434 protein-coding genes, 13 tRNA genes, 1 other RNA gene, 4 pseudogenes, 1 CRISPR repeat array, 3 riboswitches and 1 other annotated feature (2 of these 457 cut by a window edge) are annotated in these 457,043 nt (G+C 57.8%); of the genes and pseudogenes, 265 read left to right on the top strand and 187 right to left on the bottom strand.

The features are described 5' to 3' along the window. The 7 genes from H9Q75_RS03860 to H9Q75_RS03830 all read right to left on the bottom strand — a co-directional run. Positions 1-703, bottom strand: partial view of a hypothetical protein gene (locus H9Q75_RS03860; RefSeq protein ID WP_186564807.1) — the 5' portion only. 191 nt of this gene lie to the left of the window's left edge; 703 of the gene's 894 nt are visible here — the first part of the coding sequence; the start codon lies at positions 701-703; the stop codon falls past the left edge of the window. Continuing rightward, a complete protein-coding gene (locus tag H9Q75_RS03855) occupies positions 687-2,558 on the bottom strand; it encodes a hypothetical protein (RefSeq protein WP_186564806.1) in 1,872 nt (623 codons plus the stop codon). The genes H9Q75_RS03860 and H9Q75_RS03855 overlap by 17 nt, the downstream gene beginning before the upstream one ends. A gap of 12 nt (positions 2,559-2,570) precedes the next feature. Next, positions 2,571-2,807 carry a hypothetical protein gene (locus H9Q75_RS03850; protein ID WP_186564805.1) on the bottom strand — a complete coding sequence of 79 codons (237 nt, stop codon included), beginning with the start codon at positions 2,805-2,807 and terminating at the stop codon, positions 2,571-2,573. A gap of 161 nt (positions 2,808-2,968) precedes the next feature. Beyond that, entirely contained in the window at positions 2,969-4,585 is a 1,617-nt protein-coding gene (locus H9Q75_RS03845) for a DNA cytosine methyltransferase (protein ID WP_186564804.1), read from the bottom strand. Continuing rightward, complete coding sequence (locus tag H9Q75_RS03840; RefSeq protein WP_186564803.1) at positions 4,569-4,790, bottom strand: helix-turn-helix domain-containing protein; 222 nt, start codon at positions 4,788-4,790, stop codon at positions 4,569-4,571. Before H9Q75_RS03840 ends, H9Q75_RS03845 begins: the two co-directional genes overlap by 17 nt. Positions 4,791-4,965: 175 nt before the next feature. After that, complete coding sequence (locus H9Q75_RS03835) at positions 4,966-5,925, bottom strand: tyrosine-type recombinase/integrase (protein WP_186564802.1); 960 nt, start codon at positions 5,923-5,925, stop codon at positions 4,966-4,968. Beyond that, positions 5,922-6,638, bottom strand: a complete 717-nt coding sequence (locus H9Q75_RS03830; protein WP_186564801.1) for a tyrosine-type recombinase/integrase — start codon at positions 6,636-6,638, stop codon at positions 5,922-5,924. Before H9Q75_RS03830 ends, H9Q75_RS03835 begins: the two co-directional genes overlap by 4 nt. Before the next feature lie 168 nt (positions 6,639-6,806). Here H9Q75_RS03830 and H9Q75_RS03825 point away from each other — a divergent pair, with 168 nt between their 5' ends. From H9Q75_RS03825 to H9Q75_RS03815, 3 genes are all read left to right on the top strand, one after another. Next, complete coding sequence (locus H9Q75_RS03825; protein WP_186564800.1) at positions 6,807-7,499, top strand: DUF3990 domain-containing protein; 693 nt, start codon at positions 6,807-6,809, stop codon at positions 7,497-7,499. Beyond that, positions 7,465-8,103, top strand: a complete 639-nt coding sequence (locus tag H9Q75_RS03820; RefSeq protein ID WP_186564799.1) for a helix-turn-helix transcriptional regulator — start codon at positions 7,465-7,467, stop codon at positions 8,101-8,103. The genes H9Q75_RS03825 and H9Q75_RS03820 overlap by 35 nt, the downstream gene beginning before the upstream one ends. 545 nt (positions 8,104-8,648) lie before the next feature. Beyond that, on the top strand, positions 8,649-9,623 hold the full coding sequence (locus H9Q75_RS03815; RefSeq protein WP_186564798.1) for a hypothetical protein: 975 nt from the start codon (positions 8,649-8,651) through the stop codon (positions 9,621-9,623). A 1,410-nt stretch (positions 9,624-11,033) separates the two neighbouring features. On the opposite strand, the gene H9Q75_RS03810 is transcribed toward H9Q75_RS03815, so the two are convergent. Continuing rightward, positions 11,034-11,543 (bottom strand): YcxB family protein, encoded by a 510-nt coding sequence (locus H9Q75_RS03810; protein ID WP_186564797.1) that lies wholly within the window; start codon positions 11,541-11,543, stop codon positions 11,034-11,036. Between the two features lie 151 nt (positions 11,544-11,694). Here H9Q75_RS03810 and H9Q75_RS03805 point away from each other — a divergent pair, with 151 nt between their 5' ends. From H9Q75_RS03805 to H9Q75_RS03775, 7 genes are all read left to right on the top strand, one after another. Then, a complete protein-coding gene (locus tag H9Q75_RS03805) occupies positions 11,695-12,198 on the top strand; it encodes a zinc ribbon domain-containing protein (protein WP_186564796.1) in 504 nt (167 codons plus the stop codon). 484 nt (positions 12,199-12,682) lie between these two features. Next, positions 12,683-12,988 carry a hypothetical protein gene (locus tag H9Q75_RS03800; RefSeq protein ID WP_186564795.1) on the top strand — a complete coding sequence of 102 codons (306 nt, stop codon included), beginning with the start codon at positions 12,683-12,685 and terminating at the stop codon, positions 12,986-12,988. A 72-nt stretch (positions 12,989-13,060) separates the two neighbouring features. After that, positions 13,061-13,594 carry a GDSL-type esterase/lipase family protein gene (locus tag H9Q75_RS03795; protein ID WP_186564794.1) on the top strand — a complete coding sequence of 178 codons (534 nt, stop codon included), beginning with the start codon at positions 13,061-13,063 and terminating at the stop codon, positions 13,592-13,594. Further along, positions 13,591-13,971, top strand: a complete 381-nt coding sequence (locus H9Q75_RS03790; RefSeq protein WP_186564793.1) for a rhodanese-like domain-containing protein — start codon at positions 13,591-13,593, stop codon at positions 13,969-13,971. Before H9Q75_RS03795 ends, H9Q75_RS03790 begins: the two co-directional genes overlap by 4 nt. A gap of 24 nt (positions 13,972-13,995) precedes the next feature. Then, the gene (locus H9Q75_RS03785; protein ID WP_186564792.1) at positions 13,996-14,739 is read left to right on the top strand and encodes an EFR1 family ferrodoxin; all 744 of its coding nucleotides are present in this window, start codon (positions 13,996-13,998) and stop codon (positions 14,737-14,739) included. A 13-nt stretch (positions 14,740-14,752) separates the two neighbouring features. Beyond that, positions 14,753-14,980 carry a hypothetical protein gene (locus H9Q75_RS03780; protein ID WP_186564791.1) on the top strand — a complete coding sequence of 76 codons (228 nt, stop codon included), beginning with the start codon at positions 14,753-14,755 and terminating at the stop codon, positions 14,978-14,980. Then, positions 14,977-15,702: an alpha/beta fold hydrolase gene (locus H9Q75_RS03775; RefSeq protein ID WP_186564790.1), complete on the top strand. Its 726-nt coding sequence runs from the start codon at positions 14,977-14,979 to the stop codon at positions 15,700-15,702. Before H9Q75_RS03780 ends, H9Q75_RS03775 begins: the two co-directional genes overlap by 4 nt. A gap of 45 nt (positions 15,703-15,747) precedes the next feature. Here the strand turns inward: H9Q75_RS03775 and H9Q75_RS03770 are convergent, their stop codons facing one another. Both H9Q75_RS03770 and H9Q75_RS03765 read right to left on the bottom strand, forming a co-directional pair. After that, positions 15,748-16,191: a GNAT family N-acetyltransferase gene (locus tag H9Q75_RS03770; RefSeq protein ID WP_186564789.1), complete on the bottom strand. Its 444-nt coding sequence runs from the start codon at positions 16,189-16,191 to the stop codon at positions 15,748-15,750. A gap of 9 nt (positions 16,192-16,200) precedes the next feature. Then, positions 16,201-16,950 carry a GNAT family N-acetyltransferase gene (locus H9Q75_RS03765; RefSeq protein WP_186564788.1) on the bottom strand — a complete coding sequence of 250 codons (750 nt, stop codon included), beginning with the start codon at positions 16,948-16,950 and terminating at the stop codon, positions 16,201-16,203. Between the two features lie 163 nt (positions 16,951-17,113). Between H9Q75_RS03765 and H9Q75_RS03760 the strand changes: the two genes are divergently transcribed. From H9Q75_RS03760 to H9Q75_RS03715, 9 genes are all read left to right on the top strand, one after another. Continuing rightward, on the top strand, positions 17,114-18,025 hold the full coding sequence (locus H9Q75_RS03760; protein ID WP_186564787.1) for a helix-turn-helix transcriptional regulator: 912 nt from the start codon (positions 17,114-17,116) through the stop codon (positions 18,023-18,025). 1 nt (position 18,026) lies between these two features. Further along, positions 18,027-18,350 (top strand): TfoX/Sxy family protein, encoded by a 324-nt coding sequence (locus H9Q75_RS03755; RefSeq protein ID WP_186564786.1) that lies wholly within the window; start codon positions 18,027-18,029, stop codon positions 18,348-18,350. A 2-nt stretch (positions 18,351-18,352) separates the two neighbouring features. Beyond that, a complete protein-coding gene (locus H9Q75_RS03750) occupies positions 18,353-18,988 on the top strand; it encodes a GyrI-like domain-containing protein (RefSeq protein ID WP_186564785.1) in 636 nt (211 codons plus the stop codon). Next, positions 18,988-19,932 (top strand): GNAT family N-acetyltransferase, encoded by a 945-nt coding sequence (locus H9Q75_RS13015; RefSeq protein WP_480175504.1) that lies wholly within the window; start codon positions 18,988-18,990, stop codon positions 19,930-19,932. Before H9Q75_RS03750 ends, H9Q75_RS13015 begins: the two co-directional genes overlap by 1 nt. A 13-nt stretch (positions 19,933-19,945) precedes the next feature. Next, positions 19,946-20,503, top strand: coding sequence for a DUF3795 domain-containing protein (locus tag H9Q75_RS03735; RefSeq protein ID WP_186564784.1), 558 nt, complete (start codon positions 19,946-19,948; stop codon positions 20,501-20,503). Positions 20,504-20,507: 4 nt separating this feature from the next. Next, complete coding sequence (locus H9Q75_RS03730) at positions 20,508-20,903, top strand: SRPBCC family protein (protein WP_186564783.1); 396 nt, start codon at positions 20,508-20,510, stop codon at positions 20,901-20,903. Positions 20,904-20,975: 72 nt separating this feature from the next. Further along, positions 20,976-21,485: a helix-turn-helix domain-containing protein gene (locus tag H9Q75_RS03725; protein WP_186564782.1), complete on the top strand. Its 510-nt coding sequence runs from the start codon at positions 20,976-20,978 to the stop codon at positions 21,483-21,485. 126 nt (positions 21,486-21,611) lie between these two features. Continuing rightward, on the top strand, positions 21,612-22,469 hold the full coding sequence (locus H9Q75_RS03720; protein ID WP_186564781.1) for an AraC family transcriptional regulator: 858 nt from the start codon (positions 21,612-21,614) through the stop codon (positions 22,467-22,469). A gap of 154 nt (positions 22,470-22,623) precedes the next feature. After that, on the top strand, positions 22,624-23,037 hold the full coding sequence (locus tag H9Q75_RS03715; RefSeq protein WP_186564780.1) for a DUF3788 domain-containing protein: 414 nt from the start codon (positions 22,624-22,626) through the stop codon (positions 23,035-23,037). Positions 23,038-23,162: 125 nt separating this feature from the next. On the opposite strand, the gene H9Q75_RS03710 is transcribed toward H9Q75_RS03715, so the two are convergent. From H9Q75_RS03710 to H9Q75_RS12950, 3 genes are all read right to left on the bottom strand, one after another. Then, positions 23,163-23,921, bottom strand: coding sequence for a MerR family transcriptional regulator (locus tag H9Q75_RS03710; protein WP_186564779.1), 759 nt, complete (start codon positions 23,919-23,921; stop codon positions 23,163-23,165). A 276-nt stretch (positions 23,922-24,197) separates the two neighbouring features. Further along, positions 24,198-24,599 (bottom strand): hypothetical protein, encoded by a 402-nt coding sequence (locus H9Q75_RS03705; protein WP_279287627.1) that lies wholly within the window; start codon positions 24,597-24,599, stop codon positions 24,198-24,200. 274 nt (positions 24,600-24,873) lie between these two features. Further along, positions 24,874-25,002, bottom strand: a complete 129-nt coding sequence (locus H9Q75_RS12950) for a hypothetical protein (RefSeq protein WP_423788625.1) — start codon at positions 25,000-25,002, stop codon at positions 24,874-24,876. A 139-nt stretch (positions 25,003-25,141) separates the two neighbouring features. Here H9Q75_RS12950 and H9Q75_RS03700 point away from each other — a divergent pair, with 139 nt between their 5' ends. Continuing rightward, complete coding sequence (locus H9Q75_RS03700) at positions 25,142-25,702, top strand: flavin reductase family protein (protein WP_186564778.1); 561 nt, start codon at positions 25,142-25,144, stop codon at positions 25,700-25,702. A gap of 240 nt (positions 25,703-25,942) precedes the next feature. Here the strand turns inward: H9Q75_RS03700 and H9Q75_RS03695 are convergent, their stop codons facing one another. Then, complete coding sequence (locus H9Q75_RS03695; RefSeq protein WP_341480902.1) at positions 25,943-26,296, bottom strand: GNAT family N-acetyltransferase; 354 nt, start codon at positions 26,294-26,296, stop codon at positions 25,943-25,945. 254 nt (positions 26,297-26,550) lie between these two features. Here H9Q75_RS03695 and H9Q75_RS03690 point away from each other — a divergent pair, with 254 nt between their 5' ends. The 4 genes and pseudogenes from H9Q75_RS03690 (at position 26,551) to H9Q75_RS03675 (ending at position 28,650) form a co-directional block, all read left to right on the top strand. Further along, positions 26,551-27,063, top strand: a complete 513-nt coding sequence (locus H9Q75_RS03690; RefSeq protein WP_186565022.1) for a VOC family protein — start codon at positions 26,551-26,553, stop codon at positions 27,061-27,063. Continuing rightward, the gene (locus H9Q75_RS03685) at positions 27,029-27,268 is read left to right on the top strand and encodes a hypothetical protein (RefSeq protein ID WP_186564777.1); all 240 of its coding nucleotides are present in this window, start codon (positions 27,029-27,031) and stop codon (positions 27,266-27,268) included. Before H9Q75_RS03690 ends, H9Q75_RS03685 begins: the two co-directional genes overlap by 35 nt. Then, complete coding sequence (locus tag H9Q75_RS03680) at positions 27,265-27,819, top strand: CDP-alcohol phosphatidyltransferase family protein (protein ID WP_186564776.1); 555 nt, start codon at positions 27,265-27,267, stop codon at positions 27,817-27,819. Before H9Q75_RS03685 ends, H9Q75_RS03680 begins: the two co-directional genes overlap by 4 nt. Before the next feature lie 82 nt (positions 27,820-27,901). Further along, a pseudogene (locus H9Q75_RS03675) lies at positions 27,902-28,650 on the top strand (GNAT family N-acetyltransferase). A gap of 15 nt (positions 28,651-28,665) precedes the next feature. Here H9Q75_RS03675 and H9Q75_RS03670 read toward each other — a convergent pair. Together H9Q75_RS03670 and H9Q75_RS03665 are read right to left on the bottom strand one after the other, a co-directional pair. Next, positions 28,666-29,559, bottom strand: coding sequence for a TrmH family RNA methyltransferase (locus tag H9Q75_RS03670; protein ID WP_186564775.1), 894 nt, complete (start codon positions 29,557-29,559; stop codon positions 28,666-28,668). A 692-nt stretch (positions 29,560-30,251) separates the two neighbouring features. Next, positions 30,252-30,338 (bottom strand) — tRNA-Leu (locus tag H9Q75_RS03665). Positions 30,339-30,486: 148 nt separating this feature from the next. Between H9Q75_RS03665 and H9Q75_RS03660 the strand changes: the two genes are divergently transcribed. From H9Q75_RS03660 to pgsA, 10 genes are all read left to right on the top strand, one after another. Continuing rightward, positions 30,487-31,848: a hypothetical protein gene (locus tag H9Q75_RS03660; RefSeq protein ID WP_186564774.1), complete on the top strand. Its 1,362-nt coding sequence runs from the start codon at positions 30,487-30,489 to the stop codon at positions 31,846-31,848. Positions 31,849-31,888: 40 nt separating this feature from the next. Further along, the gene (locus tag H9Q75_RS03655; RefSeq protein WP_186564773.1) at positions 31,889-32,575 is read left to right on the top strand and encodes a response regulator transcription factor; all 687 of its coding nucleotides are present in this window, start codon (positions 31,889-31,891) and stop codon (positions 32,573-32,575) included. A 55-nt stretch (positions 32,576-32,630) separates the two neighbouring features. After that, positions 32,631-34,049, top strand: a complete 1,419-nt coding sequence (locus tag H9Q75_RS03650) for a sensor histidine kinase (RefSeq protein WP_243200658.1) — start codon at positions 32,631-32,633, stop codon at positions 34,047-34,049. 91 nt (positions 34,050-34,140) lie between these two features. Further along, positions 34,141-35,121 carry a DUF1385 domain-containing protein gene (locus H9Q75_RS03645; protein WP_186564772.1) on the top strand — a complete coding sequence of 327 codons (981 nt, stop codon included), beginning with the start codon at positions 34,141-34,143 and terminating at the stop codon, positions 35,119-35,121. A gap of 374 nt (positions 35,122-35,495) precedes the next feature. Next, positions 35,496-36,359, top strand: a complete 864-nt coding sequence (gene prmC / locus H9Q75_RS03640; protein ID WP_186564771.1) for a peptide chain release factor N(5)-glutamine methyltransferase — start codon at positions 35,496-35,498, stop codon at positions 36,357-36,359. Between the two features lie 41 nt (positions 36,360-36,400). Further along, entirely contained in the window at positions 36,401-37,522 is a 1,122-nt protein-coding gene (recA, locus tag H9Q75_RS03635) for a recombinase RecA (protein ID WP_186564770.1), read from the top strand. After that, a complete protein-coding gene (locus H9Q75_RS03630) occupies positions 37,509-38,153 on the top strand; it encodes a regulatory protein RecX (protein WP_186564769.1) in 645 nt (214 codons plus the stop codon). The genes recA and H9Q75_RS03630 overlap by 14 nt, the downstream gene beginning before the upstream one ends. A 2-nt stretch (positions 38,154-38,155) precedes the next feature. Continuing rightward, positions 38,156-38,731, top strand: coding sequence for a nitroreductase family protein (locus H9Q75_RS03625; protein ID WP_186564768.1), 576 nt, complete (start codon positions 38,156-38,158; stop codon positions 38,729-38,731). 18 nt (positions 38,732-38,749) lie between these two features. Next, positions 38,750-40,069 carry a 30S ribosomal protein S12 methylthiotransferase RimO gene (rimO, locus tag H9Q75_RS03620; protein WP_186564767.1) on the top strand — a complete coding sequence of 440 codons (1,320 nt, stop codon included), beginning with the start codon at positions 38,750-38,752 and terminating at the stop codon, positions 40,067-40,069. Between the two features lie 7 nt (positions 40,070-40,076). Further along, positions 40,077-40,604: a CDP-diacylglycerol--glycerol-3-phosphate 3-phosphatidyltransferase gene (gene pgsA / locus H9Q75_RS03615; protein ID WP_186564766.1), complete on the top strand. Its 528-nt coding sequence runs from the start codon at positions 40,077-40,079 to the stop codon at positions 40,602-40,604. A 58-nt stretch (positions 40,605-40,662) separates the two neighbouring features. On the opposite strand, the gene H9Q75_RS03610 is transcribed toward pgsA, so the two are convergent. Together H9Q75_RS03610 and H9Q75_RS03605 are read right to left on the bottom strand one after the other, a co-directional pair. Beyond that, the gene (locus tag H9Q75_RS03610) at positions 40,663-41,124 is read right to left on the bottom strand and encodes a hypothetical protein (protein ID WP_186564765.1); all 462 of its coding nucleotides are present in this window, start codon (positions 41,122-41,124) and stop codon (positions 40,663-40,665) included. Further along, positions 41,118-41,324, bottom strand: coding sequence for a helix-turn-helix transcriptional regulator (locus H9Q75_RS03605; RefSeq protein ID WP_186565020.1), 207 nt, complete (start codon positions 41,322-41,324; stop codon positions 41,118-41,120). Before H9Q75_RS03605 ends, H9Q75_RS03610 begins: the two co-directional genes overlap by 7 nt. A 397-nt stretch (positions 41,325-41,721) precedes the next feature. On the opposite strand from H9Q75_RS03605, the gene epsC reads away from it, so the two are divergent. Both epsC and cysS read left to right on the top strand, forming a co-directional pair. After that, positions 41,722-42,387 carry a serine O-acetyltransferase EpsC gene (gene epsC / locus H9Q75_RS03600; protein ID WP_243200657.1) on the top strand — a complete coding sequence of 222 codons (666 nt, stop codon included), beginning with the start codon at positions 41,722-41,724 and terminating at the stop codon, positions 42,385-42,387. Continuing rightward, the gene (cysS, locus tag H9Q75_RS03595) at positions 42,384-43,829 is read left to right on the top strand and encodes a cysteine--tRNA ligase (protein ID WP_186564764.1); all 1,446 of its coding nucleotides are present in this window, start codon (positions 42,384-42,386) and stop codon (positions 43,827-43,829) included. Before epsC ends, cysS begins: the two co-directional genes overlap by 4 nt. A 58-nt stretch (positions 43,830-43,887) precedes the next feature. Here the strand turns inward: cysS and H9Q75_RS03590 are convergent, their stop codons facing one another. Next, the gene (locus H9Q75_RS03590; RefSeq protein ID WP_186564763.1) at positions 43,888-45,063 is read right to left on the bottom strand and encodes a M20 metallopeptidase family protein; all 1,176 of its coding nucleotides are present in this window, start codon (positions 45,061-45,063) and stop codon (positions 43,888-43,890) included. 135 nt (positions 45,064-45,198) lie between these two features. On the opposite strand from H9Q75_RS03590, the gene H9Q75_RS03585 reads away from it, so the two are divergent. From H9Q75_RS03585 to H9Q75_RS03480, 22 genes are all read left to right on the top strand, one after another. Then, positions 45,199-46,527: an MATE family efflux transporter gene (locus H9Q75_RS03585; RefSeq protein ID WP_186565018.1), complete on the top strand. Its 1,329-nt coding sequence runs from the start codon at positions 45,199-45,201 to the stop codon at positions 46,525-46,527. A gap of 129 nt (positions 46,528-46,656) precedes the next feature. Further along, positions 46,657-47,163 (top strand): RNA polymerase sigma factor, encoded by a 507-nt coding sequence (locus tag H9Q75_RS03580; RefSeq protein ID WP_186564762.1) that lies wholly within the window; start codon positions 46,657-46,659, stop codon positions 47,161-47,163. A gap of 65 nt (positions 47,164-47,228) precedes the next feature. Then, positions 47,229-47,708: a hypothetical protein gene (locus H9Q75_RS03575; protein ID WP_186564761.1), complete on the top strand. Its 480-nt coding sequence runs from the start codon at positions 47,229-47,231 to the stop codon at positions 47,706-47,708. A 115-nt stretch (positions 47,709-47,823) separates the two neighbouring features. Further along, positions 47,824-50,478, top strand: a complete 2,655-nt coding sequence (gene polA / locus H9Q75_RS03570; RefSeq protein ID WP_186564760.1) for a DNA polymerase I — start codon at positions 47,824-47,826, stop codon at positions 50,476-50,478. Position 50,479: 1 nt separating this feature from the next. Beyond that, on the top strand, positions 50,480-50,944 hold the full coding sequence (gene rimI / locus H9Q75_RS03565) for a ribosomal protein S18-alanine N-acetyltransferase (protein ID WP_186564759.1): 465 nt from the start codon (positions 50,480-50,482) through the stop codon (positions 50,942-50,944). Next, positions 50,922-51,515: a GNAT family N-acetyltransferase gene (locus tag H9Q75_RS03560; RefSeq protein ID WP_186564758.1), complete on the top strand. Its 594-nt coding sequence runs from the start codon at positions 50,922-50,924 to the stop codon at positions 51,513-51,515. The genes rimI and H9Q75_RS03560 overlap by 23 nt, the downstream gene beginning before the upstream one ends. Before the next feature lie 19 nt (positions 51,516-51,534). Further along, positions 51,535-52,545: a tRNA (adenosine(37)-N6)-threonylcarbamoyltransferase complex transferase subunit TsaD gene (tsaD, locus tag H9Q75_RS03555; protein ID WP_186564757.1), complete on the top strand. Its 1,011-nt coding sequence runs from the start codon at positions 51,535-51,537 to the stop codon at positions 52,543-52,545. Between the two features lie 530 nt (positions 52,546-53,075). Then, positions 53,076-53,154, top strand: a tRNA-Thr gene (locus H9Q75_RS03550). A 48-nt stretch (positions 53,155-53,202) separates the two neighbouring features. After that, positions 53,203-53,278: transfer RNA gene (locus H9Q75_RS03545), tRNA-Thr, on the top strand. A gap of 51 nt (positions 53,279-53,329) precedes the next feature. Next, complete coding sequence (locus H9Q75_RS03540; RefSeq protein ID WP_186564756.1) at positions 53,330-53,500, top strand: antitoxin VbhA family protein; 171 nt, start codon at positions 53,330-53,332, stop codon at positions 53,498-53,500. A 1-nt stretch (position 53,501) separates the two neighbouring features. Continuing rightward, positions 53,502-54,089, top strand: a complete 588-nt coding sequence (locus tag H9Q75_RS03535) for a Fic/DOC family protein (protein ID WP_186564755.1) — start codon at positions 53,502-53,504, stop codon at positions 54,087-54,089. 40 nt (positions 54,090-54,129) lie between these two features. After that, positions 54,130-54,963, top strand: coding sequence for a hypothetical protein (locus H9Q75_RS03530; protein WP_186564754.1), 834 nt, complete (start codon positions 54,130-54,132; stop codon positions 54,961-54,963). Between the two features lie 197 nt (positions 54,964-55,160). Then, a complete protein-coding gene (locus H9Q75_RS03525; RefSeq protein WP_186564753.1) occupies positions 55,161-55,439 on the top strand; it encodes a DUF6809 family protein in 279 nt (92 codons plus the stop codon). 113 nt (positions 55,440-55,552) lie between these two features. Beyond that, a complete protein-coding gene (locus H9Q75_RS03520) occupies positions 55,553-56,158 on the top strand; it encodes a recombinase family protein (protein WP_186564752.1) in 606 nt (201 codons plus the stop codon). Between the two features lie 226 nt (positions 56,159-56,384). Then, on the top strand, positions 56,385-57,515 hold the full coding sequence (locus H9Q75_RS03515) for a zinc-ribbon domain-containing protein (RefSeq protein ID WP_186564751.1): 1,131 nt from the start codon (positions 56,385-56,387) through the stop codon (positions 57,513-57,515). Between the two features lie 51 nt (positions 57,516-57,566). After that, a complete protein-coding gene (locus tag H9Q75_RS03510) occupies positions 57,567-60,554 on the top strand; it encodes an S-layer homology domain-containing protein (RefSeq protein WP_186564750.1) in 2,988 nt (995 codons plus the stop codon). A gap of 164 nt (positions 60,555-60,718) precedes the next feature. Then, a complete protein-coding gene (locus tag H9Q75_RS03505; protein ID WP_186564749.1) occupies positions 60,719-61,615 on the top strand; it encodes a hypothetical protein in 897 nt (298 codons plus the stop codon). A gap of 588 nt (positions 61,616-62,203) precedes the next feature. Next, entirely contained in the window at positions 62,204-63,184 is a 981-nt protein-coding gene (locus H9Q75_RS03500; RefSeq protein WP_186564748.1) for an AAA family ATPase, read from the top strand. 403 nt (positions 63,185-63,587) lie between these two features. Beyond that, a complete protein-coding gene (locus H9Q75_RS03495; RefSeq protein ID WP_186564747.1) occupies positions 63,588-63,899 on the top strand; it encodes a plasmid mobilization protein in 312 nt (103 codons plus the stop codon). Continuing rightward, entirely contained in the window at positions 63,860-64,843 is a 984-nt protein-coding gene (locus H9Q75_RS03490; protein WP_186564746.1) for a relaxase/mobilization nuclease domain-containing protein, read from the top strand. Before H9Q75_RS03495 ends, H9Q75_RS03490 begins: the two co-directional genes overlap by 40 nt. Before the next feature lie 135 nt (positions 64,844-64,978). Continuing rightward, positions 64,979-65,170 (top strand): hypothetical protein, encoded by a 192-nt coding sequence (locus H9Q75_RS03485; RefSeq protein WP_186564745.1) that lies wholly within the window; start codon positions 64,979-64,981, stop codon positions 65,168-65,170. A 31-nt stretch (positions 65,171-65,201) separates the two neighbouring features. After that, positions 65,202-66,884, top strand: a complete 1,683-nt coding sequence (locus H9Q75_RS03480) for a recombinase family protein (RefSeq protein WP_186564744.1) — start codon at positions 65,202-65,204, stop codon at positions 66,882-66,884. A 76-nt stretch (positions 66,885-66,960) separates the two neighbouring features. On the opposite strand, the gene H9Q75_RS03475 is transcribed toward H9Q75_RS03480, so the two are convergent. The 5 genes from H9Q75_RS03475 to H9Q75_RS03455 form a co-directional block, all read right to left on the bottom strand. Next, positions 66,961-67,788, bottom strand: coding sequence for a hypothetical protein (locus H9Q75_RS03475; RefSeq protein WP_186564743.1), 828 nt, complete (start codon positions 67,786-67,788; stop codon positions 66,961-66,963). Continuing rightward, positions 67,755-68,015, bottom strand: coding sequence for a hypothetical protein (locus H9Q75_RS03470; protein ID WP_186564742.1), 261 nt, complete (start codon positions 68,013-68,015; stop codon positions 67,755-67,757). Before H9Q75_RS03470 ends, H9Q75_RS03475 begins: the two co-directional genes overlap by 34 nt. Before the next feature lie 512 nt (positions 68,016-68,527). After that, complete coding sequence (gene trxB, locus H9Q75_RS03465) at positions 68,528-69,451, bottom strand: thioredoxin-disulfide reductase (protein WP_186564741.1); 924 nt, start codon at positions 69,449-69,451, stop codon at positions 68,528-68,530. 136 nt (positions 69,452-69,587) lie between these two features. Further along, positions 69,588-69,959: a DsrE family protein gene (locus H9Q75_RS03460; RefSeq protein ID WP_186564740.1), complete on the bottom strand. Its 372-nt coding sequence runs from the start codon at positions 69,957-69,959 to the stop codon at positions 69,588-69,590. Positions 69,960-69,982: 23 nt separating this feature from the next. Then, positions 69,983-70,309 carry a thioredoxin family protein gene (locus H9Q75_RS03455; protein ID WP_186564739.1) on the bottom strand — a complete coding sequence of 109 codons (327 nt, stop codon included), beginning with the start codon at positions 70,307-70,309 and terminating at the stop codon, positions 69,983-69,985. A 181-nt stretch (positions 70,310-70,490) separates the two neighbouring features. Between H9Q75_RS03455 and H9Q75_RS03450 the strand changes: the two genes are divergently transcribed. The 3 genes from H9Q75_RS03450 (at position 70,491) to H9Q75_RS12945 (ending at position 78,167) form a co-directional block, all read left to right on the top strand. Further along, on the top strand, positions 70,491-71,147 hold the full coding sequence (locus tag H9Q75_RS03450; RefSeq protein WP_186564738.1) for a Crp/Fnr family transcriptional regulator: 657 nt from the start codon (positions 70,491-70,493) through the stop codon (positions 71,145-71,147). 643 nt (positions 71,148-71,790) lie between these two features. Next, positions 71,791-77,772, top strand: a complete 5,982-nt coding sequence (locus H9Q75_RS03445) for a metallophosphoesterase (RefSeq protein ID WP_186564737.1) — start codon at positions 71,791-71,793, stop codon at positions 77,770-77,772. Positions 77,773-77,927: 155 nt separating this feature from the next. Next, the gene (locus H9Q75_RS12945; RefSeq protein WP_186564736.1) at positions 77,928-78,167 is read left to right on the top strand and encodes a WYL domain-containing protein; all 240 of its coding nucleotides are present in this window, start codon (positions 77,928-77,930) and stop codon (positions 78,165-78,167) included. Positions 78,168-78,590: 423 nt separating this feature from the next. Here the strand turns inward: H9Q75_RS12945 and H9Q75_RS03435 are convergent, their stop codons facing one another. After that, complete coding sequence (locus H9Q75_RS03435; protein WP_186564735.1) at positions 78,591-79,187, bottom strand: 4Fe-4S binding protein; 597 nt, start codon at positions 79,185-79,187, stop codon at positions 78,591-78,593. Continuing rightward, the gene (locus H9Q75_RS03430) at positions 79,184-79,396 is read right to left on the bottom strand and encodes a 4Fe-4S binding protein (RefSeq protein ID WP_186564734.1); all 213 of its coding nucleotides are present in this window, start codon (positions 79,394-79,396) and stop codon (positions 79,184-79,186) included. The genes H9Q75_RS03435 and H9Q75_RS03430 overlap by 4 nt, the downstream gene beginning before the upstream one ends. A gap of 394 nt (positions 79,397-79,790) precedes the next feature. Between H9Q75_RS03430 and H9Q75_RS03425 the strand changes: the two genes are divergently transcribed. Further along, positions 79,791-81,845: an N-6 DNA methylase gene (locus H9Q75_RS03425; RefSeq protein WP_186564733.1), complete on the top strand. Its 2,055-nt coding sequence runs from the start codon at positions 79,791-79,793 to the stop codon at positions 81,843-81,845. Next, the gene (locus tag H9Q75_RS03420; protein WP_186564732.1) at positions 81,842-82,717 is read left to right on the top strand and encodes an HNH endonuclease; all 876 of its coding nucleotides are present in this window, start codon (positions 81,842-81,844) and stop codon (positions 82,715-82,717) included. Before H9Q75_RS03425 ends, H9Q75_RS03420 begins: the two co-directional genes overlap by 4 nt. Positions 82,718-82,843: 126 nt before the next feature. Here H9Q75_RS03420 and H9Q75_RS03415 read toward each other — a convergent pair whose 3' ends face one another. Continuing rightward, entirely contained in the window at positions 82,844-83,014 is a 171-nt protein-coding gene (locus H9Q75_RS03415) for a DUF362 domain-containing protein (protein ID WP_186564731.1), read from the bottom strand. A gap of 307 nt (positions 83,015-83,321) precedes the next feature. On the opposite strand from H9Q75_RS03415, the gene H9Q75_RS03410 reads away from it, so the two are divergent. The 3 genes from H9Q75_RS03410 (at position 83,322) to malQ (ending at position 87,908) form a co-directional block, all read left to right on the top strand. Next, entirely contained in the window at positions 83,322-85,811 is a 2,490-nt protein-coding gene (locus H9Q75_RS03410; RefSeq protein ID WP_186564730.1) for an ATP-dependent Clp protease ATP-binding subunit, read from the top strand. Between the two features lie 3 nt (positions 85,812-85,814). Further along, positions 85,815-86,321: a DUF4358 domain-containing protein gene (locus H9Q75_RS03405; protein ID WP_186564729.1), complete on the top strand. Its 507-nt coding sequence runs from the start codon at positions 85,815-85,817 to the stop codon at positions 86,319-86,321. 99 nt (positions 86,322-86,420) lie between these two features. After that, positions 86,421-87,908, top strand: coding sequence for a 4-alpha-glucanotransferase (gene malQ / locus H9Q75_RS03400; protein ID WP_186564728.1), 1,488 nt, complete (start codon positions 86,421-86,423; stop codon positions 87,906-87,908). 98 nt (positions 87,909-88,006) lie between these two features. On the opposite strand, the gene galE is transcribed toward malQ, so the two are convergent. Both galE and H9Q75_RS03390 read right to left on the bottom strand, forming a co-directional pair. Continuing rightward, entirely contained in the window at positions 88,007-88,996 is a 990-nt protein-coding gene (galE, locus tag H9Q75_RS03395) for a UDP-glucose 4-epimerase GalE (protein WP_186564727.1), read from the bottom strand. A gap of 16 nt (positions 88,997-89,012) precedes the next feature. Continuing rightward, positions 89,013-89,969, bottom strand: a complete 957-nt coding sequence (locus H9Q75_RS03390) for an alpha/beta hydrolase (protein ID WP_186564726.1) — start codon at positions 89,967-89,969, stop codon at positions 89,013-89,015. A gap of 172 nt (positions 89,970-90,141) precedes the next feature. Here H9Q75_RS03390 and H9Q75_RS03385 point away from each other — a divergent pair, with 172 nt between their 5' ends. The 12 genes from H9Q75_RS03385 (at position 90,142) to argF (ending at position 102,589) form a co-directional block, all read left to right on the top strand. Beyond that, entirely contained in the window at positions 90,142-91,434 is a 1,293-nt protein-coding gene (locus H9Q75_RS03385) for a condensation domain-containing protein (protein ID WP_186564725.1), read from the top strand. 14 nt (positions 91,435-91,448) lie between these two features. Then, complete coding sequence (locus tag H9Q75_RS03380) at positions 91,449-92,153, top strand: DUF6320 domain-containing protein (protein ID WP_186564724.1); 705 nt, start codon at positions 91,449-91,451, stop codon at positions 92,151-92,153. 107 nt (positions 92,154-92,260) lie between these two features. Then, positions 92,261-92,791, top strand: coding sequence for a hypothetical protein (locus H9Q75_RS03375; protein ID WP_186564723.1), 531 nt, complete (start codon positions 92,261-92,263; stop codon positions 92,789-92,791). 112 nt (positions 92,792-92,903) lie between these two features. Further along, positions 92,904-93,401, top strand: a complete 498-nt coding sequence (locus H9Q75_RS03370; protein WP_186564722.1) for a sigma-70 family RNA polymerase sigma factor — start codon at positions 92,904-92,906, stop codon at positions 93,399-93,401. A gap of 12 nt (positions 93,402-93,413) precedes the next feature. Beyond that, a complete protein-coding gene (locus H9Q75_RS03365; protein ID WP_186564721.1) occupies positions 93,414-94,520 on the top strand; it encodes a hypothetical protein in 1,107 nt (368 codons plus the stop codon). A 156-nt stretch (positions 94,521-94,676) separates the two neighbouring features. Beyond that, on the top strand, positions 94,677-95,891 hold the full coding sequence (locus H9Q75_RS03360; protein WP_186564720.1) for an argininosuccinate synthase: 1,215 nt from the start codon (positions 94,677-94,679) through the stop codon (positions 95,889-95,891). Between the two features lie 149 nt (positions 95,892-96,040). Next, positions 96,041-97,420, top strand: a complete 1,380-nt coding sequence (gene argH, locus H9Q75_RS03355; protein WP_186564719.1) for an argininosuccinate lyase — start codon at positions 96,041-96,043, stop codon at positions 97,418-97,420. Then, complete coding sequence (gene argC / locus H9Q75_RS03350) at positions 97,420-98,361, top strand: N-acetyl-gamma-glutamyl-phosphate reductase (protein WP_186564718.1); 942 nt, start codon at positions 97,420-97,422, stop codon at positions 98,359-98,361. Before argH ends, argC begins: the two co-directional genes overlap by 1 nt. A gap of 16 nt (positions 98,362-98,377) precedes the next feature. Continuing rightward, positions 98,378-99,595: a bifunctional glutamate N-acetyltransferase/amino-acid acetyltransferase ArgJ gene (gene argJ / locus H9Q75_RS03345; RefSeq protein ID WP_186564717.1), complete on the top strand. Its 1,218-nt coding sequence runs from the start codon at positions 98,378-98,380 to the stop codon at positions 99,593-99,595. 12 nt (positions 99,596-99,607) lie between these two features. Continuing rightward, complete coding sequence (gene argB, locus H9Q75_RS03340; RefSeq protein ID WP_186564716.1) at positions 99,608-100,462, top strand: acetylglutamate kinase; 855 nt, start codon at positions 99,608-99,610, stop codon at positions 100,460-100,462. Between the two features lie 12 nt (positions 100,463-100,474). Further along, complete coding sequence (locus tag H9Q75_RS03335) at positions 100,475-101,653, top strand: acetylornithine/succinylornithine family transaminase (RefSeq protein WP_186564715.1); 1,179 nt, start codon at positions 100,475-100,477, stop codon at positions 101,651-101,653. A gap of 12 nt (positions 101,654-101,665) precedes the next feature. Continuing rightward, positions 101,666-102,589, top strand: coding sequence for an ornithine carbamoyltransferase (gene argF, locus H9Q75_RS03330; RefSeq protein ID WP_186564714.1), 924 nt, complete (start codon positions 101,666-101,668; stop codon positions 102,587-102,589). A 40-nt stretch (positions 102,590-102,629) separates the two neighbouring features. On the opposite strand, the gene dinB is transcribed toward argF, so the two are convergent. The 4 genes from dinB to H9Q75_RS03310 form a co-directional block, all read right to left on the bottom strand. After that, positions 102,630-103,859 (bottom strand): DNA polymerase IV, encoded by a 1,230-nt coding sequence (gene dinB / locus H9Q75_RS03325; RefSeq protein ID WP_186564713.1) that lies wholly within the window; start codon positions 103,857-103,859, stop codon positions 102,630-102,632. Positions 103,860-103,892: 33 nt separating this feature from the next. Then, positions 103,893-105,086: a DUF2812 domain-containing protein gene (locus H9Q75_RS03320; RefSeq protein ID WP_186564712.1), complete on the bottom strand. Its 1,194-nt coding sequence runs from the start codon at positions 105,084-105,086 to the stop codon at positions 103,893-103,895. Continuing rightward, a complete protein-coding gene (locus H9Q75_RS03315) occupies positions 105,059-105,397 on the bottom strand; it encodes a PadR family transcriptional regulator (RefSeq protein WP_186564711.1) in 339 nt (112 codons plus the stop codon). The genes H9Q75_RS03320 and H9Q75_RS03315 overlap by 28 nt, the downstream gene beginning before the upstream one ends. 116 nt (positions 105,398-105,513) lie before the next feature. Next, positions 105,514-106,134 (bottom strand): ECF transporter S component, encoded by a 621-nt coding sequence (locus H9Q75_RS03310; RefSeq protein WP_186564710.1) that lies wholly within the window; start codon positions 106,132-106,134, stop codon positions 105,514-105,516. Between the two features lie 91 nt (positions 106,135-106,225). Continuing rightward, positions 106,226-106,369, bottom strand: a riboswitch (FMN riboswitch). 146 nt (positions 106,370-106,515) lie between these two features. Here H9Q75_RS03310 and H9Q75_RS03305 point away from each other — a divergent pair. The 8 genes from H9Q75_RS03305 (at position 106,516) to H9Q75_RS03270 (ending at position 117,168) form a co-directional block, all read left to right on the top strand. Next, positions 106,516-107,022, top strand: a complete 507-nt coding sequence (locus H9Q75_RS03305; protein WP_186564709.1) for an SLOG family protein — start codon at positions 106,516-106,518, stop codon at positions 107,020-107,022. Between the two features lie 142 nt (positions 107,023-107,164). After that, positions 107,165-107,539: a BlaI/MecI/CopY family transcriptional regulator gene (locus H9Q75_RS03300; protein WP_243200656.1), complete on the top strand. Its 375-nt coding sequence runs from the start codon at positions 107,165-107,167 to the stop codon at positions 107,537-107,539. A gap of 2 nt (positions 107,540-107,541) precedes the next feature. Next, a complete protein-coding gene (locus H9Q75_RS03295) occupies positions 107,542-110,613 on the top strand; it encodes a M56 family metallopeptidase (RefSeq protein ID WP_186564708.1) in 3,072 nt (1,023 codons plus the stop codon). A gap of 209 nt (positions 110,614-110,822) precedes the next feature. After that, entirely contained in the window at positions 110,823-112,205 is a 1,383-nt protein-coding gene (locus H9Q75_RS03290; RefSeq protein WP_186564707.1) for a radical SAM protein, read from the top strand. Positions 112,206-112,306: 101 nt separating this feature from the next. Further along, on the top strand, positions 112,307-112,981 hold the full coding sequence (locus H9Q75_RS03285; RefSeq protein WP_186564706.1) for a response regulator transcription factor: 675 nt from the start codon (positions 112,307-112,309) through the stop codon (positions 112,979-112,981). Continuing rightward, positions 112,969-114,081: a HAMP domain-containing sensor histidine kinase gene (locus tag H9Q75_RS03280; RefSeq protein ID WP_186564705.1), complete on the top strand. Its 1,113-nt coding sequence runs from the start codon at positions 112,969-112,971 to the stop codon at positions 114,079-114,081. The genes H9Q75_RS03285 and H9Q75_RS03280 overlap by 13 nt, the downstream gene beginning before the upstream one ends. 46 nt (positions 114,082-114,127) lie before the next feature. Then, the gene (locus H9Q75_RS03275; protein WP_186564704.1) at positions 114,128-114,802 is read left to right on the top strand and encodes an ABC transporter ATP-binding protein; all 675 of its coding nucleotides are present in this window, start codon (positions 114,128-114,130) and stop codon (positions 114,800-114,802) included. Beyond that, positions 114,799-117,168 (top strand): FtsX-like permease family protein, encoded by a 2,370-nt coding sequence (locus tag H9Q75_RS03270; protein WP_243200655.1) that lies wholly within the window; start codon positions 114,799-114,801, stop codon positions 117,166-117,168. The genes H9Q75_RS03275 and H9Q75_RS03270 overlap by 4 nt, the downstream gene beginning before the upstream one ends. A 162-nt stretch (positions 117,169-117,330) precedes the next feature. Here the strand turns inward: H9Q75_RS03270 and H9Q75_RS03265 are convergent, their stop codons facing one another. From H9Q75_RS03265 to H9Q75_RS03230, 8 genes are all read right to left on the bottom strand, one after another. Next, positions 117,331-119,883 carry an ATP-dependent Clp protease ATP-binding subunit gene (locus tag H9Q75_RS03265; protein ID WP_186564703.1) on the bottom strand — a complete coding sequence of 851 codons (2,553 nt, stop codon included), beginning with the start codon at positions 119,881-119,883 and terminating at the stop codon, positions 117,331-117,333. An 88-nt stretch (positions 119,884-119,971) separates the two neighbouring features. Further along, positions 119,972-120,700 (bottom strand): CvpA family protein, encoded by a 729-nt coding sequence (locus H9Q75_RS03260; RefSeq protein WP_186564702.1) that lies wholly within the window; start codon positions 120,698-120,700, stop codon positions 119,972-119,974. Positions 120,701-120,715: 15 nt separating this feature from the next. Next, positions 120,716-121,906, bottom strand: a complete 1,191-nt coding sequence (locus H9Q75_RS03255; protein WP_186564701.1) for a DUF5711 family protein — start codon at positions 121,904-121,906, stop codon at positions 120,716-120,718. A gap of 1 nt (position 121,907) precedes the next feature. Further along, positions 121,908-122,657, bottom strand: a complete 750-nt coding sequence (gene truA, locus H9Q75_RS03250; RefSeq protein WP_186564700.1) for a tRNA pseudouridine(38-40) synthase TruA — start codon at positions 122,655-122,657, stop codon at positions 121,908-121,910. A gap of 39 nt (positions 122,658-122,696) precedes the next feature. Then, positions 122,697-123,509 (bottom strand): energy-coupling factor transporter transmembrane component T family protein, encoded by an 813-nt coding sequence (locus H9Q75_RS03245; RefSeq protein ID WP_186564699.1) that lies wholly within the window; start codon positions 123,507-123,509, stop codon positions 122,697-122,699. Then, entirely contained in the window at positions 123,510-124,493 is a 984-nt protein-coding gene (locus H9Q75_RS03240) for an energy-coupling factor transporter ATPase (RefSeq protein ID WP_186564698.1), read from the bottom strand. It abuts the gene before it with no gap. Beyond that, a complete protein-coding gene (locus tag H9Q75_RS03235; RefSeq protein ID WP_186564697.1) occupies positions 124,477-125,355 on the bottom strand; it encodes an energy-coupling factor transporter ATPase in 879 nt (292 codons plus the stop codon). Before H9Q75_RS03235 ends, H9Q75_RS03240 begins: the two co-directional genes overlap by 17 nt. Before the next feature lie 73 nt (positions 125,356-125,428). Then, on the bottom strand, positions 125,429-126,295 hold the full coding sequence (locus H9Q75_RS03230) for a class I SAM-dependent methyltransferase (protein ID WP_186564696.1): 867 nt from the start codon (positions 126,293-126,295) through the stop codon (positions 125,429-125,431). A gap of 193 nt (positions 126,296-126,488) precedes the next feature. Here H9Q75_RS03230 and H9Q75_RS03225 point away from each other — a divergent pair, with 193 nt between their 5' ends. Then, on the top strand, positions 126,489-127,007 hold the full coding sequence (locus H9Q75_RS03225; protein ID WP_341480891.1) for a GNAT family N-acetyltransferase: 519 nt from the start codon (positions 126,489-126,491) through the stop codon (positions 127,005-127,007). 144 nt (positions 127,008-127,151) lie between these two features. Next, on the top strand, positions 127,152-127,874 hold the full coding sequence (locus H9Q75_RS03220; RefSeq protein ID WP_186564695.1) for a hypothetical protein: 723 nt from the start codon (positions 127,152-127,154) through the stop codon (positions 127,872-127,874). A gap of 81 nt (positions 127,875-127,955) precedes the next feature. On the opposite strand, the gene H9Q75_RS03215 is transcribed toward H9Q75_RS03220, so the two are convergent. From H9Q75_RS03215 to H9Q75_RS03165, 11 genes are all read right to left on the bottom strand, one after another. Next, positions 127,956-128,765: a helix-turn-helix domain-containing protein gene (locus H9Q75_RS03215; protein WP_186564694.1), complete on the bottom strand. Its 810-nt coding sequence runs from the start codon at positions 128,763-128,765 to the stop codon at positions 127,956-127,958. Positions 128,766-128,951: 186 nt separating this feature from the next. Further along, a complete protein-coding gene (purD, locus tag H9Q75_RS03210) occupies positions 128,952-130,208 on the bottom strand; it encodes a phosphoribosylamine--glycine ligase (protein WP_186564693.1) in 1,257 nt (418 codons plus the stop codon). Between the two features lie 13 nt (positions 130,209-130,221). Further along, positions 130,222-130,983 carry a TraX family protein gene (locus H9Q75_RS03205; protein ID WP_243200654.1) on the bottom strand — a complete coding sequence of 254 codons (762 nt, stop codon included), beginning with the start codon at positions 130,981-130,983 and terminating at the stop codon, positions 130,222-130,224. A 17-nt stretch (positions 130,984-131,000) separates the two neighbouring features. Then, positions 131,001-132,173 (bottom strand): phosphoribosylaminoimidazolecarboxamide formyltransferase, encoded by a 1,173-nt coding sequence (locus tag H9Q75_RS03200; RefSeq protein WP_186564692.1) that lies wholly within the window; start codon positions 132,171-132,173, stop codon positions 131,001-131,003. A 2-nt stretch (positions 132,174-132,175) separates the two neighbouring features. Continuing rightward, positions 132,176-132,889 carry an IMP cyclohydrolase gene (locus H9Q75_RS03195; protein ID WP_243200653.1) on the bottom strand — a complete coding sequence of 238 codons (714 nt, stop codon included), beginning with the start codon at positions 132,887-132,889 and terminating at the stop codon, positions 132,176-132,178. Continuing rightward, the gene (gene purN, locus H9Q75_RS03190; protein WP_186564690.1) at positions 132,886-133,524 is read right to left on the bottom strand and encodes a phosphoribosylglycinamide formyltransferase; all 639 of its coding nucleotides are present in this window, start codon (positions 133,522-133,524) and stop codon (positions 132,886-132,888) included. The genes H9Q75_RS03195 and purN overlap by 4 nt, the downstream gene beginning before the upstream one ends. Before the next feature lie 36 nt (positions 133,525-133,560). Next, positions 133,561-134,604 (bottom strand): phosphoribosylformylglycinamidine cyclo-ligase, encoded by a 1,044-nt coding sequence (gene purM, locus H9Q75_RS03185; RefSeq protein WP_186564689.1) that lies wholly within the window; start codon positions 134,602-134,604, stop codon positions 133,561-133,563. Beyond that, entirely contained in the window at positions 134,601-136,025 is a 1,425-nt protein-coding gene (gene purF, locus H9Q75_RS03180) for an amidophosphoribosyltransferase (protein WP_186565015.1), read from the bottom strand. Before purF ends, purM begins: the two co-directional genes overlap by 4 nt. Before the next feature lie 33 nt (positions 136,026-136,058). After that, on the bottom strand, positions 136,059-136,778 hold the full coding sequence (gene purC, locus H9Q75_RS03175; protein WP_186564688.1) for a phosphoribosylaminoimidazolesuccinocarboxamide synthase: 720 nt from the start codon (positions 136,776-136,778) through the stop codon (positions 136,059-136,061). A gap of 1 nt (position 136,779) precedes the next feature. Continuing rightward, positions 136,780-137,274: a 5-(carboxyamino)imidazole ribonucleotide mutase gene (gene purE, locus H9Q75_RS03170; protein WP_186564687.1), complete on the bottom strand. Its 495-nt coding sequence runs from the start codon at positions 137,272-137,274 to the stop codon at positions 136,780-136,782. Between the two features lie 382 nt (positions 137,275-137,656). Continuing rightward, complete coding sequence (locus H9Q75_RS03165; protein WP_186564686.1) at positions 137,657-137,905, bottom strand: IreB family regulatory phosphoprotein; 249 nt, start codon at positions 137,903-137,905, stop codon at positions 137,657-137,659. A 230-nt stretch (positions 137,906-138,135) separates the two neighbouring features. Between H9Q75_RS03165 and H9Q75_RS03160 the strand changes: the two genes are divergently transcribed. Both H9Q75_RS03160 and H9Q75_RS03155 read left to right on the top strand, forming a co-directional pair. Beyond that, the gene (locus H9Q75_RS03160) at positions 138,136-138,603 is read left to right on the top strand and encodes an RNA polymerase sigma factor (RefSeq protein ID WP_186564685.1); all 468 of its coding nucleotides are present in this window, start codon (positions 138,136-138,138) and stop codon (positions 138,601-138,603) included. A gap of 3 nt (positions 138,604-138,606) precedes the next feature. Then, positions 138,607-140,088 (top strand): serpin family protein, encoded by a 1,482-nt coding sequence (locus H9Q75_RS03155; protein WP_186564684.1) that lies wholly within the window; start codon positions 138,607-138,609, stop codon positions 140,086-140,088. 78 nt (positions 140,089-140,166) lie between these two features. Here the strand turns inward: H9Q75_RS03155 and pheT are convergent, their stop codons facing one another. Together pheT and pheS are read right to left on the bottom strand one after the other, a co-directional pair. Then, a complete protein-coding gene (gene pheT / locus H9Q75_RS03150; RefSeq protein WP_186564683.1) occupies positions 140,167-142,854 on the bottom strand; it encodes a phenylalanine--tRNA ligase subunit beta in 2,688 nt (895 codons plus the stop codon). An 18-nt stretch (positions 142,855-142,872) separates the two neighbouring features. Beyond that, on the bottom strand, positions 142,873-143,898 hold the full coding sequence (gene pheS / locus H9Q75_RS03145; protein ID WP_186564682.1) for a phenylalanine--tRNA ligase subunit alpha: 1,026 nt from the start codon (positions 143,896-143,898) through the stop codon (positions 142,873-142,875). A gap of 420 nt (positions 143,899-144,318) precedes the next feature. Between pheS and H9Q75_RS03140 the strand changes: the two genes are divergently transcribed. From H9Q75_RS03140 to H9Q75_RS03115, 6 genes are all read left to right on the top strand, one after another. Next, positions 144,319-145,704, top strand: a complete 1,386-nt coding sequence (locus H9Q75_RS03140; protein ID WP_341480890.1) for an MATE family efflux transporter — start codon at positions 144,319-144,321, stop codon at positions 145,702-145,704. Further along, positions 145,701-147,341 (top strand): NAD(P)H-hydrate dehydratase, encoded by a 1,641-nt coding sequence (locus H9Q75_RS03135; protein ID WP_243200652.1) that lies wholly within the window; start codon positions 145,701-145,703, stop codon positions 147,339-147,341. Before H9Q75_RS03140 ends, H9Q75_RS03135 begins: the two co-directional genes overlap by 4 nt. 21 nt (positions 147,342-147,362) lie before the next feature. Next, positions 147,363-147,959, top strand: a complete 597-nt coding sequence (locus H9Q75_RS03130) for a hypothetical protein (RefSeq protein ID WP_341480889.1) — start codon at positions 147,363-147,365, stop codon at positions 147,957-147,959. Between the two features lie 42 nt (positions 147,960-148,001). Next, positions 148,002-149,129: an alanine racemase gene (gene alr, locus H9Q75_RS03125; RefSeq protein ID WP_186564681.1), complete on the top strand. Its 1,128-nt coding sequence runs from the start codon at positions 148,002-148,004 to the stop codon at positions 149,127-149,129. A 196-nt stretch (positions 149,130-149,325) separates the two neighbouring features. Next, a complete protein-coding gene (locus tag H9Q75_RS03120; protein WP_480175506.1) occupies positions 149,326-149,691 on the top strand; it encodes a type II toxin-antitoxin system PemK/MazF family toxin in 366 nt (121 codons plus the stop codon). A 62-nt stretch (positions 149,692-149,753) separates the two neighbouring features. Beyond that, positions 149,754-150,296, top strand: a complete 543-nt coding sequence (locus H9Q75_RS03115) for a hypothetical protein (protein ID WP_186564679.1) — start codon at positions 149,754-149,756, stop codon at positions 150,294-150,296. A gap of 61 nt (positions 150,297-150,357) precedes the next feature. On the opposite strand, the gene H9Q75_RS03110 is transcribed toward H9Q75_RS03115, so the two are convergent. Next, entirely contained in the window at positions 150,358-150,912 is a 555-nt protein-coding gene (locus H9Q75_RS03110) for a phosphoribosyltransferase family protein (protein ID WP_186564678.1), read from the bottom strand. 154 nt (positions 150,913-151,066) lie between these two features. Here H9Q75_RS03110 and H9Q75_RS03105 point away from each other — a divergent pair, with 154 nt between their 5' ends. From H9Q75_RS03105 to H9Q75_RS03095, 3 genes are read left to right on the top strand one after another with little or no spacing between them, the layout of a single operon-like run. Further along, positions 151,067-151,918 (top strand): undecaprenyl-diphosphate phosphatase, encoded by an 852-nt coding sequence (locus H9Q75_RS03105; protein ID WP_243200651.1) that lies wholly within the window; start codon positions 151,067-151,069, stop codon positions 151,916-151,918. Positions 151,919-151,959: 41 nt separating this feature from the next. Continuing rightward, complete coding sequence (locus H9Q75_RS03100) at positions 151,960-154,653, top strand: FtsK/SpoIIIE family DNA translocase (RefSeq protein WP_186564677.1); 2,694 nt, start codon at positions 151,960-151,962, stop codon at positions 154,651-154,653. A 41-nt stretch (positions 154,654-154,694) separates the two neighbouring features. After that, positions 154,695-155,549: a YwqG family protein gene (locus H9Q75_RS03095; RefSeq protein WP_186564676.1), complete on the top strand. Its 855-nt coding sequence runs from the start codon at positions 154,695-154,697 to the stop codon at positions 155,547-155,549. Between the two features lie 46 nt (positions 155,550-155,595). Here the strand turns inward: H9Q75_RS03095 and ypeB are convergent, their stop codons facing one another. Continuing rightward, on the bottom strand, positions 155,596-156,945 hold the full coding sequence (gene ypeB, locus H9Q75_RS03090) for a germination protein YpeB (RefSeq protein ID WP_186564675.1): 1,350 nt from the start codon (positions 156,943-156,945) through the stop codon (positions 155,596-155,598). 186 nt (positions 156,946-157,131) lie between these two features. Between ypeB and H9Q75_RS03085 the strand changes: the two genes are divergently transcribed. The 8 genes from H9Q75_RS03085 to H9Q75_RS03050 all read left to right on the top strand — a co-directional run bounded on the left by H9Q75_RS03085 (position 157,132) and on the right by H9Q75_RS03050 (position 165,385). Beyond that, positions 157,132-159,378: a hydratase gene (locus H9Q75_RS03085; RefSeq protein WP_186564674.1), complete on the top strand. Its 2,247-nt coding sequence runs from the start codon at positions 157,132-157,134 to the stop codon at positions 159,376-159,378. Positions 159,379-159,392: 14 nt separating this feature from the next. Next, positions 159,393-160,019 (top strand): DUF1847 domain-containing protein, encoded by a 627-nt coding sequence (locus H9Q75_RS03080; RefSeq protein ID WP_341480888.1) that lies wholly within the window; start codon positions 159,393-159,395, stop codon positions 160,017-160,019. Positions 160,020-160,086: 67 nt separating this feature from the next. Continuing rightward, complete coding sequence (locus H9Q75_RS03075; RefSeq protein WP_186564673.1) at positions 160,087-160,935, top strand: hypothetical protein; 849 nt, start codon at positions 160,087-160,089, stop codon at positions 160,933-160,935. A 99-nt stretch (positions 160,936-161,034) separates the two neighbouring features. Next, positions 161,035-161,928 carry a metal ABC transporter substrate-binding protein gene (locus H9Q75_RS03070; RefSeq protein WP_186564672.1) on the top strand — a complete coding sequence of 298 codons (894 nt, stop codon included), beginning with the start codon at positions 161,035-161,037 and terminating at the stop codon, positions 161,926-161,928. Next, on the top strand, positions 161,925-162,695 hold the full coding sequence (locus H9Q75_RS03065; RefSeq protein WP_186564671.1) for a metal ABC transporter ATP-binding protein: 771 nt from the start codon (positions 161,925-161,927) through the stop codon (positions 162,693-162,695). Before H9Q75_RS03070 ends, H9Q75_RS03065 begins: the two co-directional genes overlap by 4 nt. Further along, on the top strand, positions 162,692-163,540 hold the full coding sequence (locus H9Q75_RS03060) for a metal ABC transporter permease (protein WP_186564670.1): 849 nt from the start codon (positions 162,692-162,694) through the stop codon (positions 163,538-163,540). The genes H9Q75_RS03065 and H9Q75_RS03060 overlap by 4 nt, the downstream gene beginning before the upstream one ends. Positions 163,541-163,714: 174 nt before the next feature. Then, positions 163,715-164,275 carry a hypothetical protein gene (locus H9Q75_RS03055; RefSeq protein WP_186564669.1) on the top strand — a complete coding sequence of 187 codons (561 nt, stop codon included), beginning with the start codon at positions 163,715-163,717 and terminating at the stop codon, positions 164,273-164,275. Between the two features lie 216 nt (positions 164,276-164,491). Then, a complete protein-coding gene (locus H9Q75_RS03050; protein WP_186564668.1) occupies positions 164,492-165,385 on the top strand; it encodes a hypothetical protein in 894 nt (297 codons plus the stop codon). Positions 165,386-165,498: 113 nt separating this feature from the next. Here the strand turns inward: H9Q75_RS03050 and H9Q75_RS03045 are convergent, their stop codons facing one another. From H9Q75_RS03045 to H9Q75_RS03030, 4 genes are all read right to left on the bottom strand, one after another. Then, complete coding sequence (locus tag H9Q75_RS03045) at positions 165,499-167,670, bottom strand: sodium-translocating pyrophosphatase (protein WP_186564667.1); 2,172 nt, start codon at positions 167,668-167,670, stop codon at positions 165,499-165,501. Between the two features lie 106 nt (positions 167,671-167,776). Further along, the gene (locus H9Q75_RS03040; RefSeq protein WP_186564666.1) at positions 167,777-169,234 is read right to left on the bottom strand and encodes a TrkH family potassium uptake protein; all 1,458 of its coding nucleotides are present in this window, start codon (positions 169,232-169,234) and stop codon (positions 167,777-167,779) included. Beyond that, positions 169,234-170,610, bottom strand: a complete 1,377-nt coding sequence (gene trkA, locus H9Q75_RS03035; RefSeq protein ID WP_186564665.1) for a Trk system potassium transporter TrkA — start codon at positions 170,608-170,610, stop codon at positions 169,234-169,236. The genes H9Q75_RS03040 and trkA overlap by 1 nt, the downstream gene beginning before the upstream one ends. A gap of 200 nt (positions 170,611-170,810) precedes the next feature. After that, positions 170,811-171,515 carry a hypothetical protein gene (locus tag H9Q75_RS03030; RefSeq protein ID WP_186564664.1) on the bottom strand — a complete coding sequence of 235 codons (705 nt, stop codon included), beginning with the start codon at positions 171,513-171,515 and terminating at the stop codon, positions 170,811-170,813. A 171-nt stretch (positions 171,516-171,686) separates the two neighbouring features. Between H9Q75_RS03030 and udp the strand changes: the two genes are divergently transcribed. Next, positions 171,687-172,463 (top strand): uridine phosphorylase, encoded by a 777-nt coding sequence (gene udp, locus H9Q75_RS03025; protein WP_186564663.1) that lies wholly within the window; start codon positions 171,687-171,689, stop codon positions 172,461-172,463. Here the strand turns inward: udp and H9Q75_RS03020 are convergent. The 5 genes from H9Q75_RS03020 to H9Q75_RS03000 form a co-directional block, all read right to left on the bottom strand. After that, on the bottom strand, positions 172,458-173,393 hold the full coding sequence (locus H9Q75_RS03020) for an L-lactate dehydrogenase (RefSeq protein WP_186565009.1): 936 nt from the start codon (positions 173,391-173,393) through the stop codon (positions 172,458-172,460). The two genes, udp and H9Q75_RS03020, sit on opposite strands and share 6 nt — an antisense overlap. 75 nt (positions 173,394-173,468) lie before the next feature. Next, the gene (locus tag H9Q75_RS03015) at positions 173,469-175,313 is read right to left on the bottom strand and encodes a heavy metal translocating P-type ATPase (RefSeq protein WP_186564662.1); all 1,845 of its coding nucleotides are present in this window, start codon (positions 175,311-175,313) and stop codon (positions 173,469-173,471) included. A gap of 39 nt (positions 175,314-175,352) precedes the next feature. Further along, on the bottom strand, positions 175,353-175,571 hold the full coding sequence (locus tag H9Q75_RS03010; RefSeq protein WP_186565008.1) for a cation transporter: 219 nt from the start codon (positions 175,569-175,571) through the stop codon (positions 175,353-175,355). Positions 175,572-175,610: 39 nt separating this feature from the next. Further along, positions 175,611-175,973 carry an ArsR/SmtB family transcription factor gene (locus H9Q75_RS03005; protein WP_186564661.1) on the bottom strand — a complete coding sequence of 121 codons (363 nt, stop codon included), beginning with the start codon at positions 175,971-175,973 and terminating at the stop codon, positions 175,611-175,613. Positions 175,974-176,231: 258 nt separating this feature from the next. Continuing rightward, a complete protein-coding gene (locus tag H9Q75_RS03000) occupies positions 176,232-177,167 on the bottom strand; it encodes a S1 RNA-binding domain-containing protein (RefSeq protein ID WP_341480887.1) in 936 nt (311 codons plus the stop codon). Between the two features lie 146 nt (positions 177,168-177,313). Here H9Q75_RS03000 and H9Q75_RS02995 point away from each other — a divergent pair, with 146 nt between their 5' ends. The 5 genes from H9Q75_RS02995 (at position 177,314) to sigE (ending at position 181,189) form a co-directional block, all read left to right on the top strand. Continuing rightward, entirely contained in the window at positions 177,314-177,511 is a 198-nt protein-coding gene (locus tag H9Q75_RS02995) for a DUF951 domain-containing protein (RefSeq protein ID WP_186564660.1), read from the top strand. Further along, positions 177,508-178,566, top strand: coding sequence for a histidinol-phosphate transaminase (hisC, locus tag H9Q75_RS02990; protein WP_186564659.1), 1,059 nt, complete (start codon positions 177,508-177,510; stop codon positions 178,564-178,566). Before H9Q75_RS02995 ends, hisC begins: the two co-directional genes overlap by 4 nt. Next, positions 178,536-179,435 (top strand): radical SAM protein, encoded by a 900-nt coding sequence (locus H9Q75_RS02985; RefSeq protein WP_341480886.1) that lies wholly within the window; start codon positions 178,536-178,538, stop codon positions 179,433-179,435. Before hisC ends, H9Q75_RS02985 begins: the two co-directional genes overlap by 31 nt. A 103-nt stretch (positions 179,436-179,538) precedes the next feature. Continuing rightward, entirely contained in the window at positions 179,539-180,435 is an 897-nt protein-coding gene (locus H9Q75_RS02980; protein WP_243200649.1) for a sigma-E processing peptidase SpoIIGA, read from the top strand. A 31-nt stretch (positions 180,436-180,466) separates the two neighbouring features. Further along, complete coding sequence (gene sigE, locus H9Q75_RS02975; protein ID WP_186564658.1) at positions 180,467-181,189, top strand: RNA polymerase sporulation sigma factor SigE; 723 nt, start codon at positions 180,467-180,469, stop codon at positions 181,187-181,189. Between the two features lie 459 nt (positions 181,190-181,648). On the opposite strand, the gene sigG is transcribed toward sigE, so the two are convergent. Next, positions 181,649-182,419 (bottom strand): RNA polymerase sporulation sigma factor SigG, encoded by a 771-nt coding sequence (gene sigG / locus H9Q75_RS02970; RefSeq protein ID WP_186564657.1) that lies wholly within the window; start codon positions 182,417-182,419, stop codon positions 181,649-181,651. 285 nt (positions 182,420-182,704) lie between these two features. Between sigG and H9Q75_RS02965 the strand changes: the two genes are divergently transcribed. From H9Q75_RS02965 to H9Q75_RS02925, 9 genes are all read left to right on the top strand, one after another. After that, on the top strand, positions 182,705-182,878 hold the full coding sequence (locus tag H9Q75_RS02965; protein WP_186564656.1) for a hypothetical protein: 174 nt from the start codon (positions 182,705-182,707) through the stop codon (positions 182,876-182,878). Positions 182,879-182,939: 61 nt separating this feature from the next. Next, complete coding sequence (locus tag H9Q75_RS02960; RefSeq protein ID WP_186564655.1) at positions 182,940-183,218, top strand: YlmC/YmxH family sporulation protein; 279 nt, start codon at positions 182,940-182,942, stop codon at positions 183,216-183,218. Positions 183,219-183,315: 97 nt separating this feature from the next. Next, complete coding sequence (gene glmS / locus H9Q75_RS02955; protein WP_186564654.1) at positions 183,316-185,166, top strand: glutamine--fructose-6-phosphate transaminase (isomerizing); 1,851 nt, start codon at positions 183,316-183,318, stop codon at positions 185,164-185,166. A gap of 89 nt (positions 185,167-185,255) precedes the next feature. Continuing rightward, positions 185,256-185,355: riboswitch (THF riboswitch) on the top strand. Positions 185,356-185,433: 78 nt separating this feature from the next. After that, entirely contained in the window at positions 185,434-186,036 is a 603-nt protein-coding gene (locus tag H9Q75_RS02950; RefSeq protein WP_186564653.1) for a folate family ECF transporter S component, read from the top strand. 108 nt (positions 186,037-186,144) lie between these two features. Beyond that, on the top strand, positions 186,145-187,671 hold the full coding sequence (locus H9Q75_RS02945) for a DUF1538 domain-containing protein (RefSeq protein WP_186564652.1): 1,527 nt from the start codon (positions 186,145-186,147) through the stop codon (positions 187,669-187,671). Continuing rightward, positions 187,668-188,372 (top strand): hypothetical protein, encoded by a 705-nt coding sequence (locus H9Q75_RS02940; RefSeq protein WP_186564651.1) that lies wholly within the window; start codon positions 187,668-187,670, stop codon positions 188,370-188,372. The genes H9Q75_RS02945 and H9Q75_RS02940 overlap by 4 nt, the downstream gene beginning before the upstream one ends. A 110-nt stretch (positions 188,373-188,482) precedes the next feature. Beyond that, positions 188,483-188,556, top strand: a tRNA-Gln gene (locus tag H9Q75_RS02935). A 115-nt stretch (positions 188,557-188,671) separates the two neighbouring features. Continuing rightward, entirely contained in the window at positions 188,672-189,127 is a 456-nt protein-coding gene (nrdR, locus tag H9Q75_RS02930; RefSeq protein ID WP_186564650.1) for a transcriptional regulator NrdR, read from the top strand. Between the two features lie 89 nt (positions 189,128-189,216). After that, on the top strand, positions 189,217-190,059 hold the full coding sequence (locus tag H9Q75_RS02925; RefSeq protein ID WP_186564649.1) for an amidohydrolase family protein: 843 nt from the start codon (positions 189,217-189,219) through the stop codon (positions 190,057-190,059). Positions 190,060-190,110: 51 nt separating this feature from the next. On the opposite strand, the gene H9Q75_RS02920 is transcribed toward H9Q75_RS02925, so the two are convergent. The 4 genes from H9Q75_RS02920 to H9Q75_RS02910 all read right to left on the bottom strand — a co-directional run bounded on the left by H9Q75_RS02920 (position 190,111) and on the right by H9Q75_RS02910 (position 194,373). Further along, on the bottom strand, positions 190,111-190,425 hold the full coding sequence (locus H9Q75_RS02920; RefSeq protein WP_186564648.1) for a YerC/YecD family TrpR-related protein: 315 nt from the start codon (positions 190,423-190,425) through the stop codon (positions 190,111-190,113). 173 nt (positions 190,426-190,598) lie between these two features. Then, complete coding sequence (locus tag H9Q75_RS12760; RefSeq protein WP_279287626.1) at positions 190,599-190,727, bottom strand: hypothetical protein; 129 nt, start codon at positions 190,725-190,727, stop codon at positions 190,599-190,601. A 71-nt stretch (positions 190,728-190,798) separates the two neighbouring features. After that, positions 190,799-192,580 (bottom strand): family 10 glycosylhydrolase, encoded by a 1,782-nt coding sequence (locus tag H9Q75_RS02915; protein WP_186564647.1) that lies wholly within the window; start codon positions 192,578-192,580, stop codon positions 190,799-190,801. Next, positions 192,577-194,373 carry an ABC-F family ATP-binding cassette domain-containing protein gene (locus H9Q75_RS02910; RefSeq protein WP_186564646.1) on the bottom strand — a complete coding sequence of 599 codons (1,797 nt, stop codon included), beginning with the start codon at positions 194,371-194,373 and terminating at the stop codon, positions 192,577-192,579. The genes H9Q75_RS02915 and H9Q75_RS02910 overlap by 4 nt, the downstream gene beginning before the upstream one ends. A gap of 111 nt (positions 194,374-194,484) precedes the next feature. On the opposite strand from H9Q75_RS02910, the gene H9Q75_RS02905 reads away from it, so the two are divergent. Together H9Q75_RS02905 and leuA are read left to right on the top strand one after the other, a co-directional pair. Next, entirely contained in the window at positions 194,485-195,540 is a 1,056-nt protein-coding gene (locus H9Q75_RS02905) for an MBL fold metallo-hydrolase (RefSeq protein ID WP_186564645.1), read from the top strand. Positions 195,541-195,627: 87 nt separating this feature from the next. Then, positions 195,628-195,863: a binding site (T-box leader), on the top strand. A 58-nt stretch (positions 195,864-195,921) separates the two neighbouring features. After that, entirely contained in the window at positions 195,922-197,610 is a 1,689-nt protein-coding gene (gene leuA / locus H9Q75_RS02900) for a 2-isopropylmalate synthase (RefSeq protein ID WP_186564644.1), read from the top strand. A gap of 68 nt (positions 197,611-197,678) precedes the next feature. Here the strand turns inward: leuA and H9Q75_RS02895 are convergent, their stop codons facing one another. Both H9Q75_RS02895 and H9Q75_RS02890 read right to left on the bottom strand, forming a co-directional pair. Next, on the bottom strand, positions 197,679-198,059 hold the full coding sequence (locus tag H9Q75_RS02895) for a DUF4363 family protein (RefSeq protein WP_186564643.1): 381 nt from the start codon (positions 198,057-198,059) through the stop codon (positions 197,679-197,681). After that, positions 198,056-198,736, bottom strand: a complete 681-nt coding sequence (locus H9Q75_RS02890; RefSeq protein WP_186564642.1) for a DUF421 domain-containing protein — start codon at positions 198,734-198,736, stop codon at positions 198,056-198,058. The genes H9Q75_RS02895 and H9Q75_RS02890 overlap by 4 nt, the downstream gene beginning before the upstream one ends. 130 nt (positions 198,737-198,866) lie before the next feature. Here H9Q75_RS02890 and H9Q75_RS02885 point away from each other — a divergent pair, with 130 nt between their 5' ends. The 7 genes from H9Q75_RS02885 (at position 198,867) to H9Q75_RS02855 (ending at position 206,978) form a co-directional block, all read left to right on the top strand. Then, positions 198,867-199,217, top strand: a complete 351-nt coding sequence (locus tag H9Q75_RS02885; protein WP_186564641.1) for a hypothetical protein — start codon at positions 198,867-198,869, stop codon at positions 199,215-199,217. Positions 199,218-199,408: 191 nt separating this feature from the next. Next, positions 199,409-200,500, top strand: coding sequence for a carbamoyl phosphate synthase small subunit (locus tag H9Q75_RS02880; protein ID WP_186564640.1), 1,092 nt, complete (start codon positions 199,409-199,411; stop codon positions 200,498-200,500). After that, positions 200,493-203,795 carry a carbamoyl-phosphate synthase large subunit gene (carB, locus tag H9Q75_RS02875; protein ID WP_186564639.1) on the top strand — a complete coding sequence of 1,101 codons (3,303 nt, stop codon included), beginning with the start codon at positions 200,493-200,495 and terminating at the stop codon, positions 203,793-203,795. Before H9Q75_RS02880 ends, carB begins: the two co-directional genes overlap by 8 nt. A 64-nt stretch (positions 203,796-203,859) precedes the next feature. Further along, positions 203,860-204,483, top strand: coding sequence for a hypothetical protein (locus H9Q75_RS02870; protein WP_186564638.1), 624 nt, complete (start codon positions 203,860-203,862; stop codon positions 204,481-204,483). A 25-nt stretch (positions 204,484-204,508) separates the two neighbouring features. Beyond that, positions 204,509-206,050: a glutamine-hydrolyzing GMP synthase gene (gene guaA, locus H9Q75_RS02865; protein WP_186564637.1), complete on the top strand. Its 1,542-nt coding sequence runs from the start codon at positions 204,509-204,511 to the stop codon at positions 206,048-206,050. Positions 206,051-206,280: 230 nt separating this feature from the next. Further along, positions 206,281-206,634, top strand: coding sequence for a dihydropteridine reductase (locus H9Q75_RS02860; RefSeq protein WP_186564636.1), 354 nt, complete (start codon positions 206,281-206,283; stop codon positions 206,632-206,634). A 206-nt stretch (positions 206,635-206,840) separates the two neighbouring features. Further along, positions 206,841-206,978: a hypothetical protein gene (locus tag H9Q75_RS02855; protein WP_186564635.1), complete on the top strand. Its 138-nt coding sequence runs from the start codon at positions 206,841-206,843 to the stop codon at positions 206,976-206,978. Positions 206,979-207,260: 282 nt separating this feature from the next. Here the strand turns inward: H9Q75_RS02855 and H9Q75_RS02850 are convergent, their stop codons facing one another. Next, on the bottom strand, positions 207,261-207,614 hold the full coding sequence (locus H9Q75_RS02850; protein WP_186564634.1) for a TetR/AcrR family transcriptional regulator: 354 nt from the start codon (positions 207,612-207,614) through the stop codon (positions 207,261-207,263). On the opposite strand from H9Q75_RS02850, the gene H9Q75_RS02845 reads away from it, so the two are divergent. The 9 genes from H9Q75_RS02845 (at position 207,613) to H9Q75_RS02805 (ending at position 215,252) form a co-directional block, all read left to right on the top strand. After that, a complete protein-coding gene (locus H9Q75_RS02845; protein ID WP_186564633.1) occupies positions 207,613-208,209 on the top strand; it encodes an MATE family efflux transporter in 597 nt (198 codons plus the stop codon). The genes H9Q75_RS02850 and H9Q75_RS02845 overlap by 2 nt on opposite strands. Before the next feature lie 3 nt (positions 208,210-208,212). After that, positions 208,213-208,614 (top strand): MATE family efflux transporter, encoded by a 402-nt coding sequence (locus H9Q75_RS02840; RefSeq protein WP_186564632.1) that lies wholly within the window; start codon positions 208,213-208,215, stop codon positions 208,612-208,614. Between the two features lie 302 nt (positions 208,615-208,916). Beyond that, complete coding sequence (gene brnQ, locus H9Q75_RS02835) at positions 208,917-210,275, top strand: branched-chain amino acid transport system II carrier protein (RefSeq protein ID WP_186564631.1); 1,359 nt, start codon at positions 208,917-208,919, stop codon at positions 210,273-210,275. A gap of 95 nt (positions 210,276-210,370) precedes the next feature. Then, positions 210,371-210,742: a RidA family protein gene (locus H9Q75_RS02830; RefSeq protein WP_341480901.1), complete on the top strand. Its 372-nt coding sequence runs from the start codon at positions 210,371-210,373 to the stop codon at positions 210,740-210,742. After that, the gene (locus H9Q75_RS02825) at positions 210,742-211,836 is read left to right on the top strand and encodes a threonine synthase (RefSeq protein ID WP_186565004.1); all 1,095 of its coding nucleotides are present in this window, start codon (positions 210,742-210,744) and stop codon (positions 211,834-211,836) included. Before H9Q75_RS02830 ends, H9Q75_RS02825 begins: the two co-directional genes overlap by 1 nt. An 87-nt stretch (positions 211,837-211,923) precedes the next feature. Next, on the top strand, positions 211,924-213,213 hold the full coding sequence (gene guaA, locus H9Q75_RS02820; RefSeq protein ID WP_186564629.1) for a glutamine-hydrolyzing GMP synthase: 1,290 nt from the start codon (positions 211,924-211,926) through the stop codon (positions 213,211-213,213). 135 nt (positions 213,214-213,348) lie between these two features. After that, a complete protein-coding gene (locus H9Q75_RS12940; RefSeq protein WP_186565003.1) occupies positions 213,349-214,137 on the top strand; it encodes a DUF134 domain-containing protein in 789 nt (262 codons plus the stop codon). Positions 214,138-214,205: 68 nt separating this feature from the next. After that, positions 214,206-214,859, top strand: a complete 654-nt coding sequence (gene rbr, locus H9Q75_RS02810; protein WP_186564628.1) for a rubrerythrin — start codon at positions 214,206-214,208, stop codon at positions 214,857-214,859. A 15-nt stretch (positions 214,860-214,874) separates the two neighbouring features. Beyond that, positions 214,875-215,252 carry a desulfoferrodoxin family protein gene (locus H9Q75_RS02805; RefSeq protein WP_186564627.1) on the top strand — a complete coding sequence of 126 codons (378 nt, stop codon included), beginning with the start codon at positions 214,875-214,877 and terminating at the stop codon, positions 215,250-215,252. A 132-nt stretch (positions 215,253-215,384) separates the two neighbouring features. Here H9Q75_RS02805 and H9Q75_RS02800 read toward each other — a convergent pair whose 3' ends face one another. After that, positions 215,385-216,800, bottom strand: a complete 1,416-nt coding sequence (locus H9Q75_RS02800; protein WP_186564626.1) for a sigma-54 interaction domain-containing protein — start codon at positions 216,798-216,800, stop codon at positions 215,385-215,387. Between the two features lie 299 nt (positions 216,801-217,099). On the opposite strand from H9Q75_RS02800, the gene H9Q75_RS02795 reads away from it, so the two are divergent. From H9Q75_RS02795 to H9Q75_RS02785, 3 genes are all read left to right on the top strand, one after another. Further along, positions 217,100-217,924: an N-acyl homoserine lactonase family protein gene (locus H9Q75_RS02795; RefSeq protein WP_186564625.1), complete on the top strand. Its 825-nt coding sequence runs from the start codon at positions 217,100-217,102 to the stop codon at positions 217,922-217,924. Between the two features lie 66 nt (positions 217,925-217,990). Continuing rightward, entirely contained in the window at positions 217,991-218,899 is a 909-nt protein-coding gene (locus H9Q75_RS02790) for a beta-keto acid cleavage family enzyme (protein WP_186564624.1), read from the top strand. Between the two features lie 29 nt (positions 218,900-218,928). Next, entirely contained in the window at positions 218,929-219,777 is an 849-nt protein-coding gene (locus H9Q75_RS02785; protein ID WP_186564623.1) for a beta-keto acid cleavage family enzyme, read from the top strand. A 45-nt stretch (positions 219,778-219,822) separates the two neighbouring features. Here the strand turns inward: H9Q75_RS02785 and H9Q75_RS02780 are convergent, their stop codons facing one another. Next, on the bottom strand, positions 219,823-221,100 hold the full coding sequence (locus H9Q75_RS02780; RefSeq protein ID WP_186564622.1) for an adenylosuccinate synthase: 1,278 nt from the start codon (positions 221,098-221,100) through the stop codon (positions 219,823-219,825). A gap of 156 nt (positions 221,101-221,256) precedes the next feature. After that, the gene (locus tag H9Q75_RS02775) at positions 221,257-221,940 is read right to left on the bottom strand and encodes a DUF3298 and DUF4163 domain-containing protein (RefSeq protein ID WP_186564621.1); all 684 of its coding nucleotides are present in this window, start codon (positions 221,938-221,940) and stop codon (positions 221,257-221,259) included. A gap of 140 nt (positions 221,941-222,080) precedes the next feature. On the opposite strand from H9Q75_RS02775, the gene H9Q75_RS02770 reads away from it, so the two are divergent. The 13 genes and pseudogenes from H9Q75_RS02770 to H9Q75_RS12935 all read left to right on the top strand — a co-directional run. After that, positions 222,081-222,389, top strand: coding sequence for a YerC/YecD family TrpR-related protein (locus H9Q75_RS02770; protein ID WP_186564620.1), 309 nt, complete (start codon positions 222,081-222,083; stop codon positions 222,387-222,389). Beyond that, positions 222,379-223,125 carry a class I SAM-dependent DNA methyltransferase gene (locus H9Q75_RS02765; RefSeq protein ID WP_186564619.1) on the top strand — a complete coding sequence of 249 codons (747 nt, stop codon included), beginning with the start codon at positions 222,379-222,381 and terminating at the stop codon, positions 223,123-223,125. Before H9Q75_RS02770 ends, H9Q75_RS02765 begins: the two co-directional genes overlap by 11 nt. Before the next feature lie 3 nt (positions 223,126-223,128). Then, positions 223,129-224,007: an Hsp33 family molecular chaperone HslO gene (gene hslO / locus H9Q75_RS02760; protein WP_186564618.1), complete on the top strand. Its 879-nt coding sequence runs from the start codon at positions 223,129-223,131 to the stop codon at positions 224,005-224,007. 93 nt (positions 224,008-224,100) lie between these two features. After that, positions 224,101-224,176 (top strand) — tRNA-Val (locus tag H9Q75_RS02755). Between the two features lie 39 nt (positions 224,177-224,215). Continuing rightward, positions 224,216-224,292 (top strand) — tRNA-Asp (locus H9Q75_RS02750). A 3-nt stretch (positions 224,293-224,295) separates the two neighbouring features. Then, positions 224,296-224,371 (top strand) — tRNA-Phe (locus H9Q75_RS02745). Positions 224,372-224,469: 98 nt separating this feature from the next. After that, positions 224,470-224,545, top strand: a tRNA-Gly gene (locus H9Q75_RS02740). 43 nt (positions 224,546-224,588) lie between these two features. Beyond that, positions 224,589-224,662 (top strand) — tRNA-Cys (locus H9Q75_RS02735). Positions 224,663-225,068: 406 nt separating this feature from the next. Beyond that, positions 225,069-225,614, top strand: coding sequence for an RNA polymerase sigma factor (locus tag H9Q75_RS02730; RefSeq protein ID WP_186564617.1), 546 nt, complete (start codon positions 225,069-225,071; stop codon positions 225,612-225,614). Further along, the gene (locus H9Q75_RS02725; RefSeq protein ID WP_186564616.1) at positions 225,611-226,846 is read left to right on the top strand and encodes a hypothetical protein; all 1,236 of its coding nucleotides are present in this window, start codon (positions 225,611-225,613) and stop codon (positions 226,844-226,846) included. Before H9Q75_RS02730 ends, H9Q75_RS02725 begins: the two co-directional genes overlap by 4 nt. 256 nt (positions 226,847-227,102) lie before the next feature. Then, positions 227,103-228,323, top strand: a complete 1,221-nt coding sequence (locus H9Q75_RS02720; protein WP_186564615.1) for a CCA tRNA nucleotidyltransferase — start codon at positions 227,103-227,105, stop codon at positions 228,321-228,323. 74 nt (positions 228,324-228,397) lie between these two features. After that, the gene (locus tag H9Q75_RS02715) at positions 228,398-229,255 is read left to right on the top strand and encodes a patatin-like phospholipase family protein (RefSeq protein WP_186564614.1); all 858 of its coding nucleotides are present in this window, start codon (positions 228,398-228,400) and stop codon (positions 229,253-229,255) included. A 179-nt stretch (positions 229,256-229,434) separates the two neighbouring features. Beyond that, positions 229,435-229,596 (top strand): annotated as a pseudogene (locus H9Q75_RS12935) (Mu transposase domain-containing protein); the annotation flags it as partial. Between the two features lie 88 nt (positions 229,597-229,684). Beyond that, a CRISPR array of direct repeats spans positions 229,685-230,522; the repeat unit is 33 nt; unit sequence ATTTCAATCCACGCTCCCCGTGAGGGGAGCGAC. Positions 230,523-230,684: 162 nt separating this feature from the next. On the opposite strand, the gene cas2 reads toward H9Q75_RS12935, so the two are convergent. The 8 genes from cas2 to H9Q75_RS02675 form a co-directional block, all read right to left on the bottom strand. Further along, a complete protein-coding gene (gene cas2, locus H9Q75_RS02710; protein WP_186564613.1) occupies positions 230,685-230,975 on the bottom strand; it encodes a CRISPR-associated endonuclease Cas2 in 291 nt (96 codons plus the stop codon). A gap of 7 nt (positions 230,976-230,982) precedes the next feature. Beyond that, positions 230,983-232,014, bottom strand: a complete 1,032-nt coding sequence (gene cas1c, locus H9Q75_RS02705; RefSeq protein ID WP_186564612.1) for a type I-C CRISPR-associated endonuclease Cas1c — start codon at positions 232,012-232,014, stop codon at positions 230,983-230,985. Next, a complete protein-coding gene (gene cas4, locus H9Q75_RS02700) occupies positions 232,011-232,688 on the bottom strand; it encodes a CRISPR-associated protein Cas4 (protein ID WP_207720734.1) in 678 nt (225 codons plus the stop codon). Before cas4 ends, cas1c begins: the two co-directional genes overlap by 4 nt. Beyond that, the gene (gene cas7c / locus H9Q75_RS02695) at positions 232,670-233,566 is read right to left on the bottom strand and encodes a type I-C CRISPR-associated protein Cas7/Csd2 (protein ID WP_186564611.1); all 897 of its coding nucleotides are present in this window, start codon (positions 233,564-233,566) and stop codon (positions 232,670-232,672) included. Before cas7c ends, cas4 begins: the two co-directional genes overlap by 19 nt. Before the next feature lies 1 nt (position 233,567). Next, a complete protein-coding gene (cas8c, locus tag H9Q75_RS02690) occupies positions 233,568-235,301 on the bottom strand; it encodes a type I-C CRISPR-associated protein Cas8c/Csd1 (protein ID WP_186564610.1) in 1,734 nt (577 codons plus the stop codon). Next, positions 235,298-235,960 (bottom strand): type I-C CRISPR-associated protein Cas5c, encoded by a 663-nt coding sequence (gene cas5c, locus H9Q75_RS02685; RefSeq protein ID WP_186564609.1) that lies wholly within the window; start codon positions 235,958-235,960, stop codon positions 235,298-235,300. The genes cas8c and cas5c overlap by 4 nt, the downstream gene beginning before the upstream one ends. Positions 235,961-236,184: 224 nt before the next feature. Then, on the bottom strand, positions 236,185-238,326 hold the full coding sequence (gene cas3 / locus H9Q75_RS02680) for a CRISPR-associated helicase Cas3' (protein WP_186564608.1): 2,142 nt from the start codon (positions 238,324-238,326) through the stop codon (positions 236,185-236,187). A gap of 1,659 nt (positions 238,327-239,985) precedes the next feature. Then, complete coding sequence (locus H9Q75_RS02675) at positions 239,986-241,068, bottom strand: glycosyltransferase (protein WP_186564607.1); 1,083 nt, start codon at positions 241,066-241,068, stop codon at positions 239,986-239,988. 93 nt (positions 241,069-241,161) lie between these two features. On the opposite strand from H9Q75_RS02675, the gene H9Q75_RS02670 reads away from it, so the two are divergent. Continuing rightward, positions 241,162-242,556 carry an alanine/glycine:cation symporter family protein gene (locus H9Q75_RS02670; RefSeq protein WP_186564606.1) on the top strand — a complete coding sequence of 465 codons (1,395 nt, stop codon included), beginning with the start codon at positions 241,162-241,164 and terminating at the stop codon, positions 242,554-242,556. Positions 242,557-242,605: 49 nt separating this feature from the next. On the opposite strand, the gene H9Q75_RS02665 is transcribed toward H9Q75_RS02670, so the two are convergent. Next, on the bottom strand, positions 242,606-244,378 hold the full coding sequence (locus H9Q75_RS02665; RefSeq protein WP_243200646.1) for a CvpA family protein: 1,773 nt from the start codon (positions 244,376-244,378) through the stop codon (positions 242,606-242,608). 252 nt (positions 244,379-244,630) lie between these two features. On the opposite strand from H9Q75_RS02665, the gene H9Q75_RS02660 reads away from it, so the two are divergent. Beyond that, positions 244,631-246,271, top strand: coding sequence for a Na/Pi cotransporter family protein (locus H9Q75_RS02660; protein WP_186564605.1), 1,641 nt, complete (start codon positions 244,631-244,633; stop codon positions 246,269-246,271). 30 nt (positions 246,272-246,301) lie between these two features. Here H9Q75_RS02660 and H9Q75_RS02655 read toward each other — a convergent pair whose 3' ends face one another. After that, on the bottom strand, positions 246,302-246,883 hold the full coding sequence (locus tag H9Q75_RS02655; protein WP_186564604.1) for a hydrolase: 582 nt from the start codon (positions 246,881-246,883) through the stop codon (positions 246,302-246,304). A gap of 152 nt (positions 246,884-247,035) precedes the next feature. Here H9Q75_RS02655 and H9Q75_RS02650 point away from each other — a divergent pair, with 152 nt between their 5' ends. After that, on the top strand, positions 247,036-247,713 hold the full coding sequence (locus H9Q75_RS02650; protein ID WP_186564603.1) for a TIGR00266 family protein: 678 nt from the start codon (positions 247,036-247,038) through the stop codon (positions 247,711-247,713). A gap of 103 nt (positions 247,714-247,816) precedes the next feature. On the opposite strand, the gene H9Q75_RS02645 is transcribed toward H9Q75_RS02650, so the two are convergent. Next, positions 247,817-247,907 (bottom strand) — tRNA-Ser (locus tag H9Q75_RS02645). A 224-nt stretch (positions 247,908-248,131) separates the two neighbouring features. Here H9Q75_RS02645 and H9Q75_RS02640 point away from each other — a divergent pair. The 4 genes from H9Q75_RS02640 to H9Q75_RS02625 all read left to right on the top strand — a co-directional run bounded on the left by H9Q75_RS02640 (position 248,132) and on the right by H9Q75_RS02625 (position 250,351). Continuing rightward, entirely contained in the window at positions 248,132-248,908 is a 777-nt protein-coding gene (locus H9Q75_RS02640) for a cell wall hydrolase (RefSeq protein ID WP_207720733.1), read from the top strand. 258 nt (positions 248,909-249,166) lie between these two features. Then, positions 249,167-249,982: a cell wall hydrolase gene (locus tag H9Q75_RS02635; RefSeq protein ID WP_186564602.1), complete on the top strand. Its 816-nt coding sequence runs from the start codon at positions 249,167-249,169 to the stop codon at positions 249,980-249,982. A gap of 121 nt (positions 249,983-250,103) precedes the next feature. Beyond that, positions 250,104-250,190 (top strand) — tRNA-Ser (locus H9Q75_RS02630). Positions 250,191-250,260: 70 nt separating this feature from the next. Next, a tRNA-Ser gene (locus H9Q75_RS02625) sits at positions 250,261-250,351 on the top strand. 159 nt (positions 250,352-250,510) lie between these two features. Here the strand turns inward: H9Q75_RS02625 and H9Q75_RS02620 are convergent. From H9Q75_RS02620 to H9Q75_RS02590, 7 genes are all read right to left on the bottom strand, one after another. Next, positions 250,511-253,156 (bottom strand): ATP-binding cassette domain-containing protein, encoded by a 2,646-nt coding sequence (locus H9Q75_RS02620; RefSeq protein WP_186564601.1) that lies wholly within the window; start codon positions 253,154-253,156, stop codon positions 250,511-250,513. Then, on the bottom strand, positions 253,129-254,025 hold the full coding sequence (locus H9Q75_RS02615) for an energy-coupling factor transporter transmembrane component T (protein ID WP_186564600.1): 897 nt from the start codon (positions 254,023-254,025) through the stop codon (positions 253,129-253,131). The genes H9Q75_RS02620 and H9Q75_RS02615 overlap by 28 nt, the downstream gene beginning before the upstream one ends. A gap of 16 nt (positions 254,026-254,041) precedes the next feature. Continuing rightward, positions 254,042-254,926, bottom strand: coding sequence for a DUF4430 domain-containing protein (locus H9Q75_RS02610; protein WP_341480885.1), 885 nt, complete (start codon positions 254,924-254,926; stop codon positions 254,042-254,044). 11 nt (positions 254,927-254,937) lie between these two features. Next, complete coding sequence (locus H9Q75_RS02605) at positions 254,938-256,599, bottom strand: S-layer homology domain-containing protein (RefSeq protein WP_186564599.1); 1,662 nt, start codon at positions 256,597-256,599, stop codon at positions 254,938-254,940. A 157-nt stretch (positions 256,600-256,756) separates the two neighbouring features. Next, positions 256,757-262,471 (bottom strand): S-layer homology domain-containing protein, encoded by a 5,715-nt coding sequence (locus tag H9Q75_RS02600; protein WP_186564598.1) that lies wholly within the window; start codon positions 262,469-262,471, stop codon positions 256,757-256,759. 499 nt (positions 262,472-262,970) lie between these two features. Then, entirely contained in the window at positions 262,971-264,236 is a 1,266-nt protein-coding gene (locus H9Q75_RS02595; RefSeq protein ID WP_186564597.1) for an ATP-binding protein, read from the bottom strand. Then, positions 264,233-264,910, bottom strand: a complete 678-nt coding sequence (locus H9Q75_RS02590) for a response regulator transcription factor (RefSeq protein ID WP_186564596.1) — start codon at positions 264,908-264,910, stop codon at positions 264,233-264,235. Before H9Q75_RS02590 ends, H9Q75_RS02595 begins: the two co-directional genes overlap by 4 nt. 196 nt (positions 264,911-265,106) lie before the next feature. Between H9Q75_RS02590 and H9Q75_RS02585 the strand changes: the two genes are divergently transcribed. The 5 genes from H9Q75_RS02585 to proC all read left to right on the top strand — a co-directional run bounded on the left by H9Q75_RS02585 (position 265,107) and on the right by proC (position 271,764). Beyond that, on the top strand, positions 265,107-266,834 hold the full coding sequence (locus tag H9Q75_RS02585; protein ID WP_341480884.1) for an efflux RND transporter periplasmic adaptor subunit: 1,728 nt from the start codon (positions 265,107-265,109) through the stop codon (positions 266,832-266,834). A gap of 17 nt (positions 266,835-266,851) precedes the next feature. Beyond that, a complete protein-coding gene (locus H9Q75_RS02580; RefSeq protein WP_186564594.1) occupies positions 266,852-267,583 on the top strand; it encodes an ATP-binding cassette domain-containing protein in 732 nt (243 codons plus the stop codon). Next, positions 267,580-268,761 carry an ABC transporter permease gene (locus H9Q75_RS02575; RefSeq protein ID WP_186564593.1) on the top strand — a complete coding sequence of 394 codons (1,182 nt, stop codon included), beginning with the start codon at positions 267,580-267,582 and terminating at the stop codon, positions 268,759-268,761. The genes H9Q75_RS02580 and H9Q75_RS02575 overlap by 4 nt, the downstream gene beginning before the upstream one ends. A gap of 23 nt (positions 268,762-268,784) precedes the next feature. After that, positions 268,785-270,830 carry an S-layer homology domain-containing protein gene (locus tag H9Q75_RS02570; protein ID WP_186564592.1) on the top strand — a complete coding sequence of 682 codons (2,046 nt, stop codon included), beginning with the start codon at positions 268,785-268,787 and terminating at the stop codon, positions 270,828-270,830. 97 nt (positions 270,831-270,927) lie between these two features. Beyond that, positions 270,928-271,764 (top strand): pyrroline-5-carboxylate reductase, encoded by an 837-nt coding sequence (proC, locus tag H9Q75_RS02565; protein ID WP_186564591.1) that lies wholly within the window; start codon positions 270,928-270,930, stop codon positions 271,762-271,764. Positions 271,765-271,811: 47 nt separating this feature from the next. On the opposite strand, the gene rpmB is transcribed toward proC, so the two are convergent. Next, positions 271,812-272,000 (bottom strand): 50S ribosomal protein L28, encoded by a 189-nt coding sequence (rpmB, locus tag H9Q75_RS02560; RefSeq protein ID WP_033116638.1) that lies wholly within the window; start codon positions 271,998-272,000, stop codon positions 271,812-271,814. Positions 272,001-272,457: 457 nt separating this feature from the next. Here rpmB and H9Q75_RS02555 point away from each other — a divergent pair, with 457 nt between their 5' ends. The 24 genes from H9Q75_RS02555 to hisE all read left to right on the top strand — a co-directional run bounded on the left by H9Q75_RS02555 (position 272,458) and on the right by hisE (position 297,117). Continuing rightward, positions 272,458-273,255, top strand: coding sequence for a hypothetical protein (locus tag H9Q75_RS02555; RefSeq protein ID WP_186564590.1), 798 nt, complete (start codon positions 272,458-272,460; stop codon positions 273,253-273,255). 26 nt (positions 273,256-273,281) lie between these two features. After that, the gene (locus H9Q75_RS02550; protein ID WP_186564589.1) at positions 273,282-273,500 is read left to right on the top strand and encodes a hypothetical protein; all 219 of its coding nucleotides are present in this window, start codon (positions 273,282-273,284) and stop codon (positions 273,498-273,500) included. 152 nt (positions 273,501-273,652) lie between these two features. Next, positions 273,653-274,609, top strand: a complete 957-nt coding sequence (hprK, locus tag H9Q75_RS02545) for an HPr(Ser) kinase/phosphatase (protein WP_186564588.1) — start codon at positions 273,653-273,655, stop codon at positions 274,607-274,609. Between the two features lie 32 nt (positions 274,610-274,641). Beyond that, complete coding sequence (locus tag H9Q75_RS02540; RefSeq protein ID WP_186564587.1) at positions 274,642-276,084, top strand: MBOAT family O-acyltransferase; 1,443 nt, start codon at positions 274,642-274,644, stop codon at positions 276,082-276,084. A gap of 18 nt (positions 276,085-276,102) precedes the next feature. Further along, entirely contained in the window at positions 276,103-277,122 is a 1,020-nt protein-coding gene (locus H9Q75_RS02535; protein ID WP_186564586.1) for an SGNH/GDSL hydrolase family protein, read from the top strand. 647 nt (positions 277,123-277,769) lie between these two features. After that, positions 277,770-278,492, top strand: coding sequence for a 30S ribosomal protein S2 (rpsB, locus tag H9Q75_RS02530; RefSeq protein ID WP_186564585.1), 723 nt, complete (start codon positions 277,770-277,772; stop codon positions 278,490-278,492). Between the two features lie 84 nt (positions 278,493-278,576). Next, the gene (gene tsf, locus H9Q75_RS02525) at positions 278,577-279,491 is read left to right on the top strand and encodes a translation elongation factor Ts (RefSeq protein WP_186564584.1); all 915 of its coding nucleotides are present in this window, start codon (positions 278,577-278,579) and stop codon (positions 279,489-279,491) included. Positions 279,492-279,677: 186 nt separating this feature from the next. After that, positions 279,678-280,400, top strand: a complete 723-nt coding sequence (pyrH, locus tag H9Q75_RS02520; RefSeq protein WP_186564583.1) for a UMP kinase — start codon at positions 279,678-279,680, stop codon at positions 280,398-280,400. Position 280,401: 1 nt separating this feature from the next. Continuing rightward, entirely contained in the window at positions 280,402-280,956 is a 555-nt protein-coding gene (gene frr, locus H9Q75_RS02515) for a ribosome recycling factor (RefSeq protein ID WP_186564582.1), read from the top strand. Between the two features lie 93 nt (positions 280,957-281,049). After that, a complete protein-coding gene (locus tag H9Q75_RS02510; RefSeq protein ID WP_186564581.1) occupies positions 281,050-281,796 on the top strand; it encodes an isoprenyl transferase in 747 nt (248 codons plus the stop codon). A gap of 18 nt (positions 281,797-281,814) precedes the next feature. Then, positions 281,815-282,618 carry a phosphatidate cytidylyltransferase gene (locus tag H9Q75_RS02505; protein WP_341480883.1) on the top strand — a complete coding sequence of 268 codons (804 nt, stop codon included), beginning with the start codon at positions 281,815-281,817 and terminating at the stop codon, positions 282,616-282,618. A 5-nt stretch (positions 282,619-282,623) separates the two neighbouring features. Next, positions 282,624-283,763, top strand: a complete 1,140-nt coding sequence (locus H9Q75_RS02500) for a 1-deoxy-D-xylulose-5-phosphate reductoisomerase (protein WP_186564579.1) — start codon at positions 282,624-282,626, stop codon at positions 283,761-283,763. Between the two features lie 23 nt (positions 283,764-283,786). After that, complete coding sequence (locus H9Q75_RS02495; protein ID WP_186564578.1) at positions 283,787-284,875, top strand: M50 family metallopeptidase; 1,089 nt, start codon at positions 283,787-283,789, stop codon at positions 284,873-284,875. A gap of 12 nt (positions 284,876-284,887) precedes the next feature. Next, on the top strand, positions 284,888-285,925 hold the full coding sequence (gene ispG / locus H9Q75_RS02490; RefSeq protein WP_186564577.1) for a flavodoxin-dependent (E)-4-hydroxy-3-methylbut-2-enyl-diphosphate synthase: 1,038 nt from the start codon (positions 284,888-284,890) through the stop codon (positions 285,923-285,925). A gap of 44 nt (positions 285,926-285,969) precedes the next feature. Next, entirely contained in the window at positions 285,970-290,070 is a 4,101-nt protein-coding gene (locus tag H9Q75_RS02485) for a PolC-type DNA polymerase III (protein ID WP_186564576.1), read from the top strand. Positions 290,071-290,144: 74 nt separating this feature from the next. Continuing rightward, entirely contained in the window at positions 290,145-290,657 is a 513-nt protein-coding gene (locus H9Q75_RS02480; protein ID WP_186564575.1) for a ferritin, read from the top strand. Positions 290,658-290,783: 126 nt separating this feature from the next. Further along, a complete protein-coding gene (gene hisZ, locus H9Q75_RS12755) occupies positions 290,784-292,394 on the top strand; it encodes an ATP phosphoribosyltransferase regulatory subunit (RefSeq protein ID WP_186564574.1) in 1,611 nt (536 codons plus the stop codon). Next, on the top strand, positions 292,391-293,677 hold the full coding sequence (hisD, locus tag H9Q75_RS02470; RefSeq protein WP_186564573.1) for a histidinol dehydrogenase: 1,287 nt from the start codon (positions 292,391-292,393) through the stop codon (positions 293,675-293,677). Before hisZ ends, hisD begins: the two co-directional genes overlap by 4 nt. Then, a complete protein-coding gene (hisB, locus tag H9Q75_RS02465) occupies positions 293,674-294,282 on the top strand; it encodes an imidazoleglycerol-phosphate dehydratase HisB (RefSeq protein WP_186564572.1) in 609 nt (202 codons plus the stop codon). Before hisD ends, hisB begins: the two co-directional genes overlap by 4 nt. Before the next feature lie 2 nt (positions 294,283-294,284). Next, positions 294,285-294,896, top strand: a complete 612-nt coding sequence (hisH, locus tag H9Q75_RS02460) for an imidazole glycerol phosphate synthase subunit HisH (RefSeq protein ID WP_186564571.1) — start codon at positions 294,285-294,287, stop codon at positions 294,894-294,896. After that, complete coding sequence (hisA, locus tag H9Q75_RS02455) at positions 294,893-295,618, top strand: 1-(5-phosphoribosyl)-5-[(5-phosphoribosylamino)methylideneamino]imidazole-4-carboxamide isomerase (protein WP_186564570.1); 726 nt, start codon at positions 294,893-294,895, stop codon at positions 295,616-295,618. Before hisH ends, hisA begins: the two co-directional genes overlap by 4 nt. 79 nt (positions 295,619-295,697) lie before the next feature. Continuing rightward, positions 295,698-296,453, top strand: coding sequence for an imidazole glycerol phosphate synthase subunit HisF (gene hisF / locus H9Q75_RS02450; RefSeq protein ID WP_186564569.1), 756 nt, complete (start codon positions 295,698-295,700; stop codon positions 296,451-296,453). A 5-nt stretch (positions 296,454-296,458) separates the two neighbouring features. Beyond that, positions 296,459-296,791 (top strand): phosphoribosyl-AMP cyclohydrolase, encoded by a 333-nt coding sequence (hisI, locus tag H9Q75_RS02445; protein ID WP_186564568.1) that lies wholly within the window; start codon positions 296,459-296,461, stop codon positions 296,789-296,791. Continuing rightward, positions 296,788-297,117, top strand: coding sequence for a phosphoribosyl-ATP diphosphatase (gene hisE, locus H9Q75_RS02440; RefSeq protein WP_186564567.1), 330 nt, complete (start codon positions 296,788-296,790; stop codon positions 297,115-297,117). Before hisI ends, hisE begins: the two co-directional genes overlap by 4 nt. 42 nt (positions 297,118-297,159) lie before the next feature. Here hisE and H9Q75_RS02435 read toward each other — a convergent pair whose 3' ends face one another. Genes H9Q75_RS02435 through H9Q75_RS02425 form a run of 3 tightly spaced genes read right to left on the bottom strand, consistent with a single transcriptional unit; the run spans position 297,160 to position 299,334 of the window. Continuing rightward, positions 297,160-297,723, bottom strand: coding sequence for a peptidoglycan-binding domain-containing protein (locus H9Q75_RS02435; protein WP_186564566.1), 564 nt, complete (start codon positions 297,721-297,723; stop codon positions 297,160-297,162). Next, positions 297,723-298,931: a peptidoglycan-binding protein gene (locus H9Q75_RS02430; RefSeq protein ID WP_186564565.1), complete on the bottom strand. Its 1,209-nt coding sequence runs from the start codon at positions 298,929-298,931 to the stop codon at positions 297,723-297,725. The genes H9Q75_RS02435 and H9Q75_RS02430 overlap by 1 nt, the downstream gene beginning before the upstream one ends. A gap of 13 nt (positions 298,932-298,944) precedes the next feature. Beyond that, positions 298,945-299,334 carry a spore cortex-lytic protein gene (locus H9Q75_RS02425; protein WP_186564564.1) on the bottom strand — a complete coding sequence of 130 codons (390 nt, stop codon included), beginning with the start codon at positions 299,332-299,334 and terminating at the stop codon, positions 298,945-298,947. Between the two features lie 175 nt (positions 299,335-299,509). Between H9Q75_RS02425 and H9Q75_RS02420 the strand changes: the two genes are divergently transcribed. The 3 genes from H9Q75_RS02420 to H9Q75_RS02410 all read left to right on the top strand — a co-directional run bounded on the left by H9Q75_RS02420 (position 299,510) and on the right by H9Q75_RS02410 (position 301,624). Next, positions 299,510-300,142, top strand: coding sequence for a redox-sensing transcriptional repressor Rex (locus H9Q75_RS02420; RefSeq protein WP_186564563.1), 633 nt, complete (start codon positions 299,510-299,512; stop codon positions 300,140-300,142). After that, positions 300,139-301,287 (top strand): hypothetical protein, encoded by a 1,149-nt coding sequence (locus tag H9Q75_RS02415; protein WP_186564562.1) that lies wholly within the window; start codon positions 300,139-300,141, stop codon positions 301,285-301,287. The genes H9Q75_RS02420 and H9Q75_RS02415 overlap by 4 nt, the downstream gene beginning before the upstream one ends. Before the next feature lie 169 nt (positions 301,288-301,456). Next, positions 301,457-301,624, top strand: coding sequence for a hypothetical protein (locus H9Q75_RS02410; protein ID WP_186564561.1), 168 nt, complete (start codon positions 301,457-301,459; stop codon positions 301,622-301,624). 80 nt (positions 301,625-301,704) lie between these two features. Here H9Q75_RS02410 and H9Q75_RS02405 read toward each other — a convergent pair whose 3' ends face one another. From H9Q75_RS02405 to H9Q75_RS02390, 4 genes are all read right to left on the bottom strand, one after another. After that, positions 301,705-303,747: a sensor histidine kinase gene (locus H9Q75_RS02405; protein WP_341480882.1), complete on the bottom strand. Its 2,043-nt coding sequence runs from the start codon at positions 303,745-303,747 to the stop codon at positions 301,705-301,707. Between the two features lie 34 nt (positions 303,748-303,781). Next, positions 303,782-304,492 carry a response regulator transcription factor gene (locus H9Q75_RS02400; protein ID WP_186564559.1) on the bottom strand — a complete coding sequence of 237 codons (711 nt, stop codon included), beginning with the start codon at positions 304,490-304,492 and terminating at the stop codon, positions 303,782-303,784. 142 nt (positions 304,493-304,634) lie between these two features. Continuing rightward, a complete protein-coding gene (locus H9Q75_RS02395) occupies positions 304,635-305,060 on the bottom strand; it encodes a hypothetical protein (RefSeq protein WP_243200645.1) in 426 nt (141 codons plus the stop codon). Between the two features lie 45 nt (positions 305,061-305,105). Further along, the gene (locus H9Q75_RS02390) at positions 305,106-305,666 is read right to left on the bottom strand and encodes a TetR/AcrR family transcriptional regulator (RefSeq protein WP_186564557.1); all 561 of its coding nucleotides are present in this window, start codon (positions 305,664-305,666) and stop codon (positions 305,106-305,108) included. Positions 305,667-305,941: 275 nt separating this feature from the next. On the opposite strand from H9Q75_RS02390, the gene H9Q75_RS02385 reads away from it, so the two are divergent. Genes H9Q75_RS02385 through H9Q75_RS02375 form a run of 3 tightly spaced genes read left to right on the top strand, consistent with a single transcriptional unit; the run spans position 305,942 to position 310,381 of the window. Further along, complete coding sequence (locus tag H9Q75_RS02385; RefSeq protein ID WP_243200644.1) at positions 305,942-306,601, top strand: ABC transporter ATP-binding protein; 660 nt, start codon at positions 305,942-305,944, stop codon at positions 306,599-306,601. A 1-nt stretch (position 306,602) separates the two neighbouring features. Next, the gene (locus H9Q75_RS02380) at positions 306,603-308,915 is read left to right on the top strand and encodes an ABC transporter permease (protein WP_186564555.1); all 2,313 of its coding nucleotides are present in this window, start codon (positions 306,603-306,605) and stop codon (positions 308,913-308,915) included. Between the two features lie 20 nt (positions 308,916-308,935). Then, positions 308,936-310,381 (top strand): HlyD family efflux transporter periplasmic adaptor subunit, encoded by a 1,446-nt coding sequence (locus H9Q75_RS02375; RefSeq protein ID WP_186564554.1) that lies wholly within the window; start codon positions 308,936-308,938, stop codon positions 310,379-310,381. 67 nt (positions 310,382-310,448) lie between these two features. On the opposite strand, the gene H9Q75_RS02370 is transcribed toward H9Q75_RS02375, so the two are convergent. The 3 genes from H9Q75_RS02370 to H9Q75_RS02360 form a co-directional block, all read right to left on the bottom strand. Then, a complete protein-coding gene (locus H9Q75_RS02370) occupies positions 310,449-311,591 on the bottom strand; it encodes a zinc-ribbon domain-containing protein (RefSeq protein WP_186564553.1) in 1,143 nt (380 codons plus the stop codon). Positions 311,592-311,672: 81 nt separating this feature from the next. Then, a complete protein-coding gene (locus H9Q75_RS02365; RefSeq protein ID WP_186564552.1) occupies positions 311,673-314,951 on the bottom strand; it encodes an S-layer homology domain-containing protein in 3,279 nt (1,092 codons plus the stop codon). Between the two features lie 819 nt (positions 314,952-315,770). Beyond that, positions 315,771-316,613: a tyrosine-type recombinase/integrase gene (locus H9Q75_RS02360; RefSeq protein ID WP_186564551.1), complete on the bottom strand. Its 843-nt coding sequence runs from the start codon at positions 316,611-316,613 to the stop codon at positions 315,771-315,773. Between the two features lie 443 nt (positions 316,614-317,056). Between H9Q75_RS02360 and H9Q75_RS12930 the strand changes: the two genes are divergently transcribed. After that, a complete protein-coding gene (locus H9Q75_RS12930) occupies positions 317,057-317,248 on the top strand; it encodes an integrase core domain-containing protein (protein WP_423788624.1) in 192 nt (63 codons plus the stop codon). Between the two features lie 174 nt (positions 317,249-317,422). Here H9Q75_RS12930 and H9Q75_RS02350 read toward each other — a convergent pair. After that, positions 317,423-317,499 (bottom strand) — tRNA-Pro (locus H9Q75_RS02350). Between the two features lie 209 nt (positions 317,500-317,708). On the opposite strand from H9Q75_RS02350, the gene H9Q75_RS02345 reads away from it, so the two are divergent. The 42 genes from H9Q75_RS02345 (at position 317,709) to spoIVA (ending at position 355,688) form a co-directional block, all read left to right on the top strand. Beyond that, positions 317,709-318,401, top strand: coding sequence for a tyrosine-protein phosphatase (locus H9Q75_RS02345; RefSeq protein WP_186564549.1), 693 nt, complete (start codon positions 317,709-317,711; stop codon positions 318,399-318,401). 14 nt (positions 318,402-318,415) lie between these two features. Then, positions 318,416-319,126 carry a site-2 protease family protein gene (locus tag H9Q75_RS02340; RefSeq protein ID WP_186564548.1) on the top strand — a complete coding sequence of 237 codons (711 nt, stop codon included), beginning with the start codon at positions 318,416-318,418 and terminating at the stop codon, positions 319,124-319,126. Between the two features lies 1 nt (position 319,127). Next, a complete protein-coding gene (locus tag H9Q75_RS02335; protein WP_341480881.1) occupies positions 319,128-319,937 on the top strand; it encodes a segregation and condensation protein A in 810 nt (269 codons plus the stop codon). Between the two features lie 21 nt (positions 319,938-319,958). Then, entirely contained in the window at positions 319,959-320,627 is a 669-nt protein-coding gene (gene scpB / locus H9Q75_RS02330) for an SMC-Scp complex subunit ScpB (protein WP_186564547.1), read from the top strand. Between the two features lie 6 nt (positions 320,628-320,633). Next, positions 320,634-321,278 carry a DUF2953 domain-containing protein gene (locus H9Q75_RS02325; protein ID WP_186564546.1) on the top strand — a complete coding sequence of 215 codons (645 nt, stop codon included), beginning with the start codon at positions 320,634-320,636 and terminating at the stop codon, positions 321,276-321,278. Positions 321,279-321,280: 2 nt separating this feature from the next. Further along, positions 321,281-321,691, top strand: a complete 411-nt coding sequence (gene ytfJ / locus H9Q75_RS02320) for a GerW family sporulation protein (RefSeq protein WP_186564545.1) — start codon at positions 321,281-321,283, stop codon at positions 321,689-321,691. A 42-nt stretch (positions 321,692-321,733) separates the two neighbouring features. Further along, positions 321,734-322,837: a D-alanyl-D-alanine carboxypeptidase family protein gene (locus H9Q75_RS02315; protein WP_186564544.1), complete on the top strand. Its 1,104-nt coding sequence runs from the start codon at positions 321,734-321,736 to the stop codon at positions 322,835-322,837. Positions 322,838-322,901: 64 nt separating this feature from the next. Further along, entirely contained in the window at positions 322,902-323,609 is a 708-nt protein-coding gene (locus tag H9Q75_RS02310; RefSeq protein WP_186564543.1) for a pseudouridine synthase, read from the top strand. A gap of 140 nt (positions 323,610-323,749) precedes the next feature. Then, positions 323,750-324,613, top strand: coding sequence for a MurR/RpiR family transcriptional regulator (locus H9Q75_RS02305; RefSeq protein ID WP_186564542.1), 864 nt, complete (start codon positions 323,750-323,752; stop codon positions 324,611-324,613). A 1-nt stretch (position 324,614) separates the two neighbouring features. Further along, positions 324,615-325,880, top strand: coding sequence for a BaiN/RdsA family NAD(P)/FAD-dependent oxidoreductase (locus H9Q75_RS02300; protein WP_186564541.1), 1,266 nt, complete (start codon positions 324,615-324,617; stop codon positions 325,878-325,880). After that, entirely contained in the window at positions 325,881-326,561 is a 681-nt protein-coding gene (gene cmk, locus H9Q75_RS02295) for a (d)CMP kinase (RefSeq protein WP_186564540.1), read from the top strand. It abuts the gene before it with no gap. Continuing rightward, on the top strand, positions 326,558-327,163 hold the full coding sequence (locus tag H9Q75_RS02290; RefSeq protein WP_186564539.1) for a lysophospholipid acyltransferase family protein: 606 nt from the start codon (positions 326,558-326,560) through the stop codon (positions 327,161-327,163). Before cmk ends, H9Q75_RS02290 begins: the two co-directional genes overlap by 4 nt. Beyond that, positions 327,160-329,172: a bifunctional 4-hydroxy-3-methylbut-2-enyl diphosphate reductase/30S ribosomal protein S1 gene (locus H9Q75_RS02285; protein WP_186564538.1), complete on the top strand. Its 2,013-nt coding sequence runs from the start codon at positions 327,160-327,162 to the stop codon at positions 329,170-329,172. The genes H9Q75_RS02290 and H9Q75_RS02285 overlap by 4 nt, the downstream gene beginning before the upstream one ends. 185 nt (positions 329,173-329,357) lie before the next feature. Beyond that, complete coding sequence (locus H9Q75_RS02280; RefSeq protein WP_186564537.1) at positions 329,358-329,834, top strand: CarD family transcriptional regulator; 477 nt, start codon at positions 329,358-329,360, stop codon at positions 329,832-329,834. 85 nt (positions 329,835-329,919) lie between these two features. Continuing rightward, positions 329,920-330,651: a 2-C-methyl-D-erythritol 4-phosphate cytidylyltransferase gene (gene ispD, locus H9Q75_RS02275; RefSeq protein ID WP_186564536.1), complete on the top strand. Its 732-nt coding sequence runs from the start codon at positions 329,920-329,922 to the stop codon at positions 330,649-330,651. After that, a complete protein-coding gene (gene ispF, locus H9Q75_RS02270; RefSeq protein WP_423788630.1) occupies positions 330,651-331,130 on the top strand; it encodes a 2-C-methyl-D-erythritol 2,4-cyclodiphosphate synthase in 480 nt (159 codons plus the stop codon). The genes ispD and ispF overlap by 1 nt, the downstream gene beginning before the upstream one ends. A 70-nt stretch (positions 331,131-331,200) precedes the next feature. After that, complete coding sequence (locus H9Q75_RS02265) at positions 331,201-331,455, top strand: putative Se/S carrier protein (protein WP_186564534.1); 255 nt, start codon at positions 331,201-331,203, stop codon at positions 331,453-331,455. Then, on the top strand, positions 331,452-332,582 hold the full coding sequence (locus H9Q75_RS02260) for an aminotransferase class V-fold PLP-dependent enzyme (protein WP_186564533.1): 1,131 nt from the start codon (positions 331,452-331,454) through the stop codon (positions 332,580-332,582). Before H9Q75_RS02265 ends, H9Q75_RS02260 begins: the two co-directional genes overlap by 4 nt. Before the next feature lie 185 nt (positions 332,583-332,767). After that, the gene (cdaA, locus tag H9Q75_RS02255) at positions 332,768-333,652 is read left to right on the top strand and encodes a diadenylate cyclase CdaA (protein ID WP_186564532.1); all 885 of its coding nucleotides are present in this window, start codon (positions 332,768-332,770) and stop codon (positions 333,650-333,652) included. Next, complete coding sequence (locus H9Q75_RS02250; protein ID WP_186564531.1) at positions 333,633-334,865, top strand: CdaR family protein; 1,233 nt, start codon at positions 333,633-333,635, stop codon at positions 334,863-334,865. Before cdaA ends, H9Q75_RS02250 begins: the two co-directional genes overlap by 20 nt. 45 nt (positions 334,866-334,910) lie before the next feature. Beyond that, complete coding sequence (locus H9Q75_RS02245; RefSeq protein WP_186564530.1) at positions 334,911-335,339, top strand: SoxR reducing system RseC family protein; 429 nt, start codon at positions 334,911-334,913, stop codon at positions 335,337-335,339. 1 nt (position 335,340) lies between these two features. Further along, positions 335,341-336,225 (top strand): DUF5685 family protein, encoded by an 885-nt coding sequence (locus tag H9Q75_RS02240; RefSeq protein WP_186564529.1) that lies wholly within the window; start codon positions 335,341-335,343, stop codon positions 336,223-336,225. After that, positions 336,218-336,829, top strand: coding sequence for a J domain-containing protein (locus H9Q75_RS02235; RefSeq protein WP_186564528.1), 612 nt, complete (start codon positions 336,218-336,220; stop codon positions 336,827-336,829). The genes H9Q75_RS02240 and H9Q75_RS02235 overlap by 8 nt, the downstream gene beginning before the upstream one ends. Positions 336,830-336,833: 4 nt before the next feature. Further along, positions 336,834-337,373, top strand: a complete 540-nt coding sequence (locus H9Q75_RS02230; RefSeq protein WP_186564527.1) for a hypothetical protein — start codon at positions 336,834-336,836, stop codon at positions 337,371-337,373. A 73-nt stretch (positions 337,374-337,446) separates the two neighbouring features. Continuing rightward, on the top strand, positions 337,447-338,313 hold the full coding sequence (locus H9Q75_RS02225; protein WP_186564997.1) for a YicC/YloC family endoribonuclease: 867 nt from the start codon (positions 337,447-337,449) through the stop codon (positions 338,311-338,313). Between the two features lie 14 nt (positions 338,314-338,327). Beyond that, on the top strand, positions 338,328-338,594 hold the full coding sequence (gene remA / locus H9Q75_RS02220; RefSeq protein WP_186564526.1) for an extracellular matrix/biofilm regulator RemA: 267 nt from the start codon (positions 338,328-338,330) through the stop codon (positions 338,592-338,594). After that, complete coding sequence (gene gmk / locus H9Q75_RS02215; protein WP_186564525.1) at positions 338,591-339,199, top strand: guanylate kinase; 609 nt, start codon at positions 338,591-338,593, stop codon at positions 339,197-339,199. Before remA ends, gmk begins: the two co-directional genes overlap by 4 nt. A 6-nt stretch (positions 339,200-339,205) precedes the next feature. Beyond that, a complete protein-coding gene (gene rpoZ, locus H9Q75_RS02210) occupies positions 339,206-339,400 on the top strand; it encodes a DNA-directed RNA polymerase subunit omega (protein ID WP_186564524.1) in 195 nt (64 codons plus the stop codon). Between the two features lie 70 nt (positions 339,401-339,470). Beyond that, the gene (priA, locus tag H9Q75_RS02205; protein WP_186564523.1) at positions 339,471-341,942 is read left to right on the top strand and encodes a replication restart helicase PriA; all 2,472 of its coding nucleotides are present in this window, start codon (positions 339,471-339,473) and stop codon (positions 341,940-341,942) included. Between the two features lie 11 nt (positions 341,943-341,953). After that, positions 341,954-342,457 carry a peptide deformylase gene (gene def / locus H9Q75_RS02200; RefSeq protein ID WP_186564522.1) on the top strand — a complete coding sequence of 168 codons (504 nt, stop codon included), beginning with the start codon at positions 341,954-341,956 and terminating at the stop codon, positions 342,455-342,457. 2 nt (positions 342,458-342,459) lie between these two features. Then, positions 342,460-343,380 carry a methionyl-tRNA formyltransferase gene (gene fmt, locus H9Q75_RS02195; RefSeq protein ID WP_186564521.1) on the top strand — a complete coding sequence of 307 codons (921 nt, stop codon included), beginning with the start codon at positions 342,460-342,462 and terminating at the stop codon, positions 343,378-343,380. Then, a complete protein-coding gene (locus H9Q75_RS02190) occupies positions 343,381-344,625 on the top strand; it encodes an ArnT family glycosyltransferase (RefSeq protein ID WP_186564520.1) in 1,245 nt (414 codons plus the stop codon). A gap of 22 nt (positions 344,626-344,647) precedes the next feature. Further along, complete coding sequence (locus H9Q75_RS02185; protein ID WP_186564519.1) at positions 344,648-345,346, top strand: zinc metallopeptidase; 699 nt, start codon at positions 344,648-344,650, stop codon at positions 345,344-345,346. A 1-nt stretch (position 345,347) separates the two neighbouring features. Then, the gene (rsmB, locus tag H9Q75_RS02180; protein ID WP_186564518.1) at positions 345,348-346,658 is read left to right on the top strand and encodes a 16S rRNA (cytosine(967)-C(5))-methyltransferase RsmB; all 1,311 of its coding nucleotides are present in this window, start codon (positions 345,348-345,350) and stop codon (positions 346,656-346,658) included. Beyond that, positions 346,655-347,677, top strand: coding sequence for a dual-specificity RNA methyltransferase RlmN (gene rlmN / locus H9Q75_RS02175; protein WP_186564517.1), 1,023 nt, complete (start codon positions 346,655-346,657; stop codon positions 347,675-347,677). Before rsmB ends, rlmN begins: the two co-directional genes overlap by 4 nt. A 65-nt stretch (positions 347,678-347,742) precedes the next feature. After that, positions 347,743-348,474 (top strand): Stp1/IreP family PP2C-type Ser/Thr phosphatase, encoded by a 732-nt coding sequence (locus H9Q75_RS02170; protein WP_186564516.1) that lies wholly within the window; start codon positions 347,743-347,745, stop codon positions 348,472-348,474. A gap of 14 nt (positions 348,475-348,488) precedes the next feature. Beyond that, positions 348,489-350,600, top strand: coding sequence for a Stk1 family PASTA domain-containing Ser/Thr kinase (gene pknB, locus H9Q75_RS02165; protein ID WP_186564515.1), 2,112 nt, complete (start codon positions 348,489-348,491; stop codon positions 350,598-350,600). Further along, on the top strand, positions 350,597-351,484 hold the full coding sequence (gene rsgA, locus H9Q75_RS02160) for a ribosome small subunit-dependent GTPase A (protein WP_186564514.1): 888 nt from the start codon (positions 350,597-350,599) through the stop codon (positions 351,482-351,484). The genes pknB and rsgA overlap by 4 nt, the downstream gene beginning before the upstream one ends. Further along, entirely contained in the window at positions 351,469-352,125 is a 657-nt protein-coding gene (locus tag H9Q75_RS02155; RefSeq protein ID WP_186564513.1) for a thiamine diphosphokinase, read from the top strand. The genes rsgA and H9Q75_RS02155 overlap by 16 nt, the downstream gene beginning before the upstream one ends. A 79-nt stretch (positions 352,126-352,204) precedes the next feature. Next, a complete protein-coding gene (locus H9Q75_RS02150) occupies positions 352,205-352,372 on the top strand; it encodes a hypothetical protein (protein ID WP_186564512.1) in 168 nt (55 codons plus the stop codon). 180 nt (positions 352,373-352,552) lie between these two features. Continuing rightward, entirely contained in the window at positions 352,553-354,079 is a 1,527-nt protein-coding gene (locus H9Q75_RS02145; protein WP_186564511.1) for a DUF3794 and LysM peptidoglycan-binding domain-containing protein, read from the top strand. A 130-nt stretch (positions 354,080-354,209) separates the two neighbouring features. Further along, positions 354,210-355,688, top strand: coding sequence for a stage IV sporulation protein A (gene spoIVA, locus H9Q75_RS02140; RefSeq protein ID WP_186564510.1), 1,479 nt, complete (start codon positions 354,210-354,212; stop codon positions 355,686-355,688). A 41-nt stretch (positions 355,689-355,729) separates the two neighbouring features. Here spoIVA and H9Q75_RS02135 read toward each other — a convergent pair whose 3' ends face one another. Then, positions 355,730-356,338 (bottom strand): Crp/Fnr family transcriptional regulator, encoded by a 609-nt coding sequence (locus tag H9Q75_RS02135; protein ID WP_186564509.1) that lies wholly within the window; start codon positions 356,336-356,338, stop codon positions 355,730-355,732. Between the two features lie 102 nt (positions 356,339-356,440). Between H9Q75_RS02135 and leuC the strand changes: the two genes are divergently transcribed. The 7 genes from leuC to H9Q75_RS02100 all read left to right on the top strand — a co-directional run bounded on the left by leuC (position 356,441) and on the right by H9Q75_RS02100 (position 364,031). Then, positions 356,441-357,700, top strand: coding sequence for a 3-isopropylmalate dehydratase large subunit (gene leuC / locus H9Q75_RS02130; RefSeq protein WP_186564508.1), 1,260 nt, complete (start codon positions 356,441-356,443; stop codon positions 357,698-357,700). Positions 357,701-357,712: 12 nt separating this feature from the next. Further along, a complete protein-coding gene (locus H9Q75_RS02125) occupies positions 357,713-358,198 on the top strand; it encodes a 3-isopropylmalate dehydratase small subunit (RefSeq protein WP_186564507.1) in 486 nt (161 codons plus the stop codon). After that, on the top strand, positions 358,195-359,271 hold the full coding sequence (leuB, locus tag H9Q75_RS02120) for a 3-isopropylmalate dehydrogenase (RefSeq protein WP_186564506.1): 1,077 nt from the start codon (positions 358,195-358,197) through the stop codon (positions 359,269-359,271). Before H9Q75_RS02125 ends, leuB begins: the two co-directional genes overlap by 4 nt. A gap of 63 nt (positions 359,272-359,334) precedes the next feature. Continuing rightward, positions 359,335-360,153 (top strand): type III pantothenate kinase, encoded by an 819-nt coding sequence (locus H9Q75_RS02115; RefSeq protein ID WP_186564505.1) that lies wholly within the window; start codon positions 359,335-359,337, stop codon positions 360,151-360,153. Positions 360,154-360,285: 132 nt separating this feature from the next. Continuing rightward, a complete protein-coding gene (locus H9Q75_RS02110) occupies positions 360,286-361,476 on the top strand; it encodes a pyridoxal phosphate-dependent aminotransferase (protein ID WP_186564504.1) in 1,191 nt (396 codons plus the stop codon). 95 nt (positions 361,477-361,571) lie between these two features. Continuing rightward, positions 361,572-363,005: an adenylosuccinate lyase gene (gene purB, locus H9Q75_RS02105; RefSeq protein WP_186564503.1), complete on the top strand. Its 1,434-nt coding sequence runs from the start codon at positions 361,572-361,574 to the stop codon at positions 363,003-363,005. Between the two features lie 39 nt (positions 363,006-363,044). Beyond that, complete coding sequence (locus tag H9Q75_RS02100; RefSeq protein ID WP_186564502.1) at positions 363,045-364,031, top strand: ATP-dependent 6-phosphofructokinase; 987 nt, start codon at positions 363,045-363,047, stop codon at positions 364,029-364,031. A 58-nt stretch (positions 364,032-364,089) separates the two neighbouring features. Here the strand turns inward: H9Q75_RS02100 and H9Q75_RS02095 are convergent, their stop codons facing one another. Next, positions 364,090-365,325, bottom strand: a complete 1,236-nt coding sequence (locus H9Q75_RS02095; protein ID WP_186564501.1) for a 6-phosphofructokinase — start codon at positions 365,323-365,325, stop codon at positions 364,090-364,092. Between the two features lie 152 nt (positions 365,326-365,477). Here H9Q75_RS02095 and fba point away from each other — a divergent pair, with 152 nt between their 5' ends. Further along, positions 365,478-366,443: a class II fructose-1,6-bisphosphate aldolase gene (fba, locus tag H9Q75_RS02090; RefSeq protein ID WP_186564500.1), complete on the top strand. Its 966-nt coding sequence runs from the start codon at positions 365,478-365,480 to the stop codon at positions 366,441-366,443. 115 nt (positions 366,444-366,558) lie between these two features. After that, positions 366,559-367,113, top strand: a complete 555-nt coding sequence (locus H9Q75_RS02085) for an amidase domain-containing protein (protein ID WP_341480899.1) — start codon at positions 366,559-366,561, stop codon at positions 367,111-367,113. Positions 367,114-367,127: 14 nt separating this feature from the next. Here H9Q75_RS02085 and H9Q75_RS02080 read toward each other — a convergent pair whose 3' ends face one another. After that, positions 367,128-368,111 carry a tyrosine recombinase XerC gene (locus tag H9Q75_RS02080; RefSeq protein WP_186564498.1) on the bottom strand — a complete coding sequence of 328 codons (984 nt, stop codon included), beginning with the start codon at positions 368,109-368,111 and terminating at the stop codon, positions 367,128-367,130. An 82-nt stretch (positions 368,112-368,193) separates the two neighbouring features. Between H9Q75_RS02080 and H9Q75_RS02075 the strand changes: the two genes are divergently transcribed. Continuing rightward, a complete protein-coding gene (locus tag H9Q75_RS02075) occupies positions 368,194-368,367 on the top strand; it encodes a hypothetical protein (RefSeq protein ID WP_186564497.1) in 174 nt (57 codons plus the stop codon). 4 nt (positions 368,368-368,371) lie between these two features. Here the strand turns inward: H9Q75_RS02075 and radA are convergent, their stop codons facing one another. Beyond that, positions 368,372-369,748, bottom strand: a complete 1,377-nt coding sequence (gene radA / locus H9Q75_RS02070; protein ID WP_186564496.1) for a DNA repair protein RadA — start codon at positions 369,746-369,748, stop codon at positions 368,372-368,374. A 6-nt stretch (positions 369,749-369,754) separates the two neighbouring features. Next, positions 369,755-370,477: an N-acetylmuramoyl-L-alanine amidase gene (locus tag H9Q75_RS02065; protein WP_186564495.1), complete on the bottom strand. Its 723-nt coding sequence runs from the start codon at positions 370,475-370,477 to the stop codon at positions 369,755-369,757. A 142-nt stretch (positions 370,478-370,619) separates the two neighbouring features. Between H9Q75_RS02065 and H9Q75_RS02060 the strand changes: the two genes are divergently transcribed. From H9Q75_RS02060 to H9Q75_RS02050, 3 genes are all read left to right on the top strand, one after another. Continuing rightward, a complete protein-coding gene (locus tag H9Q75_RS02060) occupies positions 370,620-371,066 on the top strand; it encodes a NanQ anomerase/TabA/YiaL family protein (protein ID WP_186564494.1) in 447 nt (148 codons plus the stop codon). Between the two features lie 256 nt (positions 371,067-371,322). Continuing rightward, positions 371,323-371,733 (top strand): spore coat protein CotJB, encoded by a 411-nt coding sequence (locus H9Q75_RS02055; RefSeq protein WP_186564493.1) that lies wholly within the window; start codon positions 371,323-371,325, stop codon positions 371,731-371,733. Continuing rightward, on the top strand, positions 371,733-372,329 hold the full coding sequence (locus H9Q75_RS02050; protein WP_186564492.1) for a manganese catalase family protein: 597 nt from the start codon (positions 371,733-371,735) through the stop codon (positions 372,327-372,329). The genes H9Q75_RS02055 and H9Q75_RS02050 overlap by 1 nt, the downstream gene beginning before the upstream one ends. A 97-nt stretch (positions 372,330-372,426) precedes the next feature. Here H9Q75_RS02050 and H9Q75_RS02045 read toward each other — a convergent pair whose 3' ends face one another. Both H9Q75_RS02045 and yaaA read right to left on the bottom strand, forming a co-directional pair. After that, the gene (locus H9Q75_RS02045) at positions 372,427-373,122 is read right to left on the bottom strand and encodes a DNA alkylation repair protein (protein WP_186564491.1); all 696 of its coding nucleotides are present in this window, start codon (positions 373,120-373,122) and stop codon (positions 372,427-372,429) included. Further along, a complete protein-coding gene (gene yaaA / locus H9Q75_RS02040; RefSeq protein WP_186564490.1) occupies positions 373,115-373,879 on the bottom strand; it encodes a peroxide stress protein YaaA in 765 nt (254 codons plus the stop codon). Before yaaA ends, H9Q75_RS02045 begins: the two co-directional genes overlap by 8 nt. Positions 373,880-373,996: 117 nt before the next feature. Here yaaA and H9Q75_RS02035 point away from each other — a divergent pair, with 117 nt between their 5' ends. Beyond that, entirely contained in the window at positions 373,997-375,400 is a 1,404-nt protein-coding gene (locus tag H9Q75_RS02035; protein ID WP_186564489.1) for an alanine/glycine:cation symporter family protein, read from the top strand. A 52-nt stretch (positions 375,401-375,452) separates the two neighbouring features. Here the strand turns inward: H9Q75_RS02035 and ligA are convergent, their stop codons facing one another. The 45 genes from ligA to H9Q75_RS01810 form a co-directional block, all read right to left on the bottom strand. After that, positions 375,453-377,432: an NAD-dependent DNA ligase LigA gene (ligA, locus tag H9Q75_RS02030; protein ID WP_186564488.1), complete on the bottom strand. Its 1,980-nt coding sequence runs from the start codon at positions 377,430-377,432 to the stop codon at positions 375,453-375,455. Then, positions 377,425-378,066: a VanZ family protein gene (locus tag H9Q75_RS02025; protein WP_243200683.1), complete on the bottom strand. Its 642-nt coding sequence runs from the start codon at positions 378,064-378,066 to the stop codon at positions 377,425-377,427. Before H9Q75_RS02025 ends, ligA begins: the two co-directional genes overlap by 8 nt. Positions 378,067-378,172: 106 nt before the next feature. Then, positions 378,173-378,856, bottom strand: a complete 684-nt coding sequence (gene yunB, locus H9Q75_RS02020; protein ID WP_186564486.1) for a sporulation protein YunB — start codon at positions 378,854-378,856, stop codon at positions 378,173-378,175. A 54-nt stretch (positions 378,857-378,910) separates the two neighbouring features. Beyond that, complete coding sequence (locus tag H9Q75_RS02015) at positions 378,911-380,173, bottom strand: methionine gamma-lyase family protein (RefSeq protein ID WP_186564485.1); 1,263 nt, start codon at positions 380,171-380,173, stop codon at positions 378,911-378,913. 33 nt (positions 380,174-380,206) lie between these two features. Then, on the bottom strand, positions 380,207-381,199 hold the full coding sequence (locus tag H9Q75_RS02010; protein WP_186564484.1) for a M42 family metallopeptidase: 993 nt from the start codon (positions 381,197-381,199) through the stop codon (positions 380,207-380,209). A gap of 10 nt (positions 381,200-381,209) precedes the next feature. Further along, positions 381,210-382,244 (bottom strand): M42 family metallopeptidase, encoded by a 1,035-nt coding sequence (locus H9Q75_RS02005; RefSeq protein ID WP_341480879.1) that lies wholly within the window; start codon positions 382,242-382,244, stop codon positions 381,210-381,212. Next, on the bottom strand, positions 382,241-383,278 hold the full coding sequence (locus H9Q75_RS02000) for a zinc-binding metallopeptidase family protein (RefSeq protein WP_186564483.1): 1,038 nt from the start codon (positions 383,276-383,278) through the stop codon (positions 382,241-382,243). The genes H9Q75_RS02005 and H9Q75_RS02000 overlap by 4 nt, the downstream gene beginning before the upstream one ends. Positions 383,279-383,290: 12 nt before the next feature. Further along, complete coding sequence (gene murD, locus H9Q75_RS01995) at positions 383,291-384,676, bottom strand: UDP-N-acetylmuramoyl-L-alanine--D-glutamate ligase (protein WP_186564482.1); 1,386 nt, start codon at positions 384,674-384,676, stop codon at positions 383,291-383,293. A 116-nt stretch (positions 384,677-384,792) separates the two neighbouring features. Continuing rightward, positions 384,793-385,560 (bottom strand): fumarylacetoacetate hydrolase family protein, encoded by a 768-nt coding sequence (locus H9Q75_RS01990; RefSeq protein ID WP_186564481.1) that lies wholly within the window; start codon positions 385,558-385,560, stop codon positions 384,793-384,795. Continuing rightward, a complete protein-coding gene (yihA, locus tag H9Q75_RS01985) occupies positions 385,557-386,156 on the bottom strand; it encodes a ribosome biogenesis GTP-binding protein YihA/YsxC (RefSeq protein WP_186564480.1) in 600 nt (199 codons plus the stop codon). Before yihA ends, H9Q75_RS01990 begins: the two co-directional genes overlap by 4 nt. 14 nt (positions 386,157-386,170) lie before the next feature. Next, the gene (gene lon, locus H9Q75_RS01980) at positions 386,171-388,582 is read right to left on the bottom strand and encodes an endopeptidase La (protein WP_186564479.1); all 2,412 of its coding nucleotides are present in this window, start codon (positions 388,580-388,582) and stop codon (positions 386,171-386,173) included. Positions 388,583-388,662: 80 nt separating this feature from the next. Beyond that, entirely contained in the window at positions 388,663-389,979 is a 1,317-nt protein-coding gene (clpX, locus tag H9Q75_RS01975) for an ATP-dependent Clp protease ATP-binding subunit ClpX (RefSeq protein WP_186564478.1), read from the bottom strand. A 132-nt stretch (positions 389,980-390,111) separates the two neighbouring features. Continuing rightward, entirely contained in the window at positions 390,112-390,693 is a 582-nt protein-coding gene (gene clpP / locus H9Q75_RS01970; protein WP_186564995.1) for an ATP-dependent Clp endopeptidase proteolytic subunit ClpP, read from the bottom strand. A 105-nt stretch (positions 390,694-390,798) separates the two neighbouring features. Continuing rightward, positions 390,799-392,235, bottom strand: coding sequence for a trigger factor (gene tig / locus H9Q75_RS01965; RefSeq protein ID WP_186564477.1), 1,437 nt, complete (start codon positions 392,233-392,235; stop codon positions 390,799-390,801). 118 nt (positions 392,236-392,353) lie between these two features. Beyond that, positions 392,354-393,031: a metallophosphoesterase gene (locus H9Q75_RS01960; protein WP_186564476.1), complete on the bottom strand. Its 678-nt coding sequence runs from the start codon at positions 393,029-393,031 to the stop codon at positions 392,354-392,356. Between the two features lies 1 nt (position 393,032). Next, a complete protein-coding gene (thrC, locus tag H9Q75_RS01955) occupies positions 393,033-394,520 on the bottom strand; it encodes a threonine synthase (protein ID WP_186564475.1) in 1,488 nt (495 codons plus the stop codon). Next, complete coding sequence (locus H9Q75_RS01950) at positions 394,508-395,470, bottom strand: membrane dipeptidase (RefSeq protein WP_186564474.1); 963 nt, start codon at positions 395,468-395,470, stop codon at positions 394,508-394,510. The genes thrC and H9Q75_RS01950 overlap by 13 nt, the downstream gene beginning before the upstream one ends. A 24-nt stretch (positions 395,471-395,494) precedes the next feature. Continuing rightward, positions 395,495-395,866 (bottom strand): YraN family protein, encoded by a 372-nt coding sequence (locus tag H9Q75_RS01945; RefSeq protein ID WP_186564473.1) that lies wholly within the window; start codon positions 395,864-395,866, stop codon positions 395,495-395,497. Beyond that, positions 395,863-396,471, bottom strand: coding sequence for a ribonuclease HII (locus H9Q75_RS01940; RefSeq protein WP_186564472.1), 609 nt, complete (start codon positions 396,469-396,471; stop codon positions 395,863-395,865). Before H9Q75_RS01940 ends, H9Q75_RS01945 begins: the two co-directional genes overlap by 4 nt. Then, positions 396,468-397,328, bottom strand: coding sequence for a ribosome biogenesis GTPase YlqF (gene ylqF, locus H9Q75_RS01935; RefSeq protein WP_186564471.1), 861 nt, complete (start codon positions 397,326-397,328; stop codon positions 396,468-396,470). The genes H9Q75_RS01940 and ylqF overlap by 4 nt, the downstream gene beginning before the upstream one ends. Before the next feature lie 146 nt (positions 397,329-397,474). Next, positions 397,475-397,816, bottom strand: a complete 342-nt coding sequence (rplS, locus tag H9Q75_RS01930) for a 50S ribosomal protein L19 (protein ID WP_186564470.1) — start codon at positions 397,814-397,816, stop codon at positions 397,475-397,477. A gap of 141 nt (positions 397,817-397,957) precedes the next feature. Continuing rightward, entirely contained in the window at positions 397,958-398,551 is a 594-nt protein-coding gene (locus H9Q75_RS01925; protein WP_341480878.1) for a site-2 protease family protein, read from the bottom strand. Positions 398,552-398,568: 17 nt separating this feature from the next. Then, positions 398,569-399,417, bottom strand: coding sequence for a M23 family metallopeptidase (locus tag H9Q75_RS01920; RefSeq protein ID WP_243200643.1), 849 nt, complete (start codon positions 399,415-399,417; stop codon positions 398,569-398,571). Between the two features lie 255 nt (positions 399,418-399,672). After that, positions 399,673-400,449, bottom strand: coding sequence for an enoyl-CoA hydratase/isomerase family protein (locus H9Q75_RS01915; protein ID WP_186564467.1), 777 nt, complete (start codon positions 400,447-400,449; stop codon positions 399,673-399,675). A gap of 57 nt (positions 400,450-400,506) precedes the next feature. Beyond that, positions 400,507-400,924, bottom strand: an RNA gene (gene rnpB, locus H9Q75_RS01910) — RNase P RNA component class A. Positions 400,925-401,061: 137 nt separating this feature from the next. Beyond that, the gene (locus H9Q75_RS01905; protein ID WP_186564466.1) at positions 401,062-401,790 is read right to left on the bottom strand and encodes a YebC/PmpR family DNA-binding transcriptional regulator; all 729 of its coding nucleotides are present in this window, start codon (positions 401,788-401,790) and stop codon (positions 401,062-401,064) included. A gap of 67 nt (positions 401,791-401,857) precedes the next feature. After that, complete coding sequence (locus tag H9Q75_RS01900; RefSeq protein WP_186564465.1) at positions 401,858-402,655, bottom strand: Nif3-like dinuclear metal center hexameric protein; 798 nt, start codon at positions 402,653-402,655, stop codon at positions 401,858-401,860. After that, entirely contained in the window at positions 402,643-403,356 is a 714-nt protein-coding gene (locus H9Q75_RS01895; RefSeq protein WP_186564464.1) for a tRNA (adenine(22)-N(1))-methyltransferase, read from the bottom strand. Before H9Q75_RS01895 ends, H9Q75_RS01900 begins: the two co-directional genes overlap by 13 nt. Positions 403,357-403,431: 75 nt before the next feature. Beyond that, the gene (locus H9Q75_RS01890) at positions 403,432-403,638 is read right to left on the bottom strand and encodes a DUF1858 domain-containing protein (RefSeq protein WP_186564463.1); all 207 of its coding nucleotides are present in this window, start codon (positions 403,636-403,638) and stop codon (positions 403,432-403,434) included. Positions 403,639-403,760: 122 nt separating this feature from the next. Beyond that, complete coding sequence (locus tag H9Q75_RS01885) at positions 403,761-404,039, bottom strand: zinc-ribbon domain containing protein (protein ID WP_186564462.1); 279 nt, start codon at positions 404,037-404,039, stop codon at positions 403,761-403,763. Positions 404,040-404,114: 75 nt separating this feature from the next. Then, positions 404,115-404,750, bottom strand: a complete 636-nt coding sequence (locus tag H9Q75_RS01880; RefSeq protein ID WP_186564461.1) for a sigma-70 family RNA polymerase sigma factor — start codon at positions 404,748-404,750, stop codon at positions 404,115-404,117. A 74-nt stretch (positions 404,751-404,824) separates the two neighbouring features. After that, positions 404,825-406,177: a phosphoglucosamine mutase gene (glmM, locus tag H9Q75_RS01875; protein WP_186564460.1), complete on the bottom strand. Its 1,353-nt coding sequence runs from the start codon at positions 406,175-406,177 to the stop codon at positions 404,825-404,827. Positions 406,178-406,309: 132 nt separating this feature from the next. Further along, complete coding sequence (gene ruvB / locus H9Q75_RS01870; protein ID WP_186564459.1) at positions 406,310-407,368, bottom strand: Holliday junction branch migration DNA helicase RuvB; 1,059 nt, start codon at positions 407,366-407,368, stop codon at positions 406,310-406,312. A 39-nt stretch (positions 407,369-407,407) separates the two neighbouring features. Beyond that, positions 407,408-408,010: a Holliday junction branch migration protein RuvA gene (gene ruvA / locus H9Q75_RS01865; protein ID WP_186564458.1), complete on the bottom strand. Its 603-nt coding sequence runs from the start codon at positions 408,008-408,010 to the stop codon at positions 407,408-407,410. Positions 408,011-408,024: 14 nt separating this feature from the next. Beyond that, positions 408,025-408,558 (bottom strand): crossover junction endodeoxyribonuclease RuvC, encoded by a 534-nt coding sequence (gene ruvC / locus H9Q75_RS01860; protein WP_186564457.1) that lies wholly within the window; start codon positions 408,556-408,558, stop codon positions 408,025-408,027. A gap of 129 nt (positions 408,559-408,687) precedes the next feature. Then, positions 408,688-409,566 (bottom strand): site-specific tyrosine recombinase XerD, encoded by an 879-nt coding sequence (xerD, locus tag H9Q75_RS01855; protein WP_186564456.1) that lies wholly within the window; start codon positions 409,564-409,566, stop codon positions 408,688-408,690. A gap of 29 nt (positions 409,567-409,595) precedes the next feature. Then, complete coding sequence (locus H9Q75_RS01850; protein ID WP_243200642.1) at positions 409,596-410,180, bottom strand: stage II sporulation protein M; 585 nt, start codon at positions 410,178-410,180, stop codon at positions 409,596-409,598. Positions 410,181-410,546: 366 nt separating this feature from the next. Then, complete coding sequence (gene scfB / locus H9Q75_RS01845) at positions 410,547-411,908, bottom strand: thioether cross-link-forming SCIFF peptide maturase (RefSeq protein WP_186564454.1); 1,362 nt, start codon at positions 411,906-411,908, stop codon at positions 410,547-410,549. A 76-nt stretch (positions 411,909-411,984) separates the two neighbouring features. Beyond that, positions 411,985-412,125 (bottom strand): six-cysteine ranthipeptide SCIFF, encoded by a 141-nt coding sequence (scfA, locus tag H9Q75_RS01840; RefSeq protein ID WP_186564453.1) that lies wholly within the window; start codon positions 412,123-412,125, stop codon positions 411,985-411,987. A 61-nt stretch (positions 412,126-412,186) separates the two neighbouring features. Next, positions 412,187-412,618: a TIGR04086 family membrane protein gene (locus H9Q75_RS01835; protein ID WP_186564452.1), complete on the bottom strand. Its 432-nt coding sequence runs from the start codon at positions 412,616-412,618 to the stop codon at positions 412,187-412,189. A 71-nt stretch (positions 412,619-412,689) separates the two neighbouring features. Continuing rightward, a complete protein-coding gene (gene yajC, locus H9Q75_RS01830) occupies positions 412,690-412,986 on the bottom strand; it encodes a preprotein translocase subunit YajC (protein ID WP_186564451.1) in 297 nt (98 codons plus the stop codon). A gap of 158 nt (positions 412,987-413,144) precedes the next feature. Then, on the bottom strand, positions 413,145-414,275 hold the full coding sequence (gene tgt, locus H9Q75_RS01825) for a tRNA guanosine(34) transglycosylase Tgt (RefSeq protein ID WP_186564450.1): 1,131 nt from the start codon (positions 414,273-414,275) through the stop codon (positions 413,145-413,147). A 71-nt stretch (positions 414,276-414,346) separates the two neighbouring features. Continuing rightward, entirely contained in the window at positions 414,347-415,651 is a 1,305-nt protein-coding gene (locus tag H9Q75_RS01820) for a redoxin domain-containing protein (RefSeq protein WP_186564449.1), read from the bottom strand. A gap of 86 nt (positions 415,652-415,737) precedes the next feature. After that, positions 415,738-416,760: a tRNA preQ1(34) S-adenosylmethionine ribosyltransferase-isomerase QueA gene (queA, locus tag H9Q75_RS01815; RefSeq protein ID WP_186564448.1), complete on the bottom strand. Its 1,023-nt coding sequence runs from the start codon at positions 416,758-416,760 to the stop codon at positions 415,738-415,740. Further along, positions 416,757-418,403 (bottom strand): SpoIID/LytB domain-containing protein, encoded by a 1,647-nt coding sequence (locus tag H9Q75_RS01810; protein ID WP_243200641.1) that lies wholly within the window; start codon positions 418,401-418,403, stop codon positions 416,757-416,759. The genes queA and H9Q75_RS01810 overlap by 4 nt, the downstream gene beginning before the upstream one ends. Before the next feature lie 111 nt (positions 418,404-418,514). Continuing rightward, positions 418,515-418,695: riboswitch (Lysine riboswitch) on the top strand. Positions 418,696-418,855: 160 nt separating this feature from the next. Between H9Q75_RS01810 and asd the strand changes: the two genes are divergently transcribed. Genes asd through dapB form a run of 3 tightly spaced genes read left to right on the top strand, consistent with a single transcriptional unit; the run spans position 418,856 to position 421,635 of the window. Continuing rightward, positions 418,856-419,941, top strand: a complete 1,086-nt coding sequence (gene asd / locus H9Q75_RS01805; RefSeq protein ID WP_186564446.1) for an aspartate-semialdehyde dehydrogenase — start codon at positions 418,856-418,858, stop codon at positions 419,939-419,941. 9 nt (positions 419,942-419,950) lie between these two features. After that, positions 419,951-420,841, top strand: a complete 891-nt coding sequence (gene dapA, locus H9Q75_RS01800) for a 4-hydroxy-tetrahydrodipicolinate synthase (RefSeq protein ID WP_186564445.1) — start codon at positions 419,951-419,953, stop codon at positions 420,839-420,841. Between the two features lie 29 nt (positions 420,842-420,870). After that, positions 420,871-421,635, top strand: coding sequence for a 4-hydroxy-tetrahydrodipicolinate reductase (gene dapB, locus H9Q75_RS01795; protein WP_186564444.1), 765 nt, complete (start codon positions 420,871-420,873; stop codon positions 421,633-421,635). Between the two features lie 45 nt (positions 421,636-421,680). On the opposite strand, the gene H9Q75_RS01790 is transcribed toward dapB, so the two are convergent. From H9Q75_RS01790 to H9Q75_RS01715, 16 genes are all read right to left on the bottom strand, one after another. Further along, positions 421,681-422,874, bottom strand: coding sequence for an AI-2E family transporter (locus H9Q75_RS01790; protein WP_186564443.1), 1,194 nt, complete (start codon positions 422,872-422,874; stop codon positions 421,681-421,683). A gap of 217 nt (positions 422,875-423,091) precedes the next feature. Then, positions 423,092-424,318: a tyrosine--tRNA ligase gene (gene tyrS, locus H9Q75_RS01785; RefSeq protein WP_186564442.1), complete on the bottom strand. Its 1,227-nt coding sequence runs from the start codon at positions 424,316-424,318 to the stop codon at positions 423,092-423,094. Positions 424,319-424,320: 2 nt separating this feature from the next. After that, positions 424,321-424,734 (bottom strand): C-GCAxxG-C-C family (seleno)protein, encoded by a 414-nt coding sequence (locus H9Q75_RS12750; RefSeq protein ID WP_186564441.1) that lies wholly within the window; start codon positions 424,732-424,734, stop codon positions 424,321-424,323. 349 nt (positions 424,735-425,083) lie between these two features. Then, complete coding sequence (locus tag H9Q75_RS01775) at positions 425,084-425,467, bottom strand: SdpI family protein (RefSeq protein WP_186564994.1); 384 nt, start codon at positions 425,465-425,467, stop codon at positions 425,084-425,086. 21 nt (positions 425,468-425,488) lie between these two features. After that, positions 425,489-427,189 (bottom strand): DNA repair protein RecN, encoded by a 1,701-nt coding sequence (gene recN / locus H9Q75_RS01770; RefSeq protein WP_186564440.1) that lies wholly within the window; start codon positions 427,187-427,189, stop codon positions 425,489-425,491. A gap of 41 nt (positions 427,190-427,230) precedes the next feature. Continuing rightward, complete coding sequence (locus tag H9Q75_RS01765) at positions 427,231-427,683, bottom strand: arginine repressor (protein ID WP_186564439.1); 453 nt, start codon at positions 427,681-427,683, stop codon at positions 427,231-427,233. Between the two features lie 3 nt (positions 427,684-427,686). Next, positions 427,687-428,550 carry an NAD(+)/NADH kinase gene (locus H9Q75_RS01760; RefSeq protein WP_186564438.1) on the bottom strand — a complete coding sequence of 288 codons (864 nt, stop codon included), beginning with the start codon at positions 428,548-428,550 and terminating at the stop codon, positions 427,687-427,689. Continuing rightward, positions 428,547-429,365 carry a TlyA family RNA methyltransferase gene (locus H9Q75_RS01755; RefSeq protein WP_186564437.1) on the bottom strand — a complete coding sequence of 273 codons (819 nt, stop codon included), beginning with the start codon at positions 429,363-429,365 and terminating at the stop codon, positions 428,547-428,549. The genes H9Q75_RS01760 and H9Q75_RS01755 overlap by 4 nt, the downstream gene beginning before the upstream one ends. Then, complete coding sequence (dxs, locus tag H9Q75_RS01750) at positions 429,340-431,205, bottom strand: 1-deoxy-D-xylulose-5-phosphate synthase (RefSeq protein ID WP_186564993.1); 1,866 nt, start codon at positions 431,203-431,205, stop codon at positions 429,340-429,342. Before dxs ends, H9Q75_RS01755 begins: the two co-directional genes overlap by 26 nt. Positions 431,206-431,239: 34 nt before the next feature. Beyond that, complete coding sequence (locus H9Q75_RS01745) at positions 431,240-431,701, bottom strand: divergent PAP2 family protein (RefSeq protein ID WP_186564436.1); 462 nt, start codon at positions 431,699-431,701, stop codon at positions 431,240-431,242. A gap of 22 nt (positions 431,702-431,723) precedes the next feature. After that, entirely contained in the window at positions 431,724-432,605 is an 882-nt protein-coding gene (locus H9Q75_RS01740; RefSeq protein ID WP_186564992.1) for a polyprenyl synthetase family protein, read from the bottom strand. A gap of 2 nt (positions 432,606-432,607) precedes the next feature. Next, entirely contained in the window at positions 432,608-432,841 is a 234-nt protein-coding gene (xseB, locus tag H9Q75_RS01735; RefSeq protein ID WP_186564435.1) for an exodeoxyribonuclease VII small subunit, read from the bottom strand. A 42-nt stretch (positions 432,842-432,883) separates the two neighbouring features. After that, the gene (xseA, locus tag H9Q75_RS01730; RefSeq protein ID WP_186564991.1) at positions 432,884-434,077 is read right to left on the bottom strand and encodes an exodeoxyribonuclease VII large subunit; all 1,194 of its coding nucleotides are present in this window, start codon (positions 434,075-434,077) and stop codon (positions 432,884-432,886) included. Next, positions 434,077-435,006 carry a Kae1-like domain-containing protein gene (locus H9Q75_RS01725; RefSeq protein ID WP_186564434.1) on the bottom strand — a complete coding sequence of 310 codons (930 nt, stop codon included), beginning with the start codon at positions 435,004-435,006 and terminating at the stop codon, positions 434,077-434,079. The genes xseA and H9Q75_RS01725 overlap by 1 nt, the downstream gene beginning before the upstream one ends. Before the next feature lies 1 nt (position 435,007). Then, positions 435,008-435,490, bottom strand: coding sequence for a transcription antitermination factor NusB (gene nusB / locus H9Q75_RS01720; protein ID WP_186564433.1), 483 nt, complete (start codon positions 435,488-435,490; stop codon positions 435,008-435,010). A gap of 155 nt (positions 435,491-435,645) precedes the next feature. Next, on the bottom strand, positions 435,646-436,032 hold the full coding sequence (locus H9Q75_RS01715; RefSeq protein ID WP_186564432.1) for an Asp23/Gls24 family envelope stress response protein: 387 nt from the start codon (positions 436,030-436,032) through the stop codon (positions 435,646-435,648). Between the two features lie 226 nt (positions 436,033-436,258). On the opposite strand from H9Q75_RS01715, the gene H9Q75_RS01710 reads away from it, so the two are divergent. Beyond that, positions 436,259-437,614, top strand: a complete 1,356-nt coding sequence (locus tag H9Q75_RS01710; RefSeq protein WP_186564431.1) for an MATE family efflux transporter — start codon at positions 436,259-436,261, stop codon at positions 437,612-437,614. A gap of 51 nt (positions 437,615-437,665) precedes the next feature. Here the strand turns inward: H9Q75_RS01710 and H9Q75_RS01705 are convergent, their stop codons facing one another. The 13 genes and pseudogenes from H9Q75_RS01705 to H9Q75_RS13005 all read right to left on the bottom strand — a co-directional run. After that, positions 437,666-438,250, bottom strand: coding sequence for a SpoIIIAH-like family protein (locus tag H9Q75_RS01705; RefSeq protein ID WP_186564430.1), 585 nt, complete (start codon positions 438,248-438,250; stop codon positions 437,666-437,668). A 10-nt stretch (positions 438,251-438,260) separates the two neighbouring features. Further along, the gene (locus tag H9Q75_RS01700; protein WP_186564429.1) at positions 438,261-438,785 is read right to left on the bottom strand and encodes a stage III sporulation protein AG; all 525 of its coding nucleotides are present in this window, start codon (positions 438,783-438,785) and stop codon (positions 438,261-438,263) included. Next, complete coding sequence (locus H9Q75_RS01695) at positions 438,782-439,279, bottom strand: stage III sporulation protein AF (RefSeq protein WP_186564428.1); 498 nt, start codon at positions 439,277-439,279, stop codon at positions 438,782-438,784. The genes H9Q75_RS01700 and H9Q75_RS01695 overlap by 4 nt, the downstream gene beginning before the upstream one ends. Before the next feature lie 4 nt (positions 439,280-439,283). Next, positions 439,284-440,384, bottom strand: coding sequence for a stage III sporulation protein AE (locus tag H9Q75_RS01690; protein ID WP_186564427.1), 1,101 nt, complete (start codon positions 440,382-440,384; stop codon positions 439,284-439,286). A 20-nt stretch (positions 440,385-440,404) separates the two neighbouring features. Beyond that, positions 440,405-440,791 (bottom strand): SpoIIIAC/SpoIIIAD family protein, encoded by a 387-nt coding sequence (locus H9Q75_RS01685; RefSeq protein WP_186564426.1) that lies wholly within the window; start codon positions 440,789-440,791, stop codon positions 440,405-440,407. Between the two features lie 2 nt (positions 440,792-440,793). Beyond that, positions 440,794-440,988 carry a stage III sporulation protein AC gene (gene spoIIIAC / locus H9Q75_RS01680; protein ID WP_186564425.1) on the bottom strand — a complete coding sequence of 65 codons (195 nt, stop codon included), beginning with the start codon at positions 440,986-440,988 and terminating at the stop codon, positions 440,794-440,796. A gap of 16 nt (positions 440,989-441,004) precedes the next feature. After that, a complete protein-coding gene (locus tag H9Q75_RS01675; RefSeq protein WP_186564424.1) occupies positions 441,005-441,517 on the bottom strand; it encodes a stage III sporulation protein AB in 513 nt (170 codons plus the stop codon). Next, a complete protein-coding gene (locus H9Q75_RS01670; protein WP_186564423.1) occupies positions 441,511-442,440 on the bottom strand; it encodes a stage III sporulation protein AB in 930 nt (309 codons plus the stop codon). The genes H9Q75_RS01675 and H9Q75_RS01670 overlap by 7 nt, the downstream gene beginning before the upstream one ends. A 195-nt stretch (positions 442,441-442,635) precedes the next feature. Further along, on the bottom strand, positions 442,636-443,715 hold the full coding sequence (gene lgt / locus H9Q75_RS01665; RefSeq protein ID WP_186564422.1) for a prolipoprotein diacylglyceryl transferase: 1,080 nt from the start codon (positions 443,713-443,715) through the stop codon (positions 442,636-442,638). Next, positions 443,712-444,992 carry an EF-P 5-aminopentanol modification-associated protein YfmH gene (gene yfmH / locus H9Q75_RS01660; protein WP_186564421.1) on the bottom strand — a complete coding sequence of 427 codons (1,281 nt, stop codon included), beginning with the start codon at positions 444,990-444,992 and terminating at the stop codon, positions 443,712-443,714. Before yfmH ends, lgt begins: the two co-directional genes overlap by 4 nt. 3 nt (positions 444,993-444,995) lie before the next feature. After that, entirely contained in the window at positions 444,996-446,279 is a 1,284-nt protein-coding gene (gene yfmF / locus H9Q75_RS01655) for an EF-P 5-aminopentanol modification-associated protein YfmF (protein WP_186564420.1), read from the bottom strand. A 309-nt stretch (positions 446,280-446,588) separates the two neighbouring features. Next, positions 446,589-447,807, bottom strand: a pseudogene (locus H9Q75_RS13010) (GH36-type glycosyl hydrolase domain-containing protein); the annotation flags it as partial. 231 nt (positions 447,808-448,038) lie between these two features. Then, positions 448,039-450,420, bottom strand: a pseudogene (locus H9Q75_RS13005) (glucoamylase family protein); the annotation flags it as partial. A 3,248-nt stretch (positions 450,421-453,668) separates the two neighbouring features. Here H9Q75_RS13005 and ylxM point away from each other — a divergent pair. From ylxM to trmD, 6 genes are all read left to right on the top strand, one after another. Further along, positions 453,669-454,037 (top strand): YlxM family DNA-binding protein, encoded by a 369-nt coding sequence (gene ylxM, locus H9Q75_RS01645; RefSeq protein WP_186564418.1) that lies wholly within the window; start codon positions 453,669-453,671, stop codon positions 454,035-454,037. Between the two features lie 3 nt (positions 454,038-454,040). Continuing rightward, positions 454,041-455,390, top strand: a complete 1,350-nt coding sequence (ffh, locus tag H9Q75_RS01640; protein WP_186564417.1) for a signal recognition particle protein — start codon at positions 454,041-454,043, stop codon at positions 455,388-455,390. Positions 455,391-455,459: 69 nt separating this feature from the next. Beyond that, positions 455,460-455,699: a 30S ribosomal protein S16 gene (rpsP, locus tag H9Q75_RS01635; protein ID WP_186564416.1), complete on the top strand. Its 240-nt coding sequence runs from the start codon at positions 455,460-455,462 to the stop codon at positions 455,697-455,699. 17 nt (positions 455,700-455,716) lie between these two features. Then, a complete protein-coding gene (locus H9Q75_RS01630; protein WP_186564415.1) occupies positions 455,717-455,947 on the top strand; it encodes a KH domain-containing protein in 231 nt (76 codons plus the stop codon). 100 nt (positions 455,948-456,047) lie between these two features. Next, the gene (gene rimM, locus H9Q75_RS01625; RefSeq protein ID WP_186564414.1) at positions 456,048-456,548 is read left to right on the top strand and encodes a ribosome maturation factor RimM; all 501 of its coding nucleotides are present in this window, start codon (positions 456,048-456,050) and stop codon (positions 456,546-456,548) included. Next, positions 456,541-457,043, top strand: partial view of a tRNA (guanosine(37)-N1)-methyltransferase TrmD gene (trmD, locus tag H9Q75_RS01620; protein WP_186564413.1) — the 5' portion only. Its footprint extends 250 nt past the window's final position; only the first 503 of its 753 coding nucleotides appear in the window; its start codon is at positions 456,541-456,543; its stop codon lies off the right edge, out of view. The genes rimM and trmD overlap by 8 nt, the downstream gene beginning before the upstream one ends.

Below are 457,043 nucleotides of genomic sequence, written 5' to 3'. Positions count from 1 at the left end.
TACTGTAGCTGGTATATCTCTCATCCGCAGTCTTACTGTTCACTTCGCTTAATGCATAAATCAACGCCGGGATGATTATCAGTGCATTCAAGTTTTGCTGAACCTCGGGAACTTTGCTCATGCTCTTAAAATGAGCATGGTCTTTTTCCGGCAGCTTAATTGTAATCTTATTCTGCCCAATATCAACTTCCATATCTGTCGCCGTTGTGTCAGCATTTTTCGTAACTACAAATATTGATTTTGCACTAACCAAGTCATTGCGTTCTTTATCGATATCACAATTGACCTGTTTTCCCACAGCCATCACGCATCCGGCTTCAATTTGGAACTTGTAGCCTCTATAATCCTCATTGAAACAGCTGTTGACATAGTCAGGGATATCCGCGCACGCTACTATAAATGGGCAAATCTGAAGTCTTCCACACACTTTATCTTCAGAAATTGAAACAAGTTTATCTGTGCTCGCAGTACGAATTGCCGTTCTATATCCAGTTTGCGCACATTCTAAGTGATATACAAATGCAGCTTTTCCTTCTTTTATCAAAGCTTCCAATTCAGGATTTGTAAGCTCAGAAACAAAGGATATCTTGATGTTGTATCCTTCACGCACAACCTCAACAGCGCTATCAAAGATGCTATCAATATAGTCATCTGAATTGCTCGACAAAACAGGATATGGGTAAAGCTTATACCTTATTTCCATATGCTTTTACCTCCATAGAACAATAGTCGTGATAGGCTATTGTTACCTTCAACCTGACAGGTTTCTTCTCTGTGAACACAACATTTTTAATTTTGTTGTTTTCGGTCTCAAGCCCAGACTGTCCTATTCCAACTGCCTGAACAATAGGCGCCGTATAATTCTGCGTTTCTGCAGACATAAACAGCTCTATATGCCCATTATCAGCGGATATCGACGGAACAAATGTTACGGAATACTCCCCACGATCTTTATTAAGGCACACTACACGGGCTTTCAGCGGCACTATGCCAACAAGAGTTTTCTTCTTGCTTTCCTTGTGAGGTCCCTTTCCGTCTCCTCGTCCATCTCCGTCACCGGAATGGTTTCCTCCTCCGCTGCCGCCATTGTGACCAGAACCGGTTCCCTCATCGGACTCGGTTTCTTCTCCTGCATCATCATCTGCTTCAGCATCCTTGCCCTCCGCAGCGCGTGTACCTGAAGGAGCTTTTGGCTTGGAAATAGTTACCTCGACACTTTTAATAGTATTAGAGATGGTTTCTTCCTCTTGCTTGCCTCCAGTTTCTTCTGCATCAGATTCATCAGGAAGATACTCACCTACAGAGGGGTCAACCTCATCACCGTCATCCTCTGGCTTTAGCTTTTCAAGCTCATCTTTGATGACACCAATGAGGTCACGGATTATGTTCTGGGCATATTGCCGGCCTTTGGCACATCTATCAGGTTCCCATTTCGTGTGCTGCGGATTTTCCAGACTTCTAAGAAAATCATTAATTTTTTCGCCTTCAATCAACATCACTCCCGCAAAAGGAATGTTTCCGGAAATACCGCCTTTATCCATGATTTTCATTCCAGTTTTACGAATCATGGCAACTTTTCTGTGCATATCAGGGCGGTCAGGCCGAATTGCAATCCAAAGCCGAACCAAACCCATGTTCTTGAAGTCAACATCAACGCTCTGCGTGGTGGTGAGTATCTCATAATAGTTGTTGGCATTTTCAGTGAGATACTCTTTATAATCATCACAGAGATCGGTCAAATGTTCTTTGCTGATCGTAATATCATCAACATGGACAACCAGTTTGCCCGTATAAATTGCATACAGGAAACCATCAAGAATAGATGCCACAATATCGCTCTTCCAATCAGCACTTTTGCGGAAACCAGCGATGTACACATCTGTACCAGTTTTTCCTTCCGGGCGGCTGTAAGCCGGATCCAGCACAAGCTGTTGATTAAATACAGGAGAATTATTATCTCCACCACAATAACCAACGCCAGAAGTTATTTCGTTATTATCATTTCTAAAGCTGGTGATTCGTGAAATGCCTTGGTAGGCGCTCTTGCCATCTTTATCCAAAGTGCTGTAAAAAACCGTTCTGAAGCTTGAGCATGCAAACGGAGCATATTTGCCGATACCAAAAGAACCTCCAGAGGTTCCTGCTTTATCCGATGCGCCAGATGATTTTGTAAGATTACACCAAGGAGTGTTGTATTCTCCATCAGAGCCGCACAGTCCGGTAGTGTTGTAGTCACTGATCCTCAGAAAGGGGATCTTTTCAGCATTCATAACTTCCAATGCCGCCTTAAAGAAATCCTGTGCCTTTTTCGGTTCCCAGAATTCTAAAGACCGATTGAATGCATCACAAAGATCCTCCGCGCCGGGAATCTCGTCTTTACTGAGCTCAAAAGAGATAAAATCAACCGTTACTGTATTCTCATCAAGGGCAGCATCCAAAGAGTTCTGACAAATCTCTCTGGCGAGAGACTTTAGAGGCGTTCCCTGAAATGTTTCTACGCCAGAATTGCTTATTCCATTAACATCGCCATTGTTATTAGATGGAAACGACCATCTCATAAAAGTCCCTCCTTATCTAAGTGTAAACTTCACAGATTTAGGTGCTTCGCTTTTTGCGAATTTTTTTCTGGCTTCTTTAACGCTGCTTTCAATAGCAGAGAAGATTTTTTCGACATCCGCATCACTGTACTCGTAGATAGATGTGTTGGCGCAATTTCCCAACAATTGCACCATGTTGATAATCTTGTTCGTCCGATTTTCCGCCAAGCGGACAAATCGGTCTCTCTTGCTTTCGTTTTCTTTTGGCATAAAGAGCACCACCTTTCGACACCATTATACAAATGAGGACGCCGTTTGTCAACTTCATTCGCCATATAATTCTAACATTTTTCATATGTTAGAATTATATGAGTTTTGTTCGAGCTGATTTTTCATAAAAATATAGGCAGCACTTTGTGTGCTGCCTATATTTACTTTCCTATTATTTTATATACATGCTCTGCAATTGCTTTTGCCAGCAGAGGGGGAACCGCATTCCCCACTTGCTGATATTGGGAGTCCTTTGAACCTTTGAATTCAAATTTATCCGGGAATGATTGAAGTCGAGCCGCCTCTCTAAGAGTAATTGCTCTATTCTTTTCAGGGTGTATCCACATGGATTTTCTTACATTAACAACCGTTCCGCTGGGTTTCTTGGGATCAAGCCGGAGATAAATTGTTTTTTGGGTCCGCTCAGGCTTGGAATATGTAGTTTTCAGCTCATCCGGTAAACTCTGAAAGTTTTTTCCCTTTCCGATTGCTTCAAAGCGTTTTTGGGCTCTTTCTGTTGTTGCTGTTGCGAAATGATTTTTCACAGAGGTGCTTTCTGCTCGCATCGCAACTGCATATTCTCCGATTTTCTGACTTTCTGCATACGGTATCTCCGCACACTCGGATTCGAGCGACACATCATACTCCACGAGGTCAGAAATTGCCTCTTCTACGGTTACTGTATCGTATTTCTTGGGCTCCTGCAGCATATCAAAGCTTTCGTTTTCAAGGCAATCTCTTCTCACTCCAATAACGATATGTCTTTTTCGTTCCTGGGGGACTCCGAAGCACACTGCATTTAATGTCGCACCGCGCTGGATATACTCGTTGCCCAATATAGCATTCACATAGTCAATCACAGCGTACGATTTAACCGTAAATATAAGTTCACCTTTTTCAACAGAATATTTCCCTATGAGTTGATTGTCGTATGCCTCGTTGATTGTCTGAAATGTTTTCTGCAGTTCAATTATATCTTGCAGTTCTGGAGTTTCCTTTATGTTGCCGTTCTCCAGCAATACATTCTTAACAACCTGAAGCCACCGGTGAATCGTTTCCTTCTCCGCAGTATCCGCATCGCTTGCACAGTAATCATCAATTTCTCGGCACATTTCTCTTGTGTGCTTTTGGAGGTACGTAGGGAGTCGTTTATCATTATTCTTATTCTTATTCAGCACATTCAAAAGTTGAAAGAGTGCATACGGAATAAGCAGGGCATCAAGCTGCTCACGATTTTCTGCTATTGCTTTCAAATCGAACCCATCGTGGTTCCGAGAAGACATAACGATTTTGTCCTCTCTCATCGGAATTAATGGTTTAGCAGGATCGGCAGAGGTTTCATTAAGCTTTTTAATCAAATCATGGTCAATGTAGGAGTCATAGAACCGATGTATGCTGGACTTCAGCATACTTACATTTTCCATAACAAATGCACGCGGTTTAATTTCCTTGATTGCCCGAAAATATTCTTTAACGAGCGCATTGTTCATGCTGATTAAATTGGTCTTTTGCCGATTGGCATTAGAAAATCCTTGGCAGGGAGGTCCTCCGATCACTACATCTATGCCATCAAAACGCCTGCTTAGCGATTTGAAATCATATCCAACCACATTCTCGATAAATACAAATTCTTCTCCAGGATCGGGTATGTTGTGTCTATATGTTTCCCTGGCATATTCTTTAATTTCCGCAGCAGCTACCAACCTAAAATGCCCAGTTTGCTTGAAGCCAAGACTAAGACCACCAGCCCCTGCAAATAAATCAATCGTTTTTAGCATGAACTTGACCCTCGGCTTTCTTGTTATTCTGTACTCCGTTGGATCGTATCCACGCATCCACTTCACTTATTTTGAATCGCCATTGCCGATCCACTTTATATCCGGGCATATTTTGTTGCTTTACCATCTTTTTCACAGTGTCCCTGCTAAGGTTGAGGTGATCACAAATATCGGACAGTGATACCCATTTCTCTAAACTATCCATGATATTCCCCCTTTATTTTTATAGATTATACACTAATTACTTAGAATTAGCAAGATAAATGTAGAACAATACAATTTACTATTGTTTTATAGCTAATAATAACTAAATATCACTTGTTTTTCTGCGTTGAAGCCCTGAATCTCTCACTCATATATCCGTGTAACTTTGCCTCGCTTTAAAACGCCAGCATGTTCCCAAGCACATCCGCAGTCTTCTTTTGCTCTGCCGTCACCGCCGCACACGGCGCCGCAGGGCGGCTGTTTTGGCTTGTCTGGGGTAAGTAGTCCTTGTATCTTTTCCTCGTTTCTCTGGCTCTTGTGTGGCCCAATTCTGCTGAGATTTCTCTCAGCTCCTTGCCCGAGTGCAGGGCTTGCACTACATAGGAATGCCGCAGGTCTACGAACCTAATATGCGGCAATCCGGCTCTCTCCAACACTCGCTCATGCAACAATCGAATCATCGCCGGCGAGTATGGTTTCAGCGTTCCGGGATGGATGAACATGACCTCGCTGCTGGGGTGCTTTTCATGTTCTTTTTGCAATTCCGTCACGGTGTATGCTGGCAGGGCAATCTCTCTGGTTTGCTCACCGTAGCTAACCAACTCCCTGCGCTCGACTACTCGGTCCATATGGATCGTCAGGATTCCACGCTTCTTGTCCAAATCACTCCATTTCAGAGCTATGAGCTCTCGCTGTCGCAAGCCATGCTCCAAGGCCAGAAGGAAGATGGGCAGATATCCAAGCTCCGCGGCGGCATCCAGGTACTCCTCTATTTCCGCTTCGGATAGCGTTTCCGCCTGCACTTTTTTACTTGTGTGATAACGTAAATTCTTGGCCGGATTCTTCTCTATGTAACCGTTGCTGACCGCTTGATTTAGAATGCCGGATAGCAGCACACAGATGTGCCGCATGGTTTCCTGCGACAGAGGTTCATTTCTGCGGAGGTTTCCAAGGTCATGGCAATCTATCAGAAATCTCCGAACTATGCTTTCTGTAATATCGGTAAGCTCCATTTCGCCAAGCCTGGGTACAATGTGGTTTTTCAGCAAGTAGCCGTGAGCTTGGTAGGTCGACGGTCGCACCGCCGGTTTGTCGTAAACCTCCTGCCAAAGGGCAATCCATTCCTTCAGTTTCATAGGCTCATCTCCTTTGCGCAGGCTTGGAGCTGCCGCAGGCTGATTTGTGGCAACCGAGCCTGCCGCAACGCTTTTCGGTGCAGATAATAGAGCCTGTGTTCTGTATAGGGTTGGCAGGTTTTTGCATCCAGAAACACCACTGCGCTCTGAGGATTCTTTTGGTGCTCCATATTCAGAATGCGGCTTTGCTTCAGCGTCAGCTGTATCCACCGTCTTCGCAGGCAGAGCCGCTGTGCGTCGACATCAAAAGCGGCCCACCGCAGAGAAATTGCTTCTCCCTGCCGTAGGCCGCTTGTCAGTATCATGTATAAAATTGGGTATGCTCCGAACTTTTCGATTTCCTCCAAATAGCGTTTGATCTGTCCTCGACGGACCACTTCTTGTTCCTGCGCTGCCTGATACGATAGTTTTAGTTTAGACGTTGGATTGATTTCCAATAGTCCTTCTCGGCCAGCTTCGTCCAAGAGCCGCCGCAGTATCAGATGTCCACACCATACGCTGTTCCGGGATAGCCCTTCATACGCCAAAGACTCATAGAAATCCTGTACATGCTCCTCTGTCAGCTCTGCAAGTGGTACGTCTGAGAATTCCGGCACAATTCGTTGGCAGATCCATTGACGATAGCTACCCTCGGTGTTTGGGGACATCCCTCGTTGCATTTGTTTCTCGAGCCATTCCAAAGCCCATTCACCGACCATTTTTTCTTCTGGCATTTGTACGCCCCCTTTCCTGGCAGTACAAACACATACCACAAAGGCCGCCAAATATCCAGAGAAATATCACTTTGGTGATAATTTTTCTTATTTCTTTTTGCAAAGCCTGTTGTAAAACTATCACTTTGGTGATATAATGCAACCAGAAACGAACGGGAGGCAGCAGAAATGGGTAAAATAATTACGATCTACCATGGTTCTGAGCAGATTGTGGAAGTTCCAACCTTCGGCAAGGGCAAAAAGAACAATGATTTTGGTCTTGGTTTTTATTGCACCGAAAGTGATGATCTTGCAAAAGAATGGGCAGTATCTTCCTTGAGAAACGGCTTTTCCAATCGTTATACTCTGGATACCGAGTATTTGAACATTTTGAACCTGAATAGTCCGGACTACACCATTCTCAATTGGATTGCCGTTTTAGTAGAGCATCGCTTGTTTTCCATCAAGACGCCTGTTGCCCGTCGTGCAAAGCGTTATCTCATTGAAAACTTCGGCGTAAATGTCAACGCCTTTGATTTAATTACCGGTTATCGTGCCGACGATTCCTATTTTGACTATGCAGAATCCTTTCTGAATAACGGTATTTCCGTTGAACAGCTTGCACGGGCTATGCGCCTGGGCAAATTGGGCGAACAGATTGTGATCAAGTCCAAGTTTGCATTCTCCCGCTTACATTACGAAGGTTTTGATATTGCAGAAAAAGAGCAATACTATGTTCTTCGTAAGTCAAGAGACGATGAAGCCAACCAGCTCTATTTGGAAATGTTAGAGGAAGAAAGCGATGGCTTGTATATTCAGGACATTATGAGAGGAGGCATTAAAAACGATGACTCACGCATACCACGAAATCTATCTGAGTAAGGCTCAGTCAGTACTTGGCGATGCCTTTGATTATGCTCTCAACATCTGCAACCTTTCCGGAACTGACTTCGTAAAGCTATTCGTAGCAAGTTCGGTCAGCAAGCGCATGGAAAATGGTGAGCCAGCCTATCTTGCAGGGAAAAGCGGCATTGAAATCGTTGTCGAGATTATTGCTGAAACCATGGGAAAAGAGCTCCCCATTGAACCACACGAGCACTTTGGACGTTCCAGGGAATACTGGGTCGGCTGGGCTGTGGCTTACTATCAGTGGTACTCCAGCAGAAAATATAGCGATATTTTCAAAGTTGTTTCCTTTGAAGATCTGCAAAAAATGTACTACACACTCCATGAAGCGGATATCTCCAAATTCGTTGACATTGTGGATGCTCGAATGAAAGATTATTTTCCGGAAACCAACCTGAAGCGTATCCGCACAGCATACGGATGCACGCAGGCGGAACTTGCTCAGCGATCCAATGTCAGCCTCAGATCCATTCAAATGTATGAACAGCGCAACAAAGACATCAACAAGGCCAGTGTCGATACTGTGTATCGCCTTGCAAAAGTACTGGGCTGTACCATGGAAGATTTGATTGAAAAATAGATTTTGAGCCTCCGGGAAGGGTTTTAATTTGTTGTCTTTCGTCTTGTTTATACTATTCCTCACCAGCTGCCGGTGGGGGGCTATAATTCTCTGCCTTGCCAATTTGCCGATATCCGCGCAACACGTTCAATAATACCCAGAATGCTGACCCACAGTCACACCCACAACCCGACAGGGGACAACGGAGAACGCACTTCCGGACAGTGCCGGACAGGAATTCGGCACACCTTGCAATCACTGCATTACAGCGCACGGCAGGTCTGAACATCGGCGGAGAGGAGCGGCTGAAATCGCTGTAGGACCCGTTTGGGAGCAAGATGCCGGGAGTTCGAGTCTCCCCACTCGGACCATCTTATGATAATCCGAGCTACATTCTCGAAATAGGGAATGTAGTTCGGATTTATCATTTCTATTGAGAATATCCTCTGATTCATGAGGGGCGGGAACACCATCTTTGGTATTCCCGCCCTTGTAATTTAGTTGTAACATGGTATTATTGCTATTGTAAGTTGCGCCCTTGATTTCCAGAAAGGCGGTATCAAACCATGCCAACATTAAAGATAAACAGTATGTTGCCGTCTAATGAGCAGTTTACAGTGCGGATTGATGGTGTTCCCTGCAAGGGAGATTGTATACCTGTGCAGAAGTCTTTTCATATACAAATAGAGCAGTTTCGGGGAAGTGCCTCCAATGTGTATATGAAGAAACATTTCATCTCTTTGATATCTGTTTTTATTACTGGAGGGCGATATTCTGCGGGGGCTGAATTGGCTTCTCCTTACCGTGCTGTCTGGAATGCGGATTGTGACTTGATTGGAGACGGTGAGATTACAATTTGGCTGCGCGACCAAGGTCAAGATGTACACTTTGAAATACAAGGGAAAAACATCACATTTACTAATCTTCTCAGCGAAACAACTGTAACGAGAGCAGAAAAACTGCGTTGGTTTTTGGGAATGCTTCCCTTCTTAATGCTCATTTCTGTACCGTTTTTGTTGCTCCCATATTTAATGTTGGCAGTGGAGTTCTCCAGTGGAGACGATTTCCCAAAAGCCGTAGAATATATTATAGAAGGGATTTTTATTTTCCTGCCACTTTCAGCACTTATCTATGTGTGGGGAAGCTTTATCCGAAAAATCACTTTGAATGCGAAGGGCATAGGAAAGGATATTTCTGTTAGCCGTCATAATAAAATCAAATTCCTGACGGCGCTGCAAATTATGACTCTTATTTTATTTTCCGCCACTGCTTTTTGTGAGGCAATCGCGCTGTTTGTTTTTCATTGCGGCGAATTTGTTTTTGCAACCTTTCTTGCCACCGTCGTCCTAATTATCCATTTAATCATTACAACCAATATGTTGGAAACGTTGGAGAGAACCGGAGCTGTACCAAAGGAAGTTTACCGCAAAATAGAAAAAATCAAAAAGTTAAAAACTGCCGTTTTGCTGGCCTATGCCGCTATATTTGCGGTCATGATAATTTTTTATCTATGTTGGGCCCATCGGCTTAAGCATTTATAGGATATTAAGGCGGGAGCACCATTGAGATGTTCCCGCCTTGTGTTATGCCTGTTTCTGTTGTTCAACCTCCCGCTGTTTCTTCCACTCGGCAAACTCCCGTTGCCCTTCCTCACTCTCGAAAAACGCCTGTATCTCCGGGAGCAGGACACGGGCCAGGGCCTCCACTTCATAGAAGGGGATTCCGGTGCCGTAGTCAGGAAGATAGTTTCTGATACATGCTACTTGATGTCCAAAAGGGTAATACTTACCCTTATGGACATCACCGGAATACTCGAATGTTCCCGAAGTTCGGATTTATCGATAGCCGGGGGACCAAAATCCGTCAAAGTATTATGACTTTGGCGGATTTTTTTTCTGTTTTCAGTACTTGTACAGCTACAGCATTGATCGGGATGGGCTGATCCTTGCGTCAGGGGATCAGTTTGACAGGCTCTGTGTTTCCCGGCTTGGGGGTTCGTCCACCTTCCCAGCGTCGGGAATACTCTTTTTATCGTCAGTCACTTAAAAAACCTCCTTCATCGTGAAACAGAAAAAGTCAGCCCGATGGCTAGCCTGTATTAATATTACTGGATTCTGATAGATCCTTTAATGATATTCAGACCAAGGACCACTGAGATCAGAGATTTCAGTGGTCCTTGGTCCACTATTGTCCACACTGCAACTTTATAAAATTGTAACAAAGTATCCTTTATATTAAGCAATTACTTTTTTGAGAAGCTTGACTACACCATCGATAAAGTTTATTCATATGGGTTTAGTTATGGTAAAGTAGATACGTTTATATAAAGAAAATCATTGAAAAAATTTCACCAAATGCCATATAGTACTTTACCTCATATGAAGCTCAAAATTCTGAGGCTCTGCGAATAAAGAAGATCAAATTGCGCAGATATGGATTCAAAGGTAAATTTGATATTTATAAGGTAGTATAAAAGCAATGTATTGTCCTCTGAAAATCTACGGATTTCAGAGGACAGTATTCTTTGTCTATTACGTATTAAAAACTGCTACGCCTGCTGGACAGAAATCGGTCTGTCACAGATCGTTTTCCTCGGAGATCCCAACCTCCAGCTGTTCTTTGGGCTGGCCGATGTACTGTCGGGACTCCTGGAGCCGCTGCTCCATTTCCACTATTTCCTTCTGAATCTGCTGGCGGCTTTTTGCTCGGTTCATCTGCAGAAAGAGATGGTACTGCTCTTACAGGGTTTCTACCTTAAGGGGGAATGTAATAACCTCTCCCCGATCTGGTTACCCTCCAACTCGTCCCGGCAGATATCATCGTCCATGACCGCCATATAGAGAGTATATCGGGTGAACTCCTTGAGTGGAACCCGGATCATCTATGCCAGCAGGCGGCCACACTGCCTCCGACTGCCAGACACCCCAGAATTGCAGCTTTATGACCTTCCCTCATCTATTATGAATCTTCCGGCCGGACTTCTCTTCTATGAAACGGCAGAATTCTGGGATGCAACCACTCTCCAGCGCCGCCTTTTCAATGGCCATGGCATGATTCGTTCCCATCACCAGAAGAAGATGCTTCCGAGTCTCCGCCAATGCCAGGATCTTGTCATACTGCCACTTGGACTCCGCCGCGGCGGTTTTTACGAGGGAATGGTCGGGATAGAATGAGGTATCGGCGAAGTCGGTGCCCGGCAGGGCCTTGTGCTTTACAAAATAGCTGTTGATATCATTCTCTTTCGAGTGAACCAGCAGCAATCCCGCGATGGCCACGCAGCTGAGTACCATCTGCCAGAGCGTTCCCCAGGATAGCCAGAGGGATACCGCCAGCAGCCCTATAATGGTCCAGCCATGATAGCGGACCATGCGACTTCTTTCGGCCCGGACCGTCTTTCGAACAGCCCGGGCCATGGCGGTCAGTGCCTTTTGATCATATGTGGTATGGCAAGTAAATTCCATAGGTACCTCCCGGGCCGTCACGGCAGTTATTTTCCGAAAGTTGAGCGTCACTATAGCAGATAAAGCGCATTTGGGATGAATATTTTCTTAATTATCTTTAAGATTGTGCGATTCTCCTGATATGTGAAAATGGGATTGGGGCAACAGAGAGTTGCTTTGCTTCCTGCTCCCGCTGTGGTACAATCCAAACAAGGTGGTGATCAACACGGATACCAAAGAAATTATTTTGGAACTGCGTACCCAGTACGGACTCTCCCAGGAACAGCTGGCGGAAAAGGTGCATGTGACCCGGCAGGCAGTTTCCCGCTGGGAGACTGGTGAAACAGTGCCCAATACGGAGACGCTGAAGCTGCTCTCCGGCCTATTTGATGTCTCCATCAATACCTTGCTGGGCTCACCCCGGCAGCTGATCTGCCAGTGCTGTGGTATGCCGTTGGAGGACTCCAGCATCAGCCGGGAGCCGGACGGTGCCTTCAACGAGGAGTATTGCAAGTGGTGCTATGCCGATGGGAAATTCGTTTACACGAGCCCCGAAGAGTTGCTGGATTTTCTGGAAGGCCATATGTCCAATGAAACCTGGCCCCCAGAGCAAGTCAGAGCCTATTTCGAGGCTCAGCTGCCAAAATTGAATCACTGGAAACAAGCCGAGACATGAATACCTCCCTCCGAAATCGTAGATTTCGGAGGGAGGTATTTTTTGCCTGTTGTTTTTAAGATCAGATACACTCAATGTGTTGAAGCGTGTGTTGCCTTGCTGTTTTTCCCAAAACATGTATAATGAAGTAACGACGGACATTTTCACACAATCGCCGCATGTGCCCGTACTCATGCAGCATTTATTAGAAATAACAAAACATATAAAAACTCAAAAAAGAAAGTATGGTTATGATTTGTCCCGGACATTGGATGAGATTCGCCAAGTTATCAGTTTAATAAAAACGGAATTTCATTTCACCGGAAGGTGACAGCGTCCCCTCACCTCTATCACCCAAAGTATCGCCGATGCGGCATATGATGTCCCCAGTTGAATCGAGGAAAAGGCGCTGCCCTATTTGGATGCCCCTTTTCTGGATGTGGTCAACCGGTGGAAGCAGCACATTGCGTCCACGCGATAAAAACTGCACGAGGAGATTACTACGATGACAGTTGAAAAACGCTTTGAGCAAGAGATGATAGACATCTATACCACGGCAAAAAAGGAATGCGGCTACAATGCTTCCCGCTTCCTTCAATTGGTCGGCGCCAAAGGCGGCCTTGCCGCAGCGAAGCAGTTGATTGGCAAACCCGGCGGAACAGATGGATTTACCACCCTGTGGGAGCACAATCGGCTGGATCTCTCTGTGGAAGCCCATGTGCTGAAGCCTGAGTATGCAACATTATTCTCCGACGAGGAGCGGAAGCTGTGCCGTGATCGCTTGAAGGAGTTTGGCTATCAATTTGACTAAGAGAACATCATGCGCTATCATTCATAGCGTAATTTCACATACCCGCAGTAAAACGCGAAGGGGTGAAATCAGATGAAAGTCATTTGCTTCGGCGATTCCAATACCTACGGCCACGATCCACGCTCCTGGCTGGGCGGACGCTATGACGCGGACAGCCGGTGGGTGGACATTCTGGCCGCGGAAACCGGCTGGGAGGTCTGCAACATGGGTCAGAACGGCCGGGAGATTCCCCGGTCAGCACCCTCTTTCCCCGCGGATACCGACCTGCTGATCCTTATGCTTGGCACCAATGACCTGTTCCAGAGCTGCAGCCCGGAGGAAGCTACCAGCAAACTGGGGCACTTTCTCTCCGGCCTGTCGCTGAAGCCTGATCAAATCCTGCTGATCGCGCCGCCGCCCATGGCTTTGGGCCAGTGGGTGCCCAGCCAGCAGCTGATTGACGATTCCCGTGCCTTTGCCAGGTATTGCCGAAGCCTCGCCCAAGGGCTTGGTATCCACTTTGCCGACGCTGGGGACTGGGATATTTCCCTCGCTTATGACGGGGTCCATTTCACAGAACAGGGCCACAGGGCCTTTGCCGCAAATCTTTTGGAGGTACTCAGATGAAACGAATTTTCCCCTTACTTTTGACTTTTTTACTTCTGCTCACCGGATGCGGCGGAAGCGGCTCCGACAGTTCCTACCAGCAGATCACCCAGGAGGAAGCCAAGGAGATGATGGACACCGAAGAGGTCATCATCCTGGATGTGCGGGAGCAGGACGAATATGACAGCGGCCACATCCCCGGCGCTGTTCTTCTGCCGGTAGGCACCATCGACGGGGACACCGCCGCGGCAGCGATTCCCGAGAAGGACTCCAAAGTCCTGGTCTACTGCCGCAGCGGAAACCGCAGCAAAACCGCCTCCTCCACTCTGGCGGAGTTGGGCTACACCAATATCTATGAATTCGGCGGCATCAACACCTGGCCCTACGAGACGGAATAAGCCGCAAGGAAGAGAGCGTATAAGATGATTTTCTATTTTTCCGGAACAGGCAACTCGGCGTGGGCGGCCCGGCAGCTGGCTCACCTCACCGGCGATGAGGCCTATGATATTACTAACCTGAAAGAACTGCCAGATATGGAGAATGCCAAACAAATCGGATTTGTCTTTCCGGTCTATGCTTGGGGTGCACCGGAGATCATGGCGGATTTTGTGAAAAAGCTGCCCAAGACGCAGGTGTTCACCTTCGGTGTCTGCACCTGCGGAGGGGATGCCGGACTTACCATGAAGCAGTTTTCCAAGCACTATCTCTTGAGCAGCAGCTATAGCTTACTGATGCCCAACAACTACATCATTGGCTCGGATACCGATGACGAGGGCGAGATCCTCCAAAAGATCACCGCCGCTCGGGAGGAACTGGAGCGGATGGCCCAGGAGATCCGGCGGCAGGAGCGGGTATATCGGGTCCACGAGGGGGCGCTGGCCGGGGTGAAGTCCCATATTGCCAACTTTGGGTTCAACAAATTTGCCCGAAGCGCAAAACCCTTCTTTGCCGGGGACAGCTGCAACGGATGCGGCCAGTGCGTCAGGAACTGCCCGGCGTCCACCATCTCTCTTCGGGACGGAAAGCCTGTATGGGCGGCACAGTGCCTCCAGTGCCTGCGATGCATCAACGGATGTCCCCAGCTGGCCATCCAATACGGAAAGGCCACAGCCAGGCGGCGCCGCTATACCATCCGGGCGTATCTTCTCCAGGACGAGCAAATCTGAGGAGCACATAGACATGGATCTTCTGTTGATCTCAATTTTCGTTTTTATCATCATGGAGTCGGTCAATGTAGCCATCCTCTACTTCTGGCGGCTGCACCCCACCATCAAAAAGCTGGATGCCATGGGCTGTATCACACTCAAGGGCTATTCCAAGGCGCTGGGCTGGATGATCACCGGGTTTCTCATCATGTTCATCCTGGCTTTGATTGGGCATATAATGACCGAGGTGATTGGAACATGAAGGCAACGCGACTGTCCCGGCGCAAAAAATGGCTCATCGCCGGAGGGATCGTTCTTCTGATCCTGGCCATTCTGGCGGGGGTGTTTTTCTGGTATGTGTCGGATTACTACCGGGCGGAGGATGTGGCTCTTGAGGTCATGGCCCAGGACAGCGGCATCTCTCAGCAGGACAATCTGACAATCTTATCCCCGACTTATCCCACCGATACTGCCATCATTTTCTATCCCGGTGCCAGGGTGGAGGCGGAGGCCTACCTGCCTCTGCTGGATCAGATCCGACAGACCGGGGTCACCTGTATTTTGGTACATATGCCATTCCACATGGCGATTTTTGATGCCGATGCGGCGGAAAAGATAATCTCTCAGGTCCCTGAGATCCAGCACTGGTATATCGCCGGACACTCCATGGGCGGCGCTATGGCATCCAAGTTTGCCTCAGACCATTCTGACCAGGTAGACGGACTCATCCTGATGGGAGCCTACATCTACGGCGACTATCCAGATGAAGATACCCTGACCATCTACGGCTCCCTCAACCAGAGTGTGGAGGACTACATTGACTACACGGAGAACATCGTGGAAATCGAGGGTGGCAACCACGCCCAGTTCGGCAACTATGGCCCGCAGAAGGGGGATCTTCCGGCCACCATTTCTGCGGAGGAGCAGCAGAGACAGACGGTACAGGCCATCGAAGCCTTTTTTGCACAGCGGACGTCAAGATAGACCCTATTAGACAGAAAGCGGAGTGCCCGGCGGGCACTCCGCTTTTCATAGTTGTCTTTGCAGATACACCATATCTACCAGCTTGACCCCGCACTCGTAGATGGGGTGGTCGTAGTGATCGGTGAAAAAGTTCTTGACCAAATGGTGCCTGCGAAAGCCGCAGGATTCATAAAACGGGATGGTGGAGGGACTGTCCCCGGTGCCCACCTGCAGCACCGCATAATGTCCCTTGTAGGTCTGGATGAGAAAATCAATCAGGGCTTTTCCATAGCCCTTGCTCTGGAATGCCGGTTCTACAGCAATGTTTTTCAGTTCCAGGATACCGTTCCCCTCGTCAGTCACCACACATTCGGTTTTGAGTCCATTGTCCTCCAGCACATACATGGTCCCACGCTCCAGATAGCGGTCGATCATGTCCTCCTGCTCGTCCGCTAGCAGAAGCAAGTCAAGGTACTGCTTTTTATCCTTCTCAACTTTTCTAATTTTCATGGGCACACCTTACTTTTTCAGCATCCGCTTCAAGGCGGCGGCATCCAGCAGATTCACCGTTACGAACTTCCCCTGATAAAATACCGCCCAGTTGTTGAACACACCGGGCAGAGCCTTGGCCTTTTCCAGAGTGTCCACCGGAATGAGGGTATAGGGTGCCCCCATCTCCTGACAAGTCTTGCGCACCAGCTCCACGCTCTGATGGATGTAGGGACACTGGGGGCTGTAATAGACAGTCAACTCCCGGCTTTCGATCTTCTGGCGCTTGGCGTTCTCCGCAAAGTGTGGCTTCGTCCCGTCAAAGGAGAGGGCCAGCAGCCGATAGCCATCCGGAGTGGTATCCACCGTTTCAAACCCATATTTCGACCCAAAGGCCTGGTCCGAGAGCCAGGCCTTCTGCTTTTCCGCACCCAGCATACACACGCCGGATTTGCCCTTTGCCTTGGCGTCGGCCAGGCAGTACTCCATCAGCTGCCTGCCATAGTCCTTGCCCTTGAAGTCCCCGGTGACCCACAGGCAGTAGATGTAAAGATAGTTCTCTCCCTCTACCGGCACCCAGGCGGTCTCCAGCGGGGCGTACTCGATGAACACCACGCCCTTGGCGTTCAGCTTGCGGAACACATGACCTTCTTTCAGCCGCTGGCTGAGCCAGGCTCGCTTGGCCTCCACACCGGGGTGGGGCTTCTTGCTGCGGATGATGCAACATAAATGCTCCTGTGCCAGATTTTCTTCTGTCAGATTGAGAAATGAATGCTCCATACCTGTACCTCCCGGCAGATTTATCTCCATGATACCATGCCCTCTCCAGTGAGACAATCCCCGCTTTACAGGGCAAAAGATTGCTTTTCAGAGGCAAACATGACAGATAGTTGTCGTGTTCCTGTGGTATAATACAGAAAAATCAGGAAAGGCGGTGCAGCTCATGAAGATGGAGCGGCTCATCGGCATCCTGTCCATCCTGCTCCAGCGGGAGAGGGTCACCACCCCGGAGCTGGCGGAGCACTTCGAGGTGTCCCGCCGAACCATCCAGCGGGACGTTGAGTCCCTCTGCCAGGCGGGCATCCCCATCTCCACCGCACAGGGCGCGGGCGGCGGCATCTCCATCATGGAGGGCTACCGGGTTGACCGCACGGTGCTCACCGATCCGGAAATGCAGGCCATCCTGGCGGGACTTCGAAGCCTGGACAGCGTCAGCGGCACCCGGCGCTATGCCCAGCTGATGGAAAAGCTGTCCGCCGGGACGGGCGGGCTGGTGCCGGGCGGCACCCACATGCTCATCGACCTCTCCTCTTGGTACAAGACCAGCCTGCCGCCGAAGATCGAGCTCATTCAAGGAGCCATTGAGCAGCACCGTACCATCCGCTTTACCTACTTCTCTCCTAAGGAGGAATCGGTGCGCACCGTCGAGCCCTACTACCTGGTGTTTCACTGGTCCACCTGGTATGTGTGGGGCTGGTGCCAGACCCGGGAGGATTTCCGCCTGTTCAAGTTGAACCGTATGACAGAGCCCGCTTCTGGTGAACCTTTTGAGCCCCGGCCTGCACCCCTGCCTGACCTGGAGCCGGAGCGCATCTTTCCAGTCAAATATCAGGTCACCATCCTCTTTGATCCGGCCTGCCGCTGGCGGCTGGTGGAGGAGTACGGCGCGGACCGCTTCACCGTGGAGCCGGATGGCCGGCTGCGCTTTACCGGAGGCTTTCCAGACGCGGACAGCATACTCAGCTGGGTTCTGACCTTTGGAGACAAGGCAGAGTTACTGGAACCGCAAGAGTTGCGGGAACAGCTTGGGGATTTGACCGAAACATTGGCCGACCGTTACCGAGGGAAGAATTGACATGGCGTCTCATCCGGATTTTGTGAACTATGTGGCCGAGCAGCTGCGGGAGGCCGGAGCTATCCGCAGTCGAAAGATGTTCGGCGAATACGGCCTTTATTGCGACGATGTGTTCTTTGCCGTCATCTGTGACGACCAGCTTTTTGTGAAGATCACTCCACAAGGGGAGGCGGCGCTCCCGAACCTGCCCAAGGCCCCGCCCTATGAGGGGGCTAAAGACTCCTTTCTGGTGGAAGATGTGGAGGACCGGGAGCGGATGACAGAGTTGGTGCGAATAACCTGTGAGGCGCTGAAAAGCAGGCATCAAAAGAAGGGGAGGAAATAACCATGGCCTTTGACTACAAGAAAGAGTACAAGGAATTCTATCTGCCGCCCAAGACGCCGGGCATCGTCACGGTGCCCGCCATGAACTTTCTGGCGGTACGGGGACAGGGCGATCCCAACGAGGAAGACGGCGCGTACAAGCAGGCCCTGGGGATGCTCTATGCCGTTGCTTTCACCATCAAAATGAGCAAACTGGGCAAGCACAAGCTGGAGGGGTATTTTGACTATGTGGTGCCGCCCCTGGAAGGCCTTTGGTGGCAGGAGGACATCCACGGGGTGGACTACGCCCATAAGAAGGATTTTCAGTGGATCTCCCTCATCCGCCTGCCGGAGTTTGTGACGAAAGAGGTCTTTGACTGGGCCATCCGGGAGGCCATAGAAAAGAAGCAGCAGGACTTCTCCCAGGTGGAGTTCTTTCCCTGGGAAGAGGGGATGTGCGTCCAATGTATGCACATCGGTCCCTACGACGACGAACCCGCCACCGTGGCCGCCATGGAGGAATACGCCAAGGCCCAGGGCTACGAGGAGGACTTCGGGGAGAGCCGGTTCCACCATGAGATCTATTTAAGCGATGTGCGGCGGTGCAAGCCGGAGCAGCTGAAAACGGTGATTCGACATCCGATCAGAAGGACAGAGTGATGAAACACATTCATACAACAATCCGAAAAATCCATCCGGATGAATACGGCCTCCTGCGGGAATTTCTATATCAGGCCATCTATTTCCTGGAGGGAGCCCAGCCGCCGCCCCGGTCTGTGGTCGATCTGCCGGAGCTGCAGGTCTATATTGCCGGCTTCGGCTCACAGCCCGGCGATTATTGCCTTGTTGCCGAGGTGGAGGGCACCGTCATAGGTGCAGCGTGGAGCCGCATCATGGAGGACTATGGCCACATCGCCAGCAATACGCCATCCCTGGCCATCTCACTGTTGCCGGAATACCGTGGGCTGGGCGTCGGGACACAGCTGCTGAACAGTCTTCTGCTTCTACTACAGGAGAATGGGTATCTGCAGGCATCCCTCTCTGTTCAGAAAGATAACCCGGCGCTGCACCTTTATGAGCGGGCGGGATTTCAGATCCTGGAGGAAAAGGGCACAGAATATTTGATGCTGCTGGACATCACCCAAGCGGCGCAACGGGAGAATGTAGATATGGAACATACAATGGAGAAACAGCGGGAAAACAAAATCCGGCAGTGGTTTTCCATGTGGCTGGACAGGCAGGACACAGGCATTGGGGCCCTTTTTGCGCCTGATGCCGTCTACATCGAGAGCTGGGGGCCGGAGTATCATGGCAGCGGGAAGATCAAGCTGTGGTTTGACGAGTGGAACACCCGGGGAACCGTACAGCGCTGGGACATCCGGCAGTATTTTCACAAAGAGGACCAGACCGTGGTGGAGTGGTCCTTCCGGTGCGCTATGACGGACGGCACCGTCCAGAGCTTTGACGGTCTCTCCCTCATCCGCTGGAATGAGGCGGGGCAGATCTGCTTTTTGCAGGAATTCGGCTGCAACGAAAACCGCTACGACCCCTACGCCCAAGGGGAACCCCCGGTGTTCCGGGAAGAGCAGGCGTTGTGGCTCTAAGGGAGGAAATGGCATGAAAGGCTTTACCCGTACGGAAACCCGTTTTTCCCTGTGTGGTCTTAACTGTGCCCTGTGCTCTATGCATCTGGGCGGCTGCTGCCCCGGCTGCGGCGGCGGGGCAGGTAACCAGAGCTGCACGATCGCTAAGTGTTCCCTGGAGCACGGCTGCGTCCAGTTTTGCTGGGAGTGTCCGGAGTACCCCTGTCCCCGCTACGAGGGATTTGACGACGGAGATTCTTTTGTCCCTCACCGGAACCGGCAGCAGGATATTGCCCAGGCCCGGGCGCTGGGACTGGAAGCCTATCTTGCCCAACTGGAGGAAAAGCACGCCATCCTGGACGCGTTTCTGGAGGGCTACAACGACGGCCGCCGCAAAACGCTTTTTAACACGGCGGTCTATCTCCTGCCCCTGGAGGATTTGCGCTCTGTGATGGCTGTTCTGGGCAGCCGGCCGGAGCTGGAAGAGCAGCCCATCAAGGAGCGGGCCCTGGCCGTCGTGGGGCTGCTTCAGGAGGCGGCGGACCGCCGGGGTATCAGCCTGAAGCTCAACAAGAAACCGAAAAAGGGGTAATCCTATGGCAACTTCCAAGGTGACAGTCCATTTTCCCTGCCCGGTGGAGCGGCTGTGGCATACGGTGACCGACCTTACCCATACCGCCTGGCGCAGTGATCTTGCGCGGGTGGAAGTTTTGGACGAGGCCCACTTTGTGGAGCACACCCCAAGCAGCTACGCCACCAACTTTACGGTCACGGCCTGTGAGCCACCCCGCTTCTGGGCCTTTACCATGGAGAACGGCAATATGTCCGGCTCCTGGGAGGGCATCTTCGAGGTGGTGGAGGGCGGCACCCGGCTGACTTGCACCGAGACTGTCACAGGCAAGCATTGGTGGATGCGCCCCTTTGTCCCCGGATATCTGAAGCGGCAGCAGAAGCTGTATCTGGACGATTTGCGGAAGGAATTGCTGAAATAAGCCGTGTTAATCTGCGTTGCTTGCGGCAACGGGCAATTTTCCCTACAATGTGAGCGAAAGGAGTGAGCCCACATGTTAAACGAAAATATCAAAGCACTCAGAAAATCAAAGGGGCTTTCCCAGCAGGAGCTTGCCATCAAGCTGAATGTGGTGCGGCAGACCATCTCCAAATGGGAACAGGGATTGTCCGTTCCGGATTCTGATCTGTTGATTGCCCTGTCGGAAGCGCTTGAGACACCCGTGAGCACATTACTTGGAGAGCCTGTGATTGAGTCGGAGGCGGATGCCGTCAAAGCGCTCTCCGAAAAACTGGAGATCATCAACTTACAGTTTGCACGGAGAAAGGCAACGCGAAAAGCGATCCTTCATTGGCTGCTCATCGCGTTATGCGCGGGCGTTGTGATCATTTCTGCGGTCTTGGTCACAGTAAACAGCCCTTACCTGGGATGGGATTACAGTGCTCCGGAAACCGCCGTCATGGGAGTGGCGTTTCACGCATTTGAATGGCTGTTTGTCAGGCTGGCCCCCATTGTCCTGATCGCGGCACTCATCGGCATTTTTATGACGCGGAAAAAAGTATAAACGTTTTCAGAAGGGCGGCCCCAAGGACCACGCTGCATAAACATCACCGGACAAACATGAGCACGGAAAATCGGGCAGGGACCGCCCGTTTCCGGTATGCTGGAGGACAGAAGGACGGTGTGACCAATGGATTGGGTAACAAGCATTCATCAGGCGATCCAGTATATCGAGGAACATCTCCGGGAGGAGCTGACCATCCGGGAGATCGCACAGCAGGCAGCCCTGTCCCCCTTTTACTTTCAGAAGGGTTTCGCCATGCTGTGCGGTATGACGGTGGGCGACTACATCCGCCAGCGCCGGCTCTCCGCCGCCGGGCTGGAGGTCCTCACGACGGACCGGAAGATCATCGACATCGCGCTGGAGTTCGGCTACGACTCGCCGGACAGCTTCACCAAGGCTTTTGCCCGATTCCATGGCCTCACACCTGCCGCACTGCGAAAAAGCGGAGGCGCGGTCCGTTCCTTTGCTCCGCTTCGGATCAAAGTGACATTGGAAGGTGGTCAAAACATGGATTGCAAGATTATGAAAAAAGAGGCGTTTACGGTGCTCTGCCGGGCAAAGACTTTCAAGTATGAGGAGGCCGTGGCCCAGGTTCCCCAGTTCTGGGCGGAGCACTTCGGCACGGGCGGCGGCAAGGTGGTGTGCGGCATGTACGGCATCAACCTGGACGAGAGCATGGGTGGCAATGAGTTTGAATATCTCATCGCCGACAACTACGATCCCGCCAAGGAGATCCCTGACGGCTTCACTACCCGCACCATCCCGGCCCACACCTGGGCGGTATTTTCCTGTACCGGCCGGATGCCCCAGGCTATCCAGGGTCTGAACCAGCAGATATTCTCCCAGTGGCTGCCCACGAACCCCGACTACAAGATCGCCGCAGGCATCAATGTGGAGATGTACAGCGACCCCAGCAAGTTTGAGGACGGCACCCAGGATCAGGACTACTACTGCGAGGCCTGGATCCCGGTGGAAAAGAAGTAAGGCGCATACCCCCTGGAAAAATGCTTCTGCGGGATAAAGAAGCGCGAAAAGCTTGATCGACAGCCGCCTCGCTATAAGAGGAATTTGATAGAGAAACTCATGCCTATACGGCAGAATAACAATATCATTCTGATGGATAGAGGAGGCGGCTGTCATGTTTGATATGGTACCCAACGCGGAGCAAATGACGATTTTAGTGGGTAAACCCTTATATGAGATCTGGACCCAGTTATGTGCCTTGATTGACGAAAGATATGATATGGAGCGTCTGTGGGGCAGCGGCGGGAAAGCATGGGCCTATGAGTATAAATACCGCCGCGGCGGCAAAACCTTATGCGCACTCTATGCGAGAGAAAACTGCGTCGGATTTATGGTCATCTTAGGTAAGGATGAGCGATTGAAATTTGAAAATGATAGGGAACATTACTCAGAGGAAGTTCAAAGAATTTATGACGAAACGCCAACTTACCATGATGGGAAATGGCTGATGTTTGAGCCAACGGACACCTCGTTGTTTGAGGATTTCATCAGGCTGTTGGCCATCAAAAGGAAGCCAAGCAGAACATAAAGAGGAGTATTTGAGAGGTCCAGGAGCCGGGAATGGGAGTTTCTCCGCTTAGGCTAAAATCCATCATTAGGAGATTGGCACACAAGGCAGGCCCCCGGCGGAAAACCGGGGGCCTGTCCTGTTTCTTATTTTACCCAGTAGATGACTGCGTCCCGCAGGAAACGGGCACAGCCGGGAATGTGCTTATCATAGTAGGCGGTAAACCGCTCATCCATCACATACAGCTCCGCGATCCCCCGGTGCTTGGGCGGATCATACCGGTTCCCGGTGATGGTGAGCCACCGGCGGTGGAGGGCGCAGATTTCCTTTCCCTCCTCGCTCTCCGGGGACAGGCCCGACCGGATGGCCGCCTCCAGCCGCTCCTGGATCTCCTGGCCCAGGCCGGTCCACTCCCGGTACTGCTCCTGGGTTAGATTCATCACCGCGGCGTTGGCCTCGTCTACCTCTTTGTCGCCGTACTTGGCGCGGATCTCCGCTCCGTAAACTTCCTCGTTATGGGCCACAGTACGCTGCTTGAACGCCTCAAATTTCTGCTCGTCGCTCATGAATTCCTTCCTTTCTTCCGCTCGGATGGTGTCTTTCACCGATCGGATTAGCGTCTCCAGCCGTTCCCGCTCCGCCTCCAAAGCGGCCAGGTGGCTTTTCAGGGCGGCCAGACGGTCAAAGGAGGGATCGTCCAGACATTCCTTGATTCGGGCCAGCTCCACCCCGAGGGCCCGGTAATAGAGAATGTCCTGCAGCCGGTCTACCTCTGCCCTGCCGTAATAGCGGTAGCCGCTCTCCGCCACCCGGCTGGGCTTCAGCAGTCCGATCTGGTCGTACCAGCGCAGGGTGCGGGTGGTCACTCCGGACAGGCGCGACAGCTCTTGAATGGAATATTCCATAAAAATCCCTCCCTGAGGATACTGTATCAGTTGACGGAGCGTCAGAGTCAAGGGGAAATTTTAAATTTGTTGGATCTCCTGCTGCAGCCGCTCTAAAAATTCCGCGGCCGGGATCCCGCCCAACGGGGTGTGGTGGAACTGGAAAGGACACCGGCAGGGTGGTGCGCAGCCACTTTTTCCGGTATTTGCCCCAGATGAGGAAGGGATTGTTGTAGCATCCGGCATTAATGTTCACCGCGCCGTCGATCTCATATCCCGCCAGGGCGGAGGTGCCGATTACCATATAGTCCTCGCCAGCTCAAGGCTCTCCCCGATCTCGTGGACCTGCCCGGTGAGCTTCATGTAGTCCCGATTGAACTGCTCCAGCTCAGAGGAAACGGGAATGTCACAGGTGGCGATGCCGCCGTCTCCGGTAGTCACCACCGTGTTGACCGCCAGCTTGTCGTACTGCATCAGCTTGTCCCCCACGGGAAGCAGGTAGAAGTCCTCCGTCCGGGCGGCCGCCTTTCCGATGCACCAGCACAGGAGCATATGGAATTTGTAACCCCGTTTCCGGCTCAGCCGCACCAGCGGCGAAACATCCAGCGTCTTCATCAGGGTCACCATGGGCATGGGGGCCTTCCTCCAGAGTTCAAAGGCCAGCGCCCGGGAGGTGCTCTTGGGATCTACTTCTCTCATGCTGTTTTCCATTCTGCTCGTCAAATCCGGTTCAGTTGGCCGCAATCAGTAACCGCTATCATAGCATGGCGCCCCGTGACCGGCAACCGATTGCCATGTTCCAAAGCCGGAACTTGTGATATAATGGAACACCATAAGCCAAATGGAAGCAACAAACGATGAGGACCGAACATGAAACACATTTTCTTGAAGGACGGCGAGGACCTAGGCCTGGGACTGTGCCCGGCCCAACGCCATCGTTACCATGGTAGACCTCTACAATGAGGCACAGACTCTACCCCTGCCGGATATGTACGGCAAAAATCTGACCTTCAAGACCGGCGGCGTAGACGGCTGCAGCTGCAGGGAAATCCTCCGGCTCATCGCCGGAGGCAAGCTGGACACCGTCCCCCTGATCACCCACACCTATCCCCTGAAGGATATCGCCGAAGTCTATGAGCTATTTGAAAAAAGAGGGATGGGGTCATCAAAGCAGCGATTGATTGCGGCTGATCTTCGCATCCGAGACCAGCCAAATCAAAACACAGCAGGAGGTATGTTTTATGCGCAAGAATTTTGGAGCAAAGCCCTGGACCTATCCGCAGCCGGTCTTTATCCTCGCCACCTATGGAGAGGATGGCACGCCTGACGCCATGAATGCGGCCTGGGGCGGGATCAGCGACGATAAGCAGCTGTCCATGTGCATCAGCGCCGGCCACAAGACCACCGCCAACATTCTTGCCCGCAAGGCATTTACCGTCAGCATGGCCACTGCGGAGCATGTGGTGTCCTGCGACTATGTGGGCATTGTGTCCGGTAATAGGGTGGCCGACAAGGTGGCAAGGGCGGGCTGGCACACCACCAGATCAGAATTTGTAGATGCGCCTCTCATCGACGAGTTGCCCATGGCGGTGGAGTGCCGCCTAGTCAGCTATGACCCGGAGAGCTGCCGTCTGGTGGGCGAGATCGTCAACGTCAGTGCTGACGAGTCCATACTGGACGCCGGTGGAGCCATAGACCCGGATAAACTGCAGCCCATCACCTTCGACCCCATCCACAGCGCCTACCACAAACTGGGAGAGAAAGTGGGAAACGCCTTCCAGGACGGCGCCAAGCTGAAATGATCGCGAGGCGAGGATGGCCCTATCTTTGAAATAGGGGGAAGCTCCATGGAAACGAAGCGCAGGCCACGCCATAAAAAGCTGTGGATCGCCGCCGGCATTCTGCTGGCAGCGCTGCTGCTGCGCAACAGTTTTTTCTGGTATGTGTCCGACTACTACCGGGCGGAGGATGTGGTTCTGGCGGTGCTGGCCCAGGAAGCCGGGCTCCAGCTCCTGGAGCAGAAAGTAGGGCACCTCGACCTCTCAGGACTCAGCAAAGTAGTGGATGCCCTTTGTGCTGGCCACCGTAAAGCCGGATTTTCCGTAAAAGCCGATGCTGCCGGTAATGGCGAGCGCGCCCGCTTCCAGCGTACGGGCCGCCTCCATGGAGCGGCGGAGCAGGGCGGTCCCATAGCCCTGCCGCATGCAGTCCGGCGCAATGCTGATGGGGCCGAAGGTCCTGATGGGGATTACCCGTCCGTCGTCGGCACGGATTTCCGAGCGCATATACATCACATGTCCGATGATCCGCCCGGTCTGAAATGCAACCTTTGTCTCAGATTCAACAGTAGCGGGACAGGGATTTGCGTGGTATACTGGCCGTAGAGGAGAAGGGATTTGGATGACACCGGATGAATACCTGTTTTTCGCCGCTCAGCCCCGCGCTTTGCCGCTGTATGAGGCGCTGCGGAGCCCTGCCCCAGGCGCTGGACGCACCATGTCATCGTGTCGCAGGCGGGGCAGTTGGATGGAGAACTGATGGGCTGGCTGCAGGAGGCCCATGATTTTGCACGGATGAAATAAAAAGAGAGTCGGCGCACGGCGGAAGGCCCGGGAAGGGTGGGCCGAGCGCGGAAGAAAGGAAGTGTATGATGCATTTTGAAAGTCCTCTGCTGGCGGTGAGGGATCTGGCTGCCTCCATTGATTTTTACAAACGGGTCCTGGGGCTGGATGTGGTCGTGGATTTCGGGGCCAATGTGACGCTGACCGGCGGCGTGTGCTTACAGACGCTGGAGACATGGCGGGAATTTATCGAAGGAAGGCCCGTTTCCATAGGCGGAAATGCGGGGGAGCTCTATTTTGAGGAGGAGAACTTTGATGCCTTTGCAAATACGCTGGCGGGGCTGGAGCTGGAGTATGTCCACCCGGTGAAGGAACACCGCTGGGGCCAGCGGGTAGTGCGCTTCTATGATCCGGACCACCACATCATTGAGGTGGGAGAGGCAATGGAGGCCGTGGTGCGCCGCTTCCTGGATGGCGGCATGACCCGGGAACAGGTGGCAAAGCGGATGGATGTGTCGCTGGATTGGGTGAAGAACTGTGTGGGTGAGCCGAAGGGGGCGGACGGGAATGGAGCTTTCGCAGAGGGCGGCCCGCTTAACTGACAAGCGCGCCGAGGAGGCCGATACATCACGGATTGCGGCAAAAAGCCGGGGGAGTGAGCGCTGGGTGCCCTACCTTGGGGGCCTTGCCGCGCTTCTCCAAGGCAAAGCCGCTCTGGTGGGAAACCAGGCCATCTGCATTCCAGCTGCGGACGTGCAGCGGCTGATTTTAAAGGACATCGCCGCGGCGCTGAGGCGGCTCTTATGAGAAAGCGGCTGCCAAACCTGCTCACGGCGGCGCGGTTTCCGTTGGCGTTTGGGATGTTGGAGGCAAAAGGATCTGTACCGTTTTTGATACTGTATCTGCTCTGCTGCCTGACCGATATGCTGGACGGCCTGACGGCCCGTCGGCTGAACACGTGTTCCGAGTTCGGCGCGCGCTTGGATTCGGCGGCGGATATGGCGGTGACGGCAGTGCTGGTGCGGCGGCTTTGGCCACTGGCTGCGCCGGGTCCCTGGATCACTGCGTGGATCTGCGCCATTGCGGCGGCGCGTTTCGCCGCCGCGCTGACCGCCTGGCTGCGCTTTGGGCGCTTTGGATTTCTGCATACCTGGGGCAACAAGATGACCGGCGCTCTGCTGGCCCTGTACCCCTTTGCTCTGCTGCTGTTTGAATCCCGTTGGGCACTGATCGCCGTCCTCGCCGTGGCTGGTTTTTCCGCGCTGGAGGAATTGCTTATCGAGTGCAGGGCGGAGGGCTGGGAGCCAGACCGGAAGTCGATTTGGACGGCGGGGAAGGGACGGGAGCCCACAGCATAGTGAAAACAGGTGAGGAGCCGGGCAGACAGCAGGTCATGAAATCAGCCCAATTGACGAATTTTAAACAAGGGGGGTGACGGCTCTGTGCTCTGATTTTATTACCGTAACACCGGAAAATCTGGTGGATGAACATTTGTGCTGCATCATCCGCAGCAAAAAGCCCCACCCCGGCGTGGAGGCCAAACGGCAATGGCTCTCCCAGCGGCTGAAGGAAGGGCCTGTCTTTCCAAAACTCAATGCCAGGGCCACGGCCTTTGTGGAATACGCCCCCCTGGAGACGGCGTGGGTGCCGGTTACCGGAGAGCGCGCTACCTCTATCTGTACTGTCTGTGGGTAAACGGGGAGCACCAGGGAAAGGGCTATGGAAAAGAGTTGATGGAGTATTGCCTGACAGACGCCCGGGAGAAGGGAAAATCCGGCGTGTGTATGCTGGGGGCGGCCAGGCAAAAGGCCTGGTTGTCCAACCAGGCCTTTGCAAAGAGTTACGGCTTTGAGGTGGTAGATACCACGCAGAACGGCTATGATCTTCTGGCTCTTTCCTTTGATGGGAGCGCTCCGGGTTTTGCCCAAAATGCGAAGCAGCAGGAAATCGAGACAAAGGAGCTGACCATTTACTATGACTTTCAGTGCCCCTTTGTCTATCAGGCCGTGGAACGGCTCAAAGAATATTGCCGGGAGAACGGAATCCCCGCGTCGTTGCACCTGGTGGATACGCTGCAGAAAGCAAAGACGCTGCCCTGCGTCTTCAACAACTGGGCGGTATTCTATCAAGGAAAATTGGAAACGGTCAATCTGCTGGATATCGCCGGTTTGAAGCGAATCCTCAAATGAGCGTGAAGCCTCCGATCACGGCCCTTCCCGCCGCAGGGCAGGAAGGGCCGTGTGATTACCCCCTTCTGAGCCGGGGGCGCTTTCTCCGGCGCTGAGCTGCCAGAAGGCCACCGCGCTGGCCGCGGCCACATTCAGGGAATCGACCCCGTGGGACATGGGGATGCAGACGGTATAATCACATGCGGCCACCGTTTGGGGAGCCAGTCCGTCCCCCTCTGTCCCCAGCACAATGGCCAGCTTTGCCTCCGAGGCCAGACGTGGGTCGTCAATGGGGACCGTGTGCCCGCTCAGCGCCATGGCGGCGGTCCGAAAGCCGAGGGCGTGCAGCCGCTCCAGCCCGTGGCCGGGCCAGTCCGCCACCTTGCTGCCGATATAGGTCCAGGGAATCTGGAATACCGTACCCATACTGACCCGCACGGAGCGGCGGTGCAGCGGGTCGCAGCAGGTGGGGGTGACCAGGATCGCGTCCATCCCCAGCGCCGCGGCCGAGCGGAAGATCGCGCCCACATTGGTGGGGTCGGCGATTCCCTCCAGGACGGCCACGCGCCGGGCTTTTGCGCACAGCTCCTCCGCCTGGAGCAGACGGGGGCGGTGCATGGCACACAGGATTCCGCGGGTCAGCCGGTAGCCGGTCAGCTCTTCCAGCAGGCCGCTGTCGGCCGTGTAGACCGGAGTCTCGCCGCAGCGGGCCAGGATGGCCCGCCCCTGTCCCTCAATGTGCCTGCGCTCCATCAAAAACGAGACCGGCACATAGCCGGCGTCCAGAGCGTGGTCGATTACTTTGGCGCTCTCCGCGATGAAGAGCCCCTTCTCCGGCGCCCTCCGGCTGCGCAGCTGCGCCTGGGTCAGGCGTGTGAATACAGCCAGCTCCGGCCACTCCAGATCCGTTACCCGGATGATATTTGCCATAACGCACACCTCCTGTCCTTTGAGCCTCCCGCGCATTCCGGCCCGAAGCCCGGCAGCAGTGCCGCCAACAGCCGCACAGCGGGGAACAGCAGAATGAGCGCGCTCTGACTTTTGTACCACGTCGGAGCAAGCGATACAAAGCTTGCTCCGACGTGGTACATCGCAACACTATAGATGCCGCTAGAACTGATTTGATAAACCATAATTTACGGTTTAATTTCTTCTCCGCAATAGCGGCAATGGTTATATTTTCCGAGCCAAATCCCGCCAATACACTTTCCGCAGTTAGGACAGCGCCAGAACGCAACATTTATGATTCCATAGACAATAATAGTGACAATTGCCGCATAACCGAAGGGTGCAGACTTTGTCAAAACCATAAGTAAGATTAACACACAAAAGATGGCAAATAACACCCACATTACAGCTTTTGCGGTCTTTAATTTCATATCAGCGTTCCTTCCGACTTCCGATTTACGTTTCTACTATTTTAGCATATCATAAAAGGGAGCGAATGTCTAAATGTAAGATGTGTTCTGCTCTAGTGAAATGCTGCTGATCGAAAATAGTGTTTTAAAGATCGCGTGGAGTAGAAACAATACTTTTCCATTTAGAGATTTTTGAAGCGCGCTGCTCAAAATGAGAAGTCCGTTTTTCGATAAAAATGTTCGAAAAACGGACTTCATTCATTATGGTGCCGGTGGTGGGACTCGAACCCACACGATGTCGCCACCAACGGATTTTGAGTCCGTCACGTCTACCAATTCCATCACACCGGCATATACTAAAAGATATTATACACGACAAGCAAAGGCTTGGCAAGAGTTTTCGCGGCGTGCAGGGTCGAAAAATCAAAATAGCCGTACCATTTCGGAGCAAAGTATGATATGATACAAAAGATAATGGGTTGCCTGGAGGCCAGGAAAAATGAAACGATATATTGGAAAATCCTGCCGGATCACAGCGCTGGCCCTGCTGTTGGCCGTGCTGCTTTCCGGCTGCATCTCCGGCTCGGTGAGCGAACTGTACGTGTTGCCCAAACTGCCGGAGGACTACCAGAAGCTTCAAAAGAAAATTGAAGAGGTGTTGGCCCAGAACTCCGCCGAGTCCGCCGCGCCGCTTACCGGAGAGCTGAGCCAGCCTGTGCAGCTGCAGGACCTGGACGGAGACGGGGTGAAGGAGGCCATCGCCTTTTTCCGGGTCACCTCGGACGAGCGGCCGCTGAAAATTTACATCTACCGCCAGCTGGGCGAGGAGTATGAGGTGGCCGCCGTCATTGAGGGGGCCGGCTCGGCCATCAACTGTGTGGCCTATGAGAACCTGGGCGATACGCCGGCCAAGGAAATTGTGGTCAGCTGGCAGATGAGCGAAAAGGTCTATTCGCTGGCGGCCTATTCCATCGCCCACGACCAGGTGCTGGAGCTGGTCCGTACGGACGACTACACGGATTTCCGGGTGTTTGACCTGGATATGGACAACCAGAAGGAGCTGATTGTCCTGATGGCCGGCGAAACTGGCGGGAGCAGCCGGGTGGACCTCTATAATTTCCACAGCGTACTGGAGCTGGAGTCCTCAGCCATGCTCTCCCAGAATACCACCTCTCCGGTGGAAAACGGGATGCAGACCGGCTACCTGAAGGACCATGTGCCGGCGGTCTTTGTGCCGTCCTATTACAGCGAGAACGGGCGCATCACCGACATTATGGCCTGGAGGGACGGGCGGATTCAGAACATTACCCTGGACCCGGAGACCGGTGAGAGCAGCAGCACGGTGCGCTGGTATAATCAGGTATCCGGAACAGACATCAACGGCGACGGCATCATGGAGCTACCGGAGCCCTACGCGCTGCCCGACCCGAAGCAGACCACCACGGCGGTCAATTTCTGGGCCCTGCGCTGGCGGCAGTTTGACATCAACGGAACGCCCACGACGGTTTTTACCACCTATCACAACGAGCGGGACGGATGGTACTTTATCCTGCCCGACCAGTGGGAGGGGAAGGTGTGCCTGTCCCGCAGCGATCAGGCGGGAGGCAGCGAGCGGGCAGTGATCTTCTCCTACTGGGAGGAGGGGAGCGGCATGGAGCCGGAGCCTTTCCTGGTGATTTATCGGCTGACGGGTGAAAATCGGGAGCGACGGGCGGATATGGCCGGGCGGTTCCGTCTATATCCCCCGCAGGGAGAAGACAATAACGTCATCTACGCGGGCAGACTGTTGGATTGCAGCTGGGACAGCGGGCTGACTGAGGAGTCCGTGCAGGCCGCATTTTCCCTGATTTCCGGCAGCTGACCAAGCGGTCAAACTGGATTTGATAGGAGGAAAAAACGCCATGAAAAAGGTGCTGGTGCTGGAGGATGAAGCCAATATTCGCAGCTTTGTGGTGATCAACCTGAAGCGGGCGGGCTATGAGGCCATTGAGGCCGCCAGCGGAGAAGAGGCCCTGCAGCAGCTCAAGCGCAACCCGGACATCAAGGTGGCGCTGCTGGACATTATGCTTCCGGATATGGATGGATTTGAGGTCTGCCGCCGCATCCGGGCGGGGGACAACAACATTGGTATTATTATGTTAACTGCTCGCACCCAGGAGATGGACAAGGTCACCGGTTTGATGACCGGCGCGGACGACTATGTGACAAAGCCCTTCTCGCCGGCGGAGCTCACCGCCCGCATCGACGCCCTATACCGCCGCACCGGCGGGGGCGAGGTCATTGACACCGGCGAGATCAGCCAGCCGCCTTTCCTGCTCAACACCCGCAACCGCACCCTGGAGAAAAATGGGCAGCGGGTGAAGCTGACCCAGGTGGAGTACAACATCATCAAGCTGTTTATGGACAACCCTGGAAAGGCCCTCTCCCGAGAGGAAATTCTCGACGCGGTCTGGGGCCGGGACTATTTTGGCGAACTGAAGATTGTGGACGTAAACATCCGCCGGCTGCGCATTAAAATTGAGGATGACCCCACCAATCCCAGCTTTATTACCACGGTATGGGGCTATGGCTATAAGTGGGGCTTTTAGGGGTTGTCCGGGCGGGTAGAAGGACCCCCAAAAACCCAGGTGGTGAACCAATGGAATGAAAATGAAGATGAAAAAAATCACGGGCATCCGACGCAGGTGGATCTTCAACTCCATCAGCGTGGTGCTGTTTATTGTTCTGCTGGCGGTAACGGCATTTACGGTGGCCATGGGCAGCTATTACTACACCAATATGCTCTACACGCTGGAGGCCACGGCCGACGGCGCAGCCAGCCAGTTCCGCTACTTTCAAAACTCCTATTACACCTTTGCCCAGTCCTTTGTCAACACCACCGCAGACCGGGAAAAGCTGGAGGTGGAGTTCATTGATGCCAGCGGCCTGATCCGCTATTCCAGCTCCGACCTGACCGCCTTCCGCTCCCCTGGCACGCCGGACATCAGCGAGGCGCTGGCCCAGGGCCGGACCAGAAGCTGGACCGGCTCCGACCCCGGCACGGGCGAGCACATTATGGCGGTCTCCAGCCCAGTGATTATCAAGGGCGAGGTGGTGGGCGCCATGCGGTATGTCACCTCCCTGCGCCTGGTGGACCGGCAGATCATCCTGATCGTAGGGGCGGCGCTGGGCATCGGCGTTGGGATCCTGGCCATGGTGTACTTTTCCAACCTCTATTTTGTCCGCTCCATTGTGGAGCCGGTGGCCGGCATTACCGAGACCGCCAAGCGAATCGCGGAGGGCTCCTACGGCGTGCAGATTGACAAGCAGTACGACGATGAAATCGGAGATCTGACCGACGCGATCAACGATATGTCCCTGAAGATCAAGCAGACGGAGAAGCTTCAGTCGGAGTTCATCTCATCGGTCTCCCATGAGCTGCGCACGCCACTCACCGCCATCAACGGCTGGGCGGAGACCATTATGAACGGCGAGGTGCGGGATGCCTCAGACGTGAAGAAGGGCATGGGCATCATTGTCTCCGAGGCGCGGCGGCTGACCAATATGGTGGAGGAGCTGCTGGAGTTTTCACGCATCTCGGATGGCCGATTTACCCTGTCCGTGGAGCCCATGGACATCAAAGCCGAGCTGGAGGATGCGGTGTATACCTACCGGGAGTTCTTCCGCCGGGAGGGCATTGAGCTCATTCATACCGACTGTGAGGAGGAGTTCCCCCTCATCAGCGGGGATCCGGAGCGGCTACGTCAGGTGTTCTGCAACCTCCTGGACAATGCGGCCAAGCACGGCGGCAGCGGTAAGCGGATCGACACAGCTATTTTCCAGGAAGGAAACCAGGTGGTGATTACCATCCGGGACTATGGCCCGGGCATTCCTGAGGAGGAGCTGCCCCATGTAAAGTATAAATTCTACAAGGGCTCCTCCAAGGCCCGTGGCTCGGGCATCGGCCTGGCCGTGTGCGACGAGATCATCACCCGCCATGAGGGCACGCTGGAGATCGGCAACGCGGAGGGGGGCGGCTGTGTGGTCACCATTCATCTGCCGTTGCCTGAAAATAGAACATAAGTTCTAAAACTTTGCCCGCACCCCTTGCAATCGGGGTGCGGGTTTGGTACAATACGTAAAGATATTTATAGTTAAGGAGAACCAAACCTCCATGCCAAATGAAAAAAATCAATCCTGCGCCACGCCCTACAAGACCATGATCGGCGGGCAGGCGCTCATCGAGGGCATCATGATGCTCGGACCGGAGAAAAAGGCGGTCGTGGTGCGCAAGCCGGACGGAACACTGGAGGAGCAGGTGGAGGAGCGGGTGCTGATCAAGGACAAGCACCCGGCTCTGGGGCTGCCCTTCCTTCGGGGCGTGTTCAATTTCTGCTCTTCGCTGGCCAATGGGGTCAAAGCCCTGATGTACTCCGCTTCCTTCTTCTCGGAGGAGGACGAGCCGGAGGAGCCCACCAAATTCGAGGTGTGGCTGGATAAGCATCTGGGTAGTGAGAAGGCTGCCTCCGCGCTGGTCACCTTTGCGGTAATTCTGGGCATTCTGTTTTCCGTGCTGCTCTTTTTCCTGCTGCCCACGGCCCTGGCGGGGGGCGTGGCCTGGTTTTTCCCGGGCATGCCCATGTGGGTGCGCAACCTGCTGGAGGGCGCGGTGCGCATCGTGATCTTCCTGGCCTATCTGATGCTTTGCTCCCGGATGAAGGACATCCGCCGGGTGTTTTCCTACCACGGGGCCGAGCATAAGACCATCTTCTGCTATGAGCATGGCCTGCCCCTGACGGTGGAGAACGTGCGTGTCCAGCCCAAGCACCACCCCCGCTGCGGCACCAGCTTTCTGTTTGTGGTGATTGTGGTGTCCATCCTGCTCTCCAGTGTGCTGTTCTCCTTTGTGGAGGTGACCAACACCTTTGCGCGCATGGGGCTGCATCTGCTTTTGCTGCCCGTGATCGTGAGCATCACCTATGAGCTCAACCGCCTGGTGGGGAAGTACGACAATCCCTTTACCCGCATTATGACCGCCCCGGGGCTGTGGCTTCAGAACTGGACTACCTTTGAGCCGGACGACTCCATGATCGAGGTGGGCATCCGGGCCTTCACCCTGGTCCTGCCGGAGGAGAAGGGGAAGGACGAGTGGTAAAATAGAAGCGCGGAGGCCGTGAGCAGGGGAGATAAGACCGGAGCGGATGGGCGCAAACCGAAGGGGGCGCAAAGCGCCACCTGTTTGTGCCCGGAGTCGGAGGGCTTATCGACCCGGCCGCGAGCGTGCCGCAGCGTGATAAGGACCTTCAGCCTGTTCAGGGGAGAGGTTGTCCCCATTGGACCCGATACCCCCCTCTCTCCGGCACGGCCGGAGAGGTTGTGGCCGCAGCGGCCAGAAGTTAAGAGGTGCTCCGCAGGCACATGTCCTGCTTCGCACATTCTTTGCATTTCTTTCCACCGCCATGCGGCGGAAACGCTGCGAGTCCTTTCGCTGTAACTGAGAGAGAAAGAAGAAGCATAGGAAGTGGTTTTATGGCGACCACCTATAACAACCTGTACCTGGATGCCCGCCGTCAGCTCAGAGCAGCCGGGGTGGAGGCGGCCCAGCTGGAGGCCAGGGAGCTGGTATGCTGTGCGGCTGGCAAGGACCGAGAGGGCTTTTATCGGGACATGGGGCTGTATGCCTCCGACCAGGTGGAGGAGCGGCTGGCTGAGCTGATCGCCCGCCGGCTGGCGGGGGAGCCCGTGGCCTATATCATCGGGGAGTGGGAGTTCTACGGCATGACCCTGGATATTTCCCGGGACGTGCTCATCCCCCGGATGGATACGGAGCTTTTGGCCGAGCGGGCCATCCTCCTGGCCCGGGCGGCCGGGGAGGGGGCGCGGGTGCTGGACCTGTGCGCCGGCAGCGGCTGCGTGGGCTTGGCGGTGGCGGCCAATGTGCCCGCCTGCCGGGTGGTGCTGGCCGACATGAGCGAGGAGGCCCTGAAGGTCTGCAAGCAGAACGTGCGACGTAATGAGCTCAACGCCCGGGTGACCTGCGTGCAGGCCAACGCCATGGAGAAGCCCAGCCCTTCCCTGTGGGACTTCGATGTGATTGTCTCCAACCCGCCCTATATCCCCACCGGCGAGATCCCGCAGCTGGATGTGTCCGTGCGGGATTACGAGCCCCATATGGCCCTGGACGGCGGGGCGGACGGCCTGGACTTTTACCGGGCCATCGCCGAACAGTGGCGGACAGCGCTGCGCCTGGGGGGCAGCATGCTCTTTGAGGTGGGGGAGACCCAGGCCCCAGAGGTGGAGCTGATCCTGGGCAAAAACGGCTTTGAGCAGATCGAGACCTATCAGGACACCGCCGGCATCTGGCGGGTGGTGGAGGGAACCGCCAATACGTAATCTGGGGGCTGGCCCCGCTGTTGAGAGGAGTACAAAAGCATATGGCTGAGAAAAAGAAGATGACGGTAGAGAGCGCGTCCCCCGCGTCGGACAAGAAGAAGGCGCTGGAGACTTGCCTGGCCCAGCTGGACAAGACCTATGGCAAGGGCACGGTCATGCGCATGGGGCAGAACACCGGGATTGTGGTGGAGTCCATCCCCACCGGATCCCTGTCCTTGGATCTGGCCCTGGGGATCGGCGGCGTCCCCCGAGGGCGCATCATTGAGATCTACGGCCCCGAGTCCTCCGGCAAGACCACCCTGGCCCTCCATGTGGTGGCAGAGGCGCAGAAGCGGGGAGGCGAGGTGGCCTACATTGACGCCGAGCACGCCCTGGATCCCTCCTATGCCCGCGCCCTGGGGGTGGACATTGACTCCATGCTGATCTCTCAGCCGGACACCGGCGAACAGGGCCTGGAGATCTGCGAGGCGCTGGTGCGCTCCGGCGCCATTGATGTGGTGGTGGTGGACTCCGTGGCCGCCCTCACCCCCCGAGCGGAGATCGAGGGGGACATGGGCGACTCCCACGTGGGTCTGCTGGCCCGGCTGATGAGCCAGGCCCTGCGAAAGCTGGCCGGCTCTATCGCCAAGACCAACTGTGTGGTCATCTTTATCAACCAGCTGCGGGAAAAGGTGGGCGTCATGTACGGAAACCCAGAGGTCACCACCGGCGGCCGTGCCCTGAAGTTTTACGCCTCGGTGCGCATCGACGTGCGCCGCATCGAGTCTCTGAAAAACGGCAGCGAGATCATCGGTAACCGCACCCGGGCCAAGATCGTGAAGAACAAGGTGGCGCCCCCCTTCAAGGAGGCCGAGTTCGACATCATGTACGGCGAGGGCATCTCCAAGGTGGGCGAGATCGTGGACCTGGCGGTCAAGCTGGACATCATGCAGAAATCCGGCTCCTGGTTTGCCATGGGGGATCTGCGCATCGGCCAGGGCCGGGACGCGGCCAAGCAGTATCTGAAGGACAACCCGGAGCTGTGCGAGCAGGTGGAGGCGGAGATCCGCAAGAACTCCTACAAGCTGCTCAGCGGGCAGGCCAAGGCTGCCGCCAGGGCGGCTGGCCGGGCGGTAGACGTGTCCGCCGACGATTTTGAGGACGGCGAGGATGCGGATCGTTAAGCTCCTGCCCTCGGAGCGGGTTCCGGGGCGCTGGTTGGCCTACCTGGAGGACGAGGCCATCCTGCGCCTGGGGGAGGGAGACGTGGTCTCCTTCGGCCTGTATGCAGGTATGGAGCTGGACAGGGCGGCCCTGGATAAGCTGGAGACGGCCGCCCGGCTCAGCCGGGGGAAGGAGAAGGCGGTAAGCCTGCTCGCCGCCCGGCCCCTCTCACGGAAGGAGCTCATTGATAAGCTCACTGCCCGCCCCCATGACCGGGAGCAGCAGCCTTTGGTGAACCGGGACGAGGCGGAGGAGATCGCCGCCTGGCTGGAGGGCCTGGGCTATCTGGACGACGCCTCCTACGCCCGCATGGTGGCGGAGCACTATGCCGCAAAGGGCTATGGCCCCCGGAAGATCCGGGACGAGCTCTACCGCCGGGGTATTTCCCGGGAGTGGTGGGAGGAGGCCTTGGAGGGCTGTGAGAGCCAGGAGGCGGGGATCGACGCTTTTCTGGAGAAAAAATTCCGGGGCCGGGCCCCGGAGGAAAAAGAACTGAAACGGGCCGCGGACGCCCTGGCCCGGCGTGGGTATCGCTGGGAGGAGATTCGCTCCGGTCTGCGCCGGTACGGCGCGTCCATGGAGGAGGAATAAAAATGGAGACAAGACAGGCGCTTCTGACCCGCCGCAGCATCCGGCGCTACCGCCCGGATCCTATTCCGGAACAGGATTTGCAGGAGATTCTGGAGACCGGGCTCTACGCCCCTTCCGGTGTTAATCTGCAGCCCTGGTATTTTGTGGCGGTTCAGAGCCAGGAGGCCCTGGATGAGGTGAAGGAGCTGATGGGAGGCGTGGTGGAAAGATTCCGCCCCGTTCTGAAGGAGCGCTTTCAGCGCCACCCGGAGCAGGTGGGGATTACCAGCCGCTTTCTGACAAGCCTGGGAGGAGCCCCCGTTTGCCTGCTGGCCTTTTTCTATAAGCCGGAATATCCCAGCCGGGACGGTACCATGCAGTCCGTGGCCGCGGCCATTGAGAATATGCTCCTGGCGGCCTGGGACAAGGGGATTGGCTCCTGCTGGATGACTGCGCCGCAGCAGATGGGCTTTGGCCCGGAGCTTCAGCGGCGTTTCGCGCCCGATAAGGGGGAGTTTATCGCCATGATCACCCTGGGCTACCCGGAGGGCGAGGCCAAGCTGCCGCCCCGGCGGGATGGGCGCTATACCATTGTGTAAGATAAGGAGAAGAGTTGCTTGAAGGTTGCATTTATCTCCCTTGGCTGCGCCAAGAATCTGGTGAACACCGAGCAGATGATGGCCCTGGTCAAGGCCGCGGGCCACACTGTCACCGCCCAGCCGGAGGGGGCGGATGTGGCAGTGCTGAATACCTGCGGTTTCATTGATTCCGCCAAGAGCGAGGCGATCCAGAATATTCTGGAGCTGGCCGCCCTGAAGGACCAGGGCAAGCTGGGCAAGCTGCTGGTGGCCGGCTGCCTGACTCAGCGCTACCAGCACCAGGTTATGGAAGAGATGCCCGAGGTGGACGGCATGCTGGGTACCGGCAGCTATACGGATGTCGTGCCCGCGCTGGAGGCCCTGATGGAGGGGGACGAGCCAACCTTCTTCGGGGACATCGACCATACGGTGGAGGACGGGCCCCGCTTGGTGTCCACCGCCGCCTATACCGCTTACTTGAAAATTGCGGAGGGGTGCGACAACCGCTGCTCCTACTGCATCATCCCCTATCTGCGGGGGCGCTACCGCAGCCGCACCATGGAGTCCCTGCTGGAGGAGGCCAAAACTCTGGCGGACGGCGGGGTGAAGGAGCTGATCGTCATTGCCCAGGACATCACCCGCTACGGCACCGACCTGTATGGCCGGCGGCGGCTGGGAGACCTGTTGACTGAATTATGTAAATTGCCCTTCCACTGGGTGCGCCTCCACTATCTCTACCCGGATGAGTTGGATGACGGGCTGATTGACGTAATCGCCCGGGAGCACAAGGTGCTCAATTACATCGATATCCCCCTCCAGCACATCAACGATGGCATCCTGAAAGCCATGAACCGCCGCTCCACCAAGGCGGAGATCATCGCCCTGCTGGCCAAGCTGCGTCAGCGGCTGCCCGGCCTGGTGCTGCGCACCTCCCTGATCTGCGGCCTGCCCGGAGAGGGAGAGGCGGAGTTTGAGGAGCTGTGCCAGTTCCTGAAGGAGGCCAAAATTGAGCGGGCGGGCATCTTCCAGTTCTCCCCAGAGGAGGGCACGCCCGCCGCGGTGATGGAGCATCAGGTGGATGCCGATGTGGCCCAGCGCCGGGTGGAGCTGCTGGTGGACCTGCAGTCCAGGGTGATGGACCAGTGGAACGAATCCCGGCTGGGCGAGGTGCTGGAGGTCCTGTGCGAGGGCTTTGACACGGAGATGGGTTGCTATGCGGGCCGGTCCTATGCCGATTCCCCGGACGTGGATGGCAAGGTGTTCTTTACCGCCGCCGGGCTGATCCCGGCCGGAACCTTTGTCAATGTCCGCATCACGGGCACAAGCGACGGCGATCTGACCGGGGAAATCGAGGAGTGACGAAGCCATGAATACTGCCAATAAGCTGACCCTGCTGCGGGTGATTCTGATCCCGGTGTTCCTTGTGGTGCTCTACTTGGACTTCCCCTTTCATATGTTCATCGCGCTGATGATTTTTATCCTGGCCAGCGTCACGGATTTTCTGGACGGCTACATCGCCCGGCACTATAACCAGGTGACGGACTTCGGCAAATTTATGGACCCTCTGGCGGACAAGGTTTTGGTCATGGCGGCCATGTGCTGGTTCGTGGCCACGGCCCGTATGCCCGCCTGGGCGCTGGTGATCGTGCTGTTTCGGGAATTTGCCGTGACCGCCCTGCGCCTGATTGCTGCGGAGCGGGGGAGGGTCATCGCTGCCGCCTGGTCCGGCAAGGTCAAGACCGCCTCCACCATGGTGTGCATTTGCCTGATGCTTCTATTCCGGTCCTGGCAGCTGGATGCGGTCTGTGTGGCGGTCATCGTTGTGACCACCATTTACTCCGGCATCGAGTATTTCCTGAAGAACCGTGACGTGATGGATTGGAAGAACATGTAAAGTAAAAGGTACGGCGGCTCCCCATTTGGGGAGCCGCCGTGTTTTGTTCAGGCAGAGCTCAGCGGTGCCGGGACAGCCACAGGCTGGCCAGCAGGAAAGTCAGCACGTAGACGGCAATAACCGCAAAAAGGACGTAAAAGGCCGCCCTGCTGATAGGCAACAGCACGAACAGGGCCGCAGCTGAGGCGAAAAAGGTAAGCAGCCCTGCAAAATAGAGGGCGCCGTGCCGGTTGGCCTGTTCCCGCTCATCGCGTTCCTGGATGTGGGCCTTTTTCCGGGCCTCCGGGTGGGTCAGCAGATACTGCACCCGGATCAACAGGACCAGAGCGCAGCCGGTGATGCCGCTGGCGGCTCCAAGATAGAAGCCGCGGGCGAAATCGGGCAGAGTGCTGCCGGAAACCAGCAGAAAATAGCAGGTGATACCCACCAACCCCACCAGCAGCAGGGCGGCGCAGAGGATGCGGCGGATGCGCAGGGTGAGCGCGTAGTCGCCGTTGAAAGTAAACTTTTTCATCAGCATGGGGGATCCTCCTCAAACAAAAAAACTTCTTCGATGGTCAGCCCAAAATAACGGGCGATCCTGTAGGCTAGCAGAAGGGAGGCGTTATAACGCCCGTTTTCCAGAGAGATGATAGTCTGCCGGGTGACCTCAACCGCGTCGGCCAGTTCCGCTTGGGAGAGACGCCACTCCTTCCGTAGCTGCGCAATTCGATTGGTCAGGATGCTCACACCTTTTTTAAAATATAAAATGCACTTTACGTTTAAAGTATAGCATGCTTTACATATGGTGTCAAGTATGCTTTACAAAAAGACGGGACAGGAAGACAGCCGGGGGATGCCACTGCGCTTGACACTTTTGGCGGGCTGTGGTAATATAATGCGACAAGTAAATATCGCGATGAACGGAAGAGTAGCGCAGGCAAGCGCCGAGCAGAGAGGGACCGTCACCGGCTGAAAGCGGTCCTGCGGAACCCCTGTGTGAATTGCACCCGGGAGCGAGGGGGATGTGGATGCCCTCCGGCTTGGCCCCGTCATTGGCCCTTTGAGTGAGAAATGAGAGTGGAACCGCGATTTGATCGCCTCTTATGCCTGCGGGCATAGGAGGCGTTGCTGTTTTTTGGAGGTGGTTGTCCTGACCAGACTAGGCGAGACCCTTCGGGCCTATCAGGCCCGCGACCCAGCGGCGCGGAGCCGTCTGGAGATTTTCCTGCTTTATCCAGGGGTGCACGCGGTGATCTATCACCGCATCGCCCATTTCCTGTACCGCCATCACCTGAAGTTTCTGGCCCGGATGGTGAGCCAGTGGAGCCGCTGCTGGACGGGCATTGAAATTCATCCCGGCGCCAAAATTGGCCGCCGTCTGGTCATTGACCACGGCATGGGCATCGTCATCGGGGAGACGGCCGAGGTGGGAGACGATTGCCTGCTTTACCACGGCGTCACGCTGGGCGGCACGGGTAAGGACCAGGGGAAGCGCCACCCCACCCTGGGAAACAATGTCATGGTGTCCACCGGGGCGAAGGTGCTGGGCCCGTTCAAGGTGGGAGACAATGTGCGCATTGCCGCCAACGCGGTGGTGCTGCAGGAGATCCCACCCGACGCTACCGCCGTGGGCGTGCCCGCCCGGGTGGTACGCATTGCGGGTGAAAAAATCGACTATGCCGCCGATGTGGATCAGATCCACGTCACTGACCCGGTGCAGAAGGAGCTGCAGGCAGTCAGCTCCCGCCTGGAATGGCTGGAAAAACTGCTGGATGAACAGATGAGGAGTAAAGAAGTATGAAACTGTACAATTCCGCGACCCATAAGCGGGAGGACTTTGTCCCCTATGAGCCGGGCAAGGTGTCCATGTACACCTGCGGCCCCACGGTGTATCACTTTGCCCACATTGGAAACCTGCGCAGTTACCTGATGGAGGATGTGCTGGAGAAGCTGCTGCGCTACGAGGGCTATGACGTCAAGCGGGTGATGAACATCACCGATGTGGGCCACCTGGCCTCCGACGCGGACACGGGCGAGGACAAGATGCTCAAGGGTGCCAGGCGGGAACACAAGAGCGTCATGGAGATCGCGCAGTTCTACACCGACGCCTTCTTTGCCGACTGCGAAAAGCTCAACATCAAATACCCCGACGTGGTGCAGCCCGCCACCGGCATGATCGGAGATTACATCAAGGTGATCTCCCGGCTGCTGGATACCGGCTACGCCTACCAGGCCGGGGGCAATGTGTATTTTGATACCTCCAAGCTGCAGAAATACTATGTGTTCAATGACCACGACGAGGAGGATCTGGCCGTGGGCGTGCGCGAGGGTGTGGAGGAGGATGTGAACAAGCGCAATAAAAACGACTTTGTGCTCTGGTTCACCAAGTCCAAATTTGAGGACCAGGCCCTCAAATGGGACTCCCCCTGGGGCGTGGGCTATCCCGGCTGGCACATCGAGTGCTCCTGTATCTCCATGAAGTATCTGGGAGAGCATCTGGATATCCACTGCGGCGGCGTGGACAACGCATTCCCCCACCACACCAATGAGATTGCCCAGTCCGAGGCCTATCTGGGCCACCCCTGGTGCAAATACTGGGTGCACATCGCCCACCTGGACACCAACGGCGGCAAGATGTCCAAGTCCAAGGGGGACTTCACCACCGTCTCCACCCTGGAGGAGAAGGGCTATGACCCGCTGGTATACCGCTTCTTCTGTCTGCAGTCCCACTACCGCAAGGCCCTGGTCTTTTCCTGGGAGAACCTGGACAACGCCAGGGCGGCCTACGACAAACTGGTGGGCCGCATTGCCGGCCTGAAAGAGGAGGGAGCGGTGGACCAGGCGGTGTTCCAGACCTACCGGGAGAAGTTTCTCTCGGCCGTGGGCAATGATCTGAACACCTCCCTGGGGGTTACCGCCCTGTACGATGTGCTGAAGGCGGAGACCGGCGACGCCACAAAGCTGGCCCTGCTGGACAGCTTTGACCAGGTGCTGGGCCTGGATTTGCTGAAAAAGGCCCGGGCCAGGCGGGCTGAGGCCGCTAAGGTCCAGACGGTGCAGGCCGCGGGCGGCTACACCGTCACCGGCGAGGGGGACCCGGCCATTGACGCGCTGGTGCTCCAGCGGGGGGAGGCCAAGCAAGCCAAAAACTGGGCCGAGGCTGACCACATCCGTGACACGCTCAGGGCCCAGGGAATTGAGATCCTGGACGCCAAGAACGGCGCGACCTGGAGAAGAATATAAGCAGGGCAGCGTAGAAGCCGGGAGACGTGGCAAGACGTCTCCCGGCTTTTAAAAAGTCTTAGGAACCCAGGACAGTCAGGGCGGACTGGGCCAGCAGGGCGGCCCCCAGGGGGAGGGCGGAATCGTCTGTACAGAATCGCTCATGATGCCAGCAGGGATTTTCCCGCCCCGGGAAACCGGAACCCAGCCAATAGAAGAAAGCTGGTACATCCTGCGCCAGCACGGCAAAATCTTCTGACCCCATATCAGGCCTGGGGGAGACAATGTGCTTTGCGTCGGTCACCGCCTCGGCGGCCTGCCGGGCCAAAGCGGCCATGGCCGGGCTGTTCACGACCGGCGGCACGTCGGGGAGGTGCGTTACCTGGGCGCTACAGCCGTAGGAGGCGGAAACTCCGTTTGCCAGCTCGGTAAGGCGCGCCTGGATGCGGGAGTGGGCGCTCTGGCTGTGAAAGCGGATGCTGCCAGTGAGCGTCATCCGGTCGGGCACAAAGTTGTCCGGCGTACCCGCGTGGACGGAGTGTACCGAGCATACAGCCGCGTCCATCGGGTCCACATCACGGCTGACGATGGTCTGAATGGCGCCTACCAGAGCACAGCCGGCCACAATAACGTCTGCGTATTTGTGCGGGGAGCCTCCGTGTCCTGTGCTCCCCCGGACCGTGACAGTAAAATGGGACTTGCCTGCCATCACCGGCCCCTCCATCAGGGCGATCTGTCCGGCAGGTAGCTCCGGCCGGTTGTGCAGCCCGAAAAGCGCGTCCGGGCGGGTGGGCAGCCTGTTCCAGAGACCATGGGCCACCATGGCTTTGGCGCCCTGAGTGATCTCCTCAGCGGGCTGGAACAGAAAAACCACGTCTCCGGACAGAACCTCCCGCCGCCGGGCCAGTAGGCGGGCGGCCCCCCACAGGCATGCGGAGTGGAAGTCGTGCCCACAGGCGTGCATCACCCCGGGGACCTGGGAGACCACGGGCAGACCCTCTGGTTCCTGTTGGGCGATGGCATCTATATCCGCACGAAGGGCCACTGTTTTGCCAGAGCGTCCGCCCCGCAGCAGGGCGACCGCTCCGGTCTCCATATCCAAGTCTATCAGCTCGAATCCAAGGGAGGACAGCCGGGCCTTCAGCAGAGCGGTGGTGCGCTTTTCCTGAAAGCTCAGCTCCGGGCGGCGGTGCAGATCCTGTTTCAATTCCAGCAGCTCCGGGGCCAGTGCCCGGGCTTCTTCCAGCAGTTTCATGGAGCAGTCTCCCTTCTGTGCCAGGCGCTGCCTTGCACTTGGCGGAATCTTTGGTATAATCATATATTACATGGGTTGGAAAAGCAAGGAGAGAGCGATTTGTCTGTCAGTCAGAATGATTTTTCCAAGGGCAGCATGCCCCGCAGCATCCTCAGCATGGCGCTGCCCATGACAGTGGCCCAGCTGATCAATATTCTTTACAACATTGTGGACCGGATGTACCTGGGGCGTCTGCCTGGCCACCTGGCCCTGACCGGCCTGGGGCTGTGCCTGCCCATTATTTCCATTGTGATGGGCTTTGCCAACCTGTGCGGAACCGGCGGCGCACCCCTGTGCTCCATCCACCGGGGAAAGGGGGAGCAGGAGGAGGCCGAGCGCATCATGGGCAATGCCTTTACCCTGCTGGTGTGCTTCGGAGTGGCCCTGACCGTGCTGGGCCTGCTCTTCCGCAGGCCGATCCTCTATCTGTTCGGGGCCAGCGACGCCACATTTCCCTACGCGGACGACTATCTGACCATCTATCTGTGCGGTACCGTATTCGTCATGATTGGCCTGGGCATGAATCCGTTCATCAACGCCCAGGGCTTCGGCCGCATGGGGATGCTCACCGTGGCCCTGGGCGCGGTGGTCAACATTGTGCTGGATCCGATCTTTATCTTTGCACTGGATATGGGGGTGCGTGGCGCGGCCCTGGCCACGATCATCTCCCAGGGCTGTTCAGCGGCCTGGGTGCTGGGATTTCTCAACGGAAAGCGCGCCATTCTCCGCCTGCGACTGTCCGCACTGCGGCTGGAGTCGGGAAGGGTAAAGCGTATTTTGAGCCTGGGAACCTCCGGCCTGGTGGTCAACCTGACCAACAGCCTGGTACAGGTGCTGTGCAACGCCAGCCTGCAGGTTTATGGCGGCGACCTGTATGTGGGCGTGATGACGGTGGTCAACTCCGTGCGGGAGGTCATCTCCATGCCCGTCTCCGGCATTACCAGCGGCTGTCAGCCGGTGCTGGGCTATAATTACGGCGCCAGGCAGTACAGCCGGGTGCGCCAGGGCGTCCGCTTCACCGCGGCGGTGACCATGGTCTATTCCGTCGCGGTATGGGCGGCAACGATGCTCTTCCCGGAGCAGCTGATCCGCATCTTCAATAACGAGGCGGACCTGATCGCGGCTGGTATTCCGGCGTTTCGTATCTATTTTGCCGTATTCTTCTGCATGTCCTTCCAGTTTATCGGACAGTCGGTCTTTGTGGCGCTGGGCCGGGCCAAAAACGCCATCTTTTTCTCCCTGCTGCGCAAGGCGTTTATTGTGGCCCCGCTCACACTGATCTTCCCGGCCCTGGGCATGGGAGTCACAGGGGTCTACCTGGCCGAGCCAGTCTCCAATGTGGTGGGTGGACTGGCCTGCATCCTCACCATGTACATGGTGGTCTACCGGCCCCTGGGGCGGCTGGAGGATCAGTTGGACCGCTGACAAAGGGCGCCCGCACAGCGGGCGCCCTTTTTTCTGTAAAAATTATTCTGTGGTGAGATATTTCCGCTTTCCGGCGGGTATTAAGAGTGAAAGGCCTTTCACAGACCATCAGGAAGAAAGGGAGTTCCCATGACGGATGAGACATTTGAACAGGCGGCCCGAGCCTATGGCGACATGCTCTACCGGGTGGCCTATCACGCGCTGAAGAACCGGGCGGACGCGGAGGACGTAGTCCAGACCGTGCTGCTGAAGCTGTACCAGCAGGAGAGCTGCTTTGAAGGGGGAGACCATATGAAGCACTGGTTGCTGCGGGTGACGGTGAATGAGAGCCGGAAGCTGCTGCGCTCCTTCTGGCGGCGGCACGCCGTGCCGCTGGATGAGCGTGACGAGCTGCCGCCGCCGGGAGACACCCGGAAGGAGGAGGTATTCCAGGCGGTGATGGCCCTGGATGCCAAGTACCGCTTGAGCGTGTATCTCTACTACTACGAGGGCTGTTCCGTCAAAGAGGCGGCCGCAGCCATGGGCGTCAATCCGTCCACCGTCCAGACCTGGCTGCAGCGGGCCCGGGGCCGGCTGCGGAAGACGCTGTCCGAAGCGGAAGAAGAGGGGAAAGGGGAACCCATATGTACGACCTGAACGCATACCGTGAACGATGCTCAGAGTTGTGTCTCTCTGAGGACAAATTACAGGAGGTCATTGCCATGACAGAACAGACCAAGAAGAACTCCGTCCGCCGCCCTCTGCGTGTGGGCCTGATCGCCGCCGCCCTGTGCGCCTTGCTGGTGATCTCGGTCAGTGCCGCCAATCCAGAGGTGCTGGAGGGGATCATGACCGCGATCCGATCCTCTGTGGCCGTGGGGGAATACCGGCAGGATCTGACCATGGATACCGGAGAGCAGGTTGTTGCCCTGGCCTATCCGGAGGTCAGCGTGGAGGAGCGGGAAGGCCGTGTGCTCCTGACCGTGGATGGTCAGGAGACCGACATTACCGATGCCCTGAACGAGAAGGGCAGCTATCTGTGGGCGTATGGGGATGAGGGCGCTTCCGTCCAGGTGGAGGTTACCTTAAACGAGGAGGGCAAGCCCCAGGCGGTTACCAGCATTGTACCCGCCGGCAGGGATATGGAAGAGTGCGGGGTGTCTATGGTCACCGAATCTGTTATCACTACAACAGAAGAATAAGCCGGACGGCACCAACCCGGGCAGCCCTGTGGGGCTGCCCGGGTTTTTGACTAAATCGGTATTGCGTGGTATAATATCTTTACCTGTTGGTATTTCTGAACTGGGAGGATCTTCCATGAAACTCATGGTCATTGACGGCAATTCCATTATCAACCGGGCCTTTTACGGAATCCGGTTGCTCACCACCCGGGACGGGACTCCCACCAACGCCGTCTACGGCTTTATCAATATCCTGCTCAAGCTGCTGGACGAGGAGCGCCCAGACGCTCTGTGCTGCACCTTCGATATGCGCGCCCCCACCTTCCGGCATCTGGCCTATGAGGGCTACAAGGCCCAGCGCAAGGGCATGCCGGACGAGTTGGCGGCCCAGCTGCCCATACTCAAGGATGTGCTGGACGCGATGAACATCCCCCGCTACCAGATGGAGGGGTGGGAGGCGGACGACCTCATTGGGACCATCTCCGTGAAGGATACGGCGGCGGGGTGGGATACCGTCATCGTCACCGGGGACAAGGACTCCCTCCAGTTGGTCACCAATACCACCCGGGTGAAGCTGGTGTCCACCCGGATGGGGCAGACTACCACCAAGGAGATGACCCCGGATTCCTTCCGGGCGGACTACGGCTTTGACCCCATCCATATCATCGACCTAAAGGCCCTGATGGGGGACGCTAGCGACAATATCCCCGGCGTCAAGGGCATCGGGGAAAAGACAGCTATGGACCTGATACAGCGCTACCAGAGCGTGTCGGCCATCTATGACGGCCTGGACGAGGTGGAGGCCAAGCCAGCCGTGCGGAAAAAGCTGGAGGAGGGACGGGAACAGGCCAGGCTCTCCTACAAGCTGGCCACCATTCGCTGCGATGCGCCCCTGGATTTTTCACCGGAGGATGCCCGCCGGCGGGAGCCCAACGCCCCGGCGCTGTATGAGCTGTTCCTCAAGCTGGAATTTGCCAAGCTGATTGAAAAGCTGGGCCTGAAGGCCGTTCAAGGGGACGCCTCGGTATCGCCGGCGCAGGTGGGGAGCTGCGAGAGCGAGGTGGTCACGAAACGGGAGCGAATGGAGGAGCTGCTCTCCCTCTGGCGGACGCGGGACCACGTGAGCGTACTGGCGTTGCCCGATCTGAACGCCATATGCGTGGAATGGGGAGAGAAAAACCCGGGCCGGGCGGCCCTGTTTATTTCGGGCCGGCTGGAGTGCTACAACGACTTCCTCCGGGGGCTCTTTGCCGCGGACGTCAAAAAGGTCTCCCACAATGTGAAGGACCTGATACACGCGCTGCTAGCGGAGGGACTCAGTCCCGAAGGCTTTGTGTTTGACACCGCTCTGGCGGCCTATCTGCTGGCCCCCACCGACGGGAGCTATGATCTGGAGAAGCTGGCGGTGACCTATTTCAATTTTGAAGCGCCCAAGGCCAAGCTCTACCTCGACCCGGACGCCTTTGGTCCGCTGGGCGACCCGGTGGGGCCCATGGGCGCGATGATGAGCCATGCCTCCCTGATCGACCTGCTCTACAGCGCTCTCGCCCCACGCCTGGCGGAGTTGGGGCTCGAGCAGGTATACGAAAAGGTGGACCTGCCCCTGTGCCGGGTGCTGGCGGAGATGGAGCGGGCCGGGATGCTGGTGGACCGGAAGGCGCTGGCGGAATTCGGGGTCATGCTGGATGCGCGCATTGCCAGGCACGAGGCCAGGATTTATGAGCTGGCGGGGGAGCGGTTCAACATCAACTCCACCCAGCAGCTGGGGCGCATCCTCTTCGACAAGCTGGGCCTGCCGCCGGTCAAAAAGACGAAAACGGGGTATTCCACCAATGCCGAGGTGCTGGACAAGCTGCGGGGCGCGCACGAGATCATTGACGTGATCCTGGAGTACCGCCAGTACGCCAAGCTCAAGAGCACCTATGTGGACGGCCTTTCCAAGGTCATTGCGCCGGACGGGCGGATCCACACCTCCTTCCAGAACACGGTGACCGCCACCGGGCGGCTGAGCTCCGTGGAGCCCAATCTCCAGAACATCCCGGTGCGCACCGAGCTGGGGGCCGAGCTGCGCAAAATGTTTGTTTCCGGGCCCGGCATGGTGCTGGTGGACGCGGATTACTCCCAGATCGAGTTGCGCCTGCTGGCCCACATCGCCGGGGACGCGCACATGATTGACGACTTCCGCTCCGGCCGGGACATCCACACCGCCACCGCCGCCCAGGTGTTCGGCGTGCCGGCGGAGGAGGTCACCCATGAGATGCGCCGCCGGGCCAAGGCGGTGAACTTCGGCATCGTCTACGGCATTTCGGCCTTCTCCCTCGCCCAGGATATCGGGGTGCCCACCTACGAGGCCAAGGAGTATATGGAGCGCTACTTTGAGCACTATTCCGGCGTGCGGGCCTATATGACGGATGTGGTGGAGCAGGCCAAGAAGGACGGCTATGTGACCACCCTGCTGGGCCGCCGCCGCTGGCTGCCCGAGCTCAAGTCCTCCAATTTCAACCTGCGCTCCTTTGGAGAGCGTGTGGCCCTGAATATGCCCATCCAGGGCACAGCGGCGGACATCATCAAGCTGGCCATGCTCCATGTGGACCGGCGGCTGAAGCGGGAGGGGCGGAGGGCCCGGCTGGTGCTCCAGGTCCACGATGAGCTCATTGTGGAATGTACGCAGGAGGAGGCCGGGCAGGTGCAGTCCCTGCTGACCGAGGAGATGGAACACGTGATGGATCTGGCCGTCCCGCTGACGGCGGAGGCCCACAGCGGAACGAGCTGGGCGGAGGCGAAGGGCTGATATGAACTATAAGCTGGTCCCCATGGACCGCTCCCACCTGCCGCAGGTAGCGGCGCTGGAGCGGGCATGCTTCTCCGATCCCTGGTCTGAGCGCCTGCTGGAGGAGGAGCTCTATAACGAGCTGATCTCCCTGGTGGTGGCCCAGGGGGAGGACGGAACGGTTCTGGGCTACGCCGCGGTGCAGGCTGTGCTGGACGAGGGCAGCCTGGAGCGCATCGCCGTGGCGCCGGCCTGCCGGCGGCAGGGTGTGGCGGAGGCCATTCTGGAGGCCTATCTGCGCTTTGGGCGGGCTCACCTGGCTTTCCTCACCCTGGAGGTGCGGGAGGGCAATGCCCCGGCCATCGCCCTGTATGAGAAGCTGGGCTTTGCGGCGGTGGGCCGCCGGAAGAGATATTATGCGGATACCCGTGAGGATGCGCTGATTATGACATTGGAGTTTGCACATGAAACTGCGTATACTGAGTGATCATGAGCTGGAACAGCTCTACAATATCCACATGGTAAAGGATTTTCCGGATGCGGAGCGCAAGCCCCTGACCGCCATCCGGCGGCTGGTGGAGACCGGCCGGTATGACCCGCTGGCCGCGGAGGAGGACGGACAGGTCCGGGGCTACGCCATGGTGTGGACGGCACAAGGTGGACAGGGGAGCCTTCTGGAATACCTGGCGGTCCTGGACGGACAGCGCAGCGGCGGCCTGGGTGGGCGCATCCTGGATCTGCTGGCCGGGCGCTATGGGCATCTGTTCGGAGAGGCGGAGGCCCCCGACGATGCGGACCCGGCGGTGAACGAGCTGCGCCGCCGGCGGCTGGGGTTTTACCGGCGCAATGGCTTCCGGGTGCTGGACTATGAGTGTGCCCTCTTCGGCGTCCACTATAACTGTTTATACCGGGGTCCGGAGACGGACGACCAGGCGGTGCTGGCGATGCACCAGGCGGCCTATGACGATGTATTTGTGCCCCCGCGCCTGCGCCGGTATTTCCAGATTCCCCTGTACCCCGGTGAGGCCATTGTTCCGGCCGAGCGGTGGCTGGACTGAGAAAAGAGGTCCTTGTTTCATGAATATACTGGCTTTTGAATCCTCCTGTGATGAGACCGCAGTGGCGGTGGTGCGGGACGGCCGCACCGTCCTTTCGGACGCCATCGCCTCCCAGGCGGATATGCACGCCCTCTATGGCGGCGTAGTGCCGGAAATCGCCTCCCGCAAGCACATTGAGGCCATCGCTTCCCTGACGGATCAGGCCATGGAACTGGCCGGGATCGGCAGGGGAGAGGTGGACGCGGTGGCGGTGACCTACGCCCCTGGTCTCATCGGCGCGGTGCTGGTGGGGGTCAATTTCGCTAAGGCAGCATCCTATGGCCTGGGCGTGCCGCTGGTGCCCGTCCACCATGTGCGGGGCCATATTGCGGCCAACTACATCACCCATCCGGACCTGGAGCCACCCTTCGTCTGCCTGTGTGTCTCAGGCGGCACCACCGCCATTGTGGACGTGCGCTCCTATACCGAGATGGAGGTGCTGGGTGCCACCCGGGACGATGCGGCGGGGGAGTGCTTTGACAAGGTGGCACGGGTGCTTGGCATCGGCTATCCCGGCGGCGCCCCCATGGACGCTCTGGCCCAGGGCGGGGACGATACCCGTTATGAGCTGCCCCGCGCCCACGTGGAGGGGGCACCCTTGGACATGTCCTTCTCCGGGCTCAAGACTGCGGTGCTCAACCTGGCCCATAACGCCGCGCAGAAGGGAGAGGTACTGGACCTGCCCGGCCTGGCGGCCTCCTTTGCCGCCGCAGTGAGCGACACCCTGGTGCCCCGGGCCATGGAGGCCGCCCGCAGCAGGGGATACGGCAAGGTGGCCGTGGCCGGCGGCGTGGCCGCCAACACCCGGATTCGGTCTGACCTGGAGCGGGCCTGCCGCGCAAGCGGGGACAGGCTTTTTCTGCCCGCTCTCTCCCTGTGCGGGGATAACGGGGCCATGATCGGCTGCCAGGGCTATTATGAATATTGCGCCGGCCGGCGGGCGGGGATGGACCTGAACGCCTATGCCAACCGGGACATTGGGAAGGGCTGAATCATCAGCCCTTCCTTTTTGCAAAAGAAGCGATTCATTTGCTGTATTGGTTTGATTTTTCTTTATGTAAACTAAAAGAGAGATATACGAAAAAAAGAAATTAAATTTTTGGATGTGCAAAATAATGTGGAAAAGCTCAGAAGTGGTTGAGATAAAACAGAAAAACACCTGTGGAAAAAGAGGTGTAAAATGTGGATAACTTTTAGTAGAAATAATTATAAAATTAATTTATGTAAATATAGAATGAAGATTTTTCCAAAAAAATAAAATAAAAAAATAATAGATTTTATTAGAATCAAGGATTTTTTAAAACAAGTCAGGAGATTACCGATTTTTACCTGTTTTAGAAGAGCGCGCTTTTAGAGGAAAGGCCGGCGGAATTTGCAATAGGCCTGTCATCGAGAGGAAAATTATACGGAGAGTATTTTGCTGTGTGATGGCACAATCCGAATCAGGAAATGGGCCATTGACGAGGCGAAAAGAGTATGGTATAATCTTACCCCGGCAGAATATAAGTGAAATGCTGGTGTAGCTCAGTCGGTAGAGCAGCTGATTCGTAATCAGCAGGTCGCTGATTGTCCGTAAGGATTATCTTTTCAAACGGCAGCAAATGTGGTAAACTAAAAACAGAACCTGACGGAGAGCTGGTTCTCATATGCTGGTATAGCTCAGTCGGTAGAGCAGCTGATTCGTAATCAGCAGGCCAGCGGTTCAAGTCCGCTTACCAGCTCCATTAAGTCCGTCAGTTGTTCTGACGGACTTTTTGTTTTTGGGAGGTGTCTGTATGAGCGAACGTGAATATGAAGCGCTGCGCAGCGCCCTTGCATCTACCCGCATGGAAGGCTTTGATGTTACGGAACAGACAGAAAAAGACTGCGTCCGGCTCATGAGCGGCGAAGTGTCCGTGGCCGACCTCGTAAAGGAGATCCTGGCCCGTCCTGCAAAGGCGGTGTGATATGGGATATAGCATCGACCCTATCTCTGCCAACTGCTACCCAGGCACCACGATCCTCATCAACAAGTTTGATATTCAGGACGAAGAAAAGCTGAATGAGATTGAGAGTGTCCTCTCCTCTGCCCGATACGCTGAGTGGCTGAGCGCACCACAGTCCATGGCTTTTGACTTCGAACATTATAAAGCCATTCACCGATTTCTTTTCTCTGACCTGTATGACTGGGCCGGTGAAGTCCGTACTGTGAACATTAGTAAGAAAGGTACCCAGTTCGCGCCTGCCGAAAATATCGAGCACCAGGCAGAGCTGATTTTTAAGCGGCTCAAGCAACTCAATTATTTCAAAGGACTGTCCCACGGCGAGTTCGTCGAGGAAATCGTAGATTTCTATTGCATCACAAATGCCCTTCACCCTTTCCGTGAGGGCAACGGCAGAACCCAGCGTGCCTTCTTGACGCAGCTCATCCGCAATGCCGGTTATGATATCAGCTTCGCTGATATGGATACGGAACTGCTGATGATTGCCACTATTCAGTCTGCGCAGGGTGTGACGGATATGCTGAAGCAGATATTTCATGAAAGCATCAAATAACAGTTATATTGTAAATAGCTTTTGAAATGGACGTGTATACTTGAGAAAACGAAGTTTTACCATTTTTAAAATTGCAATAACAATCATCAGTTTGCTTTGTGCGATCATATTCAAAAGCCAAATTGATTGGGCAAACTTAGGAAATAACTATATCGAAATACCTTTAGTAAAAGAAATACTATATGACCTCTCTATTGGCGTATTCTCCGCAATGATTTTGGTTTGGTTTATTGATGAAATCGGAAATCATATCCAAGAACGAAAATCCCAAGAAAAAGAGCGGGACACAATCAGACGATTCAATAAAATAATTTTGCTCTACATCAACCAGTACATGGAGCTCTTTTATTGTGTTGTCACCCCTATAGAAGAACGTGACCCCGGAAACGTTAAGTTGCCGGAGAATTTTACATTACGGGACATGCGGGATTTGTATTACCCATCAGCGCGACTAAATGAAAAACTCCACGGTTCATCCGTGGAAGCATTTTTGCGAGTCGAACAAGAATTGCGGGAAAAGTTTATGCACATCATAGAGTCCCATGATTTTGAATATTATCCGAAGATTTCAGAGATCCTCTTAGGGTATATTCAATTTTCGCTCGCCTTTGATTCTCGTGCCGCCATTCTGGATGCGCCCAATAAAACGCTCACATCCCAAAGTGATAAGGATGTTAAAGGAGTTCCAATGACAAACCTTATCCATGATTGGTTGGAAAAAGAAGCAGACAGCTTTTTTCAAAAGAATCTCGACAAGGAAAATGTTACGGTGAACCCCTTGTTTTTTCCTTACATATGCTTATACCGAATGATGCAACAAGAGAAAAAATACATCTTGCAGTACCGTGAAGAAGTCGAGAACTTGGGTTTATGATATTTGAAATAATGCCAATATATCTCCGCTAAATCCATGGTCGCGTAGGAAAACGATGTGACCTATGGGCAATCGGTACGGGTAATTAGACATCCACAAGCTATCATACGATGGCTTGTGGATGTCTTTTTCTGCTTTTAGGTATAGCTTTCCGCTACCTTCTGTGGTAACTTGTGTTGCTACAGGAGGTGTGGAACATGAACAAACTACTGAAAGCATTATACGACAGCTTTTATGAAAGACCATCTGCGGCACAGCTCAAAGCCGAGATCGAGCGTTGCCACCAGGCACTCATTGAAAAGCTGGACAAACCGGAGAGAAGACTGGTGCTGCAAATCATTGACTGCAAAGACCAGATTGCCGAAGATCTGTCTATCGACAGCTTTATCTGCGGTTTCCGTCTGGCGTGGAAACTGAGCCAAGAATTGAATATGTATGACAAAGGGCGTTTTGCTTTGACCGATTGGGTCGAGTAGGACGCCCTTTAACTATTCTTCGCTGGAATTGAAATGAGTCCAAACGCAAAAACTTAGTCGTATATCAAGGTTTCCTCTAAACTTAAGGTACATAGAAAAAGGAGGAAACTGTTATGAACGAAAACACAGGAAAGCTATACGGATATATCCGAGTATCCACAAAAGAACAGAACGAAGACCGCCAGCGGTTGGCCATGCATGAATTCGGTATCGCAGACCGCGAACTCTATATGGATAAGCAGTCCGGTAAGGACTTTGAGCGCCCAAACTATAAGAAGCTCATAAGAAAACTAAAACCGGGCGACACCCTTGTCATCAAGAGCATCGACCGGTTGGGTCGCAACTATGAAGAAATTCTGGAGCAGTGGCGCATCATCACCAGAGAGAAAAAAGCTGCCATCGTGGTGCTGGATATGCCGCTGTTGGATACCAGGCAGGGGCGTGATCTGACGGGAACACTTATCGCAGACATTGTCCTTCAGCTTCTGAGCTATGTGGCACAGACGGAACGAGAATTCATTCGCCAGCGGCAGGCCGAAGGTATCGCAGCCGCAAAAGCCAGAGGCGTTCACATGGGACGGGTGCCAATGGAGATACCGGAAGAATTCACTCCCGTGTATGACCAATGGAAACGCGGTGAGGTTTCCGGCAGAGGTGCAGCCAGGATGCTCGGAGTGGCACAGCACACATTTACCAAGTGGGCCAGCGCTCAGGTCTGAAAATTTGAGCAGAAAAGTACACCTTCGGTGGCGATGAGTTTGAATGAAAGTACACCTTCATACTCTCACCAAAACGACCTTGATATACGCTTTGTCTGGACAATTTCGCAACCATAATTATACATAATCACAATTGAAAAAGCAATAGAAAGGCGAGCATTAAGGTGTACCTTTGTGCTCAACGGGCTGTGCGCGAACTGGAGAGATACAGAAGGTACGTGATGCCATGGCGAAATCTCTATATGACTTCTGCATTGAAAAAGATGAGTTTGAGCTGCTTGTCCAATGGGATAAGCAAAAGAATGGTGAGCTCACACCGCGCGATGTATCCCATGGAAGCCACAAGAAAATATGGTGGAAATGCGCCTTTGGGCATAGCTGGCAGGCTGTCGTATATACCCGTACCGGTCAGCGCTCCGGTTGCCCTTATTGTACTGGCAGGTTGCTGCCACCATCAGCCAGAGTTCTTGCTGACGAATGTCCGGAACTGGTGAAAGAGTGGCATCAAAGCAAAAACGCCGGCTTGACTCCCTATGATGTTCCACCAGGCACCCGTCAACGTGTATGGTGGCAATGCGAGAATGGGCATGAGTGGATCGCGCAGGTCAATTCCCGTGTGCGGGGTTCAAAATGCCCTGTTTGCAGTAATAAGAAAGTTCAAAATGGCGTGAATGACCTTGGCACAACACATCCGGAGATTGCAGCCCAATGGCACCCAACAAAAAACGGCACATTGAAACCGCAGTACGTGGTGTACGGCAACCACCGCAAGGTTTGGTGGCGGTGTGAAAAGGGTCATGAATGGGAAGCAACCATTTTGTCTCGCACCACACTTGGCAACGGTTGCCCTGTTTGCGCCGGTAAGGTCGTGATCCCCGGCGTCAACGACCTCGCCAGTCAGAAACCGCATATTGCGGCACAATGGCATCCAAGCAAAAACGGAGTTCTTACCCCGCAGGATGTTACACCATACAGCAACAGATACGTTTGGTGGGTCTGCGAGAAGGGACATGAATACCGTACGGCTATTGCCCACCGTTCACAGTCTGAGTCAGATTGCCCGTACTGCAAAAACCGAAAGGTTTTAGCGGGGTTTAACGATTTGGCAACGATAGAGCCCAAAATTGCACAACAGTGGCACCCAGAGCTCAACGTACCGCTGACACCTCAGATGGTGACAGTGGGCAGTGCCAAAAAAGTCTGGTGGCAGTGCGCTGAGGGCCATATCTGGCGGGCGGTAATTTATTCCAGAACCGGCGACAAGAAATGCGGATGTCCGGTATGCTCCGGCAAAGTAAAAGAATCCAAGCAAATCCGCTATGCGGATATCATGGCCGAAAGGCTGAAAAACAAGTAGTTATACGGCAAAAGCCGAAACTAAATAAATCTAAAAAGCGAGGTAAGCAGCATGAAGAAAAAGCTTCTTGCAATTCTGCTGACAGTCTGTATGGTCCTCTCGATGGCCCCTGCAGCACTGGCCGCAGATTCTGTTTTCACCGATGTGAAAGCAGACGACTGGTTTGCCGATGAGGTCAAGTATGTCTATGACAACGGTCTGATGAACGGTGTCGGTGACAATGCTTTCGATCCCAGCGGCACTGTGACCCGTGCCATGGTCTGGACAACTTTGGCCAGACTGGACGGCGTGAACACCGCCGGCAGCGATCCCTGGTGGCTGGCTGGACAGCAGTGGGCCATGGAGAACGAGATCTCCGACGGCACCATGGCCGAGAACAACATCACCCGCGAGCAGCTGGTGACTATGATCTGGCGCTACGCCAAGTACATTGATATGGACGTCAGTGAAGGCGAGGACACCAACATTCTCTCCTACACCGATGCACTTGATGTGAACGAGTGGGCCATCTCTGCTATGCAGTGGGCCTGCGCTGTTGGCATCATCAACGGCATCGACGGCGCCCTGCAGCCTCAGGGCGATGCCAGCCGCGCTATGCTGGCTGCTATCCTTTATCGTTTTGTTGAGGAAGTCATGCCCGGTGAGGAAGCTCCCGAACCCAGCACGCCCGTTGTTCCCAACTACCCCAGCATCCCTGTACATTTCCACAGCTATACTGTTTCCTACACCTCCAATAATGATGGCACCCATGTAGCAGCCTGCGCCTGCGGCGCTACCAATACCGAGGATTGCGAGTACGGCGATGACACTGTTTGCGACAAGTGCACTTATGATAAGGGCGCTGTGGCTGTTATCGGCACAAGCTATTACGCAACTCTGGCTGAGGCAATAGCAACCGTTACTGACGCTACTCCCGTAGAAATTGTCGTCCTTAAGACTGAAGAAACTGCAACTGTTGCAAACATTGAAATCCCCGGCGGCAGCAACATCACCCTCCGCGGTGTAACCGGCACTGCATCTGATGTGAAGGTCAGTGGCCAGATTGCTACCCTCTCCAGCACTGAGGGCTCCCTCACCATCAAGGATCTCACCATCCTCGTGGACAGCGATATCGTTGATTCCACCGGCATTTCCCAGACTTCCAAGTCTGCTATTGCTCTCTGGGGCAACCAGACTGTTACTTGCGAAAATGTAACATTTGACATGAGCCTTGCTGACTCCAGTGCAATCAGCGGCTGGTGGGATACCGGCATCGGTACCACTATCAACGTTAAGAATTGCGTATTCAACTGCAACGGCCAGCGTCCCATCCGCACCTGCGGCAACGTTTCTGTCGAAGGATGCACCTTCAATGACCCCTACCGCTACGCAATCCAGTTGACCGGAAAGGCCGGTACTGCAACTGAACTTGAAAACGCAGTTATCAACTTCAAGAATAATACCATCGTTAACGGCGCTAATGGCAAGAACTTCGTCTATGGCATCCAGCTTGAAGGTGAAACCTACGGCTGCAATGACCTCGTCATCAACGGCAGCGGTAACACCATCAACGCAGGCGAATGGGATACTAACAATGAGTCCGTTATGTACTACTGCGAATGCGGCAAGGTGGAACATGCAACTGTCATCTGGAACACAGAGGTTGCCGCAAAGCATGATTGTGTGGTTTCTGATGCTGACGAACTGGCTACGGCTGTTGCAGCTGGCAAGACCAACATCTGGCTGAATGACGGTGAGTATAATGTTAAAGATTGCGGCGGCAAGACCTTGACTATCAGCGGTTCCAAGGGGGCCATTCTGAAGGTTATGAATGAGGGCGAGGACGGCTGTGACTACGGCTTTGGATCTGCTGGCTCCGGCGTTGGCAACATCACTTTCAACGGTGTTACCATTGACACCACCGCTAATACCGGCAACTACAAAGGCTACGCTTACATGAAGGGCACCTTCAATAACTGTAATTTCGTTGGTGCATATAGCTTGAATAATGCCAACGATTTTGTGTTCAACAACTGTACCTTTGATTTCAAGAACGGTTATTTCTGGACCTGGGGTGCAAAGAGCGCGACTTTCAACAACTGCATCTTCAACGGAAACAGCAAGGCTATTCTGGCTCACGGATGGGAAAGCACTGTTATTACCATCAAAGGATGTACCTTTGCCGCCACCGAAAAGGGCTATGCAAGTGGTGGCACCGTATGGACCGCTGCTATTGAAATCGATCCCGCCGGCAGCAATACGTACACCATCAACATCAGTGATTCCACCATTAACGAGAATTATGCAGGCTGGACCCGCATCAAGGACGGTTCCACCGGACATGTGATTAAGATTGACGGCAAACTCCCTGTTGCTGAAGGTCTCGCAATTGATCCCGAGACCGGCGCATACGAAATCAGCAGCGCAGCGGGCCTTTTCAATTTCGCAAAGCAGGTCAACGAGGAGGGTAACAACTTCTCTGGCAAGACCGTAAAGCTGGTTTCCGATATCGACCTTGCAAACGCAACATGGACCCCCATCGGCCAGACCGGTGCTACCGAGTTCAGGGGCGTGTTCGACGGACAGAATTACACTATTTCCAATCTGAACGTAGATTCCTCTGCTCAGACAGGTGAGCATTATTCCTCTGGCCTGTTCGGATGGTCTGAGGCAGGTGCTCAGATTAAAAATGTCAAAATTGAAGGTGCTACTATCAAGGGCAACCACAATGTTGCTGTTATCGTGGGCTATACCTACAGCGACAAAATTACCAATTGCCATGTAACTAACGCCGTTGTGGTCTGCGCTCATGCCAATAATGATGCTTGCGGCGATAAGGCAGGTATCGTTGGCGGCTATGTTGGCAATGAGGCTTGTGTGACCGACTGCTCCGCTACCGACTGCACTGTTACCGCCGGCCGCGATGCTGGTCAGTTGATTGGCTGCGGCTATAACGTGTCTCTCAGCAACTGTTCCGCTGACAATGTGACGGTCACTGCCGGCGGCGACTGCACCGGTAACAATATCAATGAAGCACTGATTGGCCGCGTAATGCCCTGATTCCTTCTGCATTCAACCTTTCCCTACACGCACCGGCCCCGGATATCATTGTGATATCCGGGGCCTTTTCCATATTCCCATATTTGCATTACAGGGAGTTTTATTGTACACTTGCCGCAGTAGAATTATCGTGTCAAGCTGGTTCATAGGAGGTGTAAGTGTATATGAAATTCACAGAGGAGCAGAAGAAAGAGCTAATAGAAGGTTTCCGCCGGCATGATATTACGCAGACCGTCCATTTGCGCGGGGACTTTGAAAACGAAGAAAAGAAAAAAGGTAAGAAGAAACAGAAAAAGACTCCCAAGGAAAATCCGCTAAAAAAGCGAGTGCTAAAATATATGGAGAGCGACCTGCGGGATTTCGGCTTCAAGCGGTATATCCGCAACTTCTCAGATAAGAATCCAATCAATCTTCTGATGGACGCGGATGCCACGTACATCTCCGATGAAGCAATGAAGCTGCTGGAGGATGAAAAACAGACAGCTGATGCCGTCGATCAGTACATGGAACTCTTCTGGCCTCTGATCGAGCATGCCATCGAAAGCTATTGCAAAGAAAAAGGCAAGGAGCCGGAGGATATTACAGACGAAGAGCTTCAGCGCATTCTTGACCGCACCACAACTGTGGTGAATGAAGAACTGCTATCTGCGGTCATGCAGGGACAGCAATTTGATGAGATCAGTAAAATCACCCATGAATCCCATGCCCATGAAGACTTCAAGGAAGACTCCCTGTGGGTGAGCAATACCGACGCCATCAACTTCTTTAATCAGTGGACGCACTCCGACACCAAGATGGGCGCTATGCTCTCCCTCGACGATGATTCCCTGCGGAATGTGTCGTTGGACTTCGATCCAATCGAAAAAATCAAGATAGATAAATTCCGTGAACTGCTGGACGATGTGGATGATACCATACTGCTCTTGAGAGAGCGAAAGTATACACAAGCTGAAATTGCGGAGGAGCTGGGCTATAAAACACACAGTGCCGTCACCAAACGCATCGAGAAAATGCGGCTTCTCTGGATAAAATTTGACCGTGAGTACGAATCGAATAACTGAGCAACACAAGGGCTCGGTGCAGGATCAATTTCTGCATCGAGCCCTTTTTTCGTTTTCAGAAAAATTTTTAAAATATTTTTGAAAACCAGGAACATTTTGCCCCCTCTCATCTTGTTAGGGTTATAGAGGGAGATACTCGCAGAGCTGCCGACGCGCCGGCAGCTCTGCCTTTTTCTTTGAAATTTTCCTTCTGAAACAACAACTGAATAAAGCTCCACCGAGCAACGACCTCTCTGTATGATCGGGAAACCGATGAGCCAGGTCGGAGGGTGCGCCAAGACTTCCGAAAGGAACGAGCGACAAACACCAACTCCGAAGAATCCGGATAGTTCCCGGAGGCGGCGACGACAGCAGAGAGCAGAGACTCCCCACCAGCAACAGTCCGAGCGTGATAACAACCGTCGCAGGCAATTGGGTGAGAGGCTTCGCAAGTCGATCCGTGATCGTTGATGAGCGCCGACCAACTATCGGCGGTTCGGGGAGTAGATAAAATCTTGCGAAGTACGCTATGGGGATAGTCTGTCTTTTTTGCATCGTGAATACTGGCCCCACTTTTTACGGGCCAAATATTTTTAGGAGGTAAAACAAATGAAAAACGAACTGAAACTCATTTCCATGGACACCGTGGAAACCGAAAACGTCCAGTGGTTGTGGTATCCATACATACCGCTGGGCAAGATCACCATTGTCCATGGTGACCCCGGCGAAGGTAAAACGACCTTCGCTCTTGCTGTCATCGCATCGCTGACCAAAGGAGAACCGCTGCCGGAATGCGAGGATGCCATAGAGACTATGAATGTTATCTATCAGACTGCCGAGGACGGTCTGGCGGATACCATCAAGCCTCGTCTCGTTGCCGCAGGCGCCGACTGTACTCGTGTTCTGGTCATCGATGAAACAGACAAGGAACTTACGCTCAATGATGAACGGTTGGAAGAAGCCATCAAGGAGACTGGCGCGCAGCTCATTGTACTTGACCCGATCCAGGCATACCTCGGTGAAGACGTGGACATGCACCGCGCCAACGAGGTGCGCCCTGTGCTAAAACGTTTAGCAGCTATGGCGGAGCGCACACACTGCGCTGTTCTTTTGGTCGGTCACTTGAACAAAGCCCAGGGACAGAAATCCAGTTACCGCGGTCTTGGTTCCATTGACTTCCGTGCGGCAGCTCGCAGCGTGTTGGTGGTCGGTCGTTTGAAAGACAACGAGCGCATCCGCATCGTCGCTCAGGACAAAAACAGTCTTGCTCCCGAGGGCAGCTCCATTGCATTCGAGCTGAACGAACAGACTGGCTTCTGCTGGAAAGGCGCCTGCGAAGCAACTGTGGATGATGTGCTTAACGGTACGGGTAAAGTGCAGACCAAAACCATGCTGATGGAGGAAGAACTCAAGCGTATGCTCAGCGGCAGAGTTCCTGCTGAGGAAGTGCAGAAGAAAGCAAAAGCCCTGGGCGTGTCCAAACGCACACTGGATATCGCAAAGAAAAATCTCGGCATTATTTCCGAAAAGGTCGGTGACCAGTGGTTCTGGAAACTGCCCGATGAAGGATGTAAGGATGTAGAGTTCTAAGGACTTTGCACCCTTGTAACCTTTTCTCTCTGCGCTGAAATCTCCGCCGTTTGAGGCCACAGGCGCCGCTGTGTGCGGATTTTACCCCTACGGTAGAGTACACACCCCACTACAGCACAGACCACGCCGTTTCACCACAGTTGAAAACACCACCAACGTGAGATTACTCCTACTTGGGCTCCCGCCGAAATCCAGCGACAGCGGTTTCGGTGGGAAGAGGACGAGCGACGGAGTGGCTGAGCTTTGCCGCTTGCGGCGAAGCGAAAAATACGAAGTCCGTGAGGACGAAGTGACAAGTTTCGCCTTCGTGGTACGGAATCGGGGCGATTGCCCCGTTCCGCCCACTTTGGCAGTTGCGGGCTAAGCCCACACCCCTATTTTGATTATTCGAAAGGAGACCTATATGTCCAAAGATAATTTCATCCGTCTGCGTGTTGCAGGCTGGGAGAAAGACTACATCCAGCGTAAAGCAACGAGCGCAAATCTTACGCTCTCTGAATTCGTCCGCAGAGCGGCGATGCATCAGAAGGTCAATGTGCTCAGCGGCACCGATGAAGAAGTGCTTCAGGAGCTCCGCCGTCAGGGCAACAACTTAAATCAGCTGACCGTCATGGCTCGGCAGGGACGAATCCAGTTCGTCGACTTCGAACCGTTCATGGAGGTGTATGAAAAAACATGGCAAGCGTTAAATTCGTCGGTGTCTCGTGTAGTCTGAGCGGCATCATTGACTACATCACTAACCGTGAGAAAACCAATGATCACCTCATCACCGGCGTCAACTGCGTAGCACAGTCTGCGCTCCATGAGTTTGAAACTGTCAAAAAGCAGTTCCACAAAACCGACGGATGCAGCTACTACCACATCGTCCAGGCGTTCTCACCTGATGATGAATTGGACTTCGATACCGCCCATGAGATCGGTCTGAAGTTCGCCCAGCAGTTCGTTGGCTACCAGTGTGTGGTGGCAACGCACATGAACACCAAGCACATCCACAACCACATCGTGATGAACTCAGTGAACTACGAAACCGGCAAAAAGTTTCACCAGACTGCACGGGAGCTCAAACAGGTCAAGGACTACTCCAACGAGCTCTGTATGCAGTACGGCCTGTCCGTCACAGAATCCAAGGCCGACCCGTTCCGCATTCCTGTATGGAAGAAAAAGCTGCAGAAAGATATCCGCGAAGCCATGGAGAACTCTGCGACAAAAAAGCGGTTCATCGAGTACATGGAGTGGCTGGGCTACGGTGTAGACTGGCAGAGCGATACCAAGTACATCACCTATACCACACCCAATAACTTAAAGTGCCGCGACAAAAAGTTGTTCGACCAGACCCTGCGTCGGGAGAATATGGAACTCTACTTCGCCATGGGTGGCTGCGAGTATCTGGAGAGCCGTGAGGAGGCCACGCCTGATGGTGAACTGCTTCCCACGGTTGATGATGCGGTCAGTGGTCTGGTTGCCATCTTCGATGCGCTGGCTGTCGGTGACAATGACTGCTTCCACATGGAGACCGTCCATCACAGTGAAGAAGAAATCGAACGCATCCTCCGTCACGGAGGCAAGATTGACCGCACAGTCGAGTACGCCGTCGATGATGAGGATGAGGAAGAAGAGTATCAACAGTACCATGGTTTCGGAATGACCATGATGATGTAACTACCCTTACGTCAGTCAACATGCCCGGTATTACGAAGGTAACTTTGGTGGATAGTGGTATAGCTATTCGCCAAAGTCTTCGGTATTGTTTGTTGCTGACAAAAGCCAATCACAAAAACTATAGGAGGACAATTAATGAATTTAAAAGGCATGAAAACGATACACACGGAAACCATCAATGGTGTCCGATACACCACCGTCAGCCATTTCAACGGAGATGTTGATCTCCGCGACAAGATTGGCCAAATGATTGCGGAATCGTTCAATGCCACGGCACTGAATGAAACCATCACTGAAGATCAGCTTCCGACCGAAAAGGCCGGCTGATATATACAGAAAAATGAAAGGATAGATTTTTATGGTAAATGAAATTGCCGGCATCTATAGCCGACTCAGTCAGGACGATGGCAACACCGGTGAGTCCGGAAGTATCCAGACACAGAAAACACTGCTCACCCAGTATTGCAAAGAACATGGTATTACCATCGGTGATTATTACTGCGACGATGGTTGGAGCGGCACGAACTTCGAACGTCCGGATTTCAAACGAATGCTGGATGATATCGAAGCTGGCAAAATCAATGTGGTCATCGTAAAAGACCTATCCCGCTTCGGACGAGAGTATGCACAGATGGGCATGTACATCGAACACTACTTCGAAGAAAAGGGCGTGCGGTTCATCTCGGTGGCCGAGAACATCGACTCTGCTCAGGGTACGGACAATCTGGTACTCCCCTTCACTAACGTCATCAATTCCTTCTATGCCCGTCAGTCCTCCAGCAAGACCAAGGCAGCTCATGCCGCCAGAGCAAAGGCTGGAATGTATCTGGGCAATCATGCGCCCTTCGGTTACATCAAAGATCCTGCCGACCGGCACCATCTGATCGTAGACCCGCCTGCGGCTGATGTGGTAAAAGATATCTTCCGCATGTTCGCTGAGGGCATCGGATATGTACGCATGACTAAAATCTTGCGGGAGCGCAATATTCTGAACCCGCAGGCCTACTTCAATCAGAACAATCCCGATTACTACAAAAACAGCGACTACTGGCGAGAGCCCTTCGACTGGCACGCCACCTCCATCCGAGCCATTCTGAACAACCGCGTCTATCTGGGACAGGTGGTGTTTGGGCGAACGAAAACCAAAGGATTCTTCGATAAAACAAGAGTCGCCGTACCCGAGGAAGACTGGATCATCGTGGAGGGTACCCATGAACCGCTGGTGAGCCAGGAACTATGGGACACCGTGCACCAGGCAATGAAAGCACGGCGTCGTGAAAACCGAAGCGGTGAAGTGCAGCCCTTTGCCGGTCTGGTAAAATGCGCCGACTGTGGTTCTGCTCTGAATGTGAGCTATGATTACAAGCGGAAGAAGTATACTGGTTTCTCCTGCTGGGTTTACAAAAACTACGGCAAACAGCGATGCACATCCCACGCCATCGGCTGGGTCGCTTTAAACGAACTGGTGAAGAATGACATTCGGCGCAATGCCCGCGCCGCTATGGTCGCGCCCGGAGAATACATGTGCATGCTCTTATCCATGAGTGAACAGAAACAGCAGAACGATCTTGAACGAATCAAGCGCACACTGACTCAGGTGGACAAGCGCCTGGCCGAGCTGACTAAGATCCTAAACAAGCTATATGAAGATGCGGCGCTGGGAAAAATCAGTGAGGAACGATATCAAGCCATGGCACCTACCTATGAGCAGGAGGAACGCACCCTGTCCGAAACCAGAACTCAGTTGGAGCGGGAGATATTCCAGAGCAATGAAGCCCATGACAATTTCGAAAAGTATCTGACGCTCATCCGCAAATACACCGATGTGGAAGAGCTGAATGCCTACATACTCAATGAGCTCATCGAAAAAATTGTGGTGCACGAAAAGGTAGTCGACGAGGACGGCAATAAAAGCCAACAGATCGACATCTACTACAAATATGTGGGCAATCTCAATCTAAAGCCGCGTGTGGACTATACCAAGGAGTATCGAGAGCAGAAAATGCAGGAGCTGGTGCAGCTGGGAATCCCTCTTGAATGATAAAACGTCCGGAGTGGTAAAACCACTCCGGGCGCAATTTGACAACTTCTTTAATCTTGAATTTGTAGGATTGGTTTCATATTTCACTCAACTTGTCTTCAATCCATTTTGTATCAGTGTAGCTTCTTTTTCCTGATGCATTTCCGCCATCAATAATTAGAGTTTGTCCACCAGATTCATTTTCTTGTGTCTCGAAACTCAGCCAAGGAATATTGGCGGTTTTTTCATCAATAATGGCGTCAATATCCTCTTTGGACATTGTATGCTCATCAAGGATGGCTTCAACCTCTTCGCGAATTGGTAATTGACCAGTGATTACATGATCTTGGGGATTACTTGCAGTATTGTCAGTCAAAAAAGAGATGATTTGTGCTGTTATTTCATCTGCTGGCATCGTGGACAACTCCATGTGGGTAAAGAGCAATTCGCCCATACCATTCATAACTAAAAGCGAAGGTGTAAAACTGGCAGCGTCCAAAATCGCAGTGCTTGAAATTATCAAACTTGAACGATACAAATCGAAAATCTCTGCTGCTATACTCATATCCGAATAATTATCAAACCCACGGAAAGCTTGCTCCCGCAAAGGGAGCTCTGTTATGCCATAATTGCATTTCCCAACCACAGATAGAATTACCAATTGTCGGTATGTAATGTCCGAAGCGATCTTTACAAGTTGGTTTGCCATAGATCGAGTAATTGTGTTGTCGAAGTTTATATTTGCGTACAGGTTTGCCATATATGGCAACTTCTTTTCTTCGGCTTCACGTTGAGCCGCAAATAGTGTCCCCTCCAAAACTTCTTCCGCTGTAGACCGATTATCATATGACTCTTCGTAAAAATCATCGCTTCTCAGGCAACGGCCCTCTATTAGATTAGCGTTGATTTTGCTGATTGCCCCCATATAAACAGAGCCGACTTTTTATCCTCAGATTTAGACAGTTTCCTCTCTTTTATCTCACTTCCTGCCCACTGAATTGCTCTTTCGATAAGAGTGCCTGCAATCGCACCACCTGCAGCCCCAACTGGCCCTGCAACGACCGTTCCAATGCCGGCACCTACTAACGCACCAACTGCACTTCCGCCTACATCGGTAACTGTGTCAATTATTTTATCTTTATTGTTGCTCATAAGTACACCTCAAGACGAAAAAAATATATATTACACTTTTGTACAATAATTCTTCCACCATAGCGATAGTATAGCACAGCGTGCAATCGTACGCACGACAAAATAATTAATCGTGAAAGGTATTTCCTGGATTTCTGCTGTTAACCATGCTATAATCCCCTTACCAAACACACTTCACCCGAACAAACCCCACTACCCTTACGAACAACCAGCGGTCAGGTGTTCAAGTCACCCCACCAGCTCCAGCTCGTCGCAAGCGATATATCGCTTGCGACGAATTTTTTATAAAACGCATCGCTCCTCCTTTCTGCTGCCTCCCGCTTCCCAAGCGCAACCGCTTGCTGTGGTGCGCTTGGGTTTCGGGTGCGGTCTTGAAGCTTACATAGTATTTTTATAGCATTCGTACAAAAAGAGAGACACGCCACGGACGTGTCTCTCCTTTTGGGTTTTGCTGCTGAGGTAATTCCCCGCTTTGCTCCGGATTGATGCGGGAAAAGTCGTGCGCTGGTGTGTTATCTGGTTTCAGCCAAGTATTCCTCCGCATAGTGAGCGGCGACGGCACCATCTGCTGCGGCTGTAATCACCTGCCGCAACGCTTTGGTGCGCACATCCCCCACGGCAAAGACACCGGGCAGGCTGGTACGGGTGGATTCGTCGGCGATGATATAGCCGTTGCGATCCAATTCAAGCTGGTCACGGAACAGCTCGGTTGCGGGCGCGCGCCCCACGCTGATAAACACTCCGTCCACCTTGAGCTCAGACAATGCTCCGGTGCCGACGTCCCGCAGCTCCACGCCGGAGAGGCGGCCCTCACCCAGAAGCCGGTTGACAGTGCTGTTCCAGCGGAATTCAATTTTTTCCGATTTCGTCAGCGCATCGTGATAGATCTTCGTGGCCCTGAGATTGTCCCGACGATGGATCAGGATTACCCTTTCACAGATGCGGGAGAGAATCATGGCATCTGCTGCGGCAGAGTTTCCACCGCCGACAACCGCTACTGTCTTGTCTCGGTAGAACATTCCGTCACAGGCGGCGCAGTATGCGACTCCCTTCCCGGTCAATTGCTCTTCCCTGTCAATGCCGAGGCGTTTATGTCCGGCGCCGGTGGCGATTACAACCGCTCTGCCCAGGAAGACGCCCTCACTGGTTTCGATCCGCTTGACGTCTCCGCTCAGCTGCGCGGAATAAACCTCTGCCAGCTCCGTCTTTGCGCCGAAGCGCGCTGCGCCGGCCTGCATCTTTTCCCCCAGAAGGAAACCGTCGATTCCCTCGTCGAAGCCTGGGTAGTTATCAATCTGGGTGGTCTGGGCCATCTGCCCGCCTGGGGCCATCTTTTCCAGCACCATTGTATCCAGGCCAGCGCGGGTGGCATACAGTGCGGCCGTATAGCCGCCAGGGCCGCCGCCGATCACAAGTACATCATAGATATGTTCCATACGAACCCTCCGTTGGGTGAGCGCGGACAGCGGAAGCAAAACGCCCATCCTATGTTATTCCTGTAGTAACCTGATACGGGACTCCCTTACTGTGACAGGATCACACTGCCGCTTGTAGCCCTGTTGTTTCAGAACATCAGGTGATCTGGAGGGAGCCCTTTGCATTCATAAGCAGCGTGACCACATCGGGAGCATTGATCAATTCAAAGCGGCTGTCCATGTCTTTGGCCGAGAAGCCGTTATGGAGCATGCAGGCATTGCAGATGCACACCTGCCCGCCAAGTTCCAGAAATTCCTCCAGCTGTCCGCTGACCTCTGCAAAGGGGGCGCCGATGTCGATGCCCTTGGTGGCGCCCGGCCTGCCTAGCTCAACCGCTTCAACCATCAAAATGATGGTGGCGGTATGTCCCTGCCTGAGGGCATTGAGCCCCATGACCACCGCTACAGTGAGATTGTTGGGGTTGGATTTCCCCTCAAACAGAGTTACTACAAAGTCGGTATTACGCATATTCGGCTCCTTTCGTGGTTGGACTATTGCTTTGCCAGCGCTTCCTGAAGGAAGGAGTCAATTCTTGCTTTTGACTCGGGAGCTGTGATGGAGCCAATGCTTTTGCCGTTGTGGTACAGAACGAGCGTAGGGATCACTTCGATCCCTTCCTGTTCGGCAAGGGCCTCCTCCTCGTCGATGTTGACTTTGGCCACAATGAGCTTCCCCTCGTTCTGATCCGCCACTTTATCATAAGCAGAGCTGATTTTGCGGCAATAGGTGCACCAGGGGGCCCAGAAGTCCACCAGCACCGCGCCTTCCGTATGCATTATCTTGTGGAATTTTTCCGTATTCAGATTGACAGCAGCCATTTCAGCAGCTCCTTTCTTTCGTTTTTCTATAATATATCCCTGTTTGAACAGGAATTCCGTGATAACATCACAAAAGGCAATACCGCCCGATGCTATTTGCCGCGGCTTTTTGGCATGAATCAATGAAATCATTGATCTATGGCAAAAAGTATTTTATACTGTATACCGTGGGAGGCGGATTATGGAATTTTCTTCTTTCTTTCCGATCTGGAGCAAGTTGACCCCCGAACAGCGGCAGCTTTTGCAGGAGGGCGCTGTTTTGCGCCAGATTTCAAAAGGGACTGTGATTCATAACGGCAGTGTGGACTGCACCGGACTTTTGCTGGTGGGCAGCGGGCAGCTACGGGCCTATATTCTCTCCGAGGAGGGCAGGGAGATTACACTCTACCGCCTGTTTGAGCGGGATATGTGCCTGTTTTCTGCATCCTGTATGATGAACAGTGTTCAATTTGAAATTACGATTGAGGCGGAAAAGGCCTCAGAGCTCTGGGTTATTCCGGCGGAGATCTATAAGAAGCTCATGACAGATTCCGCCGCTGTTTCAAACTATACAAATGAAGTGATGGCCACCAGATTCTCTGACGTCATGTGGCTGATGGAGCAGATTCTGTGGAAGAGCTTTGACAAGCGGCTGGCGCAATTTCTCGTGGAGGAGAGCGCGCTTGAGGGCAGCCCTGTTTTGAAAACCACACACGAAGCCATCGGAAACCACTTGGGCAACCCCAGAGAGGTGGTGACCCGAATGCTGCGCTATTTCCAGAATGAAGGCATGGTCAGACTCACCCGCGGCAGCATTGAGATCACCAATTTCGAGCGCCTGGAAGCGCTTGCCGGATAAAATGAAAAAGGACGCCGGGGACGGTGTCCCGCCACAGAGGCGTTCTCGTGTTTTGAAAAACTGGCAGGTATTGCAGCGGCAGTACCTGCCAGTTTTTTATGCACTCTTAGAGATATCTCCACTGACAAACCCAATATTGACATAATGGATTTCGATGGTTTGCAGTGCATTTTTAGAATGCCTTTGTGCTTTTTCGTGTACCACGATTTTTTAATGAACAGATGGAGCAGCTCCGGCGCCAATTCCTAAATATCTGTGAAGCGCTCCGCCTTGGCAATGAAGTCGGTCACCCCAGATACAGAATCCTTAAGCTATAGGTATCCAATGTGAAGACCGCTCTCGTGTGACCAAGGATACCGGACAGGGTTTTCACATCCACGCCCGACGCAAGAGCGTGGGTGGTGAGGTTTTCCTGCGGTAAGAGAATCTAACAAGGTTCTCCTCCAGACTACAACAGATTTCTGCTCTGCTGTAGGCGGTGAAACCCAGGGACACTTATGGTGAAAATTGTTTTTCAAAAATGGCGTTAAGATATTACACAAACTTTATATATAGATGGTAGAGGATTATACAAGTGGACGATAAAATTAAAAAATAGTAGTTTACATAGAAAAACTGAATATGAACAAAGGAGAGAAACAGAATGAGGAAACGAATCACAAGCTTGCTGCTGGTGTTTGTCATGCTTCTGGGCATGATACCGGCAACACTCGCGACAGAACCCGATACGGAGCTGGCACAAGAAACAGTATCCGGCGTGATCGACGATAATACCGTTTGGCATTATCTGGACGACGGCACCTTGACTGACAGCACTGACTGGACTGCCGCAGAATTCGACGACAGTCAATGGAAAACCGGCGCAGGTCCCTTTGGCTCTGCGGAAACCGTCAACGAAGTTCCTGCCGGCAGTACGCTGGCGGGCTGCACCGGCGAAGACAACGTAGCTACCTACTTCTTCCGTACCCAGTTTAGCGTGGAGAAAAAGTCGGATATCAAGTCGCTGGTCGGCGTGCTGGAATATGACGATGCCGCCATCATTTATCTCAATGGCACGAAGATTTATGAAGGCAAGCAGAATGGCAGCGTAAGCGGCTTCGGCTATGCCGGAACGGATAAAGCCGCCCAGCGTGCCGAATCCCTTGTGATCAATGATGTGGAGGCCCTGAACGCCCTGCAGGCCGGTGTGAACACCGTTGCCGTGGAGGTGCATAACAGCAGCGCCACCGATACCGATGTGTGGTTCCACATGAATCTGAAGGCCAGCGACGGAAAGCAGGAGCAGATCGACGAATTTACCGTCTGGTCCTGGTTCGGCGCTCCGATTGATGGCAAACACGTCGACCCCGCCGGGGATTCCACCGCGGATGGCTACAACCGCCTTGTTTGGACAGAGCCCACCTATGAGGAAAAGAACTGGGTTACCGGGGTTGGCCCCTTCTGCAGCCAGGGCGGAGGGCAGATTTACAAAAATGTTACCCCTGTGGAGATTGCGCCCACCCTGCTGGTGGGCACCGACCGCAAGAACAATTCCCCTGCTTATTTCTTCCGCACGGAGCTCTACCTCACCCGGGAGACCCTGAGCAATCTGGAGTCCATCAAGGGGCGGCTTTGCTTCGATGATGCCGTGGTTGTGTACATCAACGGCGCGAAGGTGTATGAAGGGGCAAACAGCACAACGAATACGCCCATTACTTCCAACCTGCAATACGCCGGCGGCGGCAACCCTGTTTCGAGGGAATTCTCCGTCACGGATTTCTCCAACCTGAATCTGCATGTGGGCAACAACACGGTTGCCGTTGAGCTGCATCAGGATACAAAGACGGGCAACGACATCTGGCTGGATTTCGAGATGGACACCGTGGTGGGTGTGAGAACCGCCATTGATGATGACAGCGTATGGTCCTATGTGAGCGCGGAAAGCCTGTCCGGCGATGCAAACTGGACTGCTGCCAACTACGATGATGGCAGCTGGAACGTAGGCAAAGGCGCCTTTGCCTCTGCTGCAACGCTTAACGACGTTGCAGCGAATACCGTGCTCCCCGGTTTTGGAGAAGAGGATGTAACTTATTATTTCCGTACCCAGTTTACGGTCCCCAAGGGAGAGAAGGCAGACATCAAGTCCCTGGTGGGTGTTTTGGAATATGACGATTCCGCCACCATCTACCTCAACGGCACAGAGATTTATGAAGGCAAAGAAAACGGAAGCGACACCGGCACCCAGCGTGCCGAGGTGCTGTTGTTTGACAGCGATGAAGTGCTGGACCTTCTGCAGGAAGGCGCCAACACCGTGGCAGTCGCCATGCACGATAAGACACAGGAGGAGCACGATGGCTGGTTCCACCTGAATCTGGCCCCACATGACGGAACCCAAGAAAAGCTGGATCACACCTCCATCTGGACCTATCTGGACAACGATACGGACCCGGCAGCCATACCCGGCACGGAGAACTATGACCGCACTTCCTGGACTAGGTCGGGTTTTGATGACAGCACCTGGAGCAAGGGCATTGCGCCCTTCGGCTATCAGAACTCCAATAAATCCAGCGTCTACAAAAACGTCAACCCGCCTGAGGTGGGCGCTACTGAGCTGAAGTACAAGGGCTCCGACGGAATAAATAACGTCCATGCGTATTTTTTCCGCACCGACCTCTACATTGAGGATCTGGAAAAGGTCGGTTCCCTGAATGGCTGGATCTCGTGCGATGATGCCGCCATCGTCTATATCAACGGCATCAAAGTCTATGAATGGACGAAGGAGGCCGTTAACGGAAACCTTGAGTATGCTCCCGGCCCCAAAGGCAACCCGTCTCCCACCGCCTTCAAGGTCACAGATCTGGCCGACCTGAATCTGAAGCAGGGCAGCAACACCGTGGCCATCGAGCTGCATCAGGATAGGGCGGATGGCGGCGACATCTGGCTGGACTTCACCCTGGAGCCCTCCGAAGAACGGGCCGAGCACCTGAGCAACATCGTCATGAACCCCGGCCCCGACGAGACCCAGATGTACTTCACCTGGTACGCCGATGTGGAAAAGGACGGCTATGTGGCTTTGGCGAAGTACGATACCCTTGTGGACGGCAAGATGCCCGAGGATGCCGTCAAGCAGGTTGCGACCGTTAAGAAAGCAACGGATGGCAACTATAATTACAAAGTCACCGCACAGAATCTGGAAAAGGGCGTGAAGTACGCCTATCAGGTGGTCAGCGGCAACTACAAGTCCGACATCTACAGCTTTACCACCGGTTCCGGCAAAACAGACTTCTCCTTCGGCTTCGTGGCCGACATCCAGATCGTGGGCAGCAATAATACCAAGTGGGCGGACAGTTTGAATAAGATGGTCAAAAAATTCCCCAACCAGTCCTTCCTGCTCTCCGCCGGCGATCAGGTCAACACCAACAGCAGCGAAGAGGAATATGACCACCTTCTGGACCTGGAGCAGATACGCAGCCTGCCCATCGCACCTGTCGTGGGCAACCATGACAGGAGTGCGATCTATCAGGAGCACTTTACCCAACCCAATCTTTCTGATCAATACGGCATTACGCCCGGCGGCGCGGACGCGTACTTTGTGTACGACGGAGTGTTGTTCCTCCTGATCAATGCGCATGCTGCAGGTAGCCCTGCTGAGCAGCATAAGGCCTTCATTCAGCAGGCTATTGAGGAAACGAAGGATCAGGATATCAAGTGGAAGGTCGTCTGCATGCACAGCTCCTTCTATTCCAATGTAACGAACAATCCCTCTCTGGGTCACGACCGTCATAATCTCCGCACCACCTTTATGCCCGTGTTCCAGGAGTTGGGCATCGACGTGGTATTCTCCGGCCACGACCACATCTACGCCCGCAGCTATATGCTGGACGGTGTGGATCAGAAGGATGCCGACGCGGTTTACACCTATGACACAAACAATGTCCCTGTTTCCGTCTCCAATTCCGACGGCGTTCTGTACGTGGCGGGCAGTTCCCCCGGAAACCGCTGCAACGCCATGGCGGAAAAGCTGGAATGGGTCGCTGTTCAGGGGGTGGACAAGCGCCAGAACATCTCCAATGTTACTGTGACGGATACCACCTTCAATATCACGACCTACTACACTGAGGATATGTCGGTTCTGGACACCTTCACCATTCACAAGGGCGTTGAACAGACCGATATTGCCCTGAATATGGGTGCCGACGAAACCGAGATAAACATCACCTGGTACAGCAATGCCGCCGGGACCGGCACCGTCAAGCTGGCCAAGCAGTGTGACCTGGTGGGGAATGCGATGCCCGAGAGCGCAAAGACCTTCTCTGCCACCGGCGTCGCCAGCAGCCAGACCGGCTATAACAGCTATCAGACCACCATGACCGGTCTGGAACCCGATACCACCTATGCCTACCAGCTGGTGAACGGCGAGAAGGCTTCCGACATTTACACCTTCACCACCGGCGGTGCCGGCGTGTTCTCCTTCGCATACGTGGGCGACCCCCAGATCGGCGCTGGTAAAATCACGACCGATACTGCGGGCTGGGACAAGACCCTGAACATCATTGAAGATGATGAGAAGTTCGACGGCGTTTCCTTTATGCTGTCTGCCGGTGACCAGGTGAACACCGCAAACAATGAGGAGCAATATGACGGCTATCTAAACCATGAGACTCTGAAGAGCCTGCCAGTAGCCACCGTCATCGGCAACCATGACGCCAAAGCGGCGAATTACGGCGAGCATTTTAATGTGGCCAACGAATCCGACACACTGGGGGTTACTGACGCTGGCGGCGACAGCTACTTCGTGTACAACAACACGCTCTTTATGGTGCTCAATACCAATAACCTGTCCACTGCCGAACACAAGGATTTCATGAAGGCCGCCATCGAAGCCACCAAGGACCAGAACATCCGGTGGAAGATTGTCACGCTCCACCAGTCCATCTACACCGTGGCCAGCCATTACAATAATGATGGTACCCAGCGCCGGGAGGAACTGGCCCCCGTATTTGATGAGCTGGGCATTGATGTGGTGCTTCAGGGCCACGACCACGTGTACTGCCGCACCTACATCATGGACGGCCTGATGAAGGTTTCCGAGAACGAAAACTACACCTATGGCAACGGAGAGGACGAGGCTCCCACCGCCGTCACCAACCCCGACGGCATCCTGTATGTGACCGCCAACTCCGCTTCCGGCTCCAAGCACTACGACATCAAGACGAATGTTGCGTTCCCTTATTCCGCCGTGCAGAATCAGGAGAAGGTTCCCAATGTGTCCAAGGTGACCGTGTCTGATAACCAGTTCACCATCACCACCTACCGCACCACTGACATGAGCGTGGTGGACACCTTCACCATCAACAAGACCGCCCAGCAGACCCCTGCATCCACCGATGCCACCCTGTCCGCGCTGAGCGTGACCGGCGCCGATATCACTCCTGCATTTTATGCAGAGACTCTGTCCTACACCGCTTCCGTGGCCAACAGCGTGGCTTCCGTCACTATCACGGCCACCGCCAACGACGGTAAGGCCGTGGTGACCGGCGATGTGGGCGAGAAGGCTCTGTCTGTCGGGGAGAACACCTTCACTGTCACCGTTACTGCAGAGGACGGCACCACTGTGAAGAACTACACCATCACCATTACCAGAGCAGCTGCCTCCACCTCCGGTAATACTTCCGGCGTTTCCAGTAACACCGTCACCACGACTACCACTGACAGCGCAGGCAACAAGATCACTGTCACCACAAACAAGGTCACCGGAACAGTGACCAAGACCACGAAGGCCCCCGATGGTACCACCGGAACCGTAGTCACCGACAAGAACGGTGAGATCACGAAGGTTTCTGCCCAGGTGTCTTCCGTTGCCGCGGCCGAGTCCGACAAGACCGGCGAAGCCGTGACGCTGCCCGTGAAGGTCTCCGTAGGCGACAATGTCGCTGATGCAGCGAAGATCGAAATCGATCTTCCCACCAGCATCGGAGCTGTCAAGGTAGAAATTCCTGCGGAAAACGCAACTCACGGTACTGTGGCTGTCATCATCCGTGCAGACGGAGCCCAGGAGATTCTCAAGACCTCGGTTGTCACCGAAAATGGCGTTGCTCTAACTGTTCACGGGGATGCCACCGTTGTTCTGGTGGAAAATGCCAAGGAATTTGCGGACGTCGATGGCCACTGGGCTGCAGGAGCCATTGACTTCGTCACCGCCCGCGGGATGTTTGCCGGTACCTCTTCCAACACCTTCAGCCCCGACGGCACCATGACACGCGCCATGATGATGATGGTACTGGCCCGCTTTGACGGCCATGACACCACAGTGGACGCTGGCGAGGCCTGGTATGCCGAAGGCATGGCCTGGGCAGTGGAAAACGGGATCTCCGACGGCACCAACCCCAACGGTTTCATCACCCGCGAGCAGCTGGTGACCATGCTGTGGCGGTATGCCGGAAGCCCCGCGAGCAGCTACGCCTTGGATTCCTTCCAGGATCAGGGTGAAGTTGCCGGTTATGCCACAGCCGCCATGGCCTGGGCCGTGGAGCATGGCATTATCAGTGGAACCTCTGCAACCACCCTCTCTCCGGCTGATGCATCTACCCGTGCTCAGCTGGCGACCATTTTGATGCGGTTTTGTGCCGATCAGATGGATATTTGAACTTGTCGTGTAATCCACAAATCAACAACCATCCGACGGGATTTCCGCCGGGAAGAAAAAACGGAAAACGGGAGGCGGCGAAATTCTGCCGCCTCCCGTTTGTGGGATGCTGTATATGAAAGAAATTAAGAAACAAAAACTAAACCATTGACGCTGTGCAGACAGCGATTCAGGATAAGCACGCAATTTCATTTCAATATTATGAGTATACTCTGGAAAAAGAGAAGGTGCTGAAGCACAACGGCTATCGATATCGCCTTAACCCCTATGCATTGCTCTGGAACAGGGATTATTACTATGTGGTCGGCTGGCCTGAAAAGCACGGGAAAGTCGCACAATTCCGTGTAGATCGCATTACGGCCATTGCACGTGCAAAAGGAGCGTACATAGAGTAAGAATCCTTCAATCCAGAGATTTATGCCCGCAAGGGTATCGGCATGTACAATGGCGATACCTGCACAGTGAAGCTGGTATGCGAGAACAGCACCATGCGCAGTATAATTGACCATTTTGGAGAATGGGTCGTGACTGCCGCTGTTGATGCCAGGCGTTTCCGGGCTGTTGTAGATGTCGTACCAAGCCCGCCTTTTTACGCATAGGTATTTACATTTGCGGGAGCAATCCGAATCGAATCGCCAGCTGCCGTTCTGAATGAAATGCGGCATATGGCGGAGTGGCTATATTAGTCGACGAATAAAAAAGGAAAGCAGATCGGGCTTTAGCCCGATCTGCTTTCCTTTTGCTCTGGAACGGTTAATTTTTTGTTGCCTCTGTGACGGCTCCCCTGAACGGCGTCCTTTTTCTCATAGCCGTGGAAGCTATTCTGATTCACATGCTCCTTTTGTACAGGCGCGCCTTGCTTTGCAGATCAGCTGCGTCATGGTGCCCATGGGACAGTAGACGCACCAGCTGCGGGGTTTAAACAGGAGCATCGTCAGAAAGCCGAGAATGGTGGAGGTCAGCATTACGCTGTAAAAGCCAAAAGCAAACTGGGCAACGCCGGGATGTACAAGGGTTCCATGGTAGGCCCACCGCCAGGGAACCCGAAAGGTCCACAGCAGCGTCACCGCCTGCTTGAGATCGGCGGTCCCGGCAAACACCAGATAGGTGTTCCAGAGCATTTGAAAAAACATAATAAAAAAGAAAATAAGAAAGCCGTAGCGAAACCACTTGCTCTTCATCCATTTTGGAATATCGTGGTTGCGGGACAGGCCAAACCGCCCGCCCAGCAGTCCGAACAGCTGCCCTCTGCCGCAATAGCGATTGCAGTAGCCCTTGCTTCCCTTGACGACTGAGAGAATCAGGGGAATGAAAAAGCACAGAAGGCCCAGCCACGCAAACAGGATGTTGAAAAAGCCCAGTACCAGATAGGTCAGAGAGAGGATCCAGAGAAAATCATACCACCTTTTTTTCATGCCGTCACCTCCTGTATTTCGATGACCGAAGCCGGACATTCCTTCGCACACTTGCCGCAGCCCACGCACTTGGCCTTATCCACCACCGCCTTGATGCCCCGGTCAATCGCAATCGCGCCCAACGGACATACTTTTACGCAGCAGCCGCAGGCGACGCACTGACTTTCGAAAACCTCCGCCTTGCGCGGCGCTCTTTTCGGATTTGTCATAGCCCAACCTCCATCATGTGTTTTTTTTAGAATACCGGATTGGACTTCTGGCTTCTGTGATGTTGTCACCTTGGTGGCAAAGGAATAAAAACAATCTGATTCCGGGTAAAAGCGCCATGGGTGTATAAAGAAGCAGTGCTTTGGGATGTCTCCCGGATTCTATTAGCGGATCGCCGTTTGGGGTGCGTTACTGCCCAAAACGGAGGATCATTTACGGCAAAGCCGAAAAACAGACCAAATAAATTTACATCTGCAAGAGGGTGTGGTAGAGTAATTATTGCCGAAAACCTTTTTGTGTCAGGGAAGAGGTTGATCGTAAATGAATCAGCCTGAGCGACCGGAATGGCTTTGATTCCAATATGCGGTATGGGGATTCAATGAGAAAGGAGGAAAAATGGACAACCGCAATCATATTGATTGGCTACAAAATGAAATTGAACAAAGCGCGGTTCATTTCCGTTATGATGTGTTTGCCAGTTTGCTGCTGATCAGGCAGGCCTCTCAAAACGCCGATGCCGGACAGCTTTCAAAGAAGGAGAATGCTTTCACGCCTGACAGACCTGCGGATAGAGCGGTGAAAACAACGCCTTGGAATTTGGTTGTGCAGGCAATCGATTTGCCGCAGGAGCAGTACGTCCCTTTCATCCTAGAGGCATTACGCCGGCTTCCGCTGCCCGATTCCGTGCTGAATCCCCTGATCGCGTCCGTACAAAGTGCGGAGATTGAGGCGGCGCCCTTTCGCAAGATCGTAGAACTGCTGTCAAATGTGTCCATGGAGGGCGAATGCCTCTCCCGCATTTATGAGAATTACCTGAGCAGAGAGGTAAGGGCAGCGACCTCTAAGATGGGAGATTTTTATACGCCGCAGCAGGTGGTTCGCCTGCTGGTACAGCTGCTGGAGATCCGTGGGGGCGATGTATACGATCCCTGCTGCGGCAGCGGCGCGATGCTCTGCGCCGCCGCCCAAATGAGCGGTAATAAAGCTCCGATACGGCTATATGGACAGGCCCTGAGTGAAGCTGACCACCAGATAGGCCAGACAAATCTCCTCCTGCGTGGACTGTGGGCCGATCTGGGATGTGCTCCGGCCAATACATTGCTGGAGGATTTGCATGAGAAGCGTCCCTTTTCCTATATTCTCGGGAATGTTCCGTTTAACGCGAAAGATTGGTATGCGGAAGGAGACCTCGGCCAGCTTGGAAGAGACCCAAGGTGGCACTATGGCCTTCCGCCGAAGTCAAACGCCAATTATGCGTGGCTGCAGCACATCATTTTCCATCTGGAGGAGAACGGTTGTGCCGCCGTCCTCCTGCCAAATGGGGCGCTGACGTCGCAGAATCGGGCGGAGCGGCAGATACGGGAGGGTATTTTGCGTGACCATCTGGTCGAAAGCGTGATTGCACTTCCCGGGGGACTCTTTTACAACACCAGAGTTCCGTGCAGTATGTGGGTGATCCATAAGCAGCCGCGGAAGAATCAAACGGTTCTGCTGATTGATGGAAGTCATATGCCGACCATCCCCGGAGAGGGCCTGGAGAAAGACGCCATACAGCGTTTGCTGGCATTAGTTGGCCAGCATCGGAAAGGAAAGCTGGAGGAAAAAGGCACTTGGTATGCGGCCGTTTCACTGGAAGAGCTCGCACAAAAACAATTTAACTTAAGCCCCAACCTGTATACCAGGTTGGAAGAGCTGCCTTTAGCGCCGATGCAGCAAAACCGCATCCGCTTTATGCAGGTCATTGGCGGCCTGAACAAGCGAATCCCGGAGGACCAACTGAGAGAGCAGATCACACAATGGGGGTCTGAGCAGGCTGCGGTACATTGGACATGCGCCCCACTGACCGACCTGTATGAGATTTTCGGTGGGGTCACAAAAAAGAAGAAATTTTTTGGAGACGGTGTGCCCCTGGTGGGATTCAAGGATGTCATCCGCCCGATGTATTTATCCGGGCCTTTTTCAAGCCGGGTTTTACTCTCCCCGCATGAGTTCCAAAAATACAGCATTTACCGCGGAGATGTCCTGATGAATCGGACAAGCGAAAGTATTGGTGAGCTGGCCTGCTGCAGTGTTGCAGCGGAGGATATCCCTGCGGTCTACGGGTGCTATATGAAGCGTCTCCGCCCCAGGCGGGCTGGACAGATCGACCCGCTCTACGCGGCAGGGTACTTTCGCAGCGCTTTCTACCGGCAGGAGGTCAAGCGCGTATCAACGGTATATACGACCCGAGCCAATATTAATCTGGAACAGCTGGCTAAAATACGGTTTTACTATCCGGATTCCGAGACACAGAGCCGGCTTGGGAAGATCTTATTCGCTGTGTCCGACTACCGGCAGACATGCAGCGGCACACAACTGGACGCAGAACTGAAGGAATTTGTAGAATTGCTGATTGAGCAGCATATTACCTGTCCGATACGGAATTATCAGGAACAGGAGGGTAGATCATGAACTATCAAAGGCAGATGAGGCTTGTATTGCTTTACACGCTCAAACAGCTTTCCGGCTCTGCCGAAAAGAGCGATGTCATGCGATATATTAACGACCATGGCTACTGGTATGTCAACGATGAGAGCGATACGCGGCAGTACTCCCGAGGCGAGAATGAAAAGCAGTGGCGGAACGATTTTTCTTATGAGCGGATTCATTTGATCGAGCATGGATATATGAAGCCCAAGGTGAAACGGGGCCTGTGGGAAATGACCCGGGCGGGAGAAGCCTATCTGTCTGAGTTGATTGGAGAGGCAAAGGAGACTGCCCTTACCGGCCAGCCCCGTATAACGCCTGCCCTGCTGCAGGAGCTCTTTTCTGAACCGTCATTTGAAGAGACGCTGGAAGATCATCGGCTTATGGTACAGGTGTCTCAACAAACACAGCCAGCCGATTCGGGAGAATCGGCCCAGTTATCCGACAAGCCTATACCCAAAGGGCCGCATATGGTTTCCGGTGGCCGGAATGTCTATCTCAGGGATCCTTCTGTCGCAAAGCGGGCACCCAAACGCGCGGGCCACCTGTGTGCAATTGACCCGGCACACCCGTCCTTTATCCGCAGAAAGGAAGCATGTCTGTACATGGAACCGCACCATCTGATTCCGATGTCGATGACGGATTACTTTGGCGTCGGCCTGGATCGGGAGCAAAATATTTTTTCACTCTGCAGTACCTGTCATAATCAAATCCATTACGGGACAAAAGAAGATGTCCGACGACTGATACAGACCCTTTTCTGTTCCCGAAAACGCGAGATTTGTGCAATTCTAGGGCGCGAGATCCGACTCAATGAACTCTATAGGATCTACCGGGTAGGAGAGGACACACGGTGATAAGTCTGCTCTGAAAACATGCGGCCCGCCGGAGTATTGGGCCTTACCCAGATGACCACGGCCCTGTAGATACAAAAAACAGAGGCACACCGTTACGGTGCGCCTCTGTTTTTTGATGTACCCGAATCAGCCCTGGGAGATCGCGCCCACGGGGCAGGTGTCGGCACAAGCGCCGCAGTCAATGCAGGAGCCCGCGTCGATGACGTAGTGCTCGTCGCCCTGAGAGATCGCGCCCACGGGGCAGCCGCCCTCACAGGAACCGCAGCTGATGCAGTCGCCGCTGATGACATATGCCAAAGGAAACACCTCCAATTTCTTAAGACTGATTGTATTTTACCATAAGATTTTAAAATTGCAATGCTAATTTGCGTCTGGGAAGGGTATATTTTCATGGGGCTGGAAAAAATAGAGCCCAAAGAGGTGAGGACACTGGAGGGGCATGGACAAAACAGCGCGGGGAGCCTGACTCCGGCGCTGGAGGGGGCTCCCTGCAGCGCAATTCACCCGCAAAGAACGAAAGAGAAGGGGCGTGGCGGACCTGAAGCCCGTAAACAAGAAGGGGAGAAGCCTGTTTTTCTGGCGGAGAAGCAAACGAGGTGACAGCATGAACGAGACCAGATTTACCGAGCGTGCTCAGACGGCCCTGCGGCTGGCACAGGAGAGCTCCGTGGAGCTGGGCCACGGCTACGTGGGCAGTGAGCATCTGCTGCTGGGCCTGTCCCGGGAGGGAAAGGGGGTGGCGGCCAAGGTGCTCCAGAACGCGGGGCTGGAGAGTGAGGCTATTCGCGCCGGTATCGCCCGCCTGGTGGGCGTGGGCGCGCCGGGAAGCCAGCCCTCCCAGGGGCTGACCCCCCGGTGCAAAAAGATCATTGAGCTGGCGCTGGGTGAGGCGGCACGGCTGGGCCACCACTATGTGGGTACCGAGCACCTGCTGCTGGGGATTCTTCGGGAGGGAGACGGCGTGGCGGTGCGGGTGATCGCCGGGACCGGCGCCGAGCCCAGGCGCATCCATTCCGACCTGGCGGCCGCCATGGGGGGCGAGGCCAGTCCGCCGCCCTTCCGGGCCGGAAAGCCCAGAGAGCGGGAATACGGGGGGGAGAGCAAGCTGTTGGACCAGTTCTCCCGGGACCTGACCCGGCTGGCTGCCGGGGGAATGCTGGACCCGGTGGTGGGGCGGGACAGGGAGATCCGCCGGGTGATCCAGATTCTCTCCCGCCGGCAGAAGAACAACCCGGCGCTCATTGGAGAGCCAGGCGTGGGAAAGACCGCCGTGGCCGAGGGACTGGCCCGGCGGATGGTGTCCGGGGACGTGCCTGAGGAGCTGCGCCGGAAGCGTCTGCTGTCCCTGGATCTGTCGTCCATGGTGGCGGGCACCAAATACCGGGGCGAGTTTGAGGAGCGGGTCAAGAACATCCTCCAGGAGGTGCGCCGGGTAGGAGACATCATCCTCTTCATCGACGAGCTACACACCATTGTGGGCGCCGGCTCGGCCGAGGGCGCCATCGACGCGGCCAATATCATCAAGCCCGCCCTGGGCCGGGGGGAGCTCCAGGTGATCGGTGCCACCACCACGGACGAGTACCGCCGCTATATTGAGAAGGATGCCGCCTTGGAGCGGCGCTTTCAGCCGGTGGTCATCGCTGAGCCGGACCAAGCCACGGCCGGAGCCATCCTGCGTGGGCTGCGGGACCGCTATGAGGCCCACCACAAGCTGCGCATTACCGATGAGGCGATGGAGGCGGCCATCTCTCTCTCTGTCCGGTACATCAGCGACCGGAGACTGCCCGACAAGGCCATCGACCTGATCGACGAGGCGGCCAGCCGGGTGCGAATGGACCGCTTGGCGGCCCCGCCGGATCTGCGGGAACTGGAGGAACGGGTGGCCCGGTCCCGCCGGGAGAAGGAGGAGGCCATCCGGGGCCAGGACTTTGAAAAGGCCGCCCTCCTGCGGGACGCGGAGGGGAATTTCCGTCGCCAGCTGGACCAGGCCAGGGCCGCGTGGAGCTCCGGCCAGAACGCAGGAGAGGTCCTGGCGGAGGACGTGGCTGCGGTGGTGTCCGACTGGACGGGCGTGCCGGTCACCACGCTCACCGAGGCGGAGAGCCAGCGGCTGCTCCGGCTGGAGGAGGTGCTCCACCGCCGCCTGATCGGTCAAGAGGAGGCGGTGCAGGCGGTGGCCCGGGCCGTGCGCCGGGGCCGGGTGGGGCTGAAGGAGCCGGGCCGCCCCACCGGGTGTTTTCTATTCCTGGGGCCAACCGGTGTGGGCAAAACTGAGCTGTGCAAGGCCCTGGCCGAGGCCCTCTTCGGCAGCGAGGACGCCCTGCTCCGCTTTGATATGTCCGAGTATATGGAAAAGCACACCATCTCCCGCCTGATCGGATCGCCTCCGGGCTATGTGGGGCATGAGGAGGGGGGACAGCTCACCGAGAAGGTCCGCCGCCGGCCCTACTCCGTAGTGCTGTTTGACGAGATTGAAAAGGCCCATGCGGACGTGTGGGGGATTCTGTTGCAGATGATGGAGGACGGGGTGGTCACCGACGCCCAAGGCCGCAAAGCGGATTTCCGCAATACCGTGATCGTCATGACCTCCAATATAGGGGCGGAGCGCATTACGGCCCGCGGGGGGCGGCTGGGATTCGCCCCGGCGGAGCAGAGGGCAGGGGAGACCCGGCCCCAGGCGGAGCTGCGCCAGGCCGTGCTGGAGGACCTGAAAAAGGTGTTCCGGCCGGAATTCCTCAATCGACTGGACGAGACCATTGTCTTTAGCCAGCTGGGCCGGGAGGAGACCCGCACCATTGCCCGGCGAATGCTGGAGGGGGTGGCCGGCCGTTTGGCCGCCCTGGGGGTGAAGCTGCGCTTTACCGACAGTGCGGTGGAGCTTCTGGCAGACCAGGGCTTTGACCCGGATTATGGGGCCCGGCCTCTGCGGCGGGCCATCCGTACCCAGGTGGAGGACCCGGCGGCGGAACTGCTGCTCTCCGGCGCGCTGTATACGGGGGGCACGGCCCTGGCCGATGCGGCGGAGGGGAGACTGACCCTGATCCCGCTGGATCAGGTACAGCAGGCCCTGAACACAAAGGAAAAAGAGGTCTAAATTATGAAAAAGCGTATGATTCCCCTGCTTCTGTCCCTGTCCCTGCTGTGCGGCTGCGCCGGAAAGCCAGCGGAAAAGACCCTTACGCCGGAAGAGCGCACCCAGCTCTATCAGACCGCGATTGAGAGCGCGCGGGATGAGGAGACCAATCAAACGGTGGGGATCATTACCTCCGCAGATGACGAGCTGGCGGAAATTGTCTTTGAACTGTTGGACGTAAAAGCGGAGGATATGACCGCCTATGCCCTGGCGGTGTCGCCGGTGAATATTAAGGCCTACGGCGTGGCCGCCATTTTCCCGGCGGCCGGGAAAGAGGACGCAGTGCGGGACGGCCTGGGGGAATTCATTGACCGCCAGAAGGAGAGCTTCCAGCAATATCTGGCCGACCAGTATGACATTGCCCGGGAGGCTCGGCTGGAGACCCTGGAGGACGGCACCGTGCTGCTGGTGATGTGCGAAAACCAGGACGCGGTGTTTGATTCCATCCGGGACGCCATTGAGCAGGCATAGCGGAGAAAGGAAGCGGAGGGAGCCCAGCCTTGACAGGCCGGGCCCCCTCCGCCTATAATGGGGCGTATCAGCTTGTAGGATCAAAGGGAGGAAAAACCCATGGATCAGCGCGAGAGCGGCATTCTGCTCCCCGTCTCCGCCCTGCCGGGCCCCTATGGTGTGGGGACGCTGGGCGCTCCGGCACTGAATTTTATTGATTTTCTGGCCCGGGCGGGCCAGAGCAATTGGCAGATCCTGCCCCTGGTCCCCCCGGGCGGCGGAAATTCCCCCTACATGTCCCCCTCGTCCTTCGCGGGCAACCCGCTGCTCCTGGATCTGGAGGAGCTGGCGGCGGAGGGCCTGCTCACCCGGGAGGAGTTGGAGGGGGCCAAATACCCCAATCCGGACCGGGTGGATTACCCCTGGCTCTATGGGACGCGCTTTCCCCTGCTGCGCAGGGCGTGGGAGCGGGGAAAGGCCCGGTACGCGGGCGCGCTGGCGGGTTTTCTGAAGGCGGAGGAGAGCTGGCTGCCCGACTTCGTCCTCTTCCTGGCCCTGCGGGACCGGCTGGGCGGGGCGGAGCTGAAGGACTGGCCGGAGGAGCTCCGGCTGCGCCGGCCGGCGGCCCTGGAGGCCGTTCGGGAGCAGCTGGCGGAGGAGACAGGCTTTTACGCCTTTCTCCAGCTGATCTTCTTCCGCCAGTGGAAAAAGATCAAGGATTACGCCAACCAAAAGGGCGTCTCCATCATCGGAGATCTGCCCATCTATGTCTCCCCGGACAGCGCGGAGGTGTGGGCCCAGCCGCAGCTCTTCCAGCTGGACGGAAATCTGGCCCCCGCCGCGGTGGCCGGCGTCCCGCCCGACGCCTTTTCCGCCGCCGGCCAGCACTGGGGCAACCCCCTTTATGACTGGGACTGCCACAGGGCCGACGGTTTTGCTTGGTGGAAGCGGCGGGGCGCCCAGATGGCGCGGCTGTACGACAAAGTGCGCATCGACCACTTCCGGGCCTTTCACACCTATTGGTCCATCCCGGCGGATGCCCAAGACGCCCGGGCGGGCCATTGGGAGCCGGGGCCGGGCATGGCCCTGCTGGAGGCCCTGGAGGAGGTGCCCGGGCTGTCCCTCATCGCCGAGGATCTGGGGGACCTGGACGCGGGGGCTAGGAACTTTATCGCCCAAAGCGGCCTGCCCGGCATGAAAATCCTTATCTACGCCTTTGACCCGGTGGGGGAGAGCGCCTACCTGCCCCACAACTGTCCCCCCAATTCCATCTGCTACACCGGCACCCACGACACGCCCACCTTTGTGCAGTGGCTCTTTGGCGAGGCAAGCCCTGCGGAGCGGGACTACGCCTTTGACTACCTGCGCCTGCGGGAGGACGAGGGCTTCGGCTGGGGCGCGGTGTGCGGGGCGTGGGGTTCCCCCTCACGGCTGGCCGTCGCTCCCCTCCAGGACCTTCTGGGCCTGGGGGCGGACGCCCGCATGAACGCCCCGGGCACCATGGGGGCGCAGAACTGGAGCTGGCGGGTGCGCGCCGAGGCACTCAACCCGGATGTGGCCGGGCGGCTGCTCCGGATGACGCGGACCTATCGCCGGACACGGAGGTAAGGGGACGGCTCCCGCCGGGAGGATTTGTCCCCTGGCGGGGAACCCCAGTTCCCCCAGAGAAAAAGCCCCCCGACCACCTGGTCGGGGGGCTTTTTACATTACTCCTCTCCATACCCATCGGGATGGGCGGCGTGCCACTTCCAGGCGCTGGCGATCACGTCCTCCACATCCGGGTGCCTGGGTTTCCAGCCCAGCACGTCCATAGCCTTCTGGCTGGAGGCAATAAGGGTGGCCGGGTCGCCGGGACGGCGGCCCTCCTCGGTGACGGGGATGGGGTGGCCGGTAACCTTGCGGGCGGCCTCGATGATCTCACGGTTGGAGAAGCCCTGACCGTTGCCCAGGTTGAAGGCGGCGGAGGGGTTGCCCTCCTTCAGGTACTCCAGAGCTAGGAAGTGGGCGTCGATCAGGTCCTCCACGTGGATGTAGTCCCGCACGCAGGTGCCGTCCCGGGTGGGGTAGTCGGCGCCGAAGAGGGAGAGCTTGTCCCGCTTGCCCTGGGCCACCTGGAGGATAACGGGGATCAAGTGGGTCTCGGGCCGGTGGTCCTCGCCGATGCTGCCGTCGTGCCAGGCGCCCGCCACATTGAAGTAGCGCAGGGCAACGAATTTCAGGCCGTGGGCGGCGTCACACCACTTGAGCATGTGCTCCACAATCAGCTTGCTCTCCCCGTAGGGGTTGGTGGGCAGCTGCCGGTCAGTCTCCACGATGGGCACATGTTCCGGCTCCCCATAGGTGGCGGCGGTGGAGGAGAACACCAGGTAGGGTACTTTGAACTCAATCATGGTCTCAATGAGGGAGAGACCGGCGGTGACGTTGTTGCGGAAGTACCGCTCCGGCACGCTGACGCTCTCCCCCACCAGGGAGAAGGCGGCGAAGTGGATGACCGCCTGGATAGGTTCCCGGGAGAACACGCCCCGCAGAAATTCTCGGTCGCCCACGTCGCCCACATAGAGCCGCCCCCCCTTGAGGGCAGCCCTGTGGCCCTTGGACAGGTTGTCCACCACCACCACGTCCTCGCCCCGCTCCAGCAGGGCAGCTACGCAGTGGGAGCCGATATAGCCGGCACCGCCGGTTACCAAAATTGCCATAATCAATGACCTCCAATCAGAATAGTCCCAACAGAAAACGGCCGATGCTTTCCATGGCCTCGGTGGCCTTTTTCATAGGGAACATTTGGAATACGTGCCATAGGTCGGTCCACACCTCCAGCCGGCAGGGGACGGCGGCCTGGATCATGCGGTCCCTCAGCCGGATGGAATCGGAGAGAAGAATCTCGTTGGTGCCCGCCTGTATCAGGGTGGGCGGGAAAGCGGACAGGTCTCCAAACAGGGGGGAGAGCAGGGGGGCGGACCAGTCCTGCCCCCGGGCATAGGCCTCCCGCACGGCGTGGATATAATTGAGGGTGAGCACCGGGTCCAGCTCTATCCGCTCCCGGTAGGACTTGCCGCTGGCCGTCAGATCGGTCCAGGGGGACATGAGGATGAGCGCGCCGGGCAGGCGGCGCCCCTCCCCCTTGAGCCGGTGGGTGAGCACCAGAGCCAGATTGCCCCCGGCGGAATCGCCGGCCACCACCACGTCCCGGGCGCCGTAGCCCAGATGCATCAGGTAGTCCCAGGCCTTCATGGCATCGTCGGGCGCGGCGGGAAAGGGGTGCTCAGGCGCCAGGCGGTATTCAAAGGCAAGCACCTCGTAGCCGGTGATATGGGCCAGCTTGGAGGCGAGGATGCGGGAGTAGCCCAGGTTGCCGCTGGTATAGCCGCCGCCGTGGCAGTACAGGATGCACCGCCTGCGGTCGTGCCCCCGATGGGGGCGCACCCAGGCGGCCTCCATCCCGTCCAGGGAAAAGGGCTCCCAGCTCATGCCGGCCATGGGGGCCACCAGGCGGCCCAGCAGTTCCTGCCCCCTGCGCTGCCGCTCCAGATCCTCCAGGTCCATGGTATCCGGTGTGGCGGCGCTGTGGATCGCCTTTAGGGCCCGCATAAACGGATCCAGCCGGCGGCGCTCCGCCTCACGGCGCTGTTCTTCTGAGGGCCGGATCAGCCTCATTCGGCTGTGGTCCATAGGCACCTTCCTCTCCTGTTTCTCTTGTGCCGACGGCACAATGGGATAAAGTAAGGCTATTGTACCACGGAAGGCACGTAAAAGAAAGGGAAAGATCAGCGGCACGGTTCCCCTTGCTCCAGCGGTAAGAACGTGGTATGCTTTTTAAAAGTTATGTATGAGGAGGAGCGGTATGTCGAAAAAAGAAACGGCTGGGAAGCCGGCCTGGTATAAACTGGACAATGCGGGCGTGCTGTACTCCTCCATTCAGAAGGAGAGCTATTCGGCCATCTATCGCTTTTCCGCCGTTATGACACAGACGGTGGATCCGCAGGTGCTGCAGCGGGCGGTGGACCGGACCATGCCGCGCTTTCCCGGCTTCTGCATGCGCATCAAGCGGGGGGTGTTCTGGTATTACTTTGAACCCAACGACGCCCCCGGCCCGTTTGTCAGGCCTGACATCGCAAACCCCTGTCAGCCGGTGCGCTTTCAGGAGGACAACGGCTGGCTGGTGCGCTTTTACTACTACGAAAAGCGCATCTCCATTGAGGTGTTTCACGGCGTATCCGACGGCGCGGGCACACTGGTGCTGTTTAAAACGCTGCTGGCGGTCTATCTGCGGGAGCTGGGCTGCCCCGTTCCGAACGAGTGCGGAATCCTGGACGTGGACGAGCCGCCCAGGCGGGAGGAGCTGGAGGACGCCTATGCCCGCTACGCCACGGGCCGCTCCCTGCGGGGTGGGCTGTTGGGCAAGGCCTACCAAAACGCCGGCACGCCGGAGCCCTTTTATACCCTCAATGTGACCATGGGCTTTGTTCCGGTGGACGGGCTGAAGGCAAAGGCGAAGGAGTATGGGGTGTCCATCACGGAATATCTGACTGCGGTGCTGCTCAAGGTCATCGTGGACAAGCAGCACCGGGAGCGCCCCCACCGGGAGAAGCCGGTGGCTTTGGCCATCCCCATCAATCTGCGGGCCTGGTTTCCCTCCGAGACCCTGCGTAATTTCATCCTCACCGTTCGCCCGGTCATTGATCCCTCTCTGGGAACGTATACCTTTGAGGAGATTGTCAGCCAGGTGCACCATTTCCTGCGCCTGAACATCAACCGGCAGCAAATGCAGGCGCAGTTCACCGGCAATGTGCGCTTTACCACGAACCGGCTGCTCCAGATTGTCCCCATCGCCCTGAAGAACCCCAGCATGTCCCTGAGCTACAAGCTGGCCGGGGTGCGGCCCTATTCGGGCACCTACACCAATCCAGGGGCCTTTCCGGTGCCGGAGGTCATGCGCCCCCACATCCGGCGGATGGAGGTCATCCTGGGCCAGGCCACTCTGCCACGGGTCCACTGTGCCTCCATGAGCTATGGCAACACCATGAACATCACCTTTGCGGGAACCCAGGTGGAGACGGACACGGAGCGGGATTTTTTCCGCTTCCTGGTCAAGGAAGGGCTGCCTGTCCGGGTGGAGAGCAACCGCACAAAATAAGCGAGGTAATTGCGATGTCCTACTGTGTAAACTGCGGCGTGGAGCTGGATCAGACCGCGTCCTTCTGCCCCCTGTGCCATACCCCGGTGGTGAATCCCAACCAGCCGGTGGATACCCAATCCCCCAAGCCCTTCCCCACCGAGCCGGGGGAGGTGGCTCCCGCCTCGAAGCAGGAGCTGTCCATCCTGATTACCGCTATGCTGGCCTGTGTGGCCGTGTGCTGCGGTGTGCTCAACATTTTCCTTCAGAGCGAGCGGGTGTGGTCCCTCTATGTGATCGGCGCGGCGGTCATGCTGTGGATCTGGCTGGTGCCGCCGCTGCTCATGCGGGGAATGCACCTGCTGCTGCGGCTGCTGCTGGATATCACGGCGGTGGCCATCTATGTGTATCTGATCTCCCTGGACCAGAACGGCACGCCCTGGTATCTGGGGCTGGGGCTGCCCATTATTCTGTGGGGCGGCGCGGTTGTGCTGCTCCTGGGGCTGGTGCTGCGGGTCTACCGGCGCAGCCTGATTACCAGTGTAACCATTGTGATCGGCAGCGCCGGGGTGTTTGCCGTGGGGGTGGAGGCCTTTGTGGATCGCTGGTTGCATGGGGCCTGGTCTCCCTCCTGGTCCCTGGTGGTCCTGGCGGTCTGCGTGGGTATGGTCATTCCGCTGATCATCATCCGCCGGGTCCCTTCCCTGCGGGAGGAGGTGCGCCGCCGGTTCCACCTGTAGCGCAGCCGCGCATTGACAGGACCGGGAAAGCGCGCTATACTGAATCTGCAGCCGGACTGTGTGAGCGGCTGTAGAGAAACTGATTTGGAGAAGGGAGATTCACAACAATGTATGGAAACGATTACGCCAGGGCCAGTAAGGGCCTGAAGTACATCTTCATTGGAGAGATCCTGGCGATTTTGTCGCTGATTCCGTTGATTGGCGGCATTCTGGCCATTGTGGGGCTGGTGCTCCAGCTGGTAGGCATGTACACTGCCGGGGAGGTGCATCGGGGCTTCAAAACTGCTTTTACGGTGACCATTATCAACCTGGTGCTCAGCTTTGTGAGTGCCTTTGTACCCTTTATGAGTATTTTGACCACCATCCTGGGGCTTGTGGAGGTCTACCTGGTTTGTCAGGCGGCCGCCGACCTGCTGCGGGAGAAGGGGGACGAGTTCCAGGCGGATAAGGGCCTGCGGGTGTGGAAGATGTACCTGGTGTGCACGGTGATCACCGTGGTCTGCATGGTGCTGGCGCTGATCCCCCTCCTGGGTCTGATTGCCGCGGTTGTGGCGGTCATTGCCTCCATCGTGCTCCTGGTGGCCGGCATTCTCTACATCATTTTCCTCTATCGCGCCCAGGAGTCCCTGAATTCCTGAGCTGGATGAACGCCGCGGAAAAGCGCGCCCGTTTTTCGGGCGCGCTTTTTTGGACCCTGGGGCATGCCTGCGCCGTCTAATGGATGTGACCGGTCAGAAAGAAGAGGTGCGTATGGAAGAATTGATCGCCCGGGCCAGGGCGGGAGACGGCGCGGCCTTCGCGCAGCTGATGGAGGGGCAGAAGCAGATGCTCTATAAGGTGGCCCGCAGCTACCTGCGCAGCGATGCAGACGCGGCGGACGCCATGGGCGAGACAGTGCTGTCCTGCTATGAAAAGCTGGATACCCTGCGCCAGCCCCGGTATTTCCGCACCTGGCTGACCCGGATCCTGATCCGCAAGTGCCAGGATATCCTGCGGAGGCAGGGGCGCTGTGTCCCCCTGGAAGAGGTGCCGGAGCCGGCAGGGGAGGAGCCTGGCCATGCCCGGGCGGAATTTCTCGCCCTGCTGGACAGCTTGGATGAAAAATACCGCACGGTTCTGCTGCTCTACTACGGCGAGGGCTTTCAGACGACGGAGATTGCGCGGATTCTGGATCTGAAGGAGGAGACGGTCAAAACCCGTCTCAAGCGAGCCAGGGCTGGGTTCCGGCAGATTTATGAGGCGGAGTGAAGGAGGAAAACAATGACGGAGTTTGACTTGAGGCGGGTCCTGGGGCAGGAGCTCGACCTCCCTCCCGTGGTGGAGGAGCGGCTGAGAAGCGCCTGTGCCCAAGCGGTCCGGTGTCCGCAAAAGCACGGGTGGACCGGGCGGCGTGTGCGTACGGTTTTACTGGCCGCGGCGGTGCTGGCCGCTCTGTGCGTCGGCGCGGCGGCTGGTTATCATGTGGTCCGGGGGGAACGGACGGCGGATCAGGGGCAGGCCCTGCAGTCCCTCTTTGGAGAGCAAGGCCGGCCGTCCACTCAGGCGGAGACCCGCTATGATGCAGACGGCCGGATGACACTCAACCTGCCCAATCAGGAGCGGGTGCCGCTGGACGGGGAGCAGGCCCTGGGGCAGGTGGGGGATTACCTGCCGGAGACCGGGTATATTTGGCAGGTGGGGGACTACACGCTCACGGTGGAGAGCTATCTGCTGGACGAGCATACAGGTACGGCCCGGATCTCCTATCGGCTGGAGCGGCCCGGCGGTGTGGAAGGGATTCAGGTGGCCCCGGAAGACGGGGAGGTCTGGTACGACGGGAGCGGCGTGGCCATACAGTTTTGCACCTGCACAGAGGGAGAGTGGCGCCCTGCGGGCTGGCGCATGTACGCTGACCAGAGCCGCAGTACGGCGGAGTCTCTCTGCCTGACCGCGGCCCTGGCGGATGGGGGTGGCTGGCATGCGGAGGATGGACTGCGGATTAAGTTCCTGGACCTGCGGCGCAATGCGGAAGGCCTCGGACACCGGGACAAAAGTCTTGTGGCCCTGCTGGAGCTTCCAGGCGTTGAGAGTCTGCCCGCGGTGACCGCCTGTGACCCGGAGACAAGGGAGGCATGTGTGCGGGTATCCCCGATTGGAATCCGTCTGGAGGCGGGGGACATTGACGAGGTGTGCTATATAGCCCTGGAATATTCCGATGGGACCCGCTATGTGGTGTCGGACGACGGGAAGAATCTGCAGAATACGGAATATGCTCTGGCCCTTGGCTCCCGACCGGAGATGGAGCTGATCTGCTGCTTCAACCGCCTGGTGGATTTGGAGCAGGTCAGCGCGGTGGTAATTGACGGGCAGGTTTATCCGATTGAGTAATAATATTCATCAATAATTGAATATTATGAATATTATTGGGATGTTGCACCAGATAAAACGGGGGCAATTCGCATATTTATGCGAATTGCCCCTTGCGCTTTAAAAAGAGAAGTGGTACAATTCCTCCATCAAGAAAACAAACGGAGGTCTTTCGTGATGTCTGAGATCAAAAAAGTCGTACTCGCCTATTCCGGCGGTCTGGATACTTCTATCATTATCCCCTGGCTGAAGGAGAACTACAACAACCCCGAGATCATTGCCGTATCCGGCAACGTGGGCCAGGCGGACGAGCTGGAGGGCCTGGAGGAAAAGGCCATCAAGACCGGGGCCTCCAAGCTGTACATCGAGGATCTGACCGACGAGATGGTGGATGAAGTAATCATCCCCTCTATGATGATGGGCGCCAAGTACGAGGACTATCTGCTGGGCACCGCCTTTGCCCGGCCCGTCATTGCCAAGCGGCTGGTGGAGATCGCCAAGGCCGAGGGGGCTGACGCCATCTGCCACGGCTGTACCGGCAAGGGCAACGATCAGGTCCGGTTCGAGCTGGCCATCAAGCGCTTTGCCCCGGAGATGAAGATCATTGCCCCCTGGCGGGAGTGGGATATCAAGGGCCGGGACGAGGAGATTGACTATGCCGAGGCCCACAATGTACCTTTGAAGATCTCCCGGGAGACCAACTACTCCAAGGACAAGAACCTGTGGCACCTGAGTCATGAGGGCCTGGATCTGGAGGACCCGGCCAATGAGCCCCAGTACGACAAGCCCGGCTTCCTGGAGATGGGAGTCTCCCCCTTCAAGGCTCCTGACGAGGCCACCTATGTGACTCTGGACTTTGAGAAGGGCTGGCCTGTGGCCGTAAACGGGGAGAAGATGAAGGCCAGCGACATCATCCGCAAACTCAACGAGTTGGGCGGTGCCAACGGCATCGGCCTGCTGGATATCGTGGAGAACCGGCTGGTTGGCATGAAGGACCGGGGCGTGTACGAGACCCCGGGCGGCACCATCCTCTACCGGGCCCACGAGGTGCTGGAGATGATCACCATCGACAAGGACACCAAGCACATGAAGAGCAAGCTGGCGGTGGACTTTGCCGACCTGGTATACAACGGCAAGTGGTTCACCCCCCTGCGGGAGGCCCTGACCGCCTTTGCCGTGGATACCCAGAAGTATGTCACCGGCACTGTGAAGCTGAAGCTGTATAAGGGCAATATGATCACCGCCTCCGTCACCTCCCCCTGCACTCTGTACTCGGAGAATCTGGTGACCTTTGAGGAGAGCGACTACGACCAGAAGGACTCCCAGGGCTTCATCAACCTGTGGGGCCTGCCCGATAAGGTACAGGCGCTGCGGGAGCAGGGCAAGCTTTAAGCTGCCAAGGGCAGCGGTGTGCTCCGTAGGCGCATGTCCTGCTCCGCACATTTTTTATAATTGCCTTGCCGCGGGGCGGCAAATTCTGCGAGGCTGAGGAAGGCGGCGGCAGCTGGCCGCCGCCTTCCTTTTCGGTAAGGAGTGATACTATGAAACTTTGGGCAGGACGGTTCCAGAAGGAGACCGATACCCTGGTAAACGACTTTAATTCCTCCATCTCCTTTGATGCGCGGATGTACCGGGAGGATATCGCCGGCTCCATCGCCCACGCGGCCATGCTGGGCCGGCAGGGCATCATTGAGGAGCACGAGGCCGAAAAGATCATCGACGGCCTCAAGGCCATTCTGGCGGATATTGAGGCGGACAAGGCGGAGTTCTCCCTGGAGAACGAGGACATCCACATGAACATTGAGACCATGCTCACCCAGCGCATCGGCGACACAGGCAAGCGCCTGCACACCGCCCGCAGCCGAAACGACCAGGTGGCCGTGGACTTCCGACTCTATGTCAAGCAGGAGATTCCCAAGATCATCGGGCAGGTGCTGGACCTGGAGCAGGTGCTGGTCTGCAAGGCCAAGGCCCATCTGGAGACCGTTATGCCCGGCTACACCCACCTCCAGCGGGCACAGCCCACCACCTTCGGCCACTATATGATGGCCTACGCCAACATGTTCAAGCGGGATGTGACCCGCCTGGAGGACTGCCTGGCGCGTATGGACGAGTGCCCCCTGGGCGCGGGCGCCCTGGCCACCTCCACCTATCCGGTGGACCGCTTTGCCACCGCCCAGGCCCTGGGCTTTGCCAGGCCCACCGACAACTCCATGGATTCTGTGTCCGACCGGGACTTTGCAATTGAATTTCTCTCCGCCTTGTCCATCCTCATGATGCACCTGTCCCGATTTTCCGAGGAGGTTATCCTCTGGTGCTCCTGGGAGTTCAAATATGTGGAGCTGGACGACGCCTACTCCACCGGCTCCTCCATCATGCCCCAGAAGAAAAATCCCGACGTGGCCGAGCTGGTCCGGGGCAAGACGGGACGGGTGTACGGCGCGCTCATCACCCTGCTCACGGTGATGAAGGGGCTGCCCCTGGCCTATAACAAGGACATGCAGGAGGACAAGGAGTGCGTCTTTGACGCCATCGACACGGTGGAGATGTGCCTGCCGGTCTTTACCGCTATGCTGGACACCCTTACCGTCAGGGCGGGAAACATGCGCAAGGCGGCCTCCGGCGGCTTTATCAACGCCACCGACTGCGCCGACTATCTTGTAAAGAAGGGCATGCCCTTCCGGGAGGCCTATATGATCGTGGGCCGGCTGGTGAACATGTGCATCAAGACCGGGGAGACGCTGGACACGCTGCCGCTGAAGGACTTCCGCTCCGTGTCCAATGTGTTTGACGCGGATGTGTATCAGGCCCTGGAGCTCAAAACCTGCGTCAATGGCCGCAAGGTCTACGGCGGCCCGGCGGCGGAGAGCGTCAAAACCCAGATCGCCCATATCGAGGCATTTGTGGAGGCGCATCGCTGATGGCAAAGCCAAAGATATATATTGACGGCAAAGAGGGGACCACCGGCCTGCAGATTTATGAGCGCCTAGGCGGCCGGGAGGACCTGGAACTTCTGCTGATCGAAGAGGACAAGCGGAAAGACTTGACAGAGCGGAAGCGCCTGATCAACGCCGCTGACCTTGTGTTCCTCTGCCTGCCCGACGCCGCCGCAGTGGAGGCGGTGGGGCTGCTGGAGAACGATCACACCCGGATCATAGATGCCTCCACCGCCCACCGCACGGCGGAGGGGTGGGTATACGGCTTTGCCGAGCTGTACAGGGACCCCACTCAAACGATTGGAACAGCACGCTTTTTGGCCAATCCGGGCTGTCACGCCACCGGTTTTCTGGCAGCGGCGGCGCCGCTGGTCTCCCTGGGAATCCTGCCTGTAGATTACCCGCTGACCTGCTACTCCCTCACAGGCTACTCCGGCGGGGGGAAAAAAATGATTGCCCAATACGAGGCGGATGATAAAGGAGAAGAACTATACAGCCCTCGTATCTACGGGACCACGCTGAAGCACAAGCATCTGCCTGAAATGCAGAAAATTGCCGGCCTGGAGACGCCTCCGGTGTTCTGCCCCATCGTGGATGACTACTACAAGGGCATGGCCACCACCATCCTGCTCCACAACCGCTGCCTGAAGGGCCGGCCCTCGGCCGAGGACCTGCGTGAGGCCCTGGCCGGCTATTACGCCGGGCAGACGCTGGTGTCGGTGGCTCCCTATGCGCAGGAGGAGACCTTCCTGGCGGCTAACACTCTGGCCGGGAGCGACCGGCTGGAGCTTACCGTCAATGGCCACGAGGAGCAGACCATTATCACCGCCCGCTTTGACAACTTGGGAAAGGGCGCGTCCGGCGCGGCGGTGCAGAATATGAATCTGATGCTGGGGTTTGAGCCCACGCGGGGCCTGAACCTGTGAAAATGGAGGGATTGAGATGAAGCAGGTATCCGGCGGTGTGACCGCTCCGAAGGGATTCCGGGCTTCCGGCGTCCACTGCGGCGTGAAAAAGAACAACAGCGACAAGAAGGACCTGGCCCTGATCGTGTCTCAGCAGGCCTGCACGGCGGCCGCCGTCTACACCATGAACCGGGTAAAAGCGGCCCCCCTGTATGTGACCATGGACCACCTGGAGAACGGCGAGGCCCAGGCCATTGTGGCCAATTCCGGCAATGCCAACGCCTGTGCACCCAACAGCCATGAGCACGCGGAGGCCATGTGCGCTCTGGCCGCCCGGGCCACGGGCCTGAAGCCGGGGGATTTTGTGGTGGCCTCCACCGGCGTGATCGGGCAGGAGCTGAACCTGGCGGCCATTGAGCGGGGGCTGCCCGCGGCTGCGGCGGCGCTGTCGGAGCAGGGCTCCGATGACGCGGCCCGGGCCATTATGACCACCGACACCGTGAAGAAGGAGCTGGCGGTCACCTGCACCCTGGGGGGAAAGATCGTGACCATCGGCGCGATTGCCAAGGGTTCGGGCATGATCCACCCCAACATGGGCACCATGCTCTGCTTTGTCACCACCGACTGCGCTATCACCCACGAGTTGCTCCAGGATGCCCTCCACGAGATCGTCCCCCGCACCTTCAACCGGGTGACCGTGGACGGAGATACCTCCACCAACGACATGTGCGTGGTGTTGGCCAACGGTATGGCGGGCAACGAGCTCCTTGAGTGGAAGGACGAGGGCTATACCGTCTTTGCCAAGGCACTCCACTTTGTGCTGGAGCAGCTGGCCCGCGCCATTGCCGCCGACGGCGAGGGGGCCGGCCGGCTGATTACCTGCACGGTCCACCACGCCCGCAGCGAGGAGAGCGCCGAGCGCCTGGCCAAGTCGGTGGTGGGCTCCTCACTGGTAAAGGCGGCCATGTTCGGCGCGGACGCCAACTGGGGCCGGGTGCTGTGCGCCATGGGCTATTCCAAGGCCCCCTTCCGCCCGGAATATGTGGATGTGAAGTTCTCCTCCGAAGTAGGGGAGGTGCTGGTCTGTCGTCAGGGCTCCGGCGTGGACTTTGACGAGGCCCTGGCCAAGAGCATTCTCTCCCAGGACGAGGTTGTCATTGACGTGAACCTCAACGAAGGGGAACAGCAGGCCACCTGCTGGGGCTGCGATCTGACCTATGACTATGTAAAGATCAACGGAGATTACCGGACGTAAGAGGTGCTGAACATGTCCTATTCCCATGTGGAGCGGGCGCAGGTCCTGGCCGAGGCCCTGCCCTATATTCAAAAGTACTACGGCAAGACCGTGGTGGTGAAATACGGTGGAAACGCCATGATTTCGGAGGAGCTGCGCCACGCGGTCATTTCAGACATCATCCTGCTCCACCTGGTGGGAATCCGGGTGGTGGTGGTCCACGGCGGCGGGCCAGAGATCACCGATATGCTGGGGAAGATCGGCAAGGAATCCCGATTTGTGGACGGACTGCGCTACACGGACGGGGAGACCATGGACGTGGTGCAGCAGGTGCTCTGCGGCAAGGTGAACAAGAACTTGGTGTCCACCCTCAACCGTATGGGGGGCAAGGCCCTGGGCCTGTGCGGCATGGACGCTGGGCTCTTCCAGGCCAAAGCGCTGGACGAGAAGTACGGCCTGGTGGGGGAGATCACCCATGTGGAGCCCCAGGTGGTGGAAGACGCGCTGGAGAACGGCTATATTCCCGTGGTGTCCACCGTGGCCCAGGGGGTGGACGCGGAGACGGCCTACAACATCAATGCGGACACCGCCGCAGCTAAGCTGGCGGTGGCCCTCCACGCGGAGAAGCTCATCCTGCTCACCGACGTGCGCGGCCTGCTCCGGGACCCCAAGGACGAAAATACCCTTCTGCCGGTGGTGGAGCTCTCCCAGGTGCCTGGACTGATCCACGACGGGGTCATCAAGGGGGGCATGATCCCAAAGGTGGACTGCTGCGTGGAGGCGGTGCGCTCCGGGGTGGAGAACACCATCATCCTGGACGGGCGCATCCCCCATTCCATTTTGATCGAGCTGCTCTCCGACGAGGGCATCGGCACCATGCTGAAATAAGGAGGCGGCGACATGGATCATAAGACGCTCAAGGATCTGGACCGGCAGTATGTCATGCAGACCTATGGCCGGTTCGACGTGGATATCGACCATGGCAGCGGGGCCACCCTGTACGATCTGGCGGGGAAGGAATACATCGACTTCTCCTCCGGCATCGGCGTGTGTTCAGTGGGCTATTGCAATCCCAAATGGCAGGCCGCCATTGTGGAGCAGGCCGCCAAGCTGGGCCACATCTCCAACCTGTTCTACTCCCAGCCCTATATCCAGCTGGCCCAGCAGCTGTGTACCCGATCCGGTATGTCCAATGTGTTTTTTGCCAACGGCGGGGGCGAGGCCAACGAGGGTATGATCAAGCTGGCCCGGAAGTACTCCTTTGACAAGTACGGCAAAGGCCGGGGGACCATTATCACCCTGCGCAATTCCTTCCACGGCCGCACCATCACCACCCTGGCCGCCACCGGACAGGATGTGTTTCACAACTACTTTTTCCCCTTTACCGACGGCTTCCGCTATACCGAGGCCGGGAGCATGGACAGCGTCCAGGACGTGGCGGGCCATGACGTGTGCGCTGTGATGCTGGAGCTGGTCCAGGGGGAGGGCGGCGTGCTGCCCATGGAGAAGGAATTTATCCACGATCTGGCGGTGCTGTGCGCCGAGCGGGACTGGCTGCTGCTGGTGGACGAGGTGCAGACCGGCGTGGGCCGCACAGGCAGCCTGTTCGCCTTCCAGCAGTATGGCATCATCCCGGACGCGGTGTCCTTCGCCAAGGGCATCGCCGGGGGTCTGCCCATGAGCGGCGTGATGGCTAACGAGAAGTGCCGGGACGTGCTCACCCCGGGCACCCACGCCACCACCTTCGGGGGCAACCCGGTGTGCGCCGCCGCCGCCCTGGCGGTGCTGGACATTCTGGACGAGGGAACCCTGGCCCAGGTGGGCGAAAAGGGCGCGTACATCCGCCAGTCCATTGAGTCCATGGACCTGCCCTGCCTGGGCGGCACCCGGGGGCTGGGCATGATGATCGGCGTAGAGGTCCGGGAAGGCTATACCAACAAAACCCTGGCGGCCAAGCTCGTTGAAAACGGCCTGCTGGTGCTCACCGCGGGCCCGGCTCTGCGGCTGCTGCCCCCGTTGACCATCACTCGGGAAGAGATCGACAAAGGGCTTGCCATTCTGCGGCACACCCTGGCATAAGGAGGATGCAAGATGAAAAAAGACCTGCTCAAGCTGCTGGACCTTTCCAAGGAGGACATTACCAAGATTCTCAATGTGGCCGACCAGATGAAGTACAACCAGAAGCACGGCCTGACCCACAACTACCTGGCGGGCAAGACTCTGGCCATGATTTTTGAAAAGAACTCTACTCGCACCCGCGTCTCCTTTGAGACGGGCATGTACCAGCTGGGGGGCCACGCTCTCTTTCTCTCCGGCAAGGAGAGCCAGATCGGCCGGGGCGAGCCCATTGAGGACACCGCCCGGGTGCTCTCCCGCTACTGTGACGGCATCATGATCCGCACCTTCGGCCAGGAGGAGGTGGAGACCCTGGCCAAGTACGCATCCATCCCGGTCATCAACGGCCTGACCGACTTTGCCCACCCCTGCCAGGTGCTGGCCGACCTGATGACCGTTCGGGAGCACAAGACCCGTCTGGAGGGGCTGAAGCTGTGCTTCATCGGGGACGGCAACAACATGGCCAACTCCCTGATCGTGGGCGGCCTGAAGTGCGGCATGGATGTGTCCGTGGCCTGTCCCGAGGGGTACGACCCGGACCTGAAGGTGCTGGACTTTGCCAAGACCGTCAGTGGGCCCAAATTTTCCCTGGTGCGCACGCCCCAGGAGGCCGCCGTGGACGCGGACGTGATCTTTACCGACGTGTGGGCATCCATGGGACAGGAGGGGGAGAAGGCCCTGCGGGAGAAGGCCTTTGCGGGCTATCAGGTGAACGACGCCCTCATGGCGCTGGCCCACCCCGGCTGCATGGTGCAGCACTGCCTGCCCGCCCACCGGGGGGAGGAGATCACCGCCGAGGTGTTCGAGGCCCACGCCGGCGAGATCTTCGACGAGGCGGAGAACCGCCTCCACGCCCAGAAGGCGGTCATGTACCTGCTCATGGGGGAGGACAGGGCCTGAGGAGCCTTCCGATCCGGATTCTGAAAACGGGAGAGGGACGCTATGGCGTCCCTCTCCCGTTTGATTCCTCTGACCCGGCGGCCTCCACCGTGGAGGCGATGGAGATGGCGTCTCTGCCGAATTTCCCCCGGATACCGTCCATGGCGCGCTCCAGCTTCTCCAGCTTGTCCCGCCGGGGGGCCGCCCCGGCGGCAAAGAGGTCCAGCTGCTCGGCGGCCTGGTCCTCCGCCACCAGGTTCTGCCCAGTGATGGTGAGGGCGCGCACCGGCGCACCCTCTCTCCAGGAGGCACGGATGAGCCCCATGGACGCCCCGGCGATGTCCCGGGAGACATGGGTGGGGGCGTCCAGCCGCTTCTGGCGGCAGATATCCCGAAAATTCGGGTCCCGAATGGTCACCTGCACTGTGGTGCACTTGAGGCGGTGCCGCCGCAGGCGGGCGGCCACCTCATCGGCCAGGGCCGCGGTCCCGGCCTGGAGCTCCTCCCACCCGGTCAGGTTGCGGGGAAAGGTAAAGCCGTTGCCCACGGACTTGGGGCCCGGCAGATCCCGGGCGGGGATGACCGGACTGCACTCGGTGCCGGAGGCGTAGTCGTGAAGGGTATACCCCTGTTTGCCCAGCAGCCGGCCCAGAGTCTCCCGGTCAAAGGCGGCCAGCTCCCCGATGGTGCGCATGCCGTATTCCGCCAGGGCGCGCCGCGCCGCCTGCCCCACAAAGAGCAGGTCGGTCACCGGAAGGGGCCAGAGCAGCTCCCGGTAGTTTTCCCGGGTGATGACCGTGGTGGCGTCCGGCTTTTTATAGTCGCTGCCCATCTTGGCAAAGACCTTGTTGAAGGACACCCCTACTGACACCGTGAGGCCCAGCTCCTCCCGGACGGCGCGGCGCACCTGGTCGGCAACCGCCTCCGGGTCGCTCCCGAACAGATGGAGCGTACCGGTCATATCCAGCCAGCTCTCGTCGATGGAGAAGGGCTCCACCAGATCGGTGAAGCGCTCATAAATGGCGTTGACCTTTTGAGAATAGAGGCGGTATTGGTCGTGATGGGCGGGGAGAAGCACCAGGCGGGGACATTTTTTCCGGGCCTGCCAGATTGTCTCGGCGGTCTTGACGCCAAAGGCCTTGGCGCTCTCATTTTTAGCCAGGATGATGCCGTGACGGCTCTCCGGATCTCCGCACACCGCCACCGGCTGGGCAAGCAGCTCCGGGTGGGAGAGCAGCTCCACCGAGGCGTAAAAGCTGTTCAGATCACAGTGAAAAATAACCCGCTCCATGGCCGTTCCCCCTTTTGCTTCAGTATACCCTATTTAATCCTGGAAGTCAAACAAATGTTCTAAAAGTTCGGGGCGCGCCAGCAGATCCGCCTCTCCGGAGTAGCTCAGATAGGCCACCGTGCCTCCCCGACGGAGGAAGAGCCTCTGCCCGGGGAAGTCATTGTCTACAGCCAGTACCGCCCGGTCAAAGCCAGGGAGGGCGGCCTCCGAGACCGTGTACTCACCGGGAAAATAGTTGTATTCGGTATACCTGTACACCAGCTCCTCCAGGAGCGGGGAGGCCAGGAAAGGGAGGGAGAGGCGGTACCACCGCATGGAGAGGGAGACGGTCTTGTCAGAACCCGGCAGGGCCATATGCTGGTCCGTCTCATACTGCTCCGGGGCCAAGGGAGACCAGGAGAAACGCACATAATTGTCCCGGTCCAGGCCGTCCCCGAGAAAATCCAGGGAGGGCCTGACTTCCAGGGTGTCGCTCTGCTCCAGCTCCGCCAGGGAGAGCAGAGGAAAGGGCCGCTCCTGCCCCGCGATCTCCCCCTCCCAGGGCAGGGCCACAAACGCCCAGAGCTGGACGATACAGACTGCGGTCAGGGCGACGGAGGTGAGCAGGATCCCCAGATACAGCCGGGCAGAGCGCCGCCAGCTGCCCTCGGGATGGGGCTCCTTGCCCCTGCGCAGCCGCCTGCAAAACCGGAAAAAGGCGGCGTAGGCCCGGATGGACAGGCTCAGAGAGATGAGCTCCATAATCGCGGGGAGCAGGTTCCCGGCCAGAGGGCTCTCCACCAGCGTGAGCACCGGCCAATGGAAAAACAGATAGGGGAGCAGCACAACGGCCAGGAATACCAGGGTAAGAATCAGCAGCACCGCGCAATAGCGCTTGAGAATGCGGGCGGTCGCATCCAGGCTGTAGGCCCGCACCACCGGATCGGTGTGTAACTCCGGAGCCGTGGGGTCCGGATTGCAGTAGAGCTCAAAATATTTGCCCACCCGCCCCAGGCTGGTCCAACCCAGCTCCCGGCAGTAATTCTGACTCTCCCGGCGCCACAGGTTGCCATAGGGCTCCAGCCGGTAGCGCATGGGCGCCGGAGTCCCCCGGCGGAAGGTGGTGAACGTGGGGCCGAAGCGGTGGAAAAACAGCCCCTTCCGGGCCATATGGTCCAGATAGCCCTCAAAGTGGTCCAGGTCCACCGGGTCAATGAAGCTCAGTCTGCGCACGGCACCGGTTTCCATAGCCGCTCCTCCTCCTCCGCATCCGCGATGCAGGCGCGCAGCCGCGCCACCTCGTCCCAGTATCGTGCCCGGCCCGCCTGGGTCAGGGCATAGGTGCGCCTGCGGCCCTCCACAGCGGTCTCCTGAATCAGGGCCTCCTCCTGAAATTTGGCCAGAATGGTGTACAGGGTCCCCGGCCCCAGCCGCACCCGGCCGCCGGTTTTGGCACTGACAAAGTCCGCGATCTCTGTGCCGCAGCGCTCCTCCCGCAGCAGGGCCATGAGCACATAGAGCATGGACTCGGTCAGGGTTTCCAGCATTTTGCGTCCCATAACCTCACCCCTTAATATCGTGCTTCGATATTGCATGGCACAATTATAATATCGAGCCACGATATTGTCAAGAAAAAACATCTCCCGGCAGAAGCCTGTCGGGAGATGGGGGAGGCTCAGATTTCAGACTTGGCCTTTTTGGGGGAGGCGGAGAAGGCGTCCCCGTGCACCAGATATTTGGAGACCACCTTATAGACCAGGAAGGTAACCACGGAGTTGACGCCGGCCTTGATCAGGTTAAAGGGGGCGATAAAGGGGAAGAGAAGGGTATCCACATAGGCCCGGTTCGCGGCCACGGCAGCGGTGTCAGCCACATCCGGGGTGATAAAGTAGGGGGTCAGGAAGTGGTTGAACATCAGCATGGCCCCGGTCATGGCCAGGGTGCCGCATACCAGGGCAAGCACAGCGCCCCGGCGGGTGTGATGGAATTTGTAGATAAAACCGGCCACCAATACCAGGGTGGAGGTGGCGAAGATGTGCATGGCAATCCCCATCACACCGCTTTGCGCGCTAACTGTGAGGCCCTGGATCAGGCTTGCCACCACCGTCAGCACGATGCCGGCAAGGGGGCCGTAGGCAAAGGTGCCGATGAGAATGGGAATATCCGCGGGGTCATACTCCAGGAAGGCCACGGGCGCGAAAATCGGGAAGTGAACCAGGGAGACCAGGACAATGGACAGGGCCACCAGCATTGCCATGACGGCCAGCTTTTTGATGCGGGCAGATTTCGCAGACATAAAAAACAACTCCTCTTTTTGATGGTAACACCCTGAAAGCTCAATGCCCTTCAGGTGTTAAACTCAAAAAAGGAGCGTGCAAATTGATTTAACACATCTTCTTTCATCCAGACTTCGCGCCCGCTGTTCTGCGCGTCACTGTCGGTCCCGGAGTTTCACCGGGTCAGTTCCCTGCAAAAGGGAAGTCGCGGACTATACCGCCGATCGGGATTTTCACCCTGCCCTGAAGACATCTTCATTCAGTTGTTCCGCTTTCTATTATACTCGGTTAGAGAAAAATTGCAAGCCCTATTTTAAAAAACAAATGTTCGATAATCGTTGACTTGTGAAAAGGGATATACTAGAATAGCAGAAGAGAAAAAATAAGTGAGGGATTTACCCATGGAGATACAGCGCACCTGCAGCTTTACCGGCCACCGGCCGGAGAAGCTGCCCTGGCGAAACAATGAGGACGATCCCCGATGCCTGGAGTTGAAGGCGCGGCTGGCGCAGGAAGTGGAGAAGGCCTATGAAAAGGGCATGAGGCATTTTATGTGCGGCATGGCCAGAGGGGCGGACTTCTATTTCTGTGAAGCGGTCCTGGCCCTGCGGGAAAACCGGCCCGGTGTGACGCTGGAAGCGGTGATTCCCTGCGAGGAGCAGGCGGCCCGCTGGTCCGAGCGGGACCGGGAGCGTTATTTTACCCTGGTGGAGCGCTGCGACTATGAGACCATGGTGCAGCGGCATTTTGACAAGGGGTGCATGCTCCGGCGCAATCGCTATATGGTGGATCGCTCCGCCATGATGATTGCCGTCTATGACGGGATGCTGGGGGGCACGATGTATACCCTGACCTACGCGATGAAGAAGGGCCTGGAGATTGTCACTCTGGATTTGGGAGAGGCATGAAGGAATGGTGGGAGACGCATATTGCGGCTCCCACCATTCCTTTTTATTTTCTGCAAATGCAAAAATACTATTGACAAGTAAATTCTGCAAATGTAGAATAGAGATGAAAGAATTTCTGCAAATGCAAAAGGAGGAGCGGAGCATGGGAGAAATCCGCCATCTGCCGGAGTCGGAGCTGGATATCATGCTGGTGGTATGGAAAGCGGGAGAGCCGGTGGCGGCGCCCTGCATTCTGGAGCGCCTGGAACGCCCCCTGACGGCCAGCGCGCTGCACAGCTATCTGAAGCGGCTGGAGGAAAAGGGCTTCCTGAAATGTGAGAAGGCCGGCAAGATCAACCGCTATCAGGCGCTGATCTCACGCGCAGACTATGAGCGGCAGGAGGGAAAAAGCGTGCTGTCCAAGCTGTACGCCGGGTCTCTGAAGCGTTTTGCCGCCGCCCTCTATGACGGAGGCGCTCTGTCCGGAGAGGATGTGGCGGAGCTGCGGGCCTATCTGGATACGTTGGGAAAGGAGTAGCCATGCTGGAGACATTCTTTTTCCGATACCTGACCCTCTCGCTGACGGGCTCGGCGGTGCTGCTGCCCCTGCTGCTGTGCACCCGTTTCCTGCGCAGCCGCTATGCCGCCAGAACCTGCTATTTTGTCTGGCTGGTGCTGGCCGTGCGGCTGCTCCTTCCTTTCCAGTTCGCCCTGCCGCAGCCGGTGGTGACGGTGGAGGCCCCGGCCCGGGAGATCGTGATTGCCCCTCCGGCCCAGGAAACGATCCGACCGGCGCCCGCTGTGTCGTCCGCACCGGTCTCCGGGGGGACGGTCCGGACCGAGCCGGCGCAGAAGCCCTCGGAGACCCCAACACGAACCGTGCCGGTCACCGGCCTGGCAACCGCCTTGTGGATGGCGGGCGCGGCGGCCTTCCTTGTGGCGCAGTGGGGCGGCTATTGGATCGGCCGCCGCAGGCTGCTCCGCTCCGCGCGGCCAGCGGGTCAGCCGGAGCGGGCAGTCCTCCTGCAGCTGGGCGGGGAGCTGGGGATCCCCCGGCTGCCCAGGCTCTGCCGATGCCGGGGAGTGTCCACTCCCATGCTCCTGGGGCTGCTGCGCCCGGTGATCTTGCTGCCGGAGCGGGCGTCCGGCGGCGCGGAGGAGACGCTTATGCTTCGGCATGAGCTGCTCCACCTGCGCCGGCACGATCTGGCCTATAAGCTGCTGTTGCTTTTGGTCAACGGGATCCACTGGTTCAATCCGCTGGTCTGGTGGATGGGCCGGGAGGCCTCCCGCAATCTGGAGCTGTGCTGTGACGACGACGCGGTGCGGGGCGCGGACGCGGAGTTCCGCCGCCTGTATGGGGCGGTCCTGATTCAGACCGCTGGAGCGCAGGGCGGCCCCGCCCTGTCCACCCGCTTCGGCGGGGAGAAAAAGCAGTTGAAGGGGAGGCTGAAGAATTTGTTCCAGAAGAAACGGCAGAGCGCAGTCCTGGTGTGCCTCATCCTCGCGGCAGCCCTGCTGGCAGGCTCTCTGGTGGGGTGCCAGGCGCAGACGCTGACCCCGGAGGAGGCGTTGGATGCCCTGAAGGCCAGCATAACCTATGAAGACGGCGCGCTGTCCTTCACCATCCCCGAGGGGATTGGACCGGCAGAGGAATGGAACATCCATATCGCCGGGCGGGCGGAGACGGCAGAGCTGGGCGGCATGAGCCTGCACTATTTTGAGGGAGAGGCATGGCAGGCGGGAAAGACCTATACCTTGGAGATGACCCCGGAGCAGTGGGCGGATATTACGCAGCTGAGTATGGATGCACAGCCTCCTTATAGGAAAACCGGGGGCAGCACAGCCATGGGATGGCAGATCACCGTTGACCTGCTGGCCTATGTCCAGGGCGGCGCCGCGGCAGATGGGGACCCTGCGGCAGAGGTAGACCCTGTTTATATCCGCTATCCGGAGACCGAGATCCCGCTCAGCCAGGTGGATTTTGCCGCCTGTCAGAGTGAGCTGAGCACAGAGGACTGGCAGGCCCTGTCCGCCTTTTTCCCTGTGCTGAAGGAGGGGCATGTCCTCTTTGCCGCGCTTATGCCTGAGGCCGGGGCGGCAACGGCCATGATGAAGGCCCAGAGCATCCACGACATTTTCGCCGACTACGGCTTTGAACATCCCCCCGAGGAATTCACCCTCAGCTCCTATGCCCTGTGCGACCTCACTGGGGACGGGGAGAAGGAGCTGGCCCTCTACTCCAACCATGATTCCGGTTTGAACCTGGTGCTCCACCGGGAGGGGGACGCCTTCTACGGTGTGTACATGCCCATCCGCTGGTTTATGGACCTGCAGGAGAACGGAATCTTTTACGGCTCCGGCGGGGCGGCCACCAGCTACTATAAGCGGCTACACTTTAAAAACGGAGCCGCCTGGGTGGAGCTGCTGGCCAATACCGATTGGGATTATTACGCAGTGGGCGGGGAAGAGGTCACCCAGGCGGAGTTCGAGGCGTGGCAGGCGGAGGCACTGGTGGGCGAGACCGCCTGGTATGTGGCCCGGTCGGTCGGCGGTGCGGCGTATACCAACACGGCCTACGGCTTTACTGTCCGCTTCCCGGACAGCTGGGCGGGCAGGATAGAGGTGGCGGAGGACAGTGACGCCAACCTGATGACGATCTACCAGAGCGCCAGCCGGCAGGCGGATGACCCCACGGCCGGAGTGCTGGCAAATCTGTGCGTGTGTACTCAGTCCGTCTTTGATGAGGTGTATGGCGACAAGGACCTGGATGGCATGTATGAAAACGGCGGCCCGCGGATAACGGTGCTGGGCCATGTGGGGGAGTATCTGGTTTACCTCCATGTGGACCGACTGCCGGAGGATGTGACCGGTCTGACCGCCGCCTATGTGCGGATGCGCCGGGAGGCGGAACAGATCACCGCCGATGCTTTCAACAATACCGGTGCGGCACAGGCTGCGCGCTACATAAGCTCCCTCTATGGATTCACGATGGATCTGCCCGCAGACTGGGTGGGGCAGGTGGAGGTACAGGAATATTTGGGTCTGCCCACCTTTGTGATGAAGGACACGGGGGACTGGGGCGGGATGCTCTTGGATGTGACCTGGATGCCTAGCGAGGAGTTCGACCCGGACCATGCGCCGGTCCCGGAATACTTCCTGGCGGAACAGGACGGCATTACCCTCTACGCCTACCCTGCCACTGACGTGCAGTTTGACCCGGAGAAGGACCAGGAGCGATACCGTGCCTTGGAGAGCGGCATTGGTACGTTGTTGGAGAGCTTTCAGCTTCAAGAAGCTACGGCATGGCCCAAAGTAGCCGGTTATGGGATCCTGACCGCGGCGGACAGCGCCAGCATCACCCTGGACATGGTGGAGCAGCAGAGCTGGTACCAATTCAACAATCCCGTCCGGGATGAGACTGCCCTATCTGTGTCCACCGCAGCTGTAGCCGGGGTGGAAGAGATTGAATACGCAAACAACCGCCAGATTACTTACTCCACCCTGCTGTCGGATCTGGAACAGTATGCCGGGAAAGTATTCCAGATTTACACCGTCGACGGCGTGGTGGTATGCCTGAACCAATGGACGGAAGCTATAGTTCTGGAATAAAACAAGATGTAATTATAAATATTTTATTTTGTAATTGTTTAAATTAAATAAGGAAGGGAGAAAACTGAAAAAGAATTTAAGCAAAATGCTGGTTCTGAACAAACTTTGGACAGGATTTCAGTTTTGTCTATTTCCCTTTCCCACAAACCGCAGTATAGTAATACACGAAAAAGAGCATTGATATGCCTGAAAGGGGAAAGAAGAGAAATATGAAGATTCCTGACAGTTTGAAGCGCTACGGCCTGGGCAAGGTGTTTGACTATTTGGACAAAGACCCCATGAACAACATGGGCAAGGTCATGGACCTGGTCAATAAATTTGCCGGTGACACCCTGGCGCCCCAGCGCGCGATGTTCGACAAGGTAATCAAGGACTCCGATTCCTGCTGGCATCAGCTGATTGAGAAGGTCTGGACCCAGACGGATCCGGACGTACTTAAGACGGTGTTCAATAACTTCTTTGTCAACGCCAACCTGGTGGGCTGGCCCAAGCAGGAGGAGCTGCGCAAGAAGTACAACTGCAATATCCCCTGGGCGATTCTGCTGGATCCCACTTCCGCCTGCAACCTCCACTGCACCGGCTGCTGGGCGGCTGAGTACGGCAACAAGCTCAATCTGACCTTTGATGAGATTGACTCCATTATTACCCAGGGCAAGGAACTGGGCATCTATCTGTATATCTATACCGGTGGGGAGCCCCTGGTGCGCAAGAAGGATCTGATCGCCCTGTGTGAGAAGCACAACGACGCGGCGTTCCTGTCCTTCACCAACGCCACCCTGATTGACGAGGAGTTCTGCCAGGATCTGCTGCGGGTGAAGAACTTTATTCCTGCCATCAGCCTGGAGGGCTTTGAGGAGGCCAACGACTCCCGCCGCGGTGAGGGCGTGTATGAGAAGGTGACCAACGCCATGGCTCTGCTGAAGAGCCACAAGCTGCCCTTCGGCATCTCCACCTGCTACACCAGCGTCAACTATAAGGACATTACCAGCGAGGAGTTCTACGACAAGATCATTGATCTGGGCGCTTACTTCATCTGGTTCTTCCACTATATGCCCGTGGGCAACGACGCCGCGCCTCAGCTCATGTGCACGCCGGAGCAGCGCACGGAGGTCTATCACCGCATCCGTGATTTCCGCTCCAAGAAGGGCATTTTCGCCATGGACTTCCAGAACGACGCTGAGTTTGTGGGCGGATGCATTGCAGGCGGCCGCCGCTACCTGCACATCAACGCAAACGGCGACGTGGACCCCTGTGTTTTCATCCACTACTCCGACTCCAACATCCGGGAGAAGAGCCTGCTGGAGTGCCTGCAGTCCCCGCTGTTCATGGCCTATCATGACGGCCAGCCCTTTAACGACAATATGCTGCGTCCCTGCCCCATGCTGGAGAATCCCCAGCTGATCCGTGACATGGTCAACAAGACGGGCGCCAAGTCCACGGATCCCCAGTCTCCGGAGTCTGTGGAGCACCTGACGGAAAAGACGATTCCCTATGCAGAGAACTGGGCGCCCACCGCCGAGAAGCTGTGGGCGGAGCGCCAGGCCGAGAAGGAAGAGGCCAAGAAGGCCTCCTGTGCCGGCTGCAACAAGTAAATGGGTTGAGAAGAAAAGGGATGCCATGTTTTTCATGGCATCCCTTTTTCTTGAGGAAAAATTGAGTATTTTACGGTAACCTCAAAAAAGGAGGTGATACAATGCCCGGGAAGATTTTGGTGGCGGATGACGAGGCGGGAATCGTTTCCCTGCTTCGGGAGGATCTGGAGGGCAGGGGGTATCTGGTATACACGGCCCGAAACGGAGAGGAGGCCCTGGCACAGGCCGCCCGCCGACCTGATCTGATTCTGCTGGATATCTGCATGCCAGGTCCGGACGGGCTGGAAGTGTGCCGTCGGATTCGGGACCATGTCAGCTGTCCCATTGTGTTTCTCACCGCCCGGGTTGAGAGCTGTGACAAGCTGGCTGGCTTCGGAGCCGGGGCGGACGACTACATCATAAAGCCCTTTGACCTGGAAGAGGTGGCCGCCCGCATTGCCGCCCATCTCCGGCGGGAGCAGCGTCGTGCAGCCCCGGCCAACGTGCGCTTCTTTGGCGAGGTGGCGGTGGACTACACGGCCCGGACGTTAACCGCGGCAGGGACTCCCGTGCCCCTCTCCCGACGGGAATTTGACATTGTGGCCCTGCTCAGTGCCCACCCGGGGCAGGTGTTCGACCGGGAGCGCATTTACGAGCTCATTTGGAGCTATGACGGGGCGGGCAACAGTGACACCATTATGGAGCATATCCGTAAGATCCGGCGAAAGCTGGCCCAGCATACCGGACAGAGCTGCATTGACACGGTCTGGGGGTGCGGTTACCGATGGAACGCTTAAAGTGCATGAGGCTGAAAACGGCCTTTTTCTGGCTCACCTTCTGGTGTGTGCTCTCTGGGCTGCTTTTGGGGGGGCTGGCGGTCTGGGGCTGTGCCCGCCTGCGGGAGAGCGTGGCGCCCGGCGCGTCCCTTCTGGTGACCCAGGGCGGTGCACAGATGCTGCCCGCACCGGAGGTGGGGCAGGGCATGTACACCCTTGCACGGGTGCTGGATGTACTGCAGCTGATTCTCCCAATTGTGCTGCTGCTGGCCGCCCTCGCAATCGCCGATATGCTTTTTTACCGACTCAAGCTGAGAAAGCCCATCGAGACGCTGAACGACGGGGCACAGCGCATCATGACCAGCGATTTGGATTTTTCCATGGAGGCCTCCGGCGGAGATGAGCTGGGCGCTCTGTGCGGAGCATTCGAGGCTATGCGGGCTCAGCTCCTGGAGAACAATCAGGCCCTGTGGCGGCAGTCGGAGGAGCGGCGCCGGCTCAACGCCGCCTTCAGCCACGACCTGCGCAACCCCCTAGCAGTGCTCCAGGGTACAGTCCAGCTGCTTCGCCGTCAGGGGCGGCCACGCCTCGATCAGCTGGACCAGCTGGAGCGCTGCATCGGCCGCATCCGTCAGTATGTGGAGGCCATGGGCAGCGCCGCCCGCCTGGAGGATCTGCCGGTCCGGCCCCGGAGTCTGCCCTTTGACCGGATCCGGACTGAACTGTTCGACTCGGCGCGGATTTTGGCGCGGGACTGCATCTGCAGGGCTGAGGGGGACGGGGCGGCGGCGTGCACACTGGATCTGGAGCTTTTCCTGCAGGCGGCGGAAAACCTGCTGTCCAATGGGGCCCGCTTTGGCACGCGGGTCCAGGTGAGCCTGCTTCTGGAAGAGACGCGGCTGGTCCTCACAGTCATAGATGACGGCCCTGGCTATCCGGAGGATCTGCTGCGGGAGGGGCCGCGGCCCTTCTGCCGGGGCGAGGAGGAGGGGCACTTCGGCATGGGGCTGTATATCTGCCAGGTGCTCTGCCGCCGCATGGGGGGCGGGCTTACTCTGGCCAACTGCGAAGGCGCGGCGGCCCAGATCATACTTCCCCGGAAAAACTTGAGCAAAACTTGAGAAAGCCCTGATACACTCCCCTTATCCGAAAGGGGAGTGTATTTTTATGGACATCGAAGCCAAATGCATTACCAAGATTTACGGTGCCGGCGCAGGGCGGGTGGAGGCCCTGCGGGAGACCAGCCTGACCATCCGGGCCGGAGCATTTGTCTCCATCATGGGGCCCTCGGGCAGCGGAAAATCAACCCTGCTGCACATCCTCAGCGGCCTGGACAGCCCCACCACCGGCAGTGTGCGCTGCGGAGACGTGGATCTCCACCGGGGAGGCGACCGGGTGCTTTCCGCCTTCCGGCGGCGGCACCTGGGGTTTGTCTTTCAGCAGTTTCACCTGCTGCCCGTGCTGACCGCCCGGGAGAATATCCTGCTGCCTCTGCTTCTGGACGGCAGGCGGCCGGAGGAGGGGTACTTCCGGCGCCTGACCGCCCTGCTCGGCCTGGAAGAGCGGCTGGAGCATCTGCCGCATGAGCTCTCCGGTGGGCAGCAGCAGCGGGTGGCCATTGCCCGGGCGCTCATTGCCGGACCGGAGGTGATTTTTGCCGATGAGCCCACGGGCAACCTGGACTCCAGAAGCGGCGACGAAGTGATGACTTTGCTCAAACAGCTCCACGGGGAGCTGGGCAAGACCCTGGTGGTGATCACCCATGACGCGGCCATCGCCGCTATGGCGCAGATGCGCTTCTCCATTGTGGACGGGGTGCTCTCCGGGGAGGGCGCGGTATGAGGCGATTGCTCGGTCTGGCCTGGAAGGAGCTGAGCGCCCAGAAGGTCACCTCTGTGCTCATCCTGGCTGCTGTGGTGCTCTCCTCCGCCATGACTGCGATGGCGGGGCAGTCCATTGGAATCCTGAATACCATGCGCGCAGAACAGGCCGCAGGACTCAACGGTCGGCGCCACGTGACCTTCCACAACGTGACCTGGGAACAGCGGGAGGCGCTCTTCACAGATCACCGGGTGGCCTATGCGGGCAGCAGCGTGGCCCTGGGTACGGCAGATTTGGGAGAGAGTACACTCTCGGTGATTCTGCGGGAATATGAGGGGGATGACCTGCAGCGGGTCTATCCCGAGTCAGGCCGGGTGCAGGCGGGCCGTCTGCCTGAGAAGGCGGGGGAGCTGGCTCTGCCTGAGGACGCCCTGCGCCTGCTGGACTTTCGGGGGAGCGTGGGGGATACGGTCACACTGCATCTGCGCATTTCGCTGCTGCACGACACCCAGCCTTCCTATGAGTTTACCCACACCTTCATCCTCTGCGGGATCCTGGAGAGCAATTATCTGGGCTACTCCTCGGGCACCACTCAGGGCGCGGTAGGTCAGGGGACGGCCACCGCCCTTCTGCCGGAGCGGTATCAGGTTTATTCCGTGGACCTGCTGCTGCGGGACCTGTCCGGCTTCCAGAACCAGGTGGACGCGCTGGCGGCGGATACAGGCGCGGACCCGGAGAATATCCAGTACAATTGGGTGTACCTCTCTGCCCTGGGCGTGCCATATGACGGGATGACCGCAGACACCGGGGACGGCTTCCCGTTCCTCATGGCTGCCGCTGTGCTCATCGGCGGCCTGGTGCTGCTGGCTGCCGGACTGGTAATCTATAATATTTTGAAGATTGCCGTAACCAGGAGGATCCGGCAGTACGGGGTCCTGCGTGCCATCGGCGCCTCTTTGTGGCAGGTCCATGCCCTGGTGGCCCTCCAGGCGCTTCTTCTGTGCGCCCTGGGGCTGCCTGGAGGGCTGTTGCTAGGGTGTGCTGCCGCCAAGGGGGTGCTGCGGGCGGCCCTATCATTCCTGTCTCCCCAGGCACTCAACGCCTCCAGCGTCGGGGAGGTGGCCAGGCGGCTGGAGGAGGCAGGCTCCGGCGGGGCAGGCCCCCTGCTGTTCAGCGCGGTCATTACGGTGGCCTTTGCCCTTCTGGCGGCCATGCCGGCGGCCCGGTATGCCGCCCGGGTATCCCCAACGGCAGCCATGGCCAGCGCGGGCACACGGGTGAAGCGCCGGCGGCGGCATATGGGGCGTATACATTCCTTTCCGGCGTTTTATGCCAGGCTCAGTCTGCTGCGCAGCCCGGGCCGTACGGCGGTGACCATTCTGTCCCTGGTGATGAGCATCGCGGTTTTTGTGGCGCTCCAGAGTTTTTCCGGCCTGCTGGACGCCTCAAGGCAGGTACAGGCCCTCAACCCAGGGGACTATGCGCTGACCAATACGTCGGCGGGATTCCCGCCCGAGGCGGCGGAGGCCCTGGCGGGGGCGGCGGAGGTGGAGTCGCTGGAACGGGTCCGCCTGAGCGTATACACCCAGGATGCGGCGGGAAATCTGCCGGTAGAGCTGAGCCTGACCATGGCCCCGGCGGAGAGCTTTCAGCTGGCGTCGCTCAGCCCCGGCCGGCTGGAGACTTGGGCCAGAGGTCTGGACCGGCAGGTGCTCGACCGGGTGCTGGCAGGGGAGGGTGTGCTGGTAAAAAACCCGATTGCCTTTCAAGTGGAGGGAACACAGGTGCCCCATACCCAGCTGGCAGCCGGGGATGTAGTCCGCGTCAATGGCGTGCCTCTGACGGTGGCGGCGGTGGTGGACGGCGCGGTCACCGTGGGCGACGGGGCTTTTGTCAACGGGGTCCAGCTGATTCTGTCGGAGGCGGGTTATACCGCCCTCACCGGGAGGGATCGAATTACGGAATTATATCTTACAGTTGCGGAGGAAACAGATCGGACGGTCTTTGAGGAGAAGCTGGACGATTTCTGCCGCCGCTGGGGCGGTACATGGCTGTCCTACGAAGAGACGGACCGACAGCTGGAGGAGAGCTTTGAGCAGCTTCGCCTGCTCTGCTGGGGACTGATTCTGCTGATTGGCCTCATCGGTCTGCTCAATATTGTGAACACCGTCTACACCAATCTGCATACACGCGTGGCGGAGATCGGCATGCAGCGCGCGGTGGGGATGAGCCGGATGGACCTCTGCCGCACCTTCCTCTGGGAGGGGGTCTACTATGGCCTGATCGCGTCAGTCATCGGCGGTGCGGCCGGAACGGTGTGCACGGCCTTTGTCAATGGAGCGGCAGGGGCGCCTTCTCTTTTTCAATACCCGTTGCCGCGATTTTAGAGGCCTCTGCCGTCTCGATCATCGCGTGCCTGCTGGCCACGGCGATCCCTCTGCGGAGCATCTCGAACATGGATATTGTGGAGGCCATCGGCGCAGCAGAATAGGAAAAGACACAAAAACAGGGCCGGCATACCTCGGTATGCCGGCCCTGTTTTGGATCACTTACAGAGAGAGAAGCTGGATCTGTTCCCCGTCGGCGGTGGCCTTCATCTGGCTGACGGGAGTGAGATAGCTGTCGATGAGCCTGGTGGCAATCTCGTCCTCCAGGTCCTTCTGAATCTGACGGCGCAGATTGCGGGCGCCGTAGGTCTGAGAGTAGGACTTCTTAACCAGGGCGTCCAGCAGGGCGTCGTCCCAGGTGAAGGCGATGCCTTTCTCTTTGAGGTTGTCCCGGAGCTCGCCCAGCATAATGGAGGCAATGGCCTTGAAGTTTTCCTCCGTGAGCTTGTTGAAGTAGACGATTTCGTCCACCCGGTTGATAAACTCCGGTCGCAGAAAGCTCTCCAGGGCCTTCATGGCCCGCTCACGGCCCTGCTCGTTGGCAGTGCGGCCGAAGCCCACGCTGCCCGAGCCCTTGGCCTCACTGCCCGCGTTGGAGGTCATGACGACGACCGTGTTCTCAAAGTTTACGTTGCGGCCCTGGGCGTCGGTAATGTGGCCGTCGTCCAGAATTTGCAGCAGAATGTTGAGCACATCCGGATGGGCCTTCTCGATCTCATCGAAGAGAATGACGCAGTAGGGCTTGCGGCGTACCTTTTCAGTGAGCTGACCCGCCTCGTCATAGCCCACATAGCCCGGGGGAGAGCCGATAATGCGTGAGACGGCAAACTTCTCCATAAACTCGGACATATCCAGGCGGATCAGGGACTCGGGGGAGTGAAACATATCCAAGGCCAGTTGCTTGACCAGCTCGGTCTTGCCCACACCTGTGGAGCCCACAAAGATGAACGACACGGGCTTGCGCTTGGAGGCGATTCCCACCCGGCCCCGCCGCACGGCGGTAGCCACGGCGTGGACGGCCTCGTCCTGCCCGATGATATGGGTCTTCAGCCGCTCCTCCAGCTTGGCCAGGCGCTCGTACTCTGCCTCCTGGATCTGGCTGGCGGGGATTTTGGTCCACAGCTCGATGACCCGGGCCAGGTGTTCCACGGTCAGGGGTGGGGCGCTCTGGGCGTCCAGCTTGCCCAGCTCCTCCTGAAGCTGGAGCTCCCGGCTCTTGATGGCGGCCAGCTGCTCATAGTCGTGGCCGGAGCCCTCGTCGCTGAGGAGGCTCTCCCGCTCTTCCCGCAGAGCAGTCAGCTCCTTCTGATAGGCGGCCTGACGGCTCTCATTGGCCCGCAAGGCCTCCTGGGTGGCGGGGTTGCCAACCAGAGAGTCGTGCTCTGCGCTGAGCTTGTTCAGCTCCCTACGGATCTCCGTCTGACGGCCCTCATTGTTCTTCAGGGCCGTTTGGCGCTTCACGTCCCGGGCGTTGGATTCTCCCATGAGGGCGTCCCGCTGGTTGCTCAGCAGCTCCAGCTCCTTCTTGACCTCCTGCTCCCGGGCTAGATTTTTGTTGTGCAGATTCACGTCGGAACAGGCCTCATCGATCAGGTCAATGGCCTTGTCGGGCAGGAAACGGTCGGTGATGTACCGCTCGCTCATGGTCACCGCCAGCCGGCAGATTTCCGGGGAAATGGAGACAAAGTGGTATTTCTCATAATAAGGGGCGATGCCCTCAATGATCTTCACACTGTCCTCAATGGAGGGCTCATCCACCATTACGGGCTGGAAGCGCCGCTCCAGGGCGGAGTCCTTCTCAATGTATTTGCGGTACTCGGTGAGGGTAGTGGCGCCGATGACCTGAATTTCCCCTCGGGAGAGGGCAGGCTTGAGGATGTTGGCCGCATTCATGGAGCCCTCGGCGTCCCCGGCGCCCACGATGTTGTGCACCTCGTCGATCACCAGAATGATATTGCCCAGCTTCTTGATCTCCTCAATCAGGCCCTTCATGCGGGACTCAAACTGGCCGCGGAACTGGGTGCCCGCCACCAGGGCGGTCAGATCCAGCAGATAGACCTCCTTGTCCAGCAGCTTGTAGGGAACGTCGCCCTGAAAAATCTTTTGGGCCAGCCCCTCCGCGATGGCGGTTTTGCCCACGCCGGGCTCGCCGATGAGGCAGGGGTTGTTTTTCTGCCGGCGGTTAAGGATCTGAATGGTGCGCTGGATCTCCTCATCCCGGCCAATGATGCGGTCCAGCTTGCCCTCGGCGGCCTTCTGGGTCAGAGAGATGCAGTAATTCTCCAAAAATTTGCGCTTTGGGGGCTTTTCCCCCTTGCCGTTGGGCTTTTCTTTCTCCTCGCGGCCCGGACGTGCGCCCTCCTTGGGGGTGTCGCCGGGCTGTTGAGGCTGCTGCGCCGCGCCGAAGAGCTTGTTCAGGAACGGGAAGGTGGCGGTCTTGCCCTCATCCTCGTCCTCATCGCCGTCGTCGTCGGAGACCATAAGACCCTCCATTCCTTCGGCTCCGCCGAAAGCGGACATCATCTCATTGGTGATGCCCTCCAGGTCCTCGTCGGAGATACCCATCTTCTGCATCATATCTTCAACGGGCTTGATGCCCAGTTCTTTTGCGCATTTCAGGCACAGTCCTTCGCTCTTGGTGCTGCCATTCTCAATCTTTTGAATAAAGATAACGGCCACATTTTTATGGCATCTGGAACAAAGTGTCGGTTGCATGTGTGTCAACTCCTTTTTGGAACAATCGTCCCGGAAAAATAATTCTAACCCGAAATTGTGAACTGCGTATGAATCACAGAGAAATTCCTTAATTTAGCCCGCTCAGCAGGGAAAAGGGATTGGTGGTCATAAAAAAACGCAGCAGATAGGTCTGTTCCACCGCTTCCTCCGGGATAAAATTCCCTAGAAACTGGATGAGCCACGCGGCGATAAAAAGCACGATGCAGCACTGCACCAGCCCGAAGGCCGCGCCCAGGGTCTTGTTGAGAAAATGCAGCCCGGGCAGGCGCGCCACCAGGTCCAGGGCATGGCTGACCAGCCGCCAGAGCAGAAGAATGAGCACAAAGGCCAGCAGAAACAGCGCTAAATAGGCCACCGACTGGGCCATAGCCGCAGCTGCCTTGGCAGCCGCGCTGGCGGCCACCTCGGTCATGCCCTGTTCCACCGCATGATCAATGGTGTTGATGAGGTTTTTATACAGGCCCATATCCCGCAGCGCATCCAGCACGTCGTGGAGCGGATCGTCCGCCTGTGTCCCTGCGCCGCCGTCCGTCTCCTCCGGCGGTAGGGTTTCCTGGGGCTTGGAGTCTGCGATGGATTCATCCAACCGCTTTTCAATGGCCGCGGCAAAGCGGGGCTCCAGCGCGTCGGCCACCATGGGGGAAAGGGTGCGCGCAGCGATGCCGGCGCCTGCAAAGGCCACAACCACGGCCACCAGCCCACACAGGGAGAGGACCAGTCCCCGGTGCGCGCCGCGCACGGCGAATACCACCAGCAGGATCAGGATAATGAGATCAAAAATTAGAAAAACGCCCATAAGGTTCCTCCAGACTTATTGGGGTACATAGAGCTGGGCGGCGCCGTCGCCAATGAGCATGGCCGAGCCGTCAGAGCGCTGCAGCACCTGCCGGGCACCCTGGGTGCCGGAGAGGGTACTATAGAGGTTGAGATCTTGGTCATAGATGTCCAGCCGGTCGGCGGTGAGCACTGCCACATAGCGCCCGGCGGCGGAGAGGGAGAGGACCTGTTCCTCCAGAGGGAGGCTGGCACGGGCCTGACCGGCTTCGTCCGTCACCACCAGCTCCGCGCTGCTGCCGGCCCGGTATTTGCCCAGCAGCAGTGCGGCGGTTCCGTTTCCACCCAGGGAAAAGCCCTTGAGGTAGCGCCCGCCGTAGTCGTATGTGCCAGTCAGACTGCCGTCCGCCGTAGCCAGACTGACTGCTGACTCCCCCAGAGCCCAGACCCCGTCACTGCTCCAGCGCAGATCCAGCACAGCATTGTTTCCAATGGAACAGGAGGCGTCTGGCTGGTCGCTTTCCTCCTTACGGTCCAGCCGGTAAAAATCAATGCGGCTTTCAAATTCCCGCTCTCCCACGCCGATGGTGAGGACAGCCAAAGCGCTGTTGTCCGGCGCGAGTACGGCGTCCATAATAAATCGGCTGGACAGGCTGACCTGCATCACCGGGGTATAGCTGCCGTTGTAGACGGTAACGGCCCCCTTGTAGCCGCTCTCCTGGGCGGTAACGGCCAGCCAGCCGTTCTCATTGACCCGGGCGGAGAGCAGGCTGCGGTTTTCCTCCAGGGTAAGGGAAAAAACCTCGGCGCGGCCGGCGTAGACCCGCAGTTCCTGCCCGCCCGCGTCATAGACCAGCGCGGTCTTGCCGGCTGCGTCCACCACCGGGTTTTCCAAAGCGATGGTGTCTTCCACGTAGACCGTTCCGCTGCCTGAGTAGAGCTTTACTCCCTTTGTGAAGCAGAGGAGCAGATCGCCGTCCACGCTGGCGTAGCGGCTGGAATCGCCGCCATCCACCCGGAAGGACTGGGCCTGGCCGCTGTCGCTGCGCTCCAGATCGCGGTAGGAAAAATAGCGCTTCACCGCGTCCAGATTGAGCCGGTCCCGGTTGACCACCAGCGCAACCGCGCCCAGCACCAGGGCCAGAGTCACCAGAAAAGCCAGCAGACGGACCAACAGATTCGGTTTTCTCTTCTCAGGGGCCTGCGTGTCCCGGCGGTTTTCTTCCATCTTATAAAACATCCTCATTGTACCAGAGTCTGGTCATGTATAGTCCGCCCGGCGGCGCGGTGGGGCCTGCGGCGGTGCGGCATTTACCCTCCAGAATAGCGGGCACGTCGTCTGGGGAAAACTTTCCCTCAGCAGCATAGATGCAGGTGCCCACCATGGCCCGTACCATGTTGTACAAAAAGCCGTCGGCGCATACCTTACATTCAATCAGATCTCCGCTGCGGACTACGTCGAAATAGTGGACCGTGCGCACGGTTGTTTTGGTCTGTGTGCCCACAGAGCGGACAGCGGCGAAATCGTGGGTGCCCACAAAGTGGCTGGCCGCCCGCCGCATCACCGCCTCGTCCAGACGCTTGGGATAGAACCAAGCACGGTTGACATAAAACGCATTCCCCAGCCGGGAATTGTAGATGCGGTAGGTATACTCCTTCTTCAGGCAGGAGCCGATGGCGTTAAACGACTCCGGCACCTCAGTGGCCTTTACCACCACAATGTCCTCGGGCAGGCGGGTATTCACCGCCAGAGGGATGCGCTCACAGGGGATTTTGGAATGGGTGCGGAAATTGGCGATGTAGACCTCCGCGTGGACCCCGGCGTCTGTGCGCCCGGCCCCGGTGCATTTGACCGGATGGCATACCACGGTGGCCAGAGCCTTTTCCAGGGTCTCAGCCACGGTCACGGCGTTTTTTTGGACCTGCCATCCGTGATAGGCCGTGCCTACATACATTAATTTTAGCGCAATGTTCCTCATAAAGCTTTAAACTCTCATAAAAATTTTATAAAGCATGGGTTATAGACCCAAATACCGCAGCACGCCGATTCCCACGCAAAGGGTCAGGCAGCCCGCCAGAAAGGCGATGTCCATGCCCCGCAGCTTCAATTGGCGCAGACGGGTGCGGCCCTCGCCGCCGTGGTAGCAGCGGCACTCCATGGCGGTGGCCAGCTCGTCCGCCCGGCGGAAGGCGGAGATGAACAGGGGCACCAGCAGGGGAAGCAGGGCCTTGGCCTTCTGCATCAGATTGCCGGTGTCAAAGTCCGCGCCCCTGGCCTTTTGGGCGGACATGATCTTATCCGTCTCCTCTATCAGGGTGGGGATGAACCGCAGGGCGATGGACATCATCATGGACAGCTCATGGACCGGCAGGCCGATCCGCTTCAGGGGGCCCAGCAGCCGCTCCAGGCCGTCTGTCAGCATGATGGGGGAGGTGGTGTAGGTGAGCAGGAAGGTACATGTAATCAGCATAAAGATGCGCAGCACCATGAAAACAGCGGCCCAGATACCTTCGGGGTAGATTTTAAAAATCCAGAACTGCACGAGCGGCGTACCGCCTCCGGAGGTATAGAACAGGTTGAGCACCGCAGTAATGATGACAATGACCAGCACGGGCTTCATCCCACGCACAATGGCCTTCAGCCCTACCTTGGATACGGCGATGAGGACGGCCAGAAGCACAAGCAAAATCCCGTAGGAGACCAGCTGTTTGGCCAGGAAGAGGGCCACAATATAGGCTACAGTACCCACCAGCTTGGTGCGGGGATCCAGCCGGTGCAGGACGGTGGAGCCGGGGAAGTACTGCCCCAGCGTAATGTCCTTCAGGGCCATTTACTCCGCCCCCTTTCCCTCGTCAGAAGGAGTATGTTCCATTCCATTTTCAGCCAGGGATGCTGAAAATTCCATATCCGCAGGCTCCTTCTTCCCCTCCCCACAAAGTCGCTGTCCGGCTTTGTGGGGACCCCGATCGAGTTTAGCCAAAATGGCGTCCCTGGCCTGCTCCACGGTGTACACCGACGGGTCGATGTCTACGCCCATAGCGCGCAGCCGGTGGAAGACGCGGGTCATGGCGGGCACGCCCAGGCCCATGCGCGCCAGCTCCGCCCCGTGGGCAAATACCTCCCGGGGCGCGCCGGTAAAGGGAATACGACCGTTTTCCACCACCACCAGACGGTCCACGGTGCGGGCCACCTGGTCCATGGAGTGGGAGACCAGGATGATGGTGGCGTTTTTCGCCCGGTGGTAGTCCCGGATGTTGGAAAGAATGCTTTCCACACCCACCGGGTCCAGACCGGCGGTGGGCTCGTCCAACACCAGCACAGAGGGCTCCATAGCGATGACGCCGGCAATCGCTACCCGCCGCTTTTGGCCGCCGGAAAGCTCAAAGGGGGACTGCTCCAGCGCCTGTTCACTCAGACCCACAAAGGCCGCGGCCTGCCGCACCCGGCGGTCGACTTCACCCTCGTCCAGCCCCATGTTTCTGGGACCGAAGGAGATGTCCTGATAGACCGTCTCCTCAAAGAGCTGATACTCCGGGTACTGAAACACCAGCCCCACCTGAAAGCGTGTCTGGCGGGTGCGCGCTTTGCTCTCCCAGATGTCCCGGCCTTCAAAGCGCACCTGTCCCGAGGTAGGCTTCAAAAGTCCGTTGAGATGCTGGATCAGGGTGGACTTGCCCGAACCGGTGCGCCCGATGACCCCCAGATACTCCCCCCGGTATGCGGTAAAATCCACATCGGTCAGGGCGGCGTGCTCAAAGGGGGTGCCGGCGGAGTAAACATGGGTGAGCTTGTGGGTTTCAAGAATCGCTTCCAAAGCCTTTTCCTTCCTTGCCGCTTAAAAGTTGAAACAGCGCCTGTGCGCACTCCTCGTCGCTCAGGGCGTCCAGGGGGACGTCCAGCCCCGCCTGGCGCAGATGCCACAAAAGCTGAATGGTCTCGGGCACGGTGAGCCCCACGGACTTCAGCTCCTCCACGCGCTGGAACACTGCCCGCGGGGCGCCGTCGGCCACGATCCGGCCGCCGGCCATGACCACCAGCCGGTCGGCCTGGGCGGCCTCGTCCATATGGTGGGTGATGAGCACCACCGTCACCCCGCTCTCCCGGTTCAGCGCCTGAATGGTGCGCAGCACCTCGGCGCGGCCGATGGGGTCCAGCATGGCGGTGGGCTCGTCCAGCACGATGCACCGGGGGCGCATGGCAATGACGCCGGCGATAGCCACCCGTTGCTTTTGGCCGCCGGAGAGGAGGTGGGGTGCGTGCTCCCGGTATTCATACATGTCCACCTGCCTGAGAGCCTCGTCCACCCGGCGGCGGATTTCCTCCGGGGGAACGCCCAGATTCTCCGGGGCGAAGGCCACATCCTCTTCCACCACATTAGCCACAATCTGGTTGTCCGGATTCTGGAATACCATACCCACGGTGCGCCGGATGTCCAGCAGCCGCGCCTCGTCCGCGGTGTCCATACCGTCCACATATACCGCGCCGCCGGTGGGCAGCAGAATAGCGTTCATATGCTTGGCCAGAGTGGATTTTCCGGAGCCGTTGTGACCCAGCACAGCCACAAAAGAGCCCTGCTGGATCTCCAGATTCACCCCGTCCAGCACCAGAAGGGCCACCCCCTCCTCGGAGGGATAGGAGAAGCGCAGATCTTTGGTTTTGATAATCGCCTGGTCCATGAAATTACCTCGTTTGCAGATTCAGGTCCCCGCACGCGTCCGGCAGCCAGAGCTCGTGGGGAGCATTGCGGTACTATGGCGACGCCATCCACCGACCCGTGGCCCCGGCGGGCAGAGCCAGCCCGGTGGCGGAGACGTGCAGGCCCAGCTCCTGGCTCTCGGTGTGACCGCCGAACCGGCGGGAGACGATGGTCTCCAGCAGGTAGGTGAGCACCGAGGCGGAGAGACCGGTGGTGTAGGAGTTGATCAGGAAAAACAGGGGATTGTCCGAGAGGACCCCGGCCACAAGCTCCACAAAAGCAGGCAGATTCTCCTCCAGCTTCCACACCTCTCCGGAGGGGCCGCGGCCATAAGAGGGCGGGTCCATGATAACCGCATCGTACTGCCGCCCCCGACGGATCTCCCGCTCGACAAATTTGCCGCAGTCGTCCACAATCCAGCGGATGGGGGCGCTCTCCAGGCCGGAGGACCTGGCGTTCTCCCTGGCCCAGGCCACCATACCCCGGGCCGCATCCACATGGCACACGGAGGCTCCCGCCGCGGCGCAGGCCGCCGTGGCCCCGCCTGTGTACGCGAACAGATTGAGCACACGGATGGGCCGCCTGGCCGAGCGGATGCGCTCCATGGCGAAATCCCAGTTGGCCGCCTGCTCCGGAAAGAGCCCGGTGTGCTTGAAATTCATAGGTTTGATGTTGAAGATGAGGGGACCATAATCCACACTCCAACGCTCAGGCAGGTCCTTTTTGCTCCACTGTCCGCCGCCCGAGGGGGAGCGCTGATAGCGCCCGTCGCAACGCTGCCAGCCGGGGTGTGTCCCCTCCGGCCGCCAGATTGCCTGGGGATCGGGGCGCACCAGCAGATACTTCCCCCAGCGCTCCAGCCGCTCCCCACCGCCGCAGTCCAGCAGCTCGTAGTCCTTCCAGTGATCAGAAATCCACATATTGTTTTACACGCCCCATAGTCAATGTCATAATCATCCCATTATATCACTAGGCTTTCAGACCGTCAATAATGAGACAACAGTCTCCCTCTACCGTATGACCTGGAGACGACCAGCGGCCAGCCGCCCTTGAAAGCGGTTAGTCTGCATGATATAATATACTTAATATCGTATACGTAATGAATTGGGATATTTGGAGAAAAAAGATGAATTTGGAACGCATAGCAGACAGCACCCATCCGCTGTATCACAGGGCGATGGACCTGTACCGTGGCAGTTTTCCGGCCAGAGGAGAATTTTAGAGGATGATGAGTACCACTTCACACTGGTATGTGATGAAGGTGTCTTTGTGGGTCTGGTTTTGTATTGGGAATGGGAAACGAATATTTACATTGAGCATTTATGCACCCTTCCGGAGGTGCGGAATAAGGGATATGGCCGGAGGGTGTTGTCCATGCTGGAAGAAGCGCACAAGACGCTGATCCTGGAAATTGATCCGCCGGTGGACGAGCTTTCTAGGCGCAGAAAAGGCTTTTATGAGCGTTGCGGTTTTGCGGAGAATCCATATGAGCATATCCATCCGCCCTATCACTGGGGGAATAGCGGGCATGAGCTTGTGGTCATGACTTGGCCGGGGCGGATTTCCCGGGAAGAATACAACGCATTTGCGCGGTATCTTCACGAGCGGGTGATGGACCGGGCGTTTACATAAGAGGATGGTCCACGGGATAGTTGCCTTGGGAGGACGATCCCCTTTTGTGCAGGGGCAGTTTGAGCGATTTCTGGCGGAAATGATTGTGCTGGTGCGGAAATTGTGGTAAAATGACGTTGATTCTATAGAGATGAGGTGCCCGCCATGAGCGCTGTAGAAATGCAGTTCCGGACCGCAGCCTTTGGAGGATTCCAGAAGCAGGATGTGCTGGAGTATATCGACAGGACCAACCGGGAACATACACAACAGATGGAGGCCCTGCGCCAGGAGCTGGAGGAGGCCTCCAAGGCCAGACTGGCAATGGAAGAGGAAAGGGCGGAGTGCGGCCGGACTGCGGAGATTCTGCGGGACCAGGTGGCACAGCTGGAACGGGAAGGGGAGACGCTGCGGCAGGCGGAGGAGCAGGCGCGCCATGACGCGGAGGAGGCCCAGCGGGAGCTGGCCGCCCTTCGGGAGCGACTGGCCGATGCGGAAGAACAGCTGAATCAGGCCCAGGGCCGCATCGCCCAGCTGGAGCCGTCCGCGCAGGCCTATGAAAGACTGAAGGACCGCACTGCGGGGATTGAGCTGGAGGCGCATCAGCGGGCCCAGGGCATCCAGAATGAGGCGGATGAGCGGGCGGACCGTATCCGGGAGGAGACCCGGCAGTGGCTGCAGAAGGTTCAGGAGAGCTATGAGCAGGCACGGGAGGAGCTGCAGCGGACGGTGAACCAGACCTCCGGCGGATTGGAACAGATGAGCCGGACGCTGGAGGGACTGAATACCGTGTTTGCCCAGCAGGGGCAGACGCTATCCGGGATTGTGGAACAGTTTCAGGAGCGGGGGCACCGGATGCCAGAGCCGCTTCCGCTGGAGGAAGCGCTCTGAATAGAGCTGACAAAATAGCCGGGCGCGGGAGGACCTGCCTCCCGCGCCCGGCTTTCTTCTGCTTGTAAAAGGAACGGTGTGCTATACTCCAAACCGCAGCAGCAGTCGGATGAGCCACTGGGGGGTGGAGGGGAGATAGGAGGGAAGCACCCGGAGCAGGGCGTTGATTTCGGATTGATAGCCGTTTTGGCTGATCCGATCGCGCAGGTTCTCCAGAAGGAAGAAGACCGCCGGTCCGCCGGACACGGTTTCCCCGATGGCCACATTGGGGGAGGAGACCGAGCCGCCCACGGCCATAGCGGCGCCGTATACAGCGCCCCCGGCTGCATATAGCCCCACGGCGCACCCGCCGATGGCGAGCAATCCAATGGCGCAGCCGCCGAAGGCCAGCAATCCGAGTGCCAGCCCGCCCAGAGCGGCTGCTCCGCCGGCAATCCCACCCAGGGCCAGCAGTCCGAAGGAGAGGCCACCCGCGCTGATCAGGCCGGCGGAGAGGCCGCCCACAGCCAGCAGGCCGGTGGCCACATTGCCCATGGCGACGACTCCTTTGGCGCGGCATATACCTAGACCCCAGCAAATATGGACCAGAGGAAGGCCGAAGAGGGTGCGGCTGCTCTTATATTCAAAGAGGGGCACAGACATGCCCCGGGCCGGGAAAGCCCGTGAGTGGGAGAGAGCCTCGGATGGGGAACCCTCTGTCCCGAGGATCAAATGGTCCAGGCTGACCTGAAAATAATCGGCCAGCGCGATTAAATTGTCCATATCCGGACGGGATGCGCCGGACTCCCATTTTTGTACCGCTTGGCGGGAGACTCCCACCACATTGGCCAGATCCTCCTGAGAGACGCCCCGTTCCCGGCGCAGGCGATAGAGACGGTTTGGAAAGTTCATGGATTTGTCCTCCTTTGCGGAGCTATTTTAGCAAAACAACTGGCAGCAGCGCCACCAAGAAGGGCGTCCAATCTGACAACCAGCGGTTGCGTAGGGTAAATTGACACCGAATTTAAGGCGGAAGGGCGAGAGAGCCGAACTGAGCACAGCGGCGCGCCCCTCTGGGACGCACCGCTGTGCTCAATTTCAGACCCGCCCAATGTCCCGTCGGAACTGCATACCTGTAAAGTGAATATACTTTGCGGAATGATAGGCGCAGCCGATGGCCTCGGCCAGGTCCCCGCCAGTGGCCGTCACGCCCAGCACACGGCCGCCGCTGGTGAGCACCGCGCCGTCCGGGCCGAGCTTTGTACCGGCGTGAAACACCACTGCGGTCCTGCCGGCCTCCTCCAAACCGGAGATAGGGTAGCCCTTCTCATAGGAGCCGGGGTAGCCGCCGGAAGCCAGCACCAGGCAGCAGGCGGCGGCGTTCTTCCAGCGGATGTCCAGCCGGTCCAGGCTGCCGTCGCGGCAGGCCTCGAAGATCTCCATCAGATCGCTGTCCAGCAGGGAGAGCACAGCCTGGCACTCCGGATCACCAAAGCGGGCATTGTACTCCACTACCTTGGGGCCGTCGGGCGTGAGCATCAGACCGAAGTACAAAACCCCCTGAAAGGGGCGGCCCTCGGCGTTCAGCGCTGCCACAGTGGGGAGAAAAATCTCCTCCATACAGCGCCGGGCGATCTCGGGGGTGTAGTGAGGGGAGGGGGAGATGGCGCCCATGCCGCCGGTGTTGGGACCCTGGTTGCCGTCATAGGCCCGCTTATGGTCCTGACTGGAGGGCATGGGGACAAGGTGCTTCCCATCGCAGAAGGATAGCACCGTCACCTCGGGCCCGGTCATGCACTCCTCGATGACCAGCCTGGAGCCGGCCGCGCCGAACCGGCCGTCCGCCATCATGGAGCGCACCGCGTCCTTGGCCTCGTCCACGCTCTGGGCCACCACCACACCCTTGCCCAGGGCCAGACCGTCCGCCTTGACCACAATAGGCGCGCCCTGGTCCTCCACATAGGCCAGAGCGGCCTCCATATCTGTAAAGGCCTTATACTTTGCGGTTGGGATGTGGTATTTCTCCATCAGATTTTTTGAGAAAATCTTGCTGGCCTCCACAACCGCGGCCGCCGCCTGGGGGCCGAAGGCGGGAATCCCCGCCGCCTCCATAGCGTCTACCATGCCTAGGGCCAGCGGATCATCGGGGGCGACCACGACAAAATCCACGGCGTTTTCCCTGGCCCAGGCCACCATGGCTGCCACATCGGTGGCCGGAATAGCGATACATTCCGCCTGTGCGGCAATACCGCCGTTGCCAGGCGCACAGTAAAGTTTTTTTACTTTGCGGCTTTTGGAGAGGGCCCACACAATGGCGTGCTCCCGCCCGCCGCCGCCTACCACAAGAACCTTCATGGCAAAGCCTCCTTTAGGCTGCGATCAGCAGCTTAATGCCCCACAGCGCCAGCAGGTGCAGCGGGTAAAACCAGTAGAAAAACCATTTGCTCTGCACCCCCAGGCGGCCGTCGTATTGGGCCAGCAGCAGCACAGAGGCACCGGACGCCAGGGTATAGAGGATGCTCAGGGGCATGGTCTGCCTCAGATAGGCGCCCATAAGTTCGGGCTGCAGCACCGGCATGGAGAGCAGGCCGGTCAGCGGCTGATAGACCAAGTAAATGAGGGCCAGCCCGACGCCCAGGCACAGCAGCAGGCGCTTCCGGTTCTCACCGCATAGATAGAGAGAGAATACCAGCATAACGCCTGGAAAGCCGTAGTCCGTGTTCAGCAGCAGGGCCAGCGCGCAGGCCCCCAGCAGGGGGAGAAGAGCCAGTGCGGGGCTGGCGTTCTCCCTCCGGCTCAGCCGCTCAAAGCAGAACACGGCTGCGGCCGCCAGAAAGAACGTGAGGATAACGCTGCCTCCCCGTATGCCGGAGGCCAGGGAAAAGGGCAATTGGGCCACGGCGGAGAAAACGCCCAGCCGCAGCAGATATTTGGGAAAATAGTGGGTGCGGCGGCAGCCTTCGGCTACGAAATAGGCAAAGATGGGGAAGGACAGACGGCCGATATACCGCGGCAGATAGTAGAGCAGGCTCTCCGGCCCCACGAAGCCGCCCATGAGATGGAACACCATATCCGCATGGTCCACCAGCATGAAGAGCGCGGCAAAGTACTTCAGGGCGGCCGCGCTCATGCCAAAGCGCCTTTCCATCAGTGGTGGAACAGCCGCATGCCGGTAAAGGCCATGACGATGCCGTATTTGTTGCAGGTGTCGATGACGTGGTCGTCCCGGATGCTGCCGCCGGGCTGGGCGATGTAGGACACGCCGGACTTGCGGGCCCGCTCCACGTTGTCGCCGAAGGGGAAGAAGGCGTCGGAACCCACACTGACCCTGGTCTGCCGGGCGATCCAGTCCTTTTTCTCCTGGTGCGTGAGGGGCTCAGGGCGGGTGCGGAAGGTGTTCTGCCACACGCCTTCCGCTAGAATATCCTCCCACTCGTCAGAGAGGTACACGTCAATGGCATTGTCCCGGTCCGGGCGGCGGATGTCCTCCACAAACTGGAGTGCAAGCGCCTTGGGGTGCTGCCGCAGCAGCCAGTTGTCCGCCTTGACGCCCGCCAGGCGGGTACAGTGGATGCGGCTCTGTTGGCCCGCGCCCACGCCGATGGCCTGGCCGTCCTTGGCGTAGCAGACCGAGTTGGACTGGGTGTACTTGAGGGTAATCAGGGAGAGCACCAGGTCCCGCTTCGCCTGCTCCGGCAGGTCGCGGTTTTCGGTGACAATGTGCTCCAGCAGGGCGGGGGTGATGGCGAAATCGTTGCGGCCCTGCTCAAAGGTGATGCCGAACACATCCTTGTGCTCCACGGCCCTGGGCACATAGTCCGGGTCCATCTGCACTACGTTGTAGCCGCCCTTGCGCTTGGTTTTGAGGATGGACAGGGCCTCGTCGGTATAGCCGGGGGCGATCACCCCGTCGGACACCTCCAGGGCCAGGTAGCGGGCGGTGGACGCGTCGCACACATCGCTTAGGGCGGCCCAGTCTCCGTAGGAGCACAGGCGGTCGGCCCCCCGGGCCTTTACATAGGCGCAGGCGATGGGGGAGAGGTCCATACCCTCGGCAAAGTAGATCTTCCGCTCCACTTCGCTCAGCGGGGCGCCCACAGCGGCCCCGGCGGGGGAGACGTGCTTGAAGGAGGCCGCGGCGGGCAGGCCGGTGGCGGCCTTGAGCTCCCGGACCAGCTGCCAGGAGTTGAAGGCATCCATAAAGTTGATATAGCCCGGCTTGCCGTTGAGCACCCGGATGGGCAGCTGACCGGACTCCATAAAGATGCGGGCGGGCTTCTGGTTGGGGTTGCAGCCGTATTTCAGTTCCAGTTCCGTCATGTTCACACCTCCTGATGCTTGTTGATGATGACGCTCTCCCACGCTCCGCCGGCCAGGTTAATGTAGCGCACGAAGAGGGCGACCTTGTTGTCCGGGTTCAGGCTGGACCACAGAAGGTCGGCAAAGGACCGGGCGTCCGGGGCGTCGATCGACACCTGCTCCGGCTCCCCCTCAAAGGAGGGCAGAGGATTGCCGTCGCCCGCATAGGTGTGGATAAAATGCCCCTGGCCGGCCAGGGGGCACTCGTACTCGTAGAAATACCTGCGGCAGGAGCCAGGGTCGCCGCCAGCACTCTTCAAAATAGACAGCGTATAGCCGCCGCCGCGCTCCATCAGCCCGGAAATCCGGGGGGTGTAGTTGGGGGCATCGGGCTCAAAGATGCGGGTGCGCAAGGATTCGGCGAAGGATTTGCCCGCAGCCAGCCCCTCCCGCACCGTGTCGGTCTGATCTCCGTTGGTGACGATGGTGGAGCTGCCGAACACCCGCACCGGGGCGTAGATAATGAGTGAGGGGTCCGTCATTTTGGACGGGTCAAAGGCCTGGGTCCGGATCCCGTCCGGGGTCTCTACAAAGATCCGGTTGCGGCTGTTTTCGCTGCGGCCCATAATGAAATAGGCGACGACCCCATACCGGTTGTCCCGGGAGCGGCCCAGCACGATGCCTCGGCCGGGGTAGGCGTTTTCCCGCAGGAGCGCGGGCAGATCATAGGTTTTCAAGGCGTTTCCTCCTCTAAAATCGTTACGTGCCGGCCTTCCACCCGCAGGCGGCCCTGGCAGAAGAGGGACACGGCTCGGGGCAGGATGACCCATTCTGCCTGTTCCATCACCCGGCGCTGCAGAAGCTCCGGCGTATCTCCCTCCAGAACTTGTACCGCCTTTTGCAGGACGATGGGGCCGCCGTCCGGCTCCTCATTCACAAAATGAACGGTGGCGCCGGTGATTTTAACCCCGTACGCCAGAGCCCGCTCGTGGACGTGAAGTCCGTAGTATCCGGCCCCGCAGAAGGATGGGATCAGGGCGGGGTGGACGTTGAGGATCGCGTTGGGATAGGCCTGCACCATCTCCTCCGTGAGAATGTGCAGAAAGCCCGCCAGCACCACCAGCCCGATGCGCAGCTCCTTCAGCTGCCGCACCAGGGCCAGGGTCATCTCCCGGTTGGAGGGAAAGTCCTTCCGGGCCACCACGTATCCGGGGATGCCGGCGGCTCTGGCCCGTTCCAGGGCGTAGGCGTCCGGCCGGGAGGAGAGGACGGCAGCAATGGAGCCGTTCTGCAGCGTCCCGCGGGCCTGGGCGTCCAGCAGGGCCTGGAGATTGGTTCCGCCGCCGGAAACCAGCACAGCGATGCGTACCATAATGCACCTCATTCCTAGAGAGTTAAAAGAGCCCTCTTACACCAATTCCACCCCGGATCCGCCCTTTACCACCGAGCCGATGACATAGGCGCGCTCACCGGCCTTGGCCAGCAGATCCAGGGCGTCGCCCACCTGCTCCCTGGGAATGGCCACAACCAGGCCCACGCCCATATTAAAAGTGTTGTACATGTCTCGCTCCGGAATCTTCCCGGTCTTGGCGATCAGCTCAAAGATGGGGGGCACCGGGAAGGCGGACTTCTGGATGCGGGCGGTGAGGCCCTCCTTCATCATCCGGGGCACATTCTCATAGAGACCGCCGCCGGTGATATGGCTGATGGCCCGGATGGCGATCCCGTGATGGAGCATGCAGCGAACGGCCCGCACATAGATGCGGGTGGGCTTGAGTAGCTCCTCTCCCAGCGTGCAGCCCAGCTCTGGAAAGTTCTGGTCCAGAACGGCCTTGCTGTCAATGCCGAACACCTTGCGCACCAGGGAAAAGCCGTTGGAGTGCACGCCGGAGGAGCCCAGGCCGATGAGCAGATCCCCCTCCTGCAGGGCGGAGCCGTCCAGCATGTTCGCTTCATCAGCCAGGCCCACGGAGAAGCCGGCAAGGTCGTACTCGTCGTCCGGATAGAAGCCGGGCATCTCGGCGGTCTCACCGCCGATCAGGGCGCAGCCCGCCTGGCGGCAGCCCTCGGTCACACCGGAGACGATGGCCTCAATCCGGCTGGGAACATTTTTCCCCACGGCCAAGTAGTCCAGGAAGAAGAGGGGGGCGGCGCCGGAGCACACAATATCGTTGACGCACATGGCCACGCAGTCGATACCCACGGTGTCGTGCTTGTCCATCAAAAAGGCCAGCTTCAGCTTGGTGCCCACGCCGTCGGTGCCGGAGACCAGCACCGGGCGCTTCATCCCGGACACATCGGGGGCAAACAGGCCGCCGAAGCCGCCCAGGGTGCCCATCACGCCTGGAATGTAGGTGGACTCCACCAGGGGCTTGATGCGCTCCACGGCCTCATACCCGGCAGTGACGTCGACCCCGGCGGCCTTGTAACTTTCAGAATGGCTATCCCTCATGGCTCAATCTCACTTTCAAAGATGTTTTTGTCCGTTACCTCCGGCACCTCCAGGGGGTAATGGCCGGAAAAACACGCGTCGCAACAGCCGCACCGGGCGCCCACCGCGATACGGCGGACGGAGTCCAGAGAGAGAAAACCTAGGGAGTCTACGCCGATAATCTCTCGCATCTCCTCCACGGTCCGGTTGTGGGCCAGAAGGAGCTCCCGGTCCGGAATGTCGGTGCCGAAGAAGCAGGGGTGGCGGAAGGGAGGCGCGGAGATGCGCATATGAACCTCTGTCGCCCCGGCATCCCGCAGAATCCGGACCAGTCGGGCGGAGGTGGTGCCCCGGACGATGGAATCGTCCACCAGGATCAGGCGCTTGCCGTTCACCGCCTCCCGCAGGGCATTGAGCTTTAGGCGCACGGATTGCTCCCGGCTGGACTGGCCGGGCTGGATAAAGGTGCGGGCTACATAGCGGTTTTTGATGAGCCCAACGCCGTAGGGGATGCCGGAGCATTTGGCGTAGCCGATGGCGGCGGGAATGCCGGAGTCGGGTACGCCAATCACTAGGTCAGCCCCCACCGGGTGTTCCAGAGAGAGGTATTTTCCTGCCTCCTGCCGGGCCAGTTCCACCGAGGCCCCATCGATTACCGAGTCGGGCCGGGCAAAGTAGATATACTCAAAGACGCAGGCGGAGGGAACAGCCTGGATGCCGCAGTGAAGGCTGCGCAGCTGGCCGCCCTCCACCACACAGACCTCGCCGGGTTCCACATCCCGCACAAATTCCGCCCCCAGGGCGTCCAGGGCGCAGGTTTCAGAGGCAAAGATCCACGCGCCGCAAGAGGACCTGCCAATGCAAAGGGGACGGAAGCCATGGGGATCCCGCACGGCAATCAGCTTGCGGGCGGACATAATGACCAGAGAATAAGCCCCCTGGATACGTTCCATGGTGCGCACCACCGCCTCCTCGATAGAAGCGGCCTGAAGCCGTTCCCGGACGATGGTGTAGGCCAGCACCTCGGTATCGCTGGAGGAGTGAAAGATGCCGCCGGCCAGCTCAATCTCACGCCGCAGCTGGCCGGCGTTGACCAGGTTTCCGTTATGGGCCACGGCCAGGTTGCCTTTGATATGGGTAATGCACACCGGCTGGGCGTTGTCCCTGGTCTGCCGGCCGGTGGTGGAGTAGCGCACATGCCCTACCGCCATGGATCCGGGTAAGGAGTCCAGCACCGTAGGGGGAAAGACCTCGCCCACCAGGCCTACATCCTTGTGACAGCGGATGACCCCCTTATTGTTTACCGCGATGCCGCAGGCCTCCTGCCCCCGGTGCTGGAGGGCAAAAAGGGCCACGTAGGCCTCCTGGGCTGGGGAGAGGCCGGATTCCGGCGGGACGGCGATGCCAAACACGCCGCACTCCTCATGAACATGGTCGTCCATAGGGAAGCGCGTGGAAAGTCGGGTCTGCTTCACTTATTGATCCCCCATGAGCCGGCGCATGACCTCTTCGTAGGCCTCCTCGGCCCCGCCCAGGTCCCGGCGGAAACGGTCCTTGTCCAACTTCTCATGGGTGGTCTCATCCCACAGGCGGCAGGTATCGGGGGAGATTTCGTCGGCCAGGACGATGGTCCCGTCGGAGGTCTTGCCGAATTCCAGCTTGAAATCCACCAGGTCAATGCCGATTTCCTTCAGAAAGCCGCGAAGCAGATCGTTGACCCGGAAGGCGTAGTCCTGAATCTGATCCAGCTCCTCCGCCGTAGCCAGCTTCAGGGCCAGGGCGTGATAGCGGTTGATTAGGGGGTCTCCCAGCTCGTCGTTCTTGTAGGAGAACTCAATGGTGGGCGTATCGAACAAGATACCCTCCGACACCCCGTAGCGTTTGGCAAAGGAGCCGGCGGAGATGTTGCGGATGATGACCTCCAGGGGGACGATGGAGACCTTTTTCACGGCGGTCTCCCGGTCGCTGAGTTCTTGCACATAGTGTGTGGGCACCCCAGCGGCCTCCAGACGGCGCATCAGGTTGTTGGTCATGCGGTTGTTGATGGCGCCCTTTCCGGTGATGGTACCCTTTTTCAGGCCGTTGAAGGCGGTGGCGTCATCTTTATAGGAGACAATGACCACCTCGGGGTCGCCGGTGGCATAGACCTTCTTGGCCTTGCCCTCGTAAAGCTGCTCCCTTTTTTCGAAACCCATCTTAAAATTCCTCCAGCTGTATGTTCTGATCTTTTTCCATAACCTCGGCGGCCATGCCCGCCTTGAACTGGGCCAGCTTGTCCATCAGTGCGTCGTCACTCAGCGCCAGCATCTGGGCGGCCAGGATGGCGGCGTTGTCCGCCCCGTCCACCGCCACGCAGGCCACCGGTATGCCCTTGGGCATCTGGACCATGGACAGCAGGCTGTCCATCCCGCCCATCAGACTGGTTTTCATAGGCACGCCGATCACCGGCAGGGTGGTGTACGCGGCCAGAACGCCCGCCAGATGAGCGGCCTTGCCGGCGGCGGCGATAATAACGCCAAAGCCCTCCTCCAGGGCGTTGGCGGCAAAGCGCTCCGCGGCGGCGGGGGTGCGGTGGGCGGAGATTATGCGGACCTGTGTGGGAATTCCAAAGGCTTTGAGGCGATTGATACAGGGACGCATGGCGTCCAGATCGGAATCCGATCCCATAATGACGGCAACTTTTCTGGGCATAAGAAACCTCCTTAAAAACAATTGATTTTTGCACAGCAAAAAAATAATCAGGCCCCCTGGCGATACAGGCGGCCTGACAGTTGCTTTACCATAGGCTTCCGGACGGACTGGGGCCCTGGCAGGAGAACACAGCACGGTAATTGCCATTCGCCGCCATTTTGGCACCCCTCTCATCTGGAAGATCGAGTACAATATATCGAATTTTCGTGGGCTTTGCAAGGGTAATCTGACATTTTCGTATGCTTCCACAAGTTGAAATGGGAAAAGCGCGGCTGGACTTGTAAAGTGTGCGTCAAGGCGCGGTAAAAGGTAAAAATTTACCTGGAGGAGAAAAAACGCTCTGCGGAGGACAGGCCTCCACAGAGCGGATTCGGCTTCCGGTTCAATCCCGCAGATACTGCTTTACCAACTCCTGCAGCAACTCATCCCGGTCCAGCTTGCGGATCAGGGCGCGGGCATTGTTATAGTTGGTAATATACGTGGGATCCTCTGAGAGAATGTACCCCACGATCTGGTTGATGGGGTTGTATCCCTTTTCCTGCAGCGACTGATAAACGGAGGTGAGAATCTCTTTGATCTCCGGATCTTTCTCATATTGAATGCTGAATTTCCGGGTATAGTCCATCTCCATCTCTGGCACACCTCCCTGTATTTCACTTGTCCCAATTGTAGCCGAATTTGTTCCTCCTGTAAAGAGGCAGGAAAAAAATTTATAAAATCTTTCACATTCTTCGCCTCCTTTGCAACCGTGGGGCGATGGCTGTGGTATTATAGGTACCACGGACACGGAGCCGCCGCTGCTATGGGCATGGCGGGGCGGGTCTCCGGCACCGGGGATGCCCGAAAAGGAGGCGAGGCCTTATGACCGACGAACCGACCGCCCGCGCCCAGATCGCGCGCTGGGGAGATATGGTGTGGCGGCTGGCATTGGCCCGTACCCGCCATGTTCAGGACAGCGAGGATGTGTTTCAGGAGGTGTTCGCCCGGTTTTTCCGCCATGAGGAGACGCTGGAGAGCGACGAGCACCGGAAAGCCTGGCTGATCCGCTGCACCCTCAACTGTACCAACACCCTGCTAACCGCCCGCTGGCGGCGGAATCTGCCTCTGGAGGAGGGGATTGCCAGCGCCATCCCCCTGGAGGAACGGGAGGTCTACCGGGCGGTGCTGGCCCTGCCGCGCCCTTACCGTACCGCCATTCATCTCCACTGCTGTGAGGGATACTCGGTGGCAGAGATCGCCGCCCTCACCGGCGCGAAGGAGGGGACGGTCAAAAGCTGGCTGTCCCGGGGACGGGCCAGGCTGGCGCACGCCTTGAAAGGAGAAGATTGACCTATGTATGAGGAAGAATATAGACGCGCCAACCGGAACCTCCACCCCTCGGAGGAGCTGGTGGAGCGGGCGGCCGCCGGGGCGTGGCGGCCAGGGAGCAAGCGACGGACCTTTCGCCTCAAGGTGACCTCTGCCGTAGCCGCGGTGCTGGCGCTGGTGTTGCTGGTGACCGGTATCCCCGGCCTGGGAGAAGCTCCGGCCGGCGGGCCCGTGGCTGGGACCGCCTATGCCCTGGCCCGGCCCACCCTGCCCCAGCTGCCCGCGATGCCGGAGGAGCCCGCTTCCGGCGGCGATAAGGCCTGGGAGCAGTTCTCGGAGGATTATGAGACCTACTGGGAGGCCTGGCGGGCCTTCCGAAAGGAGAGCGCGGGCATTGACGAGCAGGCCGGACTGATGGAGGCTCTGGCCGCCTTCAGCGGCCAGAGCGCCGCCCTGGCTCTCTCCGGGTCGGAGAACCAGATCTATTCCCCCCTGTCCCTGTGGTTCGCCTTGGCTATGCTGGCCGAGACCACGGACGGGGAGAGCCGGCGGGAGATTTTGGACGTTTTGGGAGCGGAGGATGTGCAGCAGCTGCGCGCCTGGGCGGACAGCCTGTGGCACGCCCTGTATACGGATGACGGGGCGTCCGCCCTGCTGCTGGGCAGTTCCATATGGCTGAATGAATCCGTGGAGTTCCGCCAGAAGGCTGTGGACGCCCTGGCCGAGCACTACTACGCCTCCTCCTTCCGGGTTCCCATGGGGCAGAAGGCGGCCGATCAGGCCCTCTCCGACTGGGTGGCCGAGCAGACCCGCGGCCTCATCGGCGGAGAAGAGAAGGTACTGGAGACCAATTCGGATATGTGGATGGTGTTGGCCTCCACCCTCTATTACAAGGCGGTATGGACCAGTGAGTTCCGGGCGGATCGCACGCAACCGGACACTTTTACCAGCGCCGACGGCAGCCAGTCCACTGTGGACTTCATGCACAAGACCCGGGACGCCAATTTCCTGCGGCGGGAGGGGTATCAGGCGGCCAGCCTGCCCACCAGCCTGGGAGAGATGGTGTTTGTTCTGCCGGACGAGGGGGTGGCACCGGAGGAGCTGCTGCGCGACCCGGAGTTTCTCTACAGGCTGGATCTCTACGGGGCGGACGGAATTTCTGGAGAGGTGCAGTGGTCGGTGCCCAAATTCGACGTGCAGTCCACCCTGCAGCTGGAGGATTACCTGAAAACCATGGGGATCACCGCCGTCTTTGACGAGGCCCGCGCGGATTTTTCCCCCCTGAGTGGGAGTGAAATGTGGCTGGAGCAGGCCAAGCAGATCGCCCGGGTGAAGGTGGACGAAAAGGGCGTTGAGGCGGCGGCTGTCACGCTGATGGCTGCCGCCGGAGCCGCCGCACCGCCGGAGGACCCGAAGATCTGCGTCATGGACCTGGACCGCCCCTTCCTTTTCATCATCCGTCAGCAGGGCGTGGTGCTCTTTGCCGGCGTGGTGCAGAGCCTGTGACAAGACGACTACTATAAAAAACAATCCCCCGTCGGACTCGCAGTCCGACGGGGGATTACTTTTGACGAGGAAAAGCGTTTAACGCAGTACCGCGCCCAGCTCCTGCTCCAGGGCCTCCAGAATGTGCTTCACATCCTGGTCCGCCTCCTCGGCGGTCAGGCTGCGGTCGTCGGCACGGAGAATGAGGTTGAACGCGACGCTCTTTTTTCCCTCTGCCACGCCTTTGCCGCGATAGATGTCAAAGAGTGAGACCTCTTTAAGCAGCCCCCTGGCGCCCCGGGCAATGCACTCCTCCAGCGCGCCCACGGTAACCGCCTCGTCGCACACCACTGCGATATCCCGGGTGACGGCGGGGAACTTGGGCAGAGGCATATACTGCGGGTCCGCGCCTTTGGCGGCCATCAGAGCGTCGAAGGACAGTTCAGCGCAATAGAACTCGCCGTCCACACCGTAATTCTGGGCCGCCAGCGGGTGAATCTGGCCGAATATACCGAGACATTGCGCCCCGCTCCACACTGCAGCGCAGCGCCCGGGGTGGTAGGACGGGTTATCGGACACGGCCTCGAAGCGCACATTTTCCGCGCGAATTTCTTTCAAAACGGCTTCCACGGCGCCCTTCAGGACGAAGAAGTCCATGCCGTCGCCATAGGCGCCCATGGACAGCACTTTGGACTCCACGGCCAGACCGTCCGCGCCGCCGGGAAGGTAGATGCGGCCGATCTCATAGAGCTTGGCCGTCTTGTTGCGGAAGTTCCAGTTCCGCGTCAGAATCTCCAGCATGGAGGGCAGGGTGGTGGTACGCATGATGGAGGTGTCCTCGCCCAGAGGGTTGAGGATCCTGAAGCTTCTGCGGCGCTCTGCGTCCTCCGGCCAGCGGATCTTGTCGTAGTAGGTGGGGGAGATAAAGGAATAGGTGATGATCTCGTCATACCCACAGGTGCGGCATACCGCACCCAAGCTGCGCTCCAGCTGCTGCGACCGGGAGTAGCCGCCCAGGGTGGTCTGCCCCCGCATCAGGGTGACGGGGATGTTGTTGTAGCCGTGGAAGCGGGCCACCTCCTCAGCCAGGTCGGCCATCTCCTTTACGTCGCCCCGCCAGGAGGGCACGGCGACCTGGTCGCCCTCTACCTGGAAGCCCAGGGCCTTGAGGATGGAGACCATCTCCTCCCGGGGCACGTCCGTGCCCAGAAGGGCGTTGATCTTCTCCGGCTCCAGCTTCAGAACCGTGGGATTGGGCACGAAATTGAGGATGTCGATCACGCCGTCCACCACTTCGCCGGCCCCCAGCAACTCCACCAGTTCGCAGGCACGGTTGACAGCGGGCAGGGTGTTGAGAATATCCAGGCCCTTTTCAAATTTCGCGCTGGCCTCAGTGCGCATACCCAGGGCCAGGGCGCCCTTGCGAATGCAGGTGCCATTGAAGTTGGCGGACTCGAACACCACGTCCACGGTGTCGGAGACGATCTCGGAGTTCTCGCCCCCCATGATGCCCGCCAGGCCGACCGCCTTTGTCTCGTCCGCGATGACCAGATGATCGTGGGTGAGGGTGTGCACCTTGCCGTCCAGGGTGGTCAGCTGCTCCCCCTCCTCCGCCCGGCGGACGATGATCTTTCCACCCTTCACATAGCGATAGTCAAAAGCGTGCATGGGCTGGCCGTATTCCAGCATCACATAGTTGGTGATGTCCACAATGTTGTTGATGGGGCGCACGCCCATGCTCCGCAGTCGCTCCCGCATCCACTTGGGGGAGGGGGCGATCTTTACGTTGCGTACCATGCGGGCGGTGTAGCGGGGGCACAGCTCGGCGGCCGGGGTCTCCACGTCCAGCAGATCGCACAGGCTGCCCTCAGCTCCGCCCTTCACCACGGGCTCGTGCAGACGCAGCTCAGTGTGGAAGGTGGCGGCCGCCTCTCGGGCCAGACCGATGACGCTCAGGCAGTCGGGGCGGTTGGGGGTGATCTCAAACTCCACCACGTGGTCGTCCGCGTTTATGATGGGCTTGATGTCGTCGCCAGGCGTACATTCCTCCCGGAGGATAAAGATGCCGTCTGGGATGCAATGGGGGAATTCCTTCTGGTCGGCATGGAGGTCGGCCAGGGTGCAGATGGCGTCGCTTTTGGTGTTGTAGGCCACCAGGTCGCCCTCGTGGAGGTTGGCGCAGCAGGTGTCGGGCACGGCGGTGGCGCCGCCGATGTCCAGGCAGGTGTGGAAGCTGCCGTCAGGCTGGGGCGCGCACTCCAGTACTCTGGCGGCCACCACCGGGCCGTAGATTTTATGTCCGGGCTGCACATCAGCGGGGATGGAGGGCTTTTCCGGGTCCAGGGGTCTGTAGTCGTTGAGCAGAGCGGCGGCGGTAATGGCGGCATAGGGAAAGTCCCGCTCGTCCAGGCCCAGCTCAGAAAGGCCGCACATCATGCCGTTGGAGACCACGCCCCGCAGCTTGCCCTTCTCAATCTTTTTGCCCCCGGGCAGGGTAGACTTGTGCAGGGCCACGGGGACCAGGTCGCCCGCATGGATGTTCCAGGCCCCGGTGACAATCTGGAGGGGCGTGTCCTGTCCCGCGTCCAGCTGGCAGACCCACATGTGGTCGGAATCCGGGTGGCGTTCCATGGAGAGAATTCTGCCCACCACCACGTTGGAGATTTCGGCGCCCAGGTCCTCGGTGGTCTCCACCTTGGAGCCGGAGAGCGTCATTGCCTCGTCAAAGTCCCGGTCGGAGGCAGTCACAGTGACAAATTCATTGAGCCATTTTCTACTGAGATTCATTGTTCCCACACTCCTCTCTTAAAACTGTTCCAGGAACCGCACATCGTTTTCGAAAATCAGCCGCAGATCAGCGATTTTGAAGCGGCCCATGGCCAGACGCTCCAGCCCCATGCCGAAGGCCCAGCCGGAGTATACCTCCGGGTCAATGCCGCTCATGCGCAGCACGTTGGGGTGGATCATCCCCGCGCCCAGTACCTCGATCCAGCCCTCACCCTTGCAGGTGGGGCACCCCTTTCCACCGCACTTGTGGCACTGGATGTCCATTTCACAGGAGGGCTCGGTGAACGGAAAATGATGGGGACGGAAGCGAGTCACGGTACCCTCGCCATACAGCTTTTCAATCACGGTGTTCAAGGTGCCCTTCAAATCGGCCATGGTGACCCCTTTGTCAATTACCATGCCCTCCACCTGATGGAACATGGGGGAATGGGTGGCGTCCACCTCGTCCTTGCGGTACACCCGGCCTGGGGCGATGATGCGGATGGGCAGGGGCATGGTCTCCATAGCCCGTACCTGCATGGGGGAGGTCTGGCTGCGCAGCATCACCCGGCTTTCGGTATCAAAATAGAAGGTATCCGACCAGTCCCGGGAGGGGTGCCCCTCCTCCGCGTTGAGCTTGTCAAAATTATAAGTGGCCAGCTCGATTTCCGGGCCATCCAGCACGGTGAAGCCCATGCCCACAAAGATATCCTTAATCTCGTCCAGGGCAATATACATGGGGTGCTTGTGCCCAATGTCATGGACCGCGCCCGGAATGGTCACATCCACCGCCTCGGCCTTCAGGCGGGCCTCCAGGGCGGCCTGCTCCAGACGCCTGCCCGTCCGGTCCAGCGCCTCCTCCAGGACGGCGCGCACCTCATTGGCCAGCTGACCCATGGCAGGGCGCTCCTCGGCGGAGAGCTTGCCCATCTGCTTCAGAACAGCGGTCAGCTCACCCTTCTTGCCCAAATACTGGACCCGCAGGGTGTCCAGGTCAGACGGCGTCTGAACCCGCCCGAGGGCCTCCAGGGCTTCGGCCTTCATCTTTGCCAATTGTTCTCTCATACCTTTTTAACTCCTTAGAACAAAATTTACCCAACAAAAAAGCCTTTCCCCCCGAACAATCGGGACGAAAGGCAAACCTTCCGCGGTACCACCCGCGATTTCCGTGCCGAGCACGGACGCTCATGGCCCCTGTAACGGAGGGCGAGACCGTCCCTGTCTCCAGGGCCGCTCCGGGACGAACCAAGCGCGCCGAACCTCACATCCGCTTTCAGCCGGTGGCGGACGCTCTCTGCCAGGTCGGGGAAACGCTATTTTTCCCTTCTTCGCATGTAAAACCCTTTATATCACAAATAAGGAAAAAGTGCAAGATAAAATTGACGAACCGCAGGGGGAGGCCTATAATAAGGTCTGCTGAGCGAATGGTCCGGCACTGGTTTATGCGGCCGGCGGCGGCGATATGCGGGAAGGGGGAGATAAGCGGTGCAAAGGGATCGCACGGAGCTTTTGCTTCGGGAGCCCAATCTGTACAAGGCCATCCTCGTTCTGGCACTGCCGGTGTTTGGAGCGAATTTTATGAAGGCGTTCAACGAGCTGGTGGACACCTTTTTCATTGGACAGATCGCCGACTCGGTGCTGGCCCAGGCGGCGGTCTCCATGACTTGGCCGGTGCTCAACCTCTTTGCGGCTTTTCAGGTGGGGTTCGGCGTGGCCGGGGTGGCCCTGGTCAGCCATATGCTGGGCGCGGGCGAGCGGGAGCGCGCCCGCGAAAATGCCGGGGTGCTCCTGGTGGTGTCGATGCTCTTTGGGGCCCTGCTCAATCTGCTGCTTTGGCTGCTCTCGCCTCCCGTTTTGGCCCTGATGGGTGTCCACGGCCAGACGCTGGAGCTTGCGGTGCTCTATCTGCGGGTCCGCTCCTGCGAGTTGATCTTTACCGGGATTTTCACCGCGTTTCAGGCGGTGCGGCAGGCTCAGGGGGACACGGTGACACCGGTGGCGCTCTCGGTGACTTCGGTGGTGCTCAATATTGTGCTCACCGCCCTGTGTGTGCAGGGCCTGGGCCTGGGAGTGTTCGGCGCGGCACTTGCCACGGTATTGGGCAATGCGGCGGTGGCGCCGGTCTGCCTGGTTCTGATGTTTTCCCCGCGCCAGCCCCTCTTCCTCACGCCGCGGCATCTGCGCCTCCATCTGCCGGTCTTTCTCCGGATGACCAGGGTGGCCACTCCGGCGGCCTTCAGCCAGATGCTGGGGTCTCTGGGCTATGTAATCATCCAGATGGTGATCCTCAGCTATGGAGAGGCAGTCACGGCGGCCTTCAGCATTGGCAACAAGGTGTCAAACATTCTGCTGATGCCCATGATCGCCTTGGGTTCTGTGCTGGCGGCCTATGTGGGGCAAAACCTGGGGGCGGGCAACGGACCCAGGGCGCGCAGGGCGTATCTGGCCTGCCGCAACATGGGCCTGGCCATTACCATCGCCGGCTGTGTGCTGCTCTTCCCTCTGCGGGGCGGTCTGGTGCGCCTGCTGAGCAACGACCCGGCGACTCAGGCGGCGGCATTTGCCTATCTGTTCTGGGTGTTGCTGATGCAGCCCTTTTTGTCCCTGTTTCAGAACTATCTGGGGGCGTTTAACGGCTCCGGACATACGGGATACAGCTTTCTCATCACAACGCTGCGACTGTGGGCGATCCGGCTGCCCCTGATTTTGCTCTTCCGCACGCTGACGGACGCGGGGGAGAGCGGCGTCTGGTACGCCATGACCATCAGCAACTTTATTATTTTGCTGATCGGCGCGCTGCTGTTTCGGCGCATTGACTTCTCAGCCGGAGAGAGGGAACCGGCAGAGGCAGAGGAGGCGGATGTCTTATGAGGCTGGCCACGGCACGGCAGATGAAGCAACTGGATCAGGCCGCCATCCGGGAGCGGGGAATTCCCTCCCTGGAGCTGATGGAGCGGGCGGCAGAGGCCCTGGTCCGCGAGGTGCTGGAGCTGGCGCCGGAAAGAGAAACGCCGGTGGGCCGGGGAAAGCAATTTTACCTGCCCGAGGCCACGGGGGAAATCATCGGCGCGGACGGAGAGACGGCGCTCTTCCGACGGGGCGGCGCAAGAAACGGTCCGCCCAGGGCGGTATGCTTCTGCGGGCCGGGCAATAACGGCGGGGACGGCATGGCGGCGGCAAGGCTTCTTTTGGCGGAGGGCTGGAAGGTGCGCGCCCTCCTGGTGGGGCGGCGGGAGAAGCTGACCCCGGACGCCGCCGAGATGGAGCGGCGGCTTATGGCCGCCGGGGGCGTTCTTGAGGACTTTCAGCCTGGAAATGCGGCCCAGTTGGCCGCCGCCATGGAGGCTGACGTGCTGGTGGACGCGGTCTTTGGTGTGGGGCTGAACATACCGATGGCGGGGGCACAGGCCGCCGCCGTCCAGGCCATGAACGCAAGCCCGGCGCCCACTGTGGCGGCGGACCTCCCCAGCGGAGTGGAGGCGGACACCGGCCGGGTGCTGGGCGCGGCGGTGGAGGCGGCGGTTACGGTGACCTTCACCCTGCCCAAGATCGGCTGCTGTGTTGGATCCGGGGCGGTGTGCGCCGGAAAATTGGTGACTGCGGACATTGGCATTCCGACCGACCTGACGGATGCGGGGGAATACCCGGTGCAGACCGTGACCCGCCGGGACGTATCCCTGCCCCGGCGGGCACGGGACTCCCACAAGGGAGACTATGGGCGGGTCTATATCTTGGGCGGCAGTGCGGACTACACCGGTGCACCTGTGCTGGCGGCTGAGGCCGCCGTGCGCTCCGGAGCAGGACTGGTGAGCGTGGGCGTGCCCACCCCCGTGTGGCCTGTAGCGGCGGGAAAGCTCTCCTCCGCCATGCCCCATCCCCTCCCTGCGGACAGAGACGGCCGGCTTTCCGCCCAGGCGGCGGCCCCGGCACTGGAGCGGATGTCCCGCTGCGGCGCATGCCTCATCGGCCCCGGGCTGGGACGGAGCGGCGGCGTGGACGTCGTGGTGCGCGGCCTGCTTGAGAAATACCGGGGGAGCGTGGTGTTGGATGCGGACGGCATAAACGCCGTGGCAGGACATATAGATATCCTGGACAGCCGTCGGGACTGCGTGACCGTACTCACACCGCACGACGGAGAATTTGCCCGACTGGGGGGCGATGTGTCCGGCGGAGACCGGCTGGGGGCGGCCCGTTCCTTCGCCCGGGCGCACGGTTGCTGCCTGGTGCTGAAGGGACATCGGACCATCACGGCCTTTCCGGACGGCGCGGCCTTTGTCAACACCACCGGCAACCCGGGTATGGCAAAGGGGGGGAGCGGGGATGTGCTCTCCGGGATCATCCTCTCCCTGCTGGGGCAGGGGCTGCCCGCCCGGCAGGCGGTGCCGCTGGCGGTGTGGCTCCACGGCGCTGCCGGGGATCTGGCCGCGGAGAAGCTGGGGGAGTATGGGATGGCACCTGTGGATCTGATCTCCATGCTGCCCGGACTGACCAAGCAATTGAGCCGATGAATCTGTTAAGGAGGGAACCCTGTGCGCCATCGCTGGATGTGTGCACCAATGATGATCCTGTGCCTGATTTTGGCCGCCTGCGGCGGTGAGAGCGGGGGACAGGCGGAGCAGCTGGCCCTGGATATCCGGGGCGAATACCTGGAGATGGCTTCCTGCGCGGGACAGACGGAAGTCATTGCCGACTATGGACAACGGGTTTATGAGTACGGAATTTCCTTTCAGTGGGAACGGGAGGGAGATTTGGTACTGACCGTCACCGCACCGGTGGAGGCGGCCGGGATCACTGCGCGGGTCAGCGGAGAGCAGACGAGCCTGGAATATGACGGGGTACGGCTGGAAACTGGGCCGCTGAACGAGGACGGCCTGAGTCCCATTGACGCGATACCGGCCCTGCTGCGAGCCCTGCGGGAGGATTTCATCGCCGAATGCGGGATGGAGAAGCTGGGAGAGACCCACACGCTGCGCCTGTGCTGCCGGGCTCCGGAAAACACGGCCGGCGTGGGGGAGGAGATCACCCTGTGGCTTCATCCGGAGACCCATGCCCTGCTCCGGGGAGAGGTGTCTCAGGACGGCTTTACGGTCATACAATGCACCTTTACAGAATTTACCGCCGGGTGAGAGAGGCGCTCTCCCGGCGCTGCAGAGAAAGGACCATTACCAATGAGAGATGAAATGGCCCGCGCGTGGGCGGAGATCGACTTATCCAATCTGGAACACAATTATCGCGCGCTGCGCGCGCTGCTGCCTGCCGGGTGCCGCTTCCTGGGTGTCGTGAAGGCCAACGCTTATGGTCACGGGGCGGTTCCGGTGGCAAAAAAACTGGAAGAGCTGGGCGCGGAGTATCTGGCTGTGGCCTATCTGGCTGAGGCGGAGGAGCTGCGGCAGGCGGGAATCACCGTGCCCATTCTGATCCTGGGGAGCACGCCGCCCCAGCAGGCCGCCGATCTGCTGCGCTGTGAACTGACCCAGACGGTCTATGATCTGGAGACGGCGCAGGCCCTTTCACAGGCTGCGGTGAAAATAGGCCGGAGGCTGCGGATCCATGTGAAGGCGGATACGGGGATGTCCCGCCTGGGCTGGCTGTGTGACCCGGAGGACCTGGAGGAAACGGCAGACACCATAGCCAGGGTCTGCGCGCTGCCTGGCCTGGAGGCGGAGGGGATTTTTACCCATTTTGCCGATGCCGACGGCAGTGAGGAATACACTATGCTCCAGTTTACCAGGTTTCTGGAGCTGTTGGATCAACTGGGACAGCGGGGGGTGCATTTTAAAATCCGCCATTGCGCGGCCAGCGCGGCTGTGTTAAACTATCCCTGTACACACCTGGATATGGTGCGTCCCGGCATCGCTCTGTACGGCCACTATCCGGCTCCCTCCTGTGAAGGGCTGGACGGCCCCGGACTGCGCCCGGTAATGAGCCTAAAATGCCGGGTGGCTTCGGTAAAGCGGGTAAGAGCCGGCACGCCGGTGAGTTATGGCTGCACGCATACCATGGAGCGGGATGCGATCCTGGCGGTCCTGACGGCGGGCTATGCAGACGGCCTGCCCAGAATCTGTTCGGATCGGCTGGAGGTCTGGCTGGGCGGCCGTCGTGTTCCGGTGGTGGGCCGCATCTGCATGGATCTTTGCATGGCGGACGTCACGGGGCTGCCCCAGGTGCGCCCGGGAGATGTTGCAGAGATCTATGGAGCGCATATTCCCATAGAGGAGGCCGCCGCTGAAGCGGGGACCATCCAGTATGAATTGCTTACTGCGGTCTCACACCGCGTTCCCCGCGTCTATGAATAGCACCTTCGGCCACCCGGATGCATAGACTGGCCCGGGGGAGAATTGCGCCGGCCGGCCGGCGAGGGAAACACCGGCCTCTTTTTTGAAGCTGGGTGTATAAATCCTGCCGCCCCGTGGGAGAATCATAGTGACCGCGTTACATAGGCCATGCGCCTTGTGACGCCGGTGACTATCTTCCGGCGGAGTGTGAATGTTCGTGGACAACAGCGTAAAACGTGGAGATATTTTTTATGCCGACCTGAGTCCCGTGGTGGGAAGCGAGCAGGGGGGTGTGCGCCCGGTGCTGATCGTACAAAACGACACCGGAAACCGCCACAGTCCCACTGTGATAGCCGCTGCCATCACCTCGCAGACCGGAAAGGCCCGTCTGCCCACCCATATTGAGCTCTCAGCCAGAACCTATGGTCTTCCAAAGGATTCGGTGATCCTGTTGGAGCAGATCCGTACTCTGGACAAGAAGCGGCTGAGGGAGCATATGGGCCGGCTGGATGAGCCGCTGATGCAAAAGGTGGATTCTGCCATCGCGGTCAGCTTTGGCCTGCACTCGGACACCATGGTGTGAACGCACGGAAACATGGGGCCGCCTGTGCGGCGGCCCCTTCTTTTTCAACGGAGGTCATACATATGAAATACAAAGGAAACTGGCCGGTACGGCTGACGGCGGCTGGGCTGGTGATTGTCGCCATGCTCGGCGTGGCCGTGGCAGCCGGGCAGCAGGGCTCCCAAAGCGACCCGCTGGTGACCCTGAGCTATCTGGAGAAAAAGACGACGCCCGCCATCCTCAGCCAGGTGGACGGTAAGATTGCCCAGCGGGAAAGTGAGCTCAAGACGCAGCTGCAGACCGTGGTGGACGGCTATGTGGATGAGGTGGAGGACAAGCTGGCCGGAGGCGCTTCCGGCGCTTCGGCCAGCTTTCAGGTGGTCACCCTCACCCAGGGACAGAAGCTGATCGGCAAAGAAGGCTGCGAATTTTTGCTGCGGAACGGTACTGCGGTGTGCGTGTCTGACTCCGCCCCGGGGCTGGTGGATATGACTGCGGGGAGCACTCTGGCTAGTGGGGGGGCTCTGACGGTCAACCACCTCTATTTGGGAACCATTGACGGGCGCGGTGTCCAGGCCAAGACCAATGTGACCCTTCTGGTACGTGGAAGCTATACGATTTCCTAGAAGCAGAAAAAGACAAAGCGCGGAGAGCCAGCGGCTCTCCGCGCTTCCCTATCCATATGAATCAGAGCTTGGGGTTGCCATTCCCATCAAAGAGGGGGATCGACCCGAGAACGATAATGTCGTCCCGCTTGGCGGCGTCTCCCTCCGCCAGAATGGCCATACGGCCCACAATCCGGCCCCCCGCCTGTTCCACGAGCCGTTCTACGGCGCTGAGGGACTCACCGGTGGAGATGACGTCGTCCAGGATGAGGACCCGCTTCCCGTTCATCTTGGCCGCGTCGGCGCCGTCCATGTACAGCTTCTGCTCGGCGGCGGTGGTAATGGAGTGAACCGTGGTTTGGAACACGCCGTTCATATAAAGCTTGGGGGCCTTGCGCACCAAAAAGTACTCGTTGCGGCCGCTCTGACGGGCCATTTCGTGGATCAGGGGGATCGCCTTGGCCTCCGGCGCCACCAGGTAGTCATATTCCGGGGCCTTCTCCAGCAGGGCGGCGGCAGCGGCACAGGTGAGTTCCACATCGCCAAAGATCACAAAGGCGGCGATGGTCATGCTGTCATCTACCTTGCACAGGGGCAGTTCCCGCTCCAGGCCGGCAACCTTGAGATGATAGGTCATAGAAACAACTCCAAACTCTCAGCGTTTTTGTCGAAATTCGCTTACCTATTATACCCTCTGCGGCGGCCGGTTTCAAGAAAAAAGATGGAATTGTGGGACAAACTGTGATAATATAAATCTGTATGTCCATTTTATAATCAAGGAGGAACCAAACTTGACCTACTTAATGTCCATTTTTATGGGCTTTCTCCAGGGGGTGGCGGAGTTTCTGCCCATCTCCAGCTCGGGACATCTGGCTCTTTTCCAGGCCTTTTTCGGCATGGAGGACTTTGAGAGTACGCAGCTCTTTTTTACCGTTATGCTCCACTTCGGCACGTTGATTTCGGTGTTTATTTACTATTGGCATGACATTATGGATATGCTCCGGGAGTTTTGCCTGGGGGCCGCCAGCCTGTGTTCGCCCAAACGACGGGCGCGGGAGCGGGGACGCATTCCGCCGGCTCGGCGTTTGGTATTGCTGATCATTGTGGCTACGCTGCCCCTTTTCGTGGTGCTGCCGGTAAAAGGCGTCATTGAAAGCGCTACCAGTAACGTGACCTTTGTTTCCATTGCGCTTTTGGTCACCGGCTTCCTGCTCTTTTTCTCCGACCGGCTTGCCCGCGGCAAAAAAAATGAGCGCAGCGCCACCGTGCTGGACGCTCTGCTGGTGGGCTGTGCCCAGGCGATCGGTACGCTGCCGGGCATCTCCCGCTCCGGGGCCACCATCTCCGCCGGAATGCTGCGGGGCTATGACCGCACCTTTGCCGTACGCTTTTCCTTTCTGATGAGCCTGCCTGCTGTGCTGGGCGCTACGATCCTGGAATTCAAGGACGCGCTGGAGGTAGGGGTGGATCCGGAACTGCTGCCCATGATTTTGGTGGGAATGGCGGTTTCCGCCGTAGTGGGCTATTTCGCCATCCGCCTGGTGAACCTGCTGGCCAATCGTGGCAAGTTCGGAAAATTTGCCTATTACTGCTGGGCGGTCGGCGGGGTGAGCCTGGTGGCTGGACTGATTCTGAAGGTATAATGCAATTGTTTAACCCTGACTCCTGAAAGGAATGATTTCCCATGGCAGACACACAAAAGAAACCTGCATCCGGAAAGCGATCCACCACTTCTGGACGTTCCAATGCCTCCCGGAGCACATCCAGCCGGAAAAAGAAGCCGGCGCCCAGGCCGGTCCGCAGGGAAGTGGGGGCGGTGGTATGCCTGCTGCTGGCGGTGTTCGCGGCCTTTGGCTATTTCCACATTGAGGCCATCTTTATCGACTTTTTCTGCGGCGCGGCAAAGGGACTGGTGGGGTATGGCTACTGGCTGCTGCCCCCGGCGCTTCTGGTGTGTGCCTGGATTCTGGCGTTTCACAGAGGCCGTCCGGTACGCCTGAGAGTGGTGAGCGCCCTGTTGGTGCCGGTGCTTTTTGGCAGCCTTCTGCACCTGTTCCTGGCAAAAGGGGACTATCTCTGGACCTCCGCCTTGGTCAAAACTCTGTGGACCCAGGGGAGAGTGCTCCAATGCGGCGGGCTGGCCAGCGGCGCGCTGGCCCTGGGGCTGTCCAGTCTATTCAGCAAGATCGGGGCGGGGCTTATTTTGGTACTGGGTCTGCTGATCTTACTCCTGATTGCCTTTCATATTTCACCGGTGGATATTGTCCGCTTCTTCCGGGACCGGCCTCACCGGGAATACGAATATGAGGAGGAAGACCTGGAACCCGCTCCCCGGATAAAGGAGCGCCGCGGCGCGGCGCGGGAGGCGGAACCGGCAGCCGGGGCGGCCGCAGCCCGGAGGAACGTCCAAATTGACATTCCGGTGGATGACGGTCCGCTGGTGGGGAAGGAGCCGGAGCTTCCCACCCCCAAAAAGGCGGGCTTTTTTAACCGGAAGGCCAGGGTGCCTGCCCCGGATCAGGTGCTGGCCGGGGAGGCGGAGGAAAGCCTGCCGGCCGAGGAGCCTGTACTGGCAGAGCCAGACCAAACGCTCACTGCGGAGCCCTCCGTGGCCGTTCCGGCTGCTCCGCTTCCAACGCCGAACCCCATGCCGGAACCCACGCCCGCACCCGCTGTGCAGCTGCCTGAAATCGAACGGGAGCCGGCCGTCCCCAAGCTGAAGAAACAGGAGACCGCCCAGGCGGCGGCGGAGGTGGCGCAGGACATTGCCAAGAATCTGGAGAGCGGCCCGCCGGTCTATCTCTATCCGCCGGTCTCCCTGCTGCACGAGGGAAAAAGCATCTCGGGCAGCGATATTGCCGGGGAGCTGCGGGCAAACCAGTCCCGCCTGTCCGACACCATTCGCTCCTTCGGCATTGACGCGGCCATTGTCAACGTCACCCGGGGGCCCTCGGTCACCCGGTACGAGGTGGAGCTGGACCAGGGGGTGCGCCTGAACAAGCTGACCAACCTGGCGGACGATATTGCCCTGGCGCTGGGCGCTGCGGGCGTGCGCATCGCCCCCATTCCGGACAAGATTTCCATGGTGGGCATCGAGGTGCCCAATAAACTGGTCACCCCTGTGCCCATCCATGAGGTCATTGACTCCAAGGCGTTTCGGGACAACCCCTCCAAGGTGGCGTTTGCCGTTGGCAAGGACATCGGCGGCAACTGTGTGGTGGGCAATATTGCCAAGCTGCCCCACCTGCTTATCGCCGGTACCACGGGCTCCGGTAAATCGGTGTGTACCAACTCACTCATCATTTCCCTGCTGTATAAGGCCACGCCGGAGGAGGTCCGCCTGATTATGGTGGATCCCAAAATGGTGGAGCTGGGCATTTATAATGGGATTCCGCATCTGCTGATCCCCGTGGTCACGGACCCCAAAAAGGCGGCCGGCGCCCTCCAGTGGGCGGTGGTGGAGATGATGAAGCGCTACCGCGCCTTTTCGGAAATCGGCGTGAGGGACCTGGCATCCTATAACCTCCATGCTTCCCGCACCGAGGGCATGGAGAAGATGCCTCAAATTGTGGTGGTCATTGATGAGCTGGCTGACCTGATGCTGGTGGCTGCCAAGGAGGTGGAGGAGTCCATCTGCCGCGTGGCCCAGATGGGCCGCGCCGCGGGTATGCATCTGATCATCGCCACCCAGCGGCCCTCCGCTGATGTGATCACCGGCCTGATGAAAGCCAATATCCCCAGCCGCATCGCCTTTGCGGTGGCCTCCAGCCTGGAGTCCCGCATCATTCTGGACACCTCCGGCGCGGAGAAGCTGGTGGGCCGCGGCGATATGCTCTATTTTCCGCTGGGGACCGGAAAGCCACAGCGGGTGCAGGGCTGCCTCATCTCGGATGAGGAGGTGGCCGCTGTGGTGGGCTTCATCAAGGAGAACAGCGGCGCCGCGGAGTATGACGACAACATCATCCATGAGATCGAGCAGCGCGCTGCGGAAAAGGACAAGCAGGGCAAGGGTGTGGGCGGCTCTGTGCCGGAAGAGGCGGGGGACGACTATGACGAGCTGCTCCCCGCGGCCATCGAGGTGGTGGTGGATACGGGCATGGCCTCCGTCTCCATGCTCCAGCGCCGCTTGAAGCTGGGGTATTCCAGGGCGGCCCGTCTGGTGGACCAGATGGAGGAGAAGGGGATCGTAGGACCCTTTGAGGGGTCCAAGCCCCGTCAGGTGCTCATCACCAAAGAGCAGTGGCAGGAAATGCAGTTCAAACAGGGGATGAATGAGACCGCCGTCTCCGAGCCGGTGCCTGATGAGCTGGAATTTGAGGGCGACGCGATCCCCCAGAGCCGGGAGGTCCCCTTCGATCTGGACAACGACGGATTCTAAGGTGAGAGGCCTTTCATCACAGAAGAAAAGGGGAGTAGAGTATGAAAGAGCGCCTTGCCGAGATGATGAGAAACATGGTGCGTCTGACCTTCGGGGGTGCGGCCGAGCTGTCCGTGGGTGCCAGCCGGTTTGGTGGCGCGCCGGACGTTCCGGCGGATTTCATATGGCCCCGCTTTCGAACAGATACCTTTGAGGATGACCGGGTGAAGGAGCGGCCTCTGAGCTTCCTGGCCCAGTTTAACTGCAGGGAAATGTCTGCCTGGGATACAGAGGGACTTCTCCCCAAGACCGGACTGCTGGCCTTTTTCTATGAGTGCGGCTCCCAGCGATGGGGCTTTGACCCGACGGACAAGGGCTGTGCCCGGGTGTTCTGGTTTGAAGACCTGGAGTCCTTACAGCTGGCTGCGTTCCCGGTGGATCTGCCGGAGGAGTACCGCTTTCCCGCGCTGGGTGTCCGTGGGTCGGCGGAGCGGTCCTGGCCCGGCCTGGAGGACTTCTTCTTCGGGGGGGCCTGGCCTCCAAACGCCTGGGAGGTCTATGCCGCGGCCCGGACCGCCCTGGGAGACCCGGTTCCCGAGTTTGAGGAAAATACCTCCAAGCTGCTGGGCTGGCCCGACCTGATCCAGGGGAATATCACCCAGGAATGCGAGCTGGTCACCCGGGGCTATCACCAGGGCAGCCCGGAGGATTACGAAAAAGTCCCCGCCCAGCTCAGAGAGCAGGCTCGAAGGACCAGTCTGGAAGACTGGCGGCTCCTGTTCCAGCTGGACACCGTGTCCGGCGGCGGGTTTGAGCTGATGTTCGGCGACTGCGGACGCATTTATTTTTTCATCCGGAAAGAGGACCTGCAGGCCCGGAGGTTTGACCGGGTCTGGCTCACGCTGCAATGTGGATAAAACCCAGAATCGCCCTGCATCCCATTTGGGATGCAGGGCGATTTTTTTACAGCGCCAGAGTTCCGCTCTCATCCTCCAGAAGGAGCAGAATCTGTTCTTCCTGACCAGTCTGGGCATTCACATAAATCAAGACGTGGGTGTCCTCCTGCGTGCGGCATTTAAACTCGTGGCAGAGCACCTCATATTCGCCGCCAGAGGGAATGAGGGTAAGCTGATGGGAGAGAATCTCCAGAGAAGAGCCTACGACCTGGCTGGCCGCTGACTCACTGATGGCCGCTTCGGAGAGCTGGCGCGTGCGGTGATTCATCAAAAAGCCGGCGGACTCAAAGCCGACTACATCGCCGTTGTCCAATGCCACGGCAACCTTTACCAGGTCGGGGTAGCACAGGACCTCTCCCTCCAGAGCAGCGAAATGAATGGTGAGCACATCTCCCTGGTCAATAAAATAGCTCTCCTTCATCGCGGGAAATCCGCGGGCCTTGAGGAACGCGGATGCCATGTCCAGCGCTTCGGCGCGGGTAAGGACGGCCTCATCCACCGGCCGGCTGCTGAGCACCTCCAGTACCTGGCCGCCCTGTCGGGTGACCTCTACATAGAGCTCGCCGCCGTCTACAGCGGCCGTAAAGCCCCAGGCAGGAAGTTCCCCTTCCCCTTGGGAGGTCAGCTCAAAGATCTCCGGCCGCAGGTCCAGAAAGGCGGCGGCCCGGGCCCGGGCCTCATCCTGGGTGACCGTTCCTTTGCCGGCCAGATATTGAGGACTGCGCCCGGTCAGATGTTCGGAAAACGGGCCGTCATAGACCAGAGAAGGCACCTCGGGAAAATCGGCCTCCACGGTCTGAAACGCAGAGCCGGCTGTAACCTGCCCGGCCTGCGTGCCTGCCAGGCGCGCCTGTGCCTGTTCCACGCTTTCCAGCGTGAGTGATCCGGCGTTTAGATCGGACTGGAGATCCCGCAGGGCGGAGGAGAGCTGCGAGGCTGCGCCGGACAGGCCGCGCAGCGTATCCCGTTCCTCCTGGGTACAGCCGTCGCCGGCCGCGGAGCGGGAGAGATACATGGCATAGTCTCCGGTCTTGGCCAAAAAAGCCGCTGTCTGCTCCAATTCCACATTGCCGTAGGGGAGCTCTCCAATGGCAGCCTGGGCAGACAGGGCCTTGCCGTAGGCCTGGGTGCACAGAGAGGAAAACAGCCCGGGCGTAGCGGCATAGACCCCTTTCTGAAGGGCGGTGTCCAGCTCGCTTACCGCGGTGGTGAGCTCCGCGAAGGCGTGCTGGTACCCGGCGCTCAGCACAGCCTGATACCGGGCGGCCCGGACGTGCCCCTGCACGGCAAAGCCCGCCGTCACCGCAAAAGCCGCCGTCAGAAAGGCAGCCGTCAATACCCTGGTTTTTCGTTTCATTGCAAACGCCCCCTTGTCCAATGGAGGTAGTTTCACCCGATGCAGGGGTTGTTTATGTTGCCGGAACAGGTGTAATTTTTGGATAAAGAGTAAAAAAACGCGGAGAGGAACACCTAATCCCTTGCGTTTCAGGCCAAAGATTGATATGATAAAATTTGATTTGAAACAGATTCGGAGGCGACACCTATGATAAAGATTACCAAACAGGGCGTCTATTATAAAAACGGCGCCTTTCTCCTGGCGCAGGACGGACCTGCCGCCGGGCTGCCCGACCCGGCCCTGGCCAAGAAAGGCACGATGGCCTATTCGATTCTGAAGGCCCATCATACCGGGGAGGATATGGACCAGCTGGCCCTCCGGTTTGATGCCATGGCCTCCCATGATATCACCTATGTGGGCATCATTCAGACTGCCCGGGCTTCCGGTATGGAGCGCTTCCCCCTGCCCTATGTGCTGACCAACTGCCACAATTCCCTGTGCGCCGTGGGCGGCACCATCAATGAGGACGACCATGTGTTCGGACTGTCGGCGGCCAAGAAATACGGCGGCGAATTTGTCCCCGCCCACCAGAGCGTGATCCACTCCTATATGCGGGAGCGGTACGCCGCCCCGGGCAGGATGATCCTGGGCTCTGACTCTCACACCCGTTACGGCGCTTACGGCACCATGGCCATCGGAGAGGGCGGGCCGGAGCTGGCCCGCCAGCTGCTGCAAAAGACCTATAACATCGCCTATCCCAAGGTGATTGCCATTTACCTCACCGGCTCACCCCAGCCCGGCGTGGGGCCCCAGGATGTGGCCTTGGAGCTCATCCGCGCCACCTTTAGGGAGGGCACCGTGAAGAACGCCGTTATGGAGTTCTTTGGCCCGGGTGTGGCCAATCTGGCGATTGATTACCGGGCGGGCATCGACGTGATGACCACCGAGACCACCTGCCTCTCCTCCGTCTGGTCCACGGACGACGCGCTGAAGGACTATCTGACCATTCTGGGCCGGGGAGATGAGTTTGCCTATCAGTCGCCCTCCGACGGGGCCTATTACGACGGCCTGATCGAGGTGGACTTGGGTGCCGTTGAGCCTATGATCGCCCTGCCCTTCCACCCCTCAAACGCCTACACCATCCGCGAGTTTAAGGCCAATATGGACGACCTGCTCCACCAGGTGGACGAGGACGCGGTCAAGCAGCTGGAGCTGAAAAGCCGGCCGGCCTCTCTGCGGGAGAAGATTGCAGACGGCAAATTTATGGTGGATCAGGGGGTTATTGCCGGCTGCTCCGGCGGCACCTATCAGAACATCGTCCGGGCCGCCCAGATCCTGGCGGGCAGGCCCATCGGCTCCGACGCCTTCTGGCTGTCGGTCTATCCTACCAGTCAGCCGGTGAACCTAGAGCTTACCCGCCGGGGCTATATCGCCAGCCTGATGGAGGCGGGGGCTTCCATCCGTTCCTGCTTCTGCGGGCCCTGCTTCGGCGCGGGGGATGTGCCCGCCAACGGCGGCTTCTCCATCCGCCACTCCACGCGGAATTTCCCCAACCGGGAGGGGTCCAAGCCCAGTGACGGCCAGGTGTCCTATGTGGCCCTGATGGATGCCCGGAGCATCGCGGCCACCGCCCTCAACGGCGGCGTCCTGACCGGGGCGGACGAGCTGCCTGAGGTTCCTGCCGACCCGGCGGTGGAACCCTTTGCCTATGATGACGGCCCCTACAAGGCCCGGGTGTACTTCGGCGTGGGCCGGCCGGACCCCAGCCAGGAGCTGGTGTTTGGCCCCAATATCGCCGACTGGCCGGAGCAGGTGGCTCTGCCGGAAAATCTGCTGCTCACCAGCTGTGCTGCCATCTATGACCCGGTGACCACCACGGACGAGCTGATCCCCTCCGGGGAGACCTCCTCCTATCGCTCCAACCCCATTAAGCTGTCTGAGTTTGCGCTCAGCCGGAAGGATCCCCAGTATGTTCCCCGGGCCAAAGCGGTGCTGGCCGCGGAGCGAGCCCGCCGGATCGACCCGGCGTCGCCGGAGGCCAAGGAGGCCTTGATGGGTTTTGACGGCAGGACCACAGGTCTGGGCTCTTTTATCATGGCCCTCAAGCCGGGCGACGGCTCCGCCCGGGAGCAGGCCGCCTCCTGTCAGCGGGTGCTGGGTGGCTGTGCCAACCTGGCGGCGGAATACGCCACCAAGCGCTACCGCTCCAATGTAGTCAACTGGGGCATGCTGCCCTTTGTAGCGGAGGACGTGAAGGAATGGAACCTCCAGCCCGGCGATAAGCTCTATATTCCCGGCATTCGAGCCGCGCTGGAGAAGGGCGCGGAGGAGGTGGCCGCCACACTGTTCCAGAATGAAACGGAGAAGGCGGTTACCCTTAAGCTCCCCGGTATGACCCGTGAGGAGCGGGATATTGTGCTGGCTGGCTGCCTGATCAATTATTACGCCAAATAAGGAGGCGGGGGAGCGTGGACAACTGCGGTCGGTCCTGTGTGGACTGCGGAAGCATGGGCTGCATCAGCAGCAGTGGGAATTACCCACCCTACTGCACCACGGAGGCTTTGGAGGGCGGGGAGCTGGAGGAGGCCCTGCGCCTGGGCAATCAGCCGGAAAACCAGCGAGTGCTCCAGACCGCCGCCCGGGTGGAGTATGAGGGCTACTGCAGGCTGACCCGCGTGGAAGAGACTATAGACTTTGCCCGCCGCATGGGGTTCCACAGGCTGGGCATTGCCACCTGTGTTGGCCTGCTGCGGGAGAGCCGCGCCCTGGCCCGCGTTCTCCGGGCAAACGGGTTTGAGGTGTACTCCATCGCCTGTAAGGCGGGGATGGCGGACAAGACCCTGGTGGGCATTGACGAGGACTGCAAGGCGGTGGGGCCCAATATGTGCAACCCCATCCTCCAGGCCAGGCACCTCAACCGGCTGGGCACCGAGCTGAACATCGTGGTGGGCCTGTGCGTGGGGCACGACAGCATATTTTATAAGTATTCCCAGGCGCTCACCACCACTTTGGTGGTCAAGGATCGGGTGACAGGGCACAATCCCGCTGCGGTGCTCTATAATCTGGACTCCTATTATAAACGACTGTTGGAGTAACAGTGCAATCATTTGCCTCTGTCAGGTGTGTTATCAGCAGAAGAGACCACTGGAAGGAGGAATGACCATGAAGCGCCTGTTTTCCGCCATCACCTGCGTACTATTCTGCCTGATCCTACTGGGGGGCACTGCCTGCGCCGACATGGGGCCCAAGGAGTCTCTTACCATCACGGTGATTAACGCCCCGGAGGGGGTGTACTACCTGGATCTGCTCCAGCAGGACGAGGATGGAGCCCCAAACGTAGACCCAGAGGACTATGATCCCGCCCTGGTCGAGGGCCTGAGAAGCTGGGAAGGGGAGGGCTGGTATCCCGCTCTGGTGCACGGTACCTATCCGCCCCTGTTTGGCGACCTGGTGCCGGGGGAGGACGGTACCCACCATTTCTCCTACTTCGGCCTGCCCAAAACCTTCCGTATTGCCGTCTCCTCCGCCGATGGGGTCCGGGCCACGGCGGAGCCCTTTACCCGGACGGTGTTCCACACCGAACTGGTGTACGACTACGAGAGCAACACTGTTACCCGCTCCACCTCCACGATAGGCTACTACCTCACCCAGTTCCTGTCCACTCTGATCCCCACCTTGGTGGTGGAGGGCATCCTGCTGTGGCCGTTCGGGTTCCGCTCCCGGCGGAGCATAGAGGCGTTCCTGGTGGTCAATGTGGCGACTCAGGCGGCCATGCACCTTCTGCTGGGCTCGGCCATCCTGGCGGTGGGGGCCCACTACCTGTACTATCTGATATTGCTGCCAGTGGAGGTACTGATCCTGCTGGCGGAGGCCATCGCCTATGGCTTTTTGCTGCGGGATCAGAAGGTGGGACGCCGGGTGGGCTACGCCGTGTGTGCCAACCTGGCCAGCTATGCCGCGGGGTTCCTGCCTCTGTACTTGATTGCCCAATTTCTTCTGGGCCGGTGGTAAAGAATTGTTTTACAGAATGGGAATATTGCGTTATAATACGATCTGCCGGGCATTCCTGCCCGGCAGATCGTATTTTTTATTTTGGATAAGGGGATCTCTATGAAAAAACTACTCGCGGCGGCCTGTGTTCTGGGCCTGTTGCTTTCCGCCTGTTCTTCACCCGCCGCTCCCCAGCCGTCGGACGACGGTAAGCTCCATGTCCTGGCCACCACCTATCCGGTCTACCTGTTCACGACGGCGGTAACCGAGGGGATAGGGGACGTGGAGGTGAGCCTGCTGGTCAACCAGCAGACCTCGTGCCTCCACGACTACACCCTCACGGTCAATGATATGAAAGCCGTTGAGCGGGCGGACGTAATCGTGATGAACGGTGCGGGACTGGAGGATTTTATGACAGATGCCTTGGCCGCCTCTGACGCGCCGGTGATCGACTGCTCGGAGGGGATCGAGCTGTTGCCCGCCATAGGCCATGAAGACCATGATCACGACACCGAGTATGACCCTCATATCTGGATGAATGAGGAGGCTGCTGAGGTGATGATGAACAACATTCTCCACGGCCTGGGGGAGCTGGATGGGGACAATCTGGACCGGTATACCGAAAACTTCAACGCTGCGGCCGCTCTGCTGCCCGGTGATGACGGGCGCATGTCCGGGCTGTCCTGTCCGTATCTGATTACGTTCCACGACGGCTTCCAGTATTTCGCCCGGGACAATGGTCTGACCATCCTCAAGGCCATCGAGGAGGAGGAGGGGAGCGAGGCCAGTGCCGCCGAGATCAAGGAGATCGTCGCCCTGATCCAGGAATATGACATCCCGGCTATTTTTACCGAGGTCAATGGTTCAGATGCAACGGCCCAGGCGATCGCTCGGGAGACCGGGGTGAGGGTGTATCAGCTGGATATGATTATGAGCGGTGAGGGTGTGGGCATGCAGCCCTATCTCGACGCTATGGAAAAGAATAGAGATACCATTGTGGAGGCCCTGGGATGAGCGTACAAAAGCATGAACATATGGGGCCGGGCTGTTCCGGGCTGTGCTGCCTCCGGGTGGATAAGCTGGGCGTGAACTTCGGCGGGGAAGAGGTGCTGCAGAACGTCTCCTTCCATCTGCACTGCGGGGAAATTGTGGCCCTCATCGGCCCCAACGGGGCGGGGAAGAGCTCTCTCTTCCGCACTATTCTGGGACAGGTTCCCCATACCGGCACCATAGAATTTCAACGGGCCGGGGGCGACAAGACACGGCCTTTAATTGGCTATGTGCCCCAATCGCCCAGCTTTGACCGGGGGGACCCCGTGAGCGTCTTTGACTTTTTTGCCGCAGCCATTGATAAGTGGCCGGTGTTTTTGCCCGCACCCAAGCGCCTGCGGGAGCGGGTGCGGGCCTGCCTGGAGCGGGTCCACGGCACCGCCCTGTTGGACAAGCGGATGGGGGCCCTCTCCGGGGGTGAGCTGCAGCGGGTGCTGCTGGCTCTGGCGCTGGAGCCCCTGCCCCATATCCTGATTTTGGACGAGCCCCTCTCCGGGGTGGACATCGACGGAGAGAAGCAGCTGTTGGACATGCTGGATGAGATTCGAAATACCTATGATCTGTCCATTCTGCTCTCCACCCACGACTTCGCCACTCTGACCAGCTATGCAGACAAGGTGATCCTGCTGAAGAATGAGGTGCTGCAGGTGGGCCCGCCGGACCAGGTGCTCGCCTCGCCTGAATTTCAGGCGGTCTTTCACCTGCACCTGGGGAAGGGGGGACGGGCATGAGCCTCTGGTATACCTTGGTGGAGCTGCTGCCCTTTGAGTGGGCCCAGCCCGGCTCCATGTATTTTATGAAAAATGCCTTGCTGGCCGTGCTGGTGATCTCACCCCTGCTGGGATTGCTGAGCACCATGGTGGTCACAAACCGGATGTCCTTCTTTTCGGACGCTCTGGGCCACTCGGCATTTACTGGCATTGCCATTGGGTCCCTGTGCGGACTGGCGGAGCCCATGTGGTGTGCGGTGGTCTTTGCGGTGGCCTTTTCTCTGCTGTTTACCTATGTGCGCCGCAAATCCAACATGGCCAGCGATACGGTCATCGGTGTTTTTTCCTCCACTGCCGTGGCGCTTGGTATTTTTATCGCCACCATGGACGGGGGAAGCTTCACCAAATTCAATAGCCTGCTCATAGGCGACATCCTCAGTGTGGAGCCGTCCAAAATCGCCCTTTTGGCGGGCATTCTGGCCGCAGTGGTCCTTTTGTGGCTGTGTTCCTTCAACCAGCTGATGCTCTCCTCCATCCACCCGGCGCTGGCGGACAGTCGGGGAATTCAGGTGTTCTGGCGGGAGGCCGTCTTTTGCGCCGCGGTCGCGGTGGTGGTCACCATATCCATGACCTGGGTGGGCCTGTTGGTCATCAACTCCCTGCTGGTGCTCCCGGCGGCCGCTTCCCGCAATCTGGCCAAGAATATGCGGCAATATCACCTCTTTTCGATTCTGGGCGCCCTTGGGGCAGGTGTTGTTGGTCTGATGATCTCCTATTATAAAGGCTCCTCGGCCGGCGCCTCCATTACCCTCTGTCTGGCCGTATTCTTTGCCATAACCTTCCTGTTCCGAAAAAAGAGAATGTGATCAAAGCCCGGGTCCCGTAAGGGGCCCGGGCAGTTTTGCATCTATGGGTAGTTTTTAACGAAAATAAACCAATTAGTTTGCTTGTGATATATAATAAAATCAAAAAATAAAATGCAATATGGCCATAATTTCAAATTCATGCTACTATGAATTTGAAAGCGGAGGAGGTGCCTTATGTCGGACAAGCGGCGGCGTGTCAGCCTGCGTGCGTTTATTTTTGCCAGCATTGCAGCGTTTTTGGGGACCGTGATCTATATGGCTGTCCCGGTCTATTCCCAGCCGGAGTATTTGGTCGGCTCCTATGAGGAGCTCCAGGCGGTATTCCGCCGCAGTGCTCTTCCTCTTTTCCCGCCCAAGAATGAATGGGTGGCCGGGGAGGAGTATGACCATTATTATAGTGTCCGGCTGACCACCCGTTTCCGGGACGGTGAGCCGGAAGGCTTTGTTATATCCAGGTATTCAAAGACTTACAACAATGAAAATTTCTTTTTGTCCTGCCGAATTAGTGGCCCAGAATTGGGACGGCCAATCAGCCCGGAGGACCTGACGTATCAGGGGACCCAGATCTGGCTGACTACCGAGGAAAATAATATGGGCGAGATGTGGAGTTTCCTTCGCTTTAAAACCAGTGAATATTGGTATTATGTGGGTTTCTTAAATGGGGAGGGGGTAGATGAAAATGTGGCGTTAAACTATGTAAAAGCTCTGTTAGAAACCGCCCATTCAACCAGATGATTGGAGGGACACAGATGAAAAAAGGTTTTCGCAGTTTTCTTGCCGTCTGTTTAATAGCGGTCTTTTGTACTCAAGTACCTGCGGTTGCCCGTAACAGTGATATGACATTAACTCAAGCGGAGAGACAGAGAGCAGCCCAAGTTATGGAGTCCAGAGGATTAATTTGGAGAGCATAGGATAGAGATTATTTTTGACTATAGTGGAGTCCCGCGTTTTTTGCTTGGTACTGCTTCAAACGGATATTTGATTTTGGAGCGGGGAACATATGCATTTGCAGAAGGCGGTGAGGCCAATCCGTACAAAAATTACATGGATTATCCCAAATACTATGGCGGGCTGCTGTGCTATTATATCCAAAGAGAGCAGGAATATCTCGATATATTGCGTGGAGAGCCTGTTGATGCGCTTGCCCACATGAATTATATTGACAACCTGTCTGAAACGTCCCAGCCTGATGTTTCGCCTTATGGGGATTTGGAGAATCCGATCGTTCATCGGCTTGTCAATTCAAATACGTATATTAAAAGAGTTGCCTTTGGATATAACGGAGGAGATTTTAATAATACCTGCAGCGCGATTGCAACGACAATTGCATTGAATTATCTCGACAGGACAAGGAACGACAACATTGTTCCCAGCCAATATAATCTTGAAGCATTGTCTGGAGCATTTCCGCGGACAACTCAAGAAGTCATTTCATCATATCCAAAAGCGCATGCATTCCATAAATTTTTGGTGGAGGACTGCGGCATGAATGCGGTATCCTTTGCCGGGGCGATCAGTATTCCGGTTGATACCTATCGCAATCATTCAACGGCAACAATTAACTCCGGTATCTCAGTTTCGTGGACGCTTGTAAACCCTGCGGCATATATCAAGACACAAATCAGCAATAGCCGACCTGCGATGATGACCACAGCTTTGGTGGGGCAATATAGCACTCATACCATGGTGGTGTACGGATATCGGTCTTACAACAATAGTAGCGAAATTGATTTTCTAGTACACACGGGGTGGTACGATACAATCCCTAAAGAGACGGGGGAAATGCCGGATGTATGGGTTCCGGCTTCGATTGCCGTCTATGGCTACAGCTTCAACTTTAACTAGTGTTACCGGAGCAGAAGGCTTAAAAATAAATGAAACAAGACCCTGGCCTGTGCCGCTCCATTGAGCGCACAGGCCGGGGTCTTTCGCTTCATTGTCTCTGGAGCGGGAAAGGTTTACAGCAGGTGGAACACCACGACCACGCCGGAGAAGACGATGGACACGGTGGAGCACAACTTGATGAGGATGTTCAGAGAGGGGCCGGAGGTATCCTTGAAGGGGTCGCCCACGGTGTCGCCCACAACGGCGGCCTTGTGGCACTCGGAGCCCTTGCCGCCGTGGTGGCCGGACTCAATATACTTCTTAGCGTTGTCCCAGGCGCCGCCGGCGTTGGACATAAACACGGCCATGGCGAAACCGGTGACGGACACGCCGCCCAGCAGACCGACAACGCCAACAGGGCCCAGAACCACGCCTGTGACGATGGGCACGATAATGGCCAGCAGGGCGGGGGCGACCATCTCATGCAGGGCACCCTTGGTGCACAGAGAGACGCAGGCCGCGTAGTCAGGGTCAGACTTGCCCTCCATGATGCCGGCAATCTCACGGAACTGGCGGCGCACCTCAACCACGATGGACTGAGCGGCGGTCTGCACCGCGCTCATGGTAAAGGCGGAGAACACAAACACCAACATAGCGCCGATGAACATGCCCACCAGAACCGTAGGGCTGGTGAGGGTGAAATTCAGAACCTCGGAGGTCTTTTCTTGTACAATGTTCACATAAGAGACCAGCAGGGCCAGGGCGGTCAGGGAGGCGGAGCCGATAGCAAAGCCCTTGCCGGTGGCAGCGGTGGTGTTGCCCAGAGAGTCCAGGGCGTCGGTACGCTCGCGTACCTCCTCGGGCAGGCCGGCCATCTCGGCAATACCGCCGGCGTTGTCCGCCACAGGGCCATAGGCGTCCGTAGCCAGAGTGATGCCCAGGGTGGAGAGCATGCCCACACCAGCGATGCCGATGCCATACAGACCCTTGTTGAACTCAGGGGTAAAGGCGCCAGCTGCGTCAATAATGGCTCCGGTGCCGCCAGCGGCATAGTAGCTGACCATAACTGCGGCGCCCACGATCAGAATCGAGGCCAGAGTGGACTTCAGACCCAGGGAGATACCGCCGATGATGATGGTGGCGCTGCCAGTCTCAGAGGCGTCAGCCAGCTTCTGCGTGGGTTTATAGGTGTCAGAGGTGTAGTACTCGGTGAAGTAGCCGATGGCACAGCCGCCGATCAGGCCACAGAGAATGGCTATGTACACGCCCCAATTGCCCACGATAAAGTAGGTGAGAGGAGCGGCTGCGATGGCAGAGAGCACGGCGGCGGTATAAGTACCGGTGCGCAGGCTCTTGAGCAGAGACTGCTGGGTGGCGTTTTCCTTGGTTTTGACCAGGAAGGAGCCCAGGATGGAACATACGATGCCGACGACCGCCAAGATCATGGGCAGCAGCATACCGGCAAAGCCGTAGCCAGCAGCGGCACCCAGCGCGAAGGTGGCAAGGATGGAGCCCACATAGGACTCGTACAGATCGGCGCCCATGCCGGCCACATCGCCCACATTGTCACCCACGTTGTCAGCGATCGTGGCGGGGTTGCGGGGGTCGTCTTCGGGAATACCGGCCTCAACCTTGCCCACCAGGTCGGCACCCACATCGGCGGCCTTAGTGTAAATGCCGCCGCCCACACGGGCGAACAGGGCCATAAAAGAGGCGCCCATACCATTCATGACCATGATGTTGGCCAGCGAGCTGGCATCGGTCACGCTGAACGCGTAGCGCAGCAGGAAATACCAGATGGAAATATCCAGCAGGCCCAGTCCCACCACGGTGAAGCCCATAACAGAGCCGGAGGAGAACGCCACGCGAAGGCCGCGGTTCAGACTCTCGGAGGCGGCCTGAGCGGTACGGGCATTGGAGGAGGTGGCGATCTTCATGCCGATAAATCCGGCCAGCATGGACCAGATGCCACCGGTCACAAAGGCAAAGGGAGTAAATTTGGAGAGCATGGATCCGTTAGAGCCAAACGCAATGGCAAGAAGAACGATAAACACAACCAAAAAGACCTTTGCGACAGTCGTATACTGCCGCTTAAGATATGCATTGGCGCCGGTACGGATATTTGATGCAATTTTTTGCATCAGCTCAGTGCCTTCTGAGAAGCTTAGCACCTTCTTAGCTTGAATTACCGCAAATATTAATGCTATTGCGGCACCGACTAAGCCGAGCCAAAAAAGATTTTCGAACAATTTTCCCACTCCTTTGTTGTTGCAGAAAGAAGCTAAGTAAATACTTCCTGCTTTCATAACACACCTAATTTTACCGCAAGGGGTGTTGCTTTTGCAAGATGAACTTCAAAAAAGAAAGCGCCAAATCAGAAGATTTGACGCTTTTGCCAAAGGGGGGGCGGATTTAATTTTGTTTCCAGGCGTTTTTGCTAAACAGGACTAGGATGGGAAGCACTTCCAAACGGCCGACAATCATACACAGGGAGAGCACAATTTTAGCAAAGGGAGAGAAAATGGAAAAGTTGCCCATGGGGCCTACTAATTCCAGGCCGGGACCAATATTGCCAATGCATGAGACGACGGCGGTAAAGGTAGTCCCAAAGGAAAAATCATCCAGGGCCACCAGCAGAGAGGCGCCCAAAATAATCGTAGCGTAAGCAACGGAAAAGACCAGGACCGAGTGCAGCGCTTCTTCCTCCACCACTTTTCCATCCAGCTTAACTACATTGACCGAACGGGGATGAACCACTCGTCTAGTCTCGCGATGGATACATTTGAGCATCAGCAGGACGCGGGAACACTTCAGACCGCCGCCCGTAGAACCTGCGCAGGCTCCGATAAACATCAGAATAATCAGCAGCATCCGGGAAAACTCCGGCCACAGGTTGAAATCCGTGCTGGCAAAACCGGTTGTGGAAATAATGGAGGCTACCTGGAAAGCGGCATGACGGATGCTTTCCCCTGCAGTGGAATAGAGGTGGCTGATATTGAGTGCACTCAGTACAATGCTGCCGCCTACGACAGCCAGGAAGAAGCGCAGCTCATCACTCTGAAGGGCCTGCCGAACCTTGCCGCAGAGAACCAAGAAATATAGAGCGAAATTGATGGAGAAGAGGAGCATGAAGATGGTGATAATGATTTCGATGGAGGGACTGGCGTAGGCGGCCACCGAGAGATCCCGGGTGGAGAAACCGCCGGTTCCGGCGGTGGCAAAGGCGTGCACAAAGCTGTCATACCACGGCATACCGGCCAGCCTTAGACAAAATACCTGGAGCAGGGTCAGCACACAGTAAATGCCATACAGAATTTTGGAGGACTGGCTTGTTTTGGGGACCAATTTGGATACGATGGGGCCAGGGCTCTCCGCTTTCATCAGATGTAGCGTCCGGGCACCCAAACCGGGCAGGAGGGCAATGGTCAGGATCAGCACGCCCATGCCGCCCAGCCAGTGGGTAAAGGAGCGCCAAAAAAGCAGCCCCTTGGGAAGGGGTTCGATGGCGGTGAGAATTGTGGCGCCGGTGGTGGTAAAACCAGAGACGGCCTCAAAAAAACAGTCTACATAGCTGTGAAAAAGTCCAAGCTGCGGATAGAGCCGCCCGAACAGAAAGAAGGGAAGCGCGCCCAGCGCGCCCATCAGCAGCCAAATCAAGGCGACTGTGAAAAAGCCCTCACGGGGAAAGAAATGGTCCGAGCTCTTCAGCCGGGAGAGGAGCAGCCCCACCAGAAGAATGACCGGAATGGTAAAGAGAAACGGGCGGGGATCCTCACGGTAATAGACCGTGACTAACAGGGGAAAGAGCATGGTGCACGCGGCAACCATAAGCGTCTTGCCGGTGAGCTTGAATACCAATCTGAAATTCATTATACAGCCCCCAGACCCAACTCGTCATAGATATCGTTGATATCCAGGATCGCCCGGTCCCGGGAAATGATGATTACCGTATCCCCTTGGCTGATGGAGGAGGAGCCCTCCGGAATAATGATGCGGTTCTGATGGATCAGCACAGCGATCAGGATGCCCTTCTTCAGCCGAAGGTTCTTGAGCGGAACGCCCAGATGGCGCGTCGTCTCATTTACAGCAAACTCCATCGCCTCGGCATGGCCGTCTGCGATCCGATACAGGGCGTTCATCACGCTTCCCTTTGAATTTTTACGCGCGCGCACCACCTGAAGAATTTGGTTGGCAGTGATCAGCTTGGGGGAAATCACGCTGTCTAAGCCAACCGAATGGGCAATGCTGGCATAATTCTGCCGGTTGGACTTAGCAATCACTTTCTTGATACCGTGCTGCAGGGCGTAGAGCGAGATAATCAGATTATCTTCGTCCCGATCCGTCAGGGCGATAAATGCGTCCGTATGAGACACGTTTTCGGATTCCAGCAGCTCCTGGTCCGTGCCGTCTCCACAGATGACCGTGGTGCGGGGAAGCACTTCGCTGAGATGGCGGCAGCGCTCCATATTACGCTCCACAATCTTGACCTTCATTCCCGTATGTTCCAGCATGGTGGTCAGGTAGTGGGAAATGCGCCCGCCGCCGATGATAAAGGCGTTTTTGATCTTCGGCACATACCGCCCCAGAAGATGGAAAAAGTCAGTCAGCCCGGAGGGTTGTCCAATCAGGTACAGCCGATCCCCCGCCTTGGGGACAAAAGAGCCATCCGGGATAATCACCCTGCCGTCCTGCTCCGCTGCGCAGATGAGCATAGGCAGCTCCCGCAGGCGGCTCTGATCGGACAGAGGCTGTCCTACCAAAAAGTCATCCTCTTGGATTCGGAAACCGATCAGCTCCACACGGCCGCGGTAAAAGGTATCGATATTGGCGGCCGAGGGGAAGCGAAGAAGCCGGGCAATCTCCACTGCAGTGGCGTTTTCCGGGTTAATGATCAGATCCAGCCCAAGGCCCTTTTTAATCATGGACAGCTCCATGGCATATTCCACATTGCGTACTCTGGCAATGGTGAAGCCGGCTCCCAGCCGTTTGGCGGTGAGACAGCAGATCATATTGACCTCATCAGAATGGGTGGCTGCGATGACCACGTCGGCCGTGTCCACCCCGGATTCCCGAAGTGCGGAGATAGAAGCGCCGTTTCCCTTGACACACATCACATCCAGCGCTTCAGAGGCACGCTTGAGCGCGTCGTCATTGGTGTCAATCACCGTTATATCGTGCTCCTCCTGGGAGAGATGCTCGGCCAGTGTAAACCCGACTTTGCCATCGCCCACGATGATGATTTTCAAATCCCTTCATCCTTTCATGGCGGCGTCCGCCGCCCACACACTCAATAGCCCATATCTTAATACAATCTCTTCTGAAATGCAAGACAAGAAGTGAAGTATCATTTGAACCGTTCTGCTCAACGGAAATGGAAGTGCCATGTGAAAGGCCCGCGCCCCGGGGTGCGGGGCGCGGGCAAAAAATCGTTGCCGGAAAAGGACGGTCAGATGGTCCACTCGCTGTGAATCACACCGACCAGATACCAGCTCTCCAGATAGGGCTCAAACACTAATTTAAGGGAGCACCAATCATAACCATGGTTTTTTTGTTCCAAGCCGGGGAAATGATATTCCACAAAACGGGCGTCCGGATAGGCGTCCGCCACGTTCTCCAAGGCGTTGCCTGTAACCAGAACCTGGTCCAGGCTCACCTGTGGCGCCTGGGTATAATCTGCATTGAATACATACCGGGCGAAATACGCTTCGCTGGTCATTTGAATGGGATCACCCTTCCCATCCTGCACACCCCAGGTATAGATCTCCTGATCTTGGGCCACCTGGGCGACCTGCTGGGCCGTAAGCAGTCGGTTGCAGTCCGGATCCACCGTGGAATAAGGGGTAAACAGAACGCCCTGTGTGGGATGGACCAGTGCGGAGAGGGCCCTGTAGTCACCGTCCCGCATGGCGTACAATACCTGCTCGGCAGATTCCAGCAGAAGTGCGTCATCGGTCTCATCCAGCGCGGTCATTGCAGCAGTCGCAGTTGTGGTCGAAATAGGGGAAAGGTCCATCTGTTCCGGCACAGCCTGAGTGCTGTTGGCGGCCAGCGCGGAGTTCTGCCTAGGGGTTACAATGCCATAGGTGCAGAACAGGCCGAGCGCAAAACCCACTACCAAGGCCAACAGAATCAGCAGAACAGGACGCTTCATAATACTCACCCCCCAGGACGTTTTCTCACAATTTATTATTGTAAAAACTTAGAGAGAAAAAAGCAACAACAAAAGGTTACAAAACAGGAAAGGAATTTGTGCATCTTGTAAACGGAGAAAAAGAGGCGTATAATCACAAGCGGAAAACTACAAAAAATGAGGTGAAGACGGATGCAGAAGCGGGAAATCCAATACCATATTCAATGCGGCCCTGGAGATGTAGGCCGTTACTGTATTTTACCCGGAGACCCGGGCCGGTGTGAACGGATTGCAGCCTGTTTTGACCGCCCTGCAAAGGTGGGCAGCAATCGGGAGTTCACCACGTACACGGGCACTCTGTTGGGAGAAAAGGTAAGCGTCTGCTCCACCGGGATCGGCGGTCCCTCTGCGGTCATTGCCATGGAGGAGCTGCACAGTCTGGGCGCGGACACCTTTGTGCGGGTGGGCACCTGCGGAGGAATTGCGCTGAAGGTGCGTGCAGGTGACGTGGTGGTGGCGACCGGCGCGGTCCGGTATGAAGGGACCAGTCGTGAATACGCGCCCATCGAATTCCCCGCCGTGGCCGACTTCGGGGTGCAGTGCGCGCTGGTGGAGGCGGCGAAAGCCCTGGGCAAGCCCTGGCATGCCGGAGTGGTCCAGTGCAAGGACTCCTTTTACGGCCAGCACAGCCCGGAACGCATGCCGGTGGCACAGGAGCTGCTCTGCAAATGGGAGGCATGGAAGCGCCTGGGCGTTTTGGCCTCCGAGATGGAGTCGGCCGCACTGTTTACCTGCGCCGCCGCCCTGGGCGTGCGCTGCGGCTCCTGCTTCCATGTGATCTGGAATCAGGAGCGGGAGGCCGCAGGACTGGACCAGATGGAGAGCCACGACGAAGCGGCCGCTGTAGAAGTGGGGGTGGAGGCCCTGAAGCGCCTGATCCTGGCCGATCAGACTAACTCGTCTTTATAATTCCAGCGTGTCGATGATGCCGCGCAGCGTCTGGGCCGCCTGCAGCAGATTGGACTGCTCCGGAGGGCTGAGCGACAGGTCCAGCACAGTTTCCACGCCAGACCGGCCCACTACGGCGGGAAGGCTCAGGCAGAGGTCCGGAATCCCATACCGCTCCTGGACTAGGCAGGACACAGGCAGCACGGAGTGCTCATCCCGGACGATGGACAGGGCGATGCGTGTCACCGCCATGGCGACCCCGTAATAGGTGGCGCCCTTGCGGGCGATGATGTCATAGGCGCTATCCCGTACCTCGCGATAGATCCGCTCCGTGGCTGCGGGATGGTCAAAATGGCCCCGCAGCTCACAGAAGTGATCCAGGGCCACGCCGGAGACATTGGCGCCGCTCCACACCGCAAGCTCGCTGTCCCCGTGCTCCCCGATAATAAAGGCGTGGACGCTGCGGCTGTCCACCTGGAGATGCTCGCTGAGCAGATATTTGAGCCGGGCCGTGTCCAGGACCGTGCCAGACCCCAATACCCGATTGGGGGGGAAGCCGGAGAGCTTCAGCGCGGCATAGGTGAGCACGTCGACCGGATTGGACACAATGAGAAGCACCGCTTCCCGGTTGTGCCGGACGATCTCCGGGATGATGGAGCGGAAAATGGCCGCGTTTCGGTGGACAAGCTCCAGCCGGGTCTCGCCGGGTCGCTGCGCCGCCCCGGCCGTGATGATAATAAGGGCGCAGTCGTGGATGTCGTCATAGCTCCCCGCATAAATTTTCATGGGATGGGCAAAGGGAAGCCCGTGGCTGAGATCCATGGCCTCTCCATGGGCACGGGCAGGATTGGCGTCGATGAGGACCAATTGGGAGAACAAGCCGGTCTGCATCAGGCTGAACGCCGTGGTCGAGCCGACAAATCCGCAGCCGATAATGGCCGCCTTTCGAATATCAAGCGTAGAAAACGCCTCCTCTCCCGGAAAGGATTCCCAGGGAGGGGAGGCGTTATTCCTGTACGGGGTCTTTTACAGCCGCTTCAGGGCCCGCATGGCGTTCAGAATGGCCAATACGGACACTCCCACGTCGGCAAAAACCGCAACCCACATATTGGTTTTGCCAAGTGCGCTGAGCACCAGGACCAGCACCTTGACCGTCAGAGCGAACGCGATGTTCTGCCCGGCAATCCGCAGCGTATGGCGGGCAATCGCAATGGCGTCGGCAATCTTGGAGGGATTGTCATCCATGAGGACAACATCGGCCGCCTCAATGGCCGCGTCAGAGCCAAACGCGCCCATGGCGATCCCCAGATCGGCCCGGGAGAGGACGGGCGCGTCGTTGATGCCGTCGCCCACGAAGGCCAGCTTGCCTCTAGGGGATACCTGCTGGAGTAGGGACTCCACCTGCTCCACCTTGCCGGCGGGCAGCAGTCCGGCGTGGACCTCGTCCAGCCCCAGCTCAGCGGCCACGGACTCGGCCACATTCTGGGCGTCTCCGGTGAGCATAACCGTCCGATTTACACCACAGGCCTTCAGGGCTAAAATGGCCTGCTTGGCATCCGGCTTGAGCTCGTCAGAAATCACAATATGCCCCGCGTAAATCCCGTCCACGGCTATGTGGATGGTGGTCCCCACATGATGGCAGGGATGCCATTTGGCGCCTAGACTGTCCATCAATTTGTCATTGCCGGCGCAGACCTTTTTCCCGTCCACCATTGCCTGTACCCCGCGGCCGGACAGCTCCTCCACCTGGGAGACGCGGCTGGTGTCGATCTCTTTTCCGTAGGCCTCCTTCAGGGAGCGGGAAATGGGATGGTCGGAATAGCACTCGGCCAAGGCGGCCAGCTCCAGCAGCTCAGACTCCGGGCAGCGGTCGGGGTGGATCGCGGTTACATTGAATACACCCTTTGTCAGGGTTCCGGTCTTGTCAAAGACCACGATCTCCGTCCGGGCCAGCACTTCCAGATAATTGCCGCCCTTGACCAGGATCCCATCCCGGGAGGCGCCGCCGATGCCGCCGAAAAAGGCCAAGGGGACCGAGATGACCAGGGCGCAGGGGCAGGAGACCACCAGGAAGCTCAGGGCGCGTTCCAGCGCTTCCTTCCAGGGCCAGCCGAGGGTCAGCGGAGGGAAGATGGCCAGAGCCGCCGCGGCAAGGACCACAATGGGGGTATAGTACCGCGCGAACTTGGTGATAAACTGCTCGGCCTTGGCCTTCTTGGCGCTGGAGTTCTCCACCAGATCCAGGATTCGTGCCACGGTGGACTCGCCGTAGGGCTTGGTCACCTGAACCCGCAGGACCCCGGACAGGTTGACACAGCCGGAGACAACGTCGTCTCCTGGGTCGATTTCACGGGGCAGCGATTCCCCGGTCAGGGCTGCGGTATCCAGGGAGGAGGTGCCCTCCAGCACCACCCCGTCCAGGGGAACCCACTCTCCGGGCTTGATGACGATCATGTCCCCAACCGCCACATCTTCCGGGTCCACTTCCTCCAACTGACCGTCCTTCTCGATGTTGGCAAAGTCAGGCCGGATGTCCATCAGGGAGGAGATGGATTGCCTGGATTTTCCGACTGAATAGCTTTGGAACAGCTCGCCCACCTGGTAGAAGAGCATGACAAACACGGCCTCCGGGTACTCGCCGATTCCCAGCGCCCCCACTGTGGCCAGGGCCATGAGAAAATTTTCGTCAAACACCTGCCCATGGGCAATGTTGCGCAGGGCGCGCCACAGCACGTCCCAGCCGATCACCGCATAGGGTACCAGAAAGACCAGCAGGCGGAGCACTCCCGACAGGGGAAGGAGCGCTGCGAGAATCAGCATAGCCGCGCTGAGAAAAATACGGATCAGAGTCCGCTTTTGCCGCTTGTTCATGACAGAGATGCCTCCTGTTCGGACAATAAGATCGCTTGCTCAGAGCTGGATCATACAGTCGGGCTCCACCTTTTTGCAGACCTTTACCACCTGCTGCAAAATCGCGTCAAAACGGGCGTCGTCAGCGTCTAGGGTCAGCTTTTGAGTGAGAAAGCTGACGGTGCAGTCGTTCACACCGTCGATCTTTTTGATCGCTGCCTCCATTTTGGCCGCGCAGTTAGCACAGTCCAGATCCGTCAGATTGAAACGTTTTTTCACCATAATCTCTCCTTACTATTTTGATAAAAGAAAAGCGGCTTATTCCGCCACATGTTCCATACCCTGGTCCAGAATCGTACGCACATGGGCATCAGCCAGGGAATAGAACACGGTTTTGCCCTCTCGGCGGTACTTGACCAGTTTACTCTGCTTGAGCGCGCGGAGCTGGTGCGAAATGGCGGACTGTGTCATGCCCAACAGCTGGGCGATATCACATACGCACATTTCCGACTCGAAGAGCACATACAGAATTTTGATGCGAGTGGAGTCGCCAAAGATTTTAAACAGCTCTGCCAAGTCATAAAGGATTTCTTCATCCGGCATATTTTCGTTGACCTGATTTACAATCTCATCGTGCGCATGGATGTAGTCGCAGCGCTCCACGGCGTTCGGATCCGGCATAAAAATTTCCCCCTCTGTTAAATTTATATATGAGCAATTACTCATTTGTTAATTTTATTATACCCAGTGAAGAGCAATTGTCAATAGGAAATCGAAAATTTTGTTTGGAATCTTCCGGCACAGTATGGGTGATGCCGCAGGAGAAGGGGAGTGCCATGGAGTGGAGAAACCCCAAAGCCGGCCCTGGGGCGCGGAGAGCTCCGCGCCCCAGGGCCGGCTTTGGGGTTATTGTGGTTTGCAGTGCTTTTTTCAGCGGACTTAGTCGGCAAATACCGTCTGCGCGCCGACTTTTCTACAGCCTGCAGGGGCGTAACGCCACTGCTCCAGCTTTCCGCTGGTAATGAAATAGCGCAGCGGTTCAGGAGCGCGGAGCGGGGGCAGGCGGTCAATCATCAGCAATTTGATTTTCATTCGTTCCGGCAGCAGCGCTTTGAGATAGACGGACACACGGTCTCCCTCCTGAAAGCCGCCCCTCAGTTCCGCAAGGCCGGAGAGATTGGGCGTGAGCTCCACAAAGACGCCATATTCCTTTTGGCCCCGGATGATGCCCGGAACCGTCATGCCCGGCTGAAAGGCCGCGGCGTTTTCCGACCACGTCCCCAGCAGCTCCTTATGGGTCAGATAGACGCGGCGCTGGTCGGGGACAAGATCCTGTACGACGGCGAAGATCTCCTGCCCGACGGCAAAGCGCTGATCCGGATGTGGAATCCGGGATACTGAGATGTTTTCAATGCCAATCATGGAGGAGATGCCGCACCCCACATCCACGAAAGCGCCAAAGGGCTCCAAATGGGTGACGGTGGCGGAGATGACGGTTCCGGGCCTCCAGTTCCGGAATATGGCGTTCAGCGCGGCCTCCTGGGCGAGACGACGGGAGAGCACGGGACGGATTACGCCGTCTGTTTCCGCCACCGACTCGACCAGAAAGCACACCGGCTTTCCAACCCGGGAGAGGATTGCGATTTCCCGTGTGCTGCCGTCGGCAATGCCCAGCGCGGCTTCTGCACGCGGAATCAGTCCCGTGAAGGCGCCCAGGGAAACGATCAGGTTATGCTCCGCGTCGCACAGACGGACCACACCCTCGAGGATGGCCTTTTCCTCCATGGCGCGGCGCAGGGCTACGGGAGAGGCGCAGGCGGCGCGGTTTTCCGGAGTATTCAGCAAACGCCCTTCGGGCGGAAAGTAGCTTGTCAATTTGACCAATCCTTTCCCGGTTTGACACGAAATTTTTCTGGATAGCCCACTATATGCAATTGAAGGCGCTGAATTGACAGCGCGGGGCCGTGAACTTATAATGATATTGCATCAAAATAAAGGCGAAATTAGGAGGAGGACTGGCCATGGATGTGCGAGTGGGCGATACCCTGGAGCTCAAGAAAACCCATCCCTGCGGCAGCCGCCGGTGGCTTGTGCTGCGCGTAGGTATGGATTTCCGTCTTCGGTGCGAGGGGTGTGGGCATGAGCTGATGATTCCCCGCAGCAAGGCAGAGAAAAGCATCAAGAAGTGGATCCGTTCCGGAGAGGAAGAACAGGCATGAAAGAATTCTGGAGCAAGCGCATCAAACACATGGCCCCCTATGTTCCGGGGGAGCAGCCCAGGGATCGCACCGTCATTAAGCTCAACACCAATGAGAACCCCTATCCGCCCTCACCCAAGGCCCTGGAGGCGATTCGCGAGGCTGCCGGCGGTCTGCTGCGTCTCTATCCGGACCCGGAGTGCGCCTCCCTGCGGGAGGCCTTGGCAGCCGTCCACGGACTCAGGCCGGAGCAGATTTTTGTGGGAAATGGCTCGGACGAGGTTCTGGCCTTGTGCTTTCAAGCCTTTTTTGACCCGGACCGTACGATCCTGTTTCCAGATATTACCTACGGGTTCTATCCGGTCTTTGCCGACATGTTTGGCCTGACCTACCGGGAGATCCCTCTGGACGAGCATTTCGGCGTGCCGGTGGAGCAGTTTTTGGGCCACAATGGCGGCATCGTCCTGGCAAACCCCAACGCGCCTACCGGGCGGGAGCTGTCCCTGTGCGCGATTCGGGAACTGCTGGAGGGAAATCCGGAGGCGGTCGTTTTGGTGGATGAGGCCTATGCGGACTTTGGAACCTGTTCTGCAGTGGAGCTGATTGACCGCTATCCCAATCTGGTGGTGGTGCAGACCATGTCCAAGTCCCACTCCCTGGCGGGGCTGCGCATCGGGGCCGCTCTGGCGAATGAGAATCTGATCGCCGCGCTGAACTGTGTGAAAAACTCCTTTAATTCCTATACCCTGGACCGGATTGCACTGGCCGGCGCGGAAGGGGCTGTGCGTGACCAGGACTACTTCCGCGCCACCACCACGAAGATCATCCACACCCGGGATCGGGTGGCTGTAGAGCTGAAGCTGCTCGGCTTTGAAGTGTGTGATTCTTCGGCCAACTTCCTGTTTGTCCGCCATCCCCAGGCCGATGCAAAGGCTCTGCTGGATGGCCTGAGAGAGCGGGGAATCCTGGTGCGCTGGTGGGATAAGCCCCGCATTCGGGATTATCTGCGCATCTCCATCGGCACAGACGAGGAGATGGACACTTTGTGTCAGATCCTGAAAGGACTGCTGGCATGAGATATGAGGGGACCATCTACCGACCGCCGGGCGAGTGGAAGAGCTACCTGCTCCAGGTGACAGTGGGGTGCTCCCATAATACCTGCACCTTTTGCGGCATGTATAAGGACAAACGCTACCGCGTCCGGCCGCTGAAGGAGATTTATGAGGACATTGCCCTGGCCAGGCAGTACTACGGAAGCGTGAAAAGGGTGTTTCTATGCGATGGGGACGCCATTGCCATGGACACAGAGGACCTGCTGGCAGTCCTGAACAGGCTGTGGGATACCTTCCCGGCCTTGGAACGGGTCAGCGCCTATGCCGGACCGGTGAGCACCCTGCGCAAGGGAGAGGAGGAGCTGAAAGCCCTGCGGGAGGCCGGGCTTGCCCGCCTCTACCTGGGGGTGGAGTCGGGAAGCGATGGCGTCCTTCGCGCGGTCCGCAAGGGGGTCGGAGCGGAAGAGATGCTCCGCGCGGGCCAGAGGATCCGACAGGCCGGCTATGACCTGTGGGTTATGGTGCTGCTTGGTCTGGCCGGCCGGGGGGAGGCCTCACGGGAGCACGGCCTGGCCACGGCTGAACTGATCAATGCCATGGAGCCGCATCATCTCTCTGCCCTGACCTATATGCCGGTCCCGGGCACACCTCTGGGGGATGCGGCCGCCTGCGGGGCGTTTCCGGTGCTCTCCTCCCGCGAGACGTTGGAGGAGGTTCAGATTCTCCTGGAGAACATAACTGTAAAACCATTGCACTTTACGTGTGACCACGCTTCCAATTACCTGCCCTTGAAGGGCGGATTGCCGGAGGACCGGGAATACCTGCTGGATTTAATCCATCGGGCATTGAACGGCGAGGCGGGAATCCGTTCGGAAGAACAGAGGGGACTTTAAGCGGCGCTTGGGATGATTCCAATCTGACAAGTATTTTCACTTGTCAGATTCTTTTTTGGCTTTGCCGCCAATCTGACCTTTTTTGTGGGACGAGAACTCTATAATGAAGAACAGTCAAGCGCGGAGAAAGGGGGCGGCGGAGATGACGGTGGTCTACATTGACGCGCTCTTTCTTTTGAATTTTGTCGTCAATTATCTGCTGCTGCTCTCTGCCGGAAAGCTGGCGGGAGAGGTGCTGCGCCGATTGTGGCTTGCGCTGGGCGCGGCGGTGGGCGCGCTCTATGCGGCGGCTGTTTTTTTCCCCGGAATGGGATTTCTGCTGCATCCCCTGTGTAAGATTTCCATGGCCGTGGTAATGGTGCTCATTGCCTATGGCGGCAGCCGGCGTCTGCTGCGGGTGGGGCTGGTGTTTTTTGCGGTATCCGCCGCCTTCGGGGGCGGCATTTTTGCCTTGGGACTGCTGGGGGGACAGGGGCTTACCCTGAAAAACGGAGTGTTTTATTCCGCTTTGGACCTGCGGCTGATTCTGCTTTCCGCGGCGGTATGCTATGTGGTCATCACCCTGGCGCTGCAGAAAACGGCGTGCCACAGTGCGCTCCGGAAGGAGGTTATGCCCGCAGTCCTTACGTTGGAGGGGCGAAAGGCGGTTGTAACGGCTCTGGTGGACACCGGAAATACCTTGAGCGACCCTGCTACCGGGCGCCCGGTCATGGTGGCGGAGGGGGAGAAGGTATCCGCACTTTTCCCGGCCGGACAGGCGCCTGCCGCGGCCGAACTGAGCGATCCGGTAGCAGTGCTCTCCCGTCTGAGTGAAAACGGCTGGTGCGGACGCTGCCGGCTTCTGCCCTATCAGGCGGTAGGCGTGGAGTGCGGCATGCTGCTGGCGCTGCGGCTAGACGCGGCGCGGGTGGGCGGAGAGGAGTACGGGAAGATTCTGGTGGCGCTCTCCCCCACGCGCCTGACTGATGGCGGAGGTTATAACGCGTTAATCGGCGCATAGATGCAACCTAGACAGAACAGGGAGGATGGAAATGAAAGGCTGGTATCTGCACTGGTATGTCCGCCTGCAGCGCATGCTTGCCAGGCTGGGGTTAAAGCTCCCGGGCAAAATTATGTACATCGGCGGAAGCGATACACTTCCGCCCCCGCTCTCCAGAGACGAAGAGGCCGACCTGATTGCCCGCCTAGAGGAGGGGGATGAGGTGGTCAAGTCGCAGCTGATCGAGCGCAATCTGCGTCTGGTCGTCTATATTGCCCGGCGGTTTGAAAACACGGGGGTTGGGATTGAGGACTTGATCTCCATTGGGACCATTGGACTAATCAAGGCGGTGGGCACCTATAAGCCGGCCAAGAATATCAAGCTGGCCACCTATGCCTCCCGATGTATTGAAAATGAAATCCTCATGCACCTGCGCAAGACGGCGAATCTGAAAAGTGAGGTGTCCTTTGACGAGCCGCTGAATACCGACTGGGACGGCAACGAGCTGCTGCTCTCCGACATTCTGGGCACGGAAAACGATACGGTGATGAAGCCGATCGAGGCCGATGTGGACCGGCAGCTTTTGGGAGCAGCGCTGGAGAAGCTAGATGAGCGGGAGCGGCAGATCATTACGATGCGCTTCGGCCTGGACGGACGTCCGGAGCGCACACAAAAGGAGGTGGCCGACCAGCTGGGCATCTCACAGTCTTATATCTCCCGGCTGGAGAAACGCATCATCTCCCGTCTGAAAAAGGAGATTCTGCGGATGCTGTGATGTTCCCGTCACCAATAAAATAGACCAATTTATGTTCGGCCCGTTTTGGGGAGCTCCTCATTTCTGCATATGAGGGGGGCTGCAGCCCGGAAGCTCTTGAGAGGCGAAAAAACAGGCCCCGGACATGAGCAAATGGACCCTTGATTCTGTGTAGGAGCCTGATAGACGGCGATTGAAGTTGGGAAAGAGCGGATAATCTGAATGTGGGGACCTCTTTAATTTAAGGCGGGGAATGTGGCGTACGGCGAGGATTTGTGATATATGGAGAGCCTCGTGTCCGCGTGGGAGGGACTGTAATTGGAATGTGCCGGGATAAGATAAGATTGGTATCGATGGGGCCATTTTGAGAAGGACAGGAACATGTGAGCGGGTAAAAAGTGTGCTGCTTTTCAAAAAGCAGCACACTTTTTTAGAGAGAAAACAAATCGGCAGAGCGGGAGAGGGGCGGCCTGGGGGAGACTATATGTTTTTTTTGATCTGGTTGATGGCATTCTTCTCCAGGCGGGAGACCTGAGCCTGGGAAATGCCAACCTCTTCGGCCACCTCCATTTGGGTGCGGCCTTCGAAAAAGCGCAGACTGAGAATATGCTGCTCACGCTCGCTCAGCCGGTTCATGGCCTCTTTTAAGGCAATGTGCTCCAGCCAGCTCTCGTCCGTGTTCTTGGAGTCCTTTACCTGGTCCATCACGCAGATGGTGTCCCCGCCATGGTCGTAGACCGGCTCATATAAGCTGACGGGATCCATAATCGCATCCAGAGCGAAAACCACGTCTTCCCGCTTGATCTCCAAGAGCTTCGCAATCTCCTCAATGGTCGGCTCTCGCTGGTGCTGGGCAATGAATTTTTCTTTGGCCTGAAGCACTTTATAGGCGGTGTCTCTCATGGAGCGGGAGACCCGCAGGGAGCTGTTGTCCCGCAGATAACGGCGGATTTCACCGATGATCATGGGTACGCCATAGGTAGAGAACTTGACGTCCAGGTCTACGTTAAAATTGTCGATGGCCTTGATGAGCCCAATACACCCCACCTGGAAAAGATCGTCCGCATTTTCTCCACGGTTGGCAAATTTTTGAATCACGGAGAGCACCAGCCGCAGGTTGCCGGAGATCAGCTGCTCCCGGGCCTGCAGGTCGCCCTGCTTGGTTCGCCGGAGCAGCTCCATGGTTTCCTCACTTTTCAGCACCTTCAGTTTGGAGGTATTTATTCCGCAGATCTCTACCTTGCCCTGCACCGCCGCATCGCCTCCTGCCTTAAAAATACTGTGCTTACAGTATTTCCTTGAGCACTCCTTTCATACGGCGGTGAGGCGGGGTATATTTTTTATCGTGAGACTGATTTCGATGGAATTTCCGCGGCAGAGGGGGCGCAAGGAAGTTCCCTTGCGGGGAAAACTGTGATAAAGTAAACCAAACAAGATTGGAGGTAGAGCTGGGAGATGCTGCTTGAAACCGACGGGCCTTTGTTTTTCAATCCAGGCTGTGGCCCGAGCCTTTATAAGCCGGAAAAAGGGGAGCAGATGCCCTGTAAGCATATTGCGGTCTACTGCATTTCCTGTATTAAATCCATGTACATCGGGGGGAGAACCCCCCGGTATTTGATTGACCTGCTGTTCGGAGAGGATACACAGGCGCAGGAATACCGCGGGGAGAAGTGGCATGGCATCCTGGATGCCTATATTGCCGCACACTGATGAAGGGCAGACGCATGGGACAGCGGTTGGCCGGCATAAAGTAGAAAGGGAGGGATGCGCTATGACCAGCCGGGTGTCTCAGCTGCGGTGCAAGGAAGTCGTGAATGTCCGAAACGGAAGCCGCTATGGGTATTTGGGCGATGTGGAGCTGGATATGGACAGCGGGAGGGTACTCGCACTCGTGGTGCCGGGCCGGCGCCGTCTGTTTGGGCTGCTGGGCCGGGAACCGGATACTGTGTTTTCCTGGGAGGACGTGGAACGTATTGGGGAGGATATTATCCTGGTCCGCGCCGGCCGCGAGAGGAAAAACCGACGGAACACAACTGAACGGGAAACGTAAGTTTTGCCATTCCTTCCATTGCGGCATAAAAAGGGCCGTGTTATACTGGATTGAGCCTGAATCTGCCTGCAGGGCAAAAAATGGAGGACACGCGCCTATGTGCGGTATCGTTGGTTTTATTGGAAATGAGGAGGCCGCCCCAATCCTGCTGGAGGGCCTCTCGCGGCTGGAGTACCGGGGCTATGACTCGGCGGGCATCGCGGTGTATGGTCCGGAGGACGGACTTAAGGTAGTCAAGGCCAAAGGGCGCCTGCAGGTGCTTTCGGACATCGTGTCCGGCGGTAAGACGATCCATGGAACCCTGGGACTGGGGCATACCCGCTGGGCCACTCATGGGGAGCCGTCCGATATCAATTCTCATCCCCACGTCAGTCAGGATGGGCGTATCGCCGTGGTCCATAACGGCATTATTGAGAATTATGTGGAAATTAAGGAATTCCTCCAGAGCAGGGGCGTGCACTTTGCCTCTCAGACAGACACCGAGGTGGTGGCTCAGCTGCTGGAGTATTATTACAGCAAAGGGGAGCACACGCCGGAGGCGCTGCTGGATGCGGTGGTGAAGGTGCTCCACCGCATTGACGGGGCTTACGCGTTGGGAATCCTCTCCGCCGATTGTCCGGATCGGCTGATTGCCGTGCGCAAAGACAGCCCTCTGATTTTGGGCTATGGGAAAAACTTCCGTTTTCTGGCAAGCGATGTGACCGCTGTGATCAAGTATACCCGTGAGGTCAGCTATCTGGACGATGGAGACATCGCGGTGCTTACCGCAGATGGCGTACAGGTATATGATTCTCTGCTCCAGCCGGTGGCGAAGGAGCACAGCCACGTGGATTGGGAGATCTCTGCCGCAGAGAAGGGCGGATATGAGCACTTCATGGCCAAGGAGATTATGGAACAGCCCAAGGCCTTTCGGGATACTGTGTTTCCGCGGATTCAGGCCGGACGTGTCGTGCTGGATGATTTAAGAATCGCGCCGGACGATCTAGAGGATATGGATAAGCTGTACATTATCGCCTGCGGCTCCTCCTACCATGTGGGCATGGCGGCCAAGTATACCCTGGAGAAAATCCTGCGCAAGCCGGTGGAGGTCACGCTGGCCTCTGAATTCCGCTACTGTGACCCAATTGTTACCGAAAAGACGCTGGCGCTGGTCATCAGCCAATCCGGCGAGACCATTGATACTCTGGCTGCCATGCGGGAGGCAAAGCGGCTGGGCGCGCGGGTGCTGTCCATTGTCAATGTGGTGGGGTCCACCATCGCGAGGGAGAGCGACGATGTGCTCTACACCTGGGCTGGGCCGGAGATCGCTGTGGCGACCACCAAGGCCTACTCCACTCAGCTGGCGGTGGTGTACCTGATCGGGCTTTATTTTGCAGACCTGATGGGTACGATCGAGCCGGCAGAGTACAAGGCCGTGGTCGCAGAGCTGCTGCTGATCCCCACAAAAATTGAGGCGATTCTCAACAACCGAAAAGACATCCAGTACTTCGCCTCCATCTACTTCAACCATCCCTCCGTGTTCTTCATCGGCCGCAATATTGACTACGCGGTTGGGCTGGAGGGTTCTTTGAAGCTGAAAGAGATTTCCTACATCCATTCCGAGGGGTACGCCGCCGGAGAGTTAAAGCATGGGACCATTTCCCTGATTGAGCCGGGCACTCTGGTGGTGGCCCTGGCCAGCTATGGAAAGCTCTTTGAAAAGACGATGAGCAATATGGTAGAGGTTAAGAGCCGGGGGGCTGATGTGCTGGGCGTGACGGTAGAGTCCCGCAGGAAGGACATCGATAAAACGGCCGATCATTCCATTGCAATTCCAGACACACACCCTATGCTGCTCCCCTCCCTGGAGGTGGTGCCGATGCAGCTGTTTGCCTACTATGTGGCCCTGCAGCGGGGCTGTGACATCGACAAACCCAGAAATTTGGCCAAGTCCGTCACCGTAGAATGAGAAAAAATGTGCGTACCATCCAAATCGGATTGGTACGCACGTTTTTTCTTGCATTTTACTCTGGTAAAGTCTATAGTAAGATTCAATCAGGCAGAGTAGGAGCGCGCGTGTTCCAGTGCCGGCGGGACGGGGAGTTGTCCGCCGGACGAAATGCAACATGCTGCAGTGCGCGTTCCGCATCCCGCTGCCGCATACCGGGTCGGTTTGCCTCCCCTTGTGCGGCGTTTCCAGGAAACTGGACTGCCGAAAACAAGAGGAGGTCTTTTTATGCCCATTTTTTCCACTCCCTTTACCCCTGCCTACTGGCGGGAGGCCCTCAAATCCTTCCGCAGCGTCCGCGGCATGGTGTTCGCCGCTCTGATGGTGGCGGCCTGTATTGTGCTCTCCTACTGTTCCGTGCGGGTGACGGAGACGCTGAGCATCAGCTTCAGCTTCCTGGCCCGGGCCCTCTGCGCTCTTGTGTATGGACCTCTGGGAGCCCTGCTTTTCGGGGCGGTGGAGGATACCCTCAGCTTTCTGATCAGCTCCAAGGGCGCCCCCTATTTCCCGGGCTATATGCTCACCACAATGCTGGGCTGCTTTACCTACGCGCTGTTTTTTTACCGCACCCGGGTGACCGTGAGTAAAATTTTTCTGGCCAAGCTGCTCACCAATGTGCAGAATGTGTTCTTGGGGGCTCTTTGGAGTGCCATGCTCTACAGCAAGGGCTATCTTTACTACATGTTCAGGAGCGGAGTAAAAAACCTCATTACTCTGCCTATCTACACCTTGTTGCTGGTGGTACTCCTCCAAGCGTTGCTGCCGGTTTTGAATAGAGCGGGGATCATCCCGAACCAATTGGGAGGGGATAACCGTTTGAAGCTATTCTAACGGGCCGGATCGGGGCGTGCTGACGAAAAAAGCTTGTGTTCTCACAGAGATTATGGTAAACTTATTTCCATACGAAATAATTGTTTCAGATCAAAGTGAGGTGCATTCATGCGGCAAAAACTGAAAGAAAAAATTGCGGAATCGTTAACCTCGGTTCTGCCCATTACACTGATCGTACTGGTGCTGAGCTTTACGCTGGCGCCCATGCCGATCGGCACGCTGCTGCTGTTTCTGCTTGGCGCCATGATGCTGATCGTGGGAATGGGATTCTTCTCCCTGGGAGCTGACATGGCTATGATGCCGATTGGCGAACAGATGGGCCGGAAACTGGGCGGCAGCCGCCGCCTTCCGATGGTCGTCGTCATCTGCTTCCTGATTGGAGCCGTGGTCACCATTGCCGAGCCGGATCTCCAGGTGCTGGCGCGGCAGGTGCCTGCCGTACCGGATATGGTGATTATTCTGACCGTAGCGGTTGGAGTGGGCGTGTTTTTAGCGGCAGCCATGCTGCGTACCCGCTTTAACATCCCGCTGAGCACGACCCTTGTGGTCTTATACATTGGGGTGTTTCTGCTTTCCATTTTTGTGCCCAATGAATTTTTGGCCGTGGCATTTGACTCGGGCGGCGTGACCACCGGCCCCATCACGGTGCCGTTTATCATGGCTTTGTGCAGCGGTATGGCCAGCGTAAAGGGCAGGGAAGAGGACAGCTTCGGCATGGTGGCCCTGTGCAGTGTGGGGCCCATCTTGGCTGTGATGATCCTCGGGCTGTGCTATCAGTCCAGCGAGGTGGCCTATACGCCCTTTGCCATCCCGATGGTGACGGATTCCCAGGCCGCCGGGCAGGAATTCCTTCAGGGACTGCCCGCCTACATGAAGGAGGTGGCCCTGGGGTTACTCCCCATCGCGGTATTCTTCGCGGTGTTCCAACTGGTCTCCATACGCCTGAAGCGCCGCTCGGTGATCAAGATTCTGGTGGGAATTGGCTATACTTATATCGGTTTGGTGCTGTTTCTGACCGGCGCGAATGTCGGATTCATGCCGGCAGGCTACTACCTGGGGCAGACCCTGGCCCGCCTGCCCTATGTGTGGATTCTGGTGCCCATCGGAATGGTGGTGGGCTATTTCATCGTAGCGGCGGAGCCGGCCGTCCATGTGCTGAACAAGCAGGTGGAAGACGTGAGCAGCGGTGCCATCCCCCAGAAGGCCATCGGCCTGGCGCTCTCCATTGGTGTGGCCGTGTCCATCGGCCTGGCCATGCTGCGCGTGACGCTGGGGATCCCGATTTATGTTCTCCTGGTGCCCGGCTACGCGGTTGCCTTGATCCTGACCCGCTTTGTACCCAAAATCTTTACGGCCATCGCCTTCGACTCGGGCGGCGTGGCCTCCGGCCCTATGACAGCCACCTTTCTGCTGCCCCTGACCATGGGGGCCTGTGAGGCGCTGGGGAGGGACATCCTGACCGATGCCTTCGGCGTGGTGGCCATGGTAGCCATGACCCCGCTGATTACCATTCAGCTGCTGGGCCTGTTCTACCAGCGCAAAATCTGCGCCACCCGGGAGGTCACTCCGGCGGAGGAGCGGGAGATTGAACTTGTGGATGATATCATTGACTATGACGAGGAGGTGGAGATTTGATGCGGTATGCGCGCTTGAAAATGCTGGTGACCATCGTAGACCGGGGAAAGGGGGCTGCCGCGGTGAGTCTCTACCGTGCCCAGCGCCTGCATTTTGATTATCTGTGTATGGGCCGGGGAACAGCAACTTCTGTTATTCTGGATTACTTTGGGCTGTCGGAGACGGAGAAGGACGTGGTCATCACATTGGTGCCGGACCGGCGGGTGGAGACTGTGATCCGCCTGGCGGATGAAAAATTCCGCTTCAGCAGCCCCGGGCAAGGCATTGTGTTCACCGTACCCCTCTCGGGAGTCAGCGGACAGGTGCCGCAGATTTTGTGCCGGCCGGAGAATCTGCCGGATCATGAAAAAGAAGGAGATGAGAAGCCTATGGATACCAACAGTAAATACGCTCTGATTTTGACAATCGTCAACCGGGGCAGCCTGGATGCCGTTATGGACGCCGCCCGCGGGGAAGGGGCCAGAGGCGGAACGGTGCTCCACGCACGCCGGGTGGGAATGGAGGACACGGAGAATCTTCTGGGCTTCACACTCCAGCCGGAGAAAGAGGTTGTGGCAATTTTGACGCCGGAGACGCAGAAGCGGGCGCTGATGAGCGCGATCAACAAGGCGGCCGGATTGCTTACGGAGGCGAGAGGAATCCTCTTCTCCCTGCCAGTGGATGATCTGGTGGGCTTCCAGGCGGGAAGCGCGGAGGCCTGAGGGCTTTTGCGGTGGCCTTAGTCCGCTGATAAAAAAATTTATGGATAGGCCTTGACAAATCGACATCTTTTGGTATAATAAATCCTGCGCCTGCGATAGCGGGCACAGATAGCGGGATTGTGTAAGGGTAGCACGACAGACTCTGACTCTGTTTGTGAGGGTTCGAATCCTTCTCCCGCTGCCAAGTCGTCGTGGACAGGTTTTGTTCGCGACGACTTTTTTCTTTGGAAAGGCCTATGCCTGTGGGACAGGCGTTACACACTGCGGAACAGACAGAGAAAGATCGGGAGGTATATACGATGAGATGCCCGTTTTGTGCCCATCCGGAGAGCAAAGTGGTGGACTCGCGCCCATCGGACGAGGGGGCCAGCATCCGCCGCCGCCGTGAGTGCCTGGAGTGCCACAAGCGCTTTACAACCTATGAGACTATGGAGAGCCTGCCCCTGGTGGTGGTGAAAAAGGATGGTAGCCGCCAGACCTTTGACAAGAACAAGGTGCTCAACGGCATGCTCCGTGCCTGTGAAAAGCGCCCGGTTCCCTTCAGCAAGCTGGAGGAGATCGCGGACGAGATTGAGCAGGCGCTCCAAAATGCCATGGACCGGGAGATTCCAACGGCCAAGATTGGCGAACTGGTGATGGAACGCCTGAAGAATGTGGACGAGGTGGCCTATGTGCGCTTTGCCTCCGTCTACCGCCAGTTTAAGGATATCAGCACCTTTATGTCGGAGCTGTCCAAGCTCTTGGAGGAAAAGTAGACGCCGGGGTTTGGCTTCCTGCGTAAAAACGCTGTGGCGTATCCGGAGAAGGGTACCCACAGCGTTCTTTTTAAGCGAGGCGATTGGAAGTGGTCATTGATTTTCACGCGCATCTCTTTCCGGATGAGATTGCAGACAGAGCGATTCAAAAATTGACAGCCTTAAATCACCTTCAGGCCTTTTCGGACGGAACGGCGGCCGGCCTGCGCGCCTCCATGCGGGCGGCCGGAGTCGACCTGACGGTTGTCCTGCCGGTGGCGACGACTCCTCAGCAGGTCCCTCACATCAATGACTCTGCCGCCCGGCTCAATCAGGCGGGGGAGGGGCTCTTCTCCTTTGGGTGCATTCACCCGGATTTTTCCGATTGGAAGCAGGAACTGGATCGGATCGCGGCCCTGGGACTGAAGGGAGTCAAGCTGCATCCGGCCTTTCAGGATACGGACCTGGACGACCCCCGCTACCTGCGTATTCTGGAGCGGGCCGGCGCACTTGGCCTGGTGGCGGTTACACACACCGGTATGGATGTCGGAATGCCTGGCTTGGCACGCTGCACTCCGCAAATGGCGCGCAATGCGCTGCGCCAAGTGGGGCCGGTCAGACTGGTGCTGGCCCATATGGGGGGCTGGCGCTGCTGGGAGGAGGCTGAGGAACTGCTGGCGGATACAGCGGCCTATCTGGATACTTCGTTCTCCTTAGGGCGGCTTACGCCGCTGAATCCGGATGTTCCGCCCAAGGTACCGCTGGAATTGCTGGACCAGACTCGGTTTCTGCGCATGGCGGAGCAATTTGGGGCCGGACGCATCCTGTTTGGCTCCGACAGCCCCTGGGGCAGTCCGGCGGCTGATTTGGCTTGGCTGCGTGGGCTGCCGATGACGGAAGAAGTGCGCACAGCGATTCTGGGGGAAAATGCCCGGAGACTGCTGGACGAATAAAGTGAAGCAGGGCCGCATAGGGAAAATCCCTATGCGGCCCTGCGGTTTCGGCTATTTTCCGGAGGGCTGCGGCCCGCCGGCGCCCAGACCGGACCGGAGAATGACGTCCCGCATGACGCCGCCCGCCCCATTGTCCAGCGTAGAGCGGCGGACGCGGCTGATGGTCGCGCTGCTGGCTCCCGTCTTTTCCAAGATATCCAGGTAGACCTTTCCCTGCTGAAGGTAGACCGCAACGTCAAAGCGCTGCTCCATGGCGCGCAGTTCTACCGGAGTGCACAGGTCTTCGAAAAAGCGGCAGCACTCCTCCGCGTCCTTCAGCTTTAGAATGGTCTCATACAGCGCGAGATTCCGCTCCGTCTTTGCCATACATCTATGACTCCTTTCAGACAAATGCAAGCCCCCTGCCTGGGAATCGGCGATTATTTTAAAGACATTGTACCACAGGAAACCACAACCGTAAACCATTAGATCGCTAAATTTTCCGTCTGCGGAGGACCGTAAAGGGGGACGGGAAATCACTCCCGTCCCCCTTTACGGCGTTAGAACTGCTGTTGACGCTCACTCTTATTCTGTGCCTGCTCCCGCTTTTTGTTCTGAGCGGATTCGCCCTTTTTCTGGTTCTGGGCCTGATTCTGGGCATTTTTGCGGTTGTTATTCTCATTGGACATGGAGCTCACCTCGCTTTCACCGGCCTTAGTGTGACCGGCAGGAGGAAAAGTATACATAAAAACCCCAACTTTCAGGAAGGGCTGGTCGCAGCCCGGATGGCCCCACAGGCCCAGTGAGAGAGCGGGACATCGGGGAATGGGGACTGCGTCCCCATAGCGTCCGCCCGACCCAGAGCGCGGTTAATCATTTTCACTGCCTCAGCCCGAGAGACTGTTTGCTCCGGACGGAAGGTGCCGTCCGGATATCCGGAAATCCATCCCTGTTCCGCTGCCCAGGCAATGATTTCTGCCGCCCAGTGTCCCTGAGGAATGTCAGAAAAGGGAGCGGCAGAGACGGACTCTGGGTCAAAATAGGCGCAGAGCAGCTTCAGCAGCTCCGACCGGCTGATAGAGGCCTCCGGCCGAAAAGTTCCGTCCAGATAGCCGTTGGCAATACCCCAGCGGGTGACAAAGGAAATGTAAGGTGCATACCAGGCGGCGGCCGGGACATCCGGGAAGAAGGGGGCGGCCTCGGTCCCGGTGTATATGGGCCTGCCGGACGCATCTGTGCTCAGCCTGGCCAGAAGGGCCGCGGCCTCCCCACGGCTGAGGGGCGCCTCCGGCCGGAACAGCCCGCCGGAACCCTCCACATAGGCCTGCTTGCCGGCTAGGCTGGGCCTGGATTCCTCAGACAGGTAGGTCCTGCGGTACAGGGTAAACAGCTCCTGGGACTTGACAAGGTAGGAGTAGCGGAAATGAACCTCGCCGGCTACTTGCGGCAGGGTGCGATTCAGGTCGAGCTGGCCCCGGATTGCCTTGGTGCCGTACCAGGGATCGGAAGGGTCGCTCTTTCCGGCCTGATAGTCCGCCATGCCGATATAGAGGGCCACATCCGTCCCCTTTACCGTGTCCGCCCACCAGCGCGCGATGGCCGCATAGTCCATACTGGGGTGGCCTATGTACCAGTAAATTTGCGGACAGATGTAGTCCACCCAACCCTCTTTGACCCATTTGCGGCTGTCGGCGTAGGCGGCGTAATAGCTCTCATAGCCGCCCGTGGTAGGCGACCCCTCGGGCTGGCTGCTTCGATCTGCCCAAACACCGGAAGGGCTGACCCCAAAGGAGAGCTCCGGGTCAATGGCGTGTAGGCGGCGGTCCAGGGATTGAATTAAAAGATTGATATTATTGCGTCTCCAGTCCCCGATAGTTCGGAAGCCGCCGCCGTAGGCCGCATAGGCTTCAGCATCGTCAAAATCGCTGCCCGGATAAAAGTAGTCGTCCAGATGGATCCCGTCCAGGGGATAGCTGCGCAGCAGCTCCTCCGCGCCCTGGACCACCAGCTCCCGTACCTCAGGCAGGCCGGGATTCAGATAGGAACCTCCGTTATACTTGACCACCCAGTCCGGATGCTGTGCCGCCGGGCTGTCCGCAGGCAGGCGGTCATACTCCGAGGTGGTCACGCGGAAGGGGTTGAGCCAGGCGTGGAGCTCCAGCCCCAGCCGGTGGGCCTGCGTCACCCAGTAGTCCAGCGGGTCGAAGCCGCCGGAGGGAGCAGTTCCCGCCGTGCCGGTGAGATAGCGGCTCCAGGGAAAGAGCTTTGAGGGATACAGCGCGTCGCAGGAGGGGCGCACCTGAAGGATCACCGCGGTCATGCCCATCTGGACGCATTTTTGGAGAATCTCATCCGCCTCGCGCTTGAGCGCCTCAGGGTCGGTAGTGGCGCGGCTGGGATAATCCAGATTGTATACCGTAGGCACCCATACGGCCCGGAAGGGGATCCTGCGGGTCTGCTCCGCCCCGCTGGCGGAAACGCACAGCAGGGAAATGAAAGCCGCCAGAACAAGGGCGGCAGTGGTCCGACGGGCCCCAGTCACTGCGGACCTCCATTCTTCTGCCGCTCCATCTGTTCTGCCAGATCGGTTAAGTACATCCAACGTTCCATTTTTTCCTCCAATTTGGCCTCCAGCTGCTCCTGCTGCTCTTGGAGCACCTGGAGGGCGATATAATCACTGGACTTTTCTTCCTGCTCGCGGCGCACCTGGGACAGATGTTCCTCCAGAGCGGCAATTTCGGCATCGATGCGCTCAAAATCCCGCTGCTCCTGGAAGGAAAACCTCAGCCGTTTGGGCCCGGCCGACCGTTCGCTCTTTTTCTCCGGGCTCGGTTTAGACGTCTTAGCCTTTTCAGCGGATCGACGGGCATCCCAGTATTCGCTGTAACCCCCGGGGTAGGCGCGTACCACGCCGTTGCCCTCCACCGCAAAGACCCGGCGGCACACCCGGTCCAGAAAGAATCGGTCGTGGGAGACGGCGAGCACGGCGCCGGGGAAGCACGAGAGGTAATCTTCTAAAATCGAGAGGGTTTGCAGGTCCAGGTCATTGGTGGGCTCGTCCAGCAGCAGCACATTGGGCGCGGCGGCCAGTACAGCCAACAGAAAGAGCCGCCGCCGCTCCCCGCCGGAGAGCTTATAGACCGGGCTCCACTGCACCTGATCGGGGAAGAGAAACTGCTCCAGCAGCTGGGACGCCGTGAGCATACCCGCCGGTGTCTCGATCCGGTTGCCGATTTCCTTCACATAGTCAATGACCCGCACAGATTCATCAATGGGCGGATTTTCCTGAGAGAAGTAGCCGATGCGCACGGTCTCGCCGATCTCAATCGCTCCGCTGTCCGGGGTCAGACGCCCGGCGATCAGATTGAGCAGGGTGGACTTGCCGCTGCCGTTGGGGCCCACAATGCCGATGCGGTCATCCCGCAGCAGGGTGCAGCCGAAATCCCGCAGGACGCTTTTCCCACCAAAGGATTTGCATACCCCGTGAAGTGCGATGGTCTTTTTGCCCAGCCGGCTGGCCCGGGCGGACAGCTCAAGGGAAGCACGCTCTTCCGGAGCGGATTGGGCTCTGAGGGCTTCGTAGCGCTCCAGCCGTTCCCGGCTTTTCGTGCCCCGGGCCGTGGGGCCCTGGAGCACCCACTGGTACTCCCGCCGCAGAATGGACTGCCGTTTGCGCTCTGAGGCCCTCTGGCTCTCCTCCCGCAGAGCTTTGCGCTCCAGATAGTCGTCGTAATTGCCCGGATGGAGGTAGAGTTTTCCCTGTTCTACTTCGGCCAGTTTTTGGGTGACCCGCTCCAGAAAATAGCGGTCGTGGGTCACCATAAGCAGCGCCCCCTTCCAGGCGCGCAGGTACTCTTCCAGCCACTCCACCATGTCGCTGTCCAGATGGTTGGTGGGCTCGTCCAGGATCAGCACATCGCAGGGGCGGGAGAGGGCAGCGGCCAGAGCGGTCCGCCGGCGCTCCCCACCGGAGAGGCCGCCCATCCTGCGGTCAAAGCCGGTCATCCCCAGACGGGTGAGCACCGTTTTGGCCTCGTACTCCGCCAGCTCCCTGGCTTCGGAGGAGAGTCCGCGCAGCACATGCTCTAGCACGCTCTCCTCCGGCTCATAGGAGGGGTTCTGGGGCAGGTACTCCAGGCGCACATTGGGGTCCCGGCTCACCCGGCCCTCGTCCGGCTCCTCCGCTCCGGCCAACAGGCGCAGCAGCGTGGATTTGCCCGTGCCGTTGAGGCCGATGACCCCGACCTTGTCTCCCGGCTCCAGATAAAAGGATACCTGATCCAACACAGTGCGATCCCCATAGGTCTTGCTCACTTGTTCCGCGGACAGCAGCATGCTTATCCCTCGCTTTTTCAAAAGTCCGGTTTTCAGTATACCACATCCGTTGTGATTTGTGGTATCCTAGTTATGTAATTATGGAAACTTCTTTAAAACACGAGGTTTTTTATGAAAGAGAGAATTTGTTCCCTTCTGCTGGCTCTGTCCCTGCTGTTGTCCCTAGGCGGCTGCGGGGAGGTTGGACCGGCGCGTCCGGAGGAACAGGAAACGGTCTCCGGCGGAGCGGGGGCGCTGGAGGTACATTACATCGACGTAGGACAGGCGGATTCCGCCCTGCTCCTGTGCGGCGGGCAGTCTATGCTCATTGACGGGGGCAATGTGGACGACAGCAGTCTGGTGGTGTCCTACCTAGAGCGGCAGGGGGTGGAGCAGCTGGACTACCTGGTGTGCACCCACGCCCATGAGGACCATGTGGGCGGGCTGTCCGGCCCTTTGAATGCCTTTACAGTCTGTCAGGTGTTTTCCCCTGTCAGCGACTATGATTCCAAGGCGTTCCAGGATTTTCTCAAATATACCCAGACCCAGGGGCTCTCTTCGGAACAGCCGCAGCCGGACACGAGCTTTTTTCTGGGGACGGCGCAGGTCACGGTGCTGGGGCCGCGGCGGGACTATGAGCAGACCAACAACACCTCCCTCGTCCTGCGGGTGGACTACGGGGAGACCTCCTTTCTGTTCACTGGAGACATGGAGCGCGAGGCCGAGGCCGATCTGATGGCGGACGGCTGCGCGCTGTCGGCCACGGTGCTCAAGGTGGGGCATCACGGCAGCGACACCTCCAGCAGTTACCCCTTCCTGTGGGAGGTGATGCCCCGGTATGCGGTCATCTCGGTGGGAGAGGGCAATTCCTATGGGCACCCTTCGGAGGCGGTGCTCAGCCGTCTGTCCGACGCCGGGTCGGAGGTCTACCGCACAGATCTCTTGGGCACAGTGACAGCGGTGAGCGACGGTGTACAGGTCTCCTTTACCACCCAGCGTGCCGGCGCGCCCATTCCCGGCCGAAGAGAGGAGAGCGGGAGGGAGACCTATATCGGCAACCTGCGATCCCAGGTGTTTCACCTGGACACCTGCTCTGGGCTGCCGGACGAGCGCAACCGTGTTTACTTTGACAGCCGGGAAGAGGCGGAGGCGGAGGGGTACCGCCCCTGCGGCAACTGCAAGCCGTAGGGGACGGCCGCGGGGCGAAAAAATTTTATGACTTCCAGCCCTTGACAGGCAGTCTGATTTTCGCTATGATAAGAAAAAGTTATCCCCAAAACCGCGATGATGGGAAGAAGATACGGATATGCCCGCTCAGAGAACCGGTGGTTGGTGCGAACCGGCGCGTGGATCCCGTATGCATACTGATCCCGGAGCTGCCTGCCTGAAATTTTTGTAGGGCGGGCCGTCTGGCCGCGTTATCGGCCGAGGCCTTGTTGGAGGCCAGTGAGGGCTGTACGGGAAACCGGCGGCCGAATCAGGGTGGTACCGCGTCATCAAACGCCCCTGACCAGTTCGGGTCAGGGGTGTTTTTGTATTCCCCGGCCCATATCGACAGGAGGAATCCCCATGAAACAGGCATATCAGAAGTACATCCCCTTTGAGCCGATTGCCCTTCCGGACCGCACCTGGCCGGAGAAGCGGCTCACTGCGGCCCCCATCTGGTGCTCGGTGGACCTGCGGGACGGCAATCAGGCCCTCATCGACCCGATGAATGTGGAGGAAAAGCTGAAGTTATTCCACACCCTGGTGGACATCGGCGTGAAGGAGATCGAGGTTGGATTTCCCTCCGCCTCGGAGACGGAATATGAATTTATCCGCACTCTCATTGACGGCGGCCATATCCCGGATGATGTGACCATCCAGGTCCTGGTTCAGGCGCGGGAGCATCTGATCAAAAAGACCTTCGAGGCCATTCAGGGTGCCAAGCACGTGATCTTCCACTTCTACAACTCCACCTCCACGCTCCAGCGCAAGGTGGTGTTCCACACCGACGTGGCGGGGGTGAAGCAGATCGCCGTGGACGCGGCCAAGCTGATCCGGGAGCTGTCCGAGCCGGTGGTAGCCTCCGGCGTGGACCTGCGCTACCAGTACTCTCCCGAGTCCTTTATGGGCACGGAGATGGACGCAGCGGTGGAGATCTGCCAGGCGGTGATCGAGACCCTGGGCGCCACGCCGGAGCATAAGATCATCCTCAACCTGCCCACCACGGTGGAGAACTGCATGCCCAATTACTTTGCCGACGAGATCGAGTACTTCATTCGAAAGCTACCTTCCCGGGCGTGCGCCATCATCTCCCTGCACCCCCACAACGACCGGGGGGAGGGTGTGGCCACCGCTGAGCTGGGTCAGCTGGCCGGGGCGGAACGGGTGGAGGCCACCCTCTTCGGCAACGGGGAGCGCACCGGCAATGTGGACATGGTGACCCTGGCCCTCAACCTGTATACCCAGGGGGTAGACCCGCGCTTGGACTTCTCGGATATCAACCGCATCCGCGATGTGTACGAGCAGGTCACGAAGATGAAGATCGGGGAGCGGCAGCCCTATGTGGGCGAGCTGGTGTTCACCGCGTTCTCCGGCTCTCACCAGGATGCCATCAACAAGGGCACCCACTATATGCAGGAGAGCGGCACAGAATACTGGGAGGTGCCCTATCTGCCCATCGACCCGGCGGATGTGGGCCGCCAGTATGAGCCCATCATCCGCATCAACAGCCAGTCCGGCAAGGGCGGCGCGGCCTTTGTCATGCAGCATCATTTCGGCTTCGACCTGCCCAAGGTGATGCACCCGGAGTTCGGGCACATCGTCCAGGTGGAGACCGACCGGGTGGGCAAGGAGCTCAAGCCGGAGCGGGTCTTTGAGCTCTTCAAGGCGGAGTATATGGACGTTACCGTCCCCTATGAGCTGGTGCGCCACTCCTTTGCCGAGTTTACCGACGAATCCGGCCACTCCCACGTGACCTTTGCCGGCACCCTCCGCCATCAGGACACGGTGTTCCAGGTGCAGGGCAGCGGCAACGGCCCGATTGACGCCTTCTTTAACGCCATTCACGGCCAGAAGATGGACCGCTTTACCTTTGTGGACTATAAGGAACACGCCGTCTCCGACGGTTCCGACTCTATGGCGGTGGCCTATATTCAGCTGCGGGATAAGGCAGGAAAGGATGTCTTTGGGGTCGGGGTTTCCCATAATATCAACCTGGCCCCGCTGAAGGGAATTCTTTCAGCCATCAACCGCGCGGTGACCGGACGAGTATAATATTGAAACGCAGAAACACCTCAGCCCTTTTTGGACTGAGGAGTTTCTGCGCCGTGCAGGGTGCGGCCTCACAGCACGTTTTTCAGCGTGAGCTGTTCTGCTTCATAGAGCAATTCAATTTCGGTCAGCAGCTTGGCGTTGGCGGCCGAATACTCACCGGCCTCCTGACAGGTAATAAATTCCAAAACCTCCCGAAACCCGGAATAGATTAGGTCCGTATCCGCATGGCGCAGTGTGATGTGTAGATAGCTGTCTCGACTCTGCCAGAGATCATAAGCCTGGCGGGTCATGGACTCCGCACGGCGCCAATCGCCCTGCTCTGCATAGGCTTCTGCCTGTTCCAGCGCCTGTGCGAGCTCGCCGGAAAAGCGGCATAAAAAATGGGTGTTGTAAAGCATAGCGCAGAATATGGCCACCAAAAGTGCAGCCGCAATCCAGAGGCGTTTCATTTCGCGTTCTCCTTTGCCACAAAGTAGACCCGGTTCTGCTCATCCACCGTGAGCAGAAAGACATCTTTGCTGTGCCTGATTTTGCGCTGGGCAAGCTGCTTCTCCAGCCAATTGCGGTCAAAGCCCCGGGTGCGCAGGTTATGCTCCAGTACCCGGCCGTCATTGATGATGACAAGGGGCAATCCGACATCCTCCGGTGTGACGTTCATCTGTTCAGCGGTGACGGGCAGCTGGTTGGTGTAGGGCAGTACGGAAATCTGGCCGTTGGTCTCCAAAATGGCATACTTGATGGTGGAAATATCGGTAATACCCTTCATCCTCAACTCTTCCATCAGCTCATCCACCGTAAAGCGGTTCTTCTTCATCTCTTGCTGGCAGAGTTTTCCGTTTTCCACAATAATGGAAGGGCGTCCGCAGACGATGGCCCGGAATTTGACGCTTTTCATGGTGAGTACGGATAAAATCATGGTGATACACAAAAGCGTAAAGATCGGAATAATACCGGTAAGCAGCGGGATACCGAAATCCTGCATGGGTACGGCGGCTAGGTCGGCAATCAGCAGGGCGAGGACCAGTTCAGACGGCTCCAGCTCGCCCACCTGACGCTTGCCCATCAGCCGGATGCCGGCGATGATGAACAGATAGAGGATAATCGTGCGCACAAATGCGATGACCATAAAACAACCTCCAGAACTGTCATAGGTTGTTTTAGTGTGGCGCGCGGGGCGGACAATTATTCCGGTGCAGGGAACCTGAACGTGCTCCGCAGCTTGACAAAGTATACCCCTATGGGTATTGGGAGGGGAAATGCGAAAACTGCAGGTATTTCTGGATTGGGGTGGAGGCGGAGAGAATATCGCCTACCCGGTGGTGGCGGCTAATCGTGCGCTGCTGGAGAAGCTGGGGATTGCCTGGAGTGAATGGGAGCAGAAGGAGCCTTATCTGCGCGCGGGCTGCACTATTACCTATCTGGCAGTGGATTGGCGGCCTGTGGGGCTCCTGGCCATCTTCATGGCGCTGAATTTTGCCGCAATTCTTCTGGCCATGGCGGGGGTTGTGGACCCGGTGACAGGCGTGCTGGTCCGTAACGCGGGCTCTGTATTTGTCATTGTCCATTCGGCCTTTGTGCTGAGATGGAGTGTGCGGATCGGGCAGTAAAAAGACTGCTCTGCCTGTGGAGCCGCTTGGGGCGCATTGCCTGTGAAAGGAGGCGGTGCGCCCCTGCTGTTTGTCCAAAATGACTGTTTTCATGCCCTTCACAAAAATAGGGAAAAATTTTGTTGTCAGAAAAGCGGTTTTGAGATAAAATGAAGCAGATCAATATGGGAAAGGAAAGGCGGGATACCAGAATGAAGGCAACGCTGATTTTAGCCAACGGCAGTGTCTTTTCCGGGCGGAGCATCGGTTCTACAGCCGACCGTGTGTGCGAGATGGTGTTTAATACCTCCATGACGGGCTATCAGGAGATTTTAACCGATCCCTCTTATGCCGGACAGGGAATTGTGATGAGCTATCCGCTGATCGGCAATTATGGCGTGAATCAGGAGGATAACGAGTCCTGCCGCCCCTGGGCAGAGGCTTTTGTGGTGCGGCATCTCTCCCAGAGAGGCAGCAATTTCCGCTGTGAGGGCGAGCTGGACGCCTATTTGAAACAGTACAATATCACCGGGATCGAAGATGTGGATACCCGGGCGATTACACGGATTCTCCGCAGTCAGGGTACCATGAACGGTATGATTACCTGTGCGGAGCATTTTTCTGTCCCGGAGTGCCTGGAAAAAATCCAGGCCTACCGGGTGCAGGACACAGTGGAGGCGGTCACCCGGCGGGAGGCGCAGGTCTATCCGGCCCTGGGCGGGCAGAAGCTGCGGGTGGCCCTCTACGATTTCGGCGTGAAGGAGAACATGATCCGCTGTCTCCAGAAGCGGGGCTGCCAGGTGACGGTCTATCCAGCCCATACCCCGGCCCAGACCGTGCTGGAGGGGGGCTTTGACGGCGTGATGCTCTCCAACGGCCCCGGGGACCCGGCGGATAATGTGGGGATCATCGCCCAGATCAAGAAGCTCTATGACAGCGATATCCCCATCTTCGCCGTCTGCCTGGGGCATCAGCTCATGGCCCTGGCGACCGGCGCGCAGACCCGGAAGATGCGCTTTGGTCACCGGGGGGCGAATCACCCGGTGAAGGACATTGCCGCCGGGCGGGCCTTTATCACCAGCCAGAACCACGGCTATGTGGTCACCCGGGAGAGCGTGGACCCGGCGGTGGCGGAGATCTCCCATGTGAATGTCAACGAGGGCAGTGTGGAGGGCCTGAAATACAGGCGTCCCAACTGCTTTACCGTCCAGTTCCACCCGGAGGCCAGCCCCGGCCCCATGGATACGGAATACCTCTTCGACCGCTTTGTGGAGAATATGAAGGGAGGCCGTAAGCATGCCTAAGAATCCAAACATCAAGAAGGTGCTGGTGCTGGGTTCCGGCCCTATTGTCATCGGTCAGGCGGCCGAATTTGACTACGCGGGCACCCAGGCCTGCCGCGCCCTGAAGGAAGAGGGCGTGGAGGTGGTACTGGTCAACTCCAACCCGGCCACCATTATGACAGACAAGGATATCGCCGACCATGTGTATATTGAGCCGCTGAACATCGCCTCGGTAGAGCAGGTCATCCAGATGGAACGCCCCGACTCCATTCTGCCCACTCTGGGGGGGCAGACCGGCCTGAACCTGGCCATGAACCTGTATGAGCAGGGCATCCTGGAACAGTACGGCGTGCGCCTGCTGGGCACCTCACCGGAGTCCATCCGCAAGGCGGAGGACCGCCAGGGCTTCAAGGACGCCATGGAAGCCATCGGCCAGCCCTGCGTTACCTCCGACGTGGTGGAGAGCGTAGAGGCCGCGGTGGAATTCGCCGGGCGTATCGGCTATCCGGTCATTGTCCGCCCCGCCTATACTTTGGGCGGCACCGGCGGCGGCATCGCCTATGACGAGCCCTCCCTCCGGGAGATCGCCGACCGGGGCATCCACCTGTCCCGCGTGGGTCAGGTGCTCATCGAGCGGTGTATCTCCGGCTGGAAGGAGATCGAATTCGAGGTCATGCGGGACTCCGCTGGTAACGTCATCCAGATCTGCTCCATGGAGAACATCGACCCGGTGGGCGTCCACACCGGCGACTCCATTGTGGTGGCCCCCACCCAGACCTTGGCCAACCGGGAATTCCAGATGCTCCGCTCCGCGTCCCTGAATATCATCTCCGCCTTGGAGATCGAGGGCGGCTGCAATGTGCAGCTGGCCCTCAACCCGGACTCCTTTGAGTACGCGGTCATTGAGGTCAACCCCCGGGTGAGCCGCTCCTCCGCCCTGGCCTCTAAGGCCACCGGCTACCCCATCGCCAAGGTGGCGGCCAAGATCGCCCTGGGCTATACCCTGGACGAGATCCCCAATGCGGTGACCGGCAAGACCACCGCCTGCTTTGAGCCAACTCTGGATTACTGCGTGCTCAAGATTCCCCGCCTGCCCTTTGACAAGTTCACTACCGCCAGCCGCACCCTGGGCACCCAGATGAAGGCCACCGGCGAGGTCATGGCCATCGGCAACTCCTTCGAGGGGGCGCTGATGAAGGCCATCCGCTCCCTGGAACTGCCCGTGAAGTCCCTTCGCCTGCCCGGCCTGGACGAGCTGTATACCGAGGAGATCGAGGACCGCCTGGTGAACATCGACGACCAGCGGCTCTTCGTGGTGGCCGAGGCCCTGCGCCGGGGCTTCTCGCCGGAGAAGATCAACAAGATCACCAAGTACGACCTGTGGTTCCTTGACCGCTTCCAGAACATCGTGGATATGGAGGACGCCCTGGATCATGGCCGCCTGGACGGTGACACCCTGCGCCGGGCCAAGGAGATGGGCTTCTCCGATGCGTGGATCGCCGCCCTCTCCGGCCGGGAGCAGAAGGAGATCAAGGCTCTGCGGGAGTCCCTCGGCATCCGCCCGGCCTTCAAGATGGTGGACACCTGCGCCGCCGAGTTTGAGGCGCAGACCCCCTATTACTACTCCACCTACGACCAGGAGAACGAGGCCGCCGCGCCTCTGGAGCTGCCGCAGGTGGGGGAGGTGGCCCCCGGCATTCCGGAGGCGCCCTACCTGGCCGCCAATACCGCCGGGCCGCACCGGGTGGACAGCGCACCTTCCACGGAAAAGCGGAAGGTGCTGGTGCTGGGCTCTGGCCCCATCCGCATCGGCCAGGGCATCGAGTTCGACTACTGCTCGGTCCACTCGGTCTGGGCCCTCAGGCGCCTGGGCTGTGAGACCATCATCATCAACAACAACCCGGAGACGGTTTCCACCGACTTCGACGTGGCGGATAAGCTCTATTTTGAGCCGCTGACCGCCGAGGACGTGGAGGCTGTGGTGGAGTTGGAGAAGCCTTGGGGCGCGGTGGTGCAGTTCGGTGGCCAGACCGCCATCAAGCTGGCCCAGGCCCTCACCGACATGGGTGTGCCCATCCTGGGCACACCGGCTGACGGGGTGGATGCCGCCGAGGACCGGGAGCGCTTTGACGAAATTCTGAACGACTGCGGCATTCCAAGAGCCGCGGGCAAGACGGTCTTTACCACGGAGGAGGCCCTGGACGCCGCCCATGAGATCGGCTACCCGGTGCTGGTGCGCCCCTCCTACGTGCTGGGCGGCCAGGGGATGGAGATCGCCTACAACGACCGCAACATCACCGAGTTCATGCACATCATCAACCTCCAGACCCAGGAGCACCCCATCCTGGTGGACAAATACCTGATGGGCCGCGAGGTGGAGGTGGACGGCGTGTTCGACGGGGAGGACATCCTCATCCCCGGTATCATGGAGCACCTGGAGCGCGCGGGCATCCACTCGGGCGACTCCATCTCCGTCTATCCGCCCCTCCACATTGAGGACAAGCACAAGCAGATCATTCTCCAGTACACCCGCGACCTGGCCAAGGCGCTGGGAGTCATCGGTCTGGTGAACATCCAGTTCATCATCTACAACGACGGGGTCTATGTCATTGAGGTCAATCCCCGATCCTCCCGCACCATCCCTTATATCTCCAAGGTCACCGGCGTGCCTATCATTGACCTGGCCACCAAGGTGATGCTGGGGGCCAAGCTGAAGGATCTGGGCTATGGAACGGGCATCTATCCCGAGGCCAAGTACTACGCGGTGAAGATGCCGGTGTTCTCCTTTGAGAAGCTCACTGACGTGGACACCGGCCTGGGTCCCGAGATGAAGTCCACCGGCGAGTGCCTGGGCCTGGCCGAGTCCTTTCCCCAGGCCCTGCTCAAGGCCTTTAAGGGTGCCAATATGAAGGCCCCCAAGAAGGGGGGGCGCATCATCATCACCGTGAAGGACGAGGATAAGGGAGAGATTACCGGCATCGCCCGGGGCTTTGCCGACATGGAGATCGAGATCCTGGCCACCAGCGGTACCTGCGACGCCCTTGTGGCCGCCGGCGTACCCGCCCGCAAGGTGGCCCGTGTGTCCGAGGCCCACCCCAACATCCTGGATATGATCTCCTCCGGCTCGGTGGATCTGGTCATCAACACGCCCACGCGGGGCCGCAAGCACGACACGGACGGCTTCAAAATCCGCCGCTCCACGGTGGAGCACTCCGTGGCCTGCGTCACCGCTGTGGACACGGCGCGGGCCATGCTCACCGTCCGCACCCAGGGCCGCAGCGCCGACCTGTGCCCCATCGACATCACGAAAATCTGAGCATTTGGGAACCGTTTCATTTCATTCTCGTCTGTATCCGTAGATCAAACAGGAGGGATGTCTCATGAAAAAGCGATTCCCAGGTCTGATGATTGCCGTGCTGTTGGTGCTTGCGTTGTCTGCCTGCGGCGGTGGTAGTACCAGTGCCAAGCCCGTGATCTACCTCTATCCGGAGCAGAGGATGATGGTGGAGGCGGCCATGGACTTTGACGGGCAGCTTACCTCCACCTACCCGGAGTACGGGGACGGGTGGAGCGTGCTGGCCGCTCCGGACGGCACTTTGACGGATCCGGCCACCGGGCGGGAGTACTACTGCCTGTTCTGGGAGGGCGTGACAGACGCGGAGTACGATTTTTCCACCGGATTCTGTGTGTCAGGGCAGGATACCGCCGATTTCCTGGAGGATGCCCTGGCCAGACTGGGTTTGACCGATCGGGAGGCCGACGAATTCATCATCTACTGGCTGCCCCGGATGGAGGGCAATGCCTATAATCTGATTTCCTTCCAAAGCACAGCTTATACCAACAGCGCCGCCCTGACCATCGACCCCGCGCCGGATACCCTGATCCGGGTCTTTATGGCCTGGAAGGGGCTGGACCGGCCGGTAGAGATTCCTGCTCAGACGTTGACCGCTGTGGAGCGGATTGGCTTTACAGCGGTTGAATGGGGCGGCGCAGAAGTAAAATAATCCATGTGAAAAGAGAGGATGTCCCATGTCCCATCAAACCGTGATTGTCCTGGATTTCGGAGGGCAGTATAATCAGCTCATCGCCCGCCGTGTGCGTGAGTGCGGCGTGTACTGCGAGGTCAAGCCATACACCACGCCCCTGGAAGAGCTGAAGGCCATGAACCCCATCGGCATTATCTTCACCGGCGGCCCCAATTCAGTCTACGAGAAGAATGCCCCCCATGTGGATCCGGCCATTTTTACCTGGGGTGTGCCGGTGCTGGGTATCTGCTACGGCTGCCAGCTCATGGCCCACACTCTGGGCGGACAGGTTACCGCCGCCCAGGACGACTCCGCCCGGGAATACGGCAAAACAGTCACCTATTATGACCCGTCCTGTCGGCTGTTTCAGAACCTGCCCAGCTGCGGCGTATCCTGGATGAGCCACGGGGACTACATGGCGAAGGTTCCCGAGGGCTTTGCTCTGGTGGCCCATTCCGACGCCTGCCCAAATGTGGCCATCGCCGATGAGGCGCGGGGCTTCTACGGCGTGCAGTACCATCCGGAGGTCAACCACACAGAGAACGGGATCCGGATGATCCGCAATTTCCTCTATGAGGTGTGCGGCGCTGCGGGAGACTGGAGCATGGGGGATTACCTCAGGAACGCCGTGACCGCTATCCGGGAAAGGGTGGGGGACGGGAAGGTGTTGCTGGCCCTCTCCGGCGGCGTGGACTCCTCCGTGTGCGCCGCTCTGCTGGCAGAAGCCATTGGGAAACAGCTGACCTGCGTCTTCGTAGATCACGGCCTTATGCGCAAGGACGAAGGGGATGAGGTAGAGGCTGCTTTTGCCAAGTGGGACCTGAATTTTATCCGGGTGGATGCCGAAACTCGTTTTTTGCTGAAGCTGGCCGGTGTGTCGGAGCCGGAGCATAAACGCAAGATCATTGGGGAGGAGTTTATCCGGGTCTTTGAGGAAGAGGCCAAAAAGATCGGCAGGGTGGACTTCCTGGCGCAGGGTACGATTTATCCCGATGTGATCGAATCGGGCGCCGGGGACGCCGCTGTCATCAAAAGCCACCACAATGTGGGCGGCCTGCCGGACTATGTGGACTTCAAAGAGATCATTGAACCGCTGCGGCTGCTGTTTAAGGATGAGGTGCGCCAGTTGGGCCGGGAGCTGGGCCTGCCGGAGTACCTGGTTATGCGCCAGCCGTTTCCGGGCCCCGGGCTTGCCATCCGCGTGATTGGCGACCTGACCAAAGAGAAGCTGGATACCCTGCGGGAGGCCGATGCCATCTACCGCCAGGAGATCGCGGCTGCAGGGGAGGATCAGAACATCAACCAGTACTTCGCGGTGCTCACCAACACCCGCTCTGTTGGTGTCATGGGCGACGGCCGGACCTATGACTATACCCTGGCCCTTCGGGCGGTGACCACCTCCGACTTCATGACCGCCGACTGGGCACGGATCCCGTATGAGGTGCTGGATAAAATCTCTACTCGTATTGTCAATGAAGTCAGTGGAATTAACCGAATCGTGTATGATATCACCTCCAAGCCCCCTGCGACCATCGAGTGGGAGTGACATGAAATCCCCTTGGAAGCTTGATTTTACAGGACTTCCAAGGGGATTTCCCTCTGCAAAACGATCATTCTTGCAGTCAGGGCAGACTGTTGATAAAAATGAGAACAAAAAGGGCTGATGGACTATAAATTGCAAATGTGCTGAACCCAACACAGCCGGCCCTTCGTGTTATTGTGCAGCGCTTCTGCCTCTGGTAGGATAAGACCATCAAATGAAGGAGGCAGAAAGCCATGAACACAGATAAGATTTATGCCGAGCAGCTTGCCAATGAATATGCTCCGAAGGATACTTCCAAGGTAATGGCCCTCCGGAAGCTGGACACAAGGGCGAAACTCCCGGCGACGATATTCGCCTACACCTTCGGCCTGATTGCCTCGCTGATTGCGGGAGTGAGGATGTGCCTTTCCGTGAATATCATCGGCAGCCACACTGCCGCTGGGTTTGTCCTTGGAGTAATCATCGGTATCGCCGGCCTGTTTGGTATAAGTGTCAACTATCCGATCTACAGAAAGCTGCTGGCAAACGGCAAGCAGAAATATGCCCATGACATCATACAGCTGGCAAAAGAGATTAGTGAGAGCTGAGCCATGAAGAGCGCAGGGGTGCTTTTGGGAACGCTGCTGTGCCCGCTGAAGGGAATCCAATTTGTTGTCCCGCCGGTCGATTCTCCGCGCTTGTCTTCATCTTTGCGGCAGACAGAACGGAGAGTGCGGCGGCATATCCGGTCTACGGTATGTCGGCGTACGCTCTTGTCCTTTTGTTGACCGCTGTCCCAAAGCTGGCAAGGCGGATGAAATCGGCCATCACGGGCAGCGGACTGGCTCATAGGATGTCCTCCTCGGCGGTTGTCAACCGCTCCACATTCTATCTGCACTATGAGACGGCTGCCGATCTGCTTTCCGAAAGCGTGGAGTATATGAACAAGTAGTTTCGGACCTATTTCCAGCCGAACGCAGAGGCCGTCGTTGCAAGACTCCGGGCCTGTCCCGTCGGGGAACTGTATCCAGTGACACCGGAATATCTAACGCCATACCTCCGCTATATCCAGGAGGACTCATTGCAATAATCACCGAATGGCTGAAGAAAGTGTGTTTCCATTTTTGACTGCAGATATAGAGAATTTCCGCCGCAGCCTTTGAATACAAGTCCGAGGCATCTAACATACTGTCATTAGCTTTTGACGGGATAGGGCATTGCTCTGCTCCAACGCTTATCCCATGACTCTGCTGCAGTGGAATTCCCAGTTAGAAATCAGCTCAGGGGTAAACAATCCCACATAGCCGCTAAACCAGGTGCCCAATGCGCGGTAAAGCCGTTCTTCAAGCGGCAGCTGGGCGGCGCTCAACGCAAGATGGACCGCTCTATGACCGTCAAAAAGGGCCTTCTCCACACAAGCGCGCAGGAGTTCATCCTTGCTGCGGTAATGAAAGTACAGGCCTTGGCGCGTCAACCCGGCGGCCTTGGCGATGTCGTCCATGGAGGTTTTTTTGAACCCATACCAGAGAAAGGTCCGCAACACAATTTGCAGCACATATTCCTGTTTTTCTGTGTGTTTGTTCATCATGCTTCAGCTGTTCGGGGCCAGCGTCCAGACGCTGCCCTATGCGGCTTCTTATCTGACCGTCTATCCGGCCAGCACCGTATTTGTCATGATCAGCCTTGGCATGAACAGCTTTATCAACGCCCAGGGCTTTGGCAGGACAGGGATGTGTACCGTGCTCATCGGTGCGGTCCTGAATATCATCCTGGATTCGGTTTTTATTTGCGGACTTGACATGGGGGTAACCGGAGCCGCCCTTGCTACCATCCTTTCCCAAGGGGTATCTGCGGCGTGGGTGCTCAAATTCCTCACAGGGAAACGGGCGCTGCTCCGCCTGAGTTTCCGGGCCATGAGCATTTCCGTAAAATATCTGAAGCGCATCCTTGCCCTGGGGCTTTCCGGATTTGTTATGTATCTCTCAACCAGTGTGGTGCAGATCGTTTCCAACGCCTTCCTGGCCCGGTATGGCGGAGATCTGCATGTGGGCGTGATGACCGTGCTCACATCCATTCGGGAGATTGTGTATACGCCTCTGACGGGGCTGACCAGCGACTCACAGCCGGTGCGGGGCTATAATTATGGTGCGAAGGCCTATGGGAGGGTTAAGCAGGGAATCTGAATCATGACACTTGTGTGCCTGGGCTTTACCATCCTGGCGTGGGCGGCTGTTATGCTGTTTCCCGGCGCGTTTATGCAGCTGTTCAACAGCGAGCCGGAACTGTTGGAGGCGTGCATCCCGGGCATGCATCTTTTCTTCCTCTGCCTTGTGATGGAGTCCTTCCAATTTGCCGGACAATTTCCCTTTGTTGCCCTGGGAAGGTCAAAGGAGGCGATTTTCTTCTCCACATTTCGTAAAATCTTGATTATGGTGCTTTTGATCCTGCACCTTCCCAGGGTCGGCGGATTGGGTGTCAATGGAGTGTTTCTGGCAGAAACCATTTCCCATGTAATCAGCGCAAGCGCCTGCTACCTTACCATGTATCTGATTGTCTGGAGGAAGATGCTCTGCGTTGAAGCGGATTAAAGCGTCCGCTTTCCGCGGCGCGTTGAAAACAGTTCCATTGCGTGGTATAATAGCCGTAAAGCGGCTATTATACCGACTGTCCGGCACGATCCGCTCCCGCCCTGCGGGCGGAACCGCGGACGATGCCAATATACCACGAAACGCTTCATGTTTGTGGTATCACTAGAAAAATAAAAGACCGAAGCCGCCTCCTCATATTTCAGTGCAGCCAAGCTCCTTTGAATTTGATGGGAAATATGAGGAGGCTTTGTCGTCCAAGCGCTTGATTAAGAACCATGGGCGAAAAAGAGGGGAGCGGAGCGTTGAAGAAGCGATTGACTTGGAGAGAGACGGTTACGATTACCAGCATGCTTTTTGGCATGTTCTTTGGGGCTGGGAATCTGATTTTCCCGGTGCATATGGGACAGATGGCCGGACGCAATGTGTGGCAGGCAGTGGCCGGCTTTCTGATCACCGGCGTGGGGCTCCCGCTTCTGGGTGTGGCGGCCCTGGGGATTAGCCGCAGCGAGGGCGTGGCTGATCTGAGCAGCCGGGTAGGAAAGCGGTATGGAACCTTCTTTACCTGTGCCCTCTATTTGACGATCGGACCCTTTTTTGCCATTCCGCGGTGCGCCACCGTGTCCTTTGAGGTAGGTATTGCGCCGATGCTGACGGAGTGGGCGGACCTGCGCGTCCTTTTAGGAATATTTACGCTGGTCTTTTTCGCCTTGGTGCTCTTCTTTTCCCTGCGGCCGGGTAAAATCCTCACCTGGGTGGGGAAGGTACTCAACCCGGTTTTCCTGCTGACCCTTGGGGTGCTGGTGATAACGGCTCTGGTGCGGCCCATGGGGGAAATCAACGCGATTGTGCCGGAGGCCACCTATGCCTCGGGAGCCTTCTTCAAGGGCTTTTTGGAGGGGTACCACACTATGGATGCGCTGGCCGGTTTGGCCTTCGGCATCGTGGTGGTTCACGTGGTGCGCGCACTGGGTGTTACGGAGCCCGGAGCGGTGGCCGGCAATACGGTGCGGGCGGGGGTGTTCAGCTGCACGCTGATGGCGGTGATCTATCTGGCGGTCACCCTGGCAGGGGTGGAGAGCAGGGGCATCTACCCACTGGCTGCAAACGGGGGAGAGACCCTGGCGGTAATCGCCGGGCACTATTTCGGCCGGATCGGGATGCTGATTCTGGCCGCGGCTGTGATTTTGGCCTGCCTCAAGACGGCAGTGGGCCTGATTACCAGCTGTGGAGAGGCCTTCGCGGCCCTGTTTCCGGGCGGACCATCATACCGGGCTTGGGCGGTGCTGTTCTGCGTGGTCTCCCTCCTGATCGCCAACTTGGGCCTGAACGCCATTATTGCCTATTCCCTTCCGGTGCTCCTGTTTCTCTACCCGCTGGCGATTACGCTGATTCTCCTGGCGCTCTTTGGGAGGCTCTGGGGGAACGATCCTCTGGTCTACCGCCTGGTCACGGTATTTACGCTGGCGGCGGCCATTTTCGACCTGTTTCAGGCCCTGCCGGCGGGGACGCGGGCCTTCCTACGGCTGGATAGGCTGGTGGCGGCGGCGGAACGGATTCTCCCGTTCTTCTCTCTGGGGCTGGGCTGGATCTGCCCGGCGCTGCTGGGGCTCGGGGCGGGGCTGCTCTGCCGGGCCCTTCGGAAGCGCCTGGGAAAGGGGTAGGAACGCGCCTCTTGTGGGGTGGGAGGAAGTATGATATCATAGGGGAAACGTGTGTAAACTGCAATTTTGGGGGAGGCGAACCAACCTTGAAACGGGTGGAACCGGAATACAGGGCCCCGAACGGCGGCCATTATTCCCCTGGCGTAATTTCCAATGGGCTGCTTTTTGTGTCTGGACAGCTGTCCCTGGACCCGGATACCAGGGAGCTGCCCCAGGGGGGTGTGGAGGCCCATATGGAGCAGGCCCTGGCCAATCTGGACCGGGTGCTTCGTGAGGCGGGCTGCGGCCGTGAGGATGTGGTGCAGTGCCGAGTCTATGTGACGGATATTGCCCATTGGGACCAGATCAACCGGGTATATGCCGATTACTTCGGCCCGCACCGGCCCGCGCGGATTGTGGTGCCGGCAGCGTCCCTGCACTTTGGCTGTCTGGTTGAAATCGAAGCGGTTGCGGAGGTGAGGAAGTGATGGAATTTGTCTGCTCCAAATGCGGAAAACGGGAGAGCACCCGCACCAGACAGGCGGCCTGCAGCTGCGGCGGCCTGTGGAAGCTGGATTTTCAGGCGCCGAAGTTCGACGAGTCCCTCATTGACCGGGACACCTGGAGTCTGTTCCGCTATCGGGCATTCCTCCCGCTGGAGGACGACGCCTGGAAGCAGGTAACACTGGGGGAGGGGATGACCCCCATCATCCCGCTGGACGGGGATGTAATGCTGAAGCTGGACTACCTCATGCCTACACTGTCCTATAAGGACCGAGGCGCGGCGGTCCTGATTGCCCACTGCAAGTCCATCGGCGTGGACGCCGTGCTCCAGGATAGCAGCGGCAACGCGGGGAACAGCGTGGCGGCTTACTGCGGACGGGCGGGCATCCGCTGTGACATCTATGTGCCGGAGGGTACTTCCCCCAAAAAGATCGACATGATCCAGGCCCACGGAGCGGCGATTCATGTGATTGAGGGCAGCCGGGACCACTGCGCGGACGTCTGCCGGGCAGCGGTGAGGGAAGGGGGCAGGTACTATGCCAGCCATGTGTACAACCCCTTCTTTTATGAAGGTACCAAAACCTATATTTATGAGACCTATGAGCAGCTGCACCGCATCCCGGAGTACCTGTTTGTGCCCCTGGGCAACGGCACGCTGTTCCTCGGCGTGATCAAGGCGCTGGAGGAGCTGCTCGCCGGCGGGGCCATTTCCCGCATGCCCCAGCTGGTCGCCATCCAGAGCGAGCGCTGCGCGCCTTTTGCAAAGGCGGTGGAGCAGCACGCCGCCCAGCCGGCGCGGGTACAGCCCCAGCCCACCTTGGCGGAGGGAATCGCCATCGGCGTGCCTATGCGGGGGGCTGAGATACTGGAGTACATCTATCGCTATCATGTACAGATGATTCAGGTGCCGGAGGAAGGCATTCTGGAGGCCCGGGCCGCACTGGCCAGACAGGGCATTTACTGTGAGCACACCACAGCGGCCAACTATGCTGCCTACCAGCACTACCGCCGCCTACACGGCCCGATTTCCGACTGCCTGATCACCATGTGCGGCGCAGGGCTGAAGTCCGACCATTAAAGAAATGGTTGGACCGCTGGGGTGTGTCTTGCGAAAAAAGGCGAACTATGGTAGGATATCCTATACCAATGAACAGGAGGAACTGCAATGAAGCAGGACATGATTCTGATACTGGATCTGGGCAGCGAGGAAAATCCCCGCCTGGCCCGTGAAATTCGAGCCCTGGGCGTCTACAGTGAAATCTATCCCCATGATATTACCGCAACAGAGCTGGCCGCCCTGCCTAATGTGAAGGGCATTATCCTCAACGGAGGCCCCAACCGCGTAGTGGACGGCGTGGAGATTGATGCGGCGAAGGAAATCTACAACGCGCCGGTCCCGGTGCTTCTGGCCGACCACAAGGGGGACAAGCCCTGGCCGGCGGATGAGGCGGAGCGCATGGAAGCGCTGCGCAATTTCGTTTTCGGCGTGTGCGGCGCCCAGGCCAATTGGAACATGGAGAACTTTATTGCAGACCAGGTGGAGCTCATCCGCCGGCAGGTCGGGGACAAAAAGGTGCTGCTGGCCCTCTCCGGCGGGGTGGACTCCTCTGTGGTGGCGGCGCTGCTCATCAAGGCGGTGGGCAAACAGCTCACCTGTGTGCATGTGAACCACGGCCTGCTGCGCAAGGGAGAGCCGGAGCAGGTGGTCCGGGTGTTCCGGGACGAAATGGACGCCAATCTGATCTATGTGGACGCGGTGGACCGTTTTCTGGACAAGCTCTCCGGCGTGGCCGACCCGGAGGCCAAGCGGAAGATTATCGGCGCGGAATTCATCCGGGTGTTCGAGGAGGAGGCCCGCAAGCTGGACGGCATCGCCTTCCTGGGCCAGGGCACCATCTATCCGGACATCATCGAGTCGGGCACCAAGACCGTCAAGGCGGTCAAGAGCCACCACAACGTGGGCGGCCTGCCCGAGGACCTGGACTTTGAGCTGGTAGAGCCCCTGAAGATGCTCTTCAAGGACGAGGTGCGCGCCTGCGGCAAGGCCCTGGGCCTGCCCGACTCCATGGTCTACCGCCAGCCCTTCCCCGGCCCGGGCCTGGGGGTGCGTTGCCTGGGGGCTATCACCCGCGACCGGCTGGAGGCGGTGCGGGAGGCCGACGCCATCCTGCGGGAAGAGTTTGCCGAAAACGGCCTGGAGGGCAAGGTATGGCAGTATTTTACCGTGGTGCCCGACCTGAAGTCTGTGGGCGTGCGCGACGGAAAGCGCGCTGACGAGTGGCCCTGTATCCTGCGGGCGGTCAATACTGTGGACGCCATGACGGCCACGGTGGAGGACGTGCCGTTTGCTCTGCTGCAGAAGATCACCGCGCGCATTACCAGCGAGGTGAAGGGGATCAACCGAGTCCTCTATGACCTGACGCCCAAGCCGACTGGCACAATCGAGTGGGAATAATTTATAAAGAGCTGACCGGGCCTGTGTCTGGTCAGCGCTTTTTGGGGTTTTCCAACTATCCCCTTGACAGATTTCGGAAAGAGAATATAATAGAAGCATAAGTGGCATATGTCAAAAATACAAGGGGTGAGCATGCTGCCCAGACCAAGAAAATGCAGAAAGGTCTGTTCTCTTCCGAGAAATACAGAGTTTTTGCCTGCCAATGGGGCGGAGAATCAGCCGCCGGTCATTTTAGGGGTTGACGAGTACGAGGCGCTGCGTCTGATTGATAAAGAGGGGCTTTCCCAGGAACAGTGCGGTGCCTATATGAAGATCGCCCGGACTTCAGTGCAACAGATCTATACCGACGCCCGTAAAAAGATTGCGGACATGCTGGTGGAGGGCCTGCCGCTGCGGATTGAGGGGGGAAACTACCGGCTTTGTGACGGAACAGAATCGACCTGCGGCGGTGCAGGCTGCCCAAAGTATCCCGAGTGCCGCACAACAAAACGACAACAACCAACAGGAGGGGAACCCATGAAAATCGCAGTCACCTATGAAAATGGCCAGGTATTTCAGCATTTTGGCCATACGGAACACTTTAAAATCTATGAAGTAGAACAGGGTAAGGTAGCTGCCTGCGCTGTAGTGGATACCAACGGCAGCGGTCACGGTGCTCTGGCCGGATTTCTGCGGGACCAGCAGGTAGATACCCTGATCTGCGGTGGAATTGGAGGCGGAGCCCGCAGTGCGCTGGATGCGGCTTCCATTCAAGTTTACGGCGGTGTATCGGGGAACGCGGATCAGGCGGTGGAGGCCCTGCTGCAGGGGAACCTTCACTTTGATCCCGATGCAGCGTGCAGCCATCACGAGGAGGGGCACGGGCACAGTCATGGCCATACCTGTGGGGAACACGGCTGCGGCGAGCACCCCTGCGGCACATAATTTATTTTTGTTAGCAGCAGTCTGGAATCCAGGCTGAGACTAAAAATCAATTTATTGGAGGGAAAAATATGGAAAAATGGAAATGTTCTGTCTGTGGTTACGTCCACGAAGGTCCCCTGTCCGCTGATTTCACCTGCCCCGTATGCAAGCAGCCCGCCAGCGCCTTTGTAAAGGTTGAGGAGCCCAAGAGTCCCTATGCAGGCACAAAGACGGAAAAGAACCTCTGGGAGGCCTTCGCCGGCGAATCGCAGGCACGCAATAAATATACTTACTTTGCCTCGGTGGCAAAAAAGCAGGGGTTTGAGCAGATTGCGGCCCTGTTCCTTCAGACTGCGGAGAATGAAAAGGAACATGCCAAGCTGTGGTTTAAAGCACTGGGCGAACTGGGGGAGACCGCTGAGAATCTGCTCCATGCCGCCGAGGGTGAGAATGCGGAGTGGACCGATATGTATGCCCGTATGGCCCGTGAGGCAGATGAGGAGGGCTTCCACGATCTGGCGGAGCAGTTCCGCGGCGTGGCGGCCATCGAGAAGAGCCATGAGGAACGCTATCGTGCCCTGCTGAAGAACGTGGAGACCAAGGCTGTCTTTGAAAAGAGCGATGTGCAGATTTGGGAGTGCCGCAATTGCGGCCACATTGTGGTTGGCACTAAGGCGCCCGACGTGTGCCCCGTGTGCAAGCATCCCCAGAGCTACTTTGAAGTTCGGAAAGAAAATTATTGATAGGAGGCTTTTATCATGAAAACGAAATTTTATATCTGCCGGCACTGCGGCAACCTCATCGGCATGATCCATGACGCAGGCGTTCCTGTGGTCTGCTGCGGTGAAAAGATGGAAGCCCTGGTTCCCAACACGGTGGAAGCCAGCGGTGAAAAGCACCTGCCTGTTGTTGCGGTGAAGGACGGCGTGGTCCATGTTTCCGTCGGCTCCGTGCCCCATCCCATGATTCCGGAGCACAGCATCCAGTGGGTGTACCTCCAGACGGAAAACGGCGGTCAGCGCAAGGCCTTGAATCCCGGTGACGCGCCTGAGGTGGAGTTCCGGATCGGCAGTGAAAAGCCGGTCGCGGTCTATGCCTACTGCAATCTCCACGGCCTTTGGATGGCCGAAGTGTAACAAACAGGGATACGCAATGCCTGCTGGTGTCAACCGGCAGGCGTTTTATATTTCACGCAGAGAGATCGTACCATGAGTCACTGGTACAACAAGAAATTCGGGGGTGCCTCCGATAAGGCACCTCCGAATTTTCTATATTCCATAGCCCTCCAGACCGTATTTCTGCAGCTTGCGGTAGAGCATTGCCCGGGTAATGCCCAAGGCCGCTGCAGCTGCCGTTCGATTTCCACAGGAGGTGTGCAGCGCCTGAATCACGGCTTGGCGTTCAGCCTGCTCTTTGGCTTGGCGGATGGTCGCGGCACCTGTGCCGGAATGCTGGTCCGGCCGCAGGGACTTGCGTTGGAAGTATCCCTCAAAATGCCGCCAGGTCAAGGTATCCATCCAAGCTGCGTTCATCGCCCGCTCGATCACATTTTGCAGCTCCCGTACATTGCCGGGCCAATCGTATTCCTTCAGCCGATCCTTTACCTGCCCGGAGATGCCGGGCACAGCCATACCCAGCTGTGTATTCAGCCGTTCCAGAAGATAGTCGGCAATTGCGGGGATATCCTCTTTTCGCTCCCGGAGCGGGGGCACCTCCATGGAGACCACATTCAGCCGGTAAAACAAATCATCACGGAACTGGCCGGAGCGGACCAGTCGGTCCAGCGGGACATTGCTGGCCGCAATGATGCGGCAGTCCACCGGGATGGTCTCCACACCGCCCACAGGCTCTACCTCGCGCTCCTGGAGCACGCGCAGCAGCTTGGGCTGAAGCTGAAGTGGAAGCTGGTTGATCTCATCCAGAAACAGCGTCCCGCGGTCCGCCAGCTGAAATTTTCCCTTTTTCCCATGCCGGCTGGCGCCGGTAAAGGCGCCGGAGGCGTAGCCGAACAGCTCGGACTCCAGCAGCTCGGAGGGAATGGCGGCGCAGTTGATTTTGATGAAGGGCTGCGCGGCTCTTGGGCTGAGCGCGTGGATGGCATGGGCGACCAATTCCTTGCCCGAACCGGTCTCACCCTGGATAATTACCGTGGAGGCGGAGCGCGCAGCCTGATGGATGGCGGTCTTTAAGGCGTAAATCCCCGGACTGCTTCCGATGATATTGGCAATGGAGTACTTGGCGCCCTGGATCTCGGCCAATTCCTTGTGATAATAATTGAGCTTATGAAACAGCTCGTCTGTCTTGGCGGAGAACCCCATAAACTCATCCATGCCCTGAAGAGAGGCCACCGTAAAGCAGCCGATGATTTCGCCTTCATGGAACAAAGGCGTATAGGAGCACAGCAGATGCAGCTCTTCTCCGCGGTTGTTGTGGACGGTGACCAGCTCGCCGGAGCGGGATTTGCCGTCCCGCAGGACTTGATCCACCCGGGTGTCCGGGGTGACATCATGCACATAGAGGCCCTTTACATCGCTGAGTGACAGCCCGATCAAATCGGTCCAGCGCTGACTGACGAAGACATAGCGCCCCTGGGCATCGGAGACAATGAACCCCTCCAGCTGATTAATGAGCAGGTCAAAAAGCTGCTCCCGGGAAAAGTGATTGAGCAGGTGGGTGGAAGCCATGAGAAATCCCTCCTTTGCTCCATTCTACCGGAGGACGGACCACCTGTCAATCGGGGGTGTATAGAAAAGTAGACGTATACTTTTAGATACAAAAGTAAAAAAGGGGAGAAACGCAGGGAAAATGGAAAAAGACGTATACAAAAAGATACAAATCAATTTTTTTCTTATGACGTGCAGAGAGACAAAAGCGCTGCGGCAGAAGGGAAAACGAGGCTGGCAGATAGTTGGCATCCGGATTGCATGATTTAAGGCATAAGCATCCTTCGACATGCAATGGAACGAGAGAAAGGAGCAAAAACATGAAGGAATGGAAAATTAAAGCGCTTTACTATGGCAAGATCACAGTTCCAAAAGGAAATTTGGCCGCCGGGCTCGACCCGGACCTGATTATTGACTTTCCCTATACGGGCTATTTGCTGCAGAATGGAGAGCAGAACGTTGTCGTTGATACCGGCATCCATGAGGATCACATTGTGGACGGAAGGGCCTGGGGCGGCTGCCCGGCAGAGGGCGGCAGCAAGTATGTGCTGGAGTCTCTGGAGAAGGAGGGCCTGACCCCCAAGGATATTGACACGGTGCTTTATACGCACCTACACAATGACCACGCCGGCTGTGCGCTGCTTTTCCCGGAGGCCAAGACCTATTTCCAGAAGGACGAGTATGCCAATCTGCTCAATCCGCTGCCTACCCAGATGATCCGGGAGGACTTTGACGCCCGTACGCCCGGCGATCTGAAGCAGCTGAAGAATATCTACATGCTGGATGGAGACATGGTTCTGCCCAATGGGCTGGAGCTGTATAAACTTCCCGGACACACCTCTGGCTCCATGGCCATTGTGGTGCCCACCGCTGAGGGCCGCTACGTTCTGACCGGAGACATCCCCCACCTCTACCTGTCCCTCTTCCCCAAGAGCGACAAGTATGAGCTGCTGGGCGGGGAAATCATTGATATTACCCCTGCGCCGGACAAGATGATGCCCTACCTGTTCAACAGCGTGATTTATGACCACTATGCCGCCTTTGACAGCTACAACAAGCTGAAATGCCTGGCTGAGGACTTCGACCCTAAATGGTATCTCACCGGCCACGATCCCTGGATCATCAATCGCCACAGCTTCGGCTGAATACGCTGAGAAAGGCTCAATGCCGGGCGGCAAGCCGCCCGGGTGCACAAAAGAGAGGATCTATATATGTCCGTAAAGAAAGTGATCTTGACCGCGGCTGTCACCGGCGCGGTCCACATCCCTAGTATGTCGCCTTATCTGCCAATCACGCCGGAACAGATCATTGACGAGGCTGTGGCTGCCTATCATGCGGGTGCGGCGGTGGTCCACCTGCATACCCGCAATCCGGGGACAGGCCAGCCTACCGGAGATCCAGAGCTGATGCGCCGGGTAGTGGAGGGGATCCGTGCCCAATGCGATGTGGTGATCGGCTGCACCACCGGCGGTGCCATCGGCATGACCAATGAAGAGCGTCTGGCTGCCCTGCCTGTGGCCAAACCGGAGCTGGCCTCCTGCAATGCGGGCTCGGTCAATTTCTGCTTTGCCCCCATTGCCGATAAGATTAAAAAGCCGCTGTTTGACTGGGAGATTCCCTTTGTCAAAAATACCTATCAAGTCCCCTTTGCCAACACCTTTAAGGACATCGAGGAGTACATCGCTCTGATGAATCAGTACGGCACCAAGCCGGAGTTTGAGATCTATGAGGTCGGCATGCTCTCCAACGTGGCCTACTTTCTGAAGCGGGGGATGCTGAAGGCACCGGTCTATCTGCAGTTTGTAACCGGCGTCATGGGCGGAATCCCGGCCAACATGGACAATCTGCTCTTTCTGCTCAATACGGCTATCAGGGTGCTGGGGGAAGGTAATTTCGTCTGGTCGTGCGCCGCAGCGGGAAAGGAGCAGTTCGACATTACAACCGCTGCCATGATCCAGGGCGGCAACGTCCGTGTTGGACTGGAGGACAACCTCTATATCGCCCGGGGAAAGCTGGCCAAGTCCAATGCGGAACCCATTGCAAAGATGGTTCGTATTGCCAACGAGCTTGGCCGTGAGATTGCTGCGCCAGACGAGGCCCGCGCCATCCTCGGAATCTGATCTTTATTGTATTGTTAGGAGGAATCATTATGGCAGATCTGAGAAAAAAGAGAGTCATTACCGCCGCCCTGTGCGGCTCCTGGCCCACCCGTGACATGAATCCTGCGGTGCCCTATACGCCGGAAGAAATCGCAGAAGAAGCCTATCGCTGCTGGAAGGCGGGGGCTGCCATTGTGCATATCCATGTCCGTGAGCCGGATGGGACGCCCTCGATCCGCTATGAGCTCTACGAGGAAACCATCCAGCGCATTCGCGCCCATAAGGACTGCGACGTGTGCCTCAACATCACCAGCTCCGGCACAGTGGACGGCGTGGATGAGGACCGAATTGACCCCATCCGCCGGCTGCTGCCCGAACTGGCGTCTTATGATGCCGGAACGCTGAACTGGCAGAACCGCACCATCTTTGAGAACCATCCCCGCTTTCTGGAGAAGCTGGGCCATGCCTTGCAAGAGGTAAATGTGAAGCCGGAGATCGAGGTCTTTGACGCCGGCATGATCTACAACACCATTTACTACATGAAAACCGGAGTGCTCAAGGCGCCCTGCCATTATCAGTTTGTGCTGGGCTGTGCCGGCGGTATGACCAGCACCGTGGAGAATCTGGTCCACCTGAAGAGCATTCTGCCGGAGGGATCCACCTGGGCCGCCTGCGGAATCTCCTCCGGCCATCTGCCTATTATGATGGCCACCATCGCTATGGGCGGCCACCTTCGGGTGGGGCTGGAAGACAACCTGTATCTGGATCGCGGCGTGTTGGCCAAGTCCAATGTGGATTTGGTGGAGCGCGCAGTCAAGCTGCTGAAGCTAAACAATCTGGAGCCTGCCACGCCGGACGAGGCGCGGGAGATCTATGGATTGACCAGAAAGGTGTTTTAAACAGCAAGGGCCTCCGGCATCTGCCGGAGGCCCTTGCTTCTATGCTTATTTCCGGTGGGTGATCTCATGGCGCTTGGGGCCGGTGGAGACCATGGTGATGGGATAGCCGATGCGGGCCTCAATAAAGTCCACATAGGCCTTTGCCTGTTGGGGAAGGGCGTTGTAATCCGTGATGCCGCGGATGTCGCACTTCCAACCGGGCAGCGTCTCATACACCGGCTTGGCCCGGTCGAGAAGGGCGGGAACCGGGAACTGATCGGTGACCTTACCGTCGATCTCATAGCCCACGCAGACCTTGATCTCGTCCAGATAACCCAGGCAGTCGATGGCGGTGAGCACCACCTGGGTAGCCCCCTGTACCATACAGCCGTACTTGGTGGCCACCGCGTCAAACCAGCCCACTCGGCGGGGGCGGTGGGTGGTGGCGCCGTACTCGCCCGCGTCGCCGCCGCGGCGGCGCAGCTCCTCCGCCTCTTCTCCGAAGAGCTCACTGGTGAACACGCCGGCACCCACGGCGGAGGAGTAGGCCTTGGAGACCACTACCACGTCCTCAATGGCGGTGGGGGGCACGGCGCCGCCCACGGTGCCGAACCCGGCCAGGGTATGGGAAGAGGTAGTCATGGGGCAGATGCCCAGGTTGGGGTCCTTCATGGAGCCCAGTTGGCCCTCCAGCAGAATCTGCTTGCCCTCGGCCAGGGCCTGATGTACAAAGGTCACCGCGTCGCCCACATAGGGAGCCAGCGCCTCCCGGTAGCCCATCAGCAGATCAAACAGCTCCTTGGGCTGCAGCAAGGGCTTGTGGTACAGGTGCTCCATCAGCACGTTCTTGAGCTGACAGATATGCTCCAGCTGGCCCATGAGGCGCTCCTCATTCCACAGGTCCGCCACCTGAATACCGATCTTTGAATATTTGTCTGCATAAAAAGGGGCGATACCGGACTTAGTGGAGCCGTAGGCCGCGCCGGCCAGACGCTCCTCCTCATAGGTGTCCAGCAGCACGTGATAGGGCATCAGAAGCTGGGCCCGCTGGTCCACGATCATGTTGGGAGCGGGGACGCCGCCGTCCTCCAGGGCCTTTAGCTCGGCAATGAATTTCGACACGTCCAGCGCTACGCCGTTGCCGATGATATTGGTGGTGTGGGGGTAGAAGACCCCCGAGGGGAGCAGATGAAGCGCAAATTTACCATAGTCGCAGATGATGGTGTGGCCTGCGTTCGCTCCGCCTTGAAAGCGGATGACCACATCGGAATGTTCGGCGAACATGTCGGTGATTTTGCCTTTTCCCTCGTCGCCCCAGTTCGCGCCCACGATTGCTTTGACCATAGCGTTCCTCCTGCCGCGGGGATTCGCACATTGGCCTTTTCCCGCGCGCAACTGCCATGCCCACAGCGCGGCGGGACACAGCAAGGATATTATAGCGCGGCTTTTGCCCGGTTGCAAGGCATTGAATGCAGAAAATGGGCAAAAAAGGCGAGGGACTTATGCGGGAGCAGGGTGGTCCCCGGGAAATGGAATAGGAAACGCTGGGATGCCTTCGGCATAGGGGGCGATGGAATAGAGCGGGAAAAAGACCGAGATGCCCTCAGAAGTGAGATAAAAGTGCTCCGGATCAAAGGCTGGGGCCAGGCGGTGCTCCCAGTCGTCGGCAAAGAGAGAGTCGCCGGCTTTGACCCGGGACTCGATTTGACGGCAGATTTCCGAGAAGATCTGCCTGCGCCAGCGGCTGTGCGGGGGGAAAAAGGTGTGCAGCGCCCGGGGCGTGCCCTCGGGAACCTGCCAGGTATCCCCGTGCCGCACGGTGAGGCCGTGGGCCCCTCCGGTGTATTCGTAGGCGTCGAGATACAGACTAAGAAGCCCATCCTGCTGGTAAGTGACGGAATAGGTCAGACGGGCTTCCCAGCTGCGGAACAGGTGGGAGGCCTCCCGGGCAGATCGGGCGGCGGCCTGCGCCTGGGCGTAGAGACGGCCCTCCCAGCGCCTCTTCCACTGCTCGGCGATTTGGTGGTAATACCGGCCGATCCGCCGCAAGCCGGGGGGTGTGTCGGGCAGCTTTGGAAATTGCAGAGAGAGATGGAGTATGGGCTCGTCTTCCCAGCACAAGACGCGTTTCCACACCTCGGTCTCGATGGAGATTGCCTCCGCCGCCATAGGAGCTTTTTTCATATTCCCGCACCTCCGCTGAAAATAGACTCAGTCCAGCCTATGCCGTTTTGAAAAAAGAGTGAAAAAGTGGTTTACTTTCATACATCACTTTGATAAAATATAAAGGAAATTCACAAGATAGATAGGGAGGTCGATAACCCATGACGAAAGACGACAGGCGGGCGCGGAGCGACCTGCTGTGCGAGGCGATCCTCTCTTTGAAGGATGTGGAAGAGTGCCGGAATTTCCTTTCTGATCTGTGCACCGTGGCCGAACTAAAAGCCATGGAGCAGCGTTTTGAGGTGGCTATGCTGCTGGATGACGGAATGATCTATAACGACATCCTCGAAAAAACAGGGGCCAGCAGCGCTACCATCAGTCGGGTAAACCGTGCCCTCCAATACGGCGCGGAGGGGTATCACGCGGTTCTGCCCCGGGTGAAGGAGAGACATCAGGGCCATGGCGTATGAATTTCTGGCCGGCTGCTATGACGCGCTGACCACGGACGTGGATTATGTCTGCTGGGCGGATTATCTGGAGCGGCACTTTGCATCGGCGAAATGTCCGGTCCACACCGTGCTGGATCTGGCCTGCGGTACAGGGAGCATGACGGCAGAGCTGGCGCGCCGGGGTTACGAGATGATTGGGGCGGACCTGTCGGAGGAGATGCTCCTCCAGGCGGCGGAAAAATGCCGGGAGTTGCCGGGAGAAGCACCGATTTTTCTCCACCAGTCCATGGAAAAGCTGGACCTGTACGGCACGATTGACGCCTGTGTGTGCTGTCTGGACAGCGTGAATTATGTGACTAAGCCGCAGAAGCTGGCCCGGGCGTTTCAGAGAGTCCATCTCTTCCTGATGCCGGGTGGGGTGTTTATCTTTGATGTGAACACCCCGGAGAAGCTGAAGAATATGGATGGACAGATATTCCTGGACGAGACCGAGGACGTCTACTGTGTCTGGCGGGGGTCGTACTCCAGGCGCAGGCGCGTGTGCACCTATGGGATGGATGTCTTCCGGCTGGAGGCAGACGGACGGTGGAGCCGGGGAGAAGAGGTCCACGAGGAATACGCCTATGAGCTGGAGGAGCTGGAGGAAATGCTCCGCCAGGCGGGCTTCCGGGAGATCAGACAGTATGGAGACTTGAAGATGCGCCGGCCCAAGCCGGGCGAGGGCCGCGTCTTTTTTACGGCAAGAAAGGACTTGTAGCATATGGCGGATCAAATCATTCGGGTGTTGGCAAAGGACGCGCCCATCAAAGCTGCGGCAATTTCAGCGCGGGAGCTGGTGGAGCGTGCCCGGCAGATTCACCGCACGCTGCCCGTGGCGACGGCGGCCCTGGGGCGCAGCCTGATGGCCTGCTCAATGATGGGCAATCAGCTGAAGGAGGAGCAGGGCTCTGTGACCCTGCGGATCAAGGGCGGCGGTCCTCTGGGGGCGATTACCGCGGTCTCGGACAGTGACGGCAATGTGCGAGGTTATGTGCAGAACCCGGCGGTGGAGCTGCCTCTGCGTGGGCCCGCCAAGCTGGATGTGGGGAGCGCCGTGGGCACGGACGGCGCTCTGACCATAATCAAGGACCTGAATCTGAAAGAGCCCTATGTGGGAACCGTGCCCCTGGTATCTGGTGAGATTGCCGAGGATGTGACCGCCTATTTCGCGGAGAGCGAGCAGGTTCCCACCGCCTGCGCCCTTGGGGTGCTGGCGGATCAGGATCAGTCTGTCCTGTGTGCCGGCGGCTATCTGATCCAGCTGCTGCCCGGCGCGGATGAGAGCGTCATCGCCGCGGTGGAGCGTGGGGTGTCCCGGGTGGGATCGGTGACCGATGTCCTCAACCGGGGAGTAACCGTTCGGCAGCTGCTGGAACAGGTGCTGGAGGATTTCACGCTGGAGGTGCTGACGCAGGCACCGGTGGAATATCGCTGCTACTGCACCCGTGAGCGGGTGGAGCGGGCCCTGATCAGCATGGGACGGAGGGAACTGGAGTCCCTGATCGCGGAGCAGGGGGGAGCAGAGCTCTCCTGCCAGTTTTGCGATAAGGTCTACCACTTTGAGCGGTCCGAGCTGGAGGCTTTGCTGGCCGCCCTGTGAGGAAAAAATAAGGGAAAATTCATTTTTGGTGTTGACAACATGGGGCGGCTTTAGTATAATAATCTTCGCTGCTCGACCATGAGCCGCAGACAAGGGAGCATAGCTCAGCTGGGAGAGCGCATGCCTTACAAGCATGATGTCACAGGTTCGAGCCCTGTTGTTCCCACCAGCCGCCTATGCGGTCTTTTACGATCCCCCTACCGTGTTTGGCTCGGTAGTTCAGTTGGTTAGAACGCCGGCCTGTCACGCCGGAGGTCGAGGGTTCAAGTCCCTTCCGAGTCGCCATTTGCCTCTGTAGCTCAGTTGGTAGAGCAGAGGACTGAAAATCCTCGTGTCGTTGGTTCGATTCCGACCGGAGGCACCAAGGTCCCGGAGGATACCCGCGGGTATCCTCCGGAGGCCGCCTTTTCAGCACAGCAGGAAACATTGCGTTGCAGTGTGCATAGAGTGGCATACTGAGATGCAGGTGTAGCTCATCTGGTAGAGCGCCACCTTGCCAAGGTGGAGGTAGCGAGTTCGAGCCTCGTCACCTGCTCCAACAAAAGATAACAGGAGCAAATTTTTGCTCCTGTTATCCATAAGGCGACATAGCCAAGTGGTAAGGCAGAGCTCTGCAAAAGCTCCACCCCCAGTTCGAGTCTGGGTGTCGCCTCCAAAAAGAAAGACACGCTGAAAAGCGTGTCTTTCTTTTTGGGTTCCGGCGGCCTTTGGCCGCCTCCACCCTTCGGTGATTCCCATGCTCGGGCGAAGTGAATTCGCACTGCGCCAAGGGTTTCGCCTCCGGCAAAACCGCCTGTACGGCGCAGAGACGTCGCCCCACCGTGTGGGACTCAGTTCTTGCCGCATCTATAGTGTTTGCACAGGCCATAAAAAGCACCACACCCTGTCGGGTGTGGTGCTTTTTATAGATTCCGCAGGGAATTTCGCCTGTCCGGGCAAAGTACATTTTGGGGCCTGCGGGGATGCGCTGTGCAGAAATTGTATTCCATGGATGAAACCTGGGGTGTTCCGGGTGTGATATTATGAGTGAAAGCAGCTTTCAGGAAAGTTGGGGGCCGTTTATGAGAGAAGCGACCATATTACAAAAGCTAAAGGCCGGCGATCCCTCCGGGCTCAGCGCTCTTATGGAGCTTTACGTATCCTATGTGTCTGTTGTCGTGTGGAATATCCTTCGGGGGGCCATGTCGCCGGAGGATGCGGAGGAAGTGGTTTCCGATGTGTTTCTGGCCGCATGGACTCAGTCGGCAGATCTGGAGGACGGCCATGTAAAAGGCTGGCTCGGGGCGGTAGCCCGAAACAAGGCCAAAAACAAACTGCGGCAAATTGGCCGGGCAATCCCTTTGGAAGAAGTCGTGTTGGATATCCCGGGGATGAGCGACCCTACAGAGGATGTGGAGCGCGGCGAAGAGCGCCGGTTGGTCCGACAGGCGGTGGACTCCTTACCGGAGGAAGATCGGGAGGTATTTCTCCGCCACTACTATTACGCGCAGTCGGTACAGGAGATTTCACGCACCATGGCCCTGAACGAATCCACAGTGAAAACCAAGCTGAGACGGGGTCGGATGAAATTAAAAGAAAAATTGACGAGAGAAGGAGCGGACACATGAAACGCAATATCTCCGATTTGCTGGACGGATATGTGGAGGAGGGCGTGGAATTGTATGATGACACTCCGCTCTCCGCCTCTAGAATCAAGGAGTTGACTATGGGCAAATGGAAGCAGAGACAAAAGGAGCCGATGGTGCGGGCACGTACCCGCAGACCTCTTTTCCGGATCCTGCTGGCTGCGGCTGTCATTGTATCTCTCTGCTGCTTAACAGTGTTTGCGCTTGTAGCCTCGTTGTGGGATACGGCCAGAGAGGATATGGGCATTTCACAGGAGACACCTATTGCAGAGTGGAGAGAATATGGCGACATAGAAAGGATGGACGGGGTGCAGCAGGAGAGACAGGCAGCGCTTCTGGCCACCATGTGCTCCGGAGAGCAGCTCTATGCCTATATCGCGGCTTCGCCGGTCCCGGAGGAGGTTGCCGCAGTCCTGGCCGGGAACGACTCCCCACAGTATGAGTGGGATCTGGGTGGGACTTCTCCCGTGGGCCTGGGATGCACCTACCACACAGAACAGACTGGCTATGACCCGGAGACCCAGACGGCACTGGTTAAAGTGTATGTGCATGGGGGAGCCCTCAAAGAGGTGGAACAAATCGAACTAACGCTGACCCTGACGCACAACCTAAAGGAGTCGTCCGCATACGGTACGGTTGCGATCCCGGTGACAGACAGCCTGATGCTCAGCTGTCCGGCAGATGTGGCCGTTAAAAACACCAGGGCCCAGTTTGAAGCGGCCTGGGGCTCGCGCCCCGGAATGCCCGATATCCCAGACTATACGTCGGAGGGCAGGATCAACCGGATTACAATCTGCGCGGGGTATATTGAGGTGGCGCTTGAGACCCCCACATTGGAAGATTGGGCAGACGCATCCAATGCCGGCCTGCTGCTGGATTTGGAAAAGGCCTCTGACCTGCCAGTGATTCCGGAGCTGGAGGGCGTTCTGGTCAGGCGGATGTTCTGCGGCAGCTGGAGTGTAAGTGTCAACGAAGTTCTGCAGGGGGCGGTTCTGAATTACAGGGACGGAAGCTCGGTATTGATTGAGAAAATGCCCCGGGTCTATGCCGGAGTCTGGGTGGCATCGGAGGATGCGGATTCAGATGCCATATGGGACGGGATGCAGATCTATCAGTTTGTGCCGGAGCAGGCGTTTGATTTGGGTGCGGCAGAGTCCATTACCATTGGCGATACTAAGTACACTTTCCCCGCAATGGAAGGAAGTGATACCTGAAGGTATGGGCATGTGCCCTCCGCCTTGGCGGCATTTAAAAACTGTAATTCCCCAAGCCGGAGGCGATCAGACGGGCGGACCGTTTTATGGGGCGGTCCACCCGTCTGATTGGCATTTTGCAGAAAAAGGCGGTTCAGAATATGCAGACCTTTCCTGAGTCCATCGAACAGGAACCGCCTGGAAAACGTGTTCTGGCGAAAAAATTGTGCTATACTATAAAGAGAAAAGGAAAAGGGGGGGCGGCAGGGTGAGAAACATGGCGCCGAAAGGCGCTCTCCGCGTGCTGGAACGGCTGAACGCGGCGGGCTTTGAGGCCTATTTTGTAGGGGGCTGTGTACGGGATATCCTGCGCGGCGCGGCGCCCCATGACTGGGATATCTGCACGGCTGCCCGGCCGGAGGAAGCTGCGCAGTGCTTTGACAGTGCGCGTGTGCGGTTTACTGGGCGCAGGCATGGCACAATCACAGTTCTGGAGGACGGCATGCCCTATGAGATCACCACGTTTCGTGTGGACGGTGCATATTCCGATGGCCGCAGGCCGGACCAGGTGCGCTTTGTCAGCCGGCTGGAGGAGGACTTGGCCCGGAGGGATTTTACCATGAACGCCATAGCCATGGATGCCTCCGGCGGGATGCGAGACCCCTTTGGGGGACAGGCGGATATCAAAAACCACATCATACGATGCGTGGGCGTGCCAAACCTGCGGTTTCAGGAGGATGGACTGCGGGTGCTGCGCGCTCTGCGTTTTGCCTCAGTGCTGGACTTCCGGATGGAGGAGGAGACCGCCGGGAGCGTTCGACACAGCAGCGGTCGCCTCGCCTGCGTGGCGGCGGAGCGGATTCAGGAGGAGCTGAGGAAGCTGCTTCTGGGGAGAGCCGTAGGGCGGGTGCTCCTGGAGTACGGAGATGTGCTGTGCGCAGTTTGGCGGGAATTCTGCAGCGTGGTATTCGCGCCGGAGCTGTGGGGGCGGACGGTGCGGGCCTTGGAGCGGTCAGCGCCCGAATTGCCGGTACGGCTGACCCTTCTGCTCTTCGGACTGGAGAAAGACGCGGACGTGCGGGGGCTTTTAGACCGACTGCGGTTTGATGCGGAGACCGCCCGCTTGGTCAGTCAGCTCACGGCCCTGAGTCATGTCCGGCTGGAACCGGAGGACAAGGTGCTGCGCCGCTGGCTGAAGGAGCTGGGGCTGGGAAAGCTGCGGCTGCTGCTTGCGGTGCAGAGAGGAGCGGCGGAGACGCAAGCGGAAGAGAAGCGCGTCGACGAGGTGTCGGCGCGCGTGGCCGCTATTTTAGAGGAGGGACAGTGTTTTTCCCGGGAAATGCTCGCGGTGGACGGCCGGGATGTGACTGCGGCGGGGATTGCCCAGGGGCCGGCAGTCGGGCGCGTCCTCGATCTGCTCCTGGAGCAGGTGATGGACGGCGTTCTGCCCAACGACCGTGCCCGGCTTCTGAGCGTTCTGGCCGGACTGGACGTGTAGCCCTTGCCGCTTGACACGCGCGGAAAAAGCGGCTATCATATACTATTATTCTGAGCAAGACAGGAGAGTCGGTCATGAATGGAATCATCGACGTGGGCGGCGGGATGCGGGGCGTCTATACCGCCGGCGTCTACGACTATCTGCTGGATCACCAGATCCGCTTTGATTACTGCATAGGCGTTTCCGCCGGCAGCGCCAATATGATGTCCTATCTGGCAGGGCAACGTGGACGAAACAAACGCTTTTATGTGGACTATGCCGGCCGGCGGGACTATATGAGCTGGAGCAACTTTCTCCGAAAAGGCTCCTATCTGGACCTGGATTACATTTATTCAGCGCTGAGCAATTCGGATGGGGAAGACCCGGTGGACTATGAGGCGTTTTTGGCCTCTCCTGCCCAATATGTGGTGGTGGCGACCAACGGCCTGACCGGAGCGCCCCACTACTTTACCAAATCCGATACCCGTAAGGACGGATATGAGATCGTTAAGGCGTCCTGCGCGCTTCCCATCGCCTGCAAGCCCTATGAGATCGACGGTATCCCCTATTTTGATGGGGGCGTGGCCGATCCTGTGCCCTATAGGAAAGCGCTGTCGGACGGCTGCGACAGGATTGTGGTGCTGCTGACCCGCCCCCGGGATTTTGTGCGCGGTCCCCAGAAGCCCATGCGCGTGGCCCAGCGCGCCCTGCGCCGCTACCCCAAGGCCCTGGAGAGTCTGAAGCAGCGGCACATTCGCTACAACGAGGCTGTGTCGGAATTGAAACGGCTGGAGGCGGAAGGAAAGGCGCTGCTCCTTGCCCCGGCGGATATTGACGGCATGTCCACGCTGACCCGCAATGAGATGGCGATGGAGCGCCTGTATGGCTATGGCTATCAGGATGCCGCCAAAATTGCCGGTTTTCTGGAATCATCCAATGAAAGAGAGAGCTGACCGGAACCGGCCCCCGCAGAGGGGAACAATAAAACCGATTTTATACATCGACATGGAGACACCTGCGAAAATTCGTAAGTGTCTCTATTTTTTCCTGAAATTTTGACTTTTTATGGAGTCCCGCACCAGCAGGTAAGCATTTTTGCCCCTTACGACTGTAACTAAGCTTCGAGTTAACTGCCTGGGCGATGGCCACAGCCCAGTGCAGCTACCACATTAGTGTGGAGCACATGGGCTACTCAGTGCCATATAAGTATATCAAGCAGCGAGCAGATGTGCACATCACCCAGACCACAGTGCAGATATTTTTCACCGGCCTCTGTATCACCTCCCTTCTGAGGAGCCGTGGCCGTCTCAACCAGTACAGTACTGCAGAGAAACACTTGCTGCCGGATAACCAGTCCTACACCTCATGTTCGAGGGTGACTAAATTCGATCCACACTCCCCGTGAGGGGAGCGACATGCAGTCATACAGCTTCCGTCCCAGTTTCAAGATATTTCAATCCACGCTCCCCGTGAGGGGAGCGACAGCTGGAGACCATGCTTAACGCCCTGAAATATGAATTTCAATCCACGCTCCCCGTGAGGGGAGCGACTGAAGTCCAGCGACAAGACCACACTGGAGTATCTATTTCAATCCACGCTCCCCGTGAGGGGAGCGACAAACGGTTTGCGCCTGGTAGGCATCTATGTAGACATTTCAATCCACGCTCCCCGTGAGGGGAGCGACATCAAGTGGTGTCAGTGGGAACCAATATATCAAATTTCAATCCACGCTCCCCGTGAGGGGAGCGACGGACGAGATGGCACGGCTTTATCCGAGGTGAGCTATTTCAATCCACGCTCCCCGTGAGGGGAGCGACCACTCATTCATGATAAGGGCATAAGCTCGGAAAGATTTCAATCCACGCTCCCCGTGAGGGGAGCGACCTTGGGGAACTGAGAGAAATCACCAAACTGACCTTATTTCAATCCACGCTCCCCGTGAGGGGAGCGACATGATTCCAGGTAAGACGGTTAGGTACAAAAAAATTTCAATCCACGCTCCCCGTGAGGGGAGCGACCTTTAAAGGCATTTGAGATTGGTATTCTTCCTTCAGATTTCAATCCACGCTCCCCGTGAGGGGAGCGACTCCTGAGTTTGATAAGCAAGGCGTGATGACTCTTATTTCAATCCACGCTCCCCGTGAGGGGAGCGACGCTTATCGTGTGAAAACGTTCACTAAGTGGTCGATTTCAATCCACGCTCCCCGTGAGGGGAGCGACAGCAGATATGTACAAATACATACCAGCAAATTTATAGAACCTACACAAAGATAAGCTCGACTGCGTAAAATTTGTGAAAAACATGTTTTCTAAGCCACAGGAAAGGGCCCCATTTTGGTGCGAACATCCCGGAAAACATGTGACAGCTGCCCCTTCGCACTGTTACAGGATCAGCGGTTCTTCCGGCAGATAAGAGGCCTTACAGCCAAAGTGCTCGATTTTACGCTCGTATCGCTTTCCAAGATAGTAAAAGCGCAGACTGTCTTGTTCCGGATCCATGATGGACAGGAGCTTGGCCTGAAGAACTTTGCATTGGGCCGTATCCAGCAGACATTCAAACACCGAGCACTGCACACGCTGCCCATAGTTGACGCACTGTCTGGCGATCTGCCGCAAGCGCCTGCGTCCGGCAGCGTCCTCCGTATTGACATCGTATGTGATCAGTACCAGCATAGCGTCCTCACTTCCACAAAAAGGGCGGATAGGCATCCAGGTCGCCTCTCAGCTTTCGGGCCAGAAGCAGGGCCTGCAGGTAAAGGACCAGCCCCCACGGGACCTTCTCGCCCAGAAAGGGATGGGTCAGGAAGTCTTTTTTGCGCTCCTGCCACCGCTGGAGAAAAACACGCCTTCCATTTTCGCTAAGAAATACACCGCCATTCTCACGGTATTCAAAGTCCGACTTCTGGAAGATGCGGTTGTTGATACAGGTCAACACAAAACGGTCCGCGATACAAGGGCGAAATTCCTCCATCAGATCCAGTGCCAGGGAACTGCGGCCCGGCCGGTCCCGGTGAAGGAACCCCACATAGGAGTCCAGGCCAACACTCTCCAGGGCCCAGGCGCAGTCGTGGGATAACAGGCTGTATGCGAAAGAAAGGAGCGCGTTCACCGGGTCCTGCGGCGGCCTGCGGCTGCGGGTCCGAAAATGAAAAACAGTCGGGTCGCCTAATATGAGTTGATCGAATACGCCGAAATAGGCGGTGGCACCAGCCCCTTCCAACCCCCGCAGACAGTCCAGATCGGTCGATTCCAAAAGCTGGGGCAGCAGCTCCCTCAGATGGCCGGACACCTCCTTGAGCCGCTGAATGTCCATCCGCGGGCCGTGGTCCCGGCAGGTGCGCTCGATGCTCCAGCGGGCGTTGTGGACCTTGCCGAAGACCATAGCGCGGGCAATAGCGCAGCTCTGCGCCAGATCGTCCGCCGCCCGATACTGTGCCCGGCGCAGGAGCACGTTCCCGTTGGCCTCGCCGGTGACCCGAGCCAGGAATTTTCCCCAGGGCGTACAGAAGGTCAGGGAGATCCCCCGCTGGGCGCAGGCCCCCATCAAGGCGGGAGAGGCGCCGGGATAGGAAAAAGAGAGAATGGCAGACAGAGTGTGGAGCGGGTATCGGGCCACCTCCCGCTTTTCCCGGCTGGCCACTACGTTTTCCCCATCCAGGGAGAGATAGATATCCTCCGAGGTCACAAACAGGGTGTTGAGCAGATGTCTCATGGCTCTCCCTCCATAGCCTGACGCAGATAGGTGGCCACATCGCGCCTCTTCATCAGTGCGGGCAGACACAGATCCTTCAGGGAGCAGGCACCGCATCCTTTGGTCGGCTTCACATTTGGCGTATGGCCCCGGCGGTAGAGCTGGTGCATCTCCTCCACCATGGCACATACCTGCTGCCGGAGCTCCGGTGTAAAGCAGACCGCCGCCCGCCGCCGGGTCTCCCCATAGAAGAGGGCCCCCTCCAGAACGATACAGCAGAGCATCTCCTCCAGACACATGGCCTGGGCGCACAGCTGCAGCTCGTCCGCTTGATGGGCCTTGGGCCGGCCCCGCTTGTACTCCACCGGGAAGGGGAGCCAAAGTCCTTCTTCTCCGTGGAGGGGTACGCCCTTTGGGTCGGCGTGGAACTCCACCACATCACATTTCCCGGAGATGCCCAGCGAGGGAGAGACAACGGACAGCCCCCGGAGGATCAGGAAATCGCCCCGGCGCTCCCGCGCCTGCTCATCGTGGGCGCGGCGGTGGAACAGGTCGCCCTCTACCGTGCGCAGATTTTCCTTCCACTGCTGCTCGATGTGGATGAGTGCCCACTGCCGCCGGCAGAAGGCAAAATGCTGTAGACCGGATAACTGGAGGAAGTCCTCCTCGGCGTAGATCACCCCATGCGCTGACATGTGACGCCGGCTGGCAGGGCGGTCTCGTCCACAGAGACGGTGTAATCCTGATAGGAACGGGCAGGTGCGGTGCTGTCCGGGTCTTTCCGGCTGACCGTCACCGCATCAAAGAGCTTCCAGGCGGGGGCGCAGCCCAGTTCGCTGCTGTGCCTGAAGACGATCAGCTCCCGTACCGCCATCTTACCCCGGGCGGCGGAGTGGTCATGCTCAAACATGTTGAGGATGGCCTCCCACAGAAGGGATAGGTCCTCCTCGGAGAAACCGGTAGTCTTGCGGGCCAGATTGGCGGAAATATAGCCCTCACAGCGGTAGAGACCGTAGGGGACAATATACTTTCGGCCCATTTCAGTCCCTTTTTTCTCGGCGTCAGCTTCGGTGGTAATGGCCACGCGGGTGATGGTGACTTCCTGAGGTACCACCGTCTCCACGCTGCGGGCGAAGCCCAGCTGCACAGGCCCCCGGACCTGGCCGCAGTTCAGCGCGGCCTTGACAAAGGTGGTCATCACCGCGCCGAAGGTGCGGATGTCGTAGAAGTTGGCGCACATCCAGTCCCGGAGCTTCCGGTCCAGATCGGGGTCAGCCTTCTTTTTCTCCTTCACATTTTTTTCGGTGACATCCAACTCGGCGTAAGCCTCCCCATCGCTGCGGTTCAGGGGCACGCCGTCTTTCACATAGATACGGTAACCGGTGGCGTCCTCCTTTACCGTCTCCACATAGTTGCGGATCTTTCGCTTGAGACACACATCAGTGACGAGGCCCAGGCCGGTCTCCGGGTCCACCCGGGGCATATTGCCGGCGTCGGGGTCGCCATTGGGGTTGCCGTTTTCCACGTCGAAGAGAATGACAAATTCATAGCGGTTCTTGATGGGCTCAGACATCTTATTTTTCCTCCTTCTTCTCAAAACGGCTCTGGGTCTGATGGTAGTAGCCCAGCTGGAAACAGCCCTGCTGGGGCAGGCTCATGCGCGGGGGATAGCTCTCTCCCAGCTTGGAGATCAGCTCGGTGATCTGTTTATCATAATAGGTGCGCAGACCGGTATCCAGCTTTTTCAGGTGCTTCTGGGCCAGATTCACCAAAACCGGAAACACGATGGCAGGGGTAGCAGACGCCGAGTTGAAATACTTGTCCTTGATGGTGGCGTTGATCCCGGGGTTGGCGGCAGCCTGGACGGCCTCCAGCAGGGAGAAGAGCCGCCCCAGGTTGTAGGGAACGTTGGTGCTGTCTGGATTAAGAGACACGGTCAAAACCTCCTTTGGTACGTCAAAATGTGTATTTTTCAGGTAGTATGCCTTGAGAATGGCGGCCCGGCCACGGGTCACGCTGTGTTCTGCCCGGATACGCAGTACCACGCCATTGAGCAGAGTGGCCGGATAGTGGGTATCGGTGAGGACGGAGCGCAGCACCTCACCAGCCATATTGGGCGCCGGGGTCTTGTCACGGCTGTTCTGATTGACGGTCTCGTCCAGCAGCTTCCACATGGGGATGGTGTCAAATTTATCATAAGTGGGCTTGATGATCTCCAGCCGCTGCTGATGGGTCTGTGCATTGCGGAGAAAGGCCCCAAAGCTGTTGCGCAGGAAAAAGCGCACCGAGAGACGGGCTGCATTGGGGGAGAGTCCCAGAACATAGAATTCCATATTGGGGTCCATTCGTTCCTCGGCCAGTTCCGCAGTATTTCCGCTGCATAGCCTTTTTAATGCACCCTGTAGATCTGCCAGTGTATAGGCCGGTTCCTGCCCGAAGAACATCCAGCCCATCATGTTCTGGTAGACGTCCCCGCCGCATTTGGCCCAGCAGACCACCGTGGTATCCCCCATTCGGTAGACGTGTTCCCGATCAGAGAGCAGATGATTTAGGGCGGTGGTGTAGGCGAAGGCGGCGTATTTGCTGGTAGGAGCATTGTAGTTTTGTTCTTTCCCGTAGGAGCAGAAGGCAGGGGCGTTAAAGGATACCAGCGCCGCACCGCTGGATTGGGCGCCCTGTACATTTTTAATGGAGGGATGGATATTTTCCACCGGACCACGCTCTCCGGTGATCAGGCAGACCATCTGAGGGCCGTCCCCTTCTGCCTGATAGTGGTTGTCCCATGCCTGACGGACCAGCACATCCTGATGGACAAAGGTGCCATGATACCGAAACACAAGGTTGCATCCGGCCATGAGGTCCTCCCAGCAGGCGGCCAGCGCAGGATGGCTGCCTGCCTGTTCCGGCTGCCATGTCCGGAAAAAGGCCAGTACAGCTTGGGCTGCGGGGCTGTCTACCTCTGCCAGCAGTTCCTCGTGAAGGACCTTGCACGCCTGGAAACACTCCAATGTCCGCTGCGGTTTCCCCTTGTTGTCCACACCCAGCAGATAACCGGCGTTATCACAGAGAAAGTTGGCGGCTATCCCGCTGGCGCGCTTCACCGGCGCCGGCAGCCTCATGAGTTGGGGTGCCAGCACTGTTTTTTTTCCTTTGGCCTGCTCCGTCTGGACGGAGGCCACCTGCTCTAACGTGCCGTCCGTCCCGATGCACAGGGCGTAGGAGACTTTGACATCTCCCCAGCCGGGCGGAGAGATCTTACCGCTGTCTGCCAGCGTGCGGTAGTATTCCGTCAGTGCCTGTAAGATCATCGCCGCACCTCCTCACTGTTCCAGGGCGGGACCTCCAGCACTCCGTCCCGCAGCACGCCCCGGAAAAAGAGCGGGGTGATATTCTCCGGGTCGGTATAGTCCATGTCGTAGAGCATCCAGCCCAAGTCCCGCTCTCCTTTCAACTCATCAGGACAAGGTGGGATGCGATCACAGCGGCGGAACTGGGCGGGAAACTCCCGGCAGCCGAAATAGGGCTGGTGATAAAACTGCCCTCTCTGGATGCGCCGTTTTACGATGTCCTGAAATTTTCCGGGGTTGTCCCCCGGCGCGGCCTGGTCCGTCATCTCAAAATGGGCCTCGATCACATAGCGCACCTCCCGCAGCAACAGGGCGGCCCGCTGCTGGATATTTTCTGAGGTGCTGAGATACAGCGCGCCCTTCCCTCGTTCCATCACGGTTCTGGCAGCGCGGGCAGAGACGGTGGCTCTAACCTCGTTGCGCCGCAGATTGGTGAAACGGATGGGCGCACAAACGTAGATGCGGTCAATATACCACCATATACCGGGATGCCAATATATGGATTCTATCAGTCCGCGGGCCGCCGATGGGGTCATCACGTCATAGCTCACTCTTTCGGTCTTCATTTCCGGACGGCTAAAGAGGGCGTAATCCCCCCAAACCTCCAGTTTGATGGACATAGGCGTCACTCCTTTCCAAATTTTATGTTCCTCTGGACTCAGTGTATCACATGACAAGACATAATTCAATATAATCTTTTCTAAATCAATGAATAAATTGGACTTGTATCAAAAGAAATGATATGATATACTGAACAAGTCGCTTAACTGCGTGGGTTGAAATATTGATTTAGAGAAGATTCCCGGTGGAGCAATGGGGAGGCATGGGTGCCTCCCCATTGCTTTTAGATAAACAAACCCTTTCCACTATCGTCCTTCAGCGAGAGACCGGTCTTGTCAGAGTACAGGGATGGATCGCGCAGGACGGCTGCGCCGCTTTCCAGCACTTCCAGCTCTCCTGCTGCCTCCATGGAGGCAAAGTGCTTTTCGTAGACGGATACACCGTATTGCCCCAACTGCCGGAACAGCTTTTGCCCTCCTTCACCGGCGCACAATCGTTCCACCAGTTCTGCCCCCTCGCCCCACGGGATATAGACCGTCCTGGTGGGGGAGTCGATGAGGTAGAACCGCTCCGCCACGGTGCGGAAGGGGAAGAACTCCGACTGGAGGAGCGGCAGGATACACGCCTTATCCTGGGCGTCTTTTCCCTTCAGGTCCAGAAGCTCGTTAAAATAGTCGTGGATAGCCGCTGGAGATACGGGGTCCGGGTGGCGGGCCATCACCAGCCGCCCGGCGCCGATAGCGGTGGAGAAAAGAGGCGGAGCTTTTTCCTCTCCTTCAAAAATGGTGACCACGCTCTCCGTGGCCGCCCGTTTGCCCTCCCGATTGCACCGGCCGGCCGCCTGAAGGATGGAGTCCAGCCCGGCCAGCTCCCGGAACACCGCTGGGAAGTCCACATCCACCCCAGCCTCGATGAGAGAGGTGGAGACCACCCGGCAGGGGAGCCCCTCCTTCAAGCGGCGGCGTATCTCCGTCAGCTGCCGCTTCCGGTGGCTGGGACACATGAGGGTGGACAGGTGGAAGCTGCCCGGCCGGTCCAAACGGGCGTGTATCTCTTGGGCGGCCTTCCGGGTGTTGACGATGCACAGGACCTGACTGTGGGCATTGAGCTGTGCGGCCAAGTCATCCCAGGTGAGGCGGCTGGCCTGATGAAAGGAGGTCCGGCGGAACACCTCCCACCGGCAGGCATCGGGCGGACAGAGCTCCCGGATCGGGGAACCGGGGAGGAATTCCTGGAAGAGAGGGCCCAGGGCAGGCTGGGTGGCAGTACACAGGACGGCGGAGACGCCGTAATGGGCTGTGAGCTGGGAAATGGCCCAGACGCAGGGGCGCAGATAGGGGATGGGCAGCATCTGTGCCTCGTCAAAGACCACTACGCTGCCGGCGATGTTGTGGAGCTTGCGGCACTGGGAGGAGCGGCAGGCGTACAGGGATTCAAAAAACTGCACCGCTGTGGTCACCACCACCGGTATATCCCAGTTCTCCGTGGCCTTTGCCAGGCGGATGGTGTGGGGGTCTGCCTCCTCCTCCAGGTCATAGAGCACGTTAGAGTGGTGCTCCAGCACGTTCTCCGGGCCCAGGATCTTGCGGAATACTTCTGCCGTCTGCTCGATGATGGAGGTGTAGGGAATGACGTAAATTACCCGCCGCAGGCCATGCCGTTTCGCATGGGCCAGGGCAAAGGCCAGGGAAGCCACCGTCTTGCCGCCCCCCGTCGGGACGGTAAGGGTGAACAGGCCCGGCTGCTGGGATTCTCCCTCCCGGATGCACCGCTCCAGGACCTGGCAGCGCTGGCGGTCCAACTCTCCTTTGGGAGGGAACCAACCGGATATGTAGCGCTGGAGCCTGTCCCACAGCTGTTCCATCGACGTTTTGTTCCGCTCCCGTGCCTGGCCCTCCATAAAGGCCTCGGTATCCAAAAAGTCCGCGTCCACCAGGCAGGAATAGAGCATCCGTGTGAAAAAGACCCACTCCGGTCCCGGCTGCTTCACAAAGTCGGGGAGGGAGGCCTGTGGCAGAGACAGCTCCCTCTGCCAGTGCTCACAGGGCTCCAGCAGCCCGCGCTCGCCCCGCTTGAGCCTGCCCAACAGGGTGGCCTGCTCCGGGCCATCGGCCTGACTGCCGCCGTCCGGAAGGCCGCCGTGATGCCCGGCTACCGCAAAGGCGGCGAAGAGCTGTCTGCGCTGCCAGCACGCCGCGGCGCCCGCTGTGGAATGGTCTGTGACAGGGCCGCCGTGGAGCCGTGCCTGAAATGCCGCGCTATACTTTCCGATATCGTGGGCCAACCCTGCCAGCTCCGCCTGCTCCTCTCCGCTAAAGGGACGGGCAAATTCTTTGGCCAATGAAGCCGTTCCATATAGATGCTCAAAAATGTTTTGTGTGTGCCCTGTGGCTGAAATGTGTGCCAAGTAAGGAGAATGTTCCATGATGGAGCCCCTTTCATCTTATAGAGATGTAAATACTATCGCATAAGTGAAGTACAATAAAACGGACAATACATTCTAACGATCTCCGATTAAAATGATTGTTTTGTTGTTTGTTTATATAGACAAAACAGATATATTTATTGAATTTATATAAAATTTACTTTCCCAGTATATTACTATAACGAATAGAAGGAAATGTTTTCCTTCTATTCGTTTCTTATCTATGGAGAGGTAAACTGCATTGTTTGCAGAACCATACGGCAATATAACACTCAAGCATGGAGTTGATAGATCGACTGTGCTCTTGTTGTAACCTACAGCAACCTCTTAGCTTCGATCGCAACCCCTGTTTTCATGACTCTTGGCAAAGAGGCTTACTTCGTTTCTAGTTGGCCCATTCGAACGCAAGCATAGGCATTTTGATGTCGAAATGCTCTTGCGGAAGTGAACCACTGCCCCCTATGCCGCCTGCGGGCGGAGCATTCTGGCAAGGCTGCCAGAATGTCTTTTGGCGTTTAGATCGAGTTTAACCATATGGGTAAACCCGATCTACTCGTTTGGACTTCCAGCGAGGTTACCGGAAATCCACTGCACTGGACATCGGGTAAGGAGAGCTTCCACCAGTCCGTCCTCGTCGCGCCGCAGGCACTTCGCGGAACAGTCGGTAAAATGGCCAGAGCACAGTAGCACCATGACTGCCTGCCGGAAGCTGGAAAAGCTATCTGTCCCCCCGGCGGTCGTCAGCCCGCCGGATTCTTCTGAGCAGCGTAGACCAACCCGTTCAAAGGTCCGCTAAGCACCCCCTATTGCACACTCTAACGAGTATCCCCTTTGTTCCAACACATCGGCCGAGAACACGATCTCTGCCCTTATAAACGATCCTCACGGTATCTCCACACCTCCAAATCTGAGTTCGAGTATCTTATCATCGGAATGGTGGTTTTGCAATCATCTGTGCGGTAATTTTACGGAGCGTGGTTCAGTGCCAGGGTGTCCAATGAGATACCCAAAACCGATATAGGACAGGGAAACTCCTCACAATACGGATAGATGCGCACCTGTATCCGCATGAGTGGGGAAGAATACGCGCTGCCGAAACAGAAAAGCAAAGATGCAGGGATATCCGCCAACGCCTTGCTGATGAGAGGAGCCGAATCGAAGCCACCCCATGCTCTACTGGGACGAGGAAACAAGAGCAACCATCACCTTTGTGGGGTATCAACGCCATGGCTGGGATGTTCAACAGAGGTTGCAACGCCACCCAGCTGTTGGACTTTGTGCTCTACCAGATGGCCTAGGCGGAGGAAAATAGGGTACCCCTATGCGATATGAACACAAACCCCACCCGCCCATGCAGCCCGCATGACAGAGGAACACTACGCTGACATTCAAGGGCTGATATCCGAGTTGCTGTGGCTGTTCATCCAGTTCCATACAGCCAATGTTGTTGTAGTGGCTCTCCCTCGTCTGCTGTTGCGCATGCTTGCCTCAATTGACATCCTTTTCGTGGACCACAATCAACTCACTCAGCCGGAAAGTTAGCAGTTCGCTGAAGGCGCGTGAGAGAAAAAAGAGCCTCCGGCAGATACTGTCGAAGCAATATCTGCCGGAGATTCAGATACCTACAAAGTTGTCACTGTCAAGGGGCACCGCAACCGGTCAGCTCTCTTTTTTTATTAGGCCATCAAAAAAGACCCGGTTGTACAGGTAAGAGGGATCTTCCGGCTTATAGATGCCGGCACGATCATTATAGAGCCGCGCTTTTTCCGTATCTCCCAGGTGGTACCAGCACACGGCCAGCTGAATGCAGGGCAGGTAGCCATAACAGTCGGGGGTGACAAAGGCGCCGGCACGGTCCGGGCGGGGAAGGGTCAAAGCCAGCTCATACCAGTAGACTGCGGAACAGTAGTTTTCCGTCTGGAGAAAGCGCAGCCCAAGGGCGCAGCAGGTCTCAGCCCGCGGCGGTCCAAAAGCGAAGCTCTCCAACAGGGCGCGGAACGCTTCCCGGCGCCTCCCCAGGGCGTCATAGCAGTCGGCCAGGACACGGCAGGCGTCAATTTCGTTTTCGATCCAGCCCTGTCCTTCGTCAAGAAAACACTCGAATACCGATATGGCCTCCTGGTACTGCTGGTGGTAGTAAAGCTCCCGGGCATAGTAGAACTGCTCCCTGGGGGAGAGAGAAGCCCCACGGGCGAGCATCCCCTCGAAAATACGCAGATTCCGGTCCGGGTCGCCTGCCCGCGTTTTCTGATGGGTGACGGCCGCCTCGCCGTATACCACATTGCCCCAGGGGGCCACCGCCTCGTGCACCGCGCCCTGGAAGCGGCAGTGGGGGCCGCGTCGGAGGATCCGCTCCCGATAATAGGAAAATGTGGGGCGGCCCTGGCAGTCAAAGGCAATATGATAGGGGAGCATCACCACATCCGCTTCGGGCAGTTGGGTACGTTTCAGCGTGACTAGAGCCTCCCGGTCCGCCTCCAAAATCACGTCGTCCGCATCCAGCCACATGCAGTAATCCATGGAGGCCTGTTCAAAGGCGAAGTTCCGGGCCGCGGAGAAGTCGTCTACCCATGAAAAGGAAAATACCTTGTCGGTATATTGCGATGCAATTGCAGCGGTGCCGTCGTTGGAGCCGGTGTCTACAATCACAATTTCGTCCACAACGCCCTTTACACTCTCCAGGCAGCGGGGCAGGGTATCCGCCTCATTTTTCACAATCATGCACAGACTGATGCTACTCACAGCTCGCCTCCTCAAAAAGTGGTCGCGTCATCCTATGCCGGCGGGCATGTTTCCGTTCTCCGGCGCATACCTGTGTTCAGAGGGGGGATGGACATGACCTTTTTGGAGCGGCTGAGTGATTTCATTTGGAACCCTTGGCTGCTGGGACTCTTTTTACTCACAGGACTGTACTATTCCGTGCGCACCGGCTTCTTTCAGGTGTTTCGATGCAGACTGTGGCTGAGCACTACCCTTGGCGCTATTCTACGTCCCTCAAAAGCTGAAAAGGGAAAAGGCCTTACACAGTTTCAGGCCCTTTCGACCGCGCTGGCCTCCACCATTGGCACCGGTTCCATTGCGGGGGTGGCCGCCGCCATCTTTTATGGAGGCCCGGGAGCGGTGTTCTGGATGTGGGTATCCGCTTTCCTGGGGATGATGACCGGCTGCGCAGAGAAAACTTTGGCCGTGCGCTACCGTGAGCGGGCGGAGGACGGCAGCTGGCAGGGAGGTCCCATGTGCTATATGGAGCGGGGGGTGGGGAGCCGCACGCTGGCCGTACTCTTTTCCATGTGCTGTGTGGCGGCCTCGCTTGGGGGCGGGAATATGGTACAGGCTAATTCCATCGCCGCGTCTCTGGAGGCCTCCTTTGGCTGGAACCGGCTGATGGTGGGGGTCATAACCGCTCTGCTCACGGGTGTTGTCATTCTGGGCGGGATTGGGCGGATCGGAAAGGTAAGCGAGAAGCTGGTCCCGTGTATGGCGCTTCTTTTCATCGGCGGCGGTATTTTTGTGCTCTGTCGGCACGCTGCCGCGATTCCGGGCGCCCTGATGCAGATTGTATCAGGCGCGATGATGCCGAAGGCGGCCCTGGGAGGGGGCATGGGCTATGGCATGGCTGCGGCCATGCGCTACGGGGTGGCCCGCGGTGTTTTTACCAATGAGGCGGGTATGGGCTCCTCCGCCATGGCACATGCTGCTTCCAATGTGAAAGAGCCCGCGGAGCAGGGGATGTGGGGGGTATTTGAGGTCTTTGTCGCCACACTTTTGGTCTGTACAGTGACTGCCCTTGTCATCCTTACAACCGGGGTCTACCAGGAGGAAGCGGCTTTGGCTGCCATTCGGGACGGCACAGTGACCTCCGCCATGGTGGGGGCGCCGCTTTCGGCGGCCGCCTTTTCTACCGAATTTGGAGAGCTTGGGGGCGCGTTTGTATCAATTTGCCTGCTGCTTTTTGCTTTCACTTCACTGCTGGGGTGGAGCTACTACGGGGAACGGGGCCTGGAATATCTGACTGGAACGAGCCGCTGGCGCTGGCCCTACCGGGCCCTGTTTCTGCTGGCCATTGTGGGGGGAAGCGTGGGAGAGCTGGCCTCTGTATGGCAGCTGGCTGATATTTTCAATGGGCTGATGGCTTTGCCCAATTTAGCGGCTTTGCTGTTGCTTTCCCCTCAGGCCCTGGCGGTCTTAAACCAGTGGCAGCTGCGGCAGGATCGGCGAAAAAAGGTATAAAAAGAACGGGACGCAGCTGCGTCCCGTTCTTTTGCGATCTGGTTGGTTGTCAGGCGCCCTCGGGGGAGGGAGTCTGCTCCGCGGGCTCCGGCGTCTGGGCGCCCGATGGGGTGGGGGAGACGGCCGGCGGGGCAGAGGGAGGCGCAGCCTTTACCAAGGCGATGTCGGCGCCATCCAGGATAGAGGGGGTCTCGCCCTCCGCAGCGGGAGAGTGATGAATGGTAACTGTGTCCCCCACATTGAGGATCGCGGCGATGGTATTGCCGGAGACAGAAATAGAGTAATAGACCGGGTCCCCCTCCAGCTGAATCAGGTAATAGGTGCTGCCAGCCTCCACAAAAGAGCGGATATCAGATACAGTCCCTGTGACCTCGGTGCGGGGAAGCTCCTCTGGGGAGGCAATCCCCTTACTGGTCAGCAACTGGATATATTTCTGCTCACACTCGGAGACGGTGCTGCCCACGGCGACAATCTGATACTGCGCCACGTTGACCATGGCGTAGCTTTTGACCAGATTGGTGGCGTCCTTAAGGGGAATAAAGTAAGTGGGTTCATCCGCGATGTTCAGCAGCAGGGGGAAGGTAGCCTGGTACTTCAAATCCTGGACCGCGCCCTGGGCGGAGGCCATGGCGGCGTTCTCGGTAGCGCCGGGGGCCTGATAGAATTTGGTCTCCTTGGTGCGCTGATTGGAGAGCACAAAACCCAAATTGGACTGGTCGGCGTTGGCGGAGGTAACGCCAGTGTACATATACACGTCGTCATTGAGGGCGATATAGTTATAGCCCTGGGTTGTCACCGTCACATCCTTCTGGCCCAACACGGAGTTGAGCCAGCCGTTGACCAGGGTGCCGTGGTAGTCATACTGCTCCATAATCAGCTGAGGGGTGTAGAGGTTATCCACCCAGGTGGGGACCTCCTCGGAGTCATAATAGGTGCACGCACCGGTAACCGCGTCCACCAGAACCGCGCCTTGGATATCCGTTCCGCCGAACAGGCCGATGGTTTTCACCATTCGGGGCGCGATCCACCAGGGATGCCCTTGCTCGTCAATTTCAAATTTGGGGGTGGAGAACAGAAAGGTAGGATAGTGGAAGCGCAGGTGGCGGGAAATATTGCGGTTGAGCGGTTCGGAGAAGGAGTATTTGATTCCCTCGTCCAGACGTACCACGGTGGCCTCCTGCGTGACCATATTCACCACCACATAAGCAGGCAGGCCCTGAGAACGGTTGGTGAGCCATTTGATGATATCCGCGTAATCAATGGGGGCCACCCGCACCGGGCTGCCCTGATAGTTGATCTGGGTGGAATCATTAGAATATTCAAACTGGCTGACCATATCGCTGAGTGTACCCATCTGGCGGTCTCCCAAATAGTCGGCAGAGTCCCGGTCCAGGGTCGGAATTTCACTGAAGGAGATCTCCGCAATATCGGTGGAAAAGTCACCGTTTTCTACATGCAGCAGTTCCCGATAGGCGCTGGCGCGAAAGATGGGGAGTGAGATGGCTTCCCCAACGATCCCCACAACGATCAGCGCGGCAAAGAGAAGACCGACCGGCAGGCATTGTTTGCGGATAAAGGTAAAATATGCTCTGGGGCCGCCTCCATTCAGATTGAAGCCAGAGGTAACCAGCGCAGAAATAAAATAGACCACACAGAGGACACCGATAAAGGCATAGAAATCACCCGACTGGAGGTTGATGGCAGGCAGTGCCACATAGAAATAGATCAGCCCAAACACAGCAGTAACCGCTAGGTTGACCAGAATTTTGCCGAGCTTGCTCTTAGGCCCCCTGGATTTACGCGCAGTTTGTTTTTCGTTCAACTTTCATTCTCCTCAATACAATTAGACAGATCGACAGGCGGACAATCAACAAGGAACAAGGATAGTATAACCGAATTCCGGACCACTTGCAATGAATTGAGACGAAATAGCTGGATTAAACTTTCATTAAGGAAGGGGGAGAAGGCTGTGTAAAGATTCTGTAAAGTTCGTTGACGAAGCACTTTACATTTTATATACTACACCAGGAGTGTGTAAAAATGAGAGAGAAAAAAGTAAATGGAGGACGAGGCTATGCCCACGCTGTTAGGCCTTTTAGGGGGATTGGCACTTTTTCTGTACGGAATGCAGATGATGAGCTCTGGGTTGGAAGCAGCTGCGGGAAACCGCATGAAGAGCATTTTGGAAAGGCTGACCTCGAATCGCATTTTGGGCGTTTTGGTCGGCGCCGTCATTACAACTGTGATCCAATCTTCTTCTGCCACAACAGTGATGGTGGTGGGATTTGTCAACTCGGGTCTGATGACGCTGCAGCAGGCGGTCTGGATCATTATGGGCGCCAATATCGGCACCACGATTACCGGACAGCTCATTGCCCTGGATGTGGGCGCACTGGCGCCGCTGTTCGCCTTTGTGGGCGTAGCCATGGTGGTGTTTGTAAAGAAGCCGCAGGTAAGACATATCGGCAGCATCCTGGCTGGACTGGGCGTACTCTTTATTGGTATGGATATGATGGGGGCCGCGATGGAACCCCTGCGGGATTCTCCGGCCTTTGTCGACCTTGTGACCACTTTTTCCAATCCCTTGGTTGGAATTCTGGTGGGCCTGATCTTTACCGCCATTATTCAGTCCTCTTCTGCCTCTGTGGGCATTTTGCAGGCCTTGGCAGGCAGCGGTGTCATTGGGCTGGGTAGCGCGGTGTACGTTCTCTTCGGACAAAATATCGGCACCTGTGTCACAGCGGTACTGGCCTCCATCGGGACCAGCCGCAATGCAAAACGGACCACGATTATCCACCTGATGTTCAATGTTTTGGGTACAATTCTGTTTACCGTCGTTTGTATGACAACCCCACTGACCGACTTTGTGGCGGGCCTGACCCCGACCAACCCTGCGGCACAGATTGCCAATATGCATACCCTGTTTAATGTTGTGACCACATTGTTGTTGCTGCCCTTTGGCGGACAGCTGGTAAAGCTGGCCATGAGGGTCCTGCCTGAGCGCCCCTCTGACGCTCAGGAGGGAATGCACCTGGCCTATCTTACGGCACTGCCTACACATACCAAGCAGGAGCATCCGATTGGCTACTCTGCCATGTATCTCAATCAGCTGCGCCAAGAACTGGGGCGGATGCTGACCATGGCCCAGGATAATATCAGCATGGCTTTTCGGTCTGTGCTGGACCGAGATCCCAAGCTGCTGGAGAAAGCGGAAGAGACAGAGGAGTACCTGGATTATCTGAACAAGGAAATCTCGCAATATATCTCCAAAGTGATGGTCCACGAGACGAATGAGAGAGATTCTGCTCTGGTGAGTGCTTATTTCAAAATTACAGGAAATATTGAGCGAATCGGTGACCATGCGTTTAATATCTGCGAATATTCCGCCATGCTGGAGAAAAAGAAGATTCACTTCTCAGAAGAGGCGCGGGCAGAGATTGTTGAGATGGGACAAGTCTGTCAAAATGTGATGGATACCTTGGAAAAGGAACATGACCCCAAAGATTTGCTCCGCAAAGTGGCCGCTCTGGAACAGCGAATGGATGACATGACGGAGGAATACCGTCGCAACCAGCTTCAGAGAATGAAGAGCGGCACGTGTTCTGACGAGGCCTGTATCATCTTTTCGGAATTGCTCACAGATTTTGAACGGATCGGCGACCATGCTCTAAATATTGCAGAGGAACAGGCAACTATCAATACAAGCGATTTATAAAATAAAGTGACCTATAAAAAATGCGCCGCCCTACAGGGCGGCGCATTTTTCTTCGATCTCGGCCTCAGCGGCCTTCATGGCCTGGAGGGTGCGGTCCAACAGATCGGACAGCTCCCATCCCAGCTGCTCCGCGCCGCGTGCAATTACGTCACGGGAGCAGCCAGCGGCAAATTTTTTATCCTTATATTTCTTTTTCAGGCTGGATAATTCCATGTCCTGTACGCTCTTGGAGGGGCGCATCAGGGCGGCGGCTCCAATCAGCCCGGTCAACTCATCTACGGCAAAGAGCACCTTTTCCATCTGATGTTCCGGCTGATCCGTTGTGCCGGTCAGACCCCAGCCGTGGCAGGCGATGGCGTGGATCAAAGCGGGATCAATGTCCCGCGCCTCCAGAAGCTTACGGGCCTTGACACAGTGTTCCTCCGGAAACTGTTCAAAGTCAATGTCGTGCAGCAGACCCGCCTGGGCCCAGAAATCTGCCTGGTCACTGTAGCCCAGCTCATTGGCATACCAGCGCATTACGGCTTCCAGGGTTAATGCATGGCGAAGATGAAAGGGCTCTTTGTTGTACTCTCTGAGCAGCACCCAGGCCTGCTCGCGGTTCATTTGCATGTGGATCCGCTCCTTTTTTTGATCTTTTCACATATTAACACAAAGGGAAAGATATTGTAAAGAATGGAATCGTCAGCTTGCAGTCCTTCGAAAAGCGTATTATACTGAATCTGCAGGCTGAGTCAACCCAAATGAAATAGGAGGGAACAGCAGTGAAATATGAGATCTTGGGGGAACCCATGCCGGTGGTCGTGTGCAACCTGGAGAAAGACGAATCCATGATTACAGAAAAGGGCTCCATGGTCTGGATGACGCCCAATATGCAGATGCAGACAGGAGCGGGAGGCGTGGGAAAGGCCTTTGGTCGTATGTTCTCCGGCGAATCTATATTCCAGAATACTTATACGGCACGGGAGGGGGAAGGGATGATTGCCTTTGCGTCCAGCTTCCCGGGATCAATCCGGGCGGTAGAGATTACACCGGACCGACCGGTTGTCGTTCAGAAAAGCAGCTTTTTGGCCTCCGAAACCGGCGTGACCCTCTCCGTCTTTTTCCAGAAAAAACTGGGCGCCGGCTTTTTTGGCGGCGAGGGATTCATTATGCAGAAGCTTTCCGGTCACGGGATCGCATTCCTGGAGATTGATGGATCCGCCGTAGAGTATGAGCTCCAGGCAGGGCAGAGGATGATTGTGGACACAGGCAACCTGGCTATGGTGGACACATCTTGCTCCATCGACATTCAGGCAGTAAAAGGGGTGAAAAATGTCCTGTTCGGAGGCGAGGGTGTTTTCAATACGGTTGTTACCGGGCCCGGGCGAATTGTACTGCAGACCATGCCGGTCAGTGGGGTAGCGGCTGCGGTAGCGCCTTTTATTTCCACGGGAAACTGAGAAGCGACAAACCCCGGGAAAGAGGCGGCTCTCGTTCAGGGAGCCGCCTTTGGCATCGGAACTCAAAAAGAAAGACATCTGCTTTCGCAGATGTCTTTCTTTTTGGCGGAGTAGGAGAGATTCGAACTCTCGAGCCGCGTTAACGGCTACACGATTTCCAGTCGTGCTCGTTATGACCACTTCGATACTACTCCATATAAGATTGTCCCATCCATGGTCCTTGCACAAGCGACGCGTTTTATTATACCAGTTTTTTGCCGCACGTCAAGAGGAAAATACGAAAAAAACGAAAAAGCCTGATGAAACAGAAAAAGACGGAAAATATTACAGCTTGTCACAGCAAAGAGAAAGAGTTACAATTCGGTTACAAAAAGTGGGAAGGAGGTGACGAGAAATCAAAAGGTTTGTAATTTGTCTTTTGACCTGTCTGGGCCTGCTGACCTCTCAGTCCTTGGCATCTGTCCTTACCGTGGATGGAACACAGCTGGATGCATCTCAATATCAGCTCTATAACAATACAACCTATGTGTCCCTGCGGGCGGTGACAGAGCAGCTTGTCCCGGATGCATGGGTGAGGTGGGAATTTGGCCAGGCGGCTGTGAACACCTCGCAGCTTGAATTGACGGCCAAGCCCGGTTCGATCTACATAGAAGCCAACGGTCGTGTACTTTCGGTTCCCTATGGAGTGCGGCTGGAAAATGGAGTCACACTGGTTCCGGTGCGGGTGCTGGCAGAAGCCCTGGGGGCCTCCGTACACTGGGATGCCGCAACTGGGGCGGTCACGGTTACCGGGAATACAGGTCAATTTGTTTCGGGGGAATCTTATTATGACAGCCAGATTCTCTATTGGCTTTCCCGTATTATTTCCGCTGAGAGCAAGGGAGAGCCTTTCCTAGGGAAGCTGGCTGTGGGCGGCGTGGTCCTGAACCGGGTGGACTCTTCTGATTTCCCCAATACTGTTTATGGCGTGATATTTGACGACCGCTGGGGCGGCCAGTTTGAGCCGGTGCGAAATGGGACCGTTTATCACGAGCCTACGGCAGAAAGCGTAATTGCCGCAAAGCTCTGTATGGAAGGGGTTAACCTTGCAAAAGGCAGCCTCTACTTTCTGGCACCTACGCTGACCGACAACCACTGGACCATGCAGAATCGTACTTATGTGATGACAATCGGATCTCACCTGTTTTATCGGTAAAACACCACACGCTGGACTGCGGGCTGAAAAGGCCCGGTCCAGCGTGCTTTTTTGTTCCTGTTTTTTGGTGAAATTACGGATAAAAAGATACTTTTTGATAAAAGGTTACAAAAACAAATGTTTCTCAATCCGCTGCGCTGCAACGGTTTGGGGCTGTCGACAAAACTTTCTATTGACAGGGCGGCATTTATTGGTTACAATATGGTTACAATTCAGTGAACAACAAGTAACAGAATGTAACAGGAGGAATCCTTCATCATGAAGAAACGAGCCCTTTGCGCGGTCCTTTGTCTGGCCCTTTGTATCGTGTTGGGCGGCCAGGCTTTTGCCGCTGAGAGCGGCGTGTCAATTCTGGTCAATGAGACCGCTCTTGCTCCTACCGCTGATGTGCTGATAGAGGAGCGCACCACCTATGTCAGTTATCTGCCGGTAGTGCTGATGCTCTATCCGGAAGCTACGGCTGTCTGGGAGAACGGCCATGCCCTGGTAACGGCGGAAGGCCTGAGCATGAAGATCTGGCTGAACACCTGCTATATGGAGGTGAATGGCCGCTATTTGTACCTGGAAGATGGAGTGCGTATCGTGGATGGAAATATCCTTGTCCCTATCCGGGTACTGGGTCAGGCCTTGGGCGCAACGGTAGAGTGGGATGCCGCAAGTTCCCGTATCCTAGTGGTGGGCAGCGGTACCGCGATTCAGTCTGGTGACGCCTTTTATCCCAGCGAAGATCTGTATTGGCTCTCGCACATCATCTACGCTGAGAGCGGAAACCAGCCTATGGAGGGAAAAATCGCAGTAGGCAATGTAGTGCTCAACCGCGTGAACGATCCACGCTTCCCGAATACTGTTTATGGAGTTGTATTCCAGCGCAATCAGTTTACGCCGGCGATGACCGGTACCATTAATCGCACACCCAATGAGAGCAGTGTGATTGCCGCCAAGCTCTGCCTGGAAGGGGCAAATACAGCAGGGGAGAGCCTCTATTTTGTAAACCCCACGTCCGCCCCGCGTAGTTGGGCGTCCCGCAATCGCCCCTATGTGGCGACAATTGGCGCCCACGCATTCTTTGCCTAAGCTGCATAAAAGGAGCCGGGGCCTTCGGGCCCCGGCGATTTTATGAAAATCACGGTTTTTTATTGACAAATTATATGGGGTATGGTATTATCTCTTTTGCATTTGATTGAAGGTCGGACGTGGAGAGATGTCCGAGTGGTTTAAGGAGCCGGTCTTGAAAACCGGTGACTCGAAAGAGCCGTGGGTTCGAATCCCACTCTCTCCGCCACTTCTTTTTCGACAGCATTGAGAAAGGACTTTCAAGAGAAAATGTAAATAGCGCTTGTAAAATTGGACTTGGAGAAGTACCCAAGTGGCCGAAGGGGCTCCCCTGCTAAGGGAGTAGTGTGGGAAACCGCAGCGAGGGTTCAAATCCCTCCTTCTCCGCCAATAAAGAAAGACATCCGCTTTCGCGGATGTCTTTCTTTTTGCCTGTATTCCCGGCTGCTGCGCCACCGGCCATTTGGACCGGGTGGACAATAAGAAGTCAGTCCCTGCGGCGGTTGAAAATGCTGGGACTGACTTTTTATTTTATAATAAGGTCAGCGCTTATTCCATGAAGCCGTATTTAATTTTGATTCGATCCAGCTTTTCTAGCATAGGCTCCGCGCCGAACCAGAGGAAGAACACGGTGGCGGCGGCCTGTACGCAGTCGAAGGGGAAGCCGGAGAGATAGTAGGTCAGGAGGATCTTCCAATTGAGCTCACCGGCCCACATAAGGGCCGCTGCCGGGTTTAGAATGCCGCCGTAGATCAGGATGGCCGACAGGGCTCCAAATATGCACAGCGCGCCTCTTGAGCGCTGTAGCCAGCCCTTGCAGAACAGAATACCGGCCAGGAAACCGATTATGCCCATGGCAAACATCTGCCAGGGCGTCCAGGGTCCCTGGGCGTACATTACGTTGGAGGCCAGCATGGTCATGGCACCCACCAGAAAGCCCGTTTCTCCGCCAAAGGCCACGCCTGAGAGGATGGTTACGGCCATAACGGGCTTGAACTGAGGCAGCATAAAGAAAACCGCCCTGCCTGCCACACCGATCGCACAGAGCACTGCGATGATCACCAGCTCCCTTGCCTGGGGCTTTCGGCCCTCAAAGATCAGGAAAAAGGGGAGCATGATTTCCAGCAGAATCAGCAGGGAAATAAAATAATATTTTTTCCCCTCCAGGTAGTAGATGCCCACAAAGAGTGTGAAGGGGATCAGAACCAGAATCAGCGCCGCTGCCAGCAGAGTGCGTTTGGTGAGCGTTCGCTTTTCACGGGGGGGCCGCACCAGGTAGCCTGGGTGCGGGGAGCGCCTGGCAATGCTGCAGGCAAAGAGGAAGAGCGCGAGAATAAAAAGGGAATAGAGCCGAAGCTGTCCCGGAGCCAGAGCGGTCACACCGTCCGCAGTGATCAGCTCCGTCAGATCGCTGCTTCTTATAAAGTTCAGAAAGAGCAGCGCCGCAAGGATGCCGGAGGCAGCGGCCAAAAGTCTGCGCCATAGGGGGAGCTTGAGGAGCCTGGAATTTGGTCGCTCCGTTTCCGGTTCAGGCAGGGGAGGGCGTTCCTCCAGATGCTGCGCCTGCGGCGGCACGCTGCCGCCGCAGGCGCAGATAATGTCCTCCGCCGTGATCGCCTGAGGCAGAAGGGAACGGGCCATGCGGTTTGCCGAAGTGGTATAAAAGCTGTTGCAGGAAAAGAAACAGCGGGGCGAGGCCTGCGCCATCACCGTGCCGTCAAAAAAAAGCGCGCAGCGGTGGGCGTATTGGGCGCAGAACTCCACGTCATGGCTGACCATGAGAATGGCGACGCCGCGGCGGAGCAGTGCCTGCAGAATCTCTGCAAAGACCTGCTTGAATTCCGCATCCAGGCCTTTGGTCGGCTCGTCCAGCAGCAGGATATCAGGTTCCAGCAGCAGTATTTTTGCCAAGGCCGCCCGCTGCTGTTCACCTCCGGACAGGTCGTAGGGGTGCCGGTCCAGCAGCTCCTCCAGGCGGCACAGGGTGGCCGTGCGGGCCATCCGGCTGTGCTGCTGCTCCCTGGTGAGGTTTCGTGCTTTCAAAATTTCGCAAAGATCCTCCCGGACGGTCTTTTTCACAAAAAGGGCCTGAGGGCTTTGTGGCAGAGTACCCACGCTGCCGTTGACGCGGACCTCGCCCCGATAGGGCTTCAGCAGCCCGGCCAGTAGTTTCAGGCTGGTGGTCTTGCCGGCACCGTTGCCGCCTAAAAGCGCCAGAAATTCCCCCCGCCTCACGGAGAGGGACAGGCCTTTTACCACGTCAGGCAGTTCCTTTTTATATCGAAACCAGAGGTCAGACGCCTCGATGGACGTCTCACCGCCGAAGAGATGCTCCGGCTCCGGGGGCAGGGGCTCAAGGGGATGGGCGGCGGCATATTCACTCAGCCAGCCGCGGCCCTCCAGTACGGTGACCGGACACGGCCGGTCGCTCTCCACGCAGGCCCACACCCGCATGGCGGTGGGCATGGAACGAAACATAGCGTGCCCGGCCTGCCGCAGCACGGCGCCCACTTCGCTTGGCGTGCCCGTGCAGAGCAGCTCGCCCCTGTCCAGGACTGCGGCTCGGGAGGCCAGGGGGAAGGCCTCCTCCAGCCTGTGCTCGGTGAGGAGAACGGTGGTGCCAAGCTCGCGATTGATTCGCGCTACGGTAGCGAGAAATTCTGAGGCGGCAATGGGGTCCAGCTGCGAGGTGGGCTCGTCCAGGATCAAAACAGAGGGCTGCATGACCATGACGCCGGCCAGATTGAGCAGCTGCTTTTGTCCGCCGGAGAGCTCGCTGACCTTTTTGTAGAACCAGGTCTGAATGCCGAAGAAGCAGGCCATCTCAGCCACCCTGCGGCGAATGGTGGGGGTATCGAGTCCCAGGCTCTCCAGGCCGAAGGCCAGTTCGTGCCACACCTTGTCCGTGACGATTTGATGGTCTGGGTTCTGCTGGACAAAGCCGATGCGCTGGGCCTGCTCCCGCAGGTCCAGCGCATGCAGCGCACGGCCCTCAAAAAAAATCTCACCGGTCTGCCGTCCATGGGGGGCCAGGACAGGCTTCAGCTGCCGCAGAAGGGTTGTCTTGCCGCAGCCGGAGGGGCCGCAGAGCACCAGGAATTCACCCTGCCTGACCTGAAGGGTTAAATTCGTCAGCGCGCATTGCTCCTGCTCCGGATAGGCGAAGGTCAGATGTTCGATTGTAAACGTGTCCATTTTTGATCTTCCCTTCTGTTCAAAATAACCGGCGTCAGACACAGCGCCAGATAGGCCAGCTGAAAGCTGACCGGGAAGGGGCTCAGCGCCGCTCCCCGGAGCGTGGGATAGTACCGCCAGTAAAAGCCGCCCGCGGCCCATCCGCAGAAAAGATAGAACCCGCACAGACACAGCCAGAACAGCGCGGCCCTGTCGCGGCCGTCCAGCCGGTAAATGGAAAAGGCGGTTCGCCCCGGCAGGCCATAGCCCCGACTCTTCATGCTGTCGGCGGTCTCAATCGCGTTTTCCAGCGCCCAGGTGAGCAAAATGGAGAGGATTGTGACCGCATTTTTGAGCCGCTGCAGCGCGCCGCCGCTGGACACGTCCCGGCCGATGCAGCGCTGGACTTCGGACACCGTGCGCAGCTGGGCCTTGAATCTGGGCACAAAGCGGAGGGTCATGGAGAGCACCAGGGAGAGGGCGGGAATGATCCGTCCAAACAGATAAATGAATTTATCCGAGGTCATGACCTCCGTATAGCAGGAAAACCAGGTGATGACGGCGGCAAGCATAACAGCCGCCGCAGCGCCGTACAGGATGCTCTCCAGCGTCAGCGGGTTGCCGGAGGGCAGATAAGCCAGAAGCGTGGCGCCCTTATGGTTAAAGACCGGGTTAAGGACAGCTGCCATCAGAGCCAGGGGCAGAAGAAAGAGAAGTTGGAAGCGGACGGCCCTGCGGCCCTTGAGGCAGGTCTGGTAGGCGACGGCGCAGGAGAGAGAGATGAGAAGGCTTGCAGGATGGAGGAGGAACATGCTTAAGAGCAGTACCAGGGCAAAGTATAAAAAATTCACAAGCGGATGATAGCTGGAAAAAGCGTCTGTGCTTGGCATGAGGTCTCGCCTCCGATCAGCCTTCCAGAACATTGGAACCCCCGATATCCACACCCAGGTCACAGGTGTATTCCCAACAGACCACGTCGCCGTCTTTCAGCGCATAGCGGGAACAGCCGTAGTTGGGAAACCACTCGTTAACCTGATACATCCATCCAGAGCGTTCGCCGCAGTCAAATTCATATAAATTGGAGATCCCCTCGATGTAAGCGGAGTTGTACATAGGCGTATGTTCGAACTCCATGTGAAGCCCGTTTTGCTTGCAGGTGCGCTGGAGCACGTTGAACACGCTCTCTCCCTCGTAGAAGGTCACCTCGGTGGGAGCCAGGATCCAGCCGTCTTCCGGTATCAGCTCCGCCTTTTCCGGGACCAGCCAGTCTTGGTGATCCAGGATGGAGGCACAGGAGATTGAGAGTGTACAGGTATAGGCCTTGTCAGAGATGACCGCGTCCTGCGGCTCTGCCGGGAGAGGCTTCCCGGAGGGCACAGGATCTGTCCGGTAGGAATCCTTGCCCGTGGCTGGGTCAATTTCCATGTTTTGCGCCTGTGAATCCGCGGCGCCGGGAGAATTGACTGCCGCAGCGTCTGTTTCCTCGGGGCTCGTGTCGGCGGAAGGGGAGGCCTGCGGCACAGGCGTCTGTGTTTCCCGCGTGGGAGAAGGAGCGGCCCAGCCATAGCCCTGCGCTTGTGCATTCGGGCTGGGCGACGCAGCGCTGTCTGGTCCGGGCACGGAAGAAAGGCTGGGCTCACCCGGCGCTGTAGACGAGGGCGGACTGCTTTCTCCGACGGTCCAGCCATGCAGACCGGGGGCGCCGCCGCCGTACCAGAACGCACCGGCCAGAAGGGCTGCGATCAGCACCGGAACAATGACCTTCCATCGTTTTTTTTTCCACCACATCATGAGTGTGCTCCTTACAGAAGATTTGCTTTGGTCAAAAGGGTATAGAGCATCTGGGCGGCTTCACACCGCTTGATGGCGTCCAGGGGCCGGATTTCCAGTTCAGACTGGTCCAGAAGCTCTGCGCGGTAGCAGAAAGCGACGCCCTGCAGCGCCCAATCCGCCGTGCTGATATAGTCTGGGAATTGGGCCAGGAGGTCACGCACCGAACTGCCGTCAAGCGAAGGCTCCATACCGCAGAGCTCTGCCGTGCGGGCGGCCATAACGGCTGCCTCCTGCCGGGTGATGGTGCCGCCGGGACAAAAACGGTCAGCCCCAACGCCCTGGATGATCCCATATGCGCAGGCGGTGCCCGCATAGCCGGAAAACCAGTCTCCGGGATTCACGTCAGAAAAGCGGTCATCGCCCTGCGGCGTCAGTCCCAGACTGCGCACGACCAGAGCGGCGAATTCTGCACGGGTCATGCTGTCCTCCGGGTGGAACAGACCGTCCGCCTTGCCGTTGATGATGCCGCGGGCGGCTAGTGCCTCGATGGCGATCTGATTTCTGTGCGTGCTGCCGCCGGCGATATCGTCAAAAGTTTTGCCTGGCGCTCTCAAGGGGACCGCCTGTACGGCCGCATGCTTCCCCGCAAGGCCCTCGCCCTTTTGCGTGTCGTCCTGTTCGCCGGTCAAAGGGGCCGCGTCACCCATACGGTAAAGGCTGTTCCGGCCCTCTCGCGCGCGTTGCACTGCGGCCAGACCATAGAGCGCCTGCTCAGAGGCCATCTGGCTGGAGCCGGAACCGTCCGCAGTGTGCAAAAACCCTTCGCCGGGCTGGTAAAAGGTCATCAGATCATCCAGCATGGTGTTTCCGTTTTTTACAAATCTGGGGTCGTCCAGGGGAATCCCCAGCTCACACAGGGCGACGATCATCTGAATACAACTCTCAGAATTGCGGGTACCCCAAGAGGAAAAGCCACCGTTGGAGTCCTGCCTGCTACTCACGCAGGTCAGCGCAGTCTCAATCGCCTGGGCAACCGCCGGCTGCTCCTGATATTTTGCCAGAGCCTGCAGTGCCATGCCTGTCATGTCGGGGTCGGAGCTGATATCTGCGGAGGAGCCGCCCAGGAGACTCCAGCCCCCGTCCGAAAGCTGGCACTCCAGGATGCGGTCAATATACATCTGCCGGGTGGCCTGAACCTGGGCCTGGGGGTTTTCAGGTACGGGATAATCCCGGCTGTCCAGGGCAATCAGTGCCCAGACGGGGCCGTTGAGTCCCTGCCAAATGGTCTTTTCGTAGTCGCCGAGGGGAAGGGTGAGGTCATATCCGGCCACATCTCGGGCGTCCTTTCCAATGGCTGAGAGCGCCAGAATTACGCGGGAGTACTCGGTATACTTTTTGTCGTGGAGCTGGCCGCCGCAGGCCTGGACATAGCGCTCCACCGCGGCATAGTAGTCCTGATAGTATGTCTCCGGAACCGCGGAGCCTGAGCGGGCCAAGCCCAGCACCGCCCACTCTCCGCCGATGGACCCCACCTGAGGGCTTTTCACACGCTCACAGACATACTGGGCGGTATCCGCAAGGGTCAGCTCCAGCGTATGGTCCGATACGGCGGTACGCGCTGAAACCGATAGGCTCAGCAGCATGATCAGGAACAGCGTTAGGCCAAGGCCTCGCTTATACAGACGCTTCATGTGCTCCTCCTTGTTGTGTCACGGCCGGCCGATTCAGTGTGCAGAAACGCATAAGACACGGGAACGCTGCGCCGCGATACAGGTGGCCAACCCCATACCACGGCGCAGTGCCCGTGCAGTGTAAAATGACTGGTCAAAAAGGTTGACCGAAAAAGGCCTATCGCTGAACCAAAAGCGAAATCATGCGCTGGAAAACAGCGGCGACCTCGGCGCGGGTGGCGCTGCCGGCAGGGTCGAGCGTGCCGCCGGACTTGCCGGAGATCAGTCCGCAGCCTACCGCCCAGCTCATAGCGTCACAGGCCCAGTCGGAGACATGACGGCTGTCGTGGAACCTGCTCAGGTCGCCTGTGGGCTCCGTAGGAACGCCGAGCGCGCGGCAGTATCGGTAGAGTATAGCCGCCAGCTGTTCGCGGGTGATGCTGTCGTTCGAGCCGAACCGGCCGTCCCCATAGCCGGTTACGATTTCCTTCCCGCTGGCCCATCTCACGGCGTCCGCAAACCAGGCGCCCCCGGGAACGTCGGAGAACAGAGCGCTCCCGGAGGTTCCCTCCGCGTCCTCCAGCCTCCAGAGGACTGTGGCCAGCATGGAGCGGGTCATGTGGGCGTCGGGAGAAAAAGCGGAGGCGCTGGTCCCATGAAAGAGCTCGCGGGCGCTTACAAAGCGGATGGCATCCTGGGCCCAGTGTCCCTGCAGGTCCGAAAAGGCTTTGGCCTGATTTCTCACCAGCACCGTACACGAGCCGTCTACAAGGGCGGAGACCATTTGGCTGCCCGCGACAGACTTTTTGACAATGGTCTCGCTGCCGTCCGCCTCCACGAGAACCAGTACAGAGCTGGAAGATGCGGACGCAAACGGAACCGCGACGCGCATACCGCCCTCCAGCTGCTCCAGGACCGTACCGCCTACCTTCACCTCGAATCGAACTGGTCCGCTGGCCGCACCGTCGGCATCCTTGCCGGCTTCGACTGAGAGAACCGCCGTACTGCCGTTTAGTCTGCTCAACCCGGCCAGGCTCTCGGTGGGAACGCTGAGCACACCCAGCTCCGTTTTCAGGCTCAGCTCCGCATCTGTGTTCTTGGCAAGCTCCGCGATGGATGCCTTTGGCAACTCGGCCGTGACCTTGTCCGGATTGCCCTTGATTGCGGGGGCGATCACGACGACATCCGCATCTGTGGCTTTGGCCTGCCCGATTGCCTGCTCCAGCTCCTTCGCCGTCAACAGAACGTTTGCCTCGCCGTTTTTGTCTGCCTCGGCCTCAGGCCGGAGCGTTGTGGAACCGTTGCCGGTATCCATGCCCGAACTCTCGCCGGTATCCCAGCGCTCCGAGCCCTCCTCCTGTGTGTAGTCGTCGGTATAGTGGAAGATAATCCGATCTCCGTTTGAGAGGCTCTGTTCCGCCACGCCGTAATCCGGGTGGGAGCCATTGCGGAGATACATCCATCCGGAAAGAGGACCGTTGTCAAACTCGGACAGCCCGTTTATCGTCGAAATGTAGTTTCCACCGGCATTAGTCCAGTCGAGACCGGCGGCGTTCAAAGCCGACTCCAACAGATCCAGGACTGTGGACCCTTCGGGTAGCGTGTAAGAGGTCTGGGGAATCCAGAGCTGCAGGCTGCTTTTGGTATGCTGATAGGTGTGGGCCATACTGATTTCCCCATGTTTTTCATCCCCATAGAGGAGGAAGGACACTGTAATGGCCTGCCCGGAAACATCTGGGGCTGATTCGCGGGTGATGACCAAGGCAGCCGTCTGTGTGGTTCCATTTTGGTCCTGAGCGGAAATTTCAAAGCGATTTTCCCCATAGCTCAGGGCGTAGTTCTCCAAGGCGGCGGCGCCATTGACGGTATAGCGGACACCGGAGGCCACAGTTGGGTTAATTCCAACAGAGTCGATCCGGTGGCCTACTGTCAGCGTATAGGTCGTTCCGTTCGCCGTGGCGGCCTGGCGGGCGGCGCCGCCGACATCTACTTTGATGCCCTCGATGATCTCGCTGCTCTCAGCAGCGCTGCTGGTAAGTTTGAGTAAATAGAGGACGGGCTCCCGATCGCCATTCTGAACCAGAATACGCACTAATTTCGGACCGGCCTCTTTTGTCACCTTGATGCCCGTTGCGGCGGAGCCGGAGGAAACGCGCTGGTTGTTGATGTAGATATTGTCATCCGCCGCCGTGCCCTCCACTGTGAGGGAAATATATTTCATATCGCCCAGATCCATCGTGTAGACCTGCTGGCCCTCAGTGAAATGGAGCACCTGGCTGGAGGTGCCGTCCGTGATGGTCACTCCGGAGGGGGCGGCGGTGGTGCCCACCATACCTTCCTGGGCGGTGGTGCGGACTACGGAAGAGACCTCGGTGGATTTTTCTGCAAAGCTGCCTGCCCAGATATTGGAGGCTGTGACCACTTTCACATAGTGGAATGCTCGGCCTGAGACGTCAATGGGGTTGCCGTCGGCATCCACCGCCCAGGCCAGATCGAAGCCGTTGCTCTTGGTTGGATCAGCCACATAGGGATTCACATCCGCACCAGTGGTGCCGTTGGCATAGTAGTCGACATAGCCGAATTTGGTCTCACCGGCAAAGGAAGCGGTTGAGCTGTCACCCATAATACTTCCGTCAAAGCAGGGGAGCAGGATACCGGAGAGGGTAATCGTACCCTGAGAAGCCAAGGCGTTCAATGGATAATTGGCGGCGGACGGCCAGGAGCCGGCTCTGCTGGTTCCATCGTTATAGTTGCCCTGGTTGTCGCTCCAGGCGGTTTTCCCGCTGTCTGTCCTGGTATAAGTAATAGTGTAATCGCGGATGGTGCTGTCCTCATAGTGCTCGCTGCCCGCAAGGGCATACCAGGTCCCGCCGTCCTCGGAGACCCAGACCTGACCCGGTTCAGCGGCACTGCCTCCGTCTGCAAAGGAGTTGCCGTACACATAGAAGTCCAAACCGTATTTGTTGTTTGGGCTGTCAGTCAGAGGAGTCTCATAGTAATAGGTAATATACCCGCCGAAATTGCCCAGGGATTTCAGGCTGCCTGATAAGGTCAACTCCGGTTGCACGCCATACCCGCCGTTGGTATACTGGCTGTTGATGCACAGATAGTCCACCACTTTGTCCGGCACGTCATATTTGCTCTTCTTCAGCGCCTTGAAGCTGTATGTATTGATCACGCTGCCGGCCGCGGATGTAATGGTCAGGGACTGAGACGTTGTTTTCAGCGGCAGGGAATAAACACCGTTGTCATCCGGAGCCTGCACGGCGCTGCCCAGCTTCACCACCGCGCCCTCGGAGACAGTATAGAGGATAGTGGACAAGTCGGTTGTGTCGTTCGGGACCACGAGGTTATAAGAGGTGATTTCAGGATCAAAGGCAGGATACCAGTCGCCGACGACAGAGGAGGCGGTCAGAATCCGGGCGCTGCCGGCCGAGGCGTCTGCCTGTTCCACCCATACGGTGTAGACCTCCGGCTCACCGGAGGCAAAGCCGGACTTGCCGGCTTTACTATTGTCCGAATAGGTCTTATCGTCCAGAATTTCAATCCGCACCTGGACCACCTTGTCCCCGGCGGCAGGGAAGGAGAGCGTGCCGGTGGCGCCGCCACCCTGGGGCAGCTCGGTCCAGGTTGCTCCATTGTCCGTGGAGTAGCGCATATGAGCATAGCCTGTGCTGGGAGTCAGGGTCAGGGAGAACCGCTCCAGACTGTCCAGGGCGTACACGCGGTAATATTTCTGGGTACTGGTAACGCCGGTGCCGGAGGTAAGCGCGCCGCTCTCATCCGCTTTGAGCATAGTGCCCTCGGTGTAGCCGTTATACTTCGTGCTCAAAAGGCTCCGCCCGTCCGGCGCAAGTACGATACCATTGCTTTTGATGGCCTTGGAGGTATCCCGGGGCCGGGCCACATGGAAGGTATAGACCGTCTTGTTGTCTGGATTTGCCCTGTCGGCCAGGGTGATGGTCAGGCTGGAGTCGTCAAAGGGCTGATTGGGAAGGGTTGTCATTTTTCCGCTGTTGACGGTGACACACTGAGGCGCTCCATTGGCATCCGTGTATTCCGCTGTGGCAATATATTTGTCGCTGTTATAGAGCGTGGCGGCTTGGAGTGTGAGGGAGCTGGTGCTGTAGCTCCTGATGGGAAGGCCGTATTCCAGCTTTGTGGGAGAAAAGGTGGAGCCGGTTGTCCATGAGCCGCTGGTGAGTGCGGATGTCGAAAACTCCAGCGCCTCGAAATAGGGCGTTTCGCCGTCCTGGACAACGACCTTGATGCCGCCCCTGGTTCCTGCGCTGTCGGTGGCGGTGATGAGAACGCTCCCCACGCCCTTGGCAGTGACCAAGCCGTTTTCATCCACAGTGGTGATGCTCTCATCCGCACTGCTCCAGCCTGCCACAGTGCGGTCCTCGGCCACGTAGGCGGTCAACTGAGCGGTAGGGCTGGGCTGGGCCGCGGTCCGTGTCAGGTAGGTCTTGCCCTGGCTGCCAGCAGCGTCCTCCACCGCAACGCCTGTAATGGTCAGGGCGGCCGTGTCAGACATGGAGGGGTATCCCTCCAGATAAAATGAGACCGTAAAGCGCCCGGGGCGCAGGGCGTTGAACTTGATGGAGGTGCCGCTGCCCGGGTCGGCGGCCAGCGCGGCAATCCCGGCGGCTGCTGTTTCATCATAACTCCAGACAGTGTGGCCGGAGACTCCTCCGCTGACAGAGATGCTTTGAGCGGTTTGGCCGTCTGCAGAGAGGGCGACGGACTGTTCCTTTTGATAAGAACTGAACGCATAGCCTTTAAGCGAGAGTGTAATCTGGGCTGAGATGTTGCTGTCAAGGGTGGAAGTGGCAGTAAAATAGAGGCTGGAGCTTGAACCAGCGCTCACGGAGCCGGCAGTATATACGCCGGTGTTGGCGTCGATGCTACCGTCTACATAAGAATACGTTTTTTTCCAGGTCACCGGTGTCTCGTTTCCGTCCTGGTCCAGTACCTTGAATGAAAAGGTATCGCCGGTCTTGCCGATCAGTGATCCGCCTAGCATGGGGTTCCCGTTATCCGAGACAATAGTGATGCTTCTGGGAGCAGATTGGGCAGAAGTTACCGTTACCTTGCACATCGGCGGAACCAGATAGTTGGGCGATGTGCTTCCATCGTCGTTGTAGGTGGAATAACCGGGAGAATTATGCTGTGCTGTCACATAATAAGTGCCAAGCTCTGTAATCGAAAATGTAACACTGCCGCTGGTGGAGGTGGATACCGTTTGGCTGTAAATATCGCCATAGATGTGTTCGCCCCGGAATGCGGACGGCACGGAATAGGTGCCGGTGTCCAGATCGTAAGCGCCGATGGGGGCGGCCGCCACCGGGGCTTGAACAGGATTAAAGTTCCCGTCATAACCCCAGGACATCAGGGTCAGCGTAAATTCTTCTCCGGCCGTGACCGTTTTCTCCGCCTCAGTAAAAAAGGAGTAGCGGTCGGAATAGCCGGCGGTGTCATAGTAAGTAAAGGCGGTGATCTGATCCCCATCCGCCAGAGCCTCCGCATCCACCGTGCCGGTCACGGCGTTGTTTTTGTAGAAGCCGTAATCAGAGGTTGCGGTCCCCCATAGCTGAGTGACCCAAGAACCGGAAACGGTATAACCGTCCGCTCCGGCGGAGCAATAAGCGGTATGGGCGGCCAGCAGAGCCTCGTTCAGGCTGTATGTTCCGTCGCCGTTGTCATCCGTGACCGTGACGGAGCGCTGGAACATGATTCTGCCGTCTTTGTCCTTGGCAAACTGCCCTTTTTCATAGAGCGTCAACTGTACCGTGATGCTGGCTACAGAGGCCTCCTCCGCCCGTGCGGCGGCAGGGAACAGGCCCAGGGTCAGGGCGAGGGCCAGGAGCATGGATAGTATGCGTTTCTTCATTCTTTGGATTCTCCTTCTCGTTTTAGTTGAATGAAGCTGAAGCGTGCGGGCGTTATTATCCAAATAAAAATATAAATGGATAATAATTCCATACAAAAAGTCCGCACGGCGCTCCTGCTTGACCGTGCGGACTTCCTTTTTCTGTCCATGCAGCCCCAGTACAGGCAGGGTGCGCTGGAACGACGCTTTGCGTATCTGACTTAGCCTCTTGGTTACAGGCATCACAGTGACCCGCTCGCGGGGCTTCTCACCCCATTCCGCTACCAGAGAACCACTCTGGGCGCGTCGTTCCCATTCCGATTCAATTTTCAAATATAGTTATACCAGATTTGTACACGAGTTCCAAGTATTTTTTGACGCTTTTGGTCACCTGTCTATAAAAATGGACTGAAGGGCCAAACGACAACACGGCAGGAAGAATGCCTGGCACCGATACGGCTTTCTGCGGGATTAAAAAAGTCCGCCGGCAAAAACCAGCGGACTTTTCCTGTTCCTGTCTCTACTTTGAGGGGAGCAGCACTGTAAAGGTGGTGCCCTCCTGAGCGGTGCTGGAAACGGAAATTCTGCCCCGATGGAGCTCTGTGATGCTTTTGGCGATCGCCAGCCCAAGGCCGTAACCGCCCTGCGCGCGGTCGCGGGACGCATCGGCGCGGAAAAATCGCTCAAACAGGTGGGGAAGATGTTCCGGCGGAATGGGAGCGCCGGTATTGTGTACGCTCAGGCGCAGCCGCTCCGGCTGATTGGTAAGGGATAGAGAAACCGAGCCGCCGCTTCCGGCGTATTTGACCGCATTATCCAACAGAATCATGACCAAGCGGCGCAATTGACCTTCATCCCCGGTGATAAAAAGGCCGGGCGTGATATGGCTGTCTAAGGTTACCTCGGCTTCAAAAGCGACCGATTCAAAGGGGAGCAGGCAGCTTGTGACGATGTCGCTGATCGGAACCGGCGAGGGTGTGGCACTGCAACGGGAGGCGTCGCTTTTGGCCAGAAAGAGCAGATCCTCCACCAATCCCTTCATCTGGCCGGCCTCTTCCTGAATATACTCCACCCATTTCGCCTGCTGGCCCAGTTCCACGCGGTGGGCGAGCAGAATACCGGAGTTGGCCAGAATAACAGTAAGCGGGGTCTTGAGCTCATGGGAGGCGTCGGCCACAAACTGCCGCTGCTGCTGCCAGGCGCGCTCTGCAGGACGCAGAGCCAGGGAGGAGAGGAAGAGGCTGATGAAGAAGAAACCCAGCAGCGCCAACGCCCAGACCAACAGGCAGGTGAGAATCAGACTAGTCAGGGACTGCGTCTCCCAGCTCCGGTCTGCAAAGGCGATGCGAAGGGCACCGTCTGCATCGGAAGCGGTTTGAAAGCGAAGCCCCAAACTGCGTAAAACGCCGGACTCGGTTCCTGCATCCAAAGCGGCCTCCACCGCCTGTTCCGCCGCCTCCTCCGACACGTCCACCCGGCCGCCGTCGTTGATGGAGGTGATCTCCCCGTCGTTCAGGGTTATGACAAAGACAGGCACCATGGGAAAGGACTGCCGGTGCTGCCTGGGCGTGTCGTCCTCCGGTTGTTCCGGCTGCGGGAAGTCAAACACGAAGCGGGGAGGAGCCTCCCCGTCCCGCCACTCCAGTGCCATGTTCATGACCGCTGTGCTCTGGTCCGAGAGCCGTCTGGCGTTGGAGGCCACGAGGATGGCAAAAACCACAACCAATACCAGGCTGACCAGCGTGAGGTTGATCAGAATAAATTTCCGGCGCAGCTTCCGAATCACGAGACGGGCACCTCCAGGTGGTAGCCGACCTTTCGGACTGTGCCGATGCTGACCTGTGTCTCCAAAAAGGTGAGCTTTTTCCTCAAAAATGAGATGTACACCTCCACATTGTTGTCCTCCGCATCCGAGTCTAGCCCCCACACCCGCTCAATGATCTCCTCCTTGGGCACCAACGCCTTAGCGTGGGACATGAGCAGCCGGAGCACCTCAAACTCCTTGAAGCCAAGCCGTACGGAGCGGCCGGCGCAGGAGAGCTGCCGTGTGGACATCGTCAGCGTCAGGTCCCCAACGGTAAGAAACTCCCCCTGTACTTCGCCCTGACGGCGGGTCAGGGCGCGTACCCGCGCCAGAAGCTCACCAGCGTCAAAAGGCTTGGTCATATAGTCGTCCGCGCCGCAGTCCAGACCGTTAATTTTGTCCGGCACCTCGTCTCTTGCGGTCAGCATCAGGATCGGCGTGGAGATATGGGCGTCCCGGAGCCGGCGGGCCACCTGAAAGCCGTCCAGCCTGGGCAGCATAACATCCAGAATGATCACATCATACTGGCCTGTAAGTGCGTAATCCAGCCCATCCGCGCCGTCATAAACCACGTCCGCGTGGTAACGTTGCTCCTCTATAATTTGCCCCAAGGCCTCCGCCAGCCGGCGCTCATCTTCTACGATCAATACCCGCATGCGACATTCTTCCTTCTGATTTTATTTTCTTTCAGTATAGAAGCGCAACCTGAAATTTCTCTGAAATCATTGTAACAACTTTTTATAAAAAAGGTTTTACAGAGTGTTAACAATTTTTCCCGGCCGCTTTCAGGGTAATTTCAGCTTGGAACGCTATACTCCCCAACGAGATCATTTGAGACGGGAGGACGTATATGTGAAAAAGAAACGAATCGTCATCGCAGGATTGGTGCTGGCCCTGACGGCCGGGTCAGCGTTTGGGGTGAAGGCTCTGTTTTTTTCCGAAGACGAACAGGTGACGCTGACCGGCACGACCACATACGGCTCGCTGGCCACTACCCTCGAGGGGACTGGAACCACCATTCCGGCGGACAGCTATACGGTTACCGCGGCCTCCGATGAGGCAAAAATTACTGCGGTATACGTCTCCGCCGGTGACACAGTGGAGGCTGGAGATCCATTGTACACACAGGACGACAGTGAGCTGGACGACCAGATTGACGAATACCAGACGCAAATCGACAATCTGAACGACCAGATTGACGAATATAAGGACCAGCTGTCTGAGCTTCAGGAGACCTTGTCCGCGCTGACGGTGCAGGCGCCCTTTTCCGGCAGCGTTATGGAGCTGAACGTGGAGCAGGGCGACGAGGTGCAGAAGGGGACCAGCCTGCTGACTCTGGTGGACGACAGTAAAATGACTCTTACAGAATATTTCAGCTATGCCTATGAGGACCAGATCTATGTGGGTATGGCCGCGGGGGTGTCCATTTCTAGCTTGATGAACACCTTTACAGGCACGGTAACTGATATTGAGAAGGTGGAGCGCCTCACGGCGGAGGGGACCCGCACGTTTGCGGTCACCATTACATTGGATAATCCGGGCGCACTGACCGAAGGGATGACCGGAGCGGCCTGGGTGACCGCCGACTCGGGTGGAAAGCTCTACCCGGCGGTGGAGGGCAGTCTGGAATACTACAACAGCAAGACCTTAACCGCTGAGGCGGCCGGCGAACTGCTAACGGTAAATACGGTGGACTATCAGAAGGTGAGCGCCGGGCAGACGCTGATTACCATTGACGGCTCTGACTACCGGGACCAGATCGCCTCGGCACAGGAAAAAATTACACAGGCACAGGAGCGCATTGTTACTTATCAGGAGAGAATGGCGGAGGTCGAGGAAAAGCGAAGCGATTACAACGTCACCTCCGAGGTCTCCGGCAAAGTAATCATGGTAAACGTCCGGGAGGGTGAGACGCCGCGCTCCGGCAGTACGGCGGTAGCGGTCTACAACCTGGACAACATGGAGATCAGCGCCAACATTGATGAGCTGGACATTGACAAGATCGAAATGGGCATGGAGGTACAGATTGTCAAATCCAGTTCCAGCGGCGAGAGCGAAACCTACACCGGAACGGTGACCGAGATCAGCTACGAGGCCACCAACTCCAACGGCGTGGCCTATTTCCCGATTACCATTACCATTCCCTCTGAGGGGGCGCTTTCCGCGGGAGTCAATGTTTCCTATTATATCAGTGTAGGGGACACAGAGGAGGGTGTTCTGGCGCCCATCGACGCGCTGAAGAGCACGACAGAGGGCACCTGCCTGTTTGTAAAGGCGGATACAAAGCCGGAAAACGCCGTGGACCTGGAGGACGGTGTGGTTCCGGACGGCTTCTATGCCGTGCCCGTGGAGGTGGGAGCCAGCAACAGCCAGTATGTGCAGATACTCTCCGGCGTGGAGCAGAACGTGGAGGTATTCACCCGATACCAACAGTCGGCGCCAAGCGGCGGCGATACCACCAGCTCCAGCGGAGACGACAGCAGCTTCCCCAGCGGCTTTGATCCCAGCAGCTTTGGCGGCGGGGGTGGCGGTATGCCCAATATGGGCGGCGGCGGTATGCCCGGCGGACCCATGGGCTGAATAAGGAGGGCAGAAATGTGAGCCTGATTGAATTGAAGGACGTCTATAAGATCTATAACGAGGGACAGGAAAACCAGGTCAACGCGCTGGACGGCGTCACCCTGACCATCAACAGCGGGGAGTTTGTGGCGATCATCGGCACATCCGGCTCCGGAAAATCCACCATGATGAATATTCTGGGTTGTCTGGACATATCCACACGGGGAGAGTACCTGCTGGACGGCAACCCGGTGAGCCAAAAAAGCGAGCGGGAGCTGTCTGAGCTGCGCTCCCGCCGCATCAGCTTTATTATCCAGGGCTATAACCTGATCCCATCCCTGAAGGTGTGGGAAAACGTGGCCCTTCCGATGACCTACCAGCACATCCCCCTGGCCGAACGGAAGGAGCGGGCCCTGGCCGCCCTGGAAGAGGTGGAGATCTCCTCCAAGGCGGAAAACAAACCCTCCCAGCTCTCCGGCGGCCAGCAGCAGCGGGTGGCCATCGCCAGGGCCATGGCCACCCGATCCCCCATCCTGATGGCAGACGAGCCCACCGGCGCCCTGGACTCTAAGACTGGCGCCCAGGTGCTCTCTCTGATGCGGCAGCTCAATGCCAAGGGCACCACGGTCATCCTTATTACTCACGATAACGGCATCGCCGCTCAGGCTGACCGCACCATCCGGGTGATGGACGGCCATATTGTCCATGACAGCCTGTGGGACGGCATTCTGGTTCCGGCTGAGGCTGCGGCGGGGGTGAAGGGCGCGTGAACTCGCTTCGCATGGCCCTGGACTCCATCACGGAGAAAAAGGGGCGCTCCTTCCTAACTATGCTGGGGATTATCATTGGCGTCACCGCCGTGCTGGTGCTGGTGGCCATGGTGACGGGCTACAACAGCGATATGACCGCCTATTATGAAAAGATGGGCGTCAATAAAGTCACGGTACAGGTCTCTTGGTACGACGCAACCCGTGCCTCGAATGTGATGGGCCAGCTCTATGAGTACGGAAACAATGATCTGTCGGACTGGGTGGAGGGGGTTACGCCCGATCTGTCCACCTCACTGCCGCTGCAGTATGGCGGAACCACCATCGACAGTTCCACCGTCTATTTCGGTTCCGATCAGTTTTCCACCTGCTATAACTATACCCTGGAGTCGGGGAGAGACATCGTTACTCAGGATATTGAAAACCGAAGCCTGGTCTGCGTGCTGGGCTCCTATTTGGCGGACAGCCTGTTTCAGTACAGCGACCCGGTGGGAAAGACCGTGACCATCGGCGGATATCCCTTCCTGGTGGTGGGGACCTATTACCAGAAGGACGGCGGCGTGGAGGACTCCATGGATGACGCGGTAGTCATTCCCTATTCCGCCAACCGGGAGATCCTGCTCTCCGACCAGATCAATAACATCATCTTAAAGGTAAAGACCTCCAACGACATGGATACTGTCATAAATAAGCTTACGTCCTACCTGAATGAAACGATTGATACAGCGGTGGGGGAGTACAGCCTGGAGGACGGCAATTCCGCCATGACAGAGTCAAACGATGAAATGACCTCGCTCTCCGTTGTGTTGGGCGGGATCGCCTCCATTGCCCTTCTGGTGGGCGGGATCGGCATTATGAATATCATGCTGGTTACCGTGACTGAGCGCACTCGGGAGATCGGAATCAAGAAGTCCATCGGCGCGCCGCGGGGGGAGATTATCGGTCAATTTCTGCTGGAGGCGGCAATCCTGAGCGCCATGGGGGGATTGATCGGAATCGCTCTTGGTTATCTGCTTTCGGCCATTTTGGGGAAAGTGATGTATGATCTGATTTTGTTCCCGAACACCTTGGTGACCGCAGGCGCGTTTGCCTTCTCCGTCGCCATTGGGATGATCTTTGGGATCTATCCGGCGCTCAAGGCATCGAATCTCCAGCCGGTAGACGCCCTGCGGGCGGATTAAACAGAAATAGGAGGATTTGAACCATGAAACACCGAGTTGTGACGCTGCTTCTGGCAGCGGCAGTCTGCCTGGGGGTGATTGCCGCCTTTATCCCCTCCGCCCTGGCCTTTTCCGACGTGACAGGCGCCGATGTGGCGGAGGCGGTGGAGGTGCTCTCCGGCCTGGGCATTGTAGACGGCTATTCGGACGGGGGCTATCACCCCAACGATACCCTGACCAGGGCCCAGTTCTGTAAGCTGGCTGTGCTGGTCGAGGGCCACGCAGACCAGGTGAAGGGGAGCGCCTACCGGACACTTTTCTCTGATGTGCCGGCCTCCCACTGGGCGGCGTCCTACGTCAATTTGGCCTATGAGGAGGGCCTGGTGTCCGGCTATGGAAATGGAACCTTTGGGCCCGACGATCCGGTTACCACGGCCCAGGCGGCCACCATTGTCCTGCATCTTCTGGGCTATTCCAACGACCACATTGGCCCGTTCTGGCCCGAGGATTATTTGGAGAAAGCGCAGGGGCTGGGCTTGCTGGATGGAATCGACCGGACATCCTCTCACAGCATGACCCGGGGTGAGGCCGCCCTTCTGCTCTGCCAGATGCTGAACCTGCCCACGGCGGATGGGAAGGATTACGCGCAGGTGCTGGCCGCTTCCACGGTGGGGGATGCCGTACTCATGGATAACGACGCCCAGGACGACGGTAGTGCGCTGATCTATGCAAACGGCACGCTGACTTATTATGACCAGGCGAAGCAGCTTTCGGAAGCCCTGGTGGGCCGAAGGGGGACTCTGCTGCTCAATCAGTCCGGAAAGGTCAGCGGATTTATTCCGGATGAGAGCCGCTACAAGGAAATTCTCAACGGTGAGGCGGACTCCAGCGGCGTCACCGACAGTAGCGGAACAAAATATACCGTTCCTAGTAGCGCGGTTTTGGTTATGGATGAGGAAGTAAGCACCTATGGAATGAAGTGGTATGACCTGGAAAACCGCGCCAAACTGCTTCTTTATTACGGCTCCTCAGGCAGTGTGGAGCTGGTGGTGGCCTCCGAGAGCACGACCTATGATGGTGTGATGCTGACCGGCTATTATGAGAGCGCTTCGCCGAACACCGGTTCGCCCAGCACCATTGTGCTTTTGGGGATCGAGCTGGAGGTGGACGATACGGCGCTGAGCAGCCTTTCCGGGCTCAGCGTGGGCAGCAGAATCACGGTCACACTGAACGGAGACGGAGAGGTGGTGTCCGCCTTCTCCGCCTCCTCGGTCAAGGTGGAGCAGTACGGCGTGGTCACCAGTGTCGGCAGCAGCAGTGCCCAGGTAAAGCTCTCCTGCGGGCTGACCGCATCCGGGGAGCTATACAGTAGCAGCAGCGCCCAGGTGGGCGAGCTGGTGCGGGTGACTGCGGCTCAGAAGGGTAAGCTGACCCTCTCGTCGGTATCGGCCAGCGCTCCTGGAAAATTGGATCTGGCCGCGGGGACGTTGGGCAGCATCCAGCTCTCCGATCAGATCGCAGTGTATGAGCGGGCTGGAAACAGTACAGTGGTGCAGATTGATCTGGACGACATTCTGGTGGATACGATAAGCAACTCCAAGATTGACTTTTATGCCACAGACAGCCAGGGAAAGGTCCATGTGCTCCTGCTGAACGACGTAACGGGCAGTGCCTATACCTATGGAATTTTAGACGCCGGGGAACAGAGCGGCGGCAGCGGCCAGCTGACCTATACCAACCGCACGGTTACGGTAGAGAACAGCCAGGGAACCGGCCAAACCTATATTACCGGCGCCACCTTTAAAGATGGCGCGGTGGGCGGCGTCGCAGTCAGCGGCGAGGGGAAGGCTGTCAAGGTAATTACCCTGACAGAATCAAGGGAAATATCCCGCTCCGCGTTTGATGGCAGCGACGCGGTCGTTGTGGACGGGGTACGTGTACCCATCAGTGACGAGGTGGAGGTATATAACAGCGATACCGGGCTTTGGACGACCCTAGAGGCGGCAAAATCCTATTCCGATACCTTTGCTGTCTACTACAGCGGCAGTTTGGGCAGCGACGCGGTGGTCCGCGTGATTGAAACCGAATAAAGAGAAAGCGCAATGGCCGTACAGCCCTGTGTACAGCCATTGCGCTTTCTCTGTTACCGTGCTAAAATAACAGTAATCGCCGCAGGGGAGCGGCACAATGGATAAGGAAGTGGTTCATGTGAAAACAGCGGCGTTTGTGGGCGCTGGCAATATGGGCGGCGCTCTGATCCGGGCGGCCTGCCGGGCGATTGGCCCGGAGCAGGTTGTGATTGCAGACGGGTCGCAGCGCAAGGCTGAGACTTTGGCCGCAGAGTTGGGCTGTGCTGTGGCCCAGAGCAATGAAGAGGCGGTTCAGAGCGCCCGGTACATCTTTTTATGTGTGAAGCCGCAGGTCCTCGGCGGGGTTGTTCAGGCGCTGAACGGCACACTGAGCCAGTGCCATGCCAGGGGAGAGGAGAAGGTGCTGGTCTCCATTGCCGCGGGCGTACAGATCGAATCGATTCAGGGCTGGTTGGCTGGGCTGGGCTTCCCGGTTCCAGTGCTGCGGGTGATGCCCAATACTTGCGCGGCCATTGGGCAGGGGATGCTGGCGCTCACCGGAGAGGGAGAAGAGCACCTGTCCGGGGTGGAGCGGATTTTGTCCAAGGCAGGCCGCGTGGAGCGCATTGCCGAGCATTTGATGGACCAATTCACCGCTGTGGCGGGCTGCGGACCGGCCTATGTCTATCAATTGATTGAAGCGCTGGCCGACGGAGGCGTGCTGGTGGGCCTGCCCCGCCAGCAGGCGCAGGTATACGCGGCTCAGATGGTGATGGGCGCGGCAGCCATGGTGCTGGAGAGTGGCGAACACCCAGGTGCCCTGAAGGACGCGGTGTGTTCCCCCGGCGGCTCCACCATCGCCGGCGTGGCTGCGCTGGAGCGCCATGGGTTCCGTTCTGCTGCCATTGAAGCGGTGGTGGACGCCTATCACAAAAATCTGGAGCTGGGGAAATAAACGAAAAAAAGACGTACCGCAAAAGCGGTACGTCTTTTTTATTTGGCTTATACAGCGCGGGTGACCTTACCCGAACGGAGGCATCTGGTGCACACATACACATGCTTGGGCGTGCCGTTGACAATCGCCTTGACGCGCTTCACGTTGGGCTTCCAGGGACGGTTGGAGCGGCGGTGAGAGTGGGAAACCTGGATGCCGAACACAACGCCCTTATCGCAAAATTCACATTTGGCCATTCGCTTATACCTCCTCGCTCGTCAGGATACGCTTTACAAAGCATCGAATGATATAATAGCAGAGATGGCGGAAAAATGCAAGGGTTATTTTGAAAAATATAAGTTGAATTCCGAAAGAAAACAGTGGCATTATAACCAAAATTATGGTAAAATAAGCTTGGAAAAATAGCAACTATTCCGCAAAACAAAAATGCGGACGCCTGAATCGTTTCCTTTTCCCTGATTGATAAAAGTTAGAGGGGTGGTTCCAATGTGGTGATTAGGAGAAGCAGTCACGAAAAATAAGCATTGAGAGCAGATGTCTGTGGCAGGTTTTGTATGCAATGGAAAGGAGATTTAGTATGAAGGCAAAAAATTTGTTTCTCTTATTTTGACTCTTCCTTTGGTGATAACCATGCTCTCACTAAATGCCTCCGCATCGGAACCACAGATGATAAAGGATCAGGAAGCCTATATAGTGAACGAATTCGATTATATCCAGACTCTGACCCAACTATCAGATACTGAATTGGAAGAGCTTGCATTGGAGCCGGCAGAGGTACAGGTAATAGTTGGGGAATTTTATGTAGCTTTGGATGAACGTTCGGAAATGACAAATACCCAGCTTGCTAGTATGGGATATACGCCAGAGGAAATTGAACTGCTACAAAAATATGCGGCTGGGGAGGAGCTTTCTGTCTCTGAATATCGTGCTATAGCAAGAACTTGTACAGGTGACATCATAAAAGGTACAACGGGGACAAAGATGTTTACTTTCTCCTATATATGGGAATGGGATCATCAACCATTGATCTACCTTACAGATTCTGCCGCTATGGCATGGCAAGCGATTGATCCCCAAGGGTATGCGGTTGATGCCCCAATGAAAAGTTATACTTCCGTAATTAATTACTGCTCAGGAACCGCTGTTTTGGCTACTAAAACAGGTGAACGCGAAGCAAATCTTGATTTTAACGGAATCAACATTTCCTTTCCCGTGACTCAATTTATGATTTATGGGGGAATGGAAGTGACCACCTATGCCAAGAGTGGGCGTATTGAAGTGTCGATTTCCCTTGCAGCAGGCATTGACAATACAATTAGTTATATCAAAGTAGCGGGGCTCTATGCCCATACGACAGTAGGCGTTGGCGCTCCTTCTATGGGCCTCTCTTCGGGAGGGATTGATATTTCATTTAGTGGAAATATCGGTATAGATAAGATTGCGGGGAAAAAGAAACAAATTACAGCCAGTGGGATTGAAACAGAAATTTAAAATGGTAAATAGTTGGGAGGCTATAGATGGGGAAATATATTTTTTTAGGCATTCTTAATATTGTTGTTATTTTTCTGCTTGTGGTATGTCTTCTCCGCCTTCAGAATATCAAGAACGATCTTTATACGATCTCCGGAGTTATAGATACAGCTTATTTTGATTTAGACCAGCGCTGGAAAATTTTGCAGGACGAGATGGAAATTCTTCTGAAGCCGCTGGAGACACAGGAGCCGGAAGCAGAATAAGGATTAAGTGTCATTTAGGGACAGGAGTCGGTTTGGCTCCTGTCTCTTTTTTGGGGAAAAGCGCAGCGGGAATTTCCAGATGTATTGCAAAAACCATCCCAATAATGCTATACTGTGCCCAACAGGGCCCAACAGGAAAAAGGAGGCGCGCTATGGAAAGCCTTTACAGCGTGAAGCTGGGAAAATTGATTCAGGAATTCAATCTGGAGGTGCTGCGCGGAGCGGAAGGATATGAGGACCGCCCCATCCGGACGGAAAACGTCAACCGGCCCGGTCTGCAGCTGACCGGCTTTTTTGACTACTTTGACCCGAAGCGCCTGCAGGTGATCGGCCGTGTGGAGACCACCTATCTCACCGGCCTGAGCTCGGATGAGCGCCTGTTGCGCTTTGACCAGCTGCTCAGTCAGAACATCCCGGCGCTGGTCATCTCCCGGGGGATGGAGCCGTTCCCGGAGTGCATGGAAATGGCGGAGAAGTACGACCGCACCATCCTGCGCAGCCAGGAGACCACCTCCGCTTTCATGAGCTCTATCATTGCCTCCCTAAAGGGGTATCTGTCCCCGCGGATTACCCGGCACGGGGTGCTGGTGGATGTCTACGGGGAGGGCGTGCTTCTGCTGGGCGAGTCCGGCGTGGGTAAGAGCGAGACCGCGATTGAGTTGGTCAAGCGCGGACACCGGCTCATCGCCGACGACGCGGTGGAAATCAAGCGCACTGCGGCCAATCGTCTGATGGGGACCGCGCCGGAGCTCATCCGCCACTATATCGAGCTGCGCGGCATCGGCGTCATTGATGTGCGCCGCCTGTTCGGTATGAGCGCCGTAAAGGACGAGGCGGAGATCGACATGGTCATCAGCCTGGAGCAGTGGAAGGACGGGGCGATGTACGACCGCCTGGGCCTGGAGAACCTGTACACCACCATTCTGGACGTTCAGGTCCCCTCGCTCACCGTGCCAGTCAAGCCGGGGCGCAACCTGGCGGTGATTGTAGAGGTTGCGGCCATGAACAACCGCCACAAAAAGATGGGCTATAATGCGGCCCTGGAATTCACCAAGCAGATCAACGAGCATTTTGACCAGGCCATGAGCGCCCAGAACAAAGAGGCCTGAATATTTGCCATGGGAGAGGAGATGACCGACCGGTGACCTTTTTGTCCGCGCCCTTTTTCTGCTTTTTTCCCGTCACCGTGCTGGTGTATTTTCTTCTGCCGCGGCGTGGAAAGAACCTGTGGCTGCTGCTGGCCAGCTGGTTTTTCTACCTCTGCGCCAAGCCGGTCTATCTGACCCTGCTCCTGGCGGTGATCGCAACCTCTTACCTTACCGGACGGATTCTGGCCGGGCGGAAAAGCCGGGGCGCGCTGGCGGCCTGCCTGGGGCTGGATATCGTACTGCTTTTCCTCTTTAAATACCTTCATTTTGCGCTTTCTCTGGCCGGGCAGCTTCTCCGTGCGGCCGGTGCGTACTTCTCCACCCCGGCGCTGGAGATCCTTTTGCCGGTGGGCATCTCCTTTTATCTGTTTCAGGCCATGGGCTATGTCATAGATGTATATCGGGGCAAGGTGGAGGCGGAGGAAAGCTTTTTGCTCTACGCGCTGTTCCTGTCCTTCTTCCCGCAGGTGGTGTCTGGTCCCATCGGCCGGGCGGATGAGCTGCTTCCCCAGTTCCGGACGGAGCACCCTTTTGACTATGACCGGTTCCGCAAAGGGCTGCTGCGCTTTCTGTGGGGCGCCTTTCAGAAAATGGTGCTGGCGGATCGGCTGGCCGTGTTGGTGAATACCGTGTACGCCGCACCGGGGGAGTTTGGAGCGCTCCAGCTGATGGGCGCGGCGGTGGCCTTTTCCTTCCAGATTTACTGTGACTTTTCCGGCTACACAGACATGGCTCTGGGGGTGGCCCAAAGCATGGGCTTCACCCTGCGGGAGAACTTTGCGCAGCCCTACTTCGCCCGTTCCATTTCGGATTTCTGGCGGCGCTGGCACATATCTCTCACCTCCTGGTTCCGGGACTACCTGTACATCCCCCTGGGCGGCTCCCGAAAGGGGACGGTCCGGAAATTCCTCAATGTACTGATTGTATTTGCTCTCAGCGGCCTGTGGCACGGAGCGGCGGTGACCTTTGTGGTGTGGGGCGCACTCAACGGACTTTACCAGGTGGCTGGGGCCGTCACCCAGCCGGCCAGGGAACGGATATTCGGTGCACTGCACCTGGGGAGGGAAAAAAGGCTTCGCCAGGGAATTCAACTGCTCACCACCTTTGGGCTCACCACCGTCGCCTGGGTGTTTTTCAAGGCCAGCAGCCTGGGCACTGCCTCGGCGATCCTGAGGGGAATGCTCCACGGCCCCCTTTGGGTATATCAGAGCATGGGGCTGGACCGCTGGGAGCTGCTGGCCGCCGCGGCAGGGCTGCTGGTGCTGCTGGCGGTGGACCTGCGTGCTGCGCGCCGCGATCTGGCGGGGGAGTGGCTGTCCGCGCCCCGGCCGGTCCGATGGCTGGTGCTGTGGGGATTGCTCTTTGCCTGCCTGATTTTCGGCAGCTACGGCACGGGGTATGACGCCCAGGCGTTCCTCTATGGGTTCAGCTTTTAGAGAAGGGAGGCTGCGGCTTTGAGCCGGTCAAAAATAAAAAAAGAGCTGGTCTGGGCTGCCGTATTCCTGCTGCTGACCGCTCTGATGATCAATTTTCTCTCCGATGTGCTGCGGCCTGCCCAGACCAGCTACGGCTCCACCTGGAGGGCCTTTCTGGCCGAGCCGGAGGACAGCCTGGATGTGATCTACCTGGGCAGCTCCTTTACCTACTGCGATGTGAATCCCGCAGAGGTCTACGACAGCTCGGGCCTCACCGGGTTTGTGATGGCGGGTTCGGAGCAGCCGCTGTCCATTACCTACTGGTATCTCCGGGAGATTTTAAAGACCCAGTCCCCCTCCGCTGTGGTGCTGGAGGTTACCTCCCTCTATTTCAAGCCTTATCAGAACTACACCCAGAAGAATGTGGATTTGATGCCATTTTCCCGAAACAAGCTGGGGGCGATCTTTACTGCCTCTGAGCCGGAGCTGCGCCAGGGCCTGCTGTTTGATCTGTACTTCTACCACAGCCGCTGGAAGGAGGTGCGGCCCGACGACGTGGTCCGGGCACTCCGGCCCACCCAGTGGGACGAGCGCAAGGGCTTCACCGCCATGCAGGGGGTGCTGGACGGAGTGGGGGAGACCCCCGACGTGGCCGACCGGGAGGTGGCGCCCGAGGTCTATGCGGATAACCTGGAGTGGCTGGGAAAAATCCTGGCCCTGTGCCGGAAGCACGGAATCCAGCCTATCCTGACGGTACACCCCAGCTATGTCCGATGCACGCCGGAGGTCTACGCCCGTATCGGGCAGGAAGCAGAAAAGATGGATCCGAATGTCATTTTCTGTGACTGGAGCAATGCCTTTGCGGAGATCGGGCTGGTTCCAAACCGGCACCTGTACGACGGCAGCCATCTGAATCAGGAGGGCGCGGCCATCTTCTCCGCCTGGCTGGGCAGGGAGCTGACCGGTTCCTTCGGCCTGACGCCCCGGCCGCAGACACCGGAGAATACGGCCGCCTGGCAGGCTGCCGCAGCCTGGTGGAACGATCAATCGGCGCAATGAGATGACATAAAACATTTATTTTAATTATATCTCCAGTCGGTTATGTATTCCCGGAACTCCCTTTTTTGATTTTGCTGTTCTCGTAAACTCCGTCAATCTTATGAAAGTGTTCTTGCGTAGACAGGAGAAAAACAATGATTATTTTAATAACAGGCGCATCGTACGCAGACAAGACCGCACTTGCCCAAAAGTACAACGTAAATTATGTGCTTATTGATGATAAGTACGAGATAAACATTGATTTATAACGACGACTTCAGGGAACTCAAAGAACCGGGACAACGTTTGAAGAAATCTGCATTGGTTCCCTCTGACTTTACACTGGGAACACAGAAGCGGATTGGGAGCTAATCATAAAAATGCGAGCAGCTTTCTTTGCGGAAAACGGCAATCTGGGCTATAAGAAAAAATCAAACAGTAAGCAGAGCGTAGAATTATCGACAGATTCTAGGCTCTGCTTTTTGTTCTTCGCAAGAACTCTAAAATTGCAAAAAATACTTGCAATCTTTGGAATGTTGTGCTAAAATACCCGAGCATGTGATTACGCACATCCGCGGACGGAGGGCCAGGTGCTTCTGGAATCAGAGGTTGGCCGGCTCCGGATGAACCGGGTGGAGGAATCAACAAATAAAGGAGGAAATTACCCTATGGCAGTCGTATCCATGAAACAGCTTCTCGAGGCGGGGGTCCACTTCGGCCACCAGACCCGCCGCTGGAACCCCAAGATGGCCACCTATATCTACACCGAGCGCAACGGGATCTATATTATTGATCTGCAGAAGACCGTGAAGAAGCTGGAGGAGGCCTATAACTTCGTTCGCTCTCTGGGTGAGTCCGGCCAGACCCTGCTTTTTGTGGGCACCAAGAAGCAGGCCCAGGAGGCCATCAAGGAAGAAGCCGAGCGCGTGGGCATGTACTATGTGAACGCCCGCTGGCTGGGCGGTATGCTCACCAACTTCAAGACCATGCGCGGCCGTGTGGACCGTCTGAACCAGCTCAAGAAGATGCAGGATGACGGCACCTTTGACATGCTGCCCAAGAAGGAAGTCATGAAGCACCTGGGCGAGATCGCCAAGCTGGAGAAGTACCTGGGCGGCGTGGTGGAGATGAAGAAGCTCCCCGGCGCGTTGTTCGTGGTGGATCCCCGCAAGGAGCGCAACGCCATCAACGAGGCCCGCAAGCTGAACATCCCCATTGTGGCCATCGTGGACACCAACTGCGACCCCGACGAGATCGACTATGTGATCCCCGGCAATGACGACGCGATCCGCGCGATTAAGCTGATCTCCGGCGTGATGGCCAACGCCATCCAGGAGGGCAAGCAGGGCCAGGATGCCCCTGAGGCCCCCGCCGAGACTGCTGCTGAGTAAAAATAAAAAGCTTTGGCATGCGCCCGCCCGTGCGCGGGCGGGCGCGTCTTTTTTCAAATTAAACTATATGGAGGTATCGTGATTATGGCAATCACTGCAAAAGATGTACAGGCCCTGCGTGAGATGACCGGCGTGGGTATGATGGACTGCAAAAAGGCCCTGACTGAGGCCGAGGGCAATATGGACAAGGCCGTGGAAATCCTCCGTGAGAAGGGACTGGCCGCCTCCCAGAAGAAGGCTGGCCGCATTGCTGCCGAGGGCATGGCCTATGCCGGTGTGATCGACGGCGTGGGCGTTGTAGTTGAGGTCAACGCCGAGACCGACTTTGTGGGTAAGAATGAGAAGTTTGTGGAGTTTGTCAAGGGCGTGGCCGCTGTGGTGGCCAAGGAAAAGCCCACCGATCTGGACGCGCTGATGGCCGCTCCCTATGGCAATGGCCGCACCGTGCAGGAGGAGCAGCAGGAGATGGTGCTCGTGATCGGCGAGAACATCAAGGTGCGCCGTTTTGCCTTCTTTACGGACGGGATTTCCGTGCCCTATATCCACGCCGGCGGAAAAATCGGCGTGCTGGTGAATCTGGAGACCAATCTCTCCGCCGAGCAGGTGGCCGAGGTCGGCAAGGACATGGCAATGCAGATCGCGGCGCTCAATCCCCGCTTCCTGGACAAGAGCCAGGTGGATCAGGCCACGCTGGATGAGGAGAAGAAGATTTTGCTGGTCCAGATGGAGAACGACCCCAAGATGGCCGCCAAGCCTGAGAAGGTGAAGGAGGGCATCGTGTCCGGCAAGCTGGGCAAGTTCTACAAGGAGAACTGCCTGCTGCAGCAGGAGTTTGTTAAGGACAACTCTATGAGCGTGGAACAGTACGCCGCCAAGGTCGCCAAGGAGATGGGCGGCACCATTACCCTGAAGGACGCCGTGCGTTTTGAGAAGGGCGAGGGCATTGAGAAGAAGCAGGAGAATTTCGCCGAGGAGATTGCCAAACAGCTTGGCAAGTAAATCAAAAAGCCATAAAGGCCCGGGCACACGCGCCCGGGCCTTTTTATGCCCTGCACCGGGGAAGGAAGAAGGGGAGTCCGCGCCTGTTGAACAATTTGTAAAAACTTTGGCTTAACCACTATGCAAAAAAGGAAAACTATATTAAAATAGGAAAGAACATATGCCACAAGAGAAGGGGTTGGATTTATGAGTGAACCGCAGTATAAGCGGGTTCTTTTGAAGGTTAGCGGAGAGGCGCTGGCCGGCACGGCCTCCCGCGGCCTGGATTTTGATGTGATCGGCAAAGTCTGCGATGTGATCAAAAAATGTGTCGACCTGGGCGTGCAGGTGGGCATTGTCGTGGGCGGCGGCAATTTCTGGCGTGGCGTAAAGGATGGCGGCGACCGGATGGAGCGCACCCGTGCCGACCATATGGGGATGCTTGCCACGACCCTGAATTGTCTCGCCCTGGCCGATGTGCTGGAACAGAAGGGCGTGGAGGTCCGTGTGCAGACGGCGATTGAGATGCGTTCGATTGCCGAGCCCTATATCCGGTCCCGGGCAATCCGGCATCTGGAAAAGGGCCGCGTGGTGATTTTTGGCTGCGGCACCGGCAACCCCTTCTTTTCCACCGATACGGCGGCCGTGCTGCGCGCTGCGGAGATTGATGCGGATGTAATCCTGCTGGCCAAAAACATCGATGGGGTGTACTCGGCTGATCCCAATAAGGATCCCAGCGCCGTGAAGTACGACAGCATTACCTATGACGACGTGCTGGCCCAGCATCTGCAGGTGATGGACTCCACAGCCACATCCCTGTCTATGGATAACCGTATTCCCGTGTTGCTGTTCGCGCTGAAGGATCCGGAAAATATTCTGCGGGCAGTAATGGGGGAGAAAATAGGAACGATCGTCAAGGAGGAAGCGTGAGATGAAGGAAATCAACAAAGAGTATGACGCCAAAATGCAGAAGACCGTAGACGTGGTGGTCAGCGATTTCGCCAGTGTCCGCGCCGGCCGCGCAAATGCGGCAGTCCTGGATAAAATTTCGGTGGATTATTACGGCACCCCTACTCCTATCAACCAAGTGGCCACCATCTCCTCACCGGATCCCAGGAGCCTGATGATCCAGCCTTGGGATGCCAGCCTGCTCAAGACGATTGAGAAAGCGATTCAGAGCTCTGACTTGGGCATCAATCCCCAAAACGACGGCAGAGTCATCCGTCTGGCCTTCCCGCAGCTGACGGAGGAGCGCCGTAAGGAGCTGACAAAGCAGGTCAAGAAATATGGGGAATCCGGGAAGGTAGCCATCCGCAACATCCGCCGGGACGCCATGGAGAAATATAAGGCCCTGGAGAAAAAGGCGGAGCTGACCGAAGACGACCGTAAGGAGCACGAGAAGGAAATCCAGGAAATGACGGACAAGCGCTGTAAGCAGATTGACGAGCTGTCCGCGAAGAAGGAAGCGGAGCTGATGGCGGTCTGAGCCATCGGGCAAGCGGGTGAACTTCACTGGTGCGGGGCATTTCTGTGCCCCGCACCGGTATGCTATTTGACCGGGTAGGGTAGGATATAATATATGGTTTTTTTGAAATCCAGGCAGACGCAGGCGCAGGTGGATTGGAAGCGCCTGCCCCGGCATGTGGCCATCATCATGGATGGAAACGGCCGCTGGGCAAAGCGTCGGGGGCTGCCGCGTACGGCGGGCCATGCCGCAGGGGCGGAGGTATTCCGCAATATCGCCACATATTGTAAGGATATTGGAATTGAATATCTTACGGTATACGCGTTTTCCACGGAGAACTGGAAGCGTCCCGAGGCGGAGGTGTCCGCCATAATGGGACTGTTGGAGCAATATCTGCTGGAGTCCATCGAAAAAATGGAGCGGGACCAGATCACCCTGCACTTTTTGGGGGATCTGAGCCCATTGAGCCCCAAGCTGCGTGAACTCTGTGATCGGACGCAGAACATCTCCACCCACTACGAGGGAAAGCTGCATGTAAACGTCTGCCTGAACTATGGCGGCCGGGACGAAATTTTAAGAGCGGCCAGAGCTTTTGCGGCAGACTGTGCGGCGGGAAAGAAAAAGCCGGAGGAGCTGGATGAGGCGGCCTTCAGCGGCTATCTTTACTCGGCGGGTGTACCTGATCCGGATTTGGTGATCCGCCCCAGCGGGGAGCTGCGGCTCTCAAATTTTCTGCTGTGGCAGTCGGCCTATGCAGAGCTCTATTATACAGACGTGTTGTGGCCCGATTTTTCAAAAGAGGAGCTCGACCGGGCGTTGGCGGCCTATCAGAGCCGCTCCCGCCGCTTTGGAGGTGTCTGAGTGGGGAAACGTATTCTTGTGGCAGTGATATGGATCCCGCTGCTTCTGATCGCCCTGTTTGTGGTCTATCCGGTCTTTCCGCCCATGCTCCCCATTCTCTTTGCCGCTGTTTCCGTGATCGCGGTGCATGAGGCGCTCTGGTCCACCGGCTTTTTGAAGCATCCACGGATCTCTGTCTATGCTCTGATCATGGCTGGGCTGATCCCCTTTTGGGCCTTTTACGGAACTGGCGTGCTGCCAGCGTTATGCGGCCTGTTCGTCTACGTGGTGTTGCTGTTTGCAGAGGCGATTGCCAGCCATAAGCAGGTCACTTTGGAAAAAATGGGGGGGACCTTTTTCCTCTCCCTTGTGATCCCGTTTTTCCTGTCCGCTTTCCTGCGGCTGGGCCAGATGGAACAGTGGCGCGGCTATGTGGCCCTGCCGCTGGTGGTGGCCTTTATCAGCGACGCCTTTGCCCTCTTTGCAGGGATGCTCTTCGGCAGACATAAGCTGGCGCCGGAGCTCTCTCCGAAAAAGACCGTGGAAGGAGCGGTAGGCGGTTTTTTAGGTGCCATCGTATGTACGCTTCTCTACGGCGTATTGCTCCAGTTTGTCTTTGGATTTCAGGTGCGCTATCTGCCCCTGGCCCTTTATGGGGCGCTGGGCAGCGTGGTCTCGCAGCTGGGCGACCTGTCATTTTCCTACATCAAGCGCGAGTATGGTATTAAAGATTTCGGCAAGATTTTTCCGGGACACGGGGGAGTTCTGGACCGCTTCGACAGTGTGATTTTCTGCGCGCCGCTGATCGAACTGCTGGTCCGGATTCTGCCTACACTGGGGTGAGCAGGATGAATCGAAGGATTGCCCTATTGGGGTCTACAGGGTCGATCGGGCGGCAGTCACTGGAGGTGATTGCCGCCTGCGGCATGACTGCGGCGGCGCTGACCGCCAATCGGGATGCCAGACGTATGGAGGAGCAGTGCCGGGCCTTTTCACCGGAATTGGCGGTGATGATGGATCCCGCGGCAGCGGCGGATCTGCGGGTGCGGCTGGCGGATACCAGCGTCCGAATTGCCTCCGGCATGGAAGGGCTGCTCGAGGCCGCGAGCCTGGAAAGCACCGACACCGTGATTACTGCCGTAGTGGGGATGGTGGGGCTGAAGCCTACGCTGGCCGCTATCCGCGAAGGGAAGCGCATCGCGCTGGCCAATAAGGAGACCCTGGTATGTGCCGGGGAGTTGGTCATAGCGGAGGCGGCGCGCTTCGGGGCGGAGGTGGTCCCAGTGGACTCGGAGCACTCGGCTCTTTTTCAGTGCCTGCAGGGGTGCAGGGACCGGGGAGAGGTGCGCCGACTGATTCTGACCGCTTCGGGCGGCCCCTTCTTTGGCATGGACCGTGAGGCTATTTCCCTTGTCACAAAGGAGCAGGCATTGAAGCATCCCAACTGGAGTATGGGGGCGAAAATCACCATTGACTCAGCGACGCTGATGAATAAGGGCCTGGAATTCATAGAGGCTATGCGCCTGTATCAGCTTCCGCCTGAAAGAATTTCCATTGTGATCCACCGGGAGAGTATCATTCACTCCCTGGTGGAATACTGTGATAACGCGGTGTTGGCTCAGCTGGGTGCCCCTGATATGCGGCTGCCCATCCAGTATGCGCTTACCTGGCCAGAGCGGACCGCTGCGGTGGCGAAGCCTCTGGATCTGCTGTCCTGTCCGCCGCTGACGTTCTATCCGCCCGATTATGAGGCGTTCCCCTGTCTCGATCTGGCATTGAAGGCGGCACGCACAGGGGGGACGGCAACCGCGGTGCTCAACGGCGCCAATGAGGCTGCCGTAGGCCTGTTTCTGACGGACCAAATCTCATTTGGAGAGATTGCGGAGCGGGTAGCCCGGTCGATGGAGGCCATACCTGTGGTACATAATCCGACCCTGGAGGATGTGCTTGCTGCGGACGAAGCGGCCCGGTCGGCCGCGGCGGAGTGATTTTTGGATTAGGAGATCCGTTTATGCTGGTTTATATTCTCATCGCGATTGTAATGTTCGGCATTTTGATTGCCGTACACGAGTTTGGCCATTTTATCGCCGCCAAGAGCTTGGGGGTGAAAGTCAACGAATTTGCCATCGGTATGGGACCCGCATTGCTCTCAAAACAGAAAGGAGAAACACTTTACAGCCTGCGGGCATTCCCGATTGGCGGCTTCTGCGCGATGGAGGGGGAAGAAGAGGCCAGCGACGATCCGCGGTCCTTTCACAATAAGCCCGCATGGAAAAAGTTTATCATCCTGGTGGCAGGGGCGTTTATGAATTTCCTCACCGGGTTTCTCATTATTCTGGTGCTCTTTTCCCAGCGTGGCGGTTTTGTGGCGCCGGTGATCACCGGCTATATGGAAGGGGCGGAGCAGCTGGCGCAAGCTGGTCTGCAGACCGGCGATCTGCTGTACCGAATTGACGGGCATCGCATCTATTTCAATGAGGATGCACTCACCTTTCTCTCACGCGCGGGAGACAGAGTCGACCTGGAGCTTGTGCGGGATGGGGAACACGTCATTTTGGAGGACTTTTCCTTTCCAGCCAATATTCCGACCCAGGACAACGGCCAGACCGTCTATAAGCGCGGCATCTATATTGGTGAGGTGGTGGAGTCCACGCCTGGTCTGGTATTAAAAAATGCCTGGTACCAGTCCATTGACTATGCCCGCATGGTCTGGCTCAGCCTAGGCGACCTGTTTACGGGTGCGGTGGGCTTGAAGGATATGTCGGGCGCCATCGGCATTGTCAATATCATCGGCCAGGCAGGGGAGCAGGGGGCCGAGGCGGCGGTGGAGCAGAATATGCTACCGATTTTGGGGGCGATGCTCAATATTCTCTCCTTCGTGGCCTTTATCGCCATCAATTTGGCGGTGATGAATCTGCTCCCCATTCCGGCTCTGGATGGCGGGCAGATCCTTTTCCTGGTGGTGGGCGGAATCTACCACCTGTTTACCCGTAGGCGCATCCCGCAGAAATACCTGGGCTATGTGAACATGGCGGGCTTTTTCTGCCTCATTGCACTGATGATCGTGGTGGCGGTAAACGATGTGATTAAGCTGTTTTAAGGTGGGGAGACCATGACCAAACAGATTCTTGCCGGCGGCCTTCCGATTGGTGGCGGCGCGCCGGTTTCAATCCAGTCCATGACCAATACCCGTACCGAGGATGTGGCGGCCACTGTGGAGCAGATCAGGCGCCTGGAGGAGGCGGGCTGCCAGATCGTGCGTGTGGCGGTGCCGGATCTGGCGGCCGCGAAAGCGGTGGGCACCATCCGGGAGCGGATTCGGATTCCGCTGGTGGTGGACATCCACTTTGACTACAGGCTGGCGCTGGAGTGTGTGGCCGCCGGCTGTGATAAGGTGCGCATCAACCCGGGTAATATCGGCGGAGCGGATCGGGTGAAGGCAGTCGCGGCCGCCTGCCGTGCCAGAGGGATCCCGATCCGGATCGGAGTGAACGGCGGTTCCCTGGAAAAGGAGCTTCTGGCCAAATACGGAGGGGTGACAGCCGAAGCGCTGGTGGAGTCCGCCTTCGGCCACATCGCCCTGCTCAACCGGTATGATTTTGACGATATTTGTGTCTCGCTGAAGTCCTCCAGCGTGCAGACCACACTGGCGGCCTATCGGCTGATGAGCGAAAAAAGCGATTATCCGCTGCATCTGGGTGTGACCGAGACAGGCACGGTACATATGGGGACTATTAAGTCCGCCATTGGGATCGGGGGCCTGCTGGCCATGGGGATTGGGGACACCCTGCGGGTTTCCCTCTCCGCCGATCCGGTGGAGGAGGTTTCCGCGGCCCGGGATATTCTGCAGGCGCTTGGCCTGCTGGAGGGGGAGCCCAATCTGGTCTCCTGTCCCACCTGCGGGCGTACCCGGATTGACCTCATTGGGCTGGCGACCGAGGTAGAGCGGAGGCTGAAAGCGGTCCACAAGCCCATCACCGTAGCTGTGATGGGGTGTGCGGTCAACGGACCGGGGGAGGCCTCTTCCGCGGATGTGGGCATTGCCGGCGGCAGCGGTGAGGGCCTGCTGTTCTGCAGAGGTGAAATTATAAAAAAGGTGCCACAGGAGCGCCTGGTAGATGAATTGTTTGCCCTGATTGAAACACTTTGACAGAGGGGTAACGGATCGTAGGGACAAAGGAGAACAGGGAACAGATGTCCAAGAAGATACCATTTTTACAGATGTTTTCCATGCTGACCAATTGGCCGGAGCTGGCTCAGGCGGCATCCGGATGGCTGATTCTTTCTGCCGCCATTGACAAAGCCACACGCAGCGCCCGGGTTGCGCTGGAGGGGGCGGAGGGCGCCGGGGGCAACCTGCTCCTCCAAATCGAGCAGGCGCTGGCAAAGGCTTATGGATTAAGCTCTGTAAAGCTAGATTGCCAGGCAGAAGAACCCAAGCCTGCTGAACAGAAGGCAGCCCAGCCTACCTTTGCTCCGACGCCTGAAATGGACGCTTTTGCCCGAACGGAGGCCATCCGGCAGGAGGCGCTGCGGAAGCTGAAGCAGGGCAGGCCGAAGGAGAGCAGAAAGGCCGCCGGCGGCGGTAAGGGAAAACAGCTCTATGGGCAGCACCCCATTAAAAAGGACCCAATTCCCATGGGGGATGTAGAGTTGGACATGGGTACGGTGGTGGTCGAGGGGGATGTGTTTGCGGTTGACCACCGGGAGCTGAAAAAGCGGGGCGCGTGGGTAGTCTGTTTTGACATCACCGACTATACCGGATCGGTCCGTATTTCAAAATTTTTCCCCGGCGACGAGGGCAAGGGGATTGTAGAGGGCGTCAAAAAAGGACAGCATTTGCTGATCCAGGGAAAGCTGAATATCGACCGATTTACCGGCGATATGGTGCTTGAGCCCTTTGCCATTATGGAGGCGCAGAAGGCGCAGAAGATGGATGATGCCCCGGAGAAACGGGTGGAACTCCACCTGCATACCACCATGTCCGCGATGGACGCCCTCACCCAGGTAAGCCCGAAGGCGGGGCCGGAAAAGAACGTAGTCAAGCGGGCGGAGGCTTGGGGACATCGGGCTATTGCCATTACGGACCACGGCGTGGCCCAGGCCTTCCCAGACGCATGGCATTCGGCTAAAAAAATCAAAGTTCTCTACGGTGTAGAGGCCTACTATATCAATGATGTGGACGACCGCGTGGTAGTCCATGGTGAAAAGGAGCAAGACTTTACAGGTGAGATCGTCTGCTTTGATATTGAGACCACCGGGCTGGATAAGCGCAGGGACTCGATTACAGAGATCGGCGCGGTGGTCTTGCGCAACGGAGAGGTGGCGGAGCAGTTCTCCACCTTTGCCAATCCCGGGCGCCCTCTTTCGCGGGAAATCGTGGATTTGACCGGCATTACAGATGAGATGCTCAAGGACGCCCCTTCCCAAGAGGAGGCGCTGAACGCCTTCCTGGACTTTGTGGGGGAGCGCCCCCTGGCCGCCCATAATGCGGAGTTCGATATGGGATTTCTGGCGGAGGGCTGCAGTCGAATGGGCCGGCCCTTTCACAATACCTCAATTGACACTCTGATCCTGGCGCAGAATCTGCTGCCTGAGCTGGGCAAGTACAAACTGGATATTGTAGCAGCCCACCTGAATCTGCCGGCCTTCAACCACCACCGGGCATATGATGACGCAGCCACGGTGGGATATATGCTGGGCCCCTTTTTCAAGATGCTGGAGGATCGGGGCATACATACGCTCCAGGCAATCAACCCTGCAATGACGAAGCTGAGAAGCGGCGGAAAGGCGCGCCGCCAGCCCAAGCACCTGATTGTGCTGGCCAAAAATCAGCTTGGGCTGCGGAATTTGTATCAGCTGATTTCGCTGGCGCACTTGGAGCACTTTAAGCGCTATCCCATTATGCCGAAGAGCGTCATCAACCAGCACCGTGAGGGGCTGATTTTAGGTTCTGCCTGTGAAGCAGGCGAGCTTTACGAAGCCGTTGTGAAGCGAAAAGATTTCAACGAGCTCAAGCGTATCGCCTCCTGGTACGACTTTTTGGAGATACAGCCCCTGTGCAACAATGCCTTTATGCTGCGTAAGGGAATGGTCCGGAGTGAGGAGGAAATCCGGGACTTCAACCGCACCATTGTGGAGCTGGGCCATGCCTTGGACAAGCCCGTCTGCGCCACAGGGGATGTGCATTTTCTGGACCCGGAGGATGAAATCTACCGCCATGTGCTGCTCGCCTCCAAAGGGTTTGAGGATGCGGATTCCTCCCTGCCCATCTATTTCAAAACCACTGCTGAGATGTTGAAAGAGTTTGCCTACCTGGGGAAGGAGGAGGCCTACAATGTAGTGGTCCGCAATACCAACCTGGTGGCGGACTGGTGCGAGAATGTGGTGCCGCTGCCCCAGGGGCTTTTTGCGCCGAAGCTGGAGGACTCCGCCGGGGAACTCAACCGCCTGGTATGGGGGAAGGCAAAAGCCCTTTACGGTGAGGAACCGCCTCAGATTGTGGTGGACCGGATCAATGCGGAGCTGGGAGACATTATTAAATGTAAGTACGATGTCATCTACATGTCGGCCCAAAAGCTGGTGCAGGACTCCCTGAATCACAGCTATTTGGTGGGCTCCCGCGGCTCGGTGGGCTCCTCGCTGGTGGCCTTTATGTCAGGCATTACCGAGGTCAATTCTCTGCCGCCCCATTACCGCTGTCCCAAATGCAAGCATTCGGATTTTCAAATTGCCAAGGAATTGGGCGTGGGCTGCGGGGCGGATATGCCGGATGCGCTCTGTCCGGTCTGCGGCGCCCACTATGAAAAGGACGGCTTCAACATTCCGTTTGAGACCTTTCTGGGATTCGGCGGAGACAAGGTACCCGATATTGACCTGAACTTCTCCGGAGAGTATCAGGCCAATGCCCACCGCTATACCTTTGAGCTCTTCGGCCAGACCCACGTGTTTCGTGCCGGTACTATCGGAACAGTGGCAGAAAAGACCGCCTTTGGCTATGTAAAGAAATATATGGAGGAGCGGGGCAGAACAGTCAGCCGGGCGGAGGAGAACCGGCTGGCCCAAGGGTGTACCGGTGTGAAGCGAACCACAGGTCAGCATCCGGGCGGCATGGTGGTCATCCCCCAAAACCGGGAAATCTATGATTTCTGCCCGGTACAGCACCCTGCGGACGACGCGGGCAGCGACATCATCACAACCCATTTCGAATATCATTCCATGGAATCCAACCTGCTGAAGCTGGATATGCTGGGGCACGATGATCCCACCATGATCCGTATGCTGGAGGACCTGACGGGGGTGAATGCGCGTACGGATATCCCGTTGGACGACAAGGATACCATGAGCATCTTTACCTCTTCTGAGGTGCTGGGCTTTGTGGACGATCCTGTTCTGGGGCCTACCGGCGCCGTGGCCATCCCGGAATTTGGGACCTCCTTTGTCCGCGGAATGCTGGTAGATACCCAGCCCCACGAGTTTGATATCTTAGTGCGCCTGTCCGGTTTTTCGCACGGCACCGATGTGTGGCTGGGCAACGCTAAGGAACTGATCGTCAATCAGGGCATCCCGGTTGGGCAGGCGATCGGCTGCCGTGACGATATTATGCTTTTCCTGATTTCTTGCGGGATGCCGGAAAAGCGTTCCTTTAAAATCATGGAGTCGGTCCGAAAGGGGCGCGGTCTGCCGGACGGCGCGGAGGAGGAGATGATTGCCGCCGGAGTGCCTGACTGGTATATCGGCTCCTGCAAGAAGATCAAATACCTGTTTCCCAAGGCCCATGCGGTTGCTTACGTGATGATGGCCTTTCGGATTGCTTGGTTTAAGGTGCACCGGCCGCTGGCTTTTTATGCCGCCTACTTTTCCATCCGTGCCAAGGCCTTTGACGCCACCTGCATGTGCATGGGGATGGATGTGTGCAAAGCCAAGATGAAGGAGATCCGCAGCAAGGAGAATGCCACCGCAGTGGAGGAGGATATGCTGGTCACCTTAGAGGTGGTCTACGAGTTCTATCTGCGGGGGTTTACCTTCCATCATGTGGACCTCTATCACTCCCACGCCATTCATTTTTTAATGGATGAGGAGGCGAATGCGCTTCTGCCGCCCTTTTCTTCTATTCCCGGTCTGGGGGAGACGGCGGCGTGGTCCATTACGGAGCAGCGGGAGGGAAAACGGTTTATCTCCATTGAGGAATTTTCCGCAGCCTGTCCCAAAGTTTCCAAAACCCATATTGAGCAGCTGAAGGCGGCGGGCGCGCTGGACGGAATGCCGGACACCAGCCAGATTACCCTGTTTTAGCGGCAATAATATTGAAAAATAGAACCATCCGTGATATGCTGAAATGGAACTTAAATATATAAGGAGTGACAAGAATGCTGGAGCGCAATGTGTCAAAACTGATTAATGAGCAGATCAACAAGGAGTTTTATTCCGCCTATCTGTATCTAGACTTTTCCGTGTACTATGAGGAGAACGGCCTGGACGGCTTTGCAAATTGGTACAAAGTGCAGGCACAGGAGGAGCGGGACCACGCCATGCTGATGTTGCAGTATTTGCAGAATAATGGCGAGAAAGTTGTGCTGAAGGCCGTTGACAAGCCGGATAAGGAGCTGGGCGACAAGCTGCAGGTGCTCAAATACGGCCTAGAGCACGAGCAGTATGTAACGAGCCTGATCCACGCGATCTATGACGCGGCTTACAGCGTGAAGGACTTCCGCACCATGCAGTTTTTGGACTGGTTTGTCAAGGAGCAGGGTGAGGAGGAAAAGAACGCCGAGGATCTGATCAAAAAGATGGAGCTCTTCGGTGATGACGCCAAGGGACTGTATATGCTGAACAGCGAGTTGGCTTCACGGGTATATGCTGCACCCTCTCTGGTGCTTTGAGCTTTTATAATTGAACGAAAAAGAGCGGGTGCACTCCCGCTCTTTTTCGCTTTTCTGCAGTTGACAAGGAAGTATGGATATAGTATATTAACGTGGTAAAGTGTTAAAGCGAAGCGGGGGGTTTTCTTGAACTATACCATTCACACACCGGAAGGGACCCGAGACCGGATGTTTGCGGAGTGTCGAAACCGACGGCAGATCCAAAACGCACTTACTGCGCTGTTTCAGACAAGGGGATTTGCGGAGATATCCACTCCGGAAGTGGAATTTTACGACCTATTTATCCAATCCGGGAATCCGATCCCACAGGAGTCGATGCTGAAGATCATAGACCGCTCCGGCAAAATCATGGTCATGCGCCCCGACTGCACCACACCCATCGCCCGGGTGGCAGCTACCAGACTCAAGACGGTTCCCATGCCTCTGCGCCTCTATTATAACGAGACCGTATTCCGCTCCGGTGCGGCCCACACAGGCGGCTCCAGTGAAATTGCCCAGTGCGGTGTCGAACTGCTGGGGGCCGGGGACAGGGAGGCTGATCTGGAGGTCATCTCCTTGGCGGTGGAGGCTTTGAAAAAGATTTCTCCCGATGCCGGACATATTGAGCTGGGCCATGCAGGACTGTTCAAAGCCCTCACCGATGAGCTGGAGATCGACGCGGGGGGCGCGGAGCAGCTGCGCCGCCTGATTGAGGGCAAGCACTTTGCCGCCCTGGAGGACCTGCTTCGGCCTTATGAGGGAAAGCGGGCCTATCAGCTGCTCACCCGTCTGCCAAACCTGTTTGGTGGGACTGAGGTTCTGGAAGAGGCCGAGGCGCTGGTGGGACCGAGGACGGAGCTGTCCTACCTGCGGGACCTCTACCAGGTGCTGGAGCAGGCGGGCTATGGCTCCTTTGTCCAATTTGACCTAGGGCTGGTGCACCAGATTGACTACTACACCGGCGTGGTATTCCGCGGCTATGCCCAGGGCGCGGGCGCCCCGGTGCTCTCCGGCGGGCGGTACGATCATCTGCTGGGCGCCTTCGGTCGGCCGGCGCCCGCCATTGGCTTTGCCATTGATGTGGACGCAGTGGCGGCTCGCCAGAGTGCGGAGAAGCGGGAGGGCCGCCTGCGGATCGCCCTGACCAAGGGCCGTCTGCAGGACAAGACTGTGCAGCTGCTGGAGCGGGTGGGGCTTGACTGTACGCCCATTAAAAATCCAGGCCGGCGGCTGGTCCATGCTCTACCCAATTACCCGCTGGACGCGGTGCTGGCCAAGGCACCGGATGTCATCACCTATGTGGAGCACGGGGTGTGCGACCTGGGTGTGGTGGGGAAGGACACCATCCTGGAGCAGGGGAGCCCCTTCTATGAAGTGCTGGACCTGGGCTTTGGGGCATGCCGTTTCGCCTTGGCAGTCAAGGAAGGGAGCGACTTTTACGGCACTTACAAGACCCGTCGCATCGCCACCAAATATCCCAACGTAGCGCGCCGCTTTTTCGCAGAAAAGGGCATGGATGTGGAGATTATCAAGATCGAGGGCAGCGTGGAGCTGGCCCCCATCCTGGATTTGGCGGACGCCATCGTGGATATTGTGGAGACCGGGGCCACGCTGAAGGAAAACGGCCTGGTGCCCATTGAGGATGTGGCGCCGGTTTCCGCCCGGCTGGTGGTAAATACGGCGGCCATGAAGCTGAAAAAGAATGAAATCCTTGACTTTATCGGAAAATGCCAGCGTGGCTTGGAGGAAAACATATGATCCAGATTGTCATTGCCGACGGCCGGGCTGAACGCGTGGTGATTTCCGCCATGCGGGCGCGGGCCGCGCAGGCCAATCAGGCCATTGACCGCTCTGTGGCTGAGATACTGGACACTGTAAAGGAAAAGGGCTTTGAAGCGGTTCGCGGGTACTCGCTGCGCTTTGACCGCGCCGAACCCCGGGAAATCTCCCAGGCAGAGCTGGAGGAGGCCTATGCGGCCTGTCCGCCGGAACTGATTACGGCCATGGAACGTGCGGCGGCTAATATCCGGGATTACAACCAGCGGCTTTTGGTGAAGAGCGATGAGTGGAGATCTCCAGACGGCGGCGTAGTGGGTCGGTTGGTGCGCGGCCTCTCCCGGGTAGGTGTTTATGTGCCTGGCGGTACGGCCGCCTACCCCTCGTCGGTGCTGATGAACGCGGTGCCCGCCAGGGTGGCCGGGGTAGAGGAAATCATCATGGTGACCCCGCCCACGGAAAACCTGAACCAGGCGGTGCTGGCGGCGGCAAGGATCGCGGGGGTGGACCGCTGCCTTGCGGTGGGCGGAGCCCAGGCGGTGGCCGCCCTGACCTATGGTGCGGGTTTTATTCCCAAGGTGGACAAATTGGTGGGGCCCGGAAACGCCTATGTGGCGGCGGCTAAGCGGATGGCCTACGGGACCCTGGACATTGATATGGTGGCCGGGCCCTCAGAGGTGCTGGTGATTGCCGACGAGTCCGCGGACCCCAAATATGTGGCTGCAGACCTGCTCAGCCAGGCGGAGCACGACACGCTGGCCTCTGCGGTGCTGCTTACCACCAGCGAGGCCCTGGCGCGGGCCGTGGACAAGGAGATCATCCGCCAGACCGGCTACCTCAGCCGCAGCGCGATCATGGAGCAGTCCCTGCGGGACTTCGGCTGTGCCATTGTGTGCCGGGATCTGGAGCAGGCGGCGGAGCTGGCCAATGAGATTGCGCCGGAGCACCTGGAAATTGTCACAAAAGATCCCCGTGCCCTGCTGCCGGCCATCAAAAACGCGGGCGCAGTATTCCTGGGCGCATGGTCTCCGGAACCGCTGGGTGACTATCTGGCCGGGCCTGATCATGTGCTGCCTACCTCAGGCACTGCGCGGTTTTTCTCACCCCTTTCGGTGGACAGCTTTTTAAAGACCATGAGCGTTATCGAATACGACCAGGACAGCCTGGCGCCAATCCGCGCTCAGATCATCGCCCTGGCGGAGGCGGAGCATCTGACCGCCCACGCCAATTCCATCCGTGTGCGCTTTGAGGAGGAGAAAGCATGAAGGTTCCCATTGTAAAAGCGGGCGAAAGGCCGCGGGCATACATTATCAGCCGCAAGACCAAGGAGACGGAGATCAGCCTGAACCTGTCTCTGGACGGGGGAGAGGTGAAGGTGTCCACCGGGATCGGCTTCTTTGACCATATGCTGACCGCCCTGGCCTTCTATGGGGGCTTTGGTCTGGAGCTGACCGCGAAGGGCGACCTGCATGTAGACGGTCACCACACAGTGGAGGACGTCGGCATTGTCCTGGGTCAAGCCATCTCTCAGGCGCTGGGGGACCGGAAGGGCGTCTGCCGCTTTGCCTCCGCCTATATCCCCATGGACGAGGCGCTCTGCTTCACCGCCCTGGACCTCTCCAACCGGCCGTTCCTGGTCTTTGACGCGGCCATGCCCCAGGAGCGCATCGGGGATTACGACGCCTGCCTGACCGAAGAGTTTATGCGGGCCCTGGCGGTCAACAGCGGGATGACCCTCCATATGAAGGCCCTTTACGGAAATAATGCCCACCACATAACCGAGGCCCTGTTTAAATCTCTGGGTGTGGCGCTCAAACACGCGGTGAAGGTGGAGGGGGATGGCGTGGTCTCCACCAAAGGAGTGCTGTGAGGATGGATCACTTTACAGCAATTGTGGATTACGGAGTGGGCAATTTGATGAGCGTTACCAACGCCATGCGCTATCTGGGACTGGCCACCTGTATCACCAGCGATCCGGCAGAGCTGGAGCGGGCGGAGGCCATCATCCTGCCCGGCGTAGGCGCTTTCCCTGACGCGGCGGAACGCCTGCGGGGCCCTGGCCTGGATCAGGTGTTGACAGCGCAGGCGCAAAAAAAGCCGGTTCTGGGCATCTGTCTGGGGATGCAGCTGCTCTTCGACTGTGGGAATGAGGTACGGGATTGTAAAGGGCTTGGACTTGTCCATGGGGCGGTCAGGCGGATTCAAACCGGAGAAAAGATGCCTCATATCGGGTGGAACAGCCTGCACCTGCAAAATGCCTCTCCGCTGTTCCGTGGGCTGGACGAGGAGTGCTATGTCTACTTCGTCCACTCCTACTGCGGCGTGGCGGAGCAGGAGGCTGATGTGATTGCACGCACGGATTACGGTGTGTCCATCGTGGCGGCGGTGCAGCACGGAAATGTCTACGGCTGTCAGTTCCACCCGGAAAAGAGCGGTGAAGTCGGCCTGCAGATTTTGAAGAATTTTGGGGAGTTGAACCGATGATACTTTTACCGGCGATTGATATGAAGGACGGCTGCTGCGTTCGTCTGAAAAAGGGGGACTTTGCCACGGTTCACCAGGTGGCCAACAGCGCTTTGGAGACAGCAAAGCGATTTGCGGACGCAGGGGCCAGTTGGGTGCATATGGTAGATTTGGACGGCGCCCGGGATGGAATTCGGCAGAACTTTCCCTTTATCTATGAGGTAATCCAGGACTCCGGCCTCCAGGTTGAGCTGGGCGGCGGCATAAAAAACGAGTTGGACGTGATCACCGTGGGTGGTGCCGGGGTGAGCCGCATGGTCATTGGCTCCGCTGCGGTTTCCAGACCGGATCTGGTCGCCTATGCGCTTGAGCAATACGGCGCGGATCGGGTCTCGGTGGGGATTGACTGCCTGAATGGCAGCGTGCGCACCTCTGGCTGGGAACAGGATTCCGGGCTGGACTGTCTGGAGTTTGCCGCCCATATGGAGCAAATAGGCGTCAGGACAATTATCTTTACAGATATTGCGGCGGATGGCATGCTCTCCGGTCCGTCCTACCGCCAGCTGGATGCGCTGCAGAAGGTGGTCTCTTGTAAGCTTGTGGCCAGCGGCGGGGTGACGACCCTGGACGATGTGAAGCGCCTGCGGGATATGGGCATTTATGGAGCCATCATCGGCAAGGCCTATTATGCGGGCACGCTGGACCTGGCCCAGGCGGTCCGGGAGGCCGGACCACAGGAATAAAAATTCCGGAAATTCCGTGACGGCATAGCGGGAACACGCACCCTGCTCAGACGGGCAGGAGTGCCTTGGGGGGAATTTCATGTTGGCAAAACGCATTATTCCGTGTCTGGATGTAAAAGACGGGCGGGTCGTAAAGGGCGTCAATTTTGTGAATATCCGGGATGCTGGCGACCCGGTGGAGCTGGCCAGATTTTACTCCGACCAGGGTGCGGATGAGATTGTGTTTTTGGATATCACCGCCACCAGCGATAACCGCGCCACGGTGGCCGATGTGGTGGCGCGCACCGCAGAGCAGGTGTTTGTTCCGCTGACCGTGGGGGGCGGCATTCGGACGCTGGAGGATTTCCGGCAGCTGCTGCGGGCAGGGGCGGATAAGATTTCCGTCAACTCCGCCGCTGTGGCCGACCCCACGCTGATCTCCCGCGCGGCGGAGCGCTTTGGCTCCCAGTGTGTCGTCCTAGCAACGGATGGCCGCAGGCGCACTGACGGTTCCTGGGAGGTGGTTGTGGCCGGGGGCAGAAAGCCGACCGGAATAGATCTGCTGGAGTGGGTCAGGCAGGGGGAGCGCCTAGGCGCGGGCGAGATTCTTCTCACCTCCATGGACGCTGACGGAACCAGAGCGGGCTTTGATCTGTCCATGACCAGAGCGGTAACGGAAGCGGTGGGGATCCCGGTGATCGCCTCCGGAGGCTGCGGCAGCTTGGAGCACTTTGAGGAGGTCTTTGTGGAGACCGGCTGTGATGCGGCTTTGGCGGCCTCTCTGTTCCATTTCGGAGAGCTGACGGTTCCGCAGGTAAAGGATTATCTGCGCAGCAAAAAAATACCGGTGAGGTGAGAAATATGGACTTTGATCTGGCGCAGCTGTTCCAAAAGGCGGAACTGATTCCAGTGATCATTCAGGATTCAGATACTCTGGAAGTGCTCATGCTGGGCTTTACCAACCGGGAAGCGGTGGAGCGTACCCTCCGGACAAAGACCGCCTGGTTTTGGAGCCGCAGCCGGCAAAAGCTCTGGAACAAGGGGGAGAGTTCCGGCCACTTCCTGCATGTGAAAAAAGTAGTGACCGACTGCGACACGGACACGCTGCTCTATCTCTGCAAGCCGGACGGTCCCACCTGCCACACCGGGCGGCGCAGCTGCTTTTTTCAACCAATTTGGGAGGAATCAATATGAATGATAACATCCTGTGCGAACTCTATCAGGTGGTCCTGGACCGCAGAAGTAATCCCCAGGAGGGCTCCTATACCTGCTACCTCTTTGATAAGGGGCTGGACAAAATCCTGAAAAAGGTGGGCGAGGAGTGCGCGGAGACCATCATTGCCGCCAAGAACGGGATTGCAGAGGATACGGTGGGAGAGATCTCCGACCTTCTGTACCACCTAATGGTGCTGATGGCCGACCAGGCGATCCCCCTGGATGCGGTGCTGGCGGAATTGGACCGACGCAGTCAAAAGATCGGTAATTTGAAACAGATGAAAACCGTGGATCACGAGTCCTGAAAAAGAAAGCCGTCCGGCGGAATTCCGCCGGACGGCTTTCTTTTAAGAGGGCGATTGAAGCGACTCCGGGCGGGTCAGCCAAGGTGTCTGCGCATAGGTGACAAAGATGGTGTACAGTCGGGACAGGGTATCCCATACCGCCATATCCATGACACCGCTCTCTTCCGCGCCGTTGAGCCGCTGGATGCGGCGGATGTTGCGCTGAGTGGTTTCATCCAGCACACCGTTTACCTCATTGGGTTCGATCTGCTCCAAAATATTGGACATGGACTGAAACATGGATTGAATGATATTGATGTGGACGTTGGGCTGCCAAGGCTCAATGGTGTAGTCGCGGTTTGGGAAGCCGGTGGCGGGGCGTGGAGCACGCAGGCTCTGAAGTACCTGCCGGTAGAGCGCGGCAATGGCGTTCCATGTAGCGTTGTTCACCTGGCCGGTAACCGGCGGGAAAAACTCTCTCTGGAAGATCATGACCGCCTCCAAGGTGCGCTCCCCAAACAGGCCGTCCGGGGTTAAGCGGGGAATGATCGGGTAGCGAAAAGAGATGGTGCGCAGCATGGTCTGTAGGCTGAGCACGGGGTTTCCGGTGAAATCAGTCTGCCGCATCAAGTGGTGCCTCCTCTCGTATCACTGTCTCCCAGAGAAAGTGTCTGGCCTGGGAATTGTGTTAAGCTGGTAGCCTCACCGGGCGGGAGCTGTGGGCGGTACTCCTCTGGGATGACGTTGCTGTAGGCGGCTGTAGCATCTGTGATGCCGGCGTAGATTCGATAGAGTGCCTGCCAAGTGGGTTCATCCATCACACCGGTCTCGGACAGGCCGGCCAGGCGCTGCAGGGCGATGACCGCATTGCGCGTGGCGGGGCCGAATACGCCGTCTACAGCGACACGTGGGATATTGTTGTAAAATTCGGATACCACGGCCAGCAGATACTGGATCACTCTGACACCCTCGCCGGTGTCCCCCTCAGAAAGGGAATCCGGAGTATTGTAGTTGACTCGGTAAAAGGTCTGCCCTTGACTGATCAGTTCGGCCAGGTCTAGAATGCCTACATAGAGATATACCATCTTATACCAGGTGGCGTTTCCCACAATCCCATCCGGGGTCAGGTTGAAAATCTGCTGGAAGCGGCGCACTGACTGTTCGGTGCTCTCCCCAAATATACCGTCCACCGGCCAGATCTTGGGGATGGCAGGGTAGTCTCCGGAGATGCGGTTGAGCATCGCCTGCATCTGCACCACGCTTGCCCCGGTGCTGCCGCGCCGAAGGGGAGTACCGGGATAGGATATCTGGACCTTCATAACCGGCGCATTGGTCACCAGCTCAATGTCATCCCCATAATAATTGCGTAAAATCTGAATGGAATTGTAGCCTTGCTCTGCCAGCGCCTGACTACCCCACTGGGACAGGCCGTCGCAGGTAGAAGTGGTGCCGTTGCAGAATTTAGCGGAGAGTGGTTCTATAAACCCGGTGCGGCGGATGTAGGTGTTAAAAATTTCATCCACTATTTGGCTTATATTTTCAAAAACATTTCGCCCTTTGATGAACTTCTGATCATAGGCAGTGCTGGCAGTAATCTGGAAGGGATACCCCCGGCTGGGGTAGAATTCAGTGTATACCCGGTTCAGTGCAAATGAAATAATGGCTAGAATATTGGCTCGGATTGCAGATGGCTCCCAGGTGGGATAAATTTCACTGGAGGCCACATTCTTAATATAGTCTGGAAAAGAGACCGTGACATTTTCCGCATCGGCGTCAGGCGTTCCCATATGGACGGTAATGTACTGCGGAATATATGGCGTAACGATGGGCGGCATATGAAGTCCCTCCCTATAGATTCTGCGGTGTGATCTGTACGATCTCAGTGCGCACCGAGGGGGAGACCTGCTCCGGGAGGGGGATCAATTCCAAATCCTGTATGGTGGCCCGGTCCGGAAAGACCTGTACATCCTCAATGCGCAGCATTTCAAAGCCGGGCTCTTCTACCCATATATCCACCGAGGCAAATGGCACCGCTCCGCCCGGTTCCAATCCGGCGGACATATCGGGAGTCTGTACTTCTACCGGGGCGGTTTTTCCGCTTTCATCCGAGACACGCGTTGCCAGCAGGGTGTAGCGGCCGTCGGGGAGTTTCTGGGTAAATGCCACGGTGGCACCCGGAATTGGAATCTGGGCATTTGAGATATAGACCCGCGTAAGAATGGTTCCGTTTGAGGCCAAATTACATTCCTCCTTTTCTCTTCTACTCTATGTGGCTGGAATCAGGCCCGTTCCGCTCCGGTTGAGGATTTTACCCCGGGGGTGGGAGGGATTTCGCGGAGCACGGCGTTGACATCCAGGCCGGAATCGGTTAAACTAAACTTGAAAGTCTGTGCTTAGGATGAGGCGTGAGATAATGAGAAAACAAAAAGTTTCCACTGCTGTAATTCGCCGGCTGCCCCGCTATTACCGGCATTTGAATGACCTCCACCTGGCCGGAGTAGAACGAATTTCCTCCAACGCCTTGGGAGAATCCATGGGCCTGACCGCTTCCCAGATCAGGCAGGATTTGTCCTGCTTCGGAGAATTCGGCCAGCAGGGCTATGGCTATAATGTGGAGAAGCTGCGGGGCGAAATTTCCGATATTTTGGGCATGGATCGGGGACATACCGCAGTGATACTGGGCGCCGGAAATCTGGGGCGGGCGCTGATGGAAAACTTCCATTTTGATCGGAACGGCGTAAGGCTCTCCGCGGCGTTTGATATAGCGCCTGAGTTGGTCGGCTGCAGCCTTTCCGGCGTGCCGGTTTACCACGTAGACCAGCTGGACAGCTACCTGCGGGACCACCGGACCAGCATCGGTGTGCTGACCGTGCCGCGCGGGGTGGCCAATCAGATTGCTGCGCGCCTGATTACCGGCGGGGTGAAAGGAATCTGGAATTTTACGAACATTGAGTTGAATGTCAGCAGCCCTGAGGTTATTATTGAGGACGTACATTTTGCCGACAGCCTGCTGGCACTGAGCTATATGATTTCGGAGGAGACATGAGAAGGGCAGTCGTTTTATTGCTGGCGGCCGTGCTCGCCGCTGGATCGGCAGGCGTGTACGCAGCTGGCGGGTCGGCCTCTGACCCGCTGATCTCGCTGGACTATCTGGAGCAAACCTATACCCCGGAAGTGATCAAGCAGGCGCAGGACAAAATTGACAGCGGATTAGATGGAATTTATCAGACGGCTCTGTCTGACTTAAAGGCAAAGCATAACGCTTATCTCACCCAGGCAGGGAGGAAGGGAGGAAACGGCAGCTCGGCGCTGACAGATCAGCGTTACAAGCGGGGCGATGTGATCTCTCTGAGCACCGGCTCCGGCGTTATGCTGCTGGCAGGAAGCGCATCCGCCGGCTATACCTCCTCAGGGGCGGTCATTGATGTGACATTAGGGCAAACTTTAGACCAGGGCACGGCTCTGTCAGCCCGTCATCGCTATCTGGTGGCAGAGAATACCACGGCTGCCATTACAGTAACGTCAGACACGGCGGTCATCAGCACCGAGGGGGCGTTTACGCTCTCCCCCAGCAGCACGACTGATTACAACGCTCTGGCCGAGGCGCTCATGGACATGGGTCTGTTCCGGGGCAGCGATATCGGATACGGCTCTGGGTATAATTTGGAGGCAGTGCCCACACGGATCGAAGGCCTGGTTATGTTTCTGCGCCTGATTGGAGAAGAGCCGGCCGCGTTGGCCTACACAGGAGAAAATCCGTTTGTGGACACACCCGCCTGGTGTGAGCGCTATACCGCCTATGCCTATGCCAAAGGGTATACCAAGGGAGTTGGGACAAGTGCCTCCGGGCAGATGTATTTTGGAACCAGCACAGTGATGTCCGCGGGAGAATATATGACCTTTCTTCTGCGGGCGCTCGGCTACAGCGACAGCGGCGCAAGCCCGGACTTTTCATGGTCCAATGCGGTCAGCCGCAGTGTAGAGTTGGGGGTGCTCAACACGGCGGAGCAAAAACAGTTCTCTCAGTCGCCCTTCCTGCGGGCCCAGGTGGTTTATGCCTCTTATTTTGCCCTTTCCGCTCCGCGTAAGGCGGGTGGCACCATGCTCTCTGGATTAACGGCTTCCGGGGCTTTGGATGCGACAAAGGTGAACAGCGTTATGCCGGGTGTATCTGTGGCCCGTATGAGCTAAGTGATACAAAAATCCGGCGCTCTTAAGAGCGCCGGATTTTTATTTTGGGAGTGCGCGTGATTCTGCACCAAACCAACCGGCCGGCATAGGATAAAACGAGACCGGACAGGAGGGCGGCGACGCCGCCGACCTGCAGATGGTTTCCACTTCAAACCAGGAGGTACTTCATATGGGTTGTAACAACGGTTGTGGCTTTGGCGGCGGCGGCTGCCTGTGGATCATTCTGATTATTATCATCATTTGCTGCTGCTGCGGCGGGAGCTGGGGTGGTTCCGGCTGCGGTTGTGGCTGTGGCTGCAACAATGGCTGCGGCTGCAATAACGGCTGCGGCTGCTGAATCAGGTCCCCGGCGGTTCTACGGCCAGATTACAGAGTGCGGCGGAGCAAATTGCTCCGCCGCACTTTCCGTTGCTGCGATTAGGACTGCTTTTCCTGGGCCGACACTTTGGAGAGGGGGAAAGTGACCACGGCGGCAAAGAGGTCAGCCACTACCTCGACGCGGAAGGCGCCGCCGCAGGCTTCGGTAAAGGTGCGGGCAATGGACAGACCCAGACCGCTGCCGCCGTCCGTGCGGCTCTCATCGCCCCGGACAAAACGGGCGGTAAAATCAATCCCATCGGGCAGCTCATCTTTTGATGTGTTCTGCACCCGAACCACGGCTGAGTTCTCCTGAACCGACAGAGAGAGGTAGACCCGTGATCCATCCAGGGAGTATTGCAGGGCGTTTTGTATCAGGTTCTGGAACACACGGTAGAGCCGGTCGCCGTCCGCTTGAATCAGCACCGGCTGGTCCGGCAGCTGGGGGCGAAAGGTAAGGCGGCTGGCCTCAATGGCCTCCGCCATGTCCGCCATCGTCTGCCGCAGCAGTTTGGCCAGGTCCAGGGTCTCCAGGTGAACCGGCAGATTGCCGGAGGCGGCCTTGCTCACCTCAAACACCTCCTGCACCATGATTTTCAGGCGCTCGGCTTTCTCATTCAAAATCCTGATATAGTCCTGAACATGCCGGGGCAGACCAGACTCCTGACTGAGCAGCTCTGCATAGCTGATGATAGAGGTAAGAGGGGTCTTCAAATCGTGGGAGACATTGGCGATCAATTCTACTTTCATTCGCTCGCTTCGTGTCTGCTCCTCCAGCGCCGAGCGTATGCCCGACTCGATGTCTCCCAGGGCCTCCGCCGCCTGACGCAGGTCAGAGTCTTCGGGCAGGGAGGAGGCCTGATCCAGCGCTCCGGCATGGACTGCGTCAATCCGATCCAGAAGAACGCCCAGGTCGGCGGCAGACTGCTTGCTCCGGCGCAGGAGCAGAACCTGGACGGCAATCAGGGCCACTCCCCCCAGACAGCAGAGGAACAGAAGCACTGTGAGACCACTGTAGTAGTAGAAGTATCCGCCGAACAGGGTAAGCGCCGCAAACAGGGCGGCGGCAATGATGAAGGGGAGGGCGGAAACAAACTGCCAGACAGCCCTTCGGGCCAGCCGGCGCTGGACAGGGTAGCGCAGCTCTCCGGTGCGGAACAGCTGCACACAGGCAGAGCAGAAATTATGGGTAAAACACCGCCTGCCGTTGTAGCGCAGGTCGTTGACGACCAGATAGCTCCCCCACAGCGCGGCAGGGGGCAGCAGAAGATAGGTGGAGAGCGGGCGCTCCAGCCCAAAGAAAACAAAGCTGAAGCACAGGAAAAAGGCTCCGAATATGGATAACCCCAGAGGAATGAGCAGCAGAAGCTTGATTTCCAGCCAAATGCGACCGGTGACCGAGGCGATCGCCTGGTCAGCAAGGGCCTTGTCCCGGCGGCGGACCACATAGACGGCAAGGCAGATCAGCCCGGCGATGGGAAAGATGGCCAGCAGCGAGAGAGCGGTACGTGCCCTGTACAGACCTTCCACCAGCTGGTACAGAGGATCGTAGCCCGCATCCCAGTAGACGGGCTCCCGGGCGGCCGCGATACACACGGTAACCCTGCCCGCTGCAGAGCGGTCTGTAGAGGGGGTAGGGGTCGCCGCCGCCTGTGTCGATGCGTGATTGCCGTAGCCATAGAGGGTGTCCTCAGCCGTAAGGTTGTGGTATCCAGGGACGAACCAGTCGTTTTCCTCCGGACGGTAGTAGCCGTCGCCGTATATGTCCAGGGCCTCGCCGTCTTTTTCAACGGTCACCTTTTCACCGTCAAAGTAGAGGCGGAAATTAAAGCCCTCGGGCAGAGCGCCGGACGGGGAGAGCTCGTGTGTATTGGAAAAAAGCACCTTGCCGTCCCGACAGACCTGGTAGAGCAGGTTTTTTCCATCAAAAAAATGCGTTTCATCCCAGTCGCCACGCTGAGCGGTTTGCCGCAGGCTCTGCAGCTGATCGGTTATTTGCGTCTGAAAAGCAGCTGTATCCTGATAGTCGCGCTTCAGCGCGTCCAGCGCGCTGCCCCAGTAGTCATGCGCCGCGCCGTACCCAGCCAGAAGGCCGCTGAGCACCAGGAGGCTTACTCCCAGTACAAAGCAAAAAAAGCTAACAGCGGGCCTCGATTTTTTCCATTTTGTATCCAATTCCCCACACCACCTTTAAGTACTCCGGCTCTTTTGTGTTGAGCTCGATTTTCTCACGGATACGTCTGATATGTACCATAACCGTGTTTTCTGCGGCAAACGCCTCTTCGTTCCAAACCCGGCGGTAGATCTCTTCAGCGGGGAAAATCCGCCCCAAGTTGCGCATGAGCAGGTCCACAATCTTCAGCTCTGTGGCGGTGAGCCGTACCGGCTCCCCGTCGGCCAGCAGCTCCCGGGTCTCCGGGTCATAGCGCAGCCGCCCGGTCACAACCGCTTTGGCGCGTCCGGCTGCGTTGACATCCCCGAGAGAGGTATAGCGGCGCAGCTGGCTGCGCACCCGCGCAACCAGCTCCTGAGGATGAAAAGGCTTTGCCACATAGTCGTCCGCACCCATGGATAATCCCAGTATTTTGTCTGAATCCTCACTCTTGGCAGAGAGAACGATGATCGGAAGATTGCGCTGCTCCCGAATCTTCAGGACCGCAGACAGTCCGTCCAGCTGCGGCATCATCACATCCATGAGAATCAGCCGCAGAGACGGATCAAGCGCCAGATCCAGAGCTTCCATGCCATTGTAGGCCTTCAGCACCCGGTACCCCTCTTTTTCCAATAAAATGGAAATGGCCTTGACAATTTCGCGGTCGTCGTCAACCACCAGAACACACTCATTCATACGACCCCTCCTCAACCGTTTTGATCTTAGCGCGTTTTCCTTACAAAAGCGCGGAGACAAATCTTTCAAAACCCTTACGATTTTACCATACTTGTACGGAAAGTGCAAAAAGCCCGCCCGGCAGATGCCGGACGGGCTTTTGTTACAAAAATTTTTTCATTTGCTCAATGTTGGCTTCTTCTGTCTTTAGAAGCTTGGCCGCCAGATTGCGGGTCTGCTCATCATTTCCTTCATAGTCGTGCAGGTGTTTTAGGCTTTTGGACATGCCCATGGTGTTGCCCTGAATCATCATTTCGGCCAGTTTTGACGTAGAGTGGTCCGTCATAGCCTGCATAGCAGTCATTACCTGGGAAGACACCTTGGATACCGCGCCGTTTCCTTGGGGAGCCTCGCCGCGCTCCAGCAGCATTTGGGCCGAAGCGCCCCGGAGCTTTTCATATTCAGTCAGCTGCTGTTCTAACGCCTGATGGAATCGCTCATCCTCCGCATACTTCAAAACCGATTGAATGCCGTCCCTGCCCATCTCAGTTGTTTTGTAGATATATTGCAGCAGCTCGTTTGACTGCATCATTGATACATCACCTCGGGGATAGTATCCCTCAGCGCGTCTGCCTTATTCCGCTCCACAGATCCGGTCGATCAGCTCCTGCATGAGGAGCGCGACCTGTGTAAAAGGTTTCCGATCTTCCCGTTTGAGCCACTCCTGGATCAACTGGTAACAGCCGTTGATTAGGAAGGCGTAGATATAATCCTGGCTTTCGCTGTCATACCGCCCAGCCAGACGGTCCGCGATGGTGGCACGGATCTGAGGCAGGCGGAACAGACGCGTTGGGAAGTCCTGTGTAATATTGTTGTCAATCAGCAGCTTTACCAAGGAAATATTTTGTTCAATATAGGCGCAGATGATGTTCAGCTTCCGGGCGGAGGAGGCTGAACTGTTGTCGCCGTCCTCCAGGGTGTCCTGAATCCCGGCAATAAACTCCGCCTCGACCTCCGCGAGGACGTCATATTGGCTGCCGTAATACTTGTAAAAGGTGGAACGGTTGACGCCCGCATCCTCACAGAGCATGCGGATGGAAATCTTATGTACGCTCTCCTGTACCATCAGACGAATCAGACTTTCGCGAATCAGCCGTTTTGTCAGCATGACCCGCTGATTTTCACGCCGTTCCAATGTCTGCGCCCCTCTCCTAATCAATAGACTGTCACTTTGATTATAGGGTGCGTGCGGGGGAATGTCAATTCGCTACTCTGGGCAAAACGACGACAAAACGACCCAAAATGGCTGTAAAGAAGACAATAAAAAAGGAAATGTTGTTTTAAAAGCAACAAATTTCTAACTGTCGGTTGCAAATCCAACACCTGGTATGTATTCTTACAGTATCAGATGAAATGGGGAGATGCGCCTTGGCAGGAATTCGGGCAGAGCATTTGGTGCGAGAATACATTATGGGAAAAATATCCATCCGGGCGGTGGACGACATCAGCTTTACCATTCCGGAGGGGAAGTATACCATTATCCTGGGCGCCAGCGGCGCAGGCAAGTCCACGGTATTGAATATGCTGGGCGGGATGGACTCGCCTACCGGCGGCAGACTGCTGGTAGGGGAGCGGGAGATTTCCCGCTATCATAAGCGCCAGCTGGCGGAGTACCGGCGCAACAGCATTGGTTTTGTATTCCAGTTCTACAATTTGATGCCCAACCTGACCATGCTAGAAAATGTGGAGTTGGCCAGCCAAATCTGCCAAAATCCGCTGGATGCCCGCCAAGTGCTGGATATGGTGGGCCTGGGGGATCGGGCCAACAACTTTCCGGCCCAGTGCTCCGGGGGTGAACAGCAGCGCGGAGCCATTGCCCGCGCCCTAGCCAAAAATCCGGATATCCTGCTGTGTGACGAGCCCACCGGCGCGTTGGACTACAAGACGGGCAAGGCCATCCTGGCTTTGCTGTACGAGCTGTGCCGCAAGAGCGGAAAAACCGTTATCGTGGTCACCCACAATGGGGCGCTGGCGCCCACAGCGGACGTGCTGATCCGCATGAAGAGCGGCAAGATCGAGTCCTTTACAGAGAATCCCAATCCCGTCCCTGTTCAGGAGCTGGAGTGGTAGTATGCTTTGGAGGAATTTTTTTCGCGACCTGAAGAGCACGCTCTCCCGCCTGGTCTCCGTGATCTTCATCACCATGATCGCCGTGATGGTATATGTGGCGCTCAATGGCATTTTTTATAATGTGGCACAGATTAACAGCGCCTATTTCGACGGGCAGAATGTGGCCGACTACTGGATTACCGGAACGGATCTGGACCGGAGGGATTGCCGGGTGCTGGAGCAGATCCCTGGCGTCACCGGCGTGCAGCCACGCCTGGTTTTTGACGCGAACAAGCGGGGCGACGAGAGCGTTACGCTGGCACTGTATGCGGTTGCGGAGGACTATTCTATCAATACCCCCTATCTGGTGGAGGGGCGTTTGCCGGCCGGAGAGCGCGAAATGGTAATCAGCGACCAGTTTGCCTCGGCCCATGGTCTGGAAATCGGCGATTTTTACGAGATGACGATCCCGGGGGCCGGTCTTGACCTGCGGCTGCAGATCTGCGGGTTGGTCAAGGACCCGGAGTGTATGCGCCATATCAATGCCACCACGCCCATGCCGGACCCGCTACGCTACGGCTTTGCCTATCTGAATGAGACGGTGCTCAGCGCTTTGATGGGGGCAAACCGGTACAACCAGATCTGTATTACCGTGTCCGACGAGGCCGAAGACCGCGCCATCCGCCAGGAAATCGACCAGCGGCTGGGGGAAAAGGTGGTCAACGTCCTGGCCCTGGAGGACAACATGCAGGTATACGCCTTTCAGGGCACCACTGACGATCTAACCCCCGTCCTCAAGCTTTTTCCGGTGCTCTTTTTTCTGTGTGCCGTGCTGCTGATGGTGAGCAATATGAGCCGCCTGATCGAAAATGCCCGATCCGCCATTGGTACCTTTAAGGCATTGGGCTACTATGACAGCACTATTATGGGCTATTATCTGCTGCACGCGGTGCTGGTAGTGCTGGTGGGCTTCCCACTGGGCGTGTTGCCCAGCAAACTGCTGATCCGGCTGATTGTGGAGACCCTGTCCACCGGGAGTGATCTGCCCGCCTATCAGGTGGTATGGAATTATAAGACTTGGGCGGAGGCGTTCCTGATCACCGCGGTGTGCTGCATCGGCAGCGCCTGGCTGGTGGCCCGCTCCGAGCTGAAGGAGAATCCGGCCCAGTGCATGCGGCCAAAGCCGCCCAAAAGTACCAAGCCCGTGCTGCTGGAGCGGATCAAACCCCTCTGGCGCCGGCTGGGCTTTAATCAAAAGTACATCATCCGCAGCACCCTGCGCAACAAGCCGCGGATGCTTACCTGTGTCTTTGGCATCGCGTTCTGCATGGCCTTGGTCTTTGCGGCGTTTGCCCTGCGCGATTCCATCACCCACTATGCCGACGCGCTGACACAGAATCAAAACCGCTATGACATTATGGTGGATCTGAGTACTTATGTGACCGAGCGGCAGTACAGCCGGCTGTGGCGTCTGGATATGGTGGATGCGGCGGAATATGAAATGACCACCGCCTGCTGGTTCTATTCGGAGGACCAGCTGACCACTGCCACACTCACCGTGGCGGAGGACCAGCCGGAGCTGCGGCTCTACGACCCCTACGCCCCGGATACGGCGCCGCTGCCGGCGGACGGAATGGTCCTGGAGGAGAGCGTGGCCCAGGCTTTGGATGTGTCGGCGGGGGACACGGTGATGGTCCGCTTTACAGGAGATCCTCGCTTCTATCCCATCCTCGTGTCGGAGATTCAGCGCTGTGTCAGCGGTGCCTATGTAGGCCGCAGCCTATGGCGGAGCCTGGGTCTGGCCTATGTCCCGACCACCGCCTATTTGGCCACCGATCAGCGCCAGGCGCTGGCCGCCGAGCTGGACCGCTACGATTTTGTGGACGCCTGGCAGACCCGGGAGTCCGTGACTGACGCGGCGGCGGAGACCTTGTCCAGCTCGTCTCTGGTGGCCTATATCCTGATTCTTTTCGGCGGTGGTCTGGCCTGCGTGGTCATCTATAACCTGGGGATCATGAGTTTTTTTGAACAGATCCGAAGCCTTGCCACACTGATGGTGCTGGGCTTTTACGACCGGGAGATCAAGCGGCTGCAGCTGAGCGAGAACATTATCTTCGCCCTGGCGGGCATTGTACTGGGGCTGCCCTTCGGCATCCTGCTCAGCCATCTGTTTGTGGCCATGCTCACCACCATGCCTTTGGAGGTCGCCACAAAACCGCTGTCCTTTGTGCTCTCCTGCGCCATCACGCTGCTGTTTGCGCTGCTTGTGAATAGGGTGATCGGGCGCAAAATGCGGGATATTGATATGCTGGGCGCGCTGAAAAGCGTGGAATAAGGAAAGGGGAAAATAAGTCCATGGGCAAAACGATTTGTAGGGCGGCTGCTGCGGTCTGCCTTGTGTGCCTGCTGCCGCTGAGCGGGTGCAGCCAGACCGGGCAGGCGGAGTACACCACAGTGCATCCGGACGTGGGAACCATAGAAAATGTGGTGGAGGATACCGGGCTGGTGGCCTATCGGGACCCATTCTCCGTCATTCCCCTGGTGAGCGGAAAGATTCTCTCCTGCAGCTTTGAGGAGGGGGACACGGTGGCCGAGGGGGCGGAGCTCTATGTCATCGATTCCTCCGACCTGGAGGACCAGATCACACAGGCGAAGCTGTCCCTGGACAGCGCGGCGGAGGCCTGCCGCCAGGCGGAGGAGGCCTGTGCGGATCTGACGGTCACCTCCCACGCCGCCGGCTCCGTTACGGCGGTCCATGTCCATGTGGGGGACTTTGTCAGCACGGGCACGCCCATCGCACAGGTGGAGGACCAAATCAATCTGACGGTAACGCTGCCCTTCGCAAAAGAGGATGCTCAGTCGATCACGCCCGGCAGCGCGGCCGTGGTGACCTTTTCCTCCTATGCCGATTCCGTTCCCGGCACAGTGAAGCGGGTCTATGACACCACAACCGCCCTGGCCGGCGGCAGAGAGGGGGTCAACGTGGAGATTTCCTTTGTCAATCCCGGCGTCCTGACCAGCGGAACCATTGCCATGGCCCGTGTTGGAAACGCAGAATGCATGGACGGCGCCGCAGTGGGCTACGCGACCGCGCAATCCATTTATTCCACGCAGTCGGGACAGGTGCTTACCCTTCCGATCCAGGTGGGCGACGCGGTGACGGTGGGAGAAACCGTGATGACCATCAAGAATGAGAGCCTGACCAACGCGGCGGCCAATGCCCGCCTGTCAAAAAAGAGCGCAGCGGTAAGCCTGGCGCAGCTGGAGGCCAAGCGGGAGGACTATATCGTCCTTTCTCCTGCGGGCGGCGTGGTCTCTGCCCGCAGCTGCAAGGCCGGCGATTTTGCCAGCGCTGCCGCCCCCATGGCCACCATTGTGCAGGAGCAGTCCATGTGTATCAATGTGCCCATTGACGAAATTTATATTGACCGCATCTGGCCCGGCCAGCAGGCGGAGGTCGCCTTTACCACGGACAGCGGAGAGGAGAGGACCTACGCCGCATCGGTGCGCCGGATTGACGAAAACGGTGTTACCTCCGGCGGGGTTACCGATTATACCGTTGAGCTTGCTCTGGAGGCCACAGAGGGGCTGAAGGCGGGCATGAATGTGTCGGTATCCATTCTGACCGAGCAGAAAGAGAACTGCCTGCGCCTGCCGGAGCGGGCGGTGAGCCAGGGAACCGTCCAGGTGCTGCGGGAGGGCAAGCCGGAGGAGGTGGCGGTAGAGACCGGCCTGACCGGCGGCGGCTATGTGGAGATTACCAGCGGCCTGAGCGAAAGCGACGAGGTAATTCTACCCTAAGGGCACACAGCAAAAAGTCCGCCTGATGAGGAATCTTTCGATCCCTCATCAGGCGGACTTCTATACATTACACCGGCTTTTGCCGATTTGCCAGGGCTGCCTGAACCAGCGCTTGACGATACTGTGTCTCACGGGAAGGCTTCACCTTGCCCGCACATACCGGGCAGCCGCATCTCTGCGCTCCTGTCCTAGAGTGGACGACTGCTTTCCATATATGACCTTCCGGGCATTGCCACCAGACCTTTTGATGGCTTCCAGGCGTAAGCATCTGTGGGGTGAGGGTTCCATTCAATTCAGCGTGCCATTGACTGGCTACAGCCGGCTCCAGCGTGGCTAAGTCGTTAAACCCGGTCAACACCTTTTTCCCGGTGCAATAGGGGCAGCCGCTGAGCTGGGCCGTTCGGGCGGATACTGCGGCCTGCCATATATGGCCCTCGGCACATTGCCACCAGACCCGGCGGTTACTGAAGGGAGAGACCCGCTCCGGCGTCAGCATTCCATTCCGCTCGTTGAGCCACTGCTGTGAAATTGCCGGAAAACATGTGGCCAAATCGGTTTCTCCCGCGATTACCCGCTTGCCTGAGCAGTAGGGACACCCCGCGCCATTTAAAGCCCGGGAGGATACCGAGGCCTGCCATACATGTCCGCGTCCGCACTGCCACCAGACCTTTCGACAGGAGCCGGCTACCAGCATACTGGGGGCCAAAGCGCCATTTTTTACGGGATGCCATTGGGCGGCAAGGGTTGGGTGAGTCGTGGGGAGATCGTTTTTCCCGGGGACTACCGCCCGATTCTTACAGATGGGGCAGCCGCTGCCGGCTGCTCTGGACTTGACCTGTGCCTGCCACTCATGCCCCTTTTCGCAGCGCCACCAGACTCTCCTATGGCTGCCGGGCACAACCATGTCCGGCGTCAGGGCTCCGTTTTTTCTGGGATGCCACTGCGCTGCCAATTCCGGGATCTGAGAGGCTAGGTCATTTTCGCCGGCACAGGCGCGCTTTCCGGTACAGCAGGGGCAGCCAGAGCCATCGGACCGGGCGTATACTGCGGCCTGCCAACGATGTCCGCGCTCACACTGCCACCAGACTTTCTGCCTGCTGCCATAGGAAACGGTTTGGGGCGTCAATGGCGCATTTTGTTGCGTGTCCCACTGCTCCAACACACGGGTTAGGCTGTGCTCCTGACAAAAATCGTATAAACTCTGTCTCATGTCATCACCGTATCTTTTGGGACTTAGAAGGGGAGAGGAGGAAGGAGCCGCAGCACCTTCCTCCTCCGTAAAGATTGGGGATTAATCCATCACTTCTCCGCCGGGGGCGGAGTGGGCATCAGACCACTCCCGCTCCAGCGCTGCCCAGTCACGCTGGGAAAGCTTGCTGGTCCACTGCTCCACCTTTTCTCCGTTCGAAGAAACCCACCGGTAGTCGTGGCTGTTCGTAGCCTCCATCATGTCCGCGTAATACCAGCTGTCTGCATCACAGTCCGGCCAGATGACCATGTTCTGTCTGGAGAGCAGCCGATCCTTGACCGGGATACGGCCCAAGGTGCGGTTTACAATGGCACAGGCCTCGGCGCGGGTAATGGGATTCTCTGGCTGGAAGGTGCCGTCAAGATATCCCTCAATGAGATGCATTTGGCGCGCGGCTTCCACATAGGCCGCATACCAGGCTTCCTCCGCCACATCGGGGAAATAGCCCTCATAGGCCACCACCGTGTAGTCAAAGAAGCTCACCGCAATCTTGGCAAACTCCGCGCGGGAGATGCTCTCGTCAGGCCGGAAGGTGCCGTCTGCGCATCCGTTGATGATGCCCATATTGCTCAGGGTGGAGATGGCGTTGTTATACCACATCTCCTCCGTTACATCGCTGTAGCTGTTTGTCTGGCTCCAGTACTGCGAGCGGATGTCATTCTTCAGCAGCCGGAAGAAAATAGTGGCCGTCTCACCACGGGTGATGTTCGCCTCAGGGCGGAGGGAACCGTTGTCATAGCCGATGATATAAGAGAAATGGTCGTCCGTATTCAGAACAGTGCTACCTCCGCTGGAACTGCCGCCAGAAATGGTATAGCTGACCGAGGGCTTGGGGAATTCCTCCGGCTGACCCTCTTCACCGCCGCTACTCACAGGGTACAAAACAGCGCTGTTGTTGGTGTACAGTGCACGATCCGCAGTTACAGCGGTTGTGCCGTCATTGGCGATTCCATCACCATTTCCATCGTAGATGCCGTAAGTACCGGAAGCCGTCTTGGGGTTGGTCAGCTTGACACAGTAGGTCAACTGGACCCGGGCAAAATTTGTGATGCTCACATTGATATCCCAGATGAAGCACTCTGCATACTCCTTGTCATCTGCGATCGTGATTCCGTCCTTGTAGTAATGCAGAACAAAGGGAGCTTCCGCCTGATTTTCAGCAGACACGCCCTCTGCGGTGAAGACATAGCGGGCTGTCTCTCCCTCATCAAGCATTTGGGTGCTCTCTGACGCGGTATAACTCACTTCACCGACTGTAAGGCGCAGCTGGTCAGCTCCAAGGATAAAGTCGAAATTATAGGCGTCGCTGCCCGTTCCGGAGCCAATTTCATCTATGACTCTGGAGCCGGGGCCCACCAGGTAGAGGATCTCTTCCTCAATGCAGCTAAAATCGACAGATTGGCCGTTGGCCAGGAATTCCATAAAGGATGGCCCCCATGCATAGTCCTGTCCTTTGCTCGGATTGGCGGCCATGGCATAGCAGTGATAGCCGTCCTGAACGGCGGACTGATAGACTTGATTGGTCAGATACAGCGCCTTATCCACAGACATAGCGTGATTTTCATTCTCTGTATAGGGGATATACGTTTCGGGGAATGTGCCTTGGTACGGATAATCGTAAGTGGTTCCGTCATCCTCAACCTGGGCGCCTGTTTCTCTCAGCCAAGCATCCCAGTCCACGGGAGCGGCATTGCTGCCGTATTTTGTAGCCCAGTTGTCCGGGCCCGCAAAATGCTTCGGGGCATCAGCATAGAACTCCCACGCAGTGGAGGTGGGTTCCGCACCGTATATATAGGTGATGCCGTCGCTGACAAAAATGAGGTATTTACGAGAGGCATCTACAGCGGCATCCTCATCAAGCATCTTTTTAGCAGCCAGCAGGCCGGCGTGGGTGTTGGTGCCAGATTGGACCTCGGCCTGAATGGCTTCTGCAATCGCATCGTACTGGGTCGACAGGTCCATAAAGCCGGTCACATGGGCCTCTTTGTTAAAGATAACAACGCCAACCTTGATCTTGGCATTTGTACTCTGAATGTGTTCCTTCAGATTGTCGAGCATACCCAGAGCCTGTTCCTCCAACTCCTGGCTGGTGGACTTATCCAACACAAATACCACGTCGGTCGCCAGCTCTTCCTCCGCACTGGGCAGGGCCAGGGTTACCTCGGAGGTATAAGTGCCGTCGGACTGTTTGATCAGATTTGTAGCGGACTTGGATTTGGAGTGGTCCCACTCTGTAGCTGGGGGAGTGGGAGTATCCTGTTCGGCCCAAACCGCATAAATAGTCTTTTCAGCGGAGCGTGCCGAATCAGCGGCCAGAGTCAGTGTGATCTCGTCCATGCTCTGATAATCTGCCTCATTGGCGTCATCTTGGTCGGCCCAGCCCAAGAATTCATAATCGGTTCGGGCAGGCTCTGTGGAGGATACGGTGAAGATATGGCTGGACTCCTGTGTCAGCACACATTCCGCCTCAGGAGCACCTGTTCCGCCGTTGGCATCGTAGATCAGGGTAAACCTGTTTTCTAAAACGTCTGGAACGTCGTCGCTGTCGGTGTCCAGACCCCAGGCGGCGTAGACTGTCACATTCTCGCCGTCGATGGTTACAGAGTTGATTGTGCTGGGCTTAACATCATCCTGCTCAAAAATCTGGGTCGTCGCTTCGGCGGTCCAGCCGATAAAAGTGACCTTGAGGTTATCACTTGTGTCAGCATGGGTCGGTGCGGGAGAGGTGGTCAAGCCCGGAGCAGCACCGTTTTCCAGGCCGGTCACCTGGGCAGGTACGCTCTCCGAAACTCCGCCGTTGGCGTCATAGGTCAGGGTATAAGTGGTTACAGGGGGAGGCGTGGGGCGCTCCTCCTTCGTCCACTGGGCAGTGAGCCTGGCGTAGGTGCTCAGCTTGATAGCAGAGCCGCTGTCAACGGCCTGATCTCCATAATCAAGTTTTCCGGAAAAAACAGGGAAGCTTCCGGTGGCGTCCACTGTAGAATAATATCCCAGCTTCCAGCCGGTAAAGGTATATGTATAGCTGCTGTCAGAAACCTGTGTCTTTGCAGGGGCAAGCACACTATGGCTCTGGTCCTCAGTTGCGAATTGAAAACTAACGCTGCCGCCGCTGGTGGCATAGGCATCGGCAGAAGAGACAATGGTTGACTCACTGCTGAACAGGGCACCAGCTTCACCTGCATCGTAGATCACATAAACCGGATTTGGCATTTTGGCCAGTTGAATGAGAATGTGATACGGCGCCCCCCGGCCCCCATGGAAAAAGCCATTCACCTTGGTGTCAAGAATAATGTCTCCGTTTGTGGGATCAAAGCGATCCATATAGGCGCTTCCGCTGCCGACAGACTGACAGTTCAAACCATCGCCGTGGCCATAACTTCCGTTATCATTACACGCCACGACTATATATTGAACATAGTAACCATCGGACGGCTGAATTTTTATATACCTCTTGGAGTACGTCTCTGTCCCCAATGTGTAGGAGGAGGCACTGATCTTTGTCCACACCGCATCCTCCGCATTGCTGTTGCTCACTGAAACCGTAACATTTGCCGCCCTGTTGACCTCTCCGGAGGCAGCAGCCAAGGTATACCCCGTGGAGGGGGCTGTCTTTGGCGTAATGGTGGCCACATTCCAGCAATAGGTCTTTGTGCTGTTTGCAGCCAGACTGGCGGTTGGCAATAGGCTTATGACCAAAATGAAAGCCATTACCATGGATAAAACTCTCTTCCTCATGCTGTTCTTCACTCCTTTTAAAAACTCATTATTCCTGTCACGGATATAGAAATAGGCCGCAAATTTCCCCCCTTTTAGTCGACCAGGACAAAATGTATATTTTGTTTCAAAGGTTGTGTTATTGTCGAAACAAAATGTATATTTTGTTCCCAAAGCTACTCCATTTCACGGATACATTATCTTTGAGTAACATTATTTTATCATCAGAATTTTAATATATCAACCCTTTTTAAACGTTTGTGCGCAACAAATTTGGGCCGACAAACAAGACTGTTTGACGGCCCAAATTTGTTGCGCACTTTTTTGTTATTTTCCTGCGAAAGCCGACTCTCTTTCTCAAACAAAACGGATTCCTAAGCGGCTTTTACAAATCCATTACAGACAAAATATACATTTTGTCCTGCTTTATGAAACAAGGTGCAGTCTGTCCAGCGTTTTTACGTGCTCCACCCCGGTGGATATTAGATAAATCCGGGTGGTTTCAATGGAGCTGTGCCCCAAGATATCCGCCAGCTTCGCAACATCCCGATCGACGTGATAAAAGGTACGTGCGAATAGATGCCGCAGATTGTGGGGGAACACCTTGCTCGGGGCTACGTCAGCCTCAGCGCAGAGCGCCTTCATCTCTGACCAGATCTGCTTTCTGGATAGGCTTATTCCGTTTCTGGTGAGAAAGATCTCACCGGAAGCGATTTTTTCTTTTTGGGCGTATTTTAAAAGTTTGCGGCACAGTTTGGATGGTAGGAGTATGGTGCGAATTTTGCCCTTCAGTGAAATATCCGTACGGCCCTTCCGAACCGCCTCTACCGTGAGATAGTGTACCTCGCTGACACGAATACCGGTGGAGCCCATTGTTTCCATCAAAAGCGCTAAGCGATCCTTTCCAGATCTCTGTGCACACTCGATCAGGCGGTCATACTCCCGCCGGTCCAAATCCCGGGCTGTGTCCCGGAACAGGCGCTGCTGTACCCGCAGATACTTGACTCGGCAGTCCGTCCAGCCCATGAAAGCGAAAAACTGGTGGATTGCGGCTAACATAGAGTTAATTGTAATTGGCGCGTAGCCTTGCTCAAGCAGTGCTTCTTTCCACGCGGCTGCGAGCTCTTTGGAAACAGGCCGCCCGTCCAGCCACGCTGTAAAATGGGCCAGATCGCGTTGATATTTCTCTCTCGTTCCATTGCTGCGCTCCTCTTGGATAAGATAGTTTTGGAAGTCGAGAACCATAGAAGCAGTAATTATTTTCTTCATATATAAGCCTCCTACCGAAAAGTTGAATTTATTTTACCGTTTAGATAGGAATGTATGTAAAAATAAAAAAAGCCGGAAAAATGCCTGCCTTTATGAGACAACTTTCCGACTTTTTTGCACGAGTCTCTGTATCATCCACAAAAGCCAGAAAAGGCACTGTTTTTCGATAAAAATGTTCGAAAAACAGTGCCTCTTTACATGGCCGGAGTGTAATTATAGGGCTTAAAAAAATCTAGTGCCAGTGATATCGAGGGTTAGCACTTTTGGCTGAATGCTGTCTATCTGTAATTCCAGTTCCTTTTCGCCAATGCTCATTTTGCGGGTTGCTCTGAAAGTATATTATATATTATTTTACTGACCTTTTACATCGGTCGCTTTTACAGAACGGCTTCAGAAGTGCAAGGTGAAACGGTCCTGTTCTGCTACGGCACAGCCACACGACAATGCGGTTGCCGAAGCATTCTTTGCTTCGTTCAAAAAAAGAAGAGGCGTACCGCAGGGAGTACGCCTCAGAACAGAGCTTTCGAAAAAGCGTGGAGCAGTATATTCAATTCTACAACGAGCTTCGTCCGCACCGAACCCTGAAATATAAAATGCCGCTGGCATTTGAAGGGTCATACTGGGCACGTTTATGAAAAAGCTGTGTTCAAATCATGTCCTTGCGTAAAAACAATACTTTTGCATTTTGTGAGTTTTGGAGCAAGGGCTCTGAAAAGGCAAAAAGAAAAAACCTTGATTTCACAAGGCTTTCAGGCAAGAAGAAACCCGCTTTTCGACAAAAATGTTCGAAAAACGGGTTTCATTCACTATGGTCGGAGTGCCGGGATTCGAACCCGGGGCCTCTTGGACCCGAACCAAGCGCGATACCAAACTTCGCCACACCCCGAAAACACTGTGATTTATTATAGTAACTCGCCGTTAGATTGTCAAGAGCGGAATTTTACTTTACCAGTGTAATAGTGATAAAATAAACCAGGGAAAAGGGCGCATCAATGGTAGTGCATATCACAAACGAGAGCAAAAGGCCATGTCTTGTGTTTTTCTGGGAATTTTGTTATAATAAATTTCTTAATAGAAATGGAGTGACGGTATATCATGCAGCGGCGCATCCCTTTAGGGAGCATGTGGAATTTACGGGATTTGGGCGGCTATCCAGTCCGTGGCGGGGGATACACCCGATGGGGACGGATACTGCGGGGGGATAATCCACTGGGACTGACTGACAAAGATGCTGACTGGCTGCGGGAAAGGGATATCACGACAGTGATTGACCTGCGTAGCAGGGAAGAGGTGGAGTGCAAGCCCGACGAACTGCGGGCGCTGCCCGGATTTGTGTACCACTTGATCCCGCTGACCGGCGGGGAGAGGCTGCCCAACCTGGAGGAGGACGTCCCCAAAAGCTACTTTGAGATGCTGGCCCGGGAAAAGGCGCCCGCCCAGGTATTGCGCACCATCGCTCACACCCCGGGAGGAGTGCTTTGCCACTGTACGGCGGGCAAAGACCGCACCGGATGTATTTCGGCCCTGCTGCTCGCCCTGGCTGGGGTGGACCGGCTGGACATTCTGGCGGATTATATGGTGACGGAGCTCTATATCAGCCCAGTTATTCAGGAGTTATCTGCTCGGATCCCCAATCTGGCGGCTTATGTGGGCAATTCTCGGCCGGCTTATCTGGACGGCTGCCTGACCCTGCTGGAGGAGCGCTACGGCTCGGTGCCGGGCTATATGCGCGCCATCGGACTGACCGGCGAAGAGCTGGATGCCCTGCGGGCAAAACTTCTGGAATAAAGGGGGCTTCCCGGGTGGGCTCTATCTCTGAGTTTCTTACACAGATGGACTGGTACGGACTGATCGGCTTATTGATCAGTGCTGCGGCCGCCCTGCTGTGTATCACGTTTCATGAGCTGTCGCATGGTTTTGTGGCCTATCGCCTGGGGGACCCGACGGCAAAAAATGCCGGCCGCCTGACGTTCAACCCGATCAAGCATCTGGATGTAATCGGGCTGGTCATGCTGCTGATCGCCAAGGTTGGCTGGGCCAAGCCGGTTCCGGTGAATATGCGCTATTTCAAGCACCCCAAGAGGGGGATGGCTCTGACCGCGATTGCCGGACCGCTCTCCAATTTCGCCATGGCGCTTGCGGCCACCGGCGCCTGTTCACTGATCTACCATATGGTGCCGCTGGGACGGGTATCCCTTTTGATTCTGTGCTTTTTTGCAAACACAGCGCTGCTCAGCGTCGGCTTTGGCCTGTTTAACTTAATCCCGATTTCTCCATTGGATGGGTCCAAGGTGCTCTTTGCCCTTCTGCCTGACCGCATGTACTATAAAATCCTGCGCTATGAGAAATATGTGATGATCCTGCTTGTTTTGCTGGTTCTGCTGGGCGTATTTGATACGCCTCTGTCCTTCCTGATGACCCGGACGCTCTATGGGCTGTGCCGGCTGACCGGGGTGCCGGCGGAGTTCCTGCTGGCCGGGCTGAATGTCACTCAAATTTTAAAGCTGTTCTGAGGTGAGCGCCATAGAAACGCCGATTTTCCACCTGGAAAAAGTGCTCAAGGTAAAAGATGAGGCGATGGAGGACTTCAGCGGTCCCCTTGACCTGATTCTTCACCTGCTCTCAAAAAACAAGATGGAGATCAAGGATATCCAGATTTCTCTGATTCTCGATCAGTACATGGAGTGGATGGCCCGGCGGGAAGAACTGGACCTGGAAGTGGCCAGTGAATTTGTCACCATGGCCGCCCATCTCGTGTACATCAAGACCCGTATGCTGCTCTCCGCCAGTGATGAAGAGGCCCTGTCTGAGATGGAGCAGCTGATCGCCTCCCTGGAAGCGCATCAGCGCCACGAAAATTACGCAAAAGTCAAGGCGGTTGTGCCGCAGCTGGACCGCCGCTATGCCGTGGGCCGTGACTATATTACAAAGGTACCGGAGCACCTCCCGGTCGATCGGGTCTACCGCTATGCCCATAAAAAGGAGGATCTCCTGCGGGCAATGACCTCGGTGCTGGAACGAGTTGACCACAGGCTCCCTCCGCCTATGGAGGCCTTTGAGGGAATTGTGGGGCGGGAGCCCTACCCGGTGTCCGATAAGGCGGCCGAGATTCTGCAGCAGTTGATGCGGTTCGGCGTGACCCGGTTCCGCGCCCTTTTTCAGGGCAACCGCAGCCGCTCCGAGGTGGTGGCCACCTTTATTGCCGTGCTGGAGCTGTGTAAGGCCAGGCGCCTGCTTTTGGCCGGGACAGAGTCGGACTGCACCGTGACCTGTACCGAGGAGACGGGGAACCGCGCGCTTGGATTCTCCACCGATGCGTATTAGAACCGGATTGGAGGGAAGAATATGGAACTGAAGGAGATTGAGTCCGCGATTGAGGGGATCCTGTTTGCCGCTGGAGAGCCGGTGGGTGTCGAGCGGATCTGCATGACCCTTGAGATTGACAAGGCCACGGCGGAGGCGGTGTGTCAGCGCTTGAGCGATTCCTACAGCTATGAGCGCCGGGGTATCCGGCTCATAAAGCTGGAAAACAGCTATCAGCTGTGCTCCGCGCCGGAATATGCCGATGTGATCCGAAAGGCATTTGAAAGCCGCAAGCCCGCCCGGCTGAGCCAGCCGGCCCTTGAAGTGCTGTCCATTATCGCCTACTATCAGCCGGCTACCCGGGCCTATGTGGATCAGATCCGCGGGGTGGACAGCTCCTATACGGTGGGGCTGCTGCTGGAGCGGGAGCTGATTGAGGAGTGCGGCCGGCTGGCCGTGCCGGGTCGGCCGATCCTGTATCGGACCACGCAAAATTTTCTGCGCTCCTTTGGCCTGAGTACGCTGGAGGAGCTGCCTGAGCTGCCCAACGCAAGTCCGGAGGATGGACAGATTACGCTGGAGATGCAGGCGGCGGTGGAGCGCCTGCGGGCGGAGCAGGCGGCGGAGAAGGCTTTTACAGGCGAGGAGCTGGATCAGGCGGCCAGGGAGCTCTCTCGGCAGGAGGCTGCAGCCCAAAAGGAGGAGGCGTAGCGCATCGTGAAGGCCCTCGTAATTCTGGGCGTGATTGTCTTGGCCCTTGTCCTGCTCTCCTTTGTGAGGCTGGGCGCCCTGGTGGAATACGGGGAGCACGGGCTTTCGGTGCGGGTAAAGACAGGACCGTTCAAGCTCACGGTCTATCCGCGCAAGCCGAAAAAAAATGAGACGGATACGAGTAAGCCGCCAAAGAAGAAGCAGAGTGCGGCACAGCAGAAGCGTAGCAGCGCCCTAAAGTGTGGCCCTTTGGCCATGGTAAAAAAATTTCTACCGCTGATCGCTGAGGCGGCAGGCCGCTTCAAACGAAAAATCCGCATTAATGTGTTCCATCTGGATTTTACAGCCGCGGCCTCTGATCCGGCAAAGGCAGCTATGGCCTTCGGCGGGGCCAATGCGGTCATCGGGATGCTCTGGCCCTTAATTGAACAAAATTTTCAGGTAAAGGAACGTCGGCTGCGCACCGCGGTGGACTTTAACGCCACGGCTCCCTCTGTCTCGATCTTCGCCCAGGCCACACTGACCCTGGGGCGGGCCATAACCCTTGGTCTGCGGCTGACGATCCGGTTCCTGAAGCTGTTTATGGAATATCGTACGGAAACCAAACAGACCGAAAAACAGACATCATCTACACAGAAAGAGGCGGTTTAATTATGGAAAAAAATCATCCCATCGGCGACCTGATGGCCACCACAATGCAGAAAATCCGCGAGATGGCGGACGCCAATACCATCATTGGTCAGCCTATCCAGGCGGAAGAGGTTACCATCATTCCTGTTTCAAAAATCAGCATGGGCTTTGCCTCCGGCGGCAGCGACTTTGCCACAAAGGCCCAAAAGCCGGAAGCGGACAACGCCTTTGGCGGCGGCGCGGGGGCCGGCGTCAATATTATCCCCGTGGCTTTCCTGGTGGTGCGGGGTGAAACCGTAAAACTGATGCCTGTGGCGCCTCCCGCCGGGACTACGGTGGACCGGGTGGTGGAGATGGTCCCAGAGGTCTTTGACAAGGTTACCGGCTTTATCGAAAAGCAGCAGGGCAAAAAGAAGGATAAAGAGGATTTCTAAGGCGCATACTACCGGCATCCTTTGCTTATGAGGTGATGCCCCTTGAAGCGTCTCACAGCGGCCCTGCTGGCATTGCTGCTTGTCCTGTCTGTGTTATGGAGCGGCGTCTCTGCGGCGGCGGTGCAGACCTCCGCCGTGTCGGCTATTTTGGTGGATGCGGACTCCGGCAGAGTGCTCTATGAGCAGAATGCCGATGAAAAACGGCTGATTGCCAGTATTACCAAGCTGATGACCGCCCTGGTGGCAGTGGAACACCATCCCCAGGTCTCCGACCTTGTCACCATCCGACCGGAATGGACCGGAGTGGAGGGCTCTTCCATGTATCTGCGCGCTGGGGAACAGCTGTCCCTGGAAGCATTGCTGTATGGATTGCTGCTGGTGTCCGGGAATGACGCCGCGGTGGCGGTGGCGGGATACTGTGCCGGAGATGTGGAGACCTTTGTGGGCTGGATGAACCAGAAGGCGGCGGAGCTGGGCATGGCCGACAGCCATTTTGCAAATCCCAACGGGCTCAACCACGAAGAGCATTATTCCACTGCCGCCGATATGGCCCTGCTGGGCAGAGCGGTGCTCAGAAACGAGACTCTGGCGAAGATTGTCAGTACGCGCTCCATTGCCATTGCCGGGCGCAGCCTGAGCAATCACAACAAATTACTGTGGCAGTATGAGGGCTGTATGGGCATGAAAACCGGCTATACAGAGAAGGCGGGGCGCACCCTGGTCTCCTGCGCGGAGCGCGGCGGCCTGCGCCTGATCGCGGTTACCCTGTGTGATCCCAACGACTGGAAGGATCACGCCGCACTCTACGACTATGGGTTTTCCGCCTATACCGCGCAAAATCTGGCCAGCGCGGGGGCGCGGTGGGGGCTTGGCCCGGTGGCCGGAACACTGGGAAGGATGGCGCCGGTCTGTACGGCTGAAGATGTGTCTTATCCGCTGAGGGATGGAGAGAGCATTGAGACGCGGGTGGAGTGGAACGGCGCCCTTGCCGCTGCGCCTCTATCCGCGGGGACCCCGGTCGGCCGGCTGCTGTTTACACTCAACGGAGAGACCATTGGGGAGACGCCGCTGGTCCTGGAGCACGATGCGGCGGATGACCGCATCCAACCCGGATTTTGGGCGCGGTTTCGCGCCTGGCTTTCCTAAAACCAAAGACGGCAGGCGGGCTTCCGCCTGCCGTATCCTACATAAAAAGGAGCGGTGGGCGCTTTTGGAAGAGCGTTTGCAGAAAATTCTCTCTGCCTGCGGGGTGACCTCCCGCCGTGGGGCGGAACAATTTCTGGTGCAGGGCCGGGTGACGGTCAATGGAAGGTCCGCACAGGTGGGCGATAAGGCCGACCTGGATCTGGATGATGTGCGCGTGGATGGGAAGCCCCTGAAAAAGGTGCGGGAGCATACCTATCTGATGCTCAACAAGCCCCGTGGATATGTGACCACCCTCTCGGACGAGCAGGGCCGCCCGGACGTATCCCAGCTGATCCGCACATGCGGCCGGCGGGTGTGGCCGGTCGGCCGCCTGGACCTGGACACCGATGGGCTGCTTCTTTTCACGGATGACGGCGTGCTGACGCAGCACTTGCTGCATCCCAGCCACGAGGTGGAGAAGGAGTACCACGTCTGGGTGACCGGAAATCTGACCTATGGCCTTCGCGTACTGCGCGGACCGCTTCAGCTGGACGGCGTCCCTCTTCGGCCGGCAAGGGTGGAAGTGCTGGAGCAGCTAGGGGACAGTGCGGTGCTTTCCATTACCATCCACGAGGGGAAAAAGCGCCAGGTCCGGCGTATGTGCGGGGCAGGGCAGCTGAAGGTAAAGCGCCTACAGCGGGTGCGGGAGGGCGGCCTGCTTTTGGGCGACCTCCCCCTGGGGCAATGGCGCCCGTTAACTGAGACGGAAATCCGCCATTTACTGGATGCCTAAGGGATGGCAGAAGAGTATTTTGCAAGAGGCTGTCTTTATCTTGCAAAAAAAGATTGCTTTTCCGCGCTTTTCCCGCTATGATAGAGGGTGTATTGTAATTCCTCACCCCGGGGCGGGCGGATTACCAGGAGGTCGAAGAAATGACGAAAGATATTTTGTCGCTCATACAAGCGAATATGAGCACCTTTTCCAAAGGGCAGAAATTAATTGCCCATTTTATTCTGGATTCCTATGACAAGGCCGCTTTTATGACTGCCAGCAAACTGGGCAAGACGGTGAACGTAAGCGAGTCCACAGTGGTCCGCTTTGCCGCGGAGCTGGGCTATGACGGGTACCCGGCCATGCAGAAGGCCCTGCAGGAGATGATCCGCAGCAAGCTGACCTCGATTCAGCGCATTGAGGTTTCCAATGACCGCATCGGTAATCAGGACATCCTCTCCATGGTGATGCAGTCGGATATCGAAAAAATCCATCTAACACTGGAGGAGACCAGCAGAGCGGACTTTGACCAGGCGGTAAACGCCATTGTGGCGGCACAGCACATCTACATCCTGGGCGTGCGCTCCGCTGCCTCCATCGCCAGCTTTTTGGGGTTCTATTTCAATTTGATTTTTGATAATGTCACCGTAGTCCACTCCACCTCCACCAGCGAGGTGTTTGAGCAGCTGCTGCGGATCGGGCCGGACGATGTGATTCTCGGTGTCAGCTTTCCCCGCTATTCCCGCCGTACGGTCAAGGCCATGCAGTTCGCCCTGGACCGCCGCGCCACCACCATTGCCATAACGGACAGCCAGACCTCGCCCTTGGCCCCGATTTCCTCCCTGACGCTGCTGGCCAAGAGTGATATGGCGTCCTTTGTGGACTCACTGGTGGCTCCGCTGAGTCTGGTCAATGCACTGATTGTGGCCATCGGGCGAAAAAAGAACGAGGATCTTTCCCGCACCTTTGAAACGTTGGAGCAGATTTGGGACGAGTACGAAGTTTACGAAAAGGCAGAAGAGTAATTTGGATGATGTGATTGTGGTAGGCGGCGGAGCGGCCGGCTGCATGGCCGCGCTGGCCGCCGCCCGGCAGGGGGCCGCCGTCACCCTGGTGGAGCGTAACCAGAAGCTGGGGCGTAAGCTGTATATTACGGGCAAGGGGCGGTGCAACGTCACGAACGACTGTACGGTTCCGGAATTGCTGCAGTGCATTCCGCAGAACAGTCGGTTTTTAACCAGCGCTTTGACCCGTTTCCCCCCGGAACAGGTCAAAGCCTTTTTTGAGAGCTGCGGGGTTGCGTTAAAAACAGAGCGGGGCAATCGGGTCTTTCCATGTTCGGACAAGTCGGCCGATATTATCGACGCTCTCCTGCTGGCTCTGCGCCGGGCGGGGGTCAGGCTCCTTCAGGACCGGGTGATCAGACTGCGGCTGGGAAATGAGACATTGCTGGGAGCTGAGGGGGAGCACAACTTTTATCCTTGTAAGGCTGTAATCCTTGCCACGGGCGGTGTGTCTTATCCACTCACCGGCTCCACCGGCGACGGCTACGCCCTCGCGGCCAGTGCCGGACATACGGTGATTCCGCCCCGCGGAAGTCTGGTGCCCTTGGTGGCGGAGCAGGACTTCTGCGCCAGGATGCAGGGGCTATCCCTGCGCAACGTGGCGATTCAGGTAAAAAACAGCAAAAAAAAGACCGTGTACGCAGAGCAGGGAGAGCTGCTTTTCACGCATTTTGGACTTTCCGGCCCTCTGATTCTCAGCGCCAGCGCCCATATGCGGAATTTTCAGACCGACCGCTACACCGTGGTCATGGACCTGAAGCCAGCCCTGACGGAGGAAAAGCTGGAGAAACGTCTGCTGAGGGACTTTGAGGAGAACGCCAACCGGAATTTTCGCCATGTACTGGAGGGACTGGTCCCGCGGTTGATGGTCCCCGTCCTGGCGGAGCTGTCCGGCATCCCGGAGGACCTCAAGGCAAATTCTATTACAAAGGTCCAGCGCCGCCGTTTGCTGGAGCTGCTCAAGGGTCTGCGGGTGGATATCCGCGGGCCGCGTCCGGTAGAAGAGGCAATTGTGACCGCCGGAGGGATTCGGGTCTCCGAGGTAGACCCCAGGACCATGGCTTCCAAACGGATGCCCGGGCTTTTCCTGGCGGGGGAGCTGCTGGATGTGGACGCTTATACGGGCGGCTTTAATCTGCAGATTGCCTGGTCCACCGGCCATGCGGCCGGCGAAGGAGCCGCCGCATGGGCACTTGGCTTGGAAAATGAACATCTGGAGGCATTCTGAATGAGTGCATATAAAAGTATTGCGTTGGACGGCCCCTCCGGGGCAGGCAAAAGCACGTTGGCCAAGCTTCTGGCTGAGGCGCTGGGGTTTGTTTATGTGGATACGGGGGCCATCTACCGCACCGTAGGGCTGTGTGCGTTTCGGAAGGGGGTCGCCCCAACCGACCCGGAGCGGGTGGCTGAGCTTCTGCCGGAGCTCCATCTGGAGATGCGCTATGAGGCGGACGGGCTGCAGCACATGTATCTGGATGGGGAGGATGTGACGCAGGAGATCCGCAGACATGAGATCTCCCGCTACGCCTCCCTGGTCTCCGCCATTCCGGCCGTGCGCGCCTTTCTGCTGGACCGTCAAAGAGAGCTGGCCCGGCACAACAATGTGATTATGGACGGCCGGGACATCGGCACTGTGGTTCTGCCCCATGCGGACATCAAGATTTTTTTGACCGCCACGGCGGAGGACCGGGCGCGGCGGCGCTATGAGGAGCTCACGCAGCGCGGGCAGAAGCTGGACTTCGCGGTGGTCCTCCGGGACATCCGAGAGCGGGACGAGCAGGACAGCCGCAGGGCCGCTGCGCCGCTGCGCCGGGCGGAGGACGCCGTGCTGGTGGATACGACGGGCAATTCCCTGGAGGAGAGCTTTCAGCTGCTGCTCCAGACAGTCAAGGAGCGTTTATCGGTATGATCGCAGGTATGAATGTTATCTATGTGCTGGCCTATTGGGTTCTCTGGCCGGTTTTCCGCATCTTTAAGCCCACAAAGACCATTGGCCGGCAGAACATCCAAAAGGGCGGCTTATACTGCGCCAACCATACCCGTATGAGTGATCCGCTCTTTGTGGCCTATGCCATGGGATGGCCCCATCAGATCCATGTGATGGCCAAGGAGGAGATCATGCACTGGCCGATTCTTGGCTGGATTTTGAAGCATGGCGGAATTTTTGGCGTCAAGCGCGGCGAGTCAGACGTGGGGGCCATCAAGACGGCGATGAAGTACTTAAAGGCGGAGGAAAAGCTTCTGATCTTTCCGGAGGGCACCCGGCATCAGGACGGCGAGTTCGGCGCGGCCAAGACCGGCGCGGCCATGCTGGCGGTCCGCACCGGCGTGCCGATTATCCCGGTCTATCTGCCTCCGGAAAAAAAGTGGTTCCGCCGCACGCCCGTGGTTTTCGGGGAACCCTATTACCCAAAGGTGGCTGGGCGAAAGGGAACCGCGGATGAGTACCGTGCCATCGCCGACGACTTAATGGAGCGGATTGAGGCGCTGGCCCCGCAGGCGGGCCTATGAGGCCGTCTTTGGAGCTGGCCCGCTCTGCGGGATTCTGCTATGGAGTGCGCCGGGCGGTGCACATGGCGGAGTCGGCCTCCCAAAGTGGGCGGCCCTGCGTGATGCTGGGGAGCATTATCCACAATCAGAGCGTCATTGAATACCTGGAAGCGCAGGGGGTGGCCCTGATCCGCTCACCGGAGGAAGCGCCCCCGGGGGCAGATGTCATTATCCGCTCTCACGGGGAGGGACGCACGGTCTATGAGGCTCTGCGCCTGCGCGGCTGTCCGATGATTGACGCCACCTGCCCCAACGTGTCGCGCATCCATCAAATCGTATCGGATGCGGAGGTAGCTGGCCGGCAGGTCGTGATCATTGGAATGCCGGACCACCCGGAGGTAGCCGCTATTGCCGGATGGTGCCGCCATCCGGCGGTGCTGGCCAATGCGCGGGAGCTGGAAAACTGGCTTCTCCAGGAGCCGGAACGGCGGGAGAAGCCAGTTACAATGGTCTCTCAGACCACCTCCACCAGACAACTTTGGGATTCCTGCGTAGAAAAAGCAAAAAAACTGTGTACAAATTCAAAAATTTTTGATACAATATGTAATGCTACGTGTAAACGGCAGTCTGAGGCACAGGAGATCGCCGCCCGCTGTGAAGCGATGATCGTGATCGGGGGACGGGAGAGTTCCAACACCAAACGGCTGGTAGAATTATGCGAAGCGCTCTGCCCACAGGTCGTTTGGATTGAACGGGCGGCGGAGCTGGAACCTTCCACCCTGTGTCGGAAGGCTTCTATTGGAATCACTGCGGGCGCGTCCACGCCTGAGTGGATTATAAAGGAGGTCTATGACAAAATGAGCGACGAAATCATGGAGATCGAGGAGTCCTTTGCGGAACTGCTGGAGAAATCGATCAAAACTTTAAATACAGGGGAGAAGGTTACGGGTGTTGTCACTGGCATCACCCCCACTGAGATCTATGTGGATCTGGGTACCAAGCACGCCGGCTACATACCGGTGTCCGAGCTCACCGACGACCCTACGGTCAAGGTGGAGGACCTGGTGCATGTAGGCGACGAGATTGAGACCTATGTCATGCGCGTCAACGACCAGGAGGGTGTGGTCACCCTGTCCAAGAAGCGCCTCGACACCGTCAAGAGTTGGGACGATATCGAGCAGGCCAAAGAGGAGCACACCACCGTGGAAGGCGTGGTCACCGAGGAGAACAAGGGTGGCGTAGTAGTCTCCATCAAGGGAGTGCGGGTTTTTGTGCCCGCCTCTCAGACCGGCCTGCCCCGCGACGCTGCGATGAGTGAACTGCTCAAGCAGAAGGTGCGTCTGCGCATTACCGAGGTCAACCGCGCCCGCCGTCGTGTAGTGGGTTCGATCCGTGCTGTGGCCGCGGAAGAGCGCGCCGCCAAGGCGGCGGAGGTCTGGGCCAACATTGAAGAGGGCAAGCGGTACAACGGCACGGTTAAGAGCCTGACCTCTTACGGCGCCTTTGTGGACATCGGCGGTGTGGACGGCATGGTTCACATCTCCGAGCTGTCCTGGTCCCGCATCAAGCACCCCTCCGAGGTGGTCTCCGTCGGCGACCCGGTGGAGGTGTATGTGATTTCCTTTGATCCTGAGAAGAAGAAGATCTCTCTGGGGATGAAGGACCACAGCCAGGATCCCTGGTCTGTGTTCACTGGCAAGTATAATGTGGGTGATACCGCCAATGTCAAGGTAGTCAAGCTGATGACCTTTGGCGCCTTTGCCGAGATTGTCCCCGGTGTGGACGGCCTGATCCACATCTCCCAGATTGCCGACCACCGCATTGACAAGCCGGGTGACGTGCTCTCCGAGGGCCAGATGGTGGACGTCAAGATTACGGATATTGATTTTGACCACAAGAAGGTCTCTCTGTCCATCCGTGCCCTGTTGGAGGATGCGCAGCGCACCCAGAGCTCTGAGGACGAGGGTGATGCTGTAGTTGCCTCTGCGGACGGGGATGGTACCCAGGTCGCCGAGGATTTCCAGGACTGAAATCCAAGGCTTGCAGATTAAAGTTGAATGGGCGCTGTTTCGTAAGAAACAGCGCCCATTTTTTGCATTTTGTGTTTTGTTTTTGTAAATTCCCTTGCAAAAGTGTTTGAAAAAGGCTATAATACTCTTTGTTAACAGTAATCAGGACTTATGCTCAAGTGTTTCGCTGCTGGGAGGTGGGGACTATGTTTCAGGTAGGGGACAAAATTGTCCATCCGATGCATGGTGCTGGCGTGATCGACAGTATCGTGCAAAAGAAGATTAACGGAGTTGTGCGGGAATACTATATTCTAAAGCTGCCGGTGGGCGGAATGATGGTCATGATCCCCACGGAAAACAGCGAGGAAATCGGCGTGCGGCCCGTGTGCAAGGGGAGCGAGGCGGATCAAGTCATCGCCGCCATTCCGGAGATTGAGGTCAATATGACGCAGAACTGGAACCGCCGTTATCGTGAAAATATGCTGAGGTTAAAAAGCGGCGACCTCCTAGAGGTGGCCAGAGTGGTAAAGGGGCTTATGCTCCGGGATGAAGAGCGGGGACTTTCCACAGGAGAGCGCAAGATGCTTCACTCCGCCAAGCAGATTCTGATTTCGGAGATTGTCCTCTCTCAGAACAGCAGTTATGAGGCTGTGGAGGAGCGGATCAACACAGCTCTTGCATAATGGCCCCCAAAAGAGCATAATGTAGACAGGACCGAAAAGGGAGCCGTGCGCGGGCTCCCTTTTTTGGAGGGAAGGAGGGGGCTGTATGCCTGGTTTTTGGGGAAAGCTCTTTCAAAAAAAGTGCGGGTCTGACATCCGCTGTGCCGCTGTGGTGCCTGCAGCCGGAAGCTCGGTGCGCATGGGACAGGATAAGCTGCTGCTCACCTTGGATGAGCAGCCTGTATTGGCCCATACGCTGCGCGCCCTGGACTGCTGCCCCTATGTGGAAGAGATCATTGTGGTCACCAGACGCGACCTGATTGTCCCAATCGGACAGCTTTGTCAGGACTACGCCTTTTCCAAGGTGACCAAGGTAGTCGTGGGTGGAGAGACCCGTACCCATTCTGTGTTAGCTGGCCTGTGGGAGGTGAGCGAGCACCTGGAGCTGGCTGCCATTCACGATGGCGCCCGGCCTTTGGTCAGCCAGCAGGTGCTGGAGGAGGCGATCCTGCGCGCCGCCCAGTGCGGCGCGGCGGCGCCTGCAGTGCCGGTGAAGGATACCATCAAGCAGGCAAGTGACGGCCTGGTTTCCGCAACTCTGGACCGCAGCCAGCTCTATGCGGTCCAGACCCCGCAGGTGTTTGAGACCTCCCTGATCAAGGCCGCTCTGACCAAAGCCCTGGAGGATGGCGTGGCTCTCACAGATGACTGTGCCGCTGTTGAGCGTTTGGGGCTGGGCGTGGCATTGACCCAGGGATCTTATGTCAATCTGAAAATTACTACGCCGGAGGATCTGGCCGCAGCAGAGGCGCTGATGGAATGGAGAGAGGAATTGTGATCCGAATTGGCCACGGCTATGACGTACACCGCCTGACAGCAGGTCGCAAGCTGATTCTGGGCGGCGTGGAAATCCCTTACGAGAAGGGGCTGCTGGGACATTCCGACGCAGACGTACTCACCCACGCGGTGATGGACGCACTGCTGGGGGCGGCCTGTCTGGGGGATATCGGAAGATGTTTCCCGGACACCGACCCGGCTTATGAGGGAGCGGACAGCCTGCTCCTGCTGGACCGGGTGATGGAGATGCTTCGGAGCAGGCGTCTGTCTGTTGGGAATGTGGACGCTACTATTATTGCCCAGCGCCCGAGGCTGGCCCCTTACCTGGAGGAAATGGCCCGCAACCTCTCCCGGCATATGGGGTTGGCAGATGGCTATGTAAATCTAAAAGCCACTACAGAGGAAAAATTGGGGTTTACGGGCTCCGGAGAGGGAATTGCGGCCCACGCAGTCTGCCTGCTGTGCAGAGAACAGGCCTGAAGTGCGGAAACATCTCCTGTCTCAAAATGCTCCGTTCCGGCATATGATGCCGTGAGAGGAGCGTTTTCACATGACCTATTATCTCATCGTCTGCCGTTCCCTGACTTACGCCCAGCGAACAGCTGAGGCGCTTGAGCGGAGTGGAATCACGGCGCACATCATCCGCTCGCCGAAAGTGATCGACCGCGAGGGCTGCAGCCACTCGGTGAAGATATCCGAGCGCAATCTGGCGGATGCGCTGACGGTGCTGGCCAGGGTGGGACTGACGCCGAAGCGGATCTATATTGCGTCCCGCGATGGCAGCTACCAGGAGGTGCTGCTGTGATTTACCTGGACAGCGCCGCCACAACAATGCAAAAACCGCCCTCAGTGTCCCGGGCCTGTGTGTCCGCCATGCGTACCATGGCCAGCCCGGGCCGAGGGGGTCACCGCCCCGCCATGCTTGCCGCACGGACCGCCTTTGCCTGCCGCGAGGAGGCGGCCGCCCTCTTTGGCGTAAATGAGCCGGAAAATGTGGTTTTTACCTTTAACGCCACTCATGGGCTGAATATTGCCATTAAATCGCTCGTCAAGAGAGGAGATACCGTTTTGATCTCCGGATACGAGCACAATGCGGTCACTCGGCCTCTGCACGCCCTGGGCGCTGTCGTAAAGGTGGCCTACGGGCCGCTTTTCCAGCCCGAGGCCATGTTCCGCAGCTTTGAGGAGCAGCTTACACCCGAGGTCTGTGCCGTTGTCTGCAACCACGTCTCCAATGTGTTCGGCTATATCCTGCCGGTAGAGCGTATTGCCGCCCTGTGCAGAGCAAGGGGCGTGCCCTTTATTCTGGACGCCTCTCAGTCCGCGGGGTGCTTGCCTGTGGATATGAGCCAGCTGAAGGCAGCCTTTATCGCCATGCCGGGCCACAAAGGGCTTTATGGCCCCCAGGGGACCGGCCTGCTTCTGTGCGGAACAGACACGCAGCCTCTGCTGGAAGGGGGCACCGGCAGTATGTCTGCCAGGCAGGAAATGCCGGATTTCCTGCCGGACCGGCTGGAGGCGGGCACGCACAATATTCCGGGGATTGCCGGCCTTCTGGAGGGGATTCGGTATGTACGCCGGGAGGGCCCGCTGAAGATACTGGAGCGGGAGCGCCGGCTGATGCAGACAGCGGCAAAAGGGCTGTCCGCACTGCCGGAGATAACAGTGTACGCGGATCCCCAGGGTTCTGCACAGGCGGGCGTACTCTCCTTTCAAGTGGGGGAGATGGACTGTGAATTGGTGGGAGAGGCCTTGGGAAAATGCGGCATTGCGGTGCGCGCCGGCCTTCACTGCTCACCCCTGGCCCACCGGTCTGCCGGCACCTATGAGAAGGGGACGGTACGGTCCAGTTTTTCCAGTTTCAATTCCCGCCTGGAGGCAGAGCGCCTTGTGTGGGAGATCGGACATCTGAACAGAAAAAATAGCCGCTGACGCGGCTATTTTTTCTGTTCAGATGTGGGAACGTACGCTTGTTCAGAGAAAATTAATGTTCCATTTGCTTGCCAAGTACGTGGGAATACAGTATAATATTTGAATTGAAACGGTAAGGATAAAAGGATAAAATGCTGCAGCGGCAGGGGCGGGCAGAGAGAAGTCTAAGGGCGGGAGACGGGAAGATGGGTGCGATCATGGAACTCTTGCAGAACTTATGGGGAATGGTATGGCCTATGGGTCCTGCCGACCTCATCGACATCGCCATTATGGCATTCATCATCTATAAAATCATTATGCTCATTCGCCGTACCAGCTCCGGCGCGGTGGCAAAAGGCATCCTCCTTTTGCTGGTGGCGATATGGATCTCCAGTATGGCCAAACTCAATACCGTCAACTTCCTGCTGAGCAAAGTGTTGGAATGGGGAGCGCTTGCGCTGGTTATCCTCTTCCAACCGGAGATCCGGCGCTTTCTTGAGCAGGTGGGCCGCAGCAGCCTGGGCAAGGTGTTTACCCATGTGGAGGACGTCAATGAGATTGAAAACGCCATTGTGCAGACCGTTGAGGCCTATACCTCGCTGTCAAAGACCAAAACAGGCGCGCTGATGGTCTTTGAGCGTAAAAATATGCTGGATGACCAAATTAAGACGGGTACCCCTCTCGACTGTCAAGTAAACAGTGAGCTGCTGAAAAACATCTTTTGGAACAAAGCGCCTTTGCACGACGGAGCAGTGATCGTCCGGAGCGGGCGCATCCGGGGAGCCGGCTGCATGCTGCCCCTGTCAGGCAATGTGAACCTGTCCCGGGATCTTGGGATGCGCCATCGGGCCGGCATCGGCGCCAGCGAGCACTCGGATGCGGTGGTAGCCATCGTCTCGGAGGAGACCGGATCCATCTCCGTGGCCGTGGGCGGAATGCTCAAGCGGCACCTGGCCCCGGAGACGCTGGAACGGCTGTTGCGCAATGAACTGCTTCCTGAGGCGGAGCCGCAGGAGGCTCCGAAATTCAAATTCTCCAATTTGTTCAAGACCAGGAAGGGAGAGTCGTCGGATGTGGAAAAAAATAGCTGACAGCCGATGGTTCTACGTGGTCGTCTCTGTGCTACTGGCCTTTATTCTCTGGCTCTATGTGGGCAATGAGGCAAATCCAACTCAGTCCGCTACTTTACGGGGCATCAAGGTAAATTTCAGCGGCCTGGAAAAGCTGGAGGAGCGCGGGCTGATGATCTCAGAGGGGGAGAGCCAGACGATGACGCTATCCCTTTGGGCCCGGCGGGATGTGCTCAATAAGTTGAACTCTGAAAATGTAACCGTCACCGTAGATGTATCCGGCATTTCGGAGCCGGGCGAGTACAGCCTGGACAGCCGGATCAGCTATCCACTCTCTGTAAATTCTGATGCGATTGATGTGCGGGATAAACGCCCGGAGAAAATTTCGCTTACCATCTCCCTGCGGGGCACAAAACAGGTAGAGGTGCGCGGCGTATTCAACGGCAGTGTCGCGGACGGCTTCCAGATGGGTGATTTCTCCTTCGCGCCTGACGTGGTGACGGTCAGCGGCAGCCAAGAACTGGTGGATCAGGTGGACTATGTGCTGGTTACAATCTCTCAGGAGGAACTGAATGAAACCTTCAGCAAGGATGTTCCCTTTACACTTATTGATTTCAATGGGAATGCGCTGTCTTCTTCCGGGCTAGAGACCGATGTAAGCACCATTTTGGTAACGCTGCCCGTGGTACAGTTAAAAGAAGTTCCGCTTACTGTGGAGCTTCAGGCTGGAGGCGGCGCCTCGGAAGAGGACGTAGAAGTGACCATCTCGCCGGAGAGCATTATGGTTTCCGGCGGGGAAGATGATTTGGCGGGGCTGAAGGAAATCTCGCTGGGCAGCATTGATCTCTCCAAAATTTTTGGTACGGATACCATCTCCATGCCTATCCAGCTCTCCCCGGAACTGACCAATGTCAGCGGTGTGACCGAGGCGACCGTCACAGTTCGGATCAAGGGGCTGTCCACCAAGGTGCTGGAGGTGGATAACATTGAAATCATTAACGCGCCTGACGGCTATACGGCCACGAATGTCACCCAGTCCCGCGGTATCACCATCCGCGGCTCTGAGGAGGCGGTGGCGGCGGTATCGGCCTCCCAGCTGCGGATTGTGGCTGATCTGAAGGATATCTCTGCAGCGACCGGCAGCCAGACCGTACCGGTCAAGGTATATCTGGACGGCAACAGCGAGGTGGGTGTGGTAGGCGATTATAATATCGTGGTCTCGATCAGCCGTTAGCCCTCTTTCCGCCGACCAAACAACACAGCCACAAAGGAGATACTCATGGTTCAAACAGCAAAAGTAACGCGTATTATTGATGATACGCGCGCGGAAATATCGGTAAAACGACAGTCCGCCTGCGGGCACGACTGCTCCCAGTGCGCAGGCGGCTGCAGCGAATTGATGGTGAGCCCCACGGTCTCGGTGGTGGCGGAAAATCTGGTCCACGCCATGCCCGGGGACACGGTGACCGTGGAGTCTTCCACGAAAAAAATCCTTGGTGCGGCGGTGCTGGTTTATTTAGTGCCCTTTCTGCTGTTTTTTGCGGGTTATTTTCTGTGCGCACTGCTCAGCCTTCCGGGTGGTTTGTCGGCCCTGGTCGGAGCGGCCGGTTTTGCTCTGGGGCTGTTCTTGGCCATTTTAAAGGACAGGCACGCCAGGAAGCACCAGACCATTTCCTTCCGCATTACCGCGGTCGAGCCGGCTTCCTAGTATGTTTGGCTATATCCGCCCCAACCGGGGAGAGCTCAAGGTGCGGGAGCTGGAGTCCTATGAGGCGGCCTATTGCGGATTGTGTCATGCCATAGGCCGACGGCACGGCCTTGCAGCCCGGATGTTCCTCAGCTATGATATCGTGTTTCTGGCCATGCTGCTGGATCATGAGAAGTGTGGAGCGATTTCCATACAGCGCAAACGCTGCCCAGCACGTCTGGGATGCCGCAAAAAGCGCTGTGCCTGCGATATGGAGGGGTTGGAGGCCGCGGCAGATATGGGAACCATCCTCAGCTATTGGAAGCTGAGGGACGAAGTTGCGGACAGCGGGTTCTGGCGCGGCCTGGCGGCCCGCTTCCTCTCGCGGCTGCTCCGCCATGGCTATCGGCTGGCGGCGCACAGCCTTCCCGAATTCGACCGCACGGTACAGAGCGCCCTGCGCGAGCTGCGTCAGCTGGAGGAGCAGCGGACCCCCTCGCTGGATCGCCCGGCAGATACTTTTGCTCGTATCCTTCAGGCGGCCATACCGCCTGAAACCGCAGAGGAAAAGCGCAGGATTCTGGAGCAGCTGCTTTACCATATAGGCCGGTGGATTTATCTGTTGGACGCCTGGGACGACCTGGAGGAGGACAGGCAGTCCGGCAGTTATAATCCCATCTCAGCCCGCTTCCCGGGGGAGGAAGAGGCCCACCAGGAATACCTGCGCACAACCCTGCGCCATTCACAGGGACTGGTCCTTTCGGCCTGGGGACTGCTGGAGGAAAGCGCCTGGAGCGGTATTGTAAACAATATCCTTTACCTAGGCATGCCTCTGGTGGAAGAGCTGGTTTTTACCGGCCAATGGAAGGCCGTCAAAAAAAGAAATGGGAGACGAATCCATGAGTGATCCTTATAGTGTGTTGGGCGTCAAACCGGAAGCCAGTGATGAAGAGATCAAACGGGCCTATCGGGAACTGGCGCGGAAATATCACCCGGACAATTATCAAAACAACCCGTTGGCGGATTTGGCTGAAGAAAAGATGAAAGAGATCAACGAGGCCTATGATACCATTACCAAAATGCGCAGCGGGGGAAGCTCGGGCGGCTATGGCGGAGGGTATCAGCAGCAGAGTACCTATCAGGGCGGCTATCAGCAGCAGTCCTATGCCGGGGGCTCTGTATACAATCAGGTGCGCCAGGCGATCAATATGGGCGATCTGGGCCGGGCAGAGCAGCTGCTGCGCAGTGCTCCCGCACAGGATGCGGAATGGCATTTTCTCACCGGTTCGATTGCTTATCGAAAGGGCTGGCTGGATGAGGCTATGCAGCATTACCAGGCGGCCTGCAATCTGGATCCGGGCAACGGGGAATACCGTCAGGCGCTGGCCATGATGCAGCGCGGCGGAGCGGCTTATCGCCCCTATGGCTATGGCGCCGGCGGAATGGATGCCTGTGACATCTGCTCGATGTGTCTATGTGCCAACTGCCTGTGCGGCGGATGTGGGAATTAACGCTATGACAGATAGAAAACGCCGTTCCGGTAGCGCATACCGTGCTGCAGTAACCGGAGTTCTGGCCGCCTTGTCGCTGGTATTTTTATATCTCTCTGCCCTGACCCCTTCCGGCCGGTTGGGATTGGTGGCCGTGGCTGGGCTGATTCCTGCAGCCGCTGTGGTCTCGGCGGGGCTGGCTGCAGGCTTCCTCTGCTACAGCGCGGCCGGACTCCTGGGGCTGATCCTGCTGCCTGTAAAAAGCAACGCGCTGCTCTATCTGCTCTTTTTTGGCCTGTATCCTATGATCAAAAGCCTGATTGAGCGCCTGCGGCAGCTACCTTTGGAGCTGCTGCTCAAGCTTGCTTTCTTCAACCTGGTCCTGACGTTGTTCTGGTTTGGCCTGTCCGGAGTGCTGCTGCCCTTTCTCCCGTCCGCGCTGAACCAGACTTGGCTGGTCTATGCCGCGGGCAATGTGGTTTTTCTGGTCTATGACTTTGGCTTTTCCAAGCTGATTGCTTTTTACTGCCAGAGAATTGACAAAGCCTTGCGAAGGAGAAGATAATTTGGTATAATAATTAGATACCAAAAAAGGACTTAATAAAAAAGCAAGGGAGGAATCCCCTTTGGTCAAAAGCATGACAGGTTACGGCAGGGGAGAGGCCGTAAAGAGGGGGCGCCCGATCACCGTGGAATTGCGCTCTGTGAACAATCGCTACCTGGACTGCACCGTGAAATTGCCGCGCATCTATGTCTTTGCGGAGGATGCGATCAAGGCGCTGGTGCAAAAGCATATCTCCAGAGGCAAGGTGGACGTATTTGTCACCATCGGCCCCTCCGCCCAGGGGGACACTGTTATCTCAGTCAACCGCCCTGTGGCGGACGGTTACTACAAGGCCCTGTGTGACCTGCGGGATGCTTACGGCCTGCGGGATGACATCTCGGTCTCGCTGCTCTCCCGCTTTCAGGATGTCTTCCTGGTGGAAAAAAACCAGGAGGATCTGGAGGCCGTCTGTACCGATATTTGCAGCGTGCTGGAGCTTGCACTCCAGGACTTTGACGGGATGCGCACCCGGGAGGGGGAGAAGCTTCGGCAGGATATTCTGGGCCGTGCGGCGAGCATCTCCGAGCTGACCGGGACGGTGGAGGCGCGCGCGCCCGGCATTGTGGCTGATTATCGGGCCCGCTTGGAGGGCAAGATGGCGGAAGTACTCCAGAACACCCAAATTGACGAGAGCCGTATTCTGACCGAGGCTGCCATCTATGCCGACAAGGTTGCGGTGGATGAGGAGACAGTCCGCCTGCGCAGCCATCTCTCTCAGCTGGAGCTGATGCTGAATGGAGACGGGCCTGTGGGCCGGAAGCTGGACTTCCTGATCCAGGAGTTTAACCGGGAGGCCAATACAATCGGTTCCAAATGCAACGACGTCCAAACTGCGCGGATTGTAGTGGACATCAAGGCTGAAATTGAAAAAATTCGGGAACAGATTCAAAATTTGGAATAAGGCGGGTGCTCTTGGTGAAACTCATCAATATTGGGTTTGGCAATCTGGTTTCGGCCAGCCGGCTGATCGCCATTGTCAGCCCGGAATCCGCCCCCATTAAGCGTATGATCCAGGAGGCCCGGGACAGAGGCGTGCTCATTGATGCCACCTATGGCCGCCGGACCCGGGCGGTCCTTGTGATGGACAGCGATCATATTGTGCTCTCAGCGCTCCAGCCAGAGACCGTGGCCGGCCGTCTGGGTGGAAAGGAAGCAGAACCGTCAGAGGAGGACGAGGCATGATACGAAAGAAAACCAAAGGCCAGCTGATTGTCCTCTCCGGCCCCTCCGGCGTGGGGAAAAGCACGGTGATTTCCGAACTGCTCAGTGCGCGGGATAACATCTATTTTTCTGTCTCTTTCACCACCCGCGCCCCTCGGGTTGGGGAGGCGAACGGCATCAATTACAATTTTGTCACCCGGGAGCGTTTTGAGGCCATGATCGCCAACGATGAGCTGTTGGAGCACGCGGAGTATGTCAATCATTACTACGGGACCTCGCTGCGGCTGATCCAGGAAAAACTGGATGCCGGAATCGACGTCCTACTGGACATTGAGGTACAGGGCGCCGCCAAGGTGCGCTCCAAGTGTCCGGACGCGGTATTTATCTTTATCATCCCCCCGTCCTTTGAAGAGCTCTCTCGCCGGCTTCATGGACGGAATACCGACCAGGAGGATGTGATTGCAGGCCGCTTACAGAAGGCCAGGGAAGAGTACCGTGAGATTCCGCGCTATGACTACCTGGTGGTTAACGATAAGGTCTCTGCCGCAGCTGCGGAGATCATTGCAATCCTGACCGCCGAGAGCTGCCGCACGAAGAACCGAATGAATCTTGTCGAAGGAGTTTGATCGATTATGATGCTCTATCCACCTATGAAGGATCTGCTGAAGGAGATTCCCAGCCGCTATATGCTGGTCAATGTAGTGGCCCAGCGAGCCCGCCAGATTGCCAGCGAGGCGGAAAGCGCCGGCATCCCGCTGGATGATAAACCGGTATCCATGGCCATCCGGGAAGTGGCGGACGGGAAAATTGATGTAACCACAGAGTAAGTGAGAGGCAAGCGTTTGGGACCCTCCGGCCCCTCCCGCTTGCCTTTTCCGAGATCAAGGGGGGAAGCCGATGGAGAGCCGTATGGTCGCAAAGGTGGCGCTGAGCGCCGCTACCTTTGCCATTGACAAGCCCTACGACTATTTGGTTCCGGAGGAGCTGACCGCCGCCCTTTGGCCCGGTATGCGGGTTATCGTTCCCTTCGGCGCGGGGAACCGCCGGACGCAGGGAATTGTCTTGGCGCTGGAGGACCGCGCTTCGCCCGATCCGCGCTGCAAATTTCTGCTTGCCCTGCTGGATGACGAGCCGGTGCTGGATGCCGAGGGCATCCAGCTGGCCCTCTGGATGCGGGAGCAGTGGTTCTGCACCGTCTATGATGCGGCCCGGGCGATGCTGCCGGCGGGCCTATATTTTTCACTCCAGGACCGCTATTGCCTGGCCCCGGGGATCGACCGTGAGGCCGCCTATGGGGCGGCGGGGCGCTCAGAACACGCCAAGCGGCTGGTGGAGCTGTTGTTTTCCTGCGGGGGCTCCGCTGAAGTAGGGCAGATCCGGGAGGCGTTTGGCACGAAGGATCCCAATCCCGCCCTGAGGGCCCTGACTGAGAAGGGAATCCTGACGCTGGAGACCAGCGCGTCCCGCGGGGTGGGTGACAAGACGGAGCAGGTGGCCACCCTGTCATTGCCCCCGGAAGAGGCGATGGCCCTGGTGACTCCCAAGCGCCGGGCCGCGCCGCTGCGGTATGCCGTGACGGAGCTGCTCTGTGCCATTGGCAGCGCCTCGGCCAAAGAATTATGCTATTTCACCGGCGCTTCCAACGCCACGCTGCGCTCCCTGGCGAAGAGCGGTATTCTCACCCTGGAGCGCAGGGAGGTATTCCGTCGTGTGGCAGTAGAGGGGGAGGTGCGGGCGGAGCCCGTGACCCTCAACCAGGAGCAGCAGACGGCCTTTGAGGGGCTATCCGCACTGGCCAACTGGGAAAAAGCGACGGCCGCCCTGCTCTATGGCGTCACCGGCAGCGGAAAAACGCAGGTATATCTAAAGCTCATCCGGCAAGTACTGGACCGGGGGCGCACCGCCATGGTGCTGGTGCCTGAGATTGCTCTGACCCCACAGTTACTGCGGATCTTTACCTCCCACTTTGGGGACGAGGTGGCGTTGCTCCACTCTTCCCTTCGGGCCGGAGAGCGCTATGACGAGTGGAAGCGCGTACGCTCCGGTCAGGCGAGGGTCGTTCTGGGGACGCGCTCAGCCGTCTTTGCACCCTTACAGAAACTTGGCCTGATTGTACTCGACGAAGAGCAGGAGTACAGCTACAAATCGGAAAATGTGCCCAAATACCACGCCAGAGATGTGGCAAAATACCGCTGTGCCCACCATAACGCTCTGCTGCTGCTTGGCTCAGCCACGCCGTCGGTGGAGAGTATGTATAAGGCGAAAAGTGGGGTCTATCATCTGTTTACCCTGTCCAGGCGATATAATGAGCGCGCGCTTCCATCCGTCTTTCTTGCGGATATGAAGGAGGAGCTGCGCGCCGGAAACGGCACGGCTCTGAGCCTGCCTCTGCGGCAGGCCATGGAAGAAAATCTGGAGGCAGGGGAGCAGACCATTCTCTTTCTCAACCGCCGGGGATCCAGCCGTATGGTCACCTGCGGCGAATGTGGCGCGGTCCCGACCTGCCCGCGCTGCTCCGCCTATCTCACCTACCACTCGGCCAACCGGCGGCTGATGTGCCACTACTGCGGCCACTCTGAGCCTCTGCCGGACCTCTGCCCGGAGTGCGGCGGGGGGCTGAACTTTGTAGGGGTGGGGACACAGCGGATTCAGGAGGAGCTGGAGGAGGCCTTCCCGGACCGCGAGGTGCTCCGGATGGACACCGATACCATCTCCGCCACACAGTCCCACGAGAAATTGCTCTCCCGCTTTGAACGGGAGCGGATCCCCTTTCTGGTGGGGACCCAAATGGTGGCCAAGGGGCTTGACTTTGAAAATGTGACCCTGGTGGGCGTTGTCTCCGCAGACCAATCCCTCTATGTGGACGACTATCGGGCGGGTGAGCGGACCTTTTCCCTCCTCACCCAGGTGGTGGGCCGGGCGGGACGGGGCGCCAAGCGGGGTCGGGCCATTATCCAGACCTATACTCCGGAGAACGACGTTATCACCTGCGCCGCCCGTCAGGACTACGACTCCTTTTATGAGCAGGAAATCGAGCTGCGCCGCCTGCGGGGCTGCCCGCCTTTTCGTGACCTGTTTGTCATTACTGCATCCGGCCTGACGGAGAGCGGGGTACTGCGGACGTGCATGCGTCTGCGGCGTTCCCTGGAGGCCTGGCTCTCCTGCATGGAGGAAAAGGACCTTCAGCTGCTGGGGCCCGCTCCGGCCAGCGTGGCGAAAATCAACAACCGCTATCGCTATCGTTTAACCCTGGCCTGCCGCAACCACAGAGAGATCCGTGCGCTGGTGGCACATTTGCTCCGGTGCGCTCAGAACGACAAAGAAAACCGTGGGGTGTCCGTTTCGGCGGATATCAATCCCTTGGATTAGGAGGAAATCGTATGGCTTTGAGGACCATTTTGACGGACAGTGACCCTGCCCTGCACAAGGTATGCCGTCCAGTGACCCAGTTCGACCAGCGGCTTTGGGATCTGATGGACGATTTAAAGGAGACCCTGGCGGACGCCAATGGTGCCGGTCTGGCCGCGCCTCAGATCGGAATCCTGCGGCGGGCTGTTGTGGTGGTGGATGCACAGGACCGCATGCTGGAGCTCATCAATCCGGAGCTGATTGCCCAAGAAGGGGAGCAGGAGGGCTTTGAGGGCTGCCTCTCCGTTCCCGGCCGCTGGGGCGTGGTAAAACGGCCCAGCCGGGTAAAGGTGCGTGCCCAGGACCGCAACGGCATTTTTTTTGAGGCCGAGGGGGAAGGCATTGTGGCGCGCTGCTTCTGCCACGAAATGGAGCATCTGGACGGCCATCTGTTTACCGAACATGCCGACCGGCTCTATACCAACGAGGAACTGGATAAGCTCATGGAACAGCAGGAGAACAAAGGAGCGCGCTGAAAATGAACATTCTCTTTATGGGCACGCCTGAATTTGCCGTGCCTTCTCTGGAGAAACTAATTGCGGACGGCCATGAGATCTGCGGCGTCTTCACCCAGCCGGATAAGCCCAAAAACCGTGGTATGAAGCTGCTGCCCACCCCGGTCAAGGTGTGCGCTCAGGCCCATGGAATTCCGGTCCATCAGCCGATCAAGCTGCGGGACGGTTCGGCGTTGGAGTTGATTCGCCGGCTGGACCCGGAGCTCATTGTCGTGGCCGCCTATGGCCGTATCCTGCCGGATGAAATCCTGAATGTGCCCCCCAAGGGGTGCATCAATGTCCACTCGTCCCTACTGCCCAAATACCGGGGAGCCGCGCCTATCAACTGGGCGGTGCTCAATGGGGATACGGTCACTGGAGTGACCATTATGCATATGGCCCACGATCTGGACGCGGGCGATATCATCGACATGGTCTCCACCCCCATCGGCCCGGATGAAAATGCCGAAGCACTCTACGGCAGGCTGGCCCGGCTGGGGGCGGAGCTTCTGGGCGATGTGGTCCAATCCATCCAGGCAGGAAGGGCTGCCCGCACGCCTCAGGATGATGCGCAGGCCACACTGGCTCCCATGCTGACTAAGCAGCTTTCGCCCATCGACTGGTCCCGACCGGCCCAGGACATTCACAACCAGGTCCGGGGACTCATTCCCTGGCCGGCCGCGTCTGCGGAATTGGGCGGAAAGCGCTGTAAAGTATTTTCAGCTGCTGTACTGCAGGAGGGCACCTCCGCCGCGCCGGGCACGATTCTGGAGGCTGGGAAAAACGGCATCTGGGTGGCCTGCGGCGGCGGTACTGTGCTGAATCTCCTGGAATTACAGCCGGATGGAGGCAAGCGAATGAAGGCTGCTGATTATCTCCGGGGCCACCCCATCCAGGTGGGCTGATTGGCGGGGGAGGCGTTTTACCCCGTCTGGACCGTGCTGGTGTCCGGTGCGGTAATTCTCACCGGAGGGTATCTGCTGCTGAGATGGCTGGCTACCTGCGGCGCACCCATCCCGGGTCCCATTGGTCTGGACCGGAGGGACAGGAGCGGAAGGGGAGTAGCCCTCTCTGCCCGTGAGGAGCTGCGGGTCTTTGCCCTGTCGCTTTTGTTCCGGCTGGTTGTCTTTGCCTTGGCCTCCCTCTTTCTGCTGCTTCTTAGCCAGGGTGGAGTGCTTTCCTCCTGGCGCCAGTGGGACGCAGTTCACTATGAGAAGCTGACGGAGCTGGGGTACGGCGGCTATGTGGAAAACGGCCAGCATCTCTTCCTGGTCTTTTTTCCTCTCTATGTCTGGCTCGTGCGTCTGGTACGTCTGGTAGTGGGAAATACCCTGGCTGCCGGGCTGCTGGTCTCCTGGCTGTGTTACGCGGGCGGATGTGTCTTTTTCTGCCGGCTGGCTTGCCTGGAATATGGCCGACGCACTGCCCGGCGTGCCGTCATCTTTCTGTCCCTCTTTCCATATGCCTTCTTCTTTGGAGGAATGATGACTGAGGGGCTCTTCCTGCTGACCACTGCCGCGGGCCTGTGGCACATCCGGCGGCATCAGTGGTGGGCCGCCGGACTGTGGGGGATTCTGGCTGCGCTGACCCGGATGCACGGGCTGCTGCTGGTGGGGGCCGCCTTGGCGGAGTTTCTCTCCCACCGGGAAAAGGGATGGCTGCGGAGGCTTCCGCTTGTCTTTCTCCCAGTGCTCGGTACGCTGGCCTACCTGTGGCTGAATAGACTGGTGACCGGTGATCCCTTCGCCTTTGTCCAGATGCAGCGGCACTGGAACCAGGGCTTCTGCTGGGTCTCAGATACCCTTTGGTATGTGTTGCACAATGCGTGGAGCACCCCAGATTCTGCCATCCGCTGGCAGATCTGGATTCCAACCCTCCTTCTTTTTCCCCTCTTCTTTACCCTGCTGCTCCGTGCGCGGCGGCAGCGGAGCATGCTTACGCTCTATGCTTTTGCCTGCCTGATCTTGGATTACTCCCTGTCCTGGCTGCTCAGCGCCGGACGCTATCTGTCCTGCGCGCTGCCGTTTTTCCTCTTTGCCGCGGACTGGGCCGAGGAAAGGCCGGCGGTCTCCGCCTTCCTAACTGCCGCCATGGCAGTTCCGTTTTCCTTACAGCTGATTCTTTATCTCACTGGCGGGCAAATTATGTAACCATGCAGAAAGTGAGGCTTTTATGCCGTTTTTCTATTACTATGATCCCTATTATTGGATGCTTCTTGTGCCGGCTATGCTGATCGCGCTGGTAGCCCAAATGCGGGTGAGCTCCACCTTCAATCGCTTTTCCCGCGTCGCTTGCCGGCGCGGGCTGACCGGCGCGCAGGCGGCAGAGGCAGTACTGCGCGCGCACGGGGTGCTTGACGTGCAAATCCAAGCGATTCGCGGGAACCTGAACGACCACTATGACCCACGCACCAATGTTATCCGCCTGTCTGATTCGGTCTACGGCGTGTCCTCGGTCGCTGCGGTAGGGGTAGCGGCCCATGAGGCGGGCCATGCAGTGCAGTACGCCCAGGGTTATGGTCCCATCAAGCTGCGTACTGCGATTATTCCGGTCTGCAACATCGGCTCACAGCTGTCCATTCTGTTTATCATCATTGGCCTGTTCCTGTATTCCGAGCCGCTGTTCGGCATCGGCGTCATTCTGTTTTCTCTGACCGTGCTGGTACAGCTGGTCACGCTGCCGGTGGAGTTCAATGCGTCACGGCGGGCGATTCAGACGCTGGAGAGCGGCTACCTTCTTGAGGAGGACGAGCTGCAGGGGGCCAAAAAGGTCCTGCGTGCCGCGGCCATGACCTATGTGGCTGCTCTGCTGGTCTCTCTGGCGCAGTTGCTGCGGTTTCTTCTGGCGTTCAGCGGCCGGAGGAGGGATTGAAATGACGGCAAGGGAAGCCGCCCTTTTGTCGCTTGCCGCCTGTGACAGCCAGGGCGCCTGGTCAGACGGCTACCTGAAAAAGGCGGGGCGGACGTCGGGGCTGGACAGCCGGGACATGGCGCTGGCCACCCGGCTGTGCTTCGGCGTGCTGCAGAATCGGTTGCTGCTGGATTTCTGGCTGTCCGGACTGTGCAGCAGAAAGCTGGAGCAGTTGGAGAATAAAGTGCTCAATTGCCTGCGCCTGGGGGCCTACCAAATTTTGATGCTGGACCGGGTGCCGGACAGCGCGGCAGTGAATGAGGCGGTCAGCCTGGCCCGGAAATATGCTAAAAATCCAAGGGCGGCCGGGCTGGTAAACGGAGTCCTACGCAGCTTGGTCCGACAGCGTGAGGTTTTGCCAGAGCCCCCTAACAACGCAGTCAGATACAGCCATCCCGCCTGGCTGGCGGAGGAGTTCACCCGCCGGCTGGGCAGGGAAGAGGCCGCCGCCCTGATGGAGGCGAACAATGGTCAGCCACCCACCGTGGCCCAGGTAAATCTCTGCCGCGCCACGTCGGAGGAGACCGCCGCAGCCTTGGAACGGGAGGGCGTCTGCGTGAAACCCCACCCTTGGCTGCCCGACTGTCTGTTGCTCTCCAACACCGGGAACCTGGAGCGTTTGCATGCATTTCAGCAGGGGTGGTTCTATATCCAGGACGCAGCCGCCCGACTGGCAGTGCTGGCGGCAGGCCCGCAGCCCGGAATGGATGTGCTGGACGCCTGTGCCGCCCCCGGAGGAAAATCCTTTGCCGCAGCGATTGCCATGGAGGACAGGGGGCAGGTGACCTCCTGCGACATCCATCCCCATAAGGAGCGGCTCATCCAGGCCGGAGCACAGCGCCTGGGCCTGACCTGTGTCCGTCCGATGCTCCTGGACGGCAAGGTCTGTCGTGAGGAGTTCCGGAGTCGATTTGATCTGGTCATCGCGGACGTCCCCTGCTCCGGACTAGGCATTATCCGCAAAAAACCGGACATCCGCTATAAAGCGCCAGGTCCTTTGGAGGGGCTGCCCAAAGTGCAATCTGAGATTTTGAACAATGTGGCTGCCTACGTACGTCCCGGCGGTGTGCTCCTTTACGCCACCTGCACCCTGCTGGAACGGGAAAACGAGGCGGTTGTTCTACATTTTATCGACAGGAATCCATGCTTTGCATTAGAAGCGTTCCAGCTGCCCGGCCCGTTTGGTCCAATGGAAACAGCTATGTGTACCCTCTGGCCCCACCGGGATGGTACAGACGGCTTTTTCTTCGCAAAGCTCAGGAGGATGCTATGACAGACATCAAGTCCATGGAATTGACCGAGATGGCGGACTTCTTTCAGGCTCTGGGTGAGCCCGCGTTTCGTGCAAAACAGGTATTTCAGTGGCTTCACCGGGGCGCGTGCTCCTTTGAAGAAATGAGCAATCTGCCCAAGTCTCTGCGGGAAAAGCTCTCCGCCGCCTGCATTCTGCACATGCCTACGGTGGAGCGCAAGCAGGTCTCCGCCCAAGACGGCACCGTCAAATATCTGTGGCGGCTGGCGGACGGAAACTGTATTGAAACGGTTTTGATGCGCTATCATCATGGGAATACTGTATGCATCTCCTCCCAGGTCGGCTGCCGGATGGGCTGTGCCTTCTGCGCCTCCACCCTGGGCGGCAAGATCCGGGATTTGACGCCTGCAGAGCTTCTGGACCAGGTGATCTTTACCCAGAAGGACTCCGGGGCCGTAATCAGCAATATCGTCCTCATGGGCATTGGAGAGCCGCTGGATAATTTCGAACATGTGATGCGTTTCCTGGCGCTGGTCAACCATCCGGAGGGGTTGCATATCGGGATGCGGCATATCTCCCTGTCCACCTGTGGGCTAACTGAAAAAATTGACAAGCTGGCGGAATATCGGTTACAATTGACCCTGTCGGTATCCCTCCATGCGCCTGACGATGAGACCAGGAGCCGGATCATGCCGGCAAATCGCAGCGTGGGTGTGGAGCGGCTTTTTGCCGCCTGCCGCCGGTATTTTGAGAAAACAGGCCGGCGGATCTCATATGAGTACGCCATGATCGACGGCGTCAACGACGCCGACTGGCAGGCGGACCTGCTGGCAAAGCATCTGAAGGGGACCCCCGGTCATGTCAATCTAATCCCGCTCAATCATGTGGAGGAGAGTCCGCTCAAACCCAGCCGGCGGGTATCCGCTTTCCAGAAGCGGCTGGAGAGCCAGGGGATTACCGCAACCGTCCGGCGAAAACTGGGCGGCGACATCGACGCTTCCTGCGGGCAGCTGCGCCGCAAGAGCATGCAGAACGGCTGAGCAAGCCCTGCTTTGGAGCACCTTCAGGGCAGGGAAGTGTGAGCCGCCGGAAAGAGGCAATGACAATGATACATGCATGGGGCATTACCGACAAAGGCGCGGTAAGGCAGCAAAACCAAGATGGCTTTTACTTAGATGTTCCGTCGGAGCGGCTGGCGGTAGGAGTCGTGTGCGACGGTATGGGCGGCGCAAAGGCGGGCAATATCGCAAGCCTTCTGGCGGTGGAGACCTTTGTAGAGACGCTTCAGTCCCTGCCGGACGGAGCACCTGAGGACCCTGCCGAACTGCTGGCCCAGGCGGCCGAAAACGCCAACAGCGCCGTGTTCCACCGCGCAAGCACGGAACCGGACTGCCACGGCATGGGCACGACCATGGTGGCCGCGCTGGTGGAGGACCATACCGCCTATCTGCTCAATATTGGGGACAGCAGAGCGTACCATATCTCGGGCGGCGGCATCCGCAAGATAACCAGGGATCACTCGCTGGTGGAGGATATGGTGGTTCGCGGGCAGATCACGCCGGACGAGGCGCGCAACCACCCGCAAAAAAATCTCATCACCCGCGCACTGGGCTCGGAGGCCCATATTCGGGCCGATCTCTACCGGGAGCCGCTGGAGAGCGGGGACTATCTCCTGCTCTGCTCCGATGGGCTGTCCAACCTTCTGACTGACCAGGAGCTGCTCTTTGAAGTGCTCCATGGGGGAGTGGCGGAGGACTGCTGCAAGCGCCTGCTGGACGTGGCCATGTCCCGGGGGGCGCCGGACAACGTAACCGTCGTCCTCCTAGAAATCCTTTAAGGGGGTAATGAACTATGGATCAATACATAGGGAAATTACTCGACAATCGATATGAGATTTTAGAGCGCATCGGCACCGGCGGCATGGCGGTGGTCTATAAGGCCCGCTGTCATTGGCTCAACCGCCTGGTGGCCGTTAAGATCCTCAAGGAGGATTTGGCCCAGGACGCGGAGATCCGGCGCCGTTTTCACGATGAATCTCAGGCTGTCGCCATGCTCTCCCACCCGAATATTGTGGCCGTCTATGATGTGTCCCGCACTTCGGACCCAGACTATATTGTGATGGAATTGATTGACGGGATTACCCTGAAGCAGTATATCCAGAAGAAGGGTGGGAAGCTCTCCTGGCGTGAGGCGCTGCATTTCACCACGCAGATTATGAAGGCCCTCTCCCACGCCCATGGGCGCGGGATCATCCATCGGGATATCAAACCCCACAATATGATGGTACTGCGCGATGGGAGCCTGAAGGTGGCCGACTTCGGCATCGCCCGGGTGGCCTCCGCCGCCCAGGCTACGCTTACGCAAGAGGCTCTGGGGTCGGTCCACTATATCTCCCCGGAACAGGCCCGCGGCAGCCATATTGACGCCCGCAGCGACATCTATTCCGCGGGTGTGGTGCTCTATGAGATGATCACCGGAAGATTGCCCTATGAGGGGGACTCTCCGGTCTCCGTCGCCATTCAGCACATCAACTCCATCCCCCTCTCTCCCCGGGATCTTGACCCGGATATTCCGGAGGCGCTGGAGGCCATCACCATGAAGGCCATGGCCTCCGATGTGAACCGGCGCTATGTCTCCGCCGACGCCATGCTGGCCGATCTGGAGGAATTCCGCAAAAATCCCAGTATCAGCTTTGATTACACATCCGCTGACCTGTTGGCAGAGGAGGGCGACGAGCCCACGCAGATATTGGGGGCCAACACCCCCCATAGCGTCAGGCAGCAGCCGGCCCACGCAGACCGGGTAGAGGAGCCGACCCAGGCGGCCCATCCTCGGCGCAGCCATTCCCGCCGGAACGATGTCGGTGTGGAGGAAGAGTATGAGCCCCATGGCCGCAGAGGCGGCGCCAGCCGCCTCCCGCTTTTCCTTGCGGTCGGTGCGATCGCTGTATTTCTGGTCGGCATTGGCGTATTCCTGTGGGTCTCCTTTTTCAGCGGAATGGTGGGCGGCGAGCAGCAGTACAATGTCCCGAAGCTGATCGGTATGACGCTGGAAGAGGCCAGGGCGAATGAGGCCGTTCTGAAAGGACAGTTCGTGGTTGTGGAAGGGGAAACCGTGGTCAGCGACGCCCCAGCAGGGCAGATTGTCAGCCAGACGCCGGATAGCGGACTCAACGCACCCTCCGGAGCCACGATTACGGTGTCTGTCAGCAGCGGCAGTGAGGCCAGCCGCATGCCTGACCTTTACAACAAGGACCACCGTGTAGCGGTCAGCACACTGAAAAATTTGGGCATTACAGAAGACAATATCACCATTGAAGAGCGCAGTGATGAGAGTGTCGGGGAGGGGAAGGTCATCTCGCAGACACCTGCGGCGGAGACCGACCTAGCCGGTGTAACTCAGGTGACTCTTGTGGTCAGCACCGGTCCGAAGGTAGAGACAGTAAACGTGGTCTCATTCCTGCATAAATCGCCGGAGGATGCACAGAAGTGGGCGGAAGAGCAGCTTAGCCTCACCTACGGCGGAATCACCGGTCAGGAGTACAGTGACGACGTGGATGAGGGCCTCATCTGCTGGCAGAGCATTGAGCCCGGCACCGAGGTAGACGAGGGGACCACCATCTACTTCAAGATCAGCAAAGGATCGGATCCCGCGTCCTCCACGCCGCCTACGGACGAGCCAACCGTATCTCCGACGCCCAGCCAATCCCCCGGCACTGGGGAAGACCCTGCGCCATCCCCGATACCGGTATACCGCACCGTTCAGGTCAAGCTCCCCAATGATGGCCGTGAGCGGGTTGCAGTACGGATCCAGGTGGGGGACAACACCGCGGCCTATGACAATATGGCCGAAACGCAGATGGGAACCATTTATGCCCCTGTGCAGGGGATTGGCGTGCAGCAGGTCACCATCTATATTGATGAGGTGTCGGTGGACAGCTACACGCTGGATTTCAGCCAATGACGGGCGAGGGAATGATTTTAAAGGCCCTGAGCGGCTTCTATTATGTGGACCCGGGCGATGGCCGCCTGATCTCCTGCAGGGCCAGGGGGAAATTCCGGCACCAGAAGCAGAGCCCTCTGGCGGGGGATCGTGTGGTCTTTACTGACCTGGGAGACGGTACCGGTGCGCTGGACGAGATCCTGCCGCGGAAAAATGAATTTCAGCGCCCGGCGGTCGCGAATATTGACCAACTGGTTATCATCGCCTCAGGCGCTGTCCCGGTAACCGACCCCTTTCTGATTGATCGAGTTGTCTCTATCGCCGAGGGCCGCAGCTGCCAGAGCGTTGTGTGTATCAACAAGTGTGATCTGGATGCGGCTACGGAGCTGTACCAGACCTATGTCCTGGCGGGTTTTCCCACGCTGCGCGTGAGCGCGGAGACCGGGGAGGGGCTAGATCAGCTTGCGGCCCTTATATCTGGAAAGGTATCTGCCTTTACGGGTAATTCCGGCGTTGGGAAGTCCAGCATTCTCAACGCCCTGGAGCCGGGATTCCAGCTCCAGGTGGGTCAGGTATCCGATAAGCTGGGGCGCGGCCGGCATACTACCCGGCATGTGGAGCTCTTTCGCCTGAGCAGCGGGGCCGTGGTCGCCGATACGCCCGGCTTCTCTTCCTTTGACACGGATAGGGCGGAACTGCGGCGGCCGGAGGAACTGCAGGACACCTTCCGGGAATTTGCTCCCTATTTAGGACAATGCCGCTTTACCGGGTGCGCCCATATCAAGGAAAAGGGCTGCGCGGTGTTGGCGGCGCTGAGAGAGGGGAAGATCTCCTCCAGCCGTCATGCCAGCTATGTGCGCCTCTATCAGCAGGCAAAGGAAGTGCCGGAATGGGAACGGAATTGACGAATCGCGCCCTGATTTTTGGTGCTGCCCCCTGTACCTGCTGGGCCTTCCTCCGCCCCTATCTGGAGCGCTGGCTGCCCTGTCCGGTGCTCTGTGCGGACGGCGGCTCCGTAAATGCTGCTGCGGCCGGCCTGAAGGCAGATTTTCTCATTGGCGACTGGGATTCCGGCGGGTCTCCGTCGAATCGCATCCCCTGCGTTACGCTTCCCGCGGAAAAGGATCTGACGGACCTGGAGGCCGCGGTAGACCACGCCTCGGCCATGGGTGCCCGGAACCTGCTGCTGTGCGGCTGCACCGGCGGCAGGCTGGATCACACCGCCTCCAATCTGATGCTGCTGGAACACGTGGCAGAGCAGGGTTGTCAAGCTCTGCTAATTGACAGCGATAATGAGGTGCGACTGCTGGAGGGAGAGACCATTGTTCTGGAGAACTTCCCCTCCTACCGCTATCTCTCCCTGATTCCGCTGGACCGCCAGATCACTGGCGTCACCCTGCGGGGCGTAAAATATCCCCTTACCGGCGCGCGGCTCAAGCGTGGATCTACTTTTTCCGTCAGCAACGAACCGGCTTCAGATTGCATAACCATCACCGTGGAGACCGGACGTGTGCTGCTGATCCGCAGCCAGCGCACAGACGTTTGAACTGTATCATACGGCAGTCACCGACAGCCGCCTCCTGCGTATACTGGGTCAGACCAGTTTATGGAAGGAGGCGGCTGTTTTGACGTCATGGCCGGAATGGCTGAACAAAAAGAACCTTGGAGTGGCGGCGCTGTGCGCCGGTGGAGCGGCTCTTGTGCTCTATCCCGCCAGTATGATTACGCTGGGCCTGGGCGCCATCCTGGGTTATAAGGGAAAGGATTGGCTGCGTGAGTTTTTGGATCGATAGGAGGTAATTTGTTTTGAAGATCGTCGTGGTCAAGTCTCCGAAGGCGTTGTGCGGAATTCTCAAGACTTTGTTTGGCCTGCGCTGAATTGGGAGACATAGCGGCCACTCCTTGTACATATAGTTCTATAGCAAACTTTGCATGAGAAAGGGCCAAAGGGCCCGTACAAGGAGTGGAACGCTATGGAGCTGGAATTGGATCGGACCCAACTGAGTGGATACGAGACTATGCTGGACACCACGGTCTGTCAGGAAGAGACCATGGAAATGATTGTTCCGGATGCCTGTCCGGACATCCTGCGGATCTGTGATACCGAGGGTACTGCCTGCTTGAAAAGCAAAGAGTCCCAGGAGGGAAGAGTGGAGCTGACCGGCACAGCCAGGGCGGCGGTGCTTTACCTTCCGGACGGTACGGAGGGGATGCGCCGTCTGGAGGTCGCGATTCCTTTCTCGTGCAGCGCCGAAGGGGCACAGGTGACTTCCGGGTGTACAGTAATCGCCTGTCCCTGGATACAGGCTGCAGAAACCCGCCTGCTCAATCCCCGAAAGGTACTCGTACGGATTCAGATCGCTGTTTCTGTGCAGGTCTACGCCCCGGTTTCTGAGGAGTTGTGCGCAGGCGTATCCGAACCGGAAAGCGCCGGTGTGGAGCAGCTGGTGGAGCCCTGTCAGCTCTATCAGGTATCCGCCGTACAGGAAAAACCCTTTACATTTGCAGACGACGTAATGATTTCTGGGGGAAAGCCGGAGGCGGAGGAACTGCTGAAGAGCAGAGTGTCTCTGCGCTGCAATGAGTCTAAGGTGATTGGAAGCAAACTGATCTTCAAGGGAGAGGCCATGCTTCAGCTGCTCTACCGGGCCGCGGAGGGCGCGCTTTGTACCACCGACTATGTACTGCCTTTTTCTCAGATTATGGAGGTCAACGGGGTAGGGGAGGACTGTGACTGTGAAGTGCAGGTGGTGCTGACGGACACGGAGTGCCGCTTGGATGGCTCAGACGGGCGCACCATCAGCGTGGCGCTGGGACTGCTGGCACAGGCCACCGTATGGGAGACCAGGAGCTTGGAGCTTTTGACCGACCTCTACTCCACAGCCTATCAACTGGAGGCGGATACCAGGCCCTGCAGCCTGAAGCAGCTGGCGGACCGCGGAATCAAGAATCAGACCGTGCGGGAGATCATTGAGACCGGTATGCAGGCAAAAAGCGTATCGGATACCTATGTCCGCATGGGCCCGGTGACTCAGCGGCGCGAAGGAGAGCGGCTGGAGCTGAGTGTGGAGGCAAATGTCACCATTCTCTATCAGGCGGAAGACGATACGCTCTCTGCTGTCTCCCGGACACTCCGCGTGCCCTGTACCCTGGACGTGGGGGAGGGGGCGGAGTGTGCTTGCCGGTGCGGCGTTCCGGGTGAAATCTTTGCAGTCCCGTCCTCCAGCGGAATCGAAGTGCGGTTCCAGGTGGATATTCAGTATCTTGCCTACACCAGACGGCAGATGATAAGTGTTTCCGGCGTCCATCTGGATGAAAACGGGGTGCGTGACACGGCCGGAAAACCCTCGATTGTCCTCCGAATGGTGGCCGGTGGAGAACGGCTCTGGGATATTGCCAAGGCTTACGGCACGACTGCCCAGGATATCCTTCAGGCCAACGACCTGAGCGAAGACGCTCTGCCCGCGGGCCAGCTGCTGCTTATCCCCCGTAAACGCTGAGAAAAGGCCCGGACCGGTATCCTGCAGCCGGTCCGGGCCTTTTTCAATGCGTGGTATATTTTAAGGCTTATCCCCATAGGTATGTAGAGAAAACGACCGGCTTGGAATCGGGTCGAAGGAGGAATCGCAAGTGGAAGAGCGCAAGATCTACGAGGATATCGCCCAGCGGACGGAGGGGGATATCTATATCGGCGTCGTGGGGCCGGTGCGGACAGGAAAATCTACCTTTATCAAGCGTTTCATGGAGACTCTGGTCATTCCCAACATTGATAACGTCTACCGTAGGGAGCGGGCCCGCGACGAACTGCCCCAGAGCGGCTCCGGACGCACCATTATGACCGCCGAGCCAAAGTTCGTCCCAGAGGATGCAGTGGAGGTCCAGATGGAGAATGGGGCGGCCTTCTCTGTACGGCTGATCGACTGCGTGGGCTATCTGGTGCCCGGCGCGGTGGGCTCCCTGGAGGACGACGCCCCGCGTATGGTCTCCACCCCGTGGTTTGACTACGAGATCCCCATGACAGAGGCCGCGGAAATCGGCACCCGCAAGGTTATCTCGGAGCACTCCACGGTGGGCATTGTGGTGACGACCGACGGCTCCATCACCGATATCCCGCGGGAGGACTACCTGGAGGCGGAGGAGCGGGTGATCACTGAATTGAAGGAGCTTGGAAAGCCCTTCCTGGTGGTGCTCAATTCTGCCTACCCCAATTCCGACCGGGCCCAGGCCATTCGTGCGGACATCGCCAGCCGCTACGATGTAACGGTAGTGGCGGCAGACTGCCTGGAACTGGATGAAAAGGCGGTCACAGACATCATTAAGGGCGTGCTCTACGAATTCCCATTAAAGGAGCTGGATCTCTTCCTGCCGCCATGGGTGGATGCACTTCCCTACGATCACCCCATCAAAAGCGGCCTGTATTCCGTAATTCGGGACGGATGTGCCGGCATGCGCCGCATCCGGGATGTGGAAAAGGCGGTCGCGGCAATCGGAGCCTGCGATACGGTCAGCCGTACTCAGATTTCCTCCATCAGCCTGGGCACCGGCCTGGCTGTGGCACAGCTGGAGCTTCCACGGGCGCTGTTTTATGACACGCTGTCCCAGCAGTCCGGGTTTACCGTCCACGACGACGGAGACCTGCTGGAACTGCTTTCCCAGCTCTCCAGGGTCAAGTGCGAGTATGACAAGGTGGCCGGCGCACTGGAGGAGGTCAAGAGTACCGGTTACGGCATTGTAGTACCCAGCACAGATGAACTGGTATTGGAGGAGCCGGAAATTGTCCGGCAGGGAGGGCGCTATGGGGTGCGGCTGAAAGCCTCCGCTCCCTCCATCCATATGATCCGGGCCGATATCGAGACCGAGGTGTCGCCCATAGTCGGAAACGAAAAGCAGTCCGAGGAGATGGTGAACTATCTTCTCCAGGAATTTGAGGGCGACACCAAAGCCATTTGGCAATCCAACATCTTCGGAAAATCCTTCCACGAGCTGGTCAGCGAGGATCTGAACACCAAGCTCAAGCGGATGCCGGAGGATGCCCGTGCCAAGCTGCGGGAAACCCTTCAGCGCATCATCAATGAGGGCTCCGGCGGACTAATCTGTATTATTCTGTAAAAAAGGGCCTCTGACAGAATCGGTTCTGTCAGAGGCCCTTTTTATGATTCCCGGAGCATATCCTCCAACCCGATCCGATCCAGAAACTGCACCGTGCGATAGCCGGTGCGGAGCAGTCCCCGGCGCTCCAGCTCACCTAAAACGCGGCTCACCGTCACACGGCTGACCCCGACTGAGGAGCCGATCTCCTCATGGGTGCAGTGCAGCCGGCCGTCGGGCAAAGGGGAGAGCGAGAGCAGGTAGCGGGCCACCCGTTGATCCGCCCGGAGAAAGGCTCCATCCACGTGGGCGGACAGCAGACGCACCGTACGGGCCAAATACTCCAGCATGGACACCGCCAGGTCCGGGTGCTGGGCAAAGACCGACTCCAGCCAGGGGCGATCGATGGATACAAGCACACAGCGGCTCACCGCTACCGCGGAGGAAACCCGGGGCTGCCGGTCAAAAAAGGCGGCCTCGCCGATCAGGTCACCGCTGCGATGGAGGGTTAGCGTGCGCTCGTCTCCTTCGGCCGAACTGAGGAAGCATTTCACCGTACCTGAGAGAATGTAGTAAAACTGGTCCGCCTGCGTGCCCTGGAGATAGATCATCTGCCCGGGCGCGTAGGTTCTGGGGCTCCGGCCCGCCGCCAAGGGCGTCCACTGGTCCATATCCCATTCCCTCCTTTATAGATTCTGCTTCAATTGTAACATGCTTTACATTTATAATGCAAGCAAATATGTTATCCTATAAATAAAAAAGGAGGGATTCCGATGGGAATGACCATGACCCAGAAGATTCTGGCGCGCCATGCCGGCCTCAAAACGGTGGAAGCCGGCCAACTGGTGGAGGGTAAGCTGGATCTGGTGCTGGGCAACGATATTACCACACCTGTGGCCATTGCCGAGTTCAATAAGGCGGGCCTGACCCGGATTTTCGATCAGGACCGGATCGCACTGATCCTGGACCACTATACCCCCTGCAAGGACATTAAGGCGGCGCAGCTGTGCGCCACAGTGCGGGAGTTTGCCAAACAGTATCAGATCACGCATTTCTATGATGTGGGAGACATGGGCGTCGAACACGCCCTGGTGCCCGAAAAGGGGCTGGCCGCCCCCGGCGAGGCTATCATCGGCGCCGACTCCCATACCTGTACTTACGGGGCCTTGGGCGCCTTTTCCACAGGCGTGGGCTCCACCGATATGGCGGCAGGCATGGCTACAGGCCTGGCCTGGTTCAAAATCCCCTCGGCGATCAAGGTCACCCTGAAGGGGAAGCTGCAGCCCTATGTCTCCGGCAAGGACGTGATCCTCCACTTGATCGGAACCATCGGCGTGGACGGCGCGCTGTACAAATCCCTGGAGTTTGCGGGCGAGGGAGTGGCCTGCCTAAGCATGGACGACCGCTTCACCATCGCCAATATGGCCATCGAGGCCGGCGCCAAGAACGGCATTTTCCCGGTGGATGACAGGACCCGGTCCTATCTGGCCGGCCGTGTCAGCCGCCCCTGGGAGGCTGTGGAGGCTGACCCGGACGCGGTGTATGACCAGGAGGTGGTCATTGACCTGGACGCTCTGGAGCCCACTGTGGCGCTGCCCCATTTGCCTTCCAACACCCGTACCATCCGCCAGGCGGAGGGAATGCCCATTCAGCAGGTGGTCATCGGCTCCTGCACCAATGGGCGTCTGGACGACCTGCGACAGGCCGCTGCGGTACTCAAAGGCCGCAAGGTGGCCCAGGATGTGCGCTGCATTGTCATCCCCGCCACCCAGCAGATTACCCTGGATGCCATGAAGGAGGGCCTGATTCAGATCTTCCTGGAGGCCGGCTGCGCCGTCTCCACCCCCACCTGCGGCCCCTGCCTGGGCGGCCACATGGGGGTGCTCTCCGATGGGGAGCGGGCCATCTCTACCACCAACCGCAACTTTGTGGGCCGCATGGGCCCGGTCAGCTCGGAAATCATCCTGGCCAACCCGGCCGTGGCCGCCGCCTCCGCCGTGGCCGGCGTGGTTGCCGACCCGCGGAAGCTGTAAGGAGGAACTGCAATGAAAGTTTATAAGTATGGAGACAACGTGGATACCGATGTGATTATCCCAGCCCGGTATCTGAACGCGCCAGACGAGAAGTCCCTGGCCTCCCACTGCATGGAGGACATTGACACAGATTTCTCCTCCACCGTGGAGGCGGGAGATATCGTGGTAGCCGGCGCGAACTTTGGCTGCGGCTCCTCCCGTGAGCACGCCCCTCTGGCCCTGAAGGCCTGCGGCGTCAAGTGTGTTATTGCGGCCTCCTTTGCCCGCATTTTTTACCGCAACGCTATCAATATTGGCTTTCCGATTATGGAGTGCCCTGAGGCTGCGGCCGACATCAAGGCCGGGGACAAGGTTACCGTGGATTTCAAAACCGGCGTGATTACCGACGAGACCACCGAACAATCCTGGCAGGCCGCTCCGTTTCCGGCTTTTGTGGACGGCATCATCGCCAGCGGAGGCCTGCTGAACGCTTTGAAGGCGAGAGGTGTGGCAAAATGAAGTATAAAATTGCACTCATCCGCGGGGACGGCATCGGTCCCGAGGTAGTCGGTCAGGCCGTCAAGGTCATGGAAAGGGTGGGGGAGAGGTTCGGCCACACCTTTGAATTTGTGGATGTGCTGCTGGGCGGCTGCGCCACGGACGCGGTGGGGAAGAGCTATCCCGATGGCACCGCTGAGAAATGTAAGGCCTGCGACGCGGTGCTGCTGGGCGCCGTGGGCGGCCCCAAATGGGGGGCTGATAAGCCCGCGGAGCAGCGGCCGGAGACCGCTCTGCTGGCCATTCGAAAGGATCTTGGCCTGTATGCAAACCTGCGGCCCGCCGCCCTGCGCCCCGCCATGGCGGACGCCTGCCCGCTGAAAAAGGAGACCGCGGAGAAGGGGATCGACCTGATGATGGTGCGGGAGCTCACTGGCGGCATCTATTTCGGCAAGCGGGACCGCTATGAAACCGAGGACAGGGGAGTGGAGGCCACCGACCTGATGGCTTACTCCGAAAAGGAGATTGAGCGCATCGGCCGCCGGGCCTTTGAGTTGGCCCGTCTGCGCCGGAAGAAGGTCTCATCCGTGGACAAGGCCAATGTGCTGGAGACCAGCCGCCTTTGGCGCAGCGTCATGCACCGGCTGGCGGAGGAGTACGCCGACGTGGTGTACGAGGACGTGCTGGTGGACAACTGTGCCATGCAGATCGTCAAAGATCCCGGACAGTTCGATGTGCTGGTCACGGAAAACATGTTCGGCGACATTCTCTCCGACGAGGCATCCATGGTCACCGGCTCCATCGGCCTGCTGCCCTCCGCGTCCATCGGCGACTGCGCCCCCGGTCTGTATGAGCCCATTCACGGCTCTGCGCCGGACATCGCCGGGCAGGACAAGGCCAATCCCATTGCCACCATCCTCTCGGTCGCCATGATGTTCCGCTATTCCTTCCAGCGCTCCGCCGAAGCGGACGCCATTGAGGCCGCGGTAGACGCAGTGCTCTCCGAGGGCTGGCGCACCCCTGATATTGCGGAGCCCGGCGTGACCCCCATCGGCACCGTGGAAATGGGAGAGCGCATCTGCCGGCACATCTGAGGCTTGTCACAGCCCGCTCTTTTTGATACAATGGTTTTCAGATGTGAAAGGGGTGGGTGCAATATGATTCTTGCGGTAGATGTGGGCAACTCCAACACCACGGTGGGCCTGTTTGACACAGCGGGGAAGCTGAGCTTTCTCTCCTCGCTGGGGACCGATCGGGAAAGGACCCGGGATCAGTGCGCCATCGACCTTTTGGGTGTGTTCAGCCTCTATCAGGCGGACAGCAAACGCATCAGCGGCGCGATCCTTTCCAGCGTGGTGCCCCCGCTGACCGCTACGATGACCGAGGCCATCTCCATGCTCACCGGGAAGCGTCCCCTGGTGGTGGGCCCCGGGCTCAAGACCGGGCTCAACATCCGTTCGGAGATTCACAGTCAATTGGGCAGCGACATTGTCGCAGAATCGGTCGCGGCCATTTCAAAATACCCCAGCCCGGTGCTGGTCATTGATACCGGAACCGCCACCTCCATGTCTCTTATTTGTGGTCAGGTATATGAGGGCTGCATCATTATGCCCGGGGCCGTTTTGGGGCTGGAGGCCCTGTCGGAACGGGCCGCGGAGCTGCCCCACATTGCCATTGCCGTGGAGGGCGGCGCCCCCCTCAGTCTGCTGGGCCGAACGACGGAGGACGCTATGCGATCTGGCATTGTCTACGGACACGCCAGCATGGTAGATGGGATGATTGACCGGGTGGAATCTCAGATTGGCGAACCAGTTACCATTGTGGCCACGGGCGGAAACGCCATGCGTTACCTGAGTCACTGCCGCCATGATATTGTCTATGACCGTGATCTGGTCATGGACGGGCTATACCTGCTTTACCAAAAGAACACGGCCAAGCGGCGGAAAAGTGAAAACGGCACAGGGCGCCCGATGTGAGTTCGGGCGCCCTGGTTTTGCATCTGTTGGACTCTCCCTATTCATTTAAAAGGAATTTTTTAGAATAAGTGCTTGCATTTCTGCAAGTCAAAGCATATAATATGTCATAAAGTTGACTCGGAGGAGATAGAGATGAAAGAGTTATCCAGGATTGCAGAAGCTGTGCAGGCTTCCACAACGATGGCCATTGATTCCCTATTCAAGCAGATGAAGGCAGATGGGATTGATGTAATTGGTTTTGGGGCCGGTGAGCCCGATTTTCATACACCCGACCACATCAAAGCGGCCGGCATTACGGCTATTGAACAGAACTTTACCCGCTACACCCCTGCGGGCGGCACACTGGAGCTGCGTCAGGCCGTGTGTGACCGCCTGCAGGCGGACTGCCAGGTATCCTATCAGCCCAATCAGGTGGTGGTGACCAGCGGTGCAAAACATGCGGTATACGCGGCTTTAAGGGCGCTGATCAATCCCGGCGACGAGATTATTCTGCCCGCGCCGTCCTGGGTGAGCTATTATGAGCTGATTAAGATGGCAGGCGGCGTGCCCGTTTTGCTGACTGCCGGTGAGGCAGAGCACTTCAAGATTACGCCGGAACGGCTGGAGGCGTCAGTCACCCCGCGCACCAAGGCGGTTATTCTCAACAACCCATCCAACCCCACGGGGATGATGTATGGAAGGGAGGAGTTGAAAGCCGTTGCAGACGTGTGCGTCAAATATGACCTCTATGTGATTGACGACGAGATTTATTATAGTCTGGTTTATGACGGCGCGGAATTTGTCAGCCTGCCCAGCCTGGGAGATGGGATCAAGGAGCGCTGCATCCTCATTAACGGTGTATCCAAATCCTACGCCATGACCGGCTGGCGCATCGGCTATGCCTGCGCCAACGATAAGATCGCCAAAGTAATCGCCAACTATCTCAGCCACTCCACCGGCTCTCCCTGTGCCATCTCCCAAAAGGCCGCCCTGGCCGCGCTCTCCGGCCCTCAGGACGAGGTGGAGCAGATGCGTCAGGCCTTTGAGGCCCGCCGCAACTATATTGTAGAGCGAATGAACCAGATTCCGGGGATCAGCTGTATCAAGCCGCAGGGGGCTTTTTATGTAATGATGAATATTGAACAGTTGTTAGGCAAGACCCTGCACGGAGTCACGATTACGGACGGGGACGTATTTGCCGACCTGTTCCTGAAAAAGGGCCTGGTGGCGGTGGTGCCCTGCTCCGGCTTCGGCAGCCCGAGCTTTGTACGCTGGTCCTATGCAACCTCCATGGATCAGATCCGAGAAGGCCTGGACCGGCTGGAGCGGTTCCTGGCAAACTAAACCGAAAAAAGGGCGGGAGAGACATTGTAACTTGTCTCCCCGCTCCTTCTATGGTATTCTAAAAGGGAAATTTGAAGTAAAAGAGGTCTGCTCCCATGAACAACCGTTATGAGAGTCCGCTCTCCTCCCGCTATGCCAGCGACGAGATGCAGTTTATTTTCTCTCCGGACAAAAAATTCTCTACCTGGCGCCGTCTGTGGGTTGCTTTAGCCCGGGCTGAAATGGAACTTGGCCTGCCCATCACCCAGGAACAGATCGATGAGATGGAAACCCATTTGGATGACATCGACTATGAGAAGGCTGCCGACTATGAGCGCAAGCTCCGCCACGATGTGATGGCCCATGTGCACACCTTTGGGGACTCCTGTCCGAAGGCGATGCCCATTATCCACCTGGGCGCCACCAGCTGTTATGTGGGGGACAATACCGATTTGATCCTTATGCGGGAGGCATTGCTCCTGGTGCGGGATAAGTTGGTGCGGGTGCTGGGGCATCTAGCTGCCTTTTCTGACAAGTATAAAGCCTTACCGACCCTTGGCTTTACGCACTTTCAGCCGGCTCAGCTGGTCACGGTGGGCAAGCGTGCCACCCTGTGGATGAATGAGCTTCTCATGGATCTGGATGAGGTGGAGTATCGCATACGCGGTCTGAAGTTGCTTGGCTCCAAGGGGACCACGGGCACCCAGGCCAGCTTCCTGGAACTCTTTGAGGGCGATCACGACAAGTGTCGCAAGCTGGACCAAAAAATCGCAAAGGAAATGGGCTTTGCGGCCACTGTCCCTGTCAGCGGTCAGACCTACTCCCGCAAGGTGGACGCTGCCATTTTGGGCACTCTGTCCGGCATTGCGCAGTCTGCCAGCAAGTTTGCCAACGACATCCGTCTGCTCTGCCATCTCAAGGAGGTGGAAGAGCCCTTTGAAAAAAACCAGATCGGCTCCTCCGCTATGCCCTATAAGCGCAATCCCATGCGCTGTGAGCGCATCTGCGCGCTGTCCCGCTATGTAATGGCGGACGCGATGAATCCCGCGGTTACCGCCGCCACTCAGTGGTTTGAGCGCACTCTGGACGACTCCGCCAATAAGCGCATTTCCGTTCCGGAGGCATTCTTGGCAGTGGATGCGATCCTGAATATCTATGCCAATGTAGCGGCCAACCTTGTGGTTCACGAAAAGGTCATTCAGCGCCATATTCTTGAGGAGCTGCCCTTTATGGCCACTGAGAACATTATGATGGACGCGGTCAAGCGGGGAGGAAACCGCCAGGAGCTACACGAGCGCATCCGGGTGCTCTCCCAGGAGGCGGGCAGTAATGTAAAGGATAGAGGCCTGCCGAATAATCTGATTGATCTGATCGCAGGGGATCCGCTTTTTGGTATGAGCCGGGAGGAGCTGACGGCTCACCTGGAGCCCAGCCGTTACATCGGCCGCTGCCCAGAGCAGGTGGAGGAATTCCTCCGCGCGTGTGTGGCCCCGGTGCTGGAACAGTATGCAAGTGCTTTGTCCGGGCAGGAGACCGAACTGAAGGTCTGACCCGGCATTGTCTTGGAATTGAAAAAGGAGGACTGTCCTATGGAAAAGCCCGCTGTACAGCGAATCGGTGTTTTTACCAGCGGGGGAGATGCCCCCGGTATGAATGCCGCGATTCGTTCCGTTGTACGTACCTGTCTGCACATGGGAATTGAATGCATTGGCATCCGCCGCGGCTATCACGGCCTGATTAACGGCGATTTCATGCCCTTGAATTTTGAGAGCGTCAGCGGCCTGTCCCGTCGCGGCGGCACCATGCTCTATTCCGCCCGCAGCGAGGACTTCAAGGCAAAGCAGGGGCAGGAGCGGGCCGGGGCCACCTGCAAGCTGCTGGGGCTGGACGCGCTTGTAGGCATCGGGGGAGACGGCACGTTTCGCGGCCTTCTCTGCCTGGCGCAGCAGGGGCTGTCTGTCATCGGCATTCCGGGTACCATTGACAATGATATTGCCTGCTCCACCTATACCATCGGCTTTGACTCCGCCTGCAACACAGCGTTGGAATGCATCGACAAGCTACGTGACACAATGCAGTCCCATGAGCGCTGCTCTGTTGTGGAGGTCATGGGCCGCCATGCTGGCCATGTTGCGCTGAATGTAGGCGTGGCCTGCGGCGCCACGGCGGTGCTGGTCCCTGAGCAACCCATTGACTTTGAGGCAGATGTGATAGAGCCCATTCGGCGCGCCCGCCTGGCTGGACGCACCCATTTCATGATTATTGTGGCCGAAGGAGTTCAGGGCGGTGCCTACGAGGTGGCCAAACGGATTACCGAGGCCACGGCAATGGACCCGCGCGTTACAATCTTGGGACATGTACAGCGGGGCGGCGCTCCCACCGCACGGGACCGTATTGCCGCCACCTATATGGGCTATGAGGCGGTTCGTCTGCTGGCGGAAGGCAAGCGGTGCCGCGTTGTGGCCCTCCAGGGAGACGAATATGTCAACTATGATATTACCGAGGCACTGAATATGAAAAAAGGCCTTGATCCCCAGACCTACACGGTCATGCGGGCGCTGACCGGCGTAAAGTAATAAAAGGAAGAGGCGGAGTGCAGAAATTTCTGCACTCCGCCTCTTTTCCTATATTGGATTATTCGGCCAAAATCTTTTTCAGCTTGGCAAAGCGGGGGAGAGCGCTGTGCTTCGGCGCATCCGGTTCACCCTGGATCAGAGGGAGAACGTAGTCGATAAAAGGCTGCTCCACACCGTTGCCCACCGCGTTGATCCACTCGCGGGGCACCTTCTTCTCGAAGTTTGCCACAATATCCAGGGGCTCCAGGATCGTCTCGCACCGGTAGCCGCCCTCGCGGGTACAGCGGAACGCCACCATCTTATCCGTGACTCCGGATACTGCGGCCTCAACTGCAGCCTTACCCGCCAGAAAGGCCTCGTCGATATCGGTCTTGGATGCTACATGGGAGCCGCAGCGCTGCAGCAGCGACAGTTCAATTCCGCGCACCTTAGCGCCGGTCTCCAGCTTGACCGCCTCAGCCAACATGGCCGCCAGTCCGCCCAGCTGGGCATGGCCAAAGCCGTCGGTGGCCGAAGTCTTTGCCTCGGAAATAAAGGTACCGTCGGCACGGTGAATGCCCTCGGACACGGCTACCATGCATTTTCCAGTCTTGTCGTATACCCGGTGGACATCCTCCAGAAAATCGGTCAAATCAAAGTCGGTCTCCGGCAGATAGATCAGGTCCGGGCCATAGCCGGCCCAGGTCGCCAGAGCGGCGGAGCCAGCCAGCCAGCCGGCGTGGCGCCCCATAATCTCCATAATCGTCACCATGCCGGTGTCATATACATGGGCGTCCCGATGCACCTCCATGCAGGTGGTCGCGATGAACTTCGCGGCGGAGCCAAAGCCCGGGCAGTGGTCCGTACCGTTCAGGTCGTTGTCAATGGTCTTGGGCACGCCCATAATGCGGCATTCATAGCCTACCTTCTGCATATACTTGGAGATCTTATTGCAGGTATCCATGGAATCGTTGCCGCCATTGTAGAAGAAATAGCGCACGTCGTGCTTCCGGAAAACCTCCAGAATCCGCTTGTAATCGGTGTCGTCTGTATCCGGGTCCGCCAGCTTATACCGGCAGGAACCCAGGGCGGAGGAGGGGGTGTACTTCAGCAGTTCCAGCTCCTCAGCGTCTTCCTCATCCATCACATAGAGCTTGTCCGCCAGTACGCCTTTGATCCCATTGGCCGCGCCCAGGACTCGGGTGATGCAGTCGGTATCCAGTGCGGTGCGGATCACGCCCAGCGCACTGGCATTGATGACCGCAGTCGGACCGCCGGACTGACCGATAATACATGCGCCTTTTAACTCACTCATGATTTTTTGTGCCTCCCGTAAGATTCTCTTTAATTTTTACACAAGCTTCAAAAAATGTTTAAAGATTTGCTTAAATACAATACCACATCCTATTGCATTTCGCAATGATAACTGGTAAAATTATTAAGCCATTAAAAAAGGAGATGAGTCATATGCCGCTGGTTACAACGAAGGAAATGTTCCAAAAGGCCTATGACGGTGGATACGCTATCGGCGCGTTCAACGTCAACAACATGGAGATCGTGCAGGGAATTACCGAGGCTGCTAAGGAGGTCAACGCTCCTCTGATCCTCCAGGTTTCCAAGGGAGCCCGTGCTTATGCTAACCATACCTATCTGATGAAGCTGGTAGAGGCCGCGATTATTGAGACCGGCCTGCCGATCTGTCTGCATCTGGACCATGGTGATTCGTTTGAGCTGTGCAAATCCTGCGTGGACGGTGGCTTTACCTCCGTCATGATTGACGCCAGCTCCAAACCCTTTGCGGAAAATATTGAGTTGACCAAAAAAGTTGTGGAGTATGCCCATGACCATGGTGTTGTGGTCGAAGCTGAGCTGGGCACCCTGGCCGGCGTAGAGGACGATGTGAAGGTCTCCGCCGAGGATTCCTCCTATACCCGCCCCGAAGAGGTGGAGGAATTTGTCGCCAAGACCGGCTGCGATTCCCTGGCCATCGCCATCGGCACCAGCCATGGCGCCTACAAGTTTACCCCCGACCAGTGTACCCGCAATGAGAAGGGCGTTCTGGTTCCGCCCCCTCTGCGTTTCGACGTACTGGAGGAGGTCTCCAAGCGTCTGCCTGGTTTCCCCATCGTGCTCCACGGCTCTTCTTCCGTGCCCCAGGAGTTTGTAAAGATGATCAATGAGAACGGCGGCAAGATGCCCGATGCGGTCGGCATCCCCGAGGATGAACTGCGCAAAGCCGCTTCCATGTCCGTGTGCAAGATCAATATTGACTCTGATCTGCGCCTGGCCATGACTGGAACCATCCGCAAGTTCTTCGCTGAGCACCCAGACAAATTTGATCCGCGCGAGTATCTCAAGCCCGCCCGCGCCAACATCAAAGAATTGGTCAAGCATAAGCTGATTGATGTTCTGGGCTGTGCCGGTAAAGCTTAATTTTCAAATGAGAGACCTCGCGGGGGCATGCAGCCTGAATTGCATGCCCCCGTCTTTTATGCTTCACACCTTTTGCCCCCGCGGAATAGACTGTGGTGGAGAGGGGGGAGGCTCTATCCCGGATATCATTCCATATGATCGCGCCGCAGCTGTAGCCTATGCCCATCAGTGGGCTTACAGCCGCAACCCGGCCTTTTTTGATTATGAGGAGATCGGCGGAGACTGCACCAATTTTGCTTCGCAGTGTCTTTATGCAGGCACCGGTGTAATGAATTTTACGCCCACGTACGGCTGGTATTATATTGACCCAAATCAGAAAGCGCCTGCTTGGACTGGCGTGGAGTATTTCTACCGTTTCCTCACCAGACCGGAGACAAATCCAGGACCTTTTGGGATGGTCGCAGCCCTGGAGCAGCTGGAGCCAGGCGATTTTGCCCAATTCCGTTTTCAAAAGGAAGTATTTGGCCATACACCTATTATTGTGGAGATCGGCGATCCGCCCACTCTGGAGAACACGCTCATCGCCGCACACTCTTACGACGCTGATTACCGGCCGCTGAGTACCTATTTCTTTCAGGAAATCCGTTTCCTGCACGTTCTGGGGGCCTACCCGCCGGAACGTCGTCCGTCGGAGTCTGAAAATAATCGCCCGGGACCTTTCCGCTTTTAAGGTCCCGGGCGATTTTATTTTTTCGGTGCCTTCATCTTAGACAAAGGGTTGGCCTTTGCAGCCGAGCGCAGGTTTTCGTTGTCCACATGGGTATAAATCTGTGTGGTATTCAGGTGCTCATGCCCCAGTACCTCTTGAAGTGTCCGCACGTCCACGCCGTTTTGCAGCATCAGTGTCGCAGCTGTGTGCCGCAGCTTATGGCTGGAATACTGCGAGGCATCCAGCCCAGCTCTTTTCAGCCGCTGCTTTACCATGTAGTGGACCGCGTCAGTTGTCATACGGGTGTGCCTGCGGGTAAGAAACAGCGCGTTTTTGTCCGCTGCCGCAGTAGACGGGCGGACTGCCAGCCAGTCGTCCAGCGCCTGTCGGCAGGCGTCGTTGAGAAAGAGAATCCGTTCTTTATTGCCTTTTCCCAGCACGCGCAGCTGATCGCCCCGAACATCTGTTAGATTTAATCCCACCAGCTCAGAAATTCGAACTCCGCAGTTTAAAAATAGAGTTAAAATGCAGTAATCCCGCTCACGGTTTCTGCCGTCAATGCTCTCCAGGAGGTGAATGCTTTGGTCTAGGTCCAAATAGCGGGGCAGTGTTTTTTTCAGATGCGGAGCATCCAGGTCCTGCATGGGATTCTCTGCGAGTAATTTTGCTTTATGAGTGAGATACTTATAGAACGATCGGATCGCGGCAATTTTCCGGGCGCGGGCCGCCGGGCCGAGGCCACGGTCGCGGCTCAAATAATTCATAAAGGAGTACACATCGGTCAGCGTCACAGAACCCACCAGGGCGATGTCCACATCCAGAATGGAGATTTCGCTGAATTCCGCCGTGCGGGGCACAAGGCCTTTTTCCAGCTTTAAAAACCGAAAAAAGGTGCGCAGATCCAAGAAGTATTCATCCACTGTTTTGGGGGAATGCGCCTGAATGGTCTCGTGGTAAGACAAAAAGTCCCGGAGAATCTGGGGAGATTCTCCGTAGTAATTGCTTTTTCTTTCGTTCAACCTCCCTCCAACTCAACAAAATTTTTATTTTGTTGAGTTGGATGCACCTCCCTCAATTTATTCTGGCCTGGAGTTGATTTGGATGAGTCTCATTGCCTGTACCAGCAACTGCGTCTATCAGCAGGACGGCTACTGTTCTCTCGAACGCGCCGCGTCGCGCGGACTGCCCAGCGAACAGGAGTCCTGCGTGCATTTTGTGCCGCGCAGAATTTCCGCTGCAAACCATGCCATCTCCGCAGATTCCGGTGAAAATTGACTCTTTAAAGGATTGCCGAGAGCGCTTCGCGGACGTTTCGCACCTTAATGAGCTGTAAGCCGTCCGGTTCGACCAGCTTATCGCTGTTTCGGCTCGGGAGCAGGCATTTGGTAAACCCCAGTCGCCGCACCTCCGACAGGCGCTGCCCCAGTGCGCTGACTGAGCGCAGCTCCCCAGTCAGGCCGACCTCGCCGATTGCCGCCAGATCCCCTGGCACGGGCTTGTCCCTGAAGCTGGAAGCCAGCGTAATCATCAGCGCCAGATCAGCGGCCGGTTCGTCCAAAAACAGGCCGCCGATGACATTCACATAGGCATCGCAGGAACTGACCATCAGCCCTCCCCGCTTCTCCAGCACCGCCAGCAGCATGTTGACCCGGTTATAGTCAAAGCCGTTTGAGGTCCGCCTGGGTACATTGAAGCTGGTGGGCGCCAGCAGCGCCTGGACCTCTGCCAGCACAGGCCGCACTCCCTCCATTACGCAGGTGACGCAGGTTCCCGGCGTATCCTGAGGCCGTCCGGAGAGCAGAGTTTCCGAAGGATTGGGCACTTCAGCCAGCCCGTCGTCCCCCATATCAAACACGCCGATTTCATTGGTTGCGCCAAAACGGTTCTTTGCGGCCCGCAGGATCCGGTAGGAGTTTTGCCGCTCCCCCTCAAAATAGAGTACACAGTCCACCATATGCTCCAGCACCTTTGGCCCGGCAATCGAGCCCTCCTTATTGACGTGCCCGACTACGAAGACCGTAATCCCCTGCCCTTTTGCCAATTGCATCAGCGCCATGGTGCAGTCCTTTACCTGGGCAATGCTCCCGGGTGCGGCGCTCAGCTCCTCGTTGTACATGGTCTGAATGGAGTCTACGATCAGGATGTCCGGCTTGAGCTCATTGACAGACTCTACAAGATCCCCAAGGTTGGTTTCCGCCAGCAAATAGAGACCCTGGCTGCGCACATGCAGACGCTCTGCCCGCAGCTTGATCTGACGTTCGGATTCCTCGCCGGATACATACAGCACTGTGGCAAAGCGGCTTAAATGGTCACAGATCTGCAGCATTAAGGTGGATTTTCCAATGCCTGGCGCACCGCCCACCAGTACCAGCGATCCCTTGACCGCTCCCCCGCCCAGAACCCGATCCAGCTCGTTCATACCGGTCTCAAAGCGGAGTTCGTGGGTGGTTTCCACCTCCCCCATCGGCCGCGGGCGGTTTCCGGCGGAGCGGCGCAGCCCGCTGGAGGCGGGGGCAGCCGCAGCCTTTTTTTTCTGCTTCGACTCCGCCGGGGATTCCACCAGGGTGTTCCACGCCCGGCATGCCGGGCACTGCCCTGCCCATTTGGGCGTCTCATTCCCGCATTCTGTACAAAAAAACACTGTTTTCGCCTTCATTTGAGGCTATGCCTCCCCGTTTATCTCAATTCCTTGGTATTGCAGCCACGCGGCCGCCAGAGCGGCGGCAATCTTCCGCTGATAGGAGTCTGAGCGCAGCAACGCCTCCTCCTCCGGATTGGACAGGAACCCGCACTCCACAAGAATCGCCGGACAGGAGATGTGGTTCATGAGGTACACTGTATCCGGGATTTTAGCCGGCACCCGCTTGTTTTCCGGATCCAGCGCCTGGCGCAGCAACTCCTGGGTCAGCTGTGCCAGTGGAAGGCTGAGCTCCCCGTTGCTGTAAAACACCTGTGCGCCATGGTATTTGGAACTTTGGTAGGTGTTCTGGTGAATGCTGATGAGCACCGCGTTTTCCGTGCGTTCAATCCGATCCACCCGGTTATGCAGGTCTGACACTTTTTTCTCCCGCAGTGTGGAAGCGCTGTCGTCGTGCAGGGAGATATCCTCCGTCCGAAGCAGCGTGGGCGCTGCTCCATACAGTCCCAGCAGCGCGTCCAGCTTCAGGGCAATGGACAGGTTAATTCCGCTCTCCGGCACACCGGTCAGGGAGACGGCTCCGCCGTCCTCTCCGCCATGCCCTGCGTCAATGATGAGCTGATACCCTGCGCAGCGCACGGGCTGAAAGACAGGCTGTGTATTCCTGACACTTCCGGGCAGGAGATAATACCCAGTCATCAAAGCCAATGCGGCCACGAGAAGCCAGCTCAAAACTTTCCGCTTCATCTGCATTCCCCCTCCGTGCACCCTATGAGGGGTATGCTAGGATTATACCACAATCACAGCGCCCTGGACAGTGCCGATTTTTCTTGTGTTTTTCCGGATTTGGCGTTACCATAGGAAAAAGCAATAATGAGGGGGCAAAATTATGGTAATCGATTGCATCGAAAACGCAGAACGCTACTATGGGTTAGGAAAACGCTTTCGCGCCGCGTTGGAATGGCTTGCAGTGGCAAACCCGGATGAGCTGATCTCCGGAGAGCGTGTAGAGATCGACGGAGATTTTGTATATGCTACCATGTTTCAGGTTGACACCCTTCCTCCGGATGACTGCAAGCTGGAAGCACACAGAGATTACGCGGATATCCAGTACATAGCCAAAGGCACGGAGGCCCTTGGCTATGTGTTAGACGGTCCGGCGCTTCCGCTGGGCGATTATCAGCCGGATATACAGCTCTTTCAGGCGCCTTGGGACGCCATAACCATTCGGCCTGGAACCTTTTACATTGTTTGGCCTCAAGATCTTCACGCCCCGCGTGTGGCCATAGGGACACCCGCTCCGGTTACACGGCTAGTGGTAAAAGTAAAATTGTGAATCTTCCCCTTTTGCAGCAAAGTGCCGTTAATCCCTGGATCATATGTGTAAATAGCGCGGAACCGCCGCATTGCCCAAATTACGGGCTAATGTGGGCGGTTTCGCTTTTTCTGGCCGACTCATAGAATGGAGGGAAGGGACGGCAGGCTTCCCCGTCGCTGCTCCCCCCTTCCTAAACTGTCCTAAGGAGGAATTCAATTTGTATCCTGAAGCAGATCGTCCAACTCCGCCGGCCTCCTGTGGAGATGCCTGTGGTATGTTGCCGGAATGTGCACCCTTGGCGGTGCCCTTTGTTCCCTTCCAGCAGACTGGCTCCAAACGCTATTCTCAGCAAGACGCTTTAAACAATGGCACCCTCTTTCCCGGCCTAAATCTGCCCTTCCATCTGAAGGCAGAGGCCAGAAATGTGGTAAATGGCCCTTTGGCTGAGCTCCAAGCCCTGGAATTTGTATTGCTGGAGCTGGGGCTCTATCTGGACACACACCAGGGCGATGCCGAAGCCTTCGAACTATATAAACAGTATGCGGCCTTAGAGCGCGAGGCCCGCTCCAAATATGAGGCGGCCCACGGGCCTCTGTTCCAGACCGCCACTGCCAACAGCAAAACCTGGGGCGCGTGGCTTGCCGATCCATGGCCCTGGAATTATCGGGAAGGAGTGGAACGCTGATGTTTGTCTATGAAAAGAAGCTGCAGTATCCTGTAAAAATAAAGAATACCAACCCACAGCTGGCCTCCTGGATCATCAGCCAGTACGGTGGCCCAGACGGCGAGCTCGGCGCGTCCCTGCGATATCTGAGTCAGCGCTATGCCATGCCTTACCCCGAGTTAAAGGGGCTCCTGACCGATATCGGCACCGAGGAGCTGGGCCATCTGGAAATGATCGGCACAATTGTCCACCAGCTTACCCGCAACCTCTCGCCTGACGACCCGCGCATGGGCAATTTTGCTCCGTATTTTACCGACCACGGCGCAGGGGTCTATCCGACTGCCGCCGCAGGCTCTCCTTGGACGGCCGCCTATATCGGCGTCAAGGGAGATATCATCTGCGACCTGACAGAGGACTTGGCCGCAGAACAGAAGGCACGTGTCACCTATGATAACATCCTGCGCCAGTCTGACGACCCTGATGTAAACGATGTCATCCGCTTCCTCCGAGAGAGAGAGGTCGTCCATTTCCAGCGCTTCGGCGAGGCCATTCGTCTGGCCAAGGAAAAGATGGATCAGAAAAACGTTTACTTCACAAACCCAGTTTTAGACCGATAAGATATAAAGACAGGCGGAGCAGCTGCTCCGCCTGTTTATTTGTTCAATGCTTCCCTTTTTGCATCTCCTATGGTATGATTATGTCCACGCCCATTTCTCATGTCTTTCTCCGCAGTCCCCGCAGGTGTTCCTTCTGCTCCGGAGAGATGCGATAGCTTTCAATCGCTTTTTGGATCGTCTTGTTGTGGGTCCATTGATCCAGCCTTTGTTCCTCCAAATATGGCAAGGCGGCATCATATTGTTTGGCCAGCGCCGTTGCAAAATACCAGGCAATCATCATATTGACATAGTACTCCTGGCTGCGTACCGAGGAGACCCAATCCAAATATTTGGGACGGAAGTGCTCATCCAAATAAAAGCTCATAAGCATTTCAATCCCAAAGCGGACTGTATAGGTATGCTCGGACGCCATCCAAATCCGAACCTTTTGAGGTAATTCGGCATGCTGTTTTTTAAATATCTTGGGACGGATCAGGTCGCAGGTGGCCCAATTATCCACGTAGGGCAAAAAGGAATCCAATGCGGCAACAGCCTGTCCGTAATCCTTCATAGAGGAAATCAGCATGCCGTGGAGATTGTTTTCTTCGTAGTATTTGTGCGGAAGCTGTTTGAGGAACTCCTTTGCCTGTGCCGTCTGACCAAACTCCTTCGCCAGAGCGCGCAGCATCGGCGTGCGCACACCGATGACGGCATTGGGGTCAACCGTAGGTATCAAAGCACAGTGAAACGCTTTATAGTTCAAGTCCTGCAGGGCAAACAGCCGCGACAGAAGGTTTGAATCCCGCTCATTCATGTTCCAGGCCCTCCCCTTCACGGATAAAAACATAGGTGTCCCGGCTGGATTCCTCTGACGCAAAACGATAATTCAACCGATCAAAGGCTTTTATTTCCTCAGGGCGCCCGCTCTGTCTCTCGGCCAAATACCGCACCATCTCTCCCCTGGCCATTTTGCACAGGGTCCCCTTCTCCACAATCCGGCCGTTCCTTCGTTCCCCGAACACGCAGGTAAGAAGGCGCACATTTCTGGTTAAATGGCGGGAGATACACACGCTGTACTCCTTGGAGGCCAGATTGACAATACAGTCTGTTTCCTCCAGAAGCCTGCAGGCAAGAAGGCTGCCCCAGTAGCTGTAGAGGTCTTTCGCATCGCCGATCTGGAGCTTGGCCTGCATCTCCAGACGATAAGGAATGACCCCATCAAAGGGGCGCAGCAGGCCATAGAGCCCGGAGAGAATACGCAGATGCGCTTCAATATATTCCAGCTCTGAGGACGTAAATATATGGGGGGCCATATAGCGGTATTGGATACCCTCATAGGCCAATATGGCCGGCGTGAGATTTTGTCGCAGGTTCAGCGTGGACAGACGCTCTGCATTCAGCCGGGCGATGGAGTTATTGCAGTTCCACAGCGCCTTTAAAGCCCCATAGTCCATCTGCTTCAAATGCTCATAAATGTGTTCTGCCTGAGGCAGGAACTGGGGCAGATTCCGAAACGGAAAGCTGTCCGTATCCATATTCATTTTTTTCGCAGGAGATATAATGATACGCAAAAGAGCTCATCTCCTCTGAACTGCGCATTGTATGTTTATTTTACTCTAAACCAAAGAAAAAGAAAATGCAAGGGCGTATAACCTCAATTTTGCGCTACTTGCTCAGGAGAGAGATTTATGAAGCTGCTTTATGGGATCTATGACTTTATGTGGGGAGACCTTGTCACCATTCCTCTGCCTGGCGGCGGCACATTAGGACTTTCGCTGTTGGTGATTGTCTTGGTGCTGGCCGGCCTGTTCTTTACCGTCCGGACCCGCTTTCTTCCGGTGCGTCTTTTCCCGGAAATGCTTCGGCTGGTGACCGAAAGGCGTCCGGGAAAAAAGAACGGCATTTCTGGCGTTCAGACCTTTATTATCTCCACCGCAACCCGGGTTGGAATGGGGAATTTAGTGGGTGTTGTAGCGGCTGTGTCCGCCGGTGGGGCAGGCGCTGTATTTTGGATGTGGGTCACCGCCCTGGTCGGCTCATCCACCGCCTTTATTGAGTCCACCCTCGCCCAGATCTATAAGGAGAAAGACCCGCTCTATGGCGGCTACCGTGGCGGCCCGGCCTATTTTATCCATGCGCTCGTGACTCGGGTCAGCCGCAGGAAGCGTCGCTACAGCGTCATTGCAGTTCTCTTCGCCGTCTCCGGCCTCATCTGTTGGTGTGGAATCAGCCAAGTGATCGGCAACTCCGTCTCCTCCTCTCTGTATAACGCGTTCCACATTCCACCGCTCTTCACTGCCATTGTCCTTGTGGCAATCTCCTCTGTCATCGTCCTGCGCAAAAACGCTACAGTAAAAGTGCTGGACAAGGTCGTTCCCATCATGGCAGGCTGCTATTTCTTCATTACGCTGTTCATTATCATCAAAAATGTAAGCTTGCTTCCCCATATGTTTCGCCAGATTTTTTCCGAGGCGTTCGGCCTGCGGCAGGCAGTGGCGGGCGGCTTCGGCGCTGTCATTATGAACGGTGTAAAGCGGGGCCTCTTTTCCAATGAGGCCGGTTCCGGCTCCGCCCCCTGCGCCGCTGCCGCGGCGGATGTGGATCACCCGGCCAAGGGTGGCCTGCTTCAAGCTCTGGGTGTCTTTCTCGATACGATTGTCATCTGCAGCTGCTCTGCCATGATTATGCTTCTGGCCCCCGCGGACACCATTCGGGGCCTGGCTGGAATGGACCTGCTGCAATCCGCCATGCAGTACCACCTGGGGCGGTTCGGCGTCGTCTTCATCGCGGTCATTCTTCTACTCTTCAGTTTTTCAACCTTTATCGGAATTCTTTTTTATGCCAGGCCCAACATTGCCTATCTGTGCGGAGACAACTGGGTGTCCCAGACCGCCTATAAGCTCCTGGCGCTGGTCATGCTCTTTGTGGGCTGTATGGCGGCCTATACCTTCGTATGGGACCTGGGAGATGTGGGAATTGGCCTGATGACTCTGTTTAATATGGTTGCCCTTTTCCCGCTCTCCGGGGAGGCGCTGGCCTCCCTGCGGGAGTATGAGCGTCTGATAAAGGCCAGACGAAAAAAGGAACCATAGGACGAAAAGGACCTGCACTTGACTCATCCGATCAAGCGCAGGTCCTTTTGTTTCAGGAGTCCAGGAGGCCTAAGAATTCCGCCTCCGTCAATACGGGAATTCCCAGTTCATTGGCTTTTTTCAGCTTGGAGCCGGCAGCCTCACCCGCCACCACATAAGAGGTCTTTTTTGAAACAGATCCGGAGACCTTTCCGCCAAGGGCCTCGATTCTGGCGCCAGCCTCGTCCCGGGTAAATCCCTCCAATGTGCCGGTCAGCACAAACGTCTTTCCTGCCAGCTTGTCCCCGGTTGGGGCCTCCTGGCTGAGCATATTCACCCCCGCGTCCCGCAGGGTCTCGATGAGATGCCGGCTCTGGGGGTTCTGGAACCACTCCGCAATACTCTTTGCCGTAATGGCCCCGATGTCCGGAACCTGGGTCAGCTCCTCTTCGGTAGCCGCCATCAGAGCGTCCAGACTGCCGAAGCGAGAGGCAAGCACTTTCCCCGCTTTCTGCCCAACCTGCCGAACGCCAAATGCAAACAGCAGGCGGGACAGATCGTTGCCTTTAGATTTCTCAATCGCGGTAATGAGTTTTTCCGCCGAACGCTTGCCCATGCGCTCCAAGCCGGCCACATCCTGTGGATTCAGGCCATACAGGTCCCCGGGCCCCTTCACCAGCCCCGCGTTCACCAGGGCCTCCACCACGGCCGGCCCCAGGCCCTCAATGTCCATGGCGTCCCGGGAGGCAAAGTGCACCAGATGGCGCAGCCGCTGGGCAGGGCATTCCGCTCCTGTGCATCGGCTGTGGGCTCCGTCCTCATCCCGTGCTACCGGAGCGCCGCACACCGGACAGACCTCGGGCAGGTGATAAGGCACAGTCCCCTCCGGGCGCTTCTCCTTTAAAACCGAGACGATCTCCGGGATAATCTCTCCCGCCTTCTGGACCAGCACCGTGTCTCCAATGCGGATATCCTTCTCTGTAATAAAATCCTGGTTATGGAGGGTGGCGTTGGTCACGGTCGTTCCTGCCAGCCGTACCGGCTCCACCACCGCTTTGGGCGTGAGCACACCGGTACGCCCTACCTGGACCACAATGTCCACCACTTTTGAGGGCTTCTGCTCCGGCGGATATTTGAACGCCGCCGCCCAGCGGGGGAATTTGGCCGTGCTGCCCAGCACATTCCGCTCTGCCAAGGAATTCACCTTTACAACAGCGCCATCAATATCAAAGCTGTAAGTCTCACGCGCTTCCCCAAAGGCGGCAATACGTTCCGCCGCCTCATCCATGGTTTTACAGCTGTAATGCGGAATTACTTTAAATTTCTTTTGTTTTAGATATTCCAGGGCCTCCGTATGGGTCTGGAACTCCATACCTTCCGCCAGCTGAATGTTAAATACGAGGATATCCAACCTTCGGGAGGCTGTGATTTTAGGGTCCAGCTGCCGCATGGAGCCCGCCGCCGCATTGCGCGGGTTTGCAAAGAGTGCCTCCCCCCTCAGCTCCCGCTCCTGATTCAGCTGCTCAAAGCTTTTCTTGGGCATATAGACCTCGCCCCGAACAATCAGCCGCGCCGGCGCATCCTCCAAACGCAGGGGAATGGAATGAATGGTACGGAGGTTTTCAGTCACATCCTCCCCCACGCGTCCGTCACCCCGAGTGGCGCCGCGGACAAAGACACCGTTTTCATATTCCAGGGCGACCGAAAGCCCATCTACCTTGGGCTCCACATCCAGCTGCGGTGCCTCGCCAAGTGCCTCCTTGACCCGCTGGCCAAACTCCTTCAGCTCCTCGATGGAAAATACGTCCTGAAGGCTCTCCAGCGGCACGGGGTGTACCACCTCCTGAAAACCGTCTGCCACCTTTCCCCCCACCCGCTGGGTGGGAGAGTCCGGCGTCATCAGTTCCGGGTGGGCGGCCTCCAGCTCCTCCAGACGGCGGAGCTTATGGTCAAATTCATAGTCAGACAGCTTGGGGTCATCCAGCACATAGTAGTCATAATTTGCCTGCTCCAATTCCCGGCGCAGAGCCTGAATTTCCTGTTTTTCATCCATGCAAGGATTCCGCCTTTACACATCTAAATTTTTTGGTGAAACGGGGTGCAAGCCTCCGCAGCAGAAGAAAGAGCCCATACCCAGCCAGTGCCCCCAGTGTGTTGAGAATGATATCATCCACATCGCTGCCCCGGCCAATCAGGAATTGGGTGGTCTCCACCCCCGTACTGGCACATAGGCCCGTCAGCACGGAGCGATACCAGTGTGCTCCCCTCCAGAGCAGCGGCGGAAAAAAGCCCAAAGGCACAAACATGACCACATTGCCCAGCAGCATAAAGAAGCGCCATGGACCGAAAAGGGCCCCTGAAATCTCCCTAAATGGGATCAGCTGGATGGTCTGGAGCTGCAGCCGGTAATCAACCGAGGGAAAAAGGGGCTCCGTCCCTTGAAAAGCGGCGCGCCAGTGCCAGATGCTCCAAAAATTGGCCGGGAAAAGCGTCAGGCCGGCCAAGCCGGCGCAGAACAGCAGGAGAAACAGCAGCGCACCCTCCCGCCAGGGGCCGCTGCGCAATCCCTGCGCCGCCAGCCTCCTTGAACGCCAGGGCGTCAGCGCCCAGAAGATCAGGGCCGCAGCCATGGCGCATGGAAGCATCTGCCTTAGATAGTCCCCAGTGATCTCCAAATAAAACAGCATCGTATCCAACGTTTCGCCCTCCCATGCCATTTGATAGGCTCAGCATACCAAATTCACAGGAAATTACAAGAAAGGCGCTTCGGCTTTCAGAGAAACGTAAGAAATGTCAGGCAGCGCCCCCCGCCTGGAGATAGGCCTGAGGCACCTCGCCCACAATAACCGTCTCAGCCAGACACACGGTGGTGTGTACGGCCGTCTCTACCGTTCCTCCCGGCAGCAGCAGCTTGACGTCCACATCCACATCCAGCAGAATGCGATGGAGGGTCTGGTTGATACCGGCAGAGGTAAACTCATTCCGGAAGTCTCCGTCTGCTGCGGCGGCAGAAAGGACGCGGACCGGCAGAAGAGGGCCCCAGTCGGAGGCGTACACCAGTCCGGTCAGGCTCCCAATGGGAATCCCCAGCTGTGTCGTATCCAGGGCATCCACCTGCTGAATCACATCCTCCAGAATTGCTGTCCGCAGCGTATTCAGCTTCACCGGGCTGGTGACCAAGGCGTTGATTCGCCCCTCCCCGTCGGTCTGGAGGGTAACAATATCGCTGTAAGAGACCGCCTGTGCGTCCATCGTACGCTCCACCGCGCCGTCCACAATGGCCGTCACCGCGTTTCGGACCTTGGCCTGCGCCATATCCGTGGCCAAAGGGCGTACGGCAGCGTCAAAGGCATGGATACACAGCAGCGCCAGCCCCACGCCGATCACTGCGGCCAGAAGCCATGGAATCCCCCTGCCGCTCCTTGCCCGCTGGTGCAGCTTCCGCGGCCACGGCCGATATCTCGGTCTGCGCGCCATAGCGTCCACCCCCCATAGGGTATCCTATGCGCACAAACGCTTGTTTCATTCAGCCTAAATGTCCTTTTCCTTCCCGCGGAGCAGCTCTTCCACCGCCAGCATCACTCCCGCCTTGCCGGATTCATAGGTCAGGCCGCCCTGAAGATATGCGGTGTAGGGCTCACGCATCGGCGCGTCGCAGGACAGTTCGATGGACGCCCCCTGGATAAAGGCACCGGCAGCCATAATCACCTGACAGTCATACCCCGGCATGTCCCAGGGCTCCGGCGTGACAAAGGAGTCCACCGGGGCACCGAACTGAATCCCCCGGCAGAAGCGCTTTAACGGTTGCGGAGCGCCGAAATGGATCATCTGGATAATATCGTGACGCACCATATCAGAGGTTGGCTCCGTCCTGTAGCCCAATTGCTCCATCATTTTCGCCGCAAACACCGCTGTCTTAAGCGCCTGGGCGGTGGTATGAGGGGCAAGGAAAAGTCCTTGATAGAGGCTACGGTTATTGCCCAGAGTGGAGCCGCATTCCCGGCCGATTCCTGGGGTAGTCAGCCGCATGGCGGCCGCCTCGATCAGGTCATGCCGCCCGGCCAGATAGCCGCCAGTGGGCGCCACCCCCCCACCCGGATTCTTAATCAGGGACCCCACCACCAGATCCGCTCCCGCCTGGGTGGGCTCCCGTGTCTCCACAAACTCTCCGTAACAGTTATCCACCAGAATGGCGGCGGACGGGTTGTTCGCCCGCACCACAGCGCACAGGACGGAAATCTCATCCACCGACAGGGACGACCGGGTGGAGTAGCCCTTTGAGCGCTGGATCAGCACCGCCCTGACCCGGGGATCACGGACCGCCTCCGCCAGCCCGGCCGGATCAGGCGCGTCATTTACCAGCTCCACCTGCCGGTATTCTACGCCATATTCCTTTAAGGAACCGGGGCCCTTATCCACCACGCCGATGACGCCCAGCAGGGTGTCGTAAGGCGCACCCACAGCGGACACCAGCACATCCCCCGGCTTAAGCGCACCAAACAGGGCGCAGGTGATCGCGTGGGTCCCATTGACAAAATTGATCCGCACCAGAGCGTCCTCGGTACCGAAAATATCCGCATAGATCTCATCCAGCTTGTCCCGGCCCAGATCATCGTAGCCGTAGCCGGTGGTGCCGGCAAAATAGGCCTCCGCAACCCGATGCTTCTGGAAGGCGGCGAGCACCTTTCGGGTGTTTTCCTCTGCAATGCCGTCAATCCGGTCAAACTGCTCCCGCAAGCTCTCCTGAGCCTGTTTGGCCAGCTTCTGTACACGCTCACTTATCTGTAAAGTCATAGCACCTGCTCCATCCTTATCTCTCTATCTTATTTACAGTTCCGCCTGGGCAAAGGAAAGGGTCAGGGCGACACAGGCGTCCACGTCGCGCCGGTCCACCATCTCCAGGGGGCTGTGAGTATAGCGGCAAGGGATGGAAATTCCGCTGGTCCGCACCCCGGCTCGGGTCTGATGGATCACCCCTGCGTCCGTGCCGCCGCAGCGGAGCACATCTCGCTGACTGGGGATGCCCTGGGCCTTTGCCAGCTCCTCCAGCCGGGCCACCACCGCTGGGTGACAGATGACCGAGGAATCCATCACCTTGATGGCCGCGCCCCTGCCAGAGACGCTGCTGCACTCATGGGGAGCCTCCGGAATATCGTCCGAGTCGGTCACATCCACAGCGATGCCATAGTCAGGATCCACCCCGTAAGCCGCGGTCCGGCCGCCCCGCAGGCCAAGCTCTTCCTGCACTGTAAAGGCAAAGTACAGGTCATTCTTGCGCACGACCAGACGCTCTAGTACGGCCAGCAGCACCACGCAGGCAATCCGGTTGTCCAGGTAGGGGGAAAAGATTCGCTCCCCTGCGGCAAAACAGGGCGTATCATATACAGCGGTATCCCCGATCTGTACCATCGCCTCCGCCTCTTCCCGGCTTCGGGCGCCAATATCCAGATACAGGTCATCCAGAGTCATGTCCTTCGGCTTCTTTTTGCCCTCCAGGGCCACCACGCCCCGCACACCGTTTTTGAAACGCACCGGCGCAGAGAGCACCTCAGCCGGGGTAAGTCCGCCCAGCCGCCCGAAGCGTAGGAAGCCGTCCCCATCAATATGAGTCACGATAAAGCCAATGGAGTCCATATGAGCGGCAAAGAGCACTTTAGGACCGCGCCCCCTTTTGTGGACGATCAGGTTGCCCAGCGCGTCCCGGAAGCACTCGTCGGCGTAAGGGGCAGCCAGCCTCTCAATGGCGGCGGCCACATCGCTCTCATCCCCGGAGGGGCCGTGACAGGCGTTCAGAGCCTGCAGTGTTTTTAAAAGTTCCATAGTCTCCCCCTTATCCCTCTTTGGCGACTGCCCCAAGGAACAGCCGCGTCAGCCGGAGCATGTCGTCCAAATCCCGCAGGCTGGCCACGCTGGCCGGAGCGTGGAGATAGCGCACTGCGGCGCTGAGCGCCAGGGTACGCACACCGGACTTGGTGCGCTGAATGGCGGCGGCATCGTTGCCGCCGGCCAGATAGTGCTTGGTCTGCCAGGGAATGCCGTTTGTCCGGGCCGCCTCCCGCGCCATTTCATAGAGTCCGCGGTCGGCCGCCGAGCCGCCGTCCATGAACACAATCACCGGCCCCTTTCCCGGCGAACAAACCTGCTTGTGCGCCGGCGCACCGGCCAGGTCGGCGGCTGTGGTGGTCTCCAGCACCAGAGCCATGTCCGGCGTCACAGAAAAAGCCGCGGCAAAGGCCCCACGGGTACCCACCTCCTCCTGTACGGTGAAGGCGAAGGTCACGTCCAGGGGCAGGTCCTCCTTCAGCAGCTCCAGCATCACGGCGCAGCCGATGCGGTCATCCAGGGCCTTGGCCTTCAGGAATCCGTCCCCGAACCGCTCCGGCACGCTTGCAAAGGCAGCCCAGTCGCCGGGCTGGACCAGGCGCTCCGCCTCCTCCCGATCCTTTGCGCCGATATCAATATAAAACTCTTCCAGCTTTGGGACACTCTTTTCCTCCTCCGCGGACACCAGGTGGTAGGCCTTCAGCCCAATGACGCCGGGAAGCGCGTTTTCCCCCACCCGTACCGGCTTGCCCAGCAGCACCCGGCGGTCAATGCCGCCCACGGCGGAGAATTTCAGGTAGCCCTCATCCGTGATCTTTTTTATGATCAAACCCACCTCATCCATGTGGGCCGCCAGTAACAGCTTATTCCCGGTGCGCGTCCTCCCTCTCTTGAATACAATCAGGTTTCCCATGAGATCGACCCGCATCTCGTCAGCGTAGGGCGCTGCCTGTGTCTGAAGAAAGGTGCGTACCGGCTCCTCAAAGCTGGATACCCCATCCAGAACACACAGGTGCTCAATCAGTTCTGTCAGCTTGCTCACGGCTGCTCCGCCTCCTTCCCCAAATCCACGGCAAAGGCGGCCAGCAGTTCGGCCACATGCTCCACATCCGCCCGGTCCAGCACCTCGATGGGACTATGCATATACCGCAGGGGCAGGGAGAGCACCGCCGTAGCGATCCCCTCCCGGGCAATCTGGAAATACCACCCGTTGGTGCCGGAGTGCCCGGCCATCACCTCCAGCTGGTAGGGAATCTGCTTCTCCCTGGCCTTGTCCATCATCCGACGGGTCATCCAGCGGGTCATATTCGGGCCCACCCCGATGACCGCGCCCCCGCCCAGAGCAAAGGTCTTGTCCTTGGAGGCGTCCGGCGAATCTCCATGGGTCACGTCCACCGCCACGCAGAAATCGGGGGCCAGCTCAAAAGCCGCCGTCTTGGCCCCCACGCCGGTAACCTCCTCCTGGGTACTGCCCAGCAGATACACATCCACGTCCAGAGGGATATCCTTCAGCAGCTGCGCTGCACGCAGCAGGGCTGCAAAGCAGGCCCGGTCATCCATAGCCTTGCCGCACAGGCGGCGTTCCCCCAGAGGGAAGCACCCTCCCCGGAATACAATGGGCGTGCCCAGAGGGATCAGCGCCTGCGCCCGCGCCTGGGACAGGCCTACGTCAATCATCATCTCATCCATTGGAATGGATTTGCTGCCCTCGCCGCTCTTCTGCACGTGGGGCGGCAGGCAGGCCACCACGCCCGGAATAGGCGGTGTGGTGAGGATCGTAACCTCCCGGTCCGGCAGCATCCGGGGATCCACCCCGCCAATGGAACAAAAACGCAGAAAGCCGTTCTCTATACCGGTGACCATCAGGCCGATCTCGTCCAGATGGGCGTCCAACAGCAACTTTTTCGCACCCGACTTCCCGCACCGGCGCACACCCAAAAGGCTGCCGCTGCGGGTGAGGTGCACCTCGTCCACCAGCGGGGCAAGCAGCTCTGCCGCCGCACGGACGACAGGCTCCTCAAAGCCGGAGGGCGCATCCACCCTGCACAGCTTCCCCAGCACGCTGTGTAATTGCATCCCTTCACATCCTTACAATTGGTAAATGAGCTTTTTAAAGGCCGCGCCCCGCTCCATGAAGTTTTTAAACCGATCAAAAGAGGCGCAGGCGGGAGACAAAAGCACAACATCGCCCGGCTGTGCCATATGATGGGCGGCCAGGACTGCGGCGTCAAACGCGTCATACTCCACGATCACTGGCCGTCCAGGCTGATAACCGGGGGATTTCTCCACCGCGGTCCGGATTTTGGACGCGGTGGCCCCGGTAAGCACCAGGGCCTTGACATGTTCCACAATCTCAGGGCCAAGAACATCAAAGGGGATGTGCTTGTCGTAGCCGCCGGCGATGAGGATTACCTTTTCTGGGAAAGAGCGCAGACCTGCGATGGTCCGTGACGGGCTGGAGGCAATGGAGTCATTATAGTAGCGCACGCCGTTCCGGGTGCGCACCAGCTCAATCCGATGCTCCACCCCGGCAAAGGTTTTAGCAAACTCCCGAGTGACCTGGTCCGGCACCAGGCCGTCCACCGCTGCGATGGCGGCCATATAGTTCTCCACATTGTGCTCGCCGGGCAGGAGAATCTCCTCCAGGGACAGCACCGGCCGGCTTCCCGCAGCGTTTGTGACCCAGATCGCCCCATCCCTGAGGAATACACCGCGCTCCAGCGGCGTTCGGCGACTGAACATGGTGATGCGCCCAGGTGCCTTTTCTCCAAAGGCCCTGGTAATTTCATTGTCATAATTGAGCACAACCAGGCCGTCCCCGCTCTGATGTGTAAAGATATTTTCCTTGGCAGATATATATTCTTCCATGGACTTGTGCATATCCAGATGGTTGGGAGCCAGATTGGTCACCACGGCAATATCCGGGCTGTGCTCCATAGTCATCAGCTGGAAGGAGGACAGCTCCAGCACTGCCAGATCTCCCTCCTCCATGCCGTCTGCATCGGCCAGCAGAGGCTTACCGATATTCCCCCCCACATATACATTCCGGCCTGCGGCCTTGAGCAGTTCGGAGATTATGGTGGTGGTGGTAGTCTTGCCGTCACTGCCGGTAACGGCGATCATCTGACAGGGGCACACCTCAAAGAAGGCCTCCATCTCCGAAGTGACGACGCTTCCCCGCTCTTTGGCTGCCAGCAGCTGAGGCACGTCCGGACGAAGGCCAGGGGTGCGGAAAATTACGTCGTGGTGCAGCCCGGCCAGATAGTCCGGCCCCAGACGCAGCTCCGCTCCCAGACTCTCCAGTTCCTCCACCTGGCCGGCAAACTCCTCCCTGCCGCGTTTGTCACAGGCCGTGACCTCCAGACCAGCCCGCAGCAGCATTTTAATCAGCGGCGTGTTGGAGACCCCGATCCCAATGACCGCAATTTTCTTTCCCTTTAGCGCTGCCAGATATTCCTGTATCGTACGATGCAACGCAGCCCCCTCCTCTTTGTCTGAGTAGATTCAATTTTTATATTATAGCGCAGGTATTCCAGAATTGCAATCGAAAGCGGCCGCCCTTATATCAGGCGGCCGCTCTCTTTCAGAAATCAAACAATTCGGCTGCGCAGGGTCCCGACACCGCTGATTTCCACTTCTACTACATCTCCAGCATGCATTTCGCCAACGCCAGCCGGGGTGCCCGTTGCAATCACATCCCCCGGCTCCAGCGTCATAGAGGCGGTAATAAAGGCAATCATTTTCGCGGCACTGGTAATGAGCAGCTCCGTATTGCTCTTCTGCACTACCTTGCCGTTCAGGCGGGTCTGAATTTCCGCATGGTTGGGGTCCACCTCATCGGTAATCACTGGGCCAATGGGCGCAAAGCCGTCCATGCTCTTTCCCCGTGCCCACTGTCCATCCGACTTCTGGATATCGCGGGCGGTCACATCGTTCAGGCAGGTAATGCCGAGGATGTACTCCAAGGCGTCCTCTTCCCGGACATCCTTAGCCCTTTTTTTCATTACAATACCCATTTCGCCCTCATAGTCCAGCCGGCCCACAAAATCCGGGGCGTGCACGGTCCCGTCCGGGGCGTTCACACAGTTGGGCCCCTTTAAAAAGAGCGTGGGCCGCTCCGGATTTCCAGAGGCGTCCAGCATGGAGCGCATCTCCTCGATGTGGTCATAGTAATTTTTCCCGATACATACGATCTTTGTGGCCTCACAGGGCGCCAGAAGGCGGCACTCCGCCAGAGGCAGGGACTGCCCGTCATAGCAGATTTCCGCAAAAGGCGGCTTGACCAGCGTGCGCACCAATTCATCCTGCAGAACTCCCCAGACCGGCTTCCCGTCCCGCTCCAATTTTACATATTTCATATAAACTCCCCCGCATGCTCCAAAATCAAATTGAGCAGTTCCTGCTTTCCGTCCCCCTTTTCAGCCGAAAAGGGGATTACCTTTACGGAACTTGGAAGTTCCAGAGTCTCCCGAATCCGAGCCAGATTGGGCTCCGTTTCGCTCTTTTTCAATTTATCCAATTTGTTGGCTACGACTGCAAATGGCCGGCCGCTGCCTTTAAACCACTCCGCCATGGTGCAGTCGTCCGCCGTCGGTTTATGCCTGGCGTCCACAATCATAATCCCCAGGGTCATCAGGGTATTATCTGCAAACCACTGCTCCATCAATTTCCCCCATCTGGCTTTCTCCGCCTGGGACACCTTGGCATACCCATAGCCGGGCAGATCCACCAGATAAAATTGCTCGTCAATCAAAAAATAGTTGATATGTGTGGTCTTGCCGGGCGCCGCTCCCACGCGGGCGAAATTCTTACGATTGAGCAAGCGATTGATAACAGAGGATTTTCCCACATTGGAGCGGCCTGCAAACGCGATCTGGGGCAGCCTGTCCCTGGGAAAATCCGCCGCACCGGCGGCAGAACGGACAAAGGCTGCCTTTTGTAGATTGACGCTCATTTCCTTCCCCTTTCTCACTGCCGGAAACGCGGCAACCGCCCAGGCTGACGGCTCTCCCCAGCCAGCGGCTCTTCCTGGGGCTCTTCCGCCGAACATTCCCCGAGGTCCAGGGCCTGCGCCAATACCGCGTCCACCTGCTCCACAGGGATGAAGTGCAGGGCGGCCCGAACGGTCTGGTCAATTTCCTCCAGATCCTTTTCGTTATCTGCGGGAATGAAAACCGTTTTGATCCCATTCCGGTAGGCCGCCATGGTCTTTTCCTTCAGTCCGCCGATGGGGAGCACTCTGCCCCGCAGCGTAACCTCCCCTGTCATGGCCAGCTCTCTGCGCACCGGCGCGCCCGTCAGAGCGGAAACCATGGCAGTGGTAATGGCAATCCCCGCAGAAGGACCGTCCTTGGGCACAGCGCCCTCCGGGAAATGGACGTGAATATCCTTGGTCTGATAAAAATCCGCCTCAATTCCCAGGGGCTGGGTACGGCTGCGGATATAGGTCAGTGCCGCATGGGCGGACTCCTTCATGACGTCTCCCAGATTGCCCGTCAGTTCCACCTTTCCGCTTCCAGGCACCACATTGGCCTCCACTTCCAGAAGCTCGCCTCCGACGCTGGTCCAAGCCAAGCCGTTGACGACCCCCACCTGTTCGCTCCTGGGCAGGCGCTCCGGGTGATAGCGCCGCACACCAAGATACTCCTCCAGGTTGTCGCCCGAAAGGCTGATAGACTTTACACTCTTTGAAACCACCTGCATTGCGCTCTTGCGGCACAGCGTTGCCAATTCCCGCTCCAGCAGACGAACGCCCGCCTCTTTGGTATAACCCGAGATCACCTCACGGATGGCGTCATCCGTAAGCTTCAGCTGAGACTTCTTCAACCCGTGGCGCTTGAGCTGCTTTGGCAGGAGGTGGCGCTTTGCAATCTGCAATTTCTCCTCGTCGGTGTAGCTGGTCAGCTCAATGACCTCCATCCGGTCCAGCAGAGCGCGGGGGATCGTCTCCGTGGTATTGGCCGTGGTAACGAAGAGCACGTCAGACAGATCAAAGGGCAGCTCCAGGAAATGATCCCGGAAGGTGGCGTTCTGCTCGGAATCCAGAACCTCCAGCAGCGCGGAGGCCGGGTCGCCCCGCTGATCGCTGCCCAGTTTGTCGATCTCATCCAGCAGGAGAATCGGGTTACAGCTGCCCGCCTGCTGAATGGCGGCAATCATACGGCCCGGCATGGCCCCCACATAGGTCTTGCGGTGGCCGCGAATTTCCGCCTCATCGTGGACACCACCCAGGGAGATGCGGGCCATTTTCCGGTGGAGCGCCCTTGCCATACTCATCGCGATGGAGGTCTTGCCCACACCGGGCGGGCCAACCAAGCAGATGATCTGCCCTTTCAGCTCAGGAGCCAGCTGTTTGACGGCCAGAAACTCCAAAATACGCTCCTTGACCTTTTCCAGCCCGTAATGATCGGCGTCCAGCACTTTACGGGCTGCGGTCACATCGACCCGGTCCCTGGTGCGCTTTCCCCAAGGCAACTCCAGGCAGATATCCAGATAATTGCGCAGTACAGTGGCCTCCGCCGAGCCAAAGGGCTGTTTTTCCAGCCGGGAAAGCTCCTTGTTTAGCTTTTCCGCCACCTGATCCGACAGCTTGGCCCGTTCGATCCGCTGCCGGTACTCGGCAATCTCACTGTCCCCATTCTGGCCCTCGTCCCCCAGCTCCTGCTGGATGACCTTCATCTGCTCCCGCAGAAAATAATCCCGCTGGTTATGGGTCAACTGTTCCCGGACCTTGTTCTGCATATCCTGTTCCAGCTCCAGAATCTCCACCTCGCGGCGAAGCATGTGGAACAGTTTCTCCAGCCGGCGAACCGGGCGCGGTTCCTCCAGGATGGACTGCTTATCTCCTGCGCGCAGTGAGAGATTTTGAGCAATATAATCAGCAATATAGCCCGGGTCCTCACTGGCCAATACGGACAGCAGAATATCCGGCGTCATTTTCGGCGCCAGCTCAATATAGCGCTCAAAGAGCTCATAGGTCTGCCGGATCAGGGCCTCAGTCCGGGTGGACCGCCGCACCGGCGTTTCTTCCGGCAATTCCTCCACCTCAGCCAGCAGGAATGGGACCGTCTGGGACAGCCCGCACAGCCTGCCACGGCTGACCCCCTCCACCATTACCCGAACGTTATCTCCGGGCAGGCGAAGAATCTGCCGCACATTGGAGATGGTCCCCACTGTGTACAGATCGTCCTCCTCGGGCACCTCTACCGACAAGTCCCGCTGGGCCACCAGGAAAATAGGCTGACTTGTCGTCATCGCCTCGTCCAGCGCCTTGATCGAGGCCTCCCGGCCCACATCAAAGTGGAGCAGCATATTGGGGAAAATGGCCAGTCCGCGCAGCGCCAGCGCCGGCATGGTCACAGAGGTTTTGATTGCTTCCATTGAAATCCACTTCCTTTCAGGGAAAAGAAAACGCGGCGGGGCAGGAAAAACTCCTGGCCCCGCCGAAGCCTGTTCTCGTTTTAAGACACATTTCCGCGAGGCGCCGCGCCCCCCTGCTCCGTGCGCAGGGCCGCGCTTCCCAGTCGGGGCCGCTCGGTGCGGCTGGGATCGTGTTCCACCTCTGGCGGCACGTGATCCCGGATGCTCTCGGTGGTGATGGTCACCCTGGCAATGGTGGGGTCAGAGGGCACGTCGTACATCACCTGAGTCATAACTTCCTCCAACACTGCCCGCAGGCCGCGGGCTCCGATCCCGCGTTCAATGGCCTTTTCCGCCGCCTGTTCCAGCGCGCCCGGCTCAAAGTCCAGGTCCACCATGTCGTATTCCAACAGCTTCTGATACTGCTTGACCAGGGCGTTTTTGGGCTCGGTCAGAATGCGCACCAGCTGCTCCTTGTTCAGCGCGTTCAGAGTGGTCAGCACCGGAAGTCGGCCCACCAGCTCTGGAATAATGCCGAATTTCAGCAGGTCGTGGGGCTGGATATCCTTCAGAACCGAGGTCGTATCTCGCTCCTCTTTCGTCTGGATCTCTGCGTTAAAGCCAATGCTTTTCTTGTCCAGCCGCTGCTCAATGATCTTCTCAATTCCATCAAAAGCGCCGCCGCAGATAAACAGAATATTCTTGGTGTTGATCTGTATAAATTCCTGGTGGGGATGCTTTCGGCCGCCCTGAGGCGGCACGTTGGCCACCGTACCCTCCAGAATCTTCAGCAGGGCCTGCTGCACCCCTTCGCCGGACACATCCCGGGTGATGGAGGTATTCTCGCTCTTGCGGGCAATTTTGTCAATCTCGTCCACATAGATAATGCCGCGCTCCGCCAACTCAATGTCATAATCCGCCGCCTGGACCAGGCGCAGAAGGATGTTCTCCACATCGTCGCCCACATAGCCCGCCTCAGTCAGAGTGGTGGCGTCCGCAATCGCAAAGGGCACCTTCAAGATTCGGGCCAGGGTTTGAGCGAACAGCGTCTTGCCGCAGCCTGTGGGGCCGATCAGCAGGATATTGCTCTTCTGGAGCTCCACATCCTCGCCGCCGCCGAAGTAGATGCGCTTATAGTGGTTGTACACAGCCACAGACAGGGCCACCTTCGCGTTCTCCTGGCCGATGATATACTGGTCCAGCACGCTACGAATCTCCCGGGGGGTGGGAATCACGTCCGGGATCTCCGGAGCAAACTGCTCCTCCGGGTCGTAGCCGTCGTCCAGGATGCTCATACACAGGTGTACGCACTCGTTGCAGATATAAGCGCCCGGGCCCGCGATAATACGGTTGACCTGCTCCTGGTGCTTCCCGCAGAAGGAGCAGCGGACACTCTTGTGATCTTCATTCTTTGCCATAGACTTACCTCAGACTTACCTCATTTGATTCGTTCCGAAACAGGAACGATAATGAATTGGGGCAATTGCCCCTGAATCGGAACAGATACGGCAAGGGAGCGGGGCGTCTATCCCCACTCCCCTGTTGTTTTCTCAGCGCTTGTAGATGACCTTATCCACCAGGCCGTATTCCATAGCCTCTTCCGCAGACATGAAGTTGTCCCGCTCACAGTCGGCAGTGACCACCTCCAGCGGCTTGCCGGTGTTGTCGGCCAAAATCCGGTTCATCCGCTTTTTGATGATTTCCAGCCGCTTCAGGTGGATCGCCATATCGGTGATCTGGCCCTGGGTTCCCGCAGAGGGCTGGTGAATCATGATCTCGGCATTGGGCAGCGCCAGGCGCTTGCCCTTCGTACCAGAGGACAGCAGGAACGCGCCCATGCTGGCCGCCATACCGATACAGATGGTAGACACATCGCACTTGACATACTGCATGGTATCATAGATCGCCATACCGTCCGTGACAGAGCCGCCGGGGCTGTTGATGTAGAACTGGATGTCCTTGTCCGGGTCCTGGGCCTCCAGGTACAGCAGCTGTGCCACCACCAGGCTGGCCGTGGTCGCATTGACCTCTTCACCCAGAAAAATAATTCGGTCATTCAGCAGGCGGGAAAAGATATCGTAGGAGCGCTCACCGCGATTGGTCTGCTCTACTACATAGGGAACTAAGCTCATGGTTCGGATCTCCTTCGTTTTGATGTTGGGATGGGAACAGCCCATCCAACCATCCTCCCGTTGGCGGGCAGTCATACACCTAGAGTATGCCCGCACTGTGGAAACTTATTCCTCGGTTTTCTCCTCGGCCTTCTTCTTGGAAGCGCGCTTCTTGGGCTTCTCCTCGCCCTCAGTGGCCTCTTCTTTCTTCTTCGCAGCAGCCTTCTTCTTGGGTTTCTCCTCGCCCTCGGCGGCCTCGGTCTTCTTCTTGGCAGCGGTCTTCTTCTTGGCTTTGCCGACCTTTCCGCTCTCCACGACCACGCGCTCTGCCTTCTGGGTCACCAGCTGCTTGCGGACCTCCTCTGCGGGCACCGCGTCCTTGACCTTGTCCAGCTCCATGCTGTATTGCTCGGCCAGGCGTTTATACTCCTCATCCATCTCCTCATCGGAGACGGTGATTCCCTCGGCCAGGGCCACGGCGTCCAGTGCCAGCTCCCGACGTACCCGCTCCAGCGCGGCGTCATGGGCACTGGCCTTCATGGTCTCGGCGTTCATTCCAGTCATCGCCATATACTGCTCAAAGGGAATACCCTGAGCCGCCAGGCGCTGCGCCATCTCGTTGATCATCTGATCGGCCTGGAAGTCCACCATGGCATCCGGGACTTCCACCTGCATGTTATCCATAACCTGCTCAATCAGAGTCTTTTCAAAGTCCTGCTGGTTGATGTTCTCCCGGCGGGCTTTCAGCTTCTCCCCCAGGTCCTTTTTAAAGGCGTCCAGAGTGTCAAATTCCGATACATCCTTGGCAAACTCGTCGTCCACCACAGGCAACTGCTTCTCCTTAACCTCGTCCACCTTCACCTGAAAGACCACGGCCTTACCGGCCAGGTCGGCATGGTAGTCCTCAGGGAAGGTAATGTCGATCTTCTTCTCCTCGCCAGCCTTCATACCAACCAGCTGATCCTCAAATCCCGGAACAAAAGAGCCGGAGCCAAGTTCCAGGTTATGGCCCTCAGCCTTTCCGCCGTCAAAGGGCTTGCCGTCCAAGAAGCCCTCAAAGTCAATGACCACGGTATCGCCCAGCTTCGCCTCGCGCTCGGCAGTAACCATACGGGTGGCGCGGTTGATGTAAGGCTTGAGTTCGTTTTCAATGTCCTCGTCGGTCACAGTGACCTCCGGCTTCTCAGCAGTCAGGCCCTTGTACTCACCCAACTTCACCTCGGGGCGGACAGTCACGGCCGCCTTAAAGGTATAGCCCTCTCTGCCGACCTCCTGGATCTCCACCTGGGGCCAGGCCACAGCGTCCAGCTTCTCCTGCTCCACAGCCTGCTGATAATAGTCGATATAGCTCTCGTTAATGGCATCCTCATAAAATACGCCGGAGCCATACATGCCCTCAATGATTTTCCGGGGGGCGTGACCCTTGCGGAAGCCGGGCACGTTGATCTTGCCGCGCTGCTTTTTGTACACCTTCTCGATGGCAGCCTCGAACTCCTCGTGGCTTACCTCGATGACCAGCTCGACTGTGCTCTTCTCCTGCTTTTCGACGCTCTTGACATTCATCTTGTTTACTTCCTCCTATAGGCCCTTCTCTCACAGCCATACCGCCGTGAAGGCCAGCTTTCGCGTTATCCGCTATATACTATCAGAAAATGAAATGGATTTCCATAGTTTTTTGAAATTATTCACAGATTTTTTGCGGACGGAACCCCAGATAATCCGCGGAAACCAGGTGGTATTCCACGGCGCCATAGGTTCCCTCCACCGCCAGGCGGTGGCTCCCTCCGTGCAAGTGCCCGTAATAGCACCGCTCCACGCCATAGCGCTCCATAACCTCGATGATCTCCGGACAGGTATAGCCCTGATAGCGGGGCGGGTAGTGCAGAAAGCACAGCTTGCGCCCCTCTCCCGCCGCCTTTAGGGACGCCTCCAGGCGCATCACCTCCCGGCGAAACACTTTCTGATCGCCCTTCTCTTCGTAAAACCAGCCGCGGGTACCACACAGCCCATAGCCGTTGTATTGGTAGCAGTTGTTGTGGAGAATCTGCAGGGTATGAAAGCCGTTTTCCGCAAAAAAGGCATTCATTTTGGCCGCCGTGTTCCACCAGTAGTCGTGGTTCCCCTTCAGGAGCAGCTTGCGGCCGGGCAGCGCGTCCAGAAACGCAAAGTCCGCCCGCGCCTCCTGCAGGCTCATGCCCCAGGAAATATCCCCGCAGAGGACCACCGTATCTTCCGGACCCACTATGGAAAATCCATCCTTCAGCTTGTCCACGTAACCAGTCCAGCTCCCGCCGAACACATCCATCGGCTTGTCCGCAGACAGGGAAAGGTGGGTGTCCCCAATCACGAAAAGAGCCATATCAGCGCAGCATCTCCAGCACCTGCTCCACCATCTGCTCCTTTGCAACCGTCCGGTCAAAGCGAATCTGCTTTTCTTTCAGGGCAGCCAAAGGCGCCGGCGCTTCAATGCCGCTTACCCGGCTGAGCTGGTCGATCAGGTCGGTGCCCTGGGCCAGCTCTGTCACACCGATCGAGCCAAGCACGCTGTCACAGAACTTGAAGGGACTGGCGGTGGAGGCCACAAGAGTCATGGTCGGATCTCCGGTCTCGGCCCGGTACTGCTCCAACACGTCAAAGGCTACCGCAGTGTGGGGATCGATCAGGTAGCTGTGCTCCTTCCACATGCGCCCAATGACCTTTCGGGTCTGCTCGTCATCGCAGCATCCGGCTGCGAACAGCTTGTCAAGCTTTGCCTGAATCGCGGGGCTCACCTGATAGGTGCCGGTGGCGCTTAGCTGCTCCATATACCCCCTCACCTGCTGGTCGTCGTGGCCCGAGAGGGCGAAGAGCAGCCGCTCCAGGTTGGAGGAGATCAGAATATCCATGGACGGAGAGAGGGTGTTGTAAAAGGTGCGGTTGCGGTCATACACGCCGGTCTTGAGAAAGTCAGTCAGCACATTGTTGGCGTTGGAGGCGCAGATCAGCTTTGCGATGGGCACCCCCATCTCCTTGGCGTAATAGGCGGCCAGGATATTGCCAAAATTACCAGTAGGCACACACACGTTAATCGGATCGCCCTTCTGAATGCGCCCCTCCCGCATCAGGTCGCAGTAGGCGGAGATATAGTAGACGATCTGCGGCAGCACACGTCCCCAGTTGATCGAGTTGGCGGAGGAGAGGAAAAAGCCCCGGTCCGCCAGCTGCTTCCGCAGCGCCTCATCGGAGAAGAGACGCTTCACCCCGGTCTGGGCGTCGTCAAAATTGCCCACCACGGAGCATACACCCACATTTTCGCCCTCCTGGGTGCACATCTGCAGCTCCTGAATGTCGGACACGCCGTCCTTGGGGTAAAAGACCAGTATCCGGGTCTTATCCACGTCCCGGAAGCCCTCCAGCGCTGCTTTGCCCGTGTCCCCCGATGTAGCCACCAGGATGCAGACCGTCTTTTCCTCCTGATTCTTCACCAGAGAGGCGGAGAGCAGGTGCGGTAGCATCTGCAGGGCCATGTCCTTAAAGGCGCAGGTGGGGCCGTGCCACAGCTCCAGACAGCTGGTGTTCCCGTCCACCGTGCGGACGGGCGCCACCTCCTTCACATCAAATTTCTCCGGCCCATAGGCCTTGTCCGCAAAGGAGGAGAGTTCGGAAGCGCTGAAATCGTCCAGATAGGAATTCATCACATAGACCGCCCGCTGCTGGTAGGACATCTCCTTCATGGTCTCCAGCGCGTTCTGGCTCAGCTTGGGCAGGACCTCCGGAGTCATCAGCCCCCCGTCGCTGGCCAGCCCCTGGGCGATGGCCTCGGCCGCAGTGTGCCGCTGACTTTTATCTCTTGTGCTTACATAGTACATACTTCGCTCACGACCCTCATCAAATTCTCAAAAAACAGGGCACGCAAAAGCTCCCTGCCGTAATTACGCTGTAAAAGCCGCTCCCATAGGCGCTCCAGATCCTGCACGCCGGAGATCCCCGCCGGCAGAAGGCTGCACCCGTCAAAATCCGTTCCCAGCGCCACATGCGCCGCGCCGCCCAGATCCAGACAATGCTCCAGATGGGCAATCACCGTATCCACGCCCGCCTTCTCCCCGAGAAAGTTGGCATAGAGATTCAGCCCGGCCACGCCGTTATGCTCTATTATGGCAGTAAATTGCGCATCGGTCAAGTTTCTTGGATGGAAAAAAACGCTTCTCGCATTGGAATGGCTGGCAATAAAGGGGCCGGAAAGCATGTCCGCCACATCCCAGAAGCCGGGATCGGACAGGTGAGATACGTCCACCAGCATTCCAAGTCTCTCCATCTTCCGCACAAAGTCCCTTCCCTGCCTGGTCAATCCCAGCTCCGGCCGTTCGGCATTGGACCCGGACAGGGCGTTGGCGTGGTTCCAGGTAAGGTTGACCGCCCGCACCCCCTTGGCGTGGGCCTCCTCCAGCCGCTCCAGGCTGCAGCCCAGTAGCTCTCCTCCCTCCACGGAGAGAAGAGCCGCCATCTTTCCGCCCTCTAAGGCGGCACGGATCTCCTCTCCGCTCCGGCAGAATGAGATGCAGTCTCGGTTGGCCTCCATCTCACTCCGGAACAGCTCATATTCTGCCGGGAAAAAGGACTCCGGGGGCGCGCCGCGCAGATCGCAGCCGGGAAAAGCCTGCGCGTCCCCCCAGATGGCAAAGAACTGGACATAGCGCCGGTAGGCGCTCATGCGCTTTAAATCCAGATGCCGGCCGTTTTCCCGCAGCGTGCCGCCGTACAGCAGACGCAGCAGCAGCGCGTCACAGTGAGCGTCAAATACGTCGATCTGGTCCTTCACGGCCGCATCCCCCTCCTGAGCCGCTTAAAAGGCGTTCTCAATATAAACAATATGCGGCTTCTCCGTTCCCATTCCCTGTGGGGCGTATACCTCCGCCACATCAAAGCGGGGCTGCCTTGCCTCCTCCGGGTGCTCCGCCAGCCAGAGTTCCGCCGTGGTGCGCAGGCGGGCCTGCTTCCGCGCGTCCACCGCCTCCCGCCCCATGGCAAAAGCGGCGTCCCGCCGGAGCTTGACCTCTACAAACATCAGATATCTTCGGTCCGCAGCGATCAGGTCGATCTCCCCAAAGCGGCTGCGGTAGCCGGAGGCCAAAATCGTGCAGCCCCTCTTGCGCAGATCCTCCGCTACCAAGGCCTCCCCCCAGCGGCCCAGGAGCTTGGCTTCTCCCCCGCTCACAGCTTTTTCAGGAAGGTCCGCCGATGGATCTCGCACGGCCCGTATTTCCGCAGCAGCTCATAGTGGCGTTTGGTGGGATACCCCTTGTGCCGCTCAAATTCATACAGCGGGTAGCGCTGCGCCATCTGCTCCATGTACCGGTCCCGGCTTACCTTTGCCAGGATGGAGGCTGCCGCGATACTGGCGCTGCGTGCGTCCCCCTTGACCGCCAGCAGGTGCGGTATGGTAATGGCCGCCGTCCTTCCGTGGTCCCGATTCCCGTCCACAAGGGCGTATTCCGGCCGTGGCGACAGCGCCTGGATCGCCCGGTCCATGGCCAGCATCCTGGCGCTGAGGATATCCGAGGCGTCAATCTCCTTTTCGTCCGCCCAGGCCACCGCCCAGGCCACCGCCTGCTCCCGGATCTGGTCAAAAAGCGTGTCCCGCTTCCGCGCGGTCACCTGCTTGGAATCGTTCAGCCCCGCAATGGAGATCTCCCGCGGCAGGATCACCGCCCCGGCATATACCGCGCCGGCCAGGGGGCCGGCCCCGGCCTCATCCACGCCGCAGACCAGGCCGATGCCCTGCTCCCAGCAGCCGCGCTCCAGCTCCCAAAGATCAGTCATGTTTTCTCCTCCGGCGGAGCCTCTAATGTAAAGCGGCCCAGCTTGCCGGCGCGGTATTCATCCAGCAGGATATTGGCCATGCGTTCCGTGTCCACCTCTCCGCCGGAAATGAGAAAACCGCGCCTGCGGCCCGCCTTCTCCAGCAGCTCCCACCCTTTATTCTCCGGAGCCACCTCGATTTTATAGCGCGCCCGAAGTGCCAGCGGATAGCGGCTGCCCAGCACCTCCATCAGGTGACAGGCCAGCGTCTCCACATCCATGATCTCATCCTTCACCGCACCGGTATAGGCCAGATTGCGGCCCACTTCTTCGTCCTCAAATTTCGGCCAGAGAATCCCCGGGGTATCCAGCAGCTGCAGGCCCTGGTCCACGGTCACCCACTGCTTGCCCCGGGTCACGCCCGGCCGGTCCCCGGCCTTGGCTGTCTTGCGCTTGGCCACCTGGTTGATAAACGTGGATTTCCCCACGTTGGGCACCCCCACCACCATGGCTCTCACCGGACGGCCCACAAATCCCTTGGCCTTCCACTGCTCCAGCTTCTCCTGGAGCGCCGTTCGAATCACCGTGGAAAATTGGCTGACCCCTCTGCCGGTTTTGGCCTCGGTCTCCAGAACCGCCCAGCCGTGTCGGCGGAACCACTCGGTCCAACGCCGATTCATATCCGGATCGGCCTGATCCGCGCGGTTGAGCACAACAAGGCGGGGCTTCTCCCCCACCAGCTCGTCAATATCCGGATTGCGGCTGGATATGGGAATGCGGGCGTCAATGATCTCCACCACCAGATCGACCAGCTTCAAATCGGCCTGGATCTGCCGCCGGGTTTTGGTCATATGCCCGGGATACCATTGAATATTCAAATGCTCGCCGCCTTTCCGCTCTTTCGGTTCTAAACGAACTGATTATACACAATATATAGTGAGAAGAAAAGAGAGATTTCCCGCTTTTGGCGTTTTAAAGCAAAAAAGAGAGGCTTCCGCCTCTCTTCTTTGTCAAACCCTTCCGATTAAACGAGCTCTTTGACCTTTGCGCTCTTGCCCACACGGTCACGCAGATAGTAGAGCTTCGCGCGGCGAACCTTACCCTTGCGGACCAGCTCGATCTTTTCGATGGTGGGCGCATGAATGGGGAACACCTTCTCCACACCGACGCCATAAGAGACGCGGCGCACCGTGACGGTCTCCTCAATGCCGCCGTGCTTCTTGGCAATGACGGTGCCCTCAAAGATCTGGATACGCTCGCGGCTGCCTTCCTTGACCTTAATGTGCACACATACGGTGTCGCCCACATTGGCCACGGGGGGCTCTGCCTTCAGATGCTTTTGCTCAAAAGCCTGCATAAGATCCATTGCTGTTTCCTCCTAGTTTATAGGTGTTCATGCGCGCATCACTCAGGCCGCCCGGCTTCTCTGGGCAGCGGCCGCAGAGGACCACCCTTTATTGAGACTGCAATAGTTTACCATATATCCATGCCGCTTGCAAGCATATTTTTAAGAAAAACTTCTTTTTTCTCGTTCTTTCACCGGCAAATTCGGAAAAATCATCCAGGCCGCTGTAATCATCAGCGTCAGATTCAGCTGTCCCCGGCGGGTCAACACCCAGCTGCTGATGATGAATATCATACCAATCCAAACCGCCAGTAGCTTTACGGCTCCCTCAGCCCACCGTTCCAAGCCAAACAGAGTCAAAGCATTTTTCAGAATACGGCCGCCGTCCAGCTGAGGCACTGGCAGGAGATTAAAAAGAGCCAGCGTCAAGCTGAGCCCCGCAAACACGTATCCCGGCTCACCAATCGCCGGAGCCAGCTTGGCCGCCGCAAACGTCAAGAAAAGGTTGGCTGCCGGCCCGGCCAGTGCGGCTATCAATTCTCTGGGGCAATTCAACTGCCTCCGGGTGGAAAGGCGCATTTCCGCCCCGATACAGCTCAGCCGCAGCAGGACCACCCTTCCGCCCAGCAGTGCAATGGCCAGAAAATGTCCCAATTCGTGAAATGCACAGGCCAGCAGAGCCGGAAAGAGCAACGCGCCTCCGTCCAGATAGTACAGCAGAGCCATCAGCACAAGAAAGCTGCCGCTGATTTCCACATGCCTCCAACGCAGCATCAGCTCGTCTCGATATAATAGATCGGGTCAATCCGGACTCCGTTCAGCTTCATCTCAAGGTGCAAGTGAGGCCCAGTGACATTCCCGGTGGCTCCGGACTCCGCAATCTTTTGTCCGGCAGCCACATTTTGCCCCTGCTGTACGCACAGCTCGCTGCAATGGGCGTAGAAGGAGGTCAGTCCGCCCGCATGCTTGAGCTGCAGGTAATTCCCATAAATCGGGCTCTCGCCGATATAGTCCACCGTACCCGCGGCAAACGCCAGCACGTCTGTGCCGGTGTTTACCGCCAAATCTACACCGTTGTGGAATTTTTCCCCTCCATCGACCGGGTGTTCCCGCCATCCGAAGGCAGAGGTCAATTGCCCCATAACCGGGGTGACGGTTTCCGTGACCCCTAAAACACTCAGATTATATTTGTCCATGGTAACATTGTCCGGAAGCGCCGGGCCGGTATACTCCACATGCTCCACAGCCGGGACTTCCGGCTCCGGCGCAGGGGTTGGCGTGGGAGTTGGCACAGGCGTGGGCACAGGTTCTGGTTCCAATGCGGAATTTGACTGCTCCGGCGTCCATTGCAGCCAATGCTGCGCCGGCGTCTGCCCACCCTCATATCCGTTGAGAAAGACCGATTCCGCCTGATAGAGGCGGTTCTCCGTCAGCGCGGCTGGGCTGGATGCCGTTACCGTACCGCCGCCGAACACATCGGTCCACAGGGTTCCCAGGGTCTGGGTCACCGGTTTTCCTTCCGAGATTGAGTGACCAAGTCCGGCAAATACCGCCTGAAAATCGGTATCAGCCTGCAGCATCTCCAGCAGTTCCTGTCGGAATCCCTCCATTTTCTCCGGCATAATTCCTCTTCCCAGGAAGACTACCAAAAATAAAGCGACGCATATGATCAGCTGAGCCAAGCGACGCCTCTCTCTCGGCCCCAGAACGGCTTTCTGCCCCTTGGTTTTGTGCCGCGCCGTCCGGGCTCCGCCCCCCTGCTCCCGCCGTCTTTTTTCCCAGTCCCGATAGCTCGTCTCCATACCGGCGCCTTCCCTTCTGTAACACATCTCAAGACAGTTATATGTGTACGAGGCGCCTAATATGCCGGGGGATATTTATTTGGCGGAAAAAACAGGCTTCCGTTTCTGCAGAAATGCTGCAACCGCTTCCCGATGATCCGCAGTATGTCCCGCCCGATCAAAGAGCTTGGCCTCAAGCTCACAGTAGGCGTCATAGCCGCAGTAAAACTGGTTCCAAATCAGCTCTTTCTGAAGGGCAAGCGCGGCAGGAGACTTCTCCCTCAATTTTGCCGCAAGCTCCTGTGCGGCCTTCTGCAGATGCCCTTCGGGCACAAGCATGGTTGCCAGCCCCAAACGATAGGCCTCTTCGCCCTTTATAGGCGTATTGAGCATCATCAGCTCCTGGGCCTTTACCAGCCCCACTGCGTGAGCCAAATGATAAAGGGTTGCGGTGTCCCCTGTCAGTCCCACATCAATAAATGCGGTCACAAAGGAACTTTTCTCCGTCACAATTCTGAAATCACAGGCCAGCGCCAGGCCGCATCCCGCACCGGCCGCCGCGCCGTTTACCATTGCGATCACCGGCTTGGAGCACCTTTTGGCCGCGCCGCTCATTTTGCTGGTTAGCCTGGCACTCTCATAAGAAATATATCCCTCCGTGTGCTGCATGGCGCCGATGTCTCCGCCCACGGAAAAGTGCCTTCCTTTCCCGGTCAAAAGGACGACACGCACCTGTTCATCCGTGTCACACCGTCCCAACGCTTCCGCTGTCTCGCGAAACGCCTGGAGGCTGAATCCATTTCCTGCCTCGGGGCGGTTCAGGGTAATGGACGCAATCCCGTCCGTCACCTCATAAATCAGGGTATCATACATTTCTCATTCCTCCTAAACACAAAGCCGCCAAAGGCTTTCATCCTTTGGCGGCTTTTGGATACAAGCAAGCCTGTAAGCCGGGTTCTGTCTTTTAAGACAGCCATCTATCTAGGCGCACCGTTGCCGGTGCGCTCCAGCCGCCTCCCCGGGACGGTCGGGCCGACCTTATGTCCCTGCAGGATTGCTCCTGCATAAGGGAGATACCCGGAATCAGAGATTCCAACTCTCCCTTATCCACGGCGTTGCTCCGGATAGAGTTTACAGCGACGGTCGCTTGGCACGCCGTCGGGCGGGCTCTTACCTCCGCCTTTCCACCCTTACTCACCGAACAAACTCCGGCAAGCGGTTTATCTCTGTTGCACTTTTCCTAGGGTCGCCCCCGGCGGGTGTTACCCGTTATCCTTGCCCTGCGGAGCCCGGACTTTCCTCACGTGCGGGCCTTTCGCCCCCCACGCGTGGCTGTCCAGCTTACTTGCGTAGGCTATTTTAAACGATTCTGTCCCGCTTGTCAAACGGAACACGTCCGGTTTTGACAGCATCTTGAAAAACAAAAAAGAGAAGCCCCCTGGATTTAACTCCAAGTGCTTCTCTTTTTTATCACTCAGTAGCCGCTCAGCCCTGCTCCCAGTTGTGCCAGACGTTCTGAACGTCGTCATTTTCTTCCAGCAGGTCAATAAGCTTCTCCATGTTTCTAATGTCGTCTTCGTTCTCCAGCTTTACGTAGTTCTGGGGAACCATCTCCACAGCAGCCTGGACAAAGGCGTATCCCTTTGCCTCCAGAGCCTCCAAAACGGAGCCGAATGCCTCCGGACTGGTGTAGATCTCAAACGCCTCGTCCTCCGCCTGCATATCGTCGGCGCCCGCGTCCAGAGCATCCATCATGACGGTGTCCTCGTCCAGATCCTCGCTCTCGATGACAATAACGCCCTTCCGGTCAAAGGACCAGGACACGCAGCCCGTGGCCCCCAGGCCCTTGCCGTATTTGTCCAGAAGGTGGCGCACCTCGGGAGCGGTACGGTTACGGTTGTCCGTCAGGGCGTCCACGATGACGGCCACGCCGGAGGGACCGTAGCCCTCATAGACCACATTCTCATAGCTGTCCGCATTGCCGGACCCCAGGGCCTTGTCAATGGTGCGCTTAATGTTGTCATTGGGCATATTTGCAGCCTTAGCCTTGGCGATGACCGTGGCCAGACGGGAGTTGTTATTGGGGTCGCCGCTGCCCCCCTGCTTTACCGCCACGATCATTTCACGGGCAATTTTCGTAAATATCTGAGAGCGCTTGGCATCTGCCGCACCCTTCGTTTTTTGGATATTGTGCCATTTGGAGTGTCCAGACATACTATCGTTCCCTTCTCGAAAATTAGCTAAGATAGTTTATCACGTTCCCGATATCTTGGCAACCCCTTTAACCGTAGGAAAACGCCTCTTTATGACGATTTGTGAGGCAGATTTCCGTCTTTGGGAAGCCATTTTCCAGCCATTTCGCCAAAATGGGACACACCACGTTCTCAGTCGGGTAGTGCCCGGCGTCAATGAGGTTGAGCCCGAGCGCCTTTGCGTCCAGAAATCCGTTGTACTTCACATCGGAAGTAACAAATGTGTCACACCCCATCGCCAGCGCCTGGTCCATGAGATCCGCGCAGGCGCCTCCGCCCACTGCCACCCGGCGTACTGGCCGTCGGGCGTCCACATACCGTACGCCATTGGCGCCCAAAGCCTCCTTCACAAAGGCGGCAAAGGCCGGCGTATATTTCGGAACTCCGGCGGCATTGCCCACTCTTCCGATGCCATAGGGACGCCCGGACGCATCCAAGCCCTCCGGCTGGAGCTGTTCGACCTGTTCCAGCCCAAGGCGCGCCGCCAGGGCATCGTTCACACCGCCGCACACTGCATCCAGATTGGTGTGCGCGCAAATGGCCGCAATCCGGTTCTCCACCAGGGAGAGGAGAATCCGTCCGACCGGATCTCCGTCTGTCATGGAGCGGGCAGGGTGAAAAATGACCGGATGGTGCGCGACAATCAGCTCCGCGCCCAGCTCACAGGCCTCCTCCACGACCTCCTCTGTGATGTCCAGGGAGACCAGTATCTTGCTGACCGCACGGTTCCCGCGGCCCACCAGGAATCCCGCGTTGTCAAAATCCATCTGAATGGAGAACGGGGCCATCTCATCCAGATACTGATAAATCTCTCTTACCGTTGCCATTGCTTCCACTCCTCTGCCATTTGATTCAGACCGGCCAGCACACGCTCCAGTTCGGCCAAACGTGGTGCGTCCGATGTTCTTTTGGAGCTCTGCAGCCCCTCTATGGCCCTGCATGCCCGGCGCTGCAGCTGTTCCAAATAAGTAGCCCTCATGGGGGCGCGGTCCTCCCGCCGCTGCCGCCCGGCCCACTGCTCCGCCGGAGTCAGGGGCGCCATCTCTCCCGGGCAGACGGAAAATACAGTATACAGGGTGCGCCCTTCCGGACAGAGCTGTTCCTGCTCGATCACATAGCCGTTTTCCTGCAGCCAGAGCCTCAGCTCTGGCTGTCCGCTCATGGGCTGGAGCAGCAACCGGCATCCCGACTCTTTGGTCCAGGGCGCCGCAGCCAGGATGGAGAGAATGGTCTCTCCCCCCATACCCGCTATGGCAATGGTGTCCGCCTCCTCCGGCGAAATCTGCCTCAGCCCGTCACACAGCCGAAAGGTCATGCGATCCATCAGGCCGTAATGCTCCGCCGTGGCCCGCGCCCGCTCCAGAGGGCCTTGGCGCAGGTCGGAAACTAGGGCATGGCGGACAACTCCCCGCTGAAGCAGCCACACGGCTAAATATGCGTGGTCAGTCCCTACATCAGCAAAACGGGTCCCATGGGGCACCAACTCTGCAACCGCGCGCAGGCGGGGTGAGAGTTCAATGGGGCGCATGGTCATCACCTCTTCTCCCAAGCGTTTAAAGAAACAAAAAGGAGCGGCCGGAGCCGCTCCCTTTTCAGATGACCCTTACTTCGCAGCGCCGACGCTGGCGTTGATCTTTGCCAGCAGCTCTTCCACATCCACGCCGTGGACCATGCAGGCCTGCTCCACAGTCTCGCCGCGGGAAGATGGGCAGCCCAGGCAGTGCATGCCGATGGACAGGAAAATGGGAGCAGTCTCCGGCGCAATATCCAGGATATCGCCGATAATCGTATCTTTTGTGATCTGTGCCATGGTTTGTACCTCCATTGATTGATTTGGATTATGCAGATAGTATATCCGATTTTTCATGGTTTTTCAATAGGATATTATGAGAAAAAAGAGACGCCCTCACGGACGTCTCTTTTTCAGGCCAGTTAGCCCTGCTCGCGCATCTTGGCGAAGCACTCGCTGCAGTAAACAGGACGATCGGACTTGGGCTCAAAAGGAACCTTGGCCTCACCGCCGCAGGCAGCACAGGTAGCAGTGAAGTACTCACGGGGGCCGCGGGAAGCAGCCTTGCGGGCGTCACGGCAGGCCTTGCAGCGCTGGGGCTCGTTCTGGAAGCCGCGCTCGGCGTAGAACTCCTGCTCACCGGCGGTGAACACGAATTCCTGGCCACATTCCTTACATACCAGAGTCTTGTCTTCGTACATGATAATACCCTCTCTTTGCTCGTTGCCCAGGTCCGGAATGAAACCGAATAATGCTGGGTCATTGTAATATTGCGTTCAGCTTTCGCTGATATCGCCAGATAAAAGTTGCTGCGCCAATTTGCGCCGGATGCGCTGGACAGCATTGTCCACCGATTTCGGGGACTTTTCGACCTCGGCTGCAATCTCTGAGTAGGACAGACCGTTTAGATACAACCCAAGGATCTTTGCTTCGAAACCGGACAATTGGCCTTTCAGTACGTCCATGCGTTCCCGAAACTCTTCCCGGCTGATAATCATATCCTCCGGATTTTCCAGGCGCCCTTGGCCGCTTCTGAACGCATAATGGTTGTCATTCCCGCTAAAAAGAGGGGTTTCGAAAGAGATATAGGTGTTCAGCGGTGTGTGCTTATCTCTTGCTGCTGCTTTGACGGCGGAGAGTAAGCGATTTTTGATACAGACCTCTGCATAGGTGCGAAAATGAACCGCCTTCTCCGAGTTATACTCCCGGATCGCGGCCAAAAGCCCCATCATACCTTCCTGGATCAAGTCTTCACTGTCACCCCCGGCCAAAAAATAGGGCCGGGCACAGATGCGGACCAAGCGGTTATAGCGTACCGCCAGCGCTTCCTCCGCAAAGCGATCCCCGGATGCGGCCAGGGCACACAGTGTCTCGTCGCTCAGTTGGGTTGATTGAACAACGTTTGGTCTCATGCCTAAACTCCTTGCATATTATACGCAGAATTTTGTGCTGTTGTCAAGCATTTCAGCAAAATGTTTCCCGCCGCTCAACCGTTTTTTATGATATTTGCCAATTTCTCTGCAATTTTTCGTGCATTCTCCTCGGTCTGAGCCTCCACCATGACGCGGATCAGGGCCTCTGTGCCGGAGGGACGCACCAAAATCCGGCCGGTGTCCGCCAGGGTGGCCTCCTGCTCTGCCACTGCATCCCACAGGGACTGCGCGGACATCAGAGCCTCCTTCTTGGCCTTATCCGCCACCGGCACATTGATCAGCACCTGCGGATAACGCTTGCAGCCGGACACCAGCTCAGAGGCCTTTTTCCCGGAAGTGTGCATCAGGGCGAGAAACTGCAGGGCTGTCAGCTGTCCGTCTCCCGTGGTGGCATATCTGCGGAAAATGGTGTGTCCGGACTGCTCTCCGCCCACCAGATAGCCGCACTCCTCCATCTTTTCCAGCACATTGCGGTCGCCCACGCTGGTGCAGAAAAGCTGGATGCCGTGCTCCTTACAGAACACATGCAGTCCCATATTGCTCATGACCGTGGCCACAATGGCGTTTCCGTCCAACTCCCCGGCCTGCTTCAGCGCCAGTCCGCAGGCGGCAATCACCTGGTCGCCGTCAATTTCCTCTCCGTTTTCATCCACCATCAGACAGCGGTCGGCATCTCCGTCAAATGCGATCCCCAGATCATAGTCCCCTGCCTTTACCATGGCTTTCAGCCGGTCCAGATGGGTGGAGCCGCACCCGTTGTTGATATTCACGCCGTCCGGGTCGGCATAGATGACATCCGTATGCAGATCCGGGAAGGAGTCAAACAGCCGCGCGGCCGTCGCGGAAGCCGCCCCATTGGCGCAGTCCACCAGAATATGCAGCCCCGCCAGATCGGTATGGATAGTAGAAACCAGGTGATCAATGTAGTCCTGGGGTTCCTTCTGAGCCGCGTAGATGACCCGCCCCAGATCTCCATGGGTCTTCAGAGGGACCGGGATATGCTCGAGGATGACTTTCTCAATCTCCCCCTCCAGCTCATCGGGCAGTTTGAAGCCGCGGCGGTCAAAGATTTTAATGCCATTGTGCTCAAACGGATTGTGGGAGGCGGAGATCACAATGCCGGCGTCTGCCTTGGCATCCACGGTCAGCCAGGCTACGGCGGGCGTCGGCATCACGCCCAGATGGAGCACATCAGCGCCGGCGGAGCACAGGCCCGCAATGAGCGCCCCCTCCAGCAAATCGGAAGAAATCCGGGTATCCTTGCCGATGGTAAAATGCGGCTGCGCGCCGCCCTTTTCTTTCGTCATAACATAGGCCGCCGCCATACCCACCTGAAAGGCCAGCTGGGCGTCCAAGCCGTCGTTGACTACGCCGCGGATGCCGTCGGTTCCAAATAATTTGCCCATAAAAATAAATCCTTTCTGTCACTCAATGTACTCGTCTGTTTTCTGAAAGAGCGCTTAAAGCATTTGCTCCGGAGCATTTAAAAATCGCCCGGTCAGGCAATCACGCTCCGCCCCCGGCCTCCCTATTGACGCTCAAAGAGACAGCTGCTCCATGCTGGCTCCGCCGGGGACCGGCAGACCCAGATGCTCATAGGCCAGGCGAGTCACACATCTGCCCCTGGGTGTACGGGTTAAAAATCCCATCTGCATGAGATAGGGCTCATACACATCCTCCAGGGTAACCGCCTCTTCATTAATCGTGGCGGCCAAGGTCTCCAGACCAACGGGACCGCCGGAATAGTGGTCAATAATAGAGCGCAGCATTCTCCGGTCGACCGCGTCCAGCCCCAGATGGTCCACCTCCAGGGCGGTGAGCGCCTGATCGGCCACGTCACGGGTAATCACGCCGCCAGCCTTCACCTGGGCAAAGTCCCGCACACGGCGGAGCATCCGGTTGGCAATACGAGGGGTGCCGCGGGAGCGGCGCGCGATTTCCATGGCCCCCTCCGCCTCAATTGGCACCTCCAGGATCCCCGCCGAGCGGGTGACGATCAGCGCCAGCTCCTCCGGAGTGTACAACTCCAGACGCAGAGTGACGCCGAACCGGTCCCGCAACGGCGCGGACAGCTGCCCTGCCCGGGTGGTGGCCCCAATCAGTGTAAACCGGGGCAGATCCAGCCGAATCGAATTGGCAGACGGACCCTTCCCGATGATAATGTCAATGGCAAAGTCCTCCATGGCCGGGTAGAGGATCTCCTCCACCGAGCGGTTGAGGCGGTGAATCTCATCCACAAAGAGGATATCGTTCTCATTCAGATTGGTCAGCAGCGCCGCCAGATCTCCCGGTTTCTCGATCGCGGGACCGGAGGTGATGCGGATATTGACCCCCATCTCATTGGCGATGATGCCGGACAGGGTGGTCTTGCCCAGGCCGGGGGGGCCGTGGAGCAGCACATGGTCCAGGGGCTCACTACGCATTTTCGCCGCCTGGATAAAGACCTCCAGGTTTCCCTTGGCTTTCTTTTGGCCGATATATTCACTGAGCGTCTTTGGGCGCAGAGAGCCCTCATTCTCGTCACTTCCCGTGAGCGAAGTGGTCACCAGTGGCTCCTCTGTCTCAAACCCGCCGTTTGCAGAAAAATCAATGCTCAAAGTTTCACTTCCCCATTCTGCTCCATCCGCTGGGCCGTTTTACTTCACCATCTTCTTCAGCGCCTGCTTGATAATGTCCTCCAGTTTCAGACTCTCCAGGTCAATCCCCTTGAGGGCCAAGCCGATCTCACTCTGGGAATAGCCCAGCACGGCCAGGGCCGCAGCAGCCTCGCTGGATTTATTCTCCGGAATCACCGTCACGCCCGTGCCGCCGTAGCTCTCTCCGCCACTGGAGAGCTGCCCCTTGGCCAGCTTATCTTTCAGTTCCAGTATGATCCGCTGGGCAATCTTTTTCCCGATCCCCTGGGCCACGGTAAGCGCCTTTTCGTCTCCGGTAATAATACTCATGGCCAGCCGCTCCGGCGTGGCGGCCGACAAAATGGACAGGGCTGCTTTCGGCCCCACACCGGAGACCGAAAGCAGCATCTGAAAGCAGTTCAGCTCGCTCTCCGTGGCAAAGCCATAGAGCTCCATGGCATCCTCACGGACATTCAGGTGGGTGTAGAGCTTTGCCTCTTTCCCCTTTTCCAAGCATGCCAAAGTATTGTTGGTGGTGCGGCAGGCATAGCCCACTCCCCCGCAGTCAATCACCGCCAAGAAGGGCGCCGTATGGGCCACCAGCCCCTTTACATAGTAAAACATAATCGTCTTTTCTCCTATTTTTTACGCACCGCGTACCGCCCGCTGCCGGGGCGGGCGGCATCCGGGCTCTGCAGGCGCGAGGTGCAGGAACGGGCGTGGCACAGAGCAATAGCCACCGCGTCGGCGGCATCGTCCGGTTTGGGGACGGACGGAAGGCCCAGCAGGCGCTTTGTCATATCCATCACCTGGCGTTTCTCCGCCTTGCCGTAGCCCGTCACCGCCAGCTTGACCTGCGAGGGCGAATATTCAAAGATTGGAACGCCAGCCCTCTGCGCTTCGGTCAGCAGCACGCCCCTGGCCTGAGCCACGCCGATGCCGGTGGTAATATTATTGGTAAAAAACAGCTCCTCCACCGCCATGGCGTCCGGACGAAACAGTTCAAACAGCCGCTGCATATCCTCTGCGATCTGCAGCAGACGGGCCGGCAGCGCCTTCCCCGCCGGGGTGGTGACCGCTCCACACTGAATCAGCCGCGCCCTGCCGCAGACCATTTCCACAACGCCAAATCCCACAATGGCAAAGCCCGGATCAATTCCTAAAATAACCATAGGGACCTCCTATGCATATACAAATGTTATTTTACCACGGGCCGCGTGAGGGCGCAAGCGGAATTGCTGGATTTAGAGACACAGAAAGGCCGGAGCGCAAACGCTCCGGCCTTTGTGCAATTCCGATTGCTACGCTCTGGGATGCGCCTTGTTGTACACATCCTTGAGCTTTTGATTGACCAGCTGTGTATAAATCTGAGTGGAGGAAATATCCGCATGGCCCAGCATCTCCTGAATGGAGTGCAGGTCCGCTCCGTTTTCCAGCAGATGCGCCGCAAAGGAGTGGCGAAGCGTGTGCGGGGTGATCTCCTTTTTGATTTCCGCCTTCTCCTGATAGTGCTTGATGATCTTCCAAAAGCCCTGGCGGCTCATCCGCTCTCCGCTCATATTAACGAACAGGGCGCGCTCGTCCGGATGCTCAACCATCTGGGGCCGCACATGTTCCAGGTAATCCTGCAGCGCCCGGACCGCCGCCGGATACAGGGGGATAATCCGTTCCTTTCCCCGCCCCAGGCAGCGGATAAAGCCGGCGGATAAATTCAAGTGCTCCAGGTTCAGCCCGATCAGCTCAGAAACCCGGATGCCGGTGGCATAGAGCAGCTCCAGCATTGCCCGGTCCCGGCAGCCTTTGGGCTCAGACGCGTCCGGCTGCTCCAGGAACAGCTCCACCTCTTTGTTGGTGAGAATCTGCGGCAGCTTGCGCTCCACCTTTGCCGGAGCCAAGCCCTTTGCGGGATTGACTGATACGGCCCCAGCTGAAAAAAGGTAGGTGTAAAAGGACTTTAAGGAGGCCAGTGAACGCGTTACAGTTGCAGCCGATTTCCCATGGGCGGACAGGAATTTCATGTACCCCTCCACATCAGACTGAACTGCCTGGGCAGGCGCCAGCCCCTCTCCTTCTAGCCACCGGGTATACTGCCCCACGTCCCGGACATAAGAACTGCATGTGTTGGCGGACGCATTTTTCTCCACCGTGAGATAATGTTCATATTCTTCGAGATAATCCATCCGCCCCGCACCTTCTTACACTTACTCGCTTAAATCGCAATCAGCGCCCCGGCCAATCCAGACACCAGCATGGGCACCACCAGATATTCCAGCACAACACACACCACCAGCGCGGCCGCACACAGGCCGCACCGCTGGAACCAAGCCTTTCCGTATAAAGCCGGCTGCCGGCTCTCTCCCAAAAAGCGGCTGGCCAGCCGCCGGGCGGACAGCACACTCTGTACACCCAGCATAAAAAAAACAGGAACCGATATCGCACCGGTAACTCCAAACAATAAAAAGGCTAATAAACACCCCGCCGAACCAAGAACACGGACAAACGAGGCAATGGAAAAAGCAAGTAAAAAACCGCGGACCGCAAATAAAACAGGCAACCCCAAAAGGCCCAGTGCAGTAAAGCCCAGCAGCAGCGCCAGCAGGGGCCATCGTATACATTCCCACATCGAGGGCAACAGGTCCGGAGCGGACAACGCCCCGCTCTCTGCCGCACGCAAAAAGCTTTGTACATATGCCTCAAGGCCCTCGCCGGCTCCACCCGCCACCCGGGCCATCAACAGGCACCCCAACAGGCCGCCCGCAAAAAAACAGATGGAACAAACCGCCAGCGCGGGCAAGATCCCAGCCGTCGGCACGTCCCAAACGCCCGCTACCGGTCTTTGCATAGCCGTCACCCCCAGAGAAGCCTATGAGTCTGACCGGCCATTTAGAAGGACGAGTTTAAATCGGGGATGTTACTTAATATAATCCACTCAAGGTTATTGTGCAAGAATACTTCGACAAAAAAATCATTTTTGTGTATTATGCCTATATATTATGTAAACAAAATTATGTAAACTTTGTAAATTGCACTTTAGGTCGCATAGTCAGTTCTTCACGTCGTTACACCAGATATAGTGTCCGGCACGCGAAAGCGCCCAAGCATCGGTAGTTACCGTGCTTGGGCGCCAGATTACGCTCTGTATAATTACATTTTGTATAGGCTATTCTGACATTCCGGCCGCAATAGCCTTCAGCGCAATCGCACACTCCAGCCGTTTGCGCTCTAGCGCACATCCCACATGGTGCGGCTTTTTTATGTCTCCATTGACAAGCAGGTTGGAGGCGCTGCAGCCGCCGGAGCAGTAAAAACGAGCCCAGCAGTCCCGGCATTCCTCCCTAGTATAGATGTTCAGGCCTGCAAATTCCGCAGAGCGTTCACGGTCAAATGTGCCGTCGTGGACGCTTCCAAGCCGGTATGCTTCATTGCCCACAAACTGGTGGCAGGGGTAGATATCCCCTTCCGGCGTGATCGCCACATATTCGCAGCCGGCACCACAGCCTCGCAGACGCTTGATGACGCAAGGGCCCTGGGCCAGGTCTACATTAAAATGGAAAAAGTTTATCTCCCGGTGATCCTTCAGCCACTCGGCCAGCTTTTCGTACTCCGCCTCCAGCTCCGGCACGTCGGACTCCCGCAGAGCGTAGGGGTCCTCCTCTTTTCCCACCACCGGTTCCACTGAAATGTTTCGGCCCACTTCAGCCAGCGCCTTTACGTCTTCGGCAAAGTCCTTATGGAAACGGGTAAAGGTACCCCTGAGATAATAGTCCTTGGTTCCGCGGCCCTCGATCAGCTTTTTAAATTTGGGTACAATGATGTCATAGCTGCCCTTGCCGTTTACGGTGGGCCGAAGGTCGTCATTTACCTCTCTGCGCCCATCCAGCGAGAGCACTGCATTGGACATCTCGCGATTGATATACGCAATGTTCTCGTCATCCAGCAGCACCCCGTTGGTTGTAATCGTAAAGCGGAAGCACTTTCCGGATTCTTTCTCAATCGACCTGGCATATTCCACGGTCTTTTTGACCGTATCCATGGCCATCAGCGGCTCACCGCCAAAGAAATCCACCTCGATATTTCGCCGGTGTCCGGACTTGGCCACCACAAAATCAATGGCTTTTTTTGCGGTCTCAAAATCCATGGTCATGCGGTGTCCCGTGCCGAAGTCGCCGGTCGAGGCAAAGCAGTACTTGCATCGCAGGTTACAGTCATGGGAAACATGGAGACAAAGCGCCTTTACCAGGGCCTGCTGCTGCATGGAGGCCGCCTTTTCCCGGTCAATATAATCGTCCTCTTCAAAAAGCAGTCCTTCGTCGGCCAAGCTGCGCAGCTCCTGCCACGCCTCCTCCAGCGACTCCGGAGCATATTGGGGCAATTTTTGTATGATTTCCGCCGGGCAGTGCTCCGCCATAGGCGGTATGACCCGCTCCAGCAGATGGTAGGTCACTTCGTCCAGCACGTGGACCGCACCGCTATTCACGTCCACCGCTACATTGACGCCAAGCGCCTGAAAGGTATGTACCATAATATCTTTTCCCTCACTTCCCGCTTGCATGGAAAAAGGGTGGGAATCCCCACCCTTTCCAAACCAAACGCGTTACTTACTGATTCTCGCACTTCTGGTTGGCCACGGTGCAAGAGGTCTTGCAGGCGGACTGGCAGGAGGTCTGGCACTCGCCGCAGCCACCATGAGCGGCGCTGTTTTTCAAAGTCGCGCCGTTAAGCGTCTTGACATGCTTCATCGTTTTTCCCTCCCATGTCGGTGATTAACTGCATGATACCATATTTCGGCGGCAATTTCAATTATTTTCTGCGCTTTTTCTTGGCTGTGGTCCGCTTCTTCCCTCCGCCGCGCAGAAGTCCCGCAGCGGCGCCGCCGCACAGGCATCCACACAGCAGGCCAATCCCGCCGGACTGCGGTGTCATCGACTGAAAGAAGAGCACTCCAACCGTGAGCAGCAGCAAAAACAGCACGCTCCCAGTCGCCAGGCCCACCAGCAGCCCCCGCGTTCCGCAGCGGCGCACGGCCATTGATCCTCCGATGAAGGACCCCACCACGCAGCCCACCACGGTCAGCTGATACATCAGTCCCTCGCCCAGCAACCCCCTGGCAATCCCCAGGGACGCCGCCAGCAGGAACACCATGCACGCCAACAGTGCCGCCACCCCGCCGATCACGATTCCAAGGGCGCAGCGCACCAGCTTCGCGCCCTGCTCCTCCTCCGTTTTTCGCATAAAAAGCACCCTCCCTTGGCACAGATTCCTGTTGGAAACATATGCAGGGAGGGCGCTTGGCATGTCTCTTTTTACTTCTTGGAGTCCTTGCTCTTGTCTTCCGCGGGACCGTTCTCCGTGGTCTGAGTGCCCTTTGTGGAAATAGCCCATTTGGTAAACTCCAGACGCACCCGGTCGGCGCTGGTCTCAATGACGATGGTATCCTCCTTCACCGCGCAGATGGTGCCGACAATACCGCCGATCGTAGTGATCTGATCCCCCACAGACAGCTCAGAGCGCATCTTGGCGGCTTCTTTCTTCTTTTTGTTCTCCGGGCGAATCAACAGGAAATAAAACACCGCAATCAAAACGACAAACGGCAGAATCATACCCAGTCCGCCACCAGCACTCGTTGTGCCGGAAAGCATCGCGCTTGTGACCTCAGTCAGCAAAATAATCCCCTCCGAATTCATATAGATGGAAAATCATCGCGTGATGAACATTATAAATCGAAATGTAGAATTTGACAAGCCTTTTTACAGATATTTCACGTCCGCCGGCCCAATTTTTCTGAAAACTCCGCCCGAAAAGCCCCAAAGCCCCCCTCGTCCAACGCCTGACGGATACGTGCCATCAGGCTGTTATAAAAATAGAGGTTATGCAAAACCGCTAGGCGCATGGCCAGCATCTCCTCCGCCGCAAACAGGTGCCTCAGGTAAGCTCTGGAGAAGGACCGGCATACTGGGCAGGCACATTGGGGGTCAATCGGGCGCTCATCCATCTTGTACTTCTCGTTTTTGATATTGATGGCACCTTCCCAGGTGTAGAGCTTGGCATGACGGGCATTGCGGGCCGGCATCACACAGTCGAAGAAGTCTATACCGCGGGCCACGCCTTCAATGAGATTGGAAGGGGTCCCCACCCCCATCAGATAGCGAGGCTTGTCCGCCGGCATATAGGGCTCCACCGCGTCAATAATATCATACATCACCTGCGTGGGCTCTCCCACGGCCAAGCCGCCGATGGCATAGCCCTCACAGTCGATTTTTGCCGTCTCTTTCATGTGCCAGATCCGGAGATCCGGGAAGGTCGCGCCCTGGTTGATGCCAAACAGCATCTGCTGCGGGTTTACGGTTTCCGGCAAGGTGTTCAGCCTGTCATGCTCCGCTTTGCAGCGTTCCAGCCAGCGCAGGGTCCGCTCACAGGAAGACTTTGCATACTCATAAGTGGCAGGGTTCTCCACACATTCATCAAAGGCCATAGCCACATCACTGCCCAGATTGGACTGGATGCGCATGGACTCCTCCGGTCCCATAAAAATCCGCCTGCCGTCGATGTGGGAGGCAAAGGTAACCCCCTCCTCCTTAATTTTGCGCAGTCCGGCCAAAGAGAACACCTGAAATCCGCCCGAGTCGGTCAGGATGGGTCCGTCCCAGTCCATGAACTTGTGGAGGCCGCCCATGGCCCGCACCACCCCGTCTCCGGGTCTCAGGTGGAGATGGTAGGTGTTGGACAGCTCCACCTGACAGCCGATCTCCTTCAGATCGTGGGCAGATACCGCGCCCTTGATGGCCCCCTGCGTCCCCACATTCATAAACACCGGCGTCTGAACCACACCGTGGGCGCAGGTGAACCTGCCGCGCCGCGCTCTGTCCTCTGTCTTTATGACCTCAAACACAGAAAAACTCCTTTGCACTATTCTGTCCCTATCATACCAGACCAGCTTTTCCTTGGCAAGGGCTGCCGTTTTTACGGAGTCTCTCCTCCAGCCGTTCCCTCTATGGTCTGGCGGACAATGCTCTCCATCATCTCTCCGGTCAACGCCCCCTGCACATAGCCAAACACATTGCCTTCAGCGTCCACCATAAAGGTGGTCGGAAACGCTTGGATGCCGTACTGTGCAAAAACCCGGCCCGTGGTATCCATAACCACCGGGAAGGTATAACCCCCGTCCTCCAGAAACTGCACAATTTCCTCTTGGCCCACGTCCTGATTATTGGGGTACTCCTCTGTCTTTGGATTAGCCACCCCCAGGACAATCAGATCCTTCCCATTCTTCCCGTATTCCTCATAGAGGGCCTGGATTTCCGGCATTTCACTCTGACAAGGACCGCACCAGGTGGCCCAAAAATTGAGGAACAGGATCTTTCCCGCATAGTCCGACAGGGTATGCTCCTCCCCATATTGGTCTGTCAGTGTAAAGTCCGGGGCGGGAACAGCTGGCCGCCGGCTCTCCTCCGGTGTTTGCTCCGAGGTGGACGTCTGCGCTTCCTCCGGGAGACCGACTGCGCTCTCCTGGGGCGGACTGCTGATTCCGCTGCCGGCCGCGCCGGACAGATACCCGGTAATCCCGTTCATAAAACCGGTAAGCGTCATCACACCCATGACAATCAGAAGCACAGCCCCCACTTTCACCGTGTAGCGCACTACATTCCGGTGGCTGCGCAGGAAATTGAGCACGCCCCCAGTGAAGAGCCCCACCGCCAAAAAGGGCAGCACAAACCCCAGGGTATACACGCCAATCAGTAGGAAGCCCCTGGAGGCAGACTGCGCCGAAGACGCCATGAGCAGAACACCGCTCATTGTGGGGCCGACACAGGGCGTCCAGGCAAAGCTGAACGTAAAGCCGAGGACCAGCGCCGCCAGCGGATTCATGGCCCAGCGCTCCAGGCGGAAGGGCAGCCGGTGCTCCTGTTCCAGAGCCCGAGGCCTTCCAAACATTCCAAACTGATAAAGGCCGAACAGGATCATAACGATTCCGCTGACACGGGCAAACCACACCCGGTTTCCGCTGAAAAAGTGCCCCAACGCAGTAAACCCCAGCCCCAGCAGAAAGAAGGCAAAGCTGATGCCTAGCACAAAGAAAACGGTATTGCAGAACACTTTCCCCCGCGGGTAATGGATCTGGCCATCCTCCCCGACCGCCCCCGCTCCTCCAGCCAGATAACTCAGGTATAAGGGCACCAACGGCAGTACGCAGGGGGAAAAGAAGCTGAGCAGCCCCTGCACAAGGACGGTCAGCGCCGGTATGCTGGTCTCAATAGTAAATCCCATTCTTCTCTCCTCTCCGTTCCGCGCACGTCGGCCTCGTCGCCCGCTGCGGAAAGCGCGCAGGCACATTGGTGCCTGCGCGCTCCATTTTACTGGATGAACATGGCATCTCCAAACGAAAAAAATCGATAGCGCAGCTTCACCGCCTCTTGATAGGCTGCCAACACCGATTCCCGGCCCGCCAGGGCGGAGACCAGCATAATCAGTGTGGACTCCGGGAGATGGAAGTTGGTGATCAAGGCGTCCAGCACCTTAAACCGGTATCCCGGGTAGATGAAGATGTTGGTCCAGCCGGAGCGTTCCGTCATGGTGCCGTCCTCTGCGGCAAAGCTCTCGATGGTGCGGCAGGAGGTTGTTCCTACGCAGATCACCCGGCCGCCGTTTTTCTTTGTCTCATTTATCGTGTCCGCCGTTTCCCGGCTGACCATGCAGAACTCAGAGTGCATTTCGTGGTCCGCAATCTCCTCGGCTTTCACCGGCCGGAAGGTGCCCAGCCCCACATGCAGCGTGACATAGCAGACCTTTACTCCCATCTCCTGAATCTGACGCAGCAGTTCCGGTGTAAAGTGCAGCCCAGCGGTGGGAGCCGCAGCGGAGCCTACCACTTTGGAGTAAACGGTCTGATAGCGCTCATTGTCCTGGAGCTCCGCCTTAATATAGGGCGGCAAGGGCATTTTCCCAAGTTGCTCTAAAATTTCCAGAAAAATCCCCTGATAGAGGAACCGAACCAGGCGCTTGCCGTCCTCAATCTCCTCCTCCACAACAGCCGTAAGCTGGCCGTCCCCAAAGATCACCTGTGCCCCCGGCCTGAGCTTTCGGCCAGGCCGTACCAGGCACTCCCAGAGGTTTTCCCCTCTGTCCACCAGCAGCAGCACCTCACAGGCGCCGCCCGTGGGCCGGCGCCCGATCAGGCGGGCCGGCAGCACCCTGGAGTCGTTGAGCACCAGACAGTCCCCCGGGCGCAGCAGGGTCGGCAGGTCATAAAAATGCAGATGGCGGCGCGCTCCCGTCGTTTTATCCAGCACCAGCAGCCGGGAGGCATCCCGACGCGCAAGCGGCGTCTGGGCAATCAGCTCCTCCGGGAGTTCAAAATCAAAATCAGAGGTTTTCATGGCTGTCTCACATCAATTCCCGTGTAATAAAATTTTAGAATCTGGTCATAGGTATAACCGGACTGCGCCATGGCATAGGCGCCCCACTGGCTCATTCCCACATTGTGGCCCCACCCGGAGCCGGTAATTGTAAATGTACCGCTGGCTGAAGTGGAGGCGGAAAGGGCCTGTGTGCCGCTGCTTGTAATCGCATAGGCTGTGTTGCCCGAGGGCAGCTGTGCTACGCTGCCGTCCCCGCTGACGGCATAAGCGCCATCCAGGGAAAAGAGCGCGCCTCCTCCGCTCACATAGAATCCATCTGAGCTCCCGCCGCCGCTGACCGTATAGCGCTGTGACCGCAGACCCAGGAGGGTGCGGCAGCTCTCCTTTGTCTTTGTATAGCTTTTTCCGCTGGAGTCCGTAAAGGTAATCTCCAGCACATTTCCGGTCGGAGTCGTCTTGCTCACACGGAAGTCTACAATTCCGGAATTGGTGTACCCTTTTTGGTTGAGCAACTGCGTCAGCTCCTGGCTGGTATAGGTGACCGTCCAGTTGTAATTGGAGATCTTGTTTGCTACTGCGGCTTCATAGGGATCTTCCTTCCCGATCAAATGGGACACGCTGCTCCCCCAGACATTCACCGCACTCTCCGTAGCGCCTCCGTCACTGGAAAAATAAGTGGTTTCCGCCAGACTGCCGCCGCTCCAGGCATACATTCCATAGGTCTCATCCACTGCGCGGCGGCTGGTCTCGCTCATTCCGGCAATGCCCGCATAGGCCTGGCAATGTACCGTGTTGCAGATGTCAAATCCCTGGCTGGAATGCTTGCCGGCGGAGAGATTGCGGTAGGCATAGGTTCGGGCGCATACAGCCTGAGCCTTCAGTGCCTCCACAGGCCAGGAGGCGCTCATTTCCTTGATGACGACCCCCTGTACATAATCCTCCAGGGAGAGTACGTTGCTCACCGTAAGGTTCCCGCCGTTTACACGCTGATACTGAAATCCACCAAAATAAGTATTTCCCCGGAAAATCGTCTTAGTCTGGACCGAATTATCCAAGCCGGGCAGAATGCCAAGCGCCAGGCCCTGTGTGCTGTCAAATTGAAACAGGATGGTGCTGGTCCCGGTCGCTACCACAGACACGCCGGCGCTGGAGGTCCCCACAACAGAGGCATCCGCCAGTCCCAGTTCCATCTGGGCCGCTCTGGCGGAATCGCCAGTGCTGTAGGAGCCGACCCGCACAAAGTAGCTTCCGTCAATCCAGGCGGCAAAGCCGCCGGTATAGGAGGCGGCCGCAGCTTTTGCAGCGGAAAAATCGCTGTAGCCGCCCGGCAGCTGCAGATGATAACACCCCACCAGGATATCTGACGTGATGGAGTCGTAATATCCGCTCCAGCTCCCCACCTTTCCGTAATACACATTCTGTGTCTTGACGACCGAGATGGCAGTCTGGGCTGTCTCCCCCAGCTGGACAAAATTGCGCTCATGATCAAAATACCCCAGGCGGTAGCCGCTTCCTACGCTGTTGAGCAGATTTGCCCCGGGCAGTGCATCCGTCCCATAAAACAGCCCGACGCGGATGGTTGGATCCACGGCAACCGCTGCGGAAGCGCTCTGGCTGGGGAAAATCGCCGCCAAAACTGAGCACAATAGCACAATTTGCATAAATTTGAATATTTTCCTGCATTTCATTTGTTGCTTCTCACATCCCTAATCAGTTGACACCACTGTTTCAGCGTGGTACAATGGCAAAAATCGTAAATTTACAATTGATAAATGCATGATAGAGGTTGCGGTCGTTCAAAAGTAGCGCGGTGAGAACTCCGGAGTTCCATGAGCCGACGTGAAAGGGTCCACCGCCGAAGGTCAGGGTCTCCCCGGAAGATTTTGATCTGGGCGTCCGGTTAAGAGCCGTACGTCTGTCACTGCGCTGAGGCGGTGGAGCGCTGTCTGCTTTTGGAAGATGGTGTCGGAGACCAGTGGTCTTTGTCATTATAGTACAAAATCAGCAGTTCTGTAAACTGCTGATTTCTTTTTTCCCATTTCTTACGCTGGACCGTCCCCAACCGCCGGGCGCAGGAATAGGATAGTTTAACGAACGTGGGAGGGACTGTGTCATGGAAAAGTATCGAGTCGGGGTAATTGGCGGTACCGGCATGGTGGGCCAGCGCTTTATTACGCTGCTGACGCAGCACCCCTGGTTTGATCTGACCGTTATTGCCGCCAGCTGCCGCTCCGCCGGCAAGACTTATGAGGAGGCTGTGCGCGCTCACTGGGCACTGGACACGCCTCTTCCGGAGCAGGTAAAAAATATGAGGGTGTTAAACGCAGATACCGATGTGGCACGGATCGCCCAGCAGGTGGATTTCATTTTCTCCGCTGTAGATATGAAAAAGGAGGAGATTCAGGCATTGGAGGAGGCATATGCCCGCCACGAATGTCCGGTCATCTCCAATAACTCAGCTCATCGCTGGACCCCGGATGTGCCTATGATCGTACCCGAGATCAATCCTGAGCATCTGCATGTGATTGAGGCTCAGCGAAAACGGCTTGGCATTCAGCGCGGCTTTATTGCCGTCAAGTCCAACTGCTCTCTGCAGAGCTATGTCCCGGCCCTCCATCCGCTGCGTGACTTTGGGCTGGAGCGGATTTTGGTGTGTACTTACCAGGCCATCTCCGGCGCCGGAAAAACCTTTGATACCTGGCCGGAAATGGTGGACAATATGATCCCGTATATCGGCGGCGAAGAGGAAAAAAGCGAGCAGGAGCCCCTGAAATTGTGGGGCCATGTGGAAAACGGCGTGATCGTAAACGCCTGCGCTCCCTCGATCACCGCACAATGTCTTCGGGTCCCCGTGACCAATGGCCATATGGCCGCCGTTTTCGCCGGCTTTACGCGAAAGCCTCCTGTGGAGGAAATAAAAGCCCGCTGGGCGGAATATAAAGGCCGGGCGCAGGAGTTGAATCTGCCCTCCGCCCCAAAGCAGTTCCTTCATTATTTTGAGCAGGAGGACCGGCCCCAGACCCGTCTAGACCGGGAGCTGGAGGGCGGCATGGCCGTTTCCATCGGCCGTCTGCGGCCGGACGTCCAATACGATTATAAATTCGTCTGTCTTTCCCACAACACCCTACGCGGTGCGGCGGGCGGCGCAGTCCTTTTGGCCGAGCTGCTGTGTGCCGAGGGCTATATTACAAGGAGGTAATCCAATCTTATGAAAGAGCCTGTCTTTACCGGAACCTGTTCCGCCATTATCACGCCCTTTGACGAGCACGGGGCCGTCAACTACGACGTATTCGGCCGCCTGATTGATGAACATATTGAGCGCGGTCTCGACGCGATCTGTGTCTGCGGCACTACCGGAGAATCTGCGACGCTTTCCATTCGGGAGCATATCGCGGTTGTGGAATTCTGTGTCAAGAGAGTCAATCACCGGGTAAAGGTGATTGCCGGCGCCGGCAGCAACGACACCTCCGCCGCCGTCTACCTGAACCAGCATGCGCAGGATTCCGGCGCCGATGCCGCGCTTCACGTGACGCCGTACTACAATAAGGCCTCTCAGACCGGTCTGATTAAGCACTATGAGCATATTGCAGACCGCTCGGAGATCCCCATTATTATGTATAACGTCCCTTCCCGCACCGGCGTCTCCTTCACCTCCGAAACCTACCGTGTCCTCTCTCAGCATCCCATGATCAACGGTGTCAAGGAGGCCAGCGGCAACTTCTCCCTCCTGGCCCATACCCGCGCCATCTGCGGGGAGGATTTTTACATCTGGTCCGGCAACGACGACCAGGTCGTGCCTATGATGAGTTTGGGCGCTAAGGGCGTCATCTCAGTGGCTGCGAATATTGCCCCGGAGGCGATGGTCCAAATGAGCCATCTGTGCCTGGAGGGCAGATTCCATGAGGCCTCCGCCCTGCAGCTGAAGTACATGGATTTTATTGACGCGCTGTTCCTGGAGGTCAACCCCATCCCCATCAAGGCCGCCATGAATCTGGCCGGCTACCAGGTCGGCTCGCTGCGTCTGCCCCTGTGCGACATGTCCCCCGCTCCTCTGGAAACTCTGCGCAAGTCCATGAAGGCAATCGGCCTGCTGGACTGATCACCTGGAATCAGAAAGGATGTTGGAATATGGTCAGGCTGATCCTCTCCGGCTGCAATGGCCGGATGGGACGGGTGGTGGAATCCATCTGTTCTGCCGAACCGGATTTTGAGATTATCGCCGGATTTGACGTTCTGGGCGCTGGCGAGCACACGTTTCCCGTCTTCTCCTCCCCCAGCGCTTTCCGGCAGGATGCCGACGTGCTGATCGATTTCTCTAGTCCTGCCGCCCTGGACGCGCTGCTTGCCTTTGGCCTGGAGCGCCGGGTGCCTCTAGTGCTCTGCACCACAGGATATACCGATCAGCAGCTCGCCGCAGTTGATACAGCAGCCAGAGATATTCCCATTTTCCGATCTGCAAATATGTCCCTTGGCGTCAACGTCCTACTGGATTTGGTGCGCCGGGCCTGCACGGTACTGGGGGCGGATTACGATATTGAGATTGTAGAGCGCCATCATAACCGAAAGGTCGACGCCCCCAGTGGTACTGCTCTGATGATTGCCGATGCGGCGGCCTCCGCTCTCCCTTATCAGCCCAATTACGTCTATGACCGCCAGAGTGTCCGCCGGCCCCGCGATCCGCACGACATCGGTATCTCCGCAGTCCGCGGCGGCAATATTGTGGGCGACCACGAGGTCATTTTTGCAGGGCGGGACGAGGTCATTGAACTGCACCACTCTGCCATGAGCCGAGAAGTCTTTGCCTCCGGCGCTGTAAAGGCCGCCCGCTTCTTGTCAGGCGTACAGTCCCCCGGCCTCTACTCCATGTCTGATCTGGTGGCCCATTGTGAATAGAACGGAAAAGAAAAGAGCTCTGCGGAAATTTCCGCAGAGCTCTTTTTACTCTTCCTCTGACTCCGTCTTATTGTCCGGATTCCTTGGTTTTCCGTTCCCGTCAATTCCCTTTGCCTTTAAACGCTTATTGACCCATTCCCGCATCAGGGCATAGAGCACAGCGAACGTCGGCACACCCAGCACCATTCCCGGGAACCCAAACAGGCCTCCGCCCACTACAATCGCCACCAGCACCCAAATCGCGGACAGGCCGGTGCTGTCGCCCAAAATCTTGGGGCCCAGAATATTTCCGTCAAATTGCTGCAACGCAATGACCAAAACCAGAAAGCGCAAAGCGGCCCAGGGATCCACAATTACCAGTATCATCAAACACGGGATGGCACCAACAATCGGCCCAAAAAACGGAATGATATTTGTGACCCCGACCACAATAGCTACCAGGACCGCGTATGGAATCCGAATGACTACGCACAGCACAAAACAGAGCACCCCGATAATCGCGCTGTCCAGCAGCTTTCCATTGATAAAACCCACAAAAATGCCGTTTGCATGGCTGCAGATCTCCAGAAGCCGGTCAGAGCGGTGCTTCGGCAGTACGGCGTAAAGAATTTTCTTGAGCTGCATGACCAGGCGGTCCTTTCCGGCCAGCATATAAATGGAGGAAATCACCGCTGTAATGGCCGAAATCAGGCCGCTTCCCACCGCGATCACGGAATCAAAGATCTCCGGCAGCGCTTTGGAAACCGCGCCGGTAATGCTCTTCATCAAATCCTGATAGGAACCAATCACATCTGTGATTCCCTCGCCCTCCAGCTGAAAGCGCTTCGTCAGCGTCTGAACCAAGTCATTTAACCCTTTCAGATAATAATCAATATTCACGGCCAAATCGGTGACGCTCTGGATGACCTGAGGAATAATCAGATTCAGCAATACCACCAAAACGCCCAGCGCGATCACATATACAGTTACAATAGAGAGCACATGGCGAAAGCGGTTATCTTTATACACCCTCCGCTCAAAAAAGCAGACCGGAGTGTTGAGCAGATAGGCAATCGCAAATCCCACGACGAACGGCTGGAGCACACCCATAAAGATGCTTAACCCGCTTCGGATCTCCTCAATATGGTTAAGCGCTGCATAGAACGCGATGGCAACCAGCAGCACAATGAGAAGCGAAACGGAATGCCCATCTAGAATATACCATTTCTTTTGCTGTTTCTTGTCTTTGTCACTGTCCACCAAAAGGTCTCCTCTCTGTGCGGCAGCTGCTCATGGCACCCCGCAGAAGCACATTTCCCTGATTCCGCTCTTCACCCTTTATCCAAAGTCATTTTACCATAGCACAGTCCATTCCGCAACGAAAACTCTGACCGATTCCTTTAAGACTATATTAAGAATTTCCAACAGCTTTTTGTACAAAAAGGGACGACATACCAATGATGCCGTCCCTCTTCCGTTATACCAAGTATGCCCGGTGAAATACCTTTTTCCCTTTTTTGATGATGATCCCTTCCCCTGAAAGCGCGTCGGCAGCGATTGCCGTGCTCACTTCAGTGACCTTTTCTCCATTCAGTTCCACGCCGCCCTGCTCAATCAGACGGCGGGCCTCCTTCTTCGAGGGCACCAGTCCGCACTTCAGCATCAGATCCAGCACTCCGATGGCGCCATCCGTCAGATCGGAGGCCTCCAGGGCGGTGGCAGGCATATTGGAGCGGTCACCGCCCTGTGAAAAGAGGGCGCGTGCGGCCTCCTGCGCCTTGACCGCCTCCCTTTCTCCATGGACCAGCTTGGTCAGTTCAAAAGCCAAAATCTCCTTAGCCGTGTTCAGCTGTGCCCCCTCCCAGTGATCCATCTCGTCGATCTGCTCCAGAGGCAGGAAGGTGAGCATCCTCAGGCATTTCAGCACGTCAGCGTCGCCCACATTGCGCCAGTACTGATAAAACTCATAAGGCGAGGTCTTGTTGGGGTCCAGCCACACGGCGCCCGATTGGGTCTTGCCCATCTTTTTCCCTTCGGAATTGAGCAGCAGGGTGATCGTCATGGCATGGGCGTCCTTGCCCAGCTTGCGGCGGATGAGTTCGGTGCCGCCCAGCATATTGGACCACTGATCATCTCCGCCAAACTGCATGTTGCAGCCGTAGTGCTGGAACATGTGGTAAAAATCGTAGGACTGCATGATCATATAGTTGAACTCCAGGAAGCTCAGGCCCTTCTCCATGCGCTGCTTATAGCACTCCGCCCGCAGCATGTTATTCACGGAAAAGCAGGCGCCCACCTCACGAAGCAACTCCACATAGTTGAGCTTGAGGAGCCAGTCCGCGTTATTGAGCATCATCGCCTTGCCGTCCCCAAATTCGATAAAACGCTCCATCTGCTTTTTAAAACAGTCACAGTTATGCTGAATGGTCTCGGGTGTCATCATCTGGCGCATATCAGAGCGGCCGGAGGGATCCCCCACCATGCCGGTGCCGCCTCCGATCAAGGCAATCGGCCGGTTGCCCGCCATCTGCAGGCGCTTCATCAGACACAGAGCCATGAAGTGGCCCACATGAAGGGAATCTGCCGTGGGGTCAAAGCCGATATAGAATACCGCCTTGCCCTCATTAATCATCCTGGATATCTCTTCCTCATTGGTAACCTGGGCAATCAGCCCTCTGGCCTTTAATTCCTCGTAAACCGTCATCTTTACTCGTCTCCTCGTTTTACTCTTTCTGCAATCTGTTCAACCCCGTCCACCCCGCTGGAAATACAGGCATCACAGATCCGTTTTCCGTTGCTGCGCAGGATCTCGCGGCAGAGCAGCGTACCAAACTGTTCCCGGAATTGCCCCTCGAACTCCTGGGCTGCTGCCCGGGCCCTGGGCTTGTTGATCTGGAGGCTCCCCTCCGGCATGCAAGCGCCGATGGCCATCAACCCGCCGGTCGCCGCCCCGCATACCTCGCCGCAGTGCATACCGCTTCCAAAGCCATATCCCAAAGCCACCGCCATCCCCTCATCCATTCCAGTTAGGTCGCGGCAGGCGAGCAGCACACTCTGGCAGCAATTATAGCCTTGGGCATGGTATCCCACAGCCGCCTCTTTTCGCTCTTCTCTCGTCACGGTAATCTTCCTTTCCCTCTGCAGATTGCTTGCAAAAACGCCCTCTGTCCCTAGGGACAGAGGGCGTTGATACGCGGTACCACCTCTGGTTCCCATGGCTCTCACGACCCATGGCTTTGGGAGTGCCGACACACTCCGGCGCTGTAACGGGCGCGCCCGACACAGCCCTACTGCGCCATCGGCGGTTCGGGCGGCTGCTCCTGGGGGTATTCGCCGGCTTGCTCTCTCCCCCTTACACCCAAACGGGGGCTCTCTGTGCAGGCACAGGCCGGTTACTCTTCCCTTTCATCGCAGTGTCATATCGAGGTGCATTATAATATCCGGCTGCGGGTTTGTCAAGGGCTCCTCCTCAAAATCTCCGCCTGCCGTTTTCGTCGAAGGTCCGCCTGAGGGCGGCCTCTACGGGAAAGATGCTGCCGATCATCACCGCGGTCTGGACCGCCAGCACCGCCATGCTGTAGATGCCAATGAAGGAAACGCCCCGTCCGAGGCAGAAGAGCATCGCCCCAAGGGTAAGCGGCAGCATCAGGGCCCCCGCCCTCCTCCACCACCTGCCGCAGCAGGCGTGGGCAAAGGCCCAGGTCTCCCGGTTTTTCATGGACCGGCGCGTCCGATAACCGAAAACCCCGTTGATCTCCCGGGGCGCCCACCTGCGGAAGACGATCCCAAAGCCCAGCATGGTCAGCGGGATGAGCAGCGTCATCAGCAGCATAAATATCCAAAAGCCCGTCATCACACTTCTCCCTCCGCAGGGTCAGGATCGTTCCATTTCCTTTTTATACCGCTCTGCGCCCGCCAGCAGCTCTTCGGCTCCATCCAGAAGAGCCTGGGTGATGCTGGCTCCGCCGGTCAGCCGGGCCAGCTCTTCCTTGCGCCGCTCCCGGGAGAGCCGCTCCACCTCTGTAAAGGTTCTTCCCTTGCGCTCCCCTTTTTCCACTGAGAAATGTACATCCGCCATGGCGGCCAGCTGAGGCAAGTGGGTGACGCACAGCACCTGCTTGGTACGGGCCACGCCGGCCAGTTTTTCCGCCACCTTTTGGGCCGCCCGGCCGGATACGCCGGTATCCACCTCGTCAAACACCAGGGTGGTCACGTCGTCATTCTCCGCCAGCACATTTTTCAGGGCCAGCATGATGCGGGCCAACTCGCCGCCGGAGGCAATCTTCTGAATGGGTTTTAAGTCCTCCCCTACATTCGCGGACATCAGGAACTGAACCTCATCCATACCGGTCTCATCCAGCGCATATTCCCCGCCTTTGGGCTGGAACTCCGCCTGAAAGCGCACCTTTGGCATATCCAGCTGCTTGAGCTCGCTTTGGATGCGCTGCTGCAGCGCATCTCCCGCTGCCCTTCTGGCCTCCGAAAGAGCCTGTGCCCTCTCTCTGGCCAGCTGGAGCGCTTTGGCCTGCTCTTTTTCCAGGCGGGCAATCGTGTCGCTGGAAAATTGAATTTCATCCAGCTCTTTTTTGCTCCGCTCCAGATAATCCAGCATTTCCTCCACAGTAGGGCCGTACTTTTTTTTCAGCCGGTAGAGCACGTCCAGCCGCCCCTCAATCTCATCCAGCTCTCCCGGTTCAAAGTCAAAGCTGTCCCGCAAATCCCGCACCTGCTCCGCCACATCGTCGGCGGCACAGCGCAGCTCGGTCAGCTGCTCCAGAAGCGCAGACACCTGCGGACTCATGGATGCGGCGGAAGAAAGGGTGCGCTCGGCCTCCATCAGCAGGGACACCGCACCGTCCCGATCCTCATCCCCCCAGCAGGCGGCGTGGGCCCCCTCCACTGCCTCGATCAGCTTTCCCGCATTGCGCAGCAGGTTTCGCCGGTCCGTAAGGGCCTCGTCTTCCCCCGGCTGGAGATGGGCGCGCTCCAGCTCGCCGATCTGGAAGGTCAGGCTGTCGATACGCCGTGATTTCTCTGCCTCATCCATCTCCAGCGCATTTCGTTCCCGCAGTATCCGCTGAAACTCCTGATAGGCCTCCTGATAGGCGGCCAGCAGGGACTCCATGCCTCCAAACCGGTCCAAATAGGACAGATGGCAGCGCTCATCCAGCAGTTGCTGGCCGTCGTGCTGGCCGTGAATATTGAGCAGCTGCCGTCCCAGCGCCCGCAGCTGAGAGACGGTGAGCAGTCTGCCGTTCAGACGGCAGATGTTTTTGCCGTCCGGCTGGATCTCCCTCTGCAGCAGCAAATTTCCATCCTCATCCGGCCCAAGGCCGTTCTCTGCAAACCAGCTCAGGGCAGGCAATTGGGTAAAAACGGCACTCACCATGGCAGATTTGGCCCCGGTACGGATTAAATCCCGGCTGGTACGTTCCCCGATAATGGCGCCAATGGCGTCCACCACGATCGACTTTCCTGCGCCTGTCTCACCGGTCAGCGCATTAAAGCCTTTGTCAAACTGAATGTCTGCCGACTCGATGACCGCAATATTCTCAATATGGAGCAAAGAGAGCATATCCCCACCTCCAGCCGGGCAAAATTTCCTCTCAGGGTTTCTTATTTCATCATCTTATGAATTTCATTGCAGAAATTCTGGGCGGACTCATTGGTCCGCATAATGAGGATCGCGGTATCATCTCCCGCCAGACTGCCCACCAGATCAGAAATCTCCATGCCGTCGATGGCCGCGCAGGCCGCAGAGGCAAGTCCGGGCATGGTCTTCAGAACCACAATGTTCTGTGCCACATCAAAGGAGGTCACGCCCTCTTTAAAGATCGTGCGCAGCCGCCCGGCTGAATTCAGCGAAGCCTTTCGCTCTGATACCGTATACCGATAGGTGCCATAGCCGGTCAGCTCTTTGACCAGATGCAGCTCTTTAATATCCCGGGAAATCGTCGCCTGAGTGGCCTGCATTCCCTTGGCTCGGAGTTCGCTGAGCAGCTGATCCTGGGTCTCTACATCCTGCTCCTCGATAATGCGCAGAATCTCCTGCTGGCGCTTTGCTTTCATTCCTTACGACCTCCCGAGTTTTTGGTTGAGGATTTGATAGAAGCTACGGTCCATGAGCCGGACCAAATTCGTCTTAACCTTCGACATCTTAAGCTCCACGGTATCTCTGCCGGTCAGATGAAAGGCCCGGCCCCCATCCACCGATAAATAGGCCGTCCTCCGGCTGCTCCGCTTCAGACGTACAGCCACCTGCCGCTCACTCCCCAGCACAAAGGACCGGGCGGAGAGCGCGTGTGGGCAGATGGGCGTGACAATGATGTTTTCTGCCGTCGGCTCCACAATCGGGCCGCCCGCTGACATGGAATAGGCGGTCGATCCGGTCGGCGTACAGATCACCACTCCATCGGCAGAAAAGCTGGCGATCTGCACATGATCTCCGTAGATTTCCAATTCCACCATACGCGCCACCGCGCCCTTTGTAATCGCCGCGTCGTTAAACGCCAACTCAGAAAACACGGATTTCCCATCTCGCAGAACCGACACATCGATCATTACGCGGGGCTCTATCGTATATTTCCCCACTGCGATTTTCGAAAGGAGAGATAATTCACTCTGCTCCAGTTCCGCCATAAATCCCATGGTTCCTAAATTGACTCCCAGAATCGGCACACCGCACACGCTGGCATCCTTGGCCGCATGCAGGATAGTCCCATCGCCGCCAAAGCAGATCAGCATATCCGCATGTTTCAGCTCGGTTCTGGTATCCTTGAGCTCCACCTGCTTCGGCAGGTCGACGCCATTCCCCTCCACGGCAAAGGGCAGACACATGACGCTCTCTACGCCGGCATTCTTCAAAATCCGTTCCGCAGACCGTGCCGCCTTCAGTCCGCGGTCCCGGTATGGGTTTGGACACAGCACTACTTTCATTGCACACCTCCCTCCAGCTCCCGGTGTGATTCTTTCACCAGGGCCTCGAGGTCTCCCTTCCAGGTCTCCCCTGCGCCTGCCGTCAAGTGGCCCAAATACTCAATATTCCCTTCCGGCCCTCGTATTGGCGAAAAGGTCATTTCCTTTACAGAGAAATCCGCCTCTTTGGCATGCTCCAGAAACCGTTCCAGCACTTCCAGGTGGACCGCCGGGTCCCGGACAACGCCTTTTTTGCCCACCTTTTCCCTTCCGGCCTCAAATTGAGGCTTCACCAGACACACGACCTGGCCCCCCGGTCTGAGGATGCCCCGCAGCGCCGGCAGGATAAGCTTCAGGGAGATAAAGGAGACATCCACCGTGCCGAAGTCCAGCGGCTCTGCAATCTGCTCCGCCGTAAGATAACGCACGTTGGTGCGCTCCATGCACACGACGCGGGGATCGCTGCGCAGACTCCAGGCCAATTGGCCGTATCCCACATCCACCGCATACACTTTTTCCGCACCGTTTTGCAGCATACAGTCTGTGAATCCCCCAGTAGAGGCCCCCGCGTCTATAGCGTGAACTCCCTTTAGATCAATCCCCCGGAATACCTTCAGGGCTTTCTCCAGCTTGAGCCCCCCACGGCTCACGTATGCCAGCGTCTGGCCCTTTACCTCAATGGGGTCGTTCTCCTCCACCGGCGTACCGGCCTTATCCACCTTCTGACCCCTTACATAGACCTGGCCGCTCATGATGACCGCCTGAGCCCGCTGTCGGCTTTCCGCCATTCCACGCTCTACCAGCAGGATATCAAGCCTTTTCTTCGTCACCGCCATGGCCACAGACCTCCAAAGCCTTATGATATAAACTCTCTCCGTCCAGCCCGCACTGCCGCCACAGCTGTGGAACCGAGCCATGCGTCACAAAAGCATTCCCGGTATTCACCAGCGCCATGCGCTTTGGACAAACCCCCTGCTCCAGCAGACCGGAGGCAATCCGCTGACCCACACAGCCGCCGGCCGCGCTGTCCTCTGCGATCAGCAGGCGTCCTGTTTTTTCGACCGACGCTGCAACAAGCGTTAAATCAACAGGCGTAATGCAGTTTAGCTTTATCACTTCCGCCTGAATCCCCGCCTCATCCAGTCGTCTGGCGCACCCCATGAGTTCGTTGATCAAGATTCCATATCCCACCAGCGTAATCCGGCTTCCCGCGCGCAGAACCACGCTTTTCGCACATCCGGAGTCCGCCTGATAAGCTCCCTCTCCGCCGCGCGGATAGCGCAGCGCCACCGGCCCTTTCACCTGTTCAATCGCATAGGCCATCATGGAGCGCATCTCCGCAAAGCTGCTGGGACAGAGCACCGTCATTCCAGGAATGGTGTCCAAAAACGCCGCGTCAAATACGCCGTGATGGGTCTCTCCATCTTCTCCGACCAATCCCGCCCGATCCACGGCAAGCACTACATGGAGCTGCTGAAGCGCGATGTCATGAATGAGCATGTCATACGCCCTCTGCAAAAAAGTCGAGTAGACTGCAAATACAGGGCGCATCCCCTGTTTTGCCATACCAGCCGCCATAGCCACCGCATGTCCCTCCGCAATCCCAACGTCAAAAAAACGCTCCGGGAACTGGTGGGCAAAACCGTTCAGACCGGTCCCGCCCTGCATGGCCGCTGTAATGGCACAAATCCGTTTATCCTTCTCCGCCATTTGGCAGAGCGTTTGACCAAAGACAGAAGAAAAGTTTTCTCCAGAGGACTTGAGCGGCTCCCCCGTCTCCACACAGAAGCGTCCGACTCCGTGGAATTGATCTGGATTGCGCTCTGCAGGCGTATATCCCTTTCCCTTTATAGTCCTTACATGGAGCAATACAGGGCCATTTAGTTCCTTGGCATATCCCAACAGCCGGGTCAGCCCCTTTACGTCGTGGCCATCCACCGGTCCCAAATAGGTAAAGCCCATATCTTCGAACATGCTACAGGGAAGCAGAGACTCTTTGATTGCGGTCTTTACCTTGTGGTTGAATCGGTATAAGTATCCTCCCAAGGGCAGAATATTTAAAACCTTATGATAGGCTTTTTTAAAGCGCAGATATTGAGGCTTCAGCCTCTGCCGCGCGAGATGGTCAGCGACGCCGCCAACACTTTTTGTGATGGACATGCCGTTGTCGTTCAAAATGACGATCAGTGGCTCCTTGCTGTCCCCTGCATCGGAGAGACCTTCATAGGCCAACCCGCCGGAAAGCGCTCCATCTCCCAGCAGTGCCAGCACATGGTAATTCTGATGCTGTAAAGTTCTTGCCCTTGCCATTCCAATCGCCACAGAAACCGAGTTGGACGCATGCCCCGCCACAAAGGCGTCACACACGCTCTCAGAGGGCTTTGGAAACCCAGCGATCCCGCCAAAGGTGCGCAGCGTTTCCATCGCCTGGTTTCGCCCGGTGAGGATCTTATGAGCATAACACTGGTGGCCCACATCGAATACCAAGCGGTCCTGCCCTGTTTGAAAAACCCGGTGAATGGCTACAATCATCTCCACCGCACCCAAGCTTGAGGCCAAGTGGCCGCCAGTATGGGAGACCGTATCAATCAGCCGCGCCCGCAGCAGCTGGCACAGCTCTGCCGCTTCCCCGTCACTCAGGGCGCTGAGATCATCATTGAATTCATCTAAATTCAGAATGGAAAACACCTCCCGGCATCCGGCCGGTTTTTTATGCAAAGCGCCACGCGCCTAAAAGTCCTACACAGATTCCCAGGAGACACCCCGCAAACACCTGCAAAGGGGTATGTCCCAGAAGCTCCTTTAATTCTTTTCCGAAAAGCGCAGGCTTCATTTCCGTCCAATGGTCCATAATATAATTCAGAATTTTGGCCTGCTCCCCCGCCGCATGGCGTACATTGGCCGCATCATACATGACTACAATTGCCACTACCGCAGCCAGCGTAAAGTGGGGCGAGGTCCATCCATACATATATCCCATGGACGAGGCACAGGCGCTGACAAAAGATGAATGAGAGCTGGGCATCCCACCGCTAGAAAACATGTGGCGAAAGTCCAGCTTACGCTTTGTGACCAATGTGACCACAAATTTAATAATCTGCGCCAGTGCCCAAGCCACAATTGACAGATTCAGAATCAGATTTCCAGTGAGAAACTCAACCGCATTTTTCATTGCGAAAACTCCTTCTGTGGCTCTAACTCTCCCGTTGGGAGAGAGAATCCGCCAGCCAGCACAGGGCATCAGCCTCCGCGCCGAAGACGGAAAGCGCCTGCTTTGCTTCTTCGGTCAGCTGCTCCACCAGTGTGCGGCAGGCGTCCAGCCCCTTCAGCGTGACAAACGTGCTTTTTTCACTTTTCACATCCGAGCCCACGGACTTTCCTAGCGTCGCCTCGTCCCCGATCACATCCAGGATATCGTCCCGCACCTGGAACGCCAGTCCCAGACGCTCCGCATAATGGCGCACTGCAGCGCGCTGCAGCTCCGTGCCGCCCGCCGCAATGCATCCCATCTCCGCCGCCGCCATAATCAGCGCGCCTGTTTTGAGCCGCTGCAGCTCTTCTATTTCAGCTAAGCCCAAGGCATGGCCCTCGCCCGCCATATCCAAAATCTGTCCGCCCACCATACCTCTGGCTCCGGCTGCGCGCCCTAGGCAGTCGGCGGCCTCCAGCACCCGCTGGGCAGGCAGATCGGTCTCCCGCGCCAGTACGGTCTCAAAGGCAGCAGTCAGCAGAGCATCGCCCGCCAGCACCGCGGTGGCCTCGCCGTATACCTTGTGATTGGTGGGGCGGCCCCGGCGCAGATCGTCGTCGTCCATACAGGGAAGGTCGTCATGGATCAGGGAATAGGTATGCACCATTTCAATCGCCCCTGCAAGGGGCAACGCCTGCTCCGGCGCTCCGCCGCACATGCGGCAGACCTCCATTAACAGCACGGGACGGATCCGTTTTCCACCAGCCAGCAGACTATACCGCATGGCGTCATAGAGATCCCCCCTGGGCTCCCGTCCGTCAAAACAGTTTTTCAGCCAAGCCTCCACCCGCTCACGGTGGCCCTGCAGTCTCTGCGCACAGGTCATGGTCAAATCTCTCCCTCCATGGGCTGTTCCTCCGGCGCGCCGTCCGGTCCGGCCAACAGCTTGCTCACCTTCTGCTCCGCCTTGTCGAGCATGCCGGAGCATTTTTTTATCAGGCCGGTCCCCTCTTCAAAAAGCGCCAGAGCCTGATCCAGGGGGGCGTCCCCCTGCTCCAGCTGACGCACAATCTCTTCCAGACGGGCCATTGCCTGCTCAAAGCTCCACTTCTTCTCTGCCATATACTAACATCCTTTCTCAGGACCGCCGTCTTTTCTACGTGCTCACTGCACTTCACAGTCCAGCTTTCCGTCTGACAGCTGCAGCTCCAGCCGGTCTCCAGCTGCGGCCTCCCTCACGGAACGGACCACCGCTCCGTCCTCTCTGCGCGGGATTGCGTACCCGCGGCTGAGCACCTTCAACGGGCTCATTGCGTCCAGCGCGGCGGCCAGGCGGGCAAAATGCTCCCGCTCCCGACCCACAGAGGCGGACAGGCCATGGGCCAGACGGGTCTGCTGATAGTCCAACAACTGACGCTTCTCATCCAGATAGCGCAGGGGGCTGCGCAGGGCGCGGCAGTCCTCAGCGCGCGCCAGCTCCGCCCGTGCGCCCTCAAGCCGGTGGGATATCGCCTTCCCCAGCCGCCGCCCCAGCTGTTCCAGCTGAGCATAGAGCTCATTTTGATCCGGAACCGCCAACTCCGCTGCATTGGAAGGCGTAGCCGCCCGCAGATCGGCCACAAAATCCGCTATGGTTACATCCGGTTCATGTCCCACGGCTGAAATCACCGGGATATGCGAGGCATAGATGGTCCGGGCCACCTGCTCATCATTGAAGGCCCACAAGTCCTCCATGGAGCCGCCGCCCCGGCCGGTAATGATCAAATCAGCCACCTGATAGCGGTTGGCCCAGGCGATGGCGGCGCACAGCTCGCCGGGAGCCTCCGTCCCCTGTACCCGGACCGGCAGAACCAGGACCTGCGCCATAGGCCAGCGGGCCCCCAGAATACGGATCATGTCCCGCACCGCAGCGCCCGCAGAGGAGGTAATCAGGGCGATCCGCCCCGGAAAACGCGGCAGGGGCTTTTTATGGGTCGGGTCAAAAAGGCCCTCTTGGTACAGCTTGGACTTCAGCTGCTCAAAAGCCACATGCAGGTCCCCCACCCCGTCGGGGGTGAGTTCCCCGCAATAGAGCTGGTACTGCCCATCCCGTGGAAACACCGCCACCCGACCGAAGGCAATCACCTTCATGCCGTTCTCTGGGCGAAAGCGCAGCCCCATGGCCTCCCGCCGGAACATGACGCACCGAATAGCCCCCGACTCGTCCTTCAGGGAGAAATAATGGTGCCCTGAGGGATAGACCTTGTAGTTGGAGATCTCTCCCCGCACAAAAAGGCCGGCCAGCACCCGATCACGGTCCAGCAGGCCCTTAATATACTGGTTTACCTGGGAGACACTGTAAATCTGCTCTTGTCCGATCAACACTTCCCCGCCTCTCTCAACTGCCTCCAGGTTAAAACCGCCACGCCCATGGCGTTATCCGTGGAATACCCGGGCTGAGCAAACACCGCATGGTGCAGCCGTTCCCGCAGCAGGCGGTTGGCTGCCACCCCACCCGAACACAGCACCGGCAGGCCCGGAAAGCGCTCCAACGCAGCAGCTGTCACGCGGCATACGGTCCGCACGACTGTCTCCAGCGCGAACCGGGCCACATTCTCCCGGGGTTCCCCCTGGGCCGCCCTCGCCTTTACCTGATTTTCCATTCCAGACAGGGAGAAGGTCAGTTCGCTGCACTTGACCGGATACCCTTTACAGGGCGCTCCTCGCATTGCCAGCTCGTCCAGGGCCCTTCCCGCCGGAAAGTCCAGACTCAGAAGCACGCCGGTACGGTCAATGAGCTGCCCGGCGGAGATGTCGCTGGTGCCGCCGATCCGCTCGGCCCTCACATTGCTCCCATCCGGCTCTACATAGAGCAGCTCGGTGGTGCCGCCGGACAGATGCCAAGCCAGCATCGGCGCATCCAGCAGTTCCAGCCGGCCTGCCGACCAGGCGGCGGCGGCGATGTGCCCCTGCTGGTGGGACACCGGGCAAAATGGTACGCCCAGCACATCTGCCAATACGCGCCCCTGGCTCTCCCCCGCCAAAAAGCAGGGCATATAAGAGTCCTCCACCGCGCGGGGTCGGGTGCTGGCACCTACGGCGGCCAGACCATCCAGCCAGCCGGCCTGGTGGAGCTGAGCAAAACAGCCAGGCAGCTGCTTCACGTGCTGAAACAGCGCATCTGACTGGCGAAGCCCTAATTCCCCGGGGCGTACCTCCAGCAGGCGGCCGGTATTTTCACCCTCTACCCCGTCAAACACCGCCGCGGAGGTGGTATAGTTGCTCGTGTCAATCCCCAGTACGCGCATTTCAGTTCTGTGCCTCCGGCCTGGGATGCACCGGATCAGGCGGGCACTCGTTGCGGACAAAGGAGCCCAGAATGCCATTGACAAAGGAGGCCACCTCGTCCGTCTCGTAATGCTTGGTCAGGGCCACCGCCTCATTGATGGCGGCGGCGTTCGGAATATCCTGCATATACAGGATCTCATACATTGCCACCCTCATAATGGCAATGGCGACCCGGTTGAGCCGGGAAAAATTCCAGCCGATGGCATACTTTGCAATGCAGTCATCCAGCTCCGGGCTGTGCTCATACACGCCCTTCACCAGTGTGCAGATATAGGTGCGCTGTGCCTCATTGGGATACTCGGCGTAAAGGGGTTCCTCTTCCCCAATCTGCTCAAAGGTGCTGCGGGTAAGCGCCTGGTCCAGCAGCTCCTGTGCAGTCTGATTGGTAAAACCCAGTTCGAAGGCGAAGTGGACGGCAATCTCCCGGGCGGCAGTTCTGGTCATGTGATTTCCTCCAAGGCGGGCTTCTGCCCGCAGCTGATATTCATAGATAATCGTATTATACAACAGTCCTGTATAAAAAAGAAAGAGTAAATTCCATTTACACGACAAAAAGAGCGGGATGAGACCTGCTGTCCCACCCCGCCACGTCGAATGATTTACGAAAGCTTACCGCCCTCACGCACAAAAGCCACCCCTGCCACATGGACATTTACGCTTTCCACGTTCAAGCCGCTGGTATTTTCAATCGCGTTATATACTGCATTTTGAACTTCTTTGGCCACATCCATAATCGTATACCCATATTTGACCAGAATGGATACGTCTACCCGGACGCTTTCCTCCTGTACGGCAACGTGGATACCCTTCGCCAGGTTCTTTTTACCCAGCAGCTCGGCCAGATCGGTACCCAGATTGGCGGAGAGCCCACCAACTCCTTCTACCTCCAGGGCGGCGGCGGCGGCGATTACCGCCAGCACCTCTTCCGATATATGGATGTTTCCCAGCTCATCTGGGCGGGAGATGTACTCCTTTGCGTCGGCCATTGCCCTCACGCTCCTTCTGCTTCAGTCTTTGCCATTGCGCCACAGGCGCAGCTGCAATTCCGCCTGTGCTCACTGCGTAAGGCTATTGTACCACAACCGCCGGAAATTACAACTAATTTTTCGGACCGCTCAGCTCTTCTCTTTTCCCTCTCTTTTCCCCGTGCAGAAAATAGTTGTATTCAGGCGATCACGGTGCTAAAATACAAAATTCGGGAGGGATGACCTGGTGAATCGAGATCTGACCGTCGGATCACCCAAAAAAGTGCTCTGGCTCTATACGCTTCCTCTGCTGGGAAGTGTTCTTTTTCAGCAGCTTTATAATTTGGCGGACAGTGTGGTGGCCGGCCGCTTTATCAGCGAACAGGCGCTGGCCGCCGTGGGCAACGCCTCGGAAATTATTCTGATCTATACCGCCTTTGCCTTCGGCTGCAACATCGGCTGCTCCGTGATTATTTCGCAGCTGTTCGGCGCCAAAGACATCCGTGGCGTAAAATCGGCCGTCAGTACGGCATTTCTCTCCTTTGGCGTGATGTGCGGCCTGCTGATGCTGTTTGGCTTTTTCTCTCTGGAACCGCTGCTCCAACTGATTCAGACGCCGGAAGCTATTTTTGGCAGCACACTGCTCTATCTTCGCATTTATACCGCAGGCATGCCCTTTGTCTTTTTCTATAACGTGGCCACCGGTATTTTCTCCGCTCTGGGCGATTCCAAATCCCCCTTTTATTTTCTTGCGTTTTCCTCCCTGTCCAACATTGGAGTGGACATTCTTTTTGTCACCGCTTTTAACATGGGCGTCGCCGGTGTGGCCTGGGCCACATTTCTGTGCCAGGGACTTAGCTGCGTACTGGCCGTCAGCACACTGCTGCGCCGGCTGCGCGCCATGCCTGCGGAGGGACCCTATGAGCGCTTTTCCCCGCCCCTGTTCCGACGCCTTTTTCTGGTGGCTGTCCCCAGCGTTCTGCAGCAGCTCTTTGTCTCTCTCGGCAACATCATGATCCAGGGTATCGTCAACGCCTATGGAGAGAGCGTCATCGCCGGCTTTACAGCAGCCACGAGGCTGAACAATATCGCCGTATCCTGCTATATGGCGGTAGGGAACGGCCTGTCCGCCTATTCCGCCCAAAACATCGGCGCGGAGCGGTTGGACCGGGTACGCCAGGGCCTGCGCGGCGCAGTGCAGCTGGGAATCCTGCTCTGTGTGCCCTTCGTGGCCGCCTATTGCCTGGGCGGCAGACTGTGTGTCGGCCTTTTTCTCTCCTCCGACGCGAGCCAGACCTCAATGGAGACCGCCATACTCATCCTGCGCTTTCTCTCGCCCTTCTACTTCGCCGTAGCCGCCAAGGTCATCACAGACGGAGTGATCCGCGGAGCGGCCGCCATGGGATTGTTTATGAGCTCAACCTTTACCGATCTGGCGCTTCGCGTGCTTTTTGTGGCTTTGCTCATAAAACCCCTGGGCGCTGCGGGAATCGGCCTGGCCTGGGGTATTGGCTGGGTCAGCGGCGCTGTCCTTTCCCTTCTGATGTATTTCTCCGGCCTTTGGAAGCGCAGACTCCCGCTCGGAAGCGGCAGGGAAACCTAGATTTCGTCTCCAAAAGAGGGAGGCCCGAACGAACGGGTCTCCCTCTTTTGATTACTCCTGTGTGGGAATAATTTTAATCTGGCTGGCCGGATAGCCGGTCTCTCCGGTCACGATCTCCGTAATCTTGGCAATATCCGCTTCGCCCAATTCCCCCTCAGCCGCAGCCACCACCACGCTGATGCTGTCGTCTCCGATAAAGGCTACACAGTCGGCATATCCCTTTGCCGTGACCAGATTTTCGATCTGGGCCTCAGAAACGGTGAAATCGGCCAGCGTTTGGATGGCCAGGCCCAGCTCCTCCTTCATGGCCTCATCCGCATTCTCACCGCTGGCCGCCTCCTGCAGCAGGGAGAGCGCACTGTCCCTGGCCTGCTCCCGATTCAGCCGGGCAGATGCAAAATAGCCGCTTTTCTGTTGCGCCTCCGGAGCGGGAGACGCGGTGGCATCCGGACTGGCCGCAGGCGTTGTACTGACCAGCGGATCGCTGCTCTGACCCCCTACCAGGGTCGCCTGGCCCAGCGTCTTCCCCACATCCGCTGTATCCCCGTCCTTTTGATAGGACCAGTTTAGGTAGACAGCCGCACATACGAAAAGCACGATTGCCGCCACCACCGCGTTCCGTTTCCATACCTTCATCTTCTTGTCCTCACTTTCCTTTACAGATTGATATTTTGTCCGCTCCCAGCCCGGTCAGGGCAGAGACCGCATCCGACAAACACAGGCGCACCGCCGGGTCATCCCCGCCAGAGCATACCACAAGCGCACCCTGATATTGCGGCGAAAGCTGCTGGAGGGCTACGGTCTCTTCGCTGCGGTCTCCGTTGGAAATGATCACCGTACTGATCGTGGAATCCACCTGTCCGTCCTTCTGCGTGGTCTTTCCATCCTGGGCCAGAATGCGGCGGGCGCCGCTCTTTACTGTCAGAACAACCCGTACTTCCCCCGCACCCTCAATCTGGGACAGCGCCTCCGCCAGTCTGCTTTCCATGGTCTCCACGCTGAAATCGTCCACTGTTTCCACAGCCGCTGGAGTTGTCTCCTGCACCTGGTCTCCAAAAGACGGGATGGCCAGAAGCACGATTCCAGCCAGGATGACCAGCAGTACAAATTTATATTTCGACCAGATTGTTTTCAGACGTGCTCCCCAGACGCCCAATGCTTCCCTGCTCATCCCTTGCCCTCTCCTCCGCTTTTGTAATACTGACGCTGCGCCGGTATGGCAAAATCCGTTTCAATCTGCCGCTTCAGCGCTTCCTGCTGCGCCATGTCCAGCTCACCAATGACCGTAACCGTCTCCGGGACCGGGTAATCCCCATCCTGCACCGTCTCCACCGTGACCTGACAGGAAATTCCCAGCTCCGCCGCCTTGTCCACAATATATGCGGCCGACTGCTCGGCTATGATTTCTTTCATCAATTCCCCGTTTTCCTCCTCCAGCGAGTCACTGTACGCGCTCAGATCCAGCCGGTATTCGGTCAGCGAGCGGGTCAACGCCGCGCCGTCCAGCCCCAGTATCGGCTGGAGAATCGCCAGCAGCAGCACCAGCCCTCCGGTCAGCTTTCCCACCTTTCGAATAGCGCCTGGCGGCGTCAGTCCCTCGGCCAGCGCCACAATCATTGCGGCACAGGTGATGCCAATCAGCCAACTTCGGATCAATTCCAGCATAGCCTTACCCCGTAACCGCCGTAATGGCGGACACCATGGACACCAGCAGCAGCAGCGCGCTGGCACCTGTCATTCCCAATACCAGCCCAAAGGCGGAGCTGATGGCATCAATCAGCCCGGCGATCCGCCCGGCGGATACGGTCGCGCTCAGGGCTGCGGTTATTTTATAGGCCAGGTAGTGAATCCCCAGCTGCAGGAAGGGTGCAACGCACATGCACAGCACCGCCAGCATGCCGAATACACCTACAGCGTTGCGCAGAATTCCAGCCCCGGCCAGCACCGTCTCCGCCGCGTCGGACAGGATGCCGCCTACCACAGGCACCATGCTGGACATGGTGAATTTCGCCGCCTTGATGGTGGCCGCGTCCGCCGTGCCCGCGATGACCCCGCTCACCGTCAGATACCCCACAAAGAGCAGAAGCACGGTTGTCAACACCGAGGTCACAACCCATTTCAGTGTGCCGCCGATCCGTTTCAGCCCCTCGTTCCCCACGGCGGCATAGGCCGCTGAGGCGGCGATATAGGCGTAGACCAGAGGCAGCAGAAGGCTGGTGATCAGGGTCATGAGCACATCCGAAAAGAGCATCGTGGCCACCTGCCGGGCCGCCGCTCCGCCGGGCGATCCGCTGGCGGCGGCGGCCGCCGTAATTGTGGGCAACAGCACCTTGGAAAATCCGCTCATGCGGTCCAACGCCTCCCGGCCCAGTCCGATGAGGGAGTGGGTGTCCGCAGCCGCCAGCGCCGTAATAGCCAGCGCGCCCACGACAGAGATCACATCCACCGCCTGACTTCCGCCGGAGCCTGCGTAGAGCCCTTCGGCCAGGGCGCAGAGCAGCACCACGGCCAAAAGCAGCACGCCGCTGCGCAGCGCCTTCCGGAACACGCCGGGCAGCTGTTCGCTGCCCGTGTCCAGGATCGTCGCAATCCCCTCATCCAGGCTGATCCCGGTCTCGATATCCGCATCTGGCAGCACCCCGCCCGCAGCCTCCTGCAGTCCGCTTAAATCCAACGCCTCCGACTGGGCGGACACCACCTGTGACGCAGAGGCTGTGCCAAAGCCAGCGCATAGCAGGAGTGCTGCCGCCAGCGCAACGATCCGTTTCATTTGTACTCCTCTCTTCCGCCTTACAGGAATCCGGTAATGGTGCGCAGCACCGCCTCCAGCAGGGGCAGGGACACGGCCAGCGCCAGCATGGCGCCCGCTGTCTCCACAAAGGAGGCCATGCCGCTCTCCTTTGCGTCGCGGCACACCTCAGCGGCGATCCGGGTCACGATGGCAATGCCCGCTGTCTTGATCACTGGAGCAAGCACTGCCGGCGACAGGCCAGCGGTATCCGCCAGCGTATCCATCAGACTGCGCACCCGCTCCGCCGCCCCCAGAGAAAGGCCCAAAATGATGGCTCCGGCCACCAGGGTCAGGACAATACCGATTTCCGGAGTCTGTTTTTTTACCACCACCGCGCAGAGCGCGGCTGCCACGGCGATGGCGCAAATCTTCAGCGCATCCTCCATGGCTACAGACCAAAGAGGTCTTTTACCAGCTCAAATAGGCTGCTGATCTCCCGCACCACCATCATCAGCACCACCACCAGGCCCGCCAAGGTGGTCATGGTGGCCTGCTCGTCCCGCCCGGAGCGGGAGAGCACCTGGTTGAGCACAGATACCAGAATACCGATGGCCGCAATCTTGAAAATCAAATCCACATCCATATTGCTTTCCCTTCCCTCACAACAAAACGATCACCAGAAAGGCCCCGGCGGTCAGTCCCAGCACCCGGTACATGTGCCCCCGCTGTGCCTGGTCCTCTTCCGCCCGCCGCAGATCCTGACACAGCTGGAGCCGGGCCTGTTCCAGAGCCTCTTTTTGTCCTTCTCCGTCATAGCGGCCCAGCAAATCACCCAACCCGGCCAGGGTATCCAGCGTCTGGGCGTCCAGCCCCAGGGAGACCTCCGTAAGCGCCTGCCGCCATATCTGGGACAGAGATCGCTCTCCCAAGCTGGACAGTCCCCTGCGGCAGCGGGCGAAGAACGCCCCGGCGGGCTCCGGAGTCCGCTGGGCCAACCGGGCAAACAGCTCGTCCATCGGCGTGAGCTGAAAGGCGATCTCCCGTTCCATCAGCTCCAGCGCCCCCAGCAGGTCCCGCAGTGTGCGCACCCGGCGGCTCAGCCCGGCTGCGGCGGAAAACCCGACGCCCGCTGCGCCGGCCGCGGTCAGCAGCAGCCCCAAAAGCTTCAGCATGCCTTCTCCCCCAGCTTCTCCACCCGAAAGGCGCGGCCGGTCGGTGTGCGCTCGATGCTTACCAGTCTTTGGAAGGTATTCCCTTCCAACAGGCGCCGGTAGAGCGGTCTGGAATACAGATCCTCTTTCCCCTCCGCATGGGCGGTCGCCAGAAGCACCACGCCGCAGTTGGCCGCCATCTCCAGTGCCGCCGCGTCCTCCGGCGCGGTAATCTCATCCGCGCAGAGAACCTGCGGGTTCATTCCCCTGAGCAGCATCAGCAGTCCGGCCGCCTTTGGGCAGCCGTCCATCACGTCCGTGAGGGCCCCCACATTCAGCTGCGGCTTTCCCTCCCATACCGCAGCCAGCTCTCCCCGCTCGTCGGCCACGCCTACCCTCATGGGCGACATGCCGTCTCCATCCGATATCATACGGATCAGGTCCCGCAGCAGTGTGGTCTTTCCCCAGCCGGGCGGTGAGAGAATCAGGGTGCTTCTCAGCCGCCCATGCTCCAGGAGCTTGTCCGCAACCGGCGCCGCAGCTCCGATTGCCTCACGGGCAATCCGAATGGCCAGTGACGATATCTGCCGCAGGTTGTAAATCCCGCCGTTTTTCACCACAGCGCTGCCGCAAATCCCGATCCGGTGCCCGTCCCGAACCGTAAAAAAGCCGTTTTTTACCTGGGAGAGCGCCGTGTGGGCGGAGGCCTGGGTGGCAATCTCCAGCACAAGGGACAGATCCCCTGCTGTCACCAGGTCCCCGCCGCCCGGAAAGGGACGCTCCCCCTCCGGAAATACCAGGCTCGCCGGCCTGCCGCACCGCAGGCGGATTTCCTCCGCGCGGTGCTGGTCCTCTTCCCCCAGCCGCTCCAATGGCTTGCGCAAGCGGTGGGGCAGCAGGGCCGCTGCCTGCAGAAAGCGCATGTCTCCTGCCAGATCTGTCATTCGTACTCACGTCCTTCGTCCTGTTTGAGGCTTGATACTGGCACATTCTATGAGGGGCTGTCCACCTTTATGACAGCCGCAGCGAAAACAACCCGGCCCGTTTTTTCAAACGGGCCGGGTTGTTTTCAACTTTTTCTATAAAGACGACAGGCGCCGCAGCTGCGCGGCGCCTGTCGTCGTATGCTGTTTTTTGTTTTATCGAGCCGCCGGCTTCTCCCACAGCAATACTTCATCCAGATCCGCCCGGTCCCTGAGGGAGGCGGCCAGCTCCGTCAGCTCCCCGCCGGGGGTATCCGCCGGAAGGGCGTATTCCTCCAGGTAGCTGCCCTCGGCAAAGCGCTTTTTCTGCTGCTCTGCCCAAGCGCTGGCCGCCGCGTCTCCCTCCAAATAGACCAAGGCGACACGCCTTGGCTTTCCGGCGTCCTTCTGTCGGTTGACCCACAGCTGAGCGGGATCGTGCTTCCGAACGCCCAGATTCCAGATCAGAAGCACAATGGCCACCGCCGCGGTCACAAAGCCGAACACCTGGGACACCCGAATGGGCGTATGGAAGAAGTACAGGCTGTCAGTGCGCAGGCCCTCGATCATACCGCGGCCTACTCCGTACCAGGCAAAATAACTCAGGAAGATCTGCCCGTCGAATTTGCGCCAGCGCTTGGCGATTTGGCTCAGCAGCAAAAAGCCCGCCAAATTCCAAAGGGACTCATACAGAAAAGTGGGGTGCACCTCCACATACTGCGCCACGCCGTCCACATATTCATAGATGCCCATGCGCCAGGGCAGGCTCGTGGGGCCGCCATAGGCCTCCACATTCATAAAGTTCCCCCAGCGGCCGATCATCTGCCCGATGAGCAGCCCAAACACGCCCAGATCCCCAAACGCCAGAAATTTGATGCCGTGCACCTTACAGAATACCAGCAGGGTGAGCACTGCGGCGATCACGCCCCCGTAGATGGCCAGGCCGCCGTCCCATATGCGCACCATCTGGCCGAAGTTCAGGGACCCGTCCTCATTTTTGAACAGGTCCAGATAAAACACGATGTAGTACAGCCGCGCCCCAACGATGGCCAGGGGCACGGCGAAAAAGAGCATATCAATGATGTCGTCCTGTTTGATGCCGAAGCGGCCGGACACTCTGGAGCAGTACAGCACGGCCAGCAGGAAGCCGGCGGCGATAATAATCCCATACCAGTAAACCGGCCAGCTCCCCAGGTGGAAGGCCACCCGGTCCAGATGGAACTCCAGCCCCAGGCCTGGAAAGGTCACGTCGCTCATTCCGCTCCTCCCTTGGGCCGCACCACGGCCAGACCGCAGCGGGCCTCATTTACCCAGGCACGCAGGCACGCCTCCACGTCCGGCTTTTCAATGGAGTCAAAGATCTCCGGAAATTCCAGATAATCAAATTGCGCGAAATGCCCCTGAGCCAGCTCAATGCAGGTGTTTTCCATGGAATTGAGTCCCCGCACCTTGGCTCCGTACACGCCCTTTTTCAGCCGGCGGAACAGATCCTCATCCACGCCCTCCCGGCACAGGCGGTCGGCCTCGGCCAGTACCGCGGCCCGTACGGCCTCGGGATCCTGGCTCTCTCCGCCGGCGCACAGGAAGGCGCAGCCGGGGTAAGACTCAAACCCATAGGAGAAATTGTTGTTGATCAGGCCCTCTCCGTACAGCCTGGCGTACAGGGGGCTGGAATTCCCCAGCAGCGCCTCGCAGGCGAGCTCCCCCAGCAGGCGCTGGCGCAGCCGTGCCTGGCCCGCCGGGGCGGTGTCCGCCTTGAAGCCCAGCTGGAAGATGGGAGTGGAGACCTCCATGCGCAGCTCCTTGGACGGGCGGGCGGCAGCCTCCGGCTCTGCCCCGCCGTAGTCCCGCTCAATACTCCCGCCCGGGTCCCCGGGCAGGATCTCCCGGGCAATGGCGCAGATGTGCTCCGGGTCCACATTTCCCGCCGCGGTGAGTACCATGTTGCCGGGACAATAAAATGCCTTGTGGCAGGCGTAGAGGGTGTCCGCCGTGATGTGGGAGATGGACTCCTGGGTGCCCGCGATGGAGACCTGGATGGGGTGGTGATCGTACAAGCACTCCATCAGGGAGAAGAACACCTGGTTGTCCGGGTCGTCCTCCACCATGCGGATCTCCTGGCCGATGATGCCCTGTTCCTTGTCCACGCTCTCCTGGGTGAAGTACGGGACGGAGACAAAGGAGAGCAGAATCTTCAGGTTCTCCTCAAATTTCTCCGTACTCTCAAAGTAATACCCCGTGATAGCCGAGCTGGTGAAGGCGTTGGGGGACGCGCCGTTGGCAGCCAGGTCCTGGAGGGCGTTGCCGTCCTCGGTGTCAAACATCTTATGCTCCAGGAAGTGGGCCACCCCGGCCGGCGTGTCCTGCCAAACACCGTCCAGATGAAATTTCATATCCATGCCGCCGTAATTGGTGGCAAAAAATGCATAGCTCTTCTGGAATTCCGGTCTTTGATCCACATAGATGTGCAGCCCGTTTTCCAGCACGGTGTGAAACACCTGTTCCCCGATGCGGGGATATGCTCTGCGCTCCATAGGTTACGCCTCCTTGCCTTTCAGGAAATATACCGTGTCCAGTGACAGCTTCTGCGCCGCGGCCGCCGCCTGCTCTCTGGTGACCTGCTCCAGCCGTGCGCACAGCCCTTCCGGGCCTTCGTCGATGCCGGCCGCCGCCTGGCCCAGCCAGAAGTCCTCCAACCGGCCCTGGGAATCCAAAATACTGCGGTAGCCGCTCACCACGGAGCGGCGGGCGCTCTCCAGCTCCCAGTCCTCAAAGCTCCCCTGCCTGCACTGCTCCAGCTGGGCCAGAATCTCCGCCTCGGCCTGCTCCACCTTGCCGAACTCCACGCCGGAGGACACCAGCATCACGCCCTTGTACTTTTCCAGCTGGGAGCTGGCATAATAGCAGAGGGAGAGGCGTTCCCGCACATTGAGAAACAGCTTGGAGGTGGTGGTGCCGCCGAAAAGGGCGTTGCACAGCAGCAGGGCGGGGAATTCCCCGCTCCACACGTCAATGCCGCCCGTGCGCAGGCCCATGGACAGCTTCCCCTGGGTCACGTCCAGTACCTCTTCCGTCCGCCGGGGCACAGCCGGGGCGGACTTCTGCTGTGGGCGTGCCGGGGCGCGGCGCACGCCCCCGCCGGGCAGCGCCTGAAGAACGGGCTCCAACGCGCTGCGTACCCGCTCCAGCTCCGCAGAGCCGCAGTAGTAAAATTCCACAGGCGCGGTGCGCAGCATCTCTTGGTAGGCGTTCCAAAGAGATGCGGCTGTAATGGCGGCGGCCGCCGCCTCGCTGCCCAGCTTGTCCACCCCAAAGGGCTCGTCCGCGCACATTTCCGCCACAACCCGAATGAGGGCGTATTGCCGCTTATCGTTGACCTGGGCGCGGATGCGGTCGATTAGGTTTGCCTGCTCCTGGCGGACATAGTCCAGGCGAAACACGCCGTCCTGGGTGCAGGGGCGCAGAAGCACCTCCCCCAGCAACTCCGCCGCCGGTTCCAGCACACGCTCGCCGCCCAGGGTATAGGCGTCGTCCAGGAAGCTGCCCACAAAGCCCACGCACTGGGTCTCCCCCTTTTTGCGCACCACGGGCTCCAGAGAGCCGCCATAGAGTTCATCCAGGGCCGCGGAGAGGGATTCCATATCTGGGCAGCGCTCTGTGCCCCGGCGGAGCACCATGGGTGTCAGCGCGTTGAGGGATGCGTCCTGTGCCGACAGGGGCAGTAGGAACTGCACGCCCAGGGCGCTGGATTTAAATTTTTTTGTCTGCACCGCCGTCAGATGGACGCCGGGTAAAAGTTCCAGTCGAGTGGCATTGGTCACGCTCTACCATTCCTTTCCTCTGGTTAGTGAAACACTGGTATTATACATCACTTTTTTCGGTTTGACACCCTTTTCCCGAAAAAAGATCGTTTTCCCTCCGGCCCCGTCAGAGCGATACCTCCAGCGTGGCCTCCCCCTCCAGCGCCGTCAATTCCACACCGTTTTCCACCCGCCTGCCGTTGAGACGGGTCTCCCCGGTCCCGGTACGGCGGACCGAGATGCGAAGAACCGCCCGCTCCATCCGCCACAGGGCTGTAAAGCCCGGCCACTCCGCCGGAAGCCTGGGCTCCAGAAACAGGCGCCCCTCCCGGAGCCGGAAGCCCAGCAGGTCCTCCATCGCCGTGCGGTAATACCACCCTGCCGCCCCGGTATACCAGCTCCAGCCGCCCCGGCCCAGATGGGCGGGATTGCTGTACACGTCGGCAGAGAGCACATAGGGCTCCGCCCGGTATATCTCCGGGTCATGCCCGGCGGGCAGCAGGGCGCGGAGCACCTGCCAGCCCTCCTCCGCCATGTTAAGCCGCAGACAGGCCAGGGCTAGCCAAACAGCGGCATGGGTGTACTGTCCGCCGTTTTCACGCACACCCGGGACGTAGCCGGCGATATAGCCCGGGTCATGTCCGCTCCGGTCAAAGGGCGGGTCCAACAGCTTGACCACCCCGGCGCTTCGGTCAAAGAGCTCCTCCAGGGCGGAGTGCACCGCCCGGCGGGCTTTCTCCCGGTCTGCGCCGGGGACCAGCGCCGCCCAGCTCTGGGCGATTGAGTCGATGCGGCATTCTTCGCAGGTATTGCTCCCCAGGGCTGTGCCGTCGTCATAATATCCCCTCCGAAACCATGCGCCGTCCCAGGCCTTTTCGGCGGCCTGCACCAGGCGTGCCGTCTCCGCCCGCAGGGCTGCGGCCCGCTCCCGCTCCCCCATGCGCTCGCACACCGGGGCAAAACGCTCCAGCACCGCGGCGGCAAACCAGGTCAGCCACACGCTCTCTCCCCTGCCCTCCGCGCCTACCCGGTTCATGCCGTCATTCCAGTCTCCGGTCCCCATCAAAAGCAGCCCGTGCTCCCCTGTCCCGCGCGCCAGGACGCAGTCTGCCGCCCGAAGGGCATGCTCGTACACGGTCCCTGTTTCCCGGGAAATCTGCGGCGCGTCATACCGCTCCGCCTCCCCCTCTGACAGAGGCGGAGCGCTCAGGAAGGGAACCCGCTCCTCCAGAATCGCCCAATCGCCCCGCTTTTCCAGATAGTCGCACAGAACAAAGGGCAGCCAGAGCAGATCGTCGCTGATGCTGGTGCGCACACCCCGGTCAGGCTCCCCCGCCACTTCATGCCACCAGTGGAGCACATCCCCCTCCTCAAACTGGTGCGCACAGGCCTTTAACAACTGTCTCCTGGCCCACTCCCCGGTGAGCAGCAGGGTGGCCGCCGCGTCTTGAAGCTGGTCCCGGAAGCCATAGGCGCCGCCGTTTTGATAGCGGGAGGTGCGCCCCATCAGGCGGCAGGCGATCACTTGATAGAGCGCCCAGCCATTGAGGTAGGCGTTCAGGTTTTCATCCGGGGTGTATACCTTCAGGGCCGACACCCGGCGATTCCACTCCATCACCGTATGGCCCAGCTGCTTTTTCACGTCCTGGGCGCGGGCCAGAGGCGCGGTTCCATCTATGCCCGTGCACAGAACCAGTTGCCGGTCAATCGTGTAAAGCTGTTTAGCTTTCCCGTCGTTCATGTGGAGGAGCTGGCAGGGCGGCCCTTCCAGTTCCAGAAGCAGAACGCGCCGGTTCTGCTCCCTGGGTATAAACGCAGTGGTGACCAGAGTACGCGCCCCCCAGGTCTTTTCCCAGCGGGCAAACCCCGGACCATAGGCTACCGTACAGGGTAATCCGTCCCCGTCGGCGAAAATGGAGCGCCGTCCCGCGTCTGTGACCAGATAGAAATATTCCGGCCCACCCACTGCCAGGGGATCGTTGTTCCAGGGGGTAAGCTGGTTTTCCCTGGCGTTTCCAAGCCACAGATGGCCCACTCCGGTCTCATCGGTCATCCATCCGATTTCCCCGTTGGTAAGCATCTGACTCCATCCCACTGGCGGCAAGCGGGAACCGCAGTGAAAGACAAAGGTCCCGTCCGGCCCGGTCTCCCAGATCGGAGCGCCCCGTTCAATTGTAAAGTTGTTTTCCTGTTCAGCTTTTCCCTGCGCATCATAGGGACAGTCCAATTGGTCCAGCCATACTGTGGCCGCCCGCTCCAGCGCCAGGTCTGGCGGGGACAGGTGCACGCCGCCGCGGCCGCCGAAGCGCTGCTCCCAGTGGAGGGCGCGCAGCGCATCCATCAGCACGCCTTGCGCCGGGCGGCGGTAATCTCCCCCCTCGTCCAATAAGAACACCAGGTCAAAGGAATAGCCGCAGGTGGTAAGCAGCCGGTGACAGCCCAGCCAGAAGCAGGCGGCCTGCGCCTCCTCCTGACCAGTGATCCTGAGCATGGCGATGGGCAGATCCCCGGAAATCCCATAGGGCCAGAGCGCCGGCTTCTCAACGGCGGGAGGGTACGCGGGAAACACCAGATGCTCCAGCAGGCGAAATGCCTGTAAAGTTTGATTCCCTGTCAAGTGGCAGGCCACGGTCAGGCGCTCCAGCAGGCGGTTCTCCAAATTTCCCTCCTGCCCCAGCAGCTGTTCTGCCGCCTCCAAAGCTTCCTCGCCGTTGTCCGACGCGGCCAGCGCCAAGCGCAGCCGCGCCGTTTCTCCGGGCAAAACGGTCAAAGGGATGCGCAGCAGCAGGCAGGGATCCAGCACCGCCCCGGCCGTGCTCTGGGCCGGCCGCTCCAGCGCCTGGGCCAGAGCACGCCGGCCGCCCCGGCCAAGCGCGCTCTCTCGGCTGGTATCGAAAAAGGCGTTTTCCCCATCCCAGCAGACGGCCATGGCTGGCATTCCCTCGGACGCGCTTCTGGGCCGGCGGGTAAAAAGCACTCCGCCGCCGGTATAAGCGCTCTCTAAAAAGAGCTTAGAAAAGGCCGGGTGCGCCAGATAGTCGGCCTCCCGTGCCAGCACCGGCTCCAGATAGCATACCAGCTCTCCCCGGACCGCCTCCCCGCCGGCGCAGCAAAGGCTCAGCTCCCGCAGCTCTCCATTTACCCGCTCCGGCACCTGAAGGCGCTGGGTAAAGTCCACCCCGCCCGCCCGTCCGGTCCAGGCGATCCCCTGGTCAAATCGGAAGCGCTCCGGCTTCAGCGCAAGCAATTCTCCCCCTGTCCGCAGCCAGAAGGAGATTCCCTCCCGGGTGGTCAGAGCGGTCTCCCCCATCTGAGACCGACTCCATCCGTCAGCGGCGCACAGCACCCCATAGGCGCCGTTGGAAACCAAGTGGCAGGCGGGCCGCCCACACCCGCTCCAGGTCTCCTCGCGGATCAATCCACTATCTGTAAAGCGTTTTGGCTTTTCAGGGATTTCCCGCTGGAACACCTTCATCACCGCAGCCCCCACCGGGATGCGCTCCTGGAGCAGTTCCCGGTAGGCACCCATGGCGCTGTCCCGCAGAAAGCGGCGCTGGAGAATTCCGTCGTTCAGGACATTGTCCACCGCCAGCAGGCTCATCCCAAGATGGTGGGACATGAAGGAGGCCACGATCTCAACGCTCCGCCCCCGGCTGAGCCGGTCCGGGGTAAAATCCAGGGCCTCGTATAGGCCGTACCTCCCCTCCGCGCCCATGTCCCGCAGGCGGCGCAGGTTGGCCGCGGCGCGCCCTGGAGAGAGCAGCAGCGCCAGAAAAGAGGCATAGGGTGCCACAACCAACTCCCGGTCCAGCCCCCGCTTCAGGCCCAGCCGCTGTACGCCGTGGGCTTTGTACTGGTAGGCCATGGAGGCGTCAAACGCGTAAAAGCCCGACTCGGAAATTCCCCAGGGCGTACCCGTGCGTGCCCCGCGCCTGCGCTGCTCCCGCAGGCAGAATGCCAGCGACTCGTACATGGCGCTGTTGGGTTCCGTGGGCAGCAGCAGGTTGGGCATAAAGTATTCAAACATGGTTCCCGTCCAGGAAGCCATGCCCCGATAATCCCCGGCCCCCACCAGCATCCGGCTCAGCCGCCGCCAGTGGCGCGGCTCCACCTGACCCTTTGCGACGGCCAGATAGCTGGTCTGCCGGGCCTCGCTGGCCATCAGGTCGTACCAGCCCTGGGTAAACGCCTCCTTGTCCTCGTCATAGCCGATATAGAAAAGCCTGCGGGTCTTGTCGTAGAGCAGGGCAAAGTCCATTCCCTCCGACAGGGCTTCCGCCCGGCGGGCCAGCTTCTCCTCTCCCCACTCCTGCAGCCCCTCCTTCAGGGCAATGAGGCATGCGCACAGATTGCCTCCGTCCACAGTGGACACATAGCGGGGCAACAGGGGCACGGCAGCGGCGGTGTCGTACCAGTTATAGAGGTGCCCCTTCCACTTGGGGAGACTTTCCAGGGTATCCAACATATGCCCGATCCGATCCGCCGCCTGCGCCCGGGAAAGAAACTCCAGGTCGGCTGCGGCCAGGCAGCACAGGAGGGCCAGGCCGATATTGGTGGGCGAGGTGCGCCGGGCCGCCCCCAAATTGGGCTGCACCTGCACATTGTCCGGAGGGAGCCAGTGATCCTCCGGACGCAGCCAGTCCTCAAAAAAGGACCAGATCAGCGCCCCCTGGTGGAGCAGGAAGGCCCGGTCAGTCTCCGCTGCCGGGCGATGCTCCGAAATGGGCCGGCTCATGGCCCAGGCAAAGGCGGGTGCAAGCACCCATACCAGCCCTGCCGCCGCCCCCGCCGGAACGCTGGAATAAAAGATCGCCACCAACCCGGCCGCCACAGCCGGCCACCCCTTCCGGTAATGGAACAGCAGCCCGTCTCCCGCCCGCTTCTCCGCATCCGCCGCCGTGACCCAGGCCAGCATTCCCCGGTGGGACACCAGCTGCCGCCACAGGGCGGTGCAGGCGGCGCTGGCACAGGTCCAGGCCTGGAGCGGCAGAAAGAGCAGCTGAACCAAGGTCTGGAGGATGGCCCCGCCAAACCCGGCTATGATGGTGGAGTGGTAGCGCTCCCGCAAACCCTTGCCGCCCCGGAAGGCCAGCTCCGCCCCGGAGAGCAGCAGATGGGAAGCGGCGGCCAGGACGGCGACCCCTGCCGCCGTGGCAAAGTCTCCTCGTGAAACGCACATGCCCAGCAAAAGCGCCAGCAGTGTGCTCACCGGAGACACAGAGCGTCGCAGATTGTCAAAAATTTTCCATCGGGCCACAGAGGAGATGGGGTTGCACTCCGTTTCCCCCCTCTGGTTTCGGACCCTCCGCCCCAGCCAGGGCAGCAGCTGCCAGTCCCCCCGCACCCAGCGGTGGAGGCGGGCAAAATAAGAAGTGACCTTATAGGGATAGCTGTCCGTGAGCTCCACATCCCCGATCAGCCCGGCGTGCAGATAGGAGCCCTCCAGCAGGTCGTGGGAGAGCACCCGGTTCTCGGGGAAACGGCCCTCCAGGCAGGTCAGGAAAGCGTCCACGTCAAAAATTCCCTTTCCTGTGTAGGTGCCCTGGTCGAAGAGGTCGTGATACACGTCGCTGGTGGTGGAGCCGTATGGGTCTACACCTCCCTGTCCGGCAAAAATGCGTGAAAACTGGCTCTTGTTAGCCGCGTCCAGGGCCACTCCAACCCTGGGCTGTAGCAGGCCGTATCCGGAGACCACCACCCGGCGGCGGCGGTCCAGCTCCGCTTGATTGAGGGGGTGAAGCATGGCCCCGGCCAGCTCCCGGGCCGCCCCCACGTTGAGGGCGGTGTCCGAGTCCAGGGTGATGACAAACTTGACCCCTTTTCTGGCCCGCGGATCGCCGCACAGGGCCTTCAGACCGGTCCTCCGCCCGCGCAGCAGGCGGCACAGCTCCAGCAACGCGCCCCGCTTGCGCTCCCAGCCCATCCAGCGCTCATCTGCGCTCTGAAAGGTGGGCTCCCGAAAGAAAAGGTAAAAGCCGCCTCCGTATTTCCGATTGAGGGTCTCCAGTTCCTGTCGGGCCCGCTCCACCCAGGCGCGCTCCCGCTCCCCCATAGGAAGCGGCCGGTCAGGCAGATCGGACAACAGCCCAAAAAGCAGCTGTTCCCCCGCGTCCCGGTTGGCCAGGCGGTAGCGCTCCAGCAGTGCGGCATATTCCTGCCCGGAGCGCTCGCCAGTGAGCAGTCCCGCAATGACGCAGAGGGTCTTTCCCTCCTCCGGTATCCCATCCTCCAGAGCCATGCGGTGGACGGGCCGGGGCCGCACCAGCCGTACGATCAGAAAGTCCAGGACATTTTTTACAATGTCGGACACAGGCAGGAGCAGCAGCAACGTCACCGCCCAGCTGTGGAGCAAAAAGCCCAGCAGAAGCACGAAAAACAGGGTAGGCAGCAGAATTCCCGCCAGGTAAAGCCCACCCTGAGCAATTCTCGCCGGCTTTCCCATGGGTCGCCGAAACAAAAACCAGCCCACATGGCGCGCCTGGCCCTCCGCCCGGCGGCATTGCTCCAGCAGCGCCCGGGCGGTCTCCGCCTCACTTTTCTTCTGCCGCCTGGCCAAGTGGCACAGCTGGGCCCGATAGCGGGCGCGGGTGGTGTCATCCATCCGGGGATAAGCCCCGGATGGGTCCTGCCGCAGGGTGCGCTCCACCGTACTCACCCGCTCCAGCAAGGGCCCCAGATTGGCGTTGGCCAGGGTGCGCAGGCCGGTAAAGGCCGCCTCCAGAGCCGCGGCCAGCCCCTCGTCCTCCCAGTCCGCCCGAGTGCACAGCTCCGCAAGACGGCGCACCAGCTCCCCCCGCAGGGCCGGGATGAAATGGGCCAGCTCCTCCTCGGAGAGAGGCTTTGTCCGCTGCACCCCCTCCAGATAGGCCTCCAGGCCCTCCGCCGTGAGAGTCCCGCCCTCCTCCACCAGAGGGCGTGCCAGGGCAGAGGGGTAATCCAGCCCCCGTCCAGTCCGGCGCAGGCGTTTCGCCCGCTTCAGGCATCGGACGGCCTCCTGTCCCTCCCGCTGGGCCAGATACCAGTTGTCCAGCAGCCATTCCGCGGCGGGCGGCGTGTTCCGCCACCCCTGAGCATGCCGGCTGAGCGAGCGATAGGTATCCTCCAGCTCTTCCAGCGCCCGGCGGAGGGCCCGCGCCGTCCGCCTGCCGTCGGTGTGCCCTTTCAGTTCCAGCCCGCCCGACGTGCGCGCCCCCAATCGCCCCTGTTCCATGCTTTACCTCCCAGATCTGCAGATTCACTGGCCAGTTTTTCCCGTTCCGTGGGAATTATGCGGCACACACCCATTGCAAACACACAGAATTTCCCGCTTAAAACGGTTTTACCACTTGACAAGATCCCCAAAATGTAGTATTATCACTCTTGTTGTAAAGTTTTTAAGCTTTACAGAAATACGAGAGGAGGCTGCGACCGTTGAAAAATCAGGCCTATCGTATGGCCCTGCTCTACGATTTCTACGGCGATATGCTCACCGACCGGCAGAAGGAGTTTTACGACCTCTATTACAACGAGGATCTCTCCCTGGCCGAGATCGCGGAGAATTACGGTATCACCCGTCAGGGCGTGCGGGATGTGATCGTCCGTGCCGAGGCCATCCTCACGGAGCTGGAGGATAAAACCGGTATCGTCAAGCGCTTTCACCAGATGCAGGACCAGTTTCTCGCCATCCAGACCGCGCTCAATGGCATCTGTGAACTCAACGAGACCCGCTATCAGGACGACACGCTGGAGGGGCTGTGCACACAGATCCAGGGTGTTCTCTCCCAGTTGAAACAGGAGTAATGCATGGCATTTGAAGGCTTAACCGAAAAGCTCTCCGCCACTTTTAAAAAGCTGCGGGGCAAGGGCCGCTTGTCTGAGGCTGACGTAAAGGCCTCTATGAAGGAAATTCGTATGGCCTTGCTGGAGGCCGACGTAAACTATAAGGTCGTCAAGGACTTTATCGCCCGGGTCACGGAGCGCTGCGTTGGCAGCGAGGTGCTGGAGAGTCTGACTCCGGCCCAGATGATTGTCAAGATCGTCAATCTGGAGCTGACTGCCCTGATGGGCGGCGAGAGCGCCAAGCTGACCATTTCCTCCAAGCCCCCAACGGTGGTCATGCTGGTGGGCCTCAACGGCGCCGGCAAAACCACCAACGGTGCCAAGCTGGCGGGCTATATGAAGCGGCAGAACGGCAAACGGCCTCTGCTGGTCGCCTGCGACACCTTCCGTCCCGCCGCCATCACCCAGCTGGAGGTGGTTGGCAAGCAGGTGGATGTGCCGGTGTTCCAGATGGGGCAGAACGACCCGGTAGACATCGCAAAGGCGGGCATTGAGCACGCGAAAAAGCACGGCAACGACCTAGTGCTGATCGACACCGCCGGCCGGCTCCATGTGGACGAGGAGCTGATGCAGCAGCTCAAGACCATGAAAGCGGCCATTGAGCCCACGGAAATTCTGTTGATTGTAGACGCTATGATCGGCCAGGACGCGGTCAATGCCGCCAAGGCATTTGATGAAGCCCTGGACCTCACCGGCGTGATGCTCACCAAGCTGGACGGCGACGCCCGCGGCGGCGCGGCCCTGTCCATCCGCGCGGTCACCGGAAAGCCAATTAAATTTGTGGGCATGGGCGAGAAGCTGGACAATATTGAGGTATTCCATCCGGACCGCATGGCCTCCCGTATCCTGGGTATGGGCGACATGCTCTCTCTCATCGAGAAGGCGGAGCGGAATTTTGACGCCAAAAAGGCCGCTGAGCTGGAGCAGAAGCTGCGCAAAAACAAATTCACTCTGGCAGATTTTTACGATCAGCTGGTGCAGATCAAGGGTATGGGTTCTCTCAGCGATATTGCCGGCATGCTTCCCGGAGTCAACGCCAAGGCGCTGGAGGGCGCCAGTGTAGACGAGAAGGCCCTTACCCGCACCGAGGCCATTATTCTCTCCATGACCCCTGCCGAGCGGGAGAACCCCTCCCTGCTCAACAGCGGCCGGAAAAAGCGTATTGCCGCCGGCTCCGGCACCCAGGTGGTGGATGTCAACCGTCTGCTCAAGCAATTTGAGCTGATGCAGCAGATGAGCAAGCAGTTCTCCGGCGGACGGATGAAGCGCCGGATGGGAAAAATGGGCCGAATGCCGGGCGGATTTCCCTTTTGAGCCGTGGTAAGCGCGCGGTTGGCGCGTTTCCAAATAAATGTGTAAAGATTCATATGGAGGTGAAAATAAATGGTTAAAATCAGACTGCGCCGGATGGGCGCCAAGAAGGCTCCCTTCTACCGCATCGTGGTGGCTGACTCCCGTTATCCCCGCGACGGCCGTTTCATCGAGGAGATCGGCACTTACAACCCCCTGACCAATCCCGCCGAGATCAAGGTGGATTCCGACCGCGCTCAGGCCTGGATCAAGACCGGTGCTCAGCCCACCGAGACTGTCCGCGCCCTGCTGAAGAAGGCCGGCGCCATCTAATGGAGGTCCTTGGCAACATGAAGGAACTGCTCACATATATCGCCCGCGGCCTGGTGGATCACCCGGATGCGGTGAACGTCACTGAGCACGCCGGCGAGGGCGAGACCGTCCTGGAGCTCCGGGTGGCCCCTGAGGACATGGGCAAGGTGATTGGCCGTCAGGGCCGCATCGCCAAGGAGATCCGCACACTGATGCGCTCCGTAGCCCAGCGCCAGGGCACAAAAGTCTCTGTGGAAATCGTGGACTGAGTTTGGCGGGAATCCGTTCCCTCCAAACCGGAAACAGCCGGCCGACCGGATGGTCGGCCGGCTGTTTCCATCCTCCTTCTGATGTGAAAAGGTGATACCGATGAAAAAACAATTTCTTGAGGCCGGGCAGATCGTCAATACCCACGGCGTACGGGGTGAGCTCAAAATCGTCCCCTGGTGTGACTCCGCGGAATTTCTCTGCCGGTTTGATACACTGTATATTGATAAAACCCCTGTCAAGGTCCTCTCCGCCAGGCCCCATAAAGGAAATGTACTTGCTGCATTGGAGGGCGTTGGAGATGTGAACGAGGCTATGAGGCTCAAGGGCAAAACCGTGTTCATCGACCGTACCAACGTCGTCCTGCCCGAGGGGCGGCATTTTCTCGCCGACCTGATGGGTCTGGATGTGATCGACGCGGACAGCGGCGAGCGGCTAGGCGTGGTAGCCGATGTGCTCACCCCTCCGGCCCATGAGGTCTATGTGGTCAAGGGCGCTCACGAGTACATGATCCCCGCTGTGGATGAGTTTCTGGTGGAGACCAACGTGGAGGGTGGCTATATCAAGGTGCGGCTGATTGAGGGGATGCAGACGGATGTATGAGATCGACATTATGACCCTGTTTGATCTGACCGTGGGCGACATGATGAACGAGTCTGTCCTGGGCCGTGCCCAGGAGCGGGATATTCTCCGCATCGAGGCCCACCAGATCCGGGACTACACCCTCAACAGACAGAAGCAGGTGGATGACTATCCCTACGGCGGCGGTCGAGGCGCGGTCATGCAGGCCGATCCCCTCTACCAGTGCTGGAAGCACATCACAGACACCTATGGTCCGGGGCACACCATCTATCTCTCTCCCGCGGGCAGGACCTTTACGGAGACCGACGCCCGGCGGCTGCGAGATGATTATTGCCATCTGATTTTGGTGTGCGGCCACTATGAGGGCATTGACGAGCGTTTTATTGAGGAGTGCGTGGATGAGGAGATCTCCATCGGTGATTTTGTGCTCACCGGCGGGGAGCTACCCGCCATGGTGGTGGCCGACGCGGTGGCCCGGCTGGTGCCCGGCGTACTCTCCGACCCGGAGTGCTTTGA

Origin of the sequence: Lawsonibacter celer (genome assembly GCF_014281125.1) — a bacterium.
Lineage (GTDB): Bacteria > Bacillota > Clostridia > Oscillospirales > Oscillospiraceae > Lawsonibacter_B > Lawsonibacter_B celer.
This window is presented reverse-complemented; position numbering and strand designations above follow the sequence as displayed.

What these genes read in the sequence shown, in the direction of transcription:
- H9Q75_RS03855 (WP_186564806.1), bottom strand. Translation starts at nt 2,558, where the DNA reads ATGAGATGGTCGTTTCCATCTAATAACAATGGCGATGTTAATGGAATA.
- H9Q75_RS03850 (WP_186564805.1), bottom strand. Translation starts at nt 2,807, where the DNA reads ATGCCAAAAGAAAACGAAAGCAAGAGAGACCGATTTGTCCGCTTGGCG.
- H9Q75_RS03845 (WP_186564804.1), bottom strand. Translation starts at nt 4,585, where the DNA reads ATGCTAAAAACGATTGATTTATTTGCAGGGGCTGGTGGTCTTAGTCTT.
- H9Q75_RS03840 (WP_186564803.1), bottom strand. Translation starts at nt 4,790, where the DNA reads ATGGATAGTTTAGAGAAATGGGTATCACTGTCCGATATTTGTGATCAC.
- H9Q75_RS03835 (WP_186564802.1), bottom strand. Translation starts at nt 5,925, where the DNA reads ATGAAACTGAAGGAATGGATTGCCCTTTGGCAGGAGGTTTACGACAAA.
- H9Q75_RS03830 (WP_186564801.1), bottom strand. Translation starts at nt 6,638, where the DNA reads ATGCCAGAAGAAAAAATGGTCGGTGAATGGGCTTTGGAATGGCTCGAG.
- H9Q75_RS03825 (WP_186564800.1), top strand. Translation starts at nt 6,807, where the DNA reads ATGGGTAAAATAATTACGATCTACCATGGTTCTGAGCAGATTGTGGAA.
- H9Q75_RS03820 (WP_186564799.1), top strand. Translation starts at nt 7,465, where the DNA reads ATGACTCACGCATACCACGAAATCTATCTGAGTAAGGCTCAGTCAGTA.
- H9Q75_RS03815 (WP_186564798.1), top strand. Translation starts at nt 8,649, where the DNA reads ATGCCAACATTAAAGATAAACAGTATGTTGCCGTCTAATGAGCAGTTT.
- H9Q75_RS03810 (WP_186564797.1), bottom strand. Translation starts at nt 11,543, where the DNA reads ATGGAATTTACTTGCCATACCACATATGATCAAAAGGCACTGACCGCC.
- H9Q75_RS03800 (WP_186564795.1), top strand. Translation starts at nt 12,683, where the DNA reads ATGACAGTTGAAAAACGCTTTGAGCAAGAGATGATAGACATCTATACC.
- H9Q75_RS03795 (WP_186564794.1), top strand. Translation starts at nt 13,061, where the DNA reads ATGAAAGTCATTTGCTTCGGCGATTCCAATACCTACGGCCACGATCCA.
- H9Q75_RS03790 (WP_186564793.1), top strand. Translation starts at nt 13,591, where the DNA reads ATGAAACGAATTTTCCCCTTACTTTTGACTTTTTTACTTCTGCTCACC.
- H9Q75_RS03785 (WP_186564792.1), top strand. Translation starts at nt 13,996, where the DNA reads ATGATTTTCTATTTTTCCGGAACAGGCAACTCGGCGTGGGCGGCCCGG.
- H9Q75_RS03780 (WP_186564791.1), top strand. Translation starts at nt 14,753, where the DNA reads ATGGATCTTCTGTTGATCTCAATTTTCGTTTTTATCATCATGGAGTCG.
- H9Q75_RS03775 (WP_186564790.1), top strand. Translation starts at nt 14,977, where the DNA reads ATGAAGGCAACGCGACTGTCCCGGCGCAAAAAATGGCTCATCGCCGGA.
- H9Q75_RS03770 (WP_186564789.1), bottom strand. Translation starts at nt 16,191, where the DNA reads ATGAAAATTAGAAAAGTTGAGAAGGATAAAAAGCAGTACCTTGACTTG.
- H9Q75_RS03765 (WP_186564788.1), bottom strand. Translation starts at nt 16,950, where the DNA reads ATGGAGCATTCATTTCTCAATCTGACAGAAGAAAATCTGGCACAGGAG.
- H9Q75_RS03760 (WP_186564787.1), top strand. Translation starts at nt 17,114, where the DNA reads ATGAAGATGGAGCGGCTCATCGGCATCCTGTCCATCCTGCTCCAGCGG.
- H9Q75_RS03755 (WP_186564786.1), top strand. Translation starts at nt 18,027, where the DNA reads ATGGCGTCTCATCCGGATTTTGTGAACTATGTGGCCGAGCAGCTGCGG.
- H9Q75_RS03750 (WP_186564785.1), top strand. Translation starts at nt 18,353, where the DNA reads ATGGCCTTTGACTACAAGAAAGAGTACAAGGAATTCTATCTGCCGCCC.
- H9Q75_RS13015 (WP_480175504.1), top strand. Translation starts at nt 18,988, where the DNA reads ATGAAACACATTCATACAACAATCCGAAAAATCCATCCGGATGAATAC.
- H9Q75_RS03735 (WP_186564784.1), top strand. Translation starts at nt 19,946, where the DNA reads ATGAAAGGCTTTACCCGTACGGAAACCCGTTTTTCCCTGTGTGGTCTT.
- H9Q75_RS03730 (WP_186564783.1), top strand. Translation starts at nt 20,508, where the DNA reads ATGGCAACTTCCAAGGTGACAGTCCATTTTCCCTGCCCGGTGGAGCGG.
- H9Q75_RS03725 (WP_186564782.1), top strand. Translation starts at nt 20,976, where the DNA reads ATGTTAAACGAAAATATCAAAGCACTCAGAAAATCAAAGGGGCTTTCC.
- H9Q75_RS03720 (WP_186564781.1), top strand. Translation starts at nt 21,612, where the DNA reads ATGGATTGGGTAACAAGCATTCATCAGGCGATCCAGTATATCGAGGAA.
- H9Q75_RS03715 (WP_186564780.1), top strand. Translation starts at nt 22,624, where the DNA reads ATGTTTGATATGGTACCCAACGCGGAGCAAATGACGATTTTAGTGGGT.
- H9Q75_RS03710 (WP_186564779.1), bottom strand. Translation starts at nt 23,921, where the DNA reads ATGGAATATTCCATTCAAGAGCTGTCGCGCCTGTCCGGAGTGACCACC.
- H9Q75_RS03705 (WP_279287627.1), bottom strand. Translation starts at nt 24,599, where the DNA reads ATGAGAGAAGTAGATCCCAAGAGCACCTCCCGGGCGCTGGCCTTTGAA.
- H9Q75_RS03700 (WP_186564778.1), top strand. Translation starts at nt 25,142, where the DNA reads ATGCGCAAGAATTTTGGAGCAAAGCCCTGGACCTATCCGCAGCCGGTC.
- H9Q75_RS03690 (WP_186565022.1), top strand. Translation starts at nt 26,551, where the DNA reads ATGCATTTTGAAAGTCCTCTGCTGGCGGTGAGGGATCTGGCTGCCTCC.
- H9Q75_RS03685 (WP_186564777.1), top strand. Translation starts at nt 27,029, where the DNA reads ATGGAGCTTTCGCAGAGGGCGGCCCGCTTAACTGACAAGCGCGCCGAG.
- H9Q75_RS03680 (WP_186564776.1), top strand. Translation starts at nt 27,265, where the DNA reads ATGAGAAAGCGGCTGCCAAACCTGCTCACGGCGGCGCGGTTTCCGTTG.
- H9Q75_RS03670 (WP_186564775.1), bottom strand. Translation starts at nt 29,559, where the DNA reads ATGGCAAATATCATCCGGGTAACGGATCTGGAGTGGCCGGAGCTGGCT.
- H9Q75_RS03660 (WP_186564774.1), top strand. Translation starts at nt 30,487, where the DNA reads ATGAAACGATATATTGGAAAATCCTGCCGGATCACAGCGCTGGCCCTG.
- H9Q75_RS03655 (WP_186564773.1), top strand. Translation starts at nt 31,889, where the DNA reads ATGAAAAAGGTGCTGGTGCTGGAGGATGAAGCCAATATTCGCAGCTTT.
- H9Q75_RS03650 (WP_243200658.1), top strand. Translation starts at nt 32,631, where the DNA reads ATGAAAATGAAGATGAAAAAAATCACGGGCATCCGACGCAGGTGGATC.
- H9Q75_RS03645 (WP_186564772.1), top strand. Translation starts at nt 34,141, where the DNA reads ATGCCAAATGAAAAAAATCAATCCTGCGCCACGCCCTACAAGACCATG.
- prmC (WP_186564771.1), top strand. Translation starts at nt 35,496, where the DNA reads ATGGCGACCACCTATAACAACCTGTACCTGGATGCCCGCCGTCAGCTC.
- recA (WP_186564770.1), top strand. Translation starts at nt 36,401, where the DNA reads ATGGCTGAGAAAAAGAAGATGACGGTAGAGAGCGCGTCCCCCGCGTCG.
- H9Q75_RS03630 (WP_186564769.1), top strand. Translation starts at nt 37,509, where the DNA reads ATGCGGATCGTTAAGCTCCTGCCCTCGGAGCGGGTTCCGGGGCGCTGG.
- H9Q75_RS03625 (WP_186564768.1), top strand. Translation starts at nt 38,156, where the DNA reads ATGGAGACAAGACAGGCGCTTCTGACCCGCCGCAGCATCCGGCGCTAC.
- pgsA (WP_186564766.1), top strand. Translation starts at nt 40,077, where the DNA reads ATGAATACTGCCAATAAGCTGACCCTGCTGCGGGTGATTCTGATCCCG.
- H9Q75_RS03610 (WP_186564765.1), bottom strand. Translation starts at nt 41,124, where the DNA reads ATGCTGATGAAAAAGTTTACTTTCAACGGCGACTACGCGCTCACCCTG.
- cysS (WP_186564764.1), top strand. Translation starts at nt 42,384, where the DNA reads ATGAAACTGTACAATTCCGCGACCCATAAGCGGGAGGACTTTGTCCCC.
- H9Q75_RS03590 (WP_186564763.1), bottom strand. Translation starts at nt 45,063, where the DNA reads ATGAAACTGCTGGAAGAAGCCCGGGCACTGGCCCCGGAGCTGCTGGAA.
- H9Q75_RS03585 (WP_186565018.1), top strand. Translation starts at nt 45,199, where the DNA reads ATGCCCCGCAGCATCCTCAGCATGGCGCTGCCCATGACAGTGGCCCAG.
- H9Q75_RS03580 (WP_186564762.1), top strand. Translation starts at nt 46,657, where the DNA reads ATGACGGATGAGACATTTGAACAGGCGGCCCGAGCCTATGGCGACATG.
- H9Q75_RS03575 (WP_186564761.1), top strand. Translation starts at nt 47,229, where the DNA reads ATGACAGAACAGACCAAGAAGAACTCCGTCCGCCGCCCTCTGCGTGTG.
- polA (WP_186564760.1), top strand. Translation starts at nt 47,824, where the DNA reads ATGAAACTCATGGTCATTGACGGCAATTCCATTATCAACCGGGCCTTT.
- rimI (WP_186564759.1), top strand. Translation starts at nt 50,480, where the DNA reads ATGAACTATAAGCTGGTCCCCATGGACCGCTCCCACCTGCCGCAGGTA.
- H9Q75_RS03560 (WP_186564758.1), top strand. Translation starts at nt 50,922, where the DNA reads ATGAAACTGCGTATACTGAGTGATCATGAGCTGGAACAGCTCTACAAT.
- tsaD (WP_186564757.1), top strand. Translation starts at nt 51,535, where the DNA reads ATGAATATACTGGCTTTTGAATCCTCCTGTGATGAGACCGCAGTGGCG.
- H9Q75_RS03540 (WP_186564756.1), top strand. Translation starts at nt 53,330, where the DNA reads ATGAGCGAACGTGAATATGAAGCGCTGCGCAGCGCCCTTGCATCTACC.
- H9Q75_RS03535 (WP_186564755.1), top strand. Translation starts at nt 53,502, where the DNA reads ATGGGATATAGCATCGACCCTATCTCTGCCAACTGCTACCCAGGCACC.
- H9Q75_RS03525 (WP_186564753.1), top strand. Translation starts at nt 55,161, where the DNA reads ATGAACAAACTACTGAAAGCATTATACGACAGCTTTTATGAAAGACCA.
- H9Q75_RS03520 (WP_186564752.1), top strand. Translation starts at nt 55,553, where the DNA reads ATGAACGAAAACACAGGAAAGCTATACGGATATATCCGAGTATCCACA.
- H9Q75_RS03515 (WP_186564751.1), top strand. Translation starts at nt 56,385, where the DNA reads ATGGCGAAATCTCTATATGACTTCTGCATTGAAAAAGATGAGTTTGAG.
- H9Q75_RS03510 (WP_186564750.1), top strand. Translation starts at nt 57,567, where the DNA reads ATGAAGAAAAAGCTTCTTGCAATTCTGCTGACAGTCTGTATGGTCCTC.
- H9Q75_RS03505 (WP_186564749.1), top strand. Translation starts at nt 60,719, where the DNA reads ATGAAATTCACAGAGGAGCAGAAGAAAGAGCTAATAGAAGGTTTCCGC.
- H9Q75_RS03500 (WP_186564748.1), top strand. Translation starts at nt 62,204, where the DNA reads ATGAAAAACGAACTGAAACTCATTTCCATGGACACCGTGGAAACCGAA.
- H9Q75_RS03495 (WP_186564747.1), top strand. Translation starts at nt 63,588, where the DNA reads ATGTCCAAAGATAATTTCATCCGTCTGCGTGTTGCAGGCTGGGAGAAA.
- H9Q75_RS03490 (WP_186564746.1), top strand. Translation starts at nt 63,860, where the DNA reads ATGGCAAGCGTTAAATTCGTCGGTGTCTCGTGTAGTCTGAGCGGCATC.
- H9Q75_RS03485 (WP_186564745.1), top strand. Translation starts at nt 64,979, where the DNA reads ATGAATTTAAAAGGCATGAAAACGATACACACGGAAACCATCAATGGT.
- H9Q75_RS03480 (WP_186564744.1), top strand. Translation starts at nt 65,202, where the DNA reads ATGGTAAATGAAATTGCCGGCATCTATAGCCGACTCAGTCAGGACGAT.
- H9Q75_RS03475 (WP_186564743.1), bottom strand. Translation starts at nt 67,788, where the DNA reads ATGGGGGCAATCAGCAAAATCAACGCTAATCTAATAGAGGGCCGTTGC.
- H9Q75_RS03470 (WP_186564742.1), bottom strand. Translation starts at nt 68,015, where the DNA reads ATGAGCAACAATAAAGATAAAATAATTGACACAGTTACCGATGTAGGC.
- trxB (WP_186564741.1), bottom strand. Translation starts at nt 69,451, where the DNA reads ATGGAACATATCTATGATGTACTTGTGATCGGCGGCGGCCCTGGCGGC.
- H9Q75_RS03460 (WP_186564740.1), bottom strand. Translation starts at nt 69,959, where the DNA reads ATGCGTAATACCGACTTTGTAGTAACTCTGTTTGAGGGGAAATCCAAC.
- H9Q75_RS03455 (WP_186564739.1), bottom strand. Translation starts at nt 70,309, where the DNA reads ATGGCTGCTGTCAATCTGAATACGGAAAAATTCCACAAGATAATGCAT.
- H9Q75_RS03450 (WP_186564738.1), top strand. Translation starts at nt 70,491, where the DNA reads ATGGAATTTTCTTCTTTCTTTCCGATCTGGAGCAAGTTGACCCCCGAA.
- H9Q75_RS03445 (WP_186564737.1), top strand. Translation starts at nt 71,791, where the DNA reads ATGAGGAAACGAATCACAAGCTTGCTGCTGGTGTTTGTCATGCTTCTG.
- H9Q75_RS03435 (WP_186564735.1), bottom strand. Translation starts at nt 79,187, where the DNA reads ATGAAAAAAAGGTGGTATGATTTTCTCTGGATCCTCTCTCTGACCTAT.
- H9Q75_RS03430 (WP_186564734.1), bottom strand. Translation starts at nt 79,396, where the DNA reads ATGACAAATCCGAAAAGAGCGCCGCGCAAGGCGGAGGTTTTCGAAAGT.
- H9Q75_RS03425 (WP_186564733.1), top strand. Translation starts at nt 79,791, where the DNA reads ATGGACAACCGCAATCATATTGATTGGCTACAAAATGAAATTGAACAA.
- H9Q75_RS03420 (WP_186564732.1), top strand. Translation starts at nt 81,842, where the DNA reads ATGAACTATCAAAGGCAGATGAGGCTTGTATTGCTTTACACGCTCAAA.
- H9Q75_RS03410 (WP_186564730.1), top strand. Translation starts at nt 83,322, where the DNA reads ATGAACGAGACCAGATTTACCGAGCGTGCTCAGACGGCCCTGCGGCTG.
- H9Q75_RS03405 (WP_186564729.1), top strand. Translation starts at nt 85,815, where the DNA reads ATGAAAAAGCGTATGATTCCCCTGCTTCTGTCCCTGTCCCTGCTGTGC.
- malQ (WP_186564728.1), top strand. Translation starts at nt 86,421, where the DNA reads ATGGATCAGCGCGAGAGCGGCATTCTGCTCCCCGTCTCCGCCCTGCCG.
- galE (WP_186564727.1), bottom strand. Translation starts at nt 88,996, where the DNA reads ATGGCAATTTTGGTAACCGGCGGTGCCGGCTATATCGGCTCCCACTGC.
- H9Q75_RS03390 (WP_186564726.1), bottom strand. Translation starts at nt 89,969, where the DNA reads ATGGACCACAGCCGAATGAGGCTGATCCGGCCCTCAGAAGAACAGCGC.
- H9Q75_RS03385 (WP_186564725.1), top strand. Translation starts at nt 90,142, where the DNA reads ATGTCGAAAAAAGAAACGGCTGGGAAGCCGGCCTGGTATAAACTGGAC.
- H9Q75_RS03380 (WP_186564724.1), top strand. Translation starts at nt 91,449, where the DNA reads ATGTCCTACTGTGTAAACTGCGGCGTGGAGCTGGATCAGACCGCGTCC.
- H9Q75_RS03375 (WP_186564723.1), top strand. Translation starts at nt 92,261, where the DNA reads ATGTATGGAAACGATTACGCCAGGGCCAGTAAGGGCCTGAAGTACATC.
- H9Q75_RS03370 (WP_186564722.1), top strand. Translation starts at nt 92,904, where the DNA reads ATGGAAGAATTGATCGCCCGGGCCAGGGCGGGAGACGGCGCGGCCTTC.
- H9Q75_RS03365 (WP_186564721.1), top strand. Translation starts at nt 93,414, where the DNA reads ATGACGGAGTTTGACTTGAGGCGGGTCCTGGGGCAGGAGCTCGACCTC.
- H9Q75_RS03360 (WP_186564720.1), top strand. Translation starts at nt 94,677, where the DNA reads ATGTCTGAGATCAAAAAAGTCGTACTCGCCTATTCCGGCGGTCTGGAT.
- argH (WP_186564719.1), top strand. Translation starts at nt 96,041, where the DNA reads ATGAAACTTTGGGCAGGACGGTTCCAGAAGGAGACCGATACCCTGGTA.
- argC (WP_186564718.1), top strand. Translation starts at nt 97,420, where the DNA reads ATGGCAAAGCCAAAGATATATATTGACGGCAAAGAGGGGACCACCGGC.
- argJ (WP_186564717.1), top strand. Translation starts at nt 98,378, where the DNA reads ATGAAGCAGGTATCCGGCGGTGTGACCGCTCCGAAGGGATTCCGGGCT.
- argB (WP_186564716.1), top strand. Translation starts at nt 99,608, where the DNA reads ATGTCCTATTCCCATGTGGAGCGGGCGCAGGTCCTGGCCGAGGCCCTG.
- H9Q75_RS03335 (WP_186564715.1), top strand. Translation starts at nt 100,475, where the DNA reads ATGGATCATAAGACGCTCAAGGATCTGGACCGGCAGTATGTCATGCAG.
- argF (WP_186564714.1), top strand. Translation starts at nt 101,666, where the DNA reads ATGAAAAAAGACCTGCTCAAGCTGCTGGACCTTTCCAAGGAGGACATT.
- dinB (WP_186564713.1), bottom strand. Translation starts at nt 103,859, where the DNA reads ATGGAGCGGGTTATTTTTCACTGTGATCTGAACAGCTTTTACGCCTCG.
- H9Q75_RS03320 (WP_186564712.1), bottom strand. Translation starts at nt 105,086, where the DNA reads ATGGAAACCGGTGCCGTGCGCAGACTGAGCTTCATTGACCCGGTGGAC.
- H9Q75_RS03315 (WP_186564711.1), bottom strand. Translation starts at nt 105,397, where the DNA reads ATGGGACGCAAAATGCTGGAAACCCTGACCGAGTCCATGCTCTATGTG.
- H9Q75_RS03310 (WP_186564710.1), bottom strand. Translation starts at nt 106,134, where the DNA reads ATGTCTGCGAAATCTGCCCGCATCAAAAAGCTGGCCGTCATGGCAATG.
- H9Q75_RS03305 (WP_186564709.1), top strand. Translation starts at nt 106,516, where the DNA reads ATGGAGATACAGCGCACCTGCAGCTTTACCGGCCACCGGCCGGAGAAG.
- H9Q75_RS03300 (WP_243200656.1), top strand. Translation starts at nt 107,165, where the DNA reads ATGGGAGAAATCCGCCATCTGCCGGAGTCGGAGCTGGATATCATGCTG.
- H9Q75_RS03295 (WP_186564708.1), top strand. Translation starts at nt 107,542, where the DNA reads ATGCTGGAGACATTCTTTTTCCGATACCTGACCCTCTCGCTGACGGGC.
- H9Q75_RS03290 (WP_186564707.1), top strand. Translation starts at nt 110,823, where the DNA reads ATGAAGATTCCTGACAGTTTGAAGCGCTACGGCCTGGGCAAGGTGTTT.
- H9Q75_RS03285 (WP_186564706.1), top strand. Translation starts at nt 112,307, where the DNA reads ATGCCCGGGAAGATTTTGGTGGCGGATGACGAGGCGGGAATCGTTTCC.
- H9Q75_RS03280 (WP_186564705.1), top strand. Translation starts at nt 112,969, where the DNA reads ATGGAACGCTTAAAGTGCATGAGGCTGAAAACGGCCTTTTTCTGGCTC.
- H9Q75_RS03275 (WP_186564704.1), top strand. Translation starts at nt 114,128, where the DNA reads ATGGACATCGAAGCCAAATGCATTACCAAGATTTACGGTGCCGGCGCA.
- H9Q75_RS03270 (WP_243200655.1), top strand. Translation starts at nt 114,799, where the DNA reads ATGAGGCGATTGCTCGGTCTGGCCTGGAAGGAGCTGAGCGCCCAGAAG.
- H9Q75_RS03265 (WP_186564703.1), bottom strand. Translation starts at nt 119,883, where the DNA reads ATGCAACCGACACTTTGTTCCAGATGCCATAAAAATGTGGCCGTTATC.
- H9Q75_RS03260 (WP_186564702.1), bottom strand. Translation starts at nt 120,700, where the DNA reads ATGGGCGTTTTTCTAATTTTTGATCTCATTATCCTGATCCTGCTGGTG.
- H9Q75_RS03255 (WP_186564701.1), bottom strand. Translation starts at nt 121,906, where the DNA reads ATGGAAGAAAACCGCCGGGACACGCAGGCCCCTGAGAAGAGAAAACCG.
- truA (WP_186564700.1), bottom strand. Translation starts at nt 122,657, where the DNA reads ATGAGGAACATTGCGCTAAAATTAATGTATGTAGGCACGGCCTATCAC.
- H9Q75_RS03245 (WP_186564699.1), bottom strand. Translation starts at nt 123,509, where the DNA reads ATGGCCCTGAAGGACATTACGCTGGGGCAGTACTTCCCCGGCTCCACC.
- H9Q75_RS03235 (WP_186564697.1), bottom strand. Translation starts at nt 125,355, where the DNA reads ATGGACCAGGCGATTATCAAAACCAAAGATCTGCGCTTCTCCTATCCC.
- H9Q75_RS03230 (WP_186564696.1), bottom strand. Translation starts at nt 126,295, where the DNA reads ATGTGGATTTCTGATCACTGGAAGGACTACGAGCTGCTGGACTGCGGC.
- H9Q75_RS03220 (WP_186564695.1), top strand. Translation starts at nt 127,152, where the DNA reads ATGAGCGCTGTAGAAATGCAGTTCCGGACCGCAGCCTTTGGAGGATTC.
- H9Q75_RS03215 (WP_186564694.1), bottom strand. Translation starts at nt 128,765, where the DNA reads ATGAACTTTCCAAACCGTCTCTATCGCCTGCGCCGGGAACGGGGCGTC.
- purD (WP_186564693.1), bottom strand. Translation starts at nt 130,208, where the DNA reads ATGAAGGTTCTTGTGGTAGGCGGCGGCGGGCGGGAGCACGCCATTGTG.
- H9Q75_RS03205 (WP_243200654.1), bottom strand. Translation starts at nt 130,983, where the DNA reads ATGAGCGCGGCCGCCCTGAAGTACTTTGCCGCGCTCTTCATGCTGGTG.
- H9Q75_RS03200 (WP_186564692.1), bottom strand. Translation starts at nt 132,173, where the DNA reads ATGACGGAACTGGAACTGAAATACGGCTGCAACCCCAACCAGAAGCCC.
- purN (WP_186564690.1), bottom strand. Translation starts at nt 133,524, where the DNA reads ATGGTACGCATCGCTGTGCTGGTTTCCGGCGGCGGAACCAATCTCCAG.
- purM (WP_186564689.1), bottom strand. Translation starts at nt 134,604, where the DNA reads ATGAGGGATAGCCATTCTGAAAGTTACAAGGCCGCCGGGGTCGACGTC.
- purF (WP_186565015.1), bottom strand. Translation starts at nt 136,025, where the DNA reads ATGGACGACCATGTTCATGAGGAGTGCGGCGTGTTTGGCATCGCCGTC.
- purC (WP_186564688.1), bottom strand. Translation starts at nt 136,778, where the DNA reads ATGGGTTTCGAAAAAAGGGAGCAGCTTTACGAGGGCAAGGCCAAGAAG.
- purE (WP_186564687.1), bottom strand. Translation starts at nt 137,274, where the DNA reads ATGCCCAGAAAAGTTGCCGTCATTATGGGATCGGATTCCGATCTGGAC.
- H9Q75_RS03165 (WP_186564686.1), bottom strand. Translation starts at nt 137,905, where the DNA reads ATGGAGATGGACTATACCCGGAAATTCAGCATTCAATATGAGAAAGAT.
- H9Q75_RS03160 (WP_186564685.1), top strand. Translation starts at nt 138,136, where the DNA reads ATGACCGACGAACCGACCGCCCGCGCCCAGATCGCGCGCTGGGGAGAT.
- H9Q75_RS03155 (WP_186564684.1), top strand. Translation starts at nt 138,607, where the DNA reads ATGTATGAGGAAGAATATAGACGCGCCAACCGGAACCTCCACCCCTCG.
- pheT (WP_186564683.1), bottom strand. Translation starts at nt 142,854, where the DNA reads ATGAATCTCAGTAGAAAATGGCTCAATGAATTTGTCACTGTGACTGCC.
- pheS (WP_186564682.1), bottom strand. Translation starts at nt 143,898, where the DNA reads ATGAGAGAACAATTGGCAAAGATGAAGGCCGAAGCCCTGGAGGCCCTC.
- H9Q75_RS03135 (WP_243200652.1), top strand. Translation starts at nt 145,701, where the DNA reads ATGAGGCTGGCCACGGCACGGCAGATGAAGCAACTGGATCAGGCCGCC.
- alr (WP_186564681.1), top strand. Translation starts at nt 148,002, where the DNA reads ATGAGAGATGAAATGGCCCGCGCGTGGGCGGAGATCGACTTATCCAAT.
- H9Q75_RS03115 (WP_186564679.1), top strand. Translation starts at nt 149,754, where the DNA reads ATGAAATACAAAGGAAACTGGCCGGTACGGCTGACGGCGGCTGGGCTG.
- H9Q75_RS03110 (WP_186564678.1), bottom strand. Translation starts at nt 150,912, where the DNA reads ATGACCTATCATCTCAAGGTTGCCGGCCTGGAGCGGGAACTGCCCCTG.
- H9Q75_RS03100 (WP_186564677.1), top strand. Translation starts at nt 151,960, where the DNA reads ATGGCAGACACACAAAAGAAACCTGCATCCGGAAAGCGATCCACCACT.
- H9Q75_RS03095 (WP_186564676.1), top strand. Translation starts at nt 154,695, where the DNA reads ATGAAAGAGCGCCTTGCCGAGATGATGAGAAACATGGTGCGTCTGACC.
- ypeB (WP_186564675.1), bottom strand. Translation starts at nt 156,945, where the DNA reads ATGAAACGAAAAACCAGGGTATTGACGGCTGCCTTTCTGACGGCGGCT.
- H9Q75_RS03085 (WP_186564674.1), top strand. Translation starts at nt 157,132, where the DNA reads ATGATAAAGATTACCAAACAGGGCGTCTATTATAAAAACGGCGCCTTT.
- H9Q75_RS03075 (WP_186564673.1), top strand. Translation starts at nt 160,087, where the DNA reads ATGAAGCGCCTGTTTTCCGCCATCACCTGCGTACTATTCTGCCTGATC.
- H9Q75_RS03070 (WP_186564672.1), top strand. Translation starts at nt 161,035, where the DNA reads ATGAAAAAACTACTCGCGGCGGCCTGTGTTCTGGGCCTGTTGCTTTCC.
- H9Q75_RS03065 (WP_186564671.1), top strand. Translation starts at nt 161,925, where the DNA reads ATGAGCGTACAAAAGCATGAACATATGGGGCCGGGCTGTTCCGGGCTG.
- H9Q75_RS03060 (WP_186564670.1), top strand. Translation starts at nt 162,692, where the DNA reads ATGAGCCTCTGGTATACCTTGGTGGAGCTGCTGCCCTTTGAGTGGGCC.
- H9Q75_RS03055 (WP_186564669.1), top strand. Translation starts at nt 163,715, where the DNA reads ATGTCGGACAAGCGGCGGCGTGTCAGCCTGCGTGCGTTTATTTTTGCC.
- H9Q75_RS03045 (WP_186564667.1), bottom strand. Translation starts at nt 167,670, where the DNA reads ATGAAAGCAGGAAGTATTTACTTAGCTTCTTTCTGCAACAACAAAGGA.
- H9Q75_RS03040 (WP_186564666.1), bottom strand. Translation starts at nt 169,234, where the DNA reads ATGAATTTCAGATTGGTATTCAAGCTCACCGGCAAGACGCTTATGGTT.
- H9Q75_RS03030 (WP_186564664.1), bottom strand. Translation starts at nt 171,515, where the DNA reads ATGAAGCGTCCTGTTCTGCTGATTCTGTTGGCCTTGGTAGTGGGTTTT.
- udp (WP_186564663.1), top strand. Translation starts at nt 171,687, where the DNA reads ATGCAGAAGCGGGAAATCCAATACCATATTCAATGCGGCCCTGGAGAT.
- H9Q75_RS03015 (WP_186564662.1), bottom strand. Translation starts at nt 175,313, where the DNA reads ATGAACAAGCGGCAAAAGCGGACTCTGATCCGTATTTTTCTCAGCGCG.
- H9Q75_RS03005 (WP_186564661.1), bottom strand. Translation starts at nt 175,973, where the DNA reads ATGCCGGATCCGAACGCCGTGGAGCGCTGCGACTACATCCATGCGCAC.
- H9Q75_RS02995 (WP_186564660.1), top strand. Translation starts at nt 177,314, where the DNA reads ATGGATGTGCGAGTGGGCGATACCCTGGAGCTCAAGAAAACCCATCCC.
- hisC (WP_186564659.1), top strand. Translation starts at nt 177,508, where the DNA reads ATGAAAGAATTCTGGAGCAAGCGCATCAAACACATGGCCCCCTATGTT.
- H9Q75_RS02980 (WP_243200649.1), top strand. Translation starts at nt 179,539, where the DNA reads ATGAAGAACAGTCAAGCGCGGAGAAAGGGGGCGGCGGAGATGACGGTG.
- sigE (WP_186564658.1), top strand. Translation starts at nt 180,467, where the DNA reads ATGAAAGGCTGGTATCTGCACTGGTATGTCCGCCTGCAGCGCATGCTT.
- H9Q75_RS02965 (WP_186564656.1), top strand. Translation starts at nt 182,705, where the DNA reads ATGCCCTGTAAGCATATTGCGGTCTACTGCATTTCCTGTATTAAATCC.
- H9Q75_RS02960 (WP_186564655.1), top strand. Translation starts at nt 182,940, where the DNA reads ATGACCAGCCGGGTGTCTCAGCTGCGGTGCAAGGAAGTCGTGAATGTC.
- glmS (WP_186564654.1), top strand. Translation starts at nt 183,316, where the DNA reads ATGTGCGGTATCGTTGGTTTTATTGGAAATGAGGAGGCCGCCCCAATC.
- H9Q75_RS02950 (WP_186564653.1), top strand. Translation starts at nt 185,434, where the DNA reads ATGCCCATTTTTTCCACTCCCTTTACCCCTGCCTACTGGCGGGAGGCC.
- H9Q75_RS02945 (WP_186564652.1), top strand. Translation starts at nt 186,145, where the DNA reads ATGCGGCAAAAACTGAAAGAAAAAATTGCGGAATCGTTAACCTCGGTT.
- nrdR (WP_186564650.1), top strand. Translation starts at nt 188,672, where the DNA reads ATGAGATGCCCGTTTTGTGCCCATCCGGAGAGCAAAGTGGTGGACTCG.
- H9Q75_RS02920 (WP_186564648.1), bottom strand. Translation starts at nt 190,425, where the DNA reads ATGGCAAAGACGGAGCGGAATCTCGCGCTGTATGAGACCATTCTAAAG.
- H9Q75_RS12760 (WP_279287626.1), bottom strand. Translation starts at nt 190,727, where the DNA reads ATGTCCAATGAGAATAACAACCGCAAAAATGCCCAGAATCAGGCCCAG.
- H9Q75_RS02910 (WP_186564646.1), bottom strand. Translation starts at nt 194,373, where the DNA reads ATGCTGCTGTCCGCGGAACAAGTGAGCAAGACCTATGGGGATCGCACT.
- H9Q75_RS02905 (WP_186564645.1), top strand. Translation starts at nt 194,485, where the DNA reads ATGAAAGAGAGAATTTGTTCCCTTCTGCTGGCTCTGTCCCTGCTGTTG.
- leuA (WP_186564644.1), top strand. Translation starts at nt 195,922, where the DNA reads ATGAAACAGGCATATCAGAAGTACATCCCCTTTGAGCCGATTGCCCTT.
- H9Q75_RS02895 (WP_186564643.1), bottom strand. Translation starts at nt 198,059, where the DNA reads ATGAAACGCCTCTGGATTGCGGCTGCACTTTTGGTGGCCATATTCTGC.
- H9Q75_RS02890 (WP_186564642.1), bottom strand. Translation starts at nt 198,736, where the DNA reads ATGGTCATCGCATTTGTGCGCACGATTATCCTCTATCTGTTCATCATC.
- H9Q75_RS02885 (WP_186564641.1), top strand. Translation starts at nt 198,867, where the DNA reads ATGCGAAAACTGCAGGTATTTCTGGATTGGGGTGGAGGCGGAGAGAAT.
- H9Q75_RS02880 (WP_186564640.1), top strand. Translation starts at nt 199,409, where the DNA reads ATGAAGGCAACGCTGATTTTAGCCAACGGCAGTGTCTTTTCCGGGCGG.
- carB (WP_186564639.1), top strand. Translation starts at nt 200,493, where the DNA reads ATGCCTAAGAATCCAAACATCAAGAAGGTGCTGGTGCTGGGTTCCGGC.
- H9Q75_RS02870 (WP_186564638.1), top strand. Translation starts at nt 203,860, where the DNA reads ATGAAAAAGCGATTCCCAGGTCTGATGATTGCCGTGCTGTTGGTGCTT.
- guaA (WP_186564637.1), top strand. Translation starts at nt 204,509, where the DNA reads ATGTCCCATCAAACCGTGATTGTCCTGGATTTCGGAGGGCAGTATAAT.
- H9Q75_RS02860 (WP_186564636.1), top strand. Translation starts at nt 206,281, where the DNA reads ATGAACACAGATAAGATTTATGCCGAGCAGCTTGCCAATGAATATGCT.
- H9Q75_RS02855 (WP_186564635.1), top strand. Translation starts at nt 206,841, where the DNA reads ATGAAATCGGCCATCACGGGCAGCGGACTGGCTCATAGGATGTCCTCC.
- H9Q75_RS02845 (WP_186564633.1), top strand. Translation starts at nt 207,613, where the DNA reads ATGCTTCAGCTGTTCGGGGCCAGCGTCCAGACGCTGCCCTATGCGGCT.
- H9Q75_RS02850 (WP_186564634.1), bottom strand. Translation starts at nt 207,614, where the DNA reads ATGATGAACAAACACACAGAAAAACAGGAATATGTGCTGCAAATTGTG.
- H9Q75_RS02840 (WP_186564632.1), top strand. Translation starts at nt 208,213, where the DNA reads ATGACACTTGTGTGCCTGGGCTTTACCATCCTGGCGTGGGCGGCTGTT.
- H9Q75_RS02825 (WP_186565004.1), top strand. Translation starts at nt 210,742, where the DNA reads ATGGAATTTGTCTGCTCCAAATGCGGAAAACGGGAGAGCACCCGCACC.
- guaA (WP_186564629.1), top strand. Translation starts at nt 211,924, where the DNA reads ATGAAGCAGGACATGATTCTGATACTGGATCTGGGCAGCGAGGAAAAT.
- rbr (WP_186564628.1), top strand. Translation starts at nt 214,206, where the DNA reads ATGGAAAAATGGAAATGTTCTGTCTGTGGTTACGTCCACGAAGGTCCC.
- H9Q75_RS02805 (WP_186564627.1), top strand. Translation starts at nt 214,875, where the DNA reads ATGAAAACGAAATTTTATATCTGCCGGCACTGCGGCAACCTCATCGGC.
- H9Q75_RS02800 (WP_186564626.1), bottom strand. Translation starts at nt 216,800, where the DNA reads ATGGCTTCCACCCACCTGCTCAATCACTTTTCCCGGGAGCAGCTTTTT.
- H9Q75_RS02795 (WP_186564625.1), top strand. Translation starts at nt 217,100, where the DNA reads ATGAAGGAATGGAAAATTAAAGCGCTTTACTATGGCAAGATCACAGTT.
- H9Q75_RS02790 (WP_186564624.1), top strand. Translation starts at nt 217,991, where the DNA reads ATGTCCGTAAAGAAAGTGATCTTGACCGCGGCTGTCACCGGCGCGGTC.
- H9Q75_RS02785 (WP_186564623.1), top strand. Translation starts at nt 218,929, where the DNA reads ATGGCAGATCTGAGAAAAAAGAGAGTCATTACCGCCGCCCTGTGCGGC.
- H9Q75_RS02780 (WP_186564622.1), bottom strand. Translation starts at nt 221,100, where the DNA reads ATGGTCAAAGCAATCGTGGGCGCGAACTGGGGCGACGAGGGAAAAGGC.
- H9Q75_RS02775 (WP_186564621.1), bottom strand. Translation starts at nt 221,940, where the DNA reads ATGAAAAAAGCTCCTATGGCGGCGGAGGCAATCTCCATCGAGACCGAG.
- H9Q75_RS02770 (WP_186564620.1), top strand. Translation starts at nt 222,081, where the DNA reads ATGACGAAAGACGACAGGCGGGCGCGGAGCGACCTGCTGTGCGAGGCG.
- H9Q75_RS02765 (WP_186564619.1), top strand. Translation starts at nt 222,379, where the DNA reads ATGGCGTATGAATTTCTGGCCGGCTGCTATGACGCGCTGACCACGGAC.
- hslO (WP_186564618.1), top strand. Translation starts at nt 223,129, where the DNA reads ATGGCGGATCAAATCATTCGGGTGTTGGCAAAGGACGCGCCCATCAAA.
- H9Q75_RS02730 (WP_186564617.1), top strand. Translation starts at nt 225,069, where the DNA reads ATGAGAGAAGCGACCATATTACAAAAGCTAAAGGCCGGCGATCCCTCC.
- H9Q75_RS02725 (WP_186564616.1), top strand. Translation starts at nt 225,611, where the DNA reads ATGAAACGCAATATCTCCGATTTGCTGGACGGATATGTGGAGGAGGGC.
- H9Q75_RS02720 (WP_186564615.1), top strand. Translation starts at nt 227,103, where the DNA reads ATGGCGCCGAAAGGCGCTCTCCGCGTGCTGGAACGGCTGAACGCGGCG.
- H9Q75_RS02715 (WP_186564614.1), top strand. Translation starts at nt 228,398, where the DNA reads ATGAATGGAATCATCGACGTGGGCGGCGGGATGCGGGGCGTCTATACC.
- cas2 (WP_186564613.1), bottom strand. Translation starts at nt 230,975, where the DNA reads ATGCTGGTACTGATCACATACGATGTCAATACGGAGGACGCTGCCGGA.
- cas1c (WP_186564612.1), bottom strand. Translation starts at nt 232,014, where the DNA reads ATGAGACATCTGCTCAACACCCTGTTTGTGACCTCGGAGGATATCTAT.
- cas4 (WP_207720734.1), bottom strand. Translation starts at nt 232,688, where the DNA reads ATGTCAGCGCATGGGGTGATCTACGCCGAGGAGGACTTCCTCCAGTTA.
- cas7c (WP_186564611.1), bottom strand. Translation starts at nt 233,566, where the DNA reads ATGTCTGAGCCCATCAAGAACCGCTATGAATTTGTCATTCTCTTCGAC.
- cas8c (WP_186564610.1), bottom strand. Translation starts at nt 235,301, where the DNA reads ATGATCTTACAGGCACTGACGGAATACTACCGCACGCTGGCAGACAGC.
- cas5c (WP_186564609.1), bottom strand. Translation starts at nt 235,960, where the DNA reads ATGTCCATCAAACTGGAGGTTTGGGGGGATTACGCCCTCTTTAGCCGT.
- cas3 (WP_186564608.1), bottom strand. Translation starts at nt 238,326, where the DNA reads ATGGAACATTCTCCTTACTTGGCACACATTTCAGCCACAGGGCACACA.
- H9Q75_RS02670 (WP_186564606.1), top strand. Translation starts at nt 241,162, where the DNA reads ATGACCTTTTTGGAGCGGCTGAGTGATTTCATTTGGAACCCTTGGCTG.
- H9Q75_RS02660 (WP_186564605.1), top strand. Translation starts at nt 244,631, where the DNA reads ATGCCCACGCTGTTAGGCCTTTTAGGGGGATTGGCACTTTTTCTGTAC.
- H9Q75_RS02655 (WP_186564604.1), bottom strand. Translation starts at nt 246,883, where the DNA reads ATGCAAATGAACCGCGAGCAGGCCTGGGTGCTGCTCAGAGAGTACAAC.
- H9Q75_RS02635 (WP_186564602.1), top strand. Translation starts at nt 249,167, where the DNA reads ATGAAGAAACGAGCCCTTTGCGCGGTCCTTTGTCTGGCCCTTTGTATC.
- H9Q75_RS02620 (WP_186564601.1), bottom strand. Translation starts at nt 253,156, where the DNA reads ATGGACACGTTTACAATCGAACATCTGACCTTCGCCTATCCGGAGCAG.
- H9Q75_RS02615 (WP_186564600.1), bottom strand. Translation starts at nt 254,025, where the DNA reads ATGCCAAGCACAGACGCTTTTTCCAGCTATCATCCGCTTGTGAATTTT.
- H9Q75_RS02610 (WP_341480885.1), bottom strand. Translation starts at nt 254,926, where the DNA reads ATGATGTGGTGGAAAAAAAAACGATGGAAGGTCATTGTTCCGGTGCTG.
- H9Q75_RS02605 (WP_186564599.1), bottom strand. Translation starts at nt 256,599, where the DNA reads ATGAAGCGTCTGTATAAGCGAGGCCTTGGCCTAACGCTGTTCCTGATC.
- H9Q75_RS02600 (WP_186564598.1), bottom strand. Translation starts at nt 262,471, where the DNA reads ATGAAGAAACGCATACTATCCATGCTCCTGGCCCTCGCCCTGACCCTG.
- H9Q75_RS02590 (WP_186564596.1), bottom strand. Translation starts at nt 264,910, where the DNA reads ATGCGGGTATTGATCGTAGAAGATGAGCGCCGGCTGGCGGAGGCCTTG.
- H9Q75_RS02570 (WP_186564592.1), top strand. Translation starts at nt 268,785, where the DNA reads ATGAAACACCGAGTTGTGACGCTGCTTCTGGCAGCGGCAGTCTGCCTG.
- proC (WP_186564591.1), top strand. Translation starts at nt 270,928, where the DNA reads ATGGATAAGGAAGTGGTTCATGTGAAAACAGCGGCGTTTGTGGGCGCT.
- rpmB (WP_033116638.1), bottom strand. Translation starts at nt 272,000, where the DNA reads ATGGCCAAATGTGAATTTTGCGATAAGGGCGTTGTGTTCGGCATCCAG.
- H9Q75_RS02550 (WP_186564589.1), top strand. Translation starts at nt 273,282, where the DNA reads ATGGGGAAATATATTTTTTTAGGCATTCTTAATATTGTTGTTATTTTT.
- hprK (WP_186564588.1), top strand. Translation starts at nt 273,653, where the DNA reads ATGGAAAGCCTTTACAGCGTGAAGCTGGGAAAATTGATTCAGGAATTC.
- rpsB (WP_186564585.1), top strand. Translation starts at nt 277,770, where the DNA reads ATGGCAGTCGTATCCATGAAACAGCTTCTCGAGGCGGGGGTCCACTTC.
- tsf (WP_186564584.1), top strand. Translation starts at nt 278,577, where the DNA reads ATGGCAATCACTGCAAAAGATGTACAGGCCCTGCGTGAGATGACCGGC.
- pyrH (WP_186564583.1), top strand. Translation starts at nt 279,678, where the DNA reads ATGAGTGAACCGCAGTATAAGCGGGTTCTTTTGAAGGTTAGCGGAGAG.
- frr (WP_186564582.1), top strand. Translation starts at nt 280,402, where the DNA reads ATGAAGGAAATCAACAAAGAGTATGACGCCAAAATGCAGAAGACCGTA.
- H9Q75_RS02510 (WP_186564581.1), top strand. Translation starts at nt 281,050, where the DNA reads ATGGTTTTTTTGAAATCCAGGCAGACGCAGGCGCAGGTGGATTGGAAG.
- H9Q75_RS02500 (WP_186564579.1), top strand. Translation starts at nt 282,624, where the DNA reads ATGAATCGAAGGATTGCCCTATTGGGGTCTACAGGGTCGATCGGGCGG.
- H9Q75_RS02495 (WP_186564578.1), top strand. Translation starts at nt 283,787, where the DNA reads ATGCTGGTTTATATTCTCATCGCGATTGTAATGTTCGGCATTTTGATT.
- ispG (WP_186564577.1), top strand. Translation starts at nt 284,888, where the DNA reads ATGACCAAACAGATTCTTGCCGGCGGCCTTCCGATTGGTGGCGGCGCG.
- H9Q75_RS02485 (WP_186564576.1), top strand. Translation starts at nt 285,970, where the DNA reads ATGTCCAAGAAGATACCATTTTTACAGATGTTTTCCATGCTGACCAAT.
- H9Q75_RS02480 (WP_186564575.1), top strand. Translation starts at nt 290,145, where the DNA reads ATGCTGGAGCGCAATGTGTCAAAACTGATTAATGAGCAGATCAACAAG.
- hisD (WP_186564573.1), top strand. Translation starts at nt 292,391, where the DNA reads ATGATCCAGATTGTCATTGCCGACGGCCGGGCTGAACGCGTGGTGATT.
- hisB (WP_186564572.1), top strand. Translation starts at nt 293,674, where the DNA reads ATGAAGGTTCCCATTGTAAAAGCGGGCGAAAGGCCGCGGGCATACATT.
- hisH (WP_186564571.1), top strand. Translation starts at nt 294,285, where the DNA reads ATGGATCACTTTACAGCAATTGTGGATTACGGAGTGGGCAATTTGATG.
- hisA (WP_186564570.1), top strand. Translation starts at nt 294,893, where the DNA reads ATGATACTTTTACCGGCGATTGATATGAAGGACGGCTGCTGCGTTCGT.
- hisF (WP_186564569.1), top strand. Translation starts at nt 295,698, where the DNA reads ATGTTGGCAAAACGCATTATTCCGTGTCTGGATGTAAAAGACGGGCGG.
- hisI (WP_186564568.1), top strand. Translation starts at nt 296,459, where the DNA reads ATGGACTTTGATCTGGCGCAGCTGTTCCAAAAGGCGGAACTGATTCCA.
- hisE (WP_186564567.1), top strand. Translation starts at nt 296,788, where the DNA reads ATGAATGATAACATCCTGTGCGAACTCTATCAGGTGGTCCTGGACCGC.
- H9Q75_RS02435 (WP_186564566.1), bottom strand. Translation starts at nt 297,723, where the DNA reads ATGCGGCAGACTGATTTCACCGGAAACCCCGTGCTCAGCCTACAGACC.
- H9Q75_RS02430 (WP_186564565.1), bottom strand. Translation starts at nt 298,931, where the DNA reads ATGCCGCCCATCGTTACGCCATATATTCCGCAGTACATTACCGTCCAT.
- H9Q75_RS02420 (WP_186564563.1), top strand. Translation starts at nt 299,510, where the DNA reads ATGAGAAAACAAAAAGTTTCCACTGCTGTAATTCGCCGGCTGCCCCGC.
- H9Q75_RS02415 (WP_186564562.1), top strand. Translation starts at nt 300,139, where the DNA reads ATGAGAAGGGCAGTCGTTTTATTGCTGGCGGCCGTGCTCGCCGCTGGA.
- H9Q75_RS02410 (WP_186564561.1), top strand. Translation starts at nt 301,457, where the DNA reads ATGGGTTGTAACAACGGTTGTGGCTTTGGCGGCGGCGGCTGCCTGTGG.
- H9Q75_RS02400 (WP_186564559.1), bottom strand. Translation starts at nt 304,492, where the DNA reads ATGAATGAGTGTGTTCTGGTGGTTGACGACGACCGCGAAATTGTCAAG.
- H9Q75_RS02395 (WP_243200645.1), bottom strand. Translation starts at nt 305,060, where the DNA reads ATGCAGTCAAACGAGCTGCTGCAATATATCTACAAAACAACTGAGATG.
- H9Q75_RS02385 (WP_243200644.1), top strand. Translation starts at nt 305,942, where the DNA reads ATGGGAAAAATATCCATCCGGGCGGTGGACGACATCAGCTTTACCATT.
- H9Q75_RS02380 (WP_186564555.1), top strand. Translation starts at nt 306,603, where the DNA reads ATGCTTTGGAGGAATTTTTTTCGCGACCTGAAGAGCACGCTCTCCCGC.
- H9Q75_RS02375 (WP_186564554.1), top strand. Translation starts at nt 308,936, where the DNA reads ATGGGCAAAACGATTTGTAGGGCGGCTGCTGCGGTCTGCCTTGTGTGC.
- H9Q75_RS02370 (WP_186564553.1), bottom strand. Translation starts at nt 311,591, where the DNA reads ATGAGACAGAGTTTATACGATTTTTGTCAGGAGCACAGCCTAACCCGT.
- H9Q75_RS02365 (WP_186564552.1), bottom strand. Translation starts at nt 314,951, where the DNA reads ATGGATCGCTTTGATCCCACAAACGGAGACATTATTCTTGACACCAAG.
- H9Q75_RS02360 (WP_186564551.1), bottom strand. Translation starts at nt 316,613, where the DNA reads ATGAAGAAAATAATTACTGCTTCTATGGTTCTCGACTTCCAAAACTAT.
- H9Q75_RS12930 (WP_423788624.1), top strand. Translation starts at nt 317,057, where the DNA reads ATGCGGTTGCCGAAGCATTCTTTGCTTCGTTCAAAAAAAGAAGAGGCG.
- H9Q75_RS02345 (WP_186564549.1), top strand. Translation starts at nt 317,709, where the DNA reads ATGCAGCGGCGCATCCCTTTAGGGAGCATGTGGAATTTACGGGATTTG.
- scpB (WP_186564547.1), top strand. Translation starts at nt 319,959, where the DNA reads ATGGAACTGAAGGAGATTGAGTCCGCGATTGAGGGGATCCTGTTTGCC.
- ytfJ (WP_186564545.1), top strand. Translation starts at nt 321,281, where the DNA reads ATGGAAAAAAATCATCCCATCGGCGACCTGATGGCCACCACAATGCAG.
- H9Q75_RS02305 (WP_186564542.1), top strand. Translation starts at nt 323,750, where the DNA reads ATGACGAAAGATATTTTGTCGCTCATACAAGCGAATATGAGCACCTTT.
- cmk (WP_186564540.1), top strand. Translation starts at nt 325,881, where the DNA reads ATGAGTGCATATAAAAGTATTGCGTTGGACGGCCCCTCCGGGGCAGGC.
- H9Q75_RS02290 (WP_186564539.1), top strand. Translation starts at nt 326,558, where the DNA reads ATGATCGCAGGTATGAATGTTATCTATGTGCTGGCCTATTGGGTTCTC.
- H9Q75_RS02285 (WP_186564538.1), top strand. Translation starts at nt 327,160, where the DNA reads ATGAGGCCGTCTTTGGAGCTGGCCCGCTCTGCGGGATTCTGCTATGGA.
- H9Q75_RS02280 (WP_186564537.1), top strand. Translation starts at nt 329,358, where the DNA reads ATGTTTCAGGTAGGGGACAAAATTGTCCATCCGATGCATGGTGCTGGC.
- ispD (WP_186564536.1), top strand. Translation starts at nt 329,920, where the DNA reads ATGCCTGGTTTTTGGGGAAAGCTCTTTCAAAAAAAGTGCGGGTCTGAC.
- H9Q75_RS02265 (WP_186564534.1), top strand. Translation starts at nt 331,201, where the DNA reads ATGACCTATTATCTCATCGTCTGCCGTTCCCTGACTTACGCCCAGCGA.
- cdaA (WP_186564532.1), top strand. Translation starts at nt 332,768, where the DNA reads ATGGGTGCGATCATGGAACTCTTGCAGAACTTATGGGGAATGGTATGG.
- H9Q75_RS02250 (WP_186564531.1), top strand. Translation starts at nt 333,633, where the DNA reads ATGTGGAAAAAAATAGCTGACAGCCGATGGTTCTACGTGGTCGTCTCT.
- H9Q75_RS02245 (WP_186564530.1), top strand. Translation starts at nt 334,911, where the DNA reads ATGGTTCAAACAGCAAAAGTAACGCGTATTATTGATGATACGCGCGCG.
- H9Q75_RS02240 (WP_186564529.1), top strand. Translation starts at nt 335,341, where the DNA reads ATGTTTGGCTATATCCGCCCCAACCGGGGAGAGCTCAAGGTGCGGGAG.
- H9Q75_RS02235 (WP_186564528.1), top strand. Translation starts at nt 336,218, where the DNA reads ATGAGTGATCCTTATAGTGTGTTGGGCGTCAAACCGGAAGCCAGTGAT.
- H9Q75_RS02230 (WP_186564527.1), top strand. Translation starts at nt 336,834, where the DNA reads ATGACAGATAGAAAACGCCGTTCCGGTAGCGCATACCGTGCTGCAGTA.
- H9Q75_RS02225 (WP_186564997.1), top strand. Translation starts at nt 337,447, where the DNA reads ATGACAGGTTACGGCAGGGGAGAGGCCGTAAAGAGGGGGCGCCCGATC.
- gmk (WP_186564525.1), top strand. Translation starts at nt 338,591, where the DNA reads ATGATACGAAAGAAAACCAAAGGCCAGCTGATTGTCCTCTCCGGCCCC.
- rpoZ (WP_186564524.1), top strand. Translation starts at nt 339,206, where the DNA reads ATGATGCTCTATCCACCTATGAAGGATCTGCTGAAGGAGATTCCCAGC.
- priA (WP_186564523.1), top strand. Translation starts at nt 339,471, where the DNA reads ATGGAGAGCCGTATGGTCGCAAAGGTGGCGCTGAGCGCCGCTACCTTT.
- def (WP_186564522.1), top strand. Translation starts at nt 341,954, where the DNA reads ATGGCTTTGAGGACCATTTTGACGGACAGTGACCCTGCCCTGCACAAG.
- fmt (WP_186564521.1), top strand. Translation starts at nt 342,460, where the DNA reads ATGAACATTCTCTTTATGGGCACGCCTGAATTTGCCGTGCCTTCTCTG.
- H9Q75_RS02185 (WP_186564519.1), top strand. Translation starts at nt 344,648, where the DNA reads ATGCCGTTTTTCTATTACTATGATCCCTATTATTGGATGCTTCTTGTG.
- rsmB (WP_186564518.1), top strand. Translation starts at nt 345,348, where the DNA reads ATGACGGCAAGGGAAGCCGCCCTTTTGTCGCTTGCCGCCTGTGACAGC.
- rlmN (WP_186564517.1), top strand. Translation starts at nt 346,655, where the DNA reads ATGACAGACATCAAGTCCATGGAATTGACCGAGATGGCGGACTTCTTT.
- H9Q75_RS02170 (WP_186564516.1), top strand. Translation starts at nt 347,743, where the DNA reads ATGATACATGCATGGGGCATTACCGACAAAGGCGCGGTAAGGCAGCAA.
- pknB (WP_186564515.1), top strand. Translation starts at nt 348,489, where the DNA reads ATGGATCAATACATAGGGAAATTACTCGACAATCGATATGAGATTTTA.
- rsgA (WP_186564514.1), top strand. Translation starts at nt 350,597, where the DNA reads ATGACGGGCGAGGGAATGATTTTAAAGGCCCTGAGCGGCTTCTATTAT.
- H9Q75_RS02155 (WP_186564513.1), top strand. Translation starts at nt 351,469, where the DNA reads ATGGGAACGGAATTGACGAATCGCGCCCTGATTTTTGGTGCTGCCCCC.
- H9Q75_RS02145 (WP_186564511.1), top strand. Translation starts at nt 352,553, where the DNA reads ATGGAGCTGGAATTGGATCGGACCCAACTGAGTGGATACGAGACTATG.
- H9Q75_RS02135 (WP_186564509.1), bottom strand. Translation starts at nt 356,338, where the DNA reads ATGGACCAGTGGACGCCCTTGGCGGCGGGCCGGAGCCCCAGAACCTAC.
- leuC (WP_186564508.1), top strand. Translation starts at nt 356,441, where the DNA reads ATGGGAATGACCATGACCCAGAAGATTCTGGCGCGCCATGCCGGCCTC.
- H9Q75_RS02125 (WP_186564507.1), top strand. Translation starts at nt 357,713, where the DNA reads ATGAAAGTTTATAAGTATGGAGACAACGTGGATACCGATGTGATTATC.
- leuB (WP_186564506.1), top strand. Translation starts at nt 358,195, where the DNA reads ATGAAGTATAAAATTGCACTCATCCGCGGGGACGGCATCGGTCCCGAG.
- H9Q75_RS02115 (WP_186564505.1), top strand. Translation starts at nt 359,335, where the DNA reads ATGATTCTTGCGGTAGATGTGGGCAACTCCAACACCACGGTGGGCCTG.
- H9Q75_RS02110 (WP_186564504.1), top strand. Translation starts at nt 360,286, where the DNA reads ATGAAAGAGTTATCCAGGATTGCAGAAGCTGTGCAGGCTTCCACAACG.
- purB (WP_186564503.1), top strand. Translation starts at nt 361,572, where the DNA reads ATGAACAACCGTTATGAGAGTCCGCTCTCCTCCCGCTATGCCAGCGAC.
- H9Q75_RS02100 (WP_186564502.1), top strand. Translation starts at nt 363,045, where the DNA reads ATGGAAAAGCCCGCTGTACAGCGAATCGGTGTTTTTACCAGCGGGGGA.
- H9Q75_RS02095 (WP_186564501.1), bottom strand. Translation starts at nt 365,325, where the DNA reads ATGAGTGAGTTAAAAGGCGCATGTATTATCGGTCAGTCCGGCGGTCCG.
- fba (WP_186564500.1), top strand. Translation starts at nt 365,478, where the DNA reads ATGCCGCTGGTTACAACGAAGGAAATGTTCCAAAAGGCCTATGACGGT.
- H9Q75_RS02075 (WP_186564497.1), top strand. Translation starts at nt 368,194, where the DNA reads ATGAGTCTCATTGCCTGTACCAGCAACTGCGTCTATCAGCAGGACGGC.
- radA (WP_186564496.1), bottom strand. Translation starts at nt 369,748, where the DNA reads ATGAAGGCGAAAACAGTGTTTTTTTGTACAGAATGCGGGAATGAGACG.
- H9Q75_RS02065 (WP_186564495.1), bottom strand. Translation starts at nt 370,477, where the DNA reads ATGAAGCGGAAAGTTTTGAGCTGGCTTCTCGTGGCCGCATTGGCTTTG.
- H9Q75_RS02060 (WP_186564494.1), top strand. Translation starts at nt 370,620, where the DNA reads ATGGTAATCGATTGCATCGAAAACGCAGAACGCTACTATGGGTTAGGA.
- H9Q75_RS02055 (WP_186564493.1), top strand. Translation starts at nt 371,323, where the DNA reads ATGTTGCCGGAATGTGCACCCTTGGCGGTGCCCTTTGTTCCCTTCCAG.
- H9Q75_RS02050 (WP_186564492.1), top strand. Translation starts at nt 371,733, where the DNA reads ATGTTTGTCTATGAAAAGAAGCTGCAGTATCCTGTAAAAATAAAGAAT.
- H9Q75_RS02045 (WP_186564491.1), bottom strand. Translation starts at nt 373,122, where the DNA reads ATGAATGAGCGGGATTCAAACCTTCTGTCGCGGCTGTTTGCCCTGCAG.
- H9Q75_RS02035 (WP_186564489.1), top strand. Translation starts at nt 373,997, where the DNA reads ATGAAGCTGCTTTATGGGATCTATGACTTTATGTGGGGAGACCTTGTC.
- ligA (WP_186564488.1), bottom strand. Translation starts at nt 377,432, where the DNA reads ATGGATGAAAAACAGGAAATTCAGGCTCTGCGCCGGGAATTGGAGCAG.
- H9Q75_RS02025 (WP_243200683.1), bottom strand. Translation starts at nt 378,066, where the DNA reads ATGCTGTTTTATTTGGAGATCACTGGGGACTATCTAAGGCAGATGCTT.
- yunB (WP_186564486.1), bottom strand. Translation starts at nt 378,856, where the DNA reads ATGGCGCGCAGACCGAGATATCGGCCGTGGCCGCGGAAGCTGCACCAG.
- H9Q75_RS02015 (WP_186564485.1), bottom strand. Translation starts at nt 380,173, where the DNA reads ATGACTTTACAGATAAGTGAGCGTGTACAGAAGCTGGCCAAACAGGCT.
- H9Q75_RS02010 (WP_186564484.1), bottom strand. Translation starts at nt 381,199, where the DNA reads ATGGAACTTTTAAAAACACTGCAGGCTCTGAACGCCTGTCACGGCCCC.
- H9Q75_RS02000 (WP_186564483.1), bottom strand. Translation starts at nt 383,278, where the DNA reads ATGCAATTACACAGCGTGCTGGGGAAGCTGTGCAGGGTGGATGCGCCC.
- H9Q75_RS01990 (WP_186564481.1), bottom strand. Translation starts at nt 385,560, where the DNA reads ATGAAATATGTAAAATTGGAGCGGGACGGGAAGCCGGTCTGGGGAGTT.
- yihA (WP_186564480.1), bottom strand. Translation starts at nt 386,156, where the DNA reads ATGAGCGTCAATCTACAAAAGGCAGCCTTTGTCCGTTCTGCCGCCGGT.
- lon (WP_186564479.1), bottom strand. Translation starts at nt 388,582, where the DNA reads ATGGAAGCAATCAAAACCTCTGTGACCATGCCGGCGCTGGCGCTGCGC.
- clpX (WP_186564478.1), bottom strand. Translation starts at nt 389,979, where the DNA reads ATGGCAAAGAATGAAGATCACAAGAGTGTCCGCTGCTCCTTCTGCGGG.
- clpP (WP_186564995.1), bottom strand. Translation starts at nt 390,693, where the DNA reads ATGAGCTTAGTTCCCTATGTAGTAGAGCAGACCAATCGCGGTGAGCGC.
- tig (WP_186564477.1), bottom strand. Translation starts at nt 392,235, where the DNA reads ATGAATGTCAAGAGCGTCGAAAAGCAGGAGAAGAGCACAGTCGAGCTG.
- H9Q75_RS01960 (WP_186564476.1), bottom strand. Translation starts at nt 393,031, where the DNA reads ATGGCTCTTTTCGTGATTGGGGACACCCACCTTTCCCTGTCTGCGGAC.
- thrC (WP_186564475.1), bottom strand. Translation starts at nt 394,520, where the DNA reads ATGTACTATGTAAGCACAAGAGATAAAAGTCAGCGGCACACTGCGGCC.
- H9Q75_RS01940 (WP_186564472.1), bottom strand. Translation starts at nt 396,471, where the DNA reads ATGACTGATCTTTGGGAGCTGGAGCGCGGCTGCTGGGAGCAGGGCATC.
- rplS (WP_186564470.1), bottom strand. Translation starts at nt 397,816, where the DNA reads ATGGATCTTATGCAGGCTTTTGAGCAAAAGCATCTGAAGGCAGAGCCC.
- H9Q75_RS01920 (WP_243200643.1), bottom strand. Translation starts at nt 399,417, where the DNA reads ATGCCGGAGAAAATGGAGGGATTCCGACAGGAACTGCTGGAGATGCTG.
- H9Q75_RS01915 (WP_186564467.1), bottom strand. Translation starts at nt 400,449, where the DNA reads ATGTATGATACCCTGATTTATGAGGTGACGGACGGGATTGCGTCCATT.
- H9Q75_RS01905 (WP_186564466.1), bottom strand. Translation starts at nt 401,790, where the DNA reads ATGTCTGGACACTCCAAATGGCACAATATCCAAAAAACGAAGGGTGCG.
- H9Q75_RS01900 (WP_186564465.1), bottom strand. Translation starts at nt 402,655, where the DNA reads ATGGCAACGGTAAGAGAGATTTATCAGTATCTGGATGAGATGGCCCCG.
- H9Q75_RS01895 (WP_186564464.1), bottom strand. Translation starts at nt 403,356, where the DNA reads ATGCGCCCCATTGAACTCTCACCCCGCCTGCGCGCGGTTGCAGAGTTG.
- H9Q75_RS01890 (WP_186564463.1), bottom strand. Translation starts at nt 403,638, where the DNA reads ATGGCACAGATCACAAAAGATACGATTATCGGCGATATCCTGGATATT.
- H9Q75_RS01885 (WP_186564462.1), bottom strand. Translation starts at nt 404,039, where the DNA reads ATGTACGAAGACAAGACTCTGGTATGTAAGGAATGTGGCCAGGAATTC.
- H9Q75_RS01880 (WP_186564461.1), bottom strand. Translation starts at nt 404,750, where the DNA reads ATGAGACCAAACGTTGTTCAATCAACCCAACTGAGCGACGAGACACTG.
- glmM (WP_186564460.1), bottom strand. Translation starts at nt 406,177, where the DNA reads ATGGGCAAATTATTTGGAACCGACGGCATCCGCGGCGTAGTCAACGAC.
- ruvA (WP_186564458.1), bottom strand. Translation starts at nt 408,010, where the DNA reads ATGTTTTACTATGTAAAGGGGCTGGTGGCCCATACGGCGCCCTTCTTG.
- ruvC (WP_186564457.1), bottom strand. Translation starts at nt 408,558, where the DNA reads ATGGTTATTTTAGGAATTGATCCGGGCTTTGCCATTGTGGGATTTGGC.
- xerD (WP_186564456.1), bottom strand. Translation starts at nt 409,566, where the DNA reads ATGGATTATCTCGAAGAATATGAACATTATCTCACGGTGGAGAAAAAT.
- scfB (WP_186564454.1), bottom strand. Translation starts at nt 411,908, where the DNA reads ATGGTACATACCTTTCAGGCGCTTGGCGTCAATGTAGCGGTGGACGTG.
- scfA (WP_186564453.1), bottom strand. Translation starts at nt 412,125, where the DNA reads ATGAAGCATGTCAAGACGCTTAACGGCGCGACTTTGAAAAACAGCGCC.
- H9Q75_RS01835 (WP_186564452.1), bottom strand. Translation starts at nt 412,618, where the DNA reads ATGCGAAAAACGGAGGAGGAGCAGGGCGCGAAGCTGGTGCGCTGCGCC.
- yajC (WP_186564451.1), bottom strand. Translation starts at nt 412,986, where the DNA reads ATGATTCTGCCGTTTGTCGTTTTGATTGCGGTGTTTTATTTCCTGTTG.
- H9Q75_RS01820 (WP_186564449.1), bottom strand. Translation starts at nt 415,651, where the DNA reads ATGGGATTTACTATTGAGACCAGCATACCGGCGCTGACCGTCCTTGTG.
- queA (WP_186564448.1), bottom strand. Translation starts at nt 416,760, where the DNA reads ATGAAAACCTCTGATTTTGATTTTGAACTCCCGGAGGAGCTGATTGCC.
- H9Q75_RS01810 (WP_243200641.1), bottom strand. Translation starts at nt 418,403, where the DNA reads ATGCAAATTGTGCTATTGTGCTCAGTTTTGGCGGCGATTTTCCCCAGC.
- asd (WP_186564446.1), top strand. Translation starts at nt 418,856, where the DNA reads ATGGAAAAGTATCGAGTCGGGGTAATTGGCGGTACCGGCATGGTGGGC.
- dapA (WP_186564445.1), top strand. Translation starts at nt 419,951, where the DNA reads ATGAAAGAGCCTGTCTTTACCGGAACCTGTTCCGCCATTATCACGCCC.
- dapB (WP_186564444.1), top strand. Translation starts at nt 420,871, where the DNA reads ATGGTCAGGCTGATCCTCTCCGGCTGCAATGGCCGGATGGGACGGGTG.
- tyrS (WP_186564442.1), bottom strand. Translation starts at nt 424,318, where the DNA reads ATGACGGTTTACGAGGAATTAAAGGCCAGAGGGCTGATTGCCCAGGTT.
- H9Q75_RS01775 (WP_186564994.1), bottom strand. Translation starts at nt 425,467, where the DNA reads ATGACGGGCTTTTGGATATTTATGCTGCTGATGACGCTGCTCATCCCG.
- recN (WP_186564440.1), bottom strand. Translation starts at nt 427,189, where the DNA reads ATGCTCTCTTTGCTCCATATTGAGAATATTGCGGTCATCGAGTCGGCA.
- H9Q75_RS01765 (WP_186564439.1), bottom strand. Translation starts at nt 427,683, where the DNA reads ATGAAAGCAAAGCGCCAGCAGGAGATTCTGCGCATTATCGAGGAGCAG.
- H9Q75_RS01760 (WP_186564438.1), bottom strand. Translation starts at nt 428,550, where the DNA reads ATGAAAGTAGTGCTGTGTCCAAACCCATACCGGGACCGCGGACTGAAG.
- H9Q75_RS01755 (WP_186564437.1), bottom strand. Translation starts at nt 429,365, where the DNA reads ATGGCGGTGACGAAGAAAAGGCTTGATATCCTGCTGGTAGAGCGTGGA.
- H9Q75_RS01745 (WP_186564436.1), bottom strand. Translation starts at nt 431,701, where the DNA reads ATGAAAAATGCGGTTGAGTTTCTCACTGGAAATCTGATTCTGAATCTG.
- H9Q75_RS01740 (WP_186564992.1), bottom strand. Translation starts at nt 432,605, where the DNA reads ATGACCTGTGCGCAGAGACTGCAGGGCCACCGTGAGCGGGTGGAGGCT.
- xseB (WP_186564435.1), bottom strand. Translation starts at nt 432,841, where the DNA reads ATGGCAGAGAAGAAGTGGAGCTTTGAGCAGGCAATGGCCCGTCTGGAA.
- H9Q75_RS01725 (WP_186564434.1), bottom strand. Translation starts at nt 435,006, where the DNA reads ATGCGCGTACTGGGGATTGACACGAGCAACTATACCACCTCCGCGGCG.
- nusB (WP_186564433.1), bottom strand. Translation starts at nt 435,490, where the DNA reads ATGACCAGAACTGCCGCCCGGGAGATTGCCGTCCACTTCGCCTTCGAA.
- H9Q75_RS01715 (WP_186564432.1), bottom strand. Translation starts at nt 436,032, where the DNA reads ATGGCCGACGCAAAGGAGTACATCTCCCGCCCAGATGAGCTGGGAAAC.
- H9Q75_RS01705 (WP_186564430.1), bottom strand. Translation starts at nt 438,250, where the DNA reads ATGAAGGTATGGAAACGGAACGCGGTGGTGGCGGCAATCGTGCTTTTC.
- H9Q75_RS01700 (WP_186564429.1), bottom strand. Translation starts at nt 438,785, where the DNA reads ATGAGCAGGGAAGCATTGGGCGTCTGGGGAGCACGTCTGAAAACAATC.
- H9Q75_RS01695 (WP_186564428.1), bottom strand. Translation starts at nt 439,279, where the DNA reads ATGCTGGAATTGATCCGAAGTTGGCTGATTGGCATCACCTGTGCCGCA.
- H9Q75_RS01690 (WP_186564427.1), bottom strand. Translation starts at nt 440,384, where the DNA reads ATGAAACGGATCGTTGCGCTGGCGGCAGCACTCCTGCTATGCGCTGGC.
- H9Q75_RS01685 (WP_186564426.1), bottom strand. Translation starts at nt 440,791, where the DNA reads ATGGAGGATGCGCTGAAGATTTGCGCCATCGCCGTGGCAGCCGCGCTC.
- spoIIIAC (WP_186564425.1), bottom strand. Translation starts at nt 440,988, where the DNA reads ATGGATGTGGATTTGATTTTCAAGATTGCGGCCATCGGTATTCTGGTA.
- H9Q75_RS01675 (WP_186564424.1), bottom strand. Translation starts at nt 441,517, where the DNA reads ATGCTGAAGCTTTTGGGGCTGCTGCTGACCGCGGCCGGCGCAGCGGGC.
- H9Q75_RS01670 (WP_186564423.1), bottom strand. Translation starts at nt 442,440, where the DNA reads ATGACAGATCTGGCAGGAGACATGCGCTTTCTGCAGGCAGCGGCCCTG.
- lgt (WP_186564422.1), bottom strand. Translation starts at nt 443,715, where the DNA reads ATGAGCGACGTGACCTTTCCAGGCCTGGGGCTGGAGTTCCATCTGGAC.
- yfmH (WP_186564421.1), bottom strand. Translation starts at nt 444,992, where the DNA reads ATGGAGCGCAGAGCATATCCCCGCATCGGGGAACAGGTGTTTCACACC.
- ffh (WP_186564417.1), top strand. Translation starts at nt 454,041, where the DNA reads ATGGCATTTGAAGGCTTAACCGAAAAGCTCTCCGCCACTTTTAAAAAG.
- rpsP (WP_186564416.1), top strand. Translation starts at nt 455,460, where the DNA reads ATGGTTAAAATCAGACTGCGCCGGATGGGCGCCAAGAAGGCTCCCTTC.
- H9Q75_RS01630 (WP_186564415.1), top strand. Translation starts at nt 455,717, where the DNA reads ATGAAGGAACTGCTCACATATATCGCCCGCGGCCTGGTGGATCACCCG.
- rimM (WP_186564414.1), top strand. Translation starts at nt 456,048, where the DNA reads ATGAAAAAACAATTTCTTGAGGCCGGGCAGATCGTCAATACCCACGGC.